At 64.5% G+C, this 461,373-nt stretch carries 394 protein-coding genes, 5 tRNA genes, 1 other RNA gene, 3 pseudogenes and 2 riboswitches (2 of these 405 cut by a window edge); of the genes and pseudogenes, 177 read left to right on the top strand and 226 right to left on the bottom strand.

Features of this window, described 5'->3' with window-relative positions; genetic code table 11:
* The 6 genes from lepA to rpoE form a co-directional block, all read right to left on the bottom strand.
* Positions 1–1,552 carry the 5' portion of a translation elongation factor 4 gene (gene lepA / locus IB275_RS06655; protein WP_045210230.1) on the bottom strand. It extends 248 nt beyond the left edge of the window, so 1,552 of the gene's 1,800 nt are visible here — the first part of the coding sequence; its start codon is at positions 1,550–1,552; the stop codon falls past the left edge of the window.
* 147 nt (positions 1,553–1,699) lie between these two features.
* Complete coding sequence (locus IB275_RS06650) at positions 1,700–3,130, bottom strand: DegQ family serine endoprotease (protein ID WP_081517633.1); 1,431 nt, start codon at positions 3,128–3,130, stop codon at positions 1,700–1,702.
* A 36-nt stretch (positions 3,131–3,166) separates the two neighbouring features.
* A complete protein-coding gene (locus IB275_RS06645) occupies positions 3,167–3,637 on the bottom strand; it encodes a SoxR reducing system RseC family protein (protein ID WP_081517632.1) in 471 nt (156 codons plus the stop codon).
* A complete protein-coding gene (locus tag IB275_RS06640) occupies positions 3,634–4,578 on the bottom strand; it encodes a MucB/RseB C-terminal domain-containing protein (RefSeq protein WP_151189625.1) in 945 nt (314 codons plus the stop codon). Before IB275_RS06640 ends, IB275_RS06645 begins: the two co-directional genes overlap by 4 nt.
* Before the next feature lie 21 nt (positions 4,579–4,599).
* The gene (locus IB275_RS06635) at positions 4,600–5,184 is read right to left on the bottom strand and encodes a sigma-E factor negative regulatory protein (protein ID WP_192289735.1); all 585 of its coding nucleotides are present in this window, start codon (positions 5,182–5,184) and stop codon (positions 4,600–4,602) included.
* 31 nt (positions 5,185–5,215) lie between these two features.
* Entirely contained in the window at positions 5,216–5,800 is a 585-nt protein-coding gene (gene rpoE / locus IB275_RS06630) for an RNA polymerase sigma factor RpoE/AlgU (RefSeq protein WP_017516654.1), read from the bottom strand.
* Positions 5,801–6,261: 461 nt separating this feature from the next.
* Here rpoE and nadB point away from each other — a divergent pair, with 461 nt between their 5' ends.
* Positions 6,262–7,878 carry an L-aspartate oxidase gene (gene nadB / locus IB275_RS06625; RefSeq protein WP_192289737.1) on the top strand — a complete coding sequence of 539 codons (1,617 nt, stop codon included), beginning with the start codon at positions 6,262–6,264 and terminating at the stop codon, positions 7,876–7,878.
* On the opposite strand, the gene IB275_RS06620 is transcribed toward nadB, so the two are convergent.
* Entirely contained in the window at positions 7,847–8,299 is a 453-nt protein-coding gene (locus tag IB275_RS06620; RefSeq protein WP_192289739.1) for a protein YgfX, read from the bottom strand. The two genes, nadB and IB275_RS06620, sit on opposite strands and share 32 nt — an antisense overlap.
* Entirely contained in the window at positions 8,283–8,537 is a 255-nt protein-coding gene (locus IB275_RS06615) for an FAD assembly factor SdhE (protein WP_192289741.1), read from the bottom strand. The genes IB275_RS06620 and IB275_RS06615 overlap by 17 nt, the downstream gene beginning before the upstream one ends.
* A 170-nt stretch (positions 8,538–8,707) precedes the next feature.
* On the opposite strand from IB275_RS06615, the gene ygfZ reads away from it, so the two are divergent.
* Together ygfZ and IB275_RS06605 are read left to right on the top strand one after the other, a co-directional pair.
* Positions 8,708–9,643, top strand: a complete 936-nt coding sequence (gene ygfZ, locus IB275_RS06610) for a CAF17-like 4Fe-4S cluster assembly/insertion protein YgfZ (RefSeq protein WP_192289743.1) — start codon at positions 8,708–8,710, stop codon at positions 9,641–9,643.
* A gap of 45 nt (positions 9,644–9,688) precedes the next feature.
* Positions 9,689–10,525, top strand: coding sequence for an HDOD domain-containing protein (locus IB275_RS06605; RefSeq protein WP_192289745.1), 837 nt, complete (start codon positions 9,689–9,691; stop codon positions 10,523–10,525).
* Between the two features lie 297 nt (positions 10,526–10,822).
* Here IB275_RS06605 and IB275_RS06600 read toward each other — a convergent pair whose 3' ends face one another.
* Both IB275_RS06600 and IB275_RS06595 read right to left on the bottom strand, forming a co-directional pair.
* A complete protein-coding gene (locus tag IB275_RS06600; RefSeq protein ID WP_192289746.1) occupies positions 10,823–12,229 on the bottom strand; it encodes a sensor histidine kinase in 1,407 nt (468 codons plus the stop codon).
* Entirely contained in the window at positions 12,222–12,893 is a 672-nt protein-coding gene (locus IB275_RS06595; protein WP_024765529.1) for a response regulator, read from the bottom strand. Before IB275_RS06595 ends, IB275_RS06600 begins: the two co-directional genes overlap by 8 nt.
* Before the next feature lie 286 nt (positions 12,894–13,179).
* Here IB275_RS06595 and IB275_RS06590 point away from each other — a divergent pair, with 286 nt between their 5' ends.
* The 6 genes from IB275_RS06590 to IB275_RS06565 all read left to right on the top strand — a co-directional run bounded on the left by IB275_RS06590 (position 13,180) and on the right by IB275_RS06565 (position 22,221).
* Positions 13,180–14,469, top strand: a complete 1,290-nt coding sequence (locus tag IB275_RS06590) for an OprD family porin (protein WP_192289747.1) — start codon at positions 13,180–13,182, stop codon at positions 14,467–14,469.
* A 29-nt stretch (positions 14,470–14,498) separates the two neighbouring features.
* Positions 14,499–15,476, top strand: coding sequence for a Bug family tripartite tricarboxylate transporter substrate binding protein (locus tag IB275_RS06585; RefSeq protein WP_081517622.1), 978 nt, complete (start codon positions 14,499–14,501; stop codon positions 15,474–15,476).
* A gap of 49 nt (positions 15,477–15,525) precedes the next feature.
* On the top strand, positions 15,526–15,993 hold the full coding sequence (locus IB275_RS06580) for a tripartite tricarboxylate transporter TctB family protein (protein ID WP_192289748.1): 468 nt from the start codon (positions 15,526–15,528) through the stop codon (positions 15,991–15,993).
* Positions 15,994–16,003: 10 nt separating this feature from the next.
* Complete coding sequence (locus IB275_RS06575; RefSeq protein ID WP_192289749.1) at positions 16,004–17,524, top strand: tripartite tricarboxylate transporter permease; 1,521 nt, start codon at positions 16,004–16,006, stop codon at positions 17,522–17,524.
* A 335-nt stretch (positions 17,525–17,859) separates the two neighbouring features.
* Complete coding sequence (locus tag IB275_RS06570) at positions 17,860–20,232, top strand: type VI secretion system Vgr family protein (protein ID WP_192289750.1); 2,373 nt, start codon at positions 17,860–17,862, stop codon at positions 20,230–20,232.
* 21 nt (positions 20,233–20,253) lie between these two features.
* Positions 20,254–22,221, top strand: coding sequence for a M23 family metallopeptidase (locus tag IB275_RS06565; protein ID WP_494514425.1), 1,968 nt, complete (start codon positions 20,254–20,256; stop codon positions 22,219–22,221).
* Here IB275_RS06565 and IB275_RS06560 read toward each other — a convergent pair.
* Positions 22,160–23,310 (bottom strand): IS3 family transposase gene (locus IB275_RS06560; protein ID WP_192319282.1). Its coding sequence is split into 2 segments (ribosomal slippage): positions 22,160–23,073 and positions 23,073–23,310, totalling 1,152 coding nucleotides; the frame shifts between segments, so codons are not numbered across the junction. The two genes, IB275_RS06565 and IB275_RS06560, sit on opposite strands and share 62 nt — an antisense overlap.
* A gap of 648 nt (positions 23,311–23,958) precedes the next feature.
* On the opposite strand from IB275_RS06560, the gene IB275_RS06555 reads away from it, so the two are divergent.
* The 3 genes from IB275_RS06555 to IB275_RS06545 all read left to right on the top strand — a co-directional run bounded on the left by IB275_RS06555 (position 23,959) and on the right by IB275_RS06545 (position 26,817).
* Positions 23,959–24,510, top strand: a complete 552-nt coding sequence (locus IB275_RS06555) for a hypothetical protein (RefSeq protein ID WP_192289754.1) — start codon at positions 23,959–23,961, stop codon at positions 24,508–24,510.
* 71 nt (positions 24,511–24,581) lie between these two features.
* A complete protein-coding gene (locus IB275_RS06550) occupies positions 24,582–25,346 on the top strand; it encodes a hypothetical protein (RefSeq protein ID WP_192289756.1) in 765 nt (254 codons plus the stop codon).
* A gap of 73 nt (positions 25,347–25,419) precedes the next feature.
* Positions 25,420–26,817, top strand: a complete 1,398-nt coding sequence (locus tag IB275_RS06545; protein WP_192289758.1) for a hypothetical protein — start codon at positions 25,420–25,422, stop codon at positions 26,815–26,817.
* A 222-nt stretch (positions 26,818–27,039) separates the two neighbouring features.
* Here the strand turns inward: IB275_RS06545 and IB275_RS06540 are convergent, their stop codons facing one another.
* Genes IB275_RS06540 through IB275_RS06530 form a run of 3 tightly spaced genes read right to left on the bottom strand, consistent with a single transcriptional unit; the run spans position 27,040 to position 28,727 of the window.
* On the bottom strand, positions 27,040–27,411 hold the full coding sequence (locus IB275_RS06540) for a hypothetical protein (protein WP_192289760.1): 372 nt from the start codon (positions 27,409–27,411) through the stop codon (positions 27,040–27,042).
* Between the two features lie 5 nt (positions 27,412–27,416).
* Positions 27,417–28,109 (bottom strand): uracil-DNA glycosylase, encoded by a 693-nt coding sequence (gene ung / locus IB275_RS06535; RefSeq protein WP_192289762.1) that lies wholly within the window; start codon positions 28,107–28,109, stop codon positions 27,417–27,419.
* Positions 28,110–28,163: 54 nt separating this feature from the next.
* Complete coding sequence (locus tag IB275_RS06530; protein ID WP_192289764.1) at positions 28,164–28,727, bottom strand: hypothetical protein; 564 nt, start codon at positions 28,725–28,727, stop codon at positions 28,164–28,166.
* A gap of 209 nt (positions 28,728–28,936) precedes the next feature.
* On the opposite strand from IB275_RS06530, the gene IB275_RS06525 reads away from it, so the two are divergent.
* A complete protein-coding gene (locus IB275_RS06525; RefSeq protein WP_192289766.1) occupies positions 28,937–30,184 on the top strand; it encodes an ABC transporter substrate-binding protein in 1,248 nt (415 codons plus the stop codon).
* A 1-nt stretch (position 30,185) separates the two neighbouring features.
* Here IB275_RS06525 and IB275_RS06520 read toward each other — a convergent pair whose 3' ends face one another.
* On the bottom strand, positions 30,186–31,064 hold the full coding sequence (locus tag IB275_RS06520) for an AraC family transcriptional regulator (RefSeq protein ID WP_081517616.1): 879 nt from the start codon (positions 31,062–31,064) through the stop codon (positions 30,186–30,188).
* A gap of 172 nt (positions 31,065–31,236) precedes the next feature.
* Here IB275_RS06520 and IB275_RS06515 point away from each other — a divergent pair, with 172 nt between their 5' ends.
* The 6 genes from IB275_RS06515 to IB275_RS06490 all read left to right on the top strand — a co-directional run bounded on the left by IB275_RS06515 (position 31,237) and on the right by IB275_RS06490 (position 37,164).
* Entirely contained in the window at positions 31,237–32,400 is a 1,164-nt protein-coding gene (locus IB275_RS06515; RefSeq protein ID WP_017516638.1) for an isobutyryl-CoA dehydrogenase, read from the top strand.
* Between the two features lie 337 nt (positions 32,401–32,737).
* On the top strand, positions 32,738–33,556 hold the full coding sequence (locus IB275_RS06510; RefSeq protein WP_081517615.1) for an enoyl-CoA hydratase: 819 nt from the start codon (positions 32,738–32,740) through the stop codon (positions 33,554–33,556).
* Positions 33,557–33,566: 10 nt separating this feature from the next.
* Positions 33,567–34,670 (top strand): enoyl-CoA hydratase/isomerase DspII, encoded by a 1,104-nt coding sequence (dspII, locus tag IB275_RS06505; RefSeq protein WP_192289768.1) that lies wholly within the window; start codon positions 33,567–33,569, stop codon positions 34,668–34,670.
* A gap of 134 nt (positions 34,671–34,804) precedes the next feature.
* Positions 34,805–35,689, top strand: coding sequence for a 3-hydroxyisobutyrate dehydrogenase (gene mmsB, locus IB275_RS06500; protein ID WP_192289769.1), 885 nt, complete (start codon positions 34,805–34,807; stop codon positions 35,687–35,689).
* A gap of 70 nt (positions 35,690–35,759) precedes the next feature.
* Positions 35,760–36,392, top strand: coding sequence for a potassium channel family protein (locus tag IB275_RS06495; RefSeq protein WP_192289771.1), 633 nt, complete (start codon positions 35,760–35,762; stop codon positions 36,390–36,392).
* Positions 36,393–36,522: 130 nt separating this feature from the next.
* Positions 36,523–37,164: an NAD(P)-dependent oxidoreductase gene (locus tag IB275_RS06490; RefSeq protein ID WP_192289773.1), complete on the top strand. Its 642-nt coding sequence runs from the start codon at positions 36,523–36,525 to the stop codon at positions 37,162–37,164.
* 73 nt (positions 37,165–37,237) lie between these two features.
* On the opposite strand, the gene IB275_RS06485 is transcribed toward IB275_RS06490, so the two are convergent.
* From IB275_RS06485 to IB275_RS06475, 3 genes are read right to left on the bottom strand one after another with little or no spacing between them, the layout of a single operon-like run.
* Positions 37,238–38,608 (bottom strand): HlyD family type I secretion periplasmic adaptor subunit, encoded by a 1,371-nt coding sequence (locus tag IB275_RS06485; protein ID WP_192289775.1) that lies wholly within the window; start codon positions 38,606–38,608, stop codon positions 37,238–37,240.
* The gene (locus tag IB275_RS06480; protein WP_081517609.1) at positions 38,598–40,754 is read right to left on the bottom strand and encodes a type I secretion system permease/ATPase; all 2,157 of its coding nucleotides are present in this window, start codon (positions 40,752–40,754) and stop codon (positions 38,598–38,600) included. The genes IB275_RS06485 and IB275_RS06480 overlap by 11 nt, the downstream gene beginning before the upstream one ends.
* Positions 40,755–40,775: 21 nt before the next feature.
* A complete protein-coding gene (locus tag IB275_RS06475; protein WP_192289777.1) occupies positions 40,776–42,137 on the bottom strand; it encodes a TolC family outer membrane protein in 1,362 nt (453 codons plus the stop codon).
* 339 nt (positions 42,138–42,476) lie between these two features.
* Here IB275_RS06475 and IB275_RS06470 point away from each other — a divergent pair, with 339 nt between their 5' ends.
* A complete protein-coding gene (locus tag IB275_RS06470; RefSeq protein WP_192289779.1) occupies positions 42,477–57,779 on the top strand; it encodes a retention module-containing protein in 15,303 nt (5,100 codons plus the stop codon).
* A gap of 116 nt (positions 57,780–57,895) precedes the next feature.
* Positions 57,896–58,225, top strand: a complete 330-nt coding sequence (locus IB275_RS06465; RefSeq protein WP_081517608.1) for a tryptophan synthase subunit beta — start codon at positions 57,896–57,898, stop codon at positions 58,223–58,225.
* A gap of 186 nt (positions 58,226–58,411) precedes the next feature.
* Here the strand turns inward: IB275_RS06465 and lapD are convergent, their stop codons facing one another.
* From lapD to IB275_RS06450, 3 genes are all read right to left on the bottom strand, one after another.
* Entirely contained in the window at positions 58,412–60,355 is a 1,944-nt protein-coding gene (gene lapD / locus IB275_RS06460; RefSeq protein WP_192289781.1) for a cyclic di-GMP receptor LapD, read from the bottom strand.
* 60 nt (positions 60,356–60,415) lie between these two features.
* Complete coding sequence (gene lapG, locus IB275_RS06455) at positions 60,416–61,063, bottom strand: cysteine protease LapG (RefSeq protein ID WP_192289783.1); 648 nt, start codon at positions 61,061–61,063, stop codon at positions 60,416–60,418.
* A 221-nt stretch (positions 61,064–61,284) separates the two neighbouring features.
* The gene (locus tag IB275_RS06450) at positions 61,285–63,258 is read right to left on the bottom strand and encodes an alkyl/aryl-sulfatase (RefSeq protein ID WP_192289785.1); all 1,974 of its coding nucleotides are present in this window, start codon (positions 63,256–63,258) and stop codon (positions 61,285–61,287) included.
* 97 nt (positions 63,259–63,355) lie between these two features.
* Here IB275_RS06450 and IB275_RS06445 point away from each other — a divergent pair, with 97 nt between their 5' ends.
* Positions 63,356–64,267 (top strand): LysR family transcriptional regulator, encoded by a 912-nt coding sequence (locus tag IB275_RS06445; protein WP_192289786.1) that lies wholly within the window; start codon positions 63,356–63,358, stop codon positions 64,265–64,267.
* 52 nt (positions 64,268–64,319) lie between these two features.
* On the opposite strand, the gene IB275_RS06440 is transcribed toward IB275_RS06445, so the two are convergent.
* A complete protein-coding gene (locus tag IB275_RS06440) occupies positions 64,320–64,484 on the bottom strand; it encodes a hypothetical protein (RefSeq protein ID WP_167523272.1) in 165 nt (54 codons plus the stop codon).
* Between the two features lie 123 nt (positions 64,485–64,607).
* A complete protein-coding gene (locus tag IB275_RS06435) occupies positions 64,608–64,865 on the bottom strand; it encodes a DUF1145 domain-containing protein (protein ID WP_192289788.1) in 258 nt (85 codons plus the stop codon).
* Between the two features lie 268 nt (positions 64,866–65,133).
* A riboswitch (guanidine-I (ykkC/yxkD leader) is annotated at positions 65,134–65,232 on the top strand.
* A gap of 57 nt (positions 65,233–65,289) precedes the next feature.
* Between IB275_RS06435 and IB275_RS06430 the strand changes: the two genes are divergently transcribed.
* The 13 genes from IB275_RS06430 to IB275_RS06370 all read left to right on the top strand — a co-directional run bounded on the left by IB275_RS06430 (position 65,290) and on the right by IB275_RS06370 (position 81,242).
* On the top strand, positions 65,290–66,354 hold the full coding sequence (locus IB275_RS06430) for a putative urea ABC transporter substrate-binding protein (RefSeq protein WP_081517602.1): 1,065 nt from the start codon (positions 65,290–65,292) through the stop codon (positions 66,352–66,354).
* A 186-nt stretch (positions 66,355–66,540) separates the two neighbouring features.
* On the top strand, positions 66,541–67,356 hold the full coding sequence (locus IB275_RS06425) for an ABC transporter permease (RefSeq protein WP_192289790.1): 816 nt from the start codon (positions 66,541–66,543) through the stop codon (positions 67,354–67,356).
* A complete protein-coding gene (locus IB275_RS06420; RefSeq protein WP_192289792.1) occupies positions 67,353–68,159 on the top strand; it encodes an ABC transporter ATP-binding protein in 807 nt (268 codons plus the stop codon). Before IB275_RS06425 ends, IB275_RS06420 begins: the two co-directional genes overlap by 4 nt.
* Before the next feature lie 13 nt (positions 68,160–68,172).
* Complete coding sequence (locus IB275_RS06415; RefSeq protein ID WP_192289794.1) at positions 68,173–68,892, top strand: urea amidolyase associated protein UAAP1; 720 nt, start codon at positions 68,173–68,175, stop codon at positions 68,890–68,892.
* An 11-nt stretch (positions 68,893–68,903) separates the two neighbouring features.
* The gene (locus IB275_RS06410) at positions 68,904–69,539 is read left to right on the top strand and encodes an urea amidolyase associated protein UAAP2 (protein WP_192289796.1); all 636 of its coding nucleotides are present in this window, start codon (positions 68,904–68,906) and stop codon (positions 69,537–69,539) included.
* A 316-nt stretch (positions 69,540–69,855) separates the two neighbouring features.
* The gene (locus IB275_RS06405; RefSeq protein WP_192289798.1) at positions 69,856–73,662 is read left to right on the top strand and encodes a 5-oxoprolinase/urea amidolyase family protein; all 3,807 of its coding nucleotides are present in this window, start codon (positions 69,856–69,858) and stop codon (positions 73,660–73,662) included.
* Positions 73,663–73,887: 225 nt separating this feature from the next.
* Positions 73,888–75,696 carry an allophanate hydrolase gene (gene atzF / locus IB275_RS06400; RefSeq protein WP_192289800.1) on the top strand — a complete coding sequence of 603 codons (1,809 nt, stop codon included), beginning with the start codon at positions 73,888–73,890 and terminating at the stop codon, positions 75,694–75,696.
* A 322-nt stretch (positions 75,697–76,018) separates the two neighbouring features.
* Positions 76,019–77,095: a DUF2157 domain-containing protein gene (locus tag IB275_RS06395; RefSeq protein ID WP_192289802.1), complete on the top strand. Its 1,077-nt coding sequence runs from the start codon at positions 76,019–76,021 to the stop codon at positions 77,093–77,095.
* On the top strand, positions 77,092–77,925 hold the full coding sequence (locus IB275_RS06390; RefSeq protein ID WP_192289804.1) for a DUF4824 family protein: 834 nt from the start codon (positions 77,092–77,094) through the stop codon (positions 77,923–77,925). Before IB275_RS06395 ends, IB275_RS06390 begins: the two co-directional genes overlap by 4 nt.
* Positions 77,926–78,023: 98 nt before the next feature.
* On the top strand, positions 78,024–78,239 hold the full coding sequence (locus IB275_RS06385) for a cysteine-rich CWC family protein (RefSeq protein WP_192289806.1): 216 nt from the start codon (positions 78,024–78,026) through the stop codon (positions 78,237–78,239).
* Positions 78,239–78,934, top strand: coding sequence for a pseudouridine synthase (locus tag IB275_RS06380; RefSeq protein ID WP_192289808.1), 696 nt, complete (start codon positions 78,239–78,241; stop codon positions 78,932–78,934). Before IB275_RS06385 ends, IB275_RS06380 begins: the two co-directional genes overlap by 1 nt.
* A gap of 132 nt (positions 78,935–79,066) precedes the next feature.
* The gene (locus IB275_RS06375; protein ID WP_192289810.1) at positions 79,067–80,119 is read left to right on the top strand and encodes a L,D-transpeptidase; all 1,053 of its coding nucleotides are present in this window, start codon (positions 79,067–79,069) and stop codon (positions 80,117–80,119) included.
* Between the two features lie 376 nt (positions 80,120–80,495).
* Positions 80,496–81,242, top strand: coding sequence for a murein L,D-transpeptidase catalytic domain family protein (locus tag IB275_RS06370; protein WP_192289812.1), 747 nt, complete (start codon positions 80,496–80,498; stop codon positions 81,240–81,242).
* A gap of 70 nt (positions 81,243–81,312) precedes the next feature.
* Here the strand turns inward: IB275_RS06370 and IB275_RS06365 are convergent, their stop codons facing one another.
* Positions 81,313–84,186 (bottom strand): HD domain-containing phosphohydrolase, encoded by a 2,874-nt coding sequence (locus tag IB275_RS06365; RefSeq protein ID WP_192289814.1) that lies wholly within the window; start codon positions 84,184–84,186, stop codon positions 81,313–81,315.
* A gap of 3 nt (positions 84,187–84,189) precedes the next feature.
* Entirely contained in the window at positions 84,190–85,023 is an 834-nt protein-coding gene (locus IB275_RS06360; protein WP_192289816.1) for a substrate-binding periplasmic protein, read from the bottom strand.
* Between the two features lie 502 nt (positions 85,024–85,525).
* Between IB275_RS06360 and IB275_RS06355 the strand changes: the two genes are divergently transcribed.
* The 5 genes from IB275_RS06355 (at position 85,526) to IB275_RS06335 (ending at position 89,311) form a co-directional block, all read left to right on the top strand.
* Positions 85,526–86,419 (top strand): alpha/beta fold hydrolase, encoded by an 894-nt coding sequence (locus tag IB275_RS06355; protein ID WP_192289818.1) that lies wholly within the window; start codon positions 85,526–85,528, stop codon positions 86,417–86,419.
* Between the two features lie 152 nt (positions 86,420–86,571).
* Positions 86,572–86,645, top strand: a tRNA-Gly gene (locus tag IB275_RS06350).
* A 116-nt stretch (positions 86,646–86,761) separates the two neighbouring features.
* Positions 86,762–88,609: a sensor domain-containing diguanylate cyclase gene (locus IB275_RS06345; RefSeq protein ID WP_192289820.1), complete on the top strand. Its 1,848-nt coding sequence runs from the start codon at positions 86,762–86,764 to the stop codon at positions 88,607–88,609.
* 112 nt (positions 88,610–88,721) lie between these two features.
* Complete coding sequence (locus IB275_RS06340; RefSeq protein WP_192289822.1) at positions 88,722–89,018, top strand: type II toxin-antitoxin system RelE/ParE family toxin; 297 nt, start codon at positions 88,722–88,724, stop codon at positions 89,016–89,018.
* Entirely contained in the window at positions 89,015–89,311 is a 297-nt protein-coding gene (locus IB275_RS06335; protein ID WP_192289824.1) for an addiction module antidote protein, read from the top strand. Before IB275_RS06340 ends, IB275_RS06335 begins: the two co-directional genes overlap by 4 nt.
* 36 nt (positions 89,312–89,347) lie before the next feature.
* Here the strand turns inward: IB275_RS06335 and IB275_RS06330 are convergent, their stop codons facing one another.
* Together IB275_RS06330 and IB275_RS06325 are read right to left on the bottom strand one after the other, a co-directional pair.
* Positions 89,348–90,568, bottom strand: a complete 1,221-nt coding sequence (locus tag IB275_RS06330; protein WP_192289826.1) for a cytochrome c biogenesis protein DipZ — start codon at positions 90,566–90,568, stop codon at positions 89,348–89,350.
* 97 nt (positions 90,569–90,665) lie between these two features.
* Complete coding sequence (locus tag IB275_RS06325; protein WP_192209924.1) at positions 90,666–90,938, bottom strand: DUF2790 domain-containing protein; 273 nt, start codon at positions 90,936–90,938, stop codon at positions 90,666–90,668.
* A gap of 225 nt (positions 90,939–91,163) precedes the next feature.
* Between IB275_RS06325 and IB275_RS06320 the strand changes: the two genes are divergently transcribed.
* The 4 genes from IB275_RS06320 to IB275_RS06305 all read left to right on the top strand — a co-directional run bounded on the left by IB275_RS06320 (position 91,164) and on the right by IB275_RS06305 (position 94,577).
* The gene (locus IB275_RS06320; RefSeq protein ID WP_081517582.1) at positions 91,164–91,904 is read left to right on the top strand and encodes a response regulator; all 741 of its coding nucleotides are present in this window, start codon (positions 91,164–91,166) and stop codon (positions 91,902–91,904) included.
* A complete protein-coding gene (locus IB275_RS06315; protein ID WP_151189545.1) occupies positions 91,901–93,211 on the top strand; it encodes an ATP-binding protein in 1,311 nt (436 codons plus the stop codon). The genes IB275_RS06320 and IB275_RS06315 overlap by 4 nt, the downstream gene beginning before the upstream one ends.
* A 118-nt stretch (positions 93,212–93,329) precedes the next feature.
* Complete coding sequence (locus IB275_RS06310) at positions 93,330–93,968, top strand: ferric reductase-like transmembrane domain-containing protein (RefSeq protein WP_192289828.1); 639 nt, start codon at positions 93,330–93,332, stop codon at positions 93,966–93,968.
* Positions 93,969–94,061: 93 nt separating this feature from the next.
* Positions 94,062–94,577, top strand: a complete 516-nt coding sequence (locus tag IB275_RS06305) for an HvfX family Cu-binding RiPP maturation protein (protein WP_192289829.1) — start codon at positions 94,062–94,064, stop codon at positions 94,575–94,577.
* A 152-nt stretch (positions 94,578–94,729) separates the two neighbouring features.
* Here the strand turns inward: IB275_RS06305 and IB275_RS06300 are convergent, their stop codons facing one another.
* A complete protein-coding gene (locus IB275_RS06300) occupies positions 94,730–95,662 on the bottom strand; it encodes a DMT family transporter (protein WP_192289831.1) in 933 nt (310 codons plus the stop codon).
* Between the two features lie 79 nt (positions 95,663–95,741).
* Here IB275_RS06300 and IB275_RS06295 point away from each other — a divergent pair, with 79 nt between their 5' ends.
* Positions 95,742–97,184 carry an aminotransferase-like domain-containing protein gene (locus IB275_RS06295; protein WP_192290633.1) on the top strand — a complete coding sequence of 481 codons (1,443 nt, stop codon included), beginning with the start codon at positions 95,742–95,744 and terminating at the stop codon, positions 97,182–97,184.
* Between the two features lie 227 nt (positions 97,185–97,411).
* On the opposite strand, the gene IB275_RS06290 is transcribed toward IB275_RS06295, so the two are convergent.
* From IB275_RS06290 to IB275_RS06270, 5 genes are all read right to left on the bottom strand, one after another.
* Positions 97,412–97,834 carry an organic hydroperoxide resistance protein gene (locus IB275_RS06290; RefSeq protein ID WP_081517574.1) on the bottom strand — a complete coding sequence of 141 codons (423 nt, stop codon included), beginning with the start codon at positions 97,832–97,834 and terminating at the stop codon, positions 97,412–97,414.
* 12 nt (positions 97,835–97,846) lie between these two features.
* Positions 97,847–98,620 (bottom strand): HvfC family RiPP maturation protein, encoded by a 774-nt coding sequence (locus IB275_RS06285; protein ID WP_192289833.1) that lies wholly within the window; start codon positions 98,618–98,620, stop codon positions 97,847–97,849.
* Positions 98,613–99,458: an HvfB family MNIO-type RiPP peptide maturase gene (locus IB275_RS06280; RefSeq protein ID WP_192289835.1), complete on the bottom strand. Its 846-nt coding sequence runs from the start codon at positions 99,456–99,458 to the stop codon at positions 98,613–98,615. The genes IB275_RS06285 and IB275_RS06280 overlap by 8 nt, the downstream gene beginning before the upstream one ends.
* Positions 99,459–99,517: 59 nt before the next feature.
* On the bottom strand, positions 99,518–100,042 hold the full coding sequence (locus IB275_RS06275) for an HvfA family oxazolone/thioamide-modified RiPP metallophore (RefSeq protein ID WP_192289837.1): 525 nt from the start codon (positions 100,040–100,042) through the stop codon (positions 99,518–99,520).
* 401 nt (positions 100,043–100,443) lie between these two features.
* Positions 100,444–100,821 carry a RidA family protein gene (locus IB275_RS06270; RefSeq protein WP_192289839.1) on the bottom strand — a complete coding sequence of 126 codons (378 nt, stop codon included), beginning with the start codon at positions 100,819–100,821 and terminating at the stop codon, positions 100,444–100,446.
* Between the two features lie 449 nt (positions 100,822–101,270).
* Between IB275_RS06270 and IB275_RS06265 the strand changes: the two genes are divergently transcribed.
* From IB275_RS06265 to IB275_RS06245, 5 genes are all read left to right on the top strand, one after another.
* Positions 101,271–102,599 carry an OprD family porin gene (locus IB275_RS06265; protein WP_192289841.1) on the top strand — a complete coding sequence of 443 codons (1,329 nt, stop codon included), beginning with the start codon at positions 101,271–101,273 and terminating at the stop codon, positions 102,597–102,599.
* Positions 102,600–102,967: 368 nt separating this feature from the next.
* The gene (locus IB275_RS06260; RefSeq protein WP_081517568.1) at positions 102,968–103,312 is read left to right on the top strand and encodes a hypothetical protein; all 345 of its coding nucleotides are present in this window, start codon (positions 102,968–102,970) and stop codon (positions 103,310–103,312) included.
* A gap of 182 nt (positions 103,313–103,494) precedes the next feature.
* Entirely contained in the window at positions 103,495–105,165 is a 1,671-nt protein-coding gene (locus tag IB275_RS06255) for a sensor domain-containing diguanylate cyclase (protein WP_192289843.1), read from the top strand.
* 384 nt (positions 105,166–105,549) lie between these two features.
* A complete protein-coding gene (locus IB275_RS06250; RefSeq protein WP_151189532.1) occupies positions 105,550–106,353 on the top strand; it encodes a gamma-glutamyl-gamma-aminobutyrate hydrolase family protein in 804 nt (267 codons plus the stop codon).
* Between the two features lie 325 nt (positions 106,354–106,678).
* Positions 106,679–107,452 carry an SDR family NAD(P)-dependent oxidoreductase gene (locus IB275_RS06245; RefSeq protein ID WP_192289845.1) on the top strand — a complete coding sequence of 258 codons (774 nt, stop codon included), beginning with the start codon at positions 106,679–106,681 and terminating at the stop codon, positions 107,450–107,452.
* On the opposite strand, the gene chrA is transcribed toward IB275_RS06245, so the two are convergent.
* The 7 genes from chrA to IB275_RS06210 all read right to left on the bottom strand — a co-directional run bounded on the left by chrA (position 107,449) and on the right by IB275_RS06210 (position 112,657).
* Positions 107,449–108,645: a chromate efflux transporter gene (gene chrA / locus IB275_RS06240; RefSeq protein WP_192289847.1), complete on the bottom strand. Its 1,197-nt coding sequence runs from the start codon at positions 108,643–108,645 to the stop codon at positions 107,449–107,451. The two genes, IB275_RS06245 and chrA, sit on opposite strands and share 4 nt — an antisense overlap.
* Before the next feature lie 58 nt (positions 108,646–108,703).
* Positions 108,704–109,957 (bottom strand): RNA polymerase sigma factor, encoded by a 1,254-nt coding sequence (locus IB275_RS06235; protein ID WP_192289849.1) that lies wholly within the window; start codon positions 109,955–109,957, stop codon positions 108,704–108,706.
* Positions 109,958–110,236: 279 nt separating this feature from the next.
* A complete protein-coding gene (locus IB275_RS06230; protein ID WP_225601853.1) occupies positions 110,237–110,677 on the bottom strand; it encodes a YybH family protein in 441 nt (146 codons plus the stop codon).
* Positions 110,678–110,709: 32 nt separating this feature from the next.
* A complete protein-coding gene (locus IB275_RS06225; protein ID WP_225601879.1) occupies positions 110,710–111,471 on the bottom strand; it encodes a DUF899 domain-containing protein in 762 nt (253 codons plus the stop codon).
* 32 nt (positions 111,472–111,503) lie between these two features.
* A complete protein-coding gene (locus IB275_RS06220; protein WP_167523265.1) occupies positions 111,504–111,656 on the bottom strand; it encodes a hypothetical protein in 153 nt (50 codons plus the stop codon).
* Positions 111,657–111,685: 29 nt separating this feature from the next.
* Positions 111,686–112,216 (bottom strand): SRPBCC family protein, encoded by a 531-nt coding sequence (locus IB275_RS06215; protein WP_151189526.1) that lies wholly within the window; start codon positions 112,214–112,216, stop codon positions 111,686–111,688.
* A 72-nt stretch (positions 112,217–112,288) separates the two neighbouring features.
* Positions 112,289–112,657: a YciI family protein gene (locus IB275_RS06210; RefSeq protein ID WP_192289853.1), complete on the bottom strand. Its 369-nt coding sequence runs from the start codon at positions 112,655–112,657 to the stop codon at positions 112,289–112,291.
* Positions 112,658–112,922: 265 nt separating this feature from the next.
* Between IB275_RS06210 and IB275_RS06205 the strand changes: the two genes are divergently transcribed.
* The 5 genes from IB275_RS06205 to IB275_RS06185 all read left to right on the top strand — a co-directional run bounded on the left by IB275_RS06205 (position 112,923) and on the right by IB275_RS06185 (position 118,973).
* On the top strand, positions 112,923–113,468 hold the full coding sequence (locus tag IB275_RS06205; protein ID WP_192289855.1) for a fimbrial protein: 546 nt from the start codon (positions 112,923–112,925) through the stop codon (positions 113,466–113,468).
* A gap of 98 nt (positions 113,469–113,566) precedes the next feature.
* Complete coding sequence (locus IB275_RS06200) at positions 113,567–114,319, top strand: fimbrial biogenesis chaperone (RefSeq protein WP_192289857.1); 753 nt, start codon at positions 113,567–113,569, stop codon at positions 114,317–114,319.
* The gene (locus IB275_RS06195) at positions 114,303–116,894 is read left to right on the top strand and encodes a fimbria/pilus outer membrane usher protein (RefSeq protein ID WP_192289859.1); all 2,592 of its coding nucleotides are present in this window, start codon (positions 114,303–114,305) and stop codon (positions 116,892–116,894) included. Before IB275_RS06200 ends, IB275_RS06195 begins: the two co-directional genes overlap by 17 nt.
* The gene (locus tag IB275_RS06190; RefSeq protein WP_192289861.1) at positions 116,891–118,264 is read left to right on the top strand and encodes a fimbrial protein; all 1,374 of its coding nucleotides are present in this window, start codon (positions 116,891–116,893) and stop codon (positions 118,262–118,264) included. Before IB275_RS06195 ends, IB275_RS06190 begins: the two co-directional genes overlap by 4 nt.
* Positions 118,254–118,973, top strand: coding sequence for a fimbrial biogenesis chaperone (locus IB275_RS06185; RefSeq protein WP_405306819.1), 720 nt, complete (start codon positions 118,254–118,256; stop codon positions 118,971–118,973). Before IB275_RS06190 ends, IB275_RS06185 begins: the two co-directional genes overlap by 11 nt.
* A 104-nt stretch (positions 118,974–119,077) precedes the next feature.
* Here IB275_RS06185 and IB275_RS06180 read toward each other — a convergent pair whose 3' ends face one another.
* The 8 genes from IB275_RS06180 to IB275_RS06145 all read right to left on the bottom strand — a co-directional run bounded on the left by IB275_RS06180 (position 119,078) and on the right by IB275_RS06145 (position 137,610).
* The gene (locus tag IB275_RS06180; RefSeq protein ID WP_192289863.1) at positions 119,078–119,728 is read right to left on the bottom strand and encodes a response regulator; all 651 of its coding nucleotides are present in this window, start codon (positions 119,726–119,728) and stop codon (positions 119,078–119,080) included.
* Between the two features lie 90 nt (positions 119,729–119,818).
* Positions 119,819–123,052 (bottom strand): hybrid sensor histidine kinase/response regulator, encoded by a 3,234-nt coding sequence (locus IB275_RS06175; RefSeq protein ID WP_192289865.1) that lies wholly within the window; start codon positions 123,050–123,052, stop codon positions 119,819–119,821.
* A 144-nt stretch (positions 123,053–123,196) separates the two neighbouring features.
* Positions 123,197–124,393, bottom strand: coding sequence for a response regulator cyclic di-GMP phosphodiesterase PvrR (gene pvrR / locus IB275_RS06170; RefSeq protein WP_192289867.1), 1,197 nt, complete (start codon positions 124,391–124,393; stop codon positions 123,197–123,199).
* Positions 124,372–127,218 carry an ATP-binding protein gene (locus tag IB275_RS06165; RefSeq protein WP_192289868.1) on the bottom strand — a complete coding sequence of 949 codons (2,847 nt, stop codon included), beginning with the start codon at positions 127,216–127,218 and terminating at the stop codon, positions 124,372–124,374. Before IB275_RS06165 ends, pvrR begins: the two co-directional genes overlap by 22 nt.
* A 300-nt stretch (positions 127,219–127,518) precedes the next feature.
* Positions 127,519–129,543 carry an exodeoxyribonuclease V subunit alpha gene (gene recD, locus IB275_RS06160; protein ID WP_192289870.1) on the bottom strand — a complete coding sequence of 675 codons (2,025 nt, stop codon included), beginning with the start codon at positions 129,541–129,543 and terminating at the stop codon, positions 127,519–127,521.
* Positions 129,540–133,214 (bottom strand): exodeoxyribonuclease V subunit beta, encoded by a 3,675-nt coding sequence (gene recB, locus IB275_RS06155; protein WP_192289872.1) that lies wholly within the window; start codon positions 133,212–133,214, stop codon positions 129,540–129,542. The genes recD and recB overlap by 4 nt, the downstream gene beginning before the upstream one ends.
* Entirely contained in the window at positions 133,211–136,678 is a 3,468-nt protein-coding gene (gene recC / locus IB275_RS06150; protein ID WP_192289874.1) for an exodeoxyribonuclease V subunit gamma, read from the bottom strand. Before recC ends, recB begins: the two co-directional genes overlap by 4 nt.
* 101 nt (positions 136,679–136,779) lie before the next feature.
* Positions 136,780–137,610, bottom strand: coding sequence for a VirK/YbjX family protein (locus IB275_RS06145; RefSeq protein WP_192289876.1), 831 nt, complete (start codon positions 137,608–137,610; stop codon positions 136,780–136,782).
* A gap of 241 nt (positions 137,611–137,851) precedes the next feature.
* Here IB275_RS06145 and ppk2 point away from each other — a divergent pair, with 241 nt between their 5' ends.
* Together ppk2 and IB275_RS06135 are read left to right on the top strand one after the other, a co-directional pair.
* Positions 137,852–138,670, top strand: coding sequence for a polyphosphate kinase 2 (gene ppk2, locus IB275_RS06140; RefSeq protein WP_081518169.1), 819 nt, complete (start codon positions 137,852–137,854; stop codon positions 138,668–138,670).
* A 270-nt stretch (positions 138,671–138,940) separates the two neighbouring features.
* Positions 138,941–140,335 (top strand): cytochrome B6, encoded by a 1,395-nt coding sequence (locus tag IB275_RS06135; protein WP_192289877.1) that lies wholly within the window; start codon positions 138,941–138,943, stop codon positions 140,333–140,335.
* A gap of 93 nt (positions 140,336–140,428) precedes the next feature.
* Here the strand turns inward: IB275_RS06135 and IB275_RS06130 are convergent, their stop codons facing one another.
* On the bottom strand, positions 140,429–141,319 hold the full coding sequence (locus IB275_RS06130) for a LysR substrate-binding domain-containing protein (RefSeq protein WP_192289879.1): 891 nt from the start codon (positions 141,317–141,319) through the stop codon (positions 140,429–140,431).
* A gap of 128 nt (positions 141,320–141,447) precedes the next feature.
* Between IB275_RS06130 and IB275_RS06125 the strand changes: the two genes are divergently transcribed.
* Entirely contained in the window at positions 141,448–142,065 is a 618-nt protein-coding gene (locus tag IB275_RS06125; RefSeq protein WP_192289881.1) for a glutathione S-transferase family protein, read from the top strand.
* 13 nt (positions 142,066–142,078) lie between these two features.
* Here IB275_RS06125 and IB275_RS06120 read toward each other — a convergent pair whose 3' ends face one another.
* Positions 142,079–143,281, bottom strand: a complete 1,203-nt coding sequence (locus IB275_RS06120; protein WP_192289883.1) for an MFS transporter — start codon at positions 143,279–143,281, stop codon at positions 142,079–142,081.
* Between the two features lie 169 nt (positions 143,282–143,450).
* Between IB275_RS06120 and IB275_RS06115 the strand changes: the two genes are divergently transcribed.
* Entirely contained in the window at positions 143,451–143,681 is a 231-nt protein-coding gene (locus tag IB275_RS06115) for a DUF2789 domain-containing protein (RefSeq protein WP_081517540.1), read from the top strand.
* A 45-nt stretch (positions 143,682–143,726) separates the two neighbouring features.
* Here IB275_RS06115 and IB275_RS06110 read toward each other — a convergent pair whose 3' ends face one another.
* Entirely contained in the window at positions 143,727–144,002 is a 276-nt protein-coding gene (locus IB275_RS06110; protein WP_024764116.1) for a metal/formaldehyde-sensitive transcriptional repressor, read from the bottom strand.
* A 60-nt stretch (positions 144,003–144,062) separates the two neighbouring features.
* Between IB275_RS06110 and dmeF the strand changes: the two genes are divergently transcribed.
* The 3 genes from dmeF to IB275_RS06095 all read left to right on the top strand — a co-directional run bounded on the left by dmeF (position 144,063) and on the right by IB275_RS06095 (position 146,258).
* Complete coding sequence (gene dmeF / locus IB275_RS06105; RefSeq protein WP_192289885.1) at positions 144,063–145,016, top strand: CDF family Co(II)/Ni(II) efflux transporter DmeF; 954 nt, start codon at positions 144,063–144,065, stop codon at positions 145,014–145,016.
* A 98-nt stretch (positions 145,017–145,114) separates the two neighbouring features.
* Positions 145,115–146,044, top strand: a complete 930-nt coding sequence (locus IB275_RS06100; RefSeq protein ID WP_192289887.1) for a pseudouridine synthase — start codon at positions 145,115–145,117, stop codon at positions 146,042–146,044.
* A gap of 79 nt (positions 146,045–146,123) precedes the next feature.
* Complete coding sequence (locus tag IB275_RS06095; protein WP_017519380.1) at positions 146,124–146,258, top strand: hypothetical protein; 135 nt, start codon at positions 146,124–146,126, stop codon at positions 146,256–146,258.
* A 181-nt stretch (positions 146,259–146,439) separates the two neighbouring features.
* On the opposite strand, the gene IB275_RS06090 is transcribed toward IB275_RS06095, so the two are convergent.
* On the bottom strand, positions 146,440–146,748 hold the full coding sequence (locus IB275_RS06090) for a PsiF family protein (protein WP_045209676.1): 309 nt from the start codon (positions 146,746–146,748) through the stop codon (positions 146,440–146,442).
* 224 nt (positions 146,749–146,972) lie between these two features.
* On the opposite strand from IB275_RS06090, the gene IB275_RS06085 reads away from it, so the two are divergent.
* The 3 genes from IB275_RS06085 (at position 146,973) to IB275_RS06075 (ending at position 150,278) form a co-directional block, all read left to right on the top strand.
* Positions 146,973–148,049: a sigma-54 interaction domain-containing protein gene (locus tag IB275_RS06085; protein ID WP_192289889.1), complete on the top strand. Its 1,077-nt coding sequence runs from the start codon at positions 146,973–146,975 to the stop codon at positions 148,047–148,049.
* Between the two features lie 254 nt (positions 148,050–148,303).
* Entirely contained in the window at positions 148,304–148,519 is a 216-nt protein-coding gene (locus tag IB275_RS06080) for a hypothetical protein (protein ID WP_192289891.1), read from the top strand.
* A gap of 286 nt (positions 148,520–148,805) precedes the next feature.
* A complete protein-coding gene (locus IB275_RS06075; RefSeq protein WP_192289893.1) occupies positions 148,806–150,278 on the top strand; it encodes an inorganic phosphate transporter in 1,473 nt (490 codons plus the stop codon).
* 60 nt (positions 150,279–150,338) lie between these two features.
* Here the strand turns inward: IB275_RS06075 and IB275_RS06070 are convergent, their stop codons facing one another.
* Positions 150,339–153,119, bottom strand: coding sequence for a PAS domain-containing sensor histidine kinase (locus IB275_RS06070; protein ID WP_192289895.1), 2,781 nt, complete (start codon positions 153,117–153,119; stop codon positions 150,339–150,341).
* Between the two features lie 8 nt (positions 153,120–153,127).
* A complete protein-coding gene (locus IB275_RS06065; RefSeq protein WP_192289897.1) occupies positions 153,128–153,598 on the bottom strand; it encodes a TadE/TadG family type IV pilus assembly protein in 471 nt (156 codons plus the stop codon).
* Positions 153,599–153,872: 274 nt separating this feature from the next.
* On the opposite strand from IB275_RS06065, the gene IB275_RS06060 reads away from it, so the two are divergent.
* Complete coding sequence (locus tag IB275_RS06060; protein ID WP_285886538.1) at positions 153,873–154,352, top strand: prepilin peptidase; 480 nt, start codon at positions 153,873–153,875, stop codon at positions 154,350–154,352.
* 150 nt (positions 154,353–154,502) lie between these two features.
* Positions 154,503–155,339, top strand: a complete 837-nt coding sequence (locus IB275_RS06055; protein WP_138212347.1) for a response regulator transcription factor — start codon at positions 154,503–154,505, stop codon at positions 155,337–155,339.
* 24 nt (positions 155,340–155,363) lie between these two features.
* Here IB275_RS06055 and IB275_RS06050 read toward each other — a convergent pair whose 3' ends face one another.
* The 9 genes from IB275_RS06050 to cpaB all read right to left on the bottom strand — a co-directional run bounded on the left by IB275_RS06050 (position 155,364) and on the right by cpaB (position 164,712).
* Positions 155,364–157,130 carry a pilus assembly protein TadG-related protein gene (locus IB275_RS06050; protein ID WP_192289899.1) on the bottom strand — a complete coding sequence of 589 codons (1,767 nt, stop codon included), beginning with the start codon at positions 157,128–157,130 and terminating at the stop codon, positions 155,364–155,366.
* 18 nt (positions 157,131–157,148) lie between these two features.
* On the bottom strand, positions 157,149–157,430 hold the full coding sequence (locus tag IB275_RS06045) for a DUF3613 domain-containing protein (RefSeq protein WP_192289901.1): 282 nt from the start codon (positions 157,428–157,430) through the stop codon (positions 157,149–157,151).
* Between the two features lie 19 nt (positions 157,431–157,449).
* Positions 157,450–158,250 carry a tetratricopeptide repeat protein gene (locus IB275_RS06040; protein WP_192289903.1) on the bottom strand — a complete coding sequence of 267 codons (801 nt, stop codon included), beginning with the start codon at positions 158,248–158,250 and terminating at the stop codon, positions 157,450–157,452.
* Positions 158,247–159,155, bottom strand: a complete 909-nt coding sequence (locus IB275_RS06035; protein ID WP_192289905.1) for a type II secretion system F family protein — start codon at positions 159,153–159,155, stop codon at positions 158,247–158,249. Before IB275_RS06035 ends, IB275_RS06040 begins: the two co-directional genes overlap by 4 nt.
* Before the next feature lie 10 nt (positions 159,156–159,165).
* Positions 159,166–160,053 carry a type II secretion system F family protein gene (locus IB275_RS06030; protein WP_192289907.1) on the bottom strand — a complete coding sequence of 296 codons (888 nt, stop codon included), beginning with the start codon at positions 160,051–160,053 and terminating at the stop codon, positions 159,166–159,168.
* Positions 160,050–161,297 carry a type 4b pilus Flp biogenesis ATPase TadA gene (gene tadA / locus IB275_RS06025; RefSeq protein ID WP_081517525.1) on the bottom strand — a complete coding sequence of 416 codons (1,248 nt, stop codon included), beginning with the start codon at positions 161,295–161,297 and terminating at the stop codon, positions 160,050–160,052. The genes IB275_RS06030 and tadA overlap by 4 nt, the downstream gene beginning before the upstream one ends.
* Positions 161,294–162,478 carry a type 4b pilus Flp biogenesis protein TadZ gene (gene tadZ, locus IB275_RS06020; RefSeq protein WP_045209663.1) on the bottom strand — a complete coding sequence of 395 codons (1,185 nt, stop codon included), beginning with the start codon at positions 162,476–162,478 and terminating at the stop codon, positions 161,294–161,296. The genes tadA and tadZ overlap by 4 nt, the downstream gene beginning before the upstream one ends.
* Positions 162,479–162,543: 65 nt before the next feature.
* Positions 162,544–163,776 carry a type II and III secretion system protein family protein gene (locus tag IB275_RS06015; RefSeq protein WP_192289909.1) on the bottom strand — a complete coding sequence of 411 codons (1,233 nt, stop codon included), beginning with the start codon at positions 163,774–163,776 and terminating at the stop codon, positions 162,544–162,546.
* 15 nt (positions 163,777–163,791) lie between these two features.
* Positions 163,792–164,712: a Flp pilus assembly protein CpaB gene (gene cpaB / locus IB275_RS06010; protein ID WP_192289911.1), complete on the bottom strand. Its 921-nt coding sequence runs from the start codon at positions 164,710–164,712 to the stop codon at positions 163,792–163,794.
* 376 nt (positions 164,713–165,088) lie between these two features.
* On the opposite strand from cpaB, the gene IB275_RS06005 reads away from it, so the two are divergent.
* The 3 genes from IB275_RS06005 to IB275_RS05995 all read left to right on the top strand — a co-directional run bounded on the left by IB275_RS06005 (position 165,089) and on the right by IB275_RS05995 (position 169,611).
* Complete coding sequence (locus IB275_RS06005; protein WP_192290638.1) at positions 165,089–165,286, top strand: Flp family type IVb pilin; 198 nt, start codon at positions 165,089–165,091, stop codon at positions 165,284–165,286.
* A 155-nt stretch (positions 165,287–165,441) separates the two neighbouring features.
* Positions 165,442–167,337 (top strand): methyl-accepting chemotaxis protein, encoded by a 1,896-nt coding sequence (locus IB275_RS06000; RefSeq protein WP_192289913.1) that lies wholly within the window; start codon positions 165,442–165,444, stop codon positions 167,335–167,337.
* A 384-nt stretch (positions 167,338–167,721) separates the two neighbouring features.
* On the top strand, positions 167,722–169,611 hold the full coding sequence (locus IB275_RS05995) for a methyl-accepting chemotaxis protein (RefSeq protein WP_192289915.1): 1,890 nt from the start codon (positions 167,722–167,724) through the stop codon (positions 169,609–169,611).
* A gap of 120 nt (positions 169,612–169,731) precedes the next feature.
* Here the strand turns inward: IB275_RS05995 and IB275_RS05990 are convergent, their stop codons facing one another.
* The 13 genes from IB275_RS05990 to IB275_RS05930 all read right to left on the bottom strand — a co-directional run bounded on the left by IB275_RS05990 (position 169,732) and on the right by IB275_RS05930 (position 180,820).
* Positions 169,732–171,216, bottom strand: coding sequence for a helicase HerA-like domain-containing protein (locus IB275_RS05990; RefSeq protein ID WP_192289917.1), 1,485 nt, complete (start codon positions 171,214–171,216; stop codon positions 169,732–169,734).
* Between the two features lie 95 nt (positions 171,217–171,311).
* Complete coding sequence (gene pncB, locus IB275_RS05985) at positions 171,312–172,511, bottom strand: nicotinate phosphoribosyltransferase (RefSeq protein ID WP_192289919.1); 1,200 nt, start codon at positions 172,509–172,511, stop codon at positions 171,312–171,314.
* Between the two features lie 90 nt (positions 172,512–172,601).
* Positions 172,602–172,826, bottom strand: a complete 225-nt coding sequence (locus tag IB275_RS05980; RefSeq protein ID WP_192289921.1) for a hypothetical protein — start codon at positions 172,824–172,826, stop codon at positions 172,602–172,604.
* The gene (locus tag IB275_RS05975) at positions 172,823–173,527 is read right to left on the bottom strand and encodes a lipopolysaccharide kinase InaA family protein (protein ID WP_192289923.1); all 705 of its coding nucleotides are present in this window, start codon (positions 173,525–173,527) and stop codon (positions 172,823–172,825) included. Before IB275_RS05975 ends, IB275_RS05980 begins: the two co-directional genes overlap by 4 nt.
* 3 nt (positions 173,528–173,530) lie before the next feature.
* Positions 173,531–174,202: a class I SAM-dependent methyltransferase gene (locus IB275_RS05970; RefSeq protein ID WP_192289925.1), complete on the bottom strand. Its 672-nt coding sequence runs from the start codon at positions 174,200–174,202 to the stop codon at positions 173,531–173,533.
* An 82-nt stretch (positions 174,203–174,284) separates the two neighbouring features.
* A complete protein-coding gene (locus IB275_RS05965; RefSeq protein WP_192289927.1) occupies positions 174,285–175,559 on the bottom strand; it encodes a sensor histidine kinase in 1,275 nt (424 codons plus the stop codon).
* Positions 175,549–176,232: a response regulator transcription factor gene (locus IB275_RS05960; RefSeq protein WP_081517514.1), complete on the bottom strand. Its 684-nt coding sequence runs from the start codon at positions 176,230–176,232 to the stop codon at positions 175,549–175,551. The genes IB275_RS05965 and IB275_RS05960 overlap by 11 nt, the downstream gene beginning before the upstream one ends.
* Positions 176,233–176,362: 130 nt before the next feature.
* Complete coding sequence (locus IB275_RS05955) at positions 176,363–176,677, bottom strand: DUF190 domain-containing protein (RefSeq protein WP_192289929.1); 315 nt, start codon at positions 176,675–176,677, stop codon at positions 176,363–176,365.
* A gap of 45 nt (positions 176,678–176,722) precedes the next feature.
* Entirely contained in the window at positions 176,723–177,106 is a 384-nt protein-coding gene (gene crcB, locus IB275_RS05950; RefSeq protein WP_081517512.1) for a fluoride efflux transporter CrcB, read from the bottom strand.
* 64 nt (positions 177,107–177,170) lie between these two features.
* Positions 177,171–177,233: riboswitch (Fluoride riboswitch) on the bottom strand.
* Between the two features lie 73 nt (positions 177,234–177,306).
* Positions 177,307–178,947: a chaperonin GroEL gene (gene groL / locus IB275_RS05945; protein WP_045209649.1), complete on the bottom strand. Its 1,641-nt coding sequence runs from the start codon at positions 178,945–178,947 to the stop codon at positions 177,307–177,309.
* 48 nt (positions 178,948–178,995) lie between these two features.
* Entirely contained in the window at positions 178,996–179,289 is a 294-nt protein-coding gene (locus IB275_RS05940; protein ID WP_009617968.1) for a co-chaperone GroES, read from the bottom strand.
* Between the two features lie 237 nt (positions 179,290–179,526).
* Positions 179,527–179,994 carry an FxsA family protein gene (locus IB275_RS05935; RefSeq protein ID WP_192289931.1) on the bottom strand — a complete coding sequence of 156 codons (468 nt, stop codon included), beginning with the start codon at positions 179,992–179,994 and terminating at the stop codon, positions 179,527–179,529.
* 88 nt (positions 179,995–180,082) lie between these two features.
* Positions 180,083–180,820, bottom strand: a complete 738-nt coding sequence (locus IB275_RS05930; protein WP_192289933.1) for a HugZ family pyridoxamine 5'-phosphate oxidase — start codon at positions 180,818–180,820, stop codon at positions 180,083–180,085.
* Between the two features lie 107 nt (positions 180,821–180,927).
* Here IB275_RS05930 and IB275_RS05925 point away from each other — a divergent pair, with 107 nt between their 5' ends.
* On the top strand, positions 180,928–181,686 hold the full coding sequence (locus IB275_RS05925) for an SDR family oxidoreductase (RefSeq protein ID WP_192289935.1): 759 nt from the start codon (positions 180,928–180,930) through the stop codon (positions 181,684–181,686).
* 82 nt (positions 181,687–181,768) lie between these two features.
* Here IB275_RS05925 and IB275_RS05920 read toward each other — a convergent pair whose 3' ends face one another.
* Complete coding sequence (locus IB275_RS05920; RefSeq protein WP_192289937.1) at positions 181,769–182,770, bottom strand: DUF481 domain-containing protein; 1,002 nt, start codon at positions 182,768–182,770, stop codon at positions 181,769–181,771.
* 193 nt (positions 182,771–182,963) lie between these two features.
* Here IB275_RS05920 and IB275_RS05915 point away from each other — a divergent pair, with 193 nt between their 5' ends.
* On the top strand, positions 182,964–183,338 hold the full coding sequence (locus IB275_RS05915) for an MGMT family protein (protein ID WP_192290640.1): 375 nt from the start codon (positions 182,964–182,966) through the stop codon (positions 183,336–183,338).
* A 42-nt stretch (positions 183,339–183,380) separates the two neighbouring features.
* Complete coding sequence (locus tag IB275_RS05910; RefSeq protein ID WP_138212325.1) at positions 183,381–185,189, top strand: AmpG family muropeptide MFS transporter; 1,809 nt, start codon at positions 183,381–183,383, stop codon at positions 185,187–185,189.
* Between the two features lie 72 nt (positions 185,190–185,261).
* Here the strand turns inward: IB275_RS05910 and IB275_RS05905 are convergent, their stop codons facing one another.
* Positions 185,262–186,107 (bottom strand): mechanosensitive ion channel family protein, encoded by an 846-nt coding sequence (locus IB275_RS05905; protein ID WP_192289939.1) that lies wholly within the window; start codon positions 186,105–186,107, stop codon positions 185,262–185,264.
* 142 nt (positions 186,108–186,249) lie between these two features.
* Positions 186,250–186,729 (bottom strand): YajQ family cyclic di-GMP-binding protein, encoded by a 480-nt coding sequence (locus IB275_RS05900; protein ID WP_192289941.1) that lies wholly within the window; start codon positions 186,727–186,729, stop codon positions 186,250–186,252.
* A gap of 160 nt (positions 186,730–186,889) precedes the next feature.
* Between IB275_RS05900 and IB275_RS05895 the strand changes: the two genes are divergently transcribed.
* Genes IB275_RS05895 through IB275_RS05880 form a run of 4 tightly spaced genes read left to right on the top strand, consistent with a single transcriptional unit; the run spans position 186,890 to position 191,493 of the window.
* A complete protein-coding gene (locus IB275_RS05895) occupies positions 186,890–187,855 on the top strand; it encodes a response regulator (RefSeq protein WP_192289943.1) in 966 nt (321 codons plus the stop codon).
* 38 nt (positions 187,856–187,893) lie between these two features.
* Entirely contained in the window at positions 187,894–188,805 is a 912-nt protein-coding gene (locus IB275_RS05890) for a putative 2-dehydropantoate 2-reductase (protein ID WP_192289945.1), read from the top strand.
* A 60-nt stretch (positions 188,806–188,865) separates the two neighbouring features.
* Positions 188,866–190,917, top strand: a complete 2,052-nt coding sequence (locus tag IB275_RS05885; protein ID WP_192290641.1) for a sensor histidine kinase — start codon at positions 188,866–188,868, stop codon at positions 190,915–190,917.
* A gap of 3 nt (positions 190,918–190,920) precedes the next feature.
* The gene (locus tag IB275_RS05880) at positions 190,921–191,493 is read left to right on the top strand and encodes a cob(I)yrinic acid a,c-diamide adenosyltransferase (protein ID WP_081517502.1); all 573 of its coding nucleotides are present in this window, start codon (positions 190,921–190,923) and stop codon (positions 191,491–191,493) included.
* Between the two features lie 62 nt (positions 191,494–191,555).
* Here the strand turns inward: IB275_RS05880 and IB275_RS05875 are convergent, their stop codons facing one another.
* The 4 genes from IB275_RS05875 to secA all read right to left on the bottom strand — a co-directional run bounded on the left by IB275_RS05875 (position 191,556) and on the right by secA (position 197,443).
* Positions 191,556–192,506 (bottom strand): Nudix family hydrolase, encoded by a 951-nt coding sequence (locus tag IB275_RS05875; protein WP_192289947.1) that lies wholly within the window; start codon positions 192,504–192,506, stop codon positions 191,556–191,558.
* 71 nt (positions 192,507–192,577) lie between these two features.
* A complete protein-coding gene (locus IB275_RS05870; RefSeq protein ID WP_081517500.1) occupies positions 192,578–193,207 on the bottom strand; it encodes a glutathione S-transferase family protein in 630 nt (209 codons plus the stop codon).
* Positions 193,208–193,356: 149 nt separating this feature from the next.
* On the bottom strand, positions 193,357–194,574 hold the full coding sequence (gene argJ, locus IB275_RS05865) for a bifunctional glutamate N-acetyltransferase/amino-acid acetyltransferase ArgJ (RefSeq protein ID WP_081517499.1): 1,218 nt from the start codon (positions 194,572–194,574) through the stop codon (positions 193,357–193,359).
* A 118-nt stretch (positions 194,575–194,692) separates the two neighbouring features.
* Positions 194,693–197,443 (bottom strand): preprotein translocase subunit SecA, encoded by a 2,751-nt coding sequence (gene secA / locus IB275_RS05860; RefSeq protein WP_192289949.1) that lies wholly within the window; start codon positions 197,441–197,443, stop codon positions 194,693–194,695.
* 290 nt (positions 197,444–197,733) lie between these two features.
* Between secA and IB275_RS05855 the strand changes: the two genes are divergently transcribed.
* The gene (locus IB275_RS05855; RefSeq protein WP_192289951.1) at positions 197,734–198,201 is read left to right on the top strand and encodes a DUF721 domain-containing protein; all 468 of its coding nucleotides are present in this window, start codon (positions 197,734–197,736) and stop codon (positions 198,199–198,201) included.
* 69 nt (positions 198,202–198,270) lie between these two features.
* Here the strand turns inward: IB275_RS05855 and lpxC are convergent, their stop codons facing one another.
* From lpxC to rsmI, 18 genes are all read right to left on the bottom strand, one after another.
* Entirely contained in the window at positions 198,271–199,182 is a 912-nt protein-coding gene (lpxC, locus tag IB275_RS05850) for a UDP-3-O-acyl-N-acetylglucosamine deacetylase (RefSeq protein WP_045209632.1), read from the bottom strand.
* 112 nt (positions 199,183–199,294) lie between these two features.
* The gene (gene ftsZ / locus IB275_RS05845) at positions 199,295–200,479 is read right to left on the bottom strand and encodes a cell division protein FtsZ (RefSeq protein ID WP_017518095.1); all 1,185 of its coding nucleotides are present in this window, start codon (positions 200,477–200,479) and stop codon (positions 199,295–199,297) included.
* A gap of 53 nt (positions 200,480–200,532) precedes the next feature.
* Complete coding sequence (gene ftsA, locus IB275_RS05840; RefSeq protein WP_045209630.1) at positions 200,533–201,780, bottom strand: cell division protein FtsA; 1,248 nt, start codon at positions 201,778–201,780, stop codon at positions 200,533–200,535.
* Positions 201,781–201,801: 21 nt separating this feature from the next.
* The gene (locus IB275_RS05835; protein WP_192289953.1) at positions 201,802–202,665 is read right to left on the bottom strand and encodes a cell division protein FtsQ/DivIB; all 864 of its coding nucleotides are present in this window, start codon (positions 202,663–202,665) and stop codon (positions 201,802–201,804) included.
* A gap of 3 nt (positions 202,666–202,668) precedes the next feature.
* The gene (locus IB275_RS05830; RefSeq protein WP_192289955.1) at positions 202,669–203,616 is read right to left on the bottom strand and encodes a D-alanine--D-alanine ligase; all 948 of its coding nucleotides are present in this window, start codon (positions 203,614–203,616) and stop codon (positions 202,669–202,671) included.
* Positions 203,613–205,067: a UDP-N-acetylmuramate--L-alanine ligase gene (gene murC / locus IB275_RS05825; RefSeq protein ID WP_192289957.1), complete on the bottom strand. Its 1,455-nt coding sequence runs from the start codon at positions 205,065–205,067 to the stop codon at positions 203,613–203,615. Before murC ends, IB275_RS05830 begins: the two co-directional genes overlap by 4 nt.
* A complete protein-coding gene (gene murG, locus IB275_RS05820; RefSeq protein WP_192289959.1) occupies positions 205,060–206,133 on the bottom strand; it encodes an undecaprenyldiphospho-muramoylpentapeptide beta-N-acetylglucosaminyltransferase in 1,074 nt (357 codons plus the stop codon). The genes murC and murG overlap by 8 nt, the downstream gene beginning before the upstream one ends.
* A complete protein-coding gene (gene ftsW / locus IB275_RS05815; RefSeq protein ID WP_045209625.1) occupies positions 206,123–207,322 on the bottom strand; it encodes a putative lipid II flippase FtsW in 1,200 nt (399 codons plus the stop codon). Before ftsW ends, murG begins: the two co-directional genes overlap by 11 nt.
* Positions 207,322–208,668, bottom strand: a complete 1,347-nt coding sequence (murD, locus tag IB275_RS05810) for a UDP-N-acetylmuramoyl-L-alanine--D-glutamate ligase (protein ID WP_192289961.1) — start codon at positions 208,666–208,668, stop codon at positions 207,322–207,324. Before murD ends, ftsW begins: the two co-directional genes overlap by 1 nt.
* A 13-nt stretch (positions 208,669–208,681) precedes the next feature.
* Entirely contained in the window at positions 208,682–209,764 is a 1,083-nt protein-coding gene (gene mraY, locus IB275_RS05805; RefSeq protein WP_081517491.1) for a phospho-N-acetylmuramoyl-pentapeptide-transferase, read from the bottom strand.
* A complete protein-coding gene (locus tag IB275_RS05800) occupies positions 209,765–211,129 on the bottom strand; it encodes a UDP-N-acetylmuramoyl-tripeptide--D-alanyl-D-alanine ligase (RefSeq protein WP_192289963.1) in 1,365 nt (454 codons plus the stop codon). It lies immediately after the preceding gene.
* On the bottom strand, positions 211,122–212,585 hold the full coding sequence (locus IB275_RS05795) for a UDP-N-acetylmuramoyl-L-alanyl-D-glutamate--2,6-diaminopimelate ligase (protein ID WP_192224732.1): 1,464 nt from the start codon (positions 212,583–212,585) through the stop codon (positions 211,122–211,124). Before IB275_RS05795 ends, IB275_RS05800 begins: the two co-directional genes overlap by 8 nt.
* Positions 212,585–214,333, bottom strand: coding sequence for a peptidoglycan D,D-transpeptidase FtsI family protein (locus tag IB275_RS05790; protein WP_192289965.1), 1,749 nt, complete (start codon positions 214,331–214,333; stop codon positions 212,585–212,587). The genes IB275_RS05795 and IB275_RS05790 overlap by 1 nt, the downstream gene beginning before the upstream one ends.
* The gene (gene ftsL / locus IB275_RS05785) at positions 214,330–214,623 is read right to left on the bottom strand and encodes a cell division protein FtsL (protein ID WP_192289967.1); all 294 of its coding nucleotides are present in this window, start codon (positions 214,621–214,623) and stop codon (positions 214,330–214,332) included. The genes IB275_RS05790 and ftsL overlap by 4 nt, the downstream gene beginning before the upstream one ends.
* On the bottom strand, positions 214,620–215,561 hold the full coding sequence (gene rsmH / locus IB275_RS05780; RefSeq protein WP_192289969.1) for a 16S rRNA (cytosine(1402)-N(4))-methyltransferase RsmH: 942 nt from the start codon (positions 215,559–215,561) through the stop codon (positions 214,620–214,622). The genes ftsL and rsmH overlap by 4 nt, the downstream gene beginning before the upstream one ends.
* An 8-nt stretch (positions 215,562–215,569) precedes the next feature.
* Positions 215,570–216,025, bottom strand: coding sequence for a division/cell wall cluster transcriptional repressor MraZ (gene mraZ / locus IB275_RS05775; RefSeq protein WP_192289971.1), 456 nt, complete (start codon positions 216,023–216,025; stop codon positions 215,570–215,572).
* Between the two features lie 307 nt (positions 216,026–216,332).
* Positions 216,333–216,689: RNase P RNA component class A (gene rnpB, locus IB275_RS05770), an RNA gene on the bottom strand.
* A gap of 40 nt (positions 216,690–216,729) precedes the next feature.
* On the bottom strand, positions 216,730–217,578 hold the full coding sequence (gene rsmI, locus IB275_RS05765) for a 16S rRNA (cytidine(1402)-2'-O)-methyltransferase (RefSeq protein ID WP_192289973.1): 849 nt from the start codon (positions 217,576–217,578) through the stop codon (positions 216,730–216,732).
* 126 nt (positions 217,579–217,704) lie between these two features.
* Between rsmI and IB275_RS05760 the strand changes: the two genes are divergently transcribed.
* From IB275_RS05760 to IB275_RS05745, 4 genes are read left to right on the top strand one after another with little or no spacing between them, the layout of a single operon-like run.
* The gene (locus tag IB275_RS05760; RefSeq protein WP_192289975.1) at positions 217,705–219,519 is read left to right on the top strand and encodes a penicillin-binding protein activator; all 1,815 of its coding nucleotides are present in this window, start codon (positions 217,705–217,707) and stop codon (positions 219,517–219,519) included.
* Positions 219,516–219,893 carry a YraN family protein gene (locus tag IB275_RS05755; protein ID WP_192289976.1) on the top strand — a complete coding sequence of 126 codons (378 nt, stop codon included), beginning with the start codon at positions 219,516–219,518 and terminating at the stop codon, positions 219,891–219,893. Before IB275_RS05760 ends, IB275_RS05755 begins: the two co-directional genes overlap by 4 nt.
* Positions 219,894–219,921: 28 nt before the next feature.
* The gene (locus IB275_RS05750) at positions 219,922–220,515 is read left to right on the top strand and encodes a phosphoheptose isomerase (RefSeq protein ID WP_017518113.1); all 594 of its coding nucleotides are present in this window, start codon (positions 219,922–219,924) and stop codon (positions 220,513–220,515) included.
* Positions 220,512–221,090 (top strand): BON domain-containing protein, encoded by a 579-nt coding sequence (locus IB275_RS05745; protein ID WP_192289978.1) that lies wholly within the window; start codon positions 220,512–220,514, stop codon positions 221,088–221,090. Before IB275_RS05750 ends, IB275_RS05745 begins: the two co-directional genes overlap by 4 nt.
* A gap of 49 nt (positions 221,091–221,139) precedes the next feature.
* Here the strand turns inward: IB275_RS05745 and IB275_RS05740 are convergent, their stop codons facing one another.
* From IB275_RS05740 to rplM, 7 genes are all read right to left on the bottom strand, one after another.
* Positions 221,140–221,544, bottom strand: a complete 405-nt coding sequence (locus tag IB275_RS05740; protein ID WP_081517483.1) for a ClpXP protease specificity-enhancing factor — start codon at positions 221,542–221,544, stop codon at positions 221,140–221,142.
* Positions 221,545–221,555: 11 nt separating this feature from the next.
* Positions 221,556–222,173: a glutathione S-transferase N-terminal domain-containing protein gene (locus tag IB275_RS05735; RefSeq protein ID WP_081517482.1), complete on the bottom strand. Its 618-nt coding sequence runs from the start codon at positions 222,171–222,173 to the stop codon at positions 221,556–221,558.
* 93 nt (positions 222,174–222,266) lie between these two features.
* The gene (locus tag IB275_RS05730) at positions 222,267–223,049 is read right to left on the bottom strand and encodes a cytochrome c1 (RefSeq protein WP_081517481.1); all 783 of its coding nucleotides are present in this window, start codon (positions 223,047–223,049) and stop codon (positions 222,267–222,269) included.
* Complete coding sequence (locus IB275_RS05725; RefSeq protein ID WP_045209611.1) at positions 223,049–224,260, bottom strand: cytochrome b; 1,212 nt, start codon at positions 224,258–224,260, stop codon at positions 223,049–223,051. Before IB275_RS05725 ends, IB275_RS05730 begins: the two co-directional genes overlap by 1 nt.
* Positions 224,260–224,850: a ubiquinol-cytochrome c reductase iron-sulfur subunit gene (petA, locus tag IB275_RS05720; protein WP_081517479.1), complete on the bottom strand. Its 591-nt coding sequence runs from the start codon at positions 224,848–224,850 to the stop codon at positions 224,260–224,262. Before petA ends, IB275_RS05725 begins: the two co-directional genes overlap by 1 nt.
* A 249-nt stretch (positions 224,851–225,099) precedes the next feature.
* The gene (gene rpsI, locus IB275_RS05715) at positions 225,100–225,492 is read right to left on the bottom strand and encodes a 30S ribosomal protein S9 (protein ID WP_015475858.1); all 393 of its coding nucleotides are present in this window, start codon (positions 225,490–225,492) and stop codon (positions 225,100–225,102) included.
* A 14-nt stretch (positions 225,493–225,506) separates the two neighbouring features.
* Entirely contained in the window at positions 225,507–225,935 is a 429-nt protein-coding gene (gene rplM, locus IB275_RS05710; RefSeq protein WP_015475857.1) for a 50S ribosomal protein L13, read from the bottom strand.
* Between the two features lie 246 nt (positions 225,936–226,181).
* Between rplM and IB275_RS05705 the strand changes: the two genes are divergently transcribed.
* Entirely contained in the window at positions 226,182–227,219 is a 1,038-nt protein-coding gene (locus tag IB275_RS05705; RefSeq protein ID WP_192289980.1) for an NADP(H)-dependent aldo-keto reductase, read from the top strand.
* 57 nt (positions 227,220–227,276) lie between these two features.
* On the opposite strand, the gene IB275_RS05700 is transcribed toward IB275_RS05705, so the two are convergent.
* On the bottom strand, positions 227,277–228,422 hold the full coding sequence (locus IB275_RS05700) for an acyl-CoA dehydrogenase family protein (RefSeq protein ID WP_174824619.1): 1,146 nt from the start codon (positions 228,420–228,422) through the stop codon (positions 227,277–227,279).
* 253 nt (positions 228,423–228,675) lie between these two features.
* On the opposite strand from IB275_RS05700, the gene IB275_RS05695 reads away from it, so the two are divergent.
* Both IB275_RS05695 and IB275_RS05690 read left to right on the top strand, forming a co-directional pair.
* Positions 228,676–229,575: a GlxA family transcriptional regulator gene (locus IB275_RS05695; RefSeq protein ID WP_167523310.1), complete on the top strand. Its 900-nt coding sequence runs from the start codon at positions 228,676–228,678 to the stop codon at positions 229,573–229,575.
* 91 nt (positions 229,576–229,666) lie between these two features.
* Positions 229,667–230,632 carry a hypothetical protein gene (locus tag IB275_RS05690; protein WP_192289982.1) on the top strand — a complete coding sequence of 322 codons (966 nt, stop codon included), beginning with the start codon at positions 229,667–229,669 and terminating at the stop codon, positions 230,630–230,632.
* Between the two features lie 70 nt (positions 230,633–230,702).
* On the opposite strand, the gene zapE is transcribed toward IB275_RS05690, so the two are convergent.
* From zapE to IB275_RS05675, 3 genes are all read right to left on the bottom strand, one after another.
* Positions 230,703–231,797 (bottom strand): cell division protein ZapE, encoded by a 1,095-nt coding sequence (zapE, locus tag IB275_RS05685; RefSeq protein WP_081517474.1) that lies wholly within the window; start codon positions 231,795–231,797, stop codon positions 230,703–230,705.
* A gap of 94 nt (positions 231,798–231,891) precedes the next feature.
* Positions 231,892–233,232 (bottom strand): tryptophan--tRNA ligase, encoded by a 1,341-nt coding sequence (locus IB275_RS05680; protein ID WP_192289984.1) that lies wholly within the window; start codon positions 233,230–233,232, stop codon positions 231,892–231,894.
* Positions 233,233–233,292: 60 nt separating this feature from the next.
* Positions 233,293–233,919 carry an alpha/beta hydrolase gene (locus IB275_RS05675; protein ID WP_192289986.1) on the bottom strand — a complete coding sequence of 209 codons (627 nt, stop codon included), beginning with the start codon at positions 233,917–233,919 and terminating at the stop codon, positions 233,293–233,295.
* A gap of 139 nt (positions 233,920–234,058) precedes the next feature.
* Here IB275_RS05675 and IB275_RS05670 point away from each other — a divergent pair, with 139 nt between their 5' ends.
* Positions 234,059–234,499, top strand: a complete 441-nt coding sequence (locus tag IB275_RS05670; protein WP_045209602.1) for a Z-ring associated ZapG family protein — start codon at positions 234,059–234,061, stop codon at positions 234,497–234,499.
* A 60-nt stretch (positions 234,500–234,559) separates the two neighbouring features.
* Here the strand turns inward: IB275_RS05670 and IB275_RS05665 are convergent, their stop codons facing one another.
* The 5 genes from IB275_RS05665 to cysD all read right to left on the bottom strand — a co-directional run bounded on the left by IB275_RS05665 (position 234,560) and on the right by cysD (position 241,644).
* The gene (locus IB275_RS05665) at positions 234,560–237,016 is read right to left on the bottom strand and encodes a TonB-dependent siderophore receptor (RefSeq protein WP_192289988.1); all 2,457 of its coding nucleotides are present in this window, start codon (positions 237,014–237,016) and stop codon (positions 234,560–234,562) included.
* Positions 237,017–237,118: 102 nt separating this feature from the next.
* Positions 237,119–238,099, bottom strand: coding sequence for a FecR domain-containing protein (locus IB275_RS05660; protein WP_192289989.1), 981 nt, complete (start codon positions 238,097–238,099; stop codon positions 237,119–237,121).
* Positions 238,096–238,632: a sigma-70 family RNA polymerase sigma factor gene (locus tag IB275_RS05655; protein WP_192289991.1), complete on the bottom strand. Its 537-nt coding sequence runs from the start codon at positions 238,630–238,632 to the stop codon at positions 238,096–238,098. The genes IB275_RS05660 and IB275_RS05655 overlap by 4 nt, the downstream gene beginning before the upstream one ends.
* A gap of 180 nt (positions 238,633–238,812) precedes the next feature.
* Entirely contained in the window at positions 238,813–240,714 is a 1,902-nt protein-coding gene (cysN, locus tag IB275_RS05650) for a sulfate adenylyltransferase subunit CysN (RefSeq protein WP_192289993.1), read from the bottom strand.
* A 12-nt stretch (positions 240,715–240,726) separates the two neighbouring features.
* Positions 240,727–241,644, bottom strand: coding sequence for a sulfate adenylyltransferase subunit CysD (gene cysD / locus IB275_RS05645; protein ID WP_045209600.1), 918 nt, complete (start codon positions 241,642–241,644; stop codon positions 240,727–240,729).
* A gap of 336 nt (positions 241,645–241,980) precedes the next feature.
* Between cysD and mltB the strand changes: the two genes are divergently transcribed.
* Positions 241,981–243,078 (top strand): lytic murein transglycosylase B, encoded by a 1,098-nt coding sequence (gene mltB, locus IB275_RS05640; RefSeq protein WP_192289995.1) that lies wholly within the window; start codon positions 241,981–241,983, stop codon positions 243,076–243,078.
* A 55-nt stretch (positions 243,079–243,133) separates the two neighbouring features.
* Here the strand turns inward: mltB and IB275_RS05635 are convergent, their stop codons facing one another.
* The gene (locus IB275_RS05635; protein WP_192289997.1) at positions 243,134–243,892 is read right to left on the bottom strand and encodes a Nif3-like dinuclear metal center hexameric protein; all 759 of its coding nucleotides are present in this window, start codon (positions 243,890–243,892) and stop codon (positions 243,134–243,136) included.
* Between the two features lie 113 nt (positions 243,893–244,005).
* On the opposite strand from IB275_RS05635, the gene algW reads away from it, so the two are divergent.
* A complete protein-coding gene (algW, locus tag IB275_RS05630; protein ID WP_081517465.1) occupies positions 244,006–245,154 on the top strand; it encodes a Do family serine endopeptidase AlgW in 1,149 nt (382 codons plus the stop codon).
* A gap of 69 nt (positions 245,155–245,223) precedes the next feature.
* On the opposite strand, the gene hisC is transcribed toward algW, so the two are convergent.
* From hisC to IB275_RS05580, 10 genes are all read right to left on the bottom strand, one after another.
* Positions 245,224–246,279, bottom strand: coding sequence for a histidinol-phosphate transaminase (gene hisC / locus IB275_RS05625; RefSeq protein ID WP_192290000.1), 1,056 nt, complete (start codon positions 246,277–246,279; stop codon positions 245,224–245,226).
* A 3-nt stretch (positions 246,280–246,282) separates the two neighbouring features.
* Positions 246,283–247,605 (bottom strand): histidinol dehydrogenase, encoded by a 1,323-nt coding sequence (gene hisD / locus IB275_RS05620; RefSeq protein WP_192290002.1) that lies wholly within the window; start codon positions 247,603–247,605, stop codon positions 246,283–246,285.
* 174 nt (positions 247,606–247,779) lie between these two features.
* Positions 247,780–248,415, bottom strand: coding sequence for an ATP phosphoribosyltransferase (hisG, locus tag IB275_RS05615; protein ID WP_017518137.1), 636 nt, complete (start codon positions 248,413–248,415; stop codon positions 247,780–247,782).
* 14 nt (positions 248,416–248,429) lie between these two features.
* The gene (gene murA / locus IB275_RS05610; RefSeq protein WP_192290004.1) at positions 248,430–249,698 is read right to left on the bottom strand and encodes a UDP-N-acetylglucosamine 1-carboxyvinyltransferase; all 1,269 of its coding nucleotides are present in this window, start codon (positions 249,696–249,698) and stop codon (positions 248,430–248,432) included.
* A gap of 19 nt (positions 249,699–249,717) precedes the next feature.
* A complete protein-coding gene (locus tag IB275_RS05605; RefSeq protein WP_017518139.1) occupies positions 249,718–249,957 on the bottom strand; it encodes a BolA family protein in 240 nt (79 codons plus the stop codon).
* 110 nt (positions 249,958–250,067) lie between these two features.
* Positions 250,068–250,376, bottom strand: a complete 309-nt coding sequence (locus IB275_RS05600; protein ID WP_192290006.1) for an STAS domain-containing protein — start codon at positions 250,374–250,376, stop codon at positions 250,068–250,070.
* Entirely contained in the window at positions 250,373–251,020 is a 648-nt protein-coding gene (locus IB275_RS05595; RefSeq protein WP_192290008.1) for a Tgt2/MlaC family protein, read from the bottom strand. Before IB275_RS05595 ends, IB275_RS05600 begins: the two co-directional genes overlap by 4 nt.
* 11 nt (positions 251,021–251,031) lie before the next feature.
* On the bottom strand, positions 251,032–251,505 hold the full coding sequence (gene mlaD, locus IB275_RS05590) for an outer membrane lipid asymmetry maintenance protein MlaD (protein ID WP_045209590.1): 474 nt from the start codon (positions 251,503–251,505) through the stop codon (positions 251,032–251,034).
* A complete protein-coding gene (gene mlaE, locus IB275_RS05585) occupies positions 251,505–252,302 on the bottom strand; it encodes a lipid asymmetry maintenance ABC transporter permease subunit MlaE (protein ID WP_045209589.1) in 798 nt (265 codons plus the stop codon). Before mlaE ends, mlaD begins: the two co-directional genes overlap by 1 nt.
* Positions 252,302–253,111 carry an ATP-binding cassette domain-containing protein gene (locus tag IB275_RS05580; protein ID WP_024766540.1) on the bottom strand — a complete coding sequence of 270 codons (810 nt, stop codon included), beginning with the start codon at positions 253,109–253,111 and terminating at the stop codon, positions 252,302–252,304. Before IB275_RS05580 ends, mlaE begins: the two co-directional genes overlap by 1 nt.
* Before the next feature lie 238 nt (positions 253,112–253,349).
* Between IB275_RS05580 and IB275_RS05575 the strand changes: the two genes are divergently transcribed.
* The 10 genes from IB275_RS05575 (at position 253,350) to IB275_RS05530 (ending at position 260,467) form a co-directional block, all read left to right on the top strand.
* Entirely contained in the window at positions 253,350–254,324 is a 975-nt protein-coding gene (locus IB275_RS05575) for a KpsF/GutQ family sugar-phosphate isomerase (protein WP_192290010.1), read from the top strand.
* The gene (locus tag IB275_RS05570; protein ID WP_054906618.1) at positions 254,325–254,849 is read left to right on the top strand and encodes a KdsC family phosphatase; all 525 of its coding nucleotides are present in this window, start codon (positions 254,325–254,327) and stop codon (positions 254,847–254,849) included. It abuts the gene before it with no gap.
* An 8-nt stretch (positions 254,850–254,857) separates the two neighbouring features.
* Positions 254,858–255,430 carry an LPS export ABC transporter periplasmic protein LptC gene (lptC, locus tag IB275_RS05565; protein ID WP_045209586.1) on the top strand — a complete coding sequence of 191 codons (573 nt, stop codon included), beginning with the start codon at positions 254,858–254,860 and terminating at the stop codon, positions 255,428–255,430.
* Complete coding sequence (lptA, locus tag IB275_RS05560; RefSeq protein WP_017518148.1) at positions 255,417–255,953, top strand: lipopolysaccharide transport periplasmic protein LptA; 537 nt, start codon at positions 255,417–255,419, stop codon at positions 255,951–255,953. Before lptC ends, lptA begins: the two co-directional genes overlap by 14 nt.
* A complete protein-coding gene (lptB, locus tag IB275_RS05555) occupies positions 255,953–256,678 on the top strand; it encodes an LPS export ABC transporter ATP-binding protein (protein WP_081517456.1) in 726 nt (241 codons plus the stop codon). The genes lptA and lptB overlap by 1 nt, the downstream gene beginning before the upstream one ends.
* 255 nt (positions 256,679–256,933) lie before the next feature.
* Positions 256,934–258,436: an RNA polymerase factor sigma-54 gene (locus IB275_RS05550; protein WP_192290012.1), complete on the top strand. Its 1,503-nt coding sequence runs from the start codon at positions 256,934–256,936 to the stop codon at positions 258,434–258,436.
* A gap of 78 nt (positions 258,437–258,514) precedes the next feature.
* Positions 258,515–258,823, top strand: a complete 309-nt coding sequence (gene hpf, locus IB275_RS05545; RefSeq protein ID WP_017518151.1) for a ribosome hibernation-promoting factor, HPF/YfiA family — start codon at positions 258,515–258,517, stop codon at positions 258,821–258,823.
* Between the two features lie 9 nt (positions 258,824–258,832).
* Positions 258,833–259,300 carry a PTS IIA-like nitrogen regulatory protein PtsN gene (gene ptsN / locus IB275_RS05540; protein WP_037009823.1) on the top strand — a complete coding sequence of 156 codons (468 nt, stop codon included), beginning with the start codon at positions 258,833–258,835 and terminating at the stop codon, positions 259,298–259,300.
* 2 nt (positions 259,301–259,302) lie between these two features.
* Positions 259,303–260,160, top strand: a complete 858-nt coding sequence (rapZ, locus tag IB275_RS05535; protein ID WP_138212280.1) for an RNase adapter RapZ — start codon at positions 259,303–259,305, stop codon at positions 260,158–260,160.
* 34 nt (positions 260,161–260,194) lie between these two features.
* Positions 260,195–260,467, top strand: coding sequence for an HPr family phosphocarrier protein (locus IB275_RS05530; protein ID WP_192290014.1), 273 nt, complete (start codon positions 260,195–260,197; stop codon positions 260,465–260,467).
* A 12-nt stretch (positions 260,468–260,479) separates the two neighbouring features.
* Here the strand turns inward: IB275_RS05530 and IB275_RS05525 are convergent, their stop codons facing one another.
* The 6 genes from IB275_RS05525 to pmbA all read right to left on the bottom strand — a co-directional run bounded on the left by IB275_RS05525 (position 260,480) and on the right by pmbA (position 265,819).
* Complete coding sequence (locus IB275_RS05525; protein WP_405306978.1) at positions 260,480–261,373, bottom strand: ZIP family metal transporter; 894 nt, start codon at positions 261,371–261,373, stop codon at positions 260,480–260,482.
* A gap of 22 nt (positions 261,374–261,395) precedes the next feature.
* Complete coding sequence (locus IB275_RS05520; RefSeq protein ID WP_192290018.1) at positions 261,396–262,022, bottom strand: superoxide dismutase; 627 nt, start codon at positions 262,020–262,022, stop codon at positions 261,396–261,398.
* A gap of 51 nt (positions 262,023–262,073) precedes the next feature.
* Positions 262,074–262,523 (bottom strand): DUF2753 family protein, encoded by a 450-nt coding sequence (locus IB275_RS05515; RefSeq protein ID WP_192290020.1) that lies wholly within the window; start codon positions 262,521–262,523, stop codon positions 262,074–262,076.
* Between the two features lie 29 nt (positions 262,524–262,552).
* Entirely contained in the window at positions 262,553–263,944 is a 1,392-nt protein-coding gene (fumC, locus tag IB275_RS05510) for a class II fumarate hydratase FumC (protein WP_192290022.1), read from the bottom strand.
* The gene (locus IB275_RS05505) at positions 263,937–264,320 is read right to left on the bottom strand and encodes a FagA protein (RefSeq protein ID WP_192290025.1); all 384 of its coding nucleotides are present in this window, start codon (positions 264,318–264,320) and stop codon (positions 263,937–263,939) included. Before IB275_RS05505 ends, fumC begins: the two co-directional genes overlap by 8 nt.
* Positions 264,321–264,469: 149 nt before the next feature.
* A complete protein-coding gene (pmbA, locus tag IB275_RS05500) occupies positions 264,470–265,819 on the bottom strand; it encodes a metalloprotease PmbA (RefSeq protein WP_192290027.1) in 1,350 nt (449 codons plus the stop codon).
* A 116-nt stretch (positions 265,820–265,935) separates the two neighbouring features.
* On the opposite strand from pmbA, the gene yjgA reads away from it, so the two are divergent.
* The gene (gene yjgA, locus IB275_RS05495) at positions 265,936–266,460 is read left to right on the top strand and encodes a ribosome biogenesis factor YjgA (protein ID WP_024766553.1); all 525 of its coding nucleotides are present in this window, start codon (positions 265,936–265,938) and stop codon (positions 266,458–266,460) included.
* A gap of 40 nt (positions 266,461–266,500) precedes the next feature.
* Here yjgA and tldD read toward each other — a convergent pair whose 3' ends face one another.
* The 8 genes from tldD to mreB all read right to left on the bottom strand — a co-directional run bounded on the left by tldD (position 266,501) and on the right by mreB (position 277,662).
* The gene (tldD, locus tag IB275_RS05490; RefSeq protein WP_192290029.1) at positions 266,501–267,943 is read right to left on the bottom strand and encodes a metalloprotease TldD; all 1,443 of its coding nucleotides are present in this window, start codon (positions 267,941–267,943) and stop codon (positions 266,501–266,503) included.
* A 2-nt stretch (positions 267,944–267,945) separates the two neighbouring features.
* Positions 267,946–268,794 (bottom strand): carbon-nitrogen hydrolase family protein, encoded by an 849-nt coding sequence (locus IB275_RS05485; RefSeq protein WP_192290031.1) that lies wholly within the window; start codon positions 268,792–268,794, stop codon positions 267,946–267,948.
* Between the two features lie 67 nt (positions 268,795–268,861).
* The gene (locus IB275_RS05480; RefSeq protein WP_192290032.1) at positions 268,862–272,680 is read right to left on the bottom strand and encodes a YhdP family protein; all 3,819 of its coding nucleotides are present in this window, start codon (positions 272,678–272,680) and stop codon (positions 268,862–268,864) included.
* A 158-nt stretch (positions 272,681–272,838) separates the two neighbouring features.
* Positions 272,839–274,296 carry a ribonuclease G gene (gene rng, locus IB275_RS05475; RefSeq protein WP_045209573.1) on the bottom strand — a complete coding sequence of 486 codons (1,458 nt, stop codon included), beginning with the start codon at positions 274,294–274,296 and terminating at the stop codon, positions 272,839–272,841.
* A 47-nt stretch (positions 274,297–274,343) separates the two neighbouring features.
* Positions 274,344–274,928 (bottom strand): Maf family protein, encoded by a 585-nt coding sequence (locus IB275_RS05470; protein ID WP_192290034.1) that lies wholly within the window; start codon positions 274,926–274,928, stop codon positions 274,344–274,346.
* A 60-nt stretch (positions 274,929–274,988) separates the two neighbouring features.
* Positions 274,989–275,477 carry a rod shape-determining protein MreD gene (gene mreD / locus IB275_RS05465; protein WP_138212270.1) on the bottom strand — a complete coding sequence of 163 codons (489 nt, stop codon included), beginning with the start codon at positions 275,475–275,477 and terminating at the stop codon, positions 274,989–274,991.
* A complete protein-coding gene (mreC, locus tag IB275_RS05460; protein ID WP_494514424.1) occupies positions 275,477–276,499 on the bottom strand; it encodes a rod shape-determining protein MreC in 1,023 nt (340 codons plus the stop codon). The genes mreD and mreC overlap by 1 nt, the downstream gene beginning before the upstream one ends.
* A gap of 125 nt (positions 276,500–276,624) precedes the next feature.
* Complete coding sequence (gene mreB, locus IB275_RS05455) at positions 276,625–277,662, bottom strand: rod shape-determining protein MreB (RefSeq protein WP_017518164.1); 1,038 nt, start codon at positions 277,660–277,662, stop codon at positions 276,625–276,627.
* A gap of 239 nt (positions 277,663–277,901) precedes the next feature.
* On the opposite strand from mreB, the gene gatC reads away from it, so the two are divergent.
* From gatC to IB275_RS05430, 5 genes are read left to right on the top strand one after another with little or no spacing between them, the layout of a single operon-like run.
* A complete protein-coding gene (gene gatC, locus IB275_RS05450; RefSeq protein WP_015475813.1) occupies positions 277,902–278,189 on the top strand; it encodes an Asp-tRNA(Asn)/Glu-tRNA(Gln) amidotransferase subunit GatC in 288 nt (95 codons plus the stop codon).
* Between the two features lie 19 nt (positions 278,190–278,208).
* On the top strand, positions 278,209–279,663 hold the full coding sequence (gene gatA, locus IB275_RS05445; protein WP_138212268.1) for an Asp-tRNA(Asn)/Glu-tRNA(Gln) amidotransferase subunit GatA: 1,455 nt from the start codon (positions 278,209–278,211) through the stop codon (positions 279,661–279,663).
* Between the two features lie 11 nt (positions 279,664–279,674).
* Positions 279,675–281,120: an Asp-tRNA(Asn)/Glu-tRNA(Gln) amidotransferase subunit GatB gene (gene gatB / locus IB275_RS05440; protein WP_192290037.1), complete on the top strand. Its 1,446-nt coding sequence runs from the start codon at positions 279,675–279,677 to the stop codon at positions 281,118–281,120.
* Positions 281,121–281,174: 54 nt separating this feature from the next.
* Complete coding sequence (locus IB275_RS05435) at positions 281,175–281,558, top strand: septal ring lytic transglycosylase RlpA family protein (protein ID WP_081517440.1); 384 nt, start codon at positions 281,175–281,177, stop codon at positions 281,556–281,558.
* A gap of 10 nt (positions 281,559–281,568) precedes the next feature.
* On the top strand, positions 281,569–281,958 hold the full coding sequence (locus tag IB275_RS05430; protein WP_192290038.1) for a carboxymuconolactone decarboxylase family protein: 390 nt from the start codon (positions 281,569–281,571) through the stop codon (positions 281,956–281,958).
* Between the two features lie 641 nt (positions 281,959–282,599).
* On the opposite strand, the gene IB275_RS05425 is transcribed toward IB275_RS05430, so the two are convergent.
* The 13 genes from IB275_RS05425 to IB275_RS05365 form a co-directional block, all read right to left on the bottom strand.
* The gene (locus tag IB275_RS05425; protein WP_192290040.1) at positions 282,600–283,415 is read right to left on the bottom strand and encodes a YfaP family protein; all 816 of its coding nucleotides are present in this window, start codon (positions 283,413–283,415) and stop codon (positions 282,600–282,602) included.
* A gap of 5 nt (positions 283,416–283,420) precedes the next feature.
* Positions 283,421–285,055, bottom strand: a complete 1,635-nt coding sequence (locus IB275_RS05420; RefSeq protein ID WP_192290042.1) for a DUF2300 domain-containing protein — start codon at positions 285,053–285,055, stop codon at positions 283,421–283,423.
* The gene (locus IB275_RS05415; RefSeq protein ID WP_192290044.1) at positions 285,056–289,609 is read right to left on the bottom strand and encodes an alpha-2-macroglobulin family protein; all 4,554 of its coding nucleotides are present in this window, start codon (positions 289,607–289,609) and stop codon (positions 285,056–285,058) included.
* Positions 289,606–290,220 (bottom strand): DUF1175 domain-containing protein, encoded by a 615-nt coding sequence (locus tag IB275_RS05410; protein WP_225594755.1) that lies wholly within the window; start codon positions 290,218–290,220, stop codon positions 289,606–289,608. Before IB275_RS05410 ends, IB275_RS05415 begins: the two co-directional genes overlap by 4 nt.
* A gap of 14 nt (positions 290,221–290,234) precedes the next feature.
* Positions 290,235–291,986 (bottom strand): DUF2138 domain-containing protein, encoded by a 1,752-nt coding sequence (locus IB275_RS05405; RefSeq protein WP_192290051.1) that lies wholly within the window; start codon positions 291,984–291,986, stop codon positions 290,235–290,237.
* Between the two features lie 38 nt (positions 291,987–292,024).
* The gene (locus tag IB275_RS05400) at positions 292,025–292,819 is read right to left on the bottom strand and encodes a YfaP family protein (protein ID WP_225601869.1); all 795 of its coding nucleotides are present in this window, start codon (positions 292,817–292,819) and stop codon (positions 292,025–292,027) included.
* 188 nt (positions 292,820–293,007) lie between these two features.
* On the bottom strand, positions 293,008–293,949 hold the full coding sequence (locus tag IB275_RS05395) for an AEC family transporter (RefSeq protein ID WP_192290055.1): 942 nt from the start codon (positions 293,947–293,949) through the stop codon (positions 293,008–293,010).
* Positions 293,950–294,018: 69 nt separating this feature from the next.
* A complete protein-coding gene (locus tag IB275_RS05390; protein WP_192290057.1) occupies positions 294,019–294,453 on the bottom strand; it encodes a bactofilin family protein in 435 nt (144 codons plus the stop codon).
* An 18-nt stretch (positions 294,454–294,471) separates the two neighbouring features.
* On the bottom strand, positions 294,472–294,837 hold the full coding sequence (locus tag IB275_RS05385; RefSeq protein ID WP_225601846.1) for a hypothetical protein: 366 nt from the start codon (positions 294,835–294,837) through the stop codon (positions 294,472–294,474).
* Positions 294,818–295,786, bottom strand: coding sequence for a M23 family metallopeptidase (locus tag IB275_RS05380; RefSeq protein WP_192290059.1), 969 nt, complete (start codon positions 295,784–295,786; stop codon positions 294,818–294,820). Before IB275_RS05380 ends, IB275_RS05385 begins: the two co-directional genes overlap by 20 nt.
* 191 nt (positions 295,787–295,977) lie before the next feature.
* Positions 295,978–297,711, bottom strand: coding sequence for an ABC transporter ATP-binding protein/permease (locus tag IB275_RS05375; protein WP_192290061.1), 1,734 nt, complete (start codon positions 297,709–297,711; stop codon positions 295,978–295,980).
* 67 nt (positions 297,712–297,778) lie between these two features.
* Positions 297,779–298,339, bottom strand: a complete 561-nt coding sequence (locus tag IB275_RS05370; protein ID WP_081517431.1) for a response regulator transcription factor — start codon at positions 298,337–298,339, stop codon at positions 297,779–297,781.
* A 24-nt stretch (positions 298,340–298,363) separates the two neighbouring features.
* A complete protein-coding gene (locus IB275_RS05365) occupies positions 298,364–299,620 on the bottom strand; it encodes an ATP-binding protein (RefSeq protein WP_045209553.1) in 1,257 nt (418 codons plus the stop codon).
* 230 nt (positions 299,621–299,850) lie between these two features.
* Here IB275_RS05365 and IB275_RS05360 point away from each other — a divergent pair, with 230 nt between their 5' ends.
* The 3 genes from IB275_RS05360 to IB275_RS05350 all read left to right on the top strand — a co-directional run bounded on the left by IB275_RS05360 (position 299,851) and on the right by IB275_RS05350 (position 304,034).
* On the top strand, positions 299,851–300,567 hold the full coding sequence (locus tag IB275_RS05360; RefSeq protein WP_192290063.1) for an SIMPL domain-containing protein: 717 nt from the start codon (positions 299,851–299,853) through the stop codon (positions 300,565–300,567).
* A 223-nt stretch (positions 300,568–300,790) separates the two neighbouring features.
* Positions 300,791–302,392, top strand: coding sequence for an ABC transporter substrate-binding protein (locus tag IB275_RS05355; protein WP_151189453.1), 1,602 nt, complete (start codon positions 300,791–300,793; stop codon positions 302,390–302,392).
* Positions 302,393–302,441: 49 nt separating this feature from the next.
* Complete coding sequence (locus IB275_RS05350) at positions 302,442–304,034, top strand: ABC transporter substrate-binding protein (RefSeq protein WP_192290065.1); 1,593 nt, start codon at positions 302,442–302,444, stop codon at positions 304,032–304,034.
* A gap of 56 nt (positions 304,035–304,090) precedes the next feature.
* Here the strand turns inward: IB275_RS05350 and IB275_RS05345 are convergent, their stop codons facing one another.
* Complete coding sequence (locus tag IB275_RS05345; protein WP_192290067.1) at positions 304,091–305,308, bottom strand: M24 family metallopeptidase; 1,218 nt, start codon at positions 305,306–305,308, stop codon at positions 304,091–304,093.
* Between the two features lie 178 nt (positions 305,309–305,486).
* Here IB275_RS05345 and IB275_RS05340 point away from each other — a divergent pair, with 178 nt between their 5' ends.
* From IB275_RS05340 to IB275_RS05300, 9 genes are all read left to right on the top strand, one after another.
* A complete protein-coding gene (locus IB275_RS05340) occupies positions 305,487–306,050 on the top strand; it encodes a helix-turn-helix domain-containing protein (RefSeq protein ID WP_081517427.1) in 564 nt (187 codons plus the stop codon).
* Between the two features lie 196 nt (positions 306,051–306,246).
* Positions 306,247–307,854 (top strand): ABC transporter substrate-binding protein, encoded by a 1,608-nt coding sequence (locus IB275_RS05335; RefSeq protein ID WP_192290069.1) that lies wholly within the window; start codon positions 306,247–306,249, stop codon positions 307,852–307,854.
* 163 nt (positions 307,855–308,017) lie between these two features.
* Positions 308,018–309,427, top strand: coding sequence for an OprD family porin (locus tag IB275_RS05330; RefSeq protein WP_192290071.1), 1,410 nt, complete (start codon positions 308,018–308,020; stop codon positions 309,425–309,427).
* Positions 309,428–309,438: 11 nt separating this feature from the next.
* Positions 309,439–311,025 (top strand): ABC transporter substrate-binding protein, encoded by a 1,587-nt coding sequence (locus IB275_RS05325; RefSeq protein WP_192290073.1) that lies wholly within the window; start codon positions 309,439–309,441, stop codon positions 311,023–311,025.
* 74 nt (positions 311,026–311,099) lie between these two features.
* The gene (locus tag IB275_RS05320) at positions 311,100–312,110 is read left to right on the top strand and encodes an ABC transporter permease subunit (RefSeq protein ID WP_045209546.1); all 1,011 of its coding nucleotides are present in this window, start codon (positions 311,100–311,102) and stop codon (positions 312,108–312,110) included.
* Positions 312,111–312,124: 14 nt separating this feature from the next.
* On the top strand, positions 312,125–313,036 hold the full coding sequence (locus IB275_RS05315; RefSeq protein WP_081517424.1) for an ABC transporter permease subunit: 912 nt from the start codon (positions 312,125–312,127) through the stop codon (positions 313,034–313,036).
* Positions 313,037–313,103: 67 nt separating this feature from the next.
* Entirely contained in the window at positions 313,104–314,081 is a 978-nt protein-coding gene (locus tag IB275_RS05310) for an ABC transporter ATP-binding protein (protein WP_192290074.1), read from the top strand.
* Entirely contained in the window at positions 314,078–315,049 is a 972-nt protein-coding gene (locus IB275_RS05305; RefSeq protein WP_151189449.1) for a peptide ABC transporter ATP-binding protein, read from the top strand. Before IB275_RS05310 ends, IB275_RS05305 begins: the two co-directional genes overlap by 4 nt.
* Positions 315,050–315,210: 161 nt before the next feature.
* Entirely contained in the window at positions 315,211–315,870 is a 660-nt protein-coding gene (locus tag IB275_RS05300) for a hypothetical protein (protein WP_192290076.1), read from the top strand.
* Positions 315,871–315,879: 9 nt separating this feature from the next.
* Here the strand turns inward: IB275_RS05300 and IB275_RS05295 are convergent, their stop codons facing one another.
* Positions 315,880–316,506 carry a LysE family translocator gene (locus tag IB275_RS05295; protein ID WP_192290078.1) on the bottom strand — a complete coding sequence of 209 codons (627 nt, stop codon included), beginning with the start codon at positions 316,504–316,506 and terminating at the stop codon, positions 315,880–315,882.
* 135 nt (positions 316,507–316,641) lie between these two features.
* Between IB275_RS05295 and IB275_RS05290 the strand changes: the two genes are divergently transcribed.
* The 3 genes from IB275_RS05290 (at position 316,642) to prfH (ending at position 319,084) form a co-directional block, all read left to right on the top strand.
* Positions 316,642–317,124, top strand: coding sequence for an Lrp/AsnC family transcriptional regulator (locus IB275_RS05290; protein ID WP_045209541.1), 483 nt, complete (start codon positions 316,642–316,644; stop codon positions 317,122–317,124).
* A 212-nt stretch (positions 317,125–317,336) separates the two neighbouring features.
* The gene (locus IB275_RS05285) at positions 317,337–318,473 is read left to right on the top strand and encodes an RNA ligase RtcB family protein (protein ID WP_192290080.1); all 1,137 of its coding nucleotides are present in this window, start codon (positions 317,337–317,339) and stop codon (positions 318,471–318,473) included.
* On the top strand, positions 318,473–319,084 hold the full coding sequence (gene prfH / locus IB275_RS05280; RefSeq protein ID WP_192290082.1) for a peptide chain release factor H: 612 nt from the start codon (positions 318,473–318,475) through the stop codon (positions 319,082–319,084). Before IB275_RS05285 ends, prfH begins: the two co-directional genes overlap by 1 nt.
* 2 nt (positions 319,085–319,086) lie before the next feature.
* On the opposite strand, the gene IB275_RS05275 is transcribed toward prfH, so the two are convergent.
* The 3 genes from IB275_RS05275 to IB275_RS05265 are packed head-to-tail and all read right to left on the bottom strand — an operon-like array spanning position 319,087 to position 321,430.
* Positions 319,087–320,004 carry a 5-oxoprolinase subunit C family protein gene (locus tag IB275_RS05275; RefSeq protein ID WP_192290084.1) on the bottom strand — a complete coding sequence of 306 codons (918 nt, stop codon included), beginning with the start codon at positions 320,002–320,004 and terminating at the stop codon, positions 319,087–319,089.
* On the bottom strand, positions 320,001–320,678 hold the full coding sequence (gene pxpB, locus IB275_RS05270; protein ID WP_192290086.1) for a 5-oxoprolinase subunit PxpB: 678 nt from the start codon (positions 320,676–320,678) through the stop codon (positions 320,001–320,003). The genes IB275_RS05275 and pxpB overlap by 4 nt, the downstream gene beginning before the upstream one ends.
* A complete protein-coding gene (locus tag IB275_RS05265; protein ID WP_192290088.1) occupies positions 320,675–321,430 on the bottom strand; it encodes a 5-oxoprolinase subunit PxpA in 756 nt (251 codons plus the stop codon). The genes pxpB and IB275_RS05265 overlap by 4 nt, the downstream gene beginning before the upstream one ends.
* Before the next feature lie 131 nt (positions 321,431–321,561).
* On the opposite strand from IB275_RS05265, the gene lpxO reads away from it, so the two are divergent.
* Positions 321,562–322,461 carry a lipid A hydroxylase LpxO gene (lpxO, locus tag IB275_RS05260; RefSeq protein ID WP_138212927.1) on the top strand — a complete coding sequence of 300 codons (900 nt, stop codon included), beginning with the start codon at positions 321,562–321,564 and terminating at the stop codon, positions 322,459–322,461.
* Between the two features lie 180 nt (positions 322,462–322,641).
* On the opposite strand, the gene IB275_RS05255 is transcribed toward lpxO, so the two are convergent.
* Together IB275_RS05255 and IB275_RS05250 are read right to left on the bottom strand one after the other, a co-directional pair.
* Positions 322,642–325,173 (bottom strand): sulfite reductase flavoprotein subunit alpha, encoded by a 2,532-nt coding sequence (locus IB275_RS05255; protein WP_225607830.1) that lies wholly within the window; start codon positions 325,171–325,173, stop codon positions 322,642–322,644.
* Positions 325,174–325,379: 206 nt separating this feature from the next.
* Entirely contained in the window at positions 325,380–327,638 is a 2,259-nt protein-coding gene (locus IB275_RS05250) for a TonB-dependent receptor (protein ID WP_151189441.1), read from the bottom strand.
* A 201-nt stretch (positions 327,639–327,839) separates the two neighbouring features.
* On the opposite strand from IB275_RS05250, the gene IB275_RS05245 reads away from it, so the two are divergent.
* The 3 genes from IB275_RS05245 to IB275_RS05235 all read left to right on the top strand — a co-directional run bounded on the left by IB275_RS05245 (position 327,840) and on the right by IB275_RS05235 (position 331,221).
* Positions 327,840–328,520 carry a Fe2+-dependent dioxygenase gene (locus IB275_RS05245; protein WP_192290092.1) on the top strand — a complete coding sequence of 227 codons (681 nt, stop codon included), beginning with the start codon at positions 327,840–327,842 and terminating at the stop codon, positions 328,518–328,520.
* A 6-nt stretch (positions 328,521–328,526) separates the two neighbouring features.
* On the top strand, positions 328,527–329,321 hold the full coding sequence (locus tag IB275_RS05240) for a tetratricopeptide repeat protein (protein ID WP_192290094.1): 795 nt from the start codon (positions 328,527–328,529) through the stop codon (positions 329,319–329,321).
* 97 nt (positions 329,322–329,418) lie between these two features.
* Complete coding sequence (locus tag IB275_RS05235; protein WP_192290096.1) at positions 329,419–331,221, top strand: phosphoethanolamine transferase CptA; 1,803 nt, start codon at positions 329,419–329,421, stop codon at positions 331,219–331,221.
* A 212-nt stretch (positions 331,222–331,433) separates the two neighbouring features.
* Here the strand turns inward: IB275_RS05235 and IB275_RS05230 are convergent, their stop codons facing one another.
* The 5 genes from IB275_RS05230 to IB275_RS05210 all read right to left on the bottom strand — a co-directional run bounded on the left by IB275_RS05230 (position 331,434) and on the right by IB275_RS05210 (position 336,720).
* Entirely contained in the window at positions 331,434–332,597 is a 1,164-nt protein-coding gene (locus IB275_RS05230; protein WP_192290098.1) for a type III PLP-dependent enzyme, read from the bottom strand.
* 605 nt (positions 332,598–333,202) lie between these two features.
* Positions 333,203–334,369 carry an osmoprotectant ABC transporter ATP-binding protein OsmV gene (locus tag IB275_RS05225; protein WP_138212232.1) on the bottom strand — a complete coding sequence of 389 codons (1,167 nt, stop codon included), beginning with the start codon at positions 334,367–334,369 and terminating at the stop codon, positions 333,203–333,205.
* A gap of 2 nt (positions 334,370–334,371) precedes the next feature.
* A complete protein-coding gene (locus IB275_RS05220) occupies positions 334,372–335,037 on the bottom strand; it encodes an ABC transporter permease (RefSeq protein ID WP_081517409.1) in 666 nt (221 codons plus the stop codon).
* A 1-nt stretch (position 335,038) separates the two neighbouring features.
* Positions 335,039–335,977, bottom strand: coding sequence for a glycine betaine ABC transporter substrate-binding protein (locus IB275_RS05215; protein WP_192290100.1), 939 nt, complete (start codon positions 335,975–335,977; stop codon positions 335,039–335,041).
* Between the two features lie 26 nt (positions 335,978–336,003).
* Positions 336,004–336,720 carry an ABC transporter permease gene (locus IB275_RS05210; protein WP_192290102.1) on the bottom strand — a complete coding sequence of 239 codons (717 nt, stop codon included), beginning with the start codon at positions 336,718–336,720 and terminating at the stop codon, positions 336,004–336,006.
* Between the two features lie 447 nt (positions 336,721–337,167).
* Here IB275_RS05210 and IB275_RS05205 point away from each other — a divergent pair, with 447 nt between their 5' ends.
* Both IB275_RS05205 and IB275_RS05200 read left to right on the top strand, forming a co-directional pair.
* Positions 337,168–338,439 (top strand): cation:proton antiporter, encoded by a 1,272-nt coding sequence (locus IB275_RS05205; RefSeq protein WP_192290104.1) that lies wholly within the window; start codon positions 337,168–337,170, stop codon positions 338,437–338,439.
* Between the two features lie 127 nt (positions 338,440–338,566).
* On the top strand, positions 338,567–340,150 hold the full coding sequence (locus tag IB275_RS05200) for a peptide chain release factor 3 (RefSeq protein ID WP_054906664.1): 1,584 nt from the start codon (positions 338,567–338,569) through the stop codon (positions 340,148–340,150).
* Between the two features lie 80 nt (positions 340,151–340,230).
* Here IB275_RS05200 and IB275_RS05195 read toward each other — a convergent pair whose 3' ends face one another.
* A complete protein-coding gene (locus IB275_RS05195) occupies positions 340,231–341,244 on the bottom strand; it encodes a M14 family metallopeptidase (RefSeq protein ID WP_192290106.1) in 1,014 nt (337 codons plus the stop codon).
* Positions 341,245–341,396: 152 nt separating this feature from the next.
* On the opposite strand from IB275_RS05195, the gene IB275_RS05190 reads away from it, so the two are divergent.
* Positions 341,397–342,020 carry a TetR/AcrR family transcriptional regulator gene (locus tag IB275_RS05190; protein WP_192290108.1) on the top strand — a complete coding sequence of 208 codons (624 nt, stop codon included), beginning with the start codon at positions 341,397–341,399 and terminating at the stop codon, positions 342,018–342,020.
* 4 nt (positions 342,021–342,024) lie between these two features.
* Here the strand turns inward: IB275_RS05190 and IB275_RS05185 are convergent, their stop codons facing one another.
* The 4 genes from IB275_RS05185 to IB275_RS05170 all read right to left on the bottom strand — a co-directional run bounded on the left by IB275_RS05185 (position 342,025) and on the right by IB275_RS05170 (position 346,469).
* On the bottom strand, positions 342,025–342,771 hold the full coding sequence (locus IB275_RS05185) for an ABC transporter permease (RefSeq protein ID WP_192290109.1): 747 nt from the start codon (positions 342,769–342,771) through the stop codon (positions 342,025–342,027).
* 13 nt (positions 342,772–342,784) lie between these two features.
* On the bottom strand, positions 342,785–343,495 hold the full coding sequence (locus IB275_RS05180; protein ID WP_015475765.1) for an ABC transporter permease: 711 nt from the start codon (positions 343,493–343,495) through the stop codon (positions 342,785–342,787).
* Positions 343,496–343,574: 79 nt separating this feature from the next.
* Positions 343,575–344,360: a transporter substrate-binding domain-containing protein gene (locus IB275_RS05175; RefSeq protein ID WP_138212225.1), complete on the bottom strand. Its 786-nt coding sequence runs from the start codon at positions 344,358–344,360 to the stop codon at positions 343,575–343,577.
* A 69-nt stretch (positions 344,361–344,429) separates the two neighbouring features.
* Positions 344,430–346,469 (bottom strand): aminotransferase class I/II-fold pyridoxal phosphate-dependent enzyme, encoded by a 2,040-nt coding sequence (locus IB275_RS05170; RefSeq protein WP_192290111.1) that lies wholly within the window; start codon positions 346,467–346,469, stop codon positions 344,430–344,432.
* Between the two features lie 278 nt (positions 346,470–346,747).
* Here IB275_RS05170 and arnB point away from each other — a divergent pair, with 278 nt between their 5' ends.
* From arnB to IB275_RS05130, 8 genes are read left to right on the top strand one after another with little or no spacing between them, the layout of a single operon-like run.
* Complete coding sequence (arnB, locus tag IB275_RS05165; RefSeq protein WP_192290113.1) at positions 346,748–347,887, top strand: UDP-4-amino-4-deoxy-L-arabinose aminotransferase; 1,140 nt, start codon at positions 346,748–346,750, stop codon at positions 347,885–347,887.
* A gap of 7 nt (positions 347,888–347,894) precedes the next feature.
* The gene (gene arnC / locus IB275_RS05160) at positions 347,895–348,899 is read left to right on the top strand and encodes an undecaprenyl-phosphate 4-deoxy-4-formamido-L-arabinose transferase (protein WP_192290115.1); all 1,005 of its coding nucleotides are present in this window, start codon (positions 347,895–347,897) and stop codon (positions 348,897–348,899) included.
* Complete coding sequence (gene arnA, locus IB275_RS05155; RefSeq protein ID WP_192290117.1) at positions 348,896–350,914, top strand: bifunctional UDP-4-amino-4-deoxy-L-arabinose formyltransferase/UDP-glucuronic acid oxidase ArnA; 2,019 nt, start codon at positions 348,896–348,898, stop codon at positions 350,912–350,914. The genes arnC and arnA overlap by 4 nt, the downstream gene beginning before the upstream one ends.
* Positions 350,914–351,798 carry a 4-deoxy-4-formamido-L-arabinose-phosphoundecaprenol deformylase gene (gene arnD / locus IB275_RS05150; protein WP_192290119.1) on the top strand — a complete coding sequence of 295 codons (885 nt, stop codon included), beginning with the start codon at positions 350,914–350,916 and terminating at the stop codon, positions 351,796–351,798. The genes arnA and arnD overlap by 1 nt, the downstream gene beginning before the upstream one ends.
* Positions 351,795–353,441 (top strand): lipid IV(A) 4-amino-4-deoxy-L-arabinosyltransferase, encoded by a 1,647-nt coding sequence (gene arnT, locus IB275_RS05145; protein ID WP_192290121.1) that lies wholly within the window; start codon positions 351,795–351,797, stop codon positions 353,439–353,441. The genes arnD and arnT overlap by 4 nt, the downstream gene beginning before the upstream one ends.
* The gene (gene arnE, locus IB275_RS05140) at positions 353,438–353,782 is read left to right on the top strand and encodes a 4-amino-4-deoxy-L-arabinose-phosphoundecaprenol flippase subunit ArnE (protein ID WP_192290123.1); all 345 of its coding nucleotides are present in this window, start codon (positions 353,438–353,440) and stop codon (positions 353,780–353,782) included. The genes arnT and arnE overlap by 4 nt, the downstream gene beginning before the upstream one ends.
* Before the next feature lie 59 nt (positions 353,783–353,841).
* A complete protein-coding gene (gene arnF, locus IB275_RS05135) occupies positions 353,842–354,207 on the top strand; it encodes a 4-amino-4-deoxy-L-arabinose-phosphoundecaprenol flippase subunit ArnF (protein ID WP_494514435.1) in 366 nt (121 codons plus the stop codon).
* 40 nt (positions 354,208–354,247) lie between these two features.
* On the top strand, positions 354,248–355,630 hold the full coding sequence (locus IB275_RS05130) for a UDP-glucose dehydrogenase family protein (RefSeq protein ID WP_192290127.1): 1,383 nt from the start codon (positions 354,248–354,250) through the stop codon (positions 355,628–355,630).
* A 103-nt stretch (positions 355,631–355,733) separates the two neighbouring features.
* Here the strand turns inward: IB275_RS05130 and IB275_RS05125 are convergent, their stop codons facing one another.
* The 3 genes from IB275_RS05125 to ptsP are packed head-to-tail and all read right to left on the bottom strand — an operon-like array spanning position 355,734 to position 361,329.
* On the bottom strand, positions 355,734–357,473 hold the full coding sequence (locus tag IB275_RS05125; RefSeq protein ID WP_192290129.1) for a PTS fructose-like transporter subunit IIB: 1,740 nt from the start codon (positions 357,471–357,473) through the stop codon (positions 355,734–355,736).
* Between the two features lie 26 nt (positions 357,474–357,499).
* Positions 357,500–358,435 carry a 1-phosphofructokinase gene (pfkB, locus tag IB275_RS05120; protein WP_192290131.1) on the bottom strand — a complete coding sequence of 312 codons (936 nt, stop codon included), beginning with the start codon at positions 358,433–358,435 and terminating at the stop codon, positions 357,500–357,502.
* The gene (gene ptsP, locus IB275_RS05115; protein ID WP_192290133.1) at positions 358,435–361,329 is read right to left on the bottom strand and encodes a phosphoenolpyruvate--protein phosphotransferase; all 2,895 of its coding nucleotides are present in this window, start codon (positions 361,327–361,329) and stop codon (positions 358,435–358,437) included. The genes pfkB and ptsP overlap by 1 nt, the downstream gene beginning before the upstream one ends.
* Before the next feature lie 204 nt (positions 361,330–361,533).
* Here ptsP and cra point away from each other — a divergent pair, with 204 nt between their 5' ends.
* Complete coding sequence (cra, locus tag IB275_RS05110) at positions 361,534–362,526, top strand: catabolite repressor/activator (protein ID WP_192290135.1); 993 nt, start codon at positions 361,534–361,536, stop codon at positions 362,524–362,526.
* A gap of 4 nt (positions 362,527–362,530) precedes the next feature.
* Complete coding sequence (locus IB275_RS05105) at positions 362,531–363,310, top strand: TatD family hydrolase (RefSeq protein WP_192290137.1); 780 nt, start codon at positions 362,531–362,533, stop codon at positions 363,308–363,310.
* Positions 363,311–363,627: 317 nt separating this feature from the next.
* Here IB275_RS05105 and IB275_RS05100 read toward each other — a convergent pair whose 3' ends face one another.
* The 4 genes from IB275_RS05100 to IB275_RS05085 all read right to left on the bottom strand — a co-directional run bounded on the left by IB275_RS05100 (position 363,628) and on the right by IB275_RS05085 (position 369,662).
* Complete coding sequence (locus tag IB275_RS05100) at positions 363,628–364,332, bottom strand: methyl-accepting chemotaxis protein (protein ID WP_412547969.1); 705 nt, start codon at positions 364,330–364,332, stop codon at positions 363,628–363,630.
* A gap of 1,551 nt (positions 364,333–365,883) precedes the next feature.
* Positions 365,884–366,726: a regulatory signaling modulator protein AmpE gene (ampE, locus tag IB275_RS05095; RefSeq protein WP_192290141.1), complete on the bottom strand. Its 843-nt coding sequence runs from the start codon at positions 366,724–366,726 to the stop codon at positions 365,884–365,886.
* Positions 366,723–367,295, bottom strand: coding sequence for a 1,6-anhydro-N-acetylmuramyl-L-alanine amidase AmpD (gene ampD / locus IB275_RS05090; RefSeq protein WP_192290143.1), 573 nt, complete (start codon positions 367,293–367,295; stop codon positions 366,723–366,725). Before ampD ends, ampE begins: the two co-directional genes overlap by 4 nt.
* A 75-nt stretch (positions 367,296–367,370) precedes the next feature.
* Positions 367,371–369,662, bottom strand: coding sequence for a DUF1631 domain-containing protein (locus tag IB275_RS05085; protein ID WP_192290145.1), 2,292 nt, complete (start codon positions 369,660–369,662; stop codon positions 367,371–367,373).
* Between the two features lie 278 nt (positions 369,663–369,940).
* On the opposite strand from IB275_RS05085, the gene nadC reads away from it, so the two are divergent.
* The 6 genes from nadC (at position 369,941) to IB275_RS05055 (ending at position 374,919) form a co-directional block, all read left to right on the top strand.
* Positions 369,941–370,789, top strand: coding sequence for a carboxylating nicotinate-nucleotide diphosphorylase (gene nadC / locus IB275_RS05080; protein WP_192290147.1), 849 nt, complete (start codon positions 369,941–369,943; stop codon positions 370,787–370,789).
* Between the two features lie 104 nt (positions 370,790–370,893).
* Positions 370,894–371,910 carry a UDP-glucose 4-epimerase GalE gene (gene galE / locus IB275_RS05075; protein ID WP_192290149.1) on the top strand — a complete coding sequence of 339 codons (1,017 nt, stop codon included), beginning with the start codon at positions 370,894–370,896 and terminating at the stop codon, positions 371,908–371,910.
* 263 nt (positions 371,911–372,173) lie between these two features.
* The gene (locus IB275_RS05070; protein WP_192319058.1) at positions 372,174–373,538 is read left to right on the top strand and encodes a tyrosine-type recombinase/integrase; all 1,365 of its coding nucleotides are present in this window, start codon (positions 372,174–372,176) and stop codon (positions 373,536–373,538) included.
* A 102-nt stretch (positions 373,539–373,640) separates the two neighbouring features.
* Positions 373,641–374,264, top strand: a complete 624-nt coding sequence (locus IB275_RS05065) for a hypothetical protein (protein WP_192319055.1) — start codon at positions 373,641–373,643, stop codon at positions 374,262–374,264.
* Positions 374,265–374,367: 103 nt separating this feature from the next.
* A complete protein-coding gene (locus IB275_RS05060; protein ID WP_192319051.1) occupies positions 374,368–374,652 on the top strand; it encodes a helix-turn-helix domain-containing protein in 285 nt (94 codons plus the stop codon).
* A complete protein-coding gene (locus IB275_RS05055; protein WP_192319048.1) occupies positions 374,653–374,919 on the top strand; it encodes a hypothetical protein in 267 nt (88 codons plus the stop codon).
* A gap of 733 nt (positions 374,920–375,652) precedes the next feature.
* Here the strand turns inward: IB275_RS05055 and IB275_RS05050 are convergent.
* The 4 genes from IB275_RS05050 to IB275_RS05035 form a co-directional block, all read right to left on the bottom strand.
* Complete coding sequence (locus IB275_RS05050; protein ID WP_192319045.1) at positions 375,653–376,351, bottom strand: lysozyme inhibitor LprI family protein; 699 nt, start codon at positions 376,349–376,351, stop codon at positions 375,653–375,655.
* Between the two features lie 51 nt (positions 376,352–376,402).
* Complete coding sequence (locus IB275_RS05045; protein WP_225607826.1) at positions 376,403–376,576, bottom strand: hypothetical protein; 174 nt, start codon at positions 376,574–376,576, stop codon at positions 376,403–376,405.
* Between the two features lie 742 nt (positions 376,577–377,318).
* Positions 377,319–378,143, bottom strand: a complete 825-nt coding sequence (locus tag IB275_RS05040; RefSeq protein WP_192319042.1) for a hypothetical protein — start codon at positions 378,141–378,143, stop codon at positions 377,319–377,321.
* 122 nt (positions 378,144–378,265) lie between these two features.
* Entirely contained in the window at positions 378,266–378,877 is a 612-nt protein-coding gene (locus IB275_RS05035; RefSeq protein WP_192319039.1) for a DUF4124 domain-containing protein, read from the bottom strand.
* A 228-nt stretch (positions 378,878–379,105) separates the two neighbouring features.
* Here IB275_RS05035 and IB275_RS05030 point away from each other — a divergent pair, with 228 nt between their 5' ends.
* Positions 379,106–379,474, top strand: coding sequence for a helix-turn-helix domain-containing protein (locus IB275_RS05030; protein WP_192319036.1), 369 nt, complete (start codon positions 379,106–379,108; stop codon positions 379,472–379,474).
* Positions 379,475–379,703: 229 nt separating this feature from the next.
* Entirely contained in the window at positions 379,704–380,282 is a 579-nt protein-coding gene (locus IB275_RS05025; protein ID WP_494514453.1) for a hypothetical protein, read from the top strand.
* Positions 380,283–380,335: 53 nt separating this feature from the next.
* On the opposite strand, the pseudogene IB275_RS05020 reads toward IB275_RS05025, so the two are convergent.
* Positions 380,336–380,713, bottom strand: a pseudogene (locus IB275_RS05020) (IS5/IS1182 family transposase); the annotation flags it as partial.
* A 460-nt stretch (positions 380,714–381,173) separates the two neighbouring features.
* Between IB275_RS05020 and IB275_RS05015 the strand changes: the two are divergent.
* Both IB275_RS05015 and IB275_RS05010 read left to right on the top strand, forming a co-directional pair.
* On the top strand, positions 381,174–382,265 hold the full coding sequence (locus tag IB275_RS05015) for an AAA family ATPase (RefSeq protein WP_318653028.1): 1,092 nt from the start codon (positions 381,174–381,176) through the stop codon (positions 382,263–382,265).
* Positions 382,258–384,459 (top strand): S8 family peptidase, encoded by a 2,202-nt coding sequence (locus IB275_RS05010; protein ID WP_192319030.1) that lies wholly within the window; start codon positions 382,258–382,260, stop codon positions 384,457–384,459. The genes IB275_RS05015 and IB275_RS05010 overlap by 8 nt, the downstream gene beginning before the upstream one ends.
* A gap of 658 nt (positions 384,460–385,117) precedes the next feature.
* On the opposite strand, the gene IB275_RS05005 is transcribed toward IB275_RS05010, so the two are convergent.
* Together IB275_RS05005 and IB275_RS05000 are read right to left on the bottom strand one after the other, a co-directional pair.
* A complete protein-coding gene (locus IB275_RS05005; RefSeq protein WP_192290372.1) occupies positions 385,118–385,507 on the bottom strand; it encodes a response regulator in 390 nt (129 codons plus the stop codon).
* A gap of 605 nt (positions 385,508–386,112) precedes the next feature.
* Positions 386,113–386,733, bottom strand: a complete 621-nt coding sequence (locus IB275_RS05000; RefSeq protein ID WP_192290373.1) for a tyrosine-type recombinase/integrase — start codon at positions 386,731–386,733, stop codon at positions 386,113–386,115.
* 271 nt (positions 386,734–387,004) lie between these two features.
* Here IB275_RS05000 and IB275_RS04995 point away from each other — a divergent pair.
* Positions 387,005–387,189, top strand: a pseudogene (locus IB275_RS04995) (arsenical resistance protein ArsH); the annotation flags it as partial.
* Between the two features lie 353 nt (positions 387,190–387,542).
* Here the strand turns inward: IB275_RS04995 and IB275_RS04990 are convergent.
* A complete protein-coding gene (locus IB275_RS04990; protein ID WP_192290374.1) occupies positions 387,543–387,827 on the bottom strand; it encodes a hypothetical protein in 285 nt (94 codons plus the stop codon).
* 61 nt (positions 387,828–387,888) lie between these two features.
* Here IB275_RS04990 and IB275_RS04985 point away from each other — a divergent pair, with 61 nt between their 5' ends.
* Together IB275_RS04985 and IB275_RS04980 are read left to right on the top strand one after the other, a co-directional pair.
* Complete coding sequence (locus IB275_RS04985; RefSeq protein WP_412547972.1) at positions 387,889–388,338, top strand: hypothetical protein; 450 nt, start codon at positions 387,889–387,891, stop codon at positions 388,336–388,338.
* 46 nt (positions 388,339–388,384) lie between these two features.
* The gene (locus tag IB275_RS04980) at positions 388,385–389,122 is read left to right on the top strand and encodes a Crp/Fnr family transcriptional regulator (protein WP_192319026.1); all 738 of its coding nucleotides are present in this window, start codon (positions 388,385–388,387) and stop codon (positions 389,120–389,122) included.
* Between the two features lie 7 nt (positions 389,123–389,129).
* Here the strand turns inward: IB275_RS04980 and IB275_RS04975 are convergent, their stop codons facing one another.
* The gene (locus tag IB275_RS04975; protein ID WP_225607824.1) at positions 389,130–396,764 is read right to left on the bottom strand and encodes a glycoside hydrolase family 94 protein; all 7,635 of its coding nucleotides are present in this window, start codon (positions 396,762–396,764) and stop codon (positions 389,130–389,132) included.
* Between the two features lie 54 nt (positions 396,765–396,818).
* Here IB275_RS04975 and IB275_RS04970 point away from each other — a divergent pair, with 54 nt between their 5' ends.
* The gene (locus IB275_RS04970; protein ID WP_225607823.1) at positions 396,819–397,601 is read left to right on the top strand and encodes a hypothetical protein; all 783 of its coding nucleotides are present in this window, start codon (positions 396,819–396,821) and stop codon (positions 397,599–397,601) included.
* Between the two features lie 482 nt (positions 397,602–398,083).
* Here IB275_RS04970 and IB275_RS04965 read toward each other — a convergent pair whose 3' ends face one another.
* Positions 398,084–398,326 (bottom strand): hypothetical protein, encoded by a 243-nt coding sequence (locus IB275_RS04965; RefSeq protein WP_192290376.1) that lies wholly within the window; start codon positions 398,324–398,326, stop codon positions 398,084–398,086.
* A gap of 209 nt (positions 398,327–398,535) precedes the next feature.
* On the opposite strand from IB275_RS04965, the gene IB275_RS04960 reads away from it, so the two are divergent.
* The gene (locus tag IB275_RS04960) at positions 398,536–399,042 is read left to right on the top strand and encodes a hypothetical protein (RefSeq protein WP_192290377.1); all 507 of its coding nucleotides are present in this window, start codon (positions 398,536–398,538) and stop codon (positions 399,040–399,042) included.
* A 53-nt stretch (positions 399,043–399,095) separates the two neighbouring features.
* Here the strand turns inward: IB275_RS04960 and IB275_RS04955 are convergent, their stop codons facing one another.
* Entirely contained in the window at positions 399,096–399,245 is a 150-nt protein-coding gene (locus tag IB275_RS04955; protein ID WP_192209985.1) for a lmo0937 family membrane protein, read from the bottom strand.
* 569 nt (positions 399,246–399,814) lie between these two features.
* On the opposite strand from IB275_RS04955, the gene IB275_RS04950 reads away from it, so the two are divergent.
* Positions 399,815–400,723, top strand: coding sequence for a slipin family protein (locus IB275_RS04950; RefSeq protein WP_192319023.1), 909 nt, complete (start codon positions 399,815–399,817; stop codon positions 400,721–400,723).
* 65 nt (positions 400,724–400,788) lie between these two features.
* On the opposite strand, the gene IB275_RS04945 is transcribed toward IB275_RS04950, so the two are convergent.
* Positions 400,789–400,998: a cold-shock protein gene (locus tag IB275_RS04945; protein WP_192209983.1), complete on the bottom strand. Its 210-nt coding sequence runs from the start codon at positions 400,996–400,998 to the stop codon at positions 400,789–400,791.
* A gap of 274 nt (positions 400,999–401,272) precedes the next feature.
* Here IB275_RS04945 and IB275_RS04940 point away from each other — a divergent pair, with 274 nt between their 5' ends.
* A complete protein-coding gene (locus tag IB275_RS04940; RefSeq protein ID WP_412548112.1) occupies positions 401,273–401,446 on the top strand; it encodes a hypothetical protein in 174 nt (57 codons plus the stop codon).
* Between the two features lie 72 nt (positions 401,447–401,518).
* Here the strand turns inward: IB275_RS04940 and IB275_RS04935 are convergent, their stop codons facing one another.
* Complete coding sequence (locus tag IB275_RS04935) at positions 401,519–401,794, bottom strand: hypothetical protein (protein WP_192209982.1); 276 nt, start codon at positions 401,792–401,794, stop codon at positions 401,519–401,521.
* A 117-nt stretch (positions 401,795–401,911) separates the two neighbouring features.
* Positions 401,912–402,157 (bottom strand): hypothetical protein, encoded by a 246-nt coding sequence (locus IB275_RS04930; RefSeq protein ID WP_192209981.1) that lies wholly within the window; start codon positions 402,155–402,157, stop codon positions 401,912–401,914.
* Between the two features lie 426 nt (positions 402,158–402,583).
* Here IB275_RS04930 and IB275_RS04925 point away from each other — a divergent pair.
* Together IB275_RS04925 and IB275_RS04920 are read left to right on the top strand one after the other, a co-directional pair.
* Positions 402,584–403,734, top strand: a protein-coding gene (locus IB275_RS04925) for an IS3 family transposase (protein ID WP_192319282.1) whose coding sequence is annotated in 2 segments (ribosomal slippage) — positions 402,584–402,821 and positions 402,821–403,734 — 1,152 coding nt in all. Because the reading frame shifts where the segments join, the coding sequence is not laid out codon by codon here.
* A 19-nt stretch (positions 403,735–403,753) separates the two neighbouring features.
* Positions 403,754–404,655: pseudogene (locus tag IB275_RS04920) on the top strand (transposase); the annotation flags it as partial.
* Between the two features lie 363 nt (positions 404,656–405,018).
* Here IB275_RS04920 and IB275_RS04915 read toward each other — a convergent pair.
* The 6 genes from IB275_RS04915 to IB275_RS04890 all read right to left on the bottom strand — a co-directional run bounded on the left by IB275_RS04915 (position 405,019) and on the right by IB275_RS04890 (position 410,215).
* Positions 405,019–405,642: a PM0109 family protein gene (locus tag IB275_RS04915; protein WP_192319081.1), complete on the bottom strand. Its 624-nt coding sequence runs from the start codon at positions 405,640–405,642 to the stop codon at positions 405,019–405,021.
* Positions 405,639–406,343 carry an F-box domain-containing protein gene (locus IB275_RS04910; protein WP_192319078.1) on the bottom strand — a complete coding sequence of 235 codons (705 nt, stop codon included), beginning with the start codon at positions 406,341–406,343 and terminating at the stop codon, positions 405,639–405,641. The genes IB275_RS04915 and IB275_RS04910 overlap by 4 nt, the downstream gene beginning before the upstream one ends.
* Before the next feature lie 146 nt (positions 406,344–406,489).
* Positions 406,490–406,565: transfer RNA gene (locus IB275_RS04905), tRNA-Thr, on the bottom strand.
* Positions 406,566–406,665: 100 nt separating this feature from the next.
* Complete coding sequence (locus IB275_RS04900; RefSeq protein WP_192290151.1) at positions 406,666–408,561, bottom strand: sulfatase-like hydrolase/transferase; 1,896 nt, start codon at positions 408,559–408,561, stop codon at positions 406,666–406,668.
* A 118-nt stretch (positions 408,562–408,679) separates the two neighbouring features.
* The gene (locus IB275_RS04895; protein ID WP_192290153.1) at positions 408,680–409,798 is read right to left on the bottom strand and encodes a hypothetical protein; all 1,119 of its coding nucleotides are present in this window, start codon (positions 409,796–409,798) and stop codon (positions 408,680–408,682) included.
* Positions 409,799–409,813: 15 nt separating this feature from the next.
* Complete coding sequence (locus IB275_RS04890) at positions 409,814–410,215, bottom strand: pilin (RefSeq protein WP_192290155.1); 402 nt, start codon at positions 410,213–410,215, stop codon at positions 409,814–409,816.
* Between the two features lie 233 nt (positions 410,216–410,448).
* Here IB275_RS04890 and pilB point away from each other — a divergent pair, with 233 nt between their 5' ends.
* The 5 genes from pilB to yacG all read left to right on the top strand — a co-directional run bounded on the left by pilB (position 410,449) and on the right by yacG (position 415,123).
* The gene (gene pilB, locus IB275_RS04885; protein ID WP_192290157.1) at positions 410,449–412,152 is read left to right on the top strand and encodes a type IV-A pilus assembly ATPase PilB; all 1,704 of its coding nucleotides are present in this window, start codon (positions 410,449–410,451) and stop codon (positions 412,150–412,152) included.
* A 3-nt stretch (positions 412,153–412,155) separates the two neighbouring features.
* Complete coding sequence (locus IB275_RS04880) at positions 412,156–413,373, top strand: type II secretion system F family protein (protein WP_192290158.1); 1,218 nt, start codon at positions 412,156–412,158, stop codon at positions 413,371–413,373.
* A 3-nt stretch (positions 413,374–413,376) separates the two neighbouring features.
* A complete protein-coding gene (locus IB275_RS04875; RefSeq protein ID WP_192290160.1) occupies positions 413,377–414,249 on the top strand; it encodes a prepilin peptidase in 873 nt (290 codons plus the stop codon).
* Between the two features lie 65 nt (positions 414,250–414,314).
* Positions 414,315–414,923, top strand: a complete 609-nt coding sequence (coaE, locus tag IB275_RS04870; protein ID WP_081517370.1) for a dephospho-CoA kinase — start codon at positions 414,315–414,317, stop codon at positions 414,921–414,923.
* The gene (gene yacG, locus IB275_RS04865) at positions 414,920–415,123 is read left to right on the top strand and encodes a DNA gyrase inhibitor YacG (RefSeq protein WP_138212199.1); all 204 of its coding nucleotides are present in this window, start codon (positions 414,920–414,922) and stop codon (positions 415,121–415,123) included. Before coaE ends, yacG begins: the two co-directional genes overlap by 4 nt.
* Before the next feature lie 51 nt (positions 415,124–415,174).
* On the opposite strand, the gene IB275_RS04860 is transcribed toward yacG, so the two are convergent.
* The 3 genes from IB275_RS04860 to IB275_RS04850 form a co-directional block, all read right to left on the bottom strand.
* On the bottom strand, positions 415,175–415,390 hold the full coding sequence (locus IB275_RS04860) for a hypothetical protein (RefSeq protein WP_192290162.1): 216 nt from the start codon (positions 415,388–415,390) through the stop codon (positions 415,175–415,177).
* A gap of 107 nt (positions 415,391–415,497) precedes the next feature.
* Positions 415,498–416,187, bottom strand: a complete 690-nt coding sequence (locus IB275_RS04855) for an energy-coupling factor ABC transporter permease (RefSeq protein WP_138212197.1) — start codon at positions 416,185–416,187, stop codon at positions 415,498–415,500.
* Positions 416,184–416,618, bottom strand: coding sequence for an FAD/FMN-containing dehydrogenase (locus IB275_RS04850; protein ID WP_192290647.1), 435 nt, complete (start codon positions 416,616–416,618; stop codon positions 416,184–416,186). The genes IB275_RS04855 and IB275_RS04850 overlap by 4 nt, the downstream gene beginning before the upstream one ends.
* A 121-nt stretch (positions 416,619–416,739) precedes the next feature.
* On the opposite strand from IB275_RS04850, the gene IB275_RS04845 reads away from it, so the two are divergent.
* The 3 genes from IB275_RS04845 (at position 416,740) to IB275_RS04835 (ending at position 418,986) form a co-directional block, all read left to right on the top strand.
* The gene (locus IB275_RS04845) at positions 416,740–417,369 is read left to right on the top strand and encodes a DUF1780 domain-containing protein (RefSeq protein ID WP_138526812.1); all 630 of its coding nucleotides are present in this window, start codon (positions 416,740–416,742) and stop codon (positions 417,367–417,369) included.
* A 94-nt stretch (positions 417,370–417,463) separates the two neighbouring features.
* On the top strand, positions 417,464–417,634 hold the full coding sequence (locus IB275_RS04840) for a DUF3094 family protein (RefSeq protein ID WP_192290164.1): 171 nt from the start codon (positions 417,464–417,466) through the stop codon (positions 417,632–417,634).
* Positions 417,635–417,687: 53 nt separating this feature from the next.
* Complete coding sequence (locus IB275_RS04835) at positions 417,688–418,986, top strand: NAD(P)/FAD-dependent oxidoreductase (protein ID WP_192290165.1); 1,299 nt, start codon at positions 417,688–417,690, stop codon at positions 418,984–418,986.
* 221 nt (positions 418,987–419,207) lie between these two features.
* Here IB275_RS04835 and cyoE read toward each other — a convergent pair whose 3' ends face one another.
* The 13 genes from cyoE to IB275_RS04770 all read right to left on the bottom strand — a co-directional run bounded on the left by cyoE (position 419,208) and on the right by IB275_RS04770 (position 431,738).
* Positions 419,208–420,095, bottom strand: coding sequence for a heme o synthase (gene cyoE / locus IB275_RS04830; RefSeq protein WP_081517366.1), 888 nt, complete (start codon positions 420,093–420,095; stop codon positions 419,208–419,210).
* Positions 420,096–420,106: 11 nt separating this feature from the next.
* Entirely contained in the window at positions 420,107–420,469 is a 363-nt protein-coding gene (gene cyoD / locus IB275_RS04825; RefSeq protein ID WP_081517365.1) for a cytochrome o ubiquinol oxidase subunit IV, read from the bottom strand.
* Complete coding sequence (cyoC, locus tag IB275_RS04820) at positions 420,469–421,110, bottom strand: cytochrome o ubiquinol oxidase subunit III (protein WP_081517364.1); 642 nt, start codon at positions 421,108–421,110, stop codon at positions 420,469–420,471. The genes cyoD and cyoC overlap by 1 nt, the downstream gene beginning before the upstream one ends.
* 4 nt (positions 421,111–421,114) lie before the next feature.
* A complete protein-coding gene (gene cyoB, locus IB275_RS04815; protein WP_192290166.1) occupies positions 421,115–423,097 on the bottom strand; it encodes a cytochrome o ubiquinol oxidase subunit I in 1,983 nt (660 codons plus the stop codon).
* Between the two features lie 6 nt (positions 423,098–423,103).
* Positions 423,104–424,099: a ubiquinol oxidase subunit II gene (gene cyoA / locus IB275_RS04810; RefSeq protein WP_081517362.1), complete on the bottom strand. Its 996-nt coding sequence runs from the start codon at positions 424,097–424,099 to the stop codon at positions 423,104–423,106.
* Positions 424,100–425,024: 925 nt separating this feature from the next.
* A complete protein-coding gene (locus tag IB275_RS04805; RefSeq protein WP_318652548.1) occupies positions 425,025–426,011 on the bottom strand; it encodes a TolC family protein in 987 nt (328 codons plus the stop codon).
* Positions 426,012–426,019: 8 nt separating this feature from the next.
* Complete coding sequence (locus IB275_RS04800; protein ID WP_192290170.1) at positions 426,020–426,709, bottom strand: type I secretion system permease/ATPase; 690 nt, start codon at positions 426,707–426,709, stop codon at positions 426,020–426,022.
* A 209-nt stretch (positions 426,710–426,918) separates the two neighbouring features.
* Complete coding sequence (locus IB275_RS04795; RefSeq protein ID WP_192290172.1) at positions 426,919–427,296, bottom strand: OmpA family protein; 378 nt, start codon at positions 427,294–427,296, stop codon at positions 426,919–426,921.
* Positions 427,271–427,846 carry a hypothetical protein gene (locus IB275_RS04790; protein WP_192290174.1) on the bottom strand — a complete coding sequence of 192 codons (576 nt, stop codon included), beginning with the start codon at positions 427,844–427,846 and terminating at the stop codon, positions 427,271–427,273. The genes IB275_RS04795 and IB275_RS04790 overlap by 26 nt, the downstream gene beginning before the upstream one ends.
* 102 nt (positions 427,847–427,948) lie before the next feature.
* Complete coding sequence (locus IB275_RS04785; RefSeq protein ID WP_192290176.1) at positions 427,949–431,167, bottom strand: Ig-like domain-containing protein; 3,219 nt, start codon at positions 431,165–431,167, stop codon at positions 427,949–427,951.
* Positions 431,168–431,494: 327 nt separating this feature from the next.
* Positions 431,495–431,570: transfer RNA gene (locus tag IB275_RS04780), tRNA-Lys, on the bottom strand.
* Between the two features lie 6 nt (positions 431,571–431,576).
* A tRNA-Pro gene (locus IB275_RS04775) sits at positions 431,577–431,653 on the bottom strand.
* A gap of 9 nt (positions 431,654–431,662) precedes the next feature.
* A tRNA-Asn gene (locus IB275_RS04770) sits at positions 431,663–431,738 on the bottom strand.
* A 216-nt stretch (positions 431,739–431,954) separates the two neighbouring features.
* On the opposite strand from IB275_RS04770, the gene IB275_RS04765 reads away from it, so the two are divergent.
* Entirely contained in the window at positions 431,955–434,255 is a 2,301-nt protein-coding gene (locus IB275_RS04765) for a DUF1631 domain-containing protein (protein ID WP_192290178.1), read from the top strand.
* 11 nt (positions 434,256–434,266) lie between these two features.
* On the top strand, positions 434,267–434,620 hold the full coding sequence (locus IB275_RS04760) for a PilZ domain-containing protein (RefSeq protein WP_045217284.1): 354 nt from the start codon (positions 434,267–434,269) through the stop codon (positions 434,618–434,620).
* A 112-nt stretch (positions 434,621–434,732) separates the two neighbouring features.
* Here IB275_RS04760 and clpB read toward each other — a convergent pair whose 3' ends face one another.
* The 3 genes from clpB to rluD form a co-directional block, all read right to left on the bottom strand.
* A complete protein-coding gene (gene clpB / locus IB275_RS04755; protein ID WP_192290180.1) occupies positions 434,733–437,297 on the bottom strand; it encodes an ATP-dependent chaperone ClpB in 2,565 nt (854 codons plus the stop codon).
* Positions 437,298–437,551: 254 nt separating this feature from the next.
* Positions 437,552–438,277: a peptidoglycan editing factor PgeF gene (gene pgeF / locus IB275_RS04750; RefSeq protein WP_192290181.1), complete on the bottom strand. Its 726-nt coding sequence runs from the start codon at positions 438,275–438,277 to the stop codon at positions 437,552–437,554.
* Complete coding sequence (gene rluD, locus IB275_RS04745; protein ID WP_192290183.1) at positions 438,274–439,233, bottom strand: 23S rRNA pseudouridine(1911/1915/1917) synthase RluD; 960 nt, start codon at positions 439,231–439,233, stop codon at positions 438,274–438,276. Before rluD ends, pgeF begins: the two co-directional genes overlap by 4 nt.
* Before the next feature lie 147 nt (positions 439,234–439,380).
* Here rluD and IB275_RS04740 point away from each other — a divergent pair, with 147 nt between their 5' ends.
* The 4 genes from IB275_RS04740 to IB275_RS04725 all read left to right on the top strand — a co-directional run bounded on the left by IB275_RS04740 (position 439,381) and on the right by IB275_RS04725 (position 443,736).
* Positions 439,381–440,406: an outer membrane protein assembly factor BamD gene (locus tag IB275_RS04740; RefSeq protein ID WP_192290185.1), complete on the top strand. Its 1,026-nt coding sequence runs from the start codon at positions 439,381–439,383 to the stop codon at positions 440,404–440,406.
* A 155-nt stretch (positions 440,407–440,561) separates the two neighbouring features.
* Complete coding sequence (locus tag IB275_RS04735) at positions 440,562–440,804, top strand: PP0621 family protein (protein WP_285886784.1); 243 nt, start codon at positions 440,562–440,564, stop codon at positions 440,802–440,804.
* Complete coding sequence (locus IB275_RS04730) at positions 440,794–442,383, top strand: sensor histidine kinase (RefSeq protein ID WP_192290189.1); 1,590 nt, start codon at positions 440,794–440,796, stop codon at positions 442,381–442,383. Before IB275_RS04735 ends, IB275_RS04730 begins: the two co-directional genes overlap by 11 nt.
* 15 nt (positions 442,384–442,398) lie before the next feature.
* Positions 442,399–443,736: a sigma-54-dependent transcriptional regulator gene (locus IB275_RS04725; RefSeq protein ID WP_192290191.1), complete on the top strand. Its 1,338-nt coding sequence runs from the start codon at positions 442,399–442,401 to the stop codon at positions 443,734–443,736.
* A 13-nt stretch (positions 443,737–443,749) separates the two neighbouring features.
* On the opposite strand, the gene thiO is transcribed toward IB275_RS04725, so the two are convergent.
* On the bottom strand, positions 443,750–444,859 hold the full coding sequence (gene thiO, locus IB275_RS04720; protein ID WP_192290193.1) for a glycine oxidase ThiO: 1,110 nt from the start codon (positions 444,857–444,859) through the stop codon (positions 443,750–443,752).
* A gap of 194 nt (positions 444,860–445,053) precedes the next feature.
* On the opposite strand from thiO, the gene IB275_RS04715 reads away from it, so the two are divergent.
* The 7 genes from IB275_RS04715 to IB275_RS04685 all read left to right on the top strand — a co-directional run bounded on the left by IB275_RS04715 (position 445,054) and on the right by IB275_RS04685 (position 453,050).
* On the top strand, positions 445,054–445,584 hold the full coding sequence (locus tag IB275_RS04715) for a GspH/FimT family pseudopilin (RefSeq protein ID WP_225607858.1): 531 nt from the start codon (positions 445,054–445,056) through the stop codon (positions 445,582–445,584).
* A gap of 151 nt (positions 445,585–445,735) precedes the next feature.
* The gene (locus IB275_RS04710; protein ID WP_192290195.1) at positions 445,736–446,263 is read left to right on the top strand and encodes a GspH/FimT family pseudopilin; all 528 of its coding nucleotides are present in this window, start codon (positions 445,736–445,738) and stop codon (positions 446,261–446,263) included.
* Complete coding sequence (gene pilV, locus IB275_RS04705) at positions 446,260–446,742, top strand: type IV pilus modification protein PilV (protein WP_192290197.1); 483 nt, start codon at positions 446,260–446,262, stop codon at positions 446,740–446,742. Before IB275_RS04710 ends, pilV begins: the two co-directional genes overlap by 4 nt.
* A complete protein-coding gene (locus tag IB275_RS04700) occupies positions 446,739–447,416 on the top strand; it encodes a PilW family protein (RefSeq protein WP_192290199.1) in 678 nt (225 codons plus the stop codon). The genes pilV and IB275_RS04700 overlap by 4 nt, the downstream gene beginning before the upstream one ends.
* Positions 447,413–447,892, top strand: coding sequence for a pilus assembly PilX family protein (locus IB275_RS04695; protein WP_192290201.1), 480 nt, complete (start codon positions 447,413–447,415; stop codon positions 447,890–447,892). The genes IB275_RS04700 and IB275_RS04695 overlap by 4 nt, the downstream gene beginning before the upstream one ends.
* A 17-nt stretch (positions 447,893–447,909) precedes the next feature.
* A complete protein-coding gene (locus IB275_RS04690; protein ID WP_192290203.1) occupies positions 447,910–452,625 on the top strand; it encodes a pilus assembly protein PilY in 4,716 nt (1,571 codons plus the stop codon).
* On the top strand, positions 452,622–453,050 hold the full coding sequence (locus IB275_RS04685) for a type IV pilin protein (protein WP_318652549.1): 429 nt from the start codon (positions 452,622–452,624) through the stop codon (positions 453,048–453,050). Before IB275_RS04690 ends, IB275_RS04685 begins: the two co-directional genes overlap by 4 nt.
* 63 nt (positions 453,051–453,113) lie before the next feature.
* On the opposite strand, the gene ispH is transcribed toward IB275_RS04685, so the two are convergent.
* The 6 genes from ispH to murJ all read right to left on the bottom strand — a co-directional run bounded on the left by ispH (position 453,114) and on the right by murJ (position 460,542).
* A complete protein-coding gene (gene ispH, locus IB275_RS04680) occupies positions 453,114–454,058 on the bottom strand; it encodes a 4-hydroxy-3-methylbut-2-enyl diphosphate reductase (RefSeq protein ID WP_192290205.1) in 945 nt (314 codons plus the stop codon).
* A gap of 97 nt (positions 454,059–454,155) precedes the next feature.
* A complete protein-coding gene (gene fkpB, locus IB275_RS04675) occupies positions 454,156–454,608 on the bottom strand; it encodes an FKBP-type peptidyl-prolyl cis-trans isomerase (protein ID WP_192290207.1) in 453 nt (150 codons plus the stop codon).
* Positions 454,601–455,110: a signal peptidase II gene (lspA, locus tag IB275_RS04670; protein ID WP_081517339.1), complete on the bottom strand. Its 510-nt coding sequence runs from the start codon at positions 455,108–455,110 to the stop codon at positions 454,601–454,603. Before lspA ends, fkpB begins: the two co-directional genes overlap by 8 nt.
* On the bottom strand, positions 455,103–457,937 hold the full coding sequence (gene ileS / locus IB275_RS04665) for an isoleucine--tRNA ligase (RefSeq protein WP_192290209.1): 2,835 nt from the start codon (positions 457,935–457,937) through the stop codon (positions 455,103–455,105). The genes lspA and ileS overlap by 8 nt, the downstream gene beginning before the upstream one ends.
* A gap of 21 nt (positions 457,938–457,958) precedes the next feature.
* The gene (gene ribF, locus IB275_RS04660) at positions 457,959–458,897 is read right to left on the bottom strand and encodes a bifunctional riboflavin kinase/FAD synthetase (RefSeq protein ID WP_192290212.1); all 939 of its coding nucleotides are present in this window, start codon (positions 458,895–458,897) and stop codon (positions 457,959–457,961) included.
* A gap of 106 nt (positions 458,898–459,003) precedes the next feature.
* On the bottom strand, positions 459,004–460,542 hold the full coding sequence (murJ, locus tag IB275_RS04655) for a murein biosynthesis integral membrane protein MurJ (protein WP_192290214.1): 1,539 nt from the start codon (positions 460,540–460,542) through the stop codon (positions 459,004–459,006).
* A 253-nt stretch (positions 460,543–460,795) separates the two neighbouring features.
* On the opposite strand from murJ, the gene rpsT reads away from it, so the two are divergent.
* Positions 460,796–461,065: a 30S ribosomal protein S20 gene (gene rpsT, locus IB275_RS04650; protein ID WP_009617555.1), complete on the top strand. Its 270-nt coding sequence runs from the start codon at positions 460,796–460,798 to the stop codon at positions 461,063–461,065.
* Positions 461,066–461,195: 130 nt separating this feature from the next.
* Here rpsT and IB275_RS04645 read toward each other — a convergent pair whose 3' ends face one another.
* Positions 461,196–461,373: the end of a CreA family protein gene (locus IB275_RS04645; RefSeq protein ID WP_192290216.1), read on the bottom strand. Its footprint extends 278 nt past the window's final position; only the last 178 of its 456 coding nucleotides appear in the window; its start codon lies beyond the right edge, outside the window; its stop codon occupies positions 461,196–461,198.

Below are 461,373 nucleotides of genomic sequence, written 5' to 3'. Positions count from 1 at the left end.
TCTTCTCCACCAGCTGACGGCCCTTGTACGGGGCATTGTCGCGGTGGACGATCAGGGCGAGGGCATCGACCTTCTCACCATTGATCAGCACATCGAGGCGAACCAGGTTGGCCGGCTCGAAGCGGTCGAAGCTGTAGTCCAGCGAAGCATAGCCTCGGCTGGTGGACTTCAGGCGGTCGAAGAAGTCCAGCACCACTTCGTTCATCGGCAGATCGTAGATCACCTGGACCTGGCCGCTGAGGAAGTGCATGTCGCGCTGGACGCCGCGCTTCTCGATGCACAGGGTAATGACGTTGCCCAGGTGCTCCTGAGGCACAAGGATGGTCGCGCGGCAGATCGGCTCGCGCATCTCATCGATGGACGAGAGGTCGGGCAGCTTGGACGGGTTGTCGACGTAGAGGATCTCGCCGTTCTTCTGCACGATCTCGAAGATCACGGTCGGTGCGGTGGTGATCAGGTCCAGGTCGTATTCGCGCTCCAGGCGCTCCTGGATGATCTCCATGTGCAGCATGCCGAGGAAGCCGATGCGGAAGCCGAAGCCCAGGGCCTCGGAGCTTTCCGGCTCGTACTGCAGCGCGGCGTCGTTCAGGGTCAGCTTCTGCAGCGCTTCGCGGAAGTCCTCGAAGTCATCGGAGCTGACCGGGAACAGGCCGGCGTAGACCTGCGGCTTGATGCGCTTGAAGCCCGGCAGCACGTCCACGTCGGGAGTGTTGTTCAGGGTCAGGGTATCGCCCACCGGCGCGCCGAGGATGTCCTTGATGCCCGCAATGATGAAGCCCACTTCACCGGCCTTGAGGTCCGGAGTCTCGGTGTGCTTCGGGGTGAAGACGCCGACGCTGTCCACCTGGTGGACCTTGCCGGTGGACTTCACCAGGATCTTGTCGCCTTTCTTGACGCGGCCGTGCTTCACACGCACCAGCGAGACCACGCCCAGGTAATTGTCGAACCAGGAGTCGATGATCAGCGCTTGCAGCGGTGCGTCGATCTCGCCTTCCGGAGCGGGAATGGCAGTGACCAGGCGCTCCAGCACGTCTTCCACGCCCATGCCGCTCTTGGCCGAGCAGGCCACGGCGTCGGTGGCGTCGATGCCGATGATGCTTTCGATCTCGTCCTTCACGCGGTCCGGATCGGCCTGCGGCAGGTCCATCTTGTTCAGGACCGGCATCACTTCCAGGCCCTGCTCGATGGCGGTGTAGCAGTTGGCGACCGACTGCGCTTCCACGCCCTGGCCGGCATCCACTACCAGCAGCGCGCCTTCGCACGCGGCCAGCGAACGGCTGACTTCGTAGGTGAAGTCGACGTGGCCGGGGGTGTCGATGAAGTTCAGCTGGTAGGTCTTGCCGTCCTTCGCCTTGTAGTGAAGGGTGACGCTGTGCGCCTTGATGGTGATGCCGCGCTCACGCTCCAGGTCCATGGAGTCCAGTACCTGGGCCTCCATCTCGCGGTCGGACAGGCCGCCGCACATCTGGATGAAGCGGTCTGCCAGCGTCGACTTGCCATGGTCGATGTGGGCGATGATGGAGAAATTGCGGATATGACTCAGGTCACTCACGGCGAACACACTCGGAAGGCTGAAGGCGGCGGTCCGCCGAAAAATAGCGGGGGAGTTTACCTGACTACAGCCTGATGCGTCACGCCGCGCCGGACGGTCAGGCATGAAAAAGGGCGACCGGAGTCGCCCTTTTCTGGTGCGTCGACCTTACTCGGTCAGTTTGAACGTGATGAAGCTCGCACGGCCCTGACGCAGCACGCGCATGGAAATCGAACGATCCTTCGGCAGCGCCTTGGCGATCTCGCTGAAGGTTTTCGAGGAATCCACCGCGCGATTGTTCAGGTGAGTGATGACGTCGCCCGGACGCAGGCCGATCATGGCCGCCGGACCGCCCTGCACTTCCTTGATGACCACGCCGCCCTTGATATCCAGGGACTTGCGCTGCTCGGCAGTCAGCTCCGCCACGGTCACACCCATGCGGTTGCTGCTGCGCTCGGCACCCTTGCCCTCGACTGCGGCGACGGCATCGTCGTCGTCCGGCAGGCTGCCGATGGTCAGGCTCAGGGTCTGGCGCTTGTTGTCACGGATGACTTCCAGGGACGCCTTGTCGCCCGGCTTCATGTTGCCCACCAGGTGCGGCAGGTCGGCGGATTCATTGATGGTCTGGCCGTTCAGGCTCAGGATCACGTCACCCACCTGCAGGCCGCCCTTGGCCGCCGGGCCATCTTCCACCAGCTGCGCGACCAGCGCGCCGGCCGGCTTGTCGAGACCGAAGGATTCGGCCAGGTCCTTGTTCACTTCCTGGATCACCACGCCCAGCCAGCCACGGTTGACCTTGCCGCCGGCCTTGAGCTGATCGGCGACGTTCAGCGCCACATCGATCGGGATCGCGAAGGAAAGGCCCATGAAGCCGCCGGAACGGGTGAAGATCTGCGAGTTGATACCCACCACTTCGCCCTGCAGGTTCAGCAGCGGACCACCGGAGTTGCCCGGGTTGATCGCCACGTCGGTCTGGATGAACGGCACGTAGTTTTCGTTCGGCAGACTGCGGCCCTTGGCGCTGACGATACCGGCAGTCACCGAGTGGTCGAAGCCGAACGGCGAACCGATGGCCAGCACCCACTCGCCGACCTTCAGCTTGTCGGAATCGCCCAGTTTGAGCGTCGGCAGGCCCTTGGCATCGATCTTCAGCACGGCCACGTCGCTGCGCGGATCGGCACCGACCAGCTTGGCCTTGTGCTCGCTGCGGTCGGACAGGCGTACGAGGATCTCGTCGGCGTCGGCCACCACGTGGTTGTTGGTGAGAATGTAGCCATCATCGGAAATGATGAAGCCCGAACCCAGCGACTGGGCCTCGCGCTGCTGGCCACGGGGCGCCTGACCCTGACCGCCCTGGCCGCGGGGAATGCTGCGCTCGAAGAATTCGCGCAGGCCCGGCGGCAGGCCGTCGAGGTCCGGAATGCCCATCTGCGCGTTGGAGCGGTCGGGAAGTTTCTGGGTGGTACTGATGTTGACCACCGCCGGCGAGGCCTTCTCGACCAGCGGAGTGAAGTCCGGTAGTTCAGCCCGCGCGGTGACCGACAGGCTCAGGGCCAGCAGGGCGACCAGCGCAGCCATGCTGCGTTTCAGGGTTTGCATTGACTACAGCTCCCGTGATGTTGATTGGGAAGATCACTAAACAGGGCCGGGCGGCCCACCGACCAGCGCACGCAGCACAACCGGTTGCATCGCCGGATCATCCGTATGGCGTCGCGCATGGCGACGCACCAGCAGCCAGGCCAGCAGGAAACCCGCCAGCCCGGCCACGATGATGAGAGGCTCCCCCAGATCGAGGCGCGCCGCCAGTAGCGCCAGCGCGAACAGCCCGATCAGCGGGGAAAGATAGAAAAGCAGGGCGCTTTTCAGCAGAAGGTCTTCATCCACGCCCAGCAGGATTTCATCGCCAGGCTTAAGACTCGATGAAGCCAGGTTCGGCGAGATGAGCGCTCGCACTCGGCTGCGTCCCTGGGAAACACCCAGCCGCTCCAGGAGACCCTGGCCGCAACCGGCGTTGACCGAACATCCCGAGCAGGTGGAGCGGCGCAGCGTTTCGACCTGGACCGCTCCAGACTCGACCGCAACCACTCTTCCCCGCTCATGGATCACTGTGGCTGGGCTCCCGTTGGCCGCATGGACAACGCCACGCGCTCGGCCGTGCCACTGGGTATCTCGCCGACCACGGTCACCATGGTGCCGCCATCTTCACTGGCGAACCGCCTCGAAACCACGGTGGTCGGGCCCAGCTGGGTGCGGGCATCATCGACCTTGGCGCCGTGCAGCGGCTCGAGGAATACCGAGAAACGCGCCAGTCCGTCGCCGTAGGCCAGGCACAGGACCTGGTCATTGGAGACCGGGCTGCGCTCCTGCAGCGTACTGTTCAGGGTAAAGCCCGGCGGCACCCATTCCGAATGCCAGTTGGTCTTCACCTGGGCAACCTTGGCTTCCTTCACCGGCTTGCAGGCCGCGCTCGCCTGCAACTCGCCGTCATCCGGCGCTGCCATGTCGATGCGGGTGAACTGCAGGCGCTCGATGATCTGGCCCTTGTCATTGAGCAGCAGGGACTTGAGCGGCAGGCCCGTCTCCTTGTCCACGTGCAGCTCGAAGCCATAGCGATGCTGGTCACGCGGGATCACCGCCAGCACCACCGCCGGACGATCGGCAATACGCGACTCGCCGGCGACGCGAACGTCGTAGTAGGTAGATAGATCGGCAGGGTTGAGCTTGCGTGCCGGCCACATCTCGCCGGTCGACGCCTGCCCCGACATGCCTCCACCTACGCACTGAGTGGCGCCATCGACGCGCACCACTTCCTGGCGCGGCCCATCGACCTGGACCAGGTGCTCGCGCACCGAGCCGTCACTCTCCACACGATGCCAGACATCGTGGGTGGAGAAGGCTCCGCTGCGTTCGTAGATGAAGGTACCCTGGAAGTTCTGTTGCTGATCAGCCTCGGAGAGGCGCTTGATCCAGTCCAACGCATCGGCGGCCTGGACTGGCAATGCCAGCAGACCGCCGAGGAAGAACAACAGTGCTGTCGTCGCGCGCATGTCGCTCCTTAAGGTCGCAAATCAGCGGCTTTCCAGGCTCGCGGCGCGTGCATAAGGCAGGGCGCTGTCGGTGCCGCTGACGGCGGACTGCTGCGCGTGTTGACGCAGGTAACCCGGAAGACGCTGCTCATGCCAGGTGGTCTGCCCGCCCTGGGCATTGGTGATCACCTGCGGCGCCTCGTCCTGAGTGTAGCCTGCCAGTACCGCCGGGCCTTGCACTTGCGGCAGGGCGATCTGCGGGGTGGCACTTTGCTGGGCAAGGCCGTTGGCGACACTGTCATCCTGGTGGTACATGCGCACACCGGCCAGCACAGCCAGGGTCACCGAGGCGGCGACGGCCAGGCGGCCGACGTTGCGCCACGGATTGCGGCTGCGCGGCGCCGGTGCGGCTTCATCGGCCAGCGCGGCGGACACGGCGGCGGCAATGTCCAGCTTGGGCATGGCCGGCTCGCGGTGCATCACTGCACGGGCCAGTTGGTAACGGGACCAGGTGGCCCGCAATTCGGCGTCCTCGCCGCAGGCTGCAAGCACACGCCGCAGCTCAAGCTCATCCGCTTCGTTATCCATTACCGCGGACAGCGACTCCTGCAGGGCTTCACGACTCATAGCGGTACCTCTCTTGGCTTCTGCCGCTGTATCAGACTTCATCATGCAACAAAGGCTGCAAAGCTTTGTCGATCGCTTCCCGCGCACGGAATATCCGTGAGCGGACGGTCCCCACCGGACACTGCATCACGGTGGCGATATCTTCGTAACTCAGGCCTTCGAACTCGCGCAGGGTCAAGGCCGTGCGCAAATCATCGGGCAGCTGCTGGATGGTGCGATGGACGGTTTCCTCGATCTCATCCCGCAGCATGGCTCTTTCCGGCGACTCGATGTCCTTCAGGGCGTGATCGCCGTCGAAGAACTCCGCGTCCTCTGCCGTGACATCGCTGTCCGGCGGCCGCCGACCGCGCGCAACCAGATGGTTCTTCGCGGTGTTGATGGCGATACGGTACAACCAGGTATAAAAAGCACTGTCGCCCCGGAAGTTGCCCAAGGCGCGATACGCCTTGATGAATGCTTCCTGTGCAACGTCCTGGGCTTCCTGCGCGTCGTGCACGAATCGCACGATGAGACCCAGAATCTTGTGCTGGTACTTCAGCACCAGCAGGTCGAATGCCCGTTTGTCTCCGCGCTGTACCCGTTCAACCAGTTGCTGATCCTGTTCCTGGGTTAGCATGAATGCTCCTCTGAAAACCTGGAGGAGCTTCGAGCACCCTGGTAAATCGTCCTGCCAAGATAGACTCGGGTCTTTTGCAAAAGTTCTCCCCTCCAAGCATGCGCCGCACAGTTTTTTCACATTGGCGGCAATCGGACCCCGACATGCGTCCGAAGCCCGTCAAATTCAACTGCACCGGGCGGAACACCCGCTCCCCTTCCGCGCAATGTCAATCTGCGCGCAAAGTTGATTGGGTATTCCGCGTTCGAACCGGAACGCCTGAAAAAGTTCCGGTGATTTGCCGTGATCGTTCAATGACTTCGACGCAACCCCTGGCGCCTGCCGGACCGGCTTGAGCGGGGAAGAAAGCTTCCCGCCCTGCGACTGCCGCCCCACCTCACGCGCCTTCGGTGTCATCGGTTCGCCAGTATTGTGCCGTGGCCCCCTTCTATATACTAGGGCGCCATTTTGTGGAGCCGGGTATGAGTCAGCATTTCCAGCACGACGTCCTAGTGATCGGCAGCGGGGCCGCCGGCCTGACGCTGGCTTTGACGCTGCCTTCGCACCTGAAGATCGCCGTGCTGAGCAAGGGCGAACTCTCCCAGGGCTCCACCTTCTGGGCCCAGGGTGGCGTTGCCGCCGTGCTGGATGACACCGATACCGTGGAGTCCCACGTCGAGGACACCCTGGTCGCCGGCGCCGGCCTGTGCCGCGAGGACGCGGTGAAATTCACCGTCGAGCATAGCCGCGAGGCCATCCAGTGGCTGATCGAGCAGGGCGTTCCCTTCACCCGCGACCATGAGCCGGGCCGCGAGGACGGCGGTTTCGAGTTCCACCTGACCCGTGAAGGCGGCCACAGCCATCGGCGGATCATCCACGCTGCCGACGCCACCGGCGCCGCGATATTCAATGCCCTGCTGGAACAGGCCCGCCAGCGGCCGAACATCGAACTGCTGTCGCAACGGGTCGCCGTCGACCTGATCACCGAGCAGAAACTGGGTATGGACGGTCAACGCTGCCTGGGCGCTTACGTACTGGACCGCTCGACCGGCGAAGTCGACACCTTCAGCGCGCGCTTCACCGTGCTTGCCTCGGGCGGCGCCAGCAAGGTCTACCTCTATACCAGCAACCCCGACGGCAACTCCGGCGACGGTATCGCCATGGCCTGGCGCGCCGGCTGCCGGGTCGGCAACCTGGAATTCAACCAGTTCCACCCGACCTGCCTGTACCACCCGCAGGCCAAGAGTTTCCTGATCACCGAGGCGCTGCGTGGCGAAGGCGCCCTGCTCCGACTGCCCAATGGCGAGCGCTTCATGCCGCGCTTCCACGCCCTGGGCGAACTCGCCCCGCGCGACGTGGTGGCCCGCGCCATCGACCACGAGATGAAGCGCCTGGGCATCGACTACGTCTACCTGGACATCAGCCACAAGCCGGCCGAATTCATCCGCGAGCACTTTCCCACCGTCTACGAGCGCTGTCTGGACTTCGGCATCGACATCACCCGCGAGCCCATCCCGGTGGTGCCGGCGGCGCACTACACCTGTGGCGGCGTACTGGTGGATTCCCAGGGGCGCACCGACGTACCGAACCTCTACGCCATCGGCGAAACCACCTTCACCGGCCTGCACGGCGCCAACCGCATGGCCAGCAACTCACTGCTGGAATGCTTCGTCTACGCCCGCTCCGCCGCCGCCGACATCCTCGCCGAACTGCCCAAGGCCCAGACACTGGTCACCCTGCCCTGCTGGGACGCCAGCCAGGTGACCGATTCGGACGAGGACGTGATCATCGCCCACAACTGGGACGAGCTGCGGCGCTTCATGTGGGACTACGTGGGCATCGTGCGTACCAACAAGCGCCTGGCGCGCGCCCAGCACCGGGTTCGCCTGCTGCTGGACGAGATCGACGAGTTCTACTCGAACTACAAGGTCAGCCGCGACCTGATCGAGTTGCGCAACCTGGCCCAGGTGGCCGAGCTGATCATCAATTCAGCCATGCAACGCCACGAGAGCCGCGGCCTGCATTACACGCTGGACTACCCGGACCTGCTGCCCGAAGCCCGCGACACTATCCTGGCGCCGTCCACCTATTGCGGCTGAAGCGCAGCCGCACGCGCAGGCGCCGGTGCAACTCCGGCGCCAGCGCATCGGCCGGCACGCAGACGCTGCGCGCCAGCCAGTCACCGGGGCGACGGAAACGCAGGACGATCAACGAAGGCAGCGCCAGGCTGTCCGGCATCAACTGCACGGGTTGAAACCCTTCCCGCTCGCTCCACAACTGCCAGCCCTCGGCGTTGTGGCGCAGCGCACGCACCGAATCCGGCGCGCGCAATAGAATCCGCCCAGGCACAACCAGACAGGCGTGCAGCAGGCAGAGGCTCAGGCCCAGGGTTTTCCAGTGCAGGGAAATGTCCGCGAGCAGCAGCGCCAGGTCGGCGCAGCACTGCGCGGCGAGGTAGGCCGCCAGCAACCCGATGGACGGTTGCCAGCGGCACTCGAAGGGGTCACTTCGGCTGGACACGGTCCAGGATCATGCGAACGATGAGGCGCAGGTCGGCATCTTCCGGCTCGCCGCGCTGCATGAACCAGCCGAACATGTCCTGGTCCTCGCACTCCAGCAGCTTGCGGAAGCGCGCCTGATCGTCAGCGGGCAGGCCCGGGTAGACTTCCTGGACAAAGGGCACCAGCAGGACGTCCAGTTCCAGCATGCCGCGGCGGCTGTGCCAGAAAAGGCGTTTGAGTTCGGTTTCGTCGTTCATCTGCGGGTTCCCTCGAATAACTGCGAGCAAATACATCGGAACGCTCGCGAAGTCGACGGACGGCGCGAGCCGAGCGGCATTATACGCATGCTCGGCTCACCCGGCACCCGCTGACAAGGCTGGGCCTGAGCTCTATCATGAGGCCCCTAACTTTCTTCCAGCGAATCGTGATGACCGACTCTGCTTTCTACACCGAACTCAATCACGAAGGGATTCTCGCCGTCCGTGGCGCGGACGCCGCCAAATTCCTCCAGGGCCAGCTGACCTGCAACCTCAATTACCTGAACGCCGAATACTCCAGCCTCGGCGCCCGCTGCACGCCCAAGGGCCGCATGACCTCCAGCTTCCGCATCCTCGCCGAAGGCGAGGGCTTCCTGCTGGCCATGGCCAACGACCTGCTGGACAGCCAGCTGACGGACCTGAAGAAATACGCGGTGTTCTCCAAGGCCACCCTCTCCGATGACAGCAGCCAGTGGGCGCGCTTCGGCCTGAGTGGTGCGGACGCCGTCCTCGCCGAGCTGGGTCTGAGCCTCTCCGGCGAAGCCGACCAGGTGGCACGGGCCGACGGCCTGATCGCCATCGGCCTTGGCCAGGACCGGGTCGAGCTCTGGGCATCGACCGAACGCGCCGCCGCCATCGCCGACCTGCTGCAGGCCCGCCTGCCCCACGCCGAGCTCAACGACTGGCTGCTCGGCCAGGTTCGCGCCGGCGTCGGCCAGGTATTCGGCGCCACCCGCGAGCTGTTCATCCCGCAGATGATCAACCTGCAGGCCGTGGGCGGCGTGAGCTTCAAGAAGGGCTGCTACACCGGCCAGGAAATCGTCGCGCGCATGCAGTACCTCGGCCGCCTCAAGCGCCGCCTGCAGCGCCTGAAACTCGATGGCGCCGAACTGCCGGAGCCGGGCCGCGAGCTGTTCTCGCCGGTGCATTCCACCAGCGTCGGCGAGGTGGTACTGGCCGCCCGCGCGGCCGATGGCGTGGAGCTGCTCGCCGTGCTGCAGGACGACGCCGCTGCCGACGGCAACGTGCGCCTGGGCGAGGACCAGCCCTTGCGTCTGCTGGATCTGCCTTACGTTCTGGACAGCGACCGCGAGATCCAGCGCTGAATTTCGTGCCGGGCGGGGAGCCCGGCTTTCCCTGAAGGACACTTCATGAGCAAGCTTGCCGAAAAAGTACAACAGGAACTGCTGCGGGCCATCGACAATGATGAGCTGGTGCTGCCGACGCTGCCGGAAGTCGCCCTGCGCGTCCGGGAAGCGGCGGAAGACCCGGACATCAGCATCCAGGATCTGAGCAAGGTGATCGGCAACGATGCTGCCCTGACCGCGCGCATCATCAAGGTGGTGAACAGCCCGCTGCTGCGCACCAACAAGGAAATCACCGACCTGCAGATGGCGATCAGCCGCCTGGGGATCAACTACACCTGCAACCTGGCCACCGGTCTTGCCATGGAGCAGATGTTCCAGGCCACCTCCGACGTGGTCGACCGCAAGATGCGCGAGGTGTGGAACAAGAGCACCGAGATCGCCGGCATCTGCCACGCCCTGTGCCGCCACTACACCCGCCTGGCGCCGGATCAGGCGACCCTGGCCGGCCTGGTGCACCAGATCGGCGTGCTGCCGATCCTCACCTACGCCGAGGAGCACAGCGAACTGCTGGCCGATTCCATCAGCCTCAACCATGTGATCGAGCGCATCCACCCGGTCATCGGCGACCGCATCCTCAAGGCCTGGGACTTCCCGGCGCCGATCGCCGCCGTGCCGGGCCAGCACCTGGACTTCAGCCGCGACTCGGCCAAGGTCGACTACGTGGACATCGTCCAGGTCGCCACCCTGCAGAGCTACCTGGGCAGCCAGCACCCCTACACCGAGCTGGACTGGGCGACCATTCCGGCCTTCGCCAAGCTGGGCCTGGACCCGAAGGCGGACGTGAAGGAAGACGAAGACCTCTCCGCCGCGATGGAAGCGGCGATGAGCATGTTGCAGTAACGGCAAACATTCGCGCCGCCGGGGAGCGATCGCGGACGGAGTCCGCTCCTACGCCTCCGGAAACTCCGTTCCCGTGACCGCCCCTCACCCCAGCCCTCTCCCAGAGGGAGAGGGGGCAGATTGTGCCGGTTGACGCTGTAATTTCATCCTGCACCGCACGGTCCCCTCTCCCCCTGGGAGAGGGTTAGGGTGAGGGCCCAGCCGAGCGCAGGACTATCGGGTAGGAGCGGACTCCGTCCGCGATGGCTTCGCCCAACTCCGAAACCCGCCTTGATCGGCGGGTTTCGTGTTTCTAGCTCAGGCGTTTTCCGCCGGGAAGGTCACCCGCACCAGCAGCCCGCCCAGTTCGCCCTGGCCCAGCTCGATGCGCGCACGATGCGCGCTGCAGATCTCGCCGACGATGGCCAGGCCCAGCCCTGTGCCCTGCTGGCGGCGGCGATAGAAGCGGCGGAACACCTTGTCGCGTTCCTCCGGCGGGATACCGGGGCCGTCGTCCTCGACCTCCAGCTCGGCCGGCGAGCGCACGCGGATGATCACGTTGCCGTCCGCCGGGGCGTGGGCGATGGCGTTGTCCACCAGGTTGCTGAGCAGCTCGTTGAGCAGGGTCGGATCGCCCTTCACCCAGGCCGGCTCGTCCGCCTCCAATGCCAGCGCCACCCCGCGTGAATAAGCCAGCGGTGCCAGCGCAAGGCCGAGCTCGCGGGCCAATTGGCCCAGCTCGATGCTTTCCCCCGCACCTTCGGCGATGGCGCGAGCGCCGCTTTCCACACGCGCCAGGGACAGCAGCTGGTTGGCCAGCCCGGTCACCCGGTCGGTGTTCTGCACGGCGTCGACCAGCGTCGCACGCCATTGCTGCGGGTCCTGCTCGCGCAGGCCCAGCTCCAGCCGCGCCTTGAGCGCTGCCAGCGGGGTACGCAGCTCATGGGACGCCTCGGCAATGAACTGCGACTGGCGGTCGAACAACCCGCGCAGGCGCACGGTGAAGTGGTTGAGCGCCGCCACCAGCGGGCGCAGTTCCTTCTGCACGCGGACTTCCGGCAACGGCCGCAGATCGTCCGGCTGACGTTCCTCCACCGCTTCGCGCAGACGGTCGAGCGGGCGCAGACCGGCGCTCACCGCGTACCAGACCATCATCAGCGCGGCGATAGCCGACAGCGCGAGGTTGAGCAGAGTGTCGGCGAGCAGGTTGCGCGCCAGCCGCTCGCGGGCACCCATGGTTTCGGCGACACGGATTTCCGCCATGCCGTTGACTGTCGGCTGGCTCACCGGCTGCAGCAGGCTGACCACCCGCACGCCCTGCCCTTCGTAGGTGGCGTCGTAGAACTTGGCCAGCGCCGGGTAATCATCGGTGCGCGGCGTGGTCGGCAGCGGCGCCGGCAGGTTCTCGTAGCCGGAGATCATCTTCCCCTGCGGATCGATCACCTGGTAGAAGATGCGCCCGGCGCTGTCGTACTCGAAGCTGTCCAGCGCCACGTAGGGCACGTTGGCGCGCAGGGTGCCGTCGCTGGCGTAGAGGCCGTCGGCGATGTCCCGCGCCGACGCCAGCAGGGTGCGGTCATAGGCAATGTCGGCCGCGTGCCGGGCACGCCAGTAGGTGGCCGCGCTGCCGATCAGCAGCAGCACCAGCAGCAGCCCGCCGAGGCGCCAGAGCAGGCGCCCGCGCAGGCTGCCCGTGCCGGGAAGCACCCAGCGCCGTTCAGCCATCCTGTGCCTCGAGCAGATAGCCCAGGCCGCGGAAGGTAACGATACGCACCGAGCTGCCTTCGAGCTTCTTGCGCAGGCGGTGGACGTAGATTTCGATGGCGTCTGCGCTGGCGTCCTGGTCCAGACCGAACACCTGCGCCGCCAATTGTTCCTTGCTCATCACCCGCCCCGGACGGGCAATCAGCGCCTCCAGCACGGCCTGCTCGCGGGAGGTCAGGTTCATCGCCTGCTCGGCCAGGGTGAAGCGCCGCGCGCCGAGGTCGTAGACCAGCTCGCCGCAGCGCTGCTGCTGTTCGCCGCCCAGCACACTGCGGCGCAGCAAGGCCTTCACCCGCGCTTCCAGCTCGGTGAGTTCGAAGGGTTTGGCCAGGTAATCGTCGGCGCCCAGGTTCAAGCCGTGCACGCGGTCGCGCACTTCACCACGGGCAGTGAGCATCAGCACGGGCAGGGTCTTGCCGCGCTCACGCAGACGCGCCAGCACCTGGAAGCCGTCCAGCCGCGGCAGGCCGACATCGAGAATCGCCAACGCGTAGTCCTCGCTGGCCAGGGCCAGGTCGGCGGCCACGCCGTCCTGCAGCAGGTCCACGGTCCAGCCGGCGCCCTTGAGCGCCTGGGCGACGCTTTCGCCGAGTTGCGGATGGTCTTCAACCAGGAGAATTCGCACGGGTTTCTACCCCTCGGACTACAGGTTCGGGCCGGCAGTTTACCCATCCGCGCGCCACTGTGAATGGGGGAAATTCGCTGAAATCACTGCGAAAGGCGACTGAAAGCCTGGCGAAAGCTTAGCCCGTTAGCATCGCCAACGAGCCGCCTCCCAACCCCGAATATTTCAGCGCCGACTGCCCAGGCGCAACGGCGGGAGCAGCGGACTCGACGACGGCAAAGACCGTCAACAGAGCGGAAGGCGGCGTGGTGCCCTTTCGCGACAACAACAAGAACGGAGACCACAGATGCCCACCGCCCGGCCTTTGGCTGCACCGGCTTTTTCCAAGCCCAACTCCCGCTGTCTGACTCCCGCCCTGCTGGCTTTCGCCGGGGTCGCCCCGCTGTGCGAAGCCGCCGGCTTCGTCGAAGACAGCAGCGCCACGCTCAGCACCCAGAACATCTACTTCAACCGTGATTTCCGCGACGGCGCCGGCCAGTCCAAGCGCGAAGAATGGGCGCAGGGTTTCATCCTCGATTTCCAGTCCGGCTACACCCCCGGCACCATCGGCGTCGGCCTGGATGCCATGGGCATGCTCGGCCTGAAGCTCGACTCCTCCCCGGACCGCACCGGCACCGGCCTGCTGCCGACCCACGATGACGGCCGCGCCGCCGACGAATACAGCAAGCTCGGCCTGACCGCCAAGTTCAAGGCCTCCGAGACGGAGTTGAAGATCGGCAGCCTGATCCCCGACCTGCCCACCCTGCAGCCCAACGACAGCCGCCTGTTCCCGCAGACCTTCGAGGGCGGCCTGCTCAACTCCACCGACCTGCCGGGCCTGAACTTCACCGGCGGGCGCCTGGAGAAAGTGAAGGACCGCGACTCCACCGACTACACCGACCTGGCGCTGAACAACAAGAACCGCCGCTTCTCCGGTGGCAGCGCCGAGGGCAAGCACTACGACCTGGCCGGCGGCGACTACAAGTTCACCGACAACCTCACCGGCCGTTACCACTACGCGCAGCTGGACGAGGTCTACCGCCAGCACTTCGTCGGCCTGCTCGCGAGTTATCCGCTGGGCCCCGGCAAGTTCAGCGCCGATATGCGCCTGGCCATCAGCGATGACCAGGGCGAGGCGCGCGGCGGCGAGATCGACAACCGCGCCTTCAACGGCATGCTCGGCTACGCCATCGGCGCCAACAAGTTCAGCCTCGGCTGGCAGCAGATGAGCGGCGACAGTGCCTTCCCCTACATCGACGGCAGCAACCCCTACCTCGTCAACTTCGTCCAGGTCGGCGACTTCGCCGAGACCGACGAGCGCTCCTGGCAGGTCCGCCACGACTACGACTTCGCCGGCCTCGGCCTGCCCGGCCTGACCCTGATGAATCGCTACATCAGCGGTGACAATGCCAAAATCAATGGCATGGACGGTCACGGCAAGGAATGGGAGCGCAACACCGACATCAAGTACGTGATCCAGAGCGGCCCGCTCAAGGACGTCGCGGTGCGCGTGCGTAACGCCACCTACCGTTCCAGCTTCGCGCGGGACGCCGACGAGACGCGTATCTATCTCAGCTACTCCCTGGCGATCTGGTAAACCGACAACAACAAGAGAGGCATCGCACCATGACCACCGTCCTGCGCAACCTGACCCTCGCCGGCGCCACCCTGCTCGCCGCCAGCCAACTGATGGCCGAGCCCAAGCGCCCGGAATGCATCGCCCCGGCGTCCCCCGGCGGCGGCTTCGACCTCACCTGCAAGCTGGCGCAGAGCGCCCTGGTGGACGAGAAGCTGCTGACCAAGCCGATGCGCGTCACCTACATGCCCGGCGGCGTCGGCGCCGTGGCCTACAACGCGGTGGTCGCCCAGCGTCCGGCCGACGGCAACACCATCACCGCCTTCTCCAGTGGCTCGCTGCTGAACCTGGCCCAGGGCAAGTTCGGCCGCTTCGACGAGAACGCCGTGAAGTGGCTGGCCGCCGTGGGCACCAGCTACGGCGCCATCGCAGTGCCCAGCGACTCGCCGTACAAGAACCTCGGCGACCTGGTGGCCGCGCTCAAGGCCGACCCGGGCAAGGTGGTGATCGGTTCCGGCGGCACCGTCGGCAGCCAGGACTGGATGCAGACCGCACTGATCGCCAAGGCCGCCGGCATCGATCCGAAGCAGCTGCGCTACGTCGCCCTGGAAGGCGGCGGCGAGATCGCCACGGCGCTGCTGGGCGGGCACATCCAGGTGGGCAGCACGGACATCTCCGACTCCATGCCACACATCCGCGCGGGCAAGATGCGCATCCTCGCGGTGTTCTCCGAGGAGCGTCTGAAGGATGAAGGCATGGCCGACATCCCCACCGCCAAGGAGCAGGGCTTCGACATCGTCTGGCCAGTGGTGCGCGGTTTCTACGTCGGGCCGAAGGTGAGCGAAGAGGATTACCAGTTCTGGAAGGCCTCCTTCGACAAGCTGCTGGCTTCGGAAGACTTCGCCAGGCTGCGCGACCAGCGCGAGCTGTTCCCCTTCGCCATGACCGGCCCGGAACTGGACGCCTACGTGAAGCAGCAGGTCGCCCAGTACAAGCAGCTGGCCCGCGAGTTCGGCCTCATCCAGTAACGCCCCGAGCGGCGCCGCCTTCCACGAAGGCGGCGCCAGGAGACTCCCCATGTCCCGTACCAGCCTCTTCCAGCGGCTGTTCGCCGGCGCCTGGCTGCTCGCCTGCGTCGCCTTCGCCCTGATCGCCTGGCAGCTCCAGGCGCCCTTCTCCTACGAACCGGTCGGCCCGCGCGCCTACCCGCTGCTCTGCCTGGGCCTGATGGCCGTGGGCCTGGCCTGGCTGATCGCCCGTCCCACGCCGATCAAGCGCGAGGAAGACGAACCCGCGCTGGAAGGCGCGCTGCTGGGCAAGGTGGTGCTCTGCGTCGTGCTGCTGGCGGTGTATGCCGGCCTGTTCGAGCCGCTGGGCTTCATCCCCGCGAGCGCCCTGGTCGGCACCTTCATCGCGCTGATCTACGGCGGCCGCCCGGTGGCCAGCGTGGTCACCGCGACGCTGCTCGCCATCGGCCTCTACGTGCTGTTCGACCGCACTTTGGACGTCCCGCTGCCGCTGGGCATCCTCGATCTCCTGCTCTGAGGAAACCGTCATGGAAACATTGAGCTACCTCGGGCAGGGCTTCGGCGTCGCCCTGAGCCCGTACAACCTGATCACCGCGCTTATCGGCACCCTGATCGGCACCGTCGTCGGCCTGCTGCCGGGCCTGGGCCCGATCAACGGCGTAGCCCTGCTGATCCCGGTCGCCTTCGCCCTCGGCCTGCCGCCGGAGTCGGCGCTGATCCTGCTGGCCGCCGTGTACCTGGGCTGCGAATACGGCGGGCGGATTTCCTCGATCCTGCTGAACATTCCCGGCGAAGCCTCCACCGTGATGACCACCCTCGACGGCTACCCCATGGCACGCAACGGCCTGGCCGGCGTGGCCCTGTCGCTGTCGGCCTGGAGCTCGTTCATCGGTGCCTTCATCGCCACCTGCGGCATGGTGCTGTTCGCCCCGCTGCTGGCGAAATGGGCCATCGCCTTCGGCCCCGCGGAATACTTCGTACTGATGGTCTTCGCCATCGTCGCCCTCGGCGGGCTGGCCGGCGACCGGCCGCTGAAGACCCTGCTGGCGGCGCTGCTCGGGCTGTTCCTGTCCAGCGTCGGGATCGACGCCAACAGCGGCGTGTACCGCTTCACCTTCGACAACATCCACGTCTCCGACGGCATCCAGTTCGTCGTGCTGGTGCTGGGCCTGTTCTCGGTGAGCGAGATCCTCCTGCTGCTGGAGAAGACCCACCACGGCCACAAGATGGTCGAGGCCAGCGGGCGCATGCTGTTCAACATGAAGGAAGCCGCCTCGGTGGCCGTGGTCAACGTCCGCTGCGGGCTGCTCGGCTTCATCATGGGCGTGCTGCCCGGCGCCGGTGCGACCCTGGCCAGCGCCGTGGCCTACATGACCGAGAAGAAGCTGGCCGGTGATACCGGCAAGTTCGGCAAGGGTGACCTGCGCGGCCTGGCCGCCCCGGAAACCGCCATCGGCGCCTCCGCCTGCGGCGCCCTGGTGCCGATGCTGACCCTCGGTGTACCCGGTTCGGGCACCACCGCGGTGATGATCGGCGCGCTCAGCCTGTACAACATCACCCCCGGCCCGCTGCTGTTCCAGGAACAACCGAACATCGTCTGGGGCCTGATAGCCTCGCTGTTCATCGCCAACGTCATGCTGATCATCCTCAACGTGCCGATGGTGCGGGTGTTCACCCGCATCCTCTCGGTGCCGAACTGGGCGCTGGTGCCGGGTATCGCGATCATCACCGCGATCGGCGTCTACGCCGTGCACGCCACCACCTTCGACCTGTTCCTGATGGTCGCCATCGGCATCCTCGGCTACATCCTGCGCAAGCTGGACTTCCCGCTGTCGCCGCTGCTGCTGGGCTTCATCCTCGGCGGGCTGATGGAGCAGAACCTGCGCCGCGCGCTGTCCATCTCCAACGGCGAACTGGGCATCCTCTGGTCCAGCCCCATCGCCATCGGCACCTGGGCACTGGTCGCGCTGATGCTTGGCCTGCCGCTCTACCGCGCCTGGCGCAAGCGCACCCGCCGTTCCCGCGAGGCCGTGGCTGACGCCGCGTAAAGCAACCACGCTCGCCGCGTCGAGACGCGCGGCGACTTTCAAGGCCCGCCTTTGTGCGGGCCTCTTTTTTGTTCGAGAACTCTGAAGTGAACCGCCAATCGGCCTGGGCTCCCCGGCAAACCACGTCCCACGAGTACTCGTCGTTGCGCTGACCGATTGACGCCGAGACTGTCAGAAATGAAAGGCTGCGACGGTCGGCTCTACCGCTTTGCCTACGCCAGAGACAAACCTTCGTGCTGACAGCGACCAATCGCGCAACTTCCCCGGACAGGTCTGACTGACAGAGCCACCACCCAACTGGTGGGATCAACGTTCTCCCGGAACGGACGCCTGCCATGCTCATCAACGCCGCCCACCGCTTCTTCGATCACAGTCGCCATACCCTCAGCATCAGGGACGTCGACGCGCCGCTCGATGTCCTGGCCTTCAGCGGCGATGAAGCGCTCAGCCAGACCTTCGTCTACCGCATTGAATTCACCAGTACCGATCTCGACCTCCCGGCCGACGCCTTCCTCTGCAAGGACGCCAGCTTCAGCCTGCGCGCGCCGCCCGAGCAATTGGGCATTCCCGGCTACACGCCGCCGATCGCTCCGCCCCTGCGCACGCTGTACGGCACGATCAGCCGCTTTTCCCTGCTGTCCATGTCGCGGGACGAATCCCGCTACGAGGTGACTTTCGTCCCCCGTCTGAGGCTGCTGGGCCTTGCCCGCCAGTACCGCCTCTATCAGAACCAGAGCGTGCCGGAGATCGTCGAGCAGGTGCTGCGGCGCAATGACTTCGAAGGGCAGGACTTCCTCTTCCAGCTGACCCGCGAGTACCCACAACGCGAACAGGTGATGCAATACGGCGAGGACGATCTGGCCTTCATCCAGCGCCTCACCGCCGAGGTGGGCATCTGGTACCGCTTCTCGATGAACCCGGAGCTACGCATCGAGACGGTGGAGTTCCACGACGACCAGCGCCATTACCTGCCCGCGCCACCCTTGCCGCTGCGCCCGCTGTCATCGCTGGAGTCCAGCGGACAGGATGCCGTCTGGAGCCTGCAAGGCAAACATGAGCTGGTCCTGCAGCAGGTCAGCAACCGCGCCTACTACTACCGCGACGCCGGCGCTGAGCTGGACGCGAATGTTGACCTGCTCAAATCGCCGAAAACTACCTATGGCGAGGCTTACCACTACGGCGAGCCCCACCAGAAACTCGGCGACGCCTACGCTCAGGACGAAGACCTGGAGAGCGAAAGCGGCTACTTCTACGCGCGCCTCGCCCACGAACGCTACCTCAACGAACGCACGCGCCTGACCGGCCACACCAGCAGCCCCGCGCTGCTACCCGGGCAGATACTCAAGCTCGACGGCGCAGACAAAAACTTCGCACCGGGCGCGGTGATCGTCCGCCTGCACAGCAGTGCCGCCCGCGACCGCAGCTTCGAAGTGCAATTCGAAGCCATCCCCTACGACGAGCAAGTCTGCTTCCGCTCCACAGTGCCGGCCAAACCGGTGATTGCCGGCACCATTCCCGCCCGCGTCACCAGCCCCGAGCCGAACGACCTGTACGGCCACATCGACATGGAAGGCCGCTACAAGTGCCATTTCCTGTTCGATCGCGACACCTGGCCCGCAGGGCGTGAGTCAATGTGGTTGCGCCTGGCGCGCCCCTATAGTGGCGACACGTATGGGCTGCACCTGCCTTTGATACAAGGCACCGAAGTACGGATCGCCTTCGAAAACGGCGACCCGGACCGGCCCTACATCGCCCATGCGATGCACAACAGCCAGCACCCCGACCACGTCACCCTGAAGAACTACAAGCGCAACGTCTTGCGGACGCCGGCCAACAACAAGCTGCGCTTGGATGACTCGCGCGGAAAAGAGCACATCAAGCTCAGCACCGAATACAGCGGCAAGAGCCAGCTCAACCTCGGGCATCTGGTGGATGCCCAGCGCGAACAGCGCGGCGAAGGTTTCGAGCTGCGCAGCGATGGCTGGGGTGCAGTGCGCGCCGGCAAGGGCGTGTTCATCAGCGCCGACGCGCAGACAGGCGCGCAAGGTCAGGTACTGGCCATGCAGGAAGCCATCGCCCGCCTGGAGCAGGCCAGCGACGAGATGCAGCAGCTCTCCAGCGATGCCGAAATGTCCCAGGCCGACGCGGCCAACTATCTCGCGCAAATCGCCTTCATGCGTGAAGAGGTCAAACAGCTCGCAGGCGCCGTCGCCCTGCTCAGCGCGCCCCAAGGCATCGCCCTCACCAGCGGCCAGCACCTGCAGGTGGCCGCCCAGCAGAACCTGATGCTCAACGCCGGCGCCGAGGCGGACATCAGCGTCGCCAAGCGCCTGTTCGCCGGCATCGGCGAAGGCATGAGCCTGTTCGTCCGCAAGCTCGGCATGAAGATCTTCGCCAACCACGGCGCGGTGCAAATCCAGGCACAGAACGACCGCATGGAACTGCTCGCCCGCAAGGCCGTGGACATCACCAGCACCGAGAACGAAATCCATATCACCGCCAGGAAGGCAATCGTCATCAACGCTGGCGGCAGCTACATCCGCATGGATCAGCACAGCATCGAGTACGGCACCCAGGGTGACTACCTGATCAAGTCGCCGCATTACGAGTATCGAGGGCCGGCCAGTCTGCACCCGGACATCCCGTTCCTTCCGCGCGAATCCACCGGCGAAGCGAAGAAGAAATCCATCTACCCACTGTCGCTCTGACTAGGCCAAGGAAGCCTGCACATGATCATCAGTCCTCCCTTCATTCCCGCTCCGGTGGCCGGGGAAACCGACGAAGCCTTCGTTGAGCGCGCCATGCCCGGCGGCAACCTGGGCGATGGCGCCTACCCCCTGAGCTTCGACCTCAACTGGCACGGCGGCCTGCATCTGCGCGCCCCGCAGGAGAACGGAAAGAACCTGCCCGTCCGCGCGATTGCCGACGGTACGCTCGCATTCTTCCGTGCCCCAGAGAAGAAAACCGACGATCCCAACAACGCGCTCAACTACGGCAACGGCTGGACGGACAACGGCTGCATCGTGCTGCGCCACGAAACCGAAATCGGCGAAGGAGCACGCAGCCAGGTGGTGTTCTATTCGATCTACATGCATCTATCGAAAATCAACATCGCCAACCCGCAGCTCAAGCAGCGCGTCTACCGCAAGGACAGCATCGGCGAGGTTGGGGAAATCTACGGCAGCGCTGGCAAGATTCACTTCGAGATCATCGCCAGCGACACTCAGGTCGAGCACCTGACCGGCCGCAGCACGCGAGAGCTGGACTACCGCACCCGCGACGGCCGAACCGACAGTTGCTGGGGCGACATGTACTTCTACGTCCCCAGCACTCTACAAGGCTTCGCCGCGCCACCGAGCAACTTCGCCTCGCCCACCATCACGGGCGCTGCCTCCTTCAGCTTCCCCGCCCTGCCAGCAGGCTGGCTCACGCCAAGCGGAAGCCCCAGCGGACTCGCCATCACCACCACCCAGATCGACGGCTACCGCCCGGAAATGGTCAAGCAGATGCAGCAGGGTCTTATCGTTCGCATGCGCTACGACAAAGGCCAGTGCCAGCTGACCACCTACCACCTGACCGGCGAACTCATCGGCAGCCAGAGCGAAGAAGCGGACTTCGAGTACAACCTCTACACCACCGCCACCCGCCGCTACCCCGCCTGCCCTAGTGCCGGCTACGAACTGCTGCGCTTCGGCCGGGTGCTGGGGCCGGATGCACTCCAACCGGCCGACGCCGCGCACTGGCGGAAGATCAGCCTGCCGCCCCGTACCGAAGCTAGCGAAGCGGAACGCAGCGCCTGGTTCAACCTCAACGCCCCCGGCGTGACCCGCTTCAGCGATGCCGACTTCCCGCACTGGATGGGCTGGCGTCTGATCGACGATGACGACGACTCCGACAGCCATTGCCAGTCGGATTACATCCGCACGCTACTCGAACCATCAAGCCATTACACCGACCCACCGCCTCGCCAACCCGATGCCGCCAGCATCGCCATCTCCCCCGCGTACGACACGATGACCGCAGGAGATCAGCGCCGGCTTTCCGAGCAATACGTGCTCGACCGCGAACGAAACGAGGCCCGGCTAGCTGATGCGGGCACCCACGAAAAGCTCAAACGCCTGATCTGCAAATTCCCCACCGAATGGGCACGCGATGATTTCGATACGCGCTATGGCTGGCTAAAGAAAGTCGCGGCGGGTGGGCCTATGTCGGAGGATGACTTCAAGGAGCTTAAGGCGCATCAGGAGGCGCTGGCGTTTTGGGAGGATTCCAACTTAACGGAAATAGATAAAAAGCATTGGCACTTCCCAGCAAAGGAATTAATTAGAAATCTTCGAAAAGCGCTTTGGCTAAGTAGCCATGAAATTAAGCAACTAATTCCCAAGCATGCGCTTCGAAAGACCAGCCCGACACAGTACGCATGGGAAGCCATCAGCACAAACCTAAACTCCCCAACGGCAACAATTGAATTACACCGGAACAACCTGAATAAAACATTAAGAAAGTACGGAATAAACACCCCAATGAGAATCGCCTCGCTCATGGGTAACGCGATCCAAGAAACAACATGGACCAGCAAGCTTTCAGAGGGCGGGGGACCAGCCCTTTGGTATGCTCTGAATCGCCCCGGCTTTCCTAGACACTTTCCAAGCTCTGGAAATAGCGTTTCTCAAACTCCACTGGCGATAGCTGCATAGCGCTGCTGTGCCGGCGTTTGGGGTTATAAAACATCTCGATGTAATCGAACACATCACTGCGAGCTTCTTCGCGAGTGGCATAGGTTTTTCGTCGGATGCGTTCGCGCTTCAGCAACTGGAAAAAGCTTTCTGCCACGGCGTTATCGTGACAGTTACCGCGTCGGCTCATGCTGCTGATCAGATTGTTGGCCTTGAGGAAACTCTGCCAGTCCGAGCTGCTGAACTGGCTGCCCTGGTCGGAGTGGATCATCACTTCCTGCTTGGGCTTGCGTCGCCAAACCGCCATCAATAAGGCATCGATAGCTAAGTCGCTGCACATCCGAGGTTTCATCGACCAGCCGATCACCTGGCGCGAAAACAGATCCAGCACCACCGCCAAGTACAACCAGCCTTCATAAGTGCGGATGTAAGTGATGTCAGTGACCCAGACCTTGTTCGGCTCGCTGACGGTGAATTGCCGCTCCAGACGGTTGGGCGAAGCCACCGTGGGCTTGCCGCCGTAGTAGCCGGGCCGACGACGATAGCCGGTCTGCGAGCGCAACCCTTCCCCCCGCATCAGGCGGGCTACGCGATGCCGGCCACAGGACTCTCCCAGCTCACGCAGGTCGTCGTGGATCTTGCGATAGCCGTAGACCCCACCGCTTTCCAGCCAGGCATGTTTGATCAATCCGAGCAGGCGCTGATCTTCCTTAGCGCGTACGGATTTCGGCTCGGCCAGCCAGGCGTAGTAACCGCTGGGATGCACCCTGAGGGTCTGGCAGAGACGTCGAACCGGGTACTCCACCGACAGCTTGCTGATGAAGGCGTACTTCAGCCGGACTCCTTGGCAAAGTACGCGGCGGCCTTTTTTAGGATGTCTCGCTCTTCGGTCACCCGCTTGAGTTCGGCGCGCAAACGACGCAGTTCGGCTTGCTGATCACCTTCTTGCTGCCGCTGTTCCTGGGGCTTGCTATAGCGCCTGATCCAGACATAGAGGCTATGCACCGACACACCCAAACGCTCCGCCACATCCGCTACACGCAGGCCGCGCGCGGTAACTTGTCTGACCGCTTCGATTTTGAATTCTTCGGGGTAACGCTGGTTGCTCATGGCACCTCCTGATGGGCCTCATTATGAGGCTTGGAGGTGTCTACGAAACTAGGGGCGATTCACTCCTTGGTATGGCCGAGGTTTCCTGCAACTCACAAGCCCAAGCAACTACATAGACTATTGGCGCTACAGAGGACGGGCCATACCTGAAACTCTCAGAACATCATTAAGCAATATCTTTAACGCAATTTACTTGCTTCCGCCAAACCAAAGAAGCAACAGCAACCTACAGGACGCAAACTTCCCACAACTAACGTCCGAAATGCAAAATTGGCGCAAGCAAGTTAGTGGAGAAGGTGGAGACTCCGAAAGTTTAATCTCCCCATCGGACAGTGCAGGCTATTACTGGGCATCAAAAAAAATGGCAAAGTATGCGGATTCCCCGCACATATTAGAAAGACAAACCGTTCAATCCAACAGCGGACAAAAAGTTTATTATCGCTCTGTTAGCTTCTGGAAAGCGAGTGCAGCGGTGAACCTTCCATCTGCCATAAATACAACCTACAGCAATGCTATGAATGGCTTCGATTCGCGGTGCTGCGCGTATGGCTACTCAATAGCAATATTATCTGAGCAGTATTTCCCAAACGCCGGAGGACAAGCAGAGCTACCATTCCCAGAAGGGTATACAGCACGGCGAGAGCAACCATGAGAATCAAAACACTAGCCCTTTTATTAATATACTTATCCGCAGCCTACGGGAGTGAAACCCAAACCGCCACCCACACCCTCAGACTTATAACAAAAGATTCCCCAACAGAATATATTTCCTCAGCAAGCCAAGACTGCAGAGTAACTTTTACAGACACCAAACACAACAACCAGAAAAATGACGATTATATAAAAAACTACTCCCCAATAAAATCCTGGTCTTGCGTCAACGCAGGCGAGGCACTTCAGTACGGATACAGCACAGATCATGAAAAAATAACTTACCTCTACAACAGCAGGTCATGGGAACTTTCTTCACATGACAATCAAAAAAGCAACACAAGACTCTACAACATAAGATCAAATAACTCTTACGGCTATCTGATAACAAGAAACGCCAAACCGTACAATTTTCACTTCTGCATGATACAGGAATATCAGGCCTTGTGTGGAGACGGCGAAATTCCAACCACTGACATAACAGAGATCTCTAGGCTAAAGAAAATCCTAAGCAGCTTTCAATTCGAAACCGATCAAGAAAACAACTAGCAGGAAGTTCTCCACAAGATAAATAACAACATTGGAATGAAATTACCACATCACATACGTTTGAGCACGCCATGAAAATGGAGAGCAAAAGCCAAACACACACAAGAATAAAAGACAGAGCAATACTAGCCGCACTAATAATCAGCCATGCTTATTCATTAAGCTTGCTTGCGGAAGAAGAGAAAAGATTCTACGCCGAAGAGGAAGGAGCTTGGTATGAGTACCCAACAAAACCTAAGAGGCTAATTGAACCACAAAACATATTCGAACTGATTAGCAATGGAGCGCCACCAGAGGCCAGCTTTTCGCGACCAAAATCGTGGCCCATCAGAGCAGTATACATCGGTACCCCAGGAGAACTATTCGAATTCGACAACTCAGGAAATCTTATATATGACGGAGACGGCCCAGCTGAACGAGACTCATCAGGAGCCTCTCTCATCACCATGTCGAGAGTTTTCGTAAATAAAGCTCCACTATGGAAGAATTCAATTGTATTTAGCCGAACAGAGAACATTGACATAAAAGAGAAAAACCCCACTAGAGCGACATACCCTAATGGCTTTGTAAAAGGGAAAAACAACATATACTGCCCCATTCGCCCAGCCACCGAGAGAAAAATATTTAACGCTACTAGATTTGAGTTGGACGGTGATTGTGATGACGCCATTAGCTTTACCATTAACGGCACAAAGTACTTCACCCATTCATCTTTTAGGGGCATAAAAGAGCCATATTTTTACTGGACCATTCAATATTTCACAGAACCCAAAAGGCCTTTACCAGTAGCCGGGGAGACATGCAGGTTATACTGCAATGAAATGCAGAAAAAATAATCAAAAAATATCTATCAGTCTCGAGTGCAGCAGAAACAGCGCTCCGACTGCACTCCCCTGGCCCAGATCAACCATGACTGCCATTAGCACCCTACCCTGGAAAACACTCACTCTAGCCATTCTAATTTTCTCATCAGGAGTATCACTTGGCTGCGAACCAAATGGCGTGACACTTAAGAACAACAGATTGATAACTTGCGATATCGAAGACTATACCTACGTAGACATAACCCCTACGCCACCAAACTCGTTGAGACAAATCTGGAATATAGATCAAGAAATCAACATTCAACCAAGGCCACATAATTCTTGGCCCATACGTGGGATATATTGGTCGCATGGTGGAGGACAAAGCAGCAGTTGGATCGAGTTCAACAAGGAAGGAGTCATAAAAGATAGCAGCGATAAGTCCCTCATACGAAAATCCATGGGAGAATTATATTACCATGGAGCCCCGATCTGGCTTGGCGGGCAGCATGTATATTACGCATTCTCAAGCGATGAGAAGATCGACTCAGACTTCACTAAAAGAACCGACCCAACCATTATCATCAGCGACGACAAAGCCTGCATCGGAATCGGAGACCCAAGCTCATACTTAGGGCTATATAGAATGGATTCCTCTAGCACTGCCATGCTAAACGAAAACTGCAACTCCTCAAAAAAATATCACATTGGAAGTGGTGAGTTCCTGGTATACCCGGGCATAACCGCCGCAGGGCGCACAATCAAAACAAGAGAAGCCCCCTTCCACTGGGTGGTTCAATATTTCAATGAAGAAGAGTCTCCAATCATAGACTCACTCGGCCAGTGCAGGCTTTTCTGCAATGGAAAATCCCCGCAGAATAAAATCCACAACACCGCAACAGGAAAAAGCAGTGAATATTCATCTTTACACTCGCTGGACATCGCCCCTCCGCCCGAAAACTCGCTTAGCATATCACCCTCCGCGGGAGAACCTTACGCTGTACTTCCGAAAAAATGGCCGATCCGAGCGTTATTCAACTCCAGATCAGGGGTTTTTGAATTTGATGAAAGCGGCAATATACTACTGGCAAGCGAGAAGCAATCAATTCACATAGAGCGATTACATGGAAAAAACACAAATATTCCACTCTGGGAAGGAATACAAGAAGTATATCAACTCTTCGACTCAAACAATCCAGACGACCATTACAAAGCCTACGATATTGGCAACATAAGCAAAGCAATAGTCATTTCAGAAAATCAAGCGTGCCCCGCACAACTGGTCTCCGAAGCATATGGAGTAATGCACGACGGCGGGAGACTTTACCTAAATGGAAGTTGCTCCAAATCGAAAACAAAACATATCGGGATCGGCGACTTTCGAATTTACCCCGAGGACGAAAACCAAAACAACCCTCAGCACTGGAGCATCCAATACTTCAAAGACCCTATCTCTCCAATGCTAGACGCCAATGGTCAATGCTGGCTGTATTGCAATAAATAAAATAATAAAAAGGTGATGGCAGATTTAATTTTTGAGCACCAATTCCAGCCAGACGGCGGAAGCAGAAAGGGTACAGACTTATAGTCCAAACTCCATTCCTGAACCAGCACCACCCAGTTTTAGAGCAGAAAAATAAATCTGCCCCCTTTGCTTCCACCCTCGTGCATCGAGACACGCGACGACGTTCAAGGCCGTCCTTCGTGCGGGCCTCTTTTTTGGGGATCAGGAAACGCGGGAAACCCGCAGCGAAATCATCCAACTCTCGCCACTGACGGATTTGGCGCAGACGACTTCGACGACCTTGCGCCTGAGCTCGCGCCCATCCGGCGCGAACAGGCGAATCTCACCCCAACGGGCATCCAGCGGCACCGAACAGCGGGCAACAAGGGTCTTGAGATTGGGTTCGGCCACCGTCCAGGCGGTGTCGTCGCGGGCGTTCTCGGCGGCGACGAAGGCGCGGGCTGCCTGGTCGATTTCGTACAGGCCGTGGATCGACTCGCTGGAGCGGAAGTCTTCGAGCGGGGAACCGGCGGCTAGGCAGCTCCCGCCGAGCAGCAGGCCCGGCAGGATCGCCAGCCACGCACGCCGGAGCATCGGCATTACACCGGCGGCAGCGACCAGTCGATGGGCGTCAGGCCGTGCTGTTCGAGGAACTTGTTGGTGCGGCTGAAGTGGCCGTTGCCGAGGAAGCCGCGATAGGCCGACAGCGGCGACGGGTGCGCGGACTTGAGCACCAGGTGCTTCTGCGCGTCGATCAGCTTCTGCTTGCTCTGTGCGTGGGAACCCCAGAGCAGGAACACCAGGTTCTCGCAGCGCTGGCTGACCACTTCGATCACCTTGTCGGTGAACGGGCCCCAGCCCGCCTGGGCGTGGGAGCCGGCGCGGGCCTGCTCGACGGTGAGCGAGGTGTTGAGCAGCAGCACGCCCTGCTCGGCCCAGTGCTGCAGGTAGCCGTGGCTGGGGATCGGCAGGTTGAGGTCGCGTTGCAGCTCTTTATAGATGTTCTGCAGCGACGGCGGCGTCGGCACGCCCGGCTGCACCGAGAAGCACAGGCCATGGGCCTGGCCGGGGCCGTGGTAGGGGTCCTGGCCGATGATGACGACCTTGATGCGCTCCAGCGGCGTGGTGTTCAGCGCGTTGAAGATCAGCGGACCGGGCGGGAAGATCACCTTGCCGGCGGCCTTCTCCGTGCGCAGGAACTCGCCCAGCTGCTTCATGTAGGGTTTTTCGAACTCCTCATGGAGGGCTTCTTTCCAGCTGGGTTCCAGCTTGATCCGGTCGTCGTGGGTCATGGTGCGTCTGCCTGGTGAAACGAACCGGCACGCTAAGCAAGCGCCCCGGCCAAGTCAAGGCGACTTGTGCCGCACCGCCCAGGAGCCCGGCAAACGCGGCACACCGCTGCCCAGGCCGGCCAGAATCCACGCTGCGACGGCAACCGTCAGCCCCAGGTGGAACAGCTCGCGGCGCGGCACGCCGGCCAGTTCGCCATGGGTGCCGATCAGCAGGCCGCTACCGATGAACAGCAGCGCGCCAAGCAGCGCCAACCCATAGCGGCGCGAGCGACCGGGCCAGGCGATGACCAGCAAGGCGATCAGGTTGCTCACCAATGAAAGCTGCGACAGGAACACCAGCAGCGCGCCGATCACCAGCACCACCACCTGCCGGCCGGGGCCGCCGGACAGACGCCCGAACGCGATCAACGGCAGGCCTACAGCGCCGGACACCACGCTCGCCAAATGATGTGCCTCAGACAATGCCGCAACGCCGCCATACTCCAGCGCGCCCAGCAGCGCTGCGATGCCCATGGACAGGAATCCCAGCGCGCGCCAGCCCATCTGCTCGCGCAGGGCGAGCCAGGCGGCGATGGTGCAGGCCAGGGTGAGCAGCAGTTCGGCGATCACGGGCAGCATCGGGCAGTCCTTCTTCTTGTCGTCGGCGCAGACTAGCGAGCCCCGCCGCTGCGCGCACGGTCGAGCACGCCAGCACAGGCGACGCCGCGCGCCATCCTGCGTCCATCGACCACGTCCGGATTCGACCAAAGGCCAATGGGAGTGGCCGGCCAGTCTGTGCACAGTCCCCTCTTCGCTTCACCCGCCAATAAAAACAACAGGGAACGAACATGCGCTTTCTGACTGCCGCACTCTCGCTGGTGGCTGCCTTCAGCTGCCTGGCGCAAGCCGCCGAACCGATCAACCTCGGCCTCAATTACCCCCGCACCGGCTCCTACAAGGAAGAAGGCCTCGCGCAGATGCGCGGCGCGCTGCTGGCCATCGACGAGATCAACGCCCAGGGCGGCGTGCTCGGCCGGCCGCTGCATCTGCTGAGCAAGGACGACGCCTCGCGCCCGGAAAAAGCCCTGCGCAATATCGACGCCATGGCCGCCGACGGTGCGGCGATGTTCTTCGGCGGCGCCTCCAGCGCGGTAGCCATCGCCGCCGGAGAACGGGCGGCGCAGAAGAAGTTGCTGTACTTCGGCACCCTCACCTACTCCAACGACACCACCGGCAAGGACGGCCAGCGCTACATGTTCCGCGAGTGCAACAGCGCCTGGATGAGTGCCCGCGCGCTGGGCAACTACCTGGGCCGCACGCTGCCGGGGAAGCGTTACTTCTACGTCACCGCCAACTACACCTGGGGCCTGACCACCGAAAGCTCGCTGCGCCACTACACCGGCACCGAAGACGCCGCCCGGCACCCGTCGATCAAGGTGCCCTTTCCCGGCGCACGCCTTTCCGATTACCGCGATGCGCTGACCCAGGCGGCCGCGAGCAAGGCCGACGTGCTGGTCCTGGCGCTGTTCGGCGAGGACCTGGTGCATGCCATGCGCATCGCCGACGAACTGGGCCTGACGCGCAAGCACCAGATCATCGCGCCCAACCTCACCCAGAGCATGGTCGAGCTGGCCGGGCCCGGCCTGATGCAGGGCGTGATCGGCACCGAACCCTGGACCTGGCAGGTCCCTGAGCGCGAAGGCTCGGCGCGCGGCCAGGCCTTCGTGCGCGATTTCACCCAGCGCTACGGCGTCTACCCCGCCAGCTCCGCCGCCTCGGCCTACAGCATCGTCTACCAGTGGGCCGACGCCGCCCGGCGCAGCGGCAGCCTGGACAGCGACGCGCTGGTCAAGGCGCTGGAAGGCCACCGCTACAGCCTGCTCAAGGGCGAGCAGCAATGGCGCGACTTCGACCACCAGAACATCCAGCGTGTCTACGTGGTGAAGGTGAAACCGCGCGACGAGGTGATGCGCAGCCCGCTGCACCAGGACTACTTCGAGATCGTCGAGCACATGGACGGCCCCGAGGCGGCCCCCTCCCTCGCCGAATGGCAGGCCGAGCGCAGCGCCGCAGGCAAGCCGCTGACCCTGCAATGACTCAGCCGGTGTGCAGCGCCCGGTAGTGACTGGGCGCCATGCCCACCACGCTCTTGAACAGCCGCGAGAAGTAGTACGGGTCGGCGTAGCCCAGTTGCTCGGCCACCTGGCGTACTTCCAGGTTGCCCTGGTCGAGCAGCCGGCAAGCGTGGGTCATCTTCAGCCGGATGAAGTCCTGGATCGGCGCCTGGCCGGTCAGCGCGCGGTAGGTCTTGGCGAAGTGGAAGCGCGACAGGCGGAACTGCGCCGCCAGCTCGTCGAGGTTCAGCGCATCGTGCAGGTGCTCGCGCATCATCGCCTGCACCGCCTCCACGTCCAGTACCCGTCCGGACTTCAGCCGCGCGCGCGCCGGGCGCAGGGCCAGCGAGGTCAGCAGGCTCTGCAGCAGGTGGGCGGCATGGATGAAGTGCGGCAGGCTCAGGCCTTGCCGGCGCAGCGCCAACAGCGCATCGAACTCACCGAGAATGCGCGGCTGCACGCCCACGCGCAGGCGCGGCGACTTGCCCAGCGGGCGCAGAAAGTCCTCGGCCAGCCGGCCTTCCAGGTGCACCCAGAAGATCGACCAGGGTTGCTGCAGGTCGGCGCCATAGGCGTGGGCGCGGCCCTTGGGCAGCACCAGCAGATCACCGCCGGCGACCTCGAATCGTCCATCCGCCGTTTCCAGCCAGCCGAGCCCTGCGCTGCAGTAGATCAGCAGGTGATCGTCCGGGTCTTCCCGCTCCATGCGATGCCCTACCGCTGCCGGGTAGTAGCCCAGCGCCAGCGGATAGCAGGCCTGGCCCAGCGGATGGCGATCCAGCGCGCGGCGCAGGCGTGGCGGGGTGATGAAGCGCACGCCCTGCTGCGGCAGCGGCCAGGTAGAGATCAGTGGACGGGACATGGGCACGAATCCGGGATCGGCAATACCAAGATCGTCCATCCCCAGCACAAGATCGTCAATCCCCAGCCGATGGCGCAACGGCTATAACCGAAGGACTCTTTACCCAAGAGCCCAAGAAGCGCGCGCCACGAGCGCGAAGCGGTAGCCGACAAGAACAAACAGAGGTAGCTGCATGCATTTCGATCTGTCCGAAGAACAACGCCTGCTGGTGGAGAGCGCCCGCGCCTTCGCCAGCCGCGAACTGGCGCCCCACGCCGCCGACTGGGACCGCCAGCACCACTTCCCGGTGGAAGTGATCCGCCGCGCCGCCGAACAGGGCTACCTGGGCCTGTACATCGCCGAGGAAGACGGCGGCCTGGGCCTCTCGCGCCTGTCCGCCTCGCTGATCTTCGAGCAACTGGCCGCAGGCTGCGTCGCCACCACCGCCTACATGACCATCCACAACATGGCCAGCTGGATGCTCTCAAGCTTCGGCGACGCCGCGCTCAAGGAGCAGTGGCTGCCGGGGCTGATCGGCGGAGAACTGCTGGCCTCCTACTGCCTGACCGAGCCGGACGCCGGCTCCGACGCCGCGCGCCTGCGCACCCGCGCCAAACGCGACGGCGATGACTACGTACTCGACGGCGCCAAGACCTTCATTTCCGGCGCCGGCTCCACCGACGTGCTGATCGTCATGGCGCGCACCGGCGAGGAAGGCGCCAAGGGCATTTCGTGCTTCCTGGTGCCGGCCAACGCCGAGGGCATCCGCTACGGCCGCAACGAAGACAAGATGGGCTGGAAGGCGCAGCCGACCCGCACCATCACCTTCGAAGGCGTGCGCATCCCCGCCGGCAATCGCATCGGCCCGGAGGGCCAGGGCTTCGTCTACGCCATGAAGGGCCTGGACGGCGGCCGCCTGAATATCGCCAGCTGCTCCCTCGGCGCAGCCCAGGCGGCGTTGGAGCAGTCGCTGCGCTACGTCGAGGAGCGCAAGCAGTTCGGCAAGGCGCTGGCCGAGTTCCAGGCCCTGCAGTTCAAGCTCGCCGACATGCTCACCGACCTCACCGCCAGCCGGCAGATGGTGCGCCTGGCCGCGCACAAGCTGGACCACAAGGACGGCGAAGCGACCCTCTATTGCGCCATGGCCAAGCGTTTCGCCACCGACCGCTGCTTCGCCCTGTGCAACGAGGCGCTGCAGCTGCACGGCGGCTACGGCTACCTCAACGATTACCCGCTGGAGCGCTGGGTGCGCGACAGCCGCGTGCACCAGATCCTCGAAGGCACCAACGAGATCATGCGGGTCATCGTCGCCCGCCGCCTGCTGGAACAGGGCGGGATGCTGGACCGTTTGCTGTGACCACCAATCAATTTGGGAGCAGGCGGACAGCACCCTCTCCCCCGCCCTCTCCCTGAAGGGAGAGGGAGCCGTCCGTATCGGCTGACGCCTAGGCGTCAGCCTGCATCGAACAGAACCGTAGGGCGCATAACCTGGAACAGGTTATCCGCCGCCCCTGGGATGGCGGATAACGCTGGCGCGTTATTCGCCCTACGTATCGATCCACGCGACTCACTGGAAAAACCGCCCGCCCGCGCGGGCGCAATCGAACAGATCGGACATGGACTCGCCCTGCCACGCACGCCTAGAGTCCATGCCCATACGCCCGCCCGCTGGCGACACCGACAAGGAGATGCCCATGAGCAACGCCCTCGAACCCTACAAGCCCGGAGTCTTCGACCTGACCCACAAGCTGACCGTGGAAAAACACGGGCACACCGCGCTGATCACCATCAACCACCCGCCGGCCAACACCTGGGACCGCGACTCGCTGATCGGCCTGCGTCAGGTGGTCGAGCACCTGAACCGTGACGACGATATCTACGCCCTGGTGGTGACTGGCCAGGGTCCGAAATTCTTCTCCGCCGGCGCCGACCTGAACATGTTCGCCGACGGCGACAAGGCCCGCGCCCGCGAGATGGCCCGCCGCTTCGGTGAAGCCTTCGAGACGCTGCGCGACTTCCGTGGCGTGTCCATCGCCGCCATCAACGGCTACGCCATGGGCGGCGGCCTGGAGTGTGCCCTGGCCTGCGATATCCGCATCGCCGAGCGCCAGGCGCAGATGGCCCTGCCCGAAGCCACCGTGGGCCTGCTGCCCTGCGCCGGCGGCACCCAGGCGCTGCCGTGGCTGGTCGGCGAAGGCTGGGCCAAGCGCATGATCCTCTGCGGCGAGCGTGTCGATGCCGACACCGCGCTGCGCATCGGTCTCATCGAGCAGGTCGTCGATACCGGCGAAGCGCGCGGCACCGCCCTGCTGCTGGCGGCCAAGGTCGCGCGGCAGAGCCCGGTAGCGGTGCGCACCATCAAGCCGCTGATCCAGGGCGCCCGCGAGCGCGGCCCGACCACCTGGCTGCCGGAGGAGCGCGAACGCTTCGTCGACCTGTTCGACGCCGACGACACCCGCGAGGGCGTGAACGCCTTCCTGGAAAAACGCGACCCGCACTGGCGCAACCAATAAGGCCCTGACCATGAATGTGATGTTCGAAGAACGCCCCGGCCTGCACGGCTTCCGCATCGGCGTGGTGACGCTGGATGCGGAGAAGAGCCTGAACGCCCTGAGCCTGCCGATGATCGAGGCGATGAACCACCAGCTGCGTGTCTGGCAGGACGACGCGCAGATCGCCTGCGTGGTGCTGCGCGGCAACGGCGGCAAGGCCTTCTGCGCCGGCGGCGACGTGCGCAAGCTGGTCGATGCCTGCCGCGAGAAGCCCGGCGAGGTGCCGGAACTGGCGCGCCGCTTCTTCGCCGACGAGTACCGCCTCGACTACCTCATCCACACCTATTCCAAACCGCTGATCTGCTGGGCCCACGGCTACGTGATGGGCGGCGGCATGGGCCTGATGCAGGGCGCCGGCGTGCGCATCGTCACTCCGAGCAGCCGCCTGGCCATGCCGGAAGTGAATATCGGCCTGTACCCGGATGTCGGCGCCAGCTGGTTCCTCGCCCGCCTGCCCGGCCGCCTCGGCCTGTTCCTCGGGCTGACCGCGACACAGATGAATGCCCGTGACGCGCTGGACCTGGACCTCGCCGACCGCTTCCTGCTCGACACTCAGCAGGACGACCTGATCGAAGGTCTGGTGCAACTGAACTGGCGCGAACAGGCTGACGTGCAGCTGCACAGCCTGCTCCAGGCGCTGGAGCACGAAGCCCGAGGCGAAATGCCCGAAGCCCAGTTGCTGCCGCGCCGCGCACGCCTGGATGCGGTGCTCGACAGCGCCAATATCGCCGAGGCCTGGAACGCGCTGACCGCGCTGGTCAACGACGAGGACGCGCTGATTGCCCGAGGGGCGAAGACCCTCGCCTCGGGCAGCCCGCTGACCGCCCATCTGGTCTGGGAACAGATCCGCCGCGCGCGCCATCTGTCGACTGCCGAGGTGTTCCGCATGGAGTACGCGATGAGCCTGAACTGCTGCCGTCACCCGGAATTCCCGGAGGGTGTGCGGGCCCGGCTGATCGACAAGGACAACACCCCGCACTGGCACTGGCCGGATATCGCTGCCATACCTGATGCTGTGGTGAATGCGCACTTCGACGCGACCTGGGAGGGCGAGCATCCGCTGGCGGACCTGTAGGTCCTCTCCCCTGGTCTTTCTGTAGGAGCGCCCCATGGGCGCGATCGCGGGCACGGGCTAGGCGCCCCCGCCCGTCCTACAGGATGATTTCTTGCGCTGGAGTGCCTGTCGTCTTTGAACAGGAGGAAACCAGCATGCAAACCATCGCCTTCATCGGCCTCGGCCACATGGGCGCCCCCATGGCCGCCAACCTGATCAAGGCCGGCTACCTGCTGCGCGTGTTCGATCTGGTGCAGAGCGCCATCGACGGCCTGATCGCCCAGGGCGCCAGTGCCGCACGCAGCGCCCACGACGCAGTGGACGGCGCCGACGTGGTGGTCACCATGCTGCCAGCCAGCCAGCACGTCGAGGGGCTCTACCTCGGCAACGAAGGCCTGCTCGCGCACATCGCCCCCGGCACCCTGGTGCTGGAGTGTTCCACCATCGCCCCGGCCTCGGCGCGCAAGGTGCATCAAGCGGCGGCCGAAAGGCATATCCCCCTGCTCGACGCGCCCGTCTCCGGCGGCACCGGCGGCGCCATCGCCGGTACCCTGACCTTCATGGTCGGCGGTGATGCCGAGGTGCTCGAACGCGCGCGCCCGGTATTTTCCGCCATGGGCCGCAATATCTTCCACGCCGGCGGCGACGGTGCCGGGCAAGTGGCCAAGGTATGCAACAACCAGCTGCTCGCCGTGCTGATGATCGGCACCGCCGAATCCCTCGCCCTGGGCGCCGCCAATGGACTGGACCCGGTAGTGCTGTCGGAGATCATGCGGCGCAGCTCCGGCGGCAACTGGGCGCTGGAGGTGTACAACCCGTGGCCCGGCGTGATGGAGAACGCCCCCGCCTCGCGCGGCTATACCGGCGGCTTCATGGCGGCGCTGATGACCAAGGACCTGGGCCTGGCACAGGAGACCGCGCAGGTCAGCGGCAACAGCACGCCCATGGGCAGCGTGGCACTGGCGATGTACCGGCTGCTGGTAAAACAGGGTCATGGAGAACAGGATTTTTCCGTCGTGCAGAAGCTGTTCGATTCCTGAGTACAAGCATGGTGCGTTCGTGCGTCCCGGCCGAGACTGGCCTCCCCTGAAGGACAGAGGGCCATCGGCCTTGAACTCATTCCTGCTGCGCTATCGTTTTCGTCTTCTGCTCAACAGCATCCTTCTGCTGCTGATCGTCCTGGCTTTCCCATCGCCCAACCCGCTGCTGGAATTGTGCAGCCTGTTGCTGATGGTGCTGGCTGGCCTGAACACCGTCCGCAGCCATAGCCTGCTTTTCAGCTTCATCAGCGTGATGGGCGTGCTCAGCCTGTTCATGCTGTTCGCCCCCGCCGCGTGGCATGTGCATCCCGCACTGCAGCGAGGTATTCCGCAATTGATCTTCATTCAGTTGCTGGTCGTCGCACTGTTCCGCCGCGTCACCCAGGAACGCCCCGTCACCCGCGAGCTGCTCTACGGACTCTGCGCCCTGTACCTGAACTTCGCCCTGTCTTTCGCCCTGGCCTACAACCTGATCGAGGACCTCAGGCCAGGCAGCTTCCAGACCAACAACGGAGCCCTGCATCTGGATGCCTTCATCTACTTCAGCATGATCACCCTGACCACCATCGGCTACGGCGACATCGTCCCGGTGAACCCGCTGGCGCGCTTGCTGGCGGGCAGCGAAGCGATCATGGGCGCGCTGTTCATCGCGCTGGCAGTGGCGCGGGGGCTGAGCCTGATGAGCGACGACAGCAAGGACTGATTGTGAAGCCAGGCTTATGAGTGCATGGCTTCAACCCGCCTTTATCGCCGGCGGTCTCCGGCCGAAGATGAATCACCTGCCAGCCCTGCACAGCCAGGCGCGGCACTCCCTCCCACGAAAAGGTGATTCCATGAACATTGCCCTGATCGGCGCCACCGGCCACGTCGGCCATTACTTCCTCGAAGAGGCCCTGCGCCGAGGCCACCAGGTCACCGCATTGGTGCGCGACCCGGCGAAACTGCCGGCGCGGGACAACCTCAAGGTGGTCCTGGCCGACGTCTACGACCCGGCCCAGGTCGCCCGTGCCGTGGCTGGCCAGGACGTCGTGGTCAGCGCGTTCAACGCCGGCTGGGGCAACCCGGATATCCGCAAGGCCCACGCCAGCGGCAGCCGCGCCATCCTCGACGGTGTGAAGGCTTCCGGCGTGAAACGCCTGCTGGTGCTCGGCGGCGCCGGCAGCCTGGAGATCGCCCCCGGCCAGCGTCTGGTGGATAGCCCGGAATTCCCCGAGCAGTGGAAGCAGGGCGCGCTGGGCGCCGCCGACGCGCTGGATCAGCTGCGCGCGGAGAAGGCGCTGGACTGGGCCTTCCTCAGCCCGGCGATGCTGCTCGACGGCGAGACCCGCACCGGCAGCTTCCGCATTGGCGGCGACCAGGTACTGTTCGACAGCAATGGCGAGAGCCGCATCTCCCTGCCGGACCTGGCGGTGGCGATGATCGACGAGGCCGAGCAGGCCAACCATCACCAGCAGCGGTTTACCGTGGCTTATTGATCGTCGCAGCCGACCTGCACAAACGAAACGGGCCACCCAGGGGTGGCCCGTTTCATTGGGTCCCGCGCGGCAATCAACGCTCGCGCAGCGCTTCCGCCTTGGCCCGCAGGATGGGCTTGAGCAGGTAGCTGAGGATGCTCTTCTTGCCTGTCATGATATCCACGGTGGCGATCATGCCGGGGATGATCAGCAGCGGCTTGTCGTCCGTGCCCAGGTGGCTTTTGCGGGTGCGCAGCTTGATCAGGTAGAAGCTGTTGCCGTCATCGTCGGTGACGGTGTCGGCGCCGATCTGCTCCAGGTCCGCCTGCAGGCCGCCGTAGATGGTGTAGTCATAGGCGGTGAACTTGACCATGGCGTGCTGGCCGGGACGCAGGAAGGCGATGTCCTGCGGACGGATGCGCGCTTCCACCAGCAGGGTGTCGTCCAGCGGGACGATCTCGATCAGGTCGCTGCCCGGCTGGATCACGCCGCCGATAGTGTTCACCAGCAGCTGCTTGACGATGCCGCGCACCGGCGAAGTAACCAGGGTGCGGCTGACGCGGTCTTCCAGCGCCTTGCCGGTGGCCGTGGCCTTGCTCAGTTCGGTACGGGCTTCGTTGAGTTCTTTCAGCGCGTCGCTGCGGAAGCGCGACTGGGTCTCGGCGACCTTGCGCTCCACTTCCTTCACTGCCGCTTCGGCACGCGGGATCGCCAGGGTGGTGGCGTCGAGCTGGCCACGGTTCTCCACTTCACCGCGCTTCAGGCGCAGCAGTTCCACCTGGGACATCGCGCCCTGGGCCACCAGCGGCTCGGACATGGATATCTCCTGGCGCAGCAGGTTCAGGCTGTTACGGTACTGCGCCTGCTTGGAGATGAACTCGCGCAGCTCCTGCTGCTTCTGCACCAGTTGCTGCTGCAGGCCGTCGGTTTCATCCTTGAGCTGCTGCTGGCGGCTGTGGAACAGCGCTTCTTCGCTGCTGGCCTGGCCCGGAGCCTTGGCTCGCACGTCGTCGGGGATGTTCAGAGCGCGGTCCTCGACCTCGGCGGACAGGCGCTCCACGCGCAGGAACATCGCCAGGCGGTCGGCCTCGGTCTCGCCGACGTTGGACTGGAAGCGCGTCGGGTCCAGGCGCATCAGCTGCTCGCCGGCCTGCACCACCTGCCCTTCGTGGACGAAGATCTGCGAGACGATGCCGCCTTCCAGGTTCTGGATCTTCTGTACCTTGGACGAGGGAATCGCCTTGCCCTCGCCACGGGTGACTTCGTCGATCTGCGCGAAATGCGCCCAGAGCAGCAGGAAGGCCACGAAGCCGATGAGAATCCAGATGGTCAGGCGCACCACCCGCGGCGCGTCCTCGATCAGCGCCTTGCTGACCTCAGGAAGCGGCTGGCCGGAGAGGTTGTCGCCGCCCTTGAAATAGCCACGGACAGAGTGGCAGATACTGCCCAGAGGATTAAGCGACACTGATCTGCCCCTTCTTCAGTGCATCCATGACCACGTCCTTCGGACCGTCGGCGATGATGCGGCCCTTGTCGATGATCACCAGGCGGTCCACCAGGCTGAGCATGGAGGCACGGTGGGTGACCAGCAGCAGTGTCTTCTCGCCCATGATCGCTTGCAGGCGCTGTTTCAGGCGTTCTTCGCCGGCGTTGTCCATGGCGCTGGTGGGTTCGTCCAGCAGCAGGATCGGCGGGTCGAGCAGCAGTGCGCGTGCCAGGGCGACGTTCTGCCGCTGGCCGCCGGAAAGATTGTGGCCGCGCTCGCCGACCTGCAGTTCGTAGCCCTGCGGGTGCAGGCGGACGAACTCGTTGACGCCGGTCAGCTCGGCCACTTCCAGCACACGCTCGTCATCGATGTAGCGCGCGCCGCTGACCAGGTTGTCGCGCAGGGTGCCACTGAACAGGCTGATGTCCTGAGGCACGTAGCCGATGTTGTGGCGCAGCTCGCTGATGTCCAGCTGGCGCACGTCGGCGCCGTCCACCAGCAGGTTGCCGTTCTCGGGCTGGTGCAGGCCGACGATCAGCTTGGCCAGGGAACTCTTGCCCGAGCCGCTGCGGCCGATGATGCCGATCTTCTCGCCGGCGCGGATCTGCAGGTTGATGCCGTGCAGCGCCGCCACTTGCTGGTTCGGGTAGGCGAAGTCGAGGCCGCGCATCTCGATGCCGCCGCGCAGTTGCGAGCGGGTCAGCGGACGTTCGTCGGCGTTGCGCTCCTGCGGCAGCTCCATCATCTGGTTGGTAGTCGCCATCGACAGGCGTGCCTGCTGGTAGCGCTGGATCAGCCCGGAGAGCTGGGTCAGCGGGCCGAGGGCGCGGCCGTTGAGCATGTAGCAAGCGATCAGGCCACCCATGGACAGGTCGCCGGCGATGATCAGGTAGACGCCGCCGATGATCATGATGACCCCGGCCAGCGCCTGGATCAGCACGGTGATGTTCATCGCCAGGGTCGACAGCAGCTTGACCCGCAGCTCCAGGCGGCTGAGGGTGCCGATGGTCTGCTCCCAGAGGTACTGCCGCTCGCTTTCGGCGTTGTTGACCTTCACCGCGTCGAGGCTGGCGAGGGTCTCGATCAGGCTCGACTGGCGTTCGGCGGCCAGCGCCATGGTGCGGTTCATGGTCTCCACCAGCGGCTTCTGCAGCAGCCAGCCAAGACCTGCGGCCAGCGGGAAGGCGATCAGCGGGACGAACACCAGCGGCCCACCGATGATGCCGATCACCAGCAGGATCAGCAGGGTGAACGGCATGTCGATCAGGGTGGTGAGCGTGAGCGAGTTGAGGAAGTCGCGCAGCGTCTGGAATTCGTGGATGTTCTGGGCGAACGAACCGACCCGCGCCGGGCGGTACTTCATGCTCATGCCGACGATGCGCTCGAACAGCGTCGCCGAGATGATCAGGTCGGTCTTCTTGCCGGCCAGGTCCAGGCACAGGCCGCGCATGGTCTTGAGCAGCAGGTCGAACAGGTAGGCGCCGCTGATGCCGATGGCCAGCACCCAGAGGGTGGCGGCGGCCTGGTTGGGCACCACGCGGTCGTAGACGTTCATGACGAACAGCGGCGCGGCCAGGGCGATCAGGTTGATCAGCAGGCTCGCGGCCACGGCGTCGACGTACAGCCAGCGCGAGCGCTTGAGGGTGTCGCGGAACCAGCTCTTGGCGCGCGGGATCAGCTCGCCGTGCTGCAGGTCGAACTTGTGCTGCGGCTGGGCGAAGAAGGCCTGGCCGGCGTAGTCCTCGCTGAGCAGCTCGCGGGTGACGCGTACTTCACCGCCGTCGCTCTCGGACAGCAGCAGGCGCGCATCGCCGTTGTTTTCCCAACCCAGCAGCACCGCGCAGCGCCCTTCGCGCAGCAGCAGCATGGCCGGCATGGCCAGCGCGGGAATCTGCTCCAGCTTACGCTGCAGCAGGCGACCCTGCAGGCCGGCGCGAGCCGCCGCACGGGGCAGCAGCTCGGCGGACAGGCGTTGGCCGGGCAGCGGCAGGCCGCTGGTGAGCATGGCGCGGCTGGCCGGCTTCTGGTGCAGCTGACAGAGCGTCAGCAGGCTGTCCAGCAGCGGGTCATCCAGCAGACCGCGCGGATCGTGGCTTAGGGGTACTTCGCTGACTTCTTGATCCACGCGGATGCTCTCTCGGGCAGGTTAGTTGAGGCCGGGCAGCTGGACTTTCGGCTTGATGTCTTCGGACGCCACCGCGGCCATCGGCGCGACCACACCCTGGCTCTTGAGCAGTTCGCCCAGGGTGGCCTTGATGCGGTACTGGGTGAACAGCTCGGTGTACTTCAGGTCGACCAGGCGGCGCGAAGCGTTGAACAGTTCGTTCTCGCTGTCCAGCAGATCGAGCAGGGTGCGCTCGCCGATGGTGAACTGCTTCTGGTAGGCCTCGCGCACACGGGTGCTGTAGTCCACGTACTGGCGGGCGATCGGCAGCTGGTCACGGGCGTTGTTCAGGGCGTTCCAGGACAATCCGAGTTCCTCGTTCAACTGGCGCAGGGCGTTGTTGCGGATATCCAGGGCCTGGTTCGCCTCATAGGACTTGGCTTCCAGCTCGGCCTTGTTGCTGCCACCGGCGAACAGGTTGTAGCGCATGCGCAGCATGGCCTGCCATTCGTTGTTGTGGCCTTCTTCTCCGTCGAGGTTGTTATCGGCACCTCGGGAAAGTTCTGCATCGAATCTCGGATAGAAGGTCGATTTCGCGGCGTCGTACTGCTTCTCGGCGGCGGCGACGTCGGATTCGGCGGAGCGCAGGATCGGGCTGTTCTCCACCAGCTGGCGACGGGCGGCCTGCAGGTCTTCCGGCAACTGGCCGACAAGACCGGTCGGCTCGCTCAGTTCCACCGGGTCGCTGCCCACCACGCTGTAGTAGTTGGTGCGGGCGTCGGCCAGGTTGGTCTTCTCGGTCATCAGGTTGTTCTGCGCCTGGGCCAGGCGGGCTTCGGCCTGGTCCTGGTCGGCAAGGCGGCCGACGCCACGGGAGCTGCGCAGGCTGATCTGGTCGTAGACGCGCTGGTGATTCTTCAGGTTGTCCTCGGCCAGGCGAACCATTTCCTGGCGACGCAGCACGTCGGTGTAGACCTGGGCGACGTCCAGCGCAGTGCGCTCGGAGGTACCCAGCAGCGCGTAGGCGCGGGAGTTGACGTTGGCTTGCTGGCGGCCGACTTCGCTGGACGTGGCGAAGCCGTCGAACACCATCTGGCGCAGGGCGAGGTTGGATTCGCCACGGTTCAGCGTGTCCCAGTGGTCGCCTTGGCCACGGGTGGTGGTGTTGTCGGAGCCTTCACGGCCGTAACCGGCGGTCAGGTCGACGGACGGCAGGTAGCCGCCCTTGGCGGCGCGCAGTTGCTTGTCCGCAGCGAGACGCGAGTTCACCCCGGCCTGGATCTCCGGGTGGTACTCCATGGCCTTCTGCATGGCCTGGTTGAGGGTGTCGGCCTGCACCGGCAGGGCAACGGGAATGACGAAAGCCAGGGCGAAGGGCACGGCTTGAGCGAATCGCATGCGCATGAGGAAAACATCCTTATCAGTGAGATAGCCGCAGCGATTCGATTGTCGCCAAGGAGCGTCAAAAGGCCGGCGAATGGCTGCAAGGAAAGCATCAAAAAGCGTGATGAATTTCACGCTAAATTTTTTTGGGCGGCACACCGATATCAAAGTGACATCGATTTGCCAATTGTTTAGGATGGCAGTCGAATGGTCAATACATTGGCATATACGTAATTTCGATACGCTATAAGCCAATTGATTGACGCCAAACTTTTTGCTCTTAAAGACAAAGGAATGCCTCCTGAGCCGACCTCACCTGCGGCCGGTCGGCAACCAGGCAAGCCTCACCAGGAGAAGTGCATGAGCAGCGTCGTCGCCGTCGTAAAAAGCATCATCGGCCAAGTGATTGCGGTATCCCCCGAAGGCGCCCAGCGCGTCCTGGTCGAAGGGGACCGCATCTACCAGGGCGAGCAGCTGCTCACCGGCGCTTCCGGCGCGGTGACGCTCGACGTCGGCAAGGGCAAGCTGGTCGACCTGGGCCGCGACAGCCAATGGAGCAGCGCTGACCTGCCGCAGCCCGAGGCGCACCACGCTGCCGCGCAGCCGACCAACGCACCGAGCACCGAAGACCTGCAGAAAGCCATCGCCGCCGGCCTCGACCCGACCCAGGCGCTGGCGCCCACCGCAGCGGGCCCGACTGCCGCGCCATCGGCCGCTGGCGGCAATGGTGGCGTTGGCGGCGGCCACAGCTTCGTGGTGCTGGATGCCACCGCCGGTCGCGTCGATCCGAACATCGGCTACACCACCTCCGGCCTGGACAACGGCGGCGCTACCGGTGACGAGCGCCAGAACGAACTGCCGGCCAACCTCGCGCCGCAATTCGAAGACGGCGGCAACGGTGTGCTGAACCTGACCACCGCCGAAGACACTCTGCTCACCGGCGCCTTCTCCGCCCGCGATCCGAATGGCGACCTGATCTCCTACAGCGTCGGCCAGGCTCCGGCCAACGGCCTGCTGGTGCTCAACCCCAATGGCACCTGGCAGTACAACCCCAATGGCGACTACAACGGCGCCGACAGCTTCACCGTGATCGTCACCGACAGCCGTGGTGCGTCCAGCACGCTGGTGGTGAACGTCGGCATCACCCCGGTGAACGACGCTCCGGTGGCCACGGGCACCTATACCAGCGCCATCACTGACACCGCCGCCAACGACAGCTTCGCCGACATCAAGGGTCAACTGACCGCCACCGACGTCGACGACACCAACCTGACTTGGAGCGGCAGCGCCAAGGGCGCCTATGGCGAGCTGACCGTCAACGCCGACGGCAGCTACACCTACGTGGTTGACGCCAATGCAGTGAACGCCCTGCCGCTGGGTCAGAACCCGAGCGAGAACTTCACCGTCACCGTCACCGATCCGTCCGGTGCCACCGATACCCGCATCATCACCATCAACGTCCAGGGCGCCAACGACACCCCGGTCGCCCAGGATGGCCAGGCCAGCGGCAACGAAGACAGCGTGATCGGCGGCCAACTGGTGGCCACCGACCGCGACACCGGTAGCACCCTCACCTTCACCACCAACGGCAATCCGCCGGCGGGCTTCACCCTGAAGCCGGACGGCAGCTGGACCTTCGATGGCAAGGACCCTGCCTACCAGCACCTGGCCGAGGGCGAGACCCAGGTCGTGCAGGTGCCCTACACCGTCACCGATGAGCACGGTGCGACCAGCACCGCCACCCTTACCGTGACCCTGACCGGCACCAATGACGCGCCGGTCGCCCTGCCGGGCGTGGCCACCACCGAAGAAAACAGCCTGCTCAACGGCCAGGTCCCGGCCGCCTCCGACGTGGATGGCAGCGTCGCCGGCTACCAGCTGACCACCGGTGTCGGCACCGGCAATGGCAACCTGACCTTCAACCCCGACGGCAGCTACAGCTTCAACCCCGGCAAGGACTTTGACAGCCTGGCCCAGGGCGAGACCCGTGACGTGACCTTCACCTACCAGGCGAAGGACGACAACGGCGCGCTGAGCGACCCACAGACCATCACCATCACCGTCACCGGCACCAACGACGCGCCGGTCGCCCTGCCGGGTGTGGCCACCACCGAGGAGAACACCGTCCTCAACGGCCAGGTCCCGGCCGCCACCGACGTCGACGGCAGCGTTGCCGGCTACCAGCTGACCACTGACGTCGGCCAGGGCAACGGCAGCCTGACCTTCAATCCGGACGGCAGCTACAGCTTCAACCCCGGCAAGGACTTCGACAGCCTGGCCCAGGGCGAGACCCGCGACGTGACCTTCACCTACCAGGCGAAGGACAACAACGGCGCACTGAGCGATCCGCAGACCGTCACCATCACCGTCACCGGCACCAACGACGCAGCGGTCATTACCGGCCAGACCAGCGGCAGCGCCGATGAAACCAACGCCCCGGTCACCATCGACGGCAAGCTGAACATCAGCGACGTCGACAGCTCCGCCAGCTTCCAGGTCCAGACCGGCACTGCCGGCGACTACGGAAAATTCAGCGTTGCCGCTGACGGCAGCTGGTCCTACGTGGCCAGTTCCGCCTTCAATGAACTGAAGGTCGGCGAGCACCTGACCGACAGCTTCACTGTCCTCGCCGCCGACGGCACCAGCACCATCGTCACCGTGACCATCAACGGCACCAACGATGCCCCGGTCGCCTCCGCCGACAGCCAGACCACCGAGGAGAACAGCGTTCTCAACGGCCAGGTCCCGACCGCCACCGACGTCGACGGCACCGTTGCCGGCTACCAGCTGGCCACCAGCGTGGCCGCTGGCAAAGGCACCCTGACCTTCAACGCCGACGGCAGCTACCGCTTCGATCCGGGCACCGCCTTCGACCACCTGGCCGCCGGCCAGAACGAAGCCGTGACCTTCACCTACCAGGCGAAGGACAACAATGGCGCCCTGAGCGACCCGCAGACCGTCACCATCACCGTCACCGGCACCAACGACGCAGCGGTCATTACCGGCCAGACCAGCGGCAGCGCCGATGAAACCAACGCCCCGGTCACCATCGACGGCAAGCTGAACATCAGCGACGTCGACAGCCCCGCCAGCTTCCAGGTCCAGACCGGCACTGCCGGCGACTACGGCAAATTCAGCGTTGCCGCTGACGGCAGCTGGACCTACGTCACCAACGAGGCCTTCAACGAGCTGAAGGACGGCGAGCACCAGACCGAATCCTTCAACGTCCTGGCCGCCGATGGCACCAGCACCACCGTCACTGTGACCCTCATCGGCACCAACGATGCGCCAGTCGCCATTGCCGGCACCGCCACCACCGAAGAGAACGCCGTTCTCAACGGGCAGGTTCCGGCAGCCTCCGACGTGGACGGCACCGTCGTCAGCTACCAGCTGACCACCGACGTCGCCCAGGGCAAGGGCTCGCTGACCTTCAATGCCAACGGCAGCTACAGCTTCAACCCGGGCACCGCGTTCGACCACCTGGCCGCCGGCGCCGAGGAGACCGTGACCTTCACCTACCAGGCGAAGGACAACAACGGCGCGCTGAGCGATCCGCAGACCGTCACCATCACCGTCACCGGCACCAACGACGCGCCGATCGCTTATGCCGACAGCGCCACCACCGAAGAGAACACCGTCTTCAACGGCCAGGTTCCGACAGCTTCCGACGTGGACGGCAGCATCACCGGCTACCAGCTGGTCACCGGCGTGGGAGCCAACAACGGCACCCTGACCTTCAATGCCGACGGCAGCTACAGCTTCAACCCCGGCAAGGACTTCGACGGCCTGGCCGAAGGCGAATCCCGCGACATCGCCTTCACCTACCAGGCGAAGGACGACAACGGCGCCCTGAGCGATCCGCAGACCATCACCATCACCGTCACCGGCAGCAATGACGCGCCGGTCGCCAGCGCCACCACCGGCGCGGTGAAGGAAGACGCGCAGATCAGCGGCCAGCTCGCCGCCACCGACGCCGACAACGGCGCCCAACTCAGCTACGCCCTGGACAAAGCCGCCCCGGCCGGCTTCAGCATCGACGCCGACGGCAAGTGGACCTTCGATGCCAGCGGCAGCGAGTACCAGCACCTGAAGGCCGGCGCCACGCAGACCCTCAGCATCCCGTTCACCGTCACCGACGAGCACGGCGCCACCAGCTCCAGCAGCCTGACCATCACCATCACCGGCACCAACGATGCGCCGGTCGCCAACGCGGCGTCCGCCAAGGTCGGCGAAGACAAGTTCAGCTTCGGCAAACTGACCGCCAGCGACGTCGACGACGGCGCCAAGCTCAGCTTCAGCCTGAATGACAAGGCACCGGCCGGCTTCACCCTGTTCAAGGACGGCACCTGGGCCTTCAGCGGCCTCGACCCGGCCTACCAGAGCCTCGCCGCCGGCGAGACCAAGGTGCTGTCGATCGACTACACCGTCACCGACGAACACGGCGCCACCAGCACCAACACCCTGACGCTGACCGTCACCGGCACCAACGACACGCCGATCGCCCTGCCCTCGCTGCTCAATGGCGTCAAGGAAGATGCGCAGATCAGCGGCGAGCTGAAGGCCATCGACGTCGACAACGGCGCGCAGCTCACCTACAGCCTGAACAAGGCCGCTCCGGCGGGCCTGACCCTGAACAGCGACGGCAAGTGGAGCTTCGATGCGAGCGATGCCGCCTATCAGCACCTGAAGGCCGGCGCGACCCAGCTCATCAGCGTGGGTTACACCGTCACCGACGAACACGGCGCCAGCACCCAGAGCGTGCTGGTGATCACCGTCACCGGCACCAACGACGCGCCCAAGGCTGACGCTGCTACTGCAGCCGCCAAGGAAGACGCCGTCAGCAAAGGCCAGCTCACCGCCACCGACGTGGACGATGGCGCCAAGCTGAGCTTCAGCGTTTCCGGCAACCCGCCGGCCGGCTTCACCCTGAAGACCGACGGCAGTTGGAGCTTCGACGGCAAGAACCCGGCCTACCAGTCCCTCGCCGAAGGCGAGACCAAGGACGTCCAGGTCAAGTACATCGTCACCGACGAACACGGCGCCACCGACACCCAGACCCTGACCATCACCGTCACCGGCAGCAACGACCCGGCAGTGATCGGCGGCGTGGCCAGCGTGAATGTCAACGAGACCAACGCGCCGGTCACCACCGGCGGCTTGCTGACCGTCAGCGATGTCGACGGCCCGGCCAGCTTCCAGGCGCAGAGCAACGTCGCCGGCAAGTACGGTACCTTCAGCCTGGGCACCGATGGCACCTGGACCTACACCGCCAACGATGCCTACAACGAGCTCAAGCAGGACGAAAAACTGACCGACAGCTTCACCGTCAAGGCGACCGATGGCACCAGCGCCACGGTCACCGTGAACATCGTCGGCACCAACGATGCGCCGGTGGCATTCGGCGACAGCAAGACCACTGGCGAGAATGCGGCTTTCACCAGCCAGGTTCCGCTGGCGACCGATATCGACGGCAGCGTCGTCGGCTACGAACTGGCCACCGACGTCGGCCAGGGCCATGGCAGCCTGACCTTCAACGCCGACGGCAGCTACACCTTCGAGCCGGGCACCGACTTCGACCACCTGGCCGCCGGCGAAAGCCAGGACGTCACCTTCACCTACCAGGCGAAGGACGACAACGGCGCGCTGAGCGATCCGCAGACCATCACCATCACCGTCACCGGCAGCAACGACGCCGCGGTCATCAGCGGCCAGACCTCGGTCAGCGTCTACGAGACCAACGCACCGATCAGCACCAGCGGCCAACTGGCCATCAGCGACGTGGACAGCCCGGAAACCTTCCAGGCGCAGAGCAACGTTGCCGGCAAGTACGGCACCTTCAACCTGGGCGCCGACGGCCAGTGGACCTACACCGCGAGCTCCGCCTACAACGAGCTGAAAGTCGGTGAGACCCTGGTCGACACCTTCGCCGTGAAAGCCGCCGATGGCACCGCCTCCAGCGTCACCGTGAACATCGTCGGCACCAACGACGCGCCGGTCGCCTACCCGGCCACCGCCAGCGCGGTCGAAGGCGGCATCAAGGACCCCGGCGTCGTGGCCGGCGCCACTGACGGCTCGTCCGTCACCCTGACCATCACCACCACCCAGCCGGGCGAGGCGGTCAGCTTCAACTGGAAGTTCAGCACCAACGACGAATCGGCCTTCAACGATTTCGCCTACGTGCAGGTCAACGGCCAGAAGGTGCAGCTGCTTTCCAGCGTGGCTCTGGTCGGCGACGGCGGCAGCTCGGGGCTGCAGACCTTCCAGCAGGTGTTCGACAAGCCGGGCACCTACACCATCGTCCTGGGCGTTTCCGATGCCGTCGACAAATCCGTCGACTCGACCCTCGTGCTGAGCAACCTGCCTTCGCAGGTGAGTGTCGGCAATGTGGTCGGCCAGGTCACCCACACCGGCAGCAACTGGACCCTGACCACCAGCGGCGCCAACAACACCACCCTGGCCAACCAGCTCAAGCCGGTCAGCGAGATCACCGGCAAGCTGCAGGCCACCGACGTCGACCACGACGCCCAGCTGACCTTCAGCACCGCGCAGAACACCGCCGGCTTCACCCTGAAGTCCGACGGCAGCTGGCTGTTCGACGCCAAGGACCCAGCCTACGACCACCTCGCCCAGGGCGAGACGCAGACCCTGGCGATCAACTACACCGTCACCGACGAACACGGCGCCACCGGCACCAGCACCCTGACCCTCACCATCACCGGCACCAACGACGCACCGGTCGCCGGGGTGATGAAGGAAACCGTCTACGAAGACAGCAAGATCGGTGGCCAGCTGGCCGGCAGCGATGTCGACCACAACGCCGTGCTGACCTTCGCCACCACCGGCAGCCTGCCGGCGGGCTTCAGCAGCGACAGCAGCGGCAAGTGGAGCTTCGACGCCGGCAACGCGGCATACCAGCACCTGGCCGTGGGCGCGACCCAGGAATTCACCGTCAACTACAGCGTCACCGACCAGTACGGTGCGAAGAGCACCAGCACCCTGACCATCACCGTCATCGGCACCAACGATGCGCCGCAGGCCAAGGCCGCCAGCGCATCGGTGAATGAAGACAAGATCAGCGGCGGCACGCTCACCGCCACTGATGTCGACGACGGCCACGCGCTGTACTTCAGCCTGAAGGACGCGGCGCCCAGCGGCTTCACCCTGAACGCCAATGGCACCTGGAGCTTCAACGGCAACCACGCCGACTACCAGAAGCTCGGCGCTGGTGAAACCCTCGAGCTGCAAATCAAGTTCATCGTCACCGACGACAAGGGCGCCACCGACGAGAACGTCCTGACCCTGACCGTGACCGGCAGCAACGATGCCGCGATCATCAGCGGGGCGAAGATCGTCAACGTCTACGAGACCGACGCGCCGATCACCACCACCGGCAAGCTGGACGTCAGCGACGTCGACGGCCCGGACACCTTCCAGGCCCAGACCAACGTCGCCGGCAAGTACGGCACCTTCAACCTGGGCACCGACGGCACCTGGACCTACGTGGCCAAGGACGCCTACAACGAGCTGAAGCCGGGCGAGTCGCTGACCGACACCTTCACCGTGAAGGCCGCCGACGGCACCAGCTCCAGCGTCACCGTGAACATCCTCGGCACCAACGATGCGCCCACCGCGTACGATGACAACGTCACCATCGACGAGAACGGCCGCGTCAACGGCAAGGTACCGGCCGCCACCGATCCGGACGGCAAGGTCTCCAGCTACCAGCTGGTCACCGACGTCGGCCAGGGCAACGGCTCGCTGAACTTCAACTCCAGCGGCACCTACCACTTCGAGCCGGGCAGCGACTTCGACCACCTGGCCGCCGGCGAGAGCCAGGTCGTCACCTTCACCTACCAGGCGAAGGACAACAACGGCGCGCTGAGCGAACCCAAGACCATCACCATCACCGTCACCGGCAGCAATGACGCCGCCGTCATCAGCGGCGTGAAGTCCAGCAGCGTCAACGAGACCGACGCGCCGGTCAGCACCGGCGGCAAGCTCAACGTCAGCGACGTCGACGGCCCGGAAACCTTCCAGGCGCAGAACAACGTGGCCGGCAAGTACGGCACCTTCAACCTCGGCACCGACGGCAACTGGACCTACGTCGCCAAGGACGCCTACAACGAACTGAAGGTCGGCCAGTCCCTGACCGACACCTTCACCGTGAAGGCCGCCGACGGCACCAGCGCCACCGTGACCGTGAACATCGTCGGCACCAACGATGCACCGGTGGCCTTCGATGGCACCGCAACTACCGGGGAGAACTCCGTCTACAGCGGCCAGGTTCCGACCGCCACCGATGTCGACGGCACCATCGCCAGCTACCAGCTCGCCACCAACGTCGCCGCCGGCAAGGGCACCCTGACCTTCAATGCCAACGGCAGCTACAGCTTCAACCCGGGTAGCGCCTTCGATCACCTGGCTGCCGGCCAGAGCGAAACCGTGTCCTTCACCTACCAGGCCAAGGACAACAACGGCGCGCTGAGCGATCCGCAGACCATCACCATCACGGTCAACGGCACCAACGACGCGCCAGTCGCCTACGCCGACAGCAAGACCACCGAAGAGAACACCGTTCTCAACGGCCAGGTTCCGACCGCTACCGACGTCGACGGCAGCGTTGCCGGCTACCAGCTGACCACCAGCGTGGCCGCTGGCAAAGGCACCCTGACTTTCAACAGCGACGGCAGCTACAGCTTCAATCCGGGCACCGCCTTCGACCACCTGGCCGCCGGCCAGAATGAAGCCGTGACCTTCACCTACCAGGCGAAGGACAACAATGGCGCGCTGAGCGATCCGAAGACCATCACCATCACCGTCATCGGCAGCAACGACGCAGCGGTGATCACCGGTCAGACCAGCGGCAGCGCCGATGAAACCAACGCCCCGGTCACCATCGACGGCAAGCTGGACATCAGCGACGTCGATGGCCCGGCCAGCTTCCAGGTCCAGACCGACACCGCCGGCACCTTCGGCAAGTTCAGCGTCGCCGCTGACGGCACCTGGAGCTACGTCACCAACGAGGCCTTCAACGAACTGAAGGACGGCGAGCATCAGACCGAGTCCTTCACCGTCCTGGCTGCCGACGGCACCAGCACCTCCGTCACCGTGACCCTCATCGGCACCAACGACGCGCCGGTTGCCTATGCCGACAGCAAGACCACCGAGGAGAACACCGTTCTCAACGGCCAGGTTCCGACCGCTACCGACGTCGACGGCAGCGTTGCCGGCTACCAGCTGACCACCAACGTGGCCGCCGGCAAAGGCACCCTGACCTTCAACAGCGACGGCAGCTACAGCTTCAATCCGGGCGCTGCCTTCGATCACCTGGCCGCCGGCCAGAGCGAAGCCGTGACCTTCACCTACCAGGCGAAGGACAACAATGGCGCGCTGAGCGATCCGCAGACCATCACCATCACCGTCAACGGCAGCAACGACGCAGCCGTCATCGGCGGCCTGTCCACGGCCAACGTGTACGAGACCGACGCCCCGGTCACCACCAATGGCCAGCTGAGCATCAGTGACGTCGACAGCCCGGAAAGCTTCCAGGCACAGAGCAGCACCGGCAAGTACGGCACCTTCAACCTCGGCAGCGACGGCGCCTGGGTCTACACCGCCAAAGATGCCTACAACGAGTTGAAGGACGGCCAGACCCTGACCGACACCTTCACCGTGAAAGCCTTCGACGGCACCAGCAGCACCGTCACCGTGAACATCGTCGGCACCAACGACAAGCCGGTGGCGTTTGCCGACACCGTCAGTACCGACGAAAACGCCGTGTTCAACGGGCAAGTCCCGGTCGCCACCGATTTCGACGGCACCGTTGCCAGCTACCAGCTCACCACCAACGTGGCTGCTGGCAAAGGCACCCTGACCTTCAACACCGACGGCAGCTACAGCTTCGATCCGGGCGCCGCCTTCGATCACCTGCCCGCCGGCCAGAGCGAAGCCGTGACCTTCACCTACCAGGCGAAGGACAACAATGGCGCGCTGAGCGACCCGCAGACCGTCACCATCACCGTCACCGGCAGCAACGACGCGGCAGTGATCACCGGCCAAAACAGCGGCAGCGCCGATGAAACCAACGCCCCGGTCACCATCGGCGGGAAGCTGAATGTCACCGATGTCGACGGCCCGGCCAGCTTCCAGGCGCAGACCGACACCGCCGGCACCAACGGCAAGTTCAGCATCGCCATCGATGGCACCTGGACCTACGTCGCCAACTCCGCCTTCAACGAACTGAAGGCCGGCGAACACCTCGTCGAGACCTTCATCGTGAAAGCGGCCGACGGCACCAGCAGCAACGTGACCGTCACCATCAACGGCACCAACGATGCGCCGGTGGCCTACGCCGACACCCAGACCACCGGCGAGAACGCCGTGTACCAGGGTCAGGTCCCGGTTGCCACTGACGTCGACGGCACCATCGCCAGCTACCAGCTGGCCACCGGTATCGGCGGCGGCAAGGGCACACTGACCTTCAACAGCGACGGCAGCTACACCTTCAACCCCGGCACCGCCTTCGACTACCTGGCGGCGGGCCAGACCCAGGACGTCACCTTCACCTACCAGGCGAAGGACAACAACGGCGCCCTGAGCGACCCGAAAACCATCACCATCACCGTCACCGGCACCAACGACGCGGCCGTAATCACCGGCCAGAACAGCGGCAGCGCCGATGAAACCAACGCCCCGGTCACCATCGCCGGCAAGCTGATCGTCAACGATGTCGACAGCCCGGCGGTCTTCCAGGCGCAGACCGACACCGCCGGCACCAACGGCAAGTTCAGCATCGCCATCGATGGCACCTGGACCTACGTCGCCAACTCCGCCTTCAACGAACTGAAGGCCGGCGAACACCTCGTCGAGACCTTCATCGTGAAAGCGGCCGACGGCACCAGCACCAACGTGACCGTCACCATCAACGGCACCAACGATGCGCCGGTTGCCTACGCCGACACCCAGACCACCGGCGAAAACGCCGTACTCCAGGGCCAGGTTCCGGTGGCGACCGACGTCGACGGCACCATCGCCAGCTACCAGCTCGTCACCAACGTGGCGGCCGGCAAAGGCACCCTGACGTTCAACGCCAACGGCAGCTACACCTTCAATCCAGGCACCGCCTTCGACCACCTGGCCGCTGGCGCTCACGAACTGGTGACCTTCACCTACCAGGCGAAGGACAACAACGGCGCACTGAGCGATCCGAAAACCATCACCATCGACGTCACCGGCACCAACGACCGTCCGGTTGCTGCCGACGGAACCGCGTCGACCGGGGAGAACACCGTTCTTCAGGGCCAGGTCCCGGTCGCCACCGATATCGACGGCACCGTGGTCGGCTACCAGCTGGCCACCGATGTCGCCCAGGGCAAGGGCAGCCTGGTCTTCAACGCCAACGGCAGCTACACCTTCACGCCGGGTACCGCCTTCGACCACCTGGCCGCCGGCCAGAGCGAAACCGTCACCTTCACCTACCAGGCGAAGGACAACGACGGCGCGCTCAGCGATCCGAAGACCATCACCATCACCGTCAACGGCAGCAACGACGCTCCCAACGGCGCCGATAACACCATCACCCTGAGCGAAGACAGCAGCCGCAGCTTCAGCGCCGCCGACTTCGGCTTCAGCGACGTGGACGCCGGCGACACCCTGAGTGGCGTGCGCATCGACAGCCTGCCCACCAACGGCACGCTGAAGTTCAATGGCAACGCCGTGACTGCCGGCCAGGTAATCGACGCCGCCGACCTCGGCAAGCTGGTGTTCACCCCGGCCGCCAACGCCAACGGCAACAACTACGCCAACTTCACCTTCTCGGTGAAGGACAGCAGCAACACCTACGACACCACGCCGAACAAGATCACCTTCAACGTGACGCCGGAGAACGACGCCCCGCTGGCAGTGAACGACAACTTCACCCTCAGCGGCCTCAAGGGCAACTACTGGGGCTACAACGAAGGCCCCGATGGCACCAACCTGATCAGCCTGAGCCAGGTGACCAGCTTCATGGCCGGGCACAACCCGAGCGCCACCTTCACCTCCACCACGCTGAACTACAACCTCAGCGGCGGCGACCTGGGCGGTGACGGCAACCTGCAGAAGTTCCTCGGCAACGATGCGAAGAGCCTCAACACCGATCCGGCGAACACCTCGGACGCGATCATCCAGCTGACCGGCGCGATCAACCTCAACGCCGGCAGCTACCAGCTGCGGGTTAACGCCGACGATGGCTTCAGCATCAAGATCGACGGCGTGGAAGTCTTCAAATACGACAACATCCAGAGCCCGACAGGCCGTGAATCGGCGGTGTTCACCATCGCCCAGAGCGGTAGCCACAGCATCGAGATCGTCTACTGGGATCAGGGCGGCCAGGCCCAGCTGCAGGTGGAGATGCGCCCGCAGAACGGCACCTACACCACCGTCGGCGGCACCTCGCTGACCCACACCGTGGGCGAGTTGGTGACCAACGAAGACACCGCGCTGACCATCGCTCCGCAGACCCTGCTGGGCAATGACAGCGACGTGGACGGCGACAGCCTGACCATCGTCAGCGTGCAGAACGCGGTCAACGGCAGCGTGAAGCTCGAGGGCGGCAACGTCGTCTTCACCCCGGCCAAGGACGTCAACGGCAGCGGCAGCTTCACCTACACCATCAGCGACGGCCACGGCGGCACCAGCACCGCCACCGTCACCGTGGGCATCAACGCAGTGAACGATGCGCCGGAAGCCAAGAACGACCAGCAGACCACCGGCGAGAACAACACGTACAACGGCCAGGTTCCGGCGGCTACCGACATCGACAGCGCGGTCAACCCCAACGGCTATTCCCTGGTACAGAGCGTGGGCGCCGGCAACGGCACCCTCACCTTCAACGCCAACGGCAGCTACGTGTTCAATCCGGGCACCGACTTCGACTCGCTGAACGTCGGCGAATCGCGCCAGGTGACCTTCACCTACACCGCCAAGGACGCCCAGGGTGCGGTCAGCGCGCCGGCCACCGTGACCATCACCGTGACCGGCAGCAACGACCTGCCCACCGCCACCGCCAGCACCGTGACCCTGAACGAGGACGGCAAGCGCAGCTTCAGCGCCAGCGACTTCGGCTTCAGCGACAAGGACGCCGGCGACGCGCTCAAGGCAATCCGCATCGACAACCTGCCCACCGCCGGCAGCCTGACCCTCAACGGCCAGTCGGTGACCGCCGGCCAGGTGATTGCCGTGAGCCTGCTCGCCAGCCTGGTCTACACCCCGGTGGCCAACGCCGCGGGCAATGCCTATGCGACCCTGAAGTTCTCGGTGCAGGACAGCCACGACGGCTTCTCCAGCTCGTCCAGCACCCTGACCTTCAACGTCACCCCGGTGAACGATGCACCGCTGTCGGCGGACGGTTCGGCCAGCGTCTACGCCGGCAAGACCTACACCTTCGGAACCAAGGACTTCGCCTTCAGCGACACCGCCGACTCCGCCAACGGCCAGAACCACAGCCTGCAGAACATCCTGATCAAGGCCCTGCCGGACTCCGGCACCCTGCTGCTCAACGGCACCGCCGTGAAGGCCGGCCAGGCCATCAGCGCCAGCGATGTGGCTGGCGGCAAGCTGACCTTCGTACCGGACGCTTCGGGTTCCAACGCGCACTTCAGCTTCGCTGTGCAGGACAGCGGCGGCGTGGCCAACGGCGGCGTCGACACTTCGCCGACCTACGGCTTCGACATCCACGTCGGCCAGGTGCAGATCCCGTCCACCAACCCCAACGGCGACAACACCCTCACCGGTGGCTCGGGCGATGACGTGATCCTCGGCGACGTCGGCGGCATCAAGACGCTCACCCAGGGCGGCACCAACTACAACATCGCCCTGGTGGTCGACACCTCCGGCAGCATGGCCTACAACCTCGCCGGCCAGTCCGGCGCGGCCTATGCCAACTCGCGGATGAAGCTGGTGAAGGATGCGCTGATCAGCCTGGCCAACGAACTCAAGGGCCATGACGGGATCATCAACATCTCCCTGATCGGCTTCCAGAGCACCGCCAGCCTGAAAGTCAGCATCACCGACCTGTCCGACGCCAACATCGACCAGTTGGTCAACGCCATCGGCCAGTCCCAGAACCAGGGCCTGCAAGCCGTCGGCGGCACCGACTACCAGGAGGCATTCGGCCAGGCGGTCAGCTGGTTCAACGACCAGAAGAACAGCTACGAGAACATCACCCTGTTCCTCACCGACGGTGACCCGACCGAGTCCAGCGGCAATGGCTCGCTGATGCAGAACACCACCCAGGCCTTCGCCAGCCTGTCGGCACTCAGCGAAGTACGTGCCATCGGCATCGGCACCAATGTCAACGAGAGCACGCTCAAATACTTCGACAATACCAATGTCACCGGCATGGGCACGGTCTATACCACCGCCACCAAAACGCTGTTCACCTTCGACAACAACAGCGCGCTGCCGGGCTGGACCCTGAGCAAGAGCTCCACCGGCGCGGTCGGCATCTCGGGCAACAAGCTGAGCATGACCGACACCAGTGCTGCGGGCTCGAGCACGGCCATCACCTCGGACCTGACCGTCGCCAAGAACACCACCTCGAGCTTCAGCTTCGACTTCACCGAGAGCATGCGCAGCGGCGACACCTTCACCTGGACGCTGAAGCAGTACGTCGACGGCGCCTGGACACAGGTGGAAACGCACACACTGACGTCCTCGTCGAGCAACACCACCTACACCACCGACAAGGCCGTGGGCGAAGGCACCTATCGCATCGACTTCGTGCTGACCGACAACACCACTTCCGGCACCGCGAGTATCACCCTCGACAACCTCAAGCAGATCGTCAACACCTACGCCCCGGTCGGCCAGGTGGACATCGTCAAGCAGGCCAGCGACCTCACGGCCGCACTGCATGGCGGCTCCACCTCCACCGAACTGGCGCCCTCGGGCCATGACACCATCAACGGTGGCGCGGGTGACGACATCATCTTCGGTGACACCATCAACACCGACAACCTGCCCTGGGGCGTCAATGGCAACCCGGCCAAACCGGCCGACATGCCGGCGGGCTCGGGTGTCAGCGCACTGTCGGCCTTCCTGGAGCTGAAGAACGGCCACGCCGCCACCAGCGACGAGATGTACGACTACATCAAGGCCAACCATGCGCTGTTCAATGTCGAGGGCGATACCCGTGGCGGCGACGACCACCTGTATGGCGGCGATGGCAATGACATCCTCTACGGCCAGGGCGGCAACGACTTCCTGTTCGGCGAGAATGGCAACGACATCCTCTTCGGCGGCACCGGTGACGACCAGCTCACCGGCGGCAAGGGCGACGACATCCTCACTGGCGGCGCGGGTGCCGACACCTTCATCTGGAAGGCCGGCGATATCGGCAACGACACCATCACCGACTTCAAGGCCGGTGAAAGCGACCGTATCGACATCAGCGACCTGTTGCCGGAGACCGCGCACAACGACATCCTCAGCTACCTGAAGGTGGACACCACGACCTCGACCCTGCAGGTGAGCACCACCGGGCAGATCAACAACGGCGGGGCCGCGGACGTCACCATCAAGCTGAGTGGGGTCGACCTTTCCACCTACGGCTCGACTTCCACCGAGATCGTCAACAAGCTGGTGGCGGGTTCCGACCCGGTGGTCAAGACTGAGCATCACTGATCCGCGGTTGCCGCCAGGCTTCCAGACGGTCAGGCTCTGACACGACGACAGCGGGGCCACCCTTCGGGGTGGCTGCGCTGTCGTTCCTTCACATCACATGAATTGGGGACGGGTCGATGCTGTATATCCAGCGCAACGCCGAGGGGAGAATCTCGCGCGTCGAGGACGCCGAGTTCGACGGGATGACCGGCACCCTGCCGGCGGACCACCCGGACATCCAGGCCTGGGCGGCCGAGAGCAGCCTGCTGCAACTCAAGCAGAGCGATCTGGACATGATCCGGGTACTGGAAGACTTGATCTCGGTGCTGATCACCAAGGGGGTGATCCGCATCACCGACCTGCCGCCGGCGGCGCGCTCCAAGCTGCTCAACCGGACCCAGGCCCGTGAAGCGCTGGGCGGGCTGACCCGGCTGATCAACGACGACGAGGAAACGGGGCTGATCTGAGCCCCGTTTTTCTTTTCCGGCAAATGTTCCCCTGTAGGACGCATAACCCGGAACGGGTTATCCGCCGATGCCACGAAGGCGGATAACGCTGGCGCGTTATGCGCCCTACGGCCCTGGAACCAAGGCACACGTCAGCCCTGCCGACGGGTCGCGGGCATGGCCCGCTCCTACAACCTTACAGGCGCATCACCACGGCGCCGGCCCACCAAACAGCTGTCCCTGTACGCCCTGGATACCCATCTCCTTCAGCACCCGGAACTCCCCCGCCGTCTCCACGCGCTCGGCGATCAGCGGCAGGTCGATGCTGTGCGCCGCGCGCTGCATCGCCTCGATGAACAGGCGCTTGTCGTTCTCCTGGTCGATATGGCGGATGTGGCTGCCGTCGACCTTGAGGTACGCCAGCCCCAGCCGCGCCAGGTTGCCGATCATGCTGAAGCGCCCGCCGAAGTGCTGCAGGCTCAGGCGATAGCCCAGCTCGCCGAGGCGGCGGGTCAGCGCTTCCAGCACCGGTTGCGCCGGCAACTGGTCTTCTTCCAGCTCCAGGGTCAGGCGCCCGGCGAATTGCGGGTGCTGGCGCAGCAGGTCGAACACGCGGGTGGTCGCCCATTCATCCCGCAGCAGCGCAGCAGACAGGTTCAGCGCCAGCGGGCGGTTGTGTTTGGCCATGTCGGCCAGGACGCTTTCGAGCATCAGCAGGTCCAGCCGTGCGGTCCAGCCGAAGCGGTCCAGCCAGGGCAGGAAGCGCCCGGCGGCGATGCTGCCGCCCTGCCCGTCCGGCAGGCGCGAGAGCACCTTGTAATGCAGCACCACCTGCGGGTCGGCACAGGACACCACTGCCTGGAAATGCAGCTGGAAGCGCTTGTGCATCAGCGCCTCGTCCAGCAGCTGGTGCCAGCTGTGACGCTCCTCGGCGACCGGCTTGGCGCCGCCCTGGAGGAAGGCCCAGCAGTTGTCGTTCCGTCGCTCGGCCTGCACCAGCGCCTCGTCCGCGCGTTGCAACAGCGCCTGCGCCGACTCGCCGGAAACGAAGGGCACCAGCCCCAGGCAAGCCACAGGGCTCACATCGCTGGCGCCGGTGGTGACCAACGCGGCGAGCATGCCTTCCAGACGCATCGCCAGGGCCGGCGCGTCCTCGGGCATCAGCCCCGGCGCCAGCATCACGAACTCGCCGCCACGGCTGCGCGCCAGGGTCAGGCCGGAGCCCAGCCCCTGCCCGGACAGACGCAGCTGGTCGGCCACCGCCTTGAGCAACTGGTCGACGCGCTGGCCGCCCAGGCGCTGGTTCAGCCCGGCGAGGTCGTTGACCCGCAGCACCAGCAGCACGCCGCTGCTGACCTGGTCCTCGGCGCTCAGCCGGTTGTTCAGCTGCATGTCGAAGAAGCGTCGGTTGCCCAGCCCGGTCAGGCTGTCCAGGTAGGCCTCGTCGCGCAGACGTTCGCTGCGCTGGGCCTGCTCCTGGAACAGCGCCTTGAGCTTCTCTACCATCTGGTTCATGGCCTGCACCACGCGGCGCAGCTCGGGGGTGCGCGGCAGTTCCGGCAGGCTGAGGAACTCGCGCCGGGCGATGGCGTGGGACTGCGCCACCATGTAGTCCAGTGGCTTGAGCTGGCGACGCAGCAGGATGGCGCCGAGCACAGCGCTGGCAATGCCGCACAGCACCAGCCAGAGCAGGCTGCCCAGGGTGCTCTGCCAGAGCTTGGCGATGGCGAACATCGGGTGGCTGAGCACCTCGACCCGCGCGGCCTGGGTCCAGCCGCGGCTGACGATGGCGTCGCCGCCAGCCGAATGCAGGTCGATCAGCGAGATGAACCACTGCGGCACCTTGGCGGCCACCGCATCGGGGACCCCGGTGCGCTCCACCATCACCTTGCCGGTGGCCAGGTCGATCACCCGGATGCTCTCGTAGTAGCCGCTGTCGAAGATCGAGCTGACCATCAGCTCGACCATCGCCGGGTCGTCGATGTTCGGCGTCAACGACAGCCCCAGCGCGGTGGCCGCGTCCTGGGCATGGGAGCGCAGCTGGTTGCCGTACTGCTCGCGCGAGCTTTCCAGGCCGACCATGAAGCTGCCGCTGAAAGCGACCACCAGGAACAGGCAGATGGCGATCAACAACTGTTTGAACAGGGACATCGTGTCTCCAGGCTCCCCCCGCGGGAGCTATTCGTGTCGGTGCAGCTATTCGTTCCGTGGCTACTCATCCAGAGGGAAGCCTTCGGCCTTCATCTTCTTCAGCAGGTCCTGCCAGCGCGACAGGCGCTTGCTGTCGCCGACCTGCTTGCCGCCACCCGCGCCATTGCCGGCGAGCCACAAGCCCTCGCCGTTGAACGCGTAGACCGGCTGCAGGTCGCTGCGCTGGCTGGCCGGGAGGATGCTGCCGATCAGGTTGTCCAGCACCAGCGGCACGGCATCGGGCCGTGGGTAGTACGTGAGCACCATATGCGCCTGGTTCAGACGCAGCGCCTTGACGTAGGTAATGCGCAGCTTCTGTGCCGGCACGCCCAGGTGTCGCAGGCTGATGTACTTGGCGATGGCGAAATCCTCGCAATCGCCGGCGCCCTTGAGCAAGGCCTCCACCGGCGTGGCCCAGTAGTCCACTTCGTGCCAGAGGCTCAGGTCATCGGTGAAGCGCAGCTGGTCGTTGAAGAAGCGATTGACCGCCTGAAGCTGGTCGCGTTCGCTCGCCGTGGCCTGCTGCACGAGCAGCTTCTGCCAGGCGTCGATGCGCACCTGGCCTTCGCCCAGCGGCCCATAGAGGCGCGCGGATTGCTGACTGATCAGCTTGAAGTCCCACTCGGCCTGCTGCGCCCCCGCCAGGACGCCGAGCGAAGCCGCCAGCATCAGGGCCAACGGCCCCGGCCAGCAACGACGCAACACCCTGGAACAACGGTTGAGCACGATCGCGACTACTCGACTGCGAGCGCCGGCAACCAGCTGCCGGCGCAGGGGTCGCATGGTGCAGACTGGCCGCGAAAAAAACAATGGCACAATGCAATCATTGCATTGTGCCATCCAGGGGAGACGCGGCCTGCGGGGAACCGGCCGCGCGGGAGGGGAAAGACTCAGCTCTTCTGCGGCGGGGTGACGACGTCGAACCAGAAGTTGAAGTCTTCCAGCATGCCGAACAGCTTGGCCAGCAGCAGCGGGTTGCCCGAGCTCTTGAGCTTGCCCTCGAACACCAGACGCACCGGCGAGACTTCCTTGAGCATCAGGCGGTTGAGGTCTGCACGGTCGATGGTCACGGTCTGCCCGGCGCTCTCGCTCTGCACGCCCTTGATGTTGTTCAGGTGCGAATTCTTCAGTTCCAGCAGGTACTGCTCGTTCTTGTCCGGCAGCACCAGGTTGATGGCGAAGTCCTCGCCCTCGGCCTTCTCCGCGTTCAGGCGTACGCCGAGGTAGTCGAACAGCAGGCCGGTATCCATAGCCGCCAACGCGTCGGGACTGCCCGACTTCATGGTCGGCATGTCACGCGGCACGCCATTGCGCAGCTCCTGCGCGGCCATCAGGTAGCTGTTGCGCCAGCCGGCGTTCTCCGCCTGGTAACCGAGCTGCTCCAGGGCGTCTGCCTGCAGGTTGCGCGCGGCCTGGTTGGCCGGGTCGGCGAAGACCAGCTTGTTGACCACCTCCACCACCCAGCGGTACTCGCCCTTGTCGAAGGACGCCTTGGCCATCTGCAGCAGGTGATCGGCGCCGCCCATGAACTCGACGTACTTCACCGCCGAGTCCTCCGGCGCCAGCGGGTTCAGCGTCGCGGGATTGCTGTCGTAGTAGCCCAGGTACTTGTTCACCACCGCGCGCACGTTGTGGCTGACGCTGCCGTGGTAGCCACGGTTGAACCACTCGTTGGCCAGCTCCGGCGGCACTTTCAGGCGCTCGTGGATCTGGTTGATGGTCACCCCGTTGTTGGCCAGGTGCAGAGTCTGGTCGTTCAGGTAGCCGTACATATCACGCTGCTTCTCCAGGGTGCGGACGATGTCCTCGTGCCCCCAGCGCGGCCAGTTGTGCACGGCGAACATCACCTCGGCCTTGTCGCCGAAGCGATGCAGCGCCTCGTTGATGTACTTGCTCCAGCCCAGCGGGTCGCGCGTCTCGGCGCCGCGCAGGGTGTACAGGTTGTGCAGCGTTGCGGTGACGTTCTCGGCCATCAGCAGCGCCTTCTGCTGCGGCAGCCAGACGTTCATCTCTGCCGGTGACTCGGTGCCGGGGGTGTTCTGGAAGGTCACAGGCACGCCGTCGATCTCCATCTCCACCAGCGAGCCGTCAACGGTCTTGGTCGGCGCGATGATGCTCATCGGGCCCTTGGCGACGGCCTTGCCGATGGCCATGTCGACGTGGCCTTCCGGGCCCTGCGGCAGCAGGGTGCCGTACTGGTAGGTGGCGCGGCGCAGCATGGCGTTGCCGGCCAGCACGTTCTCCTTGATCGCCGCTTCCATGAAGCCCTTGGGCGCGATGATCTGCACCTCCCCCTTGTCCACCTGCTCCTGACTGACCAGGCCCTTCACGCCACCGAAGTGGTCAATGTGGGCATGGCTGTAGATGATCGCGCGGATCGGCTTCTGCCCCAGCTCCTGGCTCACCAGGGCGTAGGCGGCCCTGGAAGTCGCCGGGGTGGTCAGGGTGTCGATGACGATCCAGCCGGTCTTGCCTTCGATGAAGGTGGTGTTGGCGAGGTCGAAACCGCGCACCTGGTAGATGCCATCGGTGACCTTGAACAGGCCGTAGCTGAGGTTCAGCTGGGCCTGGCGCATCAGGCTCGGGTTGACGCTGGCGACGTCCCTGGCGGCCTTGAGGAAGTCGTAGCCGCCCAGTTGCCAGGCGACCGTGCCGTCCTCGTTCTTGATCACGAGGTTCTCGGGACGCTTGATCAGGCCCTTCTCCACCCGGTCGAAATCGGCGCGGTCACTGAACGGCAGCGACTGACGCACTTGCTCCTGCGCGGCCTGAGTGAAGGAAGTCGGGGGCTTGGGCTGTTCGGCGGCGACCAGCAGGCCGGGGCAGAGGCTGGCGAGCAGCACGGCAGCGGAAAGACGGGACATCGGAAGGCTCCGGAATTTGTTGTTGTGCTCGCACTATGCCGGCCGTCGCGCTAATAATTCCAATGCATTCCAACTTAACAATCAATGCAGGAAGCGCATGAGCGATCTCCGCCAGCTACGCCACTTCGTCGCCCTCGCCGAGCACGGTCACTTCGCCCGCGCTGCCGATGCGGTGAATCTTAGTCAACCCGCCCTGTCGCGGAGCATCCAGGCGCTGGAAGGCCAGCTGAGCTGCCAACTCGTGGACCGCAACCCGCGCGGGGTCACCCTCACCGCCCATGGCCGGCTGGTGCTCGAACATGCCCGCCGCCTGCTGGCCGGTGATCGCGCGCTGAAGAATGCCGTGCTGCAACTGGCTGACCTGGAGACCGGCGAGCTGCGCCTGGGCGCCGGCCCCTTCCCCGGCGCGCGGCTGATGCCGCAGGTGCTCGCCCGCTATAGCAGCGCGCACCCGAAGGTGTCGGTGCTGCTGTCCATCGAGAACTGGAGCGAGCTGCACCAGCGTCTGCTGGACGACGAGCTGGAACTGTTCATCGCCGACTACCGCGAACTGGAAGGCGACAGCCGCCTCGACATTCTGCCGCTGCGAGTACACCGGGGCGTGTTGTTCTGCCGGCCGGGGCATCCGCTGATCGGCAGCGTGCCGTCGGTGGAGCGCGTGCTCGACTACCCGCTGGCCGGCCCGCGCCTGCCGCGCGACGCCCACGAAGGGCTGGCTCGCACCCTCGGCCGCGAGCAGCCGCTGAGCGTGCAATGCGATGACGTGCTGATGCTCAAGGAGCTGGTGAAAGGCAGCGACGTACTCTGCCTGGCCACCTGGGATGTGGTGGCCGCGGATGTGCAGGCCGGCAGCCTGGCGGTGCTGCCCTGGCCCAGCAGCGGCGACGTTGCAGGGCGCGGCTCCGCCTACGCCCTGGTTCGCCATGCCAGCCGCAGCCTGTCGCCTGCGGCCAGCCAGTTCGTCGAGTTGTTGCTGGAGGAAGACGCGGCGTTCAGCGCCGCGTCGTGAGTGCTTTTCGCAGGATGGCGTGGAGCGAAGCAATACCCATCAGGACCATACCTCAACGGCGCCAGCCCTGGTACGGGCCACCGTAATAGGCCGGCGGCGGCGCCGGGCGATAGTAGTGCGGCCGGTCATGCCAGCCACCACGGTCGTGGTCATGTTCGTAGACCACGCAGCCGGTCAACGGAAGGATCATCAGTACAGCAGCGAAGAAACGACGCATGGCGCCTCCATCAGGCAAGCCGGTCGCCCCGCCGGGGTGCGGGGCGTACATTCTTCCGGTCTCACAAGATCAGACATGCCTGTCAGAAGGCGGTGCCGCGGCGAAAGGTAAAGCTTGGGTAAATCAGCCGTTTACAGTGGCCAGCCGGCGCACCTTGCGGCTCTGCAGGTGGAGCACGCCGAACAGCAGCACCTGAACCTGCTCCAGCCAGGAACGACGGCGCGCCAGCAACAGCACCTCGCCCACATGCACCACCAGCAGGATCGCGGAGAGCCACAACAGCGGGCGATGCAGCTCGCCGAACGGGTAGATCAGGTTGAGCACGGCGGCGAGCCAGAACATGGACAGCGCGCCCTTGGCGAAGCTCAGCAACTCGGACATGGCGATGGATTCCTCGAAGGTGAAGGTCGCAGCAGTCTGCCGCCCGTGACGCCCCGCCCGCTCCTGCCTTTCGACTGGCCCCGCGCACCAGGATGCGGCGTCGCGCTTCATTTGAGGGCAGCGCAACGCCCCGGCTTGCAGCGAAACATCCGCCGCGATCCAGCGCAGCCCTTCTGCCCCGGCACTTTCGCCAACTTGGCACGCCGCTCGCTTTGTATCGAGCGTGCAGGAACGATCCGAAGCATTCGGACAGCGGCACCACAATCTGACAATGGATGACTAGGGTTCCGGCTCGCGCAGCGAGTGACTGGTCCGAGAGTCATCGACCTCCAGCGAGGTTACACGGCGGGACAAAAGCCCGGGAGACGAGAGCGACAAGTGCCGCCCGACTCCTGCCTGCCCGCCAATCGACTGGAGATGCTCCATGCGCAAGCCCCTTCTGACCGCCCTGTTCGCCGCCGGCCTCGCCGCCTTCAGCCTCTCAGCCTCCGCCGCCGCGAAGAACAGCTTCAACCTCTGCTGGACCATCTACGCCGGCTGGATGCCCTGGGAATACGCGGCCAGCCACGGCATCGTCGACAAGTGGGCGAAGAAGTACGGCATCGAGATCAAGGTCACCCAGCTCAACGACTACATCGAGTCGATCAACCAGTACACCGCGGGCCAGTTCGACGGCTGCACCATGACCAACATGGACGCCCTGACCATCCCCGCCGCCGGCGGCGTCGATTCCACCGCGCTGATCGTCAGCGACTTCTCCAATGGCAACGACGGCATCGTCATCAAGGGCGAAGGCAAGACCCTGGCCGACCTCAAGGGCATGAACGTCAATCTGGTGGAGCTGTCCGTCTCCCACTACCTGCTCGCCCGCGCCCTGGAGAACGCCCGACTCAGCGAGAAGGACGTGAAGACGGTGAACACCTCCGACGCCGACATCGCCGCCGCCTTCAACACCGACGACGTGCAGGCCGTGACCACCTGGAACCCGATGCTCGCCGAGGCCCGCGCCAAGCCGGGCACCACCGAGGTGTTCAACTCCAGCCAGGTCCCCGGCGAGATCATGGACATGATGGTGGTCAACAGCGCGGTCCTGAAGGACAACCCAGCGCTGGGCAAGGCACTGACCGGCGCCTGGTTCGAAACCGTGGCACTGATGCAGGGCGAAAGCGCCGAGACCCGCGCCGCGCTGGAGCACATGGCCAAGGCCTCGGGCACCGACCTCGCCGGTTACCAGAGCCAGCTCGCTACTACCAAATTGTTTGCCACTGCGCAGGAAGCACTGGCCTTCGCCACCAGCCCGAAACTCCCGGCGACCATGGACAAGGTCGCGGCCTTCTCCTTCGCCCACGGCCTGCTCGGCGAGGGCGCGAAAAGCGCCGAAGCGGTCGGCATGAGCTTCGCCGGCGGCCTCACCACCGGCGACGCGCAGAACCTCAAGCTGCGCTTCGACCCGACCTACGTGCAGATGGCAGCGGACGGCAAGCTCTGAGGCGCCTTTACATGGCACCTCACTTCACCCCCGAAGCCCCTCTCCCCCCGCCCTCTCCCTGAAGAGAGAGGGAGCTGTCCGTGCCGGCTGACGCAGTGGTTTCGACCTGCACGCAACGGTCCCCTCTCCCTTCAGGAAGAGGGTTAGGGAGAGGGCGCTTCAAACGGAAAACCACAGGTACGAAGCATGCGCCTGATCAACCGAACCCCCGACCGCAGCGGCCGCCTGTTCCTCGTGCTGCTGCCCTTCGCCCTGCTGCTGTTCGCCTACTTCGCAGGCTCCACGTCGCGGCTGGCGGAGAACCCCAACGACAAGCTGCTACCCAGCGCCGCGCAGATGGCCGACGCGGTGAACCGCCTGGCCTTCAGCGAAGACAAGCGCACCGGCGAGGTGCTGTTCTGGCAGGACACCGGCGCCAGCCTGCAACGCCTTGGCATGGGCCTGTCCATCGCCGCCCTGCTCGGTCTGGTGCTGGGCATCGCCGCCGGCAGCGTGCCGCTGTTCGGCGCGCCGCTCTCGCCCTTGCTCACCGTGCTGTCGATGATCCCGCCGCTGGCGATCCTGCCGGTGCTGTTCATCGTCTTCGGCCTCGGCGAGCTGTCCAAGGTGGTGCTGATCGTCATCGGCGTCGCCCCCTGCATCGCCCGCGACATCGAACAACGCGCCCGGGAAATCCCCCGCGAACTGCTGATCAAGGCGCAGACCCTGGGCGCCAGCACCTGGACGCTGATCCTGCGCGTGGTGCTGCCGCAACTGCTGCCGCGCCTACTGATTTCCCTGCGCCTGATGCTCGGCTCGGCCTGGCTGTTCCTCATCGCCGCCGAGGCCATTGCCTCCACCGACGGCCTGGGCTACCGCATCTTCCTGGTGCGCCGCTACCTGGCCATGGATGTGATCCTGCCCTACGTGGTGTGGATCACCGCGCTGGCCTGGCTGATGGACTGGGCGCTGCGCGCGCTCACCCGGCGCGCCTTCCCCTGGTATGAAGGAGCCAAGGCATGAGCTTCATCCAGGTGAATAACGTCTGGCAGGAATACGCCGGCAACGTGGTACTCGAACGCCTGAATCTCGAGGTGAAGGAAGGCGAGTTCTGCACCCTGGTCGGCGCCTCCGGCTGCGGCAAGTCCACCTTCCTGCGCCTGCTGCTCGGCCAGGAGCGGCCCAGCCGCGGCGAACTGCTGCTCGAAGGCCGGCCGCTGGCCGCAGAACCCGATCCGAGCCGTGGCGTGGTGTTCCAGCGCTACTCGGTGTTCCCGCATCTATCCGTGCTCGACAACGTCGCCCTCGGCCTGGAACTGCCGCGCTCGCCGCTGCTCGGTCGGCTGTTCGGTGCGGCCAAGCGCGAGGTCCGCGCGCAGGCCGCCGAACTGCTGCAGCGCGTCGGCCTCGGCCATGCGCTGCAGCAGTATCCGAGCGCCCTCTCCGGCGGCATGCAGCAACGCCTGGCCATCGCCCAGGCGCTGGTGATGAAGCCGCGCGTGCTGCTGCTCGACGAACCCTTCGGCGCGCTGGACCCGGGCATCCGCAAGGACATGCACGCCCTGCTGCTGGAGCTGTGGCAGGAAACCCGGCTCACCGTGTTCATGGTCACCCACGACCTCGCCGAGGGCTTCAGCCTGGGCACCCGCCTGCTGGTCTTCGACAAGGTCCGCCACGACCCGCAGGCGCCCAACGCCTACGGCGCCCGCATCACCTACGACATCCCGCTCAACGCCGACCGCCGGGCCGCCCGCGCCGCCCTGCCGGCCACGCTCGCCGCGCGCCTGCACCCTGTCGACGAACCCGTGATCACGCCGGTCTATTAAGGAATCCGCTGCCATGAATGAACTGCGCACCACCCTCTACGAAGAAACCGTCCCCGGCGGCGGCCACACCTCTTTCATCCTCAAGCGCGGCCAGCTACTGCGCCTGACCGACCTGGAAGGCGGCGGCAACACCAGCGTACTGCTGTTCAACGCCACCGAGAAAAGCGAGCGACTGAACCTGCCCGACAGCCTCAAGTGCCAGCACACCGCGCGGCTCACCGCCGGCCACTGCTTGTACTCGGACATGGGCCGCGTGCTGGCCGCCATCACCGCCGACAGCTGCGGCTGGCACGACAGCTTCGGCGGCGTGCTGAACGCCGCCGAGGTGCAGGAGAAGTACGGCGCGGGCCGCTACCAGGAACTGCGCAACGGCTTCCACCGCAACGGCGTGGACAACCTGCTGGTGGAAATGGGCAAGTGGGACATGCGCCTGCAGGACCTGCTGATGTGCCTGAACCTGTTCAGCCGCGTGGACGTCGACGCCGATGGCTGCTTCCGCTTCGCCCAGGGCAACTCGAAAGCCGGCGACTACGTCGAGCTCTACGCGCCGATGGACACCCTCGTCGTGCTCACCGCCCTGCAACACCCGCTGGACCCGAACCCGCAGTACGCGCCCAAGCCCATCGGCCTGACCTGGCAGCAGGTCGCCGCCGACGGCATCAGCGTGCTCTGCCGCACTTCCCGCGCGGAGAACAGCCGCGGCTTCCACAACACCGAACGCCAGTACCTGTAAGGAGCGCGAGCATGCCCATCGTCCCCAGCGACAAACACCCCGAAGCCTGCGTCTCGCGCACCCTGATCCCGGCCGGCGAACCCAGCCTCACCGAGCTGAAGGCCGGGCAGACCCTGCGCATCCTCGACCTGGAAGGCAACCAGGCGGTGGACACGCTGTTCTTCAGCGCCGCCAACCCGCGCGAGCGCTACGACGTGCAGCGCACCCTGCGCAAGCAGGGGCAGGTCTACCTCAGCGCCGGCAGCGTGCTCTGGTCCAACCTTGGCAACCCGATGCTGACCATCAGCGCCGACACCTGCGGTCGCCACGACACCCTCGGCGGCGCCTGCGCCCAGGAGAGCAACACCGTGCGCTACGCCCTGGACAAGCGCTACATGCACAGCTGCCGCGACAACTTCCTGCGCGCCAGCCTGCACGACGGCCGCCTGAGCAAGGCCGACATCAGCCACAACATCAACTTCTTCATGAACGTGCCGGTCACCGCCGAGGGCGGCCTGACCTTCGAGGACGGCATCTCCGGCGCCGGCAAGTACGTAGAGCTGTTCGCCCACATGGACGTGATCGTCCTGATCTCCAACTGCCCGCAGCTCAACAACCCCTGCAACGGCTGGAACCCGACCCCGGCGGAGCTGCTGGTATGGGACTGAAGCGGCTGCACTCGGCAGGCGATGGGCTGCACGTGCTGCGGCGCTGGCTGTACATCCTGAGCCAGAGTCGGAGTGGCCAGTGCAGCCCGACGCTGCGGACTGCCAGAACCTGCATCGAACGGACTTCGCCCGAGCCCCGGAGCTGACCGAGTAGGGCGCATAACGCGCCAGCGTTATCCGCGCAAACAGATCGCGCGTAGCCGGACGGCGGATGGATAGAGCACATCCGCCCTACGGCAGCATGAACCTGCCCCGGACGACCGGGATAGGCACCGAATGACGGCGGGACGGCCCGCCACCCCATGGGGACGCCCTCATGTTCGACAAGCTCCTGATCGCCAACCGCGGCGCCATCGCCTGCCGCATCCTGCGCACCCTTCGTGAGCTGCACGTAGAAGGCGTGGCCGTCTACTCCGAAGCCGACGCCGCCAGCCTGCACATCCAGCAGGCCGCCCAGGCCATCAGCCTCGGCGAAGGCCCCGCGTCGAGCACCTACCTGGTGGTCGAAAAGATTCTCCAGGCTGCCCGCGACAGCGGCGCGAAAGCGATCCACCCCGGCTACGGCTTCCTCTCCGAGAACGCCGCCTTCGCCGAAGCCTGCGAGGCCGCCGACATCGCCTTCGTCGGCCCGACGCCGGAACAGCTGCGCCTGTTCGGCCTCAAGCACACCGCCCGCGCGCTGGCCCGAGAACAGGGCGTGCCGATGCTCGAAGGCACCGACCTGCTGGAAGACCTCGACGCCGCCCTGCGCGCCGGCGAGCAAGTCGGCTACCCGGTGATGCTCAAGAGCACCGCCGGTGGCGGCGGCATCGGCATGCGCGTGTGCCGCTCGGCGGACGAGCTGCGCGACGCCTTCGACGCAGTAAAGCGCCTGGGTCAGAACAACTTCAGCGACTCGGGCGTGTTCATCGAGAAGTACATCCAGCGTGCCCGCCACCTGGAAGTGCAGGTGTTCGGTGACGGTCAGGGCGAGGTGATAGCCCTGGGCGTGCGCGACTGCTCGGTGCAGCGGCGCAACCAGAAGGTGCTGGAAGAAACCCCCGCGCCCAACCTGCCCGCCGGCATGGCCGAAGCCCTCTGCGCGGCGGCGATCCAACTGGCGAAAGCCGTCAGCTACCGCAGCGCCGGCACCGTGGAATTCGTCTACGACAGCGAGGCGCAGGACTTCTATTTCCTCGAAGTGAACACCCGCCTGCAGGTGGAGCACGGCGTCACCGAACAGGTCTGGGGCGTCGACCTGGTGCGCTGGATGATCGAGCTGGCCGCCGGCGACCTGCCACCCCTGGCCGAGCTGGCGGCCATGCTGAAGCCCAGCGGCCACGCTATCCAGGCGCGCCTCTACGCCGAAGACCCCGGCCGCGACTTCCAGCCCTGCCCCGGCCTGCTCACCGCCGTGCAATTCCCGCCGGCCGACGGCAAGGCGCTGCGCATCGACACCTGGGTCGAAGCCGGCTGCGAGATTCCGCCCTACTTCGACCCGATGATCGCCAAGCTCATCGCCTGGGCGCCGACCCGCGAGCAGGCCGGCGCCGGGCTCGACCGCGCCCTCGGCGAAAGCCAGCTCTACGGCGTGGAATGCAACCGCGACTACCTGCGGCAGATTCTCGCGGACGCTCCCTTCGCCAGCGGCTCGCCCTGGACCCGCTGCCTGGAAGGCCTGCGCTACCGCGCGCAGACCTTCGAAGTGCTCAGCGCCGGCACCCAGACCAGCGTGCAGGACTACCCCGGCCGCCTCGGCTACTGGGCCGTGGGCGTGCCACCGTCCGGGCCGATGGACGACCGCGCGCTGCGCCTGGGCAACGCCCTGCTGGGCAACCCCGAAGGCGCCGCCGCGCTGGAAATCACCATGAGCGGCCCGACCCTGCGCTTCAACACCGACGCGGTGGTCGCCATCACCGGCGCAGCGCTGCCGATCAGCCTGGATGGCGTCGAGCAGCCGATGAACACTTCGCTGTTCATCGCCGCCGGCTCCACCCTCAGCCTCGGCACCGTTGGCGGCGCCGGCGCACGCAGCTACCTGTGCCTGCGCGGCGGCCTGCACGTGCCGGACTACCTGGGCAGCAAGAGCACCTTCACCCTCGGTCAGTTCGGCGGCCACGGCGGCCGCGCGCTGCGCGCCGGCGATGTGCTGCACCTGGCAGAACTGGCAGACGACAGCCATGGCGCCAGCCTGCCTGCCGAACTGCGCACCGAGCTGCCGGCCGTAAGGCAAATCCGCGTGATCTACGGCCCCCACGGCGCACCGGAATATTTCACTGCGCCCTACATCGACACCTTCTTTGCCACCGACTGGGAAGTGCACTTCAACTCCAGCCGCACCGGCGTGCGCCTGATCGGCCCGAAGCCGGAATGGGTGCGCGAGAGCGGCGGTGAGGCGGGCCTGCACCCGTCGAACATCCATGACAACCCCTACGCCATCGGTGCGGTGGACTTCACCGGCGACATGCCGGTGATCCTCGGCCCGGATGGCCCGAGCCTGGGCGGCTTCGTCTGTCCGGTGACGGTAATCGAAGCCGACCTCTGGCAACTCGGCCAGCTCAAGGCCGGGGACAAGGTGCGGTTCCTGCCTGTATCCATTTCCGAAGCCCGGAATCTGGCTGCTTTTCGTAGGACCGAGGGGGGCGCCTCAGCCCTTGCTCGCGAACCGCACCTCACCGGAACGCCAGGCGGAATTCCGTTCGCGAGCAAGCTCGCTCCTACAGGTCAGGCGAACCACAGCGCCGCCGGTTTCCCCTCACCCCAGCCCTCTCCCGGAGGGAGAGGGAGCAGTCCGGCGTTGCCGGCGGGCACAGTGTTTCCCGGTGGCACGGACAGCCCCCTCTCCCGCTTGCGGGAGAGGGCGGGGGGTGAGGGCAGCCCGAGCGCCATGCTCACCTCCCCCATCGTCCTCGACCTCGGCCAGCACGACACCCGCCTGGTCGCCCGCCTCTCCGGCGACACCCACCTGCTGCTGGAAATCGGCCAGCCCGAGCTGGACCTGGTCCTGCGCTTCCGCGCCCACGCGCTGATGCAGGCGCTGGAAGCCAAGGCACTGGCCGGCGTGATCGACCTCACCCCCGGCATCCGCTCGCTGCAGGTGCACTACCAGCCGGAAACGCTGCCGCTGCAAAGCCTGCTGGAAACCGTCGCCGGCCTGTGGGACGCCGTCTGCGCCGCCCAGGACCTCAAGGTGCCGTCGCGCGTCGTGCACCTGCCGCTGTCCTGGGACGACCCGGCCTGCCAGCTGGCCATCGAGAAGTACATGACCACCGTGCGCAAGGACGCACCCTGGTGCCCGAGCAACCTGGAGTTCATCCGCCGCATCAACGAGCTGCCGGACCTGGAAGCGGTGTACCGCACGGTGTTCGAGGCCAGCTACCTGGTGATGGGCCTGGGTGACGTCTACCTCGGCGCGCCGGTGGCCACGCCGCTGGACCCACGCCACCGCCTGGTGACCACCAAGTACAACCCGGCACGCACCTGGACCGCGGAGAACTCCGTGGGCATCGGCGGCGCGTACATGTGCGTCTACGGCATGGAGGGCCCCGGCGGCTACCAGTTCGTCGGCCGCACCCTGCAGATGTGGAACCGCTACCGCGCAGTCGCGGCGTTCGACGGCAAGCCCTGGCTGCTGCGCTTCTTCGACCAGGTACGGTTCTACCCGGTGTCCGCCGAGGAGCTGCTGCGCATCCGCCGTGACTTCCCGCTGGGCCGCTACCCGCTGCGCATCGAGCACAGCGAACTGCGCCTGGCCGACTACCAGCAGTTCCTTGCCGAGGAAGCGCAGAGCATCGCCGCCTTCCGCAGCCACCAGCGCGCCGCCTTCGACGCCGAGCGTGAGCGCTGGATCGCCTCCGGCCAGGCCCACTTCGAGAGCGAGGAAGCCGCCGCCGATACCGGCGAGGAGGCCCCGCTCGGCGCCGGCCAGCATGCCGTCGAGAGCCACATCGCCGGCAATCTCTGGCAGGTGCAGGTGGAAGCCGGCGCCAGCGTGAAGGCCGGCGACATCCTGGTGATCCTCGAATCCATGAAGATGGAAATCCCCCTCACTGCCCCGCGCGACGGCGTAGTCCGCGAGGTCCGCGTGCAGCCCGGCTCGCCGGTGCGCGCAGGACAGCGGGTGGTGGTGATGGAGGAGGCTTGAGCTGACATCGCAGAAGTTGCAAGAGCCCCTCTCCCTAACCCTCTCCCGCAAGCGGGAGAGGGGACTGTTCGGAGCGAGCAGCACCTTTGGAGCCAGCCGGAGCCACAGCTACGCCAAATGATGAGCTGTGCTCAAAACCCAACACCATGCCGGACTGCTCTTCCCCCTCTCCCTTCAGGGAGAGGGCCGGGGAGAGGGTATCCGCCCAGCACAGGAATCCCGACCATGCCCCACACCTTCGACCTCCGCCTCGCCACCCTGCGCGCCGCCTACCGCGAGGGCCGCGCCAAGCCGCGCCAGCTGATCGCCGGGCTACGCGACAGGGCCGCCGCGCTGAACCCGGACTACCACCTGTTCATCCACCTGCTGAGCCTGGAAGAACTGGAACCCTACTTCGCCGCACTGGATGAACAGTCCCCCGAAGCGCTGCCGCTCTACGGCATCCCCTTCGCCATCAAGGACAACATCGACCTCGCCGGCATCCCCACCACCGCCGCCTGCCCCGCCTTTGCCTACACGCCGGAAACCTCGGCGACGCTAGTGCGGCAACTGATCGACCTGGGCGCCATCCCGCTGGGCAAGACCAACCTCGACCAGTTCGCCACCGGCCTCAACGGCACCCGCTCGCCCTACGGCGAATGCCGTAACAGCATGCTGCCGGAGTACCCCTCGGGCGGCTCCAGCGCCGGTTCCTCGCTGGCCGTGGCGCTGGGCGTGGCGAGCTTCGCCCTGGGCACCGACACCGCCGGCTCCGGCCGTGTGCCGGCGGCGCTCAACGGCCTGCTGGGGCTCAAGCCGAGCAAGGGCCTGCTGTCCAACACCGGTCTGGTTCCGGCCTGCCGCACCCTGGACTGCATCACCTACTTCACCGCCAGCGCCGCCGAGGCCAGCGAACTGCTGGGCCTCACCGCCCGACTCGATCCACGAGACGGCTACAGCCGCGCCAATCCCGCCTGGAACGACGCCAGCGCCTTCGGTACGCCGAAACCCTTCCGCTTTGGCGTGCCGCGTGCCGACCAACTGGAATTCTTCGGCTGCCACGAAGGCCCGGTGCTGTTCACCGACGCCCTCGACCAGCTCAAGGCGCTGGGCGGCGAGGCTCGGGAAATCGACTTCGCGCCCTTCCTCGAAGCCGCGCGCCTGCTCTACGAAGGTCCGTGGGTGGCCGAGCGCTACAGCGTGGCGGGCGAGCTGATCGAGTGCGACCCGCAAGCCGTGCTGCCGGTGATCCGCGACGTGCTGGCGAAAGCTCCCGGCGCCACCGCCGTGCAGGCGTTCCGCGCGCAGTACCGGCTGCAGGAACTCAAGGCACAGTGCGACGTGATCCTCGCCGACCTCGACTGCGTGCTGACGCCCACCATCGGCCGCCCGGTGACCCTGGACGAGTTGCACGCCGAACCGGTGAAGCGCAATTCCGATCTGGGCTACTACACCAACTTCATGAACCTGCTGGACTACGCTGCCGTCGCCGTGCCCAGTGCGATCATGGACAACGGCCTGCCGTGGGGCGTGACGCTGTTCGGCCGCGCCTTTACCGACCAGTACCTGCTCGGCGTGGCCGACGCGCTGCAGCGCCGGCACAACCTGCCGCTCACGGGCGGCAATGCGATTGACCCGGCGTCCTCCGCCAACGCCGCGCGCAACGACCGCGCGCGCCTGGTGGTATGCGGCGCGCATCTCGACGGACTGGCGCTGAACTGGCAGCTGCGCCAGCGCGGCGCGCGCCGGCTGCGTGCCACTCAAAGCGCCCCGGCCTACAAGCTCTATGCCCTCGCCGGCGGCCCGCCGCTGCGCCCCGGCATGCTGCGCGTGGCCGACGGAGGCGTGGCCATCGAAGTGGAAGTCTGGGAGCTGCCCAGCGCCGAACTGGGCTCCTTCCTCACCGGCATCCCGGCGCCGCTGGGGCTGGGCAAGGTGCAGCTGGAAGACGGCAGCTGGGAGACCGGCTTCATCTGCGACCCCTGGGGCCTGGAGGGAGCCGAGGACATCAGCCGCTTCGGCGGCTGGCGTGCGTGGCTGCAGAGCCGTAGCTGATCGCAGCGGGATTTCGCAGGGCGCATGACGCACCAGCGTTATCCGCCGTGCAAGATCGACGGATAACCTGCTCCAGGTTATTCGCCCTACGTTTCTGATCGCCGAATGACAGGCCGCAGGATGGCGTGGAGCGCAGCGATACCCATCAATCCCGCGAACCGCCTCGGTGGTCGCGGGCACAGTCCGCTCCCGCACAAAACCTTTCATTGCAGGAGCAGGCGGTAACGCAAAACCCTGCGCGTTGTATATCTCCCCAACGCTCCATGGAACCCCGCCGCGCCACCAGCTAGAGTCCCAGCATCATCCTCCGCAAGGACCGGTCATGCCCGACCTCAGCCATCAGCAGGCGCAGCACCGCGTCGACGATATCCTGGCCTTCGACCGCGAGCTGCGCCGCCTTCACGACGAAGGTGCCCTCGTCCTCGACACTCCCCAGCGCGACCGCCTGCACGACCACCAGCAACGCCTGCTCGCCGACTACCGCGCGCGCTTCGACATCGACCGCGACAACCAGGACCACCGCCTCTCCCTGGGCATGCGCATCGCCTCCTTCCTTGGCGCACTGGCTCTGGCGGCGAGTCTGTTCTTCCTGTTCTACCAGTTCTGGGGCCTGTTCGCGGAAACCGCCCAGGTGCTCACCCTCATCGCCGCGTCCCTGATCAGCCTGCTGCTGACGCTCTTCCTGCAACGCCGCGACGCCTCCGGCTACTTCGCCAAGCTCGGCGCCATGCTGGCCTTCGCCTGCCTGGTGCTGAACGTCGTCATGGTCGGACAGATCTTCAACATCACGCCCTCGGACAAGGCCCTGCTGCCCTGGGCCGCCTACGCCCTGCTATTGGCCTATACCTGCAACACTCGCCTGCTGCTGGCCGCCGCGCTGATCTGCTTGATGGGCTACGTTGCCGCGCGGGTCGGCACCTGGAGCGGCGTTTACTGGCTGGATGTGGGCGAGCGCCCGGAGAACTTCTTCCCCGCCGCACTGCTGATCTTCCTCGTCCCCTCGTTCATCGCACAGCACCGCTTCGATGGCTTCGCCGCGATTTACCGGATATTCGGCCTGCTCGGGCTGTTCCTGCCGATGCTGGTGCTGGCCAACTGGGGCGGCGGCAGCTACCTGCCGCTGGATTTCACCACCGTGGAAAACCTTTACCAGGTGCTCGGCTTCATTGCCTCGGCGCTGGTCATCTGGCTCGGCGCGCGCCGCGAATGGCCGGAAGTGGTGAACACCGGGCTGACCTTCTTCGTGATCTTCCTCTACACCAAGTTCTTCGACTGGTGGTGGGAGGTGATGCCCAAGTACCTGTTCTTCCTCGTACTGGGCCTGTGCGCCGTGCTGATTCTGCTGGTGCTGCGGCGCCTGCGCCGTGCCCATGGCCTGCTGGGAGGGGTTTCGTCATGAACTGGACGCGCACCCATGCCCTGGTCGGCGGCGCCGGCCTGATCCTGCTGGTCAACGCCGTGGCCCTGGGCGGCGTCGCCTGGAACCGCTCGGCTGAGCCCGAGAGCAGACTGCCGCTCAGTCAGCGCGAGCTGATCCGCAACACCACCTGGCACAACGAGAACAGCGGCCTGAGCCTGCGCCTGCGCTGGCGCACCCCCACGCGCGATGACAGCACTCGGCACAACCGGGGCTGGCTGCCAGCCATCGACGCGCAGAAGATGGCAAAGCTCGGCTTCGCCATGCCCGCGCAGGTCGACGACGACAGCGCCCGGCACTTCGGTCGCCAGCAATCGCGCGACGCCCTGCTGGTGCTGGAACTGGCCGGCCCGCTGTACGAGCGCGAAGTACAACTGACGCGCAAGCGCCTCGACGAGGCTCGCCAGGCCGCCGACGCCGCACCACAGAACGCGCGGCTGGCGGACGAGCGCGACTTCATCCGCCGCGAGCTGGACAGCGAAGAGAAGACCGACACACGCCTGTTGCTCAAGGACGTCGGCCTGGATCTCCAGGCCCTGCGCAGTCAGTACCCCGACCGCCAGCGCTACCTGATCATCCATGGTCGCGTGCGCCCCATCTCCAACTACTACCAGCACATCTGGACGCTGGGCGGCACCGCCAGCGACATCGGCTCCGGCAGCATCAACGTGCCCTACCAGTGGCGCGAAAGCCTGGACGAGATCACGGCGCAGCCCCATCGAGCGTCGGACGGCCTGCCCCAGCCCTTCGTCGCCGAAGTCGCCTTCGGCCGTCGCCTGGAGCCCTGGATCGAGCGCATCGAAATCCCCTGACCGGCACCCGCCGCGCCGATCCGAATCCGCTTGCGCGATGCGGGTCGGCGCTGCACCCTGTGCGCCCGCCTCACCACCAGCCTCCGCCCTGACCGGCCATGAACGACGTCACTCCCGATCCCAGCCGCTGCCCGCTCTGCGGCCAGTCCAACCGCTGCACCCAGGCCGATCCTGCGCTGCTGGGCCAGGACTGCTGGTGCTTCAGCACGCCCATCGACCGTGAGGCGCTGAAGCGCATCCCGCCGGGGCTGGTCGACCGCGCTTGCCTGTGCCCGCGCTGCGCCGCCGGGCTGAAGAACGCCGGGAACGCCTGATGCGCCTGGACCGTTTCATTGCCAACCTGCCTCATCTGAACCGCCAGCAGGCTCGCCAGCTGCTTGCCGAGGGCCGCCTGCGCGTGGATGGTCAGGTGGTGCGCGATGCTCGCCACGAGGTGCGCGAGTTTTCCCGCGTGGAGCTGGACGACGACGTGCTGCAGGTCGGCAAGCCGGCACGCTACTTCATGCTGCACAAGCCCGCCGGCTGCGTCAGCGCCACCCGCGACGCCGAGCACCGTACCGTGCTCGAGCTGCTGGACGAGCCGGACAAGCACGAGCTACACATCGGCGGGCGCCTGGACTACAACACCACCGGCCTGCTGCTGATCACCAACGACGGGCAATGGTCGCGGCGCATGACGCTGCCGGGGCGCAAGCTGCCCAAGGTCTACTACGTCGAGACCGAAGACCCGATCGAGGAGCGCTACATCGCGACCTTCGAGCAGGGCCTGTACTTCGCCTTCGAAGACCTCACCACCCTGCCCGCCCAGTTGGAAATCCTCGACGCCCATGCCGCGCGCCTGACCCTGCACGAAGGCCGCTACCACCAGGTCAAGCGCATGTTCGGCCACTTCCAGAACAAGGTGACCCGCCTGCACCGCGAGAGCATGGGCAGCCTGCAGCTCGACCCGGCCCTGCAACCGGGCGAGTACCGCGCCCTGACGGCGCAGGAAATCGCCGAGCTGGGCTGAGCCGTTCCTCCGGGCATCGCGACCCAGGTCACGTCCTGAAACACCCTGCGCAGACCGTTCGGCCCAGCAGTTTGCAGCCCGCCTCGCCGCTTGGCTAATCTCCCAGCCATGCCCGCGATCCAAGGAAAGGTAATGAAGAAACTGTCGGTTGCCCTGCTGATCGCCCTGAGCGCCAGCATCGCCTTTGCCAATCCGGGCAAGCCCTCGCCGCTCTCGGACCTGCAGGCAGCGCTGAAGACGCTCAAGCCCGGCCAGTTCCTCTGGTACCCGGAAATCTCCCCGGCGGGCCCGGTGACCCTGGTGGTCAGCCTCACCGAGCAGCGCGCCTACGTGTACCGCAACGGCATCGCCATCGGCGTGGCCACGGTGAGCACCGGCAAGAAAGGCAAGGAAACCCCTACCGGCGTGTTCTCCATCCTGCAGAAGAAGGTCGAGTACCACTCCGACCTCTACAACAGCGCGCCCATGCCCTATATGCAGCGCCTGACCTGGGACGGTATCGCCCTGCACGCCGGCAACCTGCCCGGCTACCCCGCCTCCCACGGCTGCATCCGCCTGCCCATGGCCTTCGCCAAGAAGCTCTACGAAGTCACCGGTTTCACCTCCACTACGGTGATCATCTCCGACGCCAAGAGCTCGCCGGTGGAGGTCTACCACCCCGGCCTGCTCGCGCCCATCGTCAGCGACGGCCGCGCCGCCGGCCCGCATGACGACAGCGGCATGGTGGTGCCGTTCTGGAGCGATCCGGGTGCGGAAAAGGGCCCGGTCTCCGTGCTGGTCAGCCGTGCCGACCGCCGCCTCTACGTCTACCGCGGCGGCCTGCAAATCGGCACCGCGCCGGTGGCCTTCGAACACCCTGAGGAAAAGACCGGCGTCGCCGCCTTCTCCCTGATGGAGAAACCCTCCCAGGCCGAGATCGACAGTGAAAACCCGAACCTGCGCTGGACCAGCGTGCAGGTCAGCGACCCGCAGCGTGGCCTGTCGCCCGCCGAGCAACTGGGCAAGTTCAGCCTCGACCGCGAGTTCCTGCGCAACCTGCTGACCAGCATGGACGTGGGCAGCACCCTGGTGATCACCGACCTGCCGTCCACCCGCGACATGCGCAGCAACCCGGACTTCACGGTGATCACCACCAACGACCGCAAGGCCGAGCAGAAGCCGGTCAAGAACCAGAGCGTGCAGTAACGCGATGGGCCGGAGCGACACCAGCGCGCTCCGGATTTCCCCTACAACGTCTTCATCATTCCACTGCATAGTCCCTCGCCCGCCCCCTGCAAACTGCCGGCACTCACCGACGGACAGACGGCCTCAAGCCAGCCGTGCAAGCAGCCGAAGAATCTCGAAACACAAGGAGTCAAGGCGCCTGTCCGAGGTGAGCTCCCTTGATCCTCGCGCAAGGAAACTCCCCGCCTCACGGCGCTTTATCGCGCTGGAAAGTTCGTAATTACCGACGGGCGGAACCATACTTGATTAAAAAACAACCACATCACTGGTCAAAAATCGCGCACAATGCGGCGTTTCCCAGAAAAAACCATATCGATTCAACGGGAATGTTGTATTCATGCTGACTTTTTTGAAGTTACGGGGGTTCTTCCGGATTTCGCTCGCCAGTACCGCGCTTTTTGCGATCGGTAGCTGGCAGGCTGCGTCCGCTGCCACCCTGCCCACCGCCGAGGAACTGCACCGCCTCGCGCCAGCAACCAATACCGAAACCCTGCGGTTGGCGCTCAGCGCGCTGCAGTGCGCCAGCACCCAGTTGGGCGGCCAGAACAATCTGCTGACGGTGATCGACTACTCCAAGCCGTCCCGCGACAAGCGACTGTGGGTCTTCGACCTGAAGCAGCGCAAACTGCTCTTCGAGGAGTGGGTCGCGCATGGCAAGAAGAGTGGCGACGACATGGCCACCTCCTTCTCCAACCGCCCGGAGAGCAACCAGTCCTCCATTGGCCTCTACCAGACCGGCCAGACCTACAGCGGCAAGCACGGCCGCTCCCTGCGCCTGCTGGGCCTGGAGCCGGGCTTCAACGACAACAGCGAAGAACGCGCCATCGTCATGCATGCCGCCGCCTACGCCGATCCCAAGGTCGTCTCCGGTCTCGGTCGCCTCGGCCGCAGCCTGGGCTGTCCCGCCGTGCGCCCACAGGTGGCGCAGAAGCTGATCGACACGGTGAAGAACGGCAGCTACGTTTTCGCCTACTACCCGCAGCAGCAGTACCTGAAGACCTCGCAATTCCTAGCCGGGCAGAGCTGCACCGTGGCCAAGAACCCGCAGATCAACCGCTACGCCACCAACCTCGCCAAGCGCTGATCTCATCGCTGAAATGCAAACCGCCGGCTGATGCCGGCGGTTTGCATTTCAGGAGGTCGCGGGGGGGCGACTAGGCCTTCACCCCGTCGAGGATTTCCAGAATCGCACGCACGTCCACCGCGTCCATCTGTTCGGGATTGAGGAAGCGGTCGCCGTATTCCTTGTACACGCCCTGGCTGATGAACAGGCGGAACAGGTCCGAGTCGATGTGCTGATCGCGCGCCATGAAGGCGAGGATCTTCAGCGACTCGGAAAGTGTCTTCGGCGCCTTGTACGGGCGGTCGGCGGCGGTCAGCGCCTCGAAGATGTCGGCGATCGCCATCACCCGTTCCGGGATGCTCATCTGCTCGCGGGAGAGTTTGCGCGGGTAGCCGGTGCCATCCATCTTCTCGTGGTGGTTGGCCGCGATGGTCGGCACGCGGCGCAGGTTGCGCGGCAGCGGCAGGGTGGTGAGCATCATCAGGGTCTGCACGATGTGCTCGTTGATCTTGAAGCGCTCCTCGTCGTTCAGCGTGCCGCGGCGGATGCCCAGGTTGTACAGCTCGCCATAGTTGCTGGCGTAGGGCGGCAGGCGCATGTCGAAGCCCCAGATATTGCGCGGGTCGTCCTTGGTCACCGGCGGTTTGCGCTCGCCCCACATCACGCGATGCTCGGCCTTGTCGGCAAGGAGGCACTCCTCCGCTGGCAGCGGCTGTGCCGGCCGGCCCTGCAGGCGCTCGGCCTCGTCGTGGGAGATGCCCAGGCGATCGTCGAAATAGCGCAACCAGCGGCGCTCGCCGATCTGCTTGAGGCGCTCGATATCCTCGTCCTTCATGAATTCACCGCCGACGTTGGCCTGGGCGACGAAGGCATAGTCGTCGCGCAGTGACTCGTGCAGCGCATCGCGGCGGGCGGCGAGCAGGCCGATGTCGCTGCCCTCGGCGATGCCACGCCAGTAGTCCAGTTCGATGTCGCGCCAGATCACCTCGAAGCGCGTGCGCACTTCGTGCAGGCGGTTGTACAGGGTCTCCAGCTTGGTCGCCTTGTCCACCACATACTCGGGGCTGGTGATCTTGCCGCAGTCGTGCAGCCAGGCGGCGATCTGGAACTCGTAGCGCTCCGCATCACTCATGGTGAAGCCGGCGTACTCGCCATCGTGCGAGTCGATGACCTTCTGCAGCAGCAGGTCGGCCAGTTGCGGCACACGCTCGCAGTGGCCGCCGGTGTAGGGGCTCTTGGCGTCGATGGCGTCGGCCAGCAGCTTGATGATCGCGTCCAGCAGACGCTGCTGCGCTTCGATCAGCTGGCGGGTCTCGATGGCCACGGCAGCGGCGCCGGAGAGTTCCTCGACGAAGCGCTTGAACGGCTTGCGCGGCTGGCGGCTGTGTACGCCTTCCTGGGCCAATTGCAGGACCAGGATGCCCAGCAGCTCGTCCGAACGGTTGCGCAGGGAAACCTCCAGGTACTGGCCGCGATTGGCCAGCGCCAGGTCCACCCGCTCGGCCAGTTCCGCCTCGGTGAAGCCTTCGATCAGCATCGATTGCGGGTACTGCTCGCCATTCACCGAGCAGGCCAGGCGCAGGCGGCACTCCTCGTCGTCCAGCAGGTAGACCGCACCGCCCATGACGCCGGTAGCTTCCACCAGGCGCGAGAGCACGCCTTCAAGCATACTTTCCAGCCGCGTCTCGCGGCTCAGGGTCAGGGTGATCGCCTGGAAGTTGTGGATGGTGCGCGACATGCTGCCCATCACGCTGCTCAGGTCACGAACCTCGGCGATCTTCGACTCCACGCCCACCGGCCGGGCGAAATCGAAGGCCGCCAGCGCGCCGACCTGGTCGGCCAGCGCAGTCAGCGGACGGGCGATACGCCGGCCGATGTACCAGCCGATCAGCAGCAGGACCAGCAACAGGGTGCCGCTCCACAAAGCCTGGTTGAACAGCAGTTGCCGCGCACCGGCCAGAAGCTCCACGGCGGGAATGGCGATCAGCACCTTCACCTCGTTGCTGGTGAAGTTCGACAGCGGCACCCAGATGCCGTACCAGTCCTCGCCATTGACCCGGTAAGCCTGCGGCGTACCGGAGGGCACCTTCTCGGCATTGAGTTCACTCAGTGCCGGCACCTTCAACTCGGCCAGCGAGGCCAGGCGCAACTCCTTGCCCTCGTGGATCATCAGCCGGGACAGGTCCGGGTAGGCGATCACCGTACCCTTGCCGTCGACCACCGCCAGTTCCGTATTGGCGGTCTGGCGCAGGTCGCCCATCTCGCCCCCCAGATCGTTGACCGAGGCATCCATGCCGATCACCGCGGCGCCGTCGACGCTGCGGTGCGCCAGGGTCAGGCCGATCTCGCGGGTGGTGAAGAACACGTAGGGCTGAGTCAGCACCGTCTTGCTGGTGAGGCGCGCTTCGTTGTACCAGGGCCGCTGACGGGGGTCGTAGGTGTAGTCGGGGCGCTCCTGCACGCGCAGCAAGCGCAGCTCGCTGTCATAGAAGCGCCACTCACCGAGCAGCCCGCCCTGGCCGTTGAGCGTCTGGCTCTGCACCAGGTACTTGGCCGCATCCGGCGCCTGCAACGCGCGTCGCACTTCCGGCACGCGCAGTGCGCGGATCAGCAGGAACTCGCCGTTCGGGTAGCCGATGTACACCGCACTCAGGGTGCGGTTGGCGCGCAGGTTCTCCACCAGCATCGGCAGGCGGTCGAGGCGCGCGGGCAGGTTGTCGGTCTGCGAGATGGGGTCGTGGGTCAGCAGGCGCAAAGCGCTTTCCGCTGGGTCGATCAGGCGGCGGATTCGCTCGTTGATGGTCGCGCCCAGTTGGCTGGCCGACTCCCCGGCCGCCGTCACCAGCGCCCCTTCCACACCGCGATATCCCTGGATCAGCAACGCCCCCGCCAGCACCAGCATGCTGGCGATGATGGCTCCGGCCACCAGCAGTTGCAGCGGAATACCCCGTTCGAATGCCTTCATCCTTTACCAGCCTCTGTCCGTGGAGCTGTAGCGATAGCCGCTGTCGAGCAGTCCTTCCGCCTGTTGCGGCGGCGCATTCTTACGCATGATCCGGGCCAGGGTGCCATCCAGCCACAATGTCTCCATCAGGCGCATCCATTCGGCGCTTTGCGCCGGGGTGAAGCGCTTGCGCGAGAGCATCAGGTTGTGGGGTGTCGCCGGTCCCGGCATCACATCTATCACATGAAAGCGTTCCCGTTGACGACGATCGCTCACCGCGCCCTCGAGATTCATCTCGTGGCCGATCACACCCTCCACGTCACCGTTGAGCAACGCGCTGAAACGCGTCGCGTCATCCTTGTATTCCACCACCCGGCCTTCGGCCCTGAGGATGCGCAACATGCCGTCGATGTAGGCGCCATGGCGGTAGCCGGCGATCACCCCCAGGCGCGCACCGGGCATGTCGTGGAAGGCATCCAGGCTGGTCATCTCGCCCAGGTCGTCGCGCACGATCAGCTTGTTGCGCATATACAGATAGGGCAGCAGGTAGGTGTAGCTGCGCCGCTGCGGCGTGGCGACGCCACTGGTGCCCATCTGCAACTCGCCGCTCTCCAGCTTGCTCCAGATTTCGTCGCGCGGCCGGACGGACGTCTCGAACTGGCAGCCGGTGCGCTTTTCCAGCTCGGCGATCAGGTCCGGGTCGATGCCAATGTCGTCATGGAAGAACACCACATTGCGGGTGTAGGCGATGGAAATCGGCTGTTCGCAACCGTAGCGATCCTCGGCCATGGCTTCCGCACACGGCCAAGCGGCCGGAGCCAGGACCAGCAGAGAGACGAACTGTCGATGAAGTGCCATGGACCCGCTCCGCACGCGGTATCGGCCTCAGGGGGAGCACGGCAGGATCGCTCGTCTTCGGCAGGGGGCATTACAGCTATCACAAGAGTGTAATCCGGCTTCGCCAAAGCGCCGGACAATCGCGCAGAGAAATGTCATTTCGTCGGAATCCGCGCCACCGATGTGACTCAGGCGCCCAGCGGCGGTTGCGCCGACTGAACGGTGCTGCTTAACTCAGGCCCAAGCGTGACCCATGAGTCACACGCTGCATCCAAGAGAGCTTTTCGCGGCACGCCGTTTCCCCAAGCCGCCCCTTCCCTGCCTGATCAATAGCCCGAATCCGCGCCTTCAACGGTGCCGGAAATCGTGCTTATTGATGCTCCAACTAGTTGAAAATCAAGAAATTGTTAACTTTCGTCGAGTGACATGAAGCTGTCACGTCAAGACGCTTTCCTCTGCCTGGGTACTTTCTTCGCATCCGATGGTGGATGCGCACCATGACCTGCGTCTGGAGGAATACGACATGAGGCCGGAAACCGCCGTCGTCGAGATTCAGCAACACCGGGTACACACGGAGTTTCACGCCAACAGGGAAGCGCGCCAGACCATCATCCTGGTCAATGGCTCGCTGGCAACCACCGCCTCCTTCGCGCAAACGGTGAAATACCTGCAACCGCACTTCAACGTGGTGTGCTACGACCAGCCATACGCCGGCCGGTCCAAGGCCCACAATGACTGCCGCGAGTTCATCACCAAGGAGTACGAGGCGCAGCTGCTGCTCGGCCTGATCGAGCATTACCGCGCCGATGTGGTGATGTCCTTCTCCTGGGGCGGCGTCGCCACCCTGCTGGCCCTGGCCGAACGCCCGGCGCGGATCCAGAAGGCCGTGATCAACTCCTTCTCGCCGCTGCTCAACGCCTCGATGCTCGACTACCTGCACCGCGGCCTGGACTACCTGTCCGCCTGCGACCGCACCAACGTCGGCAACCTGGTGAACGACACCATCGGCCGCTACCTGCCGCAGTTGTTCAAGCGCTACAACTTCCGCCATGTCAGCGGCCTCGACGAGCACGAATACCAGCAGATGCACTTCCACATCTGCCAAGTGCTCAAGCTCAGCGCGGAGAGCTACATGGAGAAGTTCGCGGCCATCGACATCCCGCTGCTGTTCATGAACGGCGAGCTGGACATCTACACCACCCCGGCCGAGGCCAAGCTGTTCCAGCAACTGATCCGTGACTGCGAGTTCCGCACCATCCGCAACGCCGGCCACTTCATCGACGTGGAGCACAAGAAAGCCTGGCAGGAAACCCAGGACGCCCTCCTGACCTTCCTCCAGCCCCAGCGCCACCCGGTCCTGGCCAACCCCTACCTGCCCAGCAGCCAGGGCGTGCCCATCGCCGCCATGGTGGGCTGATGCAGCCAGCGCACACAGCCGGGGGCCGGCCCCAGACCTTCCGCCCCCGGTTTTTTATTGCGCCACGTTGTTCACAGCGGCAGCCCGCTCGTAACACCTGAACGTCCGAGGCTTCACTAAGCCCCGCCCTTCTGGTAAAAAGGCACCCCCAAGCGGGCGTCGTATAATGGCATTACCTGAGCTTCCCAAGCTCATGACGAGGGTTCGATTCCCTTCGCCCGCTCCAGAATCCCAAGCAAAAGCCCCCGGCAGCCTGAGTTGCCGGGGGCTTTTGTGTTTTTGGCGTCGCCAAAGCGTGTCTTGTAAACTCCCTGGCACACCTACATCCCCCGGACCCGCCGCATGCCCGCCCTCGCCTCGCACCGGCAATCCCTGTCCTGGCTCCTGTTCCCCCTCTTGCTTCTATTGATCCGCCCGGTCTGGGCCGATCAGGTGGTCGACGCTGCCAGCGTCACCACCCAGCCGCTGACGCTGACCACCTATGTGTCCGTGCTCGAAGACCCAATTGGCAAGCTGACGCTGGCGGACGTGCAATCCCCCGAGCACCTGGCGCGCTTCAAGGGCGACCAGCCACCGGGCAGCGCGCTGGCGATGGGCTTCACCCGTTCGGCGTTCTGGTTGAAGGTGCAGTTGAGCAACTCCAGCGACGCGCCGTTGCAGCGGTTTCTGGTTGTAGAGAACCCTCGGGTGTCCCATGTGCAGGCGAATATCCCGCAGACGGATGGTTCGTATAAAACCATCAACACCGGCAGCGACGTGCCGCAATCGAGCAAGGTCTACCCGAATCGCAATTTCGTCTTTCCGCTGAACCTGCCGGCGCGGTCGGAGCAGGTGGTGTACCTGCGGGTGGAGTCGAGCATTGGCTTGCTGGTGCCGCTGCAGCTGTGGCCGGTGAAGGCTTTCCACGCCTATGAGCGCGACGACTACACAGGCAAGGCGTGGTACTTCGGCATCGCCATGGCGATGATCCTGTTCAACCTGATGCTGTTATTCGCCCTGCGCGACCCGATCTACCTGCTCTACGTGGTCTTCGTCGGCTGCACGGCCTCGGCGCTGGCGATCAAGAACGGGCTGGCGCCGGACTGGGCGATCTTCGGCGTGCCGCTCAACTCGAACATTGTCTACTACTCGGGCGTGTCGCTGGCCCTCGCCGCGCTGCTGCTGTTCGCTCGCAGGATGATGCAGCTCGAACGCATCCTGCCGCGCCTGGACTGGGTGTTGCGCGGGATGATCGTGCTGTACCTGCTCAGCCTTGTCGCCTACGCGTTCGCGCTGCCCTATGTGTCCCGCTCGGGCATCCTGCTGAATTTCGCCACGGCGGTGGTGCTGCTGGTGGCGGCCATCGTCTGCGCCTTCAAGCGCCAGCGCAGTGCGTTCTTCTTCCTCGCCGCCTTTGCGCTGCTGATGCTGGGCGGGGCGATGACCTCGCTGCGCGCCATGGGCATAGTGCCGACCAACCTGTTCACCGTAGACGGCCTGCAACTGGGCTCGGCGATGGAAATGATCGTGCTGGCCTTCGCCCTCGCCGACCGCTTCAACGTGATGCGCCGGGAGAAGGCGCGGGTGCAGGAGGAGTTGATCCGCACCCAGCAGCAGCTGGTGGATAACCTGCGCACCTCCGAACACGAACTAGAGCTGCGCGTCGCCGAGCGCACCGACGAACTGCGCGAGCTGAATAACCAGCTGGAAGCCATGAGCCTGACCGACGCCCTCACCGGCATCGCCAACCGCCGCCGCTTCGACCAGGTACTGGAGCAGGAATGGGGCCATGCGCGCCGTTCGGGCGAGTTGCTGGCGCTGGCGGTGGTCGATGTGGACTGGTTCAAGCGCTACAACGACCACTACGGCCACCCGGCCGGCGACGCCTGCCTGCGCGAGATCGCCCAGGCACTGGCGACGACAGTCAACCGCTCGACCGACTTGGTGGCGCGTTACGGCGGTGAGGAGTTTGTCTTCCTCGCGCCGATGACCGACCTCGCCGGCGTGCGTGGCATGGCGAACAAGCTGCTGCAGGCGGTGGAAGCCCTTGCCCTGCCCCACGAGCTTTCGCCGTTGGGGCGGGTGAGCGTGAGCATCGGCATTGCAGCAGCGGTGCCGGGGCAGGAAGTCTCGGCCGAGGCACTGGTGGCAAGGGCGGACGCGGCGTTGTATGAAGCGAAAAAGCTAGGCCGTAATAAGGCAGTGGGCTGAAGACGGCCCATCGCACTGTCCTGCGCCCCCCTCAGCGCTTTCTTTGTGATCGCCAAAAATTTCAGCTGCGAACTCAATGGCACAGCTGTATCCTTCTGGATACAGTCGCCGTATGACCTATCAACTCAAGCGAACCGCTCAGTTTGATCGCTGGCTCTCCGGCCTTCGGGATGCCCGTGGGAAAGTCGCCATCCTGCGTCGACTGGACCAAATCCGATCCGGCCATCTCGGTGACACTCGATCAGTGGGCATCGGTGTCTCGGAAATCCGATTGGATGTGGGTCCGGGCTATCGCGTGTACTTCACGCGACGTGGCGATGTGCTGATCCTGCTGCTGTGCGGCGGAGACAAATCGTCCCAGCAGCGGGATATCAAACTGGTGCAGCAGCTGGCGGGAGTCATTGAATGACCATTGAACTGAGCGACTTCGACACCAGCCACTACCTCGACGACGAGGTAGTCATCGCCGAATACCTGTCCCAGGTCCTGGCCGACGGAGATCCCGATGAGTTGCTGCTGGCCATCGGCAACATCGCCAAGGCGCGTGGGATGACCAAGATTGCCAACGATTCGGGGCTCGGCCGGGAGAGCCTGTACAAGGTCTTCGCACCAGGCGCCAAGCCACGCTTCGAGACGGTGATGAAGGTCATGCGCGCCCTGGGCGTGGAGCTGCAGGCAAGGCCCGTCGGAAACGGGAAATAAGAATGGGGCGGATGCACCACCCGCCTCTTCGCTCACTCAGGCCCCTGCCTTCGCCCCGTCCCTCTCCTTCAACAGCGCCTGGATCACCTGCTCCTGCTCCTCATACCCGCCCTCGCCAATCGACAGGTGGCGAATCCGCCCCTGGGCGTCGATGAAGTAGTGCGCCGGCCAGTACTGGTTGGCGAAGGCGTTCCAGAGGCGGTACTGGTTATCCAGCGCCACGGGGTAGTGGATGTCGTGCTGCTTCACCGCTGCGCGGACGTTGGCCGGCACGCGTTCGAAGGGGTATTCCGGGGTATGCACGCCGATCACCACCAGTCCCTGGTCGGCGTACTTCTTCGCCCAGGCGTTCACATACGGCAGGCTGTGCTGGCAGTTGATGCAGTCGTAGGTCCAGAAGTCGACCAGCACTACCTTGCCGCGCAGGTCACGCAGGTTCAGTTCGGGGCTGTTGATCCATTCCACGGCACCTTGCAGCTCCGGAGCCGGGCCAAGGTCGGGCAGGCGTTCGGCGCCGTGGGCCATGTCGCCGGGCATCAGTTGGCTGATGAGTGCAGGCACGCCGTCGATGACCTTGCGCTCCAGGCTGTTCACCAGCGTGGATGAGCGGCCGGAAGCCAGCTGCGCGCTGGTGCCGCTGGCGATGCCGACCACCGCCAGCAGCGCGAGCACGCCGGTGGCCCGGCGCAGGCCTTCGATGACGGTCATGCGCGGCCGCAGGTGCTGCATCAGCCGGCGGCCGGCGAAGAGCACGACGCCCAGCACGGTAGCGCTGCCCAGGCCGTAGGCGAACAGCAGCAGGCTGGTCTGCGCGCTCGGGCCTTGCAGCATGGCGCCGGAGAGAATCAGCCCCAGCACCGGCCCGGCGCAGGGCGCCCACAGCAGGCCGGCGGCGAAACCCAGCACCCACGTGGAAAGCGCCGGCGGTAGACGGCGGGATTGGCCCTGCAGGCGATCGCCGATCCACGCCCAGGGCTTGGCCAGCGCGTCGCTGAAACGCGGCCAGAGCAGCGCAACGGCGGAAACCGACAGCAGCGCGAGGGCGAAGTAACGGCCCCACTCGCTGGCAGCAATTACCCAGTTACTGGAGACGGTCGCCAGGCTCGCCAGCACGGCGAAGCCGCTGGCCAAGCCGAGCAGCGTGACCCACGGCGACCACGCCGGGCCGCTGGCGCGCTGCAGCAACAGGGGCAGTACGGGAAGAATGCAGGGGCTGAGCAGGGTCAGCGCCCCGCCGAGAAAGGCGATGAGCAACATGGGCACCTCGGTGGGCCGTCGGCCCGTGGGGTTCACGCTTGGGATAAACGCCGGGGAATGAACGCCGCAGCCACTCATGGCCGCGGCATCAGGCGAATCAGCCGCCTTCGTTGCAGTTGGTGGCGAACTTGCGATAGGCCAGGCTGTGCGGCTGGCCGCTGGAATCCAGGTAGTCCATGCGGGCGTTGACGATGCCGCAATCGAACGGCGAGGCGTTCTCTTCATGGATGGCCAGGACGCGCTTCACGTCCAGTTTCTGACCGTAGTGGTAAGTCTCGGCGGGCTGGGTGTCGGCGGCCTGGGCGCTGAAGCTGGCGAAGGCGGCGACGGCAGCGAAGAGGCAAGCGTTGGCGAGTTGGATGGCTTTCATGGTGGTTCTCCTGTCCTGTGTCGGGTTTGGCCGGCGGGGGCTGTGTGCCTCGCCGTTGGTGCCCATTTCACGTTCAGGAGGTATCGGGCTTGTGTCGCGCAGGGCCCGGGTTTGCCGCGCCGGGTATCGGCGGCGGCTGTAGATACAGTGGAATACAAAGCACGGAAGGCAAGCGCGGCGCTGCGCTATAAACTCGCCTCAACCCACTACGAACGAGGAACCGGCATGGACCATGTCGATCACGTACTGATCGTCGACGACGACCGCGAGATCCGCGAGCTGGTCGGCAACTACCTGAAGAAGAACGGCCTGCGCGTGAGCCTGGCGGGAGACGGCCGGCAGATGCGCGCCTTCCTCGATGCCAACAGCGTCGACCTGATCGTCCTCGACATCATGATGCCCGGCGACGACGGTCTGAAGCTGTGCCGCGAGCTGCGCGTGGGCAAGCACAAGTCCACGCCGGTGCTGATGCTCACCGCGCGCAACGACGAGACCGATCGCATCATCGGCCTGGAAATGGGCGCCGACGACTACCTCACCAAGCCCTTCTCCGCCCGCGAGCTGCTGGCGCGGATCAACGCCGTGCTGCGCCGCACCCGCATGCTGCCGCCGAACCTGCAGGTCAGCGAGGCGAGCCGGCTGATCGGCTTCGGCCGCTGGAAGCTGGACACCACCGCCCGCCACCTGCTCGATGAAGACGGCACCCTGGTCGCCCTGAGCGGCGCCGAATACCGCCTGCTGCGCGTGTTCGTCGATCACCCGCAGCGCGTGCTCAGCCGCGAGCAACTGCTGAACCTCACCCAGGGCCGTGAAGCGGACATCTTCGACCGCTCCATCGATCTGCTGGTCAGCCGCCTGCGCCAGCGCCTGCTGGATGACGCCCGCGAGCCGGCCTATATCAAGACGGTGCGCAGCGAAGGCTACGTCTTCGCGCTGGCCGTCGAACTGCTCGAGCCCAACCAATGAAATCCCTCCTGCACTGGCCACGCACGCTGGCTGCGCGCCTGGCGCTGATCTTCCTCGCCGGGCTGGTGTTCGCCTACAGCCTGTCGTTCTGCTCGCAGTTCTACGAGCGCTACCAGAGTGCGCGCAGCATGATGCTGGGCAACCTGGAGACCGACGTCAGCACCGCCGTCGCCCTGCTCGACCGCCTGCCCAAGGATGAGCGCGAGGCCTGGCTGCCGATGGTGCAGCGGCCCAACTACCGCTACCGGCTGGATGGCGGTGAACCGGGCGAGCCGATGAATATGGCGCAGGCGCCGATGGCCGCGACGTCCATTGCCGACTCCATTGGCCCGCGCTACGCGTTGCGCTTCGAGGACATTCCCGGCTCCATTCCGCACTTCCAGGCGCACCTCAAGCTCGCCGACGGCATGCCGCTGACCATCGATGTGACGCCCAAGGGGGTGCCGGTCGCGCAATGGTTGCCCTGGGTGCTGGTCGTGCAACTGGCGCTGCTGCTGTTCTGCACCTGGATTGCTGTGCGCCTGGCGATCCGTCCGCTCACGCGTCTGGCCCAGGCCGTGGATCATCTCGATCCGGATGCCCCGGCGCCGGAGCTGGACGAACGCGGCCCCAGCGAAGTCGCCTACGCCGCCCGCGCCTTCAACGCGCTGCAGGGGCGTATCGGCTCCTACCTCAAGGAGCGCATGCAACTGCTCGCCGCCATCTCCCACGACCTCCAGACGCCCATCACGCGGATGAAGCTGCGCGTCGAGCAGATGGACGACTCGCCCGAGCGCGAACGCCTGTGGAGTGACCTGGAAGAGATGCAGCACCTGGTCCGCGAAGGCGTGGCCTACGCACGCAGCATGGACGGCGCCAGCGAGGCGGCGGTGAAGGTCAACCTCGACGCCTTCCTCGACAGCCTGGTCCTCGACTACCAGGACAGCGGCCAGGCCGTGGAGCTGCAGGGCAACAGCAACGCCGTGCTGGAAACCCGCCCCCACGCGCTGCGCCGGGTGCTCACCAACCTGGTGGACAACGCCCTGAAGTTCGGCGGGGCCGCCCAAGTGGAAGTCGAGCGCGATACCCAGGGCATCGTGTGTGTTCGTGTACTCGACGACGGCCCCGGCATTCCCGAGGAGGAACTCGCCGAGGTGGTGAAGCCTTTCTACCGGGTGGAAAGCTCGCGCAACCGCAGCACCGGCGGCACCGGCCTCGGGCTGGCGATCGCCCTGCAGCTGAGCCAGGCGCTGGGCGGCACGCTGACCCTGTCCAACCGCACCAGCGGCGGGCTGTGCGTGCAACTGGAATTGCCGCCCGCCCGATGATGTACACAGAGATACAAGACGGCCTTCCCCGGACACATCCGGGATAAGGCCCGTCGACAAGATGGCTCCACGAACAGCGGTGGCACCCCGCCCGCCGCGTTCCCCAAAGGAGCCCGCCATGAACCGTCCCGCCGAACCTGCCCGCCTGCATGGCTGGCGCCTGTTTTCCCTGCTTTCGCTGCTGGTGCTTATCGCCGCCGCGCTGGCCCTGTGGTCCCAGCCACAAGGGGTGGAGGCGCTGCGCAGCTCGATCCGAGTCACCGCCCGCACTTCCTTCGCGCTGTTCCTCGCCACCTTCCTCGCCTCGTCCCTGGCAGCGCTGGTGCCGAGCGATTTCACCCGTGGCCTGCTGCGCGAAAGACGCTTCCTCGGGCTGGCCTTCGCCTTCTCCCACGCCGTGCACGCGGTGCTGATCATCCTCTACGTGAAGTTCTTCCCCGAGACCTTCTGGAACGGCCGCAGCGTCGCCGCGAACATTCCCGGCTCGGTCGGCTACCTGTTCATCGCCCTGCTGGCCGTCACCTCCTTCCCCTACGCGGTGAAGCTGCTCGGCGTCCGCGTCTGGAAGGGCCTGCACAGCACCGGCACCTGGGTGATCGCCGGGGTGTTCTTCCTGTCCTTCTACAAGCGCCTGCCGATGGGCTCCTGGTACCCGCTGGGCTTCGGCCTGATCTTCAGCGCCATCGCCTTCAAGCTCATCGCCAAGCTGGCCGTCCGCCTGCGCCGTGGCGCCCGCCCGGCACTGCCGAGCGCCTGATCCCGACTTCTCCGCCACCGGGCGAAACCCTCGCCCGGCCGCCCAAGCCCTGCCCTAGACCGACTGCCCACAATAATGCCCACGAGGTGCGCCATGACCCTGCTGACCCTGAACCCGATCAAAGCTGCCTTCGACCAACTTGACCGCCTCGCCGCCTGGGGCTGGGACATCCCGCTGCGGCTGTTCCTGGCCTGGGAATTCTTCGAATCGGGCCTGGAGAAATGGCACGGCGACAACTGGTTCGAACAGATCCACGCCAGCTTCCCCTTCCCCTTCAACCACTTCTCCGCCGGCTTCGACTGGCAGGTGTCGATGTGGGCCGAGCTGATCGCGCCGGTGTTGCTGCTCCTGGGGCTGGCGACTCGCTTCGCCTCGGCCTCGCTGATCGTCGTGACCCTCGTCGCCATCGCCGCAGTGCACTGGCCGGCGCAGTGGTCGAGCCTGGCGGAACTGGCCCAGGGCTACTCGATTACCGATCATGGTTTTGGCAACTACAAGCTGCCGCTGATCTACCTGGTAGTGCTGGTGCCGCTGGTGCTGAAGGGGGCGGGAGCGCTGAGTGTGGATGGGCTGGTGCGGCGCTTCCTGGGTACTGCGCGGACAGTCTGATCGGCTAGCGACCCGCCGGCTCAACCAGCAACGCCCTCTCCATCCGGAGAGGGCGTTTTTGTTTGTCTGCGGGAAGTCGGTGCAGGGGATTGGGCGCGGACTTTGTCCGCTGTTCGCGGGCATGGCCCGCTCCTACAAGGTGCGCGTCGCGCTCACTTCCGGCCGGTTCCGGGAAGCTTGGTGATGGCAAAACCTGTCAGCAACAGCAGCGAGTATGCCGCCAGTTCTCGCGAGACCACCTGGCCTTCGTACCAGGCGCCGAGAAGCACCGCGAACACCGGAAAGATGATGAAGACGAAGGACAGGATGACCGGGCTAAGCCGCTTGAGCAGGACGAAATAGGCAATAAAACCACCTACCGATGCGCCTACCCCCAGATAGACCAGCGCCCACCAGGATCGCGTCGTGATGCTCGCAAACGACGGCGCTTCGACCATCTGACCGAGGGTGAACAGCAGCAGGCCGGCAATACCGATGGGCAGCGTGTTGTATGTGATGACGCTGATGTCGGCGCCCTTCTTCTTGGTCACCACGTAGCAAAGCGCATGCAATACAGCGGCTCCCAGGATGGCGACCACCCCCGCGAATCCGCCATGGTCCATGCCGATGCCCTGAACCCGCAGGATCATGAACAGGCTTCCGAAGCCAATCGCGATGCCCAGGACCTGGGCGAAACGGACGCGTTCGTGCAACACCAGGGCGGAGAACGCCAAGATGAACACCGGCATGCAACTGAACAACAGCGCGGTGAGCCCGGAGGAAACCTGGGTCTCGCCAAAGTTGAGCAGGTAGTACGGCACGCCGAAATAGCAGAGCGTGACAAACACGAAGAACCCACGCGCCTTTCGTGGGAAGAAGATCGGATCACGGCGCACCAGGGCGAACACAAGGAACAACGGGAACGCGATGAGAAAGCGCAGCCCGGATGCCGTCAACGGCGGCACGCTCTCGATGGCGATCCGGATGCCCAGCCAAGTCGTTCCCCAGCTCAGGCAGACACATAGAAAGAGCAGGCTGGTGATGAACCCGCGCAGCCACCCCCTCGCCGATTTTGCCGTGGCTTGCGCCGCTGATGACGTCGTCATGATGCTGCCCCTCAGTCGCTCGATGGTTGGTGCTACGCTGGCAAATGACACCTTTTATTCGAGGCTATTGAGAGGAAAAATGGCTGTCAAAGAGAGTATTGACACCGTATCAATGCTGAAGAATGCGCTGAGCGTTCCTCCTGGGGCGAAGTACAAGCGCCTCGCCAAAGCCCTTGAGGCCGGCATTCTCAGCGGCGACATCGGTGCTGGCACCAAGCTGCTACCGCAGCGGATTCTGGCCGACCGACTGGGCGTGACGGTTGGCACTATCAGCCGCGCCTATGCGGAGCTAGAACGCATGGGACTGGTCACGGCCCGCGTGGGCGACGGTACTTTCGTTCGCCAGAGTGGGCAGGAGACTCTCCGCAGCCAGGGATTCCGCAATTTCGTGGATGAAATCCCCGAGTGGTATGACATGAGCCGAAACATGCACATACCAGGGCCAGAGATTTACTTTCTCGAGGAAAGCTTGAGGAATCTTTCCGGTGATACACGGAAGCTTCATGAGCTGATGCTGTACATGCCTGAGGCCGGCGCTCCTCGTTTCCGACAGGCAGGTGCAGAGTGGCTATCCACCGACACCTTTCAGGCCCACCCGGAGCAAACGCTCTGCGTGAACGGTGGCCAGCATGGGCTGATCTGCACGCTGATGGCATTGCTTCGAGCCGGCGACACGGTCGTCACCGAGCAGCTCACTTATCCGGGATTGATCTCCGCATCCCGCCTGCTGGGCATCCGCTTACTGGGGGCAGCCATGGACGAGGAGGGCCTGCTCCCGGAGTCGCTGAACGAGCTCTGCCAACAGCATCGAGTGACCGCTCTGTATTGCACGCCGACTCTGCAGAATCCCACCACAGCGACTCTGTCACCGCCCCGCCGGGAAGCCATTGCGCGCATCTGTCGTCAACACAATGTGCTGATCATCGAAGACGAAACCCACGCGGTGCTGGTCGGAGGCCGAGCACTCCCGCTGAGCCATTACGCGCCCGAGCGCAGCATCCTGATCGGCGGGCTCAGCAAAGCGGTTTCCGCCGGCCTTCGTGTCGGCTACCTGCATGCGCCAGCCGCCCTGGTCAGCCGGATCGCCTCGGCCATCCGCGCCTCATGCTGGATGGCAACACCCCTGGCCTTCGAATTGGCGACACAGTGGATCGAAAACGGTACGGCCAGGGAGCTGCGACAACAGCAAGTCATCGAGATCAGACGTCGCAAGGAGCTGGTAGAAGGAATGCTCGCCAGGCTGAACTACCGGACGCATCCTCAGTGCCCACACTTCTGGATCGAAGTCCCCGAGCCCTGGCGAGCATCGGATATCGAGCGCGATCTGAGGCTGAAGAATCTGCTGATTGCCACGGCAGAGGCGTTCGCCGTTGGACGTGCTGCAGTCCCGCAATTTGTGCGAGCGAGCATCAGCAACACAACGCAGGATGACCGACTGCTCCAATCCGCCTTCGCGACGTTGGCCGATGCACTACAAGCGGACGGGCCCGAGAGCGAACCTGGCATCGCAGCCCAACTGTAGGAGCGCCCCATGGGCGGATCGCGGGCATGGCACCTGCCTGAAATATCGCGCCGGGGCATACCCTCTCCCCCGCCCTGGCTGCACGCCCCGCTCCGAAGGGAGAGGGTTAGGGAGCCAAGGCACGATCTATCAGAAGAAGACAGTTGCTCCTACAGGGGACGCCGAGCGAGCGAAAAAGCCCGCACACCGATGACGGTGCGCGGGCTGCCCTGTGGACAAGGGATCGATCAGGGAATGACGAACCCCACCTCGATATTGCCGCGCGAAGCCTTGGAGTACGGGCAGATCTGATGCGCCTCGTCGACCAGCTTCGCCTTGTCCTCGGCCTCCAGCCCCGGCAGGTGCACGGTGAGCTGGGCGGCCAGGGCGAAGCCGCCGTCGGCGGTGTTGCCCAGGGAGACTTCGGCGTCCACCGCCACATCGGCCGGCAGGCGCACGTTCAGCTTCTGCCCGGCGCGGCGCAGGGCGCCGATGAAGCAGGCGGACCAGCCGATGGCGAACAGTTGCTCGGGATTGGTGCCGGGGCGGCCGGAGCCGGGTGGGCTCAGGGGCAGGTCCAGCTCACCGTCGGTGGTCTGGCCGCGGCCGTCGCGGCCGCCGGTGGTGTGAGTGTGGGCGGTGTAGATCACGGTTGCCAGGGTGTCGGTCATGACGCTTCTCCTTCAGGGGCGATGCAATGGGGGACGACGTGGAGTGGTGCAGTTCGGGCGGGTGCCGAGCACCACGCCCTGTGCTTTCAGGCTGCGCAGCAGGGCAATGCCCTGCCCTTCGATGGCGGCCGGTTCGACGCCGGCGATTTCAGCCAGCGCCTTGAGGTGTTGGCGACCGGTGAGCTGCCACTGTTGCAGCGACACCAGCAGAGCATGGGCCAACGGGGCCAACCGCGAGAAGTACACCTTCAGGTCGGTATCCCGGCGCACCAGCAGCAGTGTCGGTTCGGCCGGGGCGTCCAGAGGAATGTGTTGCGGACCGATGTGGCTGACCGGCCAGGCATAAGCCAGAGGCGCGGCGAGCGCTGACAGCAGCGGCACACCCTCGAGCAAATCACCGTCCGGGTCATGGGCCGGCTCGGTGTTGTCGCTGAGTAACAGCGCGGTCTCGATGAATTCGTAGTGCGCCAGTTCGGCGACCCAGCCGGGCTGCTCGCTGCAGCCCTCCAGGTAGTCGACGAACTCGCCGGCCACCTCGGTGAACAGCGGCGTCTGGCAGTGGAAGCTGGCGTAGAAATCCTCCGTCAGCCCCTGCCACTGTTCACTTGGCAGGCTGGCGTGCAGCACCGGGAAGTTGCCGGCGAGCAGCGCTTGCAGGTTGCCGAAGAACAGTTGCCGGTACACCGCCAGGCGCCGCGCCTCGATGCCGGGCGGCGGTTCGTTGGCCTGCGGGTCACGGATGTAGCGGGTCATGCGCAACTGCTGCTCGCGCAAGGTCTCAGCCATGACGCACCTCCGGTTGGCGCGCGGATGTTTGCAGGTGGCGGATGGTGGCTACTTCGCCGAGCAGCTCGGCCAGCGGCGGCAGGTTGAAGTCGCGCTCCAGCAGGGTCGGGACGCTGCCCAGGTGCTGGTAGGCGCTGGCCAGCAGGCTCCAGACGTCGTCCTTCACGGCGGCGCCGTGGGTGTCGATCTTCAGGTCCGGCGCTTCGTCGTAATGGCCGGCGACGTGCAGGCAGGCGACGCGCTCGGCCGGCACGCGGGCCAGGAAGCCGGCGGCGTCGTAGCCGTGGTTGTGGGCGTTGACGTAGAGGTTGTTGACGTCCAGCAGCAGGTCGCAGTCAGCCTCGCCGAGCACCGCGAGGAGGAAGTCGATCTCGCTCAGCGCCTGGTAGGGCGCGGCGTAGTAGGAGATGTTTTCCACGGCGATGCGGCGACCGAGGATGTCCTGCACTTCACGGATGCGGCTGGCGATGTGGCGCACGGCCTCGTCGGTGAAGGGCATGGGAATCAGGTCGTAGAGGTGGCCTTCGTCGGAGCAGTAGCTCAGGTGTTCGCTGAACAGCGGTACCTGGTGCTGATCGAGGAATTCTCGGACGCGGCCGAGGAATAGATGGTCCAGCGGTTCCGGGCCGCCCAGGGACAGCGACAGGCCATGGCAGGACAGCGGGAAGCGTTCGGCCAGACGGGCCAGCCCTTCGCCGTAGGTCCCCCCGACGCCGATCCAGTTGTCCGGGGCGACTTCGAGGAAGTCCACGGCGCGCTCGTCCAGGGTCAGCAGATCAGGCAGCATCGCGCGGCGCAGGCCGAGGCCGGCTCCCTGCAGGGGTACGGAAGGGGTCATGGCAGTCTCCTTGGCGAAGTGCCCTCCCCGGCCATCGGCTCGGGGAGGGGCAGCGTCTGTCAGTTCTTGGCCTGGCTCAGCTTGCTGTAGAGGTCGGACGGGAAAGGCTTGCCGTTGGAGTCGAACTGATTCTTGCGGAACTGGTAGACCTCGGCCTCGGAAAGGTAGCCGTCGTGGTTGGCGTCGATGGCGTCGAACTCCGCGCCCGCCTTGGGCGCCACGGCCAGCAGTTCGGCGCGGGAGACGCGACCGTCGTGGTCGGCATCGGTGCGGGCAAAGGAGGCGTCGCCGCACTTGCCTTCACCGCACTTGCCCTCGGCGCCGGTGGCCTTGGCCTGGGCGCCGTCGGCACCGCATTTGCCTTCGCCGCACTTGCCTTCGCCCTGGCTCGCTTTGGCTTTGGCCTTGGCCTCGTTGGCGCCGCACTTGCCCTCGCCACACTTGCCCTCGCCGGCCTTGGCGGCGGAAGCCAGCTGGTAACCCTGCGGCAGGGCTTCGACGGCGAAAGCGGAGGACGCCATGTTCAAGCCGCCAGCCAGCGCGATAGCGATCAGGCCCAGTTGAGTCTTCGAGGTACGAGTCATGCTGCTTCTCCAGATGCTGTGGCGCTTGCTGCGCCGGGTCATGCCGCAAGGGCGATTCCCTGGAACGAGGCACTGGAGGTTTCCCAGCCGTTGCGCCCTGTCGTTCGGGTAGGGCTATTTCGCCGCAGTGATGTATCGCGGACGTATCGGCGTCTGGAGGCTTTTGTATGCGTGTGTCCGCTCAGGGAACGGCAGATACAAAGGAATACATTCGGGAGGGTTTGGAGCGGGGGCTATTCGCGAGCAAGAACCAGGCGTCCCCCTCGCTCCTACGCAGAGCAGCTTGGCCTGGACCGGTAAGAGCGGGCTTGCTCGCGAACCAGAGGCGCGCTCAGGTCAATGAGGAGCCGTACATAAAAGAAAGGGCCGCAAAGCGGCCCGATCCGGCAAAGGCGGGAAGATCAGCCCGCGCGCTTGGCCGCGATGGCGGTGACTTCCACCTTCATGCCCTCGACGGCCAGCTCGGAGATACCGACGGCGGCGCGCACCGGGTAGGGCTTGGTGAAGAAGCTGCAGTACACCTCGTTGAACGCGGCGCGGTCGGCCATGCTGGTGAGGTAGATGGTCAGGTGCAGTACGTGGTCCAGGCCGCTACCGGCCTTTTCCAGGGCCAGTTGCAGGCTGCGCAGGGTCGCCACGCTCTGGGCCTTGATGTCGCCCAATTCCAGGCTGCCGTCCTCGAGGGTGGGGATCTGCGTGGAAACCAGCAGGCCGCCGAAGCCGGCGACGTCGGAGGAGATGGATTCGGGATCCGCGTCGGGGATGAAGGTAGGCGTCATGGGACAAATCTCTGCTGTCGGTGAATGGGGCACGTCGCCGCACGGGGTGCGGCGGTCGGGTCGCGCAGCTTAGCCGCATCCTCCGGTCACGCGCCATGTCACCGTGCCCGCAGCCCCGGAAACAGTGACGCTGCATATATACACGGAACTTCCGAATGAGTTATGGCAACGCGACCAAAGTCCTGATTATTACAATTTGAGACATAGACCTTTTCATAATCCGTTATTTAAACGGCGAACTCTTTCGGCATTATGACGTCGGCTCTCCCACGCTTGGAGCAATTCGTGGGGGAATACAAAGCCAGTTAACTGCAACAATGCCAACGCAACTTCCTGCGATTTTCCGCCGTGGTCAATCCACGTTCGGATTCATTGTGCCTGCCTATAAAAACGTCCGGCTCTCACGCACTTCATCGAGCCGGTCCTCCAAGACTCTAGGGGCAATATCCATGAAGCACCTCAAACGCAGCGCCATCGTGCTCGCTGTTTCCGCCGCCGCCAGCCAGTTCGCCAGCGCCGAACCCTTCGTCACCGATCAGGCCGATGCCAAGGGCTTCGTCGAGGACGCCAAGTTCGACGTCCTGCTGCGCAACTACTACTACGACCACGACGGCAAGAACGGTCGCGGCGACAACCGTGACTGGACCCAGGGCTTCCTGGCGAACTTCTCCTCGGGCTACACCCAGGGCACCGTCGGTTTCGGCGTGGACGCCTTCGGCTACCTGGGCATCAAGCTCGACGCCGGCCGTGGCCGCGCGGGCACCGGCAACCTGCCGGTCGGCAACGACGGCAAGCCGGATGACGACTACGGCAAGGCCGGTGGCGCGCTGAAAGTGCGCATCTCCAAGACCGAGCTGAAATTCGGCGACATGCAGCCGACCGCTCCGGTGTTCGCCGCCGGCGGCACCCGCCTGATCCCGCAGACCGCGTCGGGCTTCAACCTGTTCAGCAGCGAAATCGAAGGCCTGGACCTGGAAGCCGGTCACTTCACCTCCGGCACCAGCCCGGTCACCACCGCCCGCGACGGCGGCCTGTGGGCGGCCTATGCCGGCGTGGAAACCAGCGACGTCGACTTCCTCGGCGGCAAGTACGCGATCAACGACAACCTGAGCGTTTCGCTGTACGGCTCCGAGTTCAAGGACATCTGGCGCCAGTACTATGGCAACGTGAACTGGGTGCTGCCGGTCGCCGATGACCAGTCGCTGGCGTTCGACTTCAACATCTACCGCACCAACGACGAAGGCCAGGCCAAGGCCGGCGAGATCAGCAACACCACCTGGTCGCTGGCAGCCGCCTACTCCTTCCTGCAGGCGCACACCGTCACCCTGGCCTACCAGAAAGTCCACGGCGACACCCCGTTCGACTACGTCGGCTTCGGCGACGACGGCGACGGTGCCACCGGTGACTCGGTGTTCCTCGCCAACTCCGTGCAGTACTCCGACTTCAACGGTCCGGGCGAGCGCTCCTGGCAGGTGCGCTACGACCTGGCGATGGACACTTACGGCGTACCGGGCCTGAGCTTCATGGCCCGCTACATCAACGGTACCGGCATCGACGGCAGCCACGCCGACGCCGATGGCAGCTACGCCGGCATGTACGGCGAGGACGGCAGTCACCACGAGACCGACCTGGAAGCCAAGTACGTGGTCCAGGAAGGCCCGGCGAAGGACCTGTCCTTCCGCGTGCGTCAGGCCTTCCACCGCGCCAACGCCGACCAGGGTGAAGCCGACAACAACGAACTGCGCCTGATCGTCGAATACCCGCTGTCGATCCTGTAATTCAGCACGAACATTCGCTGAATTATTGAGCGGGGCAACTTTCGGATTCGTCTGAAAGTTTGCCCCGTGTCCAGGCGAGATTATTACGCCCGTGCAGAAAGTCTCTTCCCGGAATAACGGTTTATCCCGCCGCTGCAACTTTCTAGAATTACCCCATCTTCCCGCTTCCGCACTTTCCCTGCGGAAGACAACTCCTGACGTTGATATTGTGATTGCTCCTTCGACGTCCTTCGAGCCGCTCCATTGGAGCGGCTTTTTTTATGTCCCGAACGCTGTCTTGAACAAAAAGTGAGCGAACCTGCCAGCGAAACGGTCCAACTCTGCGACGACGCGTTGTATCCCTACGCGAACCACGGAGGCACCTCACCATGAGCGCAATGACCCTCGAAGGCTGGTGCAAGACCACCGCCGAGCAGAAGCCCACGCCGCTGGAAGACATCCGCTTCTACCTGACCGATGAGGACCGCCTGCACCTGGAGCAGGCCGAGGTGTACCTGCAGGAGAACGGCCAGAAGGAAATGATGGTGGACGCCGACCTGCGTACCCTCGACCTGCACATGCCCGAAGCGGTCGGCCCGCTGGCGGACTGCATGTTCCGCGTGTACCTGGGCGGCGCCGAGCACCGCGGGCAGTTCCACCTGGTCGGCCACAGCGCCCGCGACGGCAGCCTGATCTACACCAACGCCGTGCTGATCGACCAGCTCATCAACTGACGCCCTCCTCGCCCGTCGCACACCCGGCGGGCGAGGTGCGCTCGTCGCCTATGTCGCAGGTGGAGATTGTGGCCGCTGAGCGGCCGTGATTTCATAAAGCCACCTGCGTCCGTCTGCCGCATGTCCGGCGCGGAGCACAATTCAGAATCACGCCCATCCTCCGTTGAAGAAGCTGCTATCGGATGCGAACTTCCAGTAAAGCTGGGGTACAGGAGTACGGGCGATACGACGGCCTGCTGCGTCTCGCCCGCCATGCGGGTGGCGATTGCGCCGTTCTGCTCATCGACATGCGCGGCCAATTGCTCGGCCAGCTCGGCATCGACGGTGCCGGCGCCCTCTCCCTGGCCACCCTGCTGTCCCTCAATGCCGCCACCAGCCCGCTGAGCCACCAGGGCCAGCTCCTGAACCTGCTGACCAGCCAGACGCTGCGCGACCAGGAAGGCTTCCCCCAGGCGCGCCTGCTGCTGCTGGGCAATGGCGACCAGTCGCTCAGCCAGCAACAGCAGACGCTGCTGGACGATGTACTGGAGCTGGGCGAGGCCCTGCTCGACCGCGCCCGCATGCCACAGAAGGAAAGCGAGCGGCGCATGGCCCTGGCGGTGGACGGCAGCGGAACCGGCATCTGGGATCGCCACGTGCCCACCGGCGAGATCCACTATTCCAGCGCCTGGAAGTCCCTGCTGGGCTACGCCGAGGACGAGATCGGCAGCCGCATCGAGGACGCCTACACGCGCCTGCACCCGGACGACCTCGAGTACGTGCAGAACACCATGCGCGATCATTTCGAGGGCCGCACCGAGGCCTACGAGGTGGAGCATCGCCTGCGCCACAAGGACGGCCACTACCTCTGGGTCTGCAGCCGCGGCAAGGTGGTCGAGCGCGATGCCGCCGGCAACGCGCTGCGCATGCTCGGCACCACCACCGACATCACTGCCCTGCGGGGCATGGCCGAGCAACTGCGCGAAAGCGTGGAGCTGCTCACCGACCTGACCAATGAAATACCCGGCATGGTCTTCCAGTTCCGTCGCCTGCCCGATGGCACCGGCACCTTCCCCTATGTCAGTGCCGGGGTGATGGACATCTATGGCATTGCGGCCGAACAGATGCAGCACAACTCGGTGTTCCTGCGCGACCTGATCCACCCCGAGGACCTGCCGGCCTGCCTCGCCTCGCTGGAAGCCTCCGCCGCCCTCCTGCAACCCTGGCGGCACGAATACCGTGTGCAGATCGCCGGACGCGGCACGCTCTGGCGCCAGGGCAACGCGCACCCCAAGCGCGTGGCCGACGGCACCCTGATCTGGCACGGTTTCATCACCGACATCACCGAACGCAAACGTATCGAAGCCGAGCTACAGGTGCTGGCTACCACCGACTTCCTCACGCAACTGCCCAACCGTGGCCACTTCATGCGCCTGATCGAGGCGGAGCTTGGCCGCGTGCAACGCTCGACGACGCACCACGCGGCGATCCTGATGTGCGATATCGACCACTTCAAGGCGATCAACGACCGCTGGGGCCACGCCGTCGGCGATGAGGTCCTGCGTCACTTCGCCAGCATCCTCGGACGCGACATCCGCCGCGTCGACTTTGCCGGGCGCATGGGTGGCGAGGAGTTCGCCGTGGTGCTGGGGGATGCCGACGTTGCCGCCGCCCAGGTCTTCGCCCAACGCCTGCAGCAGCAATTGCTGGAGCAGCCGCTGATGCAGGGCGGGCAGCGCATCCCGCTGAGCATCAGCATCGGCATCGCTGCGCTGGAAGCCAGCGACGCGTCTGCCGAGGCCGGGCTTTCCCGCAGTGACAGCGCGCTCTACCGGGCCAAGCAGAACGGCCGCAACCGCATCGAGTGCCACTGAGGGCAAACCCGCGAGGCAGAGCGTGCCGCCTGCGCGGGCGTTGCCGATCCTGAACGGATGCCGTGAAAAAGCGTGCAGAATTTTTCACCATTATGACCAGGCGTTTTAAATAATGGACTTTTCAGCACGTCGGGACATTTAAATAAATCCTTTAAAAACAATCAGATAGAAGAATTGTAAGACAGGATTTCGGCCATTATTTTTGACGGCCCGCGTCGAATTCGTTTGACATATTTAACGGCTCTGGCAGGCTGGTAGGCAGGTTTCGACCGGGAAACTTCGCCTTCTGTGCGCTCCCGGCAGTGCTCGGGGCCTCAGGTAGCGCGCCTTTCCGCTGCGCGCCTGCACAAAAACGATGGGCTGCAGCCCGTCCAAAGGTGACATATGTCCAACAGCAACATTGGCAACAAGAAACAGACTCTCCGTAAACCCGTCGTCCTGATGTCCATGGGCAGCCAAGAGCGCAAAGGCCACGACTATCAGGTAATGACCCACAAATACATCGTGCCCCTGGTCGAACAGTCCGATTGCGTGCCGGTACTGGTACCGACCTGCTGCGGCATCGAAGACCTCGAGCAATACCTGGACATGGCCGACGGCGTGTACCTGACCGGCGCCGGCAGCAACATCGATCCGACCCTGTATGGCCAGGAGAATGAAACTCCCGGTAAGGGCCAGGACAAGGACCGCGACAACTTCGACATTCCGCTGATCAAGGCCGCCATCGCGCGTGGCCTGCCGATCTTCGGCATCTGCCGCGGCATGCAGGAAATCAACGTGGCCCTGGGCGGCGATATCTACCAGAAGGTCTATGCCGAACCCGGCTTCAACGACCATCGCGAGAATCCCGAAGACCCGGTCGACGTGCAGTACAGCCCGGCCCACGGCGTTCGCCCGATCCAGGGCAGCTGGCTGCAGCAGCTGCTGGGTGACGAGATCCGCGTCAACTCGCTGCATGGCCAGGGCCTGAAGAACCTGGGCAAGGGCATCGAAGCCATCGCCCACGCCGAAGACGGCCTGGTCGAGGCGATCCACGCCCCGACGCTTTCCTCCTTCCTCTTCGCGGTGCAGTGGCATCCGGAATGGCAGGCGGCGAAGAACCCCGACTCGGTGAAGATCTTCCAGGCGTTCGGCGATGCTTGCCGCGCGCAGGTGAAGAAGAAGCAGGCTCGCGCACTCGCTGCCTGATTCGCTTCCCGCGTCATGAGAAAGCCCGGCATCCGCCGGGCTTTTTCTTTGGTGTTCTCCGCGACGACAAGCCAACTGCCGGAGCGCTCCATGCGCGCGATCGCGGGCATGGCCCGCTCATCGATGGATATCGCTTCGCTCCACACCCTCCTACGTCCGCCCTCCCGGCCGTGATGGTGCGTGGTCACAAGAGGGGTGGAGCCCAGGCGATACCCATGCTGTCAACGTCATCAGCCGCGCGAATGGCACACCCTGCACGCCCTTGAGGGCGCATCCGGCTAACCTTGGCGATCAGCGAATTCGCTCTGATGAACAAGGTGCAGCTATGAGCAACGATCTCTTCTCCCTCGCCGGCAGGACCGTACTGGTCACCGGCGCTTCCAGCGGCATCGGCGCACACCTGGCGCGCGTGGCCGCCCGTGCGGGCGCCCGCGTGGTGCTGGCGGCAAGGCGCACCGAACGCCTGGTGCAGTTGGCCGAAGCCATCCGTGCCGACGGCGGCGAAGCCCATGCCGTGGCGCTGGATGTAACTGACCGCGCCAGCGTCGAGGCGGCCTTCGACAGCGCCGAGGCGCAGTTCGGTGTGGTGGATGTGGTGCTCAACAACGCCGGCATCGGCAACGGTCAGCGCGCGCTGGAGGTCAGCGAGGAAGACTGGCGCAGCATGCTCTCCACCAACCTCGACGGCGTCTGGCGTGTCGCCCAGTGCGCGGCGCAGCGTCTGGCCAAGGCCGGGCGTAGCGGCAGCATCGTCAACATCGCCTCGATCCTCGGCCTGCGCGTGGGCGGCGGCTATAGCCATTACTGCGCGGCCAAGGCCGGCGTGGTGCAGCTGAGCAAGTCCCTGGCGCTGGAACTGGCGCGCTTCAACGTACGGGTCAACGCCATCGCACCGGGCTACTTCAGGACTGAAATGAACGACGCCTACTTCGACAGCGACAAGGGCCAGGCCTACATCCGCGACACGGTACCGATGCGCCGCCTCGGCCAGCTCAGGGAACTGGAAGGCCCCTTCCTGCTGCTGGCCAGCGACGCCGGCGCCTTCATGACCGGCGCGGTACTCGCCGTGGACGGCGGGCACCTGGTGAGCAGCCTCTAGAACGCCCCCGCCAGCCCTCCGCCCAGCGCGCCCAGCAGCACCAGCGCCCAGGGCGGAACGCGGCCACTGAGCAGCACCAGAAAAGCCAGCGCGACCAGGGAAATGTCGAGCAGACCGACGATGGTCTCGCTGCCGATGGGATGGATCAGCGCCGCCAGCAACAGGCCGACCACGGCGGCGTTCACCCCGGCCAGCGCCGTGCGCAGAGGCCGCTGGCGACGCAGGCTCTGCCAGAAAGGCAAGGCGCCGAGCACCAGCAGGAAGGACGGCAGGAAGATCGCCAGCAGGCACAGCAGCGCGCCGCTCGCGCCGCCCGGCGCAGTGATGGCCGCGCCGAGGAATGCGGCGAAGGTGAACAGCGGTCCCGGCAAGGCCTGCGCCGCGCCATAACCGGCGAGAAAGGTCTGTGCATCGACCCAGCCGGGGTCGACCACCGCGCTCTGCAGCAACGGCAGCACCACATGCCCCCCACCGAAGACCAGGCTGCCGACCCGGTAGAAGGCGTCCAACTGCGTCAGCCATGGCCAATGCCACTCAGCCGCCGCCAACGGCAGAAGCGCCAGCAGCGCGAAGAACAGCAGCAGGTAGAAGCCACCCCGACGACGCGACGCGCAATGGTCCGGGCCCACCGAATCGTCCACCGTGGGCGGTCGCAGCCAGACCATGCCAATCAGCGCAGCCGCGAGGATCACCAGCAATTGCACGACAACGCCGGGCCAGCGCAGCGCCACCGCGGTCACCAGGATCATCAGCCCCTGGCGCTGCCAGTCCGGACACAGCGACCTGGCCATGCCCCAGACGGCATGGGCCACCACGGCGACGGACACCAGCATCAGTCCGTGCAGCGCACCGGACGGCAACCACTGTCCATGCCGCAACAGCCCCAGGGCGACCAGCAGCATCAGCAAGGCCGACGGCAAGGTGAAGCCTGCCCAGGCCATCAAAGCGCCCCACTGCCCTGCGCGCAAGGCGCCCAGGGCCATGCCCAACTGGCTGCTGGCGGGGCCGGGGAGGAACTGGCAGAGGGCGACGAGATCGGCGTAGTGCAGCTCGTCCAGCCAGCGCCGCCGACTCACGAACTCCTCACGGAAATAGCCCAGGTGCGCCACCGGCCCGCCAAAGGAAGTCAGGCCTAGGCGGAGGAAGATCAGGAAGACGGTCCAGAGGGAATCGCGCGGCGTCGGTTCGGTCATGGGCACGGGTCGGCAGGGGTCAGTCGCACAGTCTGGCAGTTGGATGTTGCAATGCAATTCAGCGGTCGAGTTCGCGAATCCGCTGCTCCAGGAAGCGCCGTTCCGGCTCCAGCTTCGCCAACTCCAGTGCGCGCTCGTAGGCGCCGCGCGCCTGCTCGCGGCGCTCCAGGCGGCGACAGAAATCGGCACGCGCGGCATGGGCCAGGTGGTAATCCTGCAGGTCGCCACGGGCAAGGATGGCATCGACCTGCGCCAGCCCCGCTTCCGGGCCATCGCGCATGGACAGGGCCACGGCACGGTTGAGTTCGATCACCGGCGAGGGTTGCATCGCCAGCAGCAGGTCGTAGAGGCCGACGATCTCTGCCCAGTCGGTGCTGGCCATGTCCGCAGCGGCGGCATGCACGGCGGAGATCGCCGCCTGCAGGGTGTAGGGGCCGATACGCCGGGTAGCGAGCGCAGCGCTGATCAGTTGCTGGCCCTCCCCGATCAAGGCACGGTCCCAGCGCGCGCGGTCCTGGTTTTCCAGCAACACCAGCTCGCCATCCTCGGCGGTACGCGCCTCGCGCCGCGACTCGTGCAGCAGCATCAGCGCCAGGAGGCCCATCACTTCGGCTTCCGGCAGCAATTCGAGGAGCTGCCGGCCCAGGCGGATGGCTTCGGCGGACAGGTCGGTGCGGGTCAGCGAATCGCCGGCCGAGGCCGAGTACCCCTCGTTGAACACCAGGTAGATGACCCGCAGCACACTGGCCAGGCGCTCCGGCAGTTCGGCGGCTTCCGGCACCTGGTAGGGAATCTGCGCGTCGCGGATCTTCGCCTTCGCGCGGACGATGCGCTGGGCGATGGTCGAAGGCGTGGCGAGGTAGGCGCGGGCGATTTCCTCGGTCTTCAGGTCGCAGACTTCGCGCAGGGTCAGCGGCACCTGCGAGTCCGCCGGCAAGGCCGGGTGGCAACAGGTGAAGATCAGCCGCAGGCGGTCGTCCTCGACGCTTTCGTCGGCCAGTTCTTCCACCGATTGCGCGTCGATCTCCAGTTGCTCGGCGATCTGCGTCAGAGACGCGTCGAAACGCGAACGCCGACGCAGGCCGTCGATGGCCTTGAAGCGTCCGGCAGAGACCAGCCACGCGCGCGGGTTGGCCGGCACGCCGTCGCGCCGCCACTGGTCCACGGCGGCGACGAAGGCTTCGTGCAGCGCCTCCTCGGCGAGGTCGAAATCCCCCAGCAGACGGATCAGCGTGGCCAGCACCCGGCGCGATTCACGGCGATAGACCTCGTCCACCACGTCGCGCAGGGGCTGGTCGGCGTACTCGTGCATGGGGCCGGTGATCCTTGGCGGGAATGGGTCTGCCTATCCTGCACGGATTCGCGGCATGGTGGGAGGTGGCCGGACGGATGCGACGGGGGGATCGTTGCGGGGTGTTACGCAGCACAGTGAAGTTCGGAGTTGGGCCTTGCCCTCACCCCAGCCCTCTCCCACAGGAGAGGGGGCCGATTGTGCCGGCTGACGCCATGGTTTCATCCTGCGCCGAAAAGTCCCCTCTCCCGCTCGCGGGAGAGGGTTAGGGTGAGGGGCCTTTGCTCTTGTAGGAGCAGGTTACGGCTTGGCATCGAACAGCAACTGCCCCGTCGCCGGATCGAAAGGAATCGAGAAATGCTCGTGGGCAATTTTCCACTGCCCCGCTTCGCGGCGCAGGCCGACGCTGACCCGCGCCCAGGAGGCGTTGTGCTGGCCCTTGTCGTCGGTGCCGCCGCAGTAGGCCAGGTAGTGCCCGAAGGCTGTATCGCCGCCGCTCTCGAAGCTCAGCTCATGGATCTCGAAAGTGGGTTCCTTGCACATCTGCGTGCAGTCGCGCCAATGGCTGGCATAGGCCTCGACGCCCTTGAACTGCAACTGCTTCACCGCATCGAAGGCGAGGATGTCGCGGGTGTAGTGGCCGGTGATGCCTTCCACGTCGGAGGCGCGCACGGACTTCAGCCAGCTTTCCAGCAGCGCGTGCAGTTCGCTGTGGATGGCGTTCTTCTGGGCAGCAGTCATCGGGAATCTCTCCGTGTTGTAGTCGGGTCGGCTCAGGAACCGCAGCAGCTGTGCGGCGGCGCGGCCTGGTCGTAGTCGTCGTGGAAGCGCGTCCAGTTCATGCCCTTGCCCTGGTAGTCGGGCATGCCGCCCCAGCCTTCGCCGCGCCCCAGCGGGGTGAGGTCGAGCAGGTGGTAGGTGAACAGCGGTGCCTCCAGCCCGCGGCCGTAGGTCGAGTAGCTGTGGAAGACCTGCTCGCCGTCGCGCAGGAACACACTCATGCCCGGCTGCTCGCCACGCACGTGGTAGTCCTGGCCGAGGCGCTCCAGCTCCGCCTTGTCACGATAGTTGTATTCCACCGGGGCGACCGACTCATCGACGCTGACATGGAAGTCGTAGTTGAAGTCGCTGCCGAACGACGAGTACCACGGGAACTGCCAGCCCATGCGGGCGCGGAATGGCGCGATTTCCTCCAGCGGCGCGCGGGACACCATGGCGAAGGTGGTACCGCGCGCATGCAGGTGCTCCAGCCGGCCGAGGTTGTCGATCAGGTAGGAGCAGCCCTCGCAGCCCAGCCCCGTGTCGCGGTGGAACATGAAGTGATAGACGATCAGCTGCGGCCGGCCTTCGAACAGGTCGAGCAGGCGCAGCGGGCCGTGCGCACCCTCGAAGCGGTAGTCCTTGTCGATGCGCACCACCGGCAGCTCGCGACGCTGGGCGTTGAGCGCGTCGCGGGCTTTGGTGGCAGCCTTTTCCTGCTCCAGCAGGCGGATGCGTGCCTGTCGCCAGGCGGCCTGGGACACCACGCGGGGCATCTCCGGAAATGAAGAACCTTTATCGGCCAGTTTCATGTCGCACGCTCCTGGGGGCGTTCCCGTTGCTCGTTGGGCCGGGCGCGGCGCTTGCCGCGCAGGCGGGTGACGGCGAAGGCACTGACGCCGCCGGCGGAAAGGACGCTGGTCACCGCCAGCGTCAGGGTCGATACGCACAGAGGGCACATGGCTCACCTCCTTCAGGTTGCGGGTTGCATCAGCCCTTCTCGGCAAGCGCCTTGAGGTTGGCCAGGCCCGCCTCGAAGTCCTTGCCAACCATACTGTCCACGTCGAAGAACAGGTGCATGATCTTCGCCACGAAGGGCACCGGACCGAACATCGCCCAGGTCACCTCGGTGCCGCCGTCGCGCGGCACCAGGGTGAACTCGGCGGTGTTGCTGGCCTTGAACGGCTTGAAGAAGTCCAGCGCGATGGTCACGCGGCTGCCGGGGTCGCTTTCGAGGATTTCCATGCGCCCAGCCCCGGCCTTGCCGTTGCCTTCCCAGGCGTACACCGCGCCGCGGCCCTTGTCGGCGCCGGAGAAGCTGCGCTGCATGGCCGGATCGAGCTTCTCGAAGGGCGACCATTGCGCCCACAGGTGGAAGTCCTCGATATAGCCCTGGACCTTCTCCGGCGGTGCCTGGATGCGCGCGCTGCGCTCCACGCGGAAGGTGCCCGGACGATTCGCCGCCAGCACCAGAACCACCACCACGGCCACTACCACCACCAACCCGATCCACTTCAGCATCACATCCTCCTGACGTTGCTCTCTCTTGAAATAAAGAGCCCTTGAAACAAAGAACTCTCGAAGAGCCGGGCCTCAGCGCCCGGCGAAATAACGATCCCAGTCACGCACAGGGCGGACCTCCACGGCACCCAGCCGACCGCTGGGAATCCGCTGGGCAATCTGCAGCGCTTCGTTGAGGTCGCGGGCGTCGAGCAGCACGAAGCCGCCCAGGTACTCGCGGGTCTCGGCGAAGGGCCCGTCGGTGACCGCCAGCCCCGTCGCGCCATGCCGCAGCGTAGTCGCCGTCTCCACCGTTTCCAGCGCCTCGGAGGCGAGTACCCGCCCGGCCCGGCGCTGGTATTCGTCGTTGGCGAAGCACTCGTCCATCAGCCGCCGGTAGTCGGGCTCGGACAGGCTCGACAGGCGCTGGTCATCCACATAGATCAGACAGAGGTACTTCATGGTCGTCTCCCCGTTCGGTGCGCTTGCAGTTACCTCATAGTCGAAGCACGCGGGCGGGAATCGACAGGCGAGCAAAAGTTTTTTTCCCGCGGCAGGGCAGCGGCCCCCGGCGGCCCCGGCACAGGGCTCTGCCACGGCCCCGGCGCCGTTGGTCAGGCGCCGCAGAAAACCTGCAGCGGCGCTTTCAGATTCGTCTCAGAGCTTTCCGAAAGCTCTGACGGGAAGATTGGCCTGGGAAAAAACCCTGACCATGGAGCTCAAGAGAATGAAACTTCGCGCAACCGCCCTGGCTGTCGCAGCCACCCTCGCTGTGCCGGGCTTTGCTTTCGCCGCCAACACCATCAACTTCAGCGGTGAAGTGACCGACCAGACCTGCTCGGCCGTGGTCGACGGCAACACCGACCCGACCGTCATCCTCGACAGCGTGCCGGTCAGCGCCCTGAACGGTTCCGTCGGCCAGACCACCGGCGAGACCAGCTTCACCCTGCAACTGACCGGCTGTGCCGCCCCCAGCGGCGCCGACGAACACTTCACCACCCTGTTCCAGGCGACCAACGCCACTACCTCGGGCAACCTCACCAACACCGCCGCCAGCGGCGCCACCGGCGTGGCCCTGCAGCTGCTTGACGGCCCGGCCGGCGCCCCGGTGAACCTGGCAGGCGGCGCGGCCGTGGCCGCCGGTGACATCGTCCTGGCCGACGGTGAGACCAGCGCCAGCTACGACTACGCGGTGCAGTACATCTCCGAAGAAGCCACCGTGACGCCCGGCCCGGTACTCGGCTCGGTGACCTACACCCTGCGCTACGAGTGATACCTCGCGGCACCGCCCCCGGTGCCGCCTTCCCGCATTGCGCCGCGTCGTTCAGGGGTGACCGCACCCCGAACGACCCGGCAGGACAGGTGATCCGGATGAACGCCCTCCCACTGCGCCCGCTGCGCGCGGCGACGCTTGCGCTCGCCCTGCTGACAGCCTTCACCGCCTCGCTCGCCCAGGCCAGCGTGGTGATCACCGGCACCCGTGTCATCTACCCCGGCGACGCCCGGGAGAAGACCGTGCAGCTGACCAACAAGGATGGCTTCCCCAACGTCATCCAGGCCTGGATCGACATCGACGACCCCGCCTCCACCCCGGATACCGCCAAAGCCCCCTTCGTAGTGAACCCTTCGGTATCACGCATGGCGCCCGGCAGCGGCCAGACCCTGCGCATCCTCTACACCGGCACCGGCCTGCCGCAGGATCGCGAATCGCTGTTCCACCTCAACGTGCTGCAGATTCCGCCCCGCAATGCCGCCAAGGCCGAGCAGAACCAGATGCTGCTGATGCTGCGCAACCGCCTGAAACTGTTCTACCGCCCGGCAACCATTGCCGGCAGCCCGGAGCAGTTGCCCGAGAAGCTGCGCTTCTCCCTGGTGCAGAACGGCAGCAACTGGAGCGTGAAGGTGGAGAACCCCACCGGCTACCACGCCTCCTTCGGCGGCGCGACGCTCAGCGTCGGCGATCGCCAGTGGAAGCTGCAGCCGAGCATGGTCGCGCCCATGGGCCAGGCCCAGTGGCAGGCGCAGAAGCCTTCGGCACTGCCCGCCGGCACGCCGCGACTGTCCGCCCTGCTGATCAACGACTACGGCGCAAGAGTGGAACTTCGCCATGATCTGCCACGTTGACCTCCACCGTGGACCGCTGCTGCCCTTCGCCCTCGGAACCCTCGCCATGGTGGTCGCGGGGCTGGCCCAGGGCGATGCGGACTACCGCTTCGACGACAGCCTGCTGATGGGCTCGGGGTTGGCCGGCGGCAGCCTGGAGCGGTTCAACCGCGCCGATCAGGTGGACCCCGGCACCTACCACGTCGACCTCTATCTCAACGGTCAGTACGCCACCCGCGCCGAAGTGGAAATGCGCCAGCGCGGCGAACGCGCCGAGCCCTGCTTCAGCGAACGCTTCCTGCGTCAGAGCCTGGGTGCGCGCCCCGACCCGAAGGCCGGCAAGGACGACCAGGGCATCTGCCACTGGCTCACCGAGCGCCTGCCGGACTCGACCTGGAACCTCGACACCGCACGCCTGCGCCTGGACCTCTCGGTGCCCCAGGCGCTGCTCGACATCAAGCCGCGCGGCTATGTCAGCCCGGATGAATGGGACGCCGGCAGCACCATGGGCTTCGTCAACTACGACGCCAACCTCTACCGCTCGAGCTTCGAAGACTCCGGCAGCGGCGGCGATTCGGACTACGGCTACCTGGGCCTGAACGGCGGCATGAACCTCGGCCTGTGGCGCCTGCGCCACCAGTCCAACTACACCTATTCCAGCTACGCGGGGAACACCCGCAGCGACTGGAACAGCATCCGCACCTACGCCCAGCGCGCGGTGCCGGACCTGCGCAGCGAACTGACCCTGGGCGACAGTTACACCGAGGGCAACCTGTTCGGCAGCATGGGCTACCGAGGGCTGCGCCTGGCCACCGACGACCGCATGCTGCCCGACTCGCAGCGCCAGTACGCGCCGCAGGTGCGCGGCACGGCCAACACCAACGCGCGGGTCGTGATCAGCCAGAACGGCCGGAAGATCCATGAGACCACCGTGGCGCCCGGCCCCTTCGTCATCGACGACCTCTACGGCACCGCCTACGACGGCGACCTGGACGTGCAGGTGATCGAGGCCGACGGCAGCGTGTCGCGCTTCTCCGTGCCCTTCTCCGCCGTGCCCGAGTCCATGCGCCCGGGCCTGTCGCGCTACAGCGCCACGGTCGGCCAGGCACGCCAGTACGGTGACGGCAACGACCTGTTCGGCGACCTGACCTACCAGCGCGGCCTCACCAACGCCCTCACCGCCAACCTCGGCACCCGCGTCGCCGAGGATTACCTGGCCGTGCTCGGCGGCGGCGTGCTGGCCACGCCCTACGGCGCCTTCGGCATGAACACCACCTTCTCCAGCGCCACCGTGGAGAACAACCAGCGCAAGCAGGGCTGGCGCGTCGGGCTGAACTACAGCAGGACCTTCCAGCCGACCCAGACCACCCTGACCCTCGCCGGCTACCGCTACTCCACCGAGGGCTACCGCGACCTCGGCGATGCACTCTCCGCCCGCGATGCCGACGAACACGGCGACAGCTGGGACTCGAGCAGCTACAAGCAGCGCAACCAGTTCACCCTGCTGGTCAACCAGGGCCTGGGGCAGTACGGCAACCTCTACCTGTCCGGCTCCACCGCCGACTACTACGACGGCAAGAGCCGCGATACCCAGCTGCAGGTCGGCTACTCCAATGTCTGGCGCCAGCTCAGCTACAACCTGTCCTACTCGCGCCAGCAGACCACCTGGTACCGCGACGTGAACGACGACTATGACCCGTCTCAGCCGCCGCAGTACAACCTGCAGCACGGCAGCAACCGCAACAACACCCTGACCCTGAGCCTGTCCATGCCGCTGGGCTCCACCAGCCGCGCGCCGAACCTCAGCGCCATGGCCTCGCGACGCTCCGGCGATACCAGCGGCAGCACCTACCAGACCGGCCTCAACGGCACCCTGGGCGAAGACCGCACCCTGAGCTACGCCCTCTCCGCCGGGCGCGACAGCGAAGGCCAGGGCACCGACTTCAACGGCAGTGTGCAACAGCAGACCTCGGTCGCCACCTTCAACGCCGGCTACGCGGAAAGCTCCAGCTACCGCCAGGTCAACGGCGGCATGCGCGGTGCAGCGGTGCTGCACAGCGGCGGCCTGACCCTCGGGCCCTATGTCGGCGACACCTTCGCCCTGGTGGAAGCCAAGGGCGCCAGCGGCGCCGGCGTGCGCGGCGGCCAGGGCGCGCGGGTGGACAGTAACGGCTATGCCGTGGTGCCCTCGCTCTCGCCCTACCGCTACAACCCCATCAGCCTCGACCCGCAAGGCATCGACGAGAACGCCGAGCTGGTGGAAACCGAACGCAAGATCGCCCCCTACGCCGGCGCCGCCGTACTCGTCGAGTTCAAGACCCTCACCGGCCACCCCCTGCTGATCCAGGCCAGGCTGCCCGATGGCCAGCCGCTGCCGCTGGGCGCCGATGTGCTCGACGGCAATGGTGTGAACATCGGCATGGTCGGCCAGGGCGGCCAGGTCTATGCCCGCGCCGAAGGCGAGAAAGGCCGCCTGCGCGTGCAGTGGGGCGAACGCCCGGAAGACGGCTGCCTGCTGCCGTACGACCTCAAGGGCGCCGACGTCGACCAGGTGCTGGTCCGCCTGCAGGCAACCTGCCTACCGGAGGCTTCATGAACCCTATCCTGCGCGGCCTGCCGCTGCTCGCCCTGCTGCTTGCGCCCAGCGCCTGGGCCACCTGCTACAAGGTCACCGGCGTCGGAAGCGCCACCACCACTCTCACCTACCAGATCCGCCCCGGCGAGGGCGTGGCCGGCGCCTGGCCGGGGGATGGCGCCTGCGATACCTGTAACGGCTCCCTTGGCCTGCCCAGCGTGATCAACGTCAGCGACGCCAGCTTCCAGCCCGATGGCAGCCTGATCGCCAGCGCCATGTCGCCCATCACCCAGTACGGCAACTCCGCCGGCTACGACGCCGAGCGCGTGTTTTTCCGCTGTGCGGCGGGAGATGCGGTCTACGAGATGTTCTCCACCAATGGCGACGACCTCTACAGCGGCTGGTACCAGGGCGGCGACAGCGTGGGCAACTCCATCGGCCTGACGGCGGCCTACCGCACCGCGTGGCCGAACGTGCTGCTGCGCCTGACCCACGTGGAAACCGGCCAGTACTTCACCGACGTCTGGCGCGAGCGCCAGCTCAGCGGGCTGGATATCGACTCGCGTGGCTTCCAGCTGGTCAAGGCGAAGAACCTCAGCGCGGTACGCGCCGAACTCTTCAGGGCGCCGCTGGAGTCCACTCAGGGCTATTCGCCGAATACGAAATCGCAGCTGTATGGCCGCACCCAGCCCGCCGGTTACATCGCCATCAAGGGGCCGGGGCTGGCCTACCCCACCGTCGGCCAGTCGCACTACGGCAACTACAGCGGCTGGCATTACAACTGGCCGGGCGCCATCGGCCTGTACGGCGACGTCACGCTCAAGCGCTACCCGACCTGTGCCGTCACCAACGTCACACCGCATGTGGTATTCCCATCGATCTCCATCGGTGAGATCAATGCCGGCGCCAACCGCGAGATGCCCTTCCAGGTCGACTTCAAGTGCCAGAGTGGCGTGCTCAGCAGCACCACCCCCAGCACCAGCCAAACCGGCACCAGCGGTACCGCCCTGGGCATCAAGGTCTCCGCCGGAGCGTTGGCGGCCGCCCCTGGCCTGGGCCTGGTGAATGCCAACGGCGGGCTGTCCTACCTGGTCTCCGATCGATACGGCGAGCCGGGTATGGCCCAGGGCGTGGGCATCCGCCTGCTGCGCAATGGCAGCACGATGAACCTGCTGTCCAACGAGGATTCCGCCAACGGCAGCAACGCAGAAGCGCGCGGCTGGTACCCGGTCATCGGCAACGCCTCGAACAAAACAGGTGAAGTGGGCGGTATCTCCCAGTACAGCGAGACTTTCCGCGCCCGTCTGGAAAAGCTCAGCCTCGGCAGCATGCCCACCGTGACCCCCGGCCGCGTGGAAGCCACCGCCCAGGTGGTGATCCGTGTGCAGTAAACGGCTGCTCATCGCGCTGTTCGGCCTCGCGCTGCTGGGGGCCATGGAGGTTCACGCCGGGGTCACTGCCGAGCGTACGCGGGTGATCTTCGATGCAGGCCAGCGCGAGGCTTCGCTGGCGCTGGTGAACCAGAACCCTTACCCGGTCATCGTCCAGACCTGGATCGACGACGGCGATCTCGACGCCGCGCCGCAGACCGCGCAGGCGCCGATCATGCCCCTGCCCCCGGTATTCCGCCTGAACCCCGGTCAGCAGCGCAGCCTGCGCCTGCTCTACACCGGCGAGGCGCTGCCACAGGACCGCGAGTCGCTGTACTGGCTCAACCTCTACGAAATCCCGCCGCAATCCAGCGAGCCGCTGGCCGAAGGACAGTCGCGCCTGACCGTCACGCTGCGCACGCAGATGAAGGTCATCTATCGGCCGCGCTCCCTGGTGAAAGACGCCGAGGAAGCTGCGCGCAGACTGGTCTTCCGAAGGGCCGGCAATGCGGTGCAGGTGGAAAACCCCACCGCCTACTTCATCACCCTGGCCGGCGCCGAAGTGCGCCAGGGCAGCGCCGGTTCGCCGCTACCGGCCGACCTGTTGCCGCCGTTCTCGCAGCGCGTACTGGCGCCAACCCAGGCCTTGCCGGCAAGCGCTGGCGAAGTGCGCTACCTGTGGATCGACGATGGCGGGAACAGCCGGCAGGGCACCGCGCCACTGCGCTGACGACCGAAGCGACGGCCCCCCTGTAGGAACGCGCCATGCGCGCGATCGCGCTCCTGCATCTCTGGTAAGCGGCCTGCTCCTGCAGGCGAAGCGCGGCACTGGGCCTACTGGAACAGATTGGCCATCACACAGAACGTCAGCAGCGACTGGTCGGTATCGACGTCCAGCTTGCGCATGGCGGAGATCTTCTGCGCGCTCACCGTCTTCACACTGCGGTTGAGCAGCAGTGCGATGTCACGCACGCTCATCCCCGAGACGAAGTGGCGCAGCACTTCGTACTCCTTGACCGACAGGCTGGCGATACGCCCCTCCACATCGTCGCCGCTGGACAGCACGCTGCTCGAGGACTGCATGCCCGGCCCCCGGTAGATACGGTCCTGGGACAACGCCTTGAGCGCCACCAGGATCTCGTTGAGGTCGCCATTTTTCAGGATCACTCCTGACACGCCCAGGTCGTACAGGCTGGAGAGGATCAACGGATTGGACAGCATGGTGAGGATCAGGATGCGCGTGCCGGGGAAATTGCGCAGCAGGAACTCGATCAGCTTGATGCCGTCGCCATAGGTCTGGTCGCCCGGCATGTTGTAGTCGGTGATGACGATAGCCGGCCGCTGCTCGCGGTACAGGGCCACCAGTTCGCTGGAGTTGTGCGCCTCGCCGATCACCTCGAAGCGATCGTCCCGTTCAATCACCTCGCGAACCCCCATCAGGACGATGGGATGGTCGTCCGCTAGTGCCACTCTGACTTTTTCCATGAGTTTCTTGAGTCCCAACATTTGCGATCGTCGGCCGGCCACAGAGGCACGGCCACTCTTCCAGAGTAGCCCCGGTTACCGGACAGGCTCTCAGAGGCTGGCCAGGGCCGCCTCGATTCGTCCCAGCAGCGCATTGACCGCCGCGGACAGCTCCGGCCCGGCAGGCTGCGCGATCAGCGCCTCCTCCACCGCGCCGCAGGCATCACTCAGGCCATGGGCCTGGACCACCGCGAGTGCGCCGCGCAGGCGGTGCACCTGCTGGCGGACAGTCGCCAGGTCGCCGACCTGCAGGCCGTCAGCCACACCCTGCATGTCCTGGCGCATGGTGCGCAGGAACAGCTCGCGCATCTTCTCCGAGACCTGGATGCGGTCCTGCGCCGGCTCCTGTCCCTGCACCGGGTTTTCCGGCAGCTCTGCCGTCGCATGGCCGCAGACCTTGAGCAAGCCGTCGTGCAGCGTGCGCAGGCTCATCGGCTTGACCAGCCAGGCGTTCATTCCCACCGCCATGCAACGCTCGCCCTCCTCGCGCAGGGCATTGGCAGTGACGCCGATGATCGGCAGCCAGCTGTCCTGGCGACGCAGTTCGCCCACCAGTTCGTAGCCATTCATCACCGGCATGTTCACATCGGTCAGCAGCGCATCGAAGGCGCCGGGCGCCCAACGCTGCAAGGCCTCGCGACCGTTGCTGGTGAGGGTGACGCGGCAACCCAGCTCCTCGAGCTGCTCCTTGAGCAGCGCCTGGTTGATCGGGTTGTCCTCGGCCACCAGGACCCGCAGGCCGAGCTTTCCCAGTCGGGCGACACGGGGAATCTGTCGGGCCTCGCCACCTCCGCCTTGCTGTGCCAGACGCAAGGCCTGGCCGATGCCGGACAGATGGTAGAGGCTGACCTCCCAGCCCAGGACTGAAGCTTGTGGCTGCACGCTGGCCTCGGTCAAAGCATTTACCCGCGCGCCGCTCCACAGCGGCTCATCGCCGGCCTCGAGCAGGTCCAGCAGCACCGCACCAGGCGGAACGTCCAGCGGCAGCTCCTCCTGGACCAGCGCCGAGCCCCCCCAGCAGTCGACCCAGGCGGCCAGGTTCTGCGCCAGCTCCTTCACCGGCGCCCGTACATAAACCGGTTGCGGTAGCAGCGGCGCGTCGTCAACCAATGGCTGAGCGCGCTCCAGCACCGGCAGCGCCAAGGTGAAGGTGAAACTGCTGCCCAGCCCGGTTTCGCTGACCACCCGCAGCTGTCCCCCCATCAGGTCGCTCAGTCGCGCGCAGATCGACAGGCCCAGACCGGTACCGCTGACCGTGTGCTCGTGGCCGTGAGCCTGGTAGAAGGGTTCGAACAGCCGCTGCTGCTGCGCGTCGGACATGCCGATGCCGGTATCGGTCACCTGCCACTGCAAGGCCGTATCGCCCTTTTCGCTGGCCACGATGCGCAGCCGCAGCACCACCCGCCCCAGGTCGGTGAACTTCAGCGCGTTGCTCAGCAGATTGGCGAGAATCTGCCGGATGCGCGCAGCATCGCCACGTACCAGGCCCGGAACGTTCGTGTCGATGCACGCATAGAGCTGCAGCTCCTTGCCCTCGGCCACCCCCGCGTACCCGGCGACCACCTCCTCGGCCAGCTCCAGCGGATTGAATTCCACCGCTTCCAGGGCCATCTGCCCGGCCTCGATCTTGGACACATCGAGGATGTCGCTGATCAGTTGCAGCAAGGTCGAGGACGAGCGCTGGATGGTGGCGAGATAGTCACGCTGCTGGTGGCTCAGCTCGGTCAGCCCGAGCAGCTCCAGGGTGCCCAGCACTCCATAGAGCGGCGTGCGGATTTCATGACTCATGGTGGCGAGGAACACCGATTTCGCTTCGCTGGCGGCATCTGCCGTGAGTTTGGCGTCGGCCAGCATCTGCTGCGCCTGCTTGTGCGCGCTGATGTCGTTGAAGGCACAGAGCACCACATTCTCGCCACGGTAGCGGGTCGGCGCGAAGCTGGCGTGCAGGGCACGCCCTTCCACCTCGAAGACCAGCTCGCCGTTGCCCTCGCCAACCCTTCCGCTGAGGTCCCAGTCGCGACTGATGCGGGTGATGGCCTCGCTGTCGCCCAGCCATTGCTCCGCCAGGCGGTTCTGCATCACCACCTGGTGGCTGCCATGGCGCAGCACGCACAGTGCCACCGGCGCGGTCTGGATTACCGCACGGCTGAAGGCGTCGCTTTCGACGATGTCCAGATGCGCGCGGCGTGCCGGTTTGATGACCCGCCGCGAGTACCAGCGAATGGCGAACCAGCCACCCGCCAGGCTACCGAGGATCAGCGCCAGGGCGCCCAGGAACTGCCACTTGGCGTAACGGAAGAAGCTGGCGTAGCTCAGGCGGTAGAGCGCGGTCCAGCCACCATTGAACTCACTGCGGACCTTGAATACCAGGCCATCGGAGCTGACATTCAGGCCGTCCTGGTAATCCTTCTCGCCGCCGGGGAAGTCGATCAGCACCTGCCCGGCAGGCGAGATCAGCTCCAGCTCGTCGAACACCGGGCGGTCGAGCACCTGCTCAAGGTCGTTGATGCGCCCCAGGTCCAGCAGCGACACGGCGACGACGCGACGGTCCAGGTCCGATTCCCACCACAGCGCATCGGGAAGGTCGAGGCTGACGTAGGCCAGCAGTTCGCGACTCTCACCAGCGGTGTAGGACTGCGCCTGCGCCCAGTGCACCTGGGTATCGCTGCGCTTGGGCGAGCGCTGTTCCAGCGCCTCGCGAACGCTCTCGATCACCGGCAGGTAGTTGACCCGCGTCAGCGGCCGTTGCCCGCGGAAATTGCCGATGGAAGGCACCGCCAGGCTGGTGGGCCCGTGCAGGTCGAGCACCAGCACCTGCGGCGAAGGGAAGGACGAAGTGCTCCAGTAACTGCTGTAGAAGTTCGCCAGCATCACCCCGAAGGAGAAAGTGCCGGGGCGATCCTGCGGGGCGGCGGGGCGCACCTGCTGCGCCAGGGTGAAGGACATGGCGAAGGAAAACTCGCGCCCCTCGTGGATTTCCATGCCGTGTTCGCGGACCAGCATGCGCCGCTGCAGCGGAATCACGTCGAGGTCCTGGCGCTGGGTGGACTCGTCGCTCTGCAAGGCAATGCGGTTGAGGAAGGCCTCATGCTCGTGGATGTCACCCACCAACCGGCTGAAATGGAAATGCACCTTGTCGCGCTCCTCCTGCACCACCCGGCCGAGGGCCCAGTAGCAGGCACCAACCAGCATCAGGGCGAGGGAGACGGCGCACAGCAGCACGACGTTCAGGCGCAGCGAAGTGCTGGCCAGTTTACGAATCGAGCCGTTGTCATGTTCCTTCATGCATAGCATCCGGTGTCGCGGAAAGAGGCGGCGGAGGGCCCGCCGGATACCAGCAGACTGTAGATGTGAGTCAGGCATTAGGCGACCCGACGGGCCTTTCGAGACCGACGATCGCCCTGGCATCTGCGATGATTCTGCCGTGGATCAATGAGCCATCGCGGAGCGTTCCTGGAGCAACTGGCGGGTAAACACGGCCGGCGGCACCGCCTCGGAGAACAGGTAGCCCTGGGCGCAGTCACACCGCAGCCGGCGTAGCAGCGCCAGCTCGTCAGGATGCTCGACGCCCTCGGCGATCACCTCCAGTCCAAGCTGCCGGCCGAGCTTGACGATACTCTCCAGCGCCGCCGCCAGCCCCTCGTCGTCCACGCAACCATGCACCAGCGCGCGATCGATCTTCAGCTCCGTGAAGGGCGTCGACACCAGGTTGTACAGCGAACTGTAGCCCTGGCCGAAATCGTCCTGGGCGAGGCCGAAACCCTTCATGCGCAAGCGACAAGTGCCGGCGTAGTAGTTCGCCGGGGTCGCCGTGCTGCTGCATTCAAGCAGTTCGAAAACGATGTGCGCCGGTACGCCGCCACGGGCAGCGACGAAGGTCGCAAGCCGGTCCGGCAGCTCCGGATCATCCAGCAGATGGGTCGGCAGATTGACCGCCACCGACAGGTGGAAACCCAGCCTGCCCCAGTCTGCCTGGGCCTGCAGAGCCTGTTCGAGCACGGTCCAGAGCAACGCTTCGTCCAGCCCGGCGGCAGTCAGCGCCGCCATGAAACTGCCCGGCTGCAGCACACCGTGGCGAGGGTGCTCCCAGCGCACCAGCGCCTCCGCCGCGACGATACGGCCGTCGATCAGCGAGGCCTTGGGCTGGAACCACGCACAGAACTGCCGCTGCGCCAGGGCCTGCTCCAACTCCTCACGAGTCGGCACCGGGATCTGCGGTGCGCGCTGCTGCTCCTCGCGTTCCTGGCGTGTCATGAGCTTTTCCAGCAGGCGACGGATCACCGGTGCGCGAGCAGGCTTGGCGATCTGCTCCAGCACGGTGATGCCGTGGGCGCGGGCGACCATGCAGGCACTGCCCATCAGCGGGCGCGAGGCCGAACTCATGATCGCCAGCAGCGGCGGATGGCTCAGTGCGGCCAGCCGCTGGATCAACTGCACACCGTCAAGGCCTGGCATCATCAGGTCGCTGACCACCAGGTCGAAGCGTTCCTGCTCCAGCCAGCGCAGTGCCTCAGCGCCATCCTCGGCGGCGCGCAGGTGCACGACGCCCTGCTCGCGGAACAGATTGAGCAGGTACTCCCGCTGGAAGGGCTGGTCTTCGACGATCAGGATTCGCTGATGTCGCACGGCGGCACCTCCGCGGGCAGGCTGGTCAGGCATTGGCGCAGGGTGCGCAGGTCCACCGGCTTGAGCAGGCAGAGGTTCATGCCGGCAGCGAGGCAACGTTCGTTCTCCTCGTGCATGGCGTTGGCCGTGGCGCCGACGATCGGCCCTCGATAGCCGCGCTGGCGCAGCGCACGGGCCAGTTCGTAGCCGTTGATATGGGGCATGTTGACGTCGGTGAGCACCACGTCGAAAGCATCGGGCTGCCAGCGCGCCAGCGCCTGCCGGCCATCGGCGGCGAGTTCGACTGCGCAACCGAGCATCTCCAGCTGGTCGCGCAGGATCAGCTGGTTGATCGGATTGTCCTCCACCAGCAACACGCGCAGGCCGAGGCCGATATCGGGCAGTGTCTCAGCCAGGCGCGCGCCCTCGCCACTGGCGCAGCCCTGCGCCGCCGCCAGTGCACGACGCAGTCCTTCCAGGTTGTAGCGGCCCACATGCCAGTCGCAGCCTTCCTGGCGTGGCTGCTCGCCGCCCAGGTCGGTCACCAGCACCCGGCAGCCCCGCCAGGCAGGCAGCGGCTTGCGGTCATGGGGATTGAAGCGCAGGTCCACCAGCACGCTGGACGCATCTTCTTCGAGCGGCTGGTCGGTGGCCACGACCTGGGCCCGCGCGCCCCAGCGGGTAATCCAGCCGCAAAGGCTATCGGCCAGTTCGCGGGTCGGCGCGTGCACCCACACCATCGCATTGCACAGCCTCGGAGCGCCGGACGTCTGGCGATCCACGCATTGCAACGGCAGGCTGAGGGAAAAGCTGCTGCCCAGCCCCACGTCGCTGACCACCCGCAGCTGCCCGCCCATCAACTCGGTCAAGCGCCTGCAGATCGACAGGCCGAGCCCGGTCCCGCCTGCCATGCGGGCGTTGCCGGAAACCTGGTAGAAAGCGTCGAAGAGGTTCTCCTGCTGGTCCTCGGGAATGCCGATGCCGGTGTCGGCTACCTGCCAGTGCAGGGTGTCGTTCCAGCCTTCGCCGGTCTCGGCGCGCACGCGCAGCACGATGCGTCCGCTGTCGGTGAACTTCACCGCATTGCTCAGCAGGTTGTTGAGGATCTGGCGGATGCGCGTAGCGTCGCCCAGCACCCGCTCGGGCATCTGCGAGTCACAGCAGGCATAGATCTGCAGGCCCTTGGCGCGAGCCGCAGCAGCGTACGACTGAACGCTGTCGAGGGTGAGTTCCAGCGGCGAGAACTCCACCGGTTCCAGGCCCAGCTGGCCGACTTCGATCTTCGATACATCGAGCACATCGCTGATCAGCTGCAGCAGGGTCGAGGACGAGCGCTGGATGGCGCGCAGGTAGCCCGACTGCTGGTGATCCAGCGCCGTGCGGCCGAGCAGCTCCAGGGTGCCCAGTACACCGTACAGCGGTGTACGGATTTCATGGCTCATGGTCGCCAGGAACAGTGTCTTGGCCTCGTTGGCCGTGTCGGACAGGCGCTTGGCTTCGGCCAGCGCCGCCTCGGTCTGCTTGCGCGCGCTGATATCGCTGAAAGCGCAGCAGAGCACTTCCTCGCCCTTATAGCGGGTCGGCGTGTAGCTCAGGTACAGGTGCCGGCCGGTATGGGTTTCCACCTCTTCCGAGCCACCCTCCTCGCCACTGCTGAAGCCGCGTTCCAGCCAGCCATGGCTCCAGTAACGACGTTCGTCGCCACTGCCCAGCCATTGCTGGGCGAGGCGGTTCTCCAGCACCACCTCGGCATCGCTGCGCCGCAGCACACAGAGCGCCACCGGCGCGGTCTGGATCATCGCGCGGGAGAACCCCTCGTTCTCCACCAGCGCAGTGAGGCGGTGCTGCGCCGGGACGATCAGGCGCCGGTTGATGCGCCGGCACATGCCCCAGACCAGCAACGAGCAGCCCAGCAGGAAGGCGAGCGATGCGAGGATCCTGGGCCACATCGGCAGCAGCAGGTCGTACAGGTTGAAGTAGTAGATCAGCGACCAGTCGGAGCTGCCCAGGTGCTTGAGCAGCGCCAGGTGGCTGGGCAGCAGGCCGGGCCCGCTGAAGGCGAAATTGTCGCCATCCCACAGGTCGCTGAACTGCAGGCCGAGCTGCGGCGCCACTGCGCTGCCTAGGATCGCCCGGTGATCGCGATCGAGCAGCAGGAAACGCCCGGCCTCTGGCACACCGAAGGCAGCGGAGAGGTCGGCGCCGAACAGCTCGAGCCCCAGCCAGCCGTTGTCCTGCTCGCTGGTCACGCGGGTGAACAGGTACTGCCGCGCCTGCGGGTCGGTGGGGTCGGCGAGCCAGCGTACCTGTCGCTCCTCTCTCGGCGTACCGGGTTGCGCCAGCGCCTCGAGCACCGACGGCGGCACCACAGCGTTGAGCGCAGGCGCCCCGTACAGCCGGTTCACCGAGCGATCCGGTTCAGGGGAGACATAGATCAGGTTCAGCCGCTTGGCTTCCATCTCCGCCAGGTCGCGCCCGGACAGCGCCAGGCTCCAGCTGGAACCGGGTTCGCCGAGGGTGACGAATATCTGCTCGTGGGGCGGCACCGGCACACTCAACTGACGCCACTGCACCAGCGGCTCACGCAACTTCCAGGTCACGCCCCGGCTGATGTGCTCCAGCAGCGACTCGCGCTGGCCGAGATAATCCTGAGCCTCGTACATGGCCGCGTTCATCTGCCGGCGCAACTGCGACACCTCGCTATTGAGGCTCGCAGCAAGGAACAGGCTGAGGGTGAAGAAAAGGCAGGCGATCACCACCCAGGCCAGCAGACGAAGGAGCTTTCGGGCCGCCTTCGGGGTGGAAAAGGACGAATCCTGACGACGAAGGAACTGCTTGAGTTTCATGGCCGCCAGCCTCTCGAACAGCCGGCGAATAGAACATCAGACAAATCTAAAAAGTTCGAAACCGGAACAGATTAGGCACTTGGAGAGCCTGACTCTTCAGGGTGTTTTCCAGGCATCGTCCGGCTGAGCGTCTATCTTCCTCGTCTGGGCGCTCGAATTTTTTCGACCCTTTGCAGGTGGTGAACGCCTGGCCAGTCCTCTTGCCCGCAAGGGGGGCCGGCAAAGCGGCGGGACAGAGCACCAGCGGCTCACCTGCCGCCATTCATCGGAGAGTTTCCCAGTGGGTTTGCAACTTTCCGGTCAGCCGCCGAGCAACCCGCTAGCCCGCTGCACCCGCCGCTCCGTCGCTGCCTCCAGCACCTGCCAGCCGCGCCCGGCGCTGGCCAGGGTGAACCGTTTGCGCGCGCGGGTGATGCCGGTGTAGACCAGCTCGCGGGTGAGGATGGGGTTGAGGCTGTCGGGCAGCAGCAGCGCGGCGTGGGTGAACTCTGAGCCCTGGGATTTGTGCACGGTCATGGCGAACACGGTTTCCACCGCCTGCAGACGGCTGGGCAGGATCCAGCGGATGGCGTCGGTGCCATCGCCCGCCGGGAAGGCCACGCGCGCCACCCAGCGCACCGAGCCGTCGTCGGCCGCCTGCGGCAGTGCCAGGGTGATGCCGATGTCGCCGTTCATCAGGCCCAGGCCGTAGTCGTTGCGGGTGACCAGCACCGGGCGGCCGGCAAACCAGCCGTTCGCCGAAGGGATCAAACCTTCGCGTTGCAGCAGGTCGCCGATCAGGCTGTTCAACCCCTCCACACCCCAGGGCCCGCGACGCAAGGCGCAGAGCAACTGGAACTGGCCGTGGGCTTCCAGCACCTGCCTGGCCCAGCCATCCAGCGCGGTCTGATCGGCGTTGTCCGCCGGGCGCGAACCGCTGACGACGCGCAGGTAGTGGGCGTAGCCGACCGGGCCGAACAGGTCGCCACCGCGCCCGCCATCGATCACCAGGTCACGCAGGCTGCGGGTTTCCTGGGCATCCACGGCAATGCGGGCGAGGTCCTCGTGCTGCGCCTTCCACACCTGGCGCAGGGCCGGGATATCGCCGGCGTTGACCGCTTCGGCCAACTGGCCGATGCCGCTGTCGGCGCTGAAGCGGTGGCTGTGGCGGAGCATGGCCACGGCTTGGTCGAGGTCGCTGCCGGAGGTGTCCAGCAGATTGGGGTCAATGGATTCGCCGGTCACCGCTTCCAGCCAGTCGCGGGTGGCCGGGCGGTAGTGGCCTTCACGGGCGCGGCTGCACAGCTCGCCGAGCACCGCGCCGGCTTCCACCGAGGCCAGCTGGTCCTTGTCACCGAGCAGGATCAGCCGTGCGCGCGGCGGCAGCGCGGCGAGCAGCGAGGCCATCATTTCCAGGTCGACCATCGAGGCTTCGTCCACCACCAGCAGCTCCAGCGCCAGCGGATTGCCGGCGTGGTGGCGGAACTGGCGGCTGTCCGGCCGGCTGCCGAGCAGGCGGTGCAGCGTGGTGACTTCCGTCGGGATCGCCTCGCGCGCGGCTTCGCCATTGGCCAACCCTGCGAGATCGAGGCGCTGCACGGCACCGGCGATGGATTCGTTCAGGCGCGCGGCGGCCTTGCCGGTGGGCGCGGCGAGGCGGATGCGCAGCGGTCTCCCGCCCTCTCCCAGCGCCAGGCTTTGCAGCAGGGCGAGCAGCTTGACCACGGTGGTGGTCTTGCCGGTGCCGGGGCCGCCGGTGACGATGCCGAAGGCATTGCCGGCAACCAGCGCGCAGGCGAGTTTTTGCCAGTCCGCCGGCGCGCCGGCTTTTTTCGGGAACAGCGCATCCAGCGCCTGACGTAGTTGGGCAGCGGGTAACCCGGCACGCAACGCATCGCCCTGCTGCAGGCGCTGGTCGATCCCGGTGCGCACTTCGCGCTCGTACTGCCAGTAGCGACGCAGATACAGACGACGTCCGGACAGCACCAACGGCGTATCGCCGGGGCCGTCGCCAACCAGTCGCGGATCACTCAGCACGGCACGCCAGGCGTTGAGGTCGAAGCCGTCCAGCAGTACACCGGGCAGCTCCGGCGCGTCCTTGGCCGAATCGCCTTCGGGCGGGAGGGACAGGGCGAAACGGCTGTCGGCCAGGGTCGCTTCCAGGTCAAGGCAGACGTGCCCGCGACCGAGCTGGTGACTGGCCAGCGCGGCGGCGAGGATCAGCAGCGGATTGGCGTCGGGCGAGCGCTCGACCAGGAAGATCGCGAAGGCGCGGTCCAGCTCGCGCAGCCAGCCGCGCTCGGCCCAGCGACCGATCAGTTCAAGCATCTGGGCGGTGCTCTTCATGCCGGCACCTCCGCGCGGAACAGGCGGTCCAGCTCGTCCATCAGTGCCTTCGGCGGGCGCTCCAGGTACATGCCCTGGGTCGCCGAGGAACTGCCGCGCAGGAACAGATACATCGCGCCTCCGATATGGCGGTCGTAGTCATAGTCGGGCAGGCGCGCCTGCAGCAGCCGGTGCAGGGCGAACAGATAGAGCGCGTACTGCAGGTCGTAGCGGTGCTCCAGCAGTGCCTCGCGCAGCGCGCTTTGCGTGTAGGCTTCGTCATCGGCACCCAGCCAGTTGGATTTGTAGTCGGCCACGTAGTAGCGGCCTTCGTGCTCGAACACCAGGTCGATGAAGCCCTTGAGCATGCCGTTGAGCAGGTTCGCCTGCAGTGTCGGTCGTGCCACGCCGCCGAGCGTATGGCGAGTCACGGCGGCGTCGAGGCGCTGGCTGTCGACATGGCGGGTGGAGAACCAGAACTCCATTTCCTTCTGGAAGGTAGTCAGCCCGGCGAGGCTGACCGGTGCCGCATCAGGCACGCGGAAGACCGTGCGCAGGTACTGCCCGAGCCAGCCGGTGAGCGGCTCGATCCACTCTTCCCAGCCGCGCACGGCGCAGCGCCGGGCGATCTGGTCGCGCAGCTGTTCTTCGTCGGCGTTGAAGCCTTCGTCGGCAGCCCACTCCAGCAGGCCGTGGAGGAAGCTGCCGGGATTCGCGCCGCGCGGGAAGGCGTGCAGGCTGAAGGGTGCGGGCACAGCTTCCAGCTCGCGGTGTTCTTCCAGGCTGCTTTCGCGCAGCAGGTCTTCGCCGGCGCTGATGGGTTCGTCGGCGGCCGGTGCGGGAGCGATCTCACTGTCGTCTTCGGTGGCCAGCGTCGCCAGCGCGGAATAGCTGGCGATCCACCATTTCTCAGCCACCCGGCGGCGCGGCTCGCGGGCCGCGCCCAGCTCGCCGGCCTGCAGGCCAACGAAAAGCTCAGTGCCGACTTCCGGCGCGGGTTCCAGGGCGATTTCCGTGTGATCAACCTGCAAGTCACTCAGACGCGCAGTCACGTCCTCGACGCTCAGCGCGTTGCCGCCGCCGAGCAGGTAGCCCATGGCGCCCTTGTGCAGTTCGGGGCTTTTACTGTTGCTCATCACCAGCGGCGCCATGCCCAGCCACACGGCGTGGCGCGCACGGGTCAGGGCCACGTAGAGCAGGCGCATGTCCTCGCTCAGGCGCTCGTCGTTGGCCAGCTGGAACGCGGCCTTGGCCAGCTCCTTGTCGCGGGACAGTTCGACTACTCGCGACTCGCCGGACTGGAAGCTCGGCGGCGTGCCGCTCTTGCCGTCCAGCTCGCGCCAGGTGCAGATGAAGGGCAGCAGTACCAGCGGGTATTCCAGGCCCTTGGACTTGTGGATGGTCACCACCTTGATCAGATCGGCGTCGCTCTCCAGGCGGAGAATTTCCTCGCTGGACGGGCTCTCCAGCTGCTCGGCAAGTACCCGCAGCAGCGCATGCTCGCCATCCAGCTCCACGGCCTCGCGCTGCAGCCACTCGGCCAGGTGCAGCAGGTTGGTGAGGCTGCGTTCGCCGTCGGTCTCGCGCAGCAGGCGCGCCGGCAAAGCGAAGTCGGCGAGCAGGCGGCGCAGCATCGGCAGCACGCCCTGCTGCTGCCAGAGCATGCGGTAGTCGCGGAAGCGCAGCACCATCTCCTCCCAGAAGCGTTCGTCCTGGTTCAGCCGCTCCAGGGTCGCCCAGTCCAGCGCCAGGCTGCGGGTCGCCAGGGCGATGCGCAGGGCACCATCGTCACCAGGATCGGCGCAGGCGCGCAGCCAGTGCAGCAGGTCGACGGCTTCGGGACTGTCGAATACCGAATCGCGGTCGGACAGGTAGACGCTGGCGAGCCGGCGTTTGGCCAACTCGCCGCGCACGGCTTCGGCTTCGCTGCGACCGCGCACGAGGATGGCGATATCCGCCGGGCGCAAGGCGCGCCATTGGCCATCGGCGTCGCGGAAACCGCTCTGCGCGGAGCTCAGCCAGCGCTGGATGGCACTCGCGCTGCGCTCGGCCATCTGCTGGCGGTACAGCGTGGAGCCGCAGACCTGGCCGTCGTTGTCCAGTTGCCAGAAGGTCATGGCCGGCGTTTCGCTGCCTTCAAGCAGCAGCGTCTCGTCACGGCCTCGCGCGTCGACATTGAGGAACGGCACCGGGTTTTCCTGGCCTTCCACCGCGAAGCGGAAGGCACCGCGCGGGTGGCCTTCGGCGAACAGGAAGCAGCGGTTGGCCGCCTTCACCATGGCCAGCGTGGAGCGGTAGTTGGTGCCCAGCGTGTAGTGCCGCCCGGCGGTGGCGGCACGGGCGCGCAGGTAGGTGTGGATGTCGGCGCCACGGAAGGCGTAGATCGCCTGCTTGGGGTCGCCGATCATGAACAGTCCGAGGCTCCTCGGGTTCTCGCCGATGCGGTAGACGCGCTCGAAGATGCGGTACTGCAGCGGGTCGGTGTCCTGGAATTCGTCGATCAGCGCGATGGGGAACTGCTCGCGGATGCGTTCGGCCAGGCGTTCGCCGCCGCTGCCGGCCAATGCGCGGTCGAGGCGCACCAGCAGGTCGTCGAAGCCCAGTTCGGCGCGCTTCTGTTTTTCCACTTCGAGGTTGTGCCGTACTTCGCCCAGGGCGTGCAGCAGCAGTTGCGGGGCGATCTCCGGGCGCTGCTCGGTACGCTCGACCCAGGCATCGATGGCCAGCAGCGCGGGGTGCTCCGGCACCGCGGCCTTGGCTTTCACCTTGATCCGCGTCTGGCCGAACTTGGCAAGATTCTCCGGCGCATCGGCGCCTTCGCTCCAGGCATCCAGCGCTTCGATCCAGCCGGCAAACACGGCGTCGTCATCCTTGCCGCGATAGCTGTTGCCGTTGAGGTCGCCGCGCAGGTTGCGCAGTAATTCGGCGACGCCTGAGCGATCCGCCGCCCAGGCTTCTCGGGCGCGGGTTTCGGCGGCGGCGAGTTCGTCGTAGAACTGCCCGGTGGCTTCCAGCAGCTCACTCAGCGAAACCGGAGCCGTCAATGGCTGATCGGCGTAGCGGAAGCCGGCCTCCTGCGCCGCCAGCAGCGGTTGCAGGGCGCGGGCCAGCGCTTCGGGGCCCGCGTAGCAATGGCGCACGGCATTGGCCGCCGCCACGCCCAGCGGGTAGAAGTTGCGTCGCCAGTAGTCGCGCACGGCCTCGGCGAGCAGTTCGCTCTGGTCCGCGGCAAGGTCCTGGGTGAACAGGCTGCCGCTGTCGAAGGCGTGCTCGCGCAGCATGCGGTAGCACCAGCTGTGGATGGTGGAGACGGCGGCTTCGTCCATCCATTCGGCGGCCAGCCGCAGCAGACGCGCACAGCCGGGCCAGCGCTCGGCGGCGTAGCTGTCGCGCAGCTTCACCAGCAGGCTGTCGTGCTTCTGCTCAGGCTCGGCGAAGCAGCGCGCGGCTTCGCCCAGGCGCGCGCGGATACGCTCGCGCAGTTCCTGGGTCGCGGCTTCGGTGAAGGTCACCACGAGGATTTCCGGCGGGCTCAATGGCCGGCCGAAGGCGGCCTGCTCGCCGCCGTGATCGAGCACCAAACGCACGTAGAGCAAGGCGATGGTGAAGGTCTTGCCGGTGCCGGCGCTCGCTTCGATCAGCCGGCTGCCATGCAGCGGGAACTCAAGAGGGTTGAGCTCGACGGCGCTCATTGTTCGGCCTCCTTGCGCTGCAGAATCGCGAACAGTGGCCCGTACAGTTTCTCCGCCCATGCAGCGAATTCCTCGCTGGCGTTGAGCGCGGCGAAGTCCGGATAGACCCGCGCCAGCGCCGCGGAGGACGCCGCCTCGCCGCTCAGGTTGAAGCCGCCGTCGTAGCGCTTGGCAGCTTCGCGGGCGGCACGCTCTTCGTCATCCCCGGCGGCCAGCCAGGCGAAAGCCGCCTTGCAGGCGACCGGCAGCGGGCGGCTCATGCCCTGGAACCAGGCCTCCAGCAGTGCATCCAGTTCAGCGCGGGCTTCCTGCACCGGCAGCGGCGGGAATTCCAGGGTGCCGGTCAAACCGACGAGCACGCTGGTGACCGGTTCGCCGCACAGCTGCAACGCGAGGTGGCGTACCCACGGGCGCACCAGCCCGTGCCATTTGTAGCCCTTGCCTTCATGCAGCTTGCCGCTGACCAGTTGCAGGCTGGCGAGCTGGCCACCGGCGTTGCGGCGCAGGCCGCCAAGCCAGTCAGTCAGGTGGATGCCGGCATGTTCGTGGTTGAACTCGCGCTGTTCGTCTTCCACCTGCGACCAGTGCTCCAGCTGTTCGCGGTAGCGCGCCAGCAGGTCGTGCAACGGTGCCACCAGCGCCTGGGCGGAGAAGTCACCGAAGGCCGCCAGCGGCAGCCGGCCTTCGCGGCGCAGGCGCTCGACCTGGGCGGTCAGTTGCGCCGCCAGTTGATCTTCCTGCCAGTGCTGCTCCACCCACGGGCGCAGGCGCTCGCAGAGTTCGAACTGCAGTTGCCAGATATCCAGTCCGTTCAGCTCGAAGGGTTCCTCGTCCTGGCCGGTCAGTTGCTCCTCGCCGAAGCGCACCTTGAGGCGCTGCAGGAAGAAGGCGCCGACCGGGTTGGCGAGGAAGTCCGAAACCACGCGCAGGCCGATGGGGGCGTCGAGCACCGGCGGCGACAGCGGCGCGTCGTTCGCCTCGCCCTCGTGCTCGCGGTGCACATCGCGCCACTCGCGGGCGTAGGTATAGAGGCCGTCGATGCCCTGCACCGAGGGCGCGTCGAAATAGGCGCGGCTGAAGGGTTGCAGAGGGTGCTCCAGGGTCAGTCCGTGCAGCAGGTCGCTGTCGTTGGCGCCGTGCCAGCCGGCAGCGAGGTGGTCGCGCAACTGGCCGACCAGCACGGACGGCGGGCGCTCGCTGTTATCGCGGATGCTCCGCCCAACCCAGCTGACGTAGAGCTGGCGGCGCGCGGAAAGCAGGGCTTCGAGCAGCAGATAGCGGTCGTCCTCGCGACGCGAACGGTCGCCGGGACGGTAGTCGTTGCGCATCAGGTCGAAGTCCAGCGGCGACTGCGGGCGCGGATAGTCACCGTCGTTCATGCCCAGCAGGCAGACCAGCTGGAAGGGAATCGCGCGCATCGGCATCAGGGTGCAGAAGCTCACCGCGCCAGCGAGGAAGCGCTGGTTCAGGCCGCCGGCATCCAGCCCGCTGAGCCAGGCCTCGCGCACCACAGAGAGCGGCAGCGGATCGTTGAAGCCGGCGTGGCCGCAGGTTTCCAGCCAGCCTTCAAGCAGGTCCAGCAGTTGCTGGCGGAGCAGTTCGTCGTGGTCGTCGGTGACCCGGAAGAAGTCTTCCAGCAGACTGCGCAGGCGTTGCACCCAGGTGGTCGGGTCAGCTTCCTCGGCAAGCAGTTCGCAGGCCTTTTCCAGCGCGCCGAGCAGCCCGGCCAGCGGGCCGAGGGCGGCGGCGTCGAGGCCGCCGATTTCCGCGTACGGCTGGATGCCCTGGAAGGCATCGCCCTCACCCACCGCGAAGCCCAGCAGCATGCGCCGCAGGCCGAAGCGCCAGCTGTTGGCCTCGGCGGCGGCGGGCAGGCCGAGACGTTCGCGCTGCTGGCCGTCGAGGCCCCAGCGCACACCGGCGCCATCGATCCAGCGGCGCAGCAGCGGCAGGTCGGCGTCGGCCAGGCCGAAGCGCGCGCGCACGGCGGCGACGTCCAGCAGGTCGAGGATTTCACTCACCGCGAAACGGCTGTCAGGCAGCCGTAGCAGGTGCTCCAGCGCCACCAGCAGCGGCTCGCGGCCGCGCTGTCCCTGGTCGGCCAGGGTGTAGGGGATGAAGCGTTTGTCGTCGCGGGCGATCTGGCCGAACACGGCTTCGATGTGCGGTGCGTAGGGGTTGATGTCCGGGACCATGACGATCACGTCGCGCGGGCGCAGCGTGGGGTCGGCGTCGAAGCGCGCGAGCAGTTGGTCGTGGAGGATTTCCACTTCGCGCTGGGCGCTGTGGGCGACGTGGAAACGCACCGAGTCGTCGGCCTGCGGGTCGACCGCGGGCCAGTGTTCGCGGGTCTCGTTGATCGGCCGCAGTTCGAGGATGTCGTCCTGCAACTGGCCGAGCAGGCTGCCCGGCTCCACTTCGCTGAACAGGTCGATGCGCCCGTTGCTCACTGCCCCCAGACGCGCGCGGTAGCTTTCCGGATCGTCGTACTGGTCGAGCAGGTTGATGTAGTCGCGGCCCTGCTTGCCCCAGGCGGCCAGCAGCGGCTGGGCGTACTGGTGCTGCTGGTCGTCGCTGAGCAGCTCCGGTGTGCCAGCGCGGCGGCGCTGGCGACGGTATTCGTGGCGCAGCAGGTCCTTGTCGGCAACGATGTCGGCCCAGTGGTGGCGGCACGGGTTGTGTACGCAGAGCAGCACCTGGGCGTGGCGCGCCAGCACGGCGAGGGCTTCCACCGTCTGCGCAGGCATGGCGGAGATGCCGAACACCACCACGCGGCGCGGCAGGTTGGGCAGCAGGGTGTCGGCGCCCTTCAGCTTCTCGATGAAGCGCCCGTGTACGCCGGCCCGGCTGGTGGCCAGGCCTTCGTGGCCGACATCGTCGAGCAGCGCGCGCCACAGGGCGGCCTGCCAGCGGTTGTCGGCCTCCAGCTCGCGTACTGTGCCATTGGCCAGGCGCAGCTGATCGACACCTCGGCTCCAGTCCTCCAGCCAGTCGGCACGGTAGACCTGATACTGGTCGAACAGGTCGGCCAGGCGCTCGGCCAGTTGGTGGCGCTTGCGCAGGTCGGCGTCGTCGGCGAGGAAGCGTTGCAGGGTGGCGAACTCGTCGCGTTCCAGCAACGTCGGCAGGAGGCGCATCAGGCGCCAGGTCAGCGGGCCCTTGTCGAGCACCGACACTTCGGGGATTTCATCGCGGCCCAGCGCTCCCCGATAGGCGCGCCAGAGGAATTGCGCGGGCAGTTGCACGTCCAGTGCGGCAGTGACACCGCAGCCGCCCTCTTCCACGTCGCGCCCCAGCGCCAGCTTCAGCCACTGGGCGATGCCGTTACTCTGCACCAGGATGACTTCGTTCTCCAGCGGTGCCAGCGGGTGCAGGCTCATCCACTGCACCAGCAGGTCGCGCAGCGCTTCCGGATGGTTGCCGTGGATCACCATCAGGCCGGGGGTCAATCGCTGCTCGCTCATCGTGTCTCCTGGTGCGGAGCGGGCAACTGGGAGCGCCCGCCGGGGATGAGGGGCATTTCACCAAAAAAGCGGGCGGGCAGGGCAGTTTTTTGCAGCGCCGATCAGGCGGCGACGGCACCCTGCTCCCAGACTTTGCGGATGGAGCAGGCGATCTCCTCGCGAAGGGCTTCGCGGCGGCGAAACTCGCTGCGCCGCTGGCTCTTCACCTCAGCGATGTCGCGCACCGGTTCGCGCGCAGGCAGGCGGTACCAGTAGCGGCCGTGGCGGTTGGCCTGGGACTCTCGCCAGAAGGCGTCGTAGCTGGACTTGAGCTTGTGCGAACAGGTGTGTGCGGAGTCACTGATGCCCAGCAACTGGCGGCCGCCCATCTGCTCGCCCAGCGTGTAAAGAGCGGTGAGCAGGAGGCTCTTGGGACGCAGGCCGAACATTTCCTTGCCCAGCCATTTGACGGTGCCTTCATCCATCGTCGTGCGAGGCCCCTGTAGCCCACCGATCAGCAGCTGGTCATTCTTCCCGAGGGTGAAACTCAGCGAGTACAGGCGCTCGCCGGCACCATTGCGCAGGTACAGACCCAGCTCTCCCTCACGGCAGAAGTCCGAGGGTTCCAGCAGCACGTCCAGCACATCGCCGCTTTTCAGGGGGACCTGGCTCAGATGCACCGGCCCCAAGGCCAGCAACCTGTCTCTCCAGACGCAGGGCAGGCAATCCACCTGCGAATAGTGCTCCAGCAGCGCAGCGAGCCGGCGCCGGACGCTCCAGTGACGGCACAGGTACTTTCGCCAGTGCTTCTGGGCGGGCGGCAAGCCATTCCGGTAGGGCTCCGACAGCACCGGCATGCGCTGGATACAGCGCGACCAGCGCCAGTGCAGGAGGGGGAACAGGGTGGCGGCCAGCGCACGCTGGCCGGTCTTGCGAATGGTTTTCCAGCGCATGAGTCAGAGGGGTCCGTTGCGGGATGAAGCGGCGCACTCCTGCGCACGCGAATGAAAAGCGCGTCAGTGTGGTCGTGAACGTCCCGGTGGGGGATCGGCTCCCCCGCCGCCGTGCTGAGTGATCTTTCCGATCAGCTCACAGCAAAGTCCGACGCGCATCGGGTCGCTTTCGCAGATGCTCGATGGCAATCCACCGCTATGCTCTGGAGTGGCACCCCGACGCCCCGACATGGAGACCAAGATGGGCAAGAAGAGCAAAGCCAAGAGTCAGGCTGTAGAACCGCAAGGCAAGATGAAGAACAGCGAGTACGAGGAACACCTGCGCAAGCTGTCCGTGGAACTGGTCAAGCTGCAGGAATGGGTGGTGCACAAGGGTCTGAAGGTCTGCATCGTTTTCGAAGGTCGCGACGGTGCCGGCAAGGGCGGCACCATCAAGGCGCTCACCGAGCGCGTCAGCCCGCGAGTATTCCGGGTGGTGGCGCTGCCCACGCCCACCGAGCGCGAGAAGTCGCAGCTCTACGCCCAGCGCTACATCAAGCACCTGCCCTCAGCCGGCGAGGTGGTGATCTTCGATCGCAGCTGGTACAACCGCGCCGGCGTCGAGCGGGTGATGGGCTTCTGTACCGAAGAGCAGGCCGACAAGTTCCTCGCCGTGACCCCGATGTTCGAGCGCATGCTCACCGAGTCGGGGATCATCGTGCTGAAGTTCTGGCTGGAGGTCAGCCCCGAGGAGCAGGAACGCCGCCTGAGGGACCGCATCACCGACGGCCGCAAGATCTGGAAGCTGTCGCCGATGGACGTGAAGTCCTTTACCAAGTGGGACGAATACACCCGCGCCCGCGACCTGATGTTCGCCGCTACCGACTCGCCCTGGGCACCCTGGATCGTGGCACCGTCCGAGGACAAGAAGCGCGTGCGCCTGAACGTCATCAAGCACATCCTCAAGCACGTGCCGTACAAGGAAATCCCGCGCGAAGAAGTGAAGCTGCCCAAGCGCGGCAGGATCGGCAAGTACAAGAGCCCGGACTATCCGTTCCACTACATCGACGAGGTCTTCTGAGGCCAACCGGGCCGGCACCCGCCGGCCCCGGATCGATTTGCGCTAAGCGCATCGCTTGCCTGAAACCCGCACGTCTATAGGCAGCCAGGGGCCAGCATCCGCGAGCTCCCTGGCCACGCCCGCTGCGACCGCCCATCCGGATTTCCGACAGTATTCCTCAATCGACGCCATAGGCCACGCCTATTTGCTGGCGCCAGAGCCCTGACCTAGGCCTGTGCCTGCGATGTACGCCGTGACTTTCCGCGACAACAACGAAGAAGAGGAAGGCTGATGAACACGCCAGTACGGAACCGACGGAGCCTGATCGCCCTGTCGATGGCCATGGCCCTGCACAGCGGGGCGGCGGGCGCCGAAGAGAAACTCCCGTCCAGTTACGCCCCGACTCAGACCGACGATTTCGCCAGCGTGATGAAGCGCATGACGGCGGAGAAACCGAAGATCGCGCAAGCCCACAAGAGCCTGCTCGAACAACGCTACGACCTCGCCGACAAGCCGGCCAAGGGCGCGACCATGTCGCGCGGAAAGCCGGTGCAGGAAGGCGTACGGGTGAAGCTTCCCGAAGGCACCAGTTGGGACGACCTGGCGAAACGCTCACCCGATGAAATCCGCGAGAAGGGACTGTTCCCCGGCGGCTTCCTGCCGCTGCCGCATCCCAACCATCCCGAGGGTGGGATGGTCTTCCCGCACTTCCTCATCGAGGAGATCAACCAGCAGGAAAAACGCGACCTGACCCGCTTCGACCTGGACTTCGACCTGCCCGACCACTTTCTCCCGGAATTCCCAGCGCCGATCTACCTGACCACCCGGCCGGACCTGGGTGACGTATCCAAGGGCAAGCAGATCACCCTGTTCAACTACTACGAGACCTTCGCCGGCATCCTCAACCCGAAACAGCTCGAAGGTCTCCGCCTGCTGCTCACGCCCTTCGCCCAGCAGCAGTTCAACCAGACCGATGATCGCCGCAGCGCGTTGCCCAGCCGGGGCGTGGCCTGTTTCGACTGCCACGCCAACGGCCACACCAACGCCGCCACGCACCTGGCTGGAGACGCGCGGCCGCAGGCGTTCCGCCACCGCATCGATACGCCGTCACTGCGCGGGGTGAACGTACAGCGGCTGTTCGGCTCGCAGCGGGCTCTGAAGACGGTGGAGGATTTCACCGAGTTCGAGCAGCGCGCCGCCTACTTCGACGGCGACCCGGTGATCGCCACCAAGAAGGGGGTGAACATCCTCGATCGTGGCAGCCAGGTACATTTCATGGGTGAGTTCCAGGCACTGCTGGACTTCCCGCCGGCGCCCAAGCTGGACGTGGAGGGCAAGCTGATTCCGGGCAAGGCCAGCGAGCAGGAACTGCGCGGCGAGAAGCTGTTCTACGGCAAGGCCGCCTGCGCCGGCTGCCACACCCCGCCCTACTTCACCGACAACCTGATGCATAACCTCAAGACCGAGCGCTTCTTCAAGCCCAGGGAGGACAACGGCGTGATGGCGGTGGGTGACGGGCCGATCAAGACTTTCCCTCTGCGCGGCATCAAGGACTCGCCGCCGTACCTGCATGACGATCGCCTGCTGACGCTGGACGACACTGTGGAATTCTTCAATCTGGTACTGGAGCGCAAGCTGAATCAGGAAGAGAAGGCAGACCTGGTGGCTTACCTGAGGACGCTCTAGCGGCATGACCTTCGCAGGCGCGGACTCCGTCCGCGATGGTGTCCGGCGCGAAGCGGGCCTATCGCGGACAAAGTCCGCTCCTATCCGCCCACCTCACTCGATCGCTTTCAGGTAACGCCCGACTTCCCCCGAGAGCCACCCGGCAAATGCTGCCACCTTGGCCTGGGTTGCCTCGCGCTCGGGCCACACCAGCCAGTAGGGGAAGCCGTACGGTACGCGCAGATCGCTGAGCGCCACCAACTCGCCGCTTTCCAGCGCGCCGGCCACCAGGCTACGCCGCTCCAGACCGACTCCCTGCCCCATGCGCACCGCCTCGATGCTCAGGTTGGAGTCATTCACCACGAACTCCGCCGCTTCCTGCGGCACCGCCACGCCAGCCGCCTGGCACCAGCCCAGCCAGGATTCGAAGCCGGTAATGCGCGGGCAGCGGAGGATCTCTTCCGGGCTGCCGGGCAACTGCCCGCCGTTGAAGTCCGGCGCAGCGACGACCACCACCTCATCCTCGAACAGGTATTCCTGCGCCAACCCTTCCCAGTGTCCCTGGCCGATGCGGATCGCCACGTCGGCCAGGCCCTGGCGCAGGTCCATCACTTCCAGGCTGGCCAGCAGGCGCAGGCGGTACTGTGGATAAGATGCGCGGAAGCCCGGCAGGCGCGGCAGCAGCCACTTCTGGCCGAAGGACGGAGTGAGCGCCACCACCAGCTCATCCTCGCCCGGACGCGCCTTCGCCAGGCGGGTAGCCTCGGCGATATCGCGCAGCGCGCCACGAATCTGCAGGGCATACAGGCGGCCCTCCTCGCTCAGGCGCAATCCCCGCCCCTCGCGCTGCAGCAGGGTGACGCCCAGCAGGCTTTCCAGCTGGCGCACCTGCTGGCTGATGGCCGAATGTGTGACGTGCAGTTCGCTGGCGGCGAGGGTCACGCTGCCGAGCCGGGCAACGGCCTCGAAACTGCGCAGGGCGGAGAGCGGTGGCAATGCGCTCATGTAAGCTTTCCTAACCTAATTGGTCACTAATCGTCGCTATTTACCAGCGACCAAAGCCGCTAGATTCATGGCCAGCGCGCGGACAACCGCGCTAGCCACGATGCAATTTCTACTAACAGGATGCACCCATGCAACAGAAGCTTCCGCACCTGATCGGCATGCTCGACTCGCCCTACGTGCGCCGCGTCGCCATTACCCTGCGTCTGCTCGGCATCGAATTCAGCCATCAGTCGCTGTCGGTGTTCCGTACCTACGAGGAGTTCCGCGGCATCAACCCGGTGGTGAAGGCGCCGAGTCTGGTACTGGGCGACGGCCAGGTGCTGATGGATTCCACCCTGATTATCGACTGCTTCGAACACCTGGCCGGGCGCAGCCTGATGCCCGCCGAGCCGGCCGCGCGGATGCGCGCCACACGCCTGCTGGGCCTGGCCCTGGCGGTCATGGAAAAGGCGGTGCAGCGCTACTACGAGCAGCAGCGCCCGCAGGACAAGCAACTGGACACCTGGCAGGAGCGCGTCGACCAGCAACTGCACGCGGCCCTGGCGCAACTGGAAAGCGAACTGCGCGAGATGTCGCTGGACGCCGGCGCGCCGCTGGACCAGGCCGGGCTGAGCATCGCCGTGGCCTGGACCTTCGTGCAGCTGCTGCACTCCGAAGACATTCCGGCGGACAGCTACCCGGCGGTGCGCGACTGGGCAGAACAGGCCGAAGCGCTGGACGCCTTCAAGGCGTTTCCGCCGGTGTGAAACCCCGCTCAGCTCAATCCCTGGGCAACTCCTCGTGCTGCTGCCGGGTGAAGCGCAGCAGGCCGAAGCAAATGACGAAGCCGCAGAGCGCCAGCCCGGCGGCAACCAGGAAGATCGACGCATAGCCATGTCGGGCGGCAACCAGCCCCATCAGCGGGCCGGCGATACCCATCGCCAGGTCGAAGAACAGCGCGTAGGCACCCAGCCCCGCACTGCGACTGCTGGCCGGGATGCGCAACACCGCCTCGACGCCCAGCGACGGATAGACCAGCGACAGGCCGCAACCGGTGAGCGCCGCGCCCAGCAGCGCAAAACCCGGCCCCGGCGCCTGCCAGAGCAGCAGCAGGCCGAAGACCTCAACACCCAGGCAGACCACCGCGACGGCGAAACCGCCGAAGCGATTGACCATGCCAGAGAAGATCAGCCGCGCGCCGACGAAGCAGACGCCGAAGGCCGTCAGGCACCAGGCCGGGTTTGCCCAGCCCTGACTGCCGTAATAGAGGGTGATGAAGGTCGCCAGGGTGCCGAAGCCGATGGAGCCGAGCATCACGCACATACCGTAGGGCAGCACGCGGCCGAGCACGGCATGGAAGGCCATGCGCACGCCCGGAATAGTCGGCACCTCCTCCCGACTTCGGGCTGCCAGCCAGCCCATCGCGGTGAGTACCAGGATACTCACCCCCAGGCTCCACAGGCCCAGCGAGGCCGACATGGTGACTCCCAGCGGTGCCCCGATGGCGATGCCGCCGTAGCTAACGATACCGTTCCAGGAAATCACCTTGGCGGTGTTCTGCGTGCCCACCAGCGCAATACCCCAGCTCGCCGTACCAATTCCCAGCAACCCCTGCGCCAGGCCGAAGAGCAGACGGCTGCCGAGCAGCAAGGTCAGGCTCAGCCAGGTCACGGACTCGAAGCTGGTGGACGCCAGCACCAGCACACCGCCGGCGCCCAGAACACCCAGGCCGTAGAGCACGGCGCGCTTGGCTCCGTAGCTGTCGGCCACGTAGCCCGCCAGCGGGCGGGACAGCAGGGTGGCGATGTACTGCAGGCCGATCACCACGCCGGCGATCACCGTCGAGTAGCCCAGGCCTTCGTGGACGAAGCCGGGCAGCACCGGCAGCAGCAGGCCGATGCTCAGGAAGAGGACGAAGGTAAAGAAGACGGTCGCGAGGATGCGCAGGGTGACGGAGGCAGTTCGCTGCTCGGACGAGCTCATGGACGGGCCTGACGGTGGGTGGCGGAGCGTGTGCGGGGACGATTGAAAGCAGGCTATCTATTTCCGCCCCGATTGCCAATCCGAACCTTGCTCGCCGGCCGATGCTCCTATAGTTGTTCCATTGCTGCGCGCCGTGGCGGCGCGCTCCACTTCAACCCAGGAGATCGTCATGGATACCAGCCAGCACAGCCTGAGCGCCCTGTTCAAGCAACTGGGCCTGCCCGACGGGCGCAAGGACATCGATACCTTCCTCGGCAGCCACCGCCTCGCCGAGGGCCAGAAACTGCCGGACGCGCCGTTCTGGAACGCCGCCCAGTCGCAGTTCCTGCGCGAGGCGCTGCAGCAGGATTCGGACTGGACCGAAGAAGCCGACGAGCTGGCGGTGCGGCTGTCCAACTGATGGAGCAGCTTCGGCTGCTCTACTTCAAACACCGCGGCGGCGGCCCTATTTCAAATAGGAGCGCAGCACGCCCATGACCTGTTCGAGGTCCTCGTGGCGCTGCGCCGCGGTACGGTCCTCGGCACCCAGGTGGTCGCGCAGGTGGCCTTCGAGCACCTCGGCCATCAGGCCGTTCACCGCGCCACGGATGGCGGCGATCTGCTGCAGGATCGCCGCACATTCGCTACCCGCCTCCAGCGCCCGTTCCAATGCTTCGCTCTGGCCCTTGATGCGCCGCACCCGGGTCAGCAGCTTCTTCTGGTCCTTGATGGTATGTCCCACGTCAAAACTCCAAAGGTATACTGGGGTATAGTATCCAGACTGATCCTGTGGACCATCATCATGCAGCACGCCGCCCACCCGCAAGACGGTCGCCACGACCACCAGTTCCACGAAGGCAATCCCCTGGCCGAACGCAACACCCTGCGCGCCGCGCTGCTTACCGTCGTGATGATGGTGGTGGAGATCGCCGGCGGCTGGATCTTCAACTCCATGGCGCTGCTCGCCGACGGCTGGCACATGAGTTCTCACGCCCTGGCGCTGGGGCTGGCGTTCTTCGCCTACGTGGCGGCGCGGCGCTTCAAGGGCGACGCGCGCTTCGCCTTCGGTACCTTCAAGATCGAGATTCTCGCCAGCTACACCAGCGCCATCCTGTTGCTGGGCGTGGCGGCGCTGATGATGTTCGAGTCCGTCGCCCGGCTGCTCTCCCCTTCGCCGATCCATTACCAGCAGGCCATCGCCATCGCGGTCATCGGTCTGCTGGTGAACCTGGCCTGCGCCTGGCTGCTGCGCGGCGAGCACCACCATGGCCACGATCACCCTCATGGACATGACCACCACCACGGCCATGACCATCACGACCATGGTCACGACCTGAACCTGCGCGCCGCCTACCTCCACGTGCTGGCCGACGCCGCCACCTCGGTGGCCGCGATCATCGCCCTGATCGGCGGCCTGATCTGGGGTGCCGCCTGGCTCGACCCGATAATGGGCATGGTCGGCGCCGTGCTGGTGGCCGTCTGGTCGGTCGGCCTGCTCAAGCAGAGTGGCCGGGTGCTGCTGGATGCGGAGATGAACGACCCGGTGGTGGAGGAAATCCGCGAGGTGGTCGCCGAGCTGCCCAATCCGGCGCGCATCACCGACCTGCACCTGTGGCGCGTGGGCAAGTCGCGCTACGCCTGCATCCTCAGCCTCGCCAGCAGCGGCAACCTGACGCCCGAGCTGGTGCGCCAGCGCCTGCAGATCCACGAAGAGCTGGCGCACATCACCGTGGAGATCAACCCGATCCCCGCCTGAGGACGGCCCATAAAAAGACCGGAAGTCGTGGCGGCTTTGACGGCCGCCACGCCGCTGCGGCCTAATGCGCAGCCTGTCGAACCCGGTCGCCTGCCCGCATGTCCAGCTCTCGCTTCTCCACCGCCCAGCAACGCGCCAGCATCCTGCACCTGCCCGCCGGCCCCTGGACGACGGTGCTCGACTGCCTGTGCGCGCGCTTCCCGGCGATCAGCCGCGACACCTGGCTGGACCGCATGGCGCGCGGCAAGGTGCTGGACAACGACGGCCAACCCGTCGGCCCCGAGCATCCCTACCACGAAGCACTGCGCATCCACTACTTCCGCGAAGTGCCGCAGGAAACACCGATCCCCTTCCAGGAACGCATCCTGTATGCCGACGATCACCTGGTGGTGGCGGACAAGCCTCACTTCCTGCCGGTGACGCCTGCGGGCCAGTACGTCGAGGAAACCCTCCTCGCCCGCCTCAGCAAGCGCCTGGACAACCCGCAGCTGGTGCCGCTGCACCGCATCGACCGGCTCACTGCCGGGCTGGTGCTGTTCTCCGCCAACCCGGACAACCGCGATGCCTACCAGGCGCTGTTCCGCGAGCGGCGCATCCACAAGATGTACGAAGCCATCGCCCCGGCGCTGCGACAACGGGATTTCCCGCTGGTGCATCGCTCGCGAATGGTCGAGGGCGATCCCTTCATCCGTATGCAGGAAGTGGACGGTGAGCCCAACAGCGAAACGCGCATCGAGGTGCTGGAACAGCGCGGCGAGCTGTGGCGCTATGGCTTGCATCCGGTGTCGGGCAAACGTCACCAGTTGCGCGTGCACATGTCGGGCCTGGGCGCGGCACTGTGCTTCGATCCGCTCTACCCGACGCTGCCGCCGCGCGGCGAGCGACCGCCGGAAGACTTCGACAAGCCGCTGAAGCTGCTGGCCAGGCAACTGGCGTTCGTCGACCCGGTCACCGGCGAGGCGCGGCATTTCAGGAGCCAGCTGGAACTGACCTGGCCTTCCATCAATTTCATCGATGGTCACCCTTAAGACGATCCATTTCCGTCGATAGTGGCCCGGGTGTTTTCATAGCTCCACCCCAAGGAGAGAAAGCATCGGGAGCCCGATCATGAGCTACAGCGCCAAGTCCTTTTCCGCCCTCGTCAACGCCCTGCGTGCCGACGGCATCACCCGTCCCGAACAGATGGCCCGCCAGCCCTTCCGTAATGCCCAGGGCTTCTGGTCCGCGGTGGCCAAGAAATGAACCTCGTGCGGCGACTCCCGCCTGCGCTGCGCATGGATGCGGTGATCGTCCTCTACGCCCTGGCCGCGGCCTGGCTGGTCTTCTCGGGCCTGTAATGGCGGACCGGTGAAAAAGACCCAATGAAAAGGGCAGCCACGGCTGCCCTTTTTCGTTTCCCGCGCGGCCCTGCCGCGCTCCATCCTCACTTCTTCAGACAGGTGCTCATGAACGCCTTGCGTTCATCACCCTTGAGCGCCTTCTTCGTCGCATCGGCATTGCAGGTCTTCATCTTTTCCTGCTGCGCCGTCGTCGCCTTGGTTTCGCCCCCGCCCGCCTTCAGGCAGGTGCTCATGAACGCCTTGCGCTCATCACCCTTGAGCGCCTTGGTGGTGGCGTCGGCGTTACAGGTTTTCATCTTCTCCTGCTGCGCGGTCTGCGCGGCGGTAGCGGCAAAGCCTTGCGCCGAAAAAAGCAGAGCCAGGACGAGCAGCGGAATCCGAACGGTGGTCATGGAGTGGTCTCCCAGGATGGAATTGCCACTCTGAGCGTAGCTCGCAGCCCAGCATTCGCGAGGGCTGCGCCACGATGCTGCACTTCGTCCCGCCCGGCCCGTGATGGCTTGCGCGAGGCGAAAAATAAAAATAGTTATATATAAATTCGAATTGATAATTTTTTGAAATATCAAAAATACCGCAGTATGGCGCTGCCACCCATTCGGTACACCAGGAACCTGCCATGTCGCTGTTGACCCTTCCCAATGCCCGCGAGCAAACCAAGTCGGTCCGCGCCACGGTGCTGGTGTTCAAGGACCCGCGCTCGCAGGATCTGCTCAACCGTATCGAGCGCCTGGCTCCTAGCGAGGCCAACGCATTGATCATCGGCGAGACCGGTACCGGCAAGGAGCTGGTCGCGCGGCATATCCACAAGCTCAGCCGCCGCAGTGGCGCGCCCTTCGTGGCGGTGAACTGCGGCGCGTTCTCCGAGACGCTGGTGGAAAGCGAGCTTTTCGGCCACGAAAAAGGCGCCTATACCGGTGCCACCAGCAGCAAGGCCGGCTGGTTCGAGGCTGCCAATGGCGGCACCCTGTTCCTTGACGAAATCGGCGACCTGCCGTTGAACATGCAGGTGAAATTGCTGCGCGTGCTGCAGGAGCGCGAAGTCGTGCGCCTCGGCTCGCGCACACCGGTGCCGATCAACGTGCGGGTGGTCGCCGCCACCAACGTCAACCTGGCCGACGCGGTGGTGGCCGGGCACTTCCGCGAAGACCTGTTCTACCGCCTGCACGTCGCCACCATCCGCCTGCCCCCGCTGCGCGAGCGCCCCGGCGACATCCTGCCGCTCGCCGAATTTTTCCTGGAAGAGCACTGCCAGCGCCTGGGCTACAACCGCGCGGCCCTGAGCCCCGAGGCCGAGCGCAAGCTGCTGGGGCACACCTGGCCGGGCAACATCCGCGAACTGGAGAACGCCATCCACCACGCTCTGCTGGTGTGCCGCAACCAGCAGGTGCAGCCGGGCGACCTGCAGCTCGCCGAGCTGCCGTCCGCGCCTCGCCACGACTCGCTGCGCCACGAAACCTTCCCCCACGCCCTGGCTCCCCGCGTCGAGGCCACCCTGGAGCAGGCGCTGCTGGAGCTGTTCGAAAGCAACAAGCCCGACCTCTACGAGCACGTCGAGGAAGTGCTGTTCCGCACCGCCTACCACTTCTGCCATGGCAACCAGCTGCAGACCGGCCGCTTGCTGGGCATCAGCCGCAACATCGTCCGCGCCCGCCTGGAAAAGATCGGTGAACTGAGCCTCAGCCGCACCGGCTGAGGTGAGTTCAGCCCGCGCCAGCAGCGGGCTGAAACCGTCCGTCGGCGATCCCCGTCCGGCCTCCCCCCGCGAAAGGTTATAATCCGCGCCGTTTGTGCAGCCGGCACGCCAGTGCAAGCTGAGCGTCTACACTTCCAGGGCGTCGCCCAGGCGGGACGTCGACAGCCAGCGAACGGCCCATCGTCATCAGCTGCCAGTCACCCTCTTCAAATCATCAGCTTTTAGTCATCAGCTTTCAGTCATCAGGAATGATCGTGACCAAAGACGAACTGCGCGCGGAACTGGAGCGCCAGGAGCAACGTTTCAAGGATGAACAGGGCGGCGAAGTGACCCTTTATGCCGCCCAGCCCGAACCCGGCAAGAAACCCTGGCGCAAGCGACCCAGCGTGCAGGACAGGGCCTTCGACCGGGAACTGGAAAGAATCGAAGAAGAACGACAGAAAAAGGATCAGGAAGCGGCTTCCGTTTAAATCGCAGGTACGACCCCAGGCTGAAAGACCCGCCCGAATCTTTTGTGGGAAAGTCTTGATGCGATGGGCGAGCAGCGCTCCGTGGGGGAGCCTGCCAGTTGGCCTGCAAACACTCATCCGATGGGCCGGCGGCCCGCGTGGAAGCATTGCAAACTTTTTCCACACTGCCTGAAAGCGCCGTGCGACGAGGCGTCGCGCAAATTGGAGAAACCGTTTCAGGCTAAATACGGTGCTCCAAGCTTCTGGCATAATCGCCGCCCCGTCTCCGACCGGTCATAGAATTTTCATGTTCGATCTCTTCAGCGGACTCGATCTCTGGGTGGGTATCAGCCTGGTGCTGGCACTCACATTCGTCCTGGCGTTCGAGTTCATCAACGGCTTCCACGACACCGCTAACGCGGTGGCCACGGTCATCTACACCAAGGCCATGTCCCCGTACCGCGCGGTGATCCTCTCCGGCATCTTCAACTTCCTCGGCGTATTGCTCGGTGGTGTCGGCGTTGCCTACGCGATCGTCCACCTGCTGCCGGTGGAGCTGCTGATCAACGTGAACACCGGCCACGGTCTGGCCATGGTGTTCTCGCTGCTGGCCGCCGCCATCACCTGGAACCTGGGCACCTGGTACTTCGGCATCCCGGCCTCCAGCTCGCACACCCTGATCGGCTCGATCCTCGGCGTGGGCCTGGCGAACGCCCTGATCAATGGCGTACCGGTGGCCGACGGGATCAACTGGGGCAAGGCCATCGACATCGGCCTGTCGCTGATCTTCTCGCCGCTGGCCGGCTTCATCGTCGCCGGCGCCCTGCTGATCGGCCTGAAGTGGCTGTATCCGCTGTCGAAGATGCACAAGACCCCGGAAACCCGCCGCGACGTCGACGAGAAGAAGCACCCGCCGTTCTGGAACCGCCTGGTGCTGGTGATCTCGGCCATGACCGTGAGCTTCGTGCACGGCTCCAACGACGGCCAGAAAGGTATCGGCCTGATCATGCTGGTGCTGATCGGCATCGTCCCGGCGAAGTTCGTCCTCGACCTGAACAGCACCACCTACCAGATCGAGCGCACCCGCGACGCCGCCATCCACCTGCAGCAGTTCTACAACCGCCACTCCGACACCCTCGGCGAGATGCTCGCACTGGGCAAGGCCGGCGAAGTGGACATGCCCGACCTGTACCGCTGCGAGCCGAAGCAGACCGAAGCGACCCTCAAGGGCCTGCTGAGCGACCTGCACGGCGTCTCCAGCTACAACGACCTGAACGACGACGAGCGCGTCCAGGTGCGCCGCTACCTACTGTGCCTGGACGACACCGCGAAGAAGGTCGGCAAGCTGTCCGAGCTGCCGTCCCGCGAGAAGGCGGACCTCGAGAAGCTGCGCAAGGACCTGACCAGCACCACCGAATACGCGCCCTTCTGGGTGATCATCGCGGTGGCCCTGGCCCTGGGCATCGGCACCATGGTCGGCTGGAAGCGCGTGGTGCTCACCGTCGGCGAGAAGATCGGCAAGCAGGGCATGACCTATGCCCAGGGCATCGCCGCCCAGCTCACCGCGACCGCCGCCATCGGCATGGCCAACATCTACAGCCTGCCGGTGTCCACGACCCACGTGCTGTCCTCGGGCGTAGCGGGCACCATGGTGGCGAACCGCAGCGGCCTGCAGGGCAGCACGATCCGCAACATCCTCATGGCCTGGGTGCTGACCCTGCCCGTGTCGATCGCGCTGTCGGCCGGCCTGTTCTGGCTGTCCTCGCGCTTCATCGGCTGATCCAGCGCCGCGCTCCACGAAAAACGCCTGCATCCGCAGGCGTTTTTCATTTCCGGACGCTCAAACCGTAATGGCCTGCCTCGGCAGGCGGATGACGAAACGCGCGCCGCCCTTGAAGTTATCCACAGACAGGCTGCCGCCCATGTTGCGGATCAGGTCGTGGCTCACCGACAGCCCCAGCCCTGTACCCTTGCCAATGGGCTTGGTGGTGAAGAAGGCCTCGAAGATGCGCTCGATCACCGCCGGGTCGATGCCGCCAGCGTTGTCGCGCACATGCAGCTCCACCCAGCCGGGGTCCGTGCAGGGCTCCTGCGACACGCCGACCCAGCGCGCGCCCTCTTCTCCACGCCCCAGCAGCGCGTCACGGGCGTTGGCCAGCAGGTTGATCAGCACCTGCTCCAGCTGGTCGGCATAGCCACGCACCACCACCCGTTGCGCCGGCGGCCGGCACTCCAGGGTGATGCCCTGCTGCGTGAGGCTTTCGCCCAGCAAGGCAACGGCGCCTTCGCAGGCGTCGTAGGGATCGAACGGCGCGGCCTCCAGCTCCGACTTGCGGCTGAACACGCCCATGTGACTGATCACCCGCGAGAGCCGGTCGATCTGCGCGTCCGCACGCTCGAGCTTTTCCTTCAGGTATTCGGGCTCGCCCAGTTTCTGCCGGGCGTTGTAAAGGGACATGCGCATGACGTGCAGCGGCTGCTTCATCTCATGCGCCATGCCGCTGACCATCTCGCCCAGACTGGCCATTTTCGCGCCCTGAGCCAGTTGCTGCTGGGCGTGGCGGACGGCGGTGTTGTCGCGGCCCACGGCCTGGATTTCCACCAACCGCCCCTCGGCGTCCAGCAACGGCCGGTCCGACCAGATCAGCCAGAGGTTGCGCTGGCCGGGGAGGCAGAAACGCAGCTCCCAGGAATCGTCCACCGCCCCCTTGCCGCCGCCCACCAGGCGCGCGCGCAGGGCACTGCAGTCCTGCTCCGAGAGCCACTCGTCGAGCCGCCGGCCGAGCAGCGCGTCCACCGGTTCATCCAGCACCTGGGCAAAGGTGTGGTTGATGAAGGTCAGCTGCAGGCCGGGGTCATAGCGGCAGATCAGTGCCGGGGAGTCCTCGACCAGCACGCGATAGCGCTCCTCGCTCTCGGCGATCTGCAGTGCGGCCAGGTGCTGCTCGGTGACATCGAGCCATAGGCCGACGGCCTCCTGCGGGATGCCCTGGATATCGCGCAGCAGCTTCGCCTCGTCGTACAGCCAGTGCCACTCTCCAGCGCTGTCGCACAGGCGGTACTCGGTGCGCACGCGGCCTTCGCGCAGCAGCTCGCGGCCACGGTCGAGAAAAGTCTCCAGGTCTTCGGGATGCACCCGCTCGGCCAGCGCCTGCCAGTTCTGGCCCTGCAGGTCGAGGCCAAGCAGGTTGCCGGCGCTCTCGCTGTAGAACTCGGGGATCAGGTGCCCCTCCTCCACGCGCTGCACGTAGATCACCACCGGTGCGCTGTCGATCAGGTTACGCAAACGGGCGTGGGCGGCCAGCGCCTGTTCTTCCTGCAACTTGCCTTCGCTGATGTCCAGTAGCACGCCGTCCATCAGCTGGTCGCCGGCGCGCGCCTGCCGCCGGCCCTGCAGGCGCAGCCAGCGACGCGTCTGTGTGGAAGCCGCACCACGCAGACGCAGGTCCTGGACCAGCCGCCCGCCCGGTTGCAGGTTACGCAGGCGCAGGCTGAGTTCATCGGCGTCGGCGGGGTGCAGCTGGCTCAGCAGGTCGGCCAACGCCAGCTGCAGCTGCCCGGCGGGCAATCCCAGGCTCGCCGCCACCGCCGGCGACAGTTCGAACAGGTCCTCGTCGACGTGCAAGCGCCACCAGCCGCCGCCCACCATGTCCTGCAGCAGATTCAGGCGCCGGCTGCTGTCGCGCAGACCGTGCAGTTCGGTGCGCTCGTGGACGAGGTTGGTGAGGATCTCCGCCAGGTACTGCCAGTCGCTCGGCGCCAGCCCTGGCCAGCTGCCGCCGTGCTCCATCGGCTCGGCCAGCAACCCGGCCAGCCGCCCACCGCGCACAGGGGCCGGTATCAGGTAGAGCTGGGTGCAGCACAGGGTACGCAGCAGCTCCGACGGACTGTCGTCCGCCCCTAGCAGGCAGGCGCCGCTGGCGGCGCGCAACTCGTCACCGGGCACGGCCAGGTTTTCCCGCAGCAAGCTGTCGAAACCGGGCTGTACGTAGCAGGCAAAGACCCGCAGGCTCTGGTCCGGCGCTTCCAGCAACAGAGCCATGCTACGCATGTGGAAGTTGCTGCAGAACGCCTCCAGCACTTCACCGACGGCCTCGCCGAGGCGGCGTTGCGAACTGTGGCGCAGGCGCGCCAGCAGCAGTTTGCTGAGACTCAGGCATTGCAGCTTGTGCTGCTGGCTGTCGGACTGCCAGTTCAGGTCGGAGATGTCCGTACCCAGCAGCAGGCAATGCTCGTTGGGCTGCAGGACCGCCTGGAAGCGGCACACCAGCGGCAGGTCACCGGTGCTGCGCAGAACCAGGTCGAGCCGCTCGCCGCCTCGCAGACTGGACACCTGCATGCCACCGGGAACGCGCCGGTCCAGATAGTCACCCAGCCCGGGCAGGTCGCCATTGCCCGGAACCGGCGGGAGCAGACGGTGAGCCTGGCTGCCGCCACGGGCGATGACGCGATCGCGGCTGTCCAGCTCCAGCCACAGGTCCCAGTGGCCGGTCACTACGGGCTCACTCAGCTCTTCCACCGGCAGCGCCGGACGCCGGCGTGCCGCCAGGGGCCGGCTCGGCACCGGATTCTCGATCATCTCATGCTGGCCGCGAGGCCTGGAGCGCCAGAAATCGAACATCCAGTACCTCAGAGCAGGACGCTGGCGGTGCCGCTGAGCACGTCGGGCAGGCGCGGCACCGTGCCGATTCCCGGCAGGGTCAGCAGCGGAACGATGGGCGAGGTGGCGTAGGGATAGCTGACACACACACGGACGCGCGTGTACTGGCGTCCCGAGACCGTCTCGGTTACCGGGGTATCCATGAACTGCCCGCTGTAGCAGCCATTGCGCCAACTCGCCGGCATCCAGCTCAGGCGCTGTGTCACGGCGTTATCCACAGCCGCTTTCAGGGCGGCGCTGTAACCACCCGCGGCCTGGGGATTCACCGAGACGGCCACTCGCGCGCCCGCCGCCGCCGCATCGTTGAACGACTGCAGCATCAGCAGGGGCACGCAATAACCGAGCAGTCCGTAGAGAACTGCGAAGAACAGCACGAATACGGCGGCGAACTCGATAGCCACCGCGCCTCGTTGAGTGCCACGCCTGCCGACTCCGTTCATGCGAAATACTCCCGGACCAACTTCCAACTTGAATGATCGTTCAACTTGTCGGCACAGCGAAACTTTCCTGAAGATACTCGCCGTCGGATAAATACCGCTCTCCAGCAATACTAGGCGCTCTTCCACGATTCGCCCTCATGGCCTATCGGAATAACGTTACGAGCCAAACTCGATTACCCATGGCTTCAATTGCAATATGGCGCTGGAGTGCGGGATACCTTAAAACTCCCCTAACCTGCTTCGAAGTCGCCGTTCCGGGATAAGGATATTCTCGATGCTGTTCAAACTCTGCCTGCTGGGCTGGTTCGCCGTCTGTGCCAGCCAGGACCTCACGCGGCTGCGGGTCAGCAATTGGCTGACCCTGGGCGGGGCGCTGGCCGCCCTGCTGTTCCTGCTGGTCACGGGCCACACGCTGACGGGCTATGCGCCGCTTGCCGCGGGGGTTGCCGCGCTACTGGCGGCGCTGCTCAGCGTGCCGGGCTACTGGCTGGGGAAGCTGGGCGCGGCCGACGTGAAAATACTGATCGCCCTGGGCCTGGCCAGCGACCCGCTGACGGTGTTGTACACCCTGGCGGTGGCCTGCCTGTTCTGTGTAGTGCTGATGTTCGCCAGCAAACTTTTGATTGATTCGGACAAAGTACCGGCTAATTGCAAATCGCAATTAACCAAACTGCAACCGTCAAAGTTCAAGTCATTTCCGTTCATCTTCGCGCTGTTCGCCGGTCTTCTGACGACCCTCTCGCTCCTCAAATAAAAATGATTCCGACAATTGGCAGAGTCCAAACTTAACGACTATATGCTAAGGGTTAATACCATCCATCACCTGATGGGACGATTCGGCTACGGTAATTGAACGGCCGGACGATAAAAATAATGGAAGCAATCCTTCAAGGAGCGTGCAGTCATGGAAAAAACGGCCAATCGCCGTTTCAGCGTGCTGGTCATCGATGACGAGCCTCAGGTTACTGCGGAGCTTTCCGAACTGCTGGAGAACAGCGGCTACCGCTGCGTGGTCAGCGACAGCAAGGACAGTGCCCTGCAGAAGTTCCGCGATGACGCCTCGATCGGCCTGGTGATCTGCGACCTGGGTCTGGGACGCGACAACGGCATCCGCGTGGTCGAGGCGCTCAAGGACGTGGCCGGCGCTACGCGGTTCTTCGAGACCATCATCCTCACCGGCCAGCAAGGCAGCCAGGAAGTGATCGAGGCCATGCGTGTCGGTGTCGCCGATTACTATCAGAAGCCGGTAGCGCCGATGGACCTGCTCAAGGGCCTGGAACGCCTGGAGGCGCGCCTGCACGAGCGCATCCGCAGCCAGCTCAGCCTGAGCCACGTGAACCAGCGCCTGGAATACCTCGCCGAATCACTCAACTCGATCTCGCGGGATATCCACAAGATCAAGTATGAAGTCCATGGTGGCGGCGGCCAGCCGGCCAGCAGCGGCGCGCTCAAGCAGGAACAGCCCGAGCCTGCGGCCAGCGCAGCGCCGAGCAACGCCGAGCAGATGACGCCGGTGGTCAACAACCCGCTGTTCAACAAGCTCTCGCCGCGCCAGCAGGCAGTGGCGCGCTTGGTGAGCAAAGGGCTGACCAACTACCAGATCGCCTACGACCTGGGGATCACCGAGAACACCGTGAAGCTCTATGTCTCCCAGGTGCTGCGGCTGATGCACATGCACAACCGCACCCAGCTCGCCCTCGCCATCTCCCCCAGCGCGTCGCAGAGCAGCGCGGTGCACTGAGTCCGCCTCACCCTCTGACGATCTTCAGATCAGCAGCTCCGCGCCGCCGGTCTGGAGGTCGATCAGGCGCACGTCGAGGATGCCGGTCTGGATGCCCAACAAGGCCAGCAATGGATCAATCAGTTGCTGGCCGAGCGCAGTGACCAGTGCACCCACTGCACCTGTGAGATCGAGAGCAAGCTGCGCAATCGAACTCACCAGACTGCTCAATGTACACAGCAGCCAACTGAGGATGTTGTTGCAGTTACCGCCTGCCTCAACCTTGATGGTCAGGGAATTCGCCAGACTGGTCAGCCCCGTCCCCAGCGATGATCCCAATGGGCTCTGTACTCTTTTTACCGCGCTGGGCAGATCGGCAGGGCTGCTGACCAGGAAGCTGAGGGATTGCTCTCCTGGAATGGCGAATTGGGTAGACGTCGACGTGCTGCTACCTGTAGCTCCCGTACCGGTGTTGGTGATGGTCACCCCAACCAGGCTGCCATTGGCGCCGGAGAGCAGACTGACATTGGCATCGAGACTGGCGCTCGCTACGCCCGGCCGCGCCTTCACATTGACCGTGACTGGTTTGCCCACGCCTCCACACTGAATTGTGTCCAGCGCGGCATAACCCTCCGCCACCCCCACTTTGAGGCTCAGCGCCAGCCTAACCAGATTCAACCCAAGCAGGTTGGCGTTGGCCCCTACCTCCAATTGCACTTGAGCGTTCTTCGCCACTGTGCGCCAGTTTCCGGCGCCGTCCTTGCCCGGATACCCATAGGCGATGGTCGGCGGGGAGATGACCCATAACTTCACGGTCGGCACAACTCCAGCGATGCTCTTTCCTTTCAGATCGAGGTTCACCGCGTTGTTCTTGTTCGCCACCAGCGCCGTCGCCATCAGCAGGTCCAGCATATTGACCCCGGCACTGAGCGCCGTATCGCGCACGCTGTCCGGCGCCACCACGCTGAGAATCTGCCCCAGAGTCAGTTGCGCCGTCGGTACGTTGATGGTGGCCAGCGCCGTACGCAGCAGCGCCGTATTCACCCCGGCCAGCTGTGAGGAGTCCGCCGCGTTGACCATGGCCTGGAGCAGCTGTGCCGCGGTGACGTTGGCGCCCAGCAGGCTGTCGATCTTGCCCAGTTCGAGGTTCACCCCGGCGGCCTTGAGCTGCTGGCTCAGGGCAAGCAGCGAGACGTTGGCCCCGGCGATGCCCTGGTAAGTCACCACGTCCAGGTTGAGGTTGGTGCCCAGCAGCCCGCCGAGCAGGGCATTGAGCAACGGCGAGTTGCTCGAGTCCAGGCTCAGCACACCGCTACCCGCGGAAATTCCCGCCATCGCCGAGCGCCGTGCCACGGCCTGGGCACTGATCACCGTAGTGCTCGACGCACCGCTGAACAGGCTGGCGACGTTGAGTACCAGGCTGGAGGGAACGCTGTGGGTGGCCTGCACGCGCACGGAATCCGCCAGGTTGCCGCCAGCGCTGAAAACTCGCTGAGAATCGGCACTGCCGTAACCGGCAGAAAAACTGACACTGCCCAGTGTCCCGACCAGCGTGTCGCCGGTGCCGGGCACGAAGCCGTTCTTCGCCGCGCTGGCGGTGACGTAACCCTGGATGTCGGTGGCCAGCTGCGAGCCGCACATACCGCCCTGGGTGGCCGCTTCCAGCGCCGCCATATCCGCCACACGCTGCAGCTTGCGTTGTTCGAAGTACAGGCGCCCGGTGTCGATCACCAGGGCCAGGCAGATCAGCGCCAGCAGCAGCGTTCCCGCCGCCATGACGCCGATTGCGCCTCGCTGCCGTTCACGTCCCATGGCAGCCTCCGGAAGGGATCAGTTCTTGTCGGTGCTGAAGCCGTTGTTGTCGTCGAGCAGGTACTCGGGAATCTCGTGGGTATAGCTCTTCAGGTAGCGCTGGTAGGCGCGGTCGCGCTCGGCCGGCGTGGCGCTCTGCCGGTGGGCCGAAGCGGCCTTTCCGCTGCTCTGCAGGTCCAGCCAGGTCAGCACTTCCTGCTGGTCACGAGCGGTGGTACCGGCTTCGGTGTGGGTGGTCTCCACCGCCTGGGCCAGCATCGGCGTCGCCAGCAGTGCGCCGGCCATAATCCATGTCTTCATCCTTCCCTCCCTGCCCACCTCAGCGGGCCTTGACCAGCAGCTTGGCGTCGCGCGCCACCGCCGGGGTCGACTCGACCTGGGCCGGGTGCGCGTCTTCCACCGCATCGTCCACGTAACTCACACTTTCGGCCTGCACCGCCGGTTGGCTGGCCGGGCTGGCGGGGCTTACCGGGCGCAGGTCCTTCGCCTGATCCTGAGCCGCGCGGACCTGGTCGGCGGACAGCCCGACACTCTGGATCAACCGGCTGGCCTCGCTGTTCTCGCCCTGGATAAACATGACGCTGAGCAGGTTGGTGGCCGGCAGCTTGTCATGTTCGTTCAGCTCCATCGCGGTGATGAACTCGAAGCGCGCCTTCTCCAGCTCGCCGCGCCGCAGCAGGACGTAGCCCAGGTCGTTGCGCAGCGCGCTGTCGGTGGGCTGCAGGCGCGCCGCTTCACGCAGCTCGCGCTCGGCTTCCACGGTATTGCCACCACGCATGGCGATCTGCCCCAGACCATGGTGGGCCTCGGCGGACTTGCAGGTACCCAACAGCCCTTCGTAGACGATGCGCGCCTTGGGATCACCGATGCGGCGCAGGGCCAGCGCCTTGCTTTCGCGCACTTCCAGCGAGTTCGGCGGCAGGGTTTCGAGGTTGGCCAGGGCGGCGTGGGCACGGCCGTTGTCGAGCATCTCGCGGGCGAGATTGAGCTGCAGTTCCACCGCCTGGCCGAGCTTCTCGTCGCAGCTCTGCCCGACGCTCGGCCCGCCACCCAGGCTGTCGAGATTGGCGCAGCCGCCGAGGGTCAGGCCCAGCAGGCCGATCAAGCACGCGTTTCTCATCCCATTCTCCCCAGGGCCTTGGTGATCGCGAGGAAGCCGGGCCCGGCGAGGATGATGAGCAGCGCCGGGAACAGCAGCGTCATCATCACCAGGCTCATCTTCGCCGACATCTTGCTGACCTTTTCCTGCAGGCCGGTCAGGCGGCGATCCTCGAACAATTGCTTGAGCGTCAGCAGCGATCCGCGAGCACTGCCGCCCTGGCGCAGCATCTGGCGCAGTACGTTGCAGCAGTCGCTCAGTTCCCCCACCGCCAGGCGTTTGCTCAGTAGTTCCAGCTCGTCCGCCAGGTCCAGGCCGCTTTCGGCATGCGCCAGTACGCCGTCGAGTTCCTCGACCAGCACCGGCACGATACTCCGCCCTTCCCGGCTGACCACCCGCAGGCTCTGCTCCACCGTGAGACCGGAGTCGAAAAGGATGCGGATCAGCTGGATGAACAGGATCACCTCGTCCGCCAGGCGCTGCCGACGCTTGCCGGCGAAGTAGGACAGCACCCGCTTGGGCAGCAGGAAGCCGATCCCGGCGGCGAAGGACAAGGGCAGCAGCGGAGAGGTATGGGCGTGCCCCGGCGTGGCCAGGACCACCAGTACGATGGCCACGAACAGCAGCGGGACCAGGAATATCGACATCAGGTAGATGCGCCGCGGCGTACTGCCGGACCAGCCGGCCTGGTTGAGCAGCAGCCGGACTTCCTCATCGCGCAGTTGCAGGCGCCGACCCAGGCCACTCTCGCTCATCCGGTCGAATGCCCGCGCCATGCGCTGGCCAGCGCCGTGCGGCGTTGCATCGCCGCCCAGGCGCTGCTCGATCAGGCGCTGTTCGCGACCGGCCGTGCGGCTCTGCGAGAGCAGCAGGAGGATCGCCGCCAGGGCCAGGATCACCGCCATCAATCCGTACATCAGGGGCATGCCGGCCTCCTCAGATGCTCTTGAGCATGCGCCAGAGCGTGTAGCACCCCAGCACCTGCAACCCCAGGGAAGTCAGCAGCATCAGGCGGCCACCGTGGTCGTGCCACATGTTCATCAGGTAGCCCGGATTGCTGAACAGGATGTAGGCGCCCAGGCTGATCGGCAGCAGCGCCAGCACCAGGGCGCTCATGCGGGTTTCACCGGTCATCGCGCGCAGCTGGCGGCCGAGTTTCTCCCGCTCGTGGATGACCTTGATGATGTTCTCCAGCAGGTCAGTGGTGTTGCCGCCATAACGGTGGTTGACCGCCACGCCGAGGGAGAGCACGTGCAGCTCCTCCACGTCATAGAGCTCCGCCACCTCCTGCAGCGCCTCGGGCAGACTGATGCCCAGCAGCACATGGTTGTTCACCAGCGAGAAGATTTCCCGCAGCGGGTCGTCGGCCGCATTCACCGCCTGGGTGATGGCATCCCCCAGGGTTCGCCCCGAGTGCAGGCTGCGCACCACCTGGTCGAGAAAGTTGGGCATCTGCCGGATCATTTTCTGCAGGCGACGCCGGTACAGCAGATTGAGCAGTGCATGGAAGCCGAGCACTCCCACCCCGACACCGCAGAGCGCGCCCACCGGCCCGCCCAGGCGCTGTCCGAACAGCCCCAGCACAAGACAAGCCACGACGGCACCCAGGACCCAGCCGCGCATGTCAGAGATGCCGGCACGCCGCATGCGCCGCGCCAGCCAGTGGCTGCTGCGAGCGCGCGCTCCTCCGGCCACCACAGTCTCTCCGCTCAGGCGGCGCATCACCAGCTCGTGGTGCCGCGCGCGCCAGCTCATGCCCGCCAGCCCCAGGCCCAGCGCCGCCAGCGCCAGGCTGGCCACGACCAGCCAGAGGGCGCCGCTCACAGCAGCACCTGGCGGAACTTGATGCCGCCTGGCTGGGCAGTACGGACGAATTGCCCGGTACCACGCCGGTCGAGGCTGAACAGCGAGTTGGTGACGTAGACGCCGTCACGCACCTCCAGCACTTCGAGGATTTCGCTGACGCAGCGGCGGCCGTTGGACAGGCGGGTGATCTGCACGATGATGTCCAGTGCCGAGCAGAGCATCTGCCGCAGGGTCTGCTCCGGCACGCGCTGGCCGGTAAGTCCCACCAGCATCTCCAGGCGCAACAGCGAATCCATCGCCGAGTTGGCGTGTACGGTGCTCATCGAGCCATCGTGGCCGGTGTTCATCGCCTGCAGCACGTCGAGCACTTCGACGCCGCGGATCTCGCCGAGGATGATGCGGTCCGGGCGCATGCGCAGGGCGTTGCGGATCAGGTCGCGGGCAGTCACTTCGCCGAAGCCTTCGGCATTCGGCGGACGGGTCTCCAGGCGCACCACGTGGTCGTGGCCCAGCTGCAGTTCGGCGGTGTCCTCGATGGTAACGATGCGCTCGCGCTCGTCGATGAAGCTGCTCATGACGTTGAGCAGCGTGGTCTTGCCGGTGCCGGTGCCGCCGCTGATGAGGATGTTGCAACGGCTCGCCACCGCCTGGCGGAGGAACGCCAGCATGGCTTCGTCGACGCTCTGGTAGGCCAGCAGGTCGGCGCTCTTGAGCAGCTCCTTGCTGAATTTGCGGATCGACAGGCAGGGCCCGTCCAGCGCCACCGGCGGGATGATCGCGTTGACCCGGCTGCCGTCGGGCAGGCGCGCATCCACCATCGGGCTGGACTCGTCAAGGCGCCGGCCCAGCGGCGCGAGGATGCGCTGGATTACCCGCTGCACATGGTGGTCGTCGATGAAGCGCAGGTCGCTCTGGTAGAGCCGGCCTTCGTGCTCGATGAACACCCGGTCCGGGCCGTTGACCAGGATTTCCGAGATGCCCGGATCGCGCAGGAGGATTTCCAGCGGGCCAAAACCGGTGAGTTCGTCCACCACCTCCTCGGCGAGGCGGTCCAGTTCGTAGCGGGAGATCGCCAGCTGGCGGCGCGAGGCGTACTCGCAGACCTTCTCGGAGACGTACTGCGCCACCGCCGGCCGCGCGCCCTCCAGCAGGTTCATGCCATCTTCGTCGATCTCGTCGATGATGTAGCGGTGCAGGCGCATCTTCAGCGTCTGCAGGTCCTGGTCGTGGCGGCCGTGACCGCCGCCATAGTGCTGGCTCATGAGCGCGCGGCCTTCGCCCGGCCGATCCAGCTGAACAATCCGCGCTTCTCCGCCACGCCCGCACCCAGCGCCTCAGCCAGGTCACGCAGCTTCACCGTCAGCGGGTCGCGCGGGGCCAGGTCGAACAGGCTCTGGCCGACGTTCTTGGCACGCAGGCGGGCTTCGGGCGAGGCCGGCAGCACGCCGAACAGTTCCAGGCCGAACATCTTGCCCAGCGCCGGGGCGTCTGGTGGCACCGAGGCCCAGTAACGCTCGATCAGCAGCTCGATACGCGGCAGCGCTGGCGTGCGTTCGCGCAGGCGGCGCAGGCGCTCCAGTCCTTTCTTGCACGACGGCACGCTCTGGTCCACGAGCCACAGCACGCGGTTGGCCTGCATCAGCAGCTGGCCGCTGAGTTCGCCTTCGGCAACGCCGGTGAGGTTGATCAGGATATGACTGAAGGCGCTGCGCAGGTTGCCCAGCAGCAGGTACAGCTCGGCGGTGGTGATGCGCTCCAGCACGCCGGGTTCGTCCGACAGGCTGAGCACGCGCAGGCCGGATTCGTGGCGGGCAAAGGCGCTGTCGATCAGGGTCTGGTCCAGCCGGCGCAGGTTGCGCAGCGCATCAGCGAAGGTGAATGACGGTTCCATGCCGAGGATCGCCAGCGCCTCGCCGGTGGGTTGGCCGATATCCACCAGCAGCACGCGGTGGTCCGCCTGGCGTTGCAGCGCCAGGGCCAGGTGCAGGGCGACGAAGGCGCCATCGGCGTCGGGCCGGGCGCTGATCAGGCTGATCAGTTCGCCCTGCTGGGTGGCGCTCACCGGTACGGTGGGCAGGCGCCCGCCGAGACGTCGGACCAGCCCGCTCAGTTCGCTGGCACGGGCGCCGTAGGTGACAAAGTCCCGGGCTCCTGCGCGCATGGCAGCCAGCACCAGTTGGTTGTCCAGACCGTCGCCGACGGCGACGACCGAGAGCAGCGGTCGCGCCGAGACCAGCCCCTCGATCAGCGAACCCTGGGAGACCAGGTTGGCCTTGTTCAGGCTGGTGAACAGGACCGTCGCACCGGTGACGTCCAGCAGCGACAGCAGTTCTTCCAGCGTACCGCTGTTGGCCAGGACGACCTGCCCGCAGCCGGCCAGGCTGCTCTGCAGCCACTCCTGCTCGCCGGGATGCTGGACCAGCGCCACGAAAGTCTGACTCATGCCCGTGCTCCCTTGCTTTGCCTTGCCTCCCGCTCTCTGGCGGGTCAGCGCTTCGTAGGTATCCATCAGTGCGACATCCCGCTGCTGGCCTTGCGCTTGTCGAAGCGGCCGTCCTCGAGGAAGTAGAACTCGCCAAAGCCCGGGTCGTAGTCGCGCAGGCCTTCGCCAGGAAGCTTGGGCAGCGCGGCATTGACGGCCAGCGGCTGCACCAGGTGCGGGGTGACGATCATCAGCAGTTCGCGGTCGTCCTTGTCCAGGTTCGAAGATCGGAACAACGCGCCGATCACCGGGATGCTGCCGAGGAAGGGGAACTTGTCGATATTGCTGATGGTGCTGCTGCTGATCAGTCCGCTGATCACGAAGCTCTCGCCGTCGGCCAGCATCACGCTGGTATCGGTGCGCCGCACAGTCAGCGCGGGCACGGCGATGTCGTTGGTGCGGATGCCACTGGAAAAGTCCAGCTCACTGACCTCCGGGGCGACCTTCAGGGCGATGCGCTTGTCGTTCATCACCGTCGGCGTCAGGGTCAGGCGCACGCCGAACTCCTTGTACTCGATGGTGATGGTGTCCTTGTCGCCATTGGGCACCGGAATCGGGAACTCGCCTCCGGCGAGGAACGAGGCCGTCTGCCCGCTGGTAGCCACCAGGCTGGGCCGCGCGAGGGTGTAGGCGAAACCGCTGCCTTCCAGGGCGTTGATGAAGCCCAGCCACTTGCTGCTGCCACCACCCCAGATGATGTTGAAGCCGCCGTTGGAGTTGCCGAAGGAGCCATCCAGCGTGCCATCGGTGCCGACCTGCATGTTGCCCAGGCTACCCGGCGAGCCCAGTACGAAGGTATTGGAACCGCGCCGCACCAGTGACGTACTTGCCTGCTTGAGCTTGCTGCGACTGACTTCGACGAAGCGGATATCGGTCTGCACCTGGTTGGGCAGGCTGCCGGCGCCGACGCCGGTTGCACCCGCCACGTCGCTCACCGCCCGCGCACCGACGCGCACCACGGTGCGCATCGGCTGGTCGCTGCAGGCGGTCCAGATCAGCAGGCTGGTCAGGCCTTCGGCCTTGCCGGTGACGAGGAAGTCGCGCTTGTCGAGCACTTGTACGTCGGCGATGTTCGGATCGCCGATGGCCAGGCGCTTGATCGGCACCGGCAGTTGCTGGTCACGCTGGGCGCCCTGCTCGACGTCGAGATTCAGTTGCTGATCGGCGAAGCCTGCGCACGCGCTCGGCACGGCCTGCGCCGCGGAGTGGACGGCGCAAGCCAGCAGAGCAACCAGGGGAAGAATGAAGCGCTTGGACATCGATGCACTCCTTGCTCAATGTGCTTCACGGGTAACGGTGGTGCCTCGGTAGACCACCACGCCGGCGTCGACCTGCGGCGCGGAAACCTGGCGCACGGCGGGGGCCGGCGCCTGGCGCGGCTTGCCGATGAGTTGTTCGAGGGTGATCGGCTGGCTGCCGGCGGAGCCGAGCGAGGCCTGGATATAGCGGCCCTGCTGTTCCTTCTCGTAGAGGTTCTCATCCTTGCTGCGCACCGCCAGGCGCAGGGAGCCGGCCTGGCTGGCGAGCATCAGGCGCGAGGCGGCTTCGGCGGGCACAGCGAGCACGGCAGTGCGTGGCGGTTTGGGTGTCTTGTCCTTGGGGTCGCCGGCATTGCGTGCCTGGCCATCGGTGGAAACGGCAATCTGCTCGCCGTAAGTCAGCACCCGCACACCCGGCAGCACCACCTGGGCGCTGAGGCTGCGCTCAGTGCTCTGCTGGTCCTGGACGAAGAGCATGACGTCGACGTAATCGCCGGGGAGCACGAAGCCGCCGCCACCGATGACCTCGTCCACGGCAATCGCCATGGCGCGCTCATCCGGCCGGATGGTACGGGCCAGAGGGCCGCCCGGTTCGGTGACGGCAGAGGTGAGGATATTGCCCGCCGGAACGGCGACCCAGACGCGCTGGCCGATCACGGCTTCGGGCTTGGGAAAGCTGCCGGCGGGAGAGGTGCGCAGCATTTCCACGCTGACATCGTCCTTACCGATCACCGCCAGGGGCGGCAGGTCACGGGCGGCCACCACCACAGCGGTGCGCTGCAGCTTGTCGGCTTCGGCCATTGCTGCCGGTGCTACCTCCTGCACCACGCCGGCAACCGGCGCGGCCGGCTTGCCGACCTTGAGTCCGAGATACCCCACCACACCGGCGCACACCAGCAACAGCCCGGCGAATACCATCAGCACCTTGCTATTCATGACCACATCCTTGGGCAATCTCGGAAAAGCGGACCGGAGGGTCCGCGGCCTTGTCGTAAGAAGTCCGTTACCGGCAGCACCGGAGTTTGTCCTTCAGACCTTTATTGTTGTTTCGGCCAGGCGAGGAAGTTCGATAAGAACCATTTCTCATAATCAGTTTTCAGTTGTGCCATGGCTGAATCTAGTAGCTGTGTTTAGAGCGTCAACCACGCCGCTTAAATTTACGACCTGCAATTATTTATATGCCGAGAGGGTTATAACTTTTGTATTAGCGCTATTTGAACAATTGCATTCAGCCATACGACGCCTAGCCTGACGATGAAGTCGGGGCGCCGCCCCGGTGGTATTCGAGGGAGCACCCGCGATGGACCTGAAAATAAAAAACCTGTCCCTGAAACTGTTCTGCATGGCCAAGGCGTTCGCGGCCGACAAGGAAGGGGCGACAGCGATCGAATATGCGGTTATTGCGGGACTGATCTCGGTGGTGGTTATCGCGGGAGCCAGTATTATCGGTGGAGACCTGGGTACTATCATGACCAGCATTCAGGACGAAGTTGCAAAAGCCGTTAAATAACGACCCTCCCGATACAACTTCCTGACGACCCTATTCATGGTTCCCGCGCCTTGCGCGGGAACTTGTTTGCCTGCCTGCCGCTTTTCTCCTAAAGCTCCCCACGCCGCTGCCGATACAGCCTGCTCAAACCCGTTTTACAGCAGGATGCTTTACCGATGCTTCGTTCGCTGTCTTTCTCCAGGAAGATTCTCCTGGCGGCCTCTCTCGTGGTCACCTTCGCCTTCGCCTGTTTCATCTTCTTCAACGATCTGCGCCAGCGCGAGGCAATCCACTCTGACACCGAATCCTACCTCTCCGAGGTCGGCAGCCTGACCGCCAGCAATATCCAGAGCTGGCTGGAAGGGCGCATCCAACTGGTGGAAGCAGAAGCTGCGCAACTGGCCGACGGCGAGCCGACGCCCGAACGCATCCAGCACGTACTGGAACAACAGGTGTTCCAGAAGAACTTCGAATCGGTCTATCTCGGTGAAGCCGCCAGTGGCGTGTTCACCATGCGCCCCTACGCGCCGATGCCCGACGGCTACGACCCACGCACCCGTGGCTGGTACAAGGACGCCGTGGCCGCCGGCCGGCTGATCGTCACCGAGCCTTTCCTCGACGCCGGCACCAACGAGCAGATCCTCGCCATGTCCATGCCGGTCATGCGCAACGGCCAGCTGGTCGGCGTGGCCGCTGGCGACATGAAGCTGGAAACCATCACCGCGATCATCAACTCGCTGAAGTTCGACGGCGACGGCTATGCCTTCCTGGTCAGCGATGCCGGCAAGATCCTCCTGCACCCGGACAGCAGCCTGATCTTCAAGAGCCTCGGCGAGGTCTACCAGCAGGGCGCACCCAAGGTGCAGCCGGGCGTGCAGGAAGTCAGCATCAACGGCGAGGACCAACTGGTTTCCATGACACCGGTGAAGGGCCTGCCGGGCGTGACCTGGTACGTCGCGCTGGTCCTCAACAAGGACTCCGCCTATGCGATGCTCAGCGACTTCCGCAACACCGCGATCATCGCCACGGTGATCGCCATCGTCGCCATCCTGCTCCTGCTCGGCATGCTGATCCGCGTGCTGATGGCGCCGCTGACCGACATGGGCCGCGCCATGCAGGACATCGCCCAGGGTGAAGGCGACCTGACCAAGCGCCTGAAGGTCGCCAGCAACGACGAGTTCGGCGTGCTGGCCAACGCCTTCAACCGCTTCGTCGAACGTATCCACGAGTCCATCCGCGAAGTCGCCTCCACCGCGCGCCAGTTGCACGACGTCTCGCAACTGGTGGTGAATGCCTCCAACTCGTCCATGAGCAACTCCGACGAGCAGGCCAACCGCACCAATAGCGTGGCCGCGGCGATCAACGAACTGGGCGCTGCCGCTCAGGAAATCGCCCGCAACGCCGCCGACGCCTCGCACCATGCCACCGACGCCTCGCACCAGGCCGGTGATGGTCGCCAGGTGGTGGAACAGACCATCAGCGCAATGAACCTGCTGTCCGACAAGATCAGTTCCGCCTGCGCCAACATCGAGTCGCTGAACAGCCGCACGGTGAACATCGGGCAGATTCTGGAGGTGATCAAGGGCATCTCCGAGCAGACCAACCTGCTGGCCCTGAACGCGGCCATCGAGGCCGCCCGCGCCGGGGAAGCCGGCCGTGGCTTCGCTGTGGTGGCGGACGAGGTGCGCAACCTCGCCCACCGCGCCCAGGAGTCCGCGCAGGAAATCCAGAAAATGATCGAGGAATTGCAGGTCGGCGCCCGCGAAGCCGTGGACACCATGACCGAGAGCCAGCGCTACAGCCTGGAGAGCGTGGAAATCGCCAACCGCGCCGGCGAGCGCCTGGCCAGCGTGACTCATCGCATCGGCGAGATCGACTCGATGAACCAGTCGGTCGCCACCGCCACCGAGGAACAGACCGCCGTGGTCGACTCGCTGAACATGGACATCACCGAGATCAACACCCTGAACCAGGAAGGCGTGGAAAACCTGCAAGCCACCCTGCGCGCCTGCGCCGACCTGGAGAACCAGGCTGGCCGCCTGCGCCACCTGGTGGACAGCTTCCGCATCTGATCACCGCAGTAGTGGAAAAGGCGCCTTCGGGCGCCTTTCTTGTTCTATTGCCGACCGATTCCGCAATGGCGCGCCCGCCCAGGAAATCACGACCCTGTATCACCGCTGAAACACCCGCCACAGAGCCACCCCTACCGTTCGTCCGACACTTTCAAGCTTCCCTCGGGCACGCCGAAATCAAGGGTGAAGGCCTTTGATACCCACCCACAAACCGGGCCTGTCGTCACCGCCGGCACAAGGGAGTTCCGGCCACGCCCGCACGGCTATCCGCCGCGCCGGCGCCGTCCGTTTCACACCACGGGACGGACGTTCTGCGGCGACACCGGATCTGTCGCCCGGACCAACGCCGTTCAGGCATCCCACCACCTCCGGACTCGACGCAGCATGATCAAGAGCCTGAAATTCAGCCATAAGATCCTCCTGGCCGCTTCTCTCGTTGTTTTCTCGGCATTCGCCCTCTTCACCCTCTACAACGACTACCTGCAGCGCAATGCGATCCGCGAGGACCTCGAGGATTATCTGCGGGAGATGGGCGACGTCAGCGCCAGCAACATCCAGAACTGGCTGAGCGGCCGCCTGCTGCTGATCGAAAGCACCGCCCAGACCCTCGCCCGCGACAGCTCGCCCGAGCACCTGACCGGCCTGCTGGAGCAGGACACCCTGCGCAAGACCTTCAACTTCACCTACCTGGGCCAGGAAGACGGCACCTTCACCATGCGCCCCAACAGCGCCATGCCTGACGGTTACGACCCGCGCACCCGCCCCTGGTACAAGGATGCCGTCGCGGCCGGCGGCACCACGCTGACCGAGCCCTACATCGACGCGGCCACCCAGCAACTGATCATGACTGTCGCCACCCCAGCGCGCGCCGGCGGCAAGACCCTCGGCGTGGTCGGCGGCGACCTCGGCCTGCAGACCCTGGTGGAGATCATCAACTCGCTGGACTTCAGCGGCATGGGCTATGCCTTCCTGGTCAGCGGCGACGGCAAGATCCTCGTGCATCCGGACAAGAACCAGATCATGAAGACGCTGGCGGACGTCTACCCGCAGAACACGCCGAAGATCGGCAGCGGCTTCAGCGAGGCCGAACTCAACGGCCACCAGCGCATCCTCAGCTTCACCCAGGTGAAGGGCCTGCCGTCGGTGAACTGGTACATCGGCCTGTCCATCGACAAGGACGCCGCCTACGCAATGCTGAGCAAGTTCCGCGCCTCGGCCATCGTCGCCGCCGCGATTGCCATCGTCGCCATCCTGCTCCTGCTGGGCATGCTGATCCGCGTGCTGATGCAGCCGCTGACCACCATGGGCCGCGCGATGGAAGACATCGCCCAGGGCGAAGGCGACCTGACCAAGCGCCTGAAGGTCGCCAGCAACGACGAGTTCGGTGTGCTGGGCAATGCCTTCAACCGCTTCGTCGAACGTATCCACGAATCGATCCGCGAAGTGGCTTCCACGGCCCGCCAGCTGCACGACGTCTCGCAACTGGTGGTGAATGCATCCAACTCGTCCATGAGCAACTCCGACGAGCAATCCAACCGCACCAATAGCGTCGCGGCAGCGATCAACCAGCTGGGCGCCGCCGCCCAGGAAATCGCCCGTAACGCCGCCGATGCCTCGCACCATGCCACCGACGCCTCGCACCAGGCCGGTGATGGTCGCCAGGTGGTCGAGCAGACCATCAGCGCGATGAACCTGCTGTCCGACAAGATCAGCTCGGCCTGCGCCAACATCGAAGCACTGAACAGCCGCACGGTGAACATCGGGCAGATTCTGGAGGTGATCAAGGGCATCTCCGAGCAGACCAACCTGCTGGCCCTGAACGCCGCCATCGAGGCCGCCCGCGCCGGAGAGGCCGGCCGTGGCTTCGCCGTGGTCGCGGACGAGGTGCGCAACCTCGCCCACCGTGCCCAGGAATCGGCGCAGCAGATCCAGAAGATGATCGAGGAACTGCAGGTCGGCGCCCGCGAAGCGGTGGACACCATGACCGAGAGCCAGCGCTACAGCCTGGAAAGCGTAGAAATCGCCAACCGCGCCGGCGAGCGCCTGGCCGGCGTCACCCACCGCATCGGCGAGATCGACTCGATGAACCAGTCGGTGGCCACTGCGACCGAGGAGCAGACCGCGGTGGTCGACTCGCTGAACATGGACATCACCGAGATCAACACCCTGAACCAGGAAGGCGTGGAAAACCTCCAGGCCACCCTGCGCGCCTGCGCCGACCTGGAGAACCAGGCTGGCCGCCTGCGCCAGCTGGTGGACAGCTTCCGCATCTGATTCTGGCGGAAACGAAAAAGGCGCCTGCGGGCGCCTTTTTCATTGGGTACACCTGCAGGAGCGAGCCATGCGCGCGATCGCGCCGACGTCGCACCTTTTGAAAGCGGCCCGCTCCTAACGTTATCTGCGCTTACTACCGCCCAATAGCGCGCCCATCAATCCGCGCACCAGTTGCCGGCCGATCTGGTTCGCCGCCTGACGCACCACCGTCTTGCTGACCTGGCTGGCCAGCGATCCAAGAATCTCGCCGGCCATGTCACCGAAATCGGTACCGCTGCCCTTCTCTTCCTTCTGCTCGGTCGGTGCCATCTTGTTGTCGGCGCGGCCGGTCAGTTTCTCGTAGGCGGACTCGCGGTCGATCGGTTGGTCGTAGTGACCGGCCAGCGGCGAACGGCGGATGACGTCGGCGCGCTCGGCGTCGGTGAGCGGGCCGATGCGCGATTGCGGAGGCGCCACGGCCACGCGCTGGACCATCGCGGGCGTGCCCTTCTCCTCCAGCGTACCGACCAGCGCCTCGCCGATGCCCAGCTCGGTGAGCACCTTCAAGGTCTCGAAAGCCGGGTTGGGCCGGAAGCCGTCGGCCACCGCGCGCAGGGATTTCTGCTCCTTGGCGGTGAATGCGCGCAGACCATGCTGAATACGCAGGCCCAGTTGCGCCAGCACGTCGTCCGGCAAGTCCCCGGGCGACTGGGTAACGAAGTAGACGCCCACGCCCTTGGAGCGGATCAGCCGCACCACCTGCTCCAGACGATCCTGCAGGGCCTTGGGCGTGCCGTTGAACAGCAGGTGCGCCTCATCGAAGAACAGCGCGAGGATGGGCTTGTCCGCATCGCCGCGCTCGGGCAATTGCTCGAACAGTTCGGCCAGCAGCCAGAGCAGGAAGGTGGCGTAGACCTTGGGGGCGTCATGCACCAGCTTGCTGGCGTCCAGCAGGTGGATGCGGCCACGGCCATCGGCCTCGGGGCGCAGCAGGTCTTCCAGCTGCAGCGCCGGCTCGCCGAAGAAGTCCTCGGCGCCCTGCTGCTCCAGCAGCGCCAGACGCCGCAGCAGTGCCTGGGACGAGGCGCCGGTGAACAACGCACGGTCTTCGCCGAGGATGTCCGGGTTTTCCTTGAAGTGATTAAGCAGCGCCTTGAGGTCTTTCAAGTCGAGCAGCAGCAGGCCTTCGCGGTCGGCCACCTTGAACGCGGCGAACAGCGCCGCCTGCTGGCTCTCGGTCAGCTCTAGCAGGTTGGCCAGCAGCAGCGGGCCCATCTCCGACAGCGTGGTGCGCAGCGGGTGACCGGTCTTCCCGGCCACGTCCCAGATGCTCACCGGGTAGGCCTGGGGCTTGTGGTTCAGCCAGGGCATGCTGGCGATGCGTTCAGCCACCTTGCCCTGTGGGTTGCCCGCGGCGGCGATGCCGCACAGGTCACCCTTGATGTCAGCGGCAAACACCGCGATGCCGGCGTCGCTGAACGATTCGGCCAGGTGCTGCAGCGTCACCGTCTTGCCGGTGCCGGTCGCACCGGCGATCAGGCCGTGGCGGTTGGCGAGTTTCCAGGGCTGGCCGACCGGCTGCCCGTCGGGCCCGGCGCCAATGATGAGTTCGTTGGTGGCTGACATCCGTTGTTCCCCTTCAGTGGACCTGTCGCGCCAGAGGGCCTGTCGCGTTGGCTGCTTGAGCAAGAGTGGCGCGTCCCGGTGCGCCGCGCAATCGGCTACCCCGGTACTTTGAAGACGTGCTTGAGGTAGTGCAGGAAGTTCTCGTCCTTGCACTGGGTCTTGCCCGGCGCATCGGAGATCTTCGCCACCGGATGGCCGTTGCAGGCGGTCATCTTCAGCACGATGTTCATCGGCTGGACACCCGGCACATCGCAGGTGAAATGGGTGCCAATACCGAAGCTGACGTCGATGCGCTCGCGCAGCGCCCGGTAGATTTCCAGCGCACGCGGCAGGTTAAGGCCGTCGGAGAACACCAGGGTCTTGGTCAGCGGGTCGATGCCCAGGTGTTCGTAATGCCGGATGGCCTTTTCCGCCCACTCCAGTGGATCGCCCGAGTCGTGGCGCAGGCCGTCGAAGAGCTTGGCGAAGTACAGGTCGAAGTCCGCCAGGAAGGCTTCCATGGTGATGCAATCGGTCAGCGCGATGCCCAACTGCCCGCGGTACTCGCGAACCCAGGCGTCCAGCGCGGCGGCCTGGCTGTCGATCAGCCGCGGGCCGAGTTGCTGATGCGCCATCAACCACTCGTGAGCCATGGTGCCCAGCGGTTTCACGCCCAGCTCGCGCGCCAGGTAAACGTTGCTGGTGCCAACGAAATGGCCGGGGAAGCCATCGCGCAGATCGCGTACTACGGCTTCCTGCACCGGATAGGAGAAGCGCCGGCGGGTGCCGAAGTCGGCCATCTTGAAGCCAGCCAGCTCTTCGGCGCTGGCCTCCTTGCGCAGCCAGTCGAACTTCTCCTGCAAGCGCTCGCGGACCATCGTCAGCGTCGTGCCCGGATGGCGGTGGCGGTTGCGCACTTCGCTGATGATCGCCAGCAGCGGCACCTCGAAGAGAATCACGTGCAGCCAGGGGCCTTTCAGGCGCAGGAACAGTTCTTCGTTCTCCACACCCAGCTGCACATAGCTGGGGTTGAAGCGGAACAGGCCGAGGAAGCGGATGAAGTCGGGCTTGAAGAAGGGGATGCGCTCAAGAAAGGCCAGGTCCTGCGGTGCGAAAGAAAGCTCCGACAGCTGCTCGATCTGCTCGCGCAGCGGGTCGAGGTAGGCGCGCAGGTCCTCTTCGTTGCGACAGCGGAACTCCCACTCGACTTCGGCGTTGGGATAGTTGTGCAGCACGGCCTGCATCATGCTCAGCTTGTAGAAATCGGTATCCAGCAGGTTCTGCACGATCCGCCGGGAAAATGCGCTGTCGCTCATGCTCATCTCATTGCAGGCTTGAATCGGCAGTCTAAACCCGTCGCCCACAAAAAACCCCGCCGAGGCGGGGTTTTGAGTTGGAATCAGAAATCAGCGTGCTTTGCTCTGCGACATCCCGAACAGGAAAAGCAGCAGGTCGTCATCCGGACGGATGTCCTGTTGCTTGGCGCGCAGGTTGGGCGGCATCGGGCAGCTGTCCAGGCCGCCTCTTCCGGAAATGACCGAAGGCCCAGGCTCATGCCAGGCCGCCGCCGCCAGGGTCGCCACCCCGAGCGCGCCGATGAGGAGCAAACCTCGCGTAATTTCTAACTTCATGTCTGCAACCCTTTGATGGCGCTGCCAAACGCCGCTTGGTAACCATAGACAAAGGCCTGCCATTGCGCCTCTGTCCACGACGAGCGGCGTTTTACCTGGCGAAGATCGTGACGGGCGGCACGCTGGGCGCTGAAGCGCTGACGGGCTTTTTCCATGTCAATCAGGGCCACTTCGATCTTGTCGCCGTCCATCTTCACGAAGACGTGCTTCAGGTAGAGGCAGCCATGCTGCCAACGGCCGGCGTTAAGCTTTGCAAGGGTACTACCGTAATGTTGCAGAATTCTTTGGTGCAGGGCCTCGCCCCAACGCTCCTGGTCACCACGGGCGTAGCAGTCTTCCAGGCTGCTGAAACCGTCCAGGGACTCGGTTACCAGAAGGGCCTGCCATTCGCCATCCACCTTGCGGCAGCCGGCGTAGACCAGGGTCGGCACTTTCACGCCCAACGCTTCGGCGGCCTTGAGCGCATTGCGCTCGCGGATGGCGGTGGGGTAGCCGAAGGGATGCAGCAGGTCGCGGTAGATGTGGCCCATCTGCTGCTTGCGATAGAGCATCCGGCCGTCGGAGGTCAGGACTCGCTGCACGCCGCTTTCGCCGCCGCGCCGACGGTTGGGTTCCTCGACCCATTTGCCGGGCACCTGGAGCCAACGGTCGATGGCGTTCTCACCGGAAATTTGCTGCAGCGAAGCCAGATCAACGGCCATCCATCACTCCTTACGCAGAATGTAGACCCGCCACATGTGTACGAGCGGGACGAAATCAATGTGATCCTGGACCTTGAAACCAGCCTGGCGGAACTCCGCCTCGATGGTCTTGGCGGGTATCACGAAGCGGTTCTGGTAGGCGTGTTTCTTGCGATTCGATTCGGCGCGAGCACGTTTCCAGGACTTGAAGTTACCATCGACCCACATCGACAGGATCACCGAGTCGCGGGTTACGCGGTGAAATTCGCGCAACATCGTCAAACGATCGTCAGTTTCGCCGATATGGTGCATCAGGCGCATCGAGAAGATGCTATCGACGGCGTTGTCGGGCAGATCAATGGCAAACGCGGAAGTCTGCAAAGGTCGGACGCGTTTTACAACCTCATTCGGTTGACCGGCGCAGGCCACGGCGATCATGTCCGGGGAATTGTCTGCCCCGATGATCACCCGGTTCTCCTTTTCGGCCAGCATCGGCCAGAAGCGCCCGGCGCCGCACGGCAGGTCCAGGACCAGATTGGGCTGCCCCGCCAGCTTGAGTGCCTGACGGGCGACTTGGACATCGCGCCAGTGAGAAAGTTTCCGGGAGAGTCCGGCCTGGTGCTTGCGCAGGTAACGCTCTGCGTGCTGGCGGTCGTACTTTTGGGAGAACTCCAGGTCGACGGGTTTTTCAGTCATCGGATATTTACCTTTCCCGAATTCAGGGCGAACGATACGAACCAGCCTGTCACAGCCGGGTCATGCACTTGTGAAGTTTTTGTCAAACGACGGCTAGGCGAACTTCGAAGCGACAGCCATGGGGCTCGGCCGGACGCAGCGTGACGTCCCAGCCTTCGGAGGCGCAGATCCGCTTGACCAGCGACAACCCCAGCCCGAGCCCCTCACCACGCGGGTTCTGGCCGCGCGTGAAGGGCTGGAAGACGCGCTCGCGCTGCTCTTCCGGGATGCCGGCGCCGGTGTCCTCGACCCAGAATCCGTTCGGTCCAAGTTGTAAGCGGATGCTGCCGCTTTCGGTGTAATGCATGGCATTGCGCAATAAATTGCTCATCACCGAACGCAGGAAAGGCGCGTTGAACTGCCCGGGCATCTCCTGGCTGACGTTGTATTCCAGGGTCAAGCCCTTCGCTTCGATAGGCCCGCGCCACTGTGCGACCAACTCGTCGCCGATCGTCCGCAACCCAGCCTGGGACACGATGGCCATATCCTTGCGCTGGGCCCGCGCCAGCATCAGGAAGGTCTGCACCAGATCCCGCATCTCCTCGCAGGCACTGTTCATCCGCACCAACTGAGCACGCGACCGCGGGGTGAGCCCCGGCTCTTCCGCCAGCAACTCGCAACTGGTGGCGATCACCATCAGCGGCGTGCGCAGCTCATGGCTGACGTCGCTGGTAAAGAGCTTCTCCCGGGTCAGCACATCGTGCAGCCGCCCCATGGCGTAATCGAAGGCCGCCGCCAGCTCGCCCACCTCGTCGTTGGCGTAATCCGGCGACATGGGCGGTGCCAGCTCCAGCAACTGGTCCCGGTGACGAACCTGGCGCGCCAGGCGCGACACCGGCTCCATGACCTTGCGCGCCAGCAGCCAGCCCAGCACCCCGGACAGGGCGAGGCTGAGCACATAACCGGTGACCACGGCGGCATAGAGGATCTGTTCGCGCGCCTCGAAGTCGCTCTGGTCCTGCAGCAGGACGAAGCGGCGGCCATCGACGTCGCGCGCCAGCGCATGGAAAGACAGCTCGCCATCGAAGACTTCGTGGAAACCGGCGTCCAGCCGGCGCAGCGCCGGCGGCATGGCATAGACGCCCGCGCCATCACTGATGAAGAAACGCATGCCGGGATCGAGTTTCGGAGCCTGGCCGTTCCCCAGGTCCTCATTGATGATGCGGTCCAGTTCACCGCCCAGGTCGCGGGAAATCAGGCGCTCTTCGACGATATGAACGACGCCGACGATTCCCACCGAAAACAGGCCGCCAACGGCGGCGGTCATGAGTACGAAGGCAAAGACAATCCGTCGGGAAAGGCTCTGCTTATACTCCATGCGCTTCCTCCGCCAGCTTGTAGCCGACGCCATGCACCGTGTGCAGCAGGGAGGATGCGAAGGGCTTGTCGATCACCTGGCGCAGCTGATGAACGTGGCTGCGCAGGCTGTCGCTGTCGGGGCAGTCATCCCCCCAGACGGCTTCCTCGAGCACGTCGCGGCGCACCACGTGCGGGCTCTTCTGCATCAGCACCGCCAGCAGCTTGAGGCCGATGGGGTTGAGCTTGAGCGGCTTGCCGGCACGGTTCACTTCGAGGGTGTCGAGGTTGTAGCTCAGGTCGGCGACCTGCAGCTCGCGCCGCCCGCCGCCCTGGCTGCGGCGCAGCACCGCCTCGATGCGAGCGGCCAGCTCGGAGAGCGCAAAGGGCTTGAGGAGGTAATCGTCAGCGCCGGAACGGAAGCCCTGCAGGCGGTCGTCCAGCTGATCGCGGGCGGTCAGCATGATCACTGGGGTGTCGCGGCGCGCGTCTTCGCGCAGGCGGCGGCACAGGGTGAAACCATCCAGCCCCGGCAGCATCACGTCCAGCACGATCAGGTCGTAATGGGACGTCGCCGCGAGGTGCAATCCGGACAGGCCGTCCTGGGCGCAATCCACCGTGTAGCCCTTCAGGCCCAGGTAGTCGGCCATATTGGCCAGGATGTCCCGATTGTCTTCAACCAACAAAATGCGCATATGCTCTCCTCGAACGCAATGCACGTTAGCCTAACCAGCTTAAATAGAACTTAAGCGGCTTTGACGGAATTTTCACATTCAACCTGCCGATTGCCCGTGCGGCAGGTCGAATGAGCCCTCCGGCGCGGCTTCAGTCGCCCGCCACACCAAACTCGATCGGCGTCTTCACGTAGAACAGCTTCACACCCGCCTGGCGGATCGCCTCGAAGATGCGCCCGGACTCTTCCTCGCTCACTGCCATGGTGACTTCCTGCGGCTGGTCGGCCAGCTCGAAGAAATGCGCGTAGTGAATGCGCCCGGTCTTGCCGAAGCCTTCGCTCGCAGTCATCAGGGTGGCGCCGCGTACGCCTTGCCGGCGCGCCTCCTCCAGCAGCCATTGAGCCAGCGGCAAGCCGGCGTGTTTGCGGTCCTGCTGGGTGAAGAACTTCAACTGGTAGCCGTTCATGTCTTCCTCCCGAAGGCCTCGCGGCCTCTCTCATGGCTGGACGGCCTAGCGGCCCATCAGCGCGTGCACCGACCAGAGTCCGGCCAGGGTCATCAGCAGGGAACCGGCAAGGTGCGTGGCGACCGTGCCCATGGCCCAGGCCAAGCGGCCTTGCTGCAGCAGCACGACGACCTCGGCGGAGAAGGTCGAGAAGGTGGTGAGGCCACCGCAGAAACCGGTAATGATCAGTAATCGCCATTCTGGCGCCAGGCCGGGGGAGTTGGCGAAGAAGGCGATAGCCGCGCCGATGATGTAGCCGCCAACCAGGTTGGCGACCACCGTGCCCGGCGGCATGGATGGCAGGAGGGTATTGAGCTTGAGCCCGAGCACCCAGCGCAGCAGTGCGCCGAGGGCGGCTCCGAGAGAGACGGCGAGAATGGGTTTCCACATGGTCCTGTCCTGGGGAAGGTGTTTTGGACAGGCCGCAGGCGAGCGCCTACGCGCCTTTCCAGGTCTATGCGTAGGCATCATCAGCCACAAGGGCGGTTGAAGGAGGAATGCCATCTCCTGCGGCGCAGTCTGGCATATCCGACGCCCATGAAAAAGCCCCGCCTAGGCGGGGCTTTTTCTTACAGCAGGTGCCGGGTGGCTTACATCATGCCGCCCATGCCGCCCATGCCGCCCATGTCCGGCATGGCCGGAGCAGCCTTGTCGTCAGCCACTTCGGCAACCATGGCCTCGGTGGTGACCATCAGGCCGCCGATGGAAGCAGCGGCTTGCAGAGCCGAACGGGTGACCTTGGCCGGATCGAGGATACCCATCTCGATCATGTCGCCGTACACACCGGTAGCAGCGTTGTAGCCGAAGTTACCCGAACCCTGCTTGACCTTGTCGACCACTACGCTCGGCTCGTCGCCGGAGTTGGCAACGATCTGGCGCAGCGGAGCTTCAACGGCGCGACGCAGCAGAGCGATACCGACGTTCTGGTCTTCGTTGTCGCCCTTCAGGCCTTCGATGGCTTGCAGAGCACGAACCAGAGCGACGCCGCCGCCAGGAACCACGCCTTCTTCCACAGCAGCGCGGGTAGCGTGCAGGGCGTCTTCAACGCGGGCTTTCTTCTCTTTCATCTCGACTTCGGTGGCAGCGCCAACCTTGATCACGGCAACACCGCCAGCCAGCTTGGCCAGACGCTCTTGCAGCTTCTCACGGTCGTAGTCCGAGGAAGTCTCTTCGACCTGCTTGCGGATCTGCAGGACGCGAGCTTCGATGTCGGCTTGAGCGCCAGCGCCATCGATGATGGTGGTGTTTTCTTTGCTCAGAACCACGCGCTTGGCGTTACCCAGGTGCTCCAGGGTGGCGCCTTCCAGGCTCAGACCGACTTCTTCGGAGATGACGGTACCGCCGGTCAGGATGGCGATGTCCTGCAGCATGGCCTTGCGGCGGTCGCCGAAGCCCGGAGCCTTGACGGCTGCGACCTTGACGATGCCACGCATGTTGTTGACGACCAGGGTAGCCAGGGCTTCGCCTTCGACGTCTTCAGCCACGATCAGCAGCGGACGGCCGGCTTTGGCAACGGCTTCCAGGACCGGCAGCATTTCGCGGATGTTGGAGATCTTCTTGTCGACCAGCAGCAGCAGCGGGCCGTCGAGCTCGGCCACCATGGTGTCCGGCTTGTTGATGAAGTAGGGGGACAGGTAGCCGCGGTCGAACTGCATGCCTTCTACGACGGACAGTTCGTTTTCCAGGCCCGAGCCTTCTTCAACGGTGATCACGCCTTCTTTACCGACCTTGTCCATGGCTTCGGCAATGATGTTGCCGATGGAGTCGTCGGAGTTGGCGGAGATGGTGCCTACCTGGGCAATGGCCTTGGTGTCGGCGCAGGGCTTGGCCTGCTCCTTGAGCTGGGCAACGATGGCCACGGTGGCCTTGTCGATACCGCGCTTCAGGTCCATCGGGTTCATGCCGGCAGCGACGGCTTTCAGGCCTTCGTTGACGATGGCCTGGGCCAGAACGGTAGCGGTGGTGGTGCCGTCACCGGCAGCGTCGTTGGCCTTGGAGGCAACGTCTTTCACCAGCTGGGCGCCCATGTTCTCGAACTTGTCTTTGAGTTCGATTTCCTTGGCGACGGAAACGCCGTCCTTGGTGATGGTCGGAGCGCCGAAGCTCTTGTCCAGGATGACGTTACGGCCTTTCGGGCCCAGGGTCGCTTTCACAGCGTCGGCCAGGACGTTTACGCCGACCAGCATTTTCTTGCGAGCGGAATCGCCGAACTTAACTTCTTTGGCAGCCATGTTCTGTTTCCTCTAAATCGAATTCGGTGGGGAGTGGACGGACTGAAATCAGTCTTCCAGGACGGCGAGGATCTCGGACTCGCCCATCACCAGCAGTTCTTCGCCGTCGACCTTGATGGCGTTGCTGCCGGAGTACGGACCGAAGACCACCTTGTCACCGACCTTCACGGCCAGAGCGCGAACTTCGCCGTTGTCCAGGACACGGCCGGCACCAACAGCGACCACTTCACCGCGGTTCGGCTTCTCGGCGGCGGAACCCGGCAGCACGATGCCGCCTGCGGTCTTGGTCTCTTCCTCGCTGCGACGGATGACGACGCGGTCATGCAGAGGACGAAGCTTCATAGTCGTAACTCTCCCAAACTGTGATTTCCAACGGCCGGATCGATGCCCGGCAGGTTTTATTGAATCCGGCGGTGCCGGTTTGCGTCCCGGCTGGCGAGACGCGTAAAGAGCAGCCTGTCCGTGTGACAGGGACCTTGCGGTGACCGGTACATAAGGTCGCTACAAGGCATTTCAAGTGTGTGACGAAAAAATTTTTGCAGGCGGCGGGTGCTTCAGGCGAGCGAAACCGCCCGACGCTCAACGCAGGCGGTCGCGATCTTCCTCGCGGCGCTGGTACTCGCCCTCGATCACGCTGGGGCCGCTGCGGTGCTGGGCGGCCGGATCGTCGGCGAAGGCGCGGCGGCGCTCCGCCTGTTCCTGCATGCGCTGGCGCACGCGACCAAGCATCAGGCGGCGGGTGAAGGGGATCAGGCAGAGCAGGCCGACGACGTCGCTGATGAAGCCCGGCAGCATCAGCAGGCCACCGCCCAGGGCGATGACCAGGCCTTCGAGCATTTCCTGCTCGGGCAGCTCACCTCGATTCAGGCGCTCGCGGGCACGCAGCGCAGTAGCGACGCCGGCCACGCGCAGCACCGCTGCGCCGATGAAGCCGCCGGCGATGATCAGCAGCAGGGTCCAGCCCACGCCGATCACGCTGCCGACCTTGATCATCACGGCCAGCTCGATCAGCGGGAACAGAAGAATCAGAAACAGGGGAACTCGCATCGATGAATCCTTGGCGGGGTCATTGCCCGGGTAGAAAGCTAGGTGGCGACGCCCCCTTCCAATTTCAAGGGATAAGCCAAGGGAAGGATCAGGCCTGGATCACTTCGTTGCCCGGCCAGACGTCCGCCTTGGCCAACTGCACCAGCGCCTGGCGCACCGCGCCGGCGTTGCCGCAGGGCGCCGGGAACGGCAGCCAGTGCAGGCCCTGACCAATGCGCAGGTGGAAACCTTCTGTATCAATTCCCGCCAGCTGCGGGCCCTGCCCGGCGGGCAACCCGGCCAGTTCGACGTAGTGTTCGATGGCATTGGCGTGGTCGCTGTTCATGTGCTCGACCATGCTCTTCTCCGCTTCGCCGACGAAGGGGTTGGCCAGCGGCACGCTGTTGGCGCCCAGCCAGTGGATATCGCCGAAGCCACCGATGTAGCGCCACTGCACCGGCTCCAGCACCCAGAAATCGAAGTCGTGGACGATGTGGTAGTCCTGCGAGCCGGGGAAATAGCGGTAGTAACGCTCGGCGGCGTCGGCGATGGCATCAACGTCCTCGACCAGCAGCGCCTCGGCCAGCAGAGTCAGGCGTCCGGCGGCCTGGATGTCGTCGACGCCACGCTCGCCGATGAGCAGCGAGCATTTCCCGTCCATCTGCAGGTTATGGGTGTGCTGGGCGATGCGGCTGATCAGGATCAGCGGACGGCCGGCCTCGTCCAGGCAATACGGCACGACGGAGCCGAAGGGGAATCCGGGCCACTTCTTCGAGTGGGTAGAGAGGACGCCGCGGTATTCCTTGAGCAGCAGTTCTCGGGCATGCTTGGCAGCTTTCACGCTCAACTTATGACTCCTCGCAAAGAATCCGTCGTAAACGGACGGGCAGGACTGACTCTGTGCACAGCTGCCGGCGGGGCCTTTCACCAGAAACTGTTCGTGGGGTTGTTCCGATGCAATTGAAAGACAAGGTCATCATCATCACCGGTGGCTGCCAGGGCCTGGGCCGCGCCATGGGCGAGTACCTCTCCGGCAAGGGCGCGCGCGTCGCGCTGGTTGACCTCAATACCGAAAAACTGGACGAAGCCGTGGCTGCCTGCAAGGCCGCCGGCGGTGACGCCCGCGCCTATCTGTGCAACGTCGCCAATGAAGAACAGGTTACCCACATGGTGGCCCAGGTCGCCAGCGACTTCGGCGCCATCAACGGCCTGGTCAACAACGCCGGCATTCTGCGCGACGGCCTGACCATCAAGGTCAAGGACGGCGAACTGAGCAAGATGAGCCTGGCCCAGTGGCAGGCGGTGATCGACGTCAACCTGACCGGCGTGTTCCTCTGCACCCGCGAAGTGGCGGCGAAGATGATCGAGCTGAAGAACGAAGGCGCGATCGTCAACATTTCCTCCATTTCCCGCGCCGGCAACATGGGCCAGGCCAACTACTCCGCCGCCAAGGCCGGCGTCGCCGCCGACACCGTGGTGTGGGCGAAGGAACTGGCGCGCTACGGCATCCGCGTGGCGGGCGTGGCTCCCGGCTTCATCGAGACCGACATGGTCGCCAGCATGAAGCCCGAAGCCCTGGAGAAGATGACTTCCGGCATTCCGCTCAAGCGCCTGGGCAAGCCGCTGGAAATCGCCCACTCGGTGGCCTACATCCTCGAGAACGATTACTACACCGGCCGCGTGCTGGAACTGGACGGCGGCCTGCGCCTGTAATCCGCCCGCCCATGAAAAAGCCCCGCCAGGTGCGGGGCTTTTATTGCCGTTCTCGTAGAGCGGAGCCAGTCGAAGCGAAGCGTTACCAGCCGACGCCCAGGCCCAGGGTGTAGCGACGCTCGTTGACGTCGCCGTCGTTGCCGCTGAGCTTGTCCCATTCGGCCTTCAGGCTCAGGGACGCCCAGGAGGTCAGCTTGTAGCGGATGCCCGCCTCGCTCTCCAGCTCGTACTCCACGTTGGACTCCAGCGGCTTGCTGACTTCGCCGTTGGTGAACACCTCGAACTGCTTGGCCAGCAGGTAACGGTTGTAGTCCCACTTCAGGCTGGTGCTGTAGAAGTGGGATTTCTCGTCGTCGACGAATTCGTAGTCGTTGCGGTTGACCAGGGTCGCCAGGGAGAACGCACCCAGCTCGTTGTCCCAGAATTGGTAGCCCGGGCCGGTACCGACGGTGCGTTTCTTCTGCAGGTCCTCGATCCAGTCGCGCTTGTACTGCGCCTGGCCCTGCCAGAACCAGTGCTCGTCGAGGAAGCGGTCCAGCGCGTATTGCGCGGAATAGTTGTTGGTACTGACCTGATCGTCCTTCTTCTCGCGGTTGTACTCGCCCTGCAGATTGTGGCGCCAGCGGCCGTGGCGGGCGTTGGTCTTGAAGTCGATGTCGTAATCCTCGACATCGTTCTCCGCCTGCTTGTGGTCCAGGGAGAAGTCGACGTTGCCGGTCCAGACCCAGTCTTCGAGGATCGGCTTGGGTGGCATCATCTGCTCGATCTTCGCCAGTTCCACCGTGCGCGCCTCGCCGTTGACCAGCGTGACCTTGCCCTGGTCCGACGCTTTCAGGCCCTTGGAGTGCTCGCCGGTTTCCTCGTCGTACTTCACCAGCAGGTTCTGGTCGGTCTCCAGCGTCTTGATCTTGTCCGCCTTCAGCGTGATGTCTCCGCCGTAGTCGGTCGCCAGCAACAGCCTGCCGCCGTCATAGAGTTTGATGGTGCCGCTGAGGCGGTCACCGTTCTTCAACCAGACGGTGTCGGCGAGGGCGGACAGGGAACAGGATGCGAGTGCGACGGTAAGCAGGGTTCTGGGGAACATGAGTCGAATTCAACTGGATGGAGTGGGCAAAAAGCCGGGCATTATCCAGATACCCGACACTAGAGCAACGACTGACAGACCCAGTTGCAGGGAGTTCACAATGACTGACAGATGGGTCTTACAAATGAGCCGACTTGCCAGGGCTGCACCAGCCGATATCCTGAGCGTCAGCCCCTCTATTGCGGTGCATTCGATGCCCAAGCCCAAGCCCCCAGCCAGCGCACCAGTGACTGACCTCGGACTGGAAAGCCTGCAGGTACGGCGCGAAGCGATTTTCCTGGTCATCGCCCAGGTGCCGGAAGGCTGTGTCATCACCTATGGCGATGTCGCGCGACTCGCCGGCCTGGGACGTTCCGCACGGCTTGTAGGACGTATCCTCAGCCAACTGCCCGAAGGTACGCGCCTGCCCTGGCATCGGGTGATCGCCGCAGGGGGGCGCATCAGCCTGCCCGTCGGCACGGTTTCGGGTAACGAACAGCGCGCACGATTACGTGCCGAGGGTGTCAGAATCCATAACGATCGGGTGGACATACGTCGGCACGGCTGGCCTAGCGGCGAGCAGTCCTAGTAGAGTTCGCGTAATTTTTCGTCCTGCTGGAAAACACCCCCCATGAAAGAGCATTCCTGGCGCGAGGCATGGATTGCCTACAAGTCTCCCGCCAGCCTCGCGCTTTTGCTGCTGGGTTTCGCCGCCGGCCTGCCCTACATGCTGGTGCTCTCCACCCTCTCGGTGTGGTTGCGTGAAGCGGGTGTCGCTCGGGAAACCATCGGATTCGCCAGCTGGATCGGGCTGGTGTACGCCTTCAAGTGGGTGTGGTCGCCCATGCTCGACCAGTGGCGCCTGCCCTTCATCGGCCGCCTGGGTCGCCGTCGCTCCTGGCTGGTGTTCTCCCAGGGGCTGATCGCCATCGGCCTGCTCGGCATGGCCCTGTGCAACCCGCAATCACACCTGAACTGGCTGATCGCCCTGGCGATGGTGGTGGCCTTCGCCTCGGCCACCCAGGACATCGCCATCGACGCCTACCGCCTGGAAATCGCCGAGAACACCCGCCAGGCCGCGCTGGCCGCGTGCTACATGACCGGCTACCGGGTCGCCGTGCTGTTCGCCACCGCTGGCGTGCTGTTCCTCGCCGAGTGGGCCGGCTCCAGCGCCCTGCATTACAGCCAGTCGGCCTGGGCCCTGACCTACGCGGTTTGCTCGCTGGCCATCCTGCCCGGCCTGATCACCACGCTGCTGATGAAAGAGCCGCCGGTCAACGTGCAGCCGCAGGCGGGCAGCTCGGCCTTCGCGTTCAATCATCAACTGCTCTCGGTTCTGACCCTGCTGGTGCTGCTGATCTCCGTGCCGGCCATGCTCACCGCCCTGACCGCCCAGGCCTGGCCACGAGCCGCACTGTACGGAATCTTCATCGGCATCTGCATGACCCCCCACGGCCGCCGGCAGATCCGCCCGGTCCGCGAGCTGCTGTCGAAGGTACGCCGCCCACTGCTGCTGGCGGTGCACGGGCGCGGCCTGCCGCAGTTCGACTTCGTCCACCAGGCCGTCTCGGTGATCGTCCTGATCATCCTGCTGGTCACCGGCACCGCCTTCATCAACATGGCCGAAGCCGGCAAGTGGTGGCTCGCCCTCCTGTACCTGCTGATCGCCCTGAGCTGTATTTCCGCCCCGGGACGCCTGCTGATGGCACCGGTGCTGACGCCGATCACCGAGTTCGTCCGCCGCTACCGCTGGCAGGCGCTGCTGCTGCTCGGGCTGATCTCCACCTACCGCATGTCCGACACCGTCATGGGCACCATGGCCAGCGTGTTCTACATCGACATGGGCTTCTCCAAGGACACCATCGCCACCGTCAGCAAGCTGTTCGGTGTGGTCATGACCCTGGTAGGGGCGGCGGCCGGCGGTGTGCTGATTGCCCGTTTCAGCATCCTGCCGATCCTCTTCATCGGCGGCGCGGCCTCTGCCGGAACCAACCTGCTGTTCGCCATGCTGGCGCAGATGGGCGCAATCGACGACCCGCACCTGATGGGGCAGAACGTCTTCGCCCTGCTCAAGGTGCTGGAACCCCACGTCACCATGCTGGTGGTGACCATCATGCTCGACAACTTCAGCGGCGGCCTCGCCACCTCGGCCTTCGTCGCCTACCTGTCGAGCCTGACCAACCTGAAGTTCTCCGCGACCCAGTACGCCATGCTCAGCTCCACCATGCTGTTGCTGCCGCGCTTCATCGGCGGCTATTCCGGGGCGATGGTCGAGGGCATGGGCTACGAGCGCTTCTTCTTCTTCACCGCCCTGCTCGGCGTGCCGACGCTGCTGCTGATCGGCTGGCTGTGGCTGCGCCGCAAGAACGACATCACCAACGGCGCAGCCGAGGAAGCCACGGAAGCGCCAGCGCAACACCCCAGCGCAGAACGTCACTGATTCTGGTTACTGGATCAGCGCCCATGAAAAAGGCCGGCAAATGCCGGCCTTTTTCGTTCCTGCGGGGCGGGATCAGTCCGCCAGGACGGAGTCCTCTTCGCCCTTGACCACGCGCACCACCTTGTTCGGCGCCAGGTCGATGCCGGAATCGCGCAGACGCAGGCGCACCTGCTCGTTGAGCATGAAGGTGACGCCCCAGTAGTCGGCGTTGGCGGTCCACAGGCGCAGCGACAGGGTCACCGAGTTCTCGCCCAGGCCCGCGACCACCACCACCGGCGCCGGGGACTTGAGCACGCGCGGATCGTCCGCCAGCTCCTTGAGGATGGATCGGGCGCCATCCAGGTCAGCGTCGAAGGCCAGCTTCACGTCGAAGGTCACCTGGCGGGTGGTCTGGGTCGAGGTGTTGGTGATGATGCCGTTGGACAGCGCGCCGTTGGGCACGATCACGGTACGGTTGTCACCGGTGCGCAGCACGGTGTGGAAGATCATGATGTTGTCCACGGTGCCGGACACGCCCTGGGCCTCGATCCAGTCGCCGATCTTGAACGGGCGGAACAACAGGATCAGCACCCCACCGGCGAAGTTCGACAGGCTGCCCTGCAGTGCCAGGCCGATGGCCAGGCCGGCGGCACCGATGGCGGCGACGAAGCTGGTGGTCTGGATGCCGATCATCGACGCCACGCTGACCATCAGCAGGATCTTCAGGATGATGTTCACCATGCTGCCAATGAAGCCCTGCAGCGTCTTGTCCACGTGCTTGGTGGACAGCACTCCACCCACGCGACGGGTAAACAGGTTGATCACCCACCAACCGATCAGCAGGGTCAACAGCGCCAGCGTGGCATTGCCCAGGTAGGCCAGGACGACCGGTGTCCAGGCCTCCGCGCTGTTCATGATCTGCTCGTAATTCATATCCATGGATGCAGGCCCCTTGTCTATTGCCATTCCAAAAACAAAACCGCCATGGCAAGCCATGGCGGTCGGGAGTTCGCCGAGCGACTCTATTACTGCGACGTCAGGCGGGCGGTGAGGTTCCGCAGCTTTTCGTCGAGAGTGCGCATCAGTCGCGGAAGTTGTTGAACTGCAGCGGCATGCCGAGGGATTCGCCGCGCAGCAGCGCGATGGCTTCCTGCAGGTCGTCGCGCTTCTTGCCGGTGACACGTACCTGCTCGCCCTGGATGGCGGCCTGTACCTTGAGCTTCTTGTCCTTGATCAGGGCGACGATCTTCTTCGCCAGATCCTTGTCGATGCCCTCGCGGAAGTCGACTTCCTGCTTGACCACCTTGCCGGAGGCGAAGGAATCCTTGATCTCCATGCACTGCGCGTCAATCTTGCGTTTGACCAGGCTGGAGCGAAGAATGTCGAGCATCTGCTCGAGCATGAAATCCGCCTCGGCGATCAGGGTGATGGACTTTTCCTTGGCCTCGAAGCTGCACTTGCCCTTCAGGTCGAAACGGCGGTCCAGTTCCTTGGTGGCGTTATCCAAGGCGTTGGTCAGTTCGTGTTTGTCCAGTTCGGACACCACGTCGAACGAAGGCATGACATCTCTCCAGATGGACGGCGCGATGCGGTTCACAGTCAGCATCGAGCCTGGCTTGACGATAAAAATGCGCGGTCATTATAACTGACAGACAAGACCGCGCCCGGCCTCTGACACTAAGAGCCGGCATTTCCCACTCGTTTGCGAGACATTCCTTTCCATGCCAACCAACCATCTCAGCATTCTGGTGGTCGACGACGCCAAGTTCTCCAGCGCCATGATTGGCCGCGCGCTGAGTCAGGCCGGCTATCAGAACGTGCGCTTTGCCAGCAGCGCCAGCGAAGCGCTCGACCTGCTGGAAAAGGAGCCGGTGAGCGTACTGCTCGCCGACTGGCTGATGCCCGAGATGGACGGCCTGGAGCTGACCGCGCGGGTACGCCAGCTCGACGAGAGTGGCGACCACTACACCTACATCATCCTGCTCACCGGCAAGGAGGGCGACAACGCCCTGGCCGAAGCCTTCGACCGCGGCGTCGATGACTTCGTCAGCAAGTCGGCAATGAACGAGCAACTGGTGCCCCGCGTACTGGCCGCCGACCGCCTGAGCAACACCCTGCAGCGCCTGCTGATGGAAAACCGCCTGCTCACCCAGAACATCACCAGTCTGGAAGAGCGCAACCTGGTGGACAGCGCCACCGGCCTGGGCAACCAGCGCTACCTGAAGCAGAAGCTGGCCGACAGCATCCGCCAGGTGGAATCCCGCGGCGGCGCGGTGTGCTACATGCTGATCGGCCTGCCGGAGCTGGCCGAACTGGGGCAGAAGCACGGCCAGTCGTTCCAGAACGAACTGCTCCATGGCGTCGCCCGGCGCCTGCAGCAACTGGTGCGGCCGCTGGATGTCCTGGCGCGTATCGATGACCAGCACTTCGCCCTGATCACCCTGCTCGAAGACCTGCAGGAGTGCTCGCCGAGCAGCTTCCGCCGCCTGCACGAAGGCCTGAACCTCAAGGCCTTCAAGACCAGCGAAGGCTTCATCACCCTCAAGGCAGGCATCAGTCTGGTGGGCCTGGACGCCAAGGCGCTGCCCCTGGAAGTCGAGCACCTGATGCAGCAAGGCCGCGCGCTGCTGCCCGATGCCTTCGCCAGCGGGCGAATCAACGCCAGCCGCCTGACCGGCCTGCGCTAAACTTCGCGGTAAGCCCCCGAAACCGCGAAGTTCCTCCCATGACCTGGACCATCCTCGGCGCCGGCAGCCTCGGTTGCCTGTGGGCCACCCGCCTGTCCCGCGCCGGCCTGCCGGTGCGTCTGCTGCTGCGCGACCGCCAGCGCCTCAACGCCTACCGCACCCTCGGCGGCGTCACCCTGGTGGAAGACGGCCGCGAGAGCCTCTACCCGATCCCGGCGGAAACCGCCGCCCAGGGCGCGCCGATCCAGCGCCTGCTGCTGGCCTGCAAGGCCTACGACGCCGAGTCCGCCGCCGCCAGCGTGGCCGCGCGCCTGGCACCCGGGGCCGAGCTGATCCTGCTGCAGAACGGCCTGGGCAGCCAGCAGGCGGTCAGCGCTCATCTACCCCGCGCCCGCTGCCTGTACGCCTCCAGCACCGAAGGCGCCTTCCGTGAAGCCGACTTCCGCGTGGTGTTCGCAGGCGTCGGCCAGACCTGGCTGGGCGACGAACAGGGCGGCCCCGAGCCGGAATGGCTGGCCGACCTGCGCCGCGCCCAGATCCCCGCGCAGTGGAGCGACGACATACTCGAACGCCTGTGGCGCAAGCTGGCGCTGAACTGCGCGATCAACCCGCTCACCGTGCTGCATCAGTGCCGCAACGGCGAGCTGGCCAGCCATCCCGGCGAAGTCGCCGGGCTCTGCGACGAGCTGGGCCAATTGCTCCATGCCGCTGGCTACTCCGCCGCCGCACGGGAGCTGCAGGGCGACGTGGAGCGGGTGATTGCCGCCACCGCAGCGAACTTCTCGTCCATGTACCAGGACGTCGCCAAGGGCCGGCGCAGCGAGATTGCCTACCTGCTCGGCCACGCCTGCCGCGAGGGCGACCGCCGGCACCTGGCACTGCCGCAACTGCGCGCCCTGCACGAGCGCCTGCGGGCCTGTCTGGTGGCCCGCGGATTGCCCGACAACTGATGGCGGGCTACCCTGCCCGCCTCCCCTGTTTTTCTCTTTGACGCGCCCATGCCTTCACCCATGAACCTGCGCCAGCGCCTGGAAGACCTGCCGGTCGGCCAGAAAATCCTCGCCGCCCTGCTGGTGCTGCTGGCGACCGTGATGCTGGTGGCCAACCTCGCCTTCATCAGCGCGGCCTACTGGATTTCCCAGGACAGCGTGGCGCCGCAAGCCCTGCAGACCATCGGCCGACTGATCGCCAACCCGGCGCTCAGCGAGCCGGCACTGTCCTCGCCGACCCAGGCCCAGGTGCTGCTACGCCAGTTGGACGACTACCAGCCGCTGCGCGCCGCCGCGCTCTACGACAGCAATGGCGAGCGCATCGCGCAGACGCCGAGCAACGGCCCGGTGGCGCTGCCCGAGCGCCTGGACCACCTGGAGCGCTGGCGCCAGCACGAATACCGTCTCAATGCACTGTTCGAGCTCCCCCAGGCCGGCCGCAACAGCGGCTACCTGCTGCTGGTGGCGAGCAGCGAGCTGCCCGGCGCTTTCTACACCGGCACGCTGACCGCCAGCCTGGTGATCCTTGCGGTCTCGGTGCTGCTCTGGCTGCTCATCGCCCAGCAGATCCGCCGCCTGATTACCCGGCCTATCCGCAGCCTGGAAGAGCTCTCGCGCCAGGTCACCCGCGAGGAAAACTATGCCCTGCGCGCCGAGCGCGGCAACGCCGACGAGATCGGCCGTCTGGCTGACGCCTTCAACACCATGCTGACCCGCATCGAGGCCCGAGAGCAGCAGCTCAAGCGCGCCCGTGACGACGCCCAGGAAGCCGTGGAACAGGCCCAGTCGCTGGCCGAGGAAACCCGCCGTTCGAACCGCAAGCTGGAGCTGGAAGTCCAGGTGCGCAGCAAGATCGAGAAGAAGCTCACCGGCTTCCAGCACTACCTCAACAGCATCATCGACTCCATGCCTTCGGCGCTGATCGCGGTGGACGAGCAGCTCTACGTCACCCAGTGGAACCAGGAAGCCAGCCAGCTCTCCGGCACCAGCCTGGACGATGCGGTGAACCAGCCGGTGTTCCTTGCCTTCCCGTCGCTCAAGCCCTTCCTGCCGCAGCTCACCCGCGCCGCCGAGCAGCACAAGGTCGAGCGCGTCGAACGCGTCACCTGGGCCCTTACCGACGCCCCGCGCCACTACGCCCTGACCTTCTACCCGCTGATGGGTGGGACCGGCCGTGGCGCGGTGATCCGCATCGACGACATCACCGACCGCCTGGGGATGGAAGAGATGATGGTGCAGTCGGAGAAGATGCTCTCCGTCGGCGGCCTCGCCGCCGGCATGGCCCACGAGATCAACAACCCGCTGGGCGCCATCCTGCATAACGTGCAGAACATCCGCCGGCGCCTGTCGCAGGAGCTGCCGAAGAACCTCGAAGTGGCCGGCGAAGTGGGCGTGCGCCTGGACGACCTCAACCACTACCTGGAAGCGCGGGAGATCCCCAAGCTGATGGATGGCATCCAGTACGCCGGATCCCGCGCGGCGAAGATCGTCACCCACATGCTTTCCTTCAGCCGCCGCAGCCATCGCCAGATGGCGGCCTGCGAACTGCCGGCGCTTCTGGAGCAGGCGGTGGAGATTGCCGGCAACGACTTCGACCTCACCGGCGGCTTCGACTTCAAGTCGCTGGAGATCGTCCACGAATACGACCCACGCCTGGGCCCGGTGCCGGTGATCGCCAACGAAATCGAACAAGTCCTGCTCAACCTGCTGAAGAACGGCGCCCAGGCCATCCACCTGCGCGACGACGAAGAGGAAGGCGAATACGGCCGCATCACCCTGCGTACCCGGCTCAATCCACCGTGGGCGGAAATCCACGTGGAGGACAACGGCTGCGGCATGCCGGAGAACGTGCGCAAGCGCATCTTCGAGCCCTTCTTCACCACCAAGGAAGTCGGCCAGGGCACGGGGCTGGGCCTGTCGGTCTCGTACTTCATCGTCACCAACAACCACAAGGGGCAGATGGAGGTGCAGTCCGAACTGGGCGTGGGCACCTGCTTCACCATCCGTCTGCCGCTGGCCGCCGAGATTTCCCCATCGCTGCCGCTTTTGGCGCAGGGCGACAAGGAGCATTGAGCCATGGGCAATCGCCTGTCGAAGATCTACACCCGCACCGGCGATGCCGGAGAAACCGGCCTGGCCGACGGCCGCCGCGTGCCCAAGCACCATCCACGGGTGGAAGCCATGGGCGCGGTGGATGAGCTGAACAGTCACCTTGGCCTATTGCTGGCCGGGCTGCACGAAGCGCGCAGCAGTGCGCTGGAAGAGGTGATTGGTGTATTGGCGCCGATCCAGCATCGGCTGTTCGACCTGGGCGGTGAGCTGGCGATGCCGGAATACCGCGCGCTGAACGATGCCGAAGTGGAGCGCCTGGAGCAGGTGATCGACCGCTGGAACGAGGAGCTCGGGCCGCTGAAGAACTTCATCCTGCCCGGCGGCTCACGCCTGGTCGCCCTCGCCCACCTGTGCCGCGCCCAGGCACGCAACGCCGAGCGCCGCTGCCAGCAGCTGAATGCCGAGGAACCGCTGGAAGGCGCGGGCCTGCGCTACCTGAACCGCCTGTCCGATCTGTTGTTCGTCGCCGCACGCTTCATCGCCCGCCGCCAGGGCGTGGAGGAGATTCTCTGGCAGGCAGCCGAAAAGCCCGCCTGACCGGGCTCTGCAGGATGGCGTGGGCGAGGCGATACCCCTCGCCGCCCCGCGCAAAGTGCCTATCAGCCTTCCGCCTTCGGCCAGAACGCACGAATACCCGCCACGCCCTGCGCACCCGCCTGCCAGGCGCGCTCGAGATCCTGCGGGCCGACACCACCGAGCAGGAACACCGGCTGGTTGAAGCCATCGATCAGTTCTGCCGCTGCCTCCCAGCCCAGCGCCGGCTCGCCCGGATGGCTCTCGGTGGGCTGCACCGGCGACAAGGTGACGAAGTCCACACCCATGCGCACCGCCAGCTCCAGCTCTTCGGCGCTGTGGCAGGACGCCGCCAGCAGGCGCTCGCGGGGGAACGGCCGGCCGTTGGGTGCGTACTTGCGCAATTGCTCGGACGTCAGGTGCCAGCCGGCCGCCGGAAAATCTCCCAGCCACTCCAGCGGGCCCTTGAGCATCAGCTGCGCCTTGCCGGCGCACAGGCCCTGCACGTCGACGGCGAGGTCGCGGTACTCGGGGCTGTACATGTTCGGCGCGCGCAGCTGGATCAGACGGATGCCACTGGCGACGGCAGCGCGCACGCCCTGCACCAGTTGCGGGATTTCCAGGCCATCAGGCGTGATCAGGTAGCGATCCGGCAGGCGCGCGGCCTGCACGATGGGCTCGTTGGCCGCCGGGAACTCGTAGTCCGGCAGGTCGCGCGGGGCGACCCAGGCCAGCGGCTGGCCCTCGGCGCCATGGGGCGCGCCGGAGAAGGCAGAGACTTCCCAGACATCCAGCAGCACGTGCTTGTCGCTGTAGTCATGTTGCACACGGATCAGCGGGCGGGCCTGCTCGACGTCGATGCCAAGTTCTTCCTTCAACTCGCGGGCCAGAGCGACCTGCACTGCTTCACCCTCTTCCACCTTGCCACCGGGAAACTCCCAGAGACCGCCCTGGTGCTTGTCGTCCGGACGACGGGCGATCAGCACCCGGCCATCGAGTCCGCGAATCACGGCGGCGGCGACATGTACTCGTTTCACAGTGCTACTCCTCAATCCGATTCAGGCAGGGCCCGCGCAGACGGGCATTCTACCGTCATTGGCGGCCGGGTTCAGGCGCGTTCGACCATCGCCGCGTCCAGCCAGGGACGGAAGGCCGGCCAGGCATAGATCGCATCGACGTAGTTCTGCGCCTCGATGGGCAGGGTCACGCAGTAGCTGCGCAGACGCGTGGCAATGGGAGCGTAGAAGGCGTCGGCAATGCTGGCGTGGCCGAACAGGAACGGACCGTCCTGGCCGAACTGCTGGCGGCACAACGCCCAGAGCTCGACGACACGGGCGATATCCGCCTCCACCGCGTCGGGCACGTTGGTCAGCGGCTGGTTGCGCTGGATGTCCATGGGCATGTGCGAACGCAGCGCCATGAAGCCGCTGTGCATCTCGGCGCAGACCGAGCGGGCCAGGGCGCGGGCCGCTTCGCCACGGGGCCAGAGGTGGGCTTCGGGGAAGCGTTCGGCGAGGTATTCGGCGATCGACAGGGAATCCCAGATCAGCCCGTGCTCGCACTTGAGCGCCGGCACCTTGCCGCTGGGCGAGTGCTCGCGGATGCGCCGCGAGATGTCCTGCCCACCGAGGGGAATGAGGATTTCCTCGAACTCGGCGCCGGTGAGCTGCATGGCCAGCCAGCCGCGCAGGGACCAGGAGGAGAGGTTCTTGCTGCCGATGATCAGGGTGAGGGACATGGATGCGATGCTCTTGAGGGTCAGTCAGGAGACCTTAGAGCGCGGCAGCCATGAAAACAAATTCCCGATTTTCATCTATCGATGAAAATCGGGAATGCGAGGTGTGACGAGGCGCCGGCACGGTCTCCGCGCCAGCGCTTACGCGTCGATCAGGTTCGGTATTCCGCGTTGATCTTCACGTACTCGTGGGACAGGTCAGTGGTCCAGATGGTCTCGCTGCAGGTGCCGCGGCCGAGATCGATGCGGATGGTGATCTCTTCCTGGGCCATGACTTTGGCACCCTGGTCCTCGGTGTAGCTGGTGGCGCGACAGCCACGGCTGGCGATGGCCACGTCATCGAGGAACACGTCGATCAGGCTCACGTCCAGGTCCGGCACGCCGGCACGGCCGACAGCCGCGAGGATACGGCCCCAGTTCGGGTCGGAAGCGAACAGCGCGGTCTTGATCAGCGGCGAGTGGGACACGGCATAACCGACGTCCAGGCACTCCTGGTGAGTCGCGCCGCCATTCACCTGCACGGTGACGAACTTGGTGGCGCCTTCGCCGTCGCGGACGATGGCCTGGGCCAGTTCCATGGAAACTTCCAGCACGGCCTGCTTCAGCGCGGCGAACAGCGCGCCGCTGGCAGCGGTGATCTCCGGCAGCGCGGCCTGGCCGGTGGCGATCAGCATGCAGCAGTCGTTGGTGGAGGTATCGCCATCGATGGTGATGCGATTGAAGGACTTGTTCGACGCGTCGCGCAGCAGGTCCTGCAGCACGCCCTGGGCAACCTTCGCGTCGGTGGCGATGTAACCGAGCATGGTGGCCATGTTCGGCTTGATCATGCCGGCGCCCTTGCTGATGCCGGTAACCGTGATGGTCACGCCGTCGTGCTGGAACTGGCGGCTGGCGCCCTTGGGCAGGGTGTCGGTGGTCATGATGCCGGCAGCGGCGTCGGCCCAGTTATCCACAGACAGGTTGGCCAGCGCGGCAGGCAGCGCGGCTTCGATCTTCTCGACCGGCAGCGGCTCGCCGATCACCCCGGTGGAGTACGGCAGCACGGCATTTTCCGGCACGCCGGCAAGCTCGGCCAGCTTGGCGCAGGTGCGGGTGGCGTTGACCAGGCCCGGTTCACCGGTGCCGGCGTTGGCGTTGCCAGTGTTGGTCAGGAGGTAGCGCACCGGCCCCAGGAAGCGCTTGCGCGCCAGGATCACGGGAGCGGCGCAGAAGGCGTTGGTAGTGAACACACCAGCCACGGTGGAGCCTTCGGCGCAACGCATCACCACGATGTCCTTGCGGCCGGGTCGTTTGATGCCGGCAGAGGCGATGCCGAGTTCGAAACCGGGGACCGGGTGCAGGGTGGACATGGGGCCGAGACCAACAGCCATGTGGCGCGCTCCTATCTAGTCAGTGAATCAAGTCAGTGAAACGAATCAGTGAAGCAGATGAGAAAAACGCCGCGAGCGGCAGGGCCGGTCGCGGCGTTGGTATCAGGGGCGGAAAGCGTTATTCCACCTGACCGTGGCAGTGCTTGTACTTCTTGCCCGAACCGCAGGGGCACGGCTCGTTGCGGCCGATCTTCGGTTCGTTGCGGACGGGTTCCATCGGCACTACGTTGTCAGCCGGGATTTCACCCTCTTCTTCCGGCTCGCCGGTCACCTGGTCCATGGACGGTGCGGCAGCATGCTGGAACTGCATGCGCTTGGCCATTTCCTCGGCTTCGCGGCGCAGGCGGGCTTCTTCTTCGGCCGGGTCTTCGCGGCGAACCTGGACGAAGGACAGCACGCGGATGGTGTCGCGCTTGATGGAGTTCAGCAGTTCCTGGAACAGGTTGAAGGACTCGCGCTTGTATTCCTGCTTCGGGTTCTTCTGCGCGTAGCCGCGCAGGTGGATGCCGTGACGCAGGTGATCCATGGTGGACAGGTGGTCCTTCCACAGGTCGTCCAGCACGCGCAGCAGCATCTGCTTCTCGAAGGTGCGCAGGGCTTCTTCGCCGGCGAGCTCTTCCTTCTCGTTGTAGGCAGCGACCAGCTCGGTGAGGATCTTCTCGCGCAGGGTTTCTTCGTAGAGCTTCTCGTCGTCGTCCAGCCACTGCTGGATCGGCAGTTTGAGGCCGAAATCGCTGTACAGCGCAGCTTCCAGACCGGCGACGTCCCACTGCTCGGGCAGCGACTGCGGCGGAATGTGTTCGCTGACGGTGTTGTTCAGGGTCTCTTCGCGGAACTCGGTGATGGTCTCGCCGATGTTGTCGGCCGCGAGCAGGGTGTTGCGCATGTGGTAGATCACCTTGCGCTGCTCGTTGGCGACGTCGTCGAACTCCAGCAATTGCTTGCGGATGTCGAAGTTGCGGCCTTCGACCTTGCGCTGCGCCTTTTCGATGGCGTTGGTCACCATGCGGTGTTCGATCGCCTCGCCCGGCTGCATGCCGAGGGCCTTCATGAAGTTCTTCACCCGGTCGGAGGCGAAGATGCGCATCAGGTGGTCTTCCAGCGACAGGTAGAAGCGGCTGGAGCCCGGGTCGCCCTGACGGCCGGCACGGCCGCGCAGCTGGTTGTCGATACGGCGGGATTCGTGGCGCTCGGAGGCGATCACGTGCAGGCCGCCCGACTCGATGACCTGTTGGTGACGCTTCTGCCAGTCGGCCTTGATCTGCGCGACCTGCTCGTCGGTGGGGTTCTCCAGCGCGGCGACTTCCACTTCCCAGTTGCCGCCCAGCAGGATGTCGGTACCACGACCGGCCATGTTGGTGGCGATGGTGACCGAGCCCGGACGACCGGCCTGGGCAATGATCTCGGCTTCCTTCTCGTGGTACTTGGCGTTCAGTACCTTGTGCTCGATGCCGGCGTTCTGCAGCAGCTGCGAAACGTATTCGGAGGTCTCGACCGAGGCGGTACCCACGAGGATCGGACGACCCAGCGCCTGGCACTGCTGCACGTCGGTGATGATGGCGGCGTACTTCTCGTCCTGGGTCAGGTAGACCAGGTCGTTGAAGTCCTTACGGGCAACCGGACGGTGGGTCGGGATCACCACCACGTCGAGGCCGTAGGTCTGGCGGAATTCGAAGGCCTCGGTGTCGGCGGTACCCGTCATGCCGGCCAGCTTGGTGTAGAGGCGGAAGTAGTTCTGGAAGGTGGTCGAGGCCAGGGTCTGGCTCTCGGCCTGGATCGGCAGATTTTCCTTCGCCTCGATGGCCTGGTGCAGGCCTTCGGAGAGGCGACGGCCCGGCATGGTACGGCCGGTGTGCTCGTCGATCAGCAGGACCTGGTCGCCCTGGACGATGTATTCCACGTTGCGGTGGAACAGAGTGTGGGCGCGCAGCGCGGCGTAGACATGGGTCAGCAGGCTGAGGTTGTGCGCCGAGTAGAGGCTCTCGCCCTCGGCCAGCAGGCCGTTCTGGGTCAGCAGTTCCTCGACGTAGGCATGGCCCTGTTCGTTGAGTTCGACCTGGCGGGTCTTCTCGTCGATGCTGTAGTGGCCCTGCTGGGTCACCTGGCCTTCGACTTCCTCGATGTGGCGTTTCAGGCGCGGGATCAGCTTGTTGATCTTGATGTACAACTCGGAGCTGTCTTCGGCCTGGCCGGAGATGATCAGCGGAGTCCGCGCCTCGTCGATGAGGATGGAGTCCACTTCGTCGACCACGGCGAAGTTCAGTTCACGCTGGAACTTGTCTTCCAGGCTGAACGCCATGTTGTCGCGCAGGTAGTCGAAGCCGAATTCGTTGTTGGTGCCGTAGGTGATGTCGGCGGCGTAGGCGGCGCGCTTCTCTTCCGGCGGCTGGAACGGGCTGACGATGCCGACGGTCAGGCCCAGGAACTCATACAGCGGGCGCATCCAGTTGGCGTCGCGGCGGGCCAGGTAGTCGTTCACGGTGACCACGTGCACGCCTTTTCCGGACAGGGCATTCAGGTAGACGGCCAGGGTACCCACGAGGGTCTTGCCCTCACCGGTACGCATCTCGGCAATCTTGCCTTCGTGCAGGGACATGCCGCCGATCAGCTGGACGTCGAAGTGACGCATGCCCATGACGCGCTTGCCGGCCTCACGGGCGACGGCGAAGGCTTCCGGAAGGATCTGGTCGAGGGTCTCGCCCTTGGCGACGCGTGCCTTGAACTCTTCGGTCTTGGCCTTCAGTTGCTCATCGGAAAGCGGGACCATCTGGGGCTCGAGTGCATTGATGGCCTGGACCTGCTTGGCCATGCGCTTCACTTCGCGCTCGTTCTTGCTTCCAAAGAGTTTTTTCAACAAAGGCGCAAACATATCGACTGGGTCATCCGAACTGGAGAATTGGAGGGCTGCCCGACTGGCTGGCCGCGGCGCGGAACGGCAATGAAGCGGGCATTCTACCCGGAAACTTCCGGGAAAAAAGTGCCGAAGTCATCCTCCGAAGCTTCGCATTCTGCGAGCTTGGGGGCAATGCATGGACCGACAACTTTGAATCCGAGTGGGTGATATGGTGACGCAGCCGGATAACTTCAAGGGTGGACGGTGGCCTCTGGCCCTGAGTGCATCTGTTACCATCCTTCTTCATTCACTCCCGGTTGCTTTCGATGGCCTTCCGTCCCCTGCCCGCCAAGGCGATGACCAAGCTGCTGCGCGAAGCCAAGCCGCTGCAGTCGCTGTTCGCCCAGGCGCAGCGCCTCTCGCGCCTGCAGGAACTGCTCGACTCGCAGTTGCAGCCCGCCGCGCGCCCCTACTGCCGCGTCGCCTCCTGGCGTGAGGGCAGCCTGCTGCTGGTCGTCACCGACGGTCACTGGGCCACGCGCCTGCGCTACCAGCAGAACCGCCTGCTGCGGCAGCTGGCCGCATTTGAGGAGTTCAGGGGCCTGGCGCGCATTCTGTTCAAGGTGCAGCCGGTGATCCAGGCGCCCACCCGAGTGAATACCAACCGCATCACCGAGTCCGCCTCCGCCACCCTGCACGAAGCAGCCGAGGGCATCAGCAATCCGCAGCTCAAGGCCGCCCTCGAGCGCCTCGCCAGCCGCAGTCGCAAGTCGCCGGAAGCGGACCAGGAATAAAAACGCTGGAATAAAAAAAGGCCACCCGAGGGTGGCCTTTGAAGTTGTAGCTGAAAGGAGGAGGTTTCCTTATACGGCCGCAGCGGGTCGCATATAGGAGATCGGCGCAGTCTTGGCGTCCTCGAAGGTCACCACTTCCCAAGCGTCCTTGTCTGCGATGAGGGTACGCAGGAGACGGTTGTTCAGGGCGTGACCGGACTTGTAACCGATGAACTCGCCGATGAGGCTGTTACCCAGCAGGTACAGGTCACCAATGGCGTCCAGAATCTTGTGCTTGACGAACTCGTCCTCGTAACGAAGACCGTCTTCGTTGAGCACTCGATACTCGTCGACCACGATGGCGTTCTCCACACTGCCACCCAGAGCCAGGTTCTGGGAACGCAGCATCTCGATGTCACGCATGAACCCGAAGGTACGGGCGCGGCTGACTTCCTTCACGAAGGAAGTGCTGGAGAAATCCACCACGGCTTTCTGGGTGCGACCACGGAAGACCGGGTGATCGAAATCGATCTCGAAGCTCACCTTGAAGCCGTCGAACGGAACGAAGGTGGCGCGCTTGTCGCCCTCTTCCACCGTAATTTCGCGCTTGATACGGATGAACTTCTTGGCCGCTTCCTGCTCTTGCAGGCCAGCGGACTGGATCAGGAATACGAAAGGACCTGCGCTGCCGTCCATGATCGGAACTTCCGATGCGGACAGCTCGACATAGGCGTTGTCGATACCCAGGCCGGCCATGGCCGAGAGCAGGTGCTCCACGGTATCCACCTTGATGTCACCCTTGATCAGGGTGGTCGACATGGTGGTTTCGCCGACGTTCGAGGCCCGGGCGGGAATTTCCACCACAGGGTCGAGATCGGTCCGGCAGAACACGATGCCAGTATCGACGGGAGCCGGCTTCAGGGTCAGGTAAACCTTTTCCCCGGAGTGCAGGCCGACACCGGTCGCCCGGATGATGTTCTTCAAGGTGCGTTGTCTGATCATGGCTTTGGCCGCTTTCGCGCAAGTTGCGAACTGTTGTCAACAATGGGCGGCGATGATAGCAGAACCGCCCTTTGCTGAACACCAATCACATTGATACTCCTGATAAATCGACTCAATCGGCCTGACGACGCAGGAAGGCCGGGATGTCCAGATAGTCGAGATCGTCCTGCGGGTTCAGCTTGGCCGCGGTGGCTGCGCCGCCGTGGTTCTGGTTGCGCATGACGGTCGGACGGTCCAGGTCACGGTAGTTCACCGACTGCTGCTCGCGCTGAACCGGAGCCTGGGTGCTGACGGCCTGGGTCTGAACGGTGTTATCGACGACCTTGACCGGTTTCTCCAGTCGAGCGCCCAGGCCGGTGGCGACCACGGTGACGTGCAACTCGTCGCGCATGTCCGGATCGATCACGGTACCCACTTTCACGGTGGCGTGCTCGGAAGCGAATTGCTCGATGATGTTACCCACGTCGGAGTACTCGCCCAGGGACAGGTCGGGGCCGGCGGTGATGTTCACCAGAATGCCGCGGGCGCCCTGCAGGTTAACGTCTTCCAGCAGCGGGTTGCGGATCGCGGCCTCGGTAGCCTCGCGAGCGCGGTTCGGGCCGCTGGCGCAGCCGGTACCCATCATGGCCATGCCCATTTCGCTCATGACGGTTTTCACGTCGGCGAAGTCGACGTTGATCATGCCCGGGCGCTTGATGATGTCGGAGATACCGCGAACGGCACCGGCCAGTACATCGTCAGCCTTGGCGAAGGCGGCCAGCAGGCTCGCGTCCTTGCCCAGGATGGTCAGCAGTTTTTCGTTCGGGATGGTGATCAGCGAGTCGACGCTTTCAGCCAACGAGCGGATGCCCTCGTCGGCGATCTGCATGCGCTTGCGACCTTCGAACGGGAACGGACGGGTGACCACGGCCACGGTGAGGATGCCCATTTCCTTGGCAACCTCGGCAATGATCGGCGCAGCACCGGTACCGGTACCGCCACCCATGCCGGTGGTGATGAAGACCATGTCGGCGCCTTCCAGGACTTCGGCGATGCGCTCACGGTCCTCGATGGCGGCCTGACGGCCTACTTCAGGGTTGGCGCCAGCGCCCAGGCCCTTGGTCACACCCGGGCCGAGCTGCAGCACGGTACGCGCGGCGATGTTCTTCAGCGCCTGCGCATCGGTGTTGGCGCAAATGAATTCGACGCCATCAACGTTGTTCTTGGCCATGTGGTTCACGGCGTTGCCGCCGCCACCACCTACGCCGATCACTTTGATGACTGCTGTTTGCGGGACGTTATCTACCAGTTCAAACATTTCCCCTCTCCTTCCTTTCTAGTTGTGTTGCCTACGTTTACCGCGGTGGTAAATCAGAAATTGCCCTGGACCCAGCGTTTAAGCTTTTCCAGTACCGGTGTCTTGGGTTCGTCGCTGCTGAAGCTGCTGCCGGACATGGAGATGCCGTCGGATTGCTTTTGCAGTCCGTACAGCAGCAGCCCCACGCCGGTGGAATAGATCGGATTGCGCACGACGTCAGCCAGTCCCTTGACGCTGTGTGGTACGCCCAGGCGCACCGGCATATGAAAGATCTCTTCGGCCAGTTCGACGGCACCTTCCATCTTGGAGGTGCCACCGGTCAGAACGATCCCGGCCGGAATCAGGTCCTCGTAGCCACTGCGACGCAGCTCAGCCTGAACCAGGGTGAAGAGCTCGTCGTAACGAGGCTCGACCACTTCGGCAAGCGCTTGGCGCGACAGTTCCCGCGGCGGCCGATCCCCTACGCTGGGCACCTTGATGGTTTCGCCCGGACCGGCCAGTTTGGCCAAGGCACAAGCATATCGAATCTTGATTTCTTCGGCGTACTGGGTCGGGGTACGCAGCGCCATGGCGATGTCGTTGGTGACCTGATCGCCGGCGATCGGGATCACCGCCGTATGGCGGATGGCACCTTCGGTGAAAATGGCAATGTCGGTAGTGCCGCCGCCGATGTCCACCAGGCACACGCCCAGTTCCTTTTCATCCTCGGTGAGCACGGAGTAGGCCGAGGCCAGCTGCTCGAGAATGATGTCATCCACTTCCAGGCCGCAGCGGCGCACGCATTTCTCGATGTTCTGCGCGGCATTCACCGCGCAGGTCACCACGTGCACCTTGGCTTCCAGACGTACGCCGGACATGCCCAGCGGCTCGCGCACGCCCTCCTGGTTATCGATCACGTAGTCCTGTGCCAGGGTGTGCAGCACACGCTGGTCGGCCGGGATGGCCACGGCCTGGGCAGCATCCAGTACGCGCTCGATGTCCGCCCCGCTCACTTCGCGGTCGCGGATCGCCACGATGCCGTGGGAATTCAGGCTGCGGATATGGTTGCCGGCGATGCCGACGAAGGCCGAGTGGATACGGCAGCCAGCCATCTGCTGGGCTTCATCGATGGCGCGCTGGATCGATTGCACGGTGGATTCGATGTTCACCACCACGCCCTTCTTCAGGCCGCGCGACGGATGCGTCCCGATGCCGACGATTTCCAGCTTGCCATCGGCCGCTACCTCACCCACCAGCGCCACCACCTTGGAGGTGCCGATGTCCAGGCCGACGACCATTTTGCCGCTCTGCACGCTTGCCATGTTTATCGAAGTCTCCTCAACTCACTGCGCGGCGGTGGTCTGAGCCACCGTCGCTTCCGGCATCGGATCGCGCCAGCCTACGGCAAGGCCGTTGGGGTAGCGCATGTCGATGCGGGCAATTTTCGTAATCTGGTCTTTCAGCGCCTTGTCGTAGATGGTCACGAACCGGCGAATCTGTTCTACCGCGTGATCGCGGCCCAGCATGATCTCAACGCCCTGCGCGGTGCCCAGGGTCCAGGCGCCGCGCGAACTCATGTCCAGGCTGGCGATGGTGAAGCCCAGCGGGCGGAGCATCTGGCTGAGAATCTGGTACTGCTGCATCACTTGCTGCTGCGCACGCTGCGGGCCGGACAGGCGCGGCAGGTGCTCGTAGTTGGCCACTTCACGCGGGGCGAAAGCCTGACCCTGATTATTCAGCAGGGCTTCGTCACCCCAACGGGCGATGGGCAATTGCTCGTCCAGGCGGACAACCACCTGGTCGGGCCATACGCGACGCACTTCGGCGTGGGCGATCCAGGGCATCTGCTCCAGTTCCTGGCGCATGCCGGCCAGGTCGATGGTGAAGAAACTGGCCGACACATAGGGGCTGATCCGCTGCTGCACCGCCGCCTGGCTGATGTAGCTGAGGTCGCCTTCCACACTGACCTTGGCGATCGGCCGGTCCGCGTAAGGCAGCACGTATTGCGCACCGTAGTAAGCACCGCCGCCGAGCACACCCAGCACCAGAGGCCACAGCAGCACCTTCAGGAAGCCGAGGCTGGGCTTGGGCATGCGGGCGCTGAGCGGCTCCTTGGCCACCAGACGGCTGGCGCCGCGCGGCACCGGCTTGCGTGCCGGAGCACGGCCGATCCCGGGATTCTGGTGACGAAGCTGCGCGCCGTTCATGACTTACCCCCTTGCCTCGACGCTGTCGGCGAGGATCGCCAGCACCAGTTGCTGGAAATCCAGGCCGGCCGCGCGCGCGGCCATGGGCACCAGGCTGTGGTCGGTCATGCCCGGTGCGGTGTTCACTTCCAACAGCCAGAAGCGCCCTTGGGCGTCCTGCATCACATCGGTCCGGCCCCAGCCCTGGATGCCAAGGGCATCGCAGGCGCGCGCGGTCAGGTCCTTGAGCTCCTGTTCCTTCTCGGCATCGAGGCCGCAGGGAATCTGGTACTGGGTATCGTTGGCCAGGTACTTCGCGTCGTAGTCGTAGAAGGTGTGCGGGGTGCCCAGGCGAATGGGCGGCAGCACCTGGCCACGGAGGATCGCGACGGTGTATTCGGGGCCGCTGATCCACTGCTCGACGAGCACCTGTGGATCGAATTTCGCGGCAGCAGCCCAGGCGGCGATCAGCTCTTCCACGCTGTTCACCTTGGCCATGCCGATGCTTGAACCTTCGCTGGCCGGCTTGACGATCAGCGGGAAGCCGAGCTTCGCGGAAGCGGTGCGGCAATCGTCCTCGCTGGCAAGCACGGCGTGGTCGGGCGTCGGCAGGCCGAGGCTCAGCCACACACGCTTGGTGCGCAGCTTGTCCATGGCCAGCGCCGAAGCCAGCACGCCGCTGCCGGTGTAGGGAATGCCGGCGATTTCCAGCAGACCCTGCATGGTGCCGTCTTCACCGCCACGACCGTGGAGGATGATGAAGGCGCGGTCGATCTTCTCGCGGGTCAGACGCTCCAGCAGATCATCGCCCACGTCGATACCGAAGGCGTCCACGCCAGCGCCCTGCAGAGCCTGCAGAACCATGGCGCCGGACTTCAGCGACACCTCGCGTTCGGCGCTCTTGCCGCCGTACAGCACGGCGACGCGACCGAAGGCGCGAGGCTCGAGGGCGGATTTGAGGACGTCACTCATTGCTTCTTCCCCTCGGCGCCCGCAGCAGCGACGCCGAACATCGGATTCTTGATCAGTGCCGGAGCCAGCCCGCCGATATCGCCGGCGCCCTGGCAGAGCAGGATGTCGCCCGGACGCAGCAGCGGCTTGAGCAGCGAAGCGAGATCACCGCCGCGCTCCAGGTAGATCGGGTCGAGCTGGCCGCGCTGGCGGATGCTGTGGCACAGGTGACGGCTGTCGGCGCCGGGGATCGGCTCTTCGCCGGCCGGGTAGACCTCCATCAGCATCAGCACGTTGGCTTCGCCCAGCACCTGCACGAAGTCGTCGTACAGGTCACGGGTACGGCTGAAGCGGTGCGGCTGGTAGACCATCACCAGACGGCGCTCCGGCCAGCCACCGCGAACGGCCTTGATCACCGCTGCGACTTCGCGCGGGTGGTGGCCGTAATCGTCGACCAGCATCACGCTGCCGCCTTCCACCTGCAGGTCGCCATAGACCTGGAAGCGTCGACCGACGCCCTGGAAACCGGACAGCCCCTGGACGATGGCCTCGTCGGAAATACCTTCATCGGTGGCGATGACGATGGTCGCCAGGGAGTTCAGTACGTTGTGCAGGCCGGGCATGTTCACCGAGACGTCCAGCGGCTCGCGCTCGGGGCGCAACACGGTGAAGTAGGTGCGCATGCCTTCCTGGCGGATGTTGATAGCGCGGACGTCGGCGTCCTCGCTCAGGCCGTAGGTCACGGTCGGACGGGCAACCTGCGGCAGAATCTCGCGCACCACCGGGTCGTCCACGCAGACCACGGCCAGGCCGTAGAACGGTAGATTGTGCAGGAAGTCGACGAAGGTGCGCTTGAGCTTGTTGAAGTCGCCGCCATAGGTACTCATGTGGTCGGCGTCGATGTTGGTGACCACCGAGACCATCGGCTGCAGGTGCAGGAAGCTGGCGTCGCTCTCGTCGGCCTCGGCCACCAGGTAGCGGCTGGTGCCCAGTTGCGCGTTGGTGCCGGCGGCGTTCAGGCGGCCGCCGATGACGAAGGTCGGGTCCAGGCCGCCGGCGGCGAATACCGAGGCGATCAGGCTGGTGGTGGTGGTCTTGCCGTGGGTACCGGCGACGGCGATGCCGTGGCGATAGCGCATCAGCTCGGCGAGCATCTCGGCGCGCGGCACGACCGGCACACGGCGATCCAGCGCTGCAGCGACTTCCGGGTTCGACTTGTTCACCGCGCTGGAAACCACCAGCACGTCAGCACCGTCGGAGTTCTCCGCGCGGTGGCCGATGAAGATTTCCGCACCGAACTTTTCCAGGCGCTCGGTGACCGGCGAAGCCTTGAGGTCGGAGCCGGAGACTTCGTAACCCAGGTTGAGCAGCACTTCCGCGATACCGCACATGCCCACGCCACCGATGCCGACGAAGTGGATGCGGCGGATGCGCCGCATGGTGCGGGTGACGCCGGTGGGTTCTTTAACCACGGGCCACCTCCAGGCAGGCATCGACTACCGTGCGGGTAGCCTCGGGCTTGGCCAGGCTGCGTGCGCGAGCGGCCATGCGGGTCAGGGAATCGGGATGCATCAATACCTCGGACAACTGCGCGGCCAGTTCAGCGGCGCTGGTAGATTTCTGTGGCAGCAGGTGGGCCGCGCCCTCCCGCACCAGGAATTCGGCATTCTTGGTCTGGTGGTCATCGATCGCGTGGGGCAGCGGCACCAGGAAGGACGGCAGGCCGGCGGCGGTCAGCTCGCTCACGGTCAGCGCTCCGGCGCGGCAGATCACCAGATCGGCCCAGGCGTAGGCGGCGGCCATGTCGGCGATGAACGGAGCTACGTCCGCTTCGACACCCGCAGCGCGATAACGCTCCGCAGTAATTTCGTCATGCTGACGACCGGCCTGATGGCGAATGGCCGGGCGAATCTCGGCCCCGATTTGCGCGAGCGCTTCGGGCAGCAGCTTGTTCAACGGCTCGGCGCCCAGGCTGCCGCCCAGAACCAGCAGGTTGACGCGGCGGCCGGCCAGCGGCGCGCGGGCGCCCTCTTCCAGGAACAGCTCGACGCGCACAGGGTTGCCGGTGGTCAGGCGCTTGGCGCTGCTGTCGAAGGTGTCCGGGAAGGCTTCGCAGACACGCTTGGCCAGCGGCGCAAGGCTGCGGTTGGCGGTGCCGGCAACGGCGTTCTGTTCATGGATCACCAGTGGCACGCCGGACAGCTTGGCGGCCAGCCCGCCCGGACCGGTGACGTAGCCGCCCAGGCCGAGCACACAGACCGGCTTGAGCTGGCGAACCACGCCCAGGGCCTGGAACAGCGACTTGAGCAGATCGAACGGCGCGCGCAACAGGGACTTGAGGCCCTTACCGCGCAGGCCGCTGACGTCGATCAGGTGCAGCGGCAGACCGGCCTTGGGTACCAGGTCGTTCTCGATGCCGCGCGGAGTGCCCAGCCAGTGCACGCTGTAGCCGCGTGCCTGGAATTCACGGGCGCAGGCCAGGGCCGGGAACACGTGTCCGCCGGTGCCGCCCGCCATGATCAGGACGTTACCTTTCATCGGCAAAGTCCTCTTCGCTGAATTCATATTCCTCGCTGCCCATCACGGTGCGGCGTTCCCATTCGATGCGCAGCAGCATTCCCAGCTGGGCACAGCAGATCACCAGGGAGCTGCCGCCGTAGCTGAGGAATGGCAGGGTCAGGCCCTTGGTCGGTAGCAGGCCGACGTTCACGCCCACGTTGATCAGGAACTGACCGATCCACAGGAAGGCCAGCCCGTAGGCGACGTAGGCGGAGAAGTACTGTTTCGACTGCTCAGCCCAGATGCCGATGTACAGCGCACGCAGGCTGACGAAGACGAACAGGGCCACGGTGGCCATGGCGCCGACGATGCCCAGCTCTTCAGCGAGGACCGCGAACACGAAGTCGGTGTGCGCCTCGGGCAGGTAGAACTGCTTCTGGATGCTGTTGCCCAGGCCCATGCCGGTCCAGCCACCACGACCAAAGGCGATCAGCGCCTGGCTAAGCTGGTAGCCCGCGCCGAACTGGTCGGCCCAGGGGTCGGTGAAGTTGGTCAGGCGCGCCATCCGGTAGGGCTGGGTCTGGATCAGCAGGACTACGGCGCCCACTGCCAGCGCCACCATCAGGCCGAAGCGGAACAGGCCCACGCCGCCGAGGAACAACATCGCAGCGGCCGCGCCCATCATCACCACGGTGGCGCCGAAGTCGGGCTCGCGCAGCAGCAGGCCGGCCATCGGCAGCAGCACCACGAAAGGCTTGAAGAAGCCCAGCCAGCTCTCGCGCACTTCTTCCTGTCGGCGGACGAGGTAGCCGGCCATGAAGATCACCACGAAGACCTTGGCGATCTCCGAGGGCTGGATGTTGAACAGGCCGAAGCCGATCCAGCGCATGGAGCCGTTCACCTCGCGGCCGATGCCGGGGGTGATCACCATCACCAGCAGCAGGAAGGCCACGGCGAGCAGCTTCCAGCCCCAGCGCTGCCAGGTTTCCATCGGCACCATCATGGTCACGCCGCAGGCGACGAAGCCGATGGCGAGGTAGATCAGGTGGCGGACCGAGAAGTACAGCGGGTTGCCGGACTGCGCCGCGGCGACTTCGGAGGATGCCGAAGTGACCATCACCAGACCGAGGCCGAGCAGCGCCAGACAACCCGCGAGCAGCGGGAAGTCGATGTCGATGCCATTGCGGCTGATCAGCGGGGACGGATAAGGGCGCAGGAAGGAGAACATCAGGCGAGCTCCTCCACGGCCTTGGCGAACAGACGTCCGCGTTCTTCGTAGTTCTTGAACATGTCCAGGCTCGCGCAGGCCGGCGACAGCAGCACGGCGTCACCCGGCAGAGCCAGGTCGGCAGCGTGCTCGACGGCTTCTTCCAGGGTATTCACGCGGACCTTCGGTACGGCGTTGCCAATGGCGGCACTCACCAGCTCGGCGTCACGCCCCAGCAGCACCACGGCGCGGCAATGCTGCGCAACCGGGTCACGCAGGTCATGGAAGTCGGCGCCCTTGCCGTCGCCACCGGCGATCAGCACCAGCTTGCCGTCGATGTCGGCGCCCAGGCCTTCGATGGCCGCCAGGGCGGCGCCAACGTTGGTGGCCTTGGAGTCGTCGTAGTAGCTCACGCTGTTTCGCTCACGCACCCACTGGCAGCGGTGAGCGAGGCCGGCGAACTCACGCAGGGTCTGCAGCATCGGCTCGAACGGCAGGCCGACAGCGTGCCCCAAGGCCAGTGCGGCCAGGGCATTGGACTGGTTGTGCGCGCCACGGATCTTCAGCTCACGGGCCGGCATCAGTTTGTCGAACTGGAATGCCAGCCACTTCTCCCCGTCTTCTTCGATCAGGCCGAAGCTCTTGAAGTCCGGCTTGTTGGTGCCGAAGGTCCAGCACGGCACGTTGTCGGCGATCAGTGGGCGACTCAGCGCGTCGGCACGGTTCACCACGACCTGCTTGGCGCCGCGGAAGATACGGTGCTTGGCCAGGTGGTAGTCGGCCATGCCGTCGTAGCGGTCCATGTGGTCTTCGCTGACATTGAGGCAGGTAGCGACCTCGGCGTTCAGCCGCTCGCAGGTTTCCAGCTGGAAGCTGGACAGTTCGACCACGTACAGCTCGACGTCATCGGCCAGCAGGTCCAGCGCCGGAGTGCCCAGGTTGCCACCGACGGCGACACGCTTGCCGGCAGCCTTGGCCATGTCGCCCACCAGGGTGGTGACGGTGCTCTTGGCGTTGGAACCGGTGATGGCGACGATGGGCGCCTTCGCGTGACGCGCGAACAGGTCGACGTCGCCGGACATGCGCACGCCACGGGCGGCAGCTTCGATCAGCGCCGGCACGCGCAGCGACAGGCCTGGGCTCACGTAGAGCTCCTGGGCGCGGCAGAGGAAATCGGCGTCAAGGTCGCCGCAGCGCACCTCGACCTGCGGATACTGCTCGCGCAGGGTCGCCAGCTCCGGCGGATTCGCGCGCGTATCGGCCACGGCAAACGGCACGCCCTGGCGCGCCAGGTAGCGCACCAGGGACATGCCGCTCTTGCCGAGGCCGACAACGATGCGGAATTGGTCGGAAGCGATCAGGCTCATGCTCGATCAGTCCTCAACGCAGTTTCAACGTGGCCAGGCCGATCAGCACGAGAATCACCGTGATGATCCAGAAGCGCACGATCACGCGCGGTTCAGGCCAGCCTTTGAGTTCGAAGTGGTGGTGGATCGGCGCCATGCGGAACACCCGCTTGCCGGTCAACTTGAAGGAGGCGACCTGGATCACCACCGACAGGGTTTCCATGACGAACACGCCACCCATGATGAACAGCACGATTTCCTGGCGGACGATCACGGCGATGGTGCCCAGCGCGGCGCCCAGCGCCAGCGCGCCGACGTCACCCATGAACACCTGGGCCGGGTAGGTGTTGAACCAGAGGAAGCCCAACCCTGCGCCGACGATGGCGCCGCAGAAGATGATCAGCTCGCCCGCGCCCGGCACACTCGGGATGAACAGGTATTCGGCGAATTTGATGTTGCCCGACAGGTAGCAGAAGATCCCCAGCGCGCCGCCGACCATCACGGTGGGCATGATCGCCAGGCCGTCGAGGCCGTCGGTCAGGTTCACCGCGTTGCTGGAGCCGACGATCACGAAGTAGGTCAGCACCACGAAGAAGATGCCCAGCGGGATCTCGACGTTCTTCAGCATCGGCACGATGAGGGTAGTCTCGACCGGCGTCTCGGCAGTCATATAGAGGAAGATCGCCGCGCCCAGGCCGAATACCGACTGCCAGAAATACTTCCAGCGGCTCGGCAGGCCGCGGGAGTTCTTCTCGATTACCTTGCGGTAGTCATCCACCCAGCCGATGGCGCCGAACAGCAGGGTCACGGCCAGCACGACCCAGACGTAACGGTTCGACCAGTCGGACCACAGCAGCGTGCTGATGGCGATGGCGGTGAGGATCAGCGCGCCACCCATCGTCGGCGTGCCCTTCTTGGACAGGTGCGATTGCGGGCCGTCGTTGCGCACGGACTGGCCGATCTGGCGGATCTGCAGGGTGCGGATCATCCACGGGCCCAGCCAGAGCGACAGGGCGAGCGCGGTCAGCACACTCAGGATGCCGCGCAGGGTCAGGTACTGGAAGACGCCGAAGCCCTTGTAGAACTGTTGCAGGTACTCGGCGAGCAGCAGCAGCATTTAGTGAATCTCCTCGGAGGAACCACACAGCGCCGCGACGACCTTGTCCATCGCCGCGCTGCGGGAACCCTTGATCAGAATGGTGGTGGTCGATGCTTCGTCGGCCAGGGCGCTGATCAGGCTGGCCTGATCGGCGAAGTGCCGGCCCGCGGAACCGAACGCCTGCACGGCGTGGCTCATCAACGGTCCGACGGCATAGAGCGCGGTGACTTTGCCAATGGCGTAGGTTCCCACTTCGCGGTGGGAAGATTCCGCCCACGCGCCCAGCTCGCCCATGTCCCCGAGGACCAGGACGGTCCGGCCGGAAAAGCCGGCGAGTATATCAATCGCCGCGCAGATTGAAGCCGGGTTGGCGTTGTAGCTGTCGTCGATCACACGCATGCCATTCGTCGCCAGCTGGGCTACGGCGCGACCCTTGACCGGCTGCAGGTTCTGCAGGCCGGAAACGATCCCGACCAGCGGCACGCCAAGGGCATGAGCGGCTGCGGCAGCGGCCAGCGCATTCGTGACGTTGTGCTCACCCAGCAGATTCAGCTGGACGGCAGCCTCGCCGGCCGGGCCCTGCAGGGTGAAACCCGGGCAACCACGAGCATCACGCTTTACATCGCTGGCGCTGAAATCGGCGCGCGCATCGTGCAGGCCGAAACTGGAGATACGGCGACCGGCAGCACGGGTCTGCCAGGTATCAAAGGCCTTGTCGTCGCGATTGAGGATGGCCACGCCGTCGGCAGCCAGCCCCTCGAGAATCTCTCCCTTGGCCAGGACGATCTTGTCCTGGCCGCCGAACTCACCCACGTGGGCGGTGCCGGCGTTGGTGATGATGGCGACCTGCGGGCGGGTCAACGCAACGGTGTAGGCGATCTCGCCGACACGGTTGGCGCCCAGTTCGATGACTGCGCTCTTGTGCTCAGGCGCCAGCTGCAACAGGGTCAGCGGTGCGCCGAGGTCGTTGTTCAGGTTGCCGCGGGTCGCCAGGACTTCGCCCTGGGTCCGCAGGATGCTGGCAAGCATCTCCTTCACGGTGGTCTTGCCGCTGGAGCCCGTCACAGCCGCGACGCGACCGGTAAAGGCAGCACGGTTCAGCGCGCCAAGCTGGCCCAGCGCGATACGGGTATCTGCCACGATCAGTTGCGGCAGCGGCGCACCGGCGACTTCGCGCTCGACCAGGGCAGCAACCGCGCCCTTGGCGGCGACGTCAGCCAGGTAGTCGTGGCCGTCGAAACGCGGACCGGTCAGGGCAATGAACAGCTGGCCGGGCACGATGGCGCGGCTGTCGGTGCTCACGGCGTCGAAGCTGGTGTCGGCGCCGACCACACGGCCTTGCAGCGCACCAGCGACCTCGTTGAGCGAAAGGGGTTTAAGCACGCTTCACCTCCCAGGCAGCCAGCGCCTTGGCGGCTTGTTCCAGATCGGAGAACGGGTGGCGAACACCGTCGATCTCCTGGTAATCCTCATGCCCCTTGCCGGCCAGCAGCACGACGTCATCGACGCCGGCAGCGGCGATCAGGCGAGCGATGGCTTCGCCGCGGCCGGGCACGAACTCGACCGCTTCGGGCTTGGCGAAACCGGTACGGATGTCGGCGATGATCGCCTCGCTCTTCTCGGTGCGCGGGTTGTCATCGGTAACCAGCACGCGGTCGGCATGCTGTTCGGCGATCTGCGCCATGATCGGGCGCTTGCCGCTGTCACGGTCGCCGCCGCAGCCGAACAGGCAAAGCAGCTGGCCATGTACGTGCGGACGCAGGGCCAGCAGGACTTTCTCCAGCGCGTCCGGAGTGTGGGCGTAGTCCACAACGACCAGCGGTTTTTCACCGCCGCCCAGGCGCTGCATGCGGCCGATCGGCCCTTCCAGCTGCGGCAGCACCTTGAGCACGTCGCCCAGCGGGTAGTCCAGCCCCAGCAGAGCGCCGACCACGGCCAGCAGGTTGCTCAGGTTGAACTTGCCCAGCAGCGAGCTGCGCAGGAGGCCTTCGCCCTGCGGGGTGACGATCTGCGCTTGCACGCCGGCATCGCTGAAGGTGGCTTCGCGGCAATAGATGTAGGCCGACGGGTCGCTCAGGCTGTAACCCATCAGTCGGGATTCTTGGGACTCGGCAGCCAGCTGGCGGCCGAAGTCGTCGTCCAGGTTGATCACCCGGCAACGCAGGCCTTGCCAGGCGAACAGCTTGGCCTTGGCGGCGCCGTAGGCTTCCATCGAGCCGTGGTAGTCCAGATGGTCGCGGGACAGGTTGGTGAACACCGCCACATCGAAGCCCAGCGCCGCAACGCGGCCCTGTTCCAGGCCGTGGGAGGACACTTCCATGGCAACGGCCTTGGCGCCAGCCTGTTTCAGGCGTGCCAGGGTCGCCTGCACGGCAAGCGGGTCAGGCGTGGTGTGGCGACCGCTTTCCAGCGCGCCATAGAAACCGGTGCCGAGGGTGCCGACGATGCCACAGCGTTCGCCGAGCAGGTCCAGCGCCTGGGCCACCAGCTGGCTGACGCTGGTCTTGCCGTTGGTGCCGGTCACGCCGACCAGTTCGACGCCACGGCTGGGTTCGCCGTAGAAGCGCCCGGCGATAGCGGACAGCTGCTTGGCGAGGCCCTTGATGGCAATCATCGGCACATCGCTGGGTGGCAGGTCTACAGCCCCCTCTGCTTCATAGGCGACAGCGGCTGCACCCTGGGTGAGCGCGGCGGCAATGTGCCCGCGGCCGTCCTGACGGCCACCCGGCACAGCCAGGAACAGGTCGCCCGGCTTGACGGTGCGGCTGTCCAGGGTCAGCTCACGGATCAGTTCGCCACTTTCGGCTTGCGGCAGCAGTTGATTCAGGCTCATCGGCATCAGCCACGCCCTCCTTTGGCAGCGGGCGCAGCATCAGCTTGTTGCTGCGGGGTCGCCGGCAGGTTGTCCGGCGGCACGTTCATCAGGCGCAGCGTGCCGGACATCACCTTGCTGAACACCGGCGCGGAGACCAGACCACCGAAGTAGCCGGCCTTGCTGGGTTCATCGATGACCACCACGGCGACGTAGCGCGGGTTGTTCATTGGCGCGAAGCCGGCGAACAGGGAGCGGTAGGAGTTTTCGGCATAGCCCTTGGCGCCGGTCGCGGTCTTGCGCGCGGTACCGGACTTGCCGGCAACGTGGTAACCCGGCACCTGGGCGCGGTACACGCCGTTCGGCGCTTCGATCACTTGTTGCAGCATGCCCTGCATGGTCTTGGCGACCGGCTCGGGGATGACCTGGGTGGCTTCGGCCGGACGATCGGCACGGACCATGGTCAGCGGAACGCTGCGGCCATTGTTGGCCAGCGCCGCATAGGCATGGGCGAGCTGGATAGCGGTGACGGACAGGCCGTAGCCGTAGGAAAGGGTCGCAGTTTCTGCCTTGCGCCATTCCCGGTAGTTCGGCAGGTTGCCGACACGCTCGCCGGGGAAGCCCAGGCCGGTGTCCTGGCCGAGGCCGACCTTCTGCATCAGGCTGTAGATGGCCTCACCACCGATATCGAAGGCGACCTTGCTCATCCCCACGTTACTGGAGCGGATCAGGATGCCGGTCAGGTCCAGCACCGGCCCCTCGGTACGGGACACGTCACGAATGGTGTAGCGGCCGATCTGCAGGGTGCCGGGGTAGACCTCGACCTTGTCGGTGGGTTTCCAGCGGCCGGTTTCCAGCGCCGCACTCATGGAGAACGGCTTCATGGTCGAACCCGGCTCGAACACGTCGATCATGGCGCGGTTGCGCATCATCGCCGGCTGCAGGTTGCGACGGTTGTTCGGGTTGTAGGTCGGCTGGTTGGCCATGGCCAGCACTTCGCCGGACTTCACGTCGAGGATCACCAGGCTGCCGGCCTTGGCGCCGTTCTCCACCAGCGCATTGCGCAGCTCGCGGTTGGCGAGGTACTGCAGGCGCAGGTCGATGGACAGGGCCAGGGTCTTGCCGGCCTTGGCGTTGCGGGTGACCTGCACATCGCGAATCAGATGACCACGGCGGTCCTTGAGCACCTGGCGCTTGCCCGGCACGCCGGCCAGCCAGCTGTCGAAGGCCAGTTCCACACCTTCACGGCCGCGGTCGTCGACGTCGGTGAAGCCCACCACCTGCGCGGCGACTTCGCCGGACGGGTAGAAGCGGCGGAATTCTTCAACCGAATAGACGCCAGGGATGCGATGGGCCTTCACCTGGGCCATCACGGCCTCGCCCTGCTCCGGAGTCAGGCCACGGACCAGATAGATGAACTCCTTGTCGGCGTTCGCGTCCAGGCGCTCGGACAGCGCCGCCTTGGGCTGGCCAAGGGCGTCAGCGAGGAAGCCCCACTTTTCACGCTCGAGCACCAGCTCCTTGGGGTTGGCCCAGAGCGTGGCAACCGGGGTACTCACGGCCAGCGGTTCGCCATTACGGTCGGTAATCAGGCCACGGTGCGCGGGAATGGTGATGTGCCGCACGCTGCGCGCATCACCCTGGCCCTTGAGGAAATCATGGTCGATGACGTGCAGGTCGACGATCCGCCAGGCGATCGCCGCCACCATCGCCAGCAGCAGGGCGATGACGACGCGGAAGCGCCAGGGATAGCGAGCGCCGGCCAGGTCTCTCATGGCGCCACCATGATGATTTCGGTCGGATCGGGCACGCGCATCTTCAGTTGGTCAGTCGCCAGGCCCTCGATGCGGCTGTGGGCCGTCCAGGTGCTCTGTTCGAGGATCAGGCGGCCGTACTCGGCCTGCGCCTTGTCGCGAATGTTGAGCTCGGCGTACAGCGAGTTGAGCAACTGGCGGTTCCAGTACGCGCTATAGGAAACGGAGATGGCCGACAGCAGCACACCGATGAACAGCAGCAACATGAAGAAGCTGCCGGTCGGCAGGCGCTTGGAGAAGAGCCGGCTCATCTGAGCTTCTCCGCGATGCGCATGACTGCGCTGCGCGAGCGCGGGTTGGCCTTGAGTTCAGCCTCGGAGGCGTAGACCGGCTTGCCGATCAGCTTCATGCGCGGGTCAAAAGGCTTGACCTGAATCGGCAGGTTGCGCGGCAGGTTGTCCGCCTCGCCCTTCACCTGCTTGCGCATGAACTGTTTGACGATGCGGTCCTCCAGCGAATGGAAACTGATCACCACCAGGCGCCCGCCCACGGCCAGGCCTTCCAGCGCGGCTTCGAGACCCCGCTCCAGATCGCCCAGCTCGTTATTGATGAAGATCCGCAGCCCCTGGAAGGCTCGGGTAGCCGGGTTCTTACCCTTCTCCCAGGCCGGATTGGCCTCGGTGATCACGGCCGCCAGATCGGCGGTGCGCTCGAACGGCGCTTCCGCACGGCGCTGCACGATGGCGCGAGCCATGCGCTTGGCGAAACGCTCCTCGCCGTAGTCCTTGAACACGCGGGCGATCTCGTCTTCCGCCGCAGTGGCGATCCACTGCGCCGCGCTGACGCCCTGGTCCGGGTTCATGCGCATGTCCAGCGGGCCGTCATTGAGGAAGCTGAAGCCGCGCTCGGGGTCATCCAGCTGCGGCGAGGACACGCCAAGGTCCAGCAGAACCCCATTCACGCTGCCCTGCAGGCCACGCGCGGTGAACTCTTCCGCCATCTCGGCGAAGGACCTTTGCACAATGACGAAGCGGCCGTCTTCGGCCGCCAGTGTTTTTCCCGTCGCGATGGCTTGGGGATCCTTGTCGAACCCGAGCAGTTGACCGCCCGGCCCGAGCTTGCCGAGCAAGGCCCGGCTGTGCCCTCCCCTTCCGAAGGTTCCGTCCACATAGCGGCCGCCCTCCAGGGGGGCCAGCGCTTCGACGGCCTCCTCGAGCAGAACGGTGATGTGTTGGAAGGTACTGGTCACAGGCAGGCTCACAGAATAAGGTCGCGCAATTCATCCGGCAGGCCGCCGGGCTCTTTGATGGCTGCGAGATCGGCCTCGGCAACCGCATTCCATTTGTCTTCGTCCCACAACTGGAACTTGTTCAGCTGGCCGACCAGCATCGCCCTCTTGTCCAGGCCGGCGTACTCGCGCAGGCGCGGCGGAATGAGAAAACGCCCGGCGCCATCCAGCTCCAGGTCAACGGCATTACCAATCAGCAAACGCTGCAGGCGCCGCGTTTCTTCACGCAGCGAGGGCAGTTCGCGCAGCTTGGCTTCGATGAGTTCCCATTCAGGGAGGGGGTATACGGTGAGGCAGGTGTCGACGGCATCGATGGTGACGATGAGCTGGCCATTGCAACGCGAAACGAGCTCGTCACGATACCGACTCGGCATCGCGAGGCGCCCTTTGGCGTCGAGACTGATGGCGTTAGCTCCGCGAAACACGTCAGCGCTTCCCCTGTGGTTGGCTATCCATGCCTGTTGATCCCACTTTTACCCACTTCGTACCACTTCCGCACACTATAGAAATCCGCGCTCCCCACCGTCAAGGCGAGCCAGAGGGGAAAAATCCTTACAGGACCGAGATTTAGCGTGCTTTTGCGAGGTTCGAGGAGGGAATTTGACGCGCCAGGAAAGAGAAAAGCCCAGTGTTTTCAAAACACTGGGCTTTCACACTTAAAGTGATTTCTTAAGTTCGTAGCTTCTTCCGGTCAGCGACAAATGGTCATGTGGGAAGAAGTGGAGAGAAAGTGGTGAGAGTCGATCTGTAAGCCGGGTTCTGTCGAGGACAGCCATTCCTCTGGGACATACATCACTGCATGCCTCAAGCGATCTACCCGAACCCAACGCGGGCCGCGCCAATGGGTTCCTATTTGATCTTGCTCCGAGTGGGGTTTACCTAGCCACGAACTGTTGCCAGCCGTGCGGTGCGCTCTTACCGCACCTTTTCACCCTTACCGGCGCTTGCGCGCTTAGGCGGTTATTTTCTGTGGCACTTTCCGTAGGCTCGCGCCTCCCAGGCGTTACCTGGCACTCTGCCCTATGGAGCCCGGACTTTCCTCCACCCCGTGGTGGAACACCACGGAACAGCGACTGTCCAATCGACTCTCAGTCCGCAAGATTAGCGGCTGACGACGTTCAGGACAAGCTCAAGCCTTGCCCTGGCGCTCCAGTGCGAGCTGGTAAAGCTGGTTCTTGCGTGCCCCGGTGATCTCCGCGGCAAGCGCTGCAGCGCGCTTGACCGGCAGCTCCGCCAGCAGCAGATCGAGTACCCGCAAAGTCTGCGCGTCCACCGCCTCATCGCCTTCCGGCGCGGGTTTTCCAGCCACCAGCAGCACGCATTCGCCCCGCTGCTGGTTACTGTCGGACGCCACGAATTCGCGCAACTCGCCCAGCGGCAGCCCCTTCAGGGTCTCGAAAGTCTTGGTCAGTTCACGGGCCAGCAGCGCCGGCCGTTCGTCGCCAAAGATTGTCGCCATGTCCTCGATGCATTCCAGCACACGGTGCGGCGCCTCGTAGAAGATCAGGGTGCGCGGCTCATCCACCAGCGCCTCCAGGCGCCCACGACGACCGGCGACCTTGGCGGGCAGGAATCCTTCGAAGACGAAACGATCCGACGGCAGGCCGGCGGCAGAAAGCGCGGCGATCAGCGCGCAGGCCCCCGGCACCGGCACCACGGCAATGCCTGCCGCACGCGCCTGGCGCACCAGGTGGTAGCCCGGATCGGAAATCAGCGGCGTGCCCGCATCGGAGATCAGCGCGACATCCTCGCCCGCCTGCAGCTTGGTGAGGAAGCGCCCACCCTGCTCCCGCTCGTTATGCTCGTGGCAGGCAGCCAGCGGCGTCTGGATGCCGAAGTGCTGCAGCAGGCGCACGGAATGACGGGTGTCTTCGGCCGCGATCAGGGCCACGTCGGCCAGCACCTTCAGCGCCCGGGCGCTGATGTCGTCCAGGTTGCCAATGGGAGTGGCCACCACATAGAGAGTGCCAAGGGTCACGCGCTAACCTCGCCGGAAGTATCTGAAAAAGCCGCATTGTATCCCGATTCCGGCAGCCGCCATCGCGCCACCCTCGCCGCTTGGGTACAATCGGCAGCTCTTTGAATGCGTCACGAGAAGCCCGACATGATCGCTCGCCTGCGTCCGCTATCCGCTCTGTTCCTGGCCGGCATGCTCGCCGCCTGTGCATCCTCCCCGTCGTCCAACCTCGGCGAACTGCCGCGCACCCCGGACGCCAGCATCGAACAGCTGCTGCAGCAGGCCTCCACCGCCAAGCCGGACGAAGCCGCCGTCCTGCGCTTGTCCGCTGCCGATCTGGCCTACAAGCAGAAGGATCTCGGCCGCTCCACGCAGATCCTCGATCAGATCCCGATGGACAGCTTGAAGCCCGCCCAGCAGGTCTTCGCCAGCACCCTGCGTGCCCAGCTCGAACTCGCCCGCAACAAGACCAAGGCCGCCCTGAAAGCCTTCGACAACCCCAGCTTCCAGCGCCTGGGCGAAATGCCCGTGGACCTGCAGGCCCGTGCCGGCATGGTCAAATCCCTGGCCCTGGCCGCCGACGGCCAGACCCTGAGTGCCGCCCGCGAGCGCGTGTTCATCGATCCTCTGCTGAACGCCGAAGCCAGCAAGGCCAACCATGAAGAAATCTGGAAACTGGTGTCCAGCCTGCCCCTGGACCAGATGCAGGCCAGCAGCAACGAAGGCGACCTGAACGGCTGGCTGGAGCTGGCGCGCATCACCAAGTCTTCCTCGACCCTGAAGGAACAACAGTCGAACATCGACAACTGGGTCGCACAGAACCCGGATCACCCGGCTGCCAAGCAACTGCCGGACGCCCTGACCAAGCTGAAGTCCCTCGCCGCCCAGCCGCTGAACACCATCGGCCTGCTGCTGCCGCAACAGGGCCAGCTCGCCTCCGTCGCTCGCGCTCTGCAGGACGGCTTCCTCGCCGCCCACTACCAGGCCCAGCAGAGCGGCCAGGCGCAGCCGGCAATCAAGCTCTACGATAGCAGCCAGCTGCGCTCGCTAGACGAGTTCTACCGCCAGGCCCAGGCCGATGGCGTACAACTGGTCGTAGGCCCGCTGGAGAAGAATCTGGTCAAGCAGATGAGCAGCCAGCCGCAACTGCCGATCACCACCCTGGCGCTGAATTACGCCGACGGCAACCAGGAAGGTCCGGCCCAACTGTTCCAGTTCGGCCTGTCCGCCGAGGACGAGGCCCGCGAAGTCGCCAACCGCGCCTGGAACGACGGCATGCGCCGCGCCGTGGCCCTGGTGCCACGCGGTGAGTGGGGCGACCGCGTACTTGCCTCCTTCAGCCGCAACTGGCAGGCCGCTGGCGGCACCCTGATCGCCGCCGAGCACGTCGACCAGCCGGTGGAACTGGCCCGCCAGATCGCCGACCTGCTGCAACTGCGCCAGAGTGAAGGCCGCGCCAAGCGCCTACAGGGTGTGCTCGACAGCAGCGTCGACACCCAGCCGTCGCGCCGCCAGGACATCGACTTCATCTTCCTCGCCGCCACCCCGCAGCAGGCCCGCCAGATCAAGCCGACCCTGGCATTCCAGTACGCCGGTGACCTGCCCGTCTACGCCACCTCCAACCTGTACACCGGCGTAAACAACCCGGCGCAGGACCAGGATCTGAACGGCATCCGCTTCTGCGAGACCCCGTGGCTGCTGAACCCGAACAACGCCCTGCGCCAGCAGGTCGCCGCGCAGTGGCCAGCAGCCAACGGCAGCCTCGGCCGCCTTTACGCCATGGGTGCCGACGCCTACCAACTGGCCCCGCGCCTGCCGGAACTCAAGGCCGTGCCGAGCATGCAGGTGGACGGCCTGACCGGCACCCTGAGCGTCAGCGCCGGTCAGCGCGTTGAGCGCCGCCTGCCTTGGGCCGAGTTCAAGAATGGCCAGGTCCAGCCGCTGGAGAACAGCGGTATTTGATCGGCAACAGCCCTACCCAGAAAGCCGGGCGGCTGGCCGAAGCCGCCGCCCTGACCCACCTGGAACAGCATGGATTGCGCCTCCTGGCGCAGAACTGGACATGCCGCCGAGGCGAGCTTGATCTGGTCATGCTGGACGGCGATACAGTAGTATTCGTCGAAGTTCGCTCCCGCCGGCATTCGGCCTGGGGAGGAGCGCTGGAAAGCGTGGACTGGCGCAAGCGACAGCGCCTGGCCATCTCCGCCGAACTCTTCCTGCAACAGAACGCCCGCTGGAGCAGTCATCCCTGCCGGTTCGACATCGTCGCCATCGACGCGCGCGTCCCAGGCTCCGCAGGGCAATTGAACTGGATTCCCAACGCTTTTGACACCTGATCAGACGCCCGACGAAAGGTCACACCTGATGGACATGCAATCCCGTATCCGCCAGCTCTTCCATGCCAGCATCGAGACCAAGCAACAGGCTACCGAGGTGCTCATCCCGCATATCGAGCAGGCCAGCATGGTCATGGTCAATGCCCTGCTGAACGAGGGCAAGATTCTCTCCTGCGGCAACGGCGGCTCCGCCGGCGACGCCCAGCACTTCTCTTCCGAACTGCTGAACCGCTTCGAGCGCGAGCGCCCGAGCCTGCCGGCAGTCGCGCTGACCACCGACAGCTCCACCATCACCTCGATCGCCAACGACTACAGCTACAACGAAGTCTTTTCCAAGCAGATCCGCGCCCTGGGCCAACCCGGCGATGTACTGCTGGCGATTTCCACCAGCGGCAACTCGGCGAACGTCATTCAGGCGATTCAGGCCGCACATGATCGCGAAATGGTTGTCGTAGCTCTGACCGGCCGCGACGGCGGCAACATGGCATCGTTGCTGCTGCCCGAAGACGTGGAAATCCGCGTTCCGGCCAAGGTCACCGCACGCATCCAGGAAGTCCACCTGCTGGTCATCCACTGCCTGTGCGACCTAATCGACCGTCAACTGTTCGGGAGTGAAGAATGACCCGCACCCCTCTGATCGCAGCCGCACTGGCCGTGACCATGGCACTGGGTGGCTGCAGCAGCTTTGTCAGCGCCACCCGCGACAAGCCGATCGACGATGACAAGGGCACCCGCACCCTTGGCAGCAAGATCGACGACTCGCTGATCGAAACCAAGGTGGCGGTGAACGTCGCCAAGGCCGATGCAGACCTCGACCGCAACTCCCACGTCGTGGTGATCAGCTACAACGGCGTGGTACTGCTGGCCGGCCAGACACCCCGCGCCGACCTGAAGAACAAGGCCGAGCAGGCCGCCAAGGAAGTGCAGAAGGTCAAGACCGTGCACAACGAGCTGCAGATCCTGCAGCCCTCCTCCCTGGCCGCCCGCAGCAACGACACCTGGCTGACCACCAAGATCAAGAGCCAGATGCTCGCTGACGCGAACGTGCCCTCCACCCGCATCAAGGTCCTGACCGAGAACGGCATCGTCTACATGCTGGGCCTGGTGACCCGCAAGGAAGGCGACCTGGCCACCCAGGTGGTGCAGGGCGTGGACGGCGTACAGAAGATCGTCCGCCTGTTCGAGTACATCGACTGATCACTCGATTGCAGACATGAAAAAGGCGACCCTCGGGTCGCCTTTTTTATTACTTCACCACCTTGAGGCTCGGCCGGCCACTGGGGCGCGGCGGCTCGTCAGAGGGGCCGTCATCGGGAAGGTCCTCGTCATCGGTGGGTACCGGCGGCTCCAGATCGAAGACCATGCCCTGGCCGTTCTCCCGCGCGTAGATGGCCATCACCGCCTGTGACGGGACGTACAAGCTCTGCGCAACGCCACCGAAGCGACCTTCGAAGCTGACCGCCTCGTTGTCCATCTGCAGGTGGCGCACTGCGGTCGGCGAGACGTTGAGCACGATCTGGCCGTCGCTGGCATAACCCGGCGGAACCCGCACACCCGGGTACTCGGAATTAACCAGGATATGCGGCGTGCAGCCGTTGTCGACGATCCACTCATAGAGGGCTCGCACGAGGTAGGGACGACTGGAGTTCATCATCAGGCTCCTTAGCGCATATCACGTTCGATAGAGGACAGGCTCGCACGGAAAGTTTCCCGCGCAAACTGCCGCTCCATGTAATCCAGCAGAGGCTTCGCCGGCCGCGGAAGCTCAATGCCCAGGATCGGCAGGCGCCAGAGGATCGGCAGCAGGCAGCAATCCACCAGGCTCAGCTCGTCACTGAGGAAGAACGCCTTGTCGGCGAACAGCGGCGACACTCCAGTCAGGCTCTCACGCAACTCCTTGCGCGCCAAGGCTCGTTCGGCATCCTTGCGGCGGGTATCGAGGATACGATCCACCAGGCTGCACCAGTCGCGCTGGATGCGGTGCATCAGCAGGCGGCTGTTGGCGCGGGCTACCGGATAGACCGGAAGCAGCGGCGGGTGTGGATAACGTTCATCTAGGTACTCCATGACCACCGTCGACTCGTAGAGCGCGAGATCACGATCCACCAGGGTCGGCAGGCTGCCATAGGGATTCACTTCGGCGAGTTTGGCCGGGATGTTGCCGACAGGCACGTCAATGATGTCGGCGACGACGCTCTTCTCGGCCAGCACCAGGCGCACGCGATGGCTGTAATGGCAGGAAGGGTCGGAGAAACAGGTGAGCTTGTTGATTGCGGCCATGCCGCGCGCCTCCTCGCAGGATCTTCTTGTGGGAGGTAGAAAAACGCACGCGCGCCCCGTAGGGCGCGCGCTTGTTACTACGACGGGTGGTGCTTAGTGCACGTCCTTCCAGTATTCACGCTTGAGCAGGTAGGCGAATACGAAGAAGAAGGCCAGGAACAGCAGAACGTAGGTGCCGATGCGGTGAGAATCCAGCTTGTTCGGGTCAGCCGAATAAGCCAGGAAGGTCACCAGGTTCTTCACCTTCTCGTCGAACTGAGCTTCGGTCAGCTGGCCGGATTTCGGCACGATGGTCAGCTGGTCGCAGGCTTCGTGGGTCAGCGGGGTACCAGTCAGAGGATCGTACTGCTTCTTGCCATCCTCGACGACCTGAACCTGCTTGCAACCGACGACCTGGCGACCCTGCAGGCTCACCAGCACGTTCGGCATGCCGACGTTCGGGAAGATCTTGTTGTTCACGCCCCATGGGCGCTTGGGATCTTCGTAGAACGAACGCAGGTAGGTGTACAGCCAGTCAGCACCACGAACGCGGGCCACCAGAGTCAGGTCCGGCGGCGCAGCACCGAACCATGCCTTGGCGTCGGCCGGCTTCATGCCGATGTCCATGTGGTCGCCGATCTTCGCACCGGTGAACACCAGGTGGCTCATCATCAGCTCTTCCGGGATACCCAGATCACGGCCAACACGCTCATAACGCTGGAACTTGGCGCTGTGGCAGCCCATGCAGTAGTTGGCGAAGGTACGCGCGCCATCCTGCATGGCGGCCTTGTCGGTCAGGTCGATATCGACCTTGTCCAGGGCCGGGCCATGGCCTTCGGCGGCGAAGCCGAAGACAGGCAGCAGAGCCAGAACAAATGCAGCGAATTGCTTTTTCATCAGCCAGTCACCCTTTCCGGAACCGGTTTGGTTTTCTCCATCCGGGTGTAGAACGGCATCAGGATGAAGAAGGCGAAATACAGAATGGTGCACAGGCGGGACAGCGTGGTACCCAGCGGCGACGGCGCTTGCGAGCCGTAGTAGCCAAGGATCACGAAGGAAACCGCGAAGATCACCAGCCAGATCTTGCTCAGCCAGCCCTTGTAGCGGATCGAGCGAACCGGGCTACGGTCGAGCCACGGCAGCACGAACAGCACGGCGATGGCGGCGCCCATGGCGATAACACCCATCAGCTTGTCCGGAACGGCGCGCAGGATGGCGTAGAACGGAGTGAAGTACCAAACCGGAGCGATGTGCTCGGGGGTCTTGAACTGGTTCGCCATCTCGAAGTTGGGCTTCTCGAGGAAGAAACCGCCCATTTCCGGGAAGAAGAAGATCACGGTGCAGAAGACGAACAGGAAGACCACGACACCGACGATGTCTTTCACGGTGTAGTACGGGTGGAACGGGATGCCATCCAGCGGGATGCCGTTCTCGTCCTTCTTCTTCTTGATGTCCACGCCGTCGGGGTTGTTCGAGCCGACTTCGTGCAGCGCCAGGATGTGCAGCACGACCAGGCCGAGCAGGACGATCGGCAGCGCGATCACGTGCAGGGCGAAGAAGCGGTTCAGGGTGATACCGGAGATCAGGAAGTCACCACGGATCCACTGGGCCAGGTCTTCGCCGACGACCGGAATGGCGCCGAACAGCGAGATGATCACCTGGGCACCCCAGTAGGACATCTGGCCCCAGGGCAGCAGGTAGCCCATGAAGGCCTCGGCCATCAGGGCGAGGTAGATCAGCATGCCGAAGATCCACACCAGCTCGCGGGGCTTCTGATACGAACCGTACAGCAGACCACGGAACATGTGCAGGTAGACGACCACGAAGAACGCCGATGCACCGGTGGAGTGCATGTAGCGGATAATCCAGCCGTAATCTACATCTCGCATGATGTACTCGACGGACGCGAAAGCTTCTTCGGCCGACGGGGTGAAGCTCATGGTCAGCCAGATACCGGTGAGGATCTGGTTAACCAGGACGAGCAGTGCGAGGGAGCCGAAGAAGTACCAGAAGTTGAAGTTCTTCGGGGCGTAGTACTTGCTCAGATGGTCTTCCCACATCTTGGTCGCGGGGAAGCGGGCATCGACCCAAGCCATGAACTTGTTCATCAGGCTTTCTCCTGGTCCACACCGATGGTCAGCTCGTCACCATCAAGCGAATAAGGCGGAATCGGCAGGTTCAGGGGCGCGGGCTGTCCCTTGTAAACGCGGCCGGCGAGGTCGTAATGGGAGCCGTGGCACGGGCAGAAGTAGCCACCTTTCCAATCCGGACCGAGGTCTGCGGGAGCGACTTCCGGGCGGAAGGTCGGCGAGCAGCCCAGGTGGGTACAGATGCCGACGATCACAGCCAGTTCAGGCTTGATCGAGCGCACCTTGGGATCGACGTAGGCCGGCTGGTCCGAAGCCTTCGACTCGGGGTCGGCCAGTTGCCCGTCGAGGGTCGGCAGCGCGTCCAGCATTTCCTTGGTGCGATGAACCAGGAATACGGGCTTGCCGCGCCACTCAGCGATCACCTGCTGGCCCGGCTCGATCTTCCCTACGTTGACCTTCACCGGCGCGCCAGCGGCCTTCGCCTTGGCACTGGGGAACCATGACCCCACGAACGGGACCGCAGCTCCGACCGCTCCTGCCGCACCAACCACCGAAGTGGCCGCGACAAGGAAGCGACGCCGGCCTGCATTCACGCCGTCATTACTCATTCAGTCGTCTCCCATCAGCTTCAAGCCTGTTCAAATCAGGCTTTTAAGTAAAAATTCGAGCCGCGCAAAAAATTCGCCAAATGGTAAAGAAAAGCCCTTGTGATGACAAGGTAATAGCCTGTTACGCAACCCCTGGAACCCTTGCCCCGCGCGGCTTGCGCGGATGCGACACCTTGCCGCACGAACTTATTGAAGACATAAAAAAACGCCCAGTCCAAAGGATCTGGGCGTTTTTTTCGAAGCGTCGTATTAACGCTTGGAGTACTGCGGACGCTTACGCGCTTTGCGCAGACCGACTTTCTTACGTTCAACTTCGCGGGCATCGCGAGTGACGTAGCCGGCTTTACGCAGCGAGCTGCGCAGGGTCTCGTCGTACTCGATCAGAGCGCGGGTGATACCGTGACGGATCGCACCAGCTTGACCGCTTACGCCACCGCCAACGACGGTTACGTAGATATCGAACTTCTCGGTGTTCTCGGTCAGCTCGAGCGGCTGACGGACAACCATGCGAGCGGTCTCACGACCGAAGAACTGCTCGATGGAGCGGTTGTTGATGGAGATCTTGCCAGTGCCCGGACGCAGGAAGACGCGAGCGGTAGCGGTCTTACGACGGCCAGTGCCGTAATTTTGAGTCGCCGACATAATGAGCTATCCCGTTAAATCTTCAGTTCTTGAGGCTGCTGAGCGGTGTGCGGGTGGTTGGCACCCTTGTACACTTTCAGCTTGCGGTACATGTCGCGGCCCAGCGGGTTCTTCGGCAGCATGCCTTTGACGGCAGTCTCGATAACACGCTCAGGAGCCTTGGCGATCAGCTTCTCGAAGTTGATCGACTTGATACCGCCCGGGAAGCCCGAGTGATGGTAGTACATCTTGTCGGTAGCTTTGGCGCCAGTGACACGAACCTGCTCGGCGTTGATGACGACGATGTAGTCGCCGGTGTCAACGTGCGGGGTGTATTCCGGCTTGTGCTTGCCGCGCAGGCGGGTAGCAATCTCGGTAGCCAGACGACCCAGGGTCAGGCCAGCAGCGTCGACGACGAACCAGTCGCGCTTAACAGTTTCTGGTTTCGCGGTATAAGTTTTCATTCGTTATAGCCTCAGGGGCCGCCTGAAAATAAGACGGCGAATCTTACTGGACAGTGGTTGCCTTGACAAGTCAAGGACAGCCGAAGACAGACACGAATTGGGGCTCGGGTCGGTGTGCGTCCGTAACGACTAGATGTATCGATCGGCAGGCTTTGGCATCCCCCACCGATGAAAGGCTGCGGAATTATGCAGATTCCGGCAGAATTTTCAACCGTCTTACGCACTTGTTTTCATGAGGAGACCTGCATGGAGTACCGCCCGCTCGGCCGCACCGAACTGAAAGTCAGCGCCCTCTGCCTGGGGACCATGACCTGGGGCGAGCAGAACACGCAAAGCGAGGCCTTCGCCCAGATCGAACGAGCCAAGGCCGCCGGTCTGAATTTCATCGATACCGCAGAGATGTACCCGGTGCCGCCGCGCGCGGAAACCTACTCCCGCACCGAGCAGATCATCGGCAACTGGTTCGCCCAGCGCGGCGATCGCGCCGACTGGGTGCTCGCCAGCAAGATCGCCGGCCCCGGCAATTCCATCAGCCACATCCGTGACGGCCAGCCGAAGCTCGACCGCAAGAACATCGTCGCGGCGCTGGACGGCAGCCTCAAGCGCCTGCAGACCGACTGGATCGACCTCTACCAGTTGCACTGGCCCGAGCGCAGCACCAACTTCTTCGGCCAACTGGGCTACCAGCACAAGGAAGAAAGCTTCACCGCACTGGAGGACACCCTGGAGGCCCTGGACGAGCAGGTTCGCGCCGGCAAGATCCGCCACGTCGGCCTGTCCAACGAAACGCCCTGGGGCACCATGCGCTTCCTGCAGATCGCCCAGGATCGCGGCTGGCCGCGCACGGTGTCGATCCAGAACCCCTACAACCTGCTCAACCGCAGCTTCGAGGTGGGCCTGGCAGAAGTCGCCATCCGCGAGCAGATCGGCCTGCTGGCCTACTCCCCCCTGGCCTTTGGCATGCTCTCGGGCAAGTACTTCGGTGGCGCGCGCCCGGCCAATGCACGGATTACCCTGTTCAGCCGCTTCACCCGCTACACCAACCCGCAGACCGCCAGCGCCTGCGACCGCTACGTCACCCTGGCCCGCGAGCACGGTCTGGACCCGGCGCAGATGGCTCTGGCCTTTGTCACCAGCCGACCGTTCGTGACCAGCAACATCATCGGCGCGACTAACCTCGAACAACTGGAAGCCAACCTCGGCAGCTTCGAGCTGAAGCTCTCCGACGAGGTGCTGGCCGGCATCGAGGCGATCCACAAGGATCAGCCGAACCCGGCCCCCTGATCGTCTGCGCGCCACGAAAAAGCCCGGCCAATGCCGGGCTTTTTTCATCCGCGACGGTTACAGCGCGCGGGCGATGATTTCCTTCATGATCTCGTTGGTGCCGGCGTAAATGCGCTGCACCCGCGCATCGGCCCAGGCGCGGGCAATCGGATACTCCCACATGAAGCCGTAGCCGCCGTGGAGTTGCACGCACTCATCGAGCACCTTGCACTGCAGGTCCGTGGTCCAGTACTTGGCCATCGCCGCCGTGGGCACGTCCAGCTTGCCTTCCAGGTGCTGCTCCAGGCAGCGGTCGACAAAGACGCGGCCAACCTGAATTTCGGTAGCCATTTCCGCAAGCTTGAAGCGCGTGTTCTGGAAGTCCGCGACGGATTTTCCGAAGGCCTTGCGGTCGCGGGTGTAGTCCAGTGTCCATTTCAGCGCCGCCTCGGCCGAGGCCAGCGCGCCGAGGGCCACGGTCAGGCGCTCCTGAGGCAGTTCCTGCATCAGGTAGATGAACCCCTGCCCATCCTTGCCCAGCAGGTTTTCCTTGGGGATACGCACGTCCTGGAAGAACAGCTCGGAAGTGTCCTGGGCCTTCATGCCGACCTTTTCCAGGCGCTTGCCCTTGCTGAAGCCCGGCGTACCGGCCTCCACCAGGAACAGGCTGGTGCCCTTGGCACCGGCCTTGGGGTCGGTCTTGGCGACCACGATCACCAGGTCGGCCAGCCAGCCGTTGGTGATGAAGGTCTTCGAGCCGTTGATCACGTACTCGTCGCCATCCAGCACGGCGGTGGTCTTCACGCCCTGCAGGTCGGAGCCGGCGCCCGGCTCGGTCATGGCGATGGCCGAGACCATCTCGCCGGAAATCAGCTTGGGCAGGTAGCGCTGCTTCAGCTCTTCGCTGCCGTAGTGAAGGATGTAGGGCGCAACGATATCCGAGTGCAGGGAGAAGCCGATGCCGGTCAGGCCCAGGCGACCGATCTCCTCGATCACCACGGCGCTGTAGAGGAAGTCCGCCGCCATGCCGCCGTAGGCCTCGGGCAGGTGCGAACAGAGCATCCCGGCCTCGCCGGCCTTGTTCCACAGCTGGCGATCGATGTGGCCGTCCTTTTCCCACTGGGCATGGAAGGGCACCGCCTCCTGTTCGAGGAACTTGCGGACGCTGTCGCGGAACAGCTCGTGGTCGGAACTGAACAGGGTTCTTGGAATCATGCGCTGCACCTGCGGATCGGTTGTAGGAATTATTGGAAGGCCGACTGTAGGCCAAGCACGAACCGCTCTGCACTGGACACTTTCGCCAAAAAATAAGACGATCCAGCCGCATCATGACCGCTTTAGCGTCATGCAAAGACATCCATAAGAAGTACAAGAACCGATGCCCAACCCAGCTTCCCGCGTGCTGCGCCGCGTCAGCATCCTCGCCACCCATGGCGTGTTCGGCTCCACCTTGATGCAGGCCAAGGACTTCTTCCACATGGCTGCCCTGCGCCACGGCCGCCAACAGGGCCTCGGCCTGCAGCCCAGCTTCGAGACCCGCATCGTCAGCCCCGACGGCCAGCCGGTGATGAGTTTCAGTGGCGACCTCCTGCCGGTCCACGGCGCCCTGGACGAACCGGAGCTGATCATCCTCCCGGCCTTCTGGGGCGACTTCGACGAACTGCTGACCCTTTACCCGCAGGTGATGCCCTGGCTGCGCGAGCGCCACGCGGCCGGCTGCGTGCTGTGCGGCGAGGTCTCGGGAGTCTTCTGGCTGGCCGAGGCCGGCCTGCTGGACGGCAAGGAAGCAACCACCTACTGGCGCTTCTTCCGCGAATTCGCCGAGCGCTACCCCCGGGTGCTGCTCAACCAGGACAAGCACATCGCCGACGCCGACAATATCTACAGCGCCAGCGGCCTGACCTCGGTGCGCGACCTGTACATTTACCTGATCGAGCATTTCTGCGGCGCCGCCGTGGCCCAGGGCGTGGCTCGCGACATCCTCTACGAGGTGCAGCGCACCTACACGCCCGGGCGCCTGGGCTTCGGCGGGCAGAAGCTGCACCACGACCCGGCGATCCTGCAGATCCAGCACTGGCTGGAAGAACACTTCTGCGACAAGTTCCGCTTCGAGGATGTCGCCCGCGAGCACGGCATGAGCATCCGCAACTTCATGCGGCGCTTCCAGGCGGCCACCGGAGACAAGCCACTGCACTACCTGCAGCGCCTGCGAATCGAGACCGCGCGCAATCTGCTGTCGACCAGCCGCAAGAGCATCAAGACCATCAGCTACGAAGTCGGCTACGACGACGCCAGCTTCTTCGCTCGCCTGTTCAGACAGCACACCGGGCTGTCGCCGAATCATTACCGGCGCCAGTACGAACAGAAGGAAGCCTGAAACAGGCCATCCCTAGGATGGGTTCACGGACTCGGGGGCCGCCCTATGATCGGGGCAGCTTTCGACAACAAGAACCCAACGGGATATCGCCATGCGCCGCTTTCTGCTTGCCCTGCTGGCCGTCTTCAGCCTGAACGCTGTGGCGGACGACACCTGGAAACCCTTCCCCTACGACCAGAGCGCCTTCGACTACAGCGGGGACAAACTGCGCGAAGCCTGGCCGCGCCTGACTCGCGGCTTCGGCGCCAACTACCCCTTCCCGGATGCGGACTGGGTCGTGAGCATGGCCACCAAGCATCCGGATGCACTGGAGAAGACCGTGACCGCCGGCACCGGCTTCAGCGGCAAGCCGGAAGAGGCGCAGGTCTACGCCGAGAAGCTGCAGGACGTGTGGCGCAAGGTATTCCGCGGCGACTTCGCCCAGGCCAGGAAGGACGGTCTCGCGCTGGGTGTCGGCGGGCAGGTGCCGGGCATGTTCGCCCAGGTACTCTATGCCATGTTCCTCGCGCCGAATCAGGACGAGAAGCAGCGCCTGCTGGAGGAAGTCATCAGCTACACCGACGAGGCCGGTCCGCTGCTCAACGCCGACCCGATCGCCCAGTTCGGCCGCGCCTACGCCAAGGCCCGTCTGGCCGAAGACCTGCCGGTGCCGGTAGTGCTCAAGCGCGGCTACACCGGCGACATCCCCAAGGAACTGGACGCCCTGCTGGCCAAGCAGCCGAACCAGCCGTTCACCCTGGCGCTCTACGGCGGTTATGAAGCGGGCGTGATCCGCAAGGTTGGCAAGCTGGTGGGCAAGATGACCTACGGAGTCAGCGCGGACAAGATGGAGCAGTACTTTGCCCGCTCCTTCCGCGCCTCCGACGACCTGCCCATCGGCCACTACGAATACGCCAACGCGCTGAGCTATGTGTACGGCGAGGACGAGGAGCAGAAGGCGCTGGAGCAGTTGAAGAAGGCCGTGGCGATCAAGCCGATCAACGCCATGGAAGCGTTGGAAGTCGCCCATGCCCAGCAATTGCTGAAAAAGGCGCAGCAGGAGATGGCGCAGCGCTGATTCTTCACTTGTAGAAGAGCTGGAAACGAAAAAGGCTGCCCTCGGGCAGCCTTTTTCGTTCATCCGACCGTCAAGGACGGTGCGGGCGGCTCAGGTATTCGTGGGACTGCATTTCCAGCAGGCGGCTCAGGGTGCGCTGGAATTCGAACTCCAGGCGGCCACCGGTGTACAGGTCCTTGAGCTCGACCTCGGCGGAGAGGATCAGCTTGACGTTGCGGTCGTAGAACTCGTCCACCAGGTTGATGAAGCGGCGGGCCATGTCGTCCTTCGCCACACCCATCTGCTCGACGTTGGAAATCAGGATCGCGTGGAAGATCTTCGCCAGCTCGATGTAGTCGTTCTGGCTGCGCGGGCCATCGCACAGCTCGCGGAACTCGAACCAGGCCACGTCATCGCAGGTGATGCGCGCGCGGATTTCGCGGTTCTCGATCATCAGAGCGTCATCGCGGGTCGCCGCGGCACATTCCGGGGTCAGCGCCTTGAAGTCGCGGGTCATGGCCTGCTCGGCCTGCTCGGACAGCGGCCAGTGGTAAAGCTCGGCCTGTTCCAGGGCACGCAGGCGGTAGTCCACGCCGCTGTCGACGTTGACCACTTCGGTGTGCTGCTTGACCAGCGCGATGGCCGGCAGGAAGCGGGCGCGCTGCAGGCCATCCTTGTACAGGCCGTCCGGCACGATGTTGGAGGTCGCCACCAGGCTGACGCCGTTCTTGAACAGCTCTTCCAGCAGGGTCGCGAGAATCATCGCGTCGGTGATGTCGGAGACGAAGAATTCGTCGAAGCAGATAACCCGGGCCTCGTCGGCGAAACGCTTGCCGATGATGGTCAGCGGGTTCTTCTCGCCCTTGAGGGTCTTCATTTCCTCGTGGACGCGCTTCATGAAGCGGTGGAAGTGCGTGCGCATCTTCTGCTTGAAGGGCAGCGCTTCGAAGAAGGTATCCACCAGGTAGGTCTTGCCGCGGCCGACGCCGCCCCAGAAGTACAGGCCCTTCACCGGCTCCTGGGACTTCTTGCCCAGCAGCTTGCCGAACAGGCCGGTCTTGCCCTTATCGGCGGCAACCAGGTCGTCGTAGAGGCGTTGCAGGTGCTTCACGGCGTTCGCTTGCGCGGCGTCGTGGAAGAAATCGGGGCGTTTCAGGTCTTCCTGGTAGCGCTGAAGAGGCGTCATGATCGGTAGCAAGGCAACGAAAACGGGGGCGCACACTTTAGCGGCGCCCCCGTTGCTTGGCAATTGGCCGGTAGTCGGACCGGCCTGCCAACCCTCACTCCTGCGGAGCGAGAGCCTCACGCAGGCGCTGCATGGCAGCGTCGCGCTCCGCGTCGGAGGAGAACTCCGGGCTGTACGCCACGGCTTCGCCATCCAGGCGCACGCTGAAGGCATTCAGCTCGGCGTGCAGGTCCAGCTCCTCGGCTTGCAGGCGTTTGGTCACCTGGCCCGCAGCCTTGCCATCGGCGAAGGCGATGGACAGCAGCAGTTGCTCGCCAGCGGCATCCAGCAGGCGGAAGCGGAAGCCGTCGTCCTCACGGAAACTGACGAAACGCGCGGCCTTGGTGGCCTTTTTCTTGCCTTCACTGGCTACCTGCACCTGCTCGCGGAACGAACGCAGGCCGACGGATTCGCGCAGCTCGCCGAGGAACGGGGTAGCGATGCGGCGGGCCTTGGCGGCGCCGGCCAGGAGGATGTCTTCCAGGTCGGCCGGGCGGGTGATCAGTGCGTGGTAACGCTCGCGGGCTTCGCCCAGCTCGTTGTCGAGCAGCTCGAACAGGCGCTGCTTGGCCTCGCCCCAGGCCAGGCCACCGAGCAGCTCGGCGCGGAACGCAGCCTGTTGCTCGTGGGTGGAGAAGGCCTGGTACAGGGTGAACAGGTGCGAGTTGTCCGGGTCCTTCGGCTCGCCCGGCGCGCGGGAGTCGGTGACGATGCGTGCCACGGCTTCCTTGAGCTGCTTGGCGCTGCCGAACAGCGGAATGGTGTTGTCGTAGCTCTTGGACATCTTGCGGCCATCCAGGCCCGGCAGGGTCGCCACGTCTTCCTCGATCACCACTTCCGGCAGGGTGAACAGTTCCTTGCCGTTGCCGAACAGGTGGTTGAAGCGCTGGCCGATGTCGCGGGCCATCTCGACGTGCTGGATCTGGTCGCGGCCGACCGGCACCTTGTGGGCGTTGAACATCAGGATGTCCGCGGCCATCAGCACCGGGTAGCTGTACAGGCCCATGGTGACGCCGGCGTCCGGGTCTTCACCGGCCTCGACGTTCTTGTCCACCGAGGCCTTGTAGGCGTGGGCGCGGTTGAGCAGGCCCTTGGCGCTGACGCAGGTGAGCAGCCAGGTCAGTTCGGGGATTTCGGGAATATCGGACTGGCGATAGAAGGTCGCCTTGTCCGCATCCAGGCCGCAGGCCAGCCAGGTGGCGGCGATCTCCAGGCGCGAACGCTGGATGCGCGCCGGGTCATCGCACTTGATCAGCGCGTGGTAGTCGGCCAGGAAGTAGAAGGAATCTGCCTGCGGATCGCGGCTGGCAACGATGGCCGGGCGGATGGCGCCGGCGTAGTTGCCCAGGTGCGGAGTACCGGTGGTGGTGATGCCGGTCAGGATACGGGTCGTCATGGGAATCCAGGAATCAACGCAAATGAAAGGGCGGGCCGGATGGTAACGCGGCTGACCGACCTAGGCGAGCCGGGCCTGTATCAGGTCCTTGAGCTCGATCAGCTTGCCGTGGAAGAAATGGCTGCACTCGGGGATGCGGATCAGCTCGTGGGGCTTGCTCAGCTCCGCGCTCCAGGCGTAAACGCGCTCAGGGGTGACCACTTCATCGGCCTCCGGCTGGATCACCGTGAGCGGGCAGCGCTCGGGCAGGTCGACGTCGAAACGCTCCACCGGCGGCGCCAGCATGAACAGTTGCGCAAGGTCAGCGCCCTCTTCTTCCAGGCGCTCGGCGGCGTTGCCGGCCACGCAGGAACCGAAGGAGAAGCCCATCAGCGTCAGCGGCAGCCCCGGATGCTGCTCGGCAAGCCAGTGCGCGACGGCCAGCGCATCGTCGATCTCACCGCGGCCTTCGGCATAACTGCCGGCGCTCTGACCCACGCCACGAAAATTGAAACGCAGGGTGGCGTATCCTGCATCCCGTGCGGCGCGCTGCAGGGTGGCGACCACCTTGTTCTGCATAGTGCCGGCGAACAATGGATGCGGATGGCAGATCAGCGCGACGCCCCTGGCGTCGGGCGTGGCGAGGTGCAGGGCTTCCAGCTGGCCGTCGGGGCCGTCGAGGAACAGGGGGATTTCGCGGGTGGTCAAACAACAGCTCCGTGACCCCGTGGCGGGTCGTCTCGTCTAGCTCAATACCTGCGCAGGCGGCGAAGCATTCGCCACGGTATACAAGCACAGGTGCAAGCCGCTAACGTAAAGCAAAGCCGTCTATAGAGGAAGGATTCGCGTGGAACAGTCCCTCACCACCTGGTTGCTGCCGCTACTCGCCCTGATCGTCGGGGTCGGCATCGGCTTTCTGATCGCCCGCCTTCTGCCCAACGCCGCGCCCAACAAGCTGCAGCGTCAGGTAGACGACATGCAGGATCGTTTCGATAGCTACCAGCGCGAAGTGGTGACCCACTTCAGCACCTCCGCCAGCCTGATGAAGAAGCTCACCCAGAGCTATCAGGATGTGCAGGAACACCTGTCCGAAGGCGCCGAGCGCCTGGCCCTGGACGAACAGACCAAGCAGCGCCTGCTGGCCGCCCTGCACGCCGACGAGTACCCCGAGCGCCGCGAGCGGCTGACCCCGCCGGCAAACAACGAAGCGCCGCGCGACTATGCACCCAAGACCGGCGACGGCCCGGGCACCCTGGACGAGACGTACGGGCTGAAGAGCAAGTACTGATACCTCGCGCCAAAGAAAAAGCCCCGCCGATGCGGGGCTTTTTCATTCATGCGGCCAGGATTACCAGCGGAAGGTGACGCTACCCAGCAAGGTGCGCTCCTCGCCCCAGTAGCAGCGCCCGGCGTTGTTGCAGCCAGCGACGTATTCCTTGTCCAGCAGGTTCTTCGCGTTCACCTCGGCGGACCAGTGCTCGTCGAGCTGGTAGCCGACGAGCGCGTCCACCAGGGTCACGTCGCCGGTATCCAGCTTGCCGTACAGCGACGCCGGGGTGTAGGCGAATGTGCTGTCGAAGTGCCGTACGCCGCCGCCCACGCGCAGGCCTTTGAGATAGCCATCGAGGAAGCGGTAGGTGCCCCAGGCCGAGGCCTGGTTGCGCGGCACGCCGGTCATCTGGTGGTCCTCCAGCAGCGAGCCGGGGGAATCCTTGGTGATCCGCGAGTCGGTGTAGGTATAGGAAGCTGTCAGGCTGAGGTTCTCGGTGATATCGCTGTTGACCTCCAGCTCCAGCCCCTTGGAACGGCTTTCACCCACCTGCCGGTAGTCGCCGACCGTGCTGTCGTAGATCACGTCGTCGGTCTTGCGCAGGTCATAGACCGAGGCGGTCATCGAGGTGTTCCAGCCCTTGGGCTCGTACTTCACGCCGACTTCGTACTGCTCGCTGGTGGTCGGGTCGAGGGTGCCGGACTTGCTCGACGTCTGCTGGGTCGGTGCAAAGGCCGTGGAGTAGCTGACATAGGGCGACAGGCCATTGTCGAACTGGTACATCAGGCCAGCCTGCCAAGTGAAGTCATGGTCCCAGTAGTCGAGGTCGGCCAGGCCGTTGGTGGTACCGGCGCGGTTGCGGTATTGGCTGTTGACCTCGTCGAGGCGCCCGCCAAGCAGGGCGATCCAGTTGTCATAGCGCGTCTGCAGCTGGCCATAGAGGCCGTACATCTTCTGCTCCAGCAGCGCGTCCTGCACATGGATCGGCGTCGTCGGCTTGGTCGTCCACACCGGATCGAACACGTTGACCGAGCCGCCGGCGCCCGCGTCCCAGTCCTGGTTGAACGAGGTACGGTCGAAGCTCGCCCCCACCAGCACGGTATTGGCCAGTTCGCCGGACTGGAAATGCCCCTCGAACTGGTTGTCCAGCGAGTAGGTCATCGACTTGTTGTAGCGGTCGTAAGCGGTGTTGTTGACGTTGGTGCCGAAACCGCCGTTGTTCAGGCTGCCCGGCCACATCTCGCGACGGTCGATGCGCGACTGCATGTAGCGCGAGTTCTGGCGGAACTGCCAGGTGTCGTTGAACTGATGGCTGAACTCGTAGCCCAAGGTCCAGGCTTCGCGCTCGAACTTGTCCCAGTCCGGATTTCCGGACAGGGTGTCCTTGTCGATCTTTCCGTTGGGGTTGTGCAGCAAGGTGCCCGCCGCCGGGTAGCCCAGCTCCATCAGCGTGCGGTCGCGCTGGTAGGTCGAGAGCAGGGTCAGCGAGGTGGCATCGTCGAAGTTGAAGGTCATCGACGGAGCGATATAGAGGCGGTCGTCCGGCTGGTGATCGACCTGGGTGTCGGAGTCGCGGCCGAGCATCACCACGCGGCCGAGGATATTGCCTTCATCGGTCAACGGGCCGGAGACATCGACGCCCAGTTGCTTGCGGTCATGGGAACCGTAGGTGAGCTGGACCTCGCCGCGCGGATCGACGGTCGGGCGCTTGCTGACCAGGTTGACGATGCCTCCGGGCGCATTCTCGCCGTAGAGGATCGAAGTCGGGCCGCGAAACACCTCGACGCGTTCCAGGCCATAGGGTTCGCTGGTGGTGTCGTAGCGGTTGCCCTGCACGCGCAGGCCGTCGCGCAGCAGACCATAGCCCCAGTCGGTGGCATTGAAGCCGCGAATGAAGAACAGGTCGCCAGCCAGGCCATCGCCGGCGGCGAACGGCGGGGCGAAGATGCCCGGTACGTAGCCCAGCACATCGGTCAGGGTCTGCGACTGCTGGTCCTCCATGCGCTGGCGGGTCACCACCGAGATCGAGCGCGGCGTCTCCGCCAGGGAAGTGCTGGTCTTGCCAGCCGTGGAGCTGACCTTGGCGTTGTAGCCGTTGTCATCCTGCTGCGCGCCAGCAGCGCCTGTGCCGATGATCGAGGTCGAATCCATCTGCAACACCGTGCCGCTCGGGTCAGGTTGCAGCACGTAGCCGCCCGACTCCTGCGGCACCGCCTGCAGGCCGGTGCCATCGAGCAGCAACGCCAGGGCGCGCTCGACGCTGTAGCGACCATCGAGGCCCTTGCTGGACTTGCCGGCAGTCAGGTCGTTGTGGCCGACCAGGTAGATCCCGGCCTGGCTACTGAACTGGTTGAGCGAGGCCGCCAGGGCGCCCGGCGCGATGTGGTAGTCGCGCAGAACAGCCTGTTCTGTGCCAGAGGCCGCCTGGGCGGGTGAGTTCAGGGGCAGCGCAGCGACGCTGCAGAGCGACAACGAGATGGCCAGCGCCAGCGGCCGCCGGGCGAAGCGGCGCGAGGTGGAAGTGGACGAGTACATGGAATTCCCTGGTTCGGTGCAGTGGGTAAAAGTGCGTTTCCATGGAGTGACCGAACGGGAAACTGAAAAGGGAACCGCTGCGGAAAGTTTTTTCGCGATACCTCAGGCTGACTCGATGCTGACCCACCAGGGCGTCAGGCGCTGGACCTGCACCGGCAACGCCGCCGCCAACAGGCGCAACGCCTGATCACTGTCGTCCAGCGGGAAGGCGCCCATCACCGGCAACTGCGCGACTGCAGGATCACAGCCCAGGTAGCCGTGGCGATACCGCCCCAGTTCCTCGACCAACTGGCCCAGCGACATGTTCTCGGCAGTAAGCACATGGCGTACCCAGGACTCCCCTGCCGTCTGTGCTGCCGACACCTCGCCGATGGCACGACGCGTGAAGTCGACGCGCTGACCGGCTTCCAGCACCCTCCTCTGGCCACTCTCCGCCGTGCGGATTTCCACCGCTCCGCTGTAAACGTTGAGTCGCGTGGCGTCGCCCATCTGCCTGACCGCGAAGCGCGTACCCAGCGCACGCAGGCGCCCCTGCTCGGTGTCGACGAGGAAGGGCCGGTTCGCGGCATCCCTGGCGGTGTCCACCAGGACTTCGCCGAAGCGCAGCCGCAGCAGGCGCTGGTCTGGGCCGAAATCGGCATCCACCGCGCTGATCGCCGCCAGCCAGAGGTGCGTGCCATCGGCGAGAATCGTCTCGCGAGTCTCCGCGGTGCTGGTGCTGTAGTCGGCGCTCCAGCCCTGCACCAGCCTCGGCAAGGTCGTGCCGCGCCAGGTGCCCCAGCCGAGCAACAGGCCGCCGCTGAGTACCAGCAGGCTCTTGAGCCCCTGGCGACGCGAAAGCTGGCGCTCGCCGCTGGTCTTGAGCACCCGCCCCGCCAGTTGCCGCTCACCCTGTAATGGCGCGAAGCGTTGGCCTATGCGCTCGACGTAATGCCAGGCGGCCTGGTGCTCGGCGTGCAGCTCGAACCACTGGCGCCATTGCGCGTGGAGTTGCGCGCTGGGATTTTCATCCTGCAGCAGCACGTACCAGTTCGCCGCCTGCTGCAGGCTGGCGTGGCTGAGTTTGTTTTCGTGGCCGTTCACTCCACCAGTACTCCGTCCAGCTCGGCTTCGAGCACCGCACAATGCAGGAAGGCCTGGGCGAGATACTTCTTCACCATGCGCTCGGACACCCCCAACTCCATGGCGATTTCGCGGTACGGCAGGCCATCGATCTGCGCCAGCAGGAAGGCCCGACGCACCTTGAGCGGCAGGCGCAGCAGCATGGCATCGACCTGATGCAAGGTTTCCAGGATCAGCGCCAGTTGCTCGGGCGACGATTGCACCGCTTCGGGCTGAGCGGCCAGCGACTCCAGCCACGCCTGCTCCAGTTGCTGGCGGCGCCACTGGTCGATCACCAGGCCACGGGCAATGGTCGCCAGATAGGTGCGCGGTTGGTCGAGGTACACCGCAACGCCCTTGGCGCGCGTCATGAGCACACGCAGGAAGGTGTCCTGAGCGAGGTCGGCGGCGCGCTGCGAGCAGCCGGTCTTGCGCCGAATCCAGACCTGCAGCCAGCCATGGTGATCAGCATAGAGGCGGTGGATGTCGTGATCCGCGAGTTGTGTACGACCCAATAGCGACACCGCCGCACCTGCTATTCAGCAAATAATAATCAGTCTCATTATTAGGCAGCATACAGGTCGGCGGCAATAGCCATCTGCCAGTGAACGTTCGCGAGTCGTCTCGAGGGCTCGCTCCTACAAAGAACAAAAAAAGCCCCGCAGAAGCGGGGCTTTTTCACAACGCGGAGGCGATCAGATCGCGCCGCGCTGGCGGAGCAGGTCGAGGACTGCCTTGACGCCCTCTTCCACCGACTGACTCTGGGTGTCGACCACCAGATCGGCATCCAGCGGCACGTCGAACGGGAAGGACTCACCCGGAATGTTGTCCTGGCCGGCGGCGTACAGGCCCTGCGGGTCACGCTCACGGCAGACCTGCGGGGAGGCCTGGACGTAAACGGTGACCAGGCGCTCGGCGCCGATCAGCGATTTGGCGCGCTCGCGGCCTTCGGCGCTCGGGGCGACGAAAGCGCACAGGCTGATCAGGCCGGCTTCGTTGAACTGCCGAGCCACATGAGCAGTGCGCAGCCAGTTCTCGGTACGACCGGCGCGATCCTGCGGCAGCCCTTTGTTCAGGTCATGGCGCAGGTTCTGGCCATCCAGCACATAGACAGCACGCCCCATGTCGAACAGCTTGCGCTCTACGGCATAAGCCAGGGTGCTCTTGCCGGCGCCTGAGAGGCCGCTGAACAGCACCGTAGCGGGCTGCTGGCCGAAGCGTGCAGCGCGCTCCTCGCGAGCGACATGGGCGTTCGCACCATGGTGGGCGACAGCACCGTGGCTCGACTGCGGGGCGGCGATGATCATGCCGGCGCCGACTGTACCGTTGGTCAGGCGGTCGATGACGATGAAGGCACCGGTAGTGCGGTTCTCGCCGTAGCCGTCCAGCGCGATCGGCGCATCCAGGCTGACCTTCACACGGGCGATCTCGTTGAGCTTGAGTTCGCTGGCGGCGGTCTCTTCCAGGGTGTTCACGTCCACCTTGTGGCTGATGCTCGGGATCGAGCCCGGCACGTAGCTGGTAGCGCGCTTGATGTCATACTTCTTGCCCGGCAGCATCGGCTCTTCGGCCATCCACACCAGCATGGCGTCGAAGCCGTCGGTCACCTGCGGACGGTTGTCGGCGTGAACCAGCATGTCGCCGCGGGAGACGTCGATTTCGTCTTCCAGGGTCAGGGTGATCGCCTGCCCTGGACCGGCCTGCTCCAGCTCACCCTCGTAGGTGACGATGGACTTGACCTTGCTGCCCTTGCCCGACGGCAGGGCGATGACTTCGTCGCCCTTGCGCACGATGCCGCTCGCCAGGGTGCCGGCGAAGCCGCGGAAGTTCAGGTTCGGACGGTTGACGTACTGCACCGGGAAGCGCATGTCGTCGAGGTTGCGGTCGCCCGCGACTTCCACGGTCTCGAGGATTTCCATCAGCGACTGGCCGGTGTACCACGGCGAGCGCTCGGACTTGTTGACCACGTTGTCGCCCTTCAGCGCCGACATCGGCACGAAGTGCAGGGAGTTGGTCTTGAGGTTGATCTTGTCGGCGAACTGCAGGTAGTCGGCCTTGATCTGCTCGAAGACGCCCTGGTCGAAACCCTTGAGGTCCATCTTGTTGATGGCGACGACGATGTGTTTGATGCCCAGCAGCGAGGCGATGAAGCTGTGCCGGCGAGTCTGGGTCTGCACGCCGTAGCGGGCGTCGATCAGGATGATGGCCAGGTCGCAGGTAGATGCGCCGGTAGCCATGTTGCGGGTGTACTGCTCATGGCCGGGGGTGTCGGCAATGATGAACTTGCGCTTGGCGGTGCTGAAGTAGCGGTACGCCACGTCGATGGTGATGCCCTGTTCGCGCTCGGCCTGCAGGCCGTCGACCAGCAGCGCCAGGTCGACGTCATCGCCGGTGGTGCCGACTTTCTTCGAGTCGCGGGTGATGGCCTCGAGGTGGTCCTCGTAGATCATCTTGGAGTCGTGCAGCAGGCGCCCGATCAGGGTGCTCTTGCCGTCGTCGACGTTGCCGCAGGTGAGGAAGCGCAGGAGTTCCTTGCGCTCGTGCTGGGCCAGGTAGGCGAGGATGTCCTCGCTGATCAGATCGGATTGATGCGACATGGTGCGAGAACCTTAGAAGTAGCCCTGACGTTTCTTTTCTTCCATCGAACCGGCGGCGTCGTGGTCAATGACCCGGCCCTGGCGTTCGGAAGTTCGCGTCAGCAGCATTTCCTGGATGATTTCCGGCAGCGAAGTAGCGGTGGACTCCACCGCGCCGGTCAGCGGGTAGCAGCCCAGGGTACGGAAACGCACCATCTTCTTCTGGATGCTGGCCTTCTGCTCGGGCGTGAGGTGCTCGAGGATGCGCTCGTCGTCGATCATGATCAGCGAGCCGTTCATCTCGATGACTTCGCGCTCGGCGGCGAAGTACAGCGGCACGATCGGGATCTGTTCCAGGTAGATGTATTGCCAGATGTCCAGCTCGGTCCAGTTCGACAGAGGGAAGACGCGGATCGATTCGCCCTTCTTCACCTTGCCGTTGTAGACGTTCCACAGCTCCGGACGCTGGTTCTTCGGGTCCCAGCGGTGCTTGCTGTCACGGAAGGAGTAGACGCGCTCCTTGGCGCGGGACTTCTCCTCGTCGCGGCGGGCACCACCGAAGGCGGCATCGAAGCCGTGCTTGTCGAGGGCCTGCTTGAGGCCTTCGGTCTTCATGATGTCGGTGTGCTTGGCACTGCCGTGGGTGAACGGGTTGATGTCCTGAGCCACGCCATCGGGGTTGATGTGGGTGATCAGGTCCAGGCCCAGTTCCTCGACCATCTTGGTGCGGAAGCTGTACATCTCCTGGAATTTCCAGCGGGTGTCGACATGCATCACCGGGAAAGGCAGCTTGCCGGGGAAGAAGGCCTTGCGCGCGAGGTGAAGCATCACCGCGCTATCCTTGCCGATCGAGTACAGCATCACCGGGTTGTCGAACTCGGCGGCGACCTCGCGGATGATGTGGATGCTCTCGGCCTCCAGCTGTTTCAGATGCGTCAGTTTGTCGACCATGGCTACTCACGGAATTGCTTATGGACGGCCGGCGGGCCGTAGACGAGCGCGCACTCTATCACAGCGCAAGGCTCTAACCGGCGGCCGGGTTATACCGAAAAAATATACTGATATAGCCATACGCGCTCAGTGTGAAAACCGTTTTCAACCGGCGTCTGAAGGTGCGCTCCCGAGACGCTCGAACGAGGCGCAGCAAAGGCCCAAATACCCTCTCGGAAACAACATGGGGACTTTTCCTGCAACAGAGTCAGCGGCTTCTACGATGCTCTCCCGGCTTGTGCCCGGCCGGCACTGCGCTAGCATAGCGACACGTTTTCCTGTCCCAGAAGATTTCCCATGCGCCGCATCGCTTTCGCCCTGCCTCTGCTTGTCCTCATCTCCGCGTGCAGCAGCAAACCGACTCCCGCCCCGCAGCCGGCCGAGAAGCCGAAGACGCCGAACTTGATCACGCCGAGCGCCCATCCGGCGTTCGGCTCGGTGCAGCCGATCACCCCGCTGCGCGGCGATTACGCAAACAATGCCAACGCCAATCGCTTCATCGACATGATGGTGAGCAAGCACGGCTTCAACCGGCAAGACCTGCACGACCTGTTCGCCCAGACACAGGAACTGGACTGGGTGATCCGCCTGATGGACCGCCAGGCGCCGACCTACACTCCGCCCAGCGGCCCGAATGGCGCGTGGCTACGCTACCGGAAGAAGTTCATCACCCCGGACAACGTACAGAAGGGCGTGCAGTTCTGGGACCAGTACGAAGCCGACCTGCAGCGCGCCTCGCGCACCTATGGCGTGCCGGCGGAAATCATCGTCGGCATCATCGGCGTGGAAACCCGCTGGGGCCGCGTGATGGGCAAGACGCGGATCATCGACGCTCTGGCCACCCTCTCCTTCTCCTACCCGCGCCGCGCCGAGTTCTTCAGCGGCGAACTGGAGCAGTTCCTCCTGCAGGCGCGCAAGGAAGGCGACAATCCGCTGGAGATGCGCGGCTCCTACGCCGGCGCCATGGGCTACGGGCAGTTCATGCCCTCCTCGTTCACAAAATACGCGGTGGACTTCGACGGCGACGGTCACCGCGACCTGTGGAACCCGCGCGATGCCATTGGCAGCGTGGCCAACTACTTCAAGCAGCACGGCTGGGTTACCGGCGATGCGGTGGCGATCCCGGCCGTCGGCCAGGCGCGTTCCCTGGAAGACGGCTTCAAGACCCAGTACCCCGTCAGCGTACTGGCCAACGCCGGCCTGCGTCCGCAGGGCTCGCTGGGTAACCACCAGAGCGCCAGCCTGCTGCGCCTGGACATGGGCAACACCTACCAGTACTGGTATGGCCTGCCGAACTTCTACGTGATCACCCGCTACAACCACAGCACGCACTACGCGATGGCGGTGTGGGAGCTGGGCAAGGCGGTCGACCGCCAGCGCCACGGCTACCGCTGAGGCGCACACAAAAAAGCCGGCTCGTCGAGCCGGCTTTTTTCATGGCACCGGAAAATCAAGCCGGGTTCGGGCAATCGATGAACAGGTGCTCGATGGCGAAGCGCTTGGCCAGGTAATCGCCCAGCGCCTGCACGCCGTAGCGCTCAGTGGCGTGGTGGCCAGCGGCGATGAAGCTGATACCGTTCTCGCGCGCGCTGTGCACGGTCTGCTCGGAGACTTCCCCAGTCAGATAGGCGTCGACGCCAGCGGCAATCGTCTGATCGATGTAGCCCTGGGCACCACCGGTGCACCAGGCGATGCGGCGGATCGGCTGGCCGCCATCCACCAGCAGCGGCTCGCGGCCCAGCACGTCGCGCACATGCAGCGCGAGATCGCTCGGCAGCATGGGCTCGGCGAGCGAACCGACCAGCACGATGGAGCGCGGGTTGCCCGGTTCCAGCGGCCCTTCGATCTCGAAGCCGAGCTGGCGGCCCAGTTGCACGTTGTTACCCACCTCAGGATGCAGGTCCAGTGGCAGGTGATAGGCCAGCAGGCTGATGTCGTTGTTCAGCAGGGTCTTCAGGCGACGCTGCCTCATGCCGACCACGCGGGCGTCCTCGCCCTTCCAGAAATAGCCGTGGTGGACCAGCACCACATCGGCGCCCGCTTCCACGGCGGCATCCAGCAGCGCCTGGCTGGCGGTGACACCGGAAACGATGCGGCGCACCTGCGGGCGGCCCTCGACCTGCAGGCCGTTGGGGCAGTAATCCTGGATCTTCGCCGCGTCGAGAAAACGGTCCGCTTCCTCGACCAGCGTGCTCAGTGCGATTGCCATCGAAATTCCTCCAACATCGGCTGCGAGCGTCTATTTTCTTGGCTCGCCGCCCGTATAATGGCCGCCACCCTATCGGCCATCCCCCGGCCAAGCAACCCCAAGGATTTTCTTCGATGCTGAAGGCCCTGCGTTTCCTCGGCTGGCCCGTGCTGGTTGGCGTCCTGTTGGCGCTGCTGATCATCCAGCATAACCCGCAATGGGTCGGCCTTCCGCAGCAGGAAGTGCACCTGCAGCAGGCCCCGCTGCTCAGCCGCCTGCAGCAGGGCCCGGTCAGCTACGCCGACGCCGTGACACGCTCCTCGCCGGCCGTGGCCAACCTGTACACCACCAAGATGGTCAGCAAGCCGAACAACTCGATGCTCGACGACCCGCTGTTCCGGCGCTTCTTCGGCGATAACCTGCCGCAGCAGAAGCGCATGGAGTCGAGCCTGGGTTCGGCAGTGATCATGAGCCCCGAAGGCTACCTGCTGACCAACAACCACGTGACCTCCGGCGCCGACCAGATCGTCGTGGCCCTGCGCGACGGCCGCGAGACCATCGCCCGCCTGGTGGGCAGCGATCCGGAGACCGACCTCGCGGTACTGAAGATCGACCTCAAGGACCTGCCCTCGATCATGCTCGGCCGCTCCGACGGCATCCGTACCGGCGACGTCTGCCTGGCCATCGGCAACCCCTTCGGCGTCGGCCAGACCGTCACCATGGGCATCATCAGCGCTACCGGCCGCAACCAGCTGGGCCTGAACACCTACGAAGACTTCATCCAGACCGACGCGGCGATCAACCCGGGCAACTCCGGCGGCGCGCTGGTGGACGCCAACGGCAACCTGATCGGCATCAACACCGCGATCTTCTCCAAATCCGGCGGCTCCCAGGGCATCGGCTTCGCCATCCCGACCAAGCTGGCCCTGGAAGTCATGCAATCGATCATCGAGCATGGTCAGGTCATCCGCGGCTGGCTCGGCGTCGAAGTCCAACCGCTGACCCCGGAACTGGCCGAATCCTTCGACCTCAAGGACAAGGCCGGCATCGTCGTCGCCGGCGTCTACCGCGACGGCCCCGCCGCCAAGTCTGGCCTGCTGCCGGGCGACATCATCCTGAACATCGATGGCGAGGCTGCCAGCGATGGCCGACGCTCGATGAATCAGGTGGCGCGCACCAAGCCCGGCGAGAAGATCACCATCGAAGTGCTGCGCAACGGCAAGCCGGTGACGCTCAACGCCGAAGTCGGCCTGCGCCCACCGCCCGCCCCGAACGGCAACTGATGCCGTCCTCTTTTTCAGACCAATGAAAAACGGCGCCCGAGGGCGCCGTTTTCTTTTCCAGCGACAGTCTTACAGTTTCAGCCGCAGGGCATCGATCAGAGCCTGGTTCTGCTCTTCGGTGCCGATGCTGATGCGCAGGAACTGGTTGATCCGCTGCTGCTTGAAGTGACGCACGATCACGCCTTCCTCACGCAGGGCTGCAGCCAGTTCGGCGCCGTCGCGCTGCGGGTGGCGGGCGAAGATGAAGTTCGCCGCCGACGGCAGTACGTCGAAACCCAGCGTCTTGAGCTCGGCCACCAGCTTTTCGCGGCTGTGGATAACCGCGTTGCAGGTCTGTTCGAAATAGGCCTGGTCCTCGAAGGACGCCACCGCGCCGGCCAGCGCCAAGCGGTCCAGTGGGTAGGAGTTGAAGCTGTTCTTCACCCGCTCCAGCGCTTCGATCAGGTCCTCGTGGCCGACTGCGAAGCCGACCCGCAGGCCCGCCAGCGAACGGGACTTGGACAGGGTTTGCGCCACCAGCAGGTTCGGGTAACGGCTGACCAGGGAAATCGCAGTCTCGCCACCGAAGTCGACGTAGGCCTCGTCCACCAGCACCACGCTGTCCGGGCTCGCTTGCAGCAGGCGCTCGATGGCGTCGAGCGGCAGCAGGCAACCGGTCGGCGCATTGGGGTTGGGGAAGATGATGCCACCATTCGGGCGCGCGTATTCCTCGACACGAATCTGGAACTGCTCGTCCAGCGGCAGGGCTTCGAAGTCGATGCCGTAGAGGCCGCAGTAGACCGGATAGAAGCTGTAGGTCACGTCCGGGAACAGCAGCGGCTTGCCGTGCTGGAACAGTGCGTGGAAGGCGTGGGCCAGGACTTCGTCCGAACCGTTGCCGACGAAGACCTGGGAGGTCTTTACGCCGTGGTACTCGGCGATGGTCTGCTTCAGGCGGTCGGCGTTCGGGTCCGGATACAGGCGCAGCGTGTCGTTCAGTTCGGCCTGGATCGCGGCAACCACCTTCGGCGACGGGCCGTAGGGGTTCTCGTTGGTGTTCAGCTTGACCAGCTTGGCCAGCTTCGGCTGCTCGCCCGGAACGTAGGGCACCAGTTCCTTGACGAAGGGACTCCAGAACTTGCTCATGGGTTACTCACTCTTGCCGTCAAGGATGCGGAATTCGGCGCTGCGCGCATGGGCGGTCAGCGACTCGCCACGGGCCAGGATCGATGCGGTCTTGCCCAGCTCGGAAGCACCCGGCGCGGAGCAGAAGATGATCGAGGAGCGCTTCTGGAAGTCATACACGCCCAGCGGCGAGGAGAAGCGCGCGGTGCCGGAAGTCGGCAGCACGTGGTTCGGCCCGGCGCAGTAGTCGCCCAGCGCCTCGGCGGTGTAGCGGCCCATGAAGATGGCGCCGGCGTGGCGGATCTTCGGCAGCCAGCTTTCCGGGTCTTCCACCGACAGCTCCAGGTGTTCCGGGGCAATGCGGTTGGCAACCTGGCAGGCCTGTTCCTGGTCAGCGACGAGGATCAGCGCCCCGCGGTTGGTCAACGACGTGCGGATGATCTCGGCGCGCTCCATGGTCGGCAGCAGCTTCTCGATGCTGGCAGCCACCTTGTCGAGGAACGCAGCGTCCGGGCTGACCAGGATCGACTGGGCGTCCTCGTCGTGCTCGGCCTGGGAGAACAGGTCCATGGCGATCCAGTCCGGATCGGTGCCGCCATCGCAGACCACGAGGATTTCGGAGGGGCCGGCGATCATGTCGATGCCGACCTGGCCGAAGACATGGCGCTTGGCGGTGGCGACATAGATGTTGCCCGGACCGACGATCTTGTCCACCTGCGGCACGCTCTCGGTGCCATAGGCCAGCGCTGCCACAGCCTGGGCGCCGCCGATGGTGAATACGCGGTCGACGCCGGCGATGCAGGCCGCCGCCAGGACGATCTCATTGATCTCGCCACGCGGGGTCGGCACCACCATCACCACTTCGGCAACGCCGGCGACCTTGGCCGGAATGGCGTTCATCAGCACGGAAGATGGGTAGGACGCCTTGCCACCGGGCACGTAAAGGCCAGCGCGATCCAGCGGGGTGACCTGCTGACCGAGCACGGTGCCGTCGGCTTCGGTGTAGCGCCAGGAATCCTGCTTCTGCTTCTCGTGGTAGCTGCGCACGCGTTCAGCGGCGACTTCCAGCGCCTCGCGCTGGGCCGGGGTGATGCGGGTCAGGGCCAGTTCCAGGCGCTCGCGCGGCAGAATCAGGTCGGCCATGGTCTTGGCATCGACACCGTCGAAACGCTGGGTGAATTCGACCACGGCAGCGTCACCGCGCTTGCGCACGTCGGCGATGATGTCCAGGACGCGCTGGTTCACCGACTCGTCGGACACGCTTTCCCAGGAGAGCAGATGGTCCAGATGACGCGCGAAGTCCGGATCGGCGGCGTTGAGTCGACGGATAGCGAAGGGTGCGGTCATAGCTGGCCTCTTTAATTGGCATGATCTCGGGCGCCGCAAGACTATCAAGCCTTCCGTGCGGGCACCCGAGAAAATTTGGCTATGACACGGATAGGGCCGAAAAGCTGCTCCTGCGTTTTCGGCATTCCCGCCATCCATGGCGGTCACGGCGCGGCGGGGAGGCCGCGCGGGAAATTACGCCCGGTGTCGAGACTCCACCGCTTCGCGCAGGGTGTCGATCAGGGCCTGGATGCGAGCGTGCTGCATCTTCATCGAAGCCTTGTTCACGACGAGGCGCGAGCTGATGTGCGCGATCAGTTCCTGGGGTTCCAGGCCGTTCGCACGCAGGGTGTTGCCGGTGTCGACTACGTCGATGATCTTGTCGGCGAGGCCGACCAGCGGTGCCAGCTCCATGGAGCCGTACAACTTGATCACGTCGACCTGGCGGCCCTGTTCGGCATAGTAGCGCTTGGCGACATTGACGAACTTGGTGGCCACGCGCAGGCGACCCTTGGGCTCCGGCGCACCGACTGCACCAGCGGTCATCAGCTTGCAGTTGGCGATCTTCAGGTCCAGCGGCTCGTAAAGGCCCTGGCCACCGTACTCCATGAGCACGTCCTTGCCCGCGACGCCAAGGTCGGCGGCGCCGTGCTCGACATAGGTCGGCACGTCGGTGGCGCGCACGATAAGCAGGCGCACGTCATCGAGGGTGGTGGGGATGATCAGCTTGCGGCTCTTGTCCGGATTCTCGGTCGGCACGATGCCTGCCGCTGCGAGCAGCGGCAGGGTGTCGTCGAGGATACGGCCCTTGGACAGGGCAATCGTCAGCATTGTCTGGCTCAGCCCTAGCCTGGCACGCGGCGAATCTTCGCCCCGAGCAGTTGCAGTTTCTCTTCGATGCACTCGTAACCACGGTCGATGTGGTAGATGCGGTCGATCATGGTATCGCCATCGGCCACCAGGGCTGCGATCACCAGGCTGGCGGAAGCCCGCAGGTCGGTCGCCATGACCGGTGCGCCCTTGAGTTGCGGAACGCCGGTGACGATGGCGGTGTTGCCTTCGACCAGGATCTGCGCGCCCATGCGGTTCATCTCGTAGACGTGCATGAAGCGATTCTCGAACACGGTTTCGATGACCGCGCCGGTGCCTTCGGCGATGGCATTCAGGGAGATGAACTGGGCCTGCATGTCGGTCGGGAATGCCGGGTACGGCGCGGTGCGGATGTTCACCGCCTTCGGCCGGTTGCCCTTCATGTCCAGCTCGATCCAGTTGCTGCCGGTGGTGATGTGCGCTCCGGCTTCGACCAGCTTGGCCAGCACGGCCTCGAGGATGGTCGGATCGGTGTCCTTGAGCTTGACGCGGCCACCGGTGGCCGCCGCGGCGACCAGGTAGGTGCCGGTCTCGATGCGGTCGGGCATGACGCTGTACTTGGCGCCGCCACCCAGACTTTTCACACCGTTGATCACGATGGTGTCGGTGCCCGCGCCCTGCACATCACCGCCCATGGCGTTGATGAAGTTCGCCAGGTCGACGACCTCGGGCTCCCGCGCGGCGTTTTCCAGCACGGAACGGCCATTGGCAAGGGCTGCCGCCATCATGATGTTCTCGGTACCGGTCACGGACACGGTATCGAAGAAGAAGTGCGCGCCCTTCAGGCCACCGGCAGGGGCCTTGGCCTTGATGTAGCCGCCTTCGACGGTGATCTCTGCGCCCATGGCCTCCAGGCCGCGGATGTGCAGGTCCACCGGACGCGAGCCGATGGCGCAACCGCCGGGCAGCGCGACTTCGGCTTCACCGAAGCGGGCGACCATCGGGCCGAGCACGAGGATCGACGCACGCATGGTCTTGACCAGCTCGTACGGCGCCACCAGGGTCTTGATGGTACTGGCATCGACTTCGACGTTGAGCTTCTCGTCAATGATCGGCTGCACACCCATGCGGCCGAACAGCTCGATCATGGTAGTGATGTCGTGCAGGTGCGGCAGGTTGCAGACGGTCACCGGGGTGTCCGCCAGCAGGGTCGCGGCGAGGATCGGCAGCGCCGAGTTCTTCGCGCCGGAGATGCGGATCTCGCCATCGAGACGAGTGCCGCCGGTAATGATCAGTTTATCCATTGCTATTTTCCCCGTGGGCTCAGGAACGCTCGGCCCAGGCGGCGCGGCTGAAGAATTTCATGGTGACGGCATGGATGGCGCCGGAGGCGATCCACTCGTTCAGGTGGGCATAGATCTGTTGCTGGCGCTTGACCGGGCTCAGGCCGGCGAGCTCGTCGCTGATCAGGTTCAGCTGGAAATTGCAGCCTTCGCCTTCCACTTCGATCTGGGTACCTGGGAGTTTCGATTCCAGGAAGTTTTTGACTTCTACGGCCTGCATGCTCAACCTCGTTCGGCGCCCTACGCGCGCGGGTCGGCCATGATACAAAAAAGCCCCCCGCCTGCGAACCCCGGCAGGGGAAGTCGCGGACGGAGGGCCCTTTCAGTGTTTCAATGCTGTAACGGCAGGATCTCCAGGAGCTCGCCAACCTTGGCGATTTCCTGCATGTCCTTGGGCAGGCCGGAGATCTGCAGGGTCTTGCCGGCCTTGCGCGCATCACGGGTGTAGGACAGCAGCAGCGACAATCCGACGCTGCTGGAGCGCTCCACCGCCGAGCAGTCCAGGCGCAGCGCGCCAGCCTTGCTGGAAGCGATCAGCCGCGCGCCCTGCTGACGCAGCGCGGGGCCAGTGCTGTAGTCCAGCACGCCAGCGAGGGCCAGGTCGCCCTCGCTACGCTCCGTGATACTGCCCTGACTCATTCTGCGCCGCCTTCCGGCTGGCCCTTGGCAGCGTCCTTGGCCTTGGCGACCACCTGGCCCCATCCGGCGATGGTGGCTTCCAGGTCGTTGCGGTTCTTCTGCATGGAATCGGCAAACTGGTCACGGAAAAGCTTGCCGATGTTGATGCCGTTGATGATCACGTTACGCAGGCGCCAGTTGCCGCCCTGGTTGACCATGGTGTACTGCACCGGATAGACGGCACCGTTTCCGCCAACCACTTCCATGTTCACCGAAGCGCGATCCTGATCCTGCTTGCCGCTGTTCAGCACACGGATGTCCTGATTGTCGTACTCCAGCAGCGCGTTGCCGTAGAACTGGAACAGGCTGTTCTTGAAGGTTTCCTCGAAGCGCTTGACCTGCTCCGGAGTCGCCTGGCGGGAGTACTTGACGGTCATCACGCCCTTGGCGATGCCCTCGGAGTCGACGACCGGGCCGAGAATGCGGTTCAGGGTGTCGTAGAACGCCTGGGGATTGGCCTTGTAGCTGGCCTTGTTGGTTTTCAGGTCCGACAGCAGGCTGTCGACGGTCTGCTGCACGACCTGCTGAGCGGTCTGTTCGGCCTGGGCGAACAGCGGCAGGATCGCGAGCAGAACCAGAAAGCCACGGCGCAAGGTTTTCAACATGGAGTGAGTCCTCATTTCTTCGAGTCGTCTTTGTTGACCGAATTCAGCAGGAACTTGCCGATCAGGTCTTCCAGCACGAGTGCCGACTGGGTGTCCTTGATGGTATCGCCTTCCTTCAGCAGCTCTTCATCACCACCAACGCTGATGCCGATGTACTTCTCGCCCAGCAGGCCGGCGGTCAGGATCGAAGCGGTGGAGTCGTCCGGCAGGTTGTTGACCTGGCGATTGATCTCCATGGTCACACGACCACGATAGCTGTCATGGTCCAGGTCTACCGCAGTGACCTTGCCGATGGTGACGCCAGCCATGGTGACCTTGCCACGCACGGTGACGCCGGCAATGTTGTCGAAGTAGGCATACAGCTTGTAGGTATCGCCCGAATTGCCGATGGTCAGTCCGCTGACACGCAGGGCCAGCAGCAGCAGGGCCAGCAGGCCGGCCAGAATGAACAGGCCTACACCGATTTCCAGGGTGCGGGTTTGCATCAGAAGTCTCCAAACATCAAGGCGGTCAGGATGAAGTCCAGCCCCAGCACGGCCAGGGAGGCATACACAACGGTACGGGTGGTGGCGCGGCTGATCCCCTCGGAGGTGGGTTCGCAGTCATAACCCTGGAACACGGCGATCCAGGTCACGACGAAGGCGAACACCACACTCTTGATCACGCCATTGAGAATGTCCTTGGTGAACTGCACGCTGTTCTGCATGTTCGACCAGTACGAACCGTCATACACGCCCAGCCAGTCCACGGCGACCAGGGCTCCGCCCCAGATGCCGACGACACTGAAGATAGCTGCCAGCAGCGGCATCGAGATGAAGCCCGCCCACAGGCGCGGAGCGATGATGTACTTGAGCGGGTCGACGCCGATCATCTCCAGGCTGGACAGCTGCTCGGTGGATTTCATGTTGCCAATCTCGGCGGTCAGCGCGGAACCCGCACGCCCGGCGAATAACAGACCGGTCACCACCGGTCCCAGTTCACGCAGCAGCGTCAGCGCGACCATCTGGCCGACCGCCTGCTCGGAGCCGTAGCTCGCCAGTATGTTGTAGCCCTGCAGGGCCAGCACCATACCGATGAACAGGCCGGAGACGACGATGATCGCCAGCGACAACACGCCAACCGAGTACAGCTGCTTGATAAGCAGCTGGAAGGCGCCGCTGTGCACGCGGCGACCGAAGATGGCGTGCACCAGGAACAGGGTCGAACGGCCCAGCGATTCGAGGACATCGAGGCCCGCACGCCCGAGCAGGCGAACTCGCTCGAGCGGTGAAGTCTTGCGCATCAACGTTCTCCCAGCAGGTCGGCGCGGTAATCGCGAGCAGGATAGTGGAACGGCACCGGACCATCCGGGATGCCCTTCATGAACTGACGAACCCGCGGATCATCGAGACCCTGGAGGTCGGCCGGCGTTCCGTGACCGAGCACGCGACCGTCACCGACGATATAGATGTAATCGGCGATGCTCGCGGTTTCCGCGAGGTCGTGGGACACCACGATACTGGTGATCCCCAGGGCATCGTTGAGCAGACGGATCAGGCGCACCAGTACGCCCATGGCGATCGGGTCCTGGCCCACGAAAGGCTCGTCGTACATCAGGATCTGCGGGTCCAGCGCGATAGCGCGGGCCAGCGCCACGCGACGCTTCATGCCGCCGGACAGCTCATCGGGCATCAGCTCGACCGCTCCGCGCAGACCAACAGCCTGCAGCTTCATCAGCACGATGTCGCGGATCATGTCCTCGGGCAGCTCGGTGTGCACGCGCAGCGGGAAGGCGACGTTCTCGAAGACATCGAGGTCGGTGAACAGCGCTCCACTCTGGAACAGCACGCCGAACTGCTTGCGCATGTCGAACAGATCGCTGCGACCCAGCGTGGGAAGGTTCTGGCCATTGACCCACACCTCACCGCTCGCCGGACGCAGCTGGGCGGCGATCAGTCGCAACAGGGTGGTCTTGCCACAACCCGACGGTCCCATGATCCCGGTGACCTTGCCGCGTGGAATGCGGATGTCCACGTTATCGAAAATCTTACGCGTGCCACGCTTGAAGCTCAGGCCCTTCAGCTCGACCGCGTATTGGTCATTGGTGCTCATAGAACTCCTTTCATCACGGCGCTGTCCGTTGCCCCGTCTGTCACACGGCAGAAACACGGCGCGGCAGGCCGAACGGCCGCGAACTATAACACCCCGCGAAGCCACGCCCCAAGGACTGCTAAGCCACTGTTAAGGCACAGTTCAGCAAAATGCGCACAACATTGAGATACCAGTGATGAAGCCTTTGCCGCTTTCCCGTTATAATCTCGCACTTCATTTTGCCCCGCGCCTTTCGAACATGAGCCAGAAACACGATTTCATCCAGTCGGCACAACGCACCATCCGCCTCGAGCGCGACTCGGTGGATGCTCTGTTGCCGCGCATTGGCGCCGATTTCTCCCTGGCCTGCGAGCTGCTGCTGGCCTGCAAGGGCCGCGTGGTCGTGGTCGGCATGGGCAAGTCCGGGCACATCGCCCGCAAGATAGCCGCCACCCTGGCCAGCACCGGTACCCCGTCCTTCTTCGTACACCCGGCCGAGGCCAGCCACGGCGACATGGGCATGATCACCAAGGACGACGTCGTCCTGGCCCTGTCCAACTCCGGCTCTACCGCCGAAATCATCACCCTGCTGCCGCTGATCAAGCGCCTGGGCATCACCCTGATCAGCATGACCGGCAACGCCGAGTCCCCGCTGGCCAAAGCCGCCGCAGTCAATCTCGACGCCAGCGTCGAGCACGAAGCCTGCTCGCTGAACCTGGCACCGACCTCCTCCACCACGGTTTCCCTGGTGATCGGCGACGCGCTTGCCATCGCCCTGCTGGAAGCCCGCGGCTTCACCGCCGAAGACTTCGCTTTCTCGCATCCGGGCGGTGCACTGGGCCGCCGATTGTTGCTGAAAGTGGAAAACATCATGCACGTGGGTGAAGCATTGCCGCAGGTTTCTCCCGGCACTTCGCTCAGCGGCGCCCTGCTGGAAATGACCCGCAAGGGCCTGGGCATGACCGTCATCCTCGGCGAGGACGGCCGCCTGGCCGGGGTCTTCACCGACGGCGACCTGCGCCGCACCCTGGACAAGGGGCTGGACTTCCGCCAGGTGACCATCGACCAGGTAATGACCGTGCATGGCAAGACCGCCCGCCCGGACATGCTCGCCGCCGAAGCCCTGAAGATCATGGACGACCACAAGATCAACGTACTGGTAGTGGTCGACGACAAGGACCATCCGGTCGGCGTCCTGCACGTCCACGACCTGACCCGCGCGGGAGTCATCTGAATGACCGCCGACCTGCTGCAACGCGCGAAGGCGGTCCGCCTGGCGGTGTTCGACGTCGATGGCGTGCTCACCGACGGCAAGCTCTACTTCCTGCCCGACGGTGGCGAATTCAAGACCTTCAACACCCTGGACGGCCAGGGCATCAAGATGCTGATGAACTCCGGCGTGCGCACCGCGATCATCACCGGCCGCTCGAGCCCGGTGGTCGAGCGCCGGGCGAAGAACCTGGGCATCAATCACTTGTTCCAGGGCCGCGAGGACAAGCTGGTCGCCCTCGATGAACTGCTTGCCGAACTGGGTCTAGGCTATGAAGAAGTCGCCTACCTGGGCGACGACCTGCCTGACCTGCCAGCCATTCGCCGTGCAGGCCTCGGCATGGCAGTCGCCAGCGGCGACGCTTTCGTCCGTCAGCACGCCGACGGAGTGACCCAGGCCCGTGGCGGCGAAGGCGCGGCCCGCGAGTTCTGCGAACTGATCCTGCGCGCCCAGGGCAACCTCGAAGCTGCCCAGAACGCGTATCTCTAGAGCCGAACATGCCCAAGACATTCCAACAGAAGCTGTTGTTCGCCCTGATCGCCATCGGGCTGATCGCCCTCGGCTATTACTGGAACGTGCGCCTGGACTTCAACGAGCGCCAACTCAAGTCGCAGACCAGCGACGCCATCGATTTCTACGTAGTGAACGCCAAGAGCGTTCAGTACCGCGTCGACGGTTCCCTCGCCTACGAGATGACCGCCGACAAACTCGAACACCTGAAAGCAAGCGACGTGACCCTGGTTACCACGCCCGATCTCTACTTCCACCGGGAGAATGAGCCTCAGCCGTGGCACGTCCAGAGCGTTCGCGCCGAAGTGGCCCCCGAAGGCAAGCAGGTCGAGCTGATCGACGATGTGCGCGTCGCGCGCACCGACGCCCAGCAGCGCACGCTCCTGCTCAACACCTCACGCATGACGGTGTTCCCAGACAAGGACTATGCGCAGACTGACCAGCCCGTGAAGATCACCGAACCCAATGGTGTGACCACGGCAGTTGGCATGAAAGCGTATCTGAAAGACAGCCGGATGCTCCTGCTGTCCAACGTAAGAGGTCAGCATGAGGCTCGTTAACACCCTCCCCCTTCTTTTCAGCCTCGCCGCCGCCATCGGCAGCTCTGCCGCCTGGGCTCTTCCCACCGACCGGGAACAGCCGATCCGCGTCCAGGCCGACAGCGCCGAACTGGATGACAAGCAGGGCGTGGCCGTGTATCGCGGCGACGTGGTGGTAACCCAGGGCAGCATGAAGCTGACTGGCAACACCGTTACGCTCAAGCAGAACAAGGACGGCGAGATCGAAGTCGTCACCTCGGTCGGCAAGCCCGCCTACTTCGAACAGAAGCCGGCGCCGGACAAGCAGATCACCCAGGCCTATGGCCTGACCATCCAGTACTTCGTCTCGCAGAACCGCGTCGTTCTGATCGACCAGGCCAAGGTGATCCAGGAAGGCAACACCTTCGAAGGCGAGAAGATCGTCTATGACACCCAGCGCCAAATCGTCAACGCAGGCCGCGCCACCGGCTCCCAGGTGACCACGCCGCGCCCGCGTATCGACATGGTCATCCAGCCCAAGAAAAAGCAGGATCAAGCGCAGTAATGGCTACGCTAACCGCCCAGCACCTCGCCAAGAGCTACAAGAGCCGGCAAGTCGTCCGCGACGTCAGCATGAGCATCGAGAGCGGGCAGATCGTCGGCCTGCTCGGCCCCAACGGAGCGGGCAAGACCACCTGCTTCTACATGATCGTCGGCTTGGTCCGCGCCGATCAGGGCGTTGTGCGCATCGACGAGCAGGATGTCACCCACCTGCCCATGCACGGCCGCGCGCGCGCCGGCATCGGCTATCTGCCGCAGGAAGCCTCGATCTTCCGCAAGCTGTCGGTGGCGGACAACATCGGCGCGATCCTCGAGACCCGCACCGACCTCGATCGCGCCGGCCGCCAGGAAGCCCTGGAAGGTCTGCTCGAGGAATTCCACATCCACCACATCCGCGACAACCTCGGCATGAGCCTGTCCGGTGGTGAGCGTCGCCGCGTGGAAATCGCCCGCGCGCTGGCCAGTTCGCCGAAGTTCATCCTGCTCGATGAACCCTTCGCCGGCGTCGACCCCATCTCCGTAGGCGACATCAAGCAGATCATCCATCACCTCAAGGCCAAGGGCATCGGCGTACTGATCACCGACCACAACGTCCGCGAGACCCTGGATATCTGCGAAACGGCGTACATCGTCAACGACGGTCAGTTGATCGCCGAAGGCAGTGCCGAGAGCATCCTCGCCAATGACCTGGTGAAGGAAGTCTACCTGGGCCACGAGTTCCGCCTCTAAGCCCCTGCGGCGCGCCCTTTCCAGGGCGCAGCAGCTCCACCTCTCCCCCAAGCGTGGCGCGGCTCGTCGGCCGTTCCGCGACGTACCCGGCTGCCTGGGCTGCCCTGGCGCAACCGGGTTGTAACGAAAGGTCGACAGCCCCTAGGCAAAGCGTCCAAACTCAGGCATATAATTTGCTTCCTCGCGGCACCCCGGTGTCCGTAGTCGTGGATATGGCGCGCTTCGCGCCAGCGAACAAGGTGCCTAGTTCCAGCCATGAAACCATCGCTAGTCCTCAAGATGGGCCAGCAGCTGACGATGACTCCGCAGCTGCAACAGGCCATCCGACTGCTCCAGCTCTCCACGCTGGACCTCCAACAGGAAATCCAGGAAGCCCTGGAGTCCAACCCGATGCTGGAGCGCCAGGAAGAAGGCGAGGACTTCGACAACAGCGATCCCATGGCAGACGGTGCCGAGTCGGGCGCCAACGGCACCAGCAGCAGCTCCCAGGACAACTTCCAGGAAAGCACCACGCCCAACGCCGACAGCCTCGACGAGGACCAGTGGGCCGAGCGCATCCCCAACGAGCTGCCGGTCGACACTGCCTGGGAAGACATCTATCAGACCAGCGCCAGCAGCCTGCCGAGCAACGATGACGACGAGTGGGACTTCACCTCTCGCACCTCCGCCGGCGAAAGCCTGCAGAGCCATCTGCTGTGGCAACTCAACCTCCTGCCGATGTCCGATACCGACCGCCTGATCGCCCTGAGCATCATCGACGGCATCACCGATGACGGTTACCTCGACGAGTCCCTCGACGACATCCTCGCCTCCATCGACCCGGAACTGGGCGTGGAGATGGATGAAGTGGAAGTCGTCCTGCGCCGCGTGCAGCAACTCGAACCCGCAGGGGTCGGTGCGCGCAACCTGCGCGAATGCCTGCTCCTGCAACTGCGCCAGATGCCGGCCAAGACCTACCTGCTGGCCGAGGCTGTCCGCCTGGTCAGCGATCACCTGGACCTGCTCGGCAGCCGCGACTACAGCCAGCTGATGCGCCGCATGAAGCTCAAGGAAGACGAGCTGCGCGAGACCATCGAGCTGATCCAGTCGCTACACCCGCGCCCCGGCTCGCAGATCGAATCCGGCGAAGCCGAATACGTCGTTCCGGATGTCATCGTGCGGAAGAACAACGACCGCTGGCTGGTGGAACTGAACCAGGAAGCGGTGCCGCGACTGCGCGTGAACTCGCAGTACGCGGGCCTCGTGCGCCGAGCCGACTCCAGCGCCGACAACACCTTCATGCGCAATCAGTTGCAGGAAGCGCGCTGGTTCATCAAGAGCCTGCAGAGCCGCAACGAGACGCTGATGAAGGTGGCGACACAGATCGTCGAGCACCAGCGCGGTTTCCTCGAGTACGGCGAGGAAGCGATGAAGCCGCTGGTCCTGCACGACATCGCCGAGGCGGTGGGCATGCACGAGTCGACCATCTCCCGCGTCACCACGCAGAAGTTCATGCACACGCCGCGTGGCATCTTCGAGCTGAAGTACTTCTTCTCCAGCCACGTCAGCACCTCCGAAGGCGGCGAGTGCTCGTCCACCGCGATTCGCGCCATCATCAAGAAACTGGTCGCGGCGGAAAGTCCGAAAAAGCCATTGAGTGACAGCAAGATCGCTGGTTTACTGGAGGCACAGGGCATTCAAGTGGCACGTCGTACCGTCGCCAAGTACCGGGAGTCCCTAGGAATCTCTCCCTCGAGCGAGCGCAAGCGGCTGGTGTGACGTTGATCCACGCCAAGGTGTTCCGGCGGCAGGCCCCCTAACCTGCCACTTACACACGGGCAACAAGGAGAAAGCGGTATGCAAGTCAACATCAGTGGACATCAACTGGATGTGACCGACGCCCTGCGCGACTATGTCGGCGAGAAACTTGGCCGACTGGAGCGCCACTTCGACAAGATCACCAATGTTCAGGTCATCATGGAGGTCGAGAAGCTGAAGCAGAAAATTGAAGCCACCCTCCACATCGCCGGTGGCGAAGTGGTGGCCTGCGCCGAACATGAAGACATGTACGCGGCCATCGACCTGCTCACCGACAAGCTCGACCGCCAACTGATCAAGCACAAGGAAAAATACCTCGAACGCCAGCAAGGTGTTGGCGTCCGTTAACCCCTCCCTATGATCCGACTTGAGCAAATCCTGACCCCCGGCCGTTCCCTCGTGAACGTGCCGGGCGGCAGCAAGAAACGTGTCCTCGAACAAATCGCCAACCTGGTGGCTCGCGAGCTGCCGGGTTTCGATTCCCAAGACATCTTCGACAGCCTGGTGGCCCGGGAACGCCTGGGCTCCACCGGCTTCGGCAATGGCATCGCCATTCCGCACTGCCGCCTCCCCGGCTGCCAGTCGCCTATCAGCGCCATCCTGCACCTTGACCACCCGGTAGACTTCGACGCCCTCGACGGCGCGCCGGTCGACCTGGTGTTCGTGCTGCTGGTGCCGGAAGCGGCCACCGAGGAGCACCTGGAACTGCTGCGGCAGATCGCCTCCATGCTCGACCGCTCCGACGTCCGCGACCGCCTGCGTCACGCCGCCAACGGCGAGGACCTGTACCGGATCGTCGTGGACTTCCAGAACAACGGGCACTGATCATGCGCCTGATCATCATCAGTGGGAGATCCGGCTCGGGCAAGAGCACTGCGCTCAACGTGCTCGAGGACAACGGCTTCTACTGCATCGACAACCTGCCGGCCAGCCTCCTCCCGGACCTGGCCCAGCGCGCACTGCTGCATACCGAGTTGCTGCACCCGCAGGTCGCCGTCTCCATCGACGCGCGCAACCTGCCCAGCCAGCTGCAGCGCTTCCCCGAGCTGCTGCAGGAAGCCCGCGACAAGCACATCCAGTGCGACGTGCTGTACCTCGATGCTGATGATGAGACGCTGCTCAAACGCTTCTCCGAGACTCGCCGGCGCCACCCACTGACCACCGACACCCGCTCCCTGGCCGAGGCCATCAGCGACGAGTCGAACCTGCTGGCGCCGATCGCCGACCTGGCCGATCTCAAGCTCAACACCACCAACCTGAACCTTTACCAGCTGCGCGACGTGCTCAAGCTGCGCCTGCTGAACAAGCCCGAACTGGGCACCGCCTTCCTGGTCGAATCCTTCGGCTTCAAGCGTGGCATGCCGGTGGACGCCGACCTGGTATTCGACGTGCGCTGCCTGCCCAATCCGTACTGGAAGCCCGAACTGCGCGAGCACACCGGGCTGGAAGCGGAAGTCCAGGAGTACCTGGCGGCGCAACCGGACGTCGAGGAGATGTACCAGGATATCCTCGCCTACCTGAACAAATGGCTGCCGCGCTTCGCCGCGAGCAACCGGGCCTACGTGACCATCGCCATCGGCTGCACCGGTGGCCAGCACCGCTCGACCTACATTGCCGAGCGCATTGGTCAGGCCCTCAAGGAAACTCTCACCAACGTACAGATTCGCCACCGCGACCTGAGCTAAGCAGCGACAGACAACAAAAGGACAGCCCCTCGCGATGCCCGCCCTCGAAGTCACCATCATCAACAAGCTTGGCCTGCACGCCCGCGCGGCGGCCAAATTCGTCGGCGTCGCAGGGCGGTTCCCCTGCCAGGTTCGCGTGGGCCGCAACCCGGAGAGTACGGTGGACGGCAAGAGCATCATGGCCGTGATGATGCTGGCCGCCGGCAAGGGCACCAATCTGCACCTCGCCGCCGACGGTGAGCAGGAAGACGAAGCGATCAAGGCGCTCGTCGACCTGATCAACAACTACTTCGACGAAGGCGAGTGACACGCCGGGCGCTCAGCCCAGCGAAGTGTCCAGCACCATCATCAGACAGAATCCGATGATTAGCCCCTGGGTGGCCTGCGCCGCGTGGCCGCGCCGCTGCGATTCGGGAATGATCTCGCGCACCACCACGTAGAGCATCGCGCCCGCCGCCGCGGCCAGCCCCCAGGGCAGGAACATCCGCGAGATGCCGATCAACCAGGCGCAAAGTACCGCGAACAGCGGCTCCACCAACCCGGAAGCCGCACCCGCCAGCGCCGCCTTGCCGCGCGAAACGCCCGCCCCGGCCAGCACCAGCGCGATCGCCAGCCCTTCGGGCACATCCTGCAGCGCGATCCCCAACGCCAGGCCGCCTGCGCCCTGCACCTCTCCTCCGGCAGCAACCCCCACGGCCATGCCTTCGGGAATGTTGTGCAGAACGATGGCGGCGACGAACAGCAGGATGCGCGCGGGCACCTTGCCTTCGGCCACGCCCTGAATATTCGCCTGGGCGTCTTCGAGCACCCGACCGAACACCGCCAGACCGAAGGCTCCCAGGGCCAGGCCAAGACTGACCAGCAGCGAGGCCAGCCAGGTCGGGCGCCCGGAAGCTTCCGCTGCCTCCAGCGCCGGCAGCAGTAGGGAAAAGGCCGTGGCGGCCAGCATGACCCCGGCGCCGAAGCCAAGCATGGTGTCGGCGATGCGCGCCGGCATGCTGCGCACCAGCAACACCGGCAGAGCGCCCAGGGCCGTCCCGAGCGCGCAGAGCATGCCGCCATGCAGGGCCAGGTACATCGGCGGAGACAGCTGCAGCCGCGCCAGTTCCATCAGGTGCTGGACCACGAGCACACCGCCGCCAAGGACGATGCTCAGTCCCAGCAACCAACGCAAATTGCGTCCTCCGCTTTCACGCAGACTCTGCACGATCAGACGCATGCTGCCGCCTTCGGTTTCATCCTTTACCTCGTGCCTGCTGGGCTACACGGTAGCGGCGCAGCACCTCCGGCCAGGCGACCACGTTGTAGAAAGCCGCAATATATTCCGGCCGGCGGTTCTGGTAACGCAGGTAGTAGGCGTGCTCCCAGACATCCAGGCCGAGGATCGGCAGGTTGCCCTGCATCAGCGGGCTGTCCTGGTTTCCACTGCTCTCTACGACCAGATGGCCCTGCGGATCGACGCTCAGCCATGCCCAGCCGCTGCCGAAGCGAGTCAGCGCCGCCTTGGTAAAAGCCTGGCAGAAGGCGTCGTAGCCGCCCAGTTCAGCGTCTATCGCCTGGCGAAGCTCTTCCTGCGGCTGGCCACCGCCATCCGGCGCCATCACGGTCCAGAACAGTGAATGGTTGGCGTGGCCGCCGCCGTTATTGATCACCGGCCCGCGCAGGGGGGCGGGAAGACTGTCTAGCTGCTGCAGCAGCTGCTCCACCGGCACTTCGGCGAATGCGGTGCCTTCCAGCGCGGCATTGAGGTTGTTGATGTAGGTCTGGTGGTGCTTGCTGTGGTGGATTTCCATGGTCTGCGCATCGATGTGCGGCTCCAGCGCAGCGTAGGCATAGGGCAAGGCAGGCAGGACGTGAGGCATCTTCAAACCTTCTATCAGTGGTAGCGCATCGACTCAGCGATAGCGCATCGACTAGTGGTAACGCATCGAATGCACGGCAGTGAACAGCCCCGGACGCAGCTCTACCGCACCCTGGCGGCGCAGCAGGCGCTGGGTGCGCGGGTAGGTGCCGTGTTCACCGATAAAGTTGAGCAGCTCGACGTAGGTGCGGCGGCTGTGCTGAACAGCAGCCGCACGCAATTCCGAGCATTTGCGCAGGTCCTCACCCAGCGCAAGCAGGCGCTCGTGGCAGGCGCAGAGGTACTCGGCGGTCTCTTCGGGCTGGCCCAGCTGTAAGTGCAGGTCGCCGAGGTTGTGGTGCGAGATGACGAAGGCCATCACCGCCTCCTCGGCGTCATGCCAGCGATCCAGCAGCACCTGTGCCAGCGCCAGAGCGTGGAGGTAGTGCTCACGGGCATCGATCAATTCCTGACGAATGAAGCAGCGGTTGCCCAGTTCGATGGTGCGTTGCCAATGACGCATGGCAGGTTCCTCCAGCGGATGGGGCGGACTCAGAGTCCGCCGGCGGTGAGCTTCTCGGGATCGAGCAGTTGCTCGAGGCGGGTACGGTCGAGATCCATGCCTTCTGAAACAGCGAACTCGAGCGCGACCTCGATGATCGGCCGGCCCTCGCGATAAGCCTGCTTGGCTATCTCCGCAGCCTTCTGGTAGCCGATGATCGGGTTCAGCGCGGTGACCAGGATCGGGTTGCGCGACAGCGCCTCGCGCAGGCTCGTCTCGTTGACCTTGAAGCTGGCGATGGCCTTGTCCGCCAGCAGGCGGCTGACGTTGGCCAGCAGGTGGATGCTGTGCAGCAGGTTGTCGGCGATCACCGGCAGCATCACGTTCAGCTCGAAGTTGCCGGACTGCCCGGCGACCGCGATGGTGGTGTCGTTGCCCATCACCTGGGCGGCGACCATGGCGGTGGCTTCGGGGATCACCGGGTTGACCTTGCCAGGCATGATCGAGGAGCCCGGCTGCAGTGCCTCCAGCTCGATCTCGGCAAGGCCGGCCAGCGGCCCGGAGTTCATCCAGCGCAGGTCGTTGGCGATCTTCATCAGCGCAACGGCCAGGGCCTTGAGCTGGCCGGAGGTGGCTACGGCAATGTCCTGCGCGCCGATCAGCGCGAAGAAGTCGTCGCCGGGGCGGAACAGCAGGCCGGTCAGGCCATTGAGTTCCTCGCAGAAGCGCGCGGAGAACTGCGGATGGGCGTTCACCCCGGTACCGACCGCAGTGCCACCCTGGGCTAGCTGCTGCAGCGCCGGCAGTTGTGCCTCGATACCCTGCAATGCTTGGCGCACCTGCTGGGCCCAGCCACCGAGTACCTGGCTCAGGCGTACCGGCATGGCGTCCATCAGATGGGTCCGGCCGGTCTTTACGTGCTGGTGAACAACCTTGGCTTTCCTCTCCAGGGTGGCATGCAGGTGGTCAAGCGCTGGCAGAAGATGCTGATGGATCTCCAGCGCCGCACTGATGTGGATGGTCGAGGGAATGATGTCGTTGCTGCTCTGCCCACAGTTGACCTGGTCGTTGGCATTAACCGGCTTGCCGAGGCGGCGGCTGGCAAGGGTCGCGACCACCTCGTTGGCATTCATGTTCGAACTGGTGCCCGAGCCGGTCTGGAACACGTCCACCGGGAAATGCTGCTGCAGATCACCGGCCAGCAGCTCTTCGCAGGCGGCGACGATGGCGGCGCCGGTTTCTGCGTCCAGCTGTTCCAGGCTGACATTGGCGCGCGCCGCGGCCGCCTTGGCCAGCAGCAGCGCGCGGATGAACGGACGCGGCATGCGCTGGCCGCTCACCGGGAAGTTGTTCACCGCCCGCTGCGTCTGGGCGCCGTACAGCGCCGAAGCCGGCACCTCCAGTTCGCCCATGCTGTCGCGTTCGATACGGCTGTCAGTCATTCTCGATTCCTTCTTGCAGTCTCAGGGAAGGCGCCATCTCCTGCTGCGCCATGCGCCGGGCCAGCAGGCACAGGCGTTGGCGCTGGGCGGTCGAAGTCGCCAGGCGTTGCAGTTCACGCAGAGGGAGATAGGCGTGGTCCAGGCAGAGCACGCGCCAGTGCCAGGGCAGCGCGATGTCGCGGCTGCTGTCGAGCAGCAGCCCGAAGCACTTCTCGAACAGGCGCCAGGCCGGCACCGGCTCCCAGGCGGCCAGGTAGCGCGCTTCGCCGAGATACTGCTCGATCAGGCGCGGCTCGTTCGGCTCCAGCGCACAGCGGATACGCGTGCCCAGGCGATACCAGCGGTCGGTGATTGAACTGTCGATTTCGGCGAACATGGCAATCTCTCAATCGATAATGAGATTGATTATTGTTTCCGAAAGACAAAAAAACAAGCCGCCCGAACGCATTGCGCGGAGTGGCTCGCCTGGAGAAGGGAATCGAAGAAGGGCTGAAAGCCGCGGCCAGCAGGGCCGCGGCGACTGGATCAGTTGCCGGCGACCATCATCTTTTCGATGAGCACGGAGCCGGTATGCAGGTTGCCTCGGTACTCCACATCGTTGCCGATGGCGACGATATTGCGGAACAGGTCGCGCAGGTTGGCGGCGATGGTGACTTCCTGCACCGGGAACTGGATTTCGCCATTCTCGACCCAGTAACCGCCAGCGCCACGGGAGTAGTCGCCGGTCACCAGGTTGACGCCCTGCCCCATCAGCTCCGTGACCAGCAGACCACGGCCCATGCGGCGGATCAGGGCGGCCTGGTCCTCATCGCCATGGCTGACGAACAGGTTGTGTACGCCACCGGAGTTGGCCGTGCTGGGCATGCCCAGCTTGCGGCCGGAGTAGGTGCCGAGCACGTACGACACCAGATCGCCGCCCTCGACGAAGGGCTTGGCGTAGGTCGCCAGGCCATCGTTGTCGAACGAGGCGCTGCCCAGCGCACCGCGCAGCAGTGGGCGTTCGTCCAGGGTCAGCCATTCCGGAAACAACCGCTGGCCCAGCGCGCCTTCGAGGAACGACGACTTGCGGTACAGGCTGCCGCCGGAGATGGCACCGAGGAAATGGCCGAACAGGCCCACCGCGACTTCCGGGGCGAACAGCACCGGCACTTCGGCGGTCGGCACCGGGCGCGCGCCGAGACGGCTGGCGGCGCGCTCGGCGGCGCGACGGCCGATGGATTCTGGAGTGGCCAGCAACTCGCCGCGACGGTTCACGTCGTACCAGTAGTCGCGCTGCATCTGCCCTTCCAGCTCGGCGATCATCACGCAACTCAGGCTGTGGCGGGTGCTGGCGTAACCGCCGACGAAGCCGTGGCTGTTGCCGTAGACGCGGCAGCCCTGGTGGGTATTCAGCGTGGTGCCGTCGGCCTTGGTGACGCGCTTGTCGGTGGCGAACGCAGCGGCCTCGCAGGCCAGCGCGCGCTCGATGGCCTGGTCAGGGGTGATCGACCAGCCGTGGTACAGGTCCAGGTCCGGCAGGTCGCGCGCCATCAGCGCCGGGTCCGCCAGGCCGGCACAATCGTCTTCGGAAGCGTGCTTGGCAATCGCCAGCGCCGCCGCCACGGTCTCGCGAATAGCATCCGCGCCGGTGGCCGAGGTGCTCGCGGAGCCCTTGCGCTGGCCGACGTAGAGGGTGATGCCGAAGCCCTGGTCGCGATTGAACTCGACGGTCTCGACTTCGCCCTGGCGCACCGAGGTCGACAGCCCTTGCTCCACCGACACCGCCACCTCGCAGGCGCTGGCGCCCTGCCGGGTGGCCTCGGCGATGATCCGCTCGACCTGCTCGCGCAGTTCGGGAAGGACCTCCGGGCTCACTGCCGGGTTGTGTTCGCTCATTGCATGCCTCTCCTGTTCATGGTCCGGCCCCGCCATCAGGCGGCGGCGACCGGCGCGGGCCGGACAAGCGGCCCCTGACTCGTTATCATGGCGGCGTTTTCAACGAGACCCCCGCCATGGCTGAAATTCACGATGACGACTCGTCCTTCGATGAGAAGAGCAAGTCGCAAGTAAAACGCGAAATGCACGCGCTGCAGGAACTCGGCGAGCGCCTGACCACGCTCAAGGCCGACATGCTCGACCGCATGCCGCTTACCGATCCGCTGCGCCGCGCACTGGAAGAAGCTCCCAAGCACAAGGCCAACGCCGCCAAGAAACGCCACCGGCAGTTCATCGGCAAGCTGATGCGCGACCAGGATGTCGAGGCCATCCTCGCCCTGCTGGAGCAGGTAGATACCTCGACCCGCCAGTACAACGAACGCTTCCACGCCCTGGAGCGCTGGCGCGACCACCTGATCACCGGCGGTGACGCCGCGCTGTCGGCCTTCTTCGGCGAATACCCGGAAAGCGACCGCCAGCATCTGCTCCAGCTGATCCGCCACGCCCAGCATGAGGCCGCTCACAACAAGCCTCCGGCCGCAGCGCGGAAGATCTTCAAATACATCCGCGAGCTGGACGAGCTGAAACGCGGCCTGCGCTGAGCGGCCGCGCCCTTCCCTTCCAGCCCCACCGGCAATGGCCTCAGCCGCCCGTGCCGCCGACGGTGATGGCGTCGATTTTCAGGGTCGGCTGACCGACACCGACCGGCACGGACTGGCCGTCCTTGCCGCAGGTACCCACGCCGCTGTCCAGCGCCAGGTCGTTGCCGACCATGGACACCCGGCTCATCACTTCCGGACCGTTGCCGATCAGGGTCGCGCCCTTCACCGGGCGGGTGATTTTGCCGTTCTCGATCAGGTAGGCCTCACTGGTGGCGAAGACAAACTTCCCGCTGGTGATATCTACCTGGCCGCCGCCGAGGTTCGCGCAGTAGATGCCGCGCTCGACGCTGGCGATGATCTCTTCCGGATCGCTCTGCCCGGCCAGCATGTAGGTGTTGGTCATTCGCGGCATCGGCAGGTGCGCATAGGACTCGCGGCGGCCGTTGCCAGTGCGCGCCACGCCCATCAGGCGGGCGTTGAGCTTGTCCTGCATGTACCCCTTGAGGATGCCGTTCTCGATCAGCACGTTGCAGTTGGTCGGCGTGCCCTCGTCGTCCACCGACAGCGAACCACGACGGCCGGCGATGGTGCCGTCGTCGACGATGGTGCACAGGCTGGAAGCGACCTTCTCGCCGATGCGCCCGCTGTAGTTGGAGCTGCCCTTGCGATTGAAGTCGCCTTCCAGGCCGTGGCCCACGGCTTCGTGCAGCAGCACCCCGGACCACCCGGCACCCATCACCACCGGCAGGCTGCCGGCTGGCGCGGGCACCGCTTCGAGGTTGACCAGGGCCTGGCGCAGCGCCTCGCGGGCGTAGCTCATGGCGCGGTCTTCCTGGAGGAAATATTTGTAATCGGTACGCCCGCCGCCGCCGTGACCGCCACGCTCGCGGCGGCCGTTCTGCTCGACGATGACGCTGACGTTGAAGCGCACCAGCGGGCGGATGTCCGCGGCCAGCGAACCGTCCGCCGCAGCGATCAGCACCTGGTCCCAGACGCCGGCGAGGCTGACAGTGACCTGCTGGATGCGCGGATCGAGGGCGCGGGTGGCGGCGTCGATCTTCTGCAGCAGCTCCACCTTATCGGCGCGGCTCATGACGTCCAGCGGGTTCTCGCCGGCATACAGGCGGGTCGGCACCACGGCCTGGAACGCCTGCACCTTGCCGTTCTGCCCGGCGCGGGAGATCGAACGGGCGGCGCGGGCGGCCTGGATCAGCGCTTCATGGTTGATCGCGTTGCTGTAGGCGAAGCCGGTCTTCTCGCCGGACTGCGCGCGCACACCGACGCCCTGGTCCATGTGGAAGCTGCCTTCCTTGACGATGCCGTCTTCGAGCATCCAGGACTCGGAAACCTGGCTCTGGAAGTACAGGTCGGCGGCGTCGATACCGGGGCCGCTCAGCTCGTGCAGGATCGGCGACAGCTGGTCGATATCCAGACCACCGGGGGCCAGCAGGTGCTGACTGACGGATGACAACAGTTCGCTCATATTCACTCCGTACGCGCCGGTCGTGGTTCGACCGGCGGGAAAAATCTTCGGTGCCGGGCAATCGGCATGCGCTGCCGGACCGCCGCCTGTTCCTCACTGTCGCGCTCGGCGAGCAGCACGGCCTCGCCCTTGGCCTGTTCGGCGAGGATACGCCCCCAGGGGTCGACAATCGCCGACTGGCCCCAGGTTTCCCGTCCTTTGGGGTGGGTACCGCCCTGCCCGGCCGCCAGCAGGTAGCACTGGGTCTCGATGGCGCGGGCGCGGACGAGGATTTCCCAGTGCGCCGCACCGGTCACCGCGGTGAAGGCCGCCGGGGCGCTGATCAGTTCCGCGCCAGCCTCGCGCAGCGCAGTGTAGAGCTCGGGGAAGCGCAGGTCGTAGCAGACCGTCATTCCCAGGCGCCCAACCGGCGTATCCGCCACCACCACGCGCTGACCGAAGGCGTAGTCGTCCGACTCGCGATAGCGGCCACGGGCGTCGGCGACGTCCACGTCGAACAGGTGCAGCTTGTCGTAGCGCGCCGCCACTTCGCCGCGTTCGTCCACCAGCAGCGAACAGGCGTTGGCCTTCGCGTCCGACTGGCCTTCGGGCGGCAGCGGAAGGGTGCCGGCGACTATCCACAACCTGAGGTCGCGGGCGGTGCTTTTCAACCAGGGCAGGATCGGCCCGATGCCCAGCGCTTCGGCACGGCCGATCTCCGCGAGATCGCGGCGGCCCATGGCGGCGAAGTTCTCTGGCAGTACCGCGAGGCGCGCACCACCCTCGGCGGCCTGCTCGAGCAGGCGACGGGCGGCGGCGAGATTGGCCAGGACATCGTCCTGGCTGACCATCTGGATGACGGCAATGGACATGCTGAGCTCCGTCGGTGTCTGGGTTTCATGCTAACTGAAGCCCGGGCTTTCTGCTCAATTGAGGGGCTCAATGAGGCTTTTCGAAAGGTTTCTCGAAAGCGATGGTGGGGCTCTGCCACGGGCCCTTGACGCTGTACTGCACACTGGCGAAGCGCGCGACCTTGTCGCCCAGCAGCTTGTCCACCACGAACAGCGCCCCACCAATGGCCGGCGCGCCGACGATCAGCGCCGCCAGCGGTAGGTTGTTGGTCACCGGCAAGGTCACCAGCAGCTTGGCGTCGATCTGGTCGTGGGCCAGGTCCAGGGTGCCGTTGAGTTCCAGGTTGCTCGACGGTCCGTCCAGGCGCAGCGGCTCGCGGGTGAAGTAGACGCCATCGGTGGCAGTGAGCACGCCCTTCACCCGGTCGTAGCTCAGGCCCTTGCCCAGCAGGTCGGAGAAGTCCAGGCGCAGGCGGCGGTTGATGGCGTTGAAGTTGAGCAGGCCGAATACGCGCAAGGCATTGGCGCCGCCCTCCACTTCGACGAACTGGCCCTTGCGCAGGCTGGCGTCCAGGGTGCCGCCGAAACGCCGCAGGTTCAGCGCCGCCGGGGAGCCCGGCCAGTTGCCATTGATGTCCACGCGGAAGCGCTCGCTGGTCACGCTGGGCGCGAAGTCCCAGGCCTTGAGCACATCGCCCATATTCTTGCCTTCAAGCTGACCCTGGAAGGTGCTGCGCGCGCTCGCCTCCATGCCGTCCCAGCGCAGGTTGCCCTTCACCAACAGGCCGCGCAGGTCCAGGTTGACGTCGTTGAAGCCAACCCCGGTGGGTGTCGGCCGCACGTTGAAGCTCCAGGCACCGACTGGCTTGCCAGCCTTCAGCACCTGGCGAATGCTCACGTCCATCGGCGGCAGGGTACGCGGATCGATCTTCGCCAGCGGGTCCGGCGCCTCCACTGCCTTCTCGGAATCGATGGCCTCGCCCTTGGGCAGGTCGATGCGATCCAGAGCGATCTGGATCGGCTTTACCTTGCTGTCGGGCAGGGTGACCTTGCCGGAGACCAGTGAGCTGACCAGTCCGACCTGCCAGCTGCTGTCGACGCGCGCCAGGTCCAGCGTGAGGTTTTCCAGGGTCTGGCCGAAGCCCGTGAAGCGACCGATCTGTAGGTCCGCTCCACGCAACAGGCCAGCGGCGCCTTCGACACCGGTATTGGAGTACTTCTTCGCAACGGCCATCCAGGCATCGGCGTCGACTTCGTCGATCTTGCCGCGCACCTGCACGCCGCTCCAGTTGGGCAGCACGGCCGGATCGCCACCCAGGCGCAGCACTCCACGCCCGGCCAGCGGCTGCTCCACCGGCGCGGCGTAGGCCAGGCTGGCGCGGTCGCCATAGGTCGCCCAGTAACGCCGCTCGGCGCCGTCCAGGGTCATGCGCCATTCGCTCTCGCGGGTCTCCTGCGCCGCTTTGCCCAGCGGCGCCGGCAGGTCGATGGTGACGCCCTGCAGGTTCGAAGCGACCTGCAACTGGCTGTCCTTGCCGTCGAGCAGCAGGTTGAGCTGGAAGGGAATGCGTCCGTCCACCGGCAACTGCTTCTGCACCTTGCCCCACTCGAGCAGGGACTTGACCGGCACCTGGCCACCCACCAGCACCCGAGTGCGCGGGACGCCGTTGCGGCCTTCGGCACGAATGCTGCCGGTGACACGAGCGCCCAGCACCTGGGCCGCGATGTTCTGTCCACTCAGGCCGCTGTCGGTGTCATAGCGGAACTTGCCCTTGACCTGTTCGAGGGCAAGTTCGGGCTTGGCAATCTTCAACTTTGCCTTGTCGGTGTCGAAGTCGACTATCACCCGTGCCTTGCTCGCCTCGCCCTTGGCCAGGGGAATATCGAGGTTGAGGTGGCCGTTCAGGTCACCGGAGCCTTCCCAGCCGGCGAAGGTATGGGTCGCACCGATCGGCGAATCCTGGAGAATCTTCAGGCCATCGACGAGGTTGCTGTCGATGTCGCCATTCACATGCAGGTGGGCGACTTCGCCCGGGTCCGAATGGGGAATCTCCACCGACACATCGCGCACCTGGCTGTTGAGGATCTGCCCGCTGCTGGCGTTGATGCTGACACCGGTGTCCTCGACCCGCACCTCGCCCTCGGCCTTGCTCAGGCCGGGCCAGCCGGGCTGGTAGTCGAGCACGCCATCGTGGACCTTGAAATACAGGGTCATGGCGTGGGCTTCGGGCGCCGATCCCTTCTGCAGCGAGCCCTGCCAGAGGAAATAGCCCTGCTCGATGCGACCGCTCTTGATCGAACCCTTCAGCCAGGCGGCAAGGTCCTTGCTCATCTGCGGGATGACGGTCGGCAGGTACTTGCCGGTGTAGCGCGCATCACCATTGCTCATGCCGACTCGCAGGTCCATGTAGTCCTCCAGCGCCGGGTCGCGCATCAGGCGGATCAGCATGTCACCGGCGATGGTGCCCTCCTCGCCCTCCACCTGCATCAGGTGGCTGCCGAGGGTAAAGGCCTCGTCGTTGAGCTTGAAGAACATGCGCGTGTGCGCAGTGCGGTAGTGCCAGGGCTCCGGGAAGAGGGTTGCCAGGTGAAGCATGAAGTTCTGGGCGTTGGCATCCAGCGTGCCGCCTTCCAGGTTGCCGCGCAGGGTGCCATCGACATTGGCCACGGCGGGCACGTCATGGAAGGCGCTGACGCCAACCTTCTCCAGGTTGGTGGCATAGGCAACGCGCTCGGCGCCCTCGCGCTGCGGCCAGTAATCGAAGTTGACGTTGTGCAGCACGCCCTGCGGCTTGAGGCCGTCGAGCCACTCGATGGCCTTGTCCGGCAGCGGCGCCAGGGCGGTGATGGTCGGCCCCAGCGGGGTCAGGTCGAGGCGGTCGGCGCGCAGCTGCCAGTGCTCCTCGTCCTTCATCCGGCGAGTCAGCTCCAGCTCCACCTCGCCCCAGCGAGTTTCGCCGAGGTTCGCCGCCAGATCGGCAACGCGCAGATCGAAATCGTCGCCATTACGCTGGAAAAACAGGCTGACGCCCAGGTCACTCAGGCTCAGCGGTTTGCGATCGCCCAGCGCCGCGTCGATCTTCGGCGCGTTCAGGCGCGCCACAGCCGACACCGGCACGCCCTTGTCGATGGTCGCCCAGAGTTCGCCGCCGGCCTTGGCCTGGGACAGCTTCCAGGCTCCAGTGAGGCGCTCAGGCAACCACTTGGCCCAATCGGCCTGGGGCAGGCTGAGGTACAACTGGGCCGAACTCTTTGCCCAGTCGTCACGGTTCAGGCGGGCTTCCAGGCGCGCCGCCACCGGCTCGCCGCCGGGCAGGCTGAGACGTGCTTCCAGACGCTGGCGGCTGCCGCTGCGCAGGGTCATGCCGACGTAGGTCAGCGACAGCGGGTTGGCCTGCTGCGGCAGTACGGTCAGTTGGCTGTCCATCAGCGACAGGCGACGCGGGGTCAGCAGCAGGTCGATGAGCTTGCGCGGATCGGTGTCGCCGCCGCGGCTGGGCAGGCCATCGGCGTGCCACTTGCCGTCCTCGTCCTCGCGCAGGGTCAGGTGCAGACCTTCCAGTTCCAGGCTGTCGATGCGCGGCTGGCGCGCCATTACGCTGCCGAGGATGTCCGGAGTCAGACGTACCCGTTCCAGACGCAGGGAGTCATTGCCCTCGCCCAGTTGGATATCGCGCACCACGATGATCGGGCTGAAGGCATGCCAGTGCCCCTCCAGCGCGCCAATGGCCACCGGCAGGCCCAGCTGTTCGCTGGCCTTCTGCGCCAGGTCATCGCGGTACTCCGCCACCAGCGGCACCAGTTGCCGCCCGAGGCTGACGTAGAGCGCGAGCAGCACCAGTCCCAGCGCCAGGAGGCCCAGAATGATGCGCAGGGAAGTGGCGAACAGGCGGCCGGCACGCTCCATGTCAGCCGGCTGCCTGTGAAGTGAAGCGAAGGGTCATCGAGCGGCCTCCCAGCCAGGCAATGTCGAACCAGGTCTGACAGTGTGCGTCAGGCAAAGCTCCAAAAAACCCCATTGCACGACGGCCTCCTGCCCGAATCCCAGACTATGCGATCCGCCGCTCAAAGCAGGACCACGTCGTACTGCTCCTGGGAATACATGGCCTCGACCTGGAACTTGATGGGGCGACCGATGAACAGCTCCAGGTCCGCGACATTACCCGACTCCTCGTCGAGCAGGCGATCCACCACCTTCTGATTGGCCAGCACCAGATAGGAATTGGCCTGGTAGGCGCGAGCCTCGCGAAGAATCTCGCGGAATATCTCGTAGCAGATGGTTTCGGCAGTCTTCAGCATGCCGCGCCCCTGGCAGCTCGGGCAGGGCTCGCAGAGCACCTGCACCAGGCTTTCGCGGGTGCGCTTGCGGGTCATCTGCACCAGGCCCAGCTCGGTGATGCCGATGATGTTGGTCTTGGCATGGTCGCGTTCGAGCTGCTTCTCCAGGGTCCGCAGGACCTGGCGGCGGTGCTCCTCGTCTTCCATGTCGATGAAGTCGATGATGATGATCCCGCCCAGGTTGCGCAGGCGCAGCTGGCGGGCAATGGCGGTGGCCGCCTCGAGGTTGGTCTTGAAGATGGTCTCTTCGAGGTTGCGATGGCCGACGAAGGCGCCGGTGTTCACGTCGATGGTGGTCATCGCTTCAGTCGGGTCGATGATCAGGTAGCCACCGGACTTGAGCAGCACCTTGCGCTCCAGCGCCTTCTGCACCTCGTCCTCGACCCCATAGAGGTCGAAAATCGGCCGCTCACCCGGGTAGTGCTCCAGACGGTCAGCGATTTCCGGCATCAGTTCTTCGACGAACTGCGTGATTTTCTGGAAGTTCTCCCGGGAATCGACACGGATCTTCTCGATGCGCGGGTTCACCAGGTCGCGTAGGGTGCGCAGGGCCAGGGAAAGGTCTTCGTAGATCATCGTCGGCGCGCCGACGGTCTGGATCTGCGCGTCGATCTGATCCCAGAGGCGGCGCAGATAGCGGATATCGGCGAGGATCTCGTCTTCACCCGCGCCCTCGGCAGCGGTACGCAGGATGAACCCGCCGCGCTCGACGATACCCTCCGCCTCGACGCACTTGGCGACCACCTGCTTGAGGCGCTCGCGTTCGTGCTCGTCCTCGATCTTCAGGGAAATGCCGACGTGGCTGGTGCGCGGCATGTAGACCAGATAGCGCGAGGGGATCGACAGGTGCGTGGTGAGGCGCGCGCCCTTGGTACCGATGGGATCTTTGGTGACCTGCACCACCAGGCTCTGCCCTTCGTGGACCAGCGCACCGATGCTTTCCACCGCGCTGCCTTCGCGGGTGGAAATCTCCGCAGCGTGGATGAAGGCTGCACGTTCCAGGCCGACGTCGACGAAGGCCGCCTGCATGCCGGGCAGCACGCGCACTACCTTGCCCTTATAGATGTTGCCGACGATCCCGCGGCGCAGTGTGCGCTCGACATGGACCTCTTGCAGGACGCCGTTCTCCACCACCGCCACGCGCGATTCCATCGGCGTGATATTGATCAGGATCTCTTCGCTCATGCGCCCTTCCTTATCGCGCCCGGAGTCGTGCCAGCGCTACTTTTCGATCAAGACTGCCAGCTGGGGATGGAGAAGTCAGCCAGCAATGCCGAGGTTTCGCAAAGAGGCAGGCCGACCACAGCGCTGTAGCTGCCCTCAACGCGGCTGACGAAGACCGCCGCAAGCCCCTGGATAGCATAGCCACCGGCTTTATCCTGCGGCTCGCCGGTTTCCCAATAGCGCTCGGCTTCCTCGGCGGAAACCGCGCGGAAGGCCACGCGGCTGCTGACCACGCACGCCTCGCAGCGATCCCGGTCGGCAACCGCCACGGCGGTCAGCACTTCGTGCTCGCGGCCGGACAGGGCCTGCAGCATGGAGAGGGCGTCGTCGCGATCGACCGGCTTGCCGAGAATACGGCCATCCAGCACCACGGCGGTATCGGCGCCAAGCACGCAGACGTCGGCGCGCTGGGCAAGGAAGTTCAGCCCGGCCAGCGCCTTGCCACGCGCCAGACGCTCTACATAGGCATGCGCCGACTCGCCGGACGCGGGCGTTTCATCGATGGACGCGGGCACTATATGGAACGGCAGGCCGATCTGGGTGAGCAGCTCGCGGCGGCGCGGCGAACTGGAGGCGAGGTACAGCTGGGCCATCAGGGACTCCGAAGCGGGCCCGCGCAACGCGGGCCCGGCGATTCCCCCGCAAGGGGGCGATCAGTTGATGTTCAGGCGCAGCCGCAGGGCCCGCAGCAGTGTGTAGACCCAGGGCCAGAGCAAGGCGCTGACCAATGCCGGCAGGAGAAACACCAGGGTCGGCGGGCGGTTGCCGGTCAGGGCGCTGATCCACAACTGGACCAGTTGGGCAAGACCGTAGACCACCAGCAACACCAGGCACTGCTGCCAGATGGGGAACATGCGCAGGCGCTGGTGCAGCGACAGCACCAGACAGATGATCAGGCTGAGGATCAGGGCGTTCTGCCCCAGCAGGCTGCCGTAGAGCACGTCCTCGGCGACGCCGAACACCCAGGCGGTCAGCATGCCGACCTTGTGCGGCAGGTAGAGCACCCAGTAGGTGAGGAACATCGCCAGCCACAGCGGGCGGCCGATCTCCATGAAGCTGGGCATCGGCGCCACCGACAGCAGCAACGCCGCCAGCAGGGTGAGCCAGATGGCCCAGCCGTTGTTCGAGCCCTGCGCCGCCATCAGTGACGGGCCCTTTCATCCGGGTGCGATGCCGGGGCACCCGCAGGCGCGGCAGGCGCCGTACCGTTGGTGCCGGCCGGGTGGGCTGGCTGCGTGGCGGGAGCGGCAGGAGCAGCGGGCTGCGCGCCGTCATGCGGCTGGGCTGCCGGAGCACCTGGTGCAGGCTGTGCCGGCGCGCCGGACTCGGCGGCCTTGCGATCGGCCTCGGCCTGGGCCTCGGCGGCATCGGTGGCGCGCTGCTCTGGGGTACGGCTGTCGCTGAACACCAGCAGCACGTAGCGGCTGCGGTTCATCTTGGCGGTCGGCACGGCGCGGATGGTGGCGAACGGCCCGCCCGTGTCGTGCAGGACTTCCTTCACCACTGCCACCGGATAGCCGGCCGGGAAGCGCTGGCCAAGGCCGGAGCTGACCAGCAGGTCACCTTCCTTGATGTCGGCGGTATCGGCGACGTAGCGCAGCTCCAGACGCTCCGGATTGCCGGTGCCCACGGCGATGGCGCGCAGGCCATTGCGGTTCACCTGCACCGGAATGCTATGGGTGGTGTCGGTCAGCAGCAGCACGCGCGCGGTGTAGGGCATGACCTCGACCACCTGGCCCATCAGGCCGCTGGCGTCGAGCACGGGCTGGCCCTGGAACACGCCGTCCTTCTCGCCCTTGTCGATCAGGATGCGCTGGGTGAAGGGGTTCGGGTCGACACCGATCAGCTCGCCCACCAGCACCTTGTCGTCGACCAGAGCGGAAGAGTTGAGCAGCTCGCGCAGGCGTACGTTCTGTTCGGTGAGGGTGGCGAGCTTCTGCAGACGGCGCTGCATCAGCAGTTGCTCGGCCTTCAGGCGCTCGTTCTCGGCCAGCAGCTCGCTGCGGCTGGTGAACTGGTCGCGCACGCCTTCCCACGCACGAACGGGGAAGTCGGCGATGCCATAGAAGGGACTCAGCACGAGGCCCATCTGGCTGCGTACCGGTTTCAGATAATCGAAGCGGGCATCGACCACCATCAAGGCGACCGACAGGACAGCGAGCACCAGAAGGCGCGCGCCCAGCGAGGGCCCTTTGGAGAATATCGGTTTGATGACCGGCTCCTAGCTGTGCAAGGTCGGTTGAAGTTTCACCAGCGCGGGCAAAACGTCAACCAACCTCCACGTCCAACTTACTCGGTGGACAGCAGGTCCATCGAATGACGGTCCATCATTTCCAGCGCCTTGCCGCCGCCACGGGCGACGCAGGTCAGCGGGTCTTCGGCGACGATCACCGGCAGGCCGGTTTCCTGGGCCAGCAGCTTGTCCAGGTCGCGCAGCAGCGCGCCACCACCGGTCAGCACCAGACCACGCTCGGCGATGTCCGAAGCCAGCTCCGGCGGGGACTGCTCCAGAGCGCTCTTGACCGCCTGGACGATGGTCGCCAGGGATTCCTGCAGCGCTTCGAGCACTTCGTTGGAATTCAGGGTGAAGCTGCGCGGTACGCCTTCGGCCAGGTTGCGGCCACGGACGTCGACTTCGCGGACTTCGCCGCCCGGGAAGGCGGTGCCGATTTCCTGCTTGATGCGCTCGGCGGTGGATTCGCCGATCAGGCTGCCGTAGTTGCGGCGCACATAGGTGACGATGGCTTCGTCGAAACGGTCGCCGCCGACGCGGACGGATTCGGCATAGACCACGCCGTTGAGGGAGATCAGGGCGATCTCGGTGGTGCCGCCGCCGATGTCGACGACCATGGAACCACGGGCCTCTTCGACCGGCAGGCCGGCGCCGATGGCAGCAGCCATCGGCTCTTCGATCAGGTACACCTCACGGGCGCCAGCGCCCAGGGCCGATTCACGGATGGCGCGGCGCTCCACCTGGGTAGACTTGCACGGCACGCAGATCAGCACGCGCGGGCTGGGCTGCAGGAAGCTGTTCTCGTGAACCTTGTTGATGAAGTACTGCAGCATCTTCTCGCAGACGCTGAAGTCGGCGATCACGCCGTCCTTCATCGGACGAATGGCGGCAATGTTGCCCGGGGTACGGCCCAGCATGCGCTTGGCCTCGGTACCGACCGCTACCACGCTTTTCTGGCTGCCGTGGCTACGAATGGCGACCACGGACGGTTCGTTCAGGACGATGCCGCGCTCTCGCACATAAATAAGGGTATTGGCAGTGCCCAGGTCGATCGACAGATCACTGGAGAACATGCCACGCAGTTTTTTGAACATTGGAAAGAAACCCATAGGTGGCGCGTGGGTGAAAAGTGCGCGGGTAAAAAAGTGCGGCAAACTCTAACAATGACGGGGGTTTTGGGCAAGGCGGCAATTTATGCTAGATTCCTCGTTTTTCGGGCCCGCAGGCCCATCCCAGCGGCCTTCGACCGTCTGCCGCGGGTTCTGTTCCCTGCCCCCTCAATTCCTTCCGGCCAGGTCCAGTTCGAACCGGGCCGCTCTAGCTGGAGACCCCGATGGCGCTTGAACGCTCCGACGTGGAAAAGATCGCCCACCTCGCCCGCCTGGGCCTGGAGGAAGCCGACATTTCGCGCACCACCGACACCCTCAACAACATCCTTGGCCTGATCGACGCCATGCAGGCGGTCGACACCGACGGCGTGGAGCCCCTGGCCCACCCGCTGGAAGCCACGCAGCGCCTGCGCGCCGACGCAGTCACCGAGGAGAACCGCCGCGAAGCCTACCAGGCCATCGCGCCGGCCGTGGAAGACGGCCTTTACCTCGTCCCGAAAGTCATCGAGTAAGCGCTAAGGACACGGACATATGCTGCATCAATTGACCCTCGCCGAAGTCGCCCGCGGACTCGCCGACAAGCAATTCTCCGCCCAGGAACTGGCCACTGCCCTGCTCGCGCGCATCCAGCAGCTCGACCCGCAGCTGAACAGCTTCATCACCGTCACCGAAGAAAACGCCCTGGCCCAGGCCAAGGCGGCCGACGAGCGGCGCGCCAAAGGCGAGACCGGTGCCCTGCTGGGCGCACCAATCGCCCACAAGGACCTGTTCTGCACCCAGGGTGTACGCACCAGTTGCGGTTCGAAGATTCTCGACGCCTTCGTCTCGCCCTACGACGCCACCGTCGTCGAACGCCTGGCCGACGCCGGCACCGTGAGCCTGGGCAAGCTGAACATGGACGAGTTCGCCATGGGCTCGGCCAACGAATCCAGCCACTACGGCCCGGTGAAGAACCCCTGGGACACCTCCCGCGTACCGGGCGGCTCCTCCGGTGGCTCCGCCGCCGCCGTGGCGGCGCGCCTGATCCCGGCCGCCACCGGCACCGACACCGGCGGTTCGATCCGCCAGCCGGCCGCGCTGACCAACCTCACCGGCATCAAGCCGACCTACGGCCGCGTATCGCGCTGGGGCATGATCGCCTACGCCTCCAGCCTCGATCAGGGCGGCCCGCTGGCCCGCACCGCCGAGGACTGCGCGCTGATGCTCGGTGCCATGGCCGGCTTCGATCCGAAGGACTCCACCTGCGTCGACCAGCCGGTAGACGACTACCTGGCCGCCCTGGCCAAGCCACTGACCGGCCTGCGCATCGGCCTGCCGAAGGAATACTTCGGCGCCGGCCTGGACAGCCGCATCGCCGACGCGGTGATGAAGGTGGTCGAGCAGCTCAAGCAGCTCGGCGCGGTGGTCAAGGAGATATCCCTGCCGAACATGCAGCACGCGATCCCTGCCTATTATGTGATCGCGCCCGCAGAAGCGAGCTCCAACCTGTCGCGCTTCGATGGCGTTCGCTACGGCTACCGCTGCGAAGACCCGAAGGACCTGCAGGACCTGTACAAGCGCTCCCGCGCCGAAGGTTTCGGCGCTGAGGTGAAGAACCGCATCATGGTCGGCACCTACGCGCTTTCCGCCGGTTACTACGACGCGTATTACCTGAAGGCTCAGAAAATTCGTCGCCTGATCAAGAACGATTTCACCAATGCCTTCGCCGAAGTCGACGTGATCCTCGGCCCGACCACGCCGAACCCGGCCTGGAAACTGGGTGAGAAGAACAACGACCCGGTCGCCCAGTACCTGGAAGACATCTACACCATCACCGCCAACCTCGCCGGCATTCCGGGCCTGTCCATGCCGGCCGGCTTCGTCGACGGCCTGCCGGTGGGCGTCCAGTTGCTCGCGCCGTACTTCCAGGAAGGCCGCCTGCTCAACGTCGCGCACCAGTACCAACTGGTCAGCGACTGGCACAAACAAGCACCGGCTGGATTCTGAGGACGACACACATGCAATGGGAAACCGTGATCGGGCTGGAAATCCACGCACAGCTCTCCACCCAATCGAAGATATTCTCCGGTAGCGCCACCACCTTCGGCGCCGCCCCGAACACCCAGGCCAGCCTGGTCGACCTGGCCATGCCCGGCACCCTGCCGGTGCTGAACCAGGAAGCGGTGCGTATGGCCTGCCAGTTCGGCCTGGCGATCAACGCCGAGATTGCCGAGCGCAACGTGTTCGCGCGCAAGAACTACTTCTACCCGGACCTGCCCAAGGGCTACCAGACCAGCCAGATGGACCACCCCATCGTCGGCAAGGGCCACCTGGACATCACCCTCGAGGACGGCACCGTCAAGCGCGTCGGCATCACCCGCGCGCACCTGGAAGAGGACGCCGGCAAGAGCCTTCACGAAGACTTCCACGGCATGAGCGGCATCGACCTGAACCGCGCCGGCACTCCGCTGCTGGAGATCGTTTCCGAGCCGGACATCCGCAGCGCCAAGGAAGCCGTGGCCTACGTCAAGGCGATCCACGCCATGGTGCGCTATCTGGGCATCTGCGACGGCAACATGGCAGAAGGCTCGCTGCGTTGCGACTGCAACGTCTCGGTACGGCCGAAGGGCCAGGCCGAGTTCGGTACCCGCGCCGAGATCAAGAACGTGAACTCCTTCCGTTTCATCGAGAAGGCGATCAACCACGAAGTGCAGCGCCAGATCGAGTTGATCGAGGACGGCGGCAAGGTCGTGCAGGAAACCCGCCTGTATGACCCGAACAAGGACGAAACGCGCTCCATGCGCAGCAAGGAAGAAGCCAACGACTACCGTTACTTCCCCTGCCCGGACCTGCTGCCGGTGGTGATCGAGCGCTCCTTCCTCGAAGAGCTGCGCGGCCAGCTGCCGGAACTGCCGGACCAGAAGCGCGAGCGCTTCGAGAGCCAGTACGGCCTGTCCGCGTACGACGCCAGCGTGCTGTCCGCCAGCCGCGAGATGGCCAACTACTTCGAACAGGTCCAGGCCATCTGCTCCGACGCCAAGCTGGCGGCCAACTGGGTGATGGGCGAGCTCTCCAGCCTGCTCAACAAGGACGGCCTGGAAATCGAGCAGTCGCCGGTTTCCGCCGAGCACCTGGGCGGCATGATCCTGCGTCTGAAGGACGGCACCATCAACGGCAAGGCAGCCAAGACCGTGTTCGCCGCCATGGCCGAAGGTGAAGGCTCGCCCGACGAGATCATCAAGGCCAAGGACCTGGTGCAGAACACCGATTCGGGCGCCGTCGAGAAGCTGCTGGACGACGTGCTGGCGGCCAACGCCGAGCAGGTCGAACAGTACCGCGCCAGCGACGAAGCCAAGCGCGGCAAGATGTTCGGCTTCTTCGTCGGCCAGGCCATGAAAGCCGCCAAGGGCAAGGCCAACCCGGCGCAAGTGAACGAACTGCTGAAGAAGAAGCTCGAAGCCTGAGCCCACACTTCAACGACGCCGGGCTTGCCCGGCGTTTTTTCGTCCGGAGGTTCGATGCTGCGACCCATGGCCCTCATCGGTTGCCTGGCCCTGCTGGCCGGCTGTAGCACCACGTCATATGACAGCGACTCGGAAGTCTCCGGACGCGGCTACCGCGCCGAAGGCACCGCGTCCTATTACGGCAAGGCGCACCATGGCAAGCGCACCGCCAGTGGCGAGCGCTTCAACCAGAACGCCCTGACCGCCGCCCACCGCACCCTGCCCTTCGGCACGCGGGTGCGGGTGACCAACCTCGACAACGGCCGCAGCGTCGTGGTCCGGATCAACGACCGCGGGCCGTTCGGCCGCGGGCGGATCATCGATGTTTCCAAGGCCGCCGCCGAACAACTCAACATGCTGCGCTCCGGCACCGCGCCGGTGCGCCTGGAAGGTCTCTGAAGGAGCCAGAATGAGCAACGACAACCGCAAGGCCGGCGAGCAGGTCCGCCGTGAAGTGATGGGCGACGCCTTCGTCGACCGCGCGCTGAGCAACGCCACCGAGTTCACCCAGCCGCTGCAGGACTTCGTCAACGAACACGCCTGGGGCGGCGTGTGGAACCGCGAAGGCCTGCCGCTCAAGACCCGCAGCCTGATCACCCTGGCCGCGCTGACCGCGCTCAAGTGCCCGCAGGAGCTGAAAGGCCACGTGCGCGGCGCGCTGAACAACGGCTGCACGGTGGAAGAGATTCGTGAGGCGCTGCTGCATTGCGCGATCTATGCCGGTGTTCCGGCGGCTATCGACGCCTTCCGCGCGGCGCAGGAAGTGATCGACGCGTGGCAGGCGGATCAGAAGGCCTGATTGTCAGCAGCCCCAATAGGCGCTGTTCGCGGGCGTGGCCCGCTCCTACTTGGGATTTCGCAGCGCTGCGGTTCGCGAGCAAGCTCGCTCCTACGAAAAGCGCATCGAGCGTCAGCTCTTGGCTCTTAAAGACTTCCAGTGAAATACCCGCACGCTCCGGAGTGCCCCTTTCAGGAGGCCGAAGGTGATCCGAGTTTCAGGGGTTGAGCGACATGGATGTCGCGAGAGCTGCGATGGGCCAGGGATGGCCCTTCGCAGCGGGCCCCTGAAACTCAGAAGAACCGAGGGTACTTTTCGCGAAGCGAAAAGCCGGATGTAGGGGCGAGACCTTTGCCTACTTTGGGTCGTTTGCCAAAGTAGGTCGCCCGAGGGGGCGAAACGAGAAGGTCGCGCGCACGCCGAAGCGGCGCAAAAAACCTCCCCCGAAGCAGCACGTAGGACGCATAACCCGGAACGGGTTATCCGCCGATACCTCGACGGCGGATAACGCTGGCGCGTTATTCGCCCTACCAGAGCGTCCGCGGCTCCAACGACGGGGTTGGCGTAGGAGCGGACCTTGTCCGCGATGTGCCACAGGCCAGCTCAGAGCGGCCGGCCATCTATCGCGGACGGAGTCCGCTCCTGCGAAAGCGCTCTTGTCTTTACGGGTAACTGAACCGCTTAACCAGCGTCAGTTCCCCTGGCTGGCGCATCGGGATCAGGAAGGACTCCTGCTTCTCGTTCACCGTCCCCTCCTCCGTGACGATGGTTACCTGCGCCGTGGTCAGCGGCTTGGCCGCGTTCACGTCGCCTGAACTTTCATCCGAACTCCAGCCACCGCCGTAGTAGTTCACGTAGACCAGGTACTGGCCCTTAAGCGGGGTCGGGCTGGCGATGATTTCCGGGCCGTAGCCGGTGGTCACGTCGACGTCCTGGGCGGCGCCGTTGGGCAGCGAGCGGTTGCCGTACCAGACGTGCCCGCCATCGGGCGTTACCAGGTGCAGGTCGAGGTCGGTGTTGTCCGAATCCCAGGACAGCATGACCCGCAGCTTGGCTGCGACTTCGCCGCCCCCGCCGCCGTGGTAGAACTGCACGCGCTTGCGCTGCTGGCCATCAGGGCTGACGACCTCGACGCTGTTGGAGCCCGCCGGGAAGGCGAAGGGGCGGTCGAACCTGCCGTCGCTTTCAACCCGCATCGGCATCGCCACGCCATTGACGACGAGGCGTGCCGGCTCCTTGCTGTCCTTGGGCAAGCCACGGATTTCCCCGCGGATACGCGCAGTCTCGGCCTGGTCCGCGCGAGTGTTCACCGAGGACGCCGGGTAATTCACCGTCTGCCGGAAGTCGGCCTTGTCGCCGTCGCCCGCGCGCCAACCACCCAGCGGCGTGTCCAGGCTGATCGGCGATTCGGCGGCCTGCGCGCCCAGCGGGATCAGGCTGGCGAGCAGGGACAGGCGGAGCGCGTGGGCGAGTTTCATGCTGATCATTCCAGTATCAGGCGACGGGCCAGGCTTTCCACGTAGCCCTCGTCTTGTCCATTGGGGTGCGCCTGGAAGGCCAGGTGCAGGTATTCATGAGCCAGGTCGAGGCGGTCCTGCTGGGAGTACAGGCCACGTACGTAGATGCGCTGACGTTCGCGGTCGACGTAGGGCCGGCCACTGCTCAGGCGGCACACGGCGAAAGACTGCAATTCCTCATAGCCCGCCTCGGCTTCCAGGCGCTGCCGCCAGTGGCGGCGCTGCGCCTGCAGCCAGCGTTCGGCCTCGGGCAGCGGCTGGCAGGCGGCGGTCGGGTTGCTCCAGCGGCTCAGGCTGGTGCGCGGGAAGGCGCGGGCGAGGATGGCGTCGTAGCGCAGGCCCTTGGCGGCCTGTTCCTGGGCGTCGCGCCAGGACAGCTTCGACTGCCCCGCCTCGTCCGAGTGATAGGTGACGGTGCCGCCGGCCAGCACCAGATCGGCGGTCCAGGCGGCGATTCCCCGCGCGGCCTCACTGGCCGGGCGCGGTGCCACGCGCTGGCGCTGGCTGCTGTCGTCGATGCTCAGGCAGTCGCCGCGCGGGGCGCCGTTCTGCAGCAGATAGGTGCGGATGGTCACCGCCAGCGCCTTGGCCGCTTCCGGCGGCGTAGCGGAAGCCTCGCGGTCGAGCACACGGGCGACATACTCCTCGCGGGACAGGCGCGCGGTCAGGCGCGGGCCCTGGGCGCCGCGTTCAAGAAACAGATCGCCGCCGCTGTTCACGTCGAGCCTTACGCCATTGGCGAACAGCACATTCTGCCGACCTTCCAGCAGGCCTTCGGCGGCAGGCTGGTTGCGCACGTCGTAGACCTCTTTTAGCGGATAACGGCTGAACAGACTGACCTCCACGCAACGCCCCGGATCGCTTGGCCACGGCGCCGGCAGCGCGACACCGATGGCGTTGCCGTACTTGGCCAGCACCGTCTTGCTGGTGCCCGGCCCGCGCGCCCAGAGCGGTGTGCCGTCCACCAGCCAGCCGGCAAAGCCGCCTTCGCGCTGGCCGCCTTCGTCCCAGCTCCAGGTCTTCACCCGCAGGCGTCCACCCAGGGCAGCGGGAGCGCGCCCGTCATCGGCGGCGAGGCTGACATCCAGCAGCACCTTTCGCGCCTGCTCCTGGGCCGGCAGGTGCTGCAGTTGATCGAGCAGTTCGGCGACCGGCACCTCGGTCTGCGGCGCCAGATGATCGAGTTGCGAGACCCAGGCCGGCGCGTGGCGCGCCTGCCAGTACTGCTGCCAGACCGCGCCGTCGATGCCCAGGCGCCGGGGCTGAAAATACAGACCACAGGACTTCACCAGCGCCGCATCGCGCTCGATGCTCTGCCCCGCCGTGCAGCAATAGACCTCTTCCTTGCTCTCGCCACGGCACGGGTAGGCCGGCTCCTGCTGGCCGGTGTCGCTCAGCCAGGCATAGACGAACAGCTTCCACAGGCTACCCAGCGGCGCGCGCAGGTCGGCGGGAAGCGGCTGGCGATCGAGCACCTGCTGCGGCCCTAGCCACAACAGTTCATCACCCTGCGCAGTGCGCCAGGCCAGCTGCGCCGACTCCTGCGCCCCAAGGGCGCAGAGCGGCAACAGCAGGATCAGCCCGGCGATGCGCGCGCGCATTTACTGGACCTTGATCTTCGCCAGGGCCGGGTTCTGCTCCAGCGCCTGCTCCTGCGGCGCATAGAGGCGCTGGTAGCGCGCCGGCGGCAGGACGAACTCGCCCTTCTGCGAGAAGCGCACCAGGTGGCGGAAGCGCAGCTCGCCGCCCAGGGTGTCCACCGGCACGCCGTAGAACAGGTCGCCCGGTTCGTTGCGCGCGCGCTCCAGGCTGGTCGCCTCGGCGCCGCCCAGGCCGCTGATCTGCAGGCCCCATGTGGTGCGCTCGACATCCGCGCCCGGCGGCAGCGGCACTTCCAGCATGCCGTAGCGCAGGGCTTGCGCCTGTTCGGTGGTCAGGGTCACTTCGTCCAGGTACAGCTCGTCGCTGGACAGCGGCTTGTCGCCCAGTGCCTCGGCGCTGAACGCGAAGGCCTCTTCTCCTGGCACCAGGCGCAGCAGGCGACGCTTGATGGTGACCGGCAGTTGGCTGGCCGGCGCTTCGGCACTGCGGAAGGTGATCGAAGCGTTGAGCGGGCGCGACGGTGCGGCGGAGAGGTCCAGCTGCGCCGGCACTGCCTTGCCCTGCCATTGCCAGAAGGCATCGCCTGTCGTGCTGTGCTTTTCCTTCCAGTCCGCCACCGGCTTGGGCAGCTCGGCGGCCGGAGCTTCGGCCACGGCGCGCTGCATCCAGGTCAGTGCCAGGGCGCGTTCGATGGTGGACTGCTGCGGTGCGAGACTCAGCAGCAGTGCGCGGGCGCGGTTGGCGTCCACGGTGCCGCTGTAGAGCTGCACCGCCCGGGCGAAGGGCTGGTCGCTGGTGTTCAGCTTCAGGCGCGCAGCATCCAGTTGCTTGGCGAAGCCTTGCGGCAGCGCGACCTTGTTCTGCTCGGCCAGGCTGGCCGTCAGCACACGGGCGACCGCCAGGCCCAGCTCGGAATCCGGACTGCCCATGACCAGGCTGTCGTCGCTGTCGAATTCGTTCACCGACTTCGCCGCCTCGCCGTTGCCAGCATTCTGCAGGTCGGTGAGCAGGCCGCTGACCAGGGTCTGCACCGGCAACTTCATGTCGCGGGCGAAGGCCAGGATCAGCGCGCGCTGCAGCAGCGGCGTGGCGCTGGCGCGTGCGGAGTACAGCTCCAGTACGCGCTGCCAGTGGTCCGGCGGCAGCTGGATTTCCAGTGCGCGGCTGGCGTGCCAGTCGGCGTAATAGGCATAGGCGGTGAGGAAGGCGTCGTAGTCTTCGCCGCCCCACCAGGTGAAGTAGGCGTCCGGGCCGGCCATCTGCACCAAGCGCAGGCGGCTGGTCTGCATGATCAGCCGCAGGCGGTCGCGCACGCGCGGCTCACCGTTGGCCAGCATCGGGTAGGCCACACTCAGCGGCAGCAATTGGCTGGCGGTCTGCTCGACGCCACCCCAGGGGTAGTCGAGCAGCGAGTCGAGATTGCCGCGCAACAGGGCCTGGGCGCTGTCATCCAGGCGTAGGCTGACGTCGCGGGCGTCCGCCGGCAGCTGCAGCGGAGTGTTCTGCGCGTTGACCTGCAGCGGCCTGGACTGCAGCACCTGCCAGCTGTCCGCCACGAGGCTGAAGTGCACGCCGAGGCTATCGCGCACCTGGCCGTCCTGGCGCAGTTCGACGCTCCAGTCGCCATCGCTGAGCGGCTGTTGCGGCAGGGCGATGTAGTTGACGCCACGCTTGAGGTCCAGCGCCTGGGTCTTCTCCGCGCCATTGGCGCGGATCAGCAGCTCGGCCTGGGTGTCCTGCTCGCCCTGGTTGAAGACGAACAGGCCCAGGTCCGGCGCATCGCCCGTGCGGAAGCGTTTCGGGCCACTCCACTTCAGGTAAAGCGGCTTCTCGGAGCGAATGAACTGCTTCTTCTGGCCGACCTGCCCCTGGTCATCCATGGCGCGGGCGGTGATACGCCAGCGGGTCAGGGAGTCGGGCATGCGGAACTTGAACTGGGCCTTGCCGTTGGCGTCGGTGACCAGCTCCGGCTCCCAGGCGGCGGTGTCGACTTCCTCGCGACGCGGCCGCTCCAGCACCTTCACGCCACGCTCGCTACGGTTGGCGCGACCGGGCGCGCTGGGCGTGCCGGGCAGTGCCACGTCGTAGCTGATGAACGCAAGGCTGGCACTGGTGCGCACGTTGTTGCGGCGCGGGTGGTAGAAGAACTGGTCGATACCCGGAGCGATCTCCGGCTGCAGTGCGTAGATCATCTCGTCCACCACACTCACGGTGAGGTGACTGGAGACAGGCTTGCCGGCGTAGGCGGTGTCGAGGTTGACGGTGACCGTCTCGCCCGGCTCGTAGCGTTCCTTGTCGGTGCTGACGGCGATCTCCACCTGCGGCACGGCGACCTTGATGCCGGCGTTCTGGAAGCTGTAGTCACCGCTGCGGGTGTAGAGCACGGAGAAGGTGAGGTTCGGCGAGAACTCGGCCGTCACCGGAATGCGGGCGCGGTACTGGGTCGGGTTGAGCTTTTCCAGCTTCAGCCAGTCGCCGCCCTTGGACAGCAGCGCGGTGGCCTCGACCTTGTCGCGCTCCAGCGACAACAGCGCGTCATCCACGGGTTCGGGGAAGGTGATCAGCGCCAGCGCTTCTTCACCGGCCTGGTACTCAGCCTTGTCGAGGACGATTTCCACGGTGCCCGGGACAGCCTTTACGCCATCGCCGCTGACCGAGTGGCCGGTTCCGCCGAGCAGTTGACCGGCCTTGTCGCGCAGCTCGACGCTGTAGGTGCCGGGCTTGTCGAAGGTAATGGCGAACTTGCCGCCTTCGACTGCGCCGTCGCCGCTGCTGCGGTCTTCCAGACGTAGCCAGCGGTAGGCGGTGGGCTGGATCTGGGTTTGCTGTTCGGCGGCGTAGCTGAACTCGACCTTGTCACCGGCGGCGCTGAAGCGCTGCGGCGCGCTCACGCGGTAACGCGCGGCGCCACGTTCGATGAGGATTTCCTTGCTGGTTTTCACCCGGTACGCGGCGCCATCGCTGGCGAACACGGTGAGCATGTAGCGGCTGGGCTTCTCCGCCGCCGGCAGGTCCAGCGCGGCGCGGCCCTGGGCGTCGGTGGTGATCTGTGCGCTGGTCAGCTCCACGGGGAACTGGCCGAGGTACTGCAGTTCGTTGTCCACCATGGACAGCTGCTGCGCGCGCAGGCTCAGCTCCAGGCGGGCATTGGCCACCGGCTTGCCGTCCGGGTAGAGCAGGATCAGGTTGCCCTTCACCGGCTCGCCGGTCTTGAAGTCCGGCTTGGCCAGGTCGAGGGAAATCTCGAAATGCGGCTTGATGTACTCGGCGACGCGGAAGGCGCTGCTGTAGGTCTGGTCGCGGTAGTCGAAGCGCAGCTCGTAGCCGCCGGCGACGGCGTTGGCCGGCAGCTGGAAGCGGCCGTTGGTGCCGCTCCTGGCGTCGTACTTGAGGTCGAGGGTCTGCAGCGTGGTGCCGGCGGCATCGATCACCGACAGGCGCAGCGGCGCGCTCTGCGGCGACTGCGATTCACGGGAGTTCTTGAACTCGCGGCCGACGATCTTCAGCGACACCCAGTCGCCCGGACGGTACAGCGGGCGGTCGGTGAAGGCGTAGAGCTTGGTGTCGTAGATTTCGCTGTCGTAATAGAAGTTCTCGGAGACGAAGACGCCGCCCTCCTCGTCCTCGCCGATCACGAAGGAGCGCTCGGGACTGACGTGCTGCAGGCGCAGCAGGCCGTCGGCATCGCTGCTGCCGCTGCTCATCACACCCAGGCCATCGGTCCACAGCACCTTGGCGCCACCGACCGGGGTGCCTTCATGCTTGCGTGCGGTCCACACCAGTAGCTCATTGCCGGCGATCTTGCTCACCGCAACGCTGTTGGAGACGAACACCACCGTGGTCGCACGGTACTTGCCGACCAGTGCTTCCACCAGGTACAGGCCGGGCTTGAGCTTGCCCAGCGGCACGTAGACGTTGCCCGGTGCGACGTTGATGAACTCGCTGGAAGAACCGGCGAGGCTGACTTCCTTCGGCGGCTGGATCGGCTTGGCGTCCCACAATGGATAGCGGAACTGACTGACCATCGGCAGGCCGGGAATCGGCGCGTACTGCGGCTGCGCGTCATAAGGCGTCGGCGCGCGCATGGCATTGCCCATCTTCAGCTCGGGCACCACCTCGGTGACCTGCTGGCGCGACTCGTAGGAGAAGGTCCGCTGCATCACCCGACGCGACTTGCGGTACCAGTTGTCCCACAGGTAAGCCAGGGTGTTGGACAGGCCCTCGCCCTTGAACTGCCCCTCGGACAGCACGCGGTGCAGGTTCTTCTGACGCTTGAGGAAGTCCAGCGGCTGGTCGATGCGGTAGACGCGGATGTCCGCGCCACCGTAGGGCTCCATGCGATAGCGGCGGTAGTCGCGACCGGGCGCCTCCAGGCGCACCTTGGCCACCTCGTCGGAAGCGAAGCTGGTGTCGGCGAGCAGAAAGAACGACTCGCCGGCCATGGGCGTGTAGCCGCTCGCCGGAACGTCGTCGTCCGCCTGCACGATCGTGGGCGCGGCGGCGAACAGGCCGGCGCACACCAGGGCAGCGGCAATGCCGCGCAGCGCGTTCATCGGGTCAGGAAGGACAAGCGATAGACGCCGATAAAGTTGGGATTGGATTCGTCGGGTATCCATCGGGTGTCCTTCCATGTCATGAGTTGTTGCAGGCTGACCGAGCGCATGCCGTTGTCGGTCGCCGTACGAGTGCCGGTGTGATAAGCGATGTCGCGGCCCATCCAGATCATCAGATGCTGGTCATCGCCCTGGTCGAAGAACATCAGGTCGCCGGGGCGCGCCTGGTTGAGGTCGCGGCCAACGAGCTGGCTGTTGTATTGAATGAGTTTGATCGCGTTGACGTAGGGGCCGGTCTTGCCGCCGCCCTGCTGCCAGGTCTGCGCGAGATTGCGCTGCGCGTCGGACAGCTCCAGCTCCGGCGGCAGGTAGCGGTTGGACATGCCGTTGGCGCGCAGCCACTTGGCGTCGTGCACCTTCAGCGCCTCGTTGGCGGCGAAGCGCACGAGACCCGCGCAGTCCTGCTGGTACCAGCGCGGGTTCGGCCCGCGGCGCAGCTGCTCCTCGGCGATGCGCACGAACCAGGCGCGGAACACCTGGGTCTGCTGCGCATCCAGCGCCGGCTCCGTTGCGTGCGCCAGCGTGGCGACAAGCAGACTGGCCAGCAGCATGAGGGGTTTGCGGATCACAGTGCCTTCCATTCCAGCGGCAACCACTCCCACTCACCGCTGGGCTCGCTGCCAGCCGGCAGGGTCAGGGCGTAGGAGCCGTTGCCGGCGAGAGTCTTCAGGCGCGGCAGGAGCAGCGTGTCGGCGGCGTTGCGGAATACCGGCTCGATGTCCTGCGGCAGGCTGTCCAGGGTCTCGCGCTGGAGCAGTGCGGACAGCGTCTTGGGCGCCAGGTACGCGGGCACCAGGGCGTCCTTGGGCAGCACGTCGGCCAGCGGCGGATAGCGCTTGGCCAGGGTGTTGCGGGCCTTGTCGAGCAGCTTGTCGTCGATGGAGAACAGCAGGGTATTGCCATCGCGCAGCAGGCTGACGCGGAAGAAGCCGTTGCCACTGACCTGATCGGGATTCTCCGCCTCACTGGCCGGGTACTGGCCGAAGCGTGAGCTGACCTGACGCTGCCACAGGCGACCTTCGCCCTCGGCACGGCTTTCAACCTCGAAGGCGCCGGCTTCCACATTGGCCTCGTAGGCGCCGATCATGCTGCCGAACAGCTTGCCCAGTTGCTCGTCCAGCTCAGGGCTGGCGGGCGCGTCGAGCTTCACCGCGAGCAGCGGTGAGTGCAGGCGCGAATCCGGGTACCAGCACAGGCCGGCAGCGCCGGAGAGGTGCTCGGAGAAGGCTGCGGCCATCTTCTGCTCGGCGCCCAGCTTCACCAGCATGTTGTCGTACAGGCCCGGCGTGACCGGCAGCGCGACGCAGGCGCTGGCGCCCATGGGCATGGCCTGCCAGACAGGGGTGAAGTCCAGGTCCGGCTGGCGGGCGACTTCATTGAGTGCCAGGTAGCTGTGCCAGCCGTCCTTGCCCTGCTCGAAGCGCACGCCGGAGAAGGTCGGGATAAGGCGCTGGTAGCCCATGGCGATGACGCCTGCACCCAGGGTGATGCGCTGTTTCAGCTCGCCGCGCGGCTCCAGGGCGAAGTCCTTGGCGAACAGCGGCTCGCCTTCCAGTGCGGTGCCCAGGTCCTTGGCGACGGCGGCATCGGGCTCGCCCAGGTTGTCGTAATCCGGGTTGGGGAAGAGCATTTTCGGGTTCGACAGAACCAGCATCTGCTCGCCACGGGAGACGAACAGCAGGGTCTTCTCGGCGCCATAGCGCAGGCTGTAGACCGGCGTGGCGCTGCCCTTCACCTGGATTTCCGCGACCTTCTTCAGCTGGCTGTCATCGGCCGCTATCCTGGCCAGCGGCTCCAGCACCCTGGCCAGGCCGCCGCGCTTGAGCACCACCATGAAGTCGCGCAGACGGCCATCGGCACCGCGCCACAAGGCGACCTGGGCCGGCTGGTCGAGCAGTTCCTCGATCACGCTGTCCTTCAGGGTCAGGTCGTGTTCGTAGACGATGCGCCGCAGGGTACCGGTCAGGCCCAGGCGGTCGGCGTTGTTCTCGTAGTAGAAGACGAAGTCTTCGGTGAGCACGTCGCGCAGCAGCGGCACTTCCAGCACGGCCTTGGGCAACTGGCTGAGGGAGGCACTCTCGATCAGCGCGTCGGGGCGCTTGAGGTCTCGGACCACTTCGGGGCTTTCCGGTGCTTCCAGGGTGCCCACCGGCGCCGAGTGGAAGGCCGGGATCAGGCCGAAGGCCAGGGCCAGGCCGCCGGCGACCAGCGCGGCGGCGAGCGCGCCGATGGCGATCAGCGGACCACGGCCAGGGGCCTGGGCCGGGGTCAGCGTGGGGGTGCTGTCTGGGCTGCTGGAGGGCGTATTGTCGCTCATGGATCGCTTGTCCCGTGTCATCCCTGCGAGGGGCGAATTCAGTAGTTGAAGGTCTTCACCAGCACCAGATCACCGATGGTGCGCATCGGCACCACGAAGGTCTCGCGCTTCTCGTTGACGGTATTTTCGTTGAACACCAGGTTGATCTCGGCGGTGATCACGTCCTGCTCGTGGTTACCCTCCTGGAAGTTGTAACCCTGGCTGGCGTTGTAGTTGCCCCAGTAGTTCACGTAGACCAGGTAGGTACCGTGCAACGGCGCGGCCATGGTGAACATTTCCGGGCCGGGACCGTCGACGCCATCGGGGTCGAGGCCGCCGCCGTTGCTCAGGCGCGGCCGCGCCCAGAAGGCATGCTGGCCGTCGGGCGTGACGATATGCAGGTCGAGCTCGGCCTTGGGGTCGTTCCAGCCCAGCGCCAGGCGCAGGCGCGGCGCGACCCGGTGGTTGTTGGCTTCGTAGAACTGGATGCGCTTGAGGGATTTGCCCTCGGCGCTGGCCACCTCGACGCTGTTGCTGCCGGCGCCGAAGTTGTACGGACGGACGAACTTGCCTTCGCCGTCGGTATAGAGAGGGAGCGGGTTGCCGTTGACCACCAGGCGCTGGGCGCGGTCGACACCGGCCACTTCGCGCAGATGGCCTTCGATCAGGCTGCGGCCACGGGAACCGCCCCGGTCGATGGGCGGCGTGGGATAGGCCACACGGGGCACGCTGGGATCATCGGTCAGGCCCGAATAGCGCCAGCCGGCGGCAGGGCTGGAGAGGTCCGCACCCGGCTCGGCAGCGACCGTCGCAGCCAGGAGACTGGCTGACAGAAAAAAGACGGCACGAACCATCCGACGCGTGAGCTGCATGAACATTCCTTGATCGTGCATAGCGGGGGGAGCCAAATGTAACCGGTCTTGTCGACGCGCGGAACGGCGTTCGCGCGGCGTTGCGACTCAGGGCGATCTTTCGGAAATTTCCTACAAACTGAATAGCCTTTTGCGCAACACCCATTGGAAGAATCTCGACTTCCCCCGAGTCACATCCAGCCGCCCCACTGCAGGACGAAGATGCCGATGTTGGTCGTCAGCGCCGCCACCAGGGTAGTGATGACGATGATCGACGCCGCCAGTTCGTGGTTGCCGTTGGCCGCACGGGCCATGACATAGCTGGCCGCTGCCGTGGGGCTGGCGAAATAGAGGAACAGCACGCCCAGTTCGGCGCCGCGGAAGCCCAATGCCCAGGCGACGGAGGTGCAGATCAGCGGCAGCCAGACCATCTTCATCAGGCTCGCGCTGATCGCCAGCCCGCCGCTTTCGCGCAACGAGGCCAGCGACAGGGTGCCGCCGATACACACCAGCGCCAGCGGCAGGGTCATCTGGGCGAAGTAGTCAGCGGAGGTCAGCAGCCACTTCGGCAGGCCGATACCGAACCAGGAGAACGGCAGCGCCGCCAATACGCTGATGATCAGCGGATTGCAGATGACATTGCGGGCGATGCTCAGCGGGTCGGACTTCATGCTCGGGCTGTAGATCGCCAGCACCACCGAGGACAGCGTGTTGTAGCAGAGGATCACCAGCGCAGCGAGGACCGAGCCCAGCGCCAGGCCGTGGTCGCCATAGAGGCTGGTGGCCAGCGCCAGACCGATGATGCCGTTGTTGCCCCGGAACGAGCCCTGCACATAGACGCCGCGCTCCTCGCGCGGCACCCGCCAGGCCGCCCAGCCCCAGGCCAGCAAGAAGCCCACCAGGGTCGCCGCGCAGAAGTACAGCAGCACTTCCGGGCGCGCCGCACTGTGCAGGTCGGAGTGGTAGATGCCGAGGAACAGCATCGCCGGCATGGTGGCGTTGAACACCAGCGCCGACGCCGTCTGGATGAATTCCGGGTTGATCGCCCCCACGCGGCGCAGCAGCACTCCGAGGAACAGCATGGCGAAGACCGGGGCGGTGATGCTGAAGGTCTGGAGCAGAAGTGCGAGCATGGGGCGGGAGGGTCTGGGCGGTGGGGGCGACAATCATAGCAAGCTAAGTACCCACCGCGCCGGGGCAAATCAGGCTTCGGCTTCCTCTTCGCGCACCGGAGCCGGCAGTTCCAGCGGCCTGGGAGATTCGCCGTCGGCCAGGCGGGTCAGCTTGCCGTCCACGGTGGCGCCGTTTTCCATGCTCAGCTGACGGTACTGGATGTTACCGACCACCCGCGCGTTGGAGTGCAGTTCCAGCAGGTGCTCGACATAGAGGTCGCCGATGATGGTGCCGTCGATCAGCGCGTCGTAGCTGCTGACGTTGCCTTCGATCCGCCCTTCCGCACTGAGCGCCAGCAGGCTGGCTGCGCCGGGCTTGTGGCAGACGTTGCCCTTCACCGTGCCGAGGATCTTCAGGCCGTCCTGGAACTGCATGTCGCCGACCAGATCGACATTGCCCGAAAGCAGGCTGGAGAACTTGTCCACCGACACCTGCGGGCCCTTCTTCTTGCTGTTGCTGAACATCGCAATTCCTCGCGCGTACTACTTGCCAGGTTTCTGCTGGCGGAAGAAGGCCAGCTCGGTCTTGAGTTTCTTGATTTCGGCGGACATCGCGTCGATCCGCAGCATCAACTGCTCGCGGTTAGCGCGCTCCTCTTCGGCTTGCAGGCGCTTTTCATCCAGCGCCTGCGTCAGCTCGGCGTTCTGCGTTTCGAGCGTATCGATGCGCTCGCGTACCTGGCCGTCGTCACGGGCACGCAGTTGCCAGCCACCCAGTGCGAGGGCTGCCAGCACGATTAGCACCAACGCCGTCCAGCCCAGCCAGGCGAAGCCACGGGGAACGTGGGGGCGGTGCTCGGCGCGCAGCAGCTGGCGAGTGGAAGGCCGTTTAGTCCGTGGCCAGGCCATCGCTGTCGATCTCCATGCCGCCCAGGGAAAGGAAGTTCTGCGGGTCGACGAATTCGCCGTGGTAGAGCACTTCGAAGTGCAGGTGCGGGCCGGTGGAACGCCCTGTGGAGCCGACTTTGGCGATTTCCTGGCCTGGCAGAACGACGTCGCCGACCTTCACCAACAGCTTGGAAGCGTGGGCATAGCGGGTCACCAGGCCATTGCCATGGTCGATCTCCACGCGATTGCCATAGGATGCGTGGCGGCCGGAAACGATCACCCGGCCACCGGCGGCGGCATGGATGGGGCTGCCGATGGGCGCCGAGAAGTCCTGGCCGGAATGGAACGCCAGGTGGCGGTTGAACGGATCGACGCGATTGCCGAAGGGCGAACCCAGGCGCGCCTGCTCCATCGGGCGGCGCGCGGGAATGGCCATGAAATCGGCGTTGCGCCGGGCCACCTGATCCATCAGCAGGTCGAAGACCCGGCGCAGGCACTTGGCCGATTGCTCGTTGCGCTCGAGGTCGGCGGCCGATGCGGGCAGCGGGTCGACGCAGGCCCGAGGCGGCAGCAGGATGCCACCTTCGTTGCGGGTGGAACCTGACTTGCTCTTGGGGGTGGGCACCAGCTCGGGGTCGACCCTGGACAGCTTGCGGGCGATTTCCTCATGGCTGTCGACAGCCTTGAGCAGGTAGTCCGCATCCTTTTCCAGGACCTGCAGGCGGCCGGTCAGCTCGCCGATGCGCTCGGCGGCAAAACGCTCGCCGGACTCATCCGGCGCTTCGTCGGCCTGCGCCACCGGCACCATCACCGGCTCGGTCTGGCCCCGCCCGAGCCACAGCCCGCCAGCGAAGGCGACCGTGGCGAGGACCAGCGATAGACAGGCGGCGCCCAGCACATACCGGCGCGTGTCGACCAGGCGCAGGTCCGAGCGGGTCAGGGCTTGCCGTGAGGGGGAAAGGGATTTCATGGCGGTACCGTTGGAATGCATTCGGCCCGGCGGATGGCCGCCGGGGGTGCACAGGGTACCTGTTCTTGAAAACTTCGCAGCGGCTAAACACTGAAAAATGTAAATAAATAAGAAGAAATCATCCCGTCTGAGAAGACTTTCAGATGTTTCCCACTAACGCGATCACATTATTCCAGTGAATCAAACTGCCACTACGCCGGCAAAACGGACTCGATCTCCTGCAAACGATGCTCGTCCAGGCGCAGTTGGCGCGGGTGGAAGCGCTTCAGGCTGACCCGGTGACCAATGCTGACCAGGGTCACGCCCGGCAGCTGGTCGAGCAGCACCTGATAGAGCGCGGCCTCGTCGGTCTCATCCAGCGCGGAGGTGGCTTCGTCGAGGAACAGCCACTGCGGTGCGTAGAGCAACGCGCGGGCGATGGCCAGGCGCTGCTGCTCGCCCGGGGAGAGCACGCGCTGCCAGTGATCGGCGTCCTCCAGACGCGGCACCAGAGAATCCAGGCGGCACAGGTGCAGCACCTGCTTCAACTGCTCGGGGGCATGGCGATCACCTGACTCCGGATAACAGAGCGCCTCGGCCAGAGTGCCGATGGGCAGGTAGGGTTTCTGCGGGACGAACAGGCTGCGTGCGTCGGGCATCTGCACCACGCCGCTGCCGTAGCGCCACAGGCCACTCATGGCGCGCAACAGGGTGCTTTTGCCGCCTCCGGAAGGGCCGCCGATCAGAACGTGCTCGCCGGAGTTCAACTCCAGGCTGGTGGGTTGCAGCAGTTCGCGACCGTTGCCCAGGCTCAGGGTGAGGTTGTGCAGTTGCAGGTTGTCACCGGTCTTGCGCACGTCGATGTTGGCAGACTCGTGTGCCGTCTCGTCCATGGTCTCGCGGAAGCTCAGCAGACGGTCGCAGGTGGCGCGCCAGCTGGCGAGGCTGGCATAAGCGTCGATGAACCAGCTCAGGCCGTCCTGCACGTTGCCGAAGGCGGAGTTGATCTGCATGAGTTCGCCCAGCTGGATCTGTCCGGAGAAATAGCGCGGTGCGGCGACGATGAAGGGGAACACGGTGGCGATCTGGGCATAACCGGAGCTGAAGAAGGTCAGGCGTTTCTGCACCTTCATCAGTTCCCAGAAGTTGCCCCAGACGTTGCGGAAGCGCCCCATCAACCGGTTGCTTTCGTTGGCCTCGCCGTTGTACAGGGCGATGCTTTCGGCGTTCTCACGTACTCGCACCAGGCCGAAACGCAGGTCTGCCTCGTAGCGTTGCTGACGGTTGTTCAGGCCGATCAGGCGGCGTGCGATGAGGTGGGTCAGCCAGCTGCCGACCGCAGCGTAGAGCAGTGCCGCCCAGAACATGTAGCCGGGGATGTTGATGCCGAAGAGTTCGATGCTGCCGGACACGCCCCAGAGAATGACCGAGAAGGACACCAGGCTGACGATGTTGCGGATCAGCCCCAGACCAAGGGTCAGGGTGGTGTCGGTGAAGCTGTTGAGATCTTCGGAAAGACGCTGGTCGGGGTTGTCGGTGTGCCCGCGCTGCTCCAGGCGGTAGTAGTTCTTGTCGCCCAGCCAGGCGGCGAAGTGCTTCTCCGTGAGCCAGCGGCGCCAGCGGATGGTGAGCATCTGCGTGAGATACAGCCGGTACACCGCCGTGAGGATGAACACTGCGGCGATGCCGCAGAACATCAGCATCAGGTGGATGAAGCTCTTCAGGTCCTTGTTCTGCAGGGCGTTGTAGAAGTCGCGGTACCAGCTGTTGAGCCAGACGCTGAGGGCCACGCCGACCAGCGACAGCGCGATCACCACGATCAGCAGCAGCCAGGCTATGCCCTTCTCTTCGCTGCGCCAGTAGGGCGCGGTGAGCTGCCAGACTCGGTGGAAGAAGCGGCTGCGAACGGCGTCGTTCGCGGCCCGGTATTCGGCGCTGTCGGTCATGGGGTCGGCTCGCACGGCTGGAAATAAAAAGGAGCGCTCATTGGCGCTCCTTTGTCTTATCGATCGCTTAACGCCTCACCGGGCGTTTCTGCAGCTTACGTTGCAATGTGCGCCGGTGCATACCCAGCGCTCGGGCGGTCGCGGAGATGTTGCCGTCATGTTCGGCAAGCACGCGCTGGATATGTTCCCACTGCAGGCGGTCGACCGACATGGGGTTTTCCGGCACCAGGGATTCCAGGTCGGCATGTTGCGACAACAGCGCGGTGAGTACGTCGTCGGCATCGGCCGGCTTGCACAGGTAGTTGGTGGCGCCGCGCTTGATGGCCTCCACCGCGGTGGCGATGCTGGAATAGCCGGTGAGGATCACCACGCGCATCTCGGCATCGAGCTCGAGCAGCTTGGGCAGCAGCACCAGGCCGGAGTCGCCGTCCATCTTCAGGTCCAGCACGGCGTAGTCGGGCAGATCTTCCTTGGCCATGGCCAGGCCTTCCTCGGCGGAGCCGGCGACCGACACCCGCAACCCGCGACGGGTCATGGCGCGGGCCATGACGCGGGTAAAGGTGGCATCGTCGTCCACCAGCAGCAGGTGGGGCTGCTCTTCGCCTTCGAACAGGATCTCTTCGCTCATGGTACTTCCTCGCGGGCGCGGCTCTCAGGCCACGCCATAGCTTCTGGGCAGACGCAACTCGGTCAGAGTGCCGCCATCTTCATGGTTATACAACTTCACCGTTCCACCCGCGCGGGTCACGCTGGCCTGACTGAGGAACAACCCCAGGCCAAAGCCCTTGCCCTTGGTGGTGAAGAACGGCTTGCCGAGCTGTTCGGCAATGGCCAGCGGCACGCCCGGGCCCTGGTCGCGGATGCTCAGGCAGATTTCACCGGCATCCCAGTCCAGGCGGATGTCCAGATCGTCCGGACAGGCGTCCGTCGCATTATTCAGAAGATTCAGCAGCGCCTGACTCAAGTCGGTCGGCGGCGTCATCCGCGGCGCCTTGCCCTTGCCCAGCGTCTGGTAGCGATAGCTCGCCTCGGGGCGCATCAGGTGCCAGCGACGCAGCACCGACTCGACCCATTCGTTGGCGCCCTGCTCTTCCACCGCCTGGCGACGATCCGCCTCGGCGGCGCGTACCAGGTGCTGAAGAGTGGTCTTGCAGAGCTTGACCTGCTCCTGCAGCAGGGCGAGATCTTCCTGCAACATCGGCTGGTCCGCATTGGTCTGGCGCAACTCCTTGAGCAATACGCTCATGGTCGCCAGCGGCGTGCCCAGCTCATGGGCAGCGCCGGCGGCCTGGGTGGCAACGGCCAGCAGCTGCTGGTCGCGCATGCCTTCCTCGCGGCGTTGCGCCTGCAGTTGCTCCTGCCGGCGTAGCGACTCGGACATGCGGGCGACGAAGAAGGTAATCAGCGCGGCGGCCAGTGCGAAGCTCAGCCACATGCCGTAGATCAGCAGGTTGTCGCGCTGCCCGGCAGCCATCTCCAGCGGGTGGAACCACACCAGCAGCACCGTGTAGCTGGCCAGCGCAAGGCCGGCCAGGGCGATGGTGTACAGCCACGGCAAGGTCGCTGCGGCGATGGTCAGCGGCACCAGGTAATAGGAGACGAAGGGGTTGCTCGAACCGCCCGAGTAATAGAGCAGCACGCTGTGGATGACCAGGTCGCAGGCGAGCTGGACGGCGTACTCGAGCTCGGTGACCGGCCACGGACCGCGCAGGCGCAGCGCAGTACCCAGGCACAGCACGAGGGAGACGCCGATGGTCACGCCGAGCGCCAGCCAGGGCAGCTGGATCAGCTGGGCCTTGTAGGCGAGCCCGACGGAACCGGCCTGGGCGGCAAGGACGAGAATACGGATGAGCGTCAGATGCAGAAGGTTCTGACGACTGGCGGACAGCTGGAAAACCGGTGGGCGCATGGTGAATTCCGGAATTTGCGCGAGTATAGCCAAGAGCCCCCTCCCCTTAATGCGGCATAGCGCCACAGCATACTCCAGCGCGCCCTGTGACGGCCGCCCCAGCCCGAAACAATTGGTGACATCGGTCATTAACCCGAATCCGAACCCTTCCTCGTCAAAGGGTCTGACAGTTCTCGCCACTGCCTCTACTAAGCTGTGGCCCGGACATTTTCTGGAGCAAGGAGTCATCCATGTCTGTACTGAAGAAACCCTTCACCGCCATCGCCGCCGCCATCGCCCTGTGCGCCACCAGCCTGGGAGCCCTGGCAGACGAACCTCGCTACAACCAGGTTTCGCTGCGCGCCGAGGTCAGCCAGGAAGTCGCCCACGACCTGATGCACGTGACCCTGTTCAGCGAAGGCCAGGGCACCGACCCGGCCAAGCTCGCCGCCGAGACCACCACCGCGATGAACGCGGCGGTCGAGCAGGCCCGCAAGGTGAAAGGCGTGACTGTCAGCCTGGGCAGCCGCAGCAGCTACCCGGTGTATGACGACAAGGGACAGAAGATCACCGCCTGGCGCGAGCGCGCGGAAATCCGCCTGGAAAGCACCGACTTCGCCGCCCTCTCCCAGCTCAGTGCCGACCTGCTGGGCAAGCTGAAGATGGGCAGCATGAACTTCAGCATCGCCGACGCCACCCGCGCGAAGAATGAGGACGCGATGATGAAAGGCGCCGTGGATGCCTTCAAGGCCCGCGCCCAGGTCCTCACCGACGCGCTCGGCGGCAAGGGTTACAAGCTGGTCAGCCTCAGCCTGAACACCTCCGGCGCGCCGCACCCCATGCCGGTGATGCGCATGGCGGCGATGAAGGCCGATAGCTACGGCGGCGCCCCAGCGCAGGAAATCGAAGCCGGCACCAGCCAGGTCACCGTCAGTGCCGATGGCACGATCGAGGTGCAGATGCCGTAACACCTACGCTCTCCTCCAGCGCGGCGCCTCCTTCGGACCGGGGCGCCGCCACCCGACCGCGCGGTTCCCATTGTCGAAATTGCGACATTCCCTTGCACCCGCGTCACAACTTCTACACTCACCCCGGTCGACCGCTTGCGCCCGGCATGTGCCGTGCATAGCTTCACGCAACGCAGCTCACGAGGCTGCCCCTCGATGACAACCAGAATAAACAGAGGTCCGTATGCGTAAGAACGCCGTCATCCGCTCCATGATTGCCGCTGGGCTGATCGCCAGCGCCCCGCTCGCCCACGCCGCCAACAACCTGGTCTACTGCTCCGAAGGCAGCCCCGCGGGCTTCGACCCCGGCCAGTACACCACCGGCACCGATTTCGACGCTTCGGCCGAGACGGTCTTCAACCGCCTCACCCAGTTCGAGCGCGGCGGCACCCAGGTCATCCCAGGGCTGGCGGAAAAGTGGGACGTATCCGATGACGGCAAGACCTACACCTTCCACCTGCGTTCCGGCGTGAAGTTCCACACCACCGACTACTTCAAGCCGACCCGCGAGTTCAACGCCGACGACGTGCTGTTCACCTTCAACCGCATGCTCGACAAGAACCATCCGTTCCGTAAGGCGTACCAGACCGAATTCCCCTACTTCACCGACATGGGCATGGACGCGAACATCGCCAAGGTGGAGAAGGTCGACGACCACACCGTCAAGTTCACCCTCAACGAAGTCGACGCCGCGTTCATCCAGAACCTGGCCATGAGCTTCGCCTCGATCCAGTCCGGCGAATACGCCGACCAGTTGCTCAAGCAGGGCAAGGCCGCCGATATCAACCAGAAGCCGATCGGCACCGGTCCGTTCGTGTTCAGTCGCTACCAGAAGGACGCGATGATCCGCTTCAAGGCCAACCCGGACTACTGGAACAAGGGCGAGGTGAAGATCGACAACCTGATCTTCGCCATCAACACCGACGCCTCGGTGCGCATGCAGAAGCTCAAGGCCAACGAGTGCCAGATCACCCTCTTCCCGCGCCCGGCCGACCTGGAAGCGCTGAAGAAGGATGCGAACCTGAACATGCCGTCGCAGCCAGGCTTCAACCTTGGCTACATCGCCTACAACGTCCTGCACAAGCCGTTCGACAAGCTTGAAGTGCGCGAGGCGCTGGACATGGCGGTGAACAAGAAGGCGATCATCGACGCCGTCTACCAGGGTGCCGGCCAGCTGGCCGTGAACGGCATGCCGCCAACCCAGTGGTCCTACGACGACACCATCAAGGACGCCGGCTACAACCCGGAAAAGGCCAAGGAACTGCTGAAGAAGGCCGGCGTGGCCGAAGGCACCGAGATCACCCTTTGGGCCATGCCGGTGCAGCGCCCCTACAACCCCAACGCCAAGCTGATGGCCGAGATGCTGCAGTCCGACTGGGCCAAGGTCGGTATCAAGGCGAAGATCGTCACCTACGAGTGGGGCGAGTACATCAAGCGCGCCAAGGGCGGCGAGCACGACGCCATGCTGATCGGCTGGAGCGGCGATAACGGTGACCCGGACAACTGGCTGGGTACCCTCTACGGCTGCGACGCCGTGGATGGCAACAACTTCTCCAAGTGGTGCGACCCGGCCTACGACAAGCTGATCAAGGATGCCAAGCGCACCCCCGACCAGGCCAAGCGCACCGAGCTGTACAAGCAGGCCCAGCACATACTCAAGGAGCAGGTGCCGATCACCCCGATCGCCCACTCCACCGTGTACCAACCGATGCGCAAGACGGTGCAGGACTTCAAGATCAGCCCGTTCGCGCTGAACTCGTTCTACGGCGTCAGCGTAGGCAAGTAAGGCCAGCGGCCGCCGGGTGTCCCGGCGGCCCTTTCTTCCGGCAGCCGCCGTGCGCAATGCGCTCATCCGCCTGACCCTCGCCAGCCTGCTCGGCTGCGCGCCGGCATTCGGCCAATCCCTGGTGGTCTGCACCGAGGCCAGCCCGGAAGGGTTCGACATCACCCAGTACACCGCCGCCACCACCGCCGATGCTTCGGCGGAAACCGTCTTCGAGCGCCTGGTGCAGTTCGCCCCCGGCAGCACCCGCGTGGTGCCCGCGCTGGCCCAGAGCTGGGAGATCAGCGACGACGGCCTGCAGTACACCTTCGCCCTGCGTCAGGGCGTGAAATTCCACAGCACCGACTACTTCACCCCGACCCGCGACTTCGACGCCGACGATGTGCTCTGGAGCTTCCAGCGCCAGCTCGACCCGAAACATCCGTGGAACAAGCTGGCCCCGCGCGGCTTCCCCTACGCCGAGGCCATGGGCCTGCCCGGCCTGATCAGCGCGGTGGAAAAGCTCGACGACCACCACGTGCGCTTCACCCTCAGGCATCCGGAGGCGCCCTTCCTCGCCGACCTGGCAATGGGCTTCGCCTCCATCTATTCCGCCGAGTACGGCGACCTGCTGCTGGCCGCCGAGAAGGCCGACCAGCTGAACAACCTGCCCATCGGCACCGGCCCCTTCGTCTTCCAGCGCTACCAGAAGGACGCCCAGGTGCGCTTCAACGCCAACCCCGACTACTGGGGCGGCAGGCCGAAGATCGACCGCCTGCTGCTGGCGATCACTCCTGATCCAAACGTGCGTATCCAGAAGGTCAAGGCCGGCGACTGCCAGATCGCCGTCTACCCCAAGCCCACCGACATCCCCGCGCTGCGCCAGGATCCGAAGCTGACGATCGAGGAACTGGACTCGCTGCTGGTCGCCTATGTCGGCATCAATACCCGGCACAAGCCGCTGGACGACGTGCGCGTGCGCCAGGCGATCAACCTCGTCTTCGATCGCGACGCCTACCTGCGCGCGCAATTCGGCGAAGGCGCCGCAACGCTGGCTGTGGCGCCTTATCCGCCGACACTGTGGGGTTCCGATCCGCAACTCAAGGTCTGGCCTCACGATCCGTCGCGGGCAAAACAGCTGCTGGATGAAGCGGGCATCAAGCCCGGCCTGAAACTGTCGATCTGGACCCGCCCCGGCGGCGGGCCGACCAACCCCAACCCCGGCATCGGCGCGCAGATGCTGCAGAACGACCTGGGGCAGATCGGCATCCAGGCGGACATCCGCGTGTTCGAATGGGGCGAGCTGATCAAACGCGCCAAGCAGGGCGAGCACGACCTGATTTTCATGGGCTGGGCCGGCGACAACGGCGATCCGGACAACTTCCTGACACCGAACCTTTCCTGCGCCGCCGCCAAGAGTGGCGAGAACCAGGCGGGCTGGTGCAACGCGGAGTTCGACGAACTGCTGCGCAAGGCCCGCGCCATCACCGATCAGGAAGCCCGGGCGGGCCTCTACCGCCAGGCCTTGGCGATCTACCAGCGCGAGGCACCGTGGATCGCCCTGGCCTACCCGAAGCAGTTCGCCGTGGTGCGGCCGGGCGTGAGCGGTTTCACCCTGAGCCCGCTGGGGTCGAACAACTTCTCGCGGGTTGAAGTCGCGCCCTGACTTTAGGAGCGCGCCATGCGCGCGATCGCTGGCATGGCCCGCTCCTGGACCAAACTTCAGGCATCCAGGCCGAACGGATCGTCCACTGAATGACTCGGCTGGGTGAACCAGCGCGGACCTTCCGCCGTCATGTAGAAGTGGTCCTCCAGACGGATCCCGAACTCCCCCGGCACACAGATCATCGGCTCGTTGCTGAAGCACATGCCGACGTCCAGCGGCGTCCTGTCGCCGCGCACCAGGTACGGCCCCTCGTGGATATCCAGACCGATACCGTGGCCGGTGCGGTGCGGCAATCCGGGCAGCGCGTAATCCGGCCCTAGGCCGCCGGCCTCCAGGCAACGGCGGGCCGCGGCATCCACCTGCTCGCAGGGCTCACCCAGTACAGCGGCATCGAACGCAGCCTGCTGCGCGGCCTTTTCCAGGTTCCACAGCTCGCGCTGGCGCGCGCTGGGCGAGCCGAACACGTAGCTGCGGGTGATATCCGAGTTGTAGCCGAACAGCTGGCAGCCCGTGTCGATCAGTACCATGTCGCCTTCCCGCAACGGGCGCGGTTGGCGCACGCCGTGGGGGAAGGCGCTGTCCTCGCCGAACAGCACGATGCAGAAGGTCGAACCCGGTGCGCCGACCTTCCGGTGCGCCGCCTCGATGAAGCGCGTCACCTCGATGGTGGTAATACCTCCGCGCAGGATGCTCGCAGCGGCCTTGTGGACTTCCAGGGTCATGTCCTTCGCCCGCTGCATCAGCGCCAGCTCCGCCGGCGACTTGCAGCGCCGGCACTCCTCGATCAGCGCACCGGCGTCCACCAGTTGCAGCTTGCTCGTCGCCTGGCGCAGGCGCTCGAACATGCCGAACGGCAGGCTGTGGGAAAGACCGACCCGCGCGCCGTCATGCACCTCGATCTCCGCCAGCATTCCGGCCAACAGGGTGAACGGGCTTTCATGCTCGGCCCAAACGCAGATGCTGCCGGGCAGCACCTGCAGCTCACGCACAGTGCCTTCCTCGAAGGCCGGGGCGATGTAGCGCACTTCGCCCCGCGCGGGCACCAGCGCGCCCACCAGGCGTTCGCTGGGGCTCCACTTCAGGCCGGTGAAATAGACCAGCGTGCTGCCGGCATCGACGAATACCGCCGAGATTTCCCGCGCCTGCATCAACTGCTGCAGCTGCGCGATGCGCGCCTGGTACTCCTCGAGCGCAATGGGGCGAGCGCCGGCCGTCATGACCTGCAATTTCGCCAGCGCCTGCTCGGGGCTCACGCCCCCAACTCCCAATGTCATGCGACTCTCCCGAGGAATGGAATGAAACGACATGAAATTTAAGCAGCACTGAAATTTCCGGTCAAAGGCTTTTCGGTGTCCTGCCTTCTTGCGGCCGATTTTCCGTCCGCTGATGGCTCGATGCTTTCACCGGGCGACGACACTGGTATGCTGCCGGCGTCCCACAAGAGCCTTGCCAATGTCCGCAGATCGTATCGGAGAACGCCTGCGCCGTTATCGGCGCGCAGCGAAGAAGACCCTGAACCAGGTGGCCGCCGAATCCGGCCTGACCGCCAGTTTCCTGTCCCAGGCCGAGCGCAATCTCACTGGCGTCTCGCTGTCCTCCCTGGCCAGCATCGCCAAGGCGCTGGACGTACCGCTCAACGCCCTCTTCGATTCTCCGCAGCAGATCCCGCCGGACTCGCACCAGGGCGAGCGCGTGCGCTACACCATCGAAGGCCAGCCGCTGAGCTACGAGCGGCTGTCCAGCAGCTTCCCCGGCAACCAGCTGAACGCGGTGAAGGTGACTGTCCCGGTGGGCTACGAATCCGAACTGATCACCCATGACGGCTCGGAATTCGCCTACGTCCTCACCGGGCGTATCGCCTACGACATCGATGGCCACACCTATCCGCTGGGCCCTGGCGACTCCGTACACTTCGACTCCGGCAAGCGTCATTGCCTGCGCAATGTCGGCGACAGCGTGGCGGAAATGCTCACCGTCACCACCCTTCCGCTGTTCGGCGAACATCCCGCCACCTGATTCACAGACTGCCAAAATTTTCAGTACCACTGAATTTTAAGTTGAACTTAATTTCAGCCTGACTTAACTTCGGCGCGGCGTGGCCGGGCACAGCCCGACCATGAATGGATAGGCCTTATCCGGACCAGTCCGACCAGGCCGGCTGCAAACCCATCGGTTCGCCGGCCCCTCAGAAAAACAAGAATGAGGTCAGGCAATGCGCAAGATGCGACGTAATCCCCTGCACGCACTCGCCTTCGGCGGGCTGCTGCTCGCCGGCTCCGCGGCCCAGGCCGCCTCCAGCCTGGTGTACTGCTCCGAAGGCAGCCCGGCGGGCTTCGACCCCGGCCAATACACCACCGGCACCGATTACGACGCCACCTCGGAAACCCTGTTCAATCGCCTCGTGCAGTTCCAGCGTGGCGGCACCGAAGCTCAGCCAGCCCTCGCGCAAAGCTGGGAAACCTCCGCCGACGGCAAGACCTGGACCTTCCACCTGCGCCCGGGTGTGAAGTTCCACGCCACCGACTACTTCAAGCCGACCCGCGAATTCAACGCCGATGACGTGCTGTTCACCTTCAACCGCATGCTCGACAAGGAGCAGCCGTTCCGCAAGGCGTACCCCACCGAGTTCCCGTACTTCACCGACATGGGCCTGGATCGCAACATCGCCAGGGTCGGCAAGGTCGACGAACACACCGTGACCTTCACCCTGAACGAAGTCGACGCGGCCTTCGTGCAGAACCTGGCGATGAACTTTGCGGTGATCCAGTCCGCCGAATACGCCGACCAGCTGCTCAAACAGGGCAAGCCCGGCGAGATCAACCAGAAGCCCATCGGCACCGGTCCGTTCGTGTTCAGCCGCTACCAGAAGGACGCGATGATCCGCTTCAAGGGCAACAAGGATTACTGGAAGCCCGAGGACGTGAAGGTCGACAACCTGGTCTTCGCCATCAATACCGACGCCTCGGTGCGCATGCAGAAGCTCAAGGCCGGCGAATGCCAGATCACCCTGAACCCGCGCCCGGCGGACCTCGAGGCGCTGAAGCAGGACCCGAACCTGAACATGCCGTCACAGCCAGGCTTCAACCTCGGCTACCTGGCCTACAACGTCACCCACGCTCCGCTGGACAAGACCGATGTGCGCCGCGCGCTGGACATGGCGCTGAACAAGCAGGCGATCATCGACGCGATCTACCAGGGCGCCGGCCAGCTGGCGGTGAACGCGATGCCGCCGACCCAGTGGTCCTATGACCAATCGATCAAGGGCCAGGCCTACGATCCGGAGCAGGCCAGGGCGCTGCTGAAGCAAGCCGGCGTGGCCGAAGGAACCGAGATCACCCTCTGGGCGATGCCCGTGCAACGCCCGTACAACCCCAACGCCAAGCTGATGGCCGAGATGATCCAGGCCGACTGGGCCAAGGTCGGCATCAAGGCGAAGATCGTCACCTATGAGTGGGGCGAGTACATCAAGCGTGCCCATGCCGGCGAGCATGACGCCATGCTGTTCGGCTGGACCGGCGACAACGGTGATCCGGACAACTGGCTGGGCACCCTCTACGGCTGCGATTCGGTGAGCGGCAACAACGTCTCCAAGTGGTGCAACGCCGACTACGACAAGCTGGTGCGCCAGGCCAAGGCCACCACCGACCACGACCAGCGAGTAGCCCTGTACCAAAAGGCCCAGCAACTCCTCGCGCAGCAGTTGCCGATCAGCCCCATCGCCCACTCCACCGTCTACCAGCCCATGCGCAAATCGGTGCAGGGTTTCCTGATCAGCCCTTTCGGGCGCAACTCCTTCTACGGCGTGGCCAACCAGCCCTGATCGCCGACCCGACACTGGCGGCCGCGGCCGCCTGAACGCCAGCCCGGCACAGACCGGGCGGCACATCCCGTCTTCCCCTCCGCCTGCCGGCTCCCCCATCTCTCCGATGGGCGGAGGGGATGCATTCGTTGCTAGGAAAACCGACAACAACAAGGAGCAACTCATGCAGCATCACGTATTCACCCGCACGCTTCTGGCACTCGCCGTCCTGGGCGCCCCGCTGGGCCAGGCATTCGCCGACGAGGACGATCTGCCCCCAGACGAAACCCGCCGCGCCAGCGAAGTGGTGGTCAAGGGCCAGGCCGGCGCGAAAGGCTTCGTCGAAGGCCAGAGCCTGACCTTCAGCACCCGCAACTTCGCCGCCCGCGAGCAGATGAAGGACAGTTTCCACTTCAACATCAAGAAGGACGGCTATACCGAGCCGACCCACAGCCGCTACACCTGGACCCAGGGCAGCCAGCTCAAGTACAGCTCCGGCTACACCCAGGGCACCGTGGGCGTCGGCCTGGACGCCTCCGCCTTCAACGAGATCGCCCTGGAACGCGGCCACGGACGCATCGCTGGCGGCGGTACGCGCACCCTGACCGACAGCGACGGAGATGCCGTGCCGCAGTGGTCGAAGATGGGCGTGGCCAACCTGAAGCTGCGCGCCTCCAACACCGAGCTGCGCGCGGGTCGCCAGCAGACCGAGACCCCGGTCTTCAACATCAACGACAACCGCGCCCTGCCCTCGTCCTTCGATGGCGTCAGCCTCCTCAGCGAAGAGCTGGAAGGCCTGCAGGTCCAGGCTGGCAGCTTCACCCGCGCCAGCCCGCGCACCGGCGCAGGCAGCGAACGCCTGACCACCGAGTACGGTGCGCAGGACTTTTCCGGCAGCCACTTCAGCTTCCTGGGCGGCAGCTACCAGGCGATGAAGGAACTGAAGCTCACCGCTTACGGCGCGCACTTCGAAGACATCTGGAACCAGTACTACTTCGGCGCGTCCCACGACCTGGGCGACCCATCCAGCCTGGCGCTGAATACCAGCCTGAACTACTACCACACCGGCGACACCGGCGAGCGCAAGGCCGGCTACATCGACAACGATGCCTACAGCCTCGCCTTCACCCTCACCCACGGCGCCCATGCCGTGCTGCTGGGCTGGCAGCAGATCCGTGGCGACGAGTACTTCGACTACGTGCACGAGACTGCGGCTATCTACCTGGCCAACTCCCTGCTCTCCGACTACAACGGTCCCAACGAAAAGTCCCTGCAGCTGCGCTACAGCACCGACTGGGCGGCCTTCGGCGTGCCCGGCCTGACCACCATGGCGTGGTACGCCAAGGGCTGGGGTATCGACGGCACCCACTACGACGGCGACCGCAACGGCGTGAGCGGCTACAACGTGCGCGCCATGGACGACGAGAAGCACCACGAGCTCGGCCTCTCCACCGGCTACACGCTGCAGGACGGCCCGCTCAAGAGCAGCAGCTTCCGCGTGACCTACATGAAGCACCTGGCGAGCCAGAATCAGGCGGACGGCAGCGTCAACGAGATCCGCCTGGTCAGCAACTTCCCGTTCAACCTGCTGTAAGGAGAACCGGCATGCCCATCCCGCGTCTGATCCCCCTTCTGCTCGCGCTCGGCAGCGGCACCGCCCTGGCGCAGAACCTGGTGGTCTGCACCGAAGCAAGCCCGGAAGGGTTCGACATCGTCCAGTACACTGGCGCGGTCACCGCCGATGCCAGCGGCCAGACCGTCTTCAATCGCCTGGCCGACTTCCGCCCCGGCACCACCGAAGTGGTGCCTTCGCTGGCGCAAAGCTGGGAGGTCAGCCCCGATGGGTTGACCTACACCTTCCACCTGCGCCCGGACGTGAAGTTCCATACCACCGACTACTTCAAGCCCACCCGCGCCCTCAACGCCGACGACGTGCTCTGGACCTTCCAGCGTCCGCTGGACCCGAAGCACCCCTGGCATGCATCGTCCGCACGCGGCTATGCCTACTTCGACGCCATGGGCATGCGCGAATTGATCAAGTCGGTGGAAAAGCTCGACGACCTCACCGTGCGCTTCACCCTGAACCACCCGGAGTCGCCGTTCCTGGCCGACATGGCGATGGACTTCGCCTCCATCTACTCGGCCGAGTACGGCGACCAGTTGCTGGCCGCCGGCAAGCAGGGCCAGCTCAACAACCTGCCCATCGGCACCGGGCCCTTCGTCTTCAACCGCTACGCCAAGGACGCCCAGGTTCGTTTCCGCGCCAACCCGGACTACTTCGGCGGCAAGCCGAAGATCGACAACCTGATCTTCGCCATCACCCCGGATTCCAATGTCCGACTACAGAAGATCCGCCGCAACGAGTGCCAGATCGCGCTCTACCCCAAACCGTCGGACGTGCCTGGCCTCGAACAGGACAAGAACCTGGCAGTGGACAGCATCGACGCGCTGCTCACCACCTATGTGGCCCTGAACACCCGGCACAAACCGCTGGACGACGTGCGAGTGCGCCAGGCCATCAATCTGGCGTTCGACAAGAAGGCCATGCTGGATGCCGTCTACGGGAATGGTGCGGCTACGCCGGCCATCAACCCGTACCCCGCCACCCTGCTGGGTTACAACAACGACATCCAGGACTGGCCGCACGATCCGGAGCGCGCCAGGGTGCTGCTCAAGGAAGCAGGCGTGGAGAATCTCAAGCTGACCCTGTTCACCCGCAACGGCAGCTCCTCGACCATCCCCAATGCGGCGCAAATGGCACAGATGCTGCAGTCGGATCTGGCCAAGGTAGGCATCACGCTGGAGATCCGCACCCTGGAATTCGGTGAGCTGATCAAGCGCATCAAGGCCGGCGAGCACGATCTCTCGCTCTATGGCGGCTGGGCCGGCGACAACGGCGACCCGGACAACTTCCTCTCGCCCAACCTGAGCTGTGCGGCGGCGAAATCAGGCGAAAACCATGCTTTCTGGTGCGATCAGGGCTTCGAATCGCTGATCCAGGAAGCTCGCCAGACCAGCGACAACGCAAAACGGGCGGAACTTTACAAAAAGGCGACATCCATATTCCACGAGCAGGCCCCATGGATTCCCCTGGCACATCCTAAGCTGTTCAATGTGCGCCGCAGCACTGTCTCGGGCTACACCATCAGCCCACTGACAAAAAACAACTTCGCCGACGTTCAGATCCAGTAACCGGCAAAGTCATAAGAAACCGGCGCCCGTCGTGATCCGACGGGTAGCCGCTCGGTGAGGAGCTCCCAACCACCATGCTCAGTTTCATCGCACGCCGATTCGGTCTGCTGATCCCGACCTTCTTCGGCGTCACTCTGCTGACCTTTGCACTGATCCGCCTGATTCCGGGCGACCCCGTGGAAGTGATGATGGGTGAACGCCGCGTCGATCCGCAGATGCATGCCGAGGCCATGCACCGCCTGGGGCTCGACAAGCCCCTCTATCAGCAGTACCTCGACTACGTCGGCAACCTCGCCCAAGGCAACCTCGGCGAGTCGCTGACTACCCGCGACAGCGTCTGGCACGAGTTCCTCACCCTGTTCCCCGCGACCCTCGAACTGTCCCTGGCCGCCCTGCTGTTCGCCGGCGTCTTCGGCCTGCTCGCCGGGGTAATCGCCGCCTTGAAGCGAGGCTCGCTGTTCGACCACGGGGTGATGACCATCTCCCTGGCCGGCTACTCGATGCCGATCTTCTGGTGGGGCCTGATCCTCATCATGCTGTTCTCCGTTTCCCTGGGCTGGACGCCGGTCTCCGGGCGCCTGGACCTGCTCTACGACATCGAGCCGAAAACCGGCTTCATGCTCATCGACACGCTGCTGTCGGATGAAGAAGGCGCCTTCATGGACGCCGTGCGCCACCTGATCCTGCCGGCCATCGTGCTGGGCACCATCCCGCTGGCTGTGATCGCCCGGATGACCCGCTCCTCGATGCTCGAAGTACTGCGCGAGGACTACGTGCGCACCGCCCGCGCCAAGGGCCTGTCGCCGGCCCGCGTGGTGTTCGTGCACGCCCTGCGCAACGCCATGATCCCGGTACTCACCGTGTTCGGCCTGCAGGTCGGCACGCTGCTGGCCGGTGCGGTGCTGACCGAGACCATCTTCTCCTGGCCCGGCATCGGCAAGTGGCTGATCGACGCCATCGGCCGCCGCGACTACCCGGTGGTGCAGAACGGCATCCTGCTGGTGGCAACCCTGGTGATCCTGGTGAACTTCATCGTGGACATCCTCTACGGCCTCGCCAACCCACGCATCCGTCATCAACGCTAACCGGAGCCGACGCCATGAATGCCAACGCCAAAGCTCCCGCCAGCGACCCGAGCCTGGTCTACCCGTCCCCGCTGAAAGAATTCTGGCATGCCTTCTCGCGCAACAAGGGCGCGGTCGGCGGCCTCCTGTTCATGCTGGTCATCGTGTTCTGCGCGCTGTTCGCGCCGTGGGTCGCGCCCCATGACCCAAGCGAGCAGTTCCGCGACTTCCTGCTCACCCCGCCGCTGTGGCTCGAAGGCGGCAACTCGCAGTTCCTGCTGGGCACCGACGAACTGGGCCGCGACCTGCTCTCGCGCCTGATGCACGGCGCGCGCCTGTCGCTGATGATCGGCCTGACCTCGGTGCTGATCTCGATGATCCCCGGCATCTTCCTCGGCCTGCTCGCCGGCTTCTCGCCGACCCGCCTGGGCCCGGTGATCATGCGCCTGATGGACATCATGCTGGCCCTGCCCTCGTTGCTGCTGGCGGTGGCCATCGTCGCCATCCTCGGCCCGGGCCTGATCAACACCGTGATCGCCATCGCCATCGTTTCGCTGCCGGCCTATGTGCGCCTGACCCGCGCCGCCGTGATGGGCGAGTTGAACCGCGACTACGTCACCGCCTCACGTCTGGCCGGTGCCGGCACCCTGCGTCTGATGTTCGTCACCGTGCTGCCCAACTGCATGGCGCCGCTGATCGTGCAGGCCACCCTGAGCTTCTCCTCGGCGATCCTCGACGCCGCCGCACTGGGCTTCCTCGGGTTGGGTGTACAGCCGCCGACGCCCGAGTGGGGCACCATGCTGGCCTCCGCGCGCGACTATATCGAGCGCGCCTGGTGGGTCGTCTCGCTGCCCGGCCTGACCATCCTGCTCAGCGTGCTGGCAATCAACCTGATGGGCGACGGCCTGCGCGATGCGCTGGACCCGAAGCTGAAGAACGCGGCGTGAGGACAGTGACCATGCACAGCCTCAAGATCGCCAACGACAACAAGAAAAGCCTGATGGAGACCGCCGTATGAGCCTCCTCGACCTCCGCAATCTTTCGGTCCGCTTCGGCGACCGCAACGCCGTCCCGGTGGTGGACGGCCTCGACCTCTCGGTGGACAAGGGTGAAGTCCTGGCCATCGTCGGCGAATCCGGCTCCGGCAAGTCGGTGACCATGATGGCCCTGATGGGCCTGATCGACGCCCCCGGCATCATCACCGCCGACACCATGCAGTTCGACGGCACCGACATGCTGCGCCTGAAGGGACGCGAGCGGCGGCGCATCGTCGGCAAGGACATCGCCATGGTCTTCCAGGACCCGATGACCGCCCTCAATCCCAGCTTCACCGTCGGCTACCAGATCGAGGAAGTGCTCAAGCTGCACCTCGGCCTGCGCGGCAAGGCCCTGCGCCAGCGCGCCCTGGAACTGCTCGAACGGGTGGAGATCCCCGGCGCCGCGCAGCGCCTGGATGCCTACCCGCACCAACTCTCTGGCGGCATGAGCCAGCGCGTCGCGATCGCCATGGCGATCGCCGGCGAGCCCAAGCTGCTGATCGCCGACGAGCCCACCACCGCGCTGGACGTGACCATCCAGGCGCAGATCATGGAGCTGCTGCTCAACCTGCAGCGCGACCAGGGGATGGCGCTGATCCTGATCACCCACGACCTCGCCGTGGTCGCCGAGACCGCCCAGCGCGTCTGCGTGATGTACGCGGGGCAGGCGGTGGAGATCGGCGAGGTGCCGGCGCTGTTCGACCTGCCGACGCACCCATACACCGAGGCGCTGCTCAAGGCGATCCCCGAGCACAGCGCCGGCGAGGAACGCCTGGCCACCCTGCCCGGCATCGTCCCCGGCAAGTACGACCGCCCGCAGGGCTGCCTGCTGTCGCCGCGCTGCCCCTACGTGCAGGACCACTGCCGCAGCGTGCGCCCTGCCCTCGAAGCCCATGAGCGCGGCGCCGTGCGCTGCTTCTACCCGCTCAATCTGAACACCGAGGTGGCCCGATGAGCGCCGTCCTGACCGCCCGCGACCTGACCCGTCACTATGAAATCTCCCAGGGCCTGTTCAAGCCGCACGCCCTGGTCCGCGCGCTGAACGGTGTGTCCTTCGACTTGCAGGCCGGCAAGACCCTCGCCGTGGTTGGCGAGTCCGGCTGCGGCAAATCCACCCTCGCCCGCGCGCTGACCCTGATCGAGGAACCCACTTCCGGTTCCCTGCAGATCGCCGGCCATGAGGTGAAAGGCGCCGACCACGACACCCGCAAGCAACTGCGCCGCGACGTGCAGATGGTCTTCCAGAACCCCTACGCCTCGCTCAACCCGCGGCAGAAGATCGGCGACCAGCTGGCCGAGCCTCTGGTCATCAACACCAGCCTGTCTCGCGCCGAACGCCGCGAGCGCGTGCAGGCGATGATGAAGCAGGTCGGCCTGCGCCCCGAGCACTACCAGCGCTACCCGCACATGTTCTCCGGCGGCCAGCGCCAGCGAATCGCCCTGGCCCGCGCCATGATGCTGCGGCCCAAGGTGCTGGTGGCAGACGAACCGACCTCGGCGCTGGACGTGTCGATCCAGGCGCAGGTGCTCAACCTGTTCATGGACCTGCAGCAGGAGTTCGGCACCGCCTACGTGTTCATCTCCCACAACCTCGCCGTGGTCCGCCACGTGGCCGACGACGTGCTGGTGATGTACCTCGGCCGCCCGGCGGAAATGGGCCCGGCGGACAAGCTCTACGAGCGCCCGCTGCACCCCTACACCCAGGCGCTGCTGTCGGCGACCCCGGCCATTCACCCCGATCCGGACAAGCCCAAGATCAAGATCCAGGGCGAACTCCCCAACCCACTCAATCCGCCCACCGGCTGCGCCTTCCACAAGCGCTGCCCGTATGCGACCGAGCGCTGCAAGACCGAGGTGCCGGAACTGCGCCTGCTTGATGAGCGCCAGGTGGCCTGCCACCATGCGGAGCAGTTCCTGAACTGATACGAAACGGGCCGGTCATAGACCGGCCCCTCTTTCGGAAACAGCTGCGTCCTACGACGCAGCCGGAACAGGCCTATCGCCTGATCCAGACAATCCCGCCAGGGTGGCACCCCGCCACTGCCTGCACGCCGTGGCCGTTATCCACAGGGCCACGATCCTCCATGCTGCTGTTCTACCTCCTGCTCATCCTCGTCACCGCCATCGTCGCCAACGTCCAGTTGCACAAGTGGAAGCGTCAGCGACGGATGGATGTGCGCGCGGCCGTGAAGTCGCGGAAGAAGCCAGCGGCGAAGAAGAAAGCGCCAGCGGAGGACGTCGAACTCGACGAAATCGACTGGGACGGTCTCGATCAGGAGGAGCTGGATTTCAGTGCGCCGCCCCCGCCAGCGCCAAAGCCACTGCCCGCGTCGGTTCCTGCCGCGGCTCTCACCCAGCCGCCGGCCGAGGCCAAATCGAAGGTCGAGCCCAAGGACGAATTCTTCGCCCTGGAACGCGCACTGCCACCGGGACAACTGACGGCCGCCCAGCGCGACGAAGCCATGGCGCAATTGCTCAAGACCAGCCTGCACCTCCCTACGCCGGAGCCCGGCGAAAAGCATGTGGTGCTGGACATGGACGACGGCAGCTACGTGCCGGTCGCCACGCACCCGGCAGCAGCGGCCATCGCCCTCGGGCATCTCGCCGAGAGCCTGCAACAGCGCAAGGGCGCGCAACTGCTGCGCGAGTTGCGCGGCAAGGACCTGGGCCTGCTGGTGGTCGCGCGCAATCCGCAGAAGCCCTCGGTGGCGCGGCTGTGGAAAATCCAGCCGGAAGACCTCTGATCCGCGCTTCTACAAATCGCGGATCAGCGCAAGGCGCACGCCGAAGCCCAGCAGGATGCCGCCGAAGCCCCACTGCTGAATGCGCTGCATCGTCCGGTGCCGCGCCAGCCAGCGGCCCATGCGCTCGCCGCTGACGGCGTAGAAGCTGTCGAACCCCAGCCCAACCACCACCAGCACGCCGCCCAACAGCGCGAACTGCAGCGCCAGCGGGCCGTTCTGCGGATGGATAAACTGCGGCAGCAGCACTGAACAGAACAGCAGCGCCTTGGGGTTGAGCAGATTGGTCAGCAGGCCCCGGCGAAATGCTCGTCGGTAGCTGACTGTAGATAACCCAGCCGAGCCGGTCGCCACCGGCAAACCCACCGGTGCGCGCAGCAGTTGCAGGCCAATCCACGCCAGATAGAGACCGCCGCCGATGCGCACGACATCGAAGGTCCAGGGCGCGGTGCGGAACAGCAGCGCCAGCCCTGTCGCCGCCAGCGCGACGTGGCAGCCACGGGCCAAGCCCAACCCCAGGGCTGTTGCCAGAGCCGCTCGGCAGCCCTCGCGGGCGCCGGTGTGCAGCAGGAGAATCATGTCCGGCCCCGGCAGCAGGTAGACCATCGCCAGGGCCAGCAGGAAGACGCCGATATCCACAAGAGCCACTCCGAAGAAGTCATTGCGGATAGGGATTCTATGCCTGAAGGACGAGGCAGGTGCTTGCGTATTCAGCCAGTCTGACACTAACAATTGGCATACTCTGCCAATCTCAAGCGTAAGCAGTAGCTACTCATGCCAAACCCGAAACTGGACGCCTACGACCACCGCATCCTCGCCGCCCTGCAGCGCGATGGCCGGCTGACCAACGTGCAGCTCGCCGAGGAGATCGGCCTGTCGCCCTCCCCCTGCCTGCGCCGGGTGCGCCTGCTTGAAGAGGCCGGGATGATTCGTGGCTACCACGCCGAGCTGGGCCGCGACGAAGTCGGCCTGGGGCTGACCGTGTTCGTCGGGGTGAAGGTGGAGCGCCATAGCGACACCAGCGCCGCCGCCTTTCGCCAGGCCGTGATCGACCTGCCGGAAGTCATCTCGGTGCACCTGGTCAGCGGCGAGTCGGACTTCCTCCTGCAAGTGGTACTGCCCGACCTGCGCGCCTATGAGCAGTTCCTCACCGGCACCCTGCTCAAGCTGCCGGGCGTCAGCGACATCCGCAGCAACTTCGCCATCCAGACGGTGAAGGAGTCGGCGCCCCTGCCGCTGCGCCACCTGCCGAAATAGCGAAGATTGCGCACGGGCGGCTGTGCGCCTATCATTCGCAGCCTTCCCATCCACCGACAGCAAAGGAGAGACATCATGCAAACACTGATCACCCTTTGCAGGTCGCGTCTGGCGTAATCGCTTCCCCGCCGCCCCTTTTGGCGGCACCGCATTGCCCGGCTCCGGCCTGCCCCCATCCTCTTTTTTCGTTTCATTCCTCTTGGGATTGGACAATGGGCAATTGCATCCAAAATCTGTCCGACGGCATCACCCTGATCGCCGCGGACGACACCTGGATCGAAGGTAAAGCGATCCAGCAACTTGAAACCACCGCCCGCCTGCCGGGCATGCAGCGTGTCGCCGGCATGCCGGACCTGCACCCCGGTCGTGGCTACCCGATCGGCGCGGCGTTCTTCTCCACCGGCCGCCTGTACCCGGCGCTGGTGGGCAACGACATCGGCTGCGGCATGGCGCTGTGGCGCACCGATATCGCCACCGCCAAACTGAACCTGGACAAGCTGGAGAAGCGCCTGGGCAACCTCGACGGTCCGCTGGACGATGACTGGAGCGAGCGCGTCGCAAGCTTCGGCCTGCCGCCCTGCGGCCACGAGCATTCGTTGGGCACCATCGGCGGCGGCAACCACTTCGCCGAGCTGCAGCAGCTCGATCAGCTCTACGACCAAGTCGCCGTCGAAGCCCTCGGCCTTGACCGTCGTCACCTGCTCCTGCTGGTGCACAGCGGCTCGCGTGGCCTGGGCGAAGCCATCCTGCGCGAGCAGGTCGATCGCTTCAGCCACCAGGGCCTGGAACAAGGCACCGACGACTGCGCTCACTACCTGGCTCGCCACGATGGCGCGCTGCGTTTCGCCGAAGCCAACCGCCAACTGATCGCCCTGCGCATGCTCGATCGCCTGCGGGCAGACGGTGCGCAGGTGCTTGACGTGAACCACAACCTCGTCAGCCCGGCGCAGGTCGAAGGCGTCGACGGCTGGCTGCATCGCAAGGGCGCGACGCCGGCGGATCGCGGGGTGATGGTCATCCCCGGTTCGCGCGGCGACTACAGCTACCTGGTGGAACCGGTCGCCGATCCGCGCAGCCTCTTCTCCCTCGCCCACGGCGCGGGGCGCAAGTGGATGCGCAGCGAGTGCAAGGACCGTCTGTCGGCGCGTTACCGCGTCGAGCAGCTGGCCCGTACTGCGCTGGGCAGCCGGGTGATCTGCGGCGATCGCGGGCTGATCTACGAGGAGGCGCCGGAGGCCTACAAGGCCATCGACTCGGTGGTCGGCGCGCTGCGTGAAGCGGGGCTGCTGCGGGTACTGGCGCGGCTGAAGCCGGTGCTGACCTACAAGACCCGCGGGGAGTGCTGCTGATGATCCTGCTGCAACTTTCCGCGGCCCAGGGGCCGGACGAATGCGCCCTGGCCGTGGCCAAGGCCCTGCAGCGCCTGCTGCGCGAGGCCGAGGCCAACGGTGTCGAGGTGCGCGTGATCGAGGAAGAAGCCGGCCCGCGCCGAGGCACCCTGCTCTCGGTGCTGCTGGCGCTGGAAGGCGGCTCAGCGGCCACGCTGGCCGAGGACTGGAGCGGCACCCTGCAATGGGTCTGCGCCAGCCCTTACCGGGCCAACCACGGGCGCAAGAACTGGTACTTCGGCGGCGCGGTGTTCAGCACGCCGCCGGCCAGCCTCGAAGGTGAAGTGCGCTTCGAAACTCTGCGCTCCTCCGGCCCCGGCGGGCAGCACGTCAACACCACCGACTCGGCGGTGCGCGCCACCCACATCGCCAGCGGCCTGAGCGTGAAGGTCCAGAGCGAACGCAGCCAGCACGCCAACAAGCGTCTGGCATTGCTGCTGATCGCCCGCAAGCTGGAGGAACGCGCGGAGCAGGCAAGCAGCGAACTGCGCGCCGAACGCCGGCTGGTGCATCACCACCTGGAGCGCGGCAATCCACGCCGGGTGTTTCGCGGTGAACGCTTCGAGGGCTGATGTCAGCCGCAGAAGAAGCGCAGGAACATGCGCAGGTCCGCCTGCGCACGTTCCACGCTTGCCGGGGCGAAGCGCACTTCGCTGTGCGCCGGGCATTGCGCCAGGCGGCCGATGTCCAGCGGGTGCAGCACGCCCAGCAGCGGGTAGCCGCCCATGCTCTGGCGGTCGGCCAGCAGGACGATCGGCTGGCCGTCCGGCGGCACCTGGATGGCGCCGTCCACTATTCCCAACGACCATTGCCGGCGAGGCGCGCTCAGCGCTTCGCCGCGCAGTCGCACCCCCATGCGATCGGACTGCGGGCTGACCTGCCAGCGCTGTTCGAAGAAGGCCTGGCGCTGTTCCTCGCTGAAGGCATCCGGGCCAGGCAGCACGCGCAGGGTCGGCACCTCGCGGTAGTCCGGCCGATAAGGCCAGGGCACGCTGGCACCGCGAGTGAAACGCTCGCCATAGGCGGCGCATTGGAGCAGATCGTCAGCGGCGAGCGGCTGTCCATTGCCGGCAAGACCGCCGAGTTTTTCCCGCATCTGGGTCGCGACGCTACCCAGTATCGGCTGCGCCGCGAAACCTCCGGCAGCGGCGAGATACCCCCGCAGCCCGGTACGGGCGAATCCCAGCTTAACGCGCTGCCCGGCCCTCACGCGAAAGCGCGACCAGCCCGGCAACGGCTTACCATCGAGCGTCGCCGGCAACTCGGCGCCCGCCAGTGCCAGCCAGGTGTCAGCCTGCACTTCCAGCTCCACTCCGCCCAGCGCGATTTCCAGCAACGGTACGCCCGGCCCGTTGCCGAGCAGGCGATTGGCCCAGGCCGCCGCGTGCTTGTCCACAGGGCCACCGGGCGATACGCCCAGGTGCTGCCAGCCCGGTCGGCCGCCATCCTGCAGCAGGCACAGCAGGCCGCAGGCCATGATTTTCAGGCTCATGGCTCGCCACCCGCCGCGCGATAAGCCGCCTCATCGATGGGCACGAAGCGCACGCGATCACCCACCGCCAGCGGGCATGGCGGCTGCCGGTGCGGATCGAACAGGCGTTGTGCGGTGCGCCCGAGGAGGTGCCAACCACCGGGCGAGGCCTGTGGATAAACTGCCGTCTGCCGCTCGGCGATTGCCAGGCTACCGGCCGGCACCTGCGTGCGTGGCGTGGCCCGGCGCGGCAGGGCGAGGCGTTGGTCCAGCTCACCGAGATAGGCGAAACCGGGGGCGAAACCGATGGCGCCGACGCGGTAGTCGCGGCCGGCGTGCAGGTCGATCACCTGGGACGTGCTGAGCCCGCAAAGACGGGCGATCTCCACAAAGTCCTCACCGGCGTACCACACGGCAATTTCAAACAGGCGCCCGGGGTCGTTCGCCAGGGCGTCGCCGGGCCAGTCCGCCAGCGCCGCTTGCACGCGGCTCTGCAATTGCGGGAGGTCGATGCGCAGCAGGTCGTAATGCAGCAACAGCGTGGTCCAGCCCGGCACACAATCCGTCAGCGCCGCGCCCAGCTCGGTGCGCAGGCGCTCGGCCAATCGGGCGATGCGCAACGGCAGTGCGTCGTCGGGCTGCTCGGCAAGGGTAATCAGCAGCGCCGTGGCACCGAAGGCTTCGACACGGATCATGCCTGGTCCAGCAGGCCACGCAGGCGCCGCAGCACCGCCAGGGATTCGGGGTTATCACCATGCACGCAGAGGCTGTCGGCGCGCAGGCGCAGCGGATTGCCGTCGATATCCGGGAAAGGCTCGCCACGGGCAATGGCCAGGGCCTGGTCGAGGATGCGCTGCGGCTCGTGGTGCACGGCATTGGGCAGCCGGCGCGGGGCAAGCTGACCATCAGGCAGGTAGGCACGATCGGCGAAGGCTTCGAACATCAGCGGTACATCGGCGGCGTCAGCCAGTTGCAGCTCGCGGTTGTTGTCGGCCAGGGCCAGCACCATCAGCGGCAGGCGCTTGCGGTAGGCGGCGCAGGCATCGAGCACCGCCGCGAGCAGCGCGTCATCGCGCACCAGGTCGTTGTACAGCGCGCCGTGGGGCTTCACGTAGGCCACCTGGGTGCCGGCGGCGCGGCAAAAGGCGTCCAGCGCACCGATCTGGTACAACACCAGGGCGTGGACTTCTTCGGGCGAACAGCTCATGTGCCGACGGCCGAAGCCGGCCAGGTCCGGGTAGGCGGGGTGCGCGCCGATGCTGACGCCCTGCTCCACCGCCAGGCGAACGGTGCGCTGCATGGTCAGCGGATCGCCCGCGTGGTAGCCACAAGCGAGGTTGGCCTGATCGATCAGCGGCATGGCATGGGTATCGTCGCCCATTCGCCAGGCGCCGAAGCTTTCGCCCATATCGCAGTTGAGCAGGATACGCGGGGTGGGCTCGATCATCGCTATCGCCGTCCTTCCAGATTTCCTACAGGTTAAAGCACCTGCAGGCCTTTGGCCTTCGGAGAATACTCAGTCACGCTCAGGAGGAGTACCATCCCGCCTCTAGACCCGTGGAAATCTCCCCCCGAATGATCAAAGCCGCCATCCTGGCCGCCTTCGGCCTGAGCATCGTTTATGTCCACCTGCGTGGGCGGGTGCGCCACAAATTCACGCGCCAGTTGAGCGACCACTCCAGCTTCCTGGCGCCGATCAATTGCCTGATGTACCTGTTCTCACGGGTGCCGAGCCAGCCGTACCTGGCGACCGATGAATTCCCCGAGATGCGCCTGCTTGCCGACAACTGGGAAGCCATCCGCAGCGAAGCCCTGCACCTGCGCGACGCCGGTAGCATCAAGCGTTCCGACCAGCTCAACGACGTGGGTTTCAACTCCTTCTTCAAGACCGGCTGGAAGCGCTTCTACCTGAAGTGGTACGACGACAGCCACCCGTCCGCCGACGCGCTGTGCCCGAAAACCACCGAGCTGCTGCGGCAGATTCCGTCGGTGAAGGCAGCGATGTTCGCCGAGCTGCCGCCGGGCTCCCGCCTGGTGCGCCACCGCGACCCCTATGCCGGTTCGCTGCGCTACCACCTGGGCCTGCTGACGCCGAATGACCCGGGCTGCTTCATCGAGGTGGACGGCGAGCGCTACCACTGGCGCGACGGCGAGGCGGTGGTGTTCGATGAGACCTATATCCACTACGCCGAGAACACCACGGATCACGACCGGGTGATCCTCTTCTGCGATATCGAGCGGCCGCTGAAATACGGCTGGGTGACGGCGTTCAATCGCTGGTTCAGTCGCAACGTGATGGCCGCAGCGGCCTCGCCCAACGACGCGGGCGACAAGACCGGGGGCATCAACCGCGCTTTCGCTTCGCTGTACAAGATCCGCCTGCATGGCAAGGCCCTGAAGAAGCGCAACCGCAAGCTGTACTACCTGCAGAAGTGGGGCTTCTTCGCAGCGGTGCTGGCATTGTTCTTGTGGATATGAGCCGCTTGTGGCTATGAGCTGCGTCTGAAATCAAAAAGGCCTCCGCATTCGCGGGGGCCTTTTCGCTTGAGCTGATGACTTCGCAGGGCGTACAACCGTTCAGTTGTACGCCCTGCGGGCCTTGCCGGTGGCGCGGGCATGACCCACTCCTACGAAGAGCCGGTCGGGGCTCGCTTCGGCTCAGTAAACATCGCGGCGGTAGCGCCCGCTCTCCAGCAGAGCCTCGACCTCGGCGTCACCCAGCATCTCGCGCAGGGTGCGGTCGACGCCTTCGGCCATGCCCTGCAGGCTACCGCAGACGTAGATCGCCGCGCCGTCGTCGAGCCACTGGGCGAGGACTTCGCCGCTGGCACGCAGGCGGTCCTGCACGTAGAGCTTTTCGGCCTGGTCGCGGGAGAAGGCGACATCCAGGCGTTGCAGTTCGCCGCGCGCCAGCAGGCCTTCCAGTTCCTCGCGGCAGTAGAAGTCGTGGGCGATGTTGCGCTCGCCGAACAACAACCAGTTACGCGACCGGCCCTCGGCCACGCTCGCCTGCAGCAGTGCGCGCAGGCCGGCGATACCGGTGCCGTTGCCGATCAGGATCAGCGGGCGATCCTCCTCGGTCAGGTGGAAGCTGCGGTTGCGCCGCAGGCGCAGCAGCAGGCTGCCGCCCTCGGGCAGGTACTCGGTCAGCCAGCCGGAACAGATGCCCAGCGAGCCGTCGGCGTGCTGCTCCTGGCGGACGATCAGCTCCAGGGCGCCTGCGCTGCGCAACGAGGCGATGGAGTACTGGCGCACCGAGAGCTTGATCAGCGCGTCGTAAACCGCCTGGCCATGCTGGCCGACCAGGTGCTCGAGGTTGCCCGGCAGCAGGCAGCCGGCCAGGGCGTCCTTCAGCGGCAGGGCCAGGCCATCCACTTGCACCTTGGCAGCACCATCGAGGCCGAGGCGCTCGAGCCAGCGGGCGACGAGGAAGTCCGGTTGGCGCGGAACGATTTCCACGAGGTCGCCGGCAGCCCAGTCGATCTGCGAATCGTTCGGCGCGGTGAGGCGCAGCAGCCAGGTGGATTCGCCCTGGCTGCCGGGGTTGAGGTGTTCGCGACCGCTCAGCGTCCAGACCTCGAAAGCTGGTGCAGTGAACGCCACTTGCGGCGCGGCGCCGGAGAGCTCCGCCAGACGGACCTGCCAGTCGTGCAGCGCAGCGGCATCACCGTTGTCCACTTCCACGCCGTCGAACAGCGGGCGCGCACCCTGCCCTTGCAGCCAGCCCTGCATGCGTCGGGCGAAACCGCAGAAGTGTTCGTACTGGCGGTCGCCCAGGGCCAGGATGGCGAAGCGCAGGTCATTGAGGCCGAGGGTCTGGCCCAGCAGTTGGCGTTCGAAGCTACGGGCGCTGTCCGGTGCCTCGCCTTCGCCAAAGGTGCTGACCACGAACAGCGCGTTGCGGGTCTGCTCCAGCTGCGCGCGATCCAGCTTGCCCAGTGGCTCGACACGCACCGGCAAACCGGCGGCCTGCAACTGGCCGGCGCTCTGCCACGCCAGTTGCTCGGCGAAGCCGCTCTGGCTGGCATAGCCCACCAGCCAGGAGTCGGCGCCAGCGGCGTTGCTGCCCAGTTCACCACGGGCGGCCTGCGCGGCGCGCTTCTTGCGGCGGCGGTCGAGGTAGAGCAGCCAGCCGGTGATGAAGAACAGCGGCATGGCGAGGCTCGCGAGCATCATCAGGATGCGCCCGGTAAGGCCGAAGTAGCTGCCCACGTGCAGGGCGTAGACGCTGGTGAGCAGTTGCTTGCCGGCGCTGCTGTCGTTGTAGCGGCGGTGCTTGAGCAGCTTGCCGCTGGCCGGGTCGATGGTCATCTCGTTGAAGGCGCGTTCGTGGGCGGCATCATCGAGGAGGTAGAACACAGTGGCCGGCTGGCCCTTCACCGGCGGCAGGCGCAGGTTGTAGGCGGTCATGTTGGGGCCGCCGGTCTGCGCGACGGTGTTCCAGATGGCCGTGGCATCCACCACCGGCGGCGGGCCCTCGGGCGCCGGGCCACGTTTGCCGCCGCGCTGGCCGGCAGGGGCGTCGTCGAGCAGCTTGAACAGGCCGTTGCGGTACCACTCGTAGGACCAGTACAGGCCGGTCAGCGAGGCCAGGAGGTAGAACACCAGGCACCAGGTGCCGGCGACGGCGTGCAGGTCCCAGTTGAAGGCGCGGCCCTTCTTGCGCCAGTCGAAGGTCAGCCAGGTGCGCCAGTTCAGCGCCTTGCGCGGCCAGCGCAGGTACAGGCCGGAGAGGCAGAAGAACACTAGGATCAGGGTGCAGGCGGCCGTGATCCGCTGGCCGACTTCGCCGGCGGCGAGGAAACGGTGCAGCTGCATGATGAACATGAAGGCGCCCTCGCCCACTGGCGCGGGCAGAGCTTGCGCGGTGTACGGGTCGACATAGCGCGATTCGCCCCGGCGCTGGCCCGGCGGCGGGGTGAAGAAAATGCGCGCGGACTCCACGCCCTCGGTCTTCAGCCAGAGGAAGGAAACCTTCCTGCCCGGCTCGGCGCTCTCCACCCGGCGGATCAGTTCGTCCATCGGCAGCACGGCTTCGGCGCGCTTTTCCACCACCAGGCTCTCGGGGTTAATGGCGCGCAGGATTTCATCCTGGAACGACAGCATCGCCCCGGTGATGCCCATCAGCGCCAGCACCAGACCTGCGCTGATACCGAACAGCCAATGCAACTGGAACAGGACTTTCTTCAACACCGCGGCTTCACCTTCGCAGACCCTTCACGCAGGGCGGGCATTTTAATGAGAATGGCTCGCAAGCGCAGCCGATTTAACAATCTTTACCCTGGCCTTACCTTTGCCGAACGGGAGCCAGCCCCGGACAAAGAAAAGCCCCGGCCGAGGAGCATCGGCCGGGGCGGGGCGCCAGAGGTGCGCGCCCCAACGGAAGGAGCTCGTTCTCAGAAGTGGACGTTGACACCCAGCAGCGCGGTGCGACCAGGGGCCACGTGGGCCATGTGGGTGCTGAAGACCTGGTCGAAGTAGCGCTTGTCGGTCAGGTTCTGCACGTTGAGCTGCAGGTCGACGTTCTTACTGATCACGTACTTGGCCATGGCGTCGTAGCGCCAGTAGGACGGGATCATGGTGCTGTTGGCGGTGTTGCCGTACTGCTCGTCGACGTAGGTGGCGCCGCCGCCCACGGTGAAGTTCTGCAGCACGTCGTAGGTCGACCAGAGGGTGAAGTTGTTCTGTGCGGTCTGTGGCATGCGGTTGCCTTCGTCGCTGGCCACGCTGGACTTGAGGATCTCGCTGTCCAGGTAGGTGTAGCCGCCGAAGACTTTCCACTTGGGCGTCAGCGCGCCGCTGAAGCCCAGCTCGACGCCCTGCACACGCTGCTCGCCATCGAGCACCTGCACGGTGGAGTCATCCGGCGAGGCAACACGGGCGTTGGTCTTGTCGGTGCGGAAGATCGCTGCATTGAGCGACAGCGCTTCGTCGAAGAACGCCCACTTGGTGCCGATCTCGTAGTTGCGGTTGCGTTCCGGATCGAGGTTGGTGTTGGCCAGGGCCAGGTCGCCACCGCCTTCACCGGCAGTCTCGCCGCTGGGGTTGCTGGAAGTGGACCAGGCGGCGTAGACGCTGCCGTTGGGCGCCGGCTTGTAGACCACGCCGAGCTGGTAGTTCCAGAAGTGCGAGTTGTTCTGGCGGTCGAAATCGCCGGCGGGCGAGCCGCGGCCCCCGGTGGAATAACCGCTGGAGCGGGTCTCGAAGTCGTCGTAGCGCAGGCCGAGGTTGAGGTCCCACTGCTCGCTGAGCTTGAGGGTATCGAACACATAGGCCGAGGCGGTCTTGGTGTCGGTGTCGGTAAAGGCGGCGCTGTCGGTGATGCTGCCGGTCCAGTGGTCGCCCGGGGTCGGCTTGTTCAGGCTGGTGCAGTCGCCGCTGGCGATCAGCGATGGCGTGCAGATGTTGCCACTGCCGCCGCCCGGAGTGATCACGTACGGGCGGTTGTGCACGTCCTCGTAGCTGAACTCCATACCGGTCACCAGGGTGTGGCCGACGAAGCCGGTGTCGAAGGTGGACTTCAGGTCAGTCTGGTTGACCCAGCCCTTGGAGGTGGAGTTGCGGTTCTTCGAGGAGCGATAGACCAGGCCGTTGGCGACGTTGCCGCGACTGTCGTCGGGGTTGGTGACGATGTAGTCGAGGGTGGTGCGCACCAGGCGGAAGCTGTTGGACAGGGTCAGGTTGTCGTTCAGGTCGTGCTCGATCCGGAAGGTCCCGGTATCGGTGGTGCTCTTGCGATAGTCGCGGTCGTTCAGGCCGTAGAAGTTGCTCTTGTCCACGGACACCGGCTTGCTCGGGTTGCGCTCGCTGCGCCCGGTGAGGGTCAGCGGGATGCCGTAGTCGGGCATGTCGTCGGTGGACAGGTGGTAGTAGGACAGCGTCGCACGGGTCGGCGTGTTGAAGCCGAAGGTGATGGTCGGCGCGACGCCCCAGCGGCTGACATTCACCTCGTCGCGGCCGGCGACGTTGGCATCGTGCTTCATCAGGTTCAGGCGGAAGGCCGCGTTGTCGCCCAGCATGTGGTTGACGTCGAGGGTGGTGCGGCGGGTCTGGTCGGTGCCCAGCACGACGCTGGCGTCGTTGAAGTCGGCCTGCTTGGCGGTCTTGCTGATCAGGTTCAGGCTGCCACCGGTGGAGCCGGCGCCGGTGTAGGCGGAACCCGGGCCCTTGCTCACTTCGATCTGCTCGATGTTGAAGATTTCGCGGGTCTGCGAGGCGACGTCGCGCATGCCGTCGAGGAAGGTGTCGCTCTCGGCGTTGAAGCCGCGGATGAACGGGCGATCACCCGCCGGGTTGCCACCCTCGCCTGCCCCGAAGGTGATACCGGGCGTAGTGCGCAACGCATCCTGCAGGGTCAGCGCACCGGTATCCTTGATCACCTGCTGCGGAATCACGGTGACGGTCTTGGGCGTATCCAGCAGCGGCGCGGTGTACTTCTCGTTGGAGGACTTCTCGACGTTGTAGGTGGTCGGGTCCTGCTGCTGCGTGCCGACGACGGTGTCGGCGTCCAGGGACAGCACGTCCTGGCCGGACTTCTTCGGCGCTTCGTCAGCATGGGCCAGTTGAGCGCCTGACATGGCGGTGATCGCCACGCCGACAGCGCTGACTAGAAGGCGCGGCTTGCTGCCGGCGAACTCGGTGGATTGACGCGACATCGAAACTCCCTCCCCAGGGGTTCATGAAGGCCGCGCAATTTATTGCAACTGAGAATTTGTATCAATTCACATTCATTACCATACGCACATGATTTACAACTTTTACACTTTCTCCCTGTCGGAAGTAGGGGTATGCCGGTTGTACCGATATGTTGCAAATCATTATCATTGGCAAATTATCGAATCTGATGGAACCGGCCCATGCTGCTGCACATTCCCGGCGTCTTCACCCGCGATGAGGTGACGCGCATCCGCGCCGCCCTGGAACAGGCCGAGTGGGCCGACGGCAAGGTCACCGCCGGTTACCAGTCGTCCCGCGCCAAGCACAACCTGCAACTGCCGCAGGACCACCCGCTGGCCCGCGAGATCGGCGAAGCCATGCTGCAGCGCCTGTGGAGCAACCCGCTGTTCCAGTCGGCCGCGCTGCCGAGCAAGGTGTTCCCGCCGCTGTTCAACTGCTATACCAGCGGCGGCTCGTTCGACTTCCACATCGACAACGCCGTGCGCGACACCCAGGGCGGCCGCGAGCGAGTGCGCACCGACGTGTCCTCGACGCTGTTCTTCAGCGACCCGGAGGACTACGACGGCGGCGAACTGGTGATTCAGGACACCTACGGCACCCAGCAGGTCAAGCTGCCGGCCGGCGACCTGGTGCTTTACCCCGCCACCAGCCTGCACAAGGTCAACCCGGTGACCCGTGGGGCGCGCATCGCCTCGTTCTTCTGGACCCAGAGCCTGGTGCGCGAGGACAGCCAGCGCGCCCTGCTGTTCCAGATGGACCAGTCGATCCAGGCGCTGACCCGCGACGTGCCGGACCATCCGGCGCTGATCGAGCTGACCGGCACCTACCACAACCTGCTGCGCCGTTGGGTGGACGTCTGACCCGCCATGAGTTTCATCCTGCGTCGCACTGAAGAAATCAACGTCGAAGACCTCACCGGCCAGCTCGCCGATGACCCGCGACAGACCGCCCGCCTCATCGTGACCGGCGCCCGCGAGGGTGACCTCGAAGCCCAGGCGCTGCTCGGGCAGATCCTCCTCGACGGCCACGGCATCGAGCAGGACGTCAGCCTTGCCCTGACCTGGTTCGGCATCGCCGCCGAACGCGGCCACGCCATGGCGCGCAACATGCTCGGGCGCTGCCTGGAGCATGGTTGGGGCTGCGCGAAGGACGAGGCCGGCGCCGCCCGTCATTACGCCATCGCTGCGCAGCAGAAACTCGATTGGGCGATGTACAACCTCGCCAACCTGCTCTCCACCGGCCGTGGCGTGGAACGCGACGACGCCCGCGCACTGGCGCTGTACCAGAGCGCAGCGACGCTGGGTCACGCCAAGTCGATGAACCTGGTCGGTCGCTTCCACGAGGAGGGCCTGGTGGTGCCGCGCGACCTGGATACCGCGCGCCAGTGGTACCGCCGGTCGGCCGAGGCCGGTGACTTCCGTGGTCAGTTCAGCCACGCCTCGGTGCTCGCCGAGCGCGGCGACCTGCCAGCCGCGCGCATCTGGCTGGAGCGCGCGCTGGAAGGCGGCAACCTCAACTTCCTGCGCGTGGCCCGCCACCAGCTCGCCGCCTCCATGCCGCCGAGCCTGCGCGAGCTGACCCTGGCCTACTTCCAGCGCGCCGCCGAACTGGGCGACGAGTCGGACCTGCATCACCTCGCCGCGCAGATGGGCGTCGCCTGACGCCCCTTGACGTAATTTTCACGCCACCCCTGCTAGCTTTGCCGGCTAACCTGGCTGCCGGAGCGTTCGGCAGCCGCCACGTAACGACGAGGCGCAAGTGTCGAACACCACATCCCCCGTAGCGCGCAAACGCGTGGACTGGGCCGCCCTGGGCTGGCTCCTGCTGTTCTTCTGGTACTTCTCCGGCGTTACCCAGGCGCTGATCCTGTTCAGCGGCACCACTGGCTTTGCCGGCTTCCGCGACGCGTTCTTCCTCAGCAGCCTGTGGCTCGCACCGCCGCTGCTGCTGCCGCGCTTCACCAGGGGTATTGCCGCCGTCATCGGCCTGGTGCTCTGGGGCGCCTCGCTGGTGGGCCTGAGCTACTTCGGCATCTACAAGCAGGAGTTCTCGCAGAGCGTCATCTTCGTGATGTTCGAGTCGAACACCGCCGAAGCCGGCGAGTACTTCAGCCAGTACTTCAGCCTCTGGCTGTGCCTGGCGCTGCTGGCCTACAGCGTGGTCGCCGTGGTGCTGTGGAAGCGCATCCGCCCGATCAGCATGCCGGCCTATGCCCGCGTGCCACTGGCCGTGCTGCTGGTCGTGCTGAACCTGTTCTACCCCTTCTACAAGCAGATGGTCACCCAGGAGCGCACCTTCGCCCAGGCGGTGGAAAAGGTGCAGTCGCGCATGGAGCCGGCGGTACCGTGGCAGTTGGTGGTCGGCTACGTCCAGTACCGCCAGCAGCTGGACAACATGCAGAAGCTGCTGCAACAGAACGCCTCGCTGCCGCCCCTGCAGAACCTCAAGGACAGCAGCGGCAACGAGCCGCGCACCCTGGTCCTCGTGCTGGGCGAATCCACCACCCGCCAGCACATGCACCTGCACGGCTACGGCCGCGACACCACGCCGAACCTCGACGCCCTCGCCGCCAGCGGCCAGGGCCTGACCGTGTTCCAGAATGTGGTCGCGCCGCGCCCCTACACCATCGAGGTGATGCAGCAGATCCTCACCTTCGGTGATGAACAGAACCCCGACAGGTTCCTCACAGATCCGTCGCTGATCAATCTGATGAAACAGGCAGGCTACAAGACCTTCTGGATCACCAACCAGCAGACGATGACCAAGCGCAACACCATGCTCACCACCTTCTCCCAGCAGACGGACGAGCAGGCGTACCTGAACAACCAGCGCAACCAGAACGCCAGCCAGTACGACGGCGTGGTGCTGGACCCGTTCGAGAAGGCCCTGAAGGACCCGGCGCAGAAGAAGTTCATCGTGGTCCACCTGCTGGGCACGCACATGGACTACCGCTACCGCTACCCGGAAGAGTTCGCCCACTTCAAGGACCGCCAGGGCGTGCCTTCGGCGCTGTCGGATGACCAGGTGGAGACCTACAACTTCTACGACAACGCGGTGCGCTACAACGACTTCGTGGTGTCGAGCCTGATCAAGCGCTATTCGGCCGCCAACGCCAACGGCTTCATGCTTTACCTCTCCGATCACGGCGAGGAAGTCTACAGTTCGGGCAACCACGACCGTCTGGGCCGCAACGAGATGGACCCGACCCGGCCGATGTACACCATTCCGTTCATGGTCTGGACCTCGCCGAGCTGGCAGGCCGAACACCCGCGCGACTTGCAGGCAGTGGCCAACCGCTCGTACAGCAGCTCGCACCTGATCCACACCCTGTCGGACCTCGCCGGCCTGAGCTACGACCGTTACGAACCGGCCAAGAGCCTGGTGAACGAGCAGTTCGCCGCCGCCCCGCGCTGGATCGGCGACCCGTACAAGAAGGACGGTCTGCACGAGTTCGACAAGCTGCCGCAGGACAAGGCCGCGCCGGAACAGGAAATCGCCAAGGACGCCAAGGCTCCCGCCACGGCCCAGGCTCCGGTGCAGACGCAACCCAAGGAGGGTTGAGTCTCCCGTGATGCGATGAAACGCCCCGCTCCTGCGGGGCGTTTTTCATTCGGCCCCACCCATGGACTCAATCTGCAGGATCGCCCCATGGGCGCGATCGCTGACATGGCTCGCTCCGACAACAGTGCGTAGCGGATTCAGTCCATCGCCCGTCCACGCCGTCAGAAAAGAAAAAGCCCCGCATCAGCGGGGCTCTTTCAGGGCAGCATGGCTTACAGGTAGAAGGCCTTCAGCGGCGGGAAACCGTTGAATTCCACCGCACTGTAGCTGGTGGTGTAGGCGCCGGTGGACAGCCAGTACAGGCGGTCACCAGCAGCCAGGTTCAGGGGCAGGCCGTACTTGTAGTGCTCGTACATGATGTCCGCGCTGTCGCAGGTCGGACCAGCGATCACCACTTCCTCCAGCTCGCCCGCCTTCTCCACGTGGATCGGGAACTTGATGGACTCGTCCATGGTTTCAATCAGGCCGGAGAACTTGCCCACATCGGTGAACACCCAGCGCTCGACGGCGGTACGCGACTTGCGCGCCACCAGCACGACTTCACTGACCAGGATGCCGGCGTTGGCGATCAGCGAGCGGCCCGGCTCCAGGATGATTTCCGGCAGTTCGTCGCCGAAGTCTTCCTTGAGGAAACGGATGATTTCTTCCGCGTAGGTTTCCAGGCTGTTGGTCTTGGCGATGTAGTTGGCCGGGAACCCGCCGCCCATGTTGATCAGCTTCAGCTCGATGCCGTCCTCTTCCTTCAGGCGCTCGAAGATGACCTTCACCTTGGCAATCGCCGCGTCCCACACACCAATGTCGCGCTGCTGCGAACCGACGTGGAAGGACACGCCGTAGGGCACCAGGCCCAGGTCGCGGGCCAGTACCAGCAGGTCCATGGCCATGTCCGACTGGCAGCCGAACTTGCGCGACAGCGGCCAGTCAGCCGAGGTGGAGCCTTCGGTGAGGATACGCACGTAGACCTTGGAGCCCGGCGCGGCCTTGGCGATGTTGCGCAGGTCAGCTTCGGAGTCGGTGGCGAACAGGCGCACGCCCTTATCAAAGAAGTAGCGAATGTCGCGGGCTTTCTTGATGGTGTTGCCGTAGCTGATCTGCTCGGCGCGCACGCCGGTCTTCATCACCTTGTCCAGCTCATAGATGGAAGCGATGTCGAAGTTCGAACCCTTGTCGCGCAGCAACTCGGTGATCTCGGTGGCCGGGTTGGCCTTCACCGCGTAATAGATCTTGGCGAACGGGAAGCAGCCGGTCAGCTGGTCGTAGGCATCAGCGATGGTCTGCTTGTCGATGACGACGAAGGGGGTTTCCTGCTTGTCGGCAAACGCCTTCATACGCTGGAAGGTTTCGGGGGCGAAGTAATCCTCGACCTTGATGGACATGGTTGGGACTCCAAATGGCAGAACAGGTTATTCGTAGGGGTGAAGCTGAACGTCGAATCCGTTTCCCCACTTTGGTTCGCCTACTTCCCAAGGCATGTCGCCGAGTATCACCGGTACCGGTCAATGGAGCCGGTGCCTCTCGTCGTCAGTACTTGAGCCGGATGGATCGTTTCCAGCATGGACGTTCGGGCGCGAACTTTAGGACCTGAAGTCCCTGAGTTCAACCCTGAATTGCCGCTTTTTCGCATCCCTTTGTCGCACTGCCGGTTGACTGTTTTGGATACTCAACAAAATGCACGGAATACCGCACAGAACGGGGCTTTCGACGCGTTTCTGCATCATCGTCCTACTGAGTTAACGACCGGTGACAGAGGGGGGAGTTCAGCTGTTTGGGATGGGTGGTGCGGGAGGGGATTTTTCGGGAATTTCGGAGCGGGGGCCATCCCCTCACCCCTGCCCTCTCCCAAAGGGAGAGGGGGTAATCCGAGCAGGCCGGAAGTTTGTCGCAGATGGACAGGCTGACGCTGGCCTGGCAACAAACCGCGGACGGTCCCCTCTCCCTCCGGGAGAGGGTTAGGGTGAGGGGCACGTGCCCGCTGGAAATATCAGGAAGCCTGAGCAACCTCCGCCGGCGACACGATGTTGGTCTTGCGCCCACGCGAGCGGCCCGAGCTCAGGTAATCGGCGATCGACTCCTGCGTCACCTCGCCGAGGAACTGCCCCTCGGCATCCAGCACCGGCAGCCACGAGCTGTTGAACTCGTACATGCGCGACAACAGGATGCGCAGGTGCTCGTCGTGGCTGGCGGTCACGCGGAATTCGTTGAGGAAGTCGCTGCACGCGCCTTCCTTGCGGCGCATGTCCTTGCGACGTACGTAGCCCAGCCCCTTGCCGTTGGCGTCGACCACCACCAGGTAGCGGCGGTCGTCTTCCTCCATCTTCTCCAGCGCTTCGGCGACGCTGGTCTGCGGGTTGGCGGTGACGATGCTGCTGTCGGCGGCATCCTCGGCACGCACCAGCAGCAGACGCTTCAGGGTACTGTCCTGGCCGGTGAAGGCGCTGACGAACTCGTCCGCCGGGTGCGCCAGCAGGGTGTCCGGGTGATCGTACTGGAGGAGCCGGCCGCTCTTGAACACCGCCACCTTGTCGCCCAGCTTGATCGCCTCGTCGATGTCGTGGCTGACCATGATGACGGTCATGCCCAGCTTGCGCTGCAACTCGAAGAACTCGTTCTGGATCGACTCGCGGTTGATCGGGTCCACCGCGCCGAACGGCTCGTCCATCAGCAGCAGCGGCGCGTCGGCCGCCAGTGCGCGGATCACGCCGATACGCTGTTGCTGCCCACCGGACAATTCACGCGGGTAGCGCGACAGATACTGCTTGGGCTCGAGCTTGACCATGGCCATCAGCTCGCGCGCTTTCTCCTTGCACTTCTGCTTGTCCCAGCCGAGCAGGCGCGGCACGACCATGATGTTTTCCTCGATGGTCATGTTGGGGAACAGGCCGATCTGCTGGATCACGTAGCCGATCTGCCGGCGCAGGGTCACCTCGTCCAGTTCGGCGGTGTCCTGGCCGTCGATCAGCACGCGCCCGGAGGTGGGCTGGATGATCCGGTTGATCATCTTCAGCGTGGTGGTCTTGCCGCAGCCAGAGGGGCCGAGGAACACGCAGATCTCACCCTTCTCCACAGTCAGGCTGACCTTGTCCACGGCACGGAATTCCTTGCCGTCCTTGAGGGTGAAGGTCTTGGTCAGTTGGTCGAGTTCGATCATGTTCAGTCTCCTGTCTGCGGGCGCAGGCCCTTCGGGGTGAGCGCACGCTGCAACCATTGCAGCAGCAGGTCGGCGGCGATGGCCAAGAGGCTCACCAGCACGGCGCCGACCACCAGCATGGGCATGTTGGATTGGCTGATGGAATTGAGGATGAGGACGCCCAGGCCACCGGCACCGATCACCGCGGCGATGGTCATCACGCCGATGTTCATCACCACGGCGGTGCGCACGCCGGCGAGGATCACCGGTACGGCGATGGGGATGTCGACCATCCGCAGGCGCTGCCAGAAGGTCATGCCGATGCCCTTGCCGGCTTCGCGGATGCCGGGTTCGACATTGGTCAGCGCGAGGTAGGTGTTGCGCAGGATCGGCAGCAGCGAATAGAGGAACACCGCGGTGATCGCCGGCAGCGGGCCGAGGCCCTGGCCGATCTTCGAGTAGAGCGGCAGCATCAGGCCGAACAGCGCGATGGACGGGATGGTCAGCACCACGGTGGCGGCGCCCTGCAGCGGCCCGGCGAGCCAGCGGAAGCGCGTCATCAGCACACCCAGCGGCACGCCGACGATGATCGCCAGGCCCACGGCGATGGACACCAGCATCAGGTGTTGCAGGGTCAGCTGCCCGACCTGGGTCCAGTCCAGGCGGGAAATCACGGTCATGAAGTCCATGTCAGTTTTCCTCCTGTGCGGGTTGTTCCTCGACAGGCTTGGCCTTGTCGCCCAGCAGGCCGTGCTCGCGCAGGAACTTCTGCGCCACGCGCTGCGGCGGCTCCTGTTCGATGTCGACCTGGGCGTTGAGCGCCTGCATGGTCTTGTCGTCGAGCAGGTCGGAGATGGGCTCGAACAGGGTCTTCAGCTCCGGATGCTTCTGCAGCGCATCGGCGCGCAGCACCGGGGCGGCGTTGTAGAAGGGGAAGAAGTGCTTGTCGTCTTCCAGCACGCGCAGCTTGAAGTCCTTCAGGCGACCATCGGTGGTGTAGACGAGGCCGACGAACACCTGGCGGTTCTTCAGCGCGGTGTAGACCAGCCCGGCATCCATCTGCCGCACGTCGTCGCGGGTGAAGTGCAAGCCGTACAGCTCGCTCATCGGCGCGAGGCCGTCGGGGCGCCCGGCGAATTCCGGGTCCATGGCGAACAGGTGGGTCTTCTTCGCGCCCTGCTCCTTCATCACCCGCGCCAGGTCGCTGAGGGTACGCACGCCGAGTTGCTCGGCCTGCTCCTCGGGCATCGCCAGGGCGTAGGTGTTGTTGAACGGCGCCGGCTTGGGCCAGACCAGCCCCTTCTTGCCGTCCAGCTCACGGACCTTGGCCAGCGACTGCTGGGCATCCAGCTTGTCCTTGATCTTGTTGTAGACGATCAGCGACGAGCCGGTGTACTCCCAGACCAGGTCCAGCTGGCCGCTCTGCTGGGCGCTGCGTGCCAGGGTGCTGCCCAGGCCGTTGGTGACCTTCACCTCGTAGCCCTTGCTCTGCAGGTACTGCGCGGTGATGGCGGTGAGGATGCGCTGTTCGGTGAACGGCTTGCCGCCGATGCGGATCACGTCGGCCGCGTGCGCCGCTCCCGTGGCGGCGGCGAGCAGCAGGCCCAGCGCGCCAAGCAGACGTTTCATGCCGGCTCCTTTGAAATCGAGTCCCTTCATTGCGTCAGCCCCCGTTCCAGCACGGTGCGGCTGAACAGCACCACCAGGCCATCGAGCACCAGCGCCAGCAGCGCGGTGCACACGGCTCCGAGCAGTAGCTTGGACTGGTCGTCCAGGGCGATGCCGGGGAAGATCAGGCTGCCCAGGCTGTTGGCGCCGATCAGGAAGGCCAGCGGAGCGGAACCCACGTTCAGCGCCAGGGCGATGCGCACGCCCCCCATGATCAGCGGCACGGCGTTGGGCAACTCGACCCGCAGCAGCACCTGGCGCGGGGTCATGCCAATACCGGTGGCCGCTTCCTTGAGCGAGGCCGGCACGGCGCGCAGGCCTTCGTAGGTGTTGCGCACGATGGGCAGCAAGGATGCTAGGAACAGCGCGAGGATCGCCGGACCGTTGCCGATCCCGACAATCGCCAGGGCAATGGCCAATACGGCCAGCGGCGGGATGGTGTTGCCGACGTTGAACACCTGCATCAGGCGTTCGGCCTGCCCCTGCAGAGCGGGCCGGCTGAGCAGGATGCCGGCGGGAATACCGACCGCAACGGCGGCCAGCATGGATGCGAACACCAGGACCAGGTGTGCCTGCAGGTAGAACAGCAGGTCTTCGCGGTACTGCCACAAGGTGGCAGGGGTGATCCAGTGGATCAGCAAAGCCAGAACAACGACTGCGAAGCAGACGCCGAACAGGGCCTTGCCCGTGGTGGTTTTCACCATGGTTGGGGGACTCCCTTCGGGTGCGCGGCGACTGGCATCGCCCCGCTCACATGACGCTCGATCCCGTCCAGAAACCCATCTGGGACCGCAATTAAACGCGACGGGAATCAAGCACTTGCGAATGCGTTTGCGGATTACCGTCGCGAAGGGGTGGACCCCCGTCCGTGCCCATCCGTTCAATAAATTTGCCATCTTTGTGCCATCGCGCGCAGGCGAAATCGGCGTCAGGCCCCATGGTCCGGGGGCTGTGGGTGACAAAGTTTTTTTCAAAAAAATCGCTGCACCGGCTGAACCATCGCCCCGGTGCACTTGCCCAACGCCGGATGCGCCCGGCGAACACGCACGCGGTTTCGCTCAGCGGTTATCATCGGGTTCCTTTCGCGTGCCCCCGACCCATGGATAGGTCACTCGGGGCCGGCGTCTTGCCTACCACGGAGATCCTTCACCATGCTTGATCTGGCTGCGGCGTTCATCGCGCTGACCACCCTGCTCACCTACGTCAACTACCGCTTCATCCGCCTGCCGCCGACCATCGGTGTCATGGCCACCGCCCTGGTGTTCTCCTTCATCGCCCAGGGCATGTCGCTGCTCGGCTATCCGGTCCTTGAAGTCGAGATGCAGCAGATCATCAGCCGCATCGACTTCTCCGACGTGCTGATGACCTGGTTCCTGCCCGCCCTGCTGTTCGCCGGCGCGCTGCACGTGAACCTCGCCGACCTGCGCAACTACAAGTGGCCCATCGGCCTGCTGGCCACCTTCGGCGTGCTGATCGCCACCACGGTGATCGGCTACCTGGCCTACTACACCTTCGCCCTCTTTGGCTGGCACGTGGACTTCATCTACTGCCTGCTGTTCGGCGCCCTGATCTCGCCCACCGACCCCATCGCGGTGCTGGGCATCCTCAGGTCCGCCGGCGCGCCCAAGCCGCTGGCCACCACCATCGTCGGCGAGTCGCTGTTCAACGACGGCACCGCCGTGGTGGTCTTCACGATCCTGCTGGGCATCCTGCTGGCCGGCGAGACACCCACCGTGTCCTCCATCGCCTGGCTGTTCGTGCAGGAGGCCATCGGCGGCATCCTGTTCGGCGCGGCGCTGGGCTACGGGGTGTTCCTGATGATGCGTGGCATCGACCAGTACCAGGTGGAAGTCATGCTGACGCTCGCCCTGGTGATCGGCGGCGCGGCGCTGGCGGCACGGCTGCACGTGTCGGCGCCGATCGCCATGGTGGTGGCCGGCCTGATCATCGGCAACCAGGCGCGGCAGTACGCCATGTCCGACGAGACGCGGCGCTACATCGACAAGTTCTGGGAGCTGATCGACGAGATCCTCAACGCCCTGCTGTTCGCCCTGATCGGCCTGGAGCTGCTCCTGCTGCCATTCAACTGGCTGCACGTGGTCGCCGCCTTCGTCCTCGGCGGCGCGGTGCTGATCTCGCGCCTGCTCACCGTGGCCCCGGCCATCCTCGTGCTGCGTCAGCGGGAAAACGGCCGCCGCCAGGTACCTGCCGGCACCATCCGCATCCTCGTCTGGGGTGGCCTGCGTGGCGGCGTCTCGGTAGCCCTGGCGCTCTCCCTGCCGCTGGGCGAGCAGCGCGACCTGATCCTCAGCCTGACCTACGTGGTGGTGCTGGTGTCGATCCTGCTCCAGGGCCTGTCCATCGGCCCGCTGGTGCGTCGCATCTACAAGGGCGCCGAGACCGTCGCCGACAGCCATCACTGAAAGCCCCATCAAAGGCCAAGCGCCTTGCGTCGCCGGGTCTGCCGGCGACGCCTCGAATCAGGCTATAATCCCGCGCTTTTCGGGCCGCTCGCCGCCCGTCTTCACCGAATCGACCAGGCACCCATCCATGAGCATCCAAGCCGCCGAAGTCGCGAAGCGCCGTACGTTCGCGATCATTTCCCACCCCGACGCCGGTAAGACCACCATTACCGAGAAGCTCCTGCTGATGGGCAAGGCGATTGCCGTCGCCGGTACCGTGAAGTCGCGAAAGTCCGACCGCCACGCCACCTCCGACTGGATGGAGATGGAGAAGCAGCGCGGCATCTCCATCACCACCTCGGTGATGCAGTTCCCCTACCGCGAGCACATGATCAACCTGCTCGACACCCCCGGCCACGAAGACTTCTCCGAAGACACCTACCGCACCCTGACCGCGGTGGACTCGGCGCTGATGGTCCTCGACGGCGGCAAGGGTGTAGAGCCGCGCACCATCGCCCTGATGGAAGTCTGCCGCCTGCGCGATACGCCCATCGTCAGCTTCATCAACAAACTCGACCGCGACATCCGCGACCCGATCGAGCTGCTCGACGAAATCGAAGCGGTACTGAAGATCAAGGCCGCGCCGATCACCTGGCCGATCGGTTGCTACCGCGACTTCAAGGGCGTGTATCACCTCGCCCAGGACAAGATCATCGTCTACGTGCCGGGCCACGGCCACGAGCGCATCGAGACCAAGGTCATCGACAAGCTCGACTCGGACGAAGCACGCGCGCACCTGGGCGACCTCTACGACAACTTCCTCGAAGAGCTGGAACTGGTGCAGGGCGCCTGCCACGAGTTCGACAAGGACGCGTTCCTCAAGGGCGAGATGACCCCGGTGTTCTTCGGTACCGCGCTGGGCAACTTCGGTGTCGACCAGGTGCTCGACTGCATCGTCGACTGGGCCCCGCAACCGCTGGAGCGTGGCGCCCACGAACGCACCGTGGCGCCGACCGAGGAGAAATTCTCCGGCTTCGTGTTCAAGATCCAGGCGAACATGGACCCGAAACACCGCGACCGCATCGCCTTCATGCGCATCTGCTCGGGCAAGTACGAGAAGGGCATGAAGATGCGCCACGTGCGCCTGGGCAAGGACGTGAAGATCGCCGACGCGCTGACTTTCTTCTCCAGCGAGCGTGAGCAGCTGGAAGAGGCCTTCGCCGGCGACATCATCGGCCTGCACAACCACGGCACCATCCAGATCGGCGACACCTTCACCGAAGGCGAGGCGCTGGGCTTCACCGGCATCCCGCACTTCGCCCCGGAACTGTTCCGCCGCGTGCGCCTGAAGGACCCGCTCAAGTCCAAGCAGCTGCGCCAGGGCCTGCAGGAACTGGCCGAGGAAGGCGCCACCCAGGTGTTCTTCCCCGAGCGCAACAACGACATCATCCTCGGCGCCGTCGGCGTGCTGCAGTTCGACGTCGTCGCCAGCCGCCTGAAGGAGGAATACAAGGTCGAGTGCGCCTACGAGCAGATCAACGTCTGGTCCGCGCGCTGGATCGAGTGCAAGGACGAGAAGAAGCTCAAGGAGTTCAAGGACAAGGCCTTCGAGAACCTGTCCGTGGACGGCGGCGGCCACCTCACCTACCTGGCCCCGACCCGCGTGAACCTGAGCCTGATGGAAGAGCGCTGGCCGGACATCACCTTCCGCGCCACCCGCGAACACCACTGAGTTCGCCGCTCACGAAAACGCCCGCCTTGCGCGGGCGTTTTCATTTGCGCCGATCGGATTCTCGCAGGAGCAATTCTGCGTTACGGATCAAGTGCGCCCGAACTCCAGGTGCTGGAAGTCGCGCTGCCGGTCAGCTTGGCAGCGATGGCGCCCTGCGGGATCAGCCGGTCGCGATAGCGTGTGGCAAGCAGCCCACTCTGCGGTGCGAGCAGGATGTGCTCGCTGCTGGCGTCGCCGGGGCGGGCAATGATGCGCGCGAAGCGCTCGCCCGCCTCGATGTACTCGCCTAGCTCGCGTTCGAAAACCAGCACGCCGGCAGCCGGGGCGAACACGGTTTCCATGAAGCCCATTGGCGTGGCAACTCCCTTCCACTCCGGCAACGGCCCGGCATCGCTCACCACGCCACGGGCGCCCAGGAAACGGTAGAGACCATCGGCATCCTGCTGTGCCAGCGCGTCGCTGACGTCACCCTGGCCGCGCAGTTCGACGGTTGCCACCAATCGCCCGGCGAAGCGCTGTTCGGCCAGCCACGGGGCGATCACCACCTCTTCGAACGCCCCATCGCCATCGCCTTCCCAGATGATCGCCAGCTCCGCGCGAAGGGCGGCAGCGAGGTCCTGCGCGACAGGCCAGAAGCACTCGTGGATGTAGACATACTGCAGCGCCTCGTCATCGGTGTGCAGGTCGAGCACGATATCCGCCGGCGCGGCCAGTTCTGCCACACGTTTCTGCCACAGCGTGAGGTTATCCAGGGTGCCACTGGCGGCCGCCGAGGCGATGAAGCCACGATTGAAGTTGCGCGAGGTCGCGTCGTGGTTCCTACCGAGAATCCGTCCCTGGCGGAACTGCGCGATGCCGAAGGGATTGGCCTGCGGCACCACCGTCACGCTGCCATTGAGCGCACCGCGTTCGGCGGCATCACGCAGGCGTGGCAGCAGTTCGTGAAGCACCAGCATCCCGGCGATTTCATCGGCATGCACACCGGCCTGCAGGTGCACCTTCGGCCCCGGCCTGCCGCCATCGATACGCCAGGCGCGCACGCGCAGCTCGGCACCTGAATCACCGGGTACGCTGAAGGATACGTCCTCGATCATCTGCCTTCTCTCCTCTGTCTCGCCTCTGTCTCGCCTCTGTCTCGCCTCTGTCTGCTCTCTATCCAAAAGGCCCGTGGAAATCTTCCTCGTCGCCTCCTAGTATCGAAACCGTTCGCCGCTTGCCGGCACCACGCAACACAGGACGCCCGCCCTTGGATATCCCCCGCCAGAAAGCCCAGCGCGCCACACCCGAGGAACGCCGCGACCATCTCGTGCGCGCCTGCCTCAAGTGCCTGGTCGCCGATGGCCATGCGGGCATCTCGGTGCGTCGCATCGCCAAGGAAGCCGGCGTTGCCGTGGGTCTGGTCAACCACCACTTCGGCAGCATCGACGCGCTGGTCGCCCAGGCCTACGAAACCCTCGCCAGCGAGGTGACCCAGGCGCTCTACCGGCAGGTCGACGCGGCCGGCCACGACCCGGCCGTGCGCATGGAAGCCTTCCTCACCGGCTCCTTCTCACCCCAGGTGCTCGACCCCGACCTGCTCAGCCCCTGGGTAGTGTTCTGGAGTCTGATCCGTCACTCGCCGCCGGTGAACGAGGCGCACGAGCGCGGCTACCACAGCTACCTCGCGATCCTCGAAAAGCTCATCAGCGAACTCGCCAGCGCCGAGGGTTTCAGCGTGGCGCGCCCGCGACTTGCCGCCATCGGTCTCTCCGCCATGCTCGACGGACTGTGGCTGGAGTGGTGCCTGAACCCCTCGACCTTCACCGCCGCCGACGGTCTCGAACTCAGCCGTTGCTGGGTAGAGGGACTCCGCCGAGGTGCCTACGCGTAATCACTCAAACTGCCGTCCTTGCACGGCGCTTGCCCAGCCATGAACGCTGCGTCGTCTTCTGCTCGCGGCGAACCGGCGTGGCGCGCTCCAGCACGGCAAACAGCGCTTCGATGATGAAGGTCAGGCAGACATAGATCGCCGCCACCAGCAGCAGCGGCTCATAGATCTGGAAGGTCTGCGCACGCACCACGTTGGCGGCGCCGAGAAGGTCGACCACGGCGATGGTGGAAGCCAGCGCGGTGGACTTGAGCAGCATCACACTTTCCCCCGCCAGCGTCGGCAGCAGCAGGCGAATCGCCCGCGGCAACCACACGCGGTAGAGCACCAGCGTGCGGTTCATGCCGAACGCCGAAGCGGCCTCCAGCTCGCCACGCGGCACGGCCTTCAGGCCGCCACGAACCACCTCGCCGACGTAGGCCCCGACCGAGAGGATCAGCGCGATCACGATGTACCAGAAGCCGTCGCGCAGGTACGGCCAGAGAAAGCTGCCGCGGATCAGCGGGAACTGCGCGAACAGACTGCCCAGGCCGTAGTAGAAGATGTAGATCTGCACCAGCAGCGGGGTACCGCGAATCACGCTGGTGTACGCCAGCGCCAGGCGCGAGACCAGGAAGTTGCGCGACATCCGCGCCAGCGCCACGCCCAGCGCCAGCACGAAGCCCAGCGTGGCGGAAATCAGCAGGATCACCAGGGTGGTGCCCAGGCCCTTGAGCAGCAGGGCCCCGTAGACGAATAGCCAGTGTTCGTTCATCGCCGCGCCTCGTTCAGACCGCCGGAATCCAGCGGCGGAAGCGCCGCTCCAGGTAGCCCGCGAACAGGTTGGAAAGCACGGTGAGCACGTAATACAGCGCCGCCGCGGTGAGGTAGAAGGTCAGGTAGTGACGGGTCGAACCGGCGGCCTGCTTGGCGGTGTAGAGCAATTCGTTGGTACCCACCACACTGATCAGCGCGCTGTCCTTGATCAGGTTGACCCACAGGTTGGCCATGCCGGCCAGCGCGTTGGGCGCCATCATCGGCAGGGTCACCCGGCGGAACAGGCCGAAGCCGTGCATGCCGTAGGCGCGCGCCGCTTCGATCTGGCCATAGGGAATCGACTGGATGGCGCCACGGAAGATCTCCGAGGCGTAGGCGCCCTGCACCAGGCCGAGCACGACGATGGCCACCATCATGCCGTTGAGCTTCACCTGGCCGTAGCCGAGCCACTCGAAGAACTGGTTCAGGCCCATGGAGCCGACGTAGAACAGCAGCAGGATCAGCAGCAGCTCCGGCACCGCCCGGCACAGCGTGGTATAGCCGCGCGCGAGCATCGCCAGAGGGCGCGGTCCGCCGATCTTGGCGCTCGCCGCGGCCAGGCCGATCAGCAGGCCGACGAGGAAGGCGCCGACTGAAATCTGCAGGGTGACCAGCAGCCCCTTGAGCAGGGCCGGGCCCCAGCCGGTTGGGCCGAAGCCGATCAGGTCGAAGATGCTTTGCATGGCCGTCTCCAGGGTGGGAGGCTCAGGGTCGTCCCCGTCCCCGTGCCCGCAGCGGGCACGGGGACGGCTCACGCCAGAATCACTGCTTGGGCGCGACGCTCATGCCGAAGTACTTGTCCGACAGCGCCTTGTAGTCATCGCTGGCGAGCAGCTTGCCGATGGCCTCGTCCATCTTCGCTTTCAGCTCGGTATCGCCCTTGCGCATGCCGGCACCGACGCCGCGGCCGAACAGCGGGTCGTACTTCACTTCACCCTTGTTGACGATGCCGGCCGCCTGGGCATCCGGCGACTTGACGAAGGACGCCACAGCGATGCCGTCGGCCATCATCAGGTCGATGCGCCCGGCTACCAGGTCGGCGTTCACCGAGTCCTGGGTGTCGTAGTAGCGCACGTCGGCGATCTTCTCGTAGTACTGCTTGAGGTAGTTGGAGCTGACGGTGGAGATCTGCACGCCGATGGTCTTGCCCTTCAGGCCCTCGGGGCTGATCTGCACGTCCACCGCCTGCGGCGCGGCGACGGCCACCGGGGTGTCGTAGTAGGGACGGCTGAAGGCGATCTGCTTCTCGCGCTCATCGGTGATCGACAGGGAGTTGAAGATCACGTCGATCTTCTTCGCCAGCAGCGCCGGGATGATGCCGTCCCAGGCCACCTCGTCGATCTCGCAGGTCGCCTTCATCTCGGCGCAGACCTTGTGGATCAGATCCGGCTCGAAGCCGACCCAGCTGCCATCGGGCTGCTTCTGCGAGAACGGCGGATAGGGTTCGGCGGCCAGGGCGAAGCGGATCGTCTCGGCCTGAGCGCTTGCCACGCCGGCCACCAGCATCGCCGCACCCACCATCAGATTGCACAGACCTTTCTTGTTCATCGTGATCCCCTGCATTGTTTTACTTAGTGTTGGGTCACGCTCATCGATGCGCCGACAGCGCGGCATCGGTCAGCGATTCTGGTGCGCGTTGACAAACTGCCGGCAGCGCTCGCTGCGCGGCCGCGAGAAGACCTCCTCGGCGGTGCCTTCTTCCTCGATCAGACCCTTGTGGAGGAAAGCCACGTGGCTGGATACGTCACGGGCGAAAGCCATCTCATGGGTGACCAGGATCATGGTCCGCCCCTCCTCCGCCAGCGAGCGGATCACCTTCAGCACTTCACCCACGAGCTCCGGGTCCAGCGCCGAGGTCGGCTCGTCGAACAGCATCACTTTCGGCCGCACGGCCAGCGCGCGGGCAATGGCCACGCGCTGCTGCTGACCACCGGAAAGGAAGGCTGGGTACTCGTGGCGCTTCTCGGCCAGGCCGACGCGCTCCAGCAGCGCCTCGGCACGTTGGCGGGCCTCGGCCTTGCTCTCGTGGAGGACGAAGGTCGGCGCCTCGATCAGGTTCTCAAGCACGGTGCGGTGCGGCCACAGGTTGAAGCTCTGGAACACCATGCCCAGCTGCGAGCGGATGCGGGTGAGCTGCTTCTGGTCGGCCACCATCGGCTCGCCGTGGCGGTTCTGGGTCAGGCCGATGGTCTCGCCGTTGACGGTGACCGAGCCCTGGTTGGGAATTTCCAGCATGTTGATACAGCGCAGCAAGGTGCTCTTGCCCGAGCCGCTGGCGCCAATCAGCGAGATCACCTCACCCTCGCGCGCCGACAGCGACACGCCCTTGAGCACCTCGAAGTCGCCGAAGCGCTTGTGGATATCGCGCACTTCGATCACCGGCCTGGACTGCGCTTGCGGCCCTTGTAGGAGCGAGTCATGCCCGCGACCCGCTTCGCCACGCGGCACATCACGGACGGAGTCCGTTCCTACGGAATTGGCCTTCGCCGGAAGGGATTCGACAAAGCGAATGATCCGCGCACAGGCCTCCGCCATGCTCTCGTCGCTCAACCCGAAGGACAGCCGCACGAAGCCCATCGCCTGCGGGCCGAAGGCCGCTGCGTCAAGCACCGAGACGCCAGTGGCGTGGAACAGCTGCCAGGAGAAATCCAGCGAGCTGAGGCCGGTGTCGCGCACGTCGACCATGACGAACATGCCGGCCTCGGGCGACAGCACCTTCACCCGAGGGCAATCGCTCAGCGCGGCGACCACCAGGTCGCGGCGGCGGCAGTAGATCTCGCGCATTGTCGTGACAACCTCGTCGTGACGCTCCACCGCCGCAAGGGCGGCTTCCTGCACGAAGCCCGGCAGGCCGTAGAACATGTTCAGCGCGAGGTTTTCCAGGTGCCCGACCAGCGTCGGGTTGGCGACTATCCAGCCGGCGCGCCAGCCGGTCATGGCGTGGGATTTCGACAGGCTGCCGATGCTCAGGGTGCGCTCGGCCATGCCCGGCAGGGCAGCGAAGCTCTGGTGTTCGCGCTCGAAGGTCAGGCCCTCGTACACCTCGTCCACCACCACCCAGAGGTCGTGGGCCTCCGCCAGCGCGGCAATGGCCAACAGCTCGTCGCGGTCCAGCACGACACCGGTAGGGTTGCTCGGATTGGCGAGGAAGATCGCCTTCGTGCGCGGGGTGATCGCTGTGGCGATATCGGTGGCCAGCGGGCGGAAGCCGTTTTCAGGACGGGTCGGTACCCCGACCAGCACCGCGCCGGTGGCTTTCAGCGTGGCTTCGTAGGTGACGTAGACCGGGTCGAAGGTGATGACCTCGTCGCCCTTCTCCAGCAGGCACATCGCGGCGGCAAACAGGCCGTTCTGAGCACCGGCGACGACGATGACGTTCTCGGGCCCTGCCTTTTGGCCGAAACGCCGCTCATGCAGTGCCGCGATCGCCTGGCGCAGTGCAGGCTTGCCGGCCACGTCACTGTAATGGGTGTCGCCGTCGCGCAACGCGGAAACGGCGGCATCGGTGATGAAGTCCGGAGTTGCGAAATCGGGGTCGCCGACGCTGAGCACTATCACGTCGCGGCCGGCTCGCTGGGCGGCGATGGCGGCGTAGTGAATGTCCCAGGCGGCGACGCCGGGTCCGACCATCCTGTCCACAAGCGACGAATAACGCATGCAAGGGCCTCATCCGAATGACGGAATGTCCTGCAGAAGGGTCCGCAGGAGCGTTGGGCCACCATAGCCAAGGATGAACGAGTGTTCAACAGCGTTTTCCGACATCAGCTATGTCGTTTTCAGACCGTTCACTCAACTGACTCTTCACCTTCAGGTGCGACACGTCGCAATTCGACCGACGAACGGAATCACGACATCCACTTAACGGCTTCTTAACGAACTCCCCCGTAGCGTTCTCTCACCCCCTGACAGAGCCGTGACGGCCTTTGGAACACCACATGGAAATGCCCTTCCTCCCCTTCTCCCGCCCCAGCATCGGCGAGGAGGAGATCCAGGCAGTCAATGAAGTGCTGCGCTCGGGCTGGATCACCACCGGGCCGAAGAACGCCGAACTGGAGCAACGCTTTGCCCAGTCGATCGGCTGCCGCCACGCCGTGGCGCTGTCCTCCGCCACCGGAGGCATGCACCTGGCGCTGCTGGCCCTGGGCATCGGCCCGGGTGACGAGGTGATTACCCCGTCGCAGACCTGGGTCTCCACCGTCAACATGATCAGCCTGCTGGGCGCCACCCCGGTGTTCGTCGATGTCGACCGTGACACTCTGATGACCGACGCCGCCCGCATCGAGGCCGCGATCACTCCGCGTACCCGCGCCATCATCCCGGTGCACTACGCCGGCGCCGCCTGCGACATGGACCCGATCGACGAGCTCGCCCTGCGCCACGGCATCCCCGTGATCGAGGACGCCGCCCACGCCGCCGGCACCTCCTACCGTGGCCGCGCGATAGGCCAGCGCGGCACCGCGATCTTCTCCTTCCACGCGATCAAGAACCTCACCTGCGCCGAGGGCGCCATGTTCGTCACCGATGACGAGGTCCTGGCCAACCGCGTACGCACCCTGAAGTTCCACGGCCTGGGCGTCGACGCCTACGACCGCCTGACCCACGGCCGCAAGCCGCAGGCGCAGGTGGTGGAGCCGGGCTTCAAGTACAACCTCACCGACATCAACGCCGCCATTGCCCTGGTCCAGCTGCCCAAGCTCGAAGCGATCAACGCCCGCCGCGCCGAACTGGCCGCCGGCTACGCCGAGCGCCTGGCGCACCTGCCCGTGCAACCGCTGGCGGTGCCGGAATACCCGCAGCATCACGCCTGGCACCTGTATGTCCTGCGCATCGACCAGGAGCGCTGCGGCATCGATCGCGACGCCTTCATGCAGGGCCTGCAGCAGCGCGGCATCGGCAGCGGCATCCACTTCATCGGCAGCCACCTGCACAGCTACTACCGCCAGCGCTACCCGCGCGTGCAACTGCCCAACACCGAGTGGAACTCCTCGCGGATCGTCTCCATCCCGCTGTTCCCCGACATGACCCAGGCCGACCAGGACCGTGTGGTCGACGCCATCGAAACCCTGCTTCGGTAACGCCACCGTGAAACCCTATCCGATCCATCGCGTGTCCATCGTCATCCCGGTGTACAACGAAGAGGCCAGCCTGCCCGAGCTGCTGCGCCGGACCACCGCCGCCTGCGAACAGCTGGGCCGCGACTACGAGATCGTGCTGATCGACGACGGCAGCCGCGACAGCTCCGCCGACCTGCTGCAGGAAGCCGCGCAGGCGCCGGGCAGCCATGTGGTGGCGGTGATCCTCAACCGCAACTACGGCCAGCACGCCGCGATCATGGCCGGTTTCGAGCAGTGCCAGGGCGACCTGGTGATCACCCTCGACGCCGACCTGCAGAACCCGCCGGAAGAAATCCCGCGCCTGGTGGCCGAAGCCGCCAAGGGCTATGACGTGGTCGGCAGCGTCCGCCAGCAACGCCAGGACTCCGCCCTGCGCCGCTGGCCGTCGAAGGTGATCAACCTCGCCGTGCAGCGCTCCACCGGCGTGGCGATGAACGACTACGGCTGCATGCTGCGCGCTTATCGCTCGAGCATCGTCAAGGCGATGCTCGCCTGCCGCGAGCGCAGCACCTTCATCCCGATCCTGGCCAACAGCTTTGCCCGCCACACCAGCGAGATCCTCGTCGCCCACGCCGAGCGCGAGCACGGCGAGTCGAAGTACGACTTCCTGCGCCTGATCAACCTGATGTTCGACCTGGTCACCTGCATGACCACCTCGCCGCTGCGCCTGCTGTCCTTCGTCGGCGGCGGCATGGCGGTGGCCGGCTTCGCCTTCGCCCTGATGCTGCTGGTGCTGCGCCTGCTGTTCGGCGCCGCCTGGGCCGGCCACGGGGTGTTCGTGCTGTTCGCCGTGCTGTTCATGTTCACCGGCGTGCAGCTGGTCGGCATGGGCCTGCTCGGCGAGTACCTGGGGCGCATGTACAACGACGTGCGCGCCCGCCCCCGCTTCTTCATCGAGCGCATCGTCCGCACCGAGACGCCGCGCGCCCCGATCACCACTTCTTCCCCTTCTTTCGAGTCCATCCAGCCATGACCCAGCAGACCATCGTCTTCGCCTACCACGACTTCGGCTGCGCCGGCATCGAAGCGCTGCTCGCCTCCGGTTACCAGATCGACGCCGTCTTCACCCACGCCGACGATCCCAAGGAGAACCGCTTCTATGGCTCCGTAGCGCAGCTTTGCGCTCGCCTGGGCATCCCCGTGCACGCCCCGGAAGACGTCAACCACCCGCTGTGGGTCGCCCGCATCCGCGAGCTGCAGCCGCAGTACATCTTCTCCTTCTATTACCGCCACCTGCTCAGCGAAGAGTTGCTGGCCTGCGCCGCCAGGGGCGCCTACAACCTGCATGGCTCGCTGCTGCCGCGCTACCGTGGCCGCGCCCCAGCCAACTGGGTGCTGGTCAACGGCGAGACCGAGACCGGCGTGACCCTGCACCGCATGGTCAAGCGCGCCGATGCCGGCGGCATCCTCGCCCAGCAGCGCATCGCCATCGGCGCCGACGACACCGCCCTGGTGCTGCACGGCAAGTTGCGCGAAGCCACCCGCGAGCTGCTCGCCTCCGCCCTGCCGCGCCTGGCGCGCGGTGAGCTGCAGGAGGTCGCCCAGGACGAATCCCGCGCCAGCTACTTCGGTCGCCGCACTCCGGCGGACGGCCAGCTCGACTGGAAACGCCCGGCCCGCGAATTGCACAACCTGGTCCGCGCCGTCACCCAGCCCTACCCCGGCGCCTTCGCCCCGGTGGGCGATCGCAAGCTGATCGTCTGGAGCTCGCGCGTTGCAGCCGGCAACAACGGTATGGCGCCCGGCTCGGTGCTCTCGGTCGATCCCCTGCGCATCGCCTGCGGCGAAGACTCGCTGGAAATCCTCTCCGGCCAGCAGAATGACAGCGGCCTGTTCCTCGCCGGCCCGCAACTGGCCCGCGAGATGGGCCTGGTGGACGGCTCGCGCCTGCACGGCGCGGTCGGAAAGCCCAAGCGCAAGACCCGCGTGCTGATCCTCGGCGTCAACGGCTTCATCGGCAACCACCTCTCCGAACGCCTGCTGCGCGACGGCAACTACGAGGTCTACGGCCTGGACATCGGCTCCGATGCCATCGAGCGCCTGAAGGGCAACCCGGACTTCCACTTCGTCGAAGGCGACATCAGCATCCACACCGAGTGGATCGAGTACCACATCAAGAAGTGCGACGTGGTCCTGCCGCTGGTGGCCATCGCCACACCGATCGAATACACCCGCAACCCGCTGCGCGTGTTCGAACTGGACTTCGAGGAAAACCTCAAGCTGGTCCGCTACTGCGTCAAATACAACAAGCGCGTGATCTTCCCGTCCACCTCCGAGGTGTACGGCATGTGCACCGACGCCAACTTCGACGAGGACACCTCCAACCTCATCGTCGGCCCGATCAACAAGCAGCGCTGGATCTACTCGGTCTCCAAGCAACTGCTCGACCGCGTCATCTGGGCCTACGGCCAGAAGGGCCTGAAGTTCAGCCTATTCCGTCCGTTCAACTGGATGGGCCCGCGCCTGGACCGCCTGGACTCCGCGCGAATCGGCAGCTCCCGCGCCATTACCCAGCTGATCCTGCACCTCGTGGAAGGTACTCCGATCCGCCTGGTCGACGGCGGCGAGCAGAAGCGCTGCTTCACCGACGTGGACGACGGCATCGAAGCGCTGGCGCGCATCATCGACAACGAAGGCGGCCGCTGCGACGGGCAGATCGTCAACATCGGCAACCCGGACAACGAAGCCAGCATCCGCCAGCTGGGCGAAGAGCTGCTGCGCCAGTTCGAGGCCCACCCGCTGCGCGACCAGTTCCCGCCCTTCGCCGGCTTCCGCGAAGTGGAAAGCCGCAGCTTCTACGGCGACGGCTACCAGGACGTGTCGCACCGCAAGCCGAGCATCGAGAACGCCCGTCGCCTGCTGGACTGGCAGCCGAGCGTGGAGCTGTCGGCCACCATCGGCAAGACCCTGGACTTCTTCCTCCGCGAAGCCCTCGCCGAGCGCACCGGCGGTGCTCCCCACGCCTTTCCGCTGAAAAGCATCGCCTGATGCGGGCAGGACTACGCATCGACGTCGACACCTACCGTGGCACCCGTGACGGCGTGCCACGGTTGCTGGACATGCTCGAGGAAGCCGACGTCAAGGCGACCTTCTTCTTCAGCGTCGGCCCCGACAACATGGGGCGGCACCTGTGGCGCCTGATCCGTCCGCAGTTCCTGTGGAAGATGCTGCGCTCCAACGCCGCCGGCCTCTACGGCTGGGACATCCTCCTGGCCGGCACCGCCTGGCCGGGCAAGCCGATCGGCCGCGACCTGGGCCACCTGATGCGGCGCGCCCAGGACGCCGGCCACGAAGTTGGCCTGCATGCCTGGGACCACCACGGCTGGCAGGCCAACGCCGGGCGCTGGAGCTCACAGCAACTGGAGCAGCAGATCCGCCGGGGCGTGGACACCCTCGCCGACATCCTCGGCAACCCGGTGGAGTGCTCGGCGGTGGCCGGCTGGCGCGCCGACGAGCGCACCGTGGAAGCCAAGGAGCGCTTCGGTTTTCGCTACAACAGCGATTGCCGGGGCAACTCCCTGTTCCGCCCGCGCCTGGCCGACGGCCGCGCCGGCACCCCGCAGATTCCGGTGGACATGCCGACCTTCGACGAAGTCGTCGGCCCGCAGGTGGCGCCGTCCGCCTTCAATGACTACATCCTTTCCCGCTTCGACGTAGACGCCTTGAACGTGTACACCATTCATGCCGAGGTCGAGGGCATTCTCATGGCTCACGACTTCCGCCGCTTGCTGGCCCAGGCACGGGCCGGCGGCATTCGCTTCGTTCCGCTGGGCCGGCTGCTGCCGGACGACTCGACCACCCTGCCCGTCGCCAGCCTCGTGCGCGGCGAACTGGCTGGCCGCGAAGGCTGGCTGGGGGTGCAGCACGCATGAAGCGCCTGGCCTACCCGACCCTGCTAGCCGCCTTCGTACTGTGCATCCTGCTGCCGATGGCCTTCCACGGGCTGTGGATTCCCGACGAGTCGCGCAACGCGCAGATCAGCCAGTCCATGCTGCAGACCGGCGACTGGGTTTCCCCGCACCTGCTCGGCCTGCGCTACTTCGAGAAGCCCACTGGCGGCTACTGGCTGACCGCCGTCAGCCAGGCCGTGTTCGGGCAGAACCTGTTCGGCGTGCGTTTCGGCTCGGCGCTGGTCACCGCACTGAGCACCCTGCTGGTCATCCTGGTCGCCCGCCGGTTGTGGAACGACCCTCGCCGCACCTGGGCTGCGGGCCTGCTCTACCTGAGTTTCGGGCTGATCGCGGGCCAAGCCGGCTACGCCAACCTCGACCCGCAGTTCACCTTCTGCGTGAACCTCAGCCTCGGCGCCCTGTGGTTCGCCTTCGAAGCCAGAACCACGCGCGGACGCTTCGCCGCCTGGAGCCTGCTGGGCGCCGCCTGCGCCTTCGGCTTCATGACCAAAGGCTTCCTCGCCTTCCTGTTGCCGGTGCTCGTCGGCCTGCCCTATGCCCTGCTGCAGAAGCGCTTCAGCGAACTGCTGCGCTACGGGCCCCTGGCGGTGCTGGTCGCCGCACTGGTCGCCGCGCCCTGGGCGCTGCTGATCCACGCCCGTGAACAGGACTTCTGGGACTTCTTCTTCTGGCACGAGCACATCCGCCGCTTCGCCGGCGCGGACGCGCAGCACGGTCGGCCGATCTGGTTCTTCGTGCCATTGCTGTTCGCCAGCGCACTGCCCTGGGCGGTGCTGATCTTTCCGGCGCTTCGCAACGGCCTGCAGGGCTGGCGTGACTCCAGGCTGGTATTCCTGCTGCTGTGGTTCGTCATGCCCTTCCTGTTCTTCAGCCTGGCCAAGGGCAAGCTGCCGACCTACATCATGCCCTGCTTCGCCCCGCTGGCCCTGTTGATGGCCGACGCCATCGGCCGTGCACTGCAGCAACGCAGGCTGATCGCGCTGAAACTCAACGGCGCGCTCAACCTGCTGCTGGGCAGCAGCGCGCTGGCCGGCCTGGTGTTCATGCAGGCCCGCCACCCGCAGTACCACGACGAACTGCCCAGCGTGCTGATGGTTGCCCTGGTCTGCGTCGTCTGGCTGCTGACCGGCCTGCTGCAGCTGATGCGGCCCAATCGCTACTGGGCGGCGCCGGCCTTCGCGGCCTGGCTACTGGTGGCACTGGTACCCAATGCGATGCCGAACAAGATGGTCAACAGCAAGATGCCCGATCAGTTCATCGCCGAGCACCTGGACCAGCTCAAGAGCGCGCGCAGCCTGCTGAGCAATGACCTCGGCGCGGCCACCGCCCTCGCCTGGCGTACCCAGCGCAGCGACATCACGCTGTTCAACACCGAAGGCGAGCTGAAGTTCGGCCTGGGCTATCCCGAAGGCCAGGGCCGCAGCATTGCCCCCGAAGACATCCACGCCTGGATCGAGCGCGCCCGCGCCGAAGGCCCCATCGGCGTGATCATGCGGGTCAACAGCGCCAGCGACGAAGCCGAACTGGCCATGCTGCCCAGCGACGCCATCAGCTACCGGCAGAACCATCTGGTGGTCTTGCTGATTCCGCAGGCCACGCCATGACCGCCCTGCTGCTGGCCGGTGTCTGCCTGCTCACCTGCATGGGCCAGCTGGCGCAGAAGCACGCCGTGGAAAGCTGGCGCGATGCCCCCTTGAGCGTGGCGGCGAAGCTTTTCTCGCCCTGGCTTTTGCTGGCCATCGCCTGCCTAGGATTCGGCCTGCTACTCTGGCTGCTGGTCCTGCAGCGTCTGGAGGTCGGCGTCGCCTACCCCATGCTGAGTCTGAATTTCGTGCTGGTGACGCTCCTGGCGAGCCGTCAGTTCGGCGAGCATATCGATGCGCGCCACTGGTTCGGCGTCGCGCTGATCGTTGGCGGCGTCGCCCTGCTGGGGATGCACTCGTGAAGCGCGGCATCGCCTTCGCCCTGGGCAGCGTGGTGCTGGTAAGTGGCGCGCAGCTGGGCATGCGCTGGAGCATGACGCGCCTGCCCTCGCACTGGCCGTTCGATCTCGCGCAACTGGACCTTGCCGCCCTGTCGGCGCTGGCCGGCGCGGTTCTGGCCTACGCGCTGTCGATGCTCTGCTGGCTGCTCGCCCTCAAGCACCTGCCGCTGAGCCGCGCCTATTCGCTGCTGAGCCTGAGCTATGCCTTCGTCTACCTCGGCGCCGCCGTGCTGCCAGGCCTCGGCGAACCCCTGAGCCTGCCTCGCACTCTGGGCGTCGCCCTGGTGATCGCTGGCGTGATCGCGATCAACTCGCCACGCCGTCATGACAGAATAACCGTCATCAAACCCAGCGACGCTCGCTCCGAGCGCACGCAGTTCGACTGACCCCAATCCCGCTTCGAGTTCCTATCCGGGAGAGCACAACATGAAAATCAGCGTATTCGGAATCGGTTATGTGGGCCTGGTGCAGGCTGCCGTCATGGCCGAAGTGGGCCATGACGTCCTGTGCATGGACATCGACGAGGACAAGATCGCCAAGCTCAAGCGCGGCCAGATCAGCATCTTCGAACCGGGCCTCGCCGAGCTGGTGAAGGACAACCTGGAAGCCGGACGCCTGCGCTTCACCAGCGACGTCGCCGAGGCCGCCGCCCATGGCCGGGTGCAGTTCATCGCCGTGGGCACACCGCCGTTGCCCGATGGCTCGGCCGATTTGCGCGCCGTGCTGGCGGTGGCCGAAGGCATCGCCCGCAACCGCACCCAGCCGGTGATCATCGTGGAGAAATCCACCGTACCGGTGGGCACTGGCGACCGGGTCAAGGCCCGCATCCAGGAAGTGCTCGCCGAAGAAAGCCGCAGCCTGGACTTCGAGATCGTCTCCAACCCCGAGTTCCTCAAGGAAGGCTCAGCGCTGGCCGACTGCCGCAAACCCGACCGGATCGTCATCGGCTGCGAAAGTGCCGAGGTGCTGGACGTGATGCGCGAAATCTACGAGCCGTTCAACCGCAACCACGACCGCATCCTGACCATGAACCTGCGCAGTGCGGAACTGACCAAGTACGCCGCCAACTGCATGCTCGCCACCAAGATCAGCTTCATCAACCAGATCGCCGAGCTGGCCGAACACCTGGGCGCCGACATCGAGGCGGTGCGCCAGGGCATGGGCGCCGACCCGCGCATCGGCTACCACTTCATCTACCCCGGCTGCGGCTACGGCGGCTCGTGCTTCCCCAAGGACGTCCAGGCCCTGATCCAGAGCGCCGAGGAAGCCCACTGCTCCAGCGACCTGCTGCGCGCCGTGGAAGCGGTTAACCAGCGGCAGAAGAGCAAGCTGTTCGAGCGCATCCGCAGCTACTACGGCGGCAAGCTCAAGGGACGCACCTTCGCGCTCTGGGGCCTGTCGTTCAAGCCCAACACCGACGACATGCGCGACGCTCCCAGCCGCACCCTGATGGAGGCCCTGTGGGAGGCCGGCGCCAAGGTCCGCGCCTTCGACCCCGAAGCCATGCCCGAAGCGCAGCGACTCTACGGACACGATGAGCGCCTGACCCTGATGGGCACTCCGGAAGCCACCCTGGGCGGCTCGGACGCGCTGGTGATCTGCACCGAATGGCGACAGTTCAAGGCGCCGGACTTCGAGCTGCTGGCCAGCCGCCTGAAAGCCCCGGTGATCTTCGACGGGCGCAACCTGTTCGATCCCGAGCGCGTGGCACGTTACGGCTTCGAGTACTTCCCCATGGGCCGTGGCGACTCGCACCGTCTGCCGGTTCCGGCGCAGGCCGTCGAGCAACGAAACCGACGCAGCGCCTGACCCCCACACCCAACTGGCAGGAGCGCCATGCGCGTAAGCGCGGGCATGGCCCGCTCCTACAGGGGAACACGGCGCTGACGTTCCTGCGTGAAGGCAAGCTCCGCTACACCTGCCCCATCACCATCATCGGCGCCGCCTCGCCGCGCTTGAGCAGCGCATAAAGCACCCCGGTCACCACGCTGCCTGCGGCAATTGCCAGCAAGTAGAGCAACGCATGGTTCATCGCGTTGGGGATCAGCAGCACGAACAGCCCGCCATGGGGCGCGAGCAGCTTGCAGCCGAACAGCATCGACAGCGCACCGGTCAGCGCGCCGCCAGCAATGCTCGCCGGGATCACCCGCAGCGGGTCCTTCGCCGCGAAGGGAATCGCCCCCTCGGAGATGAAGCATAACCCCAGCACCAGCGCGGCCTTGCCCGCCTCGCGCTCGCTCTGGGCAAACTTGCGCCGCGCCAGCAGTGTGGCGATGCCCATGCCGATGGGCGGGACCATGCCGCCGGCCATGACCGCCGCCATCGGCGCGTAGCTCTGCGAGGCGAGCAGGCCGACCGAGAACGCATAGGCCGCCTTGTTGATCGGCCCGCCCAGGTCGACGCACATCATCCCGCCCAGCAGCAGGCCGAGCAGGATGGCGTTGGTGGTGCCCATGCCGGCAAGGAAGTCGGTGAGCGAACGCATCATCGCGGCTACCGGCGAACCCACCACGTAGATCATCACCAGCCCGGTGAACAGGCTGGCCAGCAAGGGAATGATCAGGATCGGCTTGAGCGCCGCGACGCTGGCCGGCAACGGAATCCACCGGGCAATCGCGCGCGCCGAATAGCCCGCGAGCAGGCCGGCGACTATGCCGCCGAGGAAGCCCGCGCCCAGCGTGCTCGCCAGCAGCCCGCCGATCATCCCGGGCGCCAGACCCGGCCGGTCGGCGATGGACCAGGCGATGTAGCCGGCGAGCATCGGCACCATCAGCTTGAACGCCGCGTCGCCGCCGATCTGCATCAGCGCCGCTGCCAGGGTGCCCTCCTGCTTGAACGCCTCGATGCCGAAGACGAAGGACAGCGCGATCAAGAGGCCGCCGGCCACCACCATCGGCAGCATGAACGACACGCCGGTGAGCAGGTGCTTGTAGACGCCACGCGCCTCATTCTTGGCCGGTGCCGCCTGGCTGCCGGCGGACGACGCGGACTCCACCGTCGCCTCCTGCAGCGCACGCTCGATAGTCGCCTGCGGCTGCTTCAGCGCCACGCCGGTGCCGCAGCGGAAGATGCGCTTGCCGGCGAAACGCTCGGAGTTGACCTCGATATCCGCTGCCAGCAGGACCACATCGGCAGCAGCGATTTCTTCCGCACTCAGCGGATTGCGCGCGCCCACCGAGCCCTGGGTTTCCACCCGCAGTTCGACGCCCATCTGCTGCGCCGTCTGCTGCAACGCCTCGGCCGCCATGAAGGTGTGCGCCACGCCGGTCGGGCAGGCGGTCACCGCAACGACCTTCGCCGCGCGCTCCACTGGGACACGCACGCTCGAAGGCTCACCGGGCTGCCAGACCTGCGCCTCTTCCTGCGCTCGCTGTAGAAAGCTGGCAGGCTCGGCCAGCGCCTCGGCAGGCCGGGTCTGGACCAGACGTTTGCCGGCGAAGCGCGAAAGCTCCAGCGGCTGCGTAGTGACCACCAGCACCCAGTCGGCGGCGGCGATCTGGCCGTCGCTCAACTGGCGCTCCGGATGCTGCGGGTCCCATTGTTCGACACACACCGACCAGCCCAGGCGCTCGGCCGCCGCACGCAGCAGGCGAGCGCTGAGCACGCTGGAAATCTGGCCGTTGGGGCAGGCCGTGATCAGGGCAAGGTTCATCGTCATACCTCTTGTTGTTCTATCGCTCAGGCCAGCGCCTGAACCTGCACCGCGTCTTCGATGCGCTTGAGCCGCTGCACATCGTCGATGCCGAACTGAAACTGGGTGACCGCCAGCGCGGCGACCGCTGTGGCCTGGCGCAACACGCGCTCGGCCGGCCAGCCGGCGAGCAGGCCATGGACCATACTGGCCAGCAGGGAATCACCGGCACCCACCGTGCTGGCCACTTCCACCTTCGGCGGCACCGCCTGCCAGACGCCCTGCGGGCCGAACCAGCGCACGCCCTCGGCGCCCTGGGAAAGCACTACCTGCTCGATCCCGCGGGCGCGCAGCGATTCGACCTGGGCGGTCAACTCCACGGCGCTGCAGGCGAGTTGTCCACAGGCCTCGCCCAGCTCCTGGTCGTTGGGTTTGATCAGCCAGGGCGCGGCCTCGATGCCCGCGCGCAGGGCTGCGCCGCTGCAATCGAAGGCGACCTTCAGGCCATGCCCCTGCAGCCGCAGCAGCAGCTCGCGCAACCACTGCGGATCGACGCCGCGCGGCAGGCTGCCGGCAACCACGGCGATCTCGAAGTCGGCGGCGATCAGGTCGAGGCGATCCAGCAGCGCGTCCTGCTGCGCCTCCCCCACCTCGGGGCCTGGCCCGTTGATATCGGTGATGCGCCCGGTGCCCTCGGCAAGCTTGATGTTGCTGCGGGTTTCGCCCGGCACACGGACGAAAGCGTCGATGAAACCGCGACGGCGAAAGAGAGCTTCGAAGGGCTGCGCGTTGTCCGCACCGAGGAAGCCGGCGACGGTCAGGCAATGCCCAAGGTCGGCCAGCACCTGGGCGACGTTCACGCCTTTGCCGGCGGCCTGGCTGAGCACCGACTCGCTGCGATTGACCTCGCCCGGCTCCAGCCGTGGCAGGCGCACGGTGAGGTCCAGCGCGGGGTTCAGGGTCAGGGTGAGGATGCGGGCCATCAGTGAACCTCCGGCAGCGCAAGGGCGACACTCTGGCGAACGTCTGCCGCCGAGCAAAAGGTCAGCGCGGCTTGCGCCAGCTCACGGGAAGTCGGCAAGTCCAGCTCGCGGACCCGCGCCTTCACCAGGGGAATGCTGCGCGCCGAGACGCTCAGCTCGTCCACTCCCAATCCAACCAGCAAAGGCACCGCCAGCGGGTCGGCGGCCAGTTCGCCGCACACGCCCACCCACTTGCCGTGGGCATGGGCGGCGCGCACGGTCATGTCGATCAGTTGCAGCACCGCCGGATGCAGGCCGTCGGCCTGGGCAGACAGGCTCGGGTGGCCACGGTCGATGGCCAATGCGTATTGGGTCAGGTCATTGGTGCCGACGCTGAAGAAGTCCACCTCGCGCGCCAGCACCGGCGCCAGCAGCGCGGCGGACGGCACCTCGACCATGATGCCGAGTTGCAGGTCGTGCTCGCCGCCCAGCTCCGCGCAGAGTTCGAGGGTGAGGTCGCGGGCCTGGCGCCACTCCTCCACCTGCCCGACCATGGGGAACATGATGCGCAGCGGGCGACCGGCGGCGGCAGTCAGCAGGGCGCGCAGCTGGGTACGGAAAATCTGCGGGCGCTGCAGCGTGAGGCGCACGCCACGGATGCCCAGATAGGGGTTGGTTTCCTCGGGGATCGGCCAGTAAGGCAGTGGCTTGTCGCCGCCCACATCGAGGGTGCGCGCCACCAGCGGGCGGCCTTCGAGGGCGTCGAGGACGCGGCGGTATTCGAGCTCCTGGGTCGCCTGGTCCGGCGCCTGGGGATTGTCCATGAAGACGAATTCGGTGCGCAGCAGGCCCACGCCTTCCGCACCCAGCTCCACGGCTTTCGCCGCACCGGCGGTGTCACCGAGGTTGGCACAGACTTCCACGGCATGGCCGTCACGGGTGACTGCTAGCTCATGACGGCACGCTTGGGCTTGCTCGGCGCGACGCTGGCGCAGGTCACGCTGGGCTTCGGCGACATGCAGCGTCTGTGTGTCCGGTGCAATCGTCAGCTCGCCCTTCTCGCCATCCAGCAGCAAGCTGGTGCCGGACTCCAGCGCCAGCACGCTTGCCCCGGCGCCCACCAATGCGGGAATGCCCAGCGCGCGAGCGATGATCGCGCTGTGCGAAGTCGCACCACCGCGCGCGGTGACGATGCCGGCCACGCGTTCCGGATCCAGCCGCGCCACGTCGGACGGGCCGACTTCATCCATCACCAGGATGTACGGCTCGCTGGGCTCCACGGCGCTCTCGACGCCGCACAGGCGCGCCAGCACTCGCCGGCCAACGTCACGCAGGTCCGCGGCACGCTCGGCGAGCAGCGCGTCGCGCAGGGCCTCCTGCTGGCCGGCCACGCGTTCGATCACCTGGCTCCAGGCCGCTTCGGCGCTGGCGCCTTCGACCAGGCGTGCCTGCACCTCGTCGAGCAGTTCGGGATCCTCCAGCAGGGCCTGGTGGGTGACGAAGATGTCGCGGATCGCTTTGACCTGGCTGCGCTCCATCAGGGTTTCGATCTCCCGGCTGATGGCCGTTCGCGCATCGCCCAGTCGCTGGCGCTCGACCTCCGCCGACTCACCGCGCGCGGCGAACTCGAAGGCCCGGGCGACCTGCACGTAGGCCGGCCCATGGGCAATACCCGGCGACGCAGGGATGGCCTGGAGCTGCGCTCCCGCTTCGGGAACCCGCACGGCCTGCAATTGCTGCTCGTCCACCTGGATGCTTTCGACGATCAGTTCGAGAGTTTCCGGCAGCGGTTCGACCTCTTCGCCCAGGCCCTGCTCCACCGCCACACGGACAGCGGCCAGCGCGGCTTCGGCGATCTCCGGCTCGGCGAAGAACTCCAGCATCTGCCCGCGTCGCGCGCCGAGGCTGAGCAACTTGCTCAGGCTGCGGATCGACACCGGGGCGCTGTCGCCCTCGGCGATACGCACGCGGATTTCCCCGCTGAATTCCCGCGCGAGCAACATCAATACCTGCGCCGGGCGCGCGTGAAGACCATGGGGGTTGGCCAGCGGCACGCGGATGCTCGGCCAGTCCACGGGCAATTCGCCACCCAGCGCTTCCAGCACCGCGCGAACAGAACTGGCGCTCGCCAACTCGGCGGCACGACCATCCACCAGCAGGTCGCACAGACGCGCGAACACCGCATCATGGGCGTTGCCCTGGCGGGCCAGGCAGAACAGGCCCCGCACCGGCTGGCCGGCGTGGCTCAGCTCGCGCGTGGGAGTAACGAAGACGAGCCCGGGGCGCGTGACACATTGCTCGCTGTCCTGCCACCAGAGCCCGGCGCCAAGTGGCAAGGCTTCCTGGTCATGCAGCGCGGCGGCGAAGCCGGGGACAACGCAGCCGGCCTTCTTCAGACGGCGGGCGCCGGCCAGCGCCAGTTCGTCGAAATCCTCGGCCGCGACGCCAAGCCCGACCAGATGCTCATCGAACAGCAGCGGCTGTGGCGCTCCACCCTGCAGCAACTGCAGCAAGTCTTCGGGCTTTTGCGCTGCACGCAACGCCACGCCCACCTCTCCGTCGCCCAGCGCACGGGTGAGCAGTTGCAGCAGGCGCAGGTGTTCGTCGGACTTGGCGGCAATGGCGATGGCGAGGTGCACGGTCTGCCCTTCACCCCAGTGTACGCCCTCAGGGAAGTGCATCAGGCGCACGCCGGTGCGCTGCACCAGGTGGCGGGTTTCCGGGGTGCCGTGGGGGATGGCGATGCCCTGTCCGAGGTAGGTGGAGCCCTGTGCCTCGCGAGCCTGTATTCCGGCGAGGTAGCCCGGAGCGACCAGCCCATCGTCTTCGAGGGCGGAGCCGAGCATGGCCAGGGCGGCCTGCTTGTCGGCAGCGCGCTGGCCCATGCGGACCTGCTGCGCGTTGAATTCGAGCATCGCTTGTCTCCTCACCGGCGTTCGCGTGCGCCGGCGCTGGGGCGGTTATCCGCTTGTACGGTGATCAGCTTAGAGGTTGCGGCGCAGGAACAAGGTTCAGGCAATACTGCGTGCGCAATGCTGAATCGTTTCACCTATTGAGACTGGCACGTTACTCGATAATGCGTGATCCTTGAAGCCCCCAATTGTCGGCAGCATCCCGCGTTGAAACTCAGTGATATCGCCCGCCTGGCCGGTGTTTCGGTCACCACCGCCAGCTATGTGATCAATGGCAAGGCCGTCCAGCGCCGCATCAGCGCCGCCACGGTGGAGCGCGTGCGCGCGGTGATCGAGGAGCACGGCTACCACCCGGACCAGCAGGCCGCCAGCTTGCGCCGCGGGCAGACCCGCACCCTGGGCTTCGTCCTGCCGGACCTGGAGAACCCCAGCTACGCCAAGCTCGCCAAGCTGCTCGAACAGGGCGCGCGGGCGCGCGGCTACCAGCTGCTGATCGCCTGCTCCGACGACGAGCCGGACACCGAGCGCCAGGTGCTCAACCTGTTCCGCGCGCGACGCTGCGACGCACTGATAGTCGCCAGCTGCCTGCCCGTCGGCGACGAAAGTCACGCACGCCTGCAAGGCGACGGCGTGCCGATCATCGCGGTGGACCGCCAGCTCGACCCGCAACGCTTCTGCTCGGTGGTCAGCGACGACCGCGACGCCAGCCAGCGCCTCACCGCCAGCCTGCTCAAGCCGGCGCCGCGCAGCATCGCCCTGCTCGGCGCACGACCGGAGCTGATCATCTCCCAGGAGCGCGCCGCAGGGTTCCGCAGCGCGCTGCGCGACTACCAGGGCCAGGTGCTGATCGAGCACGGCGAGACCTTCAGCCGCCCCTGCGGCCGCCGCCTGATGGAAGAACTGCTGGCCAGCCAGGGGCAGTTGCCCGACGCGCTGATCACCACCTCCTACGTGCTGCTCGAGGGCGTCTTCGACGTGCTCCAGGCCCTGCCCAACGGCTGGCCGGCGGACTTGCGCATCGCCACCTTCGGCGATACCCAACTGCTGGACTTCGTGCCGCTGAAGGTCAACGCCATTTCCCAGCAGCACGCGCTGATCGCCGAGCGCGCGCTGGACCTGGCGCTGGCCGCCATCGAACAGAACAGCTACACACCCGGCGTCCACCCGATCCCGCGTAACCTCAAGCTACGCACGGAGTGAGCCGATGCGCCTGATCGACACCCACAACCACCTCGATTGCCCGGACTTCGAGCAGGACCGCGCCGCCGTGCTGCAACGCAGCCGCGAGCGGGGTGTGGAGCGGCAGGTGCTGCTGGGGGTGTTCCGCGAGAACTGGGAGGACGTCTGGGCACTGGTGGACACCGAGCCGGACCTGTACGCCGCTCTCGGACTGCACCCGATCTACCTGACGCGGCACCGGCCGGAACATCTGACAGCACTGCGCGAGTGGCTGCAGCGCCTGGCCGGACACCCGAAGCTCTGCGCGGTCGGCGAGATCGGCCTGGACTATTACCTGGAGGACCTCGACCGGGATGGCCAGCAGGCCATCTTCGAGGAACAGCTGCGCATCGCCATCGATTTCGAGCTGCCGGTGCTGCTCCACGTACGCCGCGCCCATGCGGCGATGATCGCCACGCTCAAGCGCTACAAGCCCGCACGCCAGGGCATCATCCATGCCTTTGCCGGCAGCCGCGAAGAAGCCCGCGAATACCTCAAGCTGGGTTTCCGCCTGGGCCTGGGCGGCGCGCCGACCTGGCCGCAAGCCAACCGCCTGCGCAAGGTGGTGCCGGAGATTCCGCTGGAGTCCATCGTGCTGGAAACCGATTCGCCGGACATGGCGCCGTCGATGTACCCCGGCGTGCGCAACAGCCCGGAGCACCTGCCGGACATCTGCGCGGCACTGGCGGAGCTGAAAGGCATCAGCCCGGAAGAGCTGGCCAGCGCCAGCACGCGCAATGCGATGGAGTTGTTCGGCTGGAGCTGAACCGTCCCTTCCTGCAGGAACAAGAGCCCCTCACCCTAACCCTCTCCCGCAAGCGGGAGAGGGGACCGTTCGGCGCAGGATGAATCCATGGCATCAGCCGGTACCGACGGCTCCCTCTCCCTCCGGGAGAGGGCTGGGGTGAGGGGACGCGTCAGAGTGAACAACCAGGGGGATCGAAACCGATCACAGTAATCCCGGATTCACCGACAAACCGATGCCCGTGAGATGGGGTGCATCCGTGCGACCCACGGACATCGGTCTGCTGGCGAAAACCTCGTTGCGAAGCGGACCGCCACGTCCGCCCCGGATCTGTCAGATCAGACGCGGAACGCGCCGATCAGTCGCTTGAGCTCCACCACCTGCCCGGCCAGTTCGCGGCTGGCGCGCTCGGTCTCGCTGGCGCCTTCGGAGGTACGCTCGCCGGCCTGGTTGATCTCGACGATGTTCTGGTCGATGTCATGGGCCACGGCAGTCTGCTGCTCGGCGGCGGCGGCGATCTGCTGGTTCTGGTCGACGATCGCGCCCACCGCCTGGAGGATGTTCTCCAGCGCCTGCTGCACCTGGGCCGACTGGCTGACGGTGCCGTCGGCTGTCTGGTGACTGCTGCCCATGGCCTTCACCGCCGCGCCCACGCCGTTCTGCAGGCGCGCGATCATCTGCTCGATCTCTTCGGTGGACTGCTGGGTGCGCTTGGCCAGGGTGCGTACTTCGTCGGCCACGACCGCGAAGCCCCTGCCCTGCTCACCGGCACGCGCAGCCTCGATGGCCGCATTGAGCGCCAGCAGGTTGGTCTGCTCGGCGATGCCCTTGATCACGTCGAGTACGCGGCTGATGGAGGAGCTGTCGGCGGCCAGCTGGTTGATCACCGCCACCGACTCGTCGATCTCGCCGGCCAGGCGCTGGATGCTGCCCACCTGGGATTCCACCAGGGCGCGGCCGCTGGTGGTTTCCTGGTTCACGTTGTGCGCGCTGCCCACTGCCACAGCGGCGCTGCGTGCGACTTCCTGGGCGGTCGCGGCCATCTGGTTCATCGCCGTGGCGACCTGCTCGATCTGGTTGCGCTGACCGGCTACCGCCTGGTTGCTCTCGGCGGACACCGACTCCACGCGCACGGTCTGCCGCTCCACTTCGCTGACGGTGCGGCCAACCTGCTCGATCAGGTCGTGGATCTTCGACACGGTCTGGTTGAAGGCATCGCCCAGCTCACCCAGCTCGTCGCGGCTCTGGGCCTGGAAGTTGACGGTCATGTCGCCGGAAGCGACGCGCTCCATCATCTTGCCCAGGCTCTTCAGGGTGGTGCGGGTGGAAACGTAGAAGCCGCCGTAGAGGTAGACGATGGAGACGAACACCACCAGCAGCGCGACGACCAGCAGCACCATCTGCCGCTGCTTGCTGGCCAGGCGCGCCTGCAGGGCGCCATCGACGAACTGCAGCACCTGGTCGTCGAGGCGGTAGGTCTGCTCCATCGCCTTGCTGACCTGCTCATAGAACTCGGACCAGGGCGTATCGAGGGTATCGGCCATCACGACCTTGTCCTCGAACAGCTTGCCCATGCTCTTGATCGTTTCGCGGCTGGCCTGGGCATCGGCGGACAATGCGCTCTGCGCGGCCGGGCTGGCGCCCAGGGCGTCCTGCAGCTTGAGGCCGTACTCGGCGTGGAGCTTTTCCAGGTCCTGCAGCAGGTCGTCCAGCTTGCTGCTGGTGGAGGAGTTGAGGAACCCCTGCCCCAGCGCGCCGGAACCCATGGTCCGGCCATGACTGAGCGTCTCGGTGACCTGGGGGGTACCGGAGGTGATCAGTTCGGCGAGCTGGCGCAGGTCGCGGGCGTCGTCCTGGCTCAGGCCGGCCTGGGACACCAGCAGCTTGTTGAACACCTGGACTTCGCTGAGCAGGCGCGCGGCCATAGCCGCCTTGCTCTGCAGCGAGCCCTCGGCGTCGACACCTTTCAGGCTGGCCAGCAGTTCGTCGCGCTTGGCGTTGAACTCGGTGATCTGCTCGGCATCCTGGGTGACCGGTTGCAGGCCACCGATCTGCGCCTGCAGGTCCTTGTGCAACTGGCTGATGCGCGAGTCGAGGCCGGCGGTCTTGCTGGACTGGCCAAGAATCCCGTTGATCTGCAACAGGTCGTTGTAGGACTCGAGGTGGCGGCGAACCTTCAGGCCGTCGCTGATCAGCGACAGGCTTTCCAGTTCGGCGCGGGTACTGACGAACTGCCCGTAGGAGTCGCGCACCAGGTAGAAGTTGGTAATCAGCATCGGCAGAAAGAACAGCACACTGATCAGGCTGAACTTCATGCCGAAGCTCAGACGGTTCATCAGCGCGATGGCCGGATAGAGCACGGTCCTCACGAAAGACGTCTCCTGTTCCCGTTATTGTTATGTCGCTTGTCGGGGATGGTACGGCGCGCCCCTGGACGGGCCGTCGCCACGAGCGCTCACCGGCCGGTCACTGTCCTGCAGCGGCCGTCACCTCACGCTTTGGTTTCGATGTGTACCTGATATCGGCGGGGAGTTCTGTAACTTAAGGTTAAAATGCCATCATCGGACCGGCGGACGCCGGCCCGATTCGCGGGCTCAGAGCAGCAGCGTCCAGATCGCGAAGATGGCGTACCAGAGCACGGCAGAGCGCACCAGCAGCTGCCACAGCGCATCCAGACTGGCGACGCCCTTGGCACCCAGGCCGCCTTCGTTGAAGTCTTCGGCGACGTAGCCGGCGCGGGCCAGCAGACGAGCGGCAGGTACGTCCCAGGCCAGCAGGTCATGCAGCAGGGTGCGGGTCACCGCGACGAAGTTGCCCACCAGGGCGAAACTCAGCACCAGCGCGCGCGACGGCAGCCAGTCGAAGGCATGCCGCAGTTGCGCGGCGCGTTCGCGCAGTTCCGGCTGGCGCGCCTGCTCGGCGGCGATGGCGAGCAGGCGGTAGGCCAGCGCAGCCACCGGGCCGAGCAGCGCGTACCAGAAGATCACGGCGAAAAACGCCTGGTAGGCCTCCCACACCAGGCTGCCCTGCACCACGGCCAGCAGGTCGTCGTCGCCATCGGCCTGGACCTGCACGCCCAGATCGCGCTCGGCGACGTGATAGGCGGCCTGGGCATCCTCGCGGCGCCAGGCATCGCGGAACGGCCCGATGGCGCGCAGCACATCACCACGCCCCAGGCTCCAGACCACCACCAGCATCTGCACCGGCAGCGCCAGCAGGCCATAGGCGACCGGTTCGAGCAGGGTCAGCAGCAGCGCCAGCAACAGCAGCGGCGGCAGGACCGCCACCAGCAGGCCGAGCCAGGGTTGCGCCACCAGCGACTTCACCCCGCCCACGGTATCCAGCCAGCCAAGCCACCAGCCATCACGCTGAACCTTTGCACGCCAACCGGAGAACTTCTCGACCAGCAGGACCAGCAACAGCACCAGGAAACTCATGTCGGCTCCTTCTTCAGGCCGGCGCCAATATCGGCAAAGTAGCGCGTCCAGTCGAACGCCTCGCCCGGATCGGTCTTGCGCTCCGGCGCGATATCGCAGTGGCCCTGGATACGTTCCGGGGTGATGGCCGGGTACGCCTTGCGCAACTGTCGTGTCAGTTGCGCAAGCACCTCGTACTGACGCTCGCTGTAGGGTTCGGTATCGGTGCCTTCGAGCTCGATGCCGATGGAAAAGTCGTTGCAGTTCTCCCGGCCGTCGAAGCGCGACACGCCGGCGTGCCAGGCGCGCGAGTTGCAGGAGACGAACTGGAACAGCGAGCCATCGCGCTCGATGAGGAAATGCGCAGACACCGTCAGGCTGCAGATGCTGGCGAAGTACGGATGCTCATCGGCGTCCAGGCGGTTCTGGAAGAACTCCTGCACCTTGCAGGTACCGAACTGGCCGGGCGGCAGGCTGATGTTGTGGATGACCAGCAGCGAGACTTGCTCGCCATCGGGTCGCGCATTGAAGTTCGGCGAAGGGCAGCGCTGGGCGTCGAGGCACCAGCCGGATTCGGGGTCGATCTGCATGGAGACTCCTTGGCAGAGCCCCACTCTAAAGCAGGCGACGGGGGAAATGAACTCGCTGGCACGCGGCCAGCGGGCTCAGGCGTTCTTCAGGCGGCGCAGGTTGCCGATCACCGACTCGAGGGCGCGGTCGAACAGCAGCGCATCGTCGAGCAGGCGCACGGCGTTGCGGCGGAACTCGACGGCCAGGCTCATGCGGGTCTTTTCCAGCACCTTCATGCCCGTGCGGTTGACGAAGATGTAGCGACCACTCGGACGGATCACGGCGGCCAGCTTGCAGCGCAGCTTGTGCTCTTCGTCTTCCTGGATTTCCACCCAGCTGCCGACGCGCAGATCGTCGACCTTGCGCAGCGACTCGTCGTCGTCGGCAAAGGCCTCTTCGTGCTCTACGGTACGGCTCTGTTCCGGCGAGGCCAGGACAATCTCCTCGACCACCGCCACCATGGCCGGCTGTGCCGCGGCAGGTGCGACGGCAGCCGGTGCATCCAGCGGATCGTCGAGTAGCGGCAGGTCGTCTTCCAGATCGAGCAGCGGCGCTTCCTCGACCTGCTTGTAGCGCTGGAAGGCCTGCACATGCAGCCCCTCCAGGCGACTGAAGAATTCACCGGTGGAGAACGGATCGAAGGCAGCCGAGGCCAGGCCTTCGCGCAGCGACTTGAGCAGTTGCGGGACCATTTCCAGCAGGCGCAGACGGGAATCCGGATCTTCGTGGGGCTCCACGCTCCAGATCAGGTCGTCCATGGTCGCCAGCGCGGCTTCCCATTCGCCGGAGTGAGTACCGTGCTTCAAGCAGGTGAGCAGCAGGACCTGGCTCCAGGCCTCCTGCAGCAGGCGCACCACCACTTCGGGCAGGGTGCGACCCAGCAGGCGCTCATTGAGCACGCCTTCCACGTCCTGGCGGGCCAGTTCGGCGCGCGCGCGGCCTTCCTCGGCATCGCGGGTGCGTTGCTCCAGCAGATCGCTGCGGCGGCGCTCGTCGCCGGTGAAGGAGATGAACTCGTCGAGCAGCTCGGAGAAGATCGCCGGGTCGTCGACGAAGTCGTTCAGCAGGCGCATCACCACCTGCTCGATCTTCTGGTACAGGTGGTCACGCTGGCCGTCGGACTGCTCGGCCCAGCCCAGGGCGGCCGAGGCGATCTCATTGAGCAGGCGACGCGCCGGGTGGCTACCACGGCTGAAGAAGTTCTTGTCCAGAACCGCAACCTTCAGCATCGGGATCTGCATGCGGCCGATCAGGGCCTTGAGCGAATCCGGCAGGGTGCGGTCATCGAGGATGAATTCGAAGAGCATGGAGACGAGGTTGATGACGTCCTCGTCCACCTGGCCGACCACACGGGAACGGCCGCTCTTGCTGCTGACGCGGGTCAGCAGGTGATCCAGGTGCTGGCGCACGTCGATCTCGTCGATGCTCTGCGCCGGCAGGTGCGACTGCAGGTGGGACAGCAGGCGCATCAGGTCGTTACTGGAGATCGGCACCGCATCGGCCGGCATCGGGCGTGCCGGGGCGGCACTGCCGCGGACTTCGGACAGCAGATCACGCAAGGCAGCAAAGGCGGCCTGACTGTCGGCGTCCATATACTGGCCGGCGACCTGCTCGCCCGCTTCGGCGGCAACAGAAGCCGGCGCGCCCCCCTGGCTGCTGGCCACGGTACGTTGCGGCGGGCGGCGCAGCGGGACGGACTTCAGCTCGGGCAGCACGCCCAGGGCGATCAACGTCTGGTTGGCTTCGGCGTACAGGTGCTCGGCGTCGGCCAGCACGTACTTCTCGAAGAGCTTGAGGATGATCAGCTTGACCTTGATCTCCACGCCCAACCCACGGCAGGCATCGAGAAAAGCCTCGCACAACTGGCGCGGACCGAGCGGGTTGCTCTTGTCCTCGACCTTCTTGCTGACCAGGGTATTGATACGCGTGGTGAGGTGCGTGAGCGCGACACCGTCGCGGCTCATCACCTTGGCAACCATGGCGTCCAGGGCGACGGACTCTTCCAGCTCGTCGTTCTGCACCAGGGTGAGATTTTCGTAGGAAACCGTATCCAGCACCGGCGCGCGGCCGATTTCATACTGGTTCAGGTTGGCAAAATTCTCGAAGACCTTCTGCAGGAAGCCGCGCTCAATGCCCTTGCGCTTAAGGCGCAGGTCGCGCATGGCTTCGAAGTACGCACTCTGCTCGGCATTGTTGGCGGCGCGATCGGCCATCTCGAACAGGGTGTCGTCGGCGTTGTCGAACAGGGCCTGCATGGCGTGACGCAGCTGGACAGCGACCTTATCGCGGACAGCGACGAGCCCCGCCGGAACACGTCCAGCGAACGAAGTCTGCGAGGTTTCCGTGGCCGACTTGTTCAGCGGCACTACGTTCGCGTCGTTCTGCATCGCAAGTCTCCTGCCGTCAGACCCGTCTGGCGGCACCAACAGTCATCGAAGCGTCATCCGTAACGTCAATTTAGTGGCGTCAAAAAGCGGAAAGGTTCATCGTCATTATAGGGAAGCTTCCTACACAACCAAGAGACATTTCACGCATTCTTGAAGAAATTCACACTGAAGCGCCCGCCGTCCGTCCGACAGATTGTACGGCGGTCCAAAAAACAACCCGCCCTGCACGCTGCGCGCTGGCGCCCGTATAATCGCGCCACTGCGAACAGGAGCCTTCCATGCCGAACCTCACCCTCGCCGAGCTTTCCGGGGAAATCCAGGCCAACGTCCGCGCCGCACTGGCCGAAGACGTCGGCAGCGGCGACATCACCGCCCAGTTGATCCCCGCCGAGCGCGACGCCAGCGCCCGCATCATCACCCGCGAGAACGCCACCCTCGCCGGCACCGCCTGGGTCGACGAGGTATTCCGCCAGGTCGACCCGCACGTGCAGGTGAAATGGCAGGTCCGCGACGGCGAGCAGGTCAGCGCCGACCAGACCCTGTTCACCCTGGAAGGCCCGGCCCGCGCCCTGCTCACCGGCGAGCGCAGTGCGCTGAACTTCCTCCAGCTGCTCTCCGGCACCGCCACCCGTGCCCGTCACTATGCCAACCTGGTGGACGGTACCGGCGTGAAGCTGCTCGACACCCGCAAGACCCTGCCCGGCCTGCGCCTGGCGCAGAAGTACGCGATCACCTGCGGCGGCTGCCATAACCACCGTATCGGCCTGTACGACGCCTTCCTGATCAAGGAAAACCATATCGCCGCTTGCGGGGGTATCGCCCAGGCCATCGCGGCGGCCCAGCGGATCGCTCCCGGCAAACCCGTGGAGATCGAAGTGGAAGACCTCGGCGAGCTGCGCCAGGCGCTGGAAGCCGGTGCCGATATCGTCATGCTCGACGAGCTGAGCCTGGACGACATGCGCACCGCCGTCGCCCTCACCGCCGGACGAGCCAAGCTGGAGGCCTCGGGCGGCATCACCGAAAGCACCCTGCGCACCATCGCCGAGACCGGCGTGGACTACATCTCCATCGGCACCCTGACCAAGGACGTCAAGGCGCTGGATCTGTCGATGCGCCTGAGCCTGTAATCACCCTGACAGGCGCGCCTGTCCTCCATTGCCTACGCTTTCAGCCAAGCGCCTGAATTCCCTCAGGCGTTTTCCTACAGCTGGCGAAAGGAGGCACTGGCGCAATGGCGGGCAAGATTCTGCTGACCGGGGGCTGCGGCTATATCGGCTCCCACATCTGTCTGGAACTGATCGAGCAGGGCTATCAGCCCGTCGTGCTCGACAACCTGAGCAACAGCTCGCACATCCCGCTGCAGCGCATCGAGCAGCTGACCGGCCAGAGCATTCCCTTCGTCAAGGGCGACGTCCGCGACGAAGCCATCCTCGACCGGTTGTTCAGCGAATACAGCATCGCCGCGGCGATCCACCTTGCCGGCGTCAAGTCCGTCGCCGAATCGGTGGCCGACCCCATCGCCTACTACCAGATCAATTTCACCGGCACCGTCACGCTCTGCCAGGTCATGCAGCGCCATGGCGTGAAGCGCTTCATCTATAGCTCTTCGGCAACGGTTTACGGCCTGGCGGCCGAAAGCCCGATCCGCGAAGACGCTCCCACCGGCCCGGCCAGTCCCTATGGCCAGTCCAAGCTGATGGCGGAAATCGCCCTGCGCGACATCGCCCACGCCGATCCGCAGTGGACCATGGCCATCCTGCGCTACTTCAACCCGGTGGGCGCCCACGCCAGCGGACGCATCGGCGAAGACCCCAACGGCATCCCCAACAACCTGATGCCTTATGTGTCCCAGGTCGCCACCGGCAAACGACCATTCATTCGCGTGTTCGGCAACGACTACCCCACCCCGGACGGCACCGGCGTACGCGACTACCTGCACGTCGTCGACCTGGCCAACGCCCACCTCAGCGCACTGCGCTGGCTCGATAGCGCCAGCGGCGCGAAGACCTTCAACATCGGCACCGGCCGCGGCTACAGCGTGCTGGAGATCATCCGTGCCTACGAAAAGGCCTGCGGCCGTGAACTGCCCTTCCAGTTCCTGCCCCGCCGCGACGGCGACATCGCCAGCTACCACGCCGACCCGGCCCTGGCCGGCGTAGAACTGCGCTGGAGCGCCGCCCGCGACATCGAAGACATGTGCCGCGACGCCTGGAACTGGCAGAGCCAGAACCCCAGCGGCTACGCCTGAATTTTCCTTGAATCGGAAAACAAAAAGCCCCGCTCGAAAGCGGGGCTTTTTGTTGAAACTGGTGCCGGTAAGAGGAATCGAACCCCCGACCTTCTCATTACGAATGGGAAGGCATATAGATACCCTCTCATTTACAACCCTTAACAAAGCTATACACAGCGCCATCTTCAGCCTATCTTTGCCTTTACCGGGCTACACGAAAACATCTGTTTTTTGATCACATACGTAACCCCGGCGTAACCCCATATTCGGCGAGGAAAGGCATGGGCGACGAATCCCACATCTCATTCAGCAAGGAAAGGCTGCTAGCGCTGCCGCCCCCCGAGGCCGGCAAACGCGCCACCTATCACGACACCAAAGTCCGAGGGCTACAGCTTCGAGTGTCGCCGACCGGGGTCAAAACCTTCTCCGTATATCGACGCATGAAAGGGGGGCAGCCCGAGCGCATCACCCTCGGCCGCTTCCCAGCCATGACCATCGAGCAGGCCCGCAAGTCTGCGTCTGCCATCAATGCAGAGATCGAAGCCGGCGCCAACCCTGCCGCTGCTCGTCGGGCCATTCGAGAGGAACCGACCTTTGCTGAAATGTTCAAGCAGTTCCTCGCCGAGAAGAAAAAGCGCGACGGCACCCCACTAGGTGAAAAAACCAAACGCGACTACCGCGACCTTCTGCGCCTGTACCTGGAGCCGATTAAGTCGAAGAAGCTGTCGCACATCACCAAGCAAGACGTTAAAACCATCCACTTGAAAGCATCGAAAAAAAGCGCTGCGCAGGCCGATAAGGCGCTAGCAGTCGTCTCCTCGGTTTTCAACTTCTCCGCCGACTCAGAAGTATTCGTAGGTACCAACCCAGCGAGCCGCATCCAGAAGAACCCTGCACCTTCGCGTGACCGCTTCGCCCAAGCTGCCGAGCTACCCTACCTATTCGCCTCCATTGCGGAGTCGAGTCTCTCGGACTTCTTTCTTCTATCCCTGCTGACTGGTGCCCGGCGCTCCAACGTCCAGGAAATGGCTTGGCGCGATCTCGACCTCGATGCCCGCATCTGGCGTATCGGTATGACGAAGAATGGCACCCCACAAAACGTCACCTTGTCGCCCGAGGCAGTAGATGTCCTAGAGACTCGCAAGCGCGCGTCCAGTAAATCTCCTTTCGTGTTTCCCGGCACAGGCAAAACCGGCCACATGGTCGAGCCCAAAACGGCATGGGCGACCATCCTGCGCCGCGCCAGTATGCGCCGCCTACTCACTCACCTAGAAAGCCTCGGAAAGCTGAATACTGACGAGCGCCTGCAAGTCGACAAACAACTCCTCAAGGCCCCCGCAGCCGTCGAAAAGCGCTATCGCGCCATCGCAGATGGGTTGGAGATCGACCCAGCGCTCTACAGCATGACTGACCTACGCATTCACGACTTACGCCGCACACTGGGGAGTTGGCAGGCCAAAACCGGCGCCTCGCTGGCGATCATCGGCAAGTCACTCAATCACAAGACTCCTCAAGCCACAACAATCTATGCCCGACTCGATCTTGATCCAGTGCGGCAATCCGTCGAGACGGCAACACAGGCCATCCTGGAAGCGGCAGGCATTAAGCAACCCGCCCAAGTGGTGCCAATCAAGCGCAAGCAGTAAATCGAGCAACGACCAGCCTAGCCCGACGGGGCGATAAGCAGACGTCTCACCTGCCTGACTGATCGAACTATTCAGCAGTGAGACCACTTGGGAAGGCGTGTAATGAGTGACGAAGGAAAGGAAGCACCGTGCTTAGGTTTTCATCCCGCCCAAGCTAGAAAATACCGAATGGAGCGATTAGCCAGACCAAGCCAGTGGAGCCCAGGCGTTAGAGTGACCTCCGCTGAAGAATACGACCGATTCACGGATCAACTCGCAGGGGAGCTTCTGGCGACCTGTACCCCCGAACATCTTGCCGTCATCGCGGCCCAGCACATGATGTATGCGGATGAGCTGAAATGCGTGCTGGAAGAAAAGAAAGCCGAGCAGGTCGCGGTCGTCGAGATTGCTAGGAAGGTCGCAACAGACGTCACAAGAGAAATCGCAACGGAGGTCTCAATGACCGTCCTTAAAGCGTATCGGACACATCTTTCCAAGAAGCGAGCGGACGCCGTTAAGGAGGGGAAAAAGGATGTAATTGCCCTCGCCCAGGAGATTGCCGATAAAGCGTGGCAAAAAGATACCGAGCAGAAAATCAGGATTGGAGAGATGGCGAGAAGGGTATGCAGCGCCCTGCTTGAGACCGAGCACCACAAGTTAGTAAGCGAGCCAAGTCGCGTCCAGAGATGGATTAGAGCTGTCGCTCCTGACTATGCAAGCAAGCCTGGAAGGCAGCGTCGTATCTGACAGTCGTTACGATTAATCGATTACTCGTAACGATTGGAATTTTTCTACTGCCTGCATTTTCAGAGCATGACTTCACCGATTCACAGTCGATGGAGTCACACCAATGTCCACCAGCCACAACGCAGGCTTTGAGGAACTCAAGGCCGAGATTGCCGCGCAGATTGCCACGCAGCTTGGCTTTGATCCGAAGAATCCGCCCGTCAGCGTAGTCGATAAACAAGCCGCCGAAGTGCTGGACGTGAAGCCCACCACCCTGGCCGTCTGGCGCTCCACTGGCCGCTACTGCCTGCCCTACCTCAAGGTCGGGCGCCTAGTGAAATACCGCATCAGCGACCTGGCTGAGTTTTTGGCTCGTCGTACCGCAAATCACACTGGCGAGGTGCTTTAAATGAACAAGGCGCCCAGCAAAACTGCTCGTATTCTGGCCTACCTCATCGCCGACGCCAGCCTCAACCGCTTTGAAGCCGAGTCGCCTAGCGATCATTGCCTCAATAGCACCATTTCCGAATTGGCTAACCGCCATCGCGTGATAATCAAGCGTGTAGCGAAGCGAGTGCCGACTCGCTGGAGCAAACCTTGCGCAATGACTCGCTACACCCTGCTGGAGAGTGAGTTCGCGCAAGCATTTCAAGTGTTGGCACATTTGGGTTTCTAGGTGGCTCGCAGTAGGAGCAAAGCCAAAGGGCGTACCGAGTCTGGGGGATTTGTAAAGCTGCTCCACGCACTCATGGATACTGAGGATTTTCGCGGGCTTTCTGGTAGCGCTCACAAGGTGCTGATGTGTTTGATGCGCCAATACCGAGGCAATAACAACGGCGATCTCAGTGCTGCGTTCCGCCATGCGGAGCGGTGGGGGATTGGCAGCAAGAGTACCTGGGCAAGTGCGCTGAAAGAGTTACAGGCCTGTAATCTGATTACACGCACACGCGTAGGCCAGTTCACGAATCCTGGCGGACGCTGTGCGCTGTACGCGCTTACTTGGCTACCTATCGATGAGTGTGATGACAAGATCGAGGTAGCGGCTACCGTGACAGCATCTCGTAAGCTCAGCCTGGAAAGAGCAATACACTCGGTACAAAAAACGAACCGAAAGGGTACAGAAACTGTACCGACAGAAGACAAGGATCCCCCTTAAAACATGGCCATGGGTACAAAAAATGTACCGATAGCGAGTGATGACCTAGTACAGAAAATGGACTCCTTTCTAGATGTACCAGGCAGGGCCTGAAAAGATGCAGGTGATGATATGAAGCAAGACCTGACAGTCGAGCTGTACCATGATGAAACCATCGATCAGGCTATGGCGCGCACAGTGACCAGTCCGGAGTGTTTGAGCGCATCGGTGTGATGGGCAAGCCGGCTGGTAGAGCGGAGCGAGGTCAGGGGGGTTACGGCCAAGGAAAGCTTGCAAAGGACGCGCGAACGCTATCGCACGATTCTACCGGTTGTTCCGACTGCATCCGGACATTGGCCTCGATGCCGTGGATCATGACTGGCAGATAGGCTTGTTTATCGCTGCCCTTGAAGTGCTCATCCATCCACTTGCCAACTCTGCGTGATGCGTCATCAACTCCAGGGGCTTTGCAGGCAATGCCCTTCCCCAGGGCTACGCCGTATGTCGTTAGCCGATCAATATCGTCTGACGTGCTGCTGGTTTTCGTGTCGGTATTGACTGTGCCGGTAGCTACTGCCGATCTTGGGCTGAATCGCGTGAGGCAGACTGTCCGCTCGGACGTTTTCTCGCAGTTGGCGAGGTTCTCCAACATCAGTCGGCGTTGCTCAGAGAGGGCGAGCCAACACGATGCAACGTAGGTGCTTTGCAGGGAGCCACCGGCCACCGGCTCAGCCGCGAAAGCGCAGGTGGCGTCGGAATATGCTTTCCAGGCAGCCTGGGATTTCGCGAACAGCCCTTTGTCACGGGGAGAGAGCGTCGCGCTGTATGCAGATACAGCCTGGGTTAGAGCCGTTTCCTCATTTGCAATCTGCTGATTCCGGCAATCGGCCTGCTCATACCACGTAGTGCCGTTCGTGCAGGCAACGCTAAAGGTCGGAGCCGCCAGGAGTGACAGACAAAGCAGGTATCGCATGTTCACCTTCCTTAGGTGTGAATGGCCACTCTACTGCGCGGTGTAGGGCTACTACTCGCGGGTGAGCTGGAGCAGCGTGTCGCTGCCTTGGGCAGCATCGCCTAAGACGGCAGTGCGTTCGGTGGGGCGGGCCAGGAACTTGTCCAGCACGCGGAGCAGGTCATCTAGGGCGAGCCGACCCTCGCGCACCTCCTGCAGGATAGCCGTGCCGAGTAGGATCTTCATCCTGTCCTCGGCCTTCTTCTGGCCTGCCCGGATGCGGGCCTCGGCTTGCCTGAATGCGGGCGTTCAGGGGGCAACGGTGTGGTCAACACGAATGCAATTGGGTGATCAAGTCGGATGCAATCGCTGGTCAAGTGAATGCAATTGCGCAGTGGGGACCTCGGCACGTGCTAGCCACTCTGTAAAACGTTAACTTTTGTCAACCAGAGAGGGCACTGGACACCCATCGAGCCTATCTCGCCCATACCTCAAAGTCATAGGAAAGGCGGGCGCAAGACTGCGCAATTTCGGCATAGCTGGTATCTTCAACCCTAGATTGCCGACGGAAGGCCAAGGGGCTATCTGTGAGCTGGTCAAAGGCGTAATAAGCCGAATAGATCGGATGGACTGCATTACCACCAGACTGCTCCAATATTTCTTGGAGTGACATGCGAAGCACTCTCCTCCCGATTCCACCGCGAGTGAAGTCACGGCAGTACTCCAGCATCTCGATGACTGTATTGGATGGTATGGATGTTCCCTGGCTCTGCACACACTCGGCGCCTAGACTGCATGCGATGCTGAAAGCATTTGCATTTTGTTGAGAGATACAGAACAAGACTAGCAGGATGAGTCCTTTCTTCCGGCCTTTCAGGTTTGGAGCACTCAAAGCAGGCACCTCTCGTTCCGTGATCGTTGTTTGTATATCTCTGACTGCGACCTATCCCGCTATTTCACGTAGTTGGGGTCAGCGATACGAATTGGACTACCGCTGGTTTTTGTATGCGGTGAACATTTCAATAATCTCTTGAGTAGTTCCCTCCACCACAATGCGCTGGTAAGCCGGATACCTCGCCATCCAGCCTCTGAACTCTGCACTGGCAAATATCGCATCCGCATCCGGATGGGCAGCGTAGATTCGGCTGAGGTGTTCATTGGTCGCAGCATCAACTGCTGGGTGGGACTCCGTAGAGGCTTGTGAAATTACGACGCCACCGCTCCCCCAGTCGGCCGGAGAAGCTGGAGTGGGCTGGACTACTTGTCCATTAGGCAAATATTCCGAATTCGCATTGGCTGGAATGACCGTACTCGAGTCGAGTCTTTCAGAAGAAGCTCCGCCCTGAACAACTGCGGACTGCTGCGCTTGATAGAACTCCCACGGCCTTTGAGAGCGCTTGGTGTAGTCCTTGTATGCCGGGATCGCCACAGCGAGCATGACACCAAAAAGGATCACTGCCAGAGCAGCCTTCCCCTCCCACCTAGGTAACACCAATGCCGATGCGTCTCGCTGATGGTGGATTCCGCGTCTCGCTCTGAAAACCCCCATACCCGCGCCAATCACTGCCCACCATAAACCGCGCTGAAAAAGACGAAGCACGAATTGCTTAGCATCTCCACTTCCCTCACCCACCCACCCCAGCAGCCCACCCAGAAAAGCGACTCCCTGGGCTATGAGAATGCTTCCGAAAATCCAGGCGACCATAACGGCCAAAAAGAAGCCAGCAGCGGCACGCCCAAAGCTCGGCTTTGAAACGTTCACCCTGTAGGCGACTACATACGCCATCCCAAGAATCAGCATATACGCGAGCATTGTCGGCACCTCCATATGGACTTATGAGAGCAGTACGCGCGCTCGCGCGCGAGACTCTCCATTTCCCCATAGGGGCTTGGAAGCCCCTTCCAAGCCCCTTCCAAGCCCCTAAAATGGACAGCTCACGGGCAGCTAAGATTTCCGCCCATGCGCTGACACGCCGGACCTCCACTGGAGCGAAAATACGTATCCCCCGCCCCCTTGTTGTACCTCACCCCATTGCTGTCCCAACAACCGGCAGGGTCGCAGTTGGTAATCACTAGCGGACTTGCTGGAGGGTGTGGAACTGACAGCGAAGTGCTTTGGCCTTCTGCCGGAAATGCTACTGACGCCCCCGCACACAGCTGGGCCGTAGCAGAGAGCTGACTGGCTGTTAACCCCCTTGAACCTGAGTGGAGCGTTGAGGCTTGTTTGCACCGTTTTGTGCGCTCACGTTCAGCATCGTTACCCTCTCCAACGACCGTGACGCGAGGCTCGCCCTGAACAAACCCCACTGCGGTGCGGTACTGCTTCGGTTCTATTGCCTGCTGCCGGTATTGAGAGCCATCAATGCTATTGGCTGGGCGAATGTTGACAGCAGCCCCATCATCGCCCGCGCTACAACCTCGGTCGGAGAAGGTGGTTTTGCCGGTGGCCGGATCGACACATTTGAAAACCTGAGCTGGCGCCGGAAACGACCACGCCAGGCAAACCAACAGAGCACCGGCGCGTACAACAGTTTTGGACACATCCATTTGAGCGGATCTCCATACGGAGTTATGAGAGCAATACGCGCGCACGCGCGAGCCCTCCCTTGAGCAAAGCACCGCTTTCCAGCAGGCGGGGTCGCAACACCTTCCGATGCAGCTCTATCTGGCCCCTCTGGCGAGGCAGTCATCGCAATTTGACACCAAGTCAACATTTAAAGGCAAATTGACACATAGGTTTTGTCTCAAAGGCAAGGGAGACAAACAATCCTGCCCATGCATATAGGGCAGATCATCTACGCGTTACGCCGCGAAAAAGGGCTCACCCAGGAAGCCCTGGCACTGGCAGCAGAGACAGCTACCAGCAACCTGTCGCGCATCGAAAAAGGCCAGCGCCGCCCTTCCGGTGCGCTACTGGAACGGCTTGCGTTAGCACTGGAAACCAGTGTGACTGCCATCTATGCGAGTCTTGAAGGTGTGCAAGAGGGCCACGTAAGTAGCACCAGCGAGCCGATTCAAGCCAGCGACTTCACCCGCGATGCGATTCAGTTACGCGAAAGCTTTCGCGACCTCACCCCGGAAAATCAGCGCCTCACACTGGAGTTTGTTCGCATGCTTCGACGACTCCAGACCTCAACCACGTAGGAGGCTTCAGGTGGAGATTGCGCTGGTTAGTGGTGTTCGTACGTTGCCTACACCAGGTTCACAGGGAGAGTGTCAGGCATGCGGGGCGCCGATGATTGCGAAGTGCGGGGAGCAGCTATCCTGGCACTGGGCACACAGAGGGCGCCGCCGTTGTGACCCGTGGTGGGAGAACGAAGGAGAGTGGCATCGAGCCTGGAAGAAGCACTTCCCGAAGGATTGCCATGAAGTGGTGCAGTACGACAACACGGGCGAGAAGCACATCGCAGACGTCCAATTGCCATCAGGTATGGTGGTGGAGCTTCAGCACTCCCCAATGCCCCTTGATGAGATGCGCAGCCGAGAGCACTTCTACGGCAACATGATCTGGATCGTGGACGCGGGGCCATTTCTCCAGAACATCACAATCCTAGGCTGCCTGCCCGATCCATCAGCGCCCTTCGTGCAGGACCTTAAGTTCGTGCAGCCGGTCCCCCAGTGGCGAACTAGCCGGGCTGTCGGAAGCGGCTTCGACACCTTGATGTTCTTCCGACGAAGCGAACACACAGGTGGCCTACAACGCCTCTACCTAGGGCGTGAGGAGCTGTCGGCGTATTACCCAGCCTTCTACAAGGGGCACCATCTCTTCCTGTGGATGAAGGCGCATGAGGTCTGGTATTTGACCACTAGGCCGACATTCCTGGACTTCGGGGACGAAAGACTTGGGCAGCTCATGAGGTACGGTCCAGACGGGTGGTGTATCCGGCTCCTAGCGAAGGAGGAGTTGGTCGCGGACCTGTTAGGGGGAAATCTGAGCGGTCTTGGTGAGTAGTGTCGTGGATGAGTTCCGCCCGCAGTCTGCTCGCCAAACCCCACATCCCCCGGAATAGGAGCCTGGACGTTGTAACCGACCATGCCTGTGCCGCGCGTCATCATCGAGCGAGCGCCGGGGTCAGTAAGAGAAATCTGTTTGTCCGGGGTGGCCTCCAGCTGAGCTTCGATATCCCTGAGTTCCTGCATCTTGGTTTTCAGGGCGGCAATCTTGCTGTGCAAACGCTCGGATTTGGCCCGTGCCACAGCAGGCTCTTGCCGGTCGGCAGTGTCCAGCGCAGTGAGGTAGCGGCTAATGCTGGATTCGATCTCCTCCATTCGCCGTTGCAGCTTGGCACTGGTGAAGTTGCGGTCGCGACTGTTGACCGCCTTGAACTTGCTGCCGTCGATAGCCACCAGCGCTTCGGAGAACAAACCGAGCTGCTGGCACATAGCAGACGGCGCTGGCAAGCGTTGAGTTGATAAGGCCAGCACTTCTTTCTCTTGAGGGGCTAGCTATAGCGCGGAAGGCGGGCGCTACCTATTGGTTTGATTGTTCGCCTCTGGCCGATTGCTGCCTCTACGATGGGGCAGTTACCGACCCATGGCTGACGTTCAACTGGCAATGCCCAGGTATCGGCGAGGTTCAGTGGGCGAGTTGCTCTGCGAGCCAGGCGCCAGTAGTTCGCGCCATACCATCGCCCCCAGCATGAAGCCGACCTGCAAGAAGGTGTCAGTGTTTCGGAACCCGAGCCGCTCACGCAGGCCGATGCTGCCGGCGTTGGGCAGCGCAACGTCGGCATTGGTCGCGCTAAATCCTCGCCAGCGAGAATGGAAAGGTCGGTAAGCTTGTGGTAAGTTTTTTGCTGATTCATTTACCGCACTGACGAAATGCAGTAATACCGGGGGATACGTGGTAACCATATCCGAGAAAGACCTTGAGTCTCTTTACCGTCAGGGGGTTCGAGGCAGCCCGGCAGCCTTTGCTCTCATAGGCCGCCAGATCGCCAGCAAACTGAAAAAGACGCAGCCAGAACTTGCCTCTCGCTTGGCCGAGCTTCTCGTTTCGGACAGCGGAACGCGAGGTGCACCTCGCATGGCAACGCCAGTAGATTCGGACTCTCGCCGTAGCCTTTTAAAAGAGGGTGCAGACGTTTCCCTTGCGTTCGAACCTAAGTGGGAAAGCGCCATCGAGCAACAACTGCTGGAAATCATTCAAGAGCGACAAAGCCACAAAGAGCTCCTGACTGCGGGACTTGAGCCTATTCGCTCCATGATTTTCACCGGCCCTCCAGGGGTGGGGAAAACACTGGCGGCACATTGGATGGCAGGCAAGCTCAAGCTACCCATTTTCACGCTCGACCTCGCTTCAGTGATGTCCAGCCTGCTGGGCAAGACAGGGACGAACATCAAGGCTGTAATCGAGCATGCCAAAAGCATCCCCTGCATCCTGTTCTTGGATGAGTTCGACGCGATCGCTAAAAGGCGAGATGACGAGAAGGACGTTGGTGAGCTCAAACGGCTCGTAAATGTTCTGTTGCAAGCCATCGACGAGTGGCCATCAACCTCTGTACTGATTGCCGCCACGAACCACCCAGACATGCTGGACCCTGCGGCGTGGCGGAGGTTTGAAGCAACGGTTCGCTTCAAGAATCCCCCTATCCAACTGATTGAGGGGCTTCTAACCGACGCTGAGGTTTCTCCCAGGATCGCTCAACAGCTGGCTGCCCATCTGCAGGGAAACTCGTTTTCAGACATCAATAGAATTGTCCTTACGGCCAAAAAACGGGCAGTTCTGGATCAGCGATCTGTCAATGACACCATCATTGATATCTCGCTCAAGAACCTCGCCCCTACCGAATCTGCTCATCGCACCAGAGACATGAGGATCATTCAGCTCTCTCTGCAAGGGCTATCCCAGCGAAAAATCGCAAGCGAGCTGAACGTATCCCACCCCACGGTTGGAAAAGTCTTAAAGGAATTCAAGGAGAGTACGAATGCCTGAACGGAACCTGCTATTAGGGAAAGGCGAAGCGCTGACAACGGCCCAAACGATCAAGCGCGCCTCCGGTCCAAAGAAGTTCCCGTACACCATCGAGGAGGTCCGTGCCGAGATTTCCACGTCCCTTGAGCAGGTTCAACACTCTCTTTCCGCCCTTCCGAAAGCTGCCAAACCACGCGGCGAAGGTGTGTTTGAGCTAACGCTACATCCCGCTTTTTTGGGCAGGTCCTACTTCCCCAAAAGCATCCTCAAAAAATCAGGGCTTCGCGATGTCGGGAGCAAAGAGACATCGGTTATTCCAAGGCAGGTCACGGACATTCGCGACGCGGGAAAGCTCCAGGCCACTGCCACCTTGTTCATTGCCGGAACTGAAAGTGCCGTCGCCAACCTGAGAGATCTATTAAAAGCGAGCTCCATCTCCAGCACGCTAGAGAAAGAGCTCAAGGAAATTGAGTCGATCCGTTGGATCGACAACCAAAGCAAGATTCGGGGCCAGCTTCCTGAGGGTGACGAACCGCATGCCTTTGAGGTCGCTTTGCATGCCGGGGCCGACGAAGAAGACATCGTTGCCTCTTTCGCCGACTTTGTAAGAGCCCATTCGGGCAAAGCCGACCTCAAGCGGCGAATCAAAGTTGGTGGCCTCACCTTCATACCGGTCTACGCAACCTCGAAGGCCATGGTCGCAATCGCCAGCCATACCTTTCTGCGCGTAGCGAGGCCTATGCCGGAGCTGCGCATCGCGCATCCGTCGCTGGCTCGCTCAACACTAGCCAACTACAGCACTGCGCTACCCAGCCAAACCGCTATCGTCCCAGACAAAGCAGCGGCGATCTTTGACGGCGGCCTGGGCACGACGGATCTCGCGAGATGGGCGACCGAGTATTATTACGAAGATACAGACGAGACAAACGGCCACCTGCTTATGCATGGCAATGAAGTCACGTCGACCTTTCTGTTTGGCAGGCTCGCTTCTGAAACTGACGAGCTAAAACGCCCCTACATGAACGCTCATCACTACCGCGTGCTATCGCCCATTTCTGGCCGAGATCCCGACCTTTTCGACGTGCTGATCAAGATCCGGGATGCACTCGACTCGGGTGAGTACAAGTTCGCCAACCTGAGCCTTGGCCCCCGCATGCCGATCAACGATGAAGAGGTGCATGCCTGGACCGCAACGCTTGACCAGGTCTGCTCGCGGCACGGCATCCTGGCAACCGTTGCGGTCGGCAACGACGGCGACGTAGACGGAGCCAACAGGATTCAGCCCCCAGGGGACATGGTGAATGCACTGGCTATTGGAGCCGCAGACACCAGCTGCGCTAAATGGAAGAGAGCTGAATACAGCTGTGTGGGCCCAGGAAGGAGTCCTGGCTACGTGAAGCCCGACGGAGTTGCTTTTGGTGGCTCAGACTCCGAGCCGTTCAAGGTATTCAACCCTCTTCTCGGAAGCGCCGTGGGCGTTCAAGGGACCAGCTACTCAGCGCCGTTGACGCTGAGAACAGCAGCGGGAGTTGCCTGCTCGACGTCCTATGAGATGACTGCCATCGCCCTCAAGGCCTTACTCGTCCACCACGCCGAGTACAAGCGCAAGATTAGTCGCAATGAAATCGGCTGGGGTCGCTTCCAGGAGAACGCGCTCACCCTTCTCGAGTGCGAGGACGGCAGCGCCACCATCATCTTCCAGGGGCAGTTGGAGAAGGGACAGTATCTCCGCTGCCCAATTCCCTTCCCAGATATTCCCATCACAGGCAAGGCGAAGATCAAAGCTACCTTCTGCATCCAAGCGCACACCGACCCGGAGCACACCATCAACTACACACGCGCAGGAATGGGCGTGGTCTTTCGCCCCAAGGCCGGTGCAGGCATCGAAACAAGCAAAGACTTCTTTGGCCGCGGCTCTCAGTACAAGATGACTGAAAGGCAGTTCCGGGACGATGCACACAAGTGGGAAACCTGTCTGCACCGAGACAGGAACTTCGACGGCGAGGACTCCCTGATCGGTCCGGTCTTCGACATCGAATACCACGCGCGCGAGAGCAGCCGTGGCGTCCCGCCAAAGTCAGCACCGGACGTCAATTACGCCCTGATTGTGAGCGTTCAGGCTGACGATATTCCGGACATCTACAACCTGATTAGGCAGAAGTATCAGATCCTTCAGCCTGTGGAAGTCACCCTGGAAACCACAATTACAACGTGACAGCAACCGCCAGAGCCCTCAAGGAGAGGGCTTCGACTTGGTCGTCTTTTGAAAGGCTGCGGAACTGCACTCCACCTGACCATCCGTTTGCATTCGACTTGACCGGTCATTTTCATGCGTTCTGACCACCGATTGTATCGGGTACGACCAGCACGCTTTGTCAACATGAGGGGCAGAGAACGGCCACTAGCGGACTGTCGTAGCAGCTCATAGCTTCTTCTGCGGCGTAGCTGGTGATGATTTTCCGATGCTGAGCTATGTTGAAAAGGCTTTGGTCGTTGTAGACGCCGCAACCGTGGAAGACCAGCCCAAACAATCGCTTAACTTTCATTTTTGCTTCCGGACAGCAGTCATGAAAGACACCGAACGTGAAATGATCGAGCTCGCAATCCTAGCCTTCCTAGAGCTGACTCCCTCCTTACGCGAACAGATCAGACTGCTAATTCCTGCTTCGATGTCTCGCGAGGAGGCTGGGTCCCTCTTTCGGCATAAAGTCTGGTCAGAGCTGTGCCATGCGGCAAAGCAAGCAGGCATTCAACCAATGAATTAAGCGAGCCAGGTGATAGAGCTGTATCGTCGTGACCTTGCGCAGAACAGACGGCTGCCCCCCGAGGAACTACTCAAACTACTTGGATAGGCGCCCATGCGATCCACTCGCTTAGTGTGGAAGAGCAAGAGCCTCTTTTACTGTGGTCATGAGTGCCGTGAGATCAAATGGTTTGTCGAGAAAGCGGTAGGCCGGGAAGTCTCTACTCCAATAGCCGCCTGACATAATGATAATGGGGATGCTTGGGGATCTCTGCGCTATTTGGCGCGCTAGCTCCAAGCCGTCAATTTCTCCTGGCATTGAGATATCAGTGAGCAAGAGGGCAAGTTGACTTGGATTTGCATTGATCCACGCGAGTCCATCATCAGCACTTCCAAGAACGATGGCGGGGATTCCGTAATCTTCCATCGCCAGCCCCAGGACTCTGGCAAGAGTCGAATCATCATCAAGAATGAGTACGTATGTGACGCATTCTGTGGGTGGACCTCGGAGCGTTTCCATGCCTAATCTCCTGCGTGTGCAGCGGTAGAAGGCACTTCCTCGCCTACGTTCACATTATTCGCGTTACCCGTTTTTTATCCGACGCACGGTGGAGTTGATGGGTAGCTCAGCCAAATCAGGTTTACGCCAGTACTCTGACCTCTCGCTGCGAGCCATCCAGAGCTGTGGGTAATTTCAGGCTGCTTTTGAATGCCAGGTGAATGCCCGTGACTCGCTTGTAGGCTCTCCAAAATAAATACGCAGCACTCAATGTTGCGCCGAAGCTCGTTGAAGCGCTGAGCAGAAAAGGGGGGATCAGATGGGGCGGCTTCTGTAGAGAGCTCATCCGCCAACATCCTCAGAAAGCACGTAGCGATGTTTAGACCAGAGGTGAATCGTCGATCATCCATACCGTCCTCGGCTGACGACCGAACGGGGGAAGGGATTTCCGCCAAAACTCGGGCGCTATGAGGTCACACTCCCCCCTTATCTCTGATTCTGCAATCGATTTGGTTGAACACAGGGCCTAAGGGCGTGTCACCTAGTACCTGTCGATATCAGCTATGGGTCGCTAGCTGACTCAAAGAGGCGCCGGCTCGAAACCCGGCGCCAACCTGGAGAAAAGGTCAAACCTCAGTTTGCTCCGCCATTTCTAGAGCGTCGTCCACCTCAATCCCGAGGTATCGAACGGTGCTCTCCAGTTTCGTATGGCCTAGCAGCAGTTGAACCGCACGCAGGTTCTTCGTTCTGCGATAGATCAGCGATGCTTTGGTTCTACGAAGCGTATGGGTTCCGTAGAGCGTGGGGTCGAGACCGATTGTCGTTACCCAAGCTTTCACTATGCGGGCGTACTGCCTCGTGGATATGTGCGCCGAATGTCGAGCACGACTGGGAAAAAGGAAATCGTCGTTGCGACGGTGGGCGGCACTGATCCAAGCTTCAACTGATGCTCTCGTCTGGGCGGTGATTTCGAACTGGACCGGCCGCTGGGTCTTCTGTTGCATGACGATTGCACGCGTCGATACATGATCACCGTGAGCGATGTCTCTGACGCGCAGCTTCGTTAAATCGCAGGCTCGCAATTTGCTGTCGATGGCGAGGTTGAACAGCGCCAGATCACGTTCCTTGTTTGCGATTTCCAGTCGCACTCTGATAGCCCAAATGTCCCTGAGTCTCAGCGGTGCTTTCTGGCCGACCAGTTTGCCCTTGTTCCAAGGTTCGAAAGCTTTCGTTTTGTGTGTGGCCATGATTCGTCCTCCACATGAGTGAAGGAATAGGGTGCATCGCTCCTAGCTCCAAAAGAGCTTCGGCCAAGCCCTATGGGTGGAATGCCCTTATAACGCGCGTGCTGGATATTTCGTTTCCACCGCCGCTGGCTCTCAGCGACTTCAGACTACTTTCAGATTCGCCGCTGATACTCCCCTCATCGATCGCCCCCTGGGGTAATCAGCATGACCCAGCAAGAATGGAGCGGCCTGTTTCCATTCCAGTTTGGGTCCGTCGTCGAGCGAAAAGCTCACCATTCCCAACCAAACCTCGGTACCCAAGGCCTACCTGGAGTTCGACGACGCGGGGGTGCGAAACCGTCGGCTTACTACGATAGCGTGGTGGACGTCATGGAAAAACTGGTGAAGTTCACCCTGCTGCGTAATAGCCAGGGCTTCCTGGCGGATCGTTATTCGGAACGCATGGAGAGCGCCTAGCAACTTTCCGCCCACCTGAGTCAGCGCCCAATCTGAGGCCGCCATGAGAATCGAAATCAGAGACGCCGGCCCCGAGGACGCTGCGGCTATCCAGGCCATCTGTGCTCCGGTTGTGACCGGCACGGCGACCCCCAGAGGAGCTGCCGCCGAGCGGCGAGGAGATACGGGAGCGCGTCGTCACGCCCCAGCAGACCTACCCTACCTTGTCGCGGAGCGCGATGGGCGTCTGGTTGGCTAAGCTTGCGCCAGCCAGTACAGGGCCCGAGCAACACACCGCTCGGAAGTGGATGTCACTGTCTATAATTGCGGAGAGCGAGCGACGCGCGGAGGTTAGCCGCGACCTCTACAGCAAGCTACTTCACATACTCGCCAAGCAGCGATTCAACGCTGCCTCTGTCGACATCGCGCTGCCCAACGCGGATTGCGTCGGTTTGCATGAGCGGCTGGGCTTCCGGCACATCGGCACCTTCCAGTAAGTCGGTTTCAATCTGGGCCAATGGCACGACGTCGGCTATTGGCGACTGGATCGTGGTGATCCGGGCAACTCGCCCGAGATTCCTCGTCGATACTTCGAGATTGTTGGGGAATGACAGCTCAATCGGCCGGGCTTCATATAAAGCATGTATATCCCGCCCCATGTCGGGCCTGCATGTCCGGCCAATCATCCTAGTCGAACCTCGGTGCGCTGCTGAGGCGGTCTTGGTCAACATCAAGCACGAAGCGCTTGTTCACCGTATCCAGCCTCAAGAGACTCCATGGAATTGCAAACTGTTTTTCTCCCATCTCCAGGAATCCGCCGAACGACAGCCCGGCGCAGGCAACTTACCTACTTTGCGAATACAGCATGATTTTCTTGAGGCCGCCAAGACCTTCGTCCTCGAAGTTGCAGATGTCACTCTCGATGAGCGTATCTGCGCTCAGCAATTGGGGGCCGAGACAGGAATGGTCATCGGCGGCTACGCCGTTATGGCCCTCGTACATACTGAAGGAATCGCCATCTTCAATGTTCATGGAAAATCCCTGAAAAGATGCGATGACTTGGTCGTACAAAGCGCCAGATCAGCATCCGCCGCCGCAAGCTCCAGACTGCGCGCCAGCGGGAGCCCGGTCTGTGCGATAGGGAACTTTGCACCACCGGTAAAGGCCTGAAACTGTATGCTTGAGTAGTCGCGATACGCCCCGTGAGGAGGCCGCCATGCGAGAGACTCCCTCCCCCGCGCAGAACCATTTACTGGCCGCACTCCCCCGAGAGGTTCAGGAGCGCCTCTTCCCCCATCTGGAGCTGCAACGCCTGGAACTGGGCAAGGTGATCTACGAACCCGGTGATGCGATGCGTTACGTGTTCTTCCCCACCGACTCCATCGTTTCGCTTTTGTACGTGATGGAAAGTGGTGCATCGGCCGAGATATCCGTGGTCGGTAACGAGGGGCTGGTCGGTATAGCCGTCTTCATGGGCGGCGAGAGCACCCCCGGCCGCGCTATCGTGCAAAGCGCCGGCAGCGTTTACCGGCTCGCAGGGCAACGAATGAAGGACGAGTTCGGCCGCCACGGCGACATGCTCCAGTTGTTGCTCCGCTATACCCAGGCATTGATCACTCAGATGGCCCAGACGGCTGTCTGCAACCGCCATCACTCCATCGACCAGCAACTCTGCCGCTGGCTGCTGCTGTCCCTCGACCGCCTGCCCGGCAACCAGCTGATCATGACCCAGGAGCTCATCGCCAACATGCTCGGTGTGCGGCGAGAGGGCGTCACCGAAGCGGCCGGCAAACTGCAGAAGCAAGGTGTGATCGAGTACAGCCGGGGGCGGATCACCGTGCTGGACCGCTCGCGCCTGGAGGTATTGAGTTGCGAGTGCTACGCGGTGGTGAAGGCGGAAACCGACCGCTTGCTACCCTACGTTCCCCGTCGTCCAGGCCATACGGCGGGGTGACACGCGTTTACAGGAACAGCTCGAGGCGATGCTCGCCAACCGCCAGCGGCACCCGCACAGGGCTTTCGCCGCAGACCAGTGAACAGCCATTCAGAAGCGCGCGCTGGATGCCGCGGCAGTGCTTCCCGGCCGAGGTTAGGACGATGCTGTAATGGCAACCATCCACCGTTACGCTGGCGTCGAACCCCGGCCAGTCCAGCGGGATACACGGATCGATGACCAGACTTGCACCCTCGCGCCGGAGCCCCAGGATTCCCTCCACCCCCGCTCGGTACATCCAGCCAGCGGAGCCGGTATACCAGCTCCAGCCACCACGCCCGACATGGGGGGCAATGGAATAGACATCGGCGGCGACGACATAGGGTTCGATCCTGTAGCACTCAACCTCTGCCGCCGTGCGCGTGTGGTTGATCGGGTTGAGCAGGGAGAACAGCCCGGCCGCCTTGTCGCCCTGACCGAGACGGGCAAACGCCAGGATGCTCCACATCGCCGCATGACTGTATTGCCCGCCGTTCTCGCGCAGGCCCGGCGGGTAGCCTTTGATGTACCCGGGATCATGTGCTGATTGATCGAAGGGGGGAGTGAACAGCAAGGCCAACCCCTCATCCTGACGGATCAACCAGCGCTCCAGCGACGCCATGGCAGTGGCTGTACGCTCGGGATTCGCACCGCCGCAGAGCACTGCCCAGGACTGGGCAATGGAATCGATCCGGCATTCGTCGCTGGCCGCCGAACCGAGCCAAGTGCCGTCGTCGAAGGTCGCCCGGCGATACCACTGGCCGTCCCAACCATGCTCCTCCAAGGCCAGTTGCAGCGCCGCCGAATGTTTTCGCCAGCGCACGGACCGTACCTCATCCCGCCCCTCGGCCAGGGCAGCGAAGCACTCCAGGGTATGCAACAGCAACCAGCCGAGCCACACACTTTCGCCCTGGCCGCCGACGCCCACACGGTTCATTCCGTCGTTCCAGTCTCCGCTCCCCATCAGTGGCAGGCCGTGGGCGCCGGTCATCTCCAGGCACCGGTCCAGGCCCCGAGCGCAGTGTTCGAACAGCGAGGCGCTCTCCTCCGCAAGCATCGGCTGGAAAAACGTATCGCTCTCGCCAGGATTCAGCTGTGGCCCTTCGAGGAAAGGCAGCATTTCGTCGAGCACCGCAAGGTCCGCGGATGACTCGATGTAGCTGGCACAGGCATAGGCCAACCAGACCCGGTCATCGGAGATTCGCGTGCGCACTCCCTGCCCCGTCTGTTCCAGCCACCAGTGCTGCACATCGCCCTCGACGAACTGGCGCCCGGCGGCCCGCAGCAGGTGGTGGCGGGTCAGCTCTGGGCAGGCGAACGACAACGCCAGAGCATCCTGCAACTGGTCACGGAAACCATAAGCACCGCTGGCCTGGTAGAACGCCGATCGGGAATGGATGCGGCACGACAGGGTCTGGTAGAGCAGCCAGCCATTGAGCATCAAGTCCATGGCGCGATCGGGCGTGCGGACCTGAACCGCGCCAAGCCGTTGTTCCCAATACCGGGTCACGTCGGCCAACACTGCATCGAGATCAAGACTGCGGTAACGCAGCACGAGTCGACTAACATCCTCGTTCGATCCGGCCTGCCCCAGCAACGCCAGCACTTCCACGGACTCGCCGACGCCCAGCTCGACGATGCATTGCAGGGCAGCGCAAGGATCGAAGCCAGCGCCGCTGGCGCCCGACAACGCCGTGGTGCCGAGCAGCGCCCGAGGAGCCGACAGGCTACCGGCAGGACCGATGAATTCGCTGCGATCGGCGGTCCAGCTGCTCTGCCGCCCGCCCAGGTCTGCGAAAGCCAGCCGCTCGGAATAAGCGATGCTCCATGGGTTACGTGCCAGTAGCGCGCCGCTGTCGACATCCACCCCCGTCAGGATGAAAGGGGCACAGGCTCCGCGCGCGGTACCCAGTACCCATTCCACGTAAGCTGTCACCGATAGCCGGCGCGGCCGGCCGGAGGTATTGCGCAGTGTCAGCCGCGATATCTTCAGCGGGTCTTCCAGCGGCACGTACTGCAGCAGCTGCGCCTCGATACCGTGAGCCGTGTGGCTGAACCGGCTGTAGCCGAAACCATGGGCGGCGCGGTACAAGCCTGCGTCGCGGATCGGCTGGGCGGTAACGCCCCAGACTGCCAGACTGTCTTCGTCGCGCAGGTAGAAAGCCTCACCTGCAGGATCGATGACCGGGTCGTTGGACCAGGGGCTAAGCTGATTGTCCCGACTGTTGCCGGCCCAGGTGTAGCCGCTGCCTTCCGCCGAGACCTGGAAGCCGAACGCTGGATTGGCGATCACATTGATCCACGGCGCCGGGGTCATGTGGCCATTGTTCAGAGCGATGTGGTACTCACGCCCGCCCAGCGCGAAGCCGCCCAGCCCGTTGAAAAACTCCAGCGGCTCATCACTGCTCGCTCCCTCGGTCGCAGGAACCAGCGGCAAGGCCACCGGTGAGAGCAGGGCGGCAGACGGCCGCGGCTTGGCCGGCGGCAGGCGCTCCAGGTGGGCAGCGATGGAGCCGCGGCGCGCCAGCAGGTTGACCCGCGCCACGGCGTTCAGCAGTTCCCGTGCCTCCACGGTCATCAGGTCGGCGCGCAAGGTGTACACAGCGCCGCGCGAGGCCTGGCCCTCGCTGCGTTGACGCGAGGGGCTGCTGCGTACGGCGGTTTCGATGGCTGTCTGCAGATCCTGGATATAGGACGAGGCACGTTCGTTGACGATCACCAGGTCAACGTCCAGGCCCTTCATCCGCCAGTATTCGCGGGCGCGCAGGAGCTGCCGCAGCAGCGACAGATCGTCGATTTCGTCGATGCGCAACAGGACGATCGGCAAATCTCCGGAAATCGCCAGCGGCCAGAGCCCGGACTGGCGCCCTGCGCCGCGCCGGAGGGCTTCCTGCGGTGCCCTCCAGCGATAATCCGCATAGAGAATCGGCGCCGCCAGGCGCTGGAAATCGGCGGCCTCCTCGGCATCGATGCCCAGGTCGCGCAACTCCACCTGGGCCTGGGTCCAGGCCAGGGTCTTGGCGCGTTCGAAGGCGTTGCGTTCATGGTGTTTGTCGATCAGGTCAAGCAAGGCTTCCCGGGTACTGGCTACCAGTGTCCAGAATGCCACCCGTGCAACCTTGCCCGGCGCCACCCGCAGGCGCTGGCGGAGGGAGAAAATCGGATCGAGCACGCTGCCCTGGGAGTTGCCCAGGGCACGGTGGCCCAGAACTGCCTGCGCCTCCCGCAGGGTTCGGCCACGGCCGAGGAAGCGGGCGCGGTCGGACTCATACTGCGTCTCGCCGATCACCTCGCCTTCGACCACTGCGAAATGGGCCGCCCAGATCGACGGATCGTCCGGCGAGCGCAGGCGTCGCGTGGCGACCAGGGCGCCGAACTCGGCAAGGTATTCTGTCTGTACGAACATCCGCGAGAACACCGGATGCGCGCCATCGGCTGCCGGCGTTGCCAGCACCACTTCGGCATAGGACGTCAGTTCGATTTCACGTGCATGGCGACCATGATTGGTCAGCGACACCCGCCGCACCTCGCCATCGTCCTCCCCGGACACCAGTACTTCCAGGCTGGTCAGCAGCGCGGCGTCGCGCTGGATGAACTCGGCGTGGTCCTCGTCGAACAGTACCTCGCCATTCTCCACCGGTTGTCCGCCAGGCTGCGCCGTGGTCGACCACAGTGCGCCGCTCTGCAGGTCGCGCAGGAAGATGAAACTGCCCCAGTCGTCGCAGGTAGCATCCTCGCGCCAGCGCGTCACTGCGATATCTCCCCAGCGGCTGTAGCCGCCACCGCTGGCAGTCAGCATCAATGCGTAGCGGCCGTTGGACAGCAGATGAGTGATCGGCGGCCCATCGAGCACTGCATCGACTCGGCGCAACGTGGACGCATCGGCAATGGTGTCACTGGGCGCTACCGTAATTTCCTCGGCGCGGGGATTCCCCAGCGCCACGTCGCGCGGGACGCGCTCCTGCAACAGCAGTTCGCTGGCCTGGATCATCGGCTCGCGATGCAGGCGGCAGCGCATGCGCCCGTGCTGCAGGGTATTGGCGATGGCGACGATGCTCATGCCCTGGTGGTGGGCCATGAAACTGCGGACGATGGCGACGCTTTCCCCGTCCTGCAGGCGTGAGCGGGTGAAGTCCAGAGCCTCGTAGAAGCCATAGCGGCCGAGCGCACCGACAGCCGTCAAGTGATCGAAATTGCGCTGCGCCCCTTGCGCATCGACCATGGCCGCCAGCGCCGTGGCATAGGGCGCTATGACAACGTTTTCGGCCAACCCGCGCTTGAGACCAAGTCCCGGCACGCCGAAGTTCGAATACTGGTAGGTGAATTCCAGATCGCGGGCGTTGTAGGCCGATTCGGAGATGCCCCAGGGGATGCCCAGCGCGGCGCCGTAGGCCTGCTGCCGCGCCACGACAAGGCGGTTGGTCTGTTCCAGCAGGCTGCCGGCCGGCGCCCGCATGACCAGCGAGGGCATCAGGTACTCGAACATCGAGCCGGACCAGGAGATCAGCGCCGAGCCACCGGGCACCGGCGTGGCCGTGCGGCCCAGGCGGAACCAGTGGCGGGTCGGCAGGTCGCCCTTGGCGATGGCGAACAGGCTGGCCAGGCGTGCCTCGGAGGCCAGCAGGTCGTAGCAACTCGGGTCCAGGCGGTTGTTGTCCACGCAATAGCCGATGGACAGCAGCTGGCGCTCCTGGTTGAGTAGGAAACCGAAATCCATTTCCAGTGCCAGCCGCCGTGAGGTATCGGCCAGGGCCTGAAGGCGACGGTCCACTGTCTTTTCATGGCCATGCCGTCGGTCTCGGCTGTGCTCGGCAAAGGCCCTGCACAGTGCGTCGAACCAGAACGACAGGTCGTCGCCCTCCTCGCCAGCCGGCGCGAGGCCCGCGACGCAACGCACGGCCTTTTCCGCGCGGTGCCCGAGGGCGGGCAGCAAGGCGTCGAGCGATTGTGGGCCGGTGAGGGCCCGGTGAATCACCCGCACGTCCTCCTTCACCTGCAGCAACGCGACATCTTCTACCAGCGGAAGCCTTGCGACGGCTTGCCGTGCCAGATGCAGGGTGTCGAGCAGGCCCTGGCGCGCTTCCACCACCAGCGGGCTGGCGCGCCACTCCTCGCACGCGTTGGCCAGCACGATCAGGTGCCCAGCCAGGTTGCCGCTGTCCACCGAGGACAGGTACCTCGGTTCGAGGGCACGCAGGTCGTGGGTTCCGTACCAGTTGAAGAAATGGCCGTGGCTGCGCGGCAGCTTCTCCAGCACCGCCAGGGTGCCTTCGAGGCGCTCCAGCGTCTGCAGGCCGCCGGCCCAACCGAAATCGCGGGCGGCCACCGCGGACAGCAGGTAAAGGCCAATATTGGTAGGTGAAGTGCGGTGAGCCAGCACAGGCCTGGGCTGCTCCTGGAAGTTGTCCGGCGGCAGCAGATTGTCCGCCGGTGTGACGAAGGTCTCGAAGAAGCGCCAGGTCCGCCGTGCGCCCAGGCGCAGTGCAGTTGCGTCATCCTCTTCCAGGCCTGAACGGCGCGCCGGCTGCGTGGGCCTGCTGCTGTAGAACGCGAGCAGAGGCGCGCCTAACCAGAGCAGGGTCAATGGCAGGATCAGCAACCAGTTCGCCGGATGCAATACCAACCCGGTGATGCCGGCCGATGCGGCGAGGGCCGTCCCGCCGGCCATCTGCCGATAGCTGCCGAGCCAGCCGGGGCGCGGCTTGCGTGAGGACTGTGCGGCGGTGGTCCACTCCAGCAGGTTGCGCTGGCTGACGTACATCCGCCAAAGCGTGCGCAAGATGGCATCGACCATGCTCCAGACATCGTTTGCCAGAAAGGCCAGCGACAGCAGGATCTGCAGCAACGCACGACGGAAGTCGGCACCGAGCATGGCGAAGTGGCTGCGTATTCGAACACCCGAGCGCGCTGGCAGCAATGCGCAGTAGATCGGCAGTAACGGGGGGATCGCCTGGGTCAGAATGACCAACATCGCGGCCAGCAGCGCCTGGGGCAATGGCAACCACCAGCAGAGCAGAAGGCCGGACAGGGCGAAGGGCGCGACCAGCGATCGTCGCAGATTGTCGAGCATCTTGCAGCGGCCGATCAACGGCATCGCCTGCGGCCCGCGCCAGTGGCCGAGCATCCACGGCAATAGCTGCCAGTCGCCGCGGGTCCAGCGATGCATGCGCCTGCTCGCCACATCGAAGCGCGACGGCGACTCTTCAACGACCTCGACATCCGACACCAGCCCTGCGCGGGCGAAGATGCCTTCGAACAGATCATGGCTGAGCAGTCGATTGTCCGCGACCCGACCGGCCATCGCGCGCTCGAAGGCATCGACGTCATAGATCCCCTTGCCGGTGAAGGAGCCTTCGCCGAACAGATCCTGATAAACGTCCGACACCGCCGCCGCGTAGGGGTCCATCCCTGCCGGGCCGGAAAAGACGCGCTGGTACAACGACCCCTCCCCGCCCATCGGCAGCGATGGCGTCACCCGCGGCTGGAGTACCGCGTGGCCGTTGATCACTCGCTGCTGCAAGGCATCGAAGCGCGGCTGGTTAAGCGGGTGGCCCATCTTGCCGATAAGGCGCAGAGCCGCCTCGCGGGGCAGGCGGGTATCGGCGTCGAGGGTGATGACCAAGCGTACCTCGCTCGGCACTCGCGGCGGCTCTCCGGCAATCGCCACGAAGCTGGTATCGGTGGCGCCGCGCAACAGCCGATTCAGTTCATGCAATTTTCCGCGCTTGCGCTCCCAGCCCATCCAACAGCCCTCGGCAGAGTTGAAGCAGCGCCTGCGAAACAGCACGAAGAAGCGCTGGCCGCCGGGCCCTGGGCCGTAATGCTGATTCAGGCGGTCGATGGCCGCAGCCGCAGCATCGAGCAGCGGTGCATCACTGGGCAGGACCTCCTGTGGCGCGTCGACGCCATCGAGAATCAGCACGAAAGTCAGGTCACCGCCGATACCCGCCAGATGGTGGACCTCCAGCCGCTCGATCTGCTCCAGCAGATCGGCCTCGGTGGTCAGCAAGGTCGGCACCGCCACCACGGTGCGCAACGCCCGTGGCACGCCGGCCAGGAGTTCCAGCGCAGGCAGCGTGATCGCGCCAAAGCTCCAGGTCACCAAGCGGTTGATGAGTGCCGTGGCCACTTCGGTCACCGGAACGAAAAGGCAGGCCAGGAAGGCCAGCATCCAACCCCAGGAGAACGCAGGCTGATTCAGCAGATGCGATACGAATCCCAGCAGCACCAGGCTGAGCAGGCCGATGGCACCGATGTAGCCGCCCATGCCCAGGCGCACGCTGAAGCGATTCAGGCGCAGGTGCAGCGTCGGGCTGAAGCAGATGGCGCGCTCCAGCGTCGGGCGACCTTCAGCAATCAGATGAAATCCGGGATCGAATTCACGGCGGGAGTCTTCGCCGTCCGGATGTTCGGCAACGGCCTGACGGCAAGCCTCCAGGGCGTGATCGACCACCTGGAGCTCGTCCAGACACGAGCCGCGCGCCAACTGTTCGATGGCGCTGCGATAGAGGTTACGAGTGGGAAAGTCCATGGCAGCGAAGTTGCTGCCGTCGCGCAGCCGCGCGTCGACCAGACTGACATTCTCGAACAGCTGTGCCCAGTCGATATCGGAGATCAGGCGCATGCTAGTGATCACATTGCGCACAGTGACATTGGAGGCGCCCAGGCGCTGCTGCGCATGCTGGACCGCCGCCTCGACGCTGACACCCTGTTCGTGCAGGCGGTCTTCGAGCCAACCCAGTGTCGGTGTCGTGCGCGGGTCCTGGTCGCGCATGCGTTTGGCCAGTTGGGCCGAGAACACCTCGGAAAGCGGACCGGTCGAGCGCGCGGCGATATCCGCCTCCAGTGCCGAACGAGCGTGCCCTGGCGAGAGCAGACGCTCGGCCAGGGCATCGGCATCGGCACGGGCTATGCGCCCGGCACTGATCTGCTCGGCCAAGCGCCGCAGGTTCTCGATCAGGACGATGCGCAGGGTAATCGCTACCGCCCACAGCTCGCCAATAGTCAGCGGCTGGACCCGCTGGTAGGCATGGATGTAGCGCTGCAGCAGTTCAACATCGAGGTGGCTGTCGGTGTGCGCCACGAAGGCCCAGGCCAGCCCGAAGACGCGCGGGTAGCCGGCGAACGGCCCATCGGCCAGCTTGGGCAACTGCCGGTAGTAGCCAGGCGGCAGGTCGTCGTGGACCTCGCGGATTTGCTCTTCGACAATGTGGTAATTGTCCAGCAGCCACTCGGCAGCCGGTACCACACCATTGCCCCTTTCCAACTCGACAGCGCTAGCCCGGTAGGCAGCCAGCAGGACACGGGAGTTGTCATCCAGGCGCACATGCAACGGCAGTACACGCTTTGGCGTATCCGTCACTTGTTGTGCCAGGGCCAGGCTCTGCGCGTGCTGTTCGAGCCGTTCGATGCCGAAGAGTTCTTCTCGAACCGGTGCCAGACTGTCCCAGGGAGGCTTTGATCGGTCGCGGCGCAAGGCCCGGAAATGGAGCGACATCATGGCATTGCTCCGGAAGTGCAGCGGAAACCTGGCCGGCCGACACGAGCGTCAGGGTGGCACGTACAGAGCAAGCCGCGTCTGTCGGTACCCGGCGAGTCCTGAAGAGGCTGCCTTTATCACCGCAAGCCGTGAGGCATGTCTGACTGCAACCTTCGCAGACCAGGACTACGACGTCGGTGCGGTTGCGCACTTAAGGTAAGGGCCGTTTGATGCTCGGCTCTGGTGACCTCCATCGTAACCGGCAGTTGCACGATCAACGACGCGGCTTGCGCCGAACCACCGGCGTTTCATTCACCCTGGTCCGGCGATTGACCTGCGGCACGGAGTGTGTCGTCATGGACAGCTGACGCCATGCCCTCTTGCAGAGAATCACCGCATGCCGCCATTGGCGCCGTAGACCCGCCGCCACACTGCGCTTTCTGTAGTCATCCATCGATGGCGCATCACTGCTCATGAACAGCTCCGGCGCGGCTGGGCTTCGTGCCCTTCTCCGGTCGATGGGTGGGCTTTCCAGCAGAATCGACCTCCAGCGATTGCTGGAGTATCGCTTCCGCTCTGGTCTTCGGATTGACGTCGTTATCTGAGCCCGGCAGACGCGGCGCTTCGTTGCGCCTGCCGGGCGGATGAGTCTTCCCCTTGGGATCAGCGGCCCCGCCATGGGGGCCTTGCTTGCCTGTCTGGTTCATGGTCGCCTCGCCGCGCTTGCCACTCCTGCACCATGCAGAGTGTGGAGGGAGCGACAATGACAACCTTTCACCAGGTTGTCGGTGCGGTAGCCCACTTGCGCTGGTCATCCAATAACGGGCACCGGTACGTGCGGTAACAGACGGACCGACGCCTTGGCTTCGCGGATGCTGGAAACTGGTTCGAAAGGTCGCATGCCAGGAGAGCAACCATGACCCGCTACTGCCATCAGGTCTCAGGTGTGTTCAACCGACGATCACAGGCCGATTGCGCAAAACAGGACCTGTTGGGGTTGGGCATTCGTCTGGACCGAGTGCGCATATTCGACAACCAGGAACTGGTGCCCTCCGGGCGCCTGCGCGCGAAGCGGCGCCCCTTCAGGCAGGTCATCAAGGGCGTTGCCGTCGGGACGCTGTTCGGCCTGCTGGTCAGTGCGCTGTTCGCATTCGCCATGACGAACGCCGGAGCAGGCCTCTTCGGCGGCTCGCCGCTATTCGAATTGCTGGGCTGGGGTGCTGTCGTGGGAGGGCTGGTGGGCGCGGCAATCGGCGCGTCGGCGAACGTCAGCCAGGACGACCATCCCTTCGGGTACACCCTCTTGCCAGGAAATGTCGTTCTGCTTGCCGAGACCCGCTCGGCGCGCGAAACCCTGCGCGCCTTCGACATCATCGAAAGAGCACCCGGAGTCGGTGCGCACATGGACATCAGCCTGGTCTGAGTTGGCACATGACGACGCAGCGGCCGACTCCGGGCAGCGGACGGACAACAGCGTCAGGATGGCCGTCGTCCCTGGAGCATACGCATCACCACTATTGCTACTGCCGCGATCAACAGAACATGAATGAAGCCGCCCAGGGTGTAGGCGGTGAACATCCCGAGCGCCCAGAGGATGAGCAAGCAAACAACAACGGTTTCCAGCATGATGATTTCTCCTACTGCGGCTTGCGGCACTCGATGACCTGATTCGCCAGCCAGGCCGGATAGCCGTCCGTGCGCCATCGCACGTTCGGTGGGGACTACTCCTCCGAGGGATCGACCGGAGACTGGTGCGGAGCCTGTGATGGTGCTTCGGCCGGGTTAACCGATGGAGGCAGCGTCGGCTGTTTCTTGTCGCGATCTCGAAATGAATATCGCTCGGCGGGAGAGCCATATTCACCGCCCGGCAGTGTGGGCCTGACACCACCACCGGCTGGCGATGGGCTGTCCGGAACTGTTCCCGGTTGTCTTTTCATGGCGACCTCTGGTGAGCCGATCACTGCTGGTCGCCAGGACGTACCGAAACACCAGGCCAGCTCGCTGTCGACGGAATGCAACCATGGCAGGTCGCAACTCCTGGCGTCGGTGCGCAAGCGCGCTTAGCCCCTCACAAAGACCGGCAGTGCTCGCGGGGACCTTCCCAGCGGATTGCTCCAGTGGTCTAGCGCACAGACAGACGAACGCCTAAGACGCAATCTTCAAATGAGCGTTGCACTTGAATGCAGGAGGACACTATGAACCCCATCACCCTCTTCATTGTCATGGTTCTGACAGCCATGGGGGCCGTCCTCATCTACTTTGGCCACACGGTTGTGGGCATCGTTGTGCTGGTGTGCGCACTGGTCGTCTCGCTGTCCCTCAAGATGGCCAATACCTGGCAGAAATTCGTCGTGTTGCGCGCAGGCAACCTGCAAGGCGTGTGCGGGCCCGGACTGTTCATGATCATTCCGGTCCTGGACAGCGTCGTCGCTGTGATCGACGAGCGAATCCAGACCACGGCGTTCAATGCCGAGCAGGCACTGACCCGCGATACAGTGCCGGTGAACGTCGACGCCATCATCTTCTGGCACGTGCACGACGCCCGCAAAGCGGCACTGGCGATCACCGACTACCGGCAGGCCATCGACCGGGTAGCACAGACCTCTCTGCGGGAAGTGATCGGCTCGTCGATGCTGGCCGCGCTGCTATCCGATCGACGCAGCTCCGATCAGCAGTTGTGCCGCGAGATTGGTGAAAAGACTCAGGAATGGGGTGTCACCGTCGGCTCGGTGGAGATCCGCGACGTGGCCATCCCGGTAGCATTGCAGGACGCCATGTCACGCCAGGCGCAGGCCGAACGCGAGAAGCAGGCGCGAATCATCCTAGGCTCCGCAGAAGCGGAAATCGCCGGACGTTTCGTGGAAGCGGCCACTATCTATGCCGGTCAGCCTACTGCCTTGCAGTTGCGCGCAATGAACATCATCTACGAGACCACCAAGGAGCGCGGAACCACCATCCTCATTCCCAGCGCCATGATCGACAGCATGAATCCGACCGTTGCCGTCGCCACAGCCGTGGCCACCCAGGCCGGTGCGACTGATGTCGGCGACGAACCTTCGTATAAGAGTCCGCGAGTCAATGCTGCAATAAGGGGAAAGGTGTAAACCTTATTCAGGACGGGGCATTGGAAAAAAAACCCCGCATTTGCGGGGCTTTTTATTTGCGCAGATTACATTGCTTGCACTTGATCAGCCTGAGGACCTTTGGGCCCGTTGGTCACGTAAAAGCTGACCTGCTGACCGTCATCAAGCGTTTTGTATCCGCTGCTTTCGATCGCGCGAAAGTGAACAAAAACATCTGCGCCGTTTTCGGGGGTTATGAAACCGAAACCTTTCTCAGCGTTGAACCATTTAACGATACCAGTTTGACGAGTAGTCATGATGAATCTCCAAATAATGATCATGCCATGCGATATGCGAGACATGACTGGATGCGAAGTGAAGAGGGGCCGCAAAGATGGAGAATCCAGAAGACAAAACATCAATCGGTGCCACTAAACCGAGCAGGCAGGAGACTCACCATACAGGTTCTGCAAGGAATAGATAGGCAATTTAAAAAATATGCAGATATCTGGCAGACGGTCGGGGATGAGCACGAGATATGCGTATAGTGAATGCTAGTCACCAACCTGGTGGCTCATCGCCTGAGGTGACATGATGTCTTATTCAATGTTAGAAACTGCGCGTTCGGATCTGGAGAAGAAAATCGCAGCGTTCCTTTCCAAAGGCGGAGAAATCCAAGAAATTCCCGCCGGTAGGCATGGCCGTAAGGAGCCATACAAACGGAGCGAGTGGACGATTGGCAAGGCGAAAAATTCAGCCGCCTGATGTTTTTGAAAAAAACCGCATCGGAAGATGCGGCTTTTACCGTGTGACCGCTACTCCTCAAACCATTCGGCATCACCAGATCCCAGCCGGTTTGCAAGTCCTCGACCTGCACCGCCAAGCCCGCACATCGCTCTTGGTCTTCGCCTCCCTCGCAATCAATTCCGCCAATCCATTCGCGATCAGGTCAGCATTGCTAACCAGCACATCGAGATGGCTTTTAGCCGCCAAGGCTGTTTCGGTGGAACCGCGTTGCTCGATCCAGATTGCCAACTCCTCTGCTGCTGCACCGATGGCGTTGATATTCTCATTGAGGCGATAAAGCAGCGCCGAGACAGTAGTATCGGTCATGCCGGTCTCCTAAGTGAAAGCTCTCTTAGGGCGGGAACTAAAAGCCCGCGGGGACCTGCGGGCAGGGAAGACAGCTTGCGACTGTATGCCCCTAAGCGGAGCTATTGGTAGGTTGCGTCAGCAATCTGGCGAGCTGAATACCGGCTCGCCGTGGCGATTGATGCGCGTGATCTTTGCCAGAGCTTTTTCTGCTGCGGCAAACGCTTGGGACATCACACCAAAGCAGGACAACCCATAGACCAAGTGAAAACTCGGCGTCGAGCCCTCATACTGGTCCTGCACTGCGATAAAGGCTAATGCGTGGTCGCCATTCATCTTGGCTAGGCTCCACGTGTCGTAACCGGGGAATGCACGTTCGTTCATGGGAGCCTCACAATTTCAGGGGATAACCCACTATCCTCCTGATACCGCTGAATAGCTCTCAATGGTTCGGTTATTCGACCAAGGGTCGAGAACGCGACAGACACTGATCTCCCTACCCTTCACTGACCGCACTGACTGCCGATAACTGCTCGGCAGATCCATCGGCGTTGTCACGCGCACGCGAGCTGTTCGCTCAGTGTTGAGGCGCTAGAGCCTCTTCTACAGTGGTCATGAGCGCCGTGAAATCAAATGGCTTGTCGAGAAATCTATGCGTTGGGAAGTCTCTGCTCCAAGAGCCGCCGGGATGTCTGGGGATCTTTCTGCAATTTGACGCGCGAGTTCTACGCCGTCGATTTCTCCAGGCTGAATCGCCCCTAGTTTCGTAGACACCTCCAAGCCTCATAATGAGGCCCATCAGGAGGTGCCATGAGCAACCAGCGTTACCCCGAAGAATTCAAAATCGAAGCGGTCAGACAAGTTACCGCGCGCGGCCTGCGTGTAGCGGATGTGGCGGAGCGTTTGGGTGTGTCGGTGCATAGCCTCTATGTCTGGATCAGGCGCTATAGCAAGCCCCAGGAACAGCGGCAGCAAGAAGGTGATCAGCAAGCCGAACTGCGTCGTTTGCGCGCCGAACTCAAGCGGGTGACCGAAGAGCGAGACATCCTAAAAAAGGCCGCCGCGTACTTTGCCAAGGAGTCCGGCTGAAGTACGCCTTCATCAGCAAGCTGTCGGTGGAGTACCCGGTTCGACGTCTCTGCCAGACCCTCAGGGTGCATCCCAGCGGTTACTACGCCTGGCTGGCCGAGCCGAAATCCGTACGCGCTAAGGAAGATCAGCGCCTGCTCGGATTGATCAAACATGCCTGGCTGGAAAGCGGTGGGGTCTACGGCTATCGCAAGATCCACGACGACCTGCGTGAGCTGGGAGAGTCCTGTGGCCGGCATCGCGTAGCCCGCCTGATGCGGGGGGAAGGGTTGCGCTCGCAGACCGGCTATCGTCGTCGGCCCGGCTACTACGGCGGCAAGCCCACGGTGGCTTCGCCCAACCGTCTGGAGCGGCAATTCACCGTCAGCGAGCCGAACAAGGTCTGGGTCACTGACATCACTTACATCCGCACTTATGAAGGCTGGTTGTACTTGGCGGTGGTGCTGGATCTGTTTTCGCGCCAGGTGATCGGCTGGTCGATGAAACCTCGGATGTGCAGCGACTTAGCTATCGATGCCTTATTGATGGCGGTTTGGCGACGCAAGCCCAAGCAGGAAGTGATGATCCACTCCGACCAGGGCAGCCAGTTCAGCAGCTCGGACTGGCAGAGTTTCCTCAAGGCCAACAATCTGATCAGCAGCATGAGCCGACGCGGTAACTGTCACGATAACGCCGTGGCAGAAAGCTTTTTCCAGTTGCTGAAGCGCGAACGCATCCGACGAAAAACCTATGCCACTCGCGAAGAAGCTCGCAGTGATGTGTTCGATTACATCGAGATGTTTTATAACCCCAAACGCCGGCACAGCAGCGCTATGCAGCTATCGCCAGTGGAGTTTGAGAAACGCTATTTCCAGAGCTTGGAAAGTGTCTAGGAAAGCCGGGGCGATTCACCAATCCAGTCGCCGGCTTGAGCGTGAGGCTCAGCGCAACGTCGAATTGATGTGGCTGACCGGACGTCTGACGCCGGACTTCAAAACCATCGCCAATTTTCGCAAAGACAATGGCAAAGCCATTCGTGGCGTCTGCCGGCAATTCGTGGTGCTGTGCCAGCAGCTCGGTTTGTTCAATGAAGACGCGTGGCACCGGAATGGTCGGCTACAACGTGCAGGCAGCAGTCGACGCGAAGCACCATCTAATCGTGACCCACGAGGTCACGAACGATGGCGTCGATCGAGATCAACTCAGCTCCATGGCCAAGCAGGCGCGAGAGGCCATAGGCGTAGAGGAACTCTCGGTGGTCGCCAAGAGGGGATACTTCAAAGGCGAAGAAATCCTGGCCTGCCAGGAAGCTGGAATCACAGAAAACTTTCGTACCTAAGGCGCTGACCTCGGGCGCGACAGCGGCCGGCCGCTTTGGCAAAGGTGATTTCATCTATGACGCAGCCAAGAACGAGTACCGCTGCCCGGCAGGGCAAAGCCTGATCTGGCGCTACTCCAGTGTCGAGAAAGGTCTGAAGCTGCATCGTTACTGAAGTTCGCATTGCCAAGGCTGCGCATTGAAAGAGCGCTGCACTCCAAGTTCAGAGCGTCGGGTGAGTCGCTGGGAGCATGAGGCGGTACTCGAGGATATGCAGTCCCGCTTGGATCAGGCACCGGAGATGATGCGCATCCGCCGCCAGACAGTGGAGCATCCATTTGGCACGCTGAAGGCCTGGATGGGCGCCACCCATTTCCTTACCCGAACGCTCGACCGGGTAAGCACGGAAATGAGCCTGCATGTGCTCGCCTACTACCTCAAACGGGTGCTCAGCCTGCTGGGCAATAGTGCACTGATGGCAGCGATGAGGGCCTGAAACCCTCTTCGCGGTCTGATGAACTCGCCGTACAGCATCGCGGAAAATGCACGTGCCCGAATCAGCTGAATGACTCGGATCAACGCGCTAGAAGTCCACAGGGCCTCTGGGCGCCGCTAAAACCATCCCAAACCAGCTATCCATCTCCCGCTGCGTTTTACACAGCCTGGGCCGATCTCTGCCGGTCGTGACTGGCAGAAGTTGGCCATTCCCTGCCCATCATGGTTACAAAGCTGCTGGTCATATCCGATGCAATCGGTGGCCAGAACGCATGAAATGGCTAGGCAGGTCGGATGCGAACAGATGGTCAAGGGAAGTGCAATTCCGCACACAGCACCGGCGAGGCGTTTCTACGCCTCGCTTTTATGACCCGACTCGCAAACCTAGGGCGTCACTAGCCGCCATACACCACGTGTCGATACTGGCGTTGACTGAAGACTGGTCGGCCAACGACACCAGAGGGACAGCTTTGACGTAACACCTATAGCCGGGCACATCGTCGCTTGTACCCACGGTGCCATCCGCCGGATACGGAATACCGCACCAAACACGGCTGTACCAGTTGTAGGGGGCTGCGGCAGGGGTATCGCAGACCACAACCGACAGTACAAGCTCGCTATGAGTCAGCTCGACGGCCTCGTCACTGAACTGATTGTTGTACTTGTCGAAGCCGGTGTCGCTGCGAATCCAGACGCCGAATATCTGATCGCCTGCACGATGGTTGTCCCAGGGGGTTTCTTGACCGGCGTGTTTCAGCCAAAGGATGGACAAATCGAAGCAAGGCAAATATCGCCATCCGGCGAAATCGTCGCTTTCCAGCCCCGCCGTGTCACGGGGCTGCTTAAAAGCATATTCTTGGTAGTAGGCCGTGGCCCCCAGACGCTCGCGAATATAGCCAAGCAGCTCGAACAAGTGCTGCTGGTAGTCGGCGAGCAGACGGTAGGCTCGGCGTACGTCCAGTAGTGCAAGATTTAGGGGCGACGTCATTCTAAGCTCCATGCGCTAAACGCTCCAGATGAAGTGTTGATGCCGGCAGGGAGGAGTCCATCCAGCCAGCGCATCGGGTGAGTCCGTAGCCCATGCCATGCGAAACAGCGGCCGAGGTCTTCCACCAGTCTGCTTTCACCTGCCGACGCATTAGCTTCAGCGCATATCCGCACGGCCTGGAATAGCTGCTGCCAGCTGCGGCAGATAAGCTTGAACGGGCGTCGACATTCCTTGGCGATTGCCTGTTCGATCCCAGACTGAAGATGAGCACGGGCCATTTCGCCGAGATCATCCATGCCGCCCAGAGTCAGCAGCAGGCAGTCGTCAGGCAGACAGCCCTCACGCCAGCCGGCGGTAAGCTCATTGGCCAATTGCCGAGCACTTTGCTGCCGAAGGTTGTCGTGGCGTTTGGCCTCAACCAGAAGAGTTCGCCGATTATCGCGAAGGACCACATCCGGCTCGACACGCGCTCCGTCCTGCAAATACCAGGACGGCCAATATTCGATATCCCGAAGCGGCCCGAACGGCTCCTGCAACAGGGCAGACATGACAGCACTGAATTGTGAGTCGGAAAGGTACGACAGCCGCTCGAAAACACTGGCAGTCAACACATCCTCCGCGCCTTCAGCCTGATCCAGAAGACGACGCTGACCTTCAAGCCCAGTGCCGCGCTTCTTACCGGCCAGTACCGCGTTAAGCATGACGTTCTTCCCATGGTTGCTGGCTGACACTTTCAGACCACACATAGCCTTGGGGAACGGATGCGCGTTTCGCCTGAAACGTAACCCCGGCGTAACCCCGAAGCAGAAACGAAAAAGGCCCGCATTGCTGCGGGCCTTTATTTCATTGGTGCCGGCAAGAGGAATCGAACCCCCGACCTTCTCATTACGAATGAGCTGCTCTACCGACTGAGCTACACCGGCGGCGAGCGTAAGCTAGCACTAGGCCGGCGACATGGCAATCCGCCCGGCACCGGTTCGAGGCAACGGGCGACAGCACCATACGCCGCAAAGCAAAGCTTGCTCAGTGACCCACCCCGGGCGCCGCAGATGAAGCAGGGAACTGGCTCCGGTAGGCATTTCTGTATGCCTCGATCCTTGCGATGTCATCGACCGGCGGGACGATCTGCCTGATCGGCACCCCCTGTGCGTCGAGGGCGAAACCATAGACCCGCCCTGAGGCGGCAACGTAATAGCTGATGCGTCCCAGACAGCGCACACCAATATCCTTCGTCGCCACCAATTCCGCTATCCGGTCTTCCCGCAGTTGCATCAAGCCCTGAGCAGTGACCTCGTAGTATCCCGCCCCCTGTTGTGCAAGGGCGGCCTCATCGAGTGTCTTGTAGTTTTCCGCAGCAAAGAAACGAATCCCTGTCTCGACCATCATGCAGTCGTCCTTCGCCCTGATCTGTGGCTCTTGCCCTGCAAGATAGCGCTCCATGGCCGCTCGAACATCCGTCAGCCCAACCTGGGCACTCACTTCTCCCGGAGCACTGACCACTCTGCCGTTCTTGTAGACCAGAGTTGCCAGCAGCACGCGGTTCTGCCGATCACTCAAGACATTGGCGCCATGCCCGTAGCCTGTGACTTCGAAGGGCTGACCATCGACAGCGACAACGCTCTCAATCTCCCCCACCCCTTCGCCATGGTCGGAGAGCAGCACCACCAAGGCATCGTTCAGCACTCCTTTTTGCCGGAGCCCATCCATCAGAAGATCGACCTGGTGATCGACGACACTGAGCGCCTCAACATGCGCATCCCAGAAAGGGTTGTCAGTTTTCACCTTCACATGGGCGTGCCGGGTCTTGTAGGGGAAGTGTGCGGACTCAAAATGCGTGGCAAGAAATACATCACCACCGCCACCCACTGAATCCAGGATCGCCTGGACGAAGTCCGTATCCGAGTAATTTACGTGAATGGCCGTGTTGACAAAGGCGTAGGGAAACAACCACCCGGCCAGCGGCGTCTGCATCAACAGATTAGTCAGTGGTGTATCGGCAAAGCTCTGTAGGGCGACGTCCAACACGCCAGCCTTGGGTCCAACTATGACGTCGAATCCGAAGCCTTTATCCATATTGTTGAAACGGCGCTCGTCGATGGCAAAAACAGTCCGATAGCCTCGCTTCTGCAATTGAGTGCTAAGGAGCGTCTCTGGGGCCACATGCGCCAGACCACGCAGATTGAAAACAGCACCATGCTGCTGGGGATATTGGCCCGACAGGATGCTGGTCCACGAAGGGTAAGTCCTGCCCAGGGGAACGTAAGCCCGAGTGTACTTCATGCTTTGGGCATACAGACCATGGAGGACCGGGGTTTGCTCTGCGGTCGAGGCAAAGGCATGCGCCGAGAGCGAGTCCACTCCGACTATGACAATGCTGCGCCCAGAGCGAGGTTCTACATGCGCGGCCCCGCTGATAGCCCAGAGTCCCAGCCCCCCCAGGGCTACACAGATACCCGCCAGGCGCTGCGCTCGAGTCATTACAGGAATCGCGCGATAAAGAATGACTAGCAGCAGAATCGCCAGCAGGCTCAGCGCTACCTTACCCAGAATGACCGAGTCCAGCAGCGAAAGCGCATAGGAGTAGTTGGAGTAAGGGAACCACCAGCGGTTCACCGAGACCAACAGCATCCAACCGAACAGCAGGGCCAGTGCATGGCCAATCGTGGGCGAAATGCCAAACAGGCGCGCCACCCACCTTCCCAGCCAACTGAAAAACCACAGGGTCACGGCGCACAGCACCAGACTGCTGGCAATGAACAGCGACGCCCCCTCACGCACCGTTCCTGACATCCAGGCCTGGCGAAGCAAGGCATAGATGTGCCTATCATCCATGGGCAATACGCGAGGCTCCAGAAGCAACGGAGCCCAGTAGAGCAGCAAGAATGCCAGGGAAAGCAGTACCCGTACTAACTTGGTCATAAGCACTCTGAAGAAATCGCCATCTAGAGGAGGATCACGAGCTCATCAACTCCGGATGGCAACCATCAAACCATTGATCATCGGGAGCTTCTGCCCCCAAGGCCGCAGGGCCAGCATTCTAAATGGCTGAACGACCGGCAGACTCGGCAGTTCGCCCCAAGGTCCGCATACCAATGTTCTCTCGGACCTCCTGATTTCCCCCTCGCCACATTACGTTATCGATGAAGTAATGGTGGACATTGATGAAGAGGACGAAGCAAAGCATGAAGGTATTGATCGGCATTGCCAGCGGCAGAAGTCTCAACTGATCCAGATAGACCGGTAAATAATTGAACAACAAGGCAGCCAACACGAACGCGCTGCCCCACCAAGCCGCATATCCCAGCCAGGTGCGCCCGGAACGCCGCACCTTGCTTCGCGTGTAAGCGCCGCTGAACAGCATGTACTGGAGGGAGTGGAACAGCGGAATGAGCACCAGGAAGAATTCATTACGCAGCAGCGGTGAGAGCCAGAGGTAGATCATCAGCAAGGGCGTAACCGCAATCAGCCCTGGCCACTTCTCCTTGCGCTTCCAGCGACACAGAAACACCGCCAGAGCGGGGAGGACTCCCAGCAAAGAGAGCAGATGCAACTCTCGCGTCCAGTCGCTCAAAACGGACGGCAATGAATACGGAAGTCCCGCAAAATTATTGTCATAGCGCCCAGTGAAAAGACGCAGAAACGACGCCCACCAAAGCGGGAACAGCGAATAGCGAATAATCAGCTGTTCGGAGCGACTGAAAAAAGCGCCCTGGCCCGCTGAATAGACAATGAAACAGCCGTAGGACTGTTTGATGTAATGCCAGCCCACCGTAAAGAGCATGAGGTACAGCAGGCCCCGAAGTACGTCGATTCGCGCGGTCATAAGCGCGTAACCCACTGCACCAAGCAACAAAAGCGGTGCGAGCACGCCGGCCCAGAAAAAACGAATGTCCTTCAGCAGGCGCCCACGATGCCCCCCATAGAGCATCAGGTAGCTGATCAGAAAGTGCGGGCCGTTGACGAAGAACGCCAGGTACCACGCCAGCAAGGAAATATCAAAAGTAGATACCTGTAAATTCAGCGCAACTACCAGAGCCAGTACCAGCAGCGACAACCCGCCAATCATCATGAAGTCGACAATGGGAGAAAAGAAGCAGCGCGCTGGTTGAACCATCATTTTCGTGACCTCAAAAAAAATGCGCCGCAAGCGGCGCATTTTCGAGACATCGGATTACGGAGTAGCGGCGTTGCGGCACTCGGCCGGAACGTATTTCAGATCGGAAGAGGTGGTGCAAGCCCAGGTCACACCGGTGCTGCTGGCAGTGGGAGCCAGAGCCAGGTTGACGGTGATGCTGTTACCGGCATCCACCGCTACCGACAGGGTGCCGGCGTTGCAGGCCAGAGTAGTACGACCAGTGACACCAGTGTTAACACCGGCGCAGTCGTCGGTAGCAGCGGCAGCCAGGTTTTCAGCAACAGTGGCTTTGGCGCCGCTGGCGATGACCAGACCTTCGGAAACGCGAGCGCGGACGGTGTAGTCCTGGTAGGCCGGCAGGGCGATGGCGGCCAGAATACCGATGATCGCAACCACGATCATCAGTTCGATCAGAGTAAAACCTTTCTGAGCATTCATGCTTGAACTCCTAGAGTCAGTAATGGAGGTCCTATGACCTGATCTGACAAAAGCATCATCCGTGCCAACATAAAAGGCACTGTGTTTCCTGCTATAAAAAAGGAAACTTCAAAGATTGAACTGAGCGGTTTCAGCAGGAAGTGACAAAAAACGACACCTGACAGGTGTCAATTTGGCAGCCCACGGCAACTGCGTTATAAGGCTGCCTATATCTACTCCAGGCCCTGATGCTCATGAACGACCAAGTCATCCTTTCCGGACTTGCCCGCCAATTGGTTATCGCTGAACTGCTCGATGAAAAGAGCGCACAGCAGGCACAGCAGCAAGCCCAGAGAAATAAGCTGCCACTGGTGACCTACCTGGTGCAGAACAAGCTGGTGAAGTCGCGCCCTCTGACGGAGCTGGCAGCCGAACAGTTCGGGGTAGCCTTTTTCGATCTCGCGAGCCTGGACAAGGAGTCAATTCCCAAGGAACTGGTCAGCGAGAAGCTGGTCCGCCAGCATCGCGTCCTCCCGCTCTGGCGACGTGGCAACAAGCTTTTCGTAGGCCTTTCCGACCCCACCAACCACCAGGCCATCACCGACGTGCAGTTCAGCACCGGCCTGACCACCGAAGCCATCCTGGTCGACGACGACAGACTGGGTGAAGCCATCGAGAAACTGTTCGAGAGCGTTACCGGTGGGCTGGACGACCTGGGTGACATCGATCTGGACGGTCTGGACATCGAAAGCGGCAACTCCGAACAGAAGGATGAGGCTGTCGGAGGCGATGCCGATGACGCCCCGGTTGTTCGATTCGTCAACAAAATGCTGCTCGATGCCATCAAGGGTGGCTCATCGGACCTGCACTTCGAGCCTTACGAGAAGATCTATCGTGTGCGCTTTCGTACTGACGGCATGCTCCATGAAGTAGCGAAGCCTCCGATCCAGCTGGCCAGCCGCATATCGGCGCGCCTGAAGGTGATGGCCGGCCTGGACATCTCCGAGCGCCGCAAGCCCCAGGACGGTCGCATCAAGATGCGCGTCTCCAAGACCAAATCCATCGACTTCCGCGTCAACACCCTGCCGACCTTGTGGGGCGAGAAAATCGTGATGCGGATCCTCGATTCGTCCAGTGCACAGATGGGCATTGATGCCCTGGGCTATGAAGAAGCGCAGAAGCAACTTTACCTGGAGGCACTCAAACAACCGCAGGGCATGATCCTGGTGACAGGCCCGACCGGCTCGGGCAAGACCGTGTCGCTTTACACCGGCATCAACATTCTCAACACCCCGGATATCAACATTTCCACAGCGGAAGACCCGGTAGAGATCAACCTGGAAGGGATCAACCAGGTCAACGTCAACCCCAAGCAGGGCATGGACTTCGCCCAGGCGCTGCGCGCGTTCCTGCGGCAGGACCCCGACGTGATCATGGTCGGCGAGATCCGCGACCTGGAAACCGCCGAGATCGCCATCAAAGCGGCGCAAACCGGCCATATGGTGATGTCCACCCTACACACCAACAGTGCCGCGGAAACCCTGACACGCCTGCTCAACATGGGCGTTGCCTCCTTCAACCTGGCCACTTCCACCAACCTGATCATCGCCCAGCGCCTGGCCCGTAAGCTTTGCTCGCACTGCAAGAAGGAACATGACGTCCCGCACGAGGCCCTTCTGCATGAAGGCTTCCCTGCAGAAAGAATCGGTACCTTCAAGCTTTATTCGCCGGTAGGGTGTGAAAATTGCAAGAACGGCTACAAAGGACGTGTAGGTATTTATGAAGTGGTTAAAATCACGCCAGCCCTGCAGCGGATTATCATGGAAGAAGGCAATTCCATTCAGATCGCCGAACAGGCCCGCAAAGAAGGCTTCAACGATCTGCGCAACTCGGGCCTGCTGAAAGCCATGCAAGGCATTACCAGCCTCGAGGAAGTCAACCGCGTGACCAAGGATTAATCCATGGCGGAAAAAGCATTGAAGTCCAGTGTCTTTACCTGGGAAGGCACTGACCGCAAGGGTGGGAAAGTCAAAGGGGAGCTTTCTGGCACCAATACTGCGCTGGTAAAGGCGCAACTGCGCAAGCAGGGCATCAATCCGACCAAGGTGCGCAAGAAAAGCATCTCGTTGCTGGGTCGGGGCAAGAAGATCAAGCCAATGGACATCGCTCTGTTCACCCGGCAGATGGCGACCATGATGGGGTCGGGTGTTCCGTTGCTGCAGTCTTTTGACATCATTGGCGAAGGCTTCGACAACGCCAACATGCGCAAGCTCGTCGACGAGATTAAACAAGAGGTTGCCTCCGGCAACAGCTTGGCTAATTCGCTGCGAAAGAAGCCGCTGTATTTCGACGATCTCTACTGCAACCTGGTAGACGCGGGTGAGCAGTCTGGCGCGCTGGAGACCCTGCTGGACCGAGTAGCCACCTACAAGGAAAAGACCGAGTCGCTCAAGGCCAAGATCAAGAAGGCCATGACCTACCCAATTGCGGTCGTGGTCGTTGCCATCGTCGTTTCCGCAATTTTGCTGATTAAAGTGGTGCCGCAGTTCCAGTCGGTGTTTGCCAACTTCGGCGCGGAGCTTCCGGCCTTCACCAAGATGGTCATCTCCCTGTCAGAGGTACTTCAGGCCTGGTGGTTCGTGGTGTTGATAGGCATGTTCGCTGTGGCGTTCATCATTCGCGCAGCCCATCAACGCTCAGAAAAATTCAGAGACTCGGTGGATCGGGGATTGCTCAAGACGCCCATTGTCGGCGATATCATCTTCAAGTCCGCCGTCGCCCGCTATGCTCGGACCCTGTCTACGACCTTCGCTGCCGGTGTGCCACTGGTGGAGGCCCTCGATTCCGTATCTGGCGCCACGGGCAACGTCGTCTTCCGCAACGCAGTGAACAAGATCAAGCAGGACGTTTCCTCCGGTACACAGCTGAACTTCTCCATGCGCACCACCGGCGTATTCCCGAGCATGGCCATCCAGATGGCCGCGATCGGTGAGGAATCCGGCTCGCTGGATGCCATGCTCGACAAAGTGGCCAGCTACTACGAAGAGGAAGTCGATAATGCCGTCGACAACCTGACCACCCTGATGGAACCCATGATCATGGCCGTCCTGGGTGTACTGGTCGGCGGCCTGATCATCGCCATGTACCTGCCGATCTTCCAACTTGGCAACGTCGTCTAACTCATGCCTGTTCTCGACTTCCTGGCCAGCACCCCGCTGGCCTTTGTTTTGTGCGTCACCCTCCTCGGCCTGCTGGTTGGCAGCTTCCTCAACGTGGTGATCCATCGCCTGCCGCAGATGATGGCGCGCGACTGGCAGCAGCAGGCACGGGAAACCCTGGGCCTGCCGGAGGGCGAGAAGCTCCCGACCTACAATCTGGTCCTGCCCAACTCCCAGTGCCCGCAGTGCGCCCACGAGATCAAACCGTGGGAGAACATCCCGGTGGTCAGTTGGCTGGCGCTGGGCGGCAAGTGTTCGTCGTGCAAGGCGCCAATCAGCAAGCGTTACCCGCTGGTCGAGCTGGCCTGTGGCGTGCTGTCGGCCTTCATCGCCTGGCATTACGGCTTCGGCTGGCAGGCCGGCGCGATGCTGCTGCTGACCTGGGGCCTGCTGGCTATGAGCATGATCGACGTCGATCACCAGTTGCTGCCGGACGCCCTGGTGCTGCCGCTGCTCTGGCTGGGGTTGATCGTCAATCACTTCGGACTCTTTACCAACCTGGGCGACGCGCTCTGGGGCGCGGTGTTCGGCTATCTGAGCCTGTGGTCGGTGTACTGGCTGTTCAAGCTGATCACCGGCAAGGAAGGCATGGGCTACGGCGACTTCAAGCTGCTGGCCATGCTCGGAGCCTGGGGTGGCTGGCAGGTGCTGCCGTTGACCATCCTGCTCTCGTCGCTGGTGGGCGCGGTGCTGGGCGTGATCATGCTGCGTCTGCGCAATGCCGAAACCAGTACGCCCATCCCCTTCGGACCCTATCTGGCCATCGCCGGCTGGATTGCGCTGCTCTGGGGTGATCAAATAACCGCGACCTATCTGCAGTTCGCCGGTTTCCGCTAGCCTTCTCCTGCGCCGAGTCTCCTCGGCGCATCTGGACGGCCACCGGGCCGGCTGAAAGGAGAACCATGAAACCCTGGATCCTGGGCCTCACCGGCGGTATCGGCAGCGGCAAAAGTGCCGCCGCCGAGCACTTCGCCTCACTGGGCATACACATGGTCGACGCCGACCACGCTGCGCGCTGGGTGGTGGAACCCGGCCGTCCTGCCCTGGCGAAGATCGTCGAGCGCTTCGGCGAAGCCATGTTGCTGCCGGACGGCCAGCTCAACCGCGCCGCTCTGCGCGAGCGCATCTTCAAGGCCGAAGACGAGCGCCGCTGGCTGGAACAGCTGCTGCACCCGCTGATCGGCCAGGAGATCGCCAGCAACCTGGCGCAGGCGCAATCACCCTACGCCATCCTGGTCTCGCCGCTGCTGGTGGAGTCCGGGCAGCACCGCATGACCCAGCGCGTGCTGGTGGTGGATACCCCCGAACACCTGCAACTGGAGCGCACCATGCGCCGCGACCAGGTGTCCGAAGAACAGGTCCGCTCGATTCTCAAGGCCCAGGCCTTGCGCGACGACCGACTCAAGCACGCGGACGACGTGCTGCTCAACGATGGCGACCTCGGCCACCTGCACCAGCAGGTCGAGCGTCTGCATCAGTTCTATCTAGGCCTGCGTGGAGGACAACCATGAGCCAACCCCTGACCGTGGAATGCCCCACCTGCGGCGCCCCCGTGGAGTGGAGCGCCAAGAGCGAGTTCCGCCCCTTCTGTTCGCATCGCTGCAAGCTGATCGACCTCGGCGCCTGGGCGGCGGAAGATCACGCCATCCCCGGCGACAATCTCGAGGACGAGCTGTTCTCCGGCGATCTGGAGAATCCGCGCGGACATTGAAGCGGCGCCCCCAAACCAGTAAAAAGGCCCGCCTCTGCGGGCCTTTTTCGTTCAGGGGCGCATGAAGCTGTAGTCCCGCTCCTCGTCCAGGTTGTCGGCGAGGAAATGCAGCTCATGCCCCAGGTCTTCCTGCGTGCGGACTTGCGCGTTGGCCTGCACGACTGCGCTGAGCAGAGCACGCACGACCAGTTGCGGGTCCTGGCCTGCCGCCTCGGCTTCGATCAGCAGTTCGTGGAGGCGTTGTTCGGCCCAGCTGTGAATGCTCATCGGCAATCTCCTTGCGAATGGGGGGCCAAGCTTCCCTGATCCTGGGAGGTTACCGAACTGACCTGGATCAAACCGCGGCGGCCATGGGCCTCGCAGATGGTCGAACATCAGCGCGGTTCATCGTCATCCTTCCACGGCGCCTGCAGGTACCGCGTGCGGTTGAAGGTCTCCAGCCAGTCCGGATAGAAGACCACCAGCCCGGTGACGATGGTGCCGTTGATGAAGGCTTCAGGGAACATGATCAGCCAGAGGTAACCGATGAAGTCCTCGATCCATGGCGGCATCGGGAACAGCCCGTCCATCCACAGCAGGCCAAGGCCCAGCAGCAGGCTGCACACCGCCGCCAGCGCCGCCGGGAAGAAACCCGAGCAGAAGATGTAGACGAACAGGTTCCGCGGCTGCCGGCGCTCGACGAAGATCGCCGCCAGCTCGGTGATGACCACTGGGATCAGCACCAGCAGGATGCCGTTGACGCCGAGGGCGGCCCAGTCCTGCCGGCCGATGGCGCACAACCCCAGCTGCGCGACCAGGCCGACCAGCACCGCCAGCGGCCAGTCCAGCAGCAGCGTCACCGCGGTCATGCCGATGAAGTGGAAGGACACCCCGGAAGCGAAGTCGCGCCGCACCAGCCAGAGCAGGAACAACCCGAGCATGGTGCCGAACACCAGGTGCTGGCGGCGGAAGTCGCTGACCAGCTCCAGCCAAGGCGCGCGCCAGATGGCCCAGGCGACGATGGGCAGGTAGATCGCCCAGCCTATCTCCAGGGTTTCTGCGGACAGCAACTGCGCGGCGATCACGGCGCGCCCCGCTCCAGCGCCTGACGCAGCGCTTCAGCCGAGTCGAGCTGATGGGTCGAGACGACCTTGCCCTGTTCGAGTTGCAGCCAGGTCACCGCATCGGCCCGGGCCGGGAAGCGGTTGGCCACGCGTGGCTCGCGGTCGAGCAGCACACGGTAGGAGTAGTCGCGCATGGCGGGAATGGCGAACAGCATCGAGATGGGCGCGGGCATGCGGCTGATGTCGGCAACGAAGGCCGCCTTGCGAGCCTCGAGATAGCCTGACGGGCGCTTGGCCAATGCCGCTTTCACCAGCTTCGAGCTGGCCATGTCGTGGGCGACCAGCAGCACCTTGAGGTCGGCGTTCGCGGTGTAGGGGCTATCGAACTGATCCAGCAGCGTCCAGCCGGTGGCCGGTGACTCCTGCGCCAACGCCACGCTCGCCAGCACCATCAACAGCATCCCGCCCAGCACTCGTCTCACGCTTCCTCCTTGCCCGGAATCGCCAATGATTGGCAACAGTCTACACCGCCATCGTCGCCCGCCTGCGGTTGCCAGCAACTATGCTTGAGGCATGAACGAGTCCGACTATTTGCGCCTGCTGACGCGCCAGGCGGAACAAGCCAACGACTTTCTCTCCAACGCCCGCAAATGGGAGCGGGAGTGCTGGGCCTGCCAGCGCCTGCTGCAGGCGCTGAAGGTGCCGTATCGCCAGGAAGACTTTATCGCGCCCACGCAACAGCCGCCGGATGTGCTGTTCCGCGATGCCACCTTCGAGGTGTTCTTCGTGCTCGACCAGGGCCGCAGGCTCAACGAGGAATGGAAGGAAGAACTGCTGCGCCGGCGCATGGCCCAGAGCCTCAACCAGCTGATCCGCCGTGAGCAGCGGCCGCGACGGATTCCCTGCGCAGAACTGCAGGCGCGCCTGGCGCCGACACTGCGCAAGAAGGCGCACAACTACACCGAGCGCGGCATCGACCCACGCGAGCTGGACCTGCTGGCCTTTGTCAGCCTCAAGCGTGAAACGCCGGACTTCAACACCCCTTTTCCACCACCCACCGAGTACCTGCGCCAGGGTTGGCGCTCGTTGTCGGTGGTCGGCCCGACCTTCGCCCGCGTGCTTTTCGCCCACAGTGACGCGCCGGATTTCCTGCGCGGCAGCCTGGGCCGCAGCATCCTTTTCGACATGGGGGTCGGCCTGTAAATAGGCGCCGACGCAAAGCTGCATTGATCGGCGGCGCATTGAGAGGCCGCCCAAGCCCTACTAGAATGCTTGGCATTATAAACGGAGGCCGCCCATGCCCAGTCGCCTGAGCCCCGAAGACCAGCAGAAGGTCGATCACTACCTCAGCTCTCCCGTTCACCAGGTCCAACGCGCGCCGTTCAAACCCTGGCTGATGATGGGAGCCTTGCTCGCTGTGGTCATCGCCCTGGGTTTGCTGAGCCGCCTCCTGGCCTACCTTGCGTGAGCGCCGTGCCGCCACGGGCCGATACAGGATTCCTTAAGCTATGAGAATGCAACATGTCCCATCGTATCGTGATCGTCGGCGGCGGCGCCGGCGGGCTGGAGCTCGCGACCCGTCTCGGCCGCACCCTGGGTAAAAAGGGCAAGGCGCGTATTACGCTCGTCGACGCCAACCTCACCCATATCTGGAAACCCCTGCTGCACGAAGTCGCCGCCGGCTCGCTCAACTCCTCCGAGGATGAGCTGAACTACGTCGCCCAGGCGAAATGGAACCACTTCGAATTCCAGCTCGGCCGCCTCTGCGGCCTGGACCGCGCGAGCAAGCGCATCCAGCTCGCCGCCACGCTCGACGAGCAGGGCGAGGAGCTGGTGCCGGCGCGCGCCCTGGAGTACGACACCCTGGTCCTGGCCGTCGGCAGCACCACCAATGACTTCGGCACCCAGGGCGCCGCGGACCACTGCATCTTCCTGGATACCCGCGAGCAGGCCGAGCGCTTCCACAAGCAGCTGCTGACCCACTACCTGCGCGCCCACGCCGGGCAGGACAAGGACGACCAGATCAGCGTCGCCATCGTTGGCGCCGGCGCCACCGGCGTCGAGCTGTCCGCCGAGCTGCACCACGCCGCGCAGGAACTGGCGGCCTACGGCCTGACCGGCATCCAGCCACAGAACATGCGTATCACCCTGATCGAGGCCGGCCCGCGCGTGCTGCCGGCCCTTCCCGAACGCATCAGTCGCCCGGTGCACCAGACGCTGGAGAAGCTCGGCGTGCGCGTGCTCACCGGTTCGGCCGTGCAGGAAGTCACCGCAGAAGGCCTGCGTACGGCGGTGGGCGAGTTCATTCCGGCGAGCCTGAAGGTCTGGGCGGCGGGTATCCGCGCGCCGAGCCTGCTCAAGGAGATCGACGGCCTGGAGACCAACCGCATCAACCAGCTGGTGGTCCGCCCTACCCTGCAGACCACCCGCGACGACAACGTCTTCGCCTTCGGTGACTGTGCCGCCTGCCCCATGGGCGATGGCAGCGAACGCACCGTACCGCCGCGCGCCCAGGCAGCGCACCAACAGGCCTCGCTGCTGGCCAAGGCCATTGTCGCGCGCCTGGAGGGCAAGCCGCTGCCGGAGTACCGCTACACCGACTACGGCTCACTGATCTCGCTGTCGCGCTTCAGTGCAGTGGGTAACCTGATGGGTAACCTGATGGGTAGCGTGAAGCTCGAAGGCTGGCTGGCGCGGATGTTCTACGTGTCGCTGTACCGCATGCACCAGATGGCGTTGTACGGACCGTTCCGCACGGCGCTGCTGATGATTGCGGATCGGATCGGGCGCAGCACCGAGCCGCGCTTGAAGCTGCACTGAGGCTTGAACCCATCGGCGTATAACGCCTTCGCCGTTATCCGCCCCACGCCAGGGCGGATCCCGGTGCAGGGCGCAAGACACGCAGCGCTATCCGCCATGATGGCTATCGCTTCGCTCCACGCCGTCTTACGGGCCTGCCCAGTACCGTTCAGCTCGCTCCTGCGAACAGCCAATAAAAAAGCCGCCCCGAAGGGCGGCTTTTTCGTTGCAGCAGAGCAGCCTTACAGCGCCGCCAGCATCGACTGGGCCGGGATGGCCTGGAAGTCGATGGACATCATCAGGCTCAGCACGCTGATCGCGATGATGGAGAAAGCGAACAGCTGGCGGGCCCAACGGCGGTCGTCTTCGGCACTGAAGCCTTTCACCGCGATGAACAGCCACCAGGCGCTGACGGCCAGCGCCACCACCAGGTACCCGTAGCCGGCGAAGCCGGTCACGGTCAGCAGCAGGGTCGCAAGACCAAAGGCCACGACGTAGTAGAGGATCTGCTTCTTGGTCGCTTCAATGCCGCGCTCCACCGGCAGCACGGGAATCCCGGCGGCGCGGTAGTCGTTGAGGCGGAAGATCGCGATGGCGTAGCTGTGCGGCATCTGCCAGAGGCAGAAGATCAGCAGCAGCACCGCCGCGCCCATGTCGAAGTGACCGCTGGCGGCGCAGTAGCCCACCACCGGCGGCATGGCTCCGGAGAGACTGCCGACCAGCGTGCCGTAGACCGAACTGCGCTTGAGCCAGAGGCTGTAGAGCACGACATAGACGAAGAAGCCGAACGCGGCGAGCAGGGTCGCCTGCACGTTGGTCTTCCACGCCAGCAGGCCGAAGCCTGCCGCGCCGAGGACCACGCCGTGGGCCAGGGCGGCCTTCAGCGAGATCTGCCCGGTCACGGTGACACGGCTGCGGGTACGCTCCATGAAGCGATCGATGTCGCGGTCGATGCAGTTGTTGAACACACAACCGCTGGCAACGACCAGGGACAGGCCGATCACGGTGGCCAGCAGCAGCATCGGGTCAACGCTGCCGCGGGCGGCGAGGAAGTATCCCCCCGCTACCGCGATCAGGTTTCCGAAGATGATGCCCGGCTTGGCGACCAGGAGATAACGCTTGAGTTTCACGGCATCGGCCCTCAGGGCATCGGCATCATCAGGGTGTCTGCGGTGTAGATGATCCACAGCGACAGACCGACCACCAGCAGGATGATGATGGCGGTGAAGATGAATGCCATGACGTTCCAGCGACCTTCGGAGCTGAAGTTCATGTGCAGGAAGCAGATCAGGTGCACGACGACCTGAACCAGGCCCAGGATCACCATGGTCAGCAGGGTGGCGTGACGCGAGAAGCCACCGTCGATGACCATGTAGAACGGGATCGCAGTCAGGATCACCGAGAGCACGAAGCCGATGGCGTACGAGCCCAGGCTGCCGTGACCGGCGCCGTGATCGCCGTGGCCGGCACCGTGGGAGTCGTGATGATGTGCAGCAGCGGTCATTACAGAGCCCCCATCAGGTAGACGACGGTGAAGACGCAGATCCAGACGATGTCCAGGAAGTGCCAGAACAGGCTCAGGCACATCATGCGGGTGTTGTTCTGCGCGGTCAGGCCACGGGTGCCGATCTGCGCCATCAGCACCAGCATCCACAGCAGGCCGGCACTTACGTGCAGGCCGTGCATGCCGACCAGGGTGAAGAAGGACGACAGGAAGGCGCTGCGGCTCGGGCCGAAGCCTTCGACGATCAGGTGATGGAACTCGTTGAGTTCCATGCCGATGAACGCGGCACCGCAGAGGAAGGTCACGCCCAGCCAGGCGATGGCCTTGCCCTTGGCACCCTTGTGCGCAGCCAGCATGGCCAGGCCGTAGGTGCAGGAGGAGATCAGCAGGATCGCGGTTTCGACAGCCACGTAGGGCAGTTCGAAGATGTCCTTGCCGCTCGGGCCGCCGGCCGTGTGGTTGACCAGCACGGCGTAGGTGGCGAAGACGCTCGCGAACAGGATGCAGTCGGTCATCAGGTACAGCCAGAAGCCGAAGACCGTCATGCCGCCGCTGTCGTGGGCGTGCTCGTCATGGTGAGCATGGTCTTGCGCCGCTTGGTGCGCATCAACCACGTGTTGATTCAGTACTGCCGTCGACATGGTTTTATACCTGCTGCGCGGTGGCGAGTTTCTGGAAGTTGGCGTTCTCGATGCGCTCGATCTCATCCGGCTGGACGTAGTAGTCCACGTCGGTGACGTAGCTGCGCGCGATGACCGAAGCGATCATGCCGACGAAGCCAACACCTACCAGCCACCAGATGTGCCAGATGGCAGCGAAGCCGAAGATGAAGGCGAACACGGCGATGGAGAAGCCAGCGGCGGTGTTCTTCGGCATGTGGATCGGCGCGTAGGCCGGCAGCTTGCGGTACGCGGTACCGGTCTGCTTCATGTCGTGGAACGCGTCGATGTCGTTGACCTTCGGCAGTTCGGCGAAGTTGTAGTACGGCGGCGGCGAGGAAGTGGACCATTCCAGGGTACGGCCACCCCACGGGTCGCCAGTCAGGTCGGCCAGCTTCTCGCGGTTCTTGATCGAGACGAACAGCTGGATCAGTTGGCAGGCGATACCGAAGAAGATCAGCACGGCGCCGCAGAACGCCACCACCATGTACGGCTGCCACATCGGGTTTTCGTAGTGGTTCAGGCGACGGGTCATGCCCATGAAGCCGAGGATGTACAGCGGCATGAAGGCCATGTAGAAGCCGACCAGCCAGCACCAGAAGGAACGCTTGCCCCACTTCTCGTCCAGCTTGAAGCCGAAGGCTTTCGGGAACCAGAAGACGAAGCCGGCCAGGTAGCCGAACACCGCACCACCGATGATGGTGTTGTGGAAGTGAGCGATCAGGAACAGGCTGTTGTGCAGCAGGTAGTCAGCACCCGGAATGGCCAGCAGAACGCCGGTCATGCCACCGATGGTGAAGGTGACGATGAAGCCCAGGGTCCACAGGATCGGGGTGTCGAAGCGCAGGCGGCCACGGTAGATGGTGAACAGCCAGTTGAACAGTTTCACCCCGGTCGGGATGGAGATCAGCATGGTCGCAACGCCGAAGAAGCCGTTGACGTCGCCGCCCGAACCCATGGTGAAGAAGTGGTGCAGCCACACGGTGAAGCCGAGGAAGGTGATCGCGGCGCTCGCCCACACCATCGAGGTGTAGCCGAACATGCGCTTGCCAGCGAAGGTCGCGGTGACTTCGGAGAAGATACCGAAAGCCGGCAGGATCAGGATGTACACCTCAGGATGGCCCCAGGCCCAGAAGAGGTTGATGTACATCATGGCGTTGCCGCCCAGCTCGTTGGTGAAGAAGTGCATGTCGAAGTAACGGTCCAGCGACAGCAGGCCCAGGGCCGCGGTCAGGATCGGGAACGACGCAACGATCAGGATGTTGGCGAAGGTGCAGGTCCAGGTGAAGATCGGCATCTGCATCAGCTTCATGCCGGGGGTACGCATCTTGAACACGGTCACCAGGAAGTTGATACCCGTGAGCAAAGTACCCATACCCGATATCTGTAGAGCCCAGATGTAGTAGTCCACACCCACGCCCGGGCTGTAGGCCAGCTCGGACAGCGGCGGGTACGCGACCCAGCCGGTACGGGCGAACTCGCCCAGGCCCAGCGAGACGTTCACCAGCATGGCGCTGACGACCAGCAGCCAGAAGCTCAGGGAGTTCAGGAAGGGGAACGCCACGTCGCGCGCGCCGATCTGCAGCGGCACGGCCAGGTTCATCAGACCGGTCATGAAGGGCATGGCCATGAAGATGATCATGATCACGCCGTGAGCGGTGAAGATCTGGTCGTAGTGTTCCGGCGGCAGGTAGCCGTGGTTGGCGCCTTCAGCCAGCGCGAGCTGGCCGCGCATCATGATGGCGTCGGCGAAGCCGCGCAGGAGCATGACCAGGGCGACGATGATGTACATCACGCCGATTTTCTTGTGGTCGATGGACGTCAGCCATTCGGTCCACAGGTAGGTCCACTTGCGGTAGTAGGTGATCGCGCCGAACACACCGAGGCCCAACAGGGCGACGACGGCCAGCGTGATGACGATGATCGGCTCGTGATACGGCACGGCCGACAGTGTCAGTTTCCCGAACATCTGCGGTTACTCCTGGCTCGGATTCGTTTGCATGCCAGGCATGCCTTGCATGTTGCTCATGTCGTGGCCCGCCATGGCAGTCTCGTCATGTGCTGCTTCGCCGTGCTCGCCCTTCTCGGCCTGTTCTTTGGCTTCGTGGGCCTTGGCCATCGCGTGGCCAGCGTGTTCCCACTTGTTCAGCACGTGGGAGAACAGCTCGGGGCTGACGGTTGCGAAGTAGGTCGCCGGGACGTTCTCGGTCGGCTTGACCAGCTCCGGGTACTGATCCAGGTTCAGGGTCTGCTGCGAGGCCTTGACCTTCGCGACCCAATCCTGGAAGCCCTGCTCGGAGGTGGAAATGGCCTTGAACTTCATGCCCGAGAAGCCGCCGCCGCTGTAGTTCGCGGAGATGCCGTCGAACACGCCTTCTTCGTTGGCGATCAGGTGCAGCTTGGTCATCATTCCGGCCATGGAGTAGATCTGGCTGCCCAGCTGCGGAATGAAGAAGGAGTTCATCACCGAATCCGAGGTGATCTGGAAGTTCACCGGGGTGTCTTTCGGGAAGGCGATTTCGTTGACGGTGGCGATACCCTGTTCCGGGTAGATGAACAGCCACTTCCAGTCCAGCGAGATGGCCTGGATGGTCACCGGCTTGACCTCGGAGTCCAGCGGACGATACGGGTCCAGCTTGTGGGTGCTCTCCCAGGTGATCCAACCGAGGATGGCGATGATCACGCAGGGAACCAGCCATACCACCAGCTCGATCTTGGTCGAGTGAGACCAGTCCGGCATGTAGGTGGCCTTGGTGTTCGAAGCCCGGTATTTCCAGGCGAACCCGAAGGTCATCAGGATGACCGGCACCACCACGATCAGCATCAGCAGGGTTGCCGTGATGATCAGGGACTTCTCGTCAGCGCCGACCTGCCCTTTCGGGTCGAACAGCGCCATGTTGCAACCACCGAGCATCAGCATCGGCAGCAGCGCAAGTCTCTTCAAAATTCCTGTGTACTGCTCTTTTTTCATCTTGCGGCCTTAGTGGATGAAAATCGCTTCACCGCCCACGAGCCTTCGCCACGCATTGCTCGACGACTCGTTACCCGCGACTTTTCCAAGCCGCCTGCCAGGGCTGTCATGGATTCACGAACGCGGCCGCACGGATTCCAGGCAAAGGGAGCTCGCCCGGTCTTCGCGATGCGAAACCGATTTCGTCAGCTGATTCGTTCCGTGTTATTCAGCGTGTGGTGTCTGGACTGGCGGCTCGTTGAAGCGCGCGCGTCGCACACCGGATGCACGAGCGGATTGCCCGACTCGTCTTGATGACAGGAGCCCACCGATGGCAGCCCCCTGTTGTTATGCCGCTGCACCGAAGGGTGAGCACTGGCTTTGATCTACGTCAGTGCGACTCAGCGATTTGGGGGTAGGAAATGGACGGCGGGTATTACAAAGCATTTCAGAAACCCCTTTCAAGGCCCATTCTGCCCATTTTTAACAAGATATTTTCTCAGCCAGAGAAACAGTCCCGGACAAAATCGCTCACAAAACAACCAATTCACAGGAGTTGTGCAGGGTTATTCCCTCCCTGCCAGGGGCTTGCACGGGCGTGCCATGGGAATGTGTCAGAACCATGAAGGACGGGCCTTTCAGCACGCTTTCCCAGGGTTTCGAAAACGCCTCAACGCCTTTGGCAAAGACCTTGCCATGACGGCAATCAAGAACCTTTGCGAAAGTCGCGAACTCCCCCTGCGCACCCTGCGACACATCGACGCACAGCGACTTTAGCAAGGGGCAAAGTCATTCAAATTATGACGATCGTGCGGGACGACCAAAGTTCTCTCCTCGGCATATCCGTCTCAATGCAGAGACGTTACGAGCCTCCATGGCCACCGAAGCGGACATGCCGGGAGGATAGAAAGGGACAGGCGGGAAGGTCGTTGCGACGACTGTTTGATCAGCGGCTGGCGGCTTCGCTGCCCGGCGCCAGCCAGGCCAGCAGGCCGCTGGTTTCAGCACGGACGCGCAGGTCCGAGGCCTTGGCGCTGTAGTAGGTGTCAGAAGCTGCGATCTGCTGCGAGTAGTAGTCGTTCTCGGCGATCAGCACATCGAGCAGAGTGCGCTTGCCCAGGTGGTACCACTGGTCATAGAACATCTTGCGTACGCGATCAGACTCCGCCAGCAGCTCCTTGTAGTCGCCCACGCGGGAAGCCGACAGGTCACGTTGCTCGACCAGGTTGCGGATGCGGTACTCCGACTCACGACGGGTCGCCTCCATCTTCTGCTCCGCCGCATCGGCGCGAGCATAGGCCGCACGCTGAGCCGCTGAAGCCGAACCGCCGGAGAACGCCTGCCACTCCACAGCCAGGCCGGTCGACCAGGGCTCCTTGTTGTCGAGCATGTTGTTGCCGGTGTTGCGCCCCACCACCCAGTTCAGCCTCGGCATGCGCGAGGACTTCACCGACTCGGCGCTGGCCAGGGCCGCCTCCTTCTCCCACTTGGCCTGGCGCAGGGCGGGCTGGTCGCCCATCTGCTCCAGCGCCTGGTCCAGGCCGATGGGCGACCAGTCCCACTTGGCGTTCTGCGGCACCGTCACATCCGTGCCGACCAGCTTGGCCAGGGTGGTCTTCTGCTCCTGCAGCTTCGACTGCACCATGTCGCGGGCGGTTTCCGCCTGCAGCAGACGCGCACGCGCCTGGGTCACTTCGCTGCGGCGACCAGGGTCCACCTCGGCGATCTGCCCCAGCATGTTCACCAGCTCGCGCATCCGCGCCACGTAGCGGTCGCTGATCTCCAGCGCCTCCTGCTGGTGAGCCAGCTCAACGAGGCCCGACGCCGTATTGTAGGCAACCGACACCTCGGCCTGGCCCTTGGCCTCCTCCTGCGCATTCGCGGTCTTGCTGCGGCTATCGATGTTGTTCCTGATGGCGCCGAAGTCATACACCGGCGTGACTAAGCCCGGACCTGCCGCGAGGTGAACTCGAAGGCGATCGCCAGGACCACGCCGGCCGTCAGCGACCACAGGGTGACGTAGGCCTGGTTCGGCACGACCCGGTCGTACACGTTCATGATGAAGAAGGTGCTGGCCAGCGCCAGGATGTTGATCAGGACAGTCGAGAGTGCCGCGCTGTAATAGAAGCGACGGTAGTTCCAGAGGGTGGAGAACAACCAGTGACCCTTGCCCTCTTCTGCCCTGGGGATCTCGGTGCGCGCATCGGGCGCTGACTTCGGGCGAGCCAGCAGCGCGTAGCCCAGGTAGTTCTCCTGCAGCTCCGCCGCACTCATGGTGATGCTGCCGCCACCGGCCTCCGGCACCACCAGTTCGAACTCCTCGCCATGGCGGGCGACCAGGATGCGCGCCTCGCCATTACGGAACAGCAGCATCAGGGGGAACAGATAGGAAGACAGCTCGGCGGGACGGCGCTTGACCCAGCCAGCGCCGATGCCGGCCTGCTCAAGCATGCGCGTCACCAGGCTGGGACGCAGTTTGTGGTCACGCGGCAGGCCGGCGTAGAGCGACTCGAGCGTGGTCGGGCGCTCGAAGTGATCGCACAACCAGCGCACCCCTGCCAGCAGGCTGTCACTTTGGGAAGAAACGCCGAGATCGACTTCGGCAGTCGCGGGCGCAGTAGTGGGATTCATGAGCACACCTTCATGGGAGAAGTTGTGCGCATGTTAGAAATGCGCCCTTCCGTGCGGCATCAGAAAAGCCTGATTGGCTTGACTTACGCTTCCCACACCGGATTAGCCGCATTGCACCACTATAGGAAGACGGTGACAGGGGGCGAAAAAACATCGCCGGGGCCGCGTATCACAAGCGCGGCCCCGGCGAGAAGGACAGGTTGGAATAGTTAGCGAAGGGCTTGCCAGTCACCCTGCTGCCCCTGAATCACCAGCTCGACACGACGGTTGGGCGAATTGCAGGCGATGTTCGCGGCATTTCGGGTGGTACCGCAGCTCACCACCGGCTCGGAGCTGCTGCGGCCACTGATGTGGACCAGCAGGCTCTGGAGGCCCAGCTCCAACAGGACCTTGCGGACAGTTTCGGCGCGGCGCTGCGACAGCAACGGGTTGGCCTGGGCCTTGCCGATCGGGTCGGCATGGCCGACGACCTCGATGCCGGTGACATTCTGGCTCTTGCCCTTGATCTCCTGCACCACCTGGCGCAGTTGCGCATGGCCCTCAGCGGTGCGGTCGTTGTAGTCACTCTTGCCGAACCTGAACAGCATGTCGCTGCGAAGGGTCAGTCAGGCACGGCACCACGGAGCCGGAGCGGCTGATGACGTGAATCTGCTGGCGCACACCTTCCAGGCTCTGCTCGGCGTCACGGCCGGTGTGTACGATCGGGGTGCTGCCGGTGAGCGAGGCCTCCAGGACGTAGGTCTGGCCGCCGTCGAGCTTGGCGTAGCTCTGCGGGTTGCGCTTGCCGGTGTACAGCGGCGCATCGCCAATGTAGGACTCCACCGAGTGTTCTCCCGCGGGGATGCAGAACACGGTGTAGCCGCCGGGCATCAGGGCGCTGTGCAGTTGGCCGTCGATGTACACGTGGGCGGCTTCTTTGCCGGCGTCCTTGCCACGGAACATGACGATCTGGGCCTGCTGTTTAACGATGGATTCCACCTTCTGGTAGGTCTCGGCGTAGATGTCGCGGTCGCCGGCGGCGGTGGCGGCCAGGCTCAGCGGAGTGTGGAAGCTGGTGAGGACGGGCAGGGCCGCGAAGGCCAGGGGCCACTGGCGCTTGGCTTTCGCCTTGGCCTTTGCACAAGTGATAGAAGTCATTTGGAGTGTCTCTGGTTGGCTCCGCCGCTGGCGGCGGAGCGAGCAATAGGGTGCGGTGCGGGAGGCGGGATAAGCATCCCGCCTGCCTTTCCAGGGGCTGCGTTAGACGATGGCGACAGTCACGGCCTGCTGGATCAGGACTTCGGCATCCGGGTTGCTGTAGCTGTACACCGGGTAGGTCGAGCCACCGATGGAGGTGGTGCCGACAGCCTGCCAGGCACCCGGCGCGGTGCCGTGGTCGTGCAGGTTGGCCAGCTGGACCTTGTCGCCGGCATCGCCATCGACCATCACCTGAACCTTGCCGCCCTTGCGGAACAGGTCGGTCTCGCCCAGGTACAGCACGTCGTTGAGGGAGATCTTCAACGTGTTGTTGCCGGTGCCGGTGATGTCGAACTTCTCGACGCTGCTGATCTTCGCCTGGTCGTTGTCGCCGATGAGCTGGGTCAGGTTCAGGACCTGGCCCGCGCCGATGAGCCCGAGCGTATCCAGGCCGGAACTGCCGTGGATGTGCGCCGAGTCCTGGGCGAAGTAGGCGACCGGGTCGACGACCATGGAGATGACGTCGTGCTCCACGGTCACCTGCGTTTCCGCAGAGGAGATGCTCGTAACGTGCGTCCCCCCGGACTCGCCGGTGATCTCGATGCGACCGATCTTGTTGCCATCCGTCTCGTAGTAGACCCTCTGGATATCGGTCTGCCCGTAAGGGTTGGTGATACTGAGCGAATCCAGCAGTTTTCCGTCGGTATCAAACACCTTGAGGATCGCGGCATTGCCTTTCTCGATACCAGTGGCGCTCACCTCGACCTTCGAACGAGCCGTGTCAAAAGTTGCAACAGCAGTCTTGCCATCGCCCACGCACATCGAGCCCTGCATGGCATTGACCCAAATGCTACCGGCTGCAGTCTTGGTTGCACGTCCTGAAATGGTGAAACCACCGTCAGCGCTGTGATAACCAACCATTGACGCTTTGTCATCGAAGGCGCGGGTACTAAAGCTCTGCCCATGCCACTCAACCGCCTTGGCAGCGCTGGCCTCGTCGAAGAAGGTTTCCCAGTTGTGGTCGATCAGCTTCTGACCCGACGGGGTGCTGGATGCCAGCGTGGTAATGAAGTTATCCAGCAGCGTGTTGTTGGTACCCCGATAGACCACTGCCTTGCCGACGCTGGTGCCTTCCGATACTGCACAGGAAATCTGCTCGTAGCTGTAGGTACTGCCGCCATTGTTGCTCACGAAGCGGTTGAAGATCAGGTTGCCATTGGTGTCAAACGCCTCCAGCCAGGAGCCGTTTTCGGCAATGGCTTTCTGGGTTTCCAGGTCCCATAGGTGGTAGGCGATGGACTGCATCGGCTGGCCGAAGGTGAAGATCGCCGCCGAATTGCTCATCGGGCTGTCGACCGGATCGATGTACAGGTACGGACTGCCCAGGTTGTGCTGCGTTGCGCTGCGGATGGAGATCGTGCCTTTCGACGACAGCGTGAAGTGACCTTCGTCACTGTGGAAGGCGCCGGTCTTGCCCACATCGTTGGTGAGGGTGTCGTCGTATCCAGGCGCATGGTGGATCTGCTGGAGTTTCAGAGTATCGAGAGCGGTACCCGCACCGACGCCATCGCCGTAGACCTGCACTTTTCCGATGTCCGTGCCAATGGGGACCCTATAACTGAACTTCGCTGAATCCGGTACCCCGGCGCTGCCATCCGCCGGAATCTTCTCATCGAAGAGTACGTTGCCGCTGATGTCGTAAATCACCACGCGCGCGGCTCCCGGATCACCCTGGAGTGCACTGATGTTGAACGCGACATCCGACACCGGCACGGTGAAGTTGAGCTGCTTGCAGTGATTGATATCGCCGTCCATGAGCAGACGGGCACTCCGGCAAGAGACTGCGTCTGAATGGGCGAGCGTGGTATTGGAGGTAATGGTCACCCCGCCGCCCCGGTACACCGGGTCGTTGCCGAAATTGGTCACGTTACGATTCAGGTCATTGATCGCCAGCTTGGTCCAACTCTGTCCCTGGATCGGGAAGGCCGCGCTGGGTGCACCGGTATCCACAACGGCACTGTAGGTGGAACGGTCGAGCTTGAAGCTCACCTTGTCGCCAACGACGAACTCACCGGTGACCTTGCCGCTGATGGTGACGTTGCCCTTGGACTCGACCGAACTGATGGTGTTGTCACTGGTAACGCTGTCGATCGTCAGCTGGATCGACTTGTCATCCGGCCCCGAGTAGTCGGTGATGATGGGGAACGGGTCGGACTTGGCGCGGGTGCTGCTGGCCTGGTCAGTCGCGTCGACGGTGAACTTCTGCTCGCCCTCGCCCAGCGGCGTGGTGGGGGAGTAGCTCCAGTCGACGTTCTTGTCGGCTGTGGCACTGCCGAGTTTGTCACCGTTGTCGTAGACGGTCACGATGGTACCGACTTCGGCCTCGCCGGACAGGGTCAGGATCGAGTCGTCGGTCCTGGCGCCTTCGATCTCGGCGATCGGTACAGTCAGCGGAGGGGTATCGACAACGATGTCGACGACGTCGACCGGAGTGCTGGGCTTGTGACCAGGCGCTTCCTGAGTGATGCCTATGCTATGTGCACCATTGCCGAATTCGAGAGTGAACGACCAGGTGCCATCTGCCGCCACAGTGGTGGAAGCGATTTCCTTACCGTTGTCGAAGACATGTATGACCGAGCCGGGTACGCCGTTACCGGTGATTTCCGGGTGCGTGTCATCGGTCACGTCACCGTTTTGCAGCCGCCCCTGGATCGGACCTATGTCGTCTGTTGCCCTCATGTTGGTCGGGGCAGGACTGGTCGACTGGCCGTGGTGATGACCACTGTCCTGGTTGTGACGGATGATCGCGGCTGCGGTGCCAATACCAGCCAGACCGATCAACCAAGGCCAGACGACGAAACCTGTAGCATCGTCAAATCTGGATGCCAGATAGGGTGAGCCGTTCGCCAGGACATCCCCGCCCACGGCGATTGGGGCGGCATCGCCGTCGGCGAGCAACAGCGGGCCGCCGAAGCCTTCACCATCAGTGCGCACATACGCATAGAGCTGGCCGTCTTCAGCCACGCCGTAAAGCTGGCCGTCCATGTCGTCGGCGAAGAAATCCTCGATGGTCAGGTCGGGCTTGTCGCTACCCTCGAACTGAACCAGCAGATCCTTGCCGACACGCTTGACTGTTACGATCTCCGGCGCGACGTCGCTGTTTTCGACTTGCAGCAGGTACTTGGTACCTGTATGCGCCTTGATTTTCCCACTGGCCTTGACTGCCAGCTTCTTCGCTGCGTTCTCGGTGACGGCTACAAGACCGATACTTTCAATTGCCATTTCAACCCACCTCGAGAAGAACACTTTTTCGAGGGGGTGAGATTAATTTTCTTCCACAATCAATAAGGTCGGAACAATCCAACTAGATGAGCGAGGTTTCTGATTGCGCCAATTCGACAGTAGGAAGTGCCGGTCAACGACCGTCAAGGCCCCGCTTTAGGGCAAAAGGAAGGGAGCGAGCATGGCATGGCATGGCATGGCATGGCATGGCATGGCACCGGAGCGAATCAAGAAAAGGCAGAAATGAAAAGGCCCACCTGAAGGGTGGGCCTTTTCTGTGAAGCGGTATCCCGCTTCAGGCATCCGGGCTGTCCGGCGCCTTTAATATGGTGGGTCGTGTAGGATTCGAACCTACGACCAATTGGTTAAAAGCCAACTGCTCTACCGACTGAGCTAACGACCCAAATGTTGGTCGGGGTAGGGGGATTCGAACTCCCGACATCTTGCTCCCAAAGCAAGCGCGCTACCGGACTGCGCTATACCCCGTTTGAAAGTTGGCTCCGCGACCTGGACTCGAACCAGGGACCCAATGATTAACAGTCATTTGCTCTACCGACTGAGCTATCGCGGAACGACGAGCCTTTCAATCTCCTCTACTTTCTTCCGGCTTCACCGGTTTCCCGTATCAGAGGCGCGCCATTTTACGTATATCGAAACGTCTGTCAACACTCTGATCCAAAAAGTTTTTCTCTGCTTTGCAGGGGACCGGGCTGATTGCTATATCTGCATGGAAAAACACGAGTGATCCACCGCGGGTGCTAACGGAACGATCACGCACAGGATGGCCATGAGCAACAAGGACACCCCACCACCCTCCCCCATCGCCAGCCGCATGATCCAGCCGCGCTTCGGCGAACTGGTGCAGGGCTGTCGTCAGTTGGCGATGAATCATCTTGCCGAGCTCCTGGGTTGTGTCTTCGCCCAGGTGGACGACACGCTCTTCGAGTGCGCCGAGAAAGCCGAGAACAATCAGGTTCAGGCCCTGTTCTTCGACGCCATGCGCGAAGTCCGCCGCGAGCGGCCGAACCTCGAGCGCTCCTACCACCAGCGAATCGCCCAGGGCCTCAGCGACTTCCTCGAAGGCAAGCTGCCCCTCGTGGAGCCGCTGGAAGAACTGGACGTGGACCAGCTGACCCTGGTCGGCAACGACGAATATGAAGAGACGCTGCTGGTGACCAACATGGTCAACCAGGTTCGCGCCCACTGCGCCCAGCAGCTGTTCGCGCTGGATCAGCGCCTGGCGCTGCTCAACAACGGCAGCAAGCTGGGCGAGGACCGCAACCCCTTCGGCCCGCAGGCCATCGCCCAAGCGTTCCGAGACACCCTGGCGCGCAGCGTTTTCCCGCTGCGGATCAAAACCATCCTTTATGTGCTGTTCGATCAACAGGTCATGCAGCACCTGCAACCTTTATATGAACAACTGAACAAGCGCCTGGCCGACGGCGGCGTACTACCGAACCTGAAGTACCGGCCGCAGGGCCAGCGCCAGGCATCCCCGCCCACTCACCGCCCGGCAGCGACCGAAAAAATCACCGCGGCGACGGAAGGCGGCAGTGCAACACCATCGCCCTACACCGCCGGTGACCTGCCGGATATGCCTCCGGGCGACCGCAACGCCCTGTTCGGCGGCCTCGCGGTGCTGCTCGCCGAGCACCGCCGGCGCGGCGACAAGGCCACGCTGTTCGGTAACACCCAGAGCATCGTCAGCTTCGGTCCGAGCTCGGCCACTACGACCTATAGCGCCAACGAACTGCTGGAGGCGCTGAACCGCCTGCAGCGCGAGTCTGCCCACGAATTGGCCCACCGGTTGCGCCAGCCGCAGCCGGTCGATGCGCTGAAGGCCGACCTGCAGCGCCAGCTGGAAGCCGGCAGCGCGCAACCGAGCAACACCCGACTGACCGACCAGGAAGCAGACGTCATCGACCTGGTGGGCATGGTGTTCGACTTCATCCTCGATGATGAGAACCTGCCCGACAGCTGCAAGACCACCCTTTCCCACCTGCACACGCCCTTCCTCAAGGTGGCGCTACTGGACAAGCAGCTGTTCACCCAGCATCACCACCCTGCGCGCAAGCTGCTCAACGCCATGGCCCAGGCCGGCGTGCTGTATGGCGGCGAGGGCGAGGAGCGCGCCCTGCTGGCGAAGATGCACTGGGTGGTCGAGCGGGTGATCCAGGATTTCGTTGGCGACCTGTCGTTGTTCGACAACCTGCTGGGCGAGTTCAACGAGTACATCACCAACCTGCGACAGAAGGTCGAACTACGCGAACGCCGCGCCATGGAGGCTGCCCGTGGCCGCGACCGCCTGCTGGCCGCCCGCGAGCACGCGCTGGACGCCATCGCCAAGGTGACACAGGAGCGCGACCTGCCAGAGCTGGTACGCAACTTCCTGGAAATGAGCTGGTGCGATGCTCTGACCTTCATCGTGCTACGCAGTGGCGAGCACAGCGACGAATGGAAGCGCGCCTGCGAAGTAGGAGAACAGCTGGCCTGGAGCGTGACGCCGCTGGATGCTGCCGGCCGCGATCATCTGCAAGCGATCCGCCTGGCCCTCCTGGAGGAGCTGCGCAAGGGCCTGGAAGTGCTGGGCGGTTACCACGAGGACGGCATCCGCCGGCTACTGCAGGATCTGGTTGCCTGCCAGCACGCGATCCAGGCGCAGCAGCCGCAGATCGCCGCGCAACTGAAACAGGAGCTGCCGGAGAGCCCGCTGGGCGCCATGCTCGGAGCCGAGGGTCATGCCCTGATCAAGCCCAACGGCGAGGCGCTGTCCGAGCGCGTGCGGGTCTTGATGAAGGAGCTGAGCCACCTGGAGTTCGGCACCTGGTTCGAATTCAGCGACACCACACCGGCGCGCCGGCTCAAGCTGTCGTGGTTCAGCCCGACCACGCGCAACTACATGTTCGTCGACCACACCGGGCAGCGGGTGGCGGTCAAACCGATAGTGCAGTTGGCCCAGGAGATGGAAGCCGGCAAGGTCCGCCTGGTACCGACGGAACAGTCCGCCCCGCTGATGGATCGTGCGCTGAGTGCGATCTACCGCGTCCTGCAACGCTTTACTTCCGGGCGCAGCCCGGCACAGACCTGAAGGAGCAGTCGATGAGTGAACGTCGCCAGCATAGCCGGCAGCAGACCGGGCTGACCGTGGAAGTCTTCGACCGGCACTCCGGGCGCAGCCTGGGCCGGCTCGCCGACCTGTCCGCCGAAGGGTTCATGCTCTGCGGGGTGGACGTGCCGGAGGCCGATTCGGTCTGGGAGTGCCACCTGGTGCCGGCGCCGCCGCTGGACGAGATCGGCGAAATCCAGCTCGGCGCCGATTGCCTGTGGAGTCGCGCCGGTACTGACGGCCAACTGGGCTGGGCGGGTTTCCACATCATCGATATTGCCGAGGATCAGGCGGAGCTGATCGAGCAACTACTGGTCCTGCTCGGCGGCGCCCGCGAGACGGGCTGATTGCCGGAGTCCACCTGCAGGAGCGCGCGCCCCGGCTCGCGAGCAAGCTCGCCCCTACAGTAGAGCCAAAGAAAAAGCCCGCCAATTGGCGGGCTTTTTCGTGGAGCATGGATCAGGAGAAGACGATCTCGTCGTTCTCGACCTTGGCGTGGATCTGCGTGCCAGGGTTGAACTTGCCGGCCAGGATCAGCTGCGCCAGCGGGTTCTCGATCCAGCGCTGGATCGCGCGCTTGAGGGGCCGCGCGCCATACACCGGGTCGAAGCCGACGGCGATCAGCTTGTCCATGGCTTCGTCGCTCAGCTCCAGGCTCAGCTCGCGCTCGGCAAGGCGCTTGCGCAGGCGGCCCATCTGGATACGGGCGATGCCGGCGATCTGCTCGCGGGCCAGCGGCTCGAAGACCACCACTTCGTCGATCCGGTTGATGAATTCCGGACGGAAGTGCGAATTCACCGCATCCATGACCGCCGCATGCTGGGCTTCTCGGTCGCCGACCAGCTCCTGGATCTGCGCCGAACCGAGGTTCGAGGTCATCACTACCACGGTGTTGCGGAAGTCCACGGTACGCCCGTGGCTGTCGGTCAGGCGCCCGTCTTCGAGCACCTGCAGCAGCACGTTGAAGACATCCGGGTGGGCTTTCTCGACTTCGTCGAGCAGCACCACGGAGTACGGCTTGCGGCGCACGGCCTCGGTCAGGTAACCGCCTTCTTCATAGCCGACGTAGCCCGGAGGTGCGCCGATCAGACGAGCCACGGAGTGTTTCTCCATGAACTCGGACATGTCGATGCGCACCAGCGCTTCCTCGGTATCGAAGAGGAATTCGGCCAGGGCCTTGCACAGCTCGGTCTTGCCCACCCCGGTCGGGCCGAGGAAGAGGAACGAGCCACTGGGTCGATTGGGGTCCGCCAGGCCGGCACGGGAACGGCGCACGGCGTTGGAGACGGCCACCACGGCCTCGTGCTGGCCGATGACGCGCTTGTGCAGCTCGTCTTCCATGCGCAGCAGCTTCTCGCGCTCGCCTTCGAGCATCTTGGACACCGGAATGCCGGTCCACTTGGCGACGACTTCGGCGATTTCCTCGTCGGTCACCTTGTTGCGCAGCAGCTGCTTCTCGGTCTGGCCATGCTGGTCGACCATCTGCAGGCTGCGCTCCAGGTCCGGAATGGTCTGGTACTGGATGCGCGCCATGGTTTCCAGGTCGCCCTTGCGCCGCGCGGTTTCCATTTCCTGCTTGGCCTGCTCGATCTTCTGCTGGATCTGCGCGGAACCCTGGACCTCGGCTTTCTCCGATTTCCAGATTTCCTCGAGATCGGCGTACTCGCGCTCGAGCTTGGCGATGTCTTCTTCCAGCTTGGCGAGGCGCTTCCGGGTGGCCTCGTCGTCTTCCTTCTTCAGCGCCTCACGCTCGATTTTCAGCTGGATCAAGCGGCGATCCAGGCGATCGAGTTCCTCCGGCTTGGAATCAATCTCCATGCGGATGCGGCTGGCGGCTTCGTCGATCAGGTCGATGGCCTTGTCCGGCAGCTGGCGGTCGGTGATGTAGCGGTGGCTGAGCTTGGCCGCGGCGATGATCGCGCCGTCGGTGATGGTCACGCCGTGGTGTACTTCGTAGCGCTCTTTCAGGCCACGCAGGATGGCGATGGTGTCTTCCTCGCTCGGCTCATCCACCAGGACTTTCTGGAAGCGGCGTTCCAGGGCCGCGTCCTTCTCGATGTACTGACGGTACTCGTCCAGAGTGGTGGCGCCCACGCAGTGCAGCTCGCCACGGGCCAGGGCCGGTTTGAGCATGTTGCCGGCGTCCATGGCGCCTTCGGCCTTGCCGGCGCCGACCATGGTGTGCAGTTCGTCGATGAACAGGATGATCCGGCCTTCCTGCTTGGACAGTTCGTTGAGGACGGCTTTCAGGCGCTCCTCGAACTCGCCGCGGAACTTGGCGCCGGCGATCAGCGAGCCCATGTCCAGCGCCAGCAGGCGCTTGTCCTTCAGGCCGTCGGGCACTTCGCCGTTGACGATCCGCTGGGCCAGGCCTTCGACGATGGCGGTCTTGCCGACGCCGGGTTCGCCGATCAGCACGGGGTTGTTCTTGGTACGGCGCTGCAGAACCTGGATGGTCCGGCGGATTTCGTCGTCACGGCCGATCACCGGATCGAGCTTGCCGTCTTCGGCGCGCTTGGTCATGTCGACGGTGTACTTGTCCAGCGCCTGGCGCGAGTCCTCGGCGTTCGGGTCGTTGACCGCTTCGCCGCCGCGCAGGTTGGCCACGGCATTCTCCAGAGCCTTCTTGGAGACGCCCTGGCTGGTCAAAAGCTTGCCGAGCTTGGTGCTGTCATCCATGGCGGCGAGCAGCACGAGTTCGCTGGAGATGAACTGGTCGCCCTTCTGCTGGGCCAGGCGGTCGGCCTGGTTGAGCAGGCGCGCCAGGTCCTGCGACAGGTTCACGTCGCCGGTGGGGTTCTGGATCTTCGGCAGCGTGTCCATCTCCTTATTGAGAGAGGAACGCAGCGCCGGGATATCGAAGCCGACCTGCATCAGCAGGGGCTTGATGGAGCCGCCCTGCTGCTCGATGAGCGCGGACAGCAGGTGCACCGGCTCGATGGCCGGGTGGTCATGTCCGACGGCCAGGGACTGGGCATCGGAGAGTGCAAGCTGGAGCTTGCTGGTCAAACGGTCGATTCGCATGAGGGTCGTCCTTCCTTTCTAGAGCGGGCCGGAGCGATGAGTGCCCCTGGTCACGACTAACCCGCCGGGATGCCAGATAGATAAGGACGATTTTGGTCGGTTCAAGCCATTTGGCCATGACACCCGTCAGTTAGTGCCTTCGAAAGGACCTCCGGAACGGAGTTGAACCGGCAGGAGCGAGCTTGGTCGTGAACCTCGCCTGACACAAAGGTATCCGGCTGTTCGCGAGCAAGCTCGCTCCTACAGACAGACTGTCAGGCCAGCCAGATCAGGCTGGCCAGGCGGCCGGTACGCGGGCTGCGGCGGTAGGAATAGAAACGCTCGATATCAGTGAAGGTGCAGAAATCCCCACCGTAGACGGCAGTCACCCCCTTCGCCGCGAGGCGGATGCGCGCCAGCTCGTAGATGTCGGCCATGAATTTGCCGGCGTTGGCGCTGGGCACGAAGGCGCGCGCAGCTTCGGCGTGGTCTGCCAGGAAGGCTTCACGCACTTCGGGGCCGACTTCGAAGGCCTGCGGGCCGATGGACGGGCCGAGCCAGACCAGCAGCTCAGCCGGTGCGACGGCCATCGCGTCCACGGTCGCCTCCAGCACGCCGCTCGCCAGCCCGCGCCAGCCGGCATGGGCAGCACCGACACGGGTCCCCGCGCGGTCGCAGAACAGCGCCGGCAGACAATCGGCAGTCATGATGGTGCAGGCGATTCCCCGCGTGGCGCTCCAGCTGGCATCCGCAGTGGCAACGGCAGACGGGTCGGCCTCGACCACATCGATACCATGTACCTGGCTCAACCAGGCCGGCTGGCAGCCCAGTTCGGCGGTCAGCCGGCGACGGTTCTCGGCCACCGCAGCCGGCTCGTCGCCGACGTGGTCACCGAGGTTGAAGCGGTCGAAAGGCTCGACGCTGACGCCGCCGGCACGGGTAGTCACGCAGGCGCGGACGTTCGCCGGAGCCGGCCAGTCAAGCGTCAGCCAGGGGGTCATACGAAGGACTCGTTGTCCTGCCGCAGCAGGCTCAGCAGCCAGGTGAAGTCATCCGGCAGCGGCGACTCCCACTTCATGCGTACGTTGGTGGCCGGGTGATCCAGCTCCAGGAAGCGCGCGTGCAGTGCCTGGCGCGGGAAATCGCGCAGCGACTCGACGAGGGTCGGGCTGGCCCCCGGCGGAATGCGGAAACGCCCGCCGTAGGTGGGGTCGCCCACCAGCGGGTGGCCGATGTGCGTCATATGGACGCGGATCTGGTGAGTACGCCCGGTTTCCAGCTTCACCCGCGTGTGGGTGTGCGCCCGGAAGCGCTCCAGCACGCGATAATGGCTGATGGCGACCTTGCCGGTCTCGATCACCGCCATCTTCTGGCGCTGCACGCCATGACGACCGATGGGTGCGTCGACGGTGCCGCCGGCTACGATCACGCCGGTGACGATGGCTTCATAGATGCGGCTGACGCTGCGCGCCTGCAACTGGGCGACCAGGTTGGTATGCGCTTCGAGAGTCTTGGCCACCACCATCAGGCCGGTGGTGTCCTTGTCGAGGCGATGCACGATGCCGGCGCGCGGCACGTTGGCCAGATGCGGCACGTGGTGCAGCAGCGCGTTGAGCAGGGTGCCGTCCTGGTGGCCGGCGGCGGGGTGAACCACCAGGCCGGTCGGCTTGTCGATGACCAGGATGTGGTCGTCTTCGTAGACGATGTCCAGCTCGATGTCCTGGGCAACCCATTCGCCCTGGGCCTCCAGCTCGACGTCCAGTTCAAGGCGCGAGCCGGCGTGGACGATGTCGCGTGGACGCAGCACGGCGCCGTCGACCTTGAGACAGCCGTCCTTGATCCAGCCAGCCAGGCGGGAGCGGGAGTGGTCGGAGAAGAGCTGGGCGGCGACCTGGTCGAGACGCTGACCACCGAGGTCGAACGGCACTTCTGCCGCGAGTTGGATGATATTGGACATGACGGGACACGAAGGGCGCGCGGCCTTTTGGTTCGGCAGCACGCTGTGGTTAAATACGGGGCCTTTGTCCCAGGGGTATCCCTGGGGCGCCAATCATAACAGACGGTTGCGGCCGCGACAGCCGACCGTCCAGGGACGCAACTCGCCATGCAAGTGAAACACCTGCTGCTGATCGCCATCCTCGCCTTCGTCACCGCCTGCTCCTCCAAGGGCGAGAAGGTGGATGAGAACCTGAGCGAAAGCCAGCTGTACCAGCAGGCACAGGACGACCTCAACAACAAGAGCTACACCAACGCCGTCGCCAAGCTGAAGGCGCTGGAGTCCCGCTATCCGTTCGGCCGCTATGCCGAGCAGGCGCAGTTGGAGCTGATCTACGCCAACTACAAGAACATGGAGCCCGAGGCCGCCCGCGCCTCCGCCGAGCGCTTCATCCGCCTGCACCCGCAGCACCCGAACGTCGACTACGCCTACTACCTCAAGGGCCTGGCTTCCTTTGACCAGGACCGCGGCCTGCTGGCGCGCTTCCTGCCGCTGGACATGACCAAGCGCGACCCGGGCGCCGCCCGCGACTCCTTCAACGAGTTCGCCCAGCTGGTCAGCCGCTACCCGAACAGCCGCTACGCCCCGGACGCCAAGGCGCGCATGATCTACCTGCGCAACCTGCTGGCGGCCTACGAAGTGCACGTCGGTCACTACTACCTCAAGCGCCAGGCCTATGTCGCCGCCGCCAACCGTGGCCGCTACGTGGTCGAGAACTTCCAGGAAACCCCGGCCGTCGGCGATGGTCTGGCGATCATGGTCGAGGCCTATCAGCGCCTGGGCCTGAACGACCTGGCCGATTCCAGCCTGGAAACCCTGAAGGCGAACTACCCGGACAACGCCAGCCTCAAGGATGGCCAGTTCGTTCCCCGTGAAGACGAAGCCGACAACCGCTCCTGGCTGGCCAAGGCCACCCTGGGCCTGATCGAGACCAACGATGCCCCGCCGCACATGGAAACCCAGGCATCCAAGGACGTGATCAAGCAGTACGAAGACGCCGAACAGCAGATTCCGGCCGAACTCAAGCCCGAGAACCAGAGCGACGTGCAGGAAGAACAGCAAGAGTCCGAAGGCAACGCCGGCAGCAGCGACCGTTCCTGGTTCAGCTACATGACCTTCGGCATCTTCGACTGATACCGGCAGATACGAGTAAAAGGGAGGCTTCGGCCTCCCTTTTTCATTCGGGCAAAGCACCGGCGCCTCTGCCCCATGATCTGGCGGGTGCGCGCACGGGCTCACTGTGCGGCGCCGCGTGGCTTGGATAAACTGCCGCTCTTTACGCACAAGGGATTGCCATGACCCGTCTGCTGTTCTGGATCGCCCTCTTCGCCTTCGGCTGGTGGTTGTGGCGCAAAGCTACCCGGCCGGCCCGCCCTGTCAAGAAGCCCAAGGGCGACGACCCCGCCGCACCGATGGTCCGCTGTGCGCAGTGCGGTGTGCATGTGCCGCAGACCCACGCCCTGCAGGACGAGAGCCAGTGGTACTGCAGCCGCGCGCACCTCGAACAGGACCGCAACGACCGTGGTCGCTGAAGGCATCTCCCTCACGGGGCAGGGCCTGCGGGTCCTGCGCCTGTACCACCTGTACCGCCTGACCATCGGGCTGGTGCTGGTGCTGCTGATCTCCAGCAGCCTGGACGATGAGCTGCTGAAACTGGCTCACCCCGAACTGTTCCACGTCGGCTGCTGGATCTACCTGGTCCTCAACATCCTGATCGCGGTGCTGATGCCAACACCGCGCCATCTCTTGCCGATCTTCCTCCTGGCGGCGCTGGACATACTCCTGCTCAGCGCCCTGTTCTATACCGCGGGCGGCATTCCCAGCGGCATCGGCAACCTGATGGTGGTCGCCGTGGCCATCGCCAATGTCCTGCTGCGAGGCCGCATCGGCCTGCTCATCGCCGCCATCGCCGCCATCGGCCTGATCTACCTGACCTTCTACCTGAGCCTCAGCCAACCCACGGCCATCAACCATTACGTGCAGGCAGGCGGACTCGGCGCCCTGAGCTTCGCCTCAGCCCTGCTGATCCAGGCCCTGGCACGGCGCCAGCAGGTCGTCGAAAGCATTGCCGAGCAGCGCGCCACCACGGTGGCCAACCTCGAAGAGCTGAACGCACTGATCCTCCAGCGCATGCGTACCGGCATCCTGGTGCTGGGCGATCGCCACCGGGTGCTGCTGGCCAACCAGAGCGCCACCACCCTGCTGGGCGGGCATGACCTTCCCGGCCACTCACTGGCCGAGTACAGCCCGCAACTGGTCTCCAGCCTGCAGCAGTGGCAACAGAATCCCGCCCTGCGCCCACCGAGCCTGCAGCCCATGGAGTCCGGCCCGACCGTGCAGCCAAGCTTCATCCCCCTTCGCCGCGACAACGAACAGCACATCCTGATGTTCCTCGAGGACATCTCGCAGATCGCCCAGCAGGCCCAGCAGCTCAAGCTCGCCGCCCTGGGCCGACTGACCGCGGGCATTGCCCATGAGATCCGCAACCCGCTGGGCGCCATCAGCCATGCAGCGCAGTTGCTGCTGGAGTCCGAAGAACTGGACAAGCCCGACCGGCGCCTGACGCAGATCATTCAGGACCAGTCGCGGCGCATGAACCTGGTCATCGAGAACGTCCTCCAGCTGTCGCGCCGGCGCCAGGCCGAGCCGCAACTGCTGGACCTCAAATACTGGCTACACCGCTACGCCGGCGAGATGCGCGAGAGCCTGCGCGAGGGCCAGCAGATCCATGTGGAAACCGGCCCGGGCACCGTGCAGACACGCATGGACCCGCATCAGTTGACGCAGGTACTGACCAACCTCGTGCAGAATGGGTTACGGTACAGCACGCAGAAGAACGGCACCGGCCAGGTGTGGCTGCGCCTGTTCCGCGACAGCGAGACCGACCTGCCTGTTCTGGAAGTGCTCGATGACGGTCCCGGCATCGCTGCCGATCAGCGGGGGAAGCTGTTCGAGCCGTTCTTCACCACCGAAAGCAAGGGCACCGGCCTTGGCCTGTACATCTCTCGCGAGCTGTGCGAAAGCAACCAGGCCCGACTGGACTACAAGACGCGTGACGAAGGCGGCAGCTGCTTCCGCCTCACCTTCGCTCACCCGCGCAAACAAAGCTAAGAAGACGCAAAGAGCATGAGCCGTCAAAAAGCCCTGATCGTCGACGACGAACCCGACATCCGCGAGCTGCTGGAGATCACCCTCGGCCGCATGAAGCTGGACACCCGCAGCGCCCGCAACGTCAAGGAAGCCCGCGACTTCCTGGCCCGCGAGCCCTTCGACTTCTGCCTCACCGACATGCGCCTGCCCGATGGCACCGGCCTGGACCTGGTGCAGTACATCCAGCAGCGCCATCCGCAGATGCCGGTGGCGATGATCACCGCCTTCGGCAGCCTCGACACCGCGGTGCAGGCCCTCAAGGCCGGCGCCTTCGACTTCCTGACCAAACCGGTGGACCTTGCCCGCCTGCGCGAGCTGGTGAATTCAGCCCTGCGCCTGCGCTCGCCGGAGGCCGAGGAGGCGCCGGTGGATAGCCGTCTGCTGGGTGATTCGCCGCCCATGCGCACCCTGCGCAACCAGGTGGCCAAGCTCGCCCGCAGCCAGGCGCCGGTGTACATCAGCGGCGAATCCGGCAGCGGCAAGGAGCTGGTGGCCCGACTGATCCACGAGCAAGGACCGCGCGAGACCCAGACCTTCGTACCGGTCAACTGCGGCGCCATTCCCTCCGAGCTGATGGAAAGCGAGTTCTTCGGCCACAAGAAAGGCAGCTTCACCGGTGCCGTGGAAGACAAGCTAGGGCTGTTCCAGGCGGCCAACGGTGGCACGCTGTTCCTCGACGAAGTCGCCGACCTGCCACTGCCGATGCAGGTCAAGCTGCTGCGCGTCATCCAGGAGAAGGCCGTGCGCGCCGTGGGCGGCCAGCAGGAGGTCGCGGTTGACGTGCGCGTCCTCTGCGCGACCCACAAGGACCTGGCCGCCGAAGTGGCGGCTGGCCGATTCCGTCAGGACCTCTACTACCGCCTGAACGTCATCGAACTGCGGGTTCCGCCGCTGCGCGAGCGCCGCGAAGACATCCCGCTGCTGACCGACCGTGTCCTCAAGCGCCTGGCCGGAGACAGCGGACTGGCCGCCGCGGCGGTCAGCGCCGATGCGCTGGAGAAACTCAAGAGCTACCGCTTCCCCGGCAACGTGCGGGAACTGGAAAACATGCTGGAGCGCGCCTATACGCTCTGCGAGGACGATGTCATCCAGCCTCATGACCTGCGCCTGGCCGAAACCAGCACGGCGGACAGCGGTGGTGACGCGAGCCTGGCGCAGATCGACAACCTCGAGGATTACCTCGAAGACATCGAGCGCAAGCTGATCATGCAGGCTCTGGAAGAGACGCGCTGGAACCGTACCGCGGCGGCGCAGCGCCTGGGGCTGACCTTCCGCTCCATGCGCTACCGCCTGAAGAAACTGGGGATCGACTGATCCCCGACCGGTCTCAGACGATGGGCGTCGCGACCAGACGCCCTGCCGGCGCGTAGGGCGCCGCTTCGATGATCGGCTGCCGCTTCAGTATCAGGTCCGCCAGCAACTGGCAGGACGCTGGCGCCAGCACCAGGCCGTTGCGGTAATGACCGGTGTTCAGCCACAGCCCCGGGTGACCGGGAACCTCGCCAATGAAGGGAATGCCCTGCGGCGAGCCCGGACGCAGCCCCGCCCAGTGATTTACCGGCTCCATGCCTGACAGTGCGGGAATCAGCGCTTCCGCCGATGCACGCAGGCTGCTCAGGGCCTCGGTCGACGGAGTCTTGTCGAAGCCGGCAAACTCCAGCGTACTGCCCACCAGAATGTGCCCATCGCGACGCGGAATCGCGTAACGACCTTTGGCCAGCACCATGCTGGAAAGGAAGTCCGGGGCGCAGCGATAAAGAATCATCTGTCCCTTCACCGGCTCAACCGGTAGCTCGAGCCCCAGCTTTGCCAGCAACTCACCGCTCCAGGCGCCGGCCGCCAGCACCACCGAGTCGGCAGTGAAGTCACCCTGCGCCGTGCGGACGCCCGTCACGTTATCGCCCTGCTTCAGGAAACCAGTTACCTCGACCTGCTCCTGCACGATCACATTCGGCAGCTGAACCAGCGCCTGGCGAAGCGACTTGGCCAGGCGCGGGTTGCGCACATTGGCCACGCCGGACATGTACACCGCGCGCTCGAAGCCCTGTCCCAGTACCGGGACAGCCTCCTGCACAGCGCCTATATCCACTTCCGAAAGCGGGCGACCATGGGTCCTGGCCCACGCCAGGGCTTCGGCCTGGTCGTCCAGGTCCAGCCAATAAAGGCCAGTGACGTGCACTTCCGGATCGAGCCCGGTATCCGCGAGCAGTTGCTCGCCCAGTTGCGGATAGAAATCCTGTGACCAGTGGGCCAGGTTGGCGACCGCAGCACTGTAGCGCCACGGATAGAGCGGCGAGACGATGCCGCCGCCGGCCCAGGACGCTTCACGCCCGGTCTCGCCCTTTTCCAGCAGCACCACCTCGGCGCCCGCCTGCCCCAGAGTCCAGGCAGTCAGCATGCCCACTACTCCACCGCCCACCACGATCATGTCCGGCATACCACGCCCCACATCACAGGAAAATCAACGGCCCATCGCCGGCCGCACACTATACCGGGCATGAACCTTCGAGGGAGCAAGACGGAAGTCGGTGCGGCATCGGACCGCTCCTACAGCCCCTACCCCACTCGCTGACAGGCACACGACAGCCGGCACCCAATACTTCCCGCTCCTCAACTACCCGGAAGCGAACCATGGCCAGGGAACGACCCATTATCAGGGAGCTGGGCTTCACCCTCGTTGAACTGCTGTTGACCCTCGCGATACTGGCGATCGCACTCTCCATCGCGGCCCCCAACTTAAGCGAACTGCTGCAGAACCAGCGGGCAAGCACGGCCACCCACGAACTGCGCAACGCCCTGGACTTCGCTCGTGAATCGGCCGCGCACAGTGGACAAGCGATCAGCATCGCGGCAACCGGCGGCGACTGGGCCGCGGGCTGGGAGGTTTTCGCCGATTCCGGCAATAGCGGCGTCCGCGCCCCACAACAACCTCCACTCGCGGCCCACGGCCCCCTGAGCGGTATCCACATCCACACCGACAGCACCTCGCGGCGCTACCTCCACTTCACCCCGCTCGGCAATGCCATCCAACCCAACGGCGCCTTCCACTCCGGCACGCTGACGCTCTGCGGCGCGGGCCGAGCGAGTTATCACATCGTGTTCAACAAGGCGGGGCGCATCCGCACCGAGTCCGGAAGCACCGAGGACTACTGCCCCCGCTGACCGACTTCTCACACCTTGCGCGACGGGGTTCACATAACCTCGGAAGGCATGACCGAACGTCCCCCCAATACGAACGGTCATCTATAGAAAAAAGACATTTCCCACACGACTAGGCAACATCGCCGCTATCGAAAATGTGAGGAATGCGTCCATGTCGCGCCCCAGGGCATCAGCGGGATTTACGCTGATCGAGTTGATGGTCGTGGTGGCGGTCGCCACCATTCTGGCGACCATCGCCATACCCAGTTTCCGTACCTTGATGCTGAACAACCAGATCTCCAGCCAGACCAACATGGTGATCGGGTTGCTGCAATCGGCGCGTAGCGAAGCCATTACCCAGCGCAGCATCGTGCGCGCCTGCGGTAGCAGCGACGCAGGAACCAACCCGGACATCTTTAGCTGCAACAGCAACAGCTGGGAGGCCGGCGCGATCGTTTTCCGCAGCCCGGACGCCACAACGACGTCAGTCGCGCGGGCCGCCGTGATCCGTGTACTGCCACCCAACACCAGCGGCCTGACCCTGCGCAGCAGCGGCACCCTGACCTTCAATCCGAACGGGACCCTGACCACCGCTGCAACGCTTCGGGTCTGCGACTCACGAGGCACTGAAAGCTCGCGCGCCGTCACCCTGAACATCGCTGGCGTTGCCACCAGCGGAGCAAACGGAACATGCCCATGACCCAACGTCGCGAGGGTGGCTTCACCCTCATCGAAGTGCTCATCGCCCTTCTGGTCCTGGCCATCGGGCTGCTGGGCATGGCCTCGCTGACCATGACCAGCCTGCAAAGCAACCAGGGCGCCTACCTGCGCGGCCAGGCCAGCATGCTTGCCTATGACTATGTGGAGCGGATGCGTGGCAACTCGGCTCAAGCGCTGCTGGCCACCTCCCCCTATGTGATCAGCCTGACCTCCGGCGCGACCCGGACCAACCCGGACTGCCGCACCAAGACCGCTGGTTGCACGGCTTCGGAACTGGCCAACCAGGACATCTTTGACTGGTGGGGCAACCTGCAGGCCGCGATCCCCGGCTCCGGCGTCACCGTCACCAAAGCGAACACCAATGAGTACCAGGTCGTCATCAGCTGGACCGAGTCCGACGCGCAGCAACACAGCACCGGCTCTCAGGCTCAGAACTTCACGCTGCGGGTGAACCTATGACTACCAGGCAATACTCCTACCGGCAGCAAGGGCTGTCGATGATCGAACTGATGGTGGCGCTGCTCCTCAGCTCGCTGTTGCTGCTCGGCGTACTACAGATGTTCAGCAACAGTTCTGCGTCGGACAAGACCAGCAGCGCGCTGACCCGTGTGCAGGACAGTGGCCGGGTCGTCCTCGACCTTGTGTCTATGGATGCCCGCCGTGCGGGCTATCAGGGCTGCCAGTTGCCCAGCAGCGTCGTGACCGTCAGCAATGGAGTTCAGTTCCCTCGCGACGCGGTCACCACCACCAACGGTGTGAACACCAGCGTGCGTTTCAACTACGCCACGACCACCACCACCTCGGTGGCCATGCCCGGCATCAACAAAACCTGCACTAACCAGACGCTGTACCTCTACTCCGTCACCTACAGCAACTGCGCCAACGGCACCTCGATCTGCATGAACTCCAGCACCAGTGGTGGCGACCAGACGATAGTCGATAACGCCACCATCACCGCCATCACCCTGGGCTTCGAATCGGGAGGCAAGATCGTCTGGAAAACCGCAGGCAGCATCAGCACCGCAGAAGCCCAGAGCGCCGATCGCGTGCAACTGAGCATCACCGCCATCGATTCTGCGCAGAACATTTCCCGCAATTTCACCGGCACCGTCGAGCTGAGGAACCGGCTATGACTTCATCCAAGACCCAACGCGGCATGGCACTGCTGGTCAGCCTCGTACTACTGCTGATTCTCACCGTGCTGGCGATTGCCATGGCCAGTAACTCGACCCTGCAGCAGCGCGTCTCGGCCAACGCCCAGCAACAGAACATCGCCTTCCAGGCGGCGGAGAGCGGCCTGCAGTTCTGGGTGAACCGGTTCGCCCAGAGCGGTGTCGCCCCCACCAACGGCACCTCCATCGCGGTGGAACCAACGTCGGGCAACTCTGGTTCGGCGCAGGTGAACCTGAATGCCAGCTTCATCGAATGCGCCAAGTTCATTCCAGCGCAGAGCCTGAGCGTCGCTGCCGGCACCCTGACATACACCTGCTACCAGGTGAGCAGCCAGGCCAAGGCTTGCAAGAACCTGAGCAGCTGCGATGTCACCAGCTCGGACGGCCAGGCGCGTGCCCTGCATCGCCGCAGCTACATCCAGGCCACCCACCTCTAACGCATCAGGTGCACAGAATGAATCGTCCACAGTCCTTCCTCCGCAGCCTGATGAGTGGTGCCCTGCTGACCTCGGGCATAGCCTGCGCGACCCTCAGCTATGCCGACGACACCGAGATCTTCTTCGGCGGCCAGTCCATCGACCAGAACGTACGCCCCAACGTGCTGTTCGTGCTGGACAACTCCGGCTCCATGGCCTGGCGCACCGACAGCAACAGCAACCCTTCGCGCGGCCAGCAATCGCGTATGACCCTGCTCAAGCAGGCGTTCTCCGACATCATCCAGAACACCAGCGGCATCAACGCCGGCCTGATGGTGCTCAACGGTGACAACCGTCTGCTGTATCCGGTAACCAACATCGACTCGGTGATACCGAGCTCCGCGACCCAGTACGCCGGCAGCCCGGAAATCGGTCAGGGTAGCGACGACGCCACCCAGAACATCACCAACAGCACCGGCGATATCGGTGAATCCAGCCTGCCCATGGGCTATACCAGCACGACCACGACGGTGGTTGGCACGCCGAACTCGACGCTGGTCCAGAACGATGCCTTCTTCATCGTCACCCAGAGCAACACCGACTACGCGTGCCGGATGCGTACTTCCGGCCTCAACCGCCCGAGCAAACCGGTCTGCACCAACGGCAATATGACCGAGCTGAACGTCAACGCGACCAATAACAGCAACTACCAGACGGCGCTGTTCGACTTCCGCTCACTGGGCGTCCCGGCCAACGCGACCATCCAGAGCGCCTACCTGGTGCTGGTGCCTACCAACACCAACAGGACCGCGCCGCCGACAATGAATGTGAAGATGGAGCTGTCGAAAACACCGGCAGCCCTGAACGACAACAGCCCGGTAGGCACCAGAACATTCAGCAGCGCGACATCCACCGCTTCCAGCTGGATCAACGGCAACACGGCGCAGATCGACATCACCAACCAGTTGAGGACATTGCAGAGAACAGCACCCGCCACCAGTGACATTGGTGACGTGGTGATGAGTTTCCGCGCAACCCAGGCGGCCGACTACACCTTCTGCGCCCGTAGCTGCGGCAACAGCGCCCCGGCGCTGGTGGTGAACTACTCCAGCACCTCCACCGTGGCGCAGACCCGGATTGGCGCCCTGCGCTTCCAGAACCTGGGCATTCCGCAAGGAGCGACCGTCACCAAGGCCGTGTTGTCCTTCGTTCCGGCGACCTCCAACAGCGACCCCGTGACCTTCCGGATCAAAGGCCAGCTGGCGAGTGACGCCACCACTTTCACTGCCACCGAAAACCTCCCGGCGCGAGCCACCACTTCGGCCTACCTCGACTGGGCCGCTCCCGAATGGACGGCACAGAACCCACCCGTTCCAGTCGAAGGACCGGACATCAAGAACGTGGTGCAGCAGATCGTCAACCAGGGCGGCTGGTGTGGCAACAACTCCGCTGCGATCATCCTCACGCCGCAGAGTGGCTCCGGCTCACGTACTGCTACCAGCATCGAGGGCGGTATCGGCCTGCAGCCATCGCTGACAGTGACCTACACTGGCGGCAGCGGCGGCTGCCTGAACCCGATCATCGAAACCCGTGTCACCGACGCGAAGAATGACGGCTTCGAAACCGCCCCGGGACGCAACTACTACACGCCAACCCTGGGCGACAGCACACTGCCGCTGAACTCGGGCTCCATCGCCGCCCGCTACGAGAACCTGCCCATCATCCAGGGCGCTACCGTGCTGGATGCCAAGCTGTTCATCACGCCGAACAACACGGTCACCGGCCCGAACGTCAGCACTTCGATCAGCTTCGAGAACACCGACAGCTCACCGGCCATGCAGGCGAGCAGCGGCAACATCGGTTCGCGTAGCAGCACCTCCGGAGTCAGTTGCACCATCAACAACACCAATGGTGGCTGGACCGCCGGCACCAGCTTTGCCTGTGGCGGCCTTGCTTCCTCCTTGCAGACAGTGTTCAACCGCAGCGGCTGGGCACCCGGCAATGCACTGACGGTGTTCATGACCCAAAGCGCGAACTCCAGCCTCAATGCCCAGGCCTACGAAAGCAACCCGGCGCAGTCCCTGCGTCTGCGCATCAAGCTGGCCAACGGCGGCATGACCACCAGTCCGTTCACCGTGCGCAACCAGCTCAACAGCCTGGCGCAAACCATGACGCCAACGGGCAACACGCCCATCGTGCCGACCCTGTATGACGCAGTGCAGTACCTGCGCAACGGTGCAGACGGCTATGCCAGCCCCATCAACAGCGCCTGCCAGACCACCCACATGGTGTTGTTGACCGACGGCCAAGCCAACCAGAACACCACGGCCGCCAAGAATGGCATCGCCGCACTGACCGGCGCCTGTACCAGCGACGCCAGCGATGACGGCGAAAAGTGCGCCCGTACCCTCGCCGGCTGGATCGCCGCCAACGACCAGGCCTCCAGCATCGATGGCGACAACCAGGTAACCACCCACACCGTGGGCTTCGCCCTGGATGCCAGTAGCGCAAGCGATAGTGCCAATATCAAGAAGTTCCTCGCCGACCTGGCTTCGCGCGGCGGCGGCTCGACCTACACCGCCACCACCGCAGGCGACCTGTCCAAGGCGTTCAACGACATCATCCAGCAGGTCCTCGCTACCGACAGCACCTTCGTCAGCGCCAGTGCCCCGGTGAACACCTTCAACCGCCAGGACAACAAGGACGAGCTCTACTTCTCGGTATTCAAACCGCAGGAGACCGACACCTGGCCGGGCAACCTGAAGCGCTATCGCCTGGACACCGCCACCGCACAGATCGTCGATGCGGATAACACCGCCGCCGTGGATCCGCTCACCGGCTTCTTCAAAAGCTCTGCCCGCAGCTTCTGGAGCTCCAGCGCCGACGGCAACAACACCGCCAATGGTGGTGCGGCATCCAACCTGCCGGATGCGGCGACTCGCTCGCTCTATACCTTCATTGGCTCCTCGCCCAGTGCTGCGGTGAACCTGAACCAGAACAACTACCTGCTCAACTCGGCGAACACCACCATCACCAACGCCAAGCTGGGCATCAGTGACGCCAACGACACTGCAGCTCGTACCGCGGCGATCAACTATATCCGCGGCCTCACCGCTGCCGGCGCACAGCGCAAGGGCGTGGGCGACCCGCTGCACTCATCCCCGCGCCTGGTCACCTACGCGTGCAACACCTATACCGACAGCACCTACAAGAACTGCAGCAGCGAAGACCAGAGCGTGGTCATGTCGACCAATGAGGGCTACCTGCACCTGTTCAACACCAGCAACGGCCAGGAACAGATGGCCTTCATGCCCGAACCCCTGCTGGCGCATGTCCCGCAGTTGGCCGCCAACCAGAAGTCGACCAGTGCCAAGCCGCGCTCCTACGGCATGGATAACACCGTCACCCTGTGGGTAAACGACGCCAACAAGAACGGCGTGCTCTACGGTGGCCTCAACCCCAGCGCCGCCACGCCGACCCTGCTCACCGGGCTCAACACCGGCGAATTCGTCTACGCCTACGGCACCATGGGTCGCGGTGGGCGCGACATCTACGCGCTGGATCTTACCGACCGCTCCAACCCGAAACTGCTGTGGCTGATCAAGGGCGGCACCACCACGGGCTTTGAGCAGTTGGGTCAGACCTGGTCTGCACCGATCAAGACCCGCATCAACGTCAACGGCACCATCACCGACGTACTGATCTTCGCTGGCGGCTACGACCCGAACCAGGACAACGTCAGCACCCAGACCGCCGACACCATGGGCAATGCCATCTACATCGTCAACGCTCGTACCGGTGAACGCCTCTGGTCTGCCAGCAAGACCACCGGCACCCTGCGTCTGAGCAAGATGAACTACAGCATGCCGTCCGCCGTACGCGTCATCGACCTGCAGCAGAACACCGACGGCACCCTGGCCAACGACGAAAACCAACTGGCCGACCAGTTCTTCGTCGGTGACATGGGCGGCCAGGTCTGGCGCTTCTACATCAACAACGGCAGCAGCGGTTCCGGCCTGGTGACTGCCGCCGGCAGCAGCAACGACGGTGTGTTCGCCAACGTGGTTCCGGCCGACACGGCCGACACCACCGATGCCCAGCGCAAGGCCAAGATTCGCCGGTTCTACAACGAACCGGACGTGGCCATCGTCAACGTCAACGGCACCCTGGTACTGACAGTCAACATCGGCTCCGGCTACCGTGGTCACCCGCTCAACAAGCTCACGGAGGATCGCTTCTACTCCTTCCGCACCCCGGTGCTGACCAAACCGTCCACCAGCGAGAGCACCCTGACCGAGAGCAGCCTCTACGACGCTACCGCCAACCTGATTCAGGCCGGCACCGCCACAGAGAAAGCCGATGCCACTACCGCCTTCAGCGCCACCACCGGCGGCTGGATGATCAAGATGAACAGCGCCGGCGGGGAAAAGGTCCTCACCCGCTCCCTGACAGTGAACGGCTATCTGTACTTCAACACCTACGAACCGACGGCGGCCGCCAACTCCTGCCAGGCCAGCGTCGGTGTAAACCGTTCCTACGTCGTGCACCTGGCGGATGCGACCCCGGTCAGCACCACCGGCAACTCCACCTCGCCTTCGGCCCGCTATAACGTGGTCAAAACCACCGGCCTGCTGCCAGACCCGACCCTGGTCAGCATCGGCGGCACCAGCTTCGTGATCAACGGCACCCAGGTGAGCAAGCCGCCGCAGCTGAACCTCAACGAGTACTACTGGATTGACGAGGACAACCTTTGAGCACCAAGGCCCGCAAATCCCAGCAGGGTTTCACCCTGCTGGAACTGATGATCGCCGTCATGGTGGTGGGGATACTCGCCGCCATTGCACTTCCCTCCTACACGGGCTACGTACGCCGAACGGCATGTGAAGATGCCAAAGGCACCCTGACCGGCGCCGCCGGGATACTGGAAAGATTCCGCGCCCAACGAAACACTTACAGCAACGCAACGCTGGGAGCCTATGCCCAGAGCCCCGTGGACGGAGGCGCGATCTTCACAATCGCCGTCGCCATCGACGGTTCCGGCACCAGCTACGGCCTGACCGCAACGCCGGTGAATGGAGGCGTATTGGCAGGTCGCGGCACTATCACCCTCAGCTCCAACGGTGTGCGTGGAGGCTCCGGAGACCTGGCCGGCGCCTGGGGCAGCTGCCGAGGTCTCTAGGCCGAATGCCGACAATAAAAAACCCGCCAAGGCGGGTTTTTTATTGTCGGCCAGCAGGCGCGGTTAAATCGCCTTCACCCGCAATTCCTTGGGCATCGAGAAGGTGATGTTCTCCTCCCTCCCATCCAGCTCCACCTCGGGCTCCGCGCCCCAGTCACGCAGTTGCTGGATCACGCCGCGCACCAGTACTTCCGGGGCCGAAGCGCCAGCGGTAATGCCGATGCGCTGCACGCCGTCGAACCACTCCTTCTGCATGTCCTCGGCGCCGTCGATCAGGTAGCCGGGGGTGCCCATGCGCTCGGCCAGCTCGCGCAGACGGTTGGAGTTGGAGCTGTTCGGGCTGCCGACCACCAGCACCAGGTCGCACTGATCGGCCAGGTCCTTTACCGCATCCTGGCGATTCTGGGTGGCGTAGCAGATGTCGTTCTTGCGCGGGCCCATGATCGCGGGGAATTTTTCGCGCAGGGCATCGATCACCTTGGAGGTGTCGTCCATCGACAGAGTGGTCTGGGTGACGAAGTGCAGCGCTTCAGGATTGCGCACTTCCAGTGCGGCCACATCTTCCTCGTCCTCCACCAGGTAGATGGCGCCACCATTGGAGGCGTCGTACTGGCCCATGGTGCCTTCCACTTCCGGATGGCCTTCGTGGCCGATCAGGATGCATTCGTGGCCGTCGCGGCTGTAGCGCACAACTTCCAGGTGCACCTTGGTCACCAGCGGGCAGGTGGCGTCGAAGACTTTCAGGCCACGGCTCTCGGCTTCCTTGCGGACGGCCTGGGAAACACCGTGGGCGCTGAAGATGACGATGGTGTCGTCCGGCACCTGGTCGAGTTCCTCGACGAACACGGCGCCGCGGTTGCGCAGGTTCTCCACCACGAACTTGTTGTGCACCACTTCATGGCGCACGTAGATCGGCGGGCCGAAGACGTCGAGGGCGCGGTTGACGATCTCGATCGCCCGGTCGACGCCGGCACAGAAGCCGCGGGGATTGGCGAGTTTGATTTGCATGGTGGCCTCGGGTGCTACGCAAGCCGGCCCACAAGGGGCCGGTAGGAATACTTCGCCTGAAGCGCAACGGCCCGCCAGCGGCGGGCCGTGCAGCCAATCAGGCTGGTTGTACGTCGATGATATCCACTTCGAACGCCAGCGTTTTACCGGCCAGCGGATGGTTGAAGTCGATGGTGACGTGCTGCTCGTCGAACTCTTTCACGACGCCCGGCAGTTCGGTCTTGGCGGCATCGTTGAAGATCACCAGCAGGCCCTCGGCCAATTCCATGCCTTCGAACTGGTCGCGCGGCATCACCTGCACGTTGGCCGGGTTCGGCTGGCCGAAGCCCTGCTCCGGCTCGATGCTCAGGGTACGCTTGTCGCCAGCCTTGAGACCGAACAGCGCCTGCTCGAAGCCCGGCAGCAGGTTGCCGTCGCCGACCTTGAAAGTGGCCGGCTGCTTGTCGAAGGTACTGTCGACGATGTTGCCGTCGTCGAGCTTCAGGGCGAAATGCAGGGTGACCTTCGAGTCGCCGCCGATGCGCTGAATGGTGTCAGAGGAATCAACCATTGGCGGTCTCTCCGGAATTCTTCGATTTGAACATGTCCAGCGCCAGCATGATGGCGCCGACGGTGATGGCGCTGTCGGCCAGGTTGAAGGCCGGGAAGCGCCAGCGGTCCTGCCAGTGCACGAGGATGAAGTCCACCACGTGCCCCAGGACCATGCGGTCGTACAGGTTGCCCAGCGCGCCGCCCAGCACCAGGGCCAGGGCAATGGCCAGCCAGGTCTCGCCGCGCTTCAAGCGTTTGAGCCAGACCACCAGCACGACGCTGACCACGATGGCGATCAGCGCAAACAGCCAGCGCTGCCAGCCCGAGCTGTCGGCCAGGAAGCTGAACGCGGCGCCGGTGTTGTAGGCCAGGGTCCAGCTGAACAGGTCGGGAATGACCACGATCTGCTGGTACATGGTCAGCTCAGACTGGAAGAAGGCCTTGGTGACCTGATCCAGGACGAACACTACCACGGTGATCCACAGCCAGGGCAGGCGGCCGAAACGATCGGCATTAGGCATAGTGACGCACCTCGCCCGCGCCATCGATGTTCTCGACGCAGCGACCACACAGTTCCGGGTGCGCGGCGTGGCTGCCCACGTCGGCGCGGAAGTGCCAGCAACGGCCGCACTTGGCATGGGGGGACTTGACCACCTTCAGCTTCAGGCCGGGCAGTTCGCTTTCGACCGCATCAGCCGGCGCGTCCGCCAGCGGCGCAACGGTAGCGGCGGAGGTGATCAGCACAAAGCGCAGCTCGTTGCCCAGTTTCTCCAGGCGCTTGGCCAGGGAGTCTTCGGCGTAGAGGGTGATCTCGGCCTGCAGGTTGCCGCCGATGGTCTTGGCGCTGCGCAGGTTCTCCAGTTCCTTGTTCACGGCAGCCTTGGCAGCCATGATTTCATCCCAGTAGGCGCGGTCCAGCTCGGCGTCGGCCGGCAGCTCGGAGAGACCGTCGTACCAGGTGCTCAGCATGACCGATTCGGCGCGCTCGCCCGGCATGAAGCTCCAGATCTCTTCGGCGGTGAAGGCCATGATCGGCGCGATCCAGCGCACCAGGGCCTCGGCGATGTGGAACAGCGCGGTCTGGCAGGAACGGCGGGCGACGCTGTTCTCCTGGGTGGTGTACTGGCGGTCCTTGATGATGTCCAGGTAGAAGCCACCCAGCTCCTGCACGCAGAAGTTGTGCACCTTGGAGTAGACGTTCCAGAAGCGGTAGTCGCGGTAGGCCTCTTCCAGCTCGCGCTGCAGTTGCAGGGCGCGGTCGATGGCCCAGCGGTCCAGGGCCAGCAGCTGGTCGTTGGGCAGCAGGTCCTTGGCCGGGTCGAAGCCGGACAGGTTGGACAGCAGGAAGCGCGTGGTATTGCGGATACGACGGTAGGCGTCGGCGCTGCGCTGGAGGATCTGCTGGGAAACGGCGATCTCGCCGGAGTAGTCGGTGGACGCGACCCACAGGCGCAGGATGTCAGCACCCATGCTGTCGATCACGGTCTGCGGCACCACGGTGTTGCCCAGGGACTTGGACATCTTGCGGCCGGACTCGTCCACGGTGAAGCCGTGGGTCAGCAGCTGACGGTACGGCGCGTGGCCGTCGATGGCGCAGCCGGTCAGCAGCGAGGAATGGAACCAGCCGCGGTGCTGGTCGGAGCCTTCCAGATAGAGGTCGGCGGCCGGACCGCTGGCATGGCCCAACTCGGCATGGGAGCCGCGCAGCACGTGCCAGTGGGTGGTGCCGGAGTCGAACCAGACGTCCAGAGTGTCGTTGATCTTGTCGTACTGCGCGGCTTCGTCGCCCAGCAGTTCGGCAGCGTCGAGCTTGAACCAGGCCTCGATACCTTCCTTCTCGACGCGCTGGGCGACGGCTTCCATCAGCTCGACGGTGCGCGGGTGCAGCTCACCGGTGGCCTTGTGCAGGAAGAACGGGATCGGCACGCCCCAGTTGCGCTGACGCGAGATGCACCAGTCCGGACGGCCAGCGATCATGCCGTGCAGGCGCGCCTGGCCCCAGTTGGGCACGAACTCGGTTTCGGTGATGGCTTCCAGTGCGCGCTCGCGCAGGGTGGCGCCGGTCTGCGGCTGCTTGTCCATGCCGACGAACCACTGCGCAGTGGCGCGGTAGATCAGCGGGGTCTTGTGGCGCCAGCAGTGCATGTAGCTGTGGCTGATGCTGGCGTGCTTGAGCAGTGCGCCGACTTCATCGAGCTTGGCGACAATGGCCGGGTTGGCCTTCCAGATGAACTGGCCGCCGAAGAACGGCAGGTCGGCCACATAGACGCCATTGCTCTGCACCGGGCTGAGGATGTCGTCGTTGCTCATGCCGTACTGCTTGCAGGTACGGAAGTCGTCCTCGCCGTAGGCCGGGGCGGAGTGAACCACGCCGGTGCCGGCGCCCAGCTCGACGTACTCGGCCAGGTAGACCGGCGAGAAGCGCTCGTAGAACGGGTGGCGGAAACGGATCAGGTCCAGCGCCTCGCCCTGGGCGGTGGCGATGACCTTGCCTTCCAGGCCGTAGCGCGCCAGGCTCGACTCGACCAGTTCCTCGGCCAGCACCAGCAGGCGATCGCCGACATCCACCAGTGCGTAGGTGAATTCGGGATGGACGTTCAGCGCCTGGTTGGCCGGGATGGTCCAGGGGGTGGTGGTCCAGATGACGATGGCAGTCGGCTTGGGCAGGCTGGCCAGACCGAAGGCGGCGGCCAGCTTGTCAGCGTCTTCCACCGGGAAGGCGACGTCGATGGCGTCGGATTTCTTGTCGGCGTACTCGACTTCCGCCTCGGCCAGGGCCGAGCCGCAGTCGAAGCACCAGTTCACCGGCTTCAGGCCCTTGAACACGAAGCCTTGCTTGACCATCTCGGCGAGCGCGCGGATTTCCCCGGCCTCGTTGGAGAAGTTCATGGTCTTGTAGGGATTGTCCCATTCGCCCAGCACGCCCAGACGGATGAAGTCGGCCTTCTGCCCCTCGATCTGTTCGGCGGCGTACTCGCGGCACAGTTCGCGGGTCTTGTCCGCCGGCAGGTTCTTGCCGTGGGTGGTCTCGACCTTGTGCTCGATCGGCAGGCCATGGCAGTCCCAGCCCGGCACATAGGGGGCGTCATAGCCGGCCAGGGTCTTGGAACGGACAATGATGTCCTTGAGGATCTTGTTGACCGCGTGACCGATGTGGATGCTGCCGTTGGCGTAGGGCGGGCCATCGTGCAGGATGAATTTCGGGCGACCTTCGCCAATCTTCCGCAGCTTCTGGTACAGGCCAATGTCGTTCCAGAGTTTCAGGGTCTGCGGCTCGCGCTGCGGCAGGCCGGCTTTCATCGGGAAGTCGGTTTCGGGAAGGTTCAGAGTGGCTTTGTAATCGGTCATCTCAGGGCCTGTTCAGGATCTTCAATCAAGCGGTTGGCCCAGCCAGTAGGCCCGGGCGGCGGCGATGTCGGCGAGGATGGCCGCCTTGAGTGCCTCGAGCGAGGCGAAACGCTGCTCATCACGCAGCTTCTGGTGGAAAGTGATGTCCAGATGCTGGCCGTAGAGATCGCCAGCGAAATCCAGCAGATGCACTTCCAGGTGGGGCCGGCCGTCGCCATTCACAGACGGTCGGGTGCCGATGTTGGCAACCCCGTTGCGGCGCTGACCAGCCACCATCGTGCTGACCAGGTAAACGCCGTTGAGCGGCGCCTTGCGGCGCTTGAGCTGGATATTCGCGGTGGGCGAGCCCAGCGTGCGACCCAGCTTCTGCCCGTGCAGCACGCGGCCGCTCAGGCTGTACGGACGACCCAGCAGGCGCTCGACCATGTGCAGGTCACCGTCGGCCAGGTCCTTGCGGATACGCGAGCTGCTCACGCGCATGCCATCGACTTCCACGGTGGTCGCGGCTTCGACGGTGAAGCCCTGCTCCGCGCTGGCGTTGACCAGAAAGGCGAAGTCACCGGAACGATCGCAGCCGAAGCGGAAATCGTCGCCGACTTCCAGATGGCGGACCCGCAGGCCCTCGACCAGCACCTGGCGGACGAACTCGGCGGCCGACAGCTCGCGCAGGCGGCGGTTGAAGGCCAGGCAGAGCACGAAGTCGACGCCGTACTGGCGCAGCAGTTCGAGCTTCTCGCGCAGGCGCGTCAGGCGCACCGGAGCGGCATCGGGAGCGAAGTACTCGCGCGGCTGCGGCTCGAAGATCACTACGCAACTGGGCACACCCAGCTCCAGCGAACGCTCGCGCAGACGCCCCAGGATCGCCTGGTGGCCGAGATGGACGCCGTCGAAGTTACCGATGGTGGCGACACAGCCCCCGGACAGGGGCCGCAGGTTGTGAAGGCCTCGAAGCAGCTGCATAGCGCGCGTATTGCTCAGAAAGTGGTCGATTATACCTGCACCCGTTGCCATGCGACAGGCAAAATGCCGTCGCCGCAAACCGATGCAATGCTTTGCCCCGCGAAGGTTACAGCACCGCGCGGCGGGAGAAGTCCCGCAAGCGGAAGCCGAGGATCGCCAGCATACCGAAATAGGCGACCACACCGGCCACCACCAGCGCGCCCAGGCGCGCCAGGCGGATCGGCATGCCGCCCTGATCCCAGGCCGGCATGAAATGCATCATGCCGAACAGCACCGCGCACATCACCAGTACAGCTACGACTAATTTGGCGATGAATTTGCCCCAGCCCGCCTGCGGCTCGAACAACTGTTGCTTGCGCAGTTGCCAGAACAGCAGGCCCGCATTCAGACAGGCCGCCAGGCTGATCGCCAGCGCCAGACCCGCATGCTTGAGCGGGCCGATGAACACCAGGTTCATCAGCTGGGTGGACACCAGGGTAAACAGCGCGATTTTCACCGGTGTCTTGATGTTCTGCCGCGCATAAAACCCCGGCGCCAGCACCTTCACCAGGATGATGCCGAGCAGGCCAACCGCGTAGGCGATCAGCGCATGCTGGGTCATCTGGGCGTCATGGGCGCTGAACTTGCCGTACTGGAACAGCGCGACGGTCAGCGGCTCGGCGATCACCGCCAGCGCCAGGGAGCACGGCAGCACCAGCAGGAAGCACAGGCGCAGACCCCAGTCCATCAGCCGCGAATACTCGTGACGGTCGTCGCTGGCGTAGGTCTTGGCCAGCGACGGCAGCAGGATGGTGCCCAGCGCAACGCCGAGCACACCGGAGGGCAGCTCCATCAGGCGGTCTGCGTAGTACATCCAGGACACGGAACCGGCAACCAGGAAGGACGCGAAGATGGTGTTGATGATCAGCGAAATCTGGCTGACCGAGACACCGAGGATCGCCGGCCCCATCTGCTTGAGCACGCGCCAGACGCCGGAATCGCGCAGATTGATGCGCGGCAGCACGAGCATGCCGATCTTCTTCAGGTGCGGCAGCTGGTAAAGCAGCTGCGCCAGCCCGCCGGCCAGCACCGCCCAGCCCAGCGCCATGATCGGCGGATCGAAGTACGGCGTCAGGAACAGCGCGAAGAGGATCATGCTGACGTTCAGCAGGGTCGGCACGAAGGCCGGCACCGAGAAGCGATTCCAGGTATTGAGGATCGCCCCCGCCAACGAGGCCAGCGAGATCAGCAGGATATAAGGGAAGGTCACCCGCAGCAGGGCGCTGGTGAGCTCGAATTTCTCCGGCGAATCGACGAAGCCGGGCGCCGTCACCCAGATCACCCAGGGCGCGGCGAGCATGCCCAGCGCGGTGACCAGCGCCAGGATCAGGGTCAGCAGGCCGGACACATAGGCGATGAAGGTACGGGTCGCCTCCTCGCCCTGCTGGGTCTTGTACTCGGCCAGGATCGGCACGAACGCCTGGGAGAACGCCCCCTCGGCGAAGATGCGGCGCAGCAGGTTGGGCAGTTTGAAGGCGACGAAGAAAGCGTCGGTCGCCATGCCGGCACCGAACATGCGCGCAACGATTGTGTCGCGCACGAAGCCGAGCACCCGCGAGATCATGGTCATCGAGCTGACCGCGGCCAGCGACTTGAGTAGGTTCATAACGTCCAGAACTGGTAGAATGGCCGCCCCTGCGGGGTGCAGCCCTGGCCTAGAGCGATTGCTCGACCGTCAGGCGAAGCGCAGCAGTGTAGGGCCGTGAGGGGAATAAATCACCCCATCCGCCGGACAGCGTGCGCTCGTCGCACCACTCGTCGGAGGCCGCGCATACCCTTGACAAGGCCCTGATGCAACGGCATTATTCGCGGCCTTAATTTATTCGCAACATCCCAAGTTTTTTTCGAGGAGCTCGACGGTGGCCAACACACCTTCCGCCAAAAAACGCGCCAAACAGGCTGAGAAGCGTCGCAGCCACAACGCCAGCCTGCGTTCCATGGTTCGTACCTACATCAAGAACGTAGTCAAAGCAGTCGACGCCAAGGACCTGCCGAAGGCCCAGGCCGCTCTGGTTGCCGCCGTACCGGTCATCGACCGTATGGCCGACAAAGGCATCATCCACAAGAACAAGGCCGCTCGTCACAAGAGCCGCCTGAACGCCCACGTGAAGGCCCTGGCCACCGCGTAAGCGTTCCGTTCTTGAAAAACCGGCCTCAGGGCCGGTTTTTTATTGCCTGCGATTTGTTCAGCACAGCGTTATCCACACGCTCACTTTTGCACAGGCAAAAAGAAAGGGCGGTCACCCGCCCTTTTCTTTCTTACTTCTCAGGCCACGGCATGATCGGAATCGCCGTCACCGCATTCTGCGGACTGCCTTCGATCACCCGGTCGCTGTAGACCAGATAGACCAGCGCATTGCGCTTCTTGTCGAAGAAGCGCACCACCTGCATGGTCTTGAATACCAGCGAAGTGCGCTGCTGGAAGACTACCTCGCCA

It is taken from the genome of Pseudomonas sp. PDM21 (genome assembly GCF_014852505.2).
Lineage (GTDB): Bacteria > Pseudomonadota > Gammaproteobacteria > Pseudomonadales > Pseudomonadaceae > Pseudomonas.
Note: the sequence above shows the minus strand (reverse complement) of the source record. Positions and strands in the feature narration are given on the sequence as shown.

What these genes read in the sequence shown, in the direction of transcription:
- IB275_RS06650 (WP_081517633.1), bottom strand. Translation starts at nt 3,130, where the DNA reads ATGCAAACCCTGAAACGCAGCATGGCTGCGCTGGTCGCCCTGCTGGCC.
- IB275_RS06640 (WP_151189625.1), bottom strand. Translation starts at nt 4,578, where the DNA reads ATGCGCGCGACGACAGCACTGTTGTTCTTCCTCGGCGGTCTGCTGGCA.
- IB275_RS06635 (WP_192289735.1), bottom strand. Translation starts at nt 5,184, where the DNA reads ATGAGTCGTGAAGCCCTGCAGGAGTCGCTGTCCGCGGTAATGGATAAC.
- rpoE (WP_017516654.1), bottom strand. Translation starts at nt 5,800, where the DNA reads ATGCTAACCCAGGAACAGGATCAGCAACTGGTTGAACGGGTACAGCGC.
- nadB (WP_192289737.1), top strand. Translation starts at nt 6,262, where the DNA reads ATGAGTCAGCATTTCCAGCACGACGTCCTAGTGATCGGCAGCGGGGCC.
- IB275_RS06615 (WP_192289741.1), bottom strand. Translation starts at nt 8,537, where the DNA reads ATGAACGACGAAACCGAACTCAAACGCCTTTTCTGGCACAGCCGCCGC.
- ygfZ (WP_192289743.1), top strand. Translation starts at nt 8,708, where the DNA reads ATGACCGACTCTGCTTTCTACACCGAACTCAATCACGAAGGGATTCTC.
- IB275_RS06605 (WP_192289745.1), top strand. Translation starts at nt 9,689, where the DNA reads ATGAGCAAGCTTGCCGAAAAAGTACAACAGGAACTGCTGCGGGCCATC.
- IB275_RS06600 (WP_192289746.1), bottom strand. Translation starts at nt 12,229, where the DNA reads ATGGCTGAACGGCGCTGGGTGCTTCCCGGCACGGGCAGCCTGCGCGGG.
- IB275_RS06590 (WP_192289747.1), top strand. Translation starts at nt 13,180, where the DNA reads ATGCCCACCGCCCGGCCTTTGGCTGCACCGGCTTTTTCCAAGCCCAAC.
- IB275_RS06585 (WP_081517622.1), top strand. Translation starts at nt 14,499, where the DNA reads ATGACCACCGTCCTGCGCAACCTGACCCTCGCCGGCGCCACCCTGCTC.
- IB275_RS06580 (WP_192289748.1), top strand. Translation starts at nt 15,526, where the DNA reads ATGTCCCGTACCAGCCTCTTCCAGCGGCTGTTCGCCGGCGCCTGGCTG.
- IB275_RS06575 (WP_192289749.1), top strand. Translation starts at nt 16,004, where the DNA reads ATGGAAACATTGAGCTACCTCGGGCAGGGCTTCGGCGTCGCCCTGAGC.
- IB275_RS06570 (WP_192289750.1), top strand. Translation starts at nt 17,860, where the DNA reads ATGCTCATCAACGCCGCCCACCGCTTCTTCGATCACAGTCGCCATACC.
- IB275_RS06565 (WP_494514425.1), top strand. Translation starts at nt 20,254, where the DNA reads ATGATCATCAGTCCTCCCTTCATTCCCGCTCCGGTGGCCGGGGAAACC.
- IB275_RS06555 (WP_192289754.1), top strand. Translation starts at nt 23,959, where the DNA reads ATGAGAATCAAAACACTAGCCCTTTTATTAATATACTTATCCGCAGCC.
- IB275_RS06550 (WP_192289756.1), top strand. Translation starts at nt 24,582, where the DNA reads ATGAAAATGGAGAGCAAAAGCCAAACACACACAAGAATAAAAGACAGA.
- IB275_RS06545 (WP_192289758.1), top strand. Translation starts at nt 25,420, where the DNA reads ATGACTGCCATTAGCACCCTACCCTGGAAAACACTCACTCTAGCCATT.
- IB275_RS06540 (WP_192289760.1), bottom strand. Translation starts at nt 27,411, where the DNA reads ATGCTCCGGCGTGCGTGGCTGGCGATCCTGCCGGGCCTGCTGCTCGGC.
- ung (WP_192289762.1), bottom strand. Translation starts at nt 28,109, where the DNA reads ATGACCCACGACGACCGGATCAAGCTGGAACCCAGCTGGAAAGAAGCC.
- IB275_RS06530 (WP_192289764.1), bottom strand. Translation starts at nt 28,727, where the DNA reads ATGCTGCCCGTGATCGCCGAACTGCTGCTCACCCTGGCCTGCACCATC.
- IB275_RS06525 (WP_192289766.1), top strand. Translation starts at nt 28,937, where the DNA reads ATGCGCTTTCTGACTGCCGCACTCTCGCTGGTGGCTGCCTTCAGCTGC.
- IB275_RS06520 (WP_081517616.1), bottom strand. Translation starts at nt 31,064, where the DNA reads ATGTCCCGTCCACTGATCTCTACCTGGCCGCTGCCGCAGCAGGGCGTG.
- IB275_RS06515 (WP_017516638.1), top strand. Translation starts at nt 31,237, where the DNA reads ATGCATTTCGATCTGTCCGAAGAACAACGCCTGCTGGTGGAGAGCGCC.
- IB275_RS06510 (WP_081517615.1), top strand. Translation starts at nt 32,738, where the DNA reads ATGAGCAACGCCCTCGAACCCTACAAGCCCGGAGTCTTCGACCTGACC.
- dspII (WP_192289768.1), top strand. Translation starts at nt 33,567, where the DNA reads ATGAATGTGATGTTCGAAGAACGCCCCGGCCTGCACGGCTTCCGCATC.
- mmsB (WP_192289769.1), top strand. Translation starts at nt 34,805, where the DNA reads ATGCAAACCATCGCCTTCATCGGCCTCGGCCACATGGGCGCCCCCATG.
- IB275_RS06490 (WP_192289773.1), top strand. Translation starts at nt 36,523, where the DNA reads ATGAACATTGCCCTGATCGGCGCCACCGGCCACGTCGGCCATTACTTC.
- IB275_RS06475 (WP_192289777.1), bottom strand. Translation starts at nt 42,137, where the DNA reads ATGCGCATGCGATTCGCTCAAGCCGTGCCCTTCGCCCTGGCTTTCGTC.
- IB275_RS06470 (WP_192289779.1), top strand. Translation starts at nt 42,477, where the DNA reads ATGAGCAGCGTCGTCGCCGTCGTAAAAAGCATCATCGGCCAAGTGATT.
- IB275_RS06465 (WP_081517608.1), top strand. Translation starts at nt 57,896, where the DNA reads ATGCTGTATATCCAGCGCAACGCCGAGGGGAGAATCTCGCGCGTCGAG.
- lapD (WP_192289781.1), bottom strand. Translation starts at nt 60,355, where the DNA reads ATGTCCCTGTTCAAACAGTTGTTGATCGCCATCTGCCTGTTCCTGGTG.
- lapG (WP_192289783.1), bottom strand. Translation starts at nt 61,063, where the DNA reads ATGCTGGCGGCTTCGCTCGGCGTCCTGGCGGGGGCGCAGCAGGCCGAG.
- IB275_RS06450 (WP_192289785.1), bottom strand. Translation starts at nt 63,258, where the DNA reads ATGTCCCGTCTTTCCGCTGCCGTGCTGCTCGCCAGCCTCTGCCCCGGC.
- IB275_RS06445 (WP_192289786.1), top strand. Translation starts at nt 63,356, where the DNA reads ATGAGCGATCTCCGCCAGCTACGCCACTTCGTCGCCCTCGCCGAGCAC.
- IB275_RS06440 (WP_167523272.1), bottom strand. Translation starts at nt 64,484, where the DNA reads ATGCGTCGTTTCTTCGCTGCTGTACTGATGATCCTTCCGTTGACCGGC.
- IB275_RS06435 (WP_192289788.1), bottom strand. Translation starts at nt 64,865, where the DNA reads ATGTCCGAGTTGCTGAGCTTCGCCAAGGGCGCGCTGTCCATGTTCTGG.
- IB275_RS06430 (WP_081517602.1), top strand. Translation starts at nt 65,290, where the DNA reads ATGCGCAAGCCCCTTCTGACCGCCCTGTTCGCCGCCGGCCTCGCCGCC.
- IB275_RS06425 (WP_192289790.1), top strand. Translation starts at nt 66,541, where the DNA reads ATGCGCCTGATCAACCGAACCCCCGACCGCAGCGGCCGCCTGTTCCTC.
- IB275_RS06420 (WP_192289792.1), top strand. Translation starts at nt 67,353, where the DNA reads ATGAGCTTCATCCAGGTGAATAACGTCTGGCAGGAATACGCCGGCAAC.
- IB275_RS06415 (WP_192289794.1), top strand. Translation starts at nt 68,173, where the DNA reads ATGAATGAACTGCGCACCACCCTCTACGAAGAAACCGTCCCCGGCGGC.
- IB275_RS06410 (WP_192289796.1), top strand. Translation starts at nt 68,904, where the DNA reads ATGCCCATCGTCCCCAGCGACAAACACCCCGAAGCCTGCGTCTCGCGC.
- IB275_RS06405 (WP_192289798.1), top strand. Translation starts at nt 69,856, where the DNA reads ATGTTCGACAAGCTCCTGATCGCCAACCGCGGCGCCATCGCCTGCCGC.
- atzF (WP_192289800.1), top strand. Translation starts at nt 73,888, where the DNA reads ATGCCCCACACCTTCGACCTCCGCCTCGCCACCCTGCGCGCCGCCTAC.
- IB275_RS06395 (WP_192289802.1), top strand. Translation starts at nt 76,019, where the DNA reads ATGCCCGACCTCAGCCATCAGCAGGCGCAGCACCGCGTCGACGATATC.
- IB275_RS06390 (WP_192289804.1), top strand. Translation starts at nt 77,092, where the DNA reads ATGAACTGGACGCGCACCCATGCCCTGGTCGGCGGCGCCGGCCTGATC.
- IB275_RS06385 (WP_192289806.1), top strand. Translation starts at nt 78,024, where the DNA reads ATGAACGACGTCACTCCCGATCCCAGCCGCTGCCCGCTCTGCGGCCAG.
- IB275_RS06380 (WP_192289808.1), top strand. Translation starts at nt 78,239, where the DNA reads ATGCGCCTGGACCGTTTCATTGCCAACCTGCCTCATCTGAACCGCCAG.
- IB275_RS06375 (WP_192289810.1), top strand. Translation starts at nt 79,067, where the DNA reads ATGAAGAAACTGTCGGTTGCCCTGCTGATCGCCCTGAGCGCCAGCATC.
- IB275_RS06370 (WP_192289812.1), top strand. Translation starts at nt 80,496, where the DNA reads ATGCTGACTTTTTTGAAGTTACGGGGGTTCTTCCGGATTTCGCTCGCC.
- IB275_RS06365 (WP_192289814.1), bottom strand. Translation starts at nt 84,186, where the DNA reads ATGAAGGCATTCGAACGGGGTATTCCGCTGCAACTGCTGGTGGCCGGA.
- IB275_RS06360 (WP_192289816.1), bottom strand. Translation starts at nt 85,023, where the DNA reads ATGGCACTTCATCGACAGTTCGTCTCTCTGCTGGTCCTGGCTCCGGCC.
- IB275_RS06355 (WP_192289818.1), top strand. Translation starts at nt 85,526, where the DNA reads ATGAGGCCGGAAACCGCCGTCGTCGAGATTCAGCAACACCGGGTACAC.
- IB275_RS06345 (WP_192289820.1), top strand. Translation starts at nt 86,762, where the DNA reads ATGCCCGCCCTCGCCTCGCACCGGCAATCCCTGTCCTGGCTCCTGTTC.
- IB275_RS06340 (WP_192289822.1), top strand. Translation starts at nt 88,722, where the DNA reads ATGACCTATCAACTCAAGCGAACCGCTCAGTTTGATCGCTGGCTCTCC.
- IB275_RS06335 (WP_192289824.1), top strand. Translation starts at nt 89,015, where the DNA reads ATGACCATTGAACTGAGCGACTTCGACACCAGCCACTACCTCGACGAC.
- IB275_RS06330 (WP_192289826.1), bottom strand. Translation starts at nt 90,568, where the DNA reads ATGTTGCTCATCGCCTTTCTCGGCGGGGCGCTGACCCTGCTCAGCCCC.
- IB275_RS06325 (WP_192209924.1), bottom strand. Translation starts at nt 90,938, where the DNA reads ATGAAAGCCATCCAACTCGCCAACGCTTGCCTCTTCGCTGCCGTCGCC.
- IB275_RS06320 (WP_081517582.1), top strand. Translation starts at nt 91,164, where the DNA reads ATGGACCATGTCGATCACGTACTGATCGTCGACGACGACCGCGAGATC.
- IB275_RS06315 (WP_151189545.1), top strand. Translation starts at nt 91,901, where the DNA reads ATGAAATCCCTCCTGCACTGGCCACGCACGCTGGCTGCGCGCCTGGCG.
- IB275_RS06310 (WP_192289828.1), top strand. Translation starts at nt 93,330, where the DNA reads ATGAACCGTCCCGCCGAACCTGCCCGCCTGCATGGCTGGCGCCTGTTT.
- IB275_RS06305 (WP_192289829.1), top strand. Translation starts at nt 94,062, where the DNA reads ATGACCCTGCTGACCCTGAACCCGATCAAAGCTGCCTTCGACCAACTT.
- IB275_RS06300 (WP_192289831.1), bottom strand. Translation starts at nt 95,662, where the DNA reads ATGACGACGTCATCAGCGGCGCAAGCCACGGCAAAATCGGCGAGGGGG.
- IB275_RS06295 (WP_192290633.1), top strand. Translation starts at nt 95,742, where the DNA reads ATGGCTGTCAAAGAGAGTATTGACACCGTATCAATGCTGAAGAATGCG.
- IB275_RS06290 (WP_081517574.1), bottom strand. Translation starts at nt 97,834, where the DNA reads ATGACCGACACCCTGGCAACCGTGATCTACACCGCCCACACTCACACC.
- IB275_RS06285 (WP_192289833.1), bottom strand. Translation starts at nt 98,620, where the DNA reads ATGGCTGAGACCTTGCGCGAGCAGCAGTTGCGCATGACCCGCTACATC.
- IB275_RS06280 (WP_192289835.1), bottom strand. Translation starts at nt 99,458, where the DNA reads ATGACCCCTTCCGTACCCCTGCAGGGAGCCGGCCTCGGCCTGCGCCGC.
- IB275_RS06275 (WP_192289837.1), bottom strand. Translation starts at nt 100,042, where the DNA reads ATGACTCGTACCTCGAAGACTCAACTGGGCCTGATCGCTATCGCGCTG.
- IB275_RS06270 (WP_192289839.1), bottom strand. Translation starts at nt 100,821, where the DNA reads ATGACGCCTACCTTCATCCCCGACGCGGATCCCGAATCCATCTCCTCC.
- IB275_RS06265 (WP_192289841.1), top strand. Translation starts at nt 101,271, where the DNA reads ATGAAGCACCTCAAACGCAGCGCCATCGTGCTCGCTGTTTCCGCCGCC.
- IB275_RS06260 (WP_081517568.1), top strand. Translation starts at nt 102,968, where the DNA reads ATGAGCGCAATGACCCTCGAAGGCTGGTGCAAGACCACCGCCGAGCAG.
- IB275_RS06255 (WP_192289843.1), top strand. Translation starts at nt 103,495, where the DNA reads ATGCGAACTTCCAGTAAAGCTGGGGTACAGGAGTACGGGCGATACGAC.
- IB275_RS06250 (WP_151189532.1), top strand. Translation starts at nt 105,550, where the DNA reads ATGTCCAACAGCAACATTGGCAACAAGAAACAGACTCTCCGTAAACCC.
- IB275_RS06245 (WP_192289845.1), top strand. Translation starts at nt 106,679, where the DNA reads ATGAGCAACGATCTCTTCTCCCTCGCCGGCAGGACCGTACTGGTCACC.
- chrA (WP_192289847.1), bottom strand. Translation starts at nt 108,645, where the DNA reads ATGACCGAACCGACGCCGCGCGATTCCCTCTGGACCGTCTTCCTGATC.
- IB275_RS06235 (WP_192289849.1), bottom strand. Translation starts at nt 109,957, where the DNA reads ATGCACGAGTACGCCGACCAGCCCCTGCGCGACGTGGTGGACGAGGTC.
- IB275_RS06230 (WP_225601853.1), bottom strand. Translation starts at nt 110,677, where the DNA reads ATGACTGCTGCCCAGAAGAACGCCATCCACAGCGAACTGCACGCGCTG.
- IB275_RS06225 (WP_225601879.1), bottom strand. Translation starts at nt 111,471, where the DNA reads ATGCCCCGCGTGGTGTCCCAGGCCGCCTGGCGACAGGCACGCATCCGC.
- IB275_RS06220 (WP_167523265.1), bottom strand. Translation starts at nt 111,656, where the DNA reads ATGTGCCCTCTGTGCGTATCGACCCTGACGCTGGCGGTGACCAGCGTC.
- IB275_RS06215 (WP_151189526.1), bottom strand. Translation starts at nt 112,216, where the DNA reads ATGCTGAAGTGGATCGGGTTGGTGGTGGTAGTGGCCGTGGTGGTGGTT.
- IB275_RS06210 (WP_192289853.1), bottom strand. Translation starts at nt 112,657, where the DNA reads ATGAAGTACCTCTGTCTGATCTATGTGGATGACCAGCGCCTGTCGAGC.
- IB275_RS06205 (WP_192289855.1), top strand. Translation starts at nt 112,923, where the DNA reads ATGAAACTTCGCGCAACCGCCCTGGCTGTCGCAGCCACCCTCGCTGTG.
- IB275_RS06200 (WP_192289857.1), top strand. Translation starts at nt 113,567, where the DNA reads ATGAACGCCCTCCCACTGCGCCCGCTGCGCGCGGCGACGCTTGCGCTC.
- IB275_RS06195 (WP_192289859.1), top strand. Translation starts at nt 114,303, where the DNA reads ATGATCTGCCACGTTGACCTCCACCGTGGACCGCTGCTGCCCTTCGCC.
- IB275_RS06190 (WP_192289861.1), top strand. Translation starts at nt 116,891, where the DNA reads ATGAACCCTATCCTGCGCGGCCTGCCGCTGCTCGCCCTGCTGCTTGCG.
- IB275_RS06180 (WP_192289863.1), bottom strand. Translation starts at nt 119,728, where the DNA reads ATGGAAAAAGTCAGAGTGGCACTAGCGGACGACCATCCCATCGTCCTG.
- IB275_RS06175 (WP_192289865.1), bottom strand. Translation starts at nt 123,052, where the DNA reads ATGAAGGAACATGACAACGGCTCGATTCGTAAACTGGCCAGCACTTCG.
- IB275_RS06165 (WP_192289868.1), bottom strand. Translation starts at nt 127,218, where the DNA reads ATGAAACTCAAGCAGTTCCTTCGTCGTCAGGATTCGTCCTTTTCCACC.
- recD (WP_192289870.1), bottom strand. Translation starts at nt 129,543, where the DNA reads ATGAAGAGCACCGCCCAGATGCTTGAACTGATCGGTCGCTGGGCCGAG.
- recB (WP_192289872.1), bottom strand. Translation starts at nt 133,214, where the DNA reads ATGAGCGCCGTCGAGCTCAACCCTCTTGAGTTCCCGCTGCATGGCAGC.
- recC (WP_192289874.1), bottom strand. Translation starts at nt 136,678, where the DNA reads ATGAGCGAGCAGCGATTGACCCCCGGCCTGATGGTGATCCACGGCAAC.
- IB275_RS06145 (WP_192289876.1), bottom strand. Translation starts at nt 137,610, where the DNA reads ATGCGCTGGAAAACCATTCGCAAGACCGGCCAGCGTGCGCTGGCCGCC.
- ppk2 (WP_081518169.1), top strand. Translation starts at nt 137,852, where the DNA reads ATGGGCAAGAAGAGCAAAGCCAAGAGTCAGGCTGTAGAACCGCAAGGC.
- IB275_RS06135 (WP_192289877.1), top strand. Translation starts at nt 138,941, where the DNA reads ATGAACACGCCAGTACGGAACCGACGGAGCCTGATCGCCCTGTCGATG.
- IB275_RS06130 (WP_192289879.1), bottom strand. Translation starts at nt 141,319, where the DNA reads ATGAGCGCATTGCCACCGCTCTCCGCCCTGCGCAGTTTCGAGGCCGTT.
- IB275_RS06125 (WP_192289881.1), top strand. Translation starts at nt 141,448, where the DNA reads ATGCAACAGAAGCTTCCGCACCTGATCGGCATGCTCGACTCGCCCTAC.
- IB275_RS06120 (WP_192289883.1), bottom strand. Translation starts at nt 143,281, where the DNA reads ATGAGCTCGTCCGAGCAGCGAACTGCCTCCGTCACCCTGCGCATCCTC.
- IB275_RS06115 (WP_081517540.1), top strand. Translation starts at nt 143,451, where the DNA reads ATGGATACCAGCCAGCACAGCCTGAGCGCCCTGTTCAAGCAACTGGGC.
- dmeF (WP_192289885.1), top strand. Translation starts at nt 144,063, where the DNA reads ATGCAGCACGCCGCCCACCCGCAAGACGGTCGCCACGACCACCAGTTC.
- IB275_RS06100 (WP_192289887.1), top strand. Translation starts at nt 145,115, where the DNA reads ATGTCCAGCTCTCGCTTCTCCACCGCCCAGCAACGCGCCAGCATCCTG.
- IB275_RS06095 (WP_017519380.1), top strand. Translation starts at nt 146,124, where the DNA reads ATGAGCTACAGCGCCAAGTCCTTTTCCGCCCTCGTCAACGCCCTGCGT.
- IB275_RS06090 (WP_045209676.1), bottom strand. Translation starts at nt 146,748, where the DNA reads ATGACCACCGTTCGGATTCCGCTGCTCGTCCTGGCTCTGCTTTTTTCG.
- IB275_RS06085 (WP_192289889.1), top strand. Translation starts at nt 146,973, where the DNA reads ATGTCGCTGTTGACCCTTCCCAATGCCCGCGAGCAAACCAAGTCGGTC.
- IB275_RS06075 (WP_192289893.1), top strand. Translation starts at nt 148,806, where the DNA reads ATGTTCGATCTCTTCAGCGGACTCGATCTCTGGGTGGGTATCAGCCTG.
- IB275_RS06070 (WP_192289895.1), bottom strand. Translation starts at nt 153,119, where the DNA reads ATGTTCGATTTCTGGCGCTCCAGGCCTCGCGGCCAGCATGAGATGATC.
- IB275_RS06065 (WP_192289897.1), bottom strand. Translation starts at nt 153,598, where the DNA reads ATGAACGGAGTCGGCAGGCGTGGCACTCAACGAGGCGCGGTGGCTATC.
- IB275_RS06060 (WP_285886538.1), top strand. Translation starts at nt 153,873, where the DNA reads ATGCTGTTCAAACTCTGCCTGCTGGGCTGGTTCGCCGTCTGTGCCAGC.
- IB275_RS06055 (WP_138212347.1), top strand. Translation starts at nt 154,503, where the DNA reads ATGGAAAAAACGGCCAATCGCCGTTTCAGCGTGCTGGTCATCGATGAC.
- IB275_RS06050 (WP_192289899.1), bottom strand. Translation starts at nt 157,130, where the DNA reads ATGGGACGTGAACGGCAGCGAGGCGCAATCGGCGTCATGGCGGCGGGA.
- IB275_RS06045 (WP_192289901.1), bottom strand. Translation starts at nt 157,430, where the DNA reads ATGAAGACATGGATTATGGCCGGCGCACTGCTGGCGACGCCGATGCTG.
- IB275_RS06040 (WP_192289903.1), bottom strand. Translation starts at nt 158,250, where the DNA reads ATGAGAAACGCGTGCTTGATCGGCCTGCTGGGCCTGACCCTCGGCGGC.
- IB275_RS06035 (WP_192289905.1), bottom strand. Translation starts at nt 159,155, where the DNA reads ATGCCCCTGATGTACGGATTGATGGCGGTGATCCTGGCCCTGGCGGCG.
- tadA (WP_081517525.1), bottom strand. Translation starts at nt 161,297, where the DNA reads ATGAGCCAGCACTATGGCGGCGGTCACGGCCGCCACGACCAGGACCTG.
- tadZ (WP_045209663.1), bottom strand. Translation starts at nt 162,478, where the DNA reads ATGAGTCAGACTTTCGTGGCGCTGGTCCAGCATCCCGGCGAGCAGGAG.
- IB275_RS06015 (WP_192289909.1), bottom strand. Translation starts at nt 163,776, where the DNA reads ATGTCCAAGCGCTTCATTCTTCCCCTGGTTGCTCTGCTGGCTTGCGCC.
- cpaB (WP_192289911.1), bottom strand. Translation starts at nt 164,712, where the DNA reads ATGAATAGCAAGGTGCTGATGGTATTCGCCGGGCTGTTGCTGGTGTGC.
- IB275_RS06000 (WP_192289913.1), top strand. Translation starts at nt 165,442, where the DNA reads ATGCTTCGTTCGCTGTCTTTCTCCAGGAAGATTCTCCTGGCGGCCTCT.
- IB275_RS05995 (WP_192289915.1), top strand. Translation starts at nt 167,722, where the DNA reads ATGATCAAGAGCCTGAAATTCAGCCATAAGATCCTCCTGGCCGCTTCT.
- IB275_RS05990 (WP_192289917.1), bottom strand. Translation starts at nt 171,216, where the DNA reads ATGTCAGCCACCAACGAACTCATCATTGGCGCCGGGCCCGACGGGCAG.
- pncB (WP_192289919.1), bottom strand. Translation starts at nt 172,511, where the DNA reads ATGAGCGACAGCGCATTTTCCCGGCGGATCGTGCAGAACCTGCTGGAT.
- IB275_RS05980 (WP_192289921.1), bottom strand. Translation starts at nt 172,826, where the DNA reads ATGAAGTTAGAAATTACGCGAGGTTTGCTCCTCATCGGCGCGCTCGGG.
- IB275_RS05975 (WP_192289923.1), bottom strand. Translation starts at nt 173,527, where the DNA reads ATGGCCGTTGATCTGGCTTCGCTGCAGCAAATTTCCGGTGAGAACGCC.
- IB275_RS05970 (WP_192289925.1), bottom strand. Translation starts at nt 174,202, where the DNA reads ATGACTGAAAAACCCGTCGACCTGGAGTTCTCCCAAAAGTACGACCGC.
- IB275_RS05965 (WP_192289927.1), bottom strand. Translation starts at nt 175,559, where the DNA reads ATGGAGTATAAGCAGAGCCTTTCCCGACGGATTGTCTTTGCCTTCGTA.
- IB275_RS05960 (WP_081517514.1), bottom strand. Translation starts at nt 176,232, where the DNA reads ATGCGCATTTTGTTGGTTGAAGACAATCGGGACATCCTGGCCAATATG.
- IB275_RS05955 (WP_192289929.1), bottom strand. Translation starts at nt 176,677, where the DNA reads ATGAACGGCTACCAGTTGAAGTTCTTCACCCAGCAGGACCGCAAACAC.
- crcB (WP_081517512.1), bottom strand. Translation starts at nt 177,106, where the DNA reads ATGTGGAAACCCATTCTCGCCGTCTCTCTCGGAGCCGCCCTCGGCGCA.
- groL (WP_045209649.1), bottom strand. Translation starts at nt 178,947, where the DNA reads ATGGCTGCCAAAGAAGTTAAGTTCGGCGATTCCGCTCGCAAGAAAATG.
- IB275_RS05940 (WP_009617968.1), bottom strand. Translation starts at nt 179,289, where the DNA reads ATGAAGCTTCGTCCTCTGCATGACCGCGTCGTCATCCGTCGCAGCGAG.
- IB275_RS05935 (WP_192289931.1), bottom strand. Translation starts at nt 179,994, where the DNA reads ATGCGAGTTCCCCTGTTTCTGATTCTTCTGTTCCCGCTGATCGAGCTG.
- IB275_RS05925 (WP_192289935.1), top strand. Translation starts at nt 180,928, where the DNA reads ATGCAATTGAAAGACAAGGTCATCATCATCACCGGTGGCTGCCAGGGC.
- IB275_RS05920 (WP_192289937.1), bottom strand. Translation starts at nt 182,770, where the DNA reads ATGTTCCCCAGAACCCTGCTTACCGTCGCACTCGCATCCTGTTCCCTG.
- IB275_RS05915 (WP_192290640.1), top strand. Translation starts at nt 182,964, where the DNA reads ATGCCCAAGCCCAAGCCCCCAGCCAGCGCACCAGTGACTGACCTCGGA.
- IB275_RS05910 (WP_138212325.1), top strand. Translation starts at nt 183,381, where the DNA reads ATGAAAGAGCATTCCTGGCGCGAGGCATGGATTGCCTACAAGTCTCCC.
- IB275_RS05905 (WP_192289939.1), bottom strand. Translation starts at nt 186,107, where the DNA reads ATGGATATGAATTACGAGCAGATCATGAACAGCGCGGAGGCCTGGACA.
- IB275_RS05900 (WP_192289941.1), bottom strand. Translation starts at nt 186,729, where the DNA reads ATGCCTTCGTTCGACGTGGTGTCCGAACTGGACAAACACGAACTGACC.
- IB275_RS05895 (WP_192289943.1), top strand. Translation starts at nt 186,890, where the DNA reads ATGCCAACCAACCATCTCAGCATTCTGGTGGTCGACGACGCCAAGTTC.
- IB275_RS05890 (WP_192289945.1), top strand. Translation starts at nt 187,894, where the DNA reads ATGACCTGGACCATCCTCGGCGCCGGCAGCCTCGGTTGCCTGTGGGCC.
- IB275_RS05885 (WP_192290641.1), top strand. Translation starts at nt 188,866, where the DNA reads ATGAACCTGCGCCAGCGCCTGGAAGACCTGCCGGTCGGCCAGAAAATC.
- IB275_RS05880 (WP_081517502.1), top strand. Translation starts at nt 190,921, where the DNA reads ATGGGCAATCGCCTGTCGAAGATCTACACCCGCACCGGCGATGCCGGA.
- IB275_RS05870 (WP_081517500.1), bottom strand. Translation starts at nt 193,207, where the DNA reads ATGTCCCTCACCCTGATCATCGGCAGCAAGAACCTCTCCTCCTGGTCC.
- argJ (WP_081517499.1), bottom strand. Translation starts at nt 194,574, where the DNA reads ATGGCTGTTGGTCTCGGCCCCATGTCCACCCTGCACCCGGTCCCCGGT.
- secA (WP_192289949.1), bottom strand. Translation starts at nt 197,443, where the DNA reads ATGTTTGCGCCTTTGTTGAAAAAACTCTTTGGAAGCAAGAACGAGCGC.
- IB275_RS05855 (WP_192289951.1), top strand. Translation starts at nt 197,734, where the DNA reads ATGGCCTTCCGTCCCCTGCCCGCCAAGGCGATGACCAAGCTGCTGCGC.
- lpxC (WP_045209632.1), bottom strand. Translation starts at nt 199,182, where the DNA reads ATGATCAGACAACGCACCTTGAAGAACATCATCCGGGCGACCGGTGTC.
- ftsZ (WP_017518095.1), bottom strand. Translation starts at nt 200,479, where the DNA reads ATGTTTGAACTGGTAGATAACGTCCCGCAAACAGCAGTCATCAAAGTG.
- ftsA (WP_045209630.1), bottom strand. Translation starts at nt 201,780, where the DNA reads ATGGCAAGCGTGCAGAGCGGCAAAATGGTCGTCGGCCTGGACATCGGC.
- IB275_RS05835 (WP_192289953.1), bottom strand. Translation starts at nt 202,665, where the DNA reads ATGAACGGCGCGCAGCTTCGTCACCAGAATCCCGGGATCGGCCGTGCT.
- IB275_RS05830 (WP_192289955.1), bottom strand. Translation starts at nt 203,616, where the DNA reads ATGAGTGACGTCCTCAAATCCGCCCTCGAGCCTCGCGCCTTCGGTCGC.
- murG (WP_192289959.1), bottom strand. Translation starts at nt 206,133, where the DNA reads ATGAAAGGTAACGTCCTGATCATGGCGGGCGGCACCGGCGGACACGTG.
- ftsW (WP_045209625.1), bottom strand. Translation starts at nt 207,322, where the DNA reads ATGTTCTCCTTCCTGCGCCCTTATCCGTCCCCGCTGATCAGCCGCAAT.
- murD (WP_192289961.1), bottom strand. Translation starts at nt 208,668, where the DNA reads ATGAGCCTGATCGCTTCCGACCAATTCCGCATCGTTGTCGGCCTCGGC.
- mraY (WP_081517491.1), bottom strand. Translation starts at nt 209,764, where the DNA reads ATGCTGCTGCTGCTCGCCGAGTACCTGCAACAGTTCTACAAGGGCTTC.
- IB275_RS05795 (WP_192224732.1), bottom strand. Translation starts at nt 212,585, where the DNA reads ATGCCGATGAGCCTGAATCAACTGCTGCCGCAAGCCGAAAGTGGCGAA.
- IB275_RS05790 (WP_192289965.1), bottom strand. Translation starts at nt 214,333, where the DNA reads ATGAGAGACCTGGCCGGCGCTCGCTATCCCTGGCGCTTCCGCGTCGTC.
- ftsL (WP_192289967.1), bottom strand. Translation starts at nt 214,623, where the DNA reads ATGAGCCGGCTCTTCTCCAAGCGCCTGCCGACCGGCAGCTTCTTCATG.
- IB275_RS05760 (WP_192289975.1), top strand. Translation starts at nt 217,705, where the DNA reads ATGATCGCTCGCCTGCGTCCGCTATCCGCTCTGTTCCTGGCCGGCATG.
- IB275_RS05750 (WP_017518113.1), top strand. Translation starts at nt 219,922, where the DNA reads ATGGACATGCAATCCCGTATCCGCCAGCTCTTCCATGCCAGCATCGAG.
- IB275_RS05745 (WP_192289978.1), top strand. Translation starts at nt 220,512, where the DNA reads ATGACCCGCACCCCTCTGATCGCAGCCGCACTGGCCGTGACCATGGCA.
- IB275_RS05740 (WP_081517483.1), bottom strand. Translation starts at nt 221,544, where the DNA reads ATGAACTCCAGTCGTCCCTACCTCGTGCGAGCCCTCTATGAGTGGATC.
- IB275_RS05735 (WP_081517482.1), bottom strand. Translation starts at nt 222,173, where the DNA reads ATGGCCGCAATCAACAAGCTCACCTGTTTCTCCGACCCTTCCTGCCAT.
- IB275_RS05730 (WP_081517481.1), bottom strand. Translation starts at nt 223,049, where the DNA reads ATGAAAAAGCAATTCGCTGCATTTGTTCTGGCTCTGCTGCCTGTCTTC.
- IB275_RS05725 (WP_045209611.1), bottom strand. Translation starts at nt 224,260, where the DNA reads ATGAACAAGTTCATGGCTTGGGTCGATGCCCGCTTCCCCGCGACCAAG.
- petA (WP_081517479.1), bottom strand. Translation starts at nt 224,850, where the DNA reads ATGAGTAATGACGGCGTGAATGCAGGCCGGCGTCGCTTCCTTGTCGCG.
- rpsI (WP_015475858.1), bottom strand. Translation starts at nt 225,492, where the DNA reads ATGTCGGCGACTCAAAATTACGGCACTGGCCGTCGTAAGACCGCTACC.
- rplM (WP_015475857.1), bottom strand. Translation starts at nt 225,935, where the DNA reads ATGAAAACTTATACCGCGAAACCAGAAACTGTTAAGCGCGACTGGTTC.
- IB275_RS05705 (WP_192289980.1), top strand. Translation starts at nt 226,182, where the DNA reads ATGGAGTACCGCCCGCTCGGCCGCACCGAACTGAAAGTCAGCGCCCTC.
- IB275_RS05695 (WP_167523310.1), top strand. Translation starts at nt 228,676, where the DNA reads ATGGCTGCCCTGCGCCACGGCCGCCAACAGGGCCTCGGCCTGCAGCCC.
- IB275_RS05690 (WP_192289982.1), top strand. Translation starts at nt 229,667, where the DNA reads ATGCGCCGCTTTCTGCTTGCCCTGCTGGCCGTCTTCAGCCTGAACGCT.
- zapE (WP_081517474.1), bottom strand. Translation starts at nt 231,797, where the DNA reads ATGACGCCTCTTCAGCGCTACCAGGAAGACCTGAAACGCCCCGATTTC.
- IB275_RS05680 (WP_192289984.1), bottom strand. Translation starts at nt 233,232, where the DNA reads ATGACGACCCGTATCCTGACCGGCATCACCACCACCGGTACTCCGCAC.
- IB275_RS05665 (WP_192289988.1), bottom strand. Translation starts at nt 237,016, where the DNA reads ATGTACTCGTCCACTTCCACCTCGCGCCGCTTCGCCCGGCGGCCGCTG.
- cysN (WP_192289993.1), bottom strand. Translation starts at nt 240,714, where the DNA reads ATGTCGCATCAATCCGATCTGATCAGCGAGGACATCCTCGCCTACCTG.
- cysD (WP_045209600.1), bottom strand. Translation starts at nt 241,644, where the DNA reads ATGGTCGACAAACTGACGCATCTGAAACAGCTGGAGGCCGAGAGCATC.
- mltB (WP_192289995.1), top strand. Translation starts at nt 241,981, where the DNA reads ATGCGCCGCATCGCTTTCGCCCTGCCTCTGCTTGTCCTCATCTCCGCG.
- IB275_RS05635 (WP_192289997.1), bottom strand. Translation starts at nt 243,892, where the DNA reads ATGGCAATCGCACTGAGCACGCTGGTCGAGGAAGCGGACCGTTTTCTC.
- algW (WP_081517465.1), top strand. Translation starts at nt 244,006, where the DNA reads ATGCTGAAGGCCCTGCGTTTCCTCGGCTGGCCCGTGCTGGTTGGCGTC.
- hisC (WP_192290000.1), bottom strand. Translation starts at nt 246,279, where the DNA reads ATGAGCAAGTTCTGGAGTCCCTTCGTCAAGGAACTGGTGCCCTACGTT.
- hisD (WP_192290002.1), bottom strand. Translation starts at nt 247,605, where the DNA reads ATGACCGCACCCTTCGCTATCCGTCGACTCAACGCCGCCGATCCGGAC.
- hisG (WP_017518137.1), bottom strand. Translation starts at nt 248,415, where the DNA reads ATGCTGACGATTGCCCTGTCCAAGGGCCGTATCCTCGACGACACCCTG.
- murA (WP_192290004.1), bottom strand. Translation starts at nt 249,698, where the DNA reads ATGGATAAACTGATCATTACCGGCGGCACTCGTCTCGATGGCGAGATC.
- IB275_RS05605 (WP_017518139.1), bottom strand. Translation starts at nt 249,957, where the DNA reads ATGCAGGCCGTAGAAGTCAAAAACTTCCTGGAATCGAAACTCCCAGGT.
- IB275_RS05600 (WP_192290006.1), bottom strand. Translation starts at nt 250,376, where the DNA reads ATGAGTCAGGGCAGTATCACGGAGCGTAGCGAGGGCGACCTGGCCCTC.
- IB275_RS05595 (WP_192290008.1), bottom strand. Translation starts at nt 251,020, where the DNA reads ATGTTGAAAACCTTGCGCCGTGGCTTTCTGGTTCTGCTCGCGATCCTG.
- mlaD (WP_045209590.1), bottom strand. Translation starts at nt 251,505, where the DNA reads ATGCAAACCCGCACCCTGGAAATCGGTGTAGGCCTGTTCATTCTGGCC.
- mlaE (WP_045209589.1), bottom strand. Translation starts at nt 252,302, where the DNA reads ATGCGCAAGACTTCACCGCTCGAGCGAGTTCGCCTGCTCGGGCGTGCG.
- IB275_RS05580 (WP_024766540.1), bottom strand. Translation starts at nt 253,111, where the DNA reads ATGAGCACCAATGACCAATACGCGGTCGAGCTGAAGGGCCTGAGCTTC.
- IB275_RS05575 (WP_192290010.1), top strand. Translation starts at nt 253,350, where the DNA reads ATGAGCCAGAAACACGATTTCATCCAGTCGGCACAACGCACCATCCGC.
- IB275_RS05570 (WP_054906618.1), top strand. Translation starts at nt 254,325, where the DNA reads ATGACCGCCGACCTGCTGCAACGCGCGAAGGCGGTCCGCCTGGCGGTG.
- lptC (WP_045209586.1), top strand. Translation starts at nt 254,858, where the DNA reads ATGCCCAAGACATTCCAACAGAAGCTGTTGTTCGCCCTGATCGCCATC.
- lptA (WP_017518148.1), top strand. Translation starts at nt 255,417, where the DNA reads ATGAGGCTCGTTAACACCCTCCCCCTTCTTTTCAGCCTCGCCGCCGCC.
- lptB (WP_081517456.1), top strand. Translation starts at nt 255,953, where the DNA reads ATGGCTACGCTAACCGCCCAGCACCTCGCCAAGAGCTACAAGAGCCGG.
- IB275_RS05550 (WP_192290012.1), top strand. Translation starts at nt 256,934, where the DNA reads ATGAAACCATCGCTAGTCCTCAAGATGGGCCAGCAGCTGACGATGACT.
- hpf (WP_017518151.1), top strand. Translation starts at nt 258,515, where the DNA reads ATGCAAGTCAACATCAGTGGACATCAACTGGATGTGACCGACGCCCTG.
- ptsN (WP_037009823.1), top strand. Translation starts at nt 258,833, where the DNA reads ATGATCCGACTTGAGCAAATCCTGACCCCCGGCCGTTCCCTCGTGAAC.
- rapZ (WP_138212280.1), top strand. Translation starts at nt 259,303, where the DNA reads ATGCGCCTGATCATCATCAGTGGGAGATCCGGCTCGGGCAAGAGCACT.
- IB275_RS05530 (WP_192290014.1), top strand. Translation starts at nt 260,195, where the DNA reads ATGCCCGCCCTCGAAGTCACCATCATCAACAAGCTTGGCCTGCACGCC.
- IB275_RS05520 (WP_192290018.1), bottom strand. Translation starts at nt 262,022, where the DNA reads ATGCCTCACGTCCTGCCTGCCTTGCCCTATGCCTACGCTGCGCTGGAG.
- IB275_RS05515 (WP_192290020.1), bottom strand. Translation starts at nt 262,523, where the DNA reads ATGCGTCATTGGCAACGCACCATCGAACTGGGCAACCGCTGCTTCATT.
- fumC (WP_192290022.1), bottom strand. Translation starts at nt 263,944, where the DNA reads ATGACTGACAGCCGTATCGAACGCGACAGCATGGGCGAACTGGAGGTG.
- IB275_RS05505 (WP_192290025.1), bottom strand. Translation starts at nt 264,320, where the DNA reads ATGTTCGCCGAAATCGACAGTTCAATCACCGACCGCTGGTATCGCCTG.
- pmbA (WP_192290027.1), bottom strand. Translation starts at nt 265,819, where the DNA reads ATGAGCGAACACAACCCGGCAGTGAGCCCGGAGGTCCTTCCCGAACTG.
- yjgA (WP_024766553.1), top strand. Translation starts at nt 265,936, where the DNA reads ATGGCTGAAATTCACGATGACGACTCGTCCTTCGATGAGAAGAGCAAG.
- tldD (WP_192290029.1), bottom strand. Translation starts at nt 267,943, where the DNA reads ATGAGCGAACTGTTGTCATCCGTCAGTCAGCACCTGCTGGCCCCCGGT.
- IB275_RS05485 (WP_192290031.1), bottom strand. Translation starts at nt 268,794, where the DNA reads ATGTCCATTGCCGTCATCCAGATGGTCAGCCAGGACGATGTCCTGGCC.
- IB275_RS05480 (WP_192290032.1), bottom strand. Translation starts at nt 272,680, where the DNA reads ATGGAGCGTGCCGGCCGCCTGTTCGCCACTTCCCTGCGCATCATTCTG.
- rng (WP_045209573.1), bottom strand. Translation starts at nt 274,296, where the DNA reads ATGAGCGAAGAGATCCTGATCAATATCACGCCGATGGAATCGCGCGTG.
- IB275_RS05470 (WP_192290034.1), bottom strand. Translation starts at nt 274,928, where the DNA reads ATGGCCCAGCTGTACCTCGCCTCCAGTTCGCCGCGCCGCCGCGAGCTG.
- mreD (WP_138212270.1), bottom strand. Translation starts at nt 275,477, where the DNA reads ATGGCGGCGCAGGGCTCGAACAACGGCTGGGCCATCTGGCTCACCCTG.
- mreB (WP_017518164.1), bottom strand. Translation starts at nt 277,662, where the DNA reads ATGTTCAAAAAACTGCGTGGCATGTTCTCCAGTGATCTGTCGATCGAC.
- gatC (WP_015475813.1), top strand. Translation starts at nt 277,902, where the DNA reads ATGGCGCTTGAACGCTCCGACGTGGAAAAGATCGCCCACCTCGCCCGC.
- gatA (WP_138212268.1), top strand. Translation starts at nt 278,209, where the DNA reads ATGCTGCATCAATTGACCCTCGCCGAAGTCGCCCGCGGACTCGCCGAC.
- gatB (WP_192290037.1), top strand. Translation starts at nt 279,675, where the DNA reads ATGCAATGGGAAACCGTGATCGGGCTGGAAATCCACGCACAGCTCTCC.
- IB275_RS05435 (WP_081517440.1), top strand. Translation starts at nt 281,175, where the DNA reads ATGCTGCGACCCATGGCCCTCATCGGTTGCCTGGCCCTGCTGGCCGGC.
- IB275_RS05430 (WP_192290038.1), top strand. Translation starts at nt 281,569, where the DNA reads ATGAGCAACGACAACCGCAAGGCCGGCGAGCAGGTCCGCCGTGAAGTG.
- IB275_RS05425 (WP_192290040.1), bottom strand. Translation starts at nt 283,415, where the DNA reads ATGAAACTCGCCCACGCGCTCCGCCTGTCCCTGCTCGCCAGCCTGATC.
- IB275_RS05420 (WP_192290042.1), bottom strand. Translation starts at nt 285,055, where the DNA reads ATGCGCGCGCGCATCGCCGGGCTGATCCTGCTGTTGCCGCTCTGCGCC.
- IB275_RS05415 (WP_192290044.1), bottom strand. Translation starts at nt 289,609, where the DNA reads ATGAACGCGCTGCGCGGCATTGCCGCTGCCCTGGTGTGCGCCGGCCTG.
- IB275_RS05410 (WP_225594755.1), bottom strand. Translation starts at nt 290,220, where the DNA reads ATGCTGCTGGCCAGTCTGCTTGTCGCCACGCTGGCGCACGCAACGGAG.
- IB275_RS05405 (WP_192290051.1), bottom strand. Translation starts at nt 291,986, where the DNA reads ATGAGCGACAATACGCCCTCCAGCAGCCCAGACAGCACCCCCACGCTG.
- IB275_RS05400 (WP_225601869.1), bottom strand. Translation starts at nt 292,819, where the DNA reads ATGGTTCGTGCCGTCTTTTTTCTGTCAGCCAGTCTCCTGGCTGCGACG.
- IB275_RS05395 (WP_192290055.1), bottom strand. Translation starts at nt 293,949, where the DNA reads ATGCTCGCACTTCTGCTCCAGACCTTCAGCATCACCGCCCCGGTCTTC.
- IB275_RS05390 (WP_192290057.1), bottom strand. Translation starts at nt 294,453, where the DNA reads ATGTTCAGCAACAGCAAGAAGAAGGGCCCGCAGGTGTCGGTGGACAAG.
- IB275_RS05385 (WP_225601846.1), bottom strand. Translation starts at nt 294,837, where the DNA reads ATGGCCTGGCCACGGACTAAACGGCCTTCCACTCGCCAGCTGCTGCGC.
- IB275_RS05380 (WP_192290059.1), bottom strand. Translation starts at nt 295,786, where the DNA reads ATGAAATCCCTTTCCCCCTCACGGCAAGCCCTGACCCGCTCGGACCTG.
- IB275_RS05375 (WP_192290061.1), bottom strand. Translation starts at nt 297,711, where the DNA reads ATGACCGACAGCGCCGAATACCGGGCCGCGAACGACGCCGTTCGCAGC.
- IB275_RS05370 (WP_081517431.1), bottom strand. Translation starts at nt 298,339, where the DNA reads ATGAGCGAAGAGATCCTGTTCGAAGGCGAAGAGCAGCCCCACCTGCTG.
- IB275_RS05365 (WP_045209553.1), bottom strand. Translation starts at nt 299,620, where the DNA reads ATGCGCCCACCGGTTTTCCAGCTGTCCGCCAGTCGTCAGAACCTTCTG.
- IB275_RS05360 (WP_192290063.1), top strand. Translation starts at nt 299,851, where the DNA reads ATGTCTGTACTGAAGAAACCCTTCACCGCCATCGCCGCCGCCATCGCC.
- IB275_RS05355 (WP_151189453.1), top strand. Translation starts at nt 300,791, where the DNA reads ATGCGTAAGAACGCCGTCATCCGCTCCATGATTGCCGCTGGGCTGATC.
- IB275_RS05345 (WP_192290067.1), bottom strand. Translation starts at nt 305,308, where the DNA reads ATGACATTGGGAGTTGGGGGCGTGAGCCCCGAGCAGGCGCTGGCGAAA.
- IB275_RS05340 (WP_081517427.1), top strand. Translation starts at nt 305,487, where the DNA reads ATGTCCGCAGATCGTATCGGAGAACGCCTGCGCCGTTATCGGCGCGCA.
- IB275_RS05335 (WP_192290069.1), top strand. Translation starts at nt 306,247, where the DNA reads ATGCGCAAGATGCGACGTAATCCCCTGCACGCACTCGCCTTCGGCGGG.
- IB275_RS05330 (WP_192290071.1), top strand. Translation starts at nt 308,018, where the DNA reads ATGCAGCATCACGTATTCACCCGCACGCTTCTGGCACTCGCCGTCCTG.
- IB275_RS05325 (WP_192290073.1), top strand. Translation starts at nt 309,439, where the DNA reads ATGCCCATCCCGCGTCTGATCCCCCTTCTGCTCGCGCTCGGCAGCGGC.
- IB275_RS05320 (WP_045209546.1), top strand. Translation starts at nt 311,100, where the DNA reads ATGCTCAGTTTCATCGCACGCCGATTCGGTCTGCTGATCCCGACCTTC.
- IB275_RS05315 (WP_081517424.1), top strand. Translation starts at nt 312,125, where the DNA reads ATGAATGCCAACGCCAAAGCTCCCGCCAGCGACCCGAGCCTGGTCTAC.
- IB275_RS05310 (WP_192290074.1), top strand. Translation starts at nt 313,104, where the DNA reads ATGAGCCTCCTCGACCTCCGCAATCTTTCGGTCCGCTTCGGCGACCGC.
- IB275_RS05305 (WP_151189449.1), top strand. Translation starts at nt 314,078, where the DNA reads ATGAGCGCCGTCCTGACCGCCCGCGACCTGACCCGTCACTATGAAATC.
- IB275_RS05300 (WP_192290076.1), top strand. Translation starts at nt 315,211, where the DNA reads ATGCTGCTGTTCTACCTCCTGCTCATCCTCGTCACCGCCATCGTCGCC.
- IB275_RS05290 (WP_045209541.1), top strand. Translation starts at nt 316,642, where the DNA reads ATGCCAAACCCGAAACTGGACGCCTACGACCACCGCATCCTCGCCGCC.
- IB275_RS05285 (WP_192290080.1), top strand. Translation starts at nt 317,337, where the DNA reads ATGGGCAATTGCATCCAAAATCTGTCCGACGGCATCACCCTGATCGCC.
- prfH (WP_192290082.1), top strand. Translation starts at nt 318,473, where the DNA reads ATGATCCTGCTGCAACTTTCCGCGGCCCAGGGGCCGGACGAATGCGCC.
- IB275_RS05275 (WP_192290084.1), bottom strand. Translation starts at nt 320,004, where the DNA reads ATGAGCCTGAAAATCATGGCCTGCGGCCTGCTGTGCCTGCTGCAGGAT.
- pxpB (WP_192290086.1), bottom strand. Translation starts at nt 320,678, where the DNA reads ATGATCCGTGTCGAAGCCTTCGGTGCCACGGCGCTGCTGATTACCCTT.
- IB275_RS05265 (WP_192290088.1), bottom strand. Translation starts at nt 321,430, where the DNA reads ATGATCGAGCCCACCCCGCGTATCCTGCTCAACTGCGATATGGGCGAA.
- IB275_RS05250 (WP_151189441.1), bottom strand. Translation starts at nt 327,638, where the DNA reads ATGTCGCGTCAATCCACCGAGTTCGCCGGCAGCAAGCCGCGCCTTCTA.
- IB275_RS05245 (WP_192290092.1), top strand. Translation starts at nt 327,840, where the DNA reads ATGCTGCTGCACATTCCCGGCGTCTTCACCCGCGATGAGGTGACGCGC.
- IB275_RS05240 (WP_192290094.1), top strand. Translation starts at nt 328,527, where the DNA reads ATGAGTTTCATCCTGCGTCGCACTGAAGAAATCAACGTCGAAGACCTC.
- IB275_RS05230 (WP_192290098.1), bottom strand. Translation starts at nt 332,597, where the DNA reads ATGTCCATCAAGGTCGAGGATTACTTCGCCCCCGAAACCTTCCAGCGT.
- IB275_RS05225 (WP_138212232.1), bottom strand. Translation starts at nt 334,369, where the DNA reads ATGATCGAACTCGACCAACTGACCAAGACCTTCACCCTCAAGGACGGC.
- IB275_RS05220 (WP_081517409.1), bottom strand. Translation starts at nt 335,037, where the DNA reads ATGGACTTCATGACCGTGATTTCCCGCCTGGACTGGACCCAGGTCGGG.
- IB275_RS05215 (WP_192290100.1), bottom strand. Translation starts at nt 335,977, where the DNA reads ATGAAACGTCTGCTTGGCGCGCTGGGCCTGCTGCTCGCCGCCGCCACG.
- IB275_RS05210 (WP_192290102.1), bottom strand. Translation starts at nt 336,720, where the DNA reads ATGGTGAAAACCACCACGGGCAAGGCCCTGTTCGGCGTCTGCTTCGCA.
- IB275_RS05205 (WP_192290104.1), top strand. Translation starts at nt 337,168, where the DNA reads ATGCTTGATCTGGCTGCGGCGTTCATCGCGCTGACCACCCTGCTCACC.
- IB275_RS05200 (WP_054906664.1), top strand. Translation starts at nt 338,567, where the DNA reads ATGAGCATCCAAGCCGCCGAAGTCGCGAAGCGCCGTACGTTCGCGATC.
- IB275_RS05195 (WP_192290106.1), bottom strand. Translation starts at nt 341,244, where the DNA reads ATGATCGAGGACGTATCCTTCAGCGTACCCGGTGATTCAGGTGCCGAG.
- IB275_RS05185 (WP_192290109.1), bottom strand. Translation starts at nt 342,771, where the DNA reads ATGAACGAACACTGGCTATTCGTCTACGGGGCCCTGCTGCTCAAGGGC.
- IB275_RS05180 (WP_015475765.1), bottom strand. Translation starts at nt 343,495, where the DNA reads ATGCAAAGCATCTTCGACCTGATCGGCTTCGGCCCAACCGGCTGGGGC.
- IB275_RS05175 (WP_138212225.1), bottom strand. Translation starts at nt 344,360, where the DNA reads ATGAACAAGAAAGGTCTGTGCAATCTGATGGTGGGTGCGGCGATGCTG.
- IB275_RS05170 (WP_192290111.1), bottom strand. Translation starts at nt 346,469, where the DNA reads ATGCGTTATTCGTCGCTTGTGGACAGGATGGTCGGACCCGGCGTCGCC.
- arnB (WP_192290113.1), top strand. Translation starts at nt 346,748, where the DNA reads ATGGAAATGCCCTTCCTCCCCTTCTCCCGCCCCAGCATCGGCGAGGAG.
- arnA (WP_192290117.1), top strand. Translation starts at nt 348,896, where the DNA reads ATGACCCAGCAGACCATCGTCTTCGCCTACCACGACTTCGGCTGCGCC.
- arnD (WP_192290119.1), top strand. Translation starts at nt 350,914, where the DNA reads ATGCGGGCAGGACTACGCATCGACGTCGACACCTACCGTGGCACCCGT.
- arnT (WP_192290121.1), top strand. Translation starts at nt 351,795, where the DNA reads ATGAAGCGCCTGGCCTACCCGACCCTGCTAGCCGCCTTCGTACTGTGC.
- arnE (WP_192290123.1), top strand. Translation starts at nt 353,438, where the DNA reads ATGACCGCCCTGCTGCTGGCCGGTGTCTGCCTGCTCACCTGCATGGGC.
- arnF (WP_494514435.1), top strand. Translation starts at nt 353,842, where the DNA reads ATGCGCTGGAGCATGACGCGCCTGCCCTCGCACTGGCCGTTCGATCTC.
- IB275_RS05130 (WP_192290127.1), top strand. Translation starts at nt 354,248, where the DNA reads ATGAAAATCAGCGTATTCGGAATCGGTTATGTGGGCCTGGTGCAGGCT.
- IB275_RS05125 (WP_192290129.1), bottom strand. Translation starts at nt 357,473, where the DNA reads ATGAACCTTGCCCTGATCACGGCCTGCCCCAACGGCCAGATTTCCAGC.
- pfkB (WP_192290131.1), bottom strand. Translation starts at nt 358,435, where the DNA reads ATGGCCCGCATCCTCACCCTGACCCTGAACCCCGCGCTGGACCTCACC.
- ptsP (WP_192290133.1), bottom strand. Translation starts at nt 361,329, where the DNA reads ATGCTCGAATTCAACGCGCAGCAGGTCCGCATGGGCCAGCGCGCTGCC.
- IB275_RS05105 (WP_192290137.1), top strand. Translation starts at nt 362,531, where the DNA reads ATGCGCCTGATCGACACCCACAACCACCTCGATTGCCCGGACTTCGAG.
- IB275_RS05100 (WP_412547969.1), bottom strand. Translation starts at nt 364,332, where the DNA reads ATGGCCGCGACCGCCCAGGAAGTCGCACGCAGCGCCGCTGTGGCAGTG.
- ampE (WP_192290141.1), bottom strand. Translation starts at nt 366,726, where the DNA reads ATGAGTTTCCTGGTGCTGTTGCTGGTCCTGCTGGTCGAGAAGTTCTCC.
- ampD (WP_192290143.1), bottom strand. Translation starts at nt 367,295, where the DNA reads ATGCAGATCGACCCCGAATCCGGCTGGTGCCTCGACGCCCAGCGCTGC.
- IB275_RS05085 (WP_192290145.1), bottom strand. Translation starts at nt 369,662, where the DNA reads ATGCAGAACGACGCGAACGTAGTGCCGCTGAACAAGTCGGCCACGGAA.
- nadC (WP_192290147.1), top strand. Translation starts at nt 369,941, where the DNA reads ATGCCGAACCTCACCCTCGCCGAGCTTTCCGGGGAAATCCAGGCCAAC.
- galE (WP_192290149.1), top strand. Translation starts at nt 370,894, where the DNA reads ATGGCGGGCAAGATTCTGCTGACCGGGGGCTGCGGCTATATCGGCTCC.
- IB275_RS05070 (WP_192319058.1), top strand. Translation starts at nt 372,174, where the DNA reads ATGGGCGACGAATCCCACATCTCATTCAGCAAGGAAAGGCTGCTAGCG.
- IB275_RS05065 (WP_192319055.1), top strand. Translation starts at nt 373,641, where the DNA reads ATGAGTGACGAAGGAAAGGAAGCACCGTGCTTAGGTTTTCATCCCGCC.
- IB275_RS05060 (WP_192319051.1), top strand. Translation starts at nt 374,368, where the DNA reads ATGTCCACCAGCCACAACGCAGGCTTTGAGGAACTCAAGGCCGAGATT.
- IB275_RS05055 (WP_192319048.1), top strand. Translation starts at nt 374,653, where the DNA reads ATGAACAAGGCGCCCAGCAAAACTGCTCGTATTCTGGCCTACCTCATC.
- IB275_RS05050 (WP_192319045.1), bottom strand. Translation starts at nt 376,351, where the DNA reads ATGCGATACCTGCTTTGTCTGTCACTCCTGGCGGCTCCGACCTTTAGC.
- IB275_RS05045 (WP_225607826.1), bottom strand. Translation starts at nt 376,576, where the DNA reads ATGAAGATCCTACTCGGCACGGCTATCCTGCAGGAGGTGCGCGAGGGT.
- IB275_RS05040 (WP_192319042.1), bottom strand. Translation starts at nt 378,143, where the DNA reads ATGCTCGCGTATATGCTGATTCTTGGGATGGCGTATGTAGTCGCCTAC.
- IB275_RS05035 (WP_192319039.1), bottom strand. Translation starts at nt 378,877, where the DNA reads ATGGATGTGTCCAAAACTGTTGTACGCGCCGGTGCTCTGTTGGTTTGC.
- IB275_RS05030 (WP_192319036.1), top strand. Translation starts at nt 379,106, where the DNA reads ATGCATATAGGGCAGATCATCTACGCGTTACGCCGCGAAAAAGGGCTC.
- IB275_RS05010 (WP_192319030.1), top strand. Translation starts at nt 382,258, where the DNA reads ATGCCTGAACGGAACCTGCTATTAGGGAAAGGCGAAGCGCTGACAACG.
- IB275_RS05005 (WP_192290372.1), bottom strand. Translation starts at nt 385,507, where the DNA reads ATGGAAACGCTCCGAGGTCCACCCACAGAATGCGTCACATACGTACTC.
- IB275_RS05000 (WP_192290373.1), bottom strand. Translation starts at nt 386,733, where the DNA reads ATGGCCACACACAAAACGAAAGCTTTCGAACCTTGGAACAAGGGCAAA.
- IB275_RS04990 (WP_192290374.1), bottom strand. Translation starts at nt 387,827, where the DNA reads ATGGGGCGGGATATACATGCTTTATATGAAGCCCGGCCGATTGAGCTG.
- IB275_RS04980 (WP_192319026.1), top strand. Translation starts at nt 388,385, where the DNA reads ATGCGAGAGACTCCCTCCCCCGCGCAGAACCATTTACTGGCCGCACTC.
- IB275_RS04975 (WP_225607824.1), bottom strand. Translation starts at nt 396,764, where the DNA reads ATGCGCCTGATCTCCGATATCGACTGGGCACAGCTGTTCGAGAATGTC.
- IB275_RS04970 (WP_225607823.1), top strand. Translation starts at nt 396,819, where the DNA reads ATGCTGGACCGCCGCCTCGACGCTGACACCCTGTTCGTGCAGGCGGTC.
- IB275_RS04965 (WP_192290376.1), bottom strand. Translation starts at nt 398,326, where the DNA reads ATGAACCAGACAGGCAAGCAAGGCCCCCATGGCGGGGCCGCTGATCCC.
- IB275_RS04960 (WP_192290377.1), top strand. Translation starts at nt 398,536, where the DNA reads ATGACCCGCTACTGCCATCAGGTCTCAGGTGTGTTCAACCGACGATCA.
- IB275_RS04955 (WP_192209985.1), bottom strand. Translation starts at nt 399,245, where the DNA reads ATGCTGGAAACCGTTGTTGTTTGCTTGCTCATCCTCTGGGCGCTCGGG.
- IB275_RS04950 (WP_192319023.1), top strand. Translation starts at nt 399,815, where the DNA reads ATGAACCCCATCACCCTCTTCATTGTCATGGTTCTGACAGCCATGGGG.
- IB275_RS04945 (WP_192209983.1), bottom strand. Translation starts at nt 400,998, where the DNA reads ATGACTACTCGTCAAACTGGTATCGTTAAATGGTTCAACGCTGAGAAA.
- IB275_RS04940 (WP_412548112.1), top strand. Translation starts at nt 401,273, where the DNA reads ATGATGTCTTATTCAATGTTAGAAACTGCGCGTTCGGATCTGGAGAAG.
- IB275_RS04935 (WP_192209982.1), bottom strand. Translation starts at nt 401,794, where the DNA reads ATGACCGATACTACTGTCTCGGCGCTGCTTTATCGCCTCAATGAGAAT.
- IB275_RS04930 (WP_192209981.1), bottom strand. Translation starts at nt 402,157, where the DNA reads ATGAACGAACGTGCATTCCCCGGTTACGACACGTGGAGCCTAGCCAAG.
- IB275_RS04915 (WP_192319081.1), bottom strand. Translation starts at nt 405,642, where the DNA reads ATGACGTCGCCCCTAAATCTTGCACTACTGGACGTACGCCGAGCCTAC.
- IB275_RS04910 (WP_192319078.1), bottom strand. Translation starts at nt 406,343, where the DNA reads ATGCTTAACGCGGTACTGGCCGGTAAGAAGCGCGGCACTGGGCTTGAA.
- IB275_RS04900 (WP_192290151.1), bottom strand. Translation starts at nt 408,561, where the DNA reads ATGACCAAGTTAGTACGGGTACTGCTTTCCCTGGCATTCTTGCTGCTC.
- IB275_RS04895 (WP_192290153.1), bottom strand. Translation starts at nt 409,798, where the DNA reads ATGCGCCGCTTGCGGCGCATTTTTTTTGAGGTCACGAAAATGATGGTT.
- IB275_RS04890 (WP_192290155.1), bottom strand. Translation starts at nt 410,215, where the DNA reads ATGAATGCTCAGAAAGGTTTTACTCTGATCGAACTGATGATCGTGGTT.
- pilB (WP_192290157.1), top strand. Translation starts at nt 410,449, where the DNA reads ATGAACGACCAAGTCATCCTTTCCGGACTTGCCCGCCAATTGGTTATC.
- IB275_RS04880 (WP_192290158.1), top strand. Translation starts at nt 412,156, where the DNA reads ATGGCGGAAAAAGCATTGAAGTCCAGTGTCTTTACCTGGGAAGGCACT.
- IB275_RS04875 (WP_192290160.1), top strand. Translation starts at nt 413,377, where the DNA reads ATGCCTGTTCTCGACTTCCTGGCCAGCACCCCGCTGGCCTTTGTTTTG.
- coaE (WP_081517370.1), top strand. Translation starts at nt 414,315, where the DNA reads ATGAAACCCTGGATCCTGGGCCTCACCGGCGGTATCGGCAGCGGCAAA.
- yacG (WP_138212199.1), top strand. Translation starts at nt 414,920, where the DNA reads ATGAGCCAACCCCTGACCGTGGAATGCCCCACCTGCGGCGCCCCCGTG.
- IB275_RS04860 (WP_192290162.1), bottom strand. Translation starts at nt 415,390, where the DNA reads ATGAGCATTCACAGCTGGGCCGAACAACGCCTCCACGAACTGCTGATC.
- IB275_RS04850 (WP_192290647.1), bottom strand. Translation starts at nt 416,618, where the DNA reads ATGGTGCTGGCGAGCGTGGCGTTGGCGCAGGAGTCACCGGCCACCGGC.
- IB275_RS04845 (WP_138526812.1), top strand. Translation starts at nt 416,740, where the DNA reads ATGAACGAGTCCGACTATTTGCGCCTGCTGACGCGCCAGGCGGAACAA.
- IB275_RS04840 (WP_192290164.1), top strand. Translation starts at nt 417,464, where the DNA reads ATGCCCAGTCGCCTGAGCCCCGAAGACCAGCAGAAGGTCGATCACTAC.
- IB275_RS04835 (WP_192290165.1), top strand. Translation starts at nt 417,688, where the DNA reads ATGTCCCATCGTATCGTGATCGTCGGCGGCGGCGCCGGCGGGCTGGAG.
- cyoD (WP_081517365.1), bottom strand. Translation starts at nt 420,469, where the DNA reads ATGACCGCTGCTGCACATCATCACGACTCCCACGGTGCCGGCCACGGC.
- cyoC (WP_081517364.1), bottom strand. Translation starts at nt 421,110, where the DNA reads ATGTCGACGGCAGTACTGAATCAACACGTGGTTGATGCGCACCAAGCG.
- cyoB (WP_192290166.1), bottom strand. Translation starts at nt 423,097, where the DNA reads ATGTTCGGGAAACTGACACTGTCGGCCGTGCCGTATCACGAGCCGATC.
- cyoA (WP_081517362.1), bottom strand. Translation starts at nt 424,099, where the DNA reads ATGAAAAAAGAGCAGTACACAGGAATTTTGAAGAGACTTGCGCTGCTG.
- IB275_RS04800 (WP_192290170.1), bottom strand. Translation starts at nt 426,709, where the DNA reads ATGAATCCCACTACTGCGCCCGCGACTGCCGAAGTCGATCTCGGCGTT.
- IB275_RS04795 (WP_192290172.1), bottom strand. Translation starts at nt 427,296, where the DNA reads ATGCTGTTCAGGTTCGGCAAGAGTGACTACAACGACCGCACCGCTGAG.
- IB275_RS04790 (WP_192290174.1), bottom strand. Translation starts at nt 427,846, where the DNA reads ATGACTTCTATCACTTGTGCAAAGGCCAAGGCGAAAGCCAAGCGCCAG.
- IB275_RS04785 (WP_192290176.1), bottom strand. Translation starts at nt 431,167, where the DNA reads ATGGCAATTGAAAGTATCGGTCTTGTAGCCGTCACCGAGAACGCAGCG.
- IB275_RS04765 (WP_192290178.1), top strand. Translation starts at nt 431,955, where the DNA reads ATGAGCAACAAGGACACCCCACCACCCTCCCCCATCGCCAGCCGCATG.
- IB275_RS04760 (WP_045217284.1), top strand. Translation starts at nt 434,267, where the DNA reads ATGAGTGAACGTCGCCAGCATAGCCGGCAGCAGACCGGGCTGACCGTG.
- clpB (WP_192290180.1), bottom strand. Translation starts at nt 437,297, where the DNA reads ATGCGAATCGACCGTTTGACCAGCAAGCTCCAGCTTGCACTCTCCGAT.
- pgeF (WP_192290181.1), bottom strand. Translation starts at nt 438,277, where the DNA reads ATGACCCCCTGGCTGACGCTTGACTGGCCGGCTCCGGCGAACGTCCGC.
- rluD (WP_192290183.1), bottom strand. Translation starts at nt 439,233, where the DNA reads ATGTCCAATATCATCCAACTCGCGGCAGAAGTGCCGTTCGACCTCGGT.
- IB275_RS04740 (WP_192290185.1), top strand. Translation starts at nt 439,381, where the DNA reads ATGCAAGTGAAACACCTGCTGCTGATCGCCATCCTCGCCTTCGTCACC.
- IB275_RS04725 (WP_192290191.1), top strand. Translation starts at nt 442,399, where the DNA reads ATGAGCCGTCAAAAAGCCCTGATCGTCGACGACGAACCCGACATCCGC.
- thiO (WP_192290193.1), bottom strand. Translation starts at nt 444,859, where the DNA reads ATGCCGGACATGATCGTGGTGGGCGGTGGAGTAGTGGGCATGCTGACT.
- IB275_RS04715 (WP_225607858.1), top strand. Translation starts at nt 445,054, where the DNA reads ATGGCCAGGGAACGACCCATTATCAGGGAGCTGGGCTTCACCCTCGTT.
- IB275_RS04710 (WP_192290195.1), top strand. Translation starts at nt 445,736, where the DNA reads ATGTCGCGCCCCAGGGCATCAGCGGGATTTACGCTGATCGAGTTGATG.
- pilV (WP_192290197.1), top strand. Translation starts at nt 446,260, where the DNA reads ATGACCCAACGTCGCGAGGGTGGCTTCACCCTCATCGAAGTGCTCATC.
- IB275_RS04700 (WP_192290199.1), top strand. Translation starts at nt 446,739, where the DNA reads ATGACTACCAGGCAATACTCCTACCGGCAGCAAGGGCTGTCGATGATC.
- IB275_RS04695 (WP_192290201.1), top strand. Translation starts at nt 447,413, where the DNA reads ATGACTTCATCCAAGACCCAACGCGGCATGGCACTGCTGGTCAGCCTC.
- IB275_RS04690 (WP_192290203.1), top strand. Translation starts at nt 447,910, where the DNA reads ATGAATCGTCCACAGTCCTTCCTCCGCAGCCTGATGAGTGGTGCCCTG.
- ispH (WP_192290205.1), bottom strand. Translation starts at nt 454,058, where the DNA reads ATGCAAATCAAACTCGCCAATCCCCGCGGCTTCTGTGCCGGCGTCGAC.
- fkpB (WP_192290207.1), bottom strand. Translation starts at nt 454,608, where the DNA reads ATGGTTGATTCCTCTGACACCATTCAGCGCATCGGCGGCGACTCGAAG.
- lspA (WP_081517339.1), bottom strand. Translation starts at nt 455,110, where the DNA reads ATGCCTAATGCCGATCGTTTCGGCCGCCTGCCCTGGCTGTGGATCACC.
- ileS (WP_192290209.1), bottom strand. Translation starts at nt 457,937, where the DNA reads ATGACCGATTACAAAGCCACTCTGAACCTTCCCGAAACCGACTTCCCG.
- ribF (WP_192290212.1), bottom strand. Translation starts at nt 458,897, where the DNA reads ATGCAGCTGCTTCGAGGCCTTCACAACCTGCGGCCCCTGTCCGGGGGC.
- murJ (WP_192290214.1), bottom strand. Translation starts at nt 460,542, where the DNA reads ATGAACCTACTCAAGTCGCTGGCCGCGGTCAGCTCGATGACCATGATC.